The sequence below is a fragment of the Pontibacillus sp. ABV4_188 genome, from assembly GCF_056311905.1.
In genome coordinates, this window is the sequence record NZ_CM149975.1 from 288,358 (window position 1) to 749,730 (window position 461,373).

The 461,373-nt window shown below is 41.4% G+C and carries 401 protein-coding genes, 19 tRNA genes, 6 rRNA genes and 9 riboswitches (2 of these 435 cut by a window edge); of the genes, 301 read left to right on the forward strand and 125 right to left on the reverse strand.

The window, feature by feature from the left end:
* The 12 genes from ACYX4O_RS01655 to ACYX4O_RS01710 all read left to right on the forward strand — a co-directional run.
* A protein-coding gene (locus tag ACYX4O_RS01655) for a MurR/RpiR family transcriptional regulator (RefSeq protein WP_476353994.1) crosses the window boundary here: on the forward strand, window positions 1-218 show its end. It extends 649 nt beyond the left edge of the window; only the last 218 of its 867 coding nucleotides appear in the window; its start codon lies beyond the left edge, outside the window; the stop codon is at window positions 216-218.
* Window positions 215-1,102 (forward strand): N-acetylmuramic acid 6-phosphate etherase, encoded by an 888-nt coding sequence (gene murQ, locus ACYX4O_RS01660; RefSeq protein WP_476353996.1) that lies wholly within the window; start codon window positions 215-217, stop codon window positions 1,100-1,102. The genes ACYX4O_RS01655 and murQ overlap by 4 nt, the downstream gene beginning before the upstream one ends.
* A gap of 20 nt (window positions 1,103-1,122) precedes the next feature.
* Window positions 1,123-2,547 carry a PTS transporter subunit EIIC gene (locus ACYX4O_RS01665; RefSeq protein ID WP_476353998.1) on the forward strand — a complete coding sequence of 475 codons (1,425 nt, stop codon included), beginning with the start codon at window positions 1,123-1,125 and terminating at the stop codon, window positions 2,545-2,547.
* A 450-nt stretch (window positions 2,548-2,997) separates the two neighbouring features.
* A complete protein-coding gene (locus ACYX4O_RS01670) occupies window positions 2,998-3,753 on the forward strand; it encodes a metal-binding protein ZinT (RefSeq protein ID WP_476354000.1) in 756 nt (251 codons plus the stop codon).
* Between the two features lie 473 nt (window positions 3,754-4,226).
* Window positions 4,227-4,496 (forward strand): 30S ribosomal protein S14, encoded by a 270-nt coding sequence (gene rpsN / locus ACYX4O_RS01675; RefSeq protein WP_476354002.1) that lies wholly within the window; start codon window positions 4,227-4,229, stop codon window positions 4,494-4,496.
* A 26-nt stretch (window positions 4,497-4,522) separates the two neighbouring features.
* Window positions 4,523-5,710 (forward strand): FAD-dependent oxidoreductase, encoded by a 1,188-nt coding sequence (locus ACYX4O_RS01680; RefSeq protein ID WP_476354004.1) that lies wholly within the window; start codon window positions 4,523-4,525, stop codon window positions 5,708-5,710.
* A gap of 245 nt (window positions 5,711-5,955) precedes the next feature.
* The gene (locus ACYX4O_RS01685) at window positions 5,956-6,309 is read left to right on the forward strand and encodes a hypothetical protein (protein ID WP_476354006.1); all 354 of its coding nucleotides are present in this window, start codon (window positions 5,956-5,958) and stop codon (window positions 6,307-6,309) included.
* A 407-nt stretch (window positions 6,310-6,716) separates the two neighbouring features.
* The gene (locus ACYX4O_RS01690) at window positions 6,717-7,256 is read left to right on the forward strand and encodes a TetR/AcrR family transcriptional regulator (protein WP_476354008.1); all 540 of its coding nucleotides are present in this window, start codon (window positions 6,717-6,719) and stop codon (window positions 7,254-7,256) included.
* Window positions 7,253-7,849, forward strand: a complete 597-nt coding sequence (locus ACYX4O_RS01695; protein ID WP_476354010.1) for an SAM-dependent methyltransferase — start codon at window positions 7,253-7,255, stop codon at window positions 7,847-7,849. The genes ACYX4O_RS01690 and ACYX4O_RS01695 overlap by 4 nt, the downstream gene beginning before the upstream one ends.
* Window positions 7,850-7,953: 104 nt before the next feature.
* Complete coding sequence (locus tag ACYX4O_RS01700; RefSeq protein ID WP_476354012.1) at window positions 7,954-8,514, forward strand: class I SAM-dependent methyltransferase; 561 nt, start codon at window positions 7,954-7,956, stop codon at window positions 8,512-8,514.
* A 446-nt stretch (window positions 8,515-8,960) separates the two neighbouring features.
* Window positions 8,961-9,812 (forward strand): DegV family protein, encoded by an 852-nt coding sequence (locus ACYX4O_RS01705; RefSeq protein WP_476354014.1) that lies wholly within the window; start codon window positions 8,961-8,963, stop codon window positions 9,810-9,812.
* 29 nt (window positions 9,813-9,841) lie between these two features.
* Window positions 9,842-10,249: a hypothetical protein gene (locus ACYX4O_RS01710; protein ID WP_476354016.1), complete on the forward strand. Its 408-nt coding sequence runs from the start codon at window positions 9,842-9,844 to the stop codon at window positions 10,247-10,249.
* 106 nt (window positions 10,250-10,355) lie between these two features.
* On the opposite strand, the gene ACYX4O_RS01715 is transcribed toward ACYX4O_RS01710, so the two are convergent.
* From ACYX4O_RS01715 to ACYX4O_RS01740, 6 genes are all read right to left on the reverse strand, one after another.
* Window positions 10,356-10,514 carry a DUF1540 domain-containing protein gene (locus ACYX4O_RS01715; protein WP_476354018.1) on the reverse strand — a complete coding sequence of 53 codons (159 nt, stop codon included), beginning with the start codon at window positions 10,512-10,514 and terminating at the stop codon, window positions 10,356-10,358.
* 130 nt (window positions 10,515-10,644) lie between these two features.
* Window positions 10,645-11,922, reverse strand: coding sequence for an isocitrate lyase (aceA, locus tag ACYX4O_RS01720; protein ID WP_476354020.1), 1,278 nt, complete (start codon window positions 11,920-11,922; stop codon window positions 10,645-10,647).
* Between the two features lie 14 nt (window positions 11,923-11,936).
* On the reverse strand, window positions 11,937-13,529 hold the full coding sequence (gene aceB, locus ACYX4O_RS01725) for a malate synthase A (RefSeq protein WP_476354022.1): 1,593 nt from the start codon (window positions 13,527-13,529) through the stop codon (window positions 11,937-11,939).
* Window positions 13,530-13,963: 434 nt separating this feature from the next.
* Window positions 13,964-14,116, reverse strand: a complete 153-nt coding sequence (locus tag ACYX4O_RS01730) for a hypothetical protein (RefSeq protein ID WP_476354024.1) — start codon at window positions 14,114-14,116, stop codon at window positions 13,964-13,966.
* A 21-nt stretch (window positions 14,117-14,137) separates the two neighbouring features.
* Window positions 14,138-14,911 carry an ABC transporter permease gene (locus tag ACYX4O_RS01735; protein ID WP_476354025.1) on the reverse strand — a complete coding sequence of 258 codons (774 nt, stop codon included), beginning with the start codon at window positions 14,909-14,911 and terminating at the stop codon, window positions 14,138-14,140.
* Entirely contained in the window at window positions 14,908-15,825 is a 918-nt protein-coding gene (locus tag ACYX4O_RS01740) for an ABC transporter ATP-binding protein (protein ID WP_476354028.1), read from the reverse strand. The genes ACYX4O_RS01735 and ACYX4O_RS01740 overlap by 4 nt, the downstream gene beginning before the upstream one ends.
* Before the next feature lie 254 nt (window positions 15,826-16,079).
* Between ACYX4O_RS01740 and rlmD (ACYX4O_RS01745) the strand changes: the two genes are divergently transcribed.
* Both rlmD (ACYX4O_RS01745) and ACYX4O_RS01750 read left to right on the forward strand, forming a co-directional pair.
* Entirely contained in the window at window positions 16,080-17,585 is a 1,506-nt protein-coding gene (rlmD, locus tag ACYX4O_RS01745) for a 23S rRNA (uracil(1939)-C(5))-methyltransferase RlmD (RefSeq protein WP_476354030.1), read from the forward strand.
* Window positions 17,586-17,986: 401 nt separating this feature from the next.
* Window positions 17,987-18,205 (forward strand): hypothetical protein, encoded by a 219-nt coding sequence (locus tag ACYX4O_RS01750; protein ID WP_476354032.1) that lies wholly within the window; start codon window positions 17,987-17,989, stop codon window positions 18,203-18,205.
* Between the two features lie 335 nt (window positions 18,206-18,540).
* On the opposite strand, the gene ACYX4O_RS01755 is transcribed toward ACYX4O_RS01750, so the two are convergent.
* Window positions 18,541-19,083 carry a general stress protein gene (locus ACYX4O_RS01755; protein ID WP_476354034.1) on the reverse strand — a complete coding sequence of 181 codons (543 nt, stop codon included), beginning with the start codon at window positions 19,081-19,083 and terminating at the stop codon, window positions 18,541-18,543.
* A gap of 245 nt (window positions 19,084-19,328) precedes the next feature.
* On the opposite strand from ACYX4O_RS01755, the gene ACYX4O_RS01760 reads away from it, so the two are divergent.
* Complete coding sequence (locus tag ACYX4O_RS01760) at window positions 19,329-19,979, forward strand: SDR family oxidoreductase (protein ID WP_476354036.1); 651 nt, start codon at window positions 19,329-19,331, stop codon at window positions 19,977-19,979.
* A gap of 738 nt (window positions 19,980-20,717) precedes the next feature.
* On the opposite strand, the gene ACYX4O_RS01765 is transcribed toward ACYX4O_RS01760, so the two are convergent.
* On the reverse strand, window positions 20,718-21,608 hold the full coding sequence (locus tag ACYX4O_RS01765; protein ID WP_207528954.1) for a fructose bisphosphate aldolase: 891 nt from the start codon (window positions 21,606-21,608) through the stop codon (window positions 20,718-20,720).
* 159 nt (window positions 21,609-21,767) lie between these two features.
* Between ACYX4O_RS01765 and ACYX4O_RS01770 the strand changes: the two genes are divergently transcribed.
* Both ACYX4O_RS01770 and ACYX4O_RS01775 read left to right on the forward strand, forming a co-directional pair.
* Window positions 21,768-22,247, forward strand: coding sequence for an RrF2 family transcriptional regulator (locus tag ACYX4O_RS01770; RefSeq protein WP_476354038.1), 480 nt, complete (start codon window positions 21,768-21,770; stop codon window positions 22,245-22,247).
* Between the two features lie 17 nt (window positions 22,248-22,264).
* Window positions 22,265-22,642, forward strand: coding sequence for a nuclear transport factor 2 family protein (locus tag ACYX4O_RS01775; protein ID WP_476354040.1), 378 nt, complete (start codon window positions 22,265-22,267; stop codon window positions 22,640-22,642).
* Between the two features lie 42 nt (window positions 22,643-22,684).
* On the opposite strand, the gene ACYX4O_RS01780 is transcribed toward ACYX4O_RS01775, so the two are convergent.
* Window positions 22,685-23,977: a purine/pyrimidine permease gene (locus ACYX4O_RS01780; protein WP_476354042.1), complete on the reverse strand. Its 1,293-nt coding sequence runs from the start codon at window positions 23,975-23,977 to the stop codon at window positions 22,685-22,687.
* A 266-nt stretch (window positions 23,978-24,243) separates the two neighbouring features.
* Window positions 24,244-25,860, reverse strand: coding sequence for a glycoside hydrolase family 68 protein (locus tag ACYX4O_RS01785; protein WP_476354044.1), 1,617 nt, complete (start codon window positions 25,858-25,860; stop codon window positions 24,244-24,246).
* A 260-nt stretch (window positions 25,861-26,120) separates the two neighbouring features.
* Here ACYX4O_RS01785 and ACYX4O_RS01790 point away from each other — a divergent pair, with 260 nt between their 5' ends.
* From ACYX4O_RS01790 to rrf (ACYX4O_RS01835), 10 genes are all read left to right on the forward strand, one after another.
* On the forward strand, window positions 26,121-27,080 hold the full coding sequence (locus tag ACYX4O_RS01790) for an AAA family ATPase (RefSeq protein ID WP_476354045.1): 960 nt from the start codon (window positions 26,121-26,123) through the stop codon (window positions 27,078-27,080).
* 3 nt (window positions 27,081-27,083) lie between these two features.
* Complete coding sequence (locus tag ACYX4O_RS01795) at window positions 27,084-28,349, forward strand: DUF58 domain-containing protein (protein ID WP_476354047.1); 1,266 nt, start codon at window positions 27,084-27,086, stop codon at window positions 28,347-28,349.
* On the forward strand, window positions 28,349-30,565 hold the full coding sequence (locus ACYX4O_RS01800) for a transglutaminase-like domain-containing protein (protein WP_476354049.1): 2,217 nt from the start codon (window positions 28,349-28,351) through the stop codon (window positions 30,563-30,565). The genes ACYX4O_RS01795 and ACYX4O_RS01800 overlap by 1 nt, the downstream gene beginning before the upstream one ends.
* Window positions 30,566-30,592: 27 nt before the next feature.
* Window positions 30,593-30,694: riboswitch (purine riboswitch) on the forward strand.
* 136 nt (window positions 30,695-30,830) lie between these two features.
* Window positions 30,831-32,369, forward strand: coding sequence for a glutamine-hydrolyzing GMP synthase (gene guaA, locus ACYX4O_RS01805; protein WP_476354051.1), 1,539 nt, complete (start codon window positions 30,831-30,833; stop codon window positions 32,367-32,369).
* Between the two features lie 80 nt (window positions 32,370-32,449).
* Window positions 32,450-32,551: riboswitch (purine riboswitch) on the forward strand.
* A gap of 114 nt (window positions 32,552-32,665) precedes the next feature.
* Window positions 32,666-33,994, forward strand: coding sequence for an NCS2 family permease (locus tag ACYX4O_RS01810; protein WP_476354053.1), 1,329 nt, complete (start codon window positions 32,666-32,668; stop codon window positions 33,992-33,994).
* Between the two features lie 595 nt (window positions 33,995-34,589).
* Window positions 34,590-36,152, forward strand: a 16S ribosomal RNA gene (locus tag ACYX4O_RS01815).
* A 194-nt stretch (window positions 36,153-36,346) separates the two neighbouring features.
* Window positions 36,347-36,423 (forward strand) — tRNA-Ile (locus tag ACYX4O_RS01820).
* A gap of 23 nt (window positions 36,424-36,446) precedes the next feature.
* Window positions 36,447-36,522: transfer RNA gene (locus ACYX4O_RS01825), tRNA-Ala, on the forward strand.
* A gap of 104 nt (window positions 36,523-36,626) precedes the next feature.
* A 23S ribosomal RNA gene (locus ACYX4O_RS01830) occupies window positions 36,627-39,541 on the forward strand.
* A gap of 199 nt (window positions 39,542-39,740) precedes the next feature.
* A 5S ribosomal RNA gene (rrf, locus tag ACYX4O_RS01835) occupies window positions 39,741-39,856 on the forward strand.
* The 16S, 23S and 5S rRNA genes sit together here with 2 tRNA genes alongside, the layout of an rRNA operon.
* A gap of 38 nt (window positions 39,857-39,894) precedes the next feature.
* Here the strand turns inward: rrf (ACYX4O_RS01835) and ACYX4O_RS01840 are convergent.
* On the reverse strand, window positions 39,895-40,329 hold the full coding sequence (locus ACYX4O_RS01840; RefSeq protein WP_476354055.1) for an Hsp20/alpha crystallin family protein: 435 nt from the start codon (window positions 40,327-40,329) through the stop codon (window positions 39,895-39,897).
* A 209-nt stretch (window positions 40,330-40,538) separates the two neighbouring features.
* Between ACYX4O_RS01840 and ACYX4O_RS01845 the strand changes: the two genes are divergently transcribed.
* The 3 genes from ACYX4O_RS01845 to purB all read left to right on the forward strand — a co-directional run bounded on the left by ACYX4O_RS01845 (window position 40,539) and on the right by purB (window position 42,773).
* Window positions 40,539-41,096 carry a DUF2179 domain-containing protein gene (locus ACYX4O_RS01845; RefSeq protein WP_476354057.1) on the forward strand — a complete coding sequence of 186 codons (558 nt, stop codon included), beginning with the start codon at window positions 40,539-40,541 and terminating at the stop codon, window positions 41,094-41,096.
* Window positions 41,089-41,286, forward strand: a complete 198-nt coding sequence (locus tag ACYX4O_RS01850) for an NETI motif-containing protein (RefSeq protein WP_188655431.1) — start codon at window positions 41,089-41,091, stop codon at window positions 41,284-41,286. Before ACYX4O_RS01845 ends, ACYX4O_RS01850 begins: the two co-directional genes overlap by 8 nt.
* Before the next feature lie 191 nt (window positions 41,287-41,477).
* Entirely contained in the window at window positions 41,478-42,773 is a 1,296-nt protein-coding gene (gene purB, locus ACYX4O_RS01855) for an adenylosuccinate lyase (protein WP_476354058.1), read from the forward strand.
* Window positions 42,774-42,836: 63 nt separating this feature from the next.
* On the opposite strand, the gene ACYX4O_RS01860 is transcribed toward purB, so the two are convergent.
* Window positions 42,837-44,333 carry a glycine betaine uptake BCCT transporter gene (locus tag ACYX4O_RS01860; RefSeq protein WP_476354060.1) on the reverse strand — a complete coding sequence of 499 codons (1,497 nt, stop codon included), beginning with the start codon at window positions 44,331-44,333 and terminating at the stop codon, window positions 42,837-42,839.
* Between the two features lie 439 nt (window positions 44,334-44,772).
* Window positions 44,773-44,874, forward strand: a riboswitch (purine riboswitch).
* 149 nt (window positions 44,875-45,023) lie between these two features.
* Between ACYX4O_RS01860 and purE the strand changes: the two genes are divergently transcribed.
* Genes purE through purD form a run of 11 tightly spaced genes read left to right on the forward strand, consistent with a single transcriptional unit; the run spans window position 45,024 to window position 56,311 of the window.
* Window positions 45,024-45,524, forward strand: coding sequence for a 5-(carboxyamino)imidazole ribonucleotide mutase (purE, locus tag ACYX4O_RS01865; protein WP_476354062.1), 501 nt, complete (start codon window positions 45,024-45,026; stop codon window positions 45,522-45,524).
* Complete coding sequence (gene purK / locus ACYX4O_RS01870; protein WP_476354064.1) at window positions 45,502-46,635, forward strand: 5-(carboxyamino)imidazole ribonucleotide synthase; 1,134 nt, start codon at window positions 45,502-45,504, stop codon at window positions 46,633-46,635. The genes purE and purK overlap by 23 nt, the downstream gene beginning before the upstream one ends.
* A gap of 4 nt (window positions 46,636-46,639) precedes the next feature.
* Window positions 46,640-47,359 (forward strand): phosphoribosylaminoimidazolesuccinocarboxamide synthase, encoded by a 720-nt coding sequence (gene purC, locus ACYX4O_RS01875; protein ID WP_476354066.1) that lies wholly within the window; start codon window positions 46,640-46,642, stop codon window positions 47,357-47,359.
* Entirely contained in the window at window positions 47,352-47,603 is a 252-nt protein-coding gene (gene purS / locus ACYX4O_RS01880; RefSeq protein WP_476354068.1) for a phosphoribosylformylglycinamidine synthase subunit PurS, read from the forward strand. Before purC ends, purS begins: the two co-directional genes overlap by 8 nt.
* The gene (gene purQ / locus ACYX4O_RS01885; RefSeq protein WP_476354070.1) at window positions 47,600-48,283 is read left to right on the forward strand and encodes a phosphoribosylformylglycinamidine synthase subunit PurQ; all 684 of its coding nucleotides are present in this window, start codon (window positions 47,600-47,602) and stop codon (window positions 48,281-48,283) included. The genes purS and purQ overlap by 4 nt, the downstream gene beginning before the upstream one ends.
* A complete protein-coding gene (gene purL / locus ACYX4O_RS01890) occupies window positions 48,267-50,489 on the forward strand; it encodes a phosphoribosylformylglycinamidine synthase subunit PurL (protein WP_476354072.1) in 2,223 nt (740 codons plus the stop codon). Before purQ ends, purL begins: the two co-directional genes overlap by 17 nt.
* Window positions 50,465-51,877, forward strand: a complete 1,413-nt coding sequence (purF, locus tag ACYX4O_RS01895) for an amidophosphoribosyltransferase (RefSeq protein WP_476354074.1) — start codon at window positions 50,465-50,467, stop codon at window positions 51,875-51,877. The genes purL and purF overlap by 25 nt, the downstream gene beginning before the upstream one ends.
* A gap of 12 nt (window positions 51,878-51,889) precedes the next feature.
* Entirely contained in the window at window positions 51,890-52,912 is a 1,023-nt protein-coding gene (gene purM, locus ACYX4O_RS01900; RefSeq protein WP_476354075.1) for a phosphoribosylformylglycinamidine cyclo-ligase, read from the forward strand.
* Window positions 52,912-53,490, forward strand: coding sequence for a phosphoribosylglycinamide formyltransferase (gene purN, locus ACYX4O_RS01905; protein WP_476356979.1), 579 nt, complete (start codon window positions 52,912-52,914; stop codon window positions 53,488-53,490). The genes purM and purN overlap by 1 nt, the downstream gene beginning before the upstream one ends.
* Window positions 53,487-55,025, forward strand: coding sequence for a bifunctional phosphoribosylaminoimidazolecarboxamide formyltransferase/IMP cyclohydrolase (gene purH, locus ACYX4O_RS01910; RefSeq protein WP_476354077.1), 1,539 nt, complete (start codon window positions 53,487-53,489; stop codon window positions 55,023-55,025). The genes purN and purH overlap by 4 nt, the downstream gene beginning before the upstream one ends.
* Before the next feature lie 14 nt (window positions 55,026-55,039).
* Window positions 55,040-56,311 (forward strand): phosphoribosylamine--glycine ligase, encoded by a 1,272-nt coding sequence (purD, locus tag ACYX4O_RS01915; protein ID WP_476354079.1) that lies wholly within the window; start codon window positions 55,040-55,042, stop codon window positions 56,309-56,311.
* On the opposite strand, the gene ACYX4O_RS01920 is transcribed toward purD, so the two are convergent.
* On the reverse strand, window positions 56,283-56,387 hold the full coding sequence (locus ACYX4O_RS01920; protein ID WP_332307825.1) for an EYxxD motif small membrane protein: 105 nt from the start codon (window positions 56,385-56,387) through the stop codon (window positions 56,283-56,285). The two genes, purD and ACYX4O_RS01920, sit on opposite strands and share 29 nt — an antisense overlap.
* 518 nt (window positions 56,388-56,905) lie before the next feature.
* Window positions 56,906-57,157 carry a YgaP family membrane protein gene (locus tag ACYX4O_RS01925; protein ID WP_476354082.1) on the reverse strand — a complete coding sequence of 84 codons (252 nt, stop codon included), beginning with the start codon at window positions 57,155-57,157 and terminating at the stop codon, window positions 56,906-56,908.
* Window positions 57,158-57,264: 107 nt separating this feature from the next.
* On the opposite strand from ACYX4O_RS01925, the gene ACYX4O_RS01930 reads away from it, so the two are divergent.
* Genes ACYX4O_RS01930 through ACYX4O_RS01940 form a run of 3 tightly spaced genes read left to right on the forward strand, consistent with a single transcriptional unit; the run spans window position 57,265 to window position 60,484 of the window.
* A complete protein-coding gene (locus ACYX4O_RS01930; RefSeq protein ID WP_476354084.1) occupies window positions 57,265-59,004 on the forward strand; it encodes an adenine deaminase C-terminal domain-containing protein in 1,740 nt (579 codons plus the stop codon).
* 53 nt (window positions 59,005-59,057) lie between these two features.
* A complete protein-coding gene (locus ACYX4O_RS01935; RefSeq protein WP_476354086.1) occupies window positions 59,058-60,158 on the forward strand; it encodes a DUF3048 domain-containing protein in 1,101 nt (366 codons plus the stop codon).
* 17 nt (window positions 60,159-60,175) lie between these two features.
* Window positions 60,176-60,484, forward strand: a complete 309-nt coding sequence (locus ACYX4O_RS01940) for a YerC/YecD family TrpR-related protein (RefSeq protein WP_476354087.1) — start codon at window positions 60,176-60,178, stop codon at window positions 60,482-60,484.
* 509 nt (window positions 60,485-60,993) lie between these two features.
* Here the strand turns inward: ACYX4O_RS01940 and ACYX4O_RS01945 are convergent.
* Entirely contained in the window at window positions 60,994-62,382 is a 1,389-nt protein-coding gene (locus tag ACYX4O_RS01945) for a glycine--tRNA ligase (protein ID WP_188655447.1), read from the reverse strand.
* A 414-nt stretch (window positions 62,383-62,796) separates the two neighbouring features.
* Between ACYX4O_RS01945 and pcrB the strand changes: the two genes are divergently transcribed.
* The 15 genes from pcrB (at window position 62,797) to ACYX4O_RS02020 (ending at window position 81,198) form a co-directional block, all read left to right on the forward strand.
* Window positions 62,797-63,486, forward strand: a complete 690-nt coding sequence (gene pcrB, locus ACYX4O_RS01950; protein WP_476354090.1) for a heptaprenylglyceryl phosphate synthase — start codon at window positions 62,797-62,799, stop codon at window positions 63,484-63,486.
* A gap of 15 nt (window positions 63,487-63,501) precedes the next feature.
* Window positions 63,502-65,745: a DNA helicase PcrA gene (pcrA, locus tag ACYX4O_RS01955; protein ID WP_476354092.1), complete on the forward strand. Its 2,244-nt coding sequence runs from the start codon at window positions 63,502-63,504 to the stop codon at window positions 65,743-65,745.
* 15 nt (window positions 65,746-65,760) lie between these two features.
* Entirely contained in the window at window positions 65,761-67,767 is a 2,007-nt protein-coding gene (gene ligA, locus ACYX4O_RS01960) for an NAD-dependent DNA ligase LigA (RefSeq protein ID WP_476354094.1), read from the forward strand.
* Between the two features lie 15 nt (window positions 67,768-67,782).
* The gene (locus tag ACYX4O_RS01965) at window positions 67,783-68,952 is read left to right on the forward strand and encodes a CamS family sex pheromone protein (RefSeq protein WP_476354096.1); all 1,170 of its coding nucleotides are present in this window, start codon (window positions 67,783-67,785) and stop codon (window positions 68,950-68,952) included.
* A gap of 357 nt (window positions 68,953-69,309) precedes the next feature.
* Window positions 69,310-69,951 (forward strand): class I SAM-dependent DNA methyltransferase, encoded by a 642-nt coding sequence (locus ACYX4O_RS01970; RefSeq protein ID WP_476354098.1) that lies wholly within the window; start codon window positions 69,310-69,312, stop codon window positions 69,949-69,951.
* 26 nt (window positions 69,952-69,977) lie between these two features.
* Window positions 69,978-70,445 (forward strand): S-ribosylhomocysteine lyase, encoded by a 468-nt coding sequence (locus ACYX4O_RS01975; protein ID WP_476354100.1) that lies wholly within the window; start codon window positions 69,978-69,980, stop codon window positions 70,443-70,445.
* A gap of 12 nt (window positions 70,446-70,457) precedes the next feature.
* A complete protein-coding gene (locus ACYX4O_RS01980; protein WP_476354102.1) occupies window positions 70,458-71,372 on the forward strand; it encodes a PLP-dependent cysteine synthase family protein in 915 nt (304 codons plus the stop codon).
* Between the two features lie 4 nt (window positions 71,373-71,376).
* Window positions 71,377-72,516, forward strand: a complete 1,140-nt coding sequence (locus ACYX4O_RS01985; RefSeq protein WP_476354104.1) for a bifunctional cystathionine gamma-lyase/homocysteine desulfhydrase — start codon at window positions 71,377-71,379, stop codon at window positions 72,514-72,516.
* 533 nt (window positions 72,517-73,049) lie between these two features.
* Complete coding sequence (putP, locus tag ACYX4O_RS01990) at window positions 73,050-74,612, forward strand: sodium/proline symporter PutP (protein WP_476354105.1); 1,563 nt, start codon at window positions 73,050-73,052, stop codon at window positions 74,610-74,612.
* 238 nt (window positions 74,613-74,850) lie between these two features.
* Window positions 74,851-75,141, forward strand: a complete 291-nt coding sequence (gene gatC, locus ACYX4O_RS01995) for an Asp-tRNA(Asn)/Glu-tRNA(Gln) amidotransferase subunit GatC (RefSeq protein WP_036784246.1) — start codon at window positions 74,851-74,853, stop codon at window positions 75,139-75,141.
* A gap of 11 nt (window positions 75,142-75,152) precedes the next feature.
* Window positions 75,153-76,628, forward strand: a complete 1,476-nt coding sequence (gene gatA, locus ACYX4O_RS02000; protein WP_476354108.1) for an Asp-tRNA(Asn)/Glu-tRNA(Gln) amidotransferase subunit GatA — start codon at window positions 75,153-75,155, stop codon at window positions 76,626-76,628.
* Window positions 76,628-78,058: an Asp-tRNA(Asn)/Glu-tRNA(Gln) amidotransferase subunit GatB gene (gene gatB / locus ACYX4O_RS02005; RefSeq protein ID WP_476354110.1), complete on the forward strand. Its 1,431-nt coding sequence runs from the start codon at window positions 76,628-76,630 to the stop codon at window positions 78,056-78,058. Before gatA ends, gatB begins: the two co-directional genes overlap by 1 nt.
* A gap of 158 nt (window positions 78,059-78,216) precedes the next feature.
* Window positions 78,217-79,119, forward strand: coding sequence for a diacylglycerol kinase (locus ACYX4O_RS02010; protein ID WP_476354111.1), 903 nt, complete (start codon window positions 78,217-78,219; stop codon window positions 79,117-79,119).
* Window positions 79,120-79,251: 132 nt separating this feature from the next.
* The gene (gene rlmD / locus ACYX4O_RS02015; protein ID WP_476354113.1) at window positions 79,252-80,625 is read left to right on the forward strand and encodes a 23S rRNA (uracil(1939)-C(5))-methyltransferase RlmD; all 1,374 of its coding nucleotides are present in this window, start codon (window positions 79,252-79,254) and stop codon (window positions 80,623-80,625) included.
* 75 nt (window positions 80,626-80,700) lie between these two features.
* The gene (locus tag ACYX4O_RS02020) at window positions 80,701-81,198 is read left to right on the forward strand and encodes a YehS family protein (protein WP_476354115.1); all 498 of its coding nucleotides are present in this window, start codon (window positions 80,701-80,703) and stop codon (window positions 81,196-81,198) included.
* A 389-nt stretch (window positions 81,199-81,587) separates the two neighbouring features.
* On the opposite strand, the gene ACYX4O_RS02025 is transcribed toward ACYX4O_RS02020, so the two are convergent.
* The 4 genes from ACYX4O_RS02025 to ACYX4O_RS02040 all read right to left on the reverse strand — a co-directional run bounded on the left by ACYX4O_RS02025 (window position 81,588) and on the right by ACYX4O_RS02040 (window position 87,414).
* Window positions 81,588-82,106 carry a hypothetical protein gene (locus ACYX4O_RS02025; RefSeq protein ID WP_476354117.1) on the reverse strand — a complete coding sequence of 173 codons (519 nt, stop codon included), beginning with the start codon at window positions 82,104-82,106 and terminating at the stop codon, window positions 81,588-81,590.
* Window positions 82,107-82,123: 17 nt separating this feature from the next.
* On the reverse strand, window positions 82,124-83,080 hold the full coding sequence (locus ACYX4O_RS02030) for a hypothetical protein (RefSeq protein ID WP_476354119.1): 957 nt from the start codon (window positions 83,078-83,080) through the stop codon (window positions 82,124-82,126).
* A 450-nt stretch (window positions 83,081-83,530) separates the two neighbouring features.
* Entirely contained in the window at window positions 83,531-84,430 is a 900-nt protein-coding gene (locus ACYX4O_RS02035; RefSeq protein ID WP_476354121.1) for a DUF5655 domain-containing protein, read from the reverse strand.
* 26 nt (window positions 84,431-84,456) lie between these two features.
* On the reverse strand, window positions 84,457-87,414 hold the full coding sequence (locus tag ACYX4O_RS02040; protein WP_476354123.1) for a UvrD-helicase domain-containing protein: 2,958 nt from the start codon (window positions 87,412-87,414) through the stop codon (window positions 84,457-84,459).
* 140 nt (window positions 87,415-87,554) lie between these two features.
* Here ACYX4O_RS02040 and ACYX4O_RS02045 point away from each other — a divergent pair, with 140 nt between their 5' ends.
* From ACYX4O_RS02045 to ACYX4O_RS02055, 3 genes are read left to right on the forward strand one after another with little or no spacing between them, the layout of a single operon-like run.
* Window positions 87,555-89,402, forward strand: a complete 1,848-nt coding sequence (locus ACYX4O_RS02045; RefSeq protein WP_476354125.1) for a PDDEXK-like family protein — start codon at window positions 87,555-87,557, stop codon at window positions 89,400-89,402.
* Window positions 89,403-89,422: 20 nt separating this feature from the next.
* Window positions 89,423-90,415 carry a tetratricopeptide repeat protein gene (locus tag ACYX4O_RS02050; protein ID WP_476354127.1) on the forward strand — a complete coding sequence of 331 codons (993 nt, stop codon included), beginning with the start codon at window positions 89,423-89,425 and terminating at the stop codon, window positions 90,413-90,415.
* Window positions 90,416-90,460: 45 nt separating this feature from the next.
* Window positions 90,461-91,249: a hypothetical protein gene (locus ACYX4O_RS02055; protein ID WP_476354129.1), complete on the forward strand. Its 789-nt coding sequence runs from the start codon at window positions 90,461-90,463 to the stop codon at window positions 91,247-91,249.
* A 464-nt stretch (window positions 91,250-91,713) separates the two neighbouring features.
* Here ACYX4O_RS02055 and ACYX4O_RS02060 read toward each other — a convergent pair whose 3' ends face one another.
* A complete protein-coding gene (locus ACYX4O_RS02060; RefSeq protein ID WP_476354131.1) occupies window positions 91,714-92,619 on the reverse strand; it encodes a nuclease-related domain-containing protein in 906 nt (301 codons plus the stop codon).
* 635 nt (window positions 92,620-93,254) lie between these two features.
* On the opposite strand from ACYX4O_RS02060, the gene ACYX4O_RS02065 reads away from it, so the two are divergent.
* Entirely contained in the window at window positions 93,255-96,074 is a 2,820-nt protein-coding gene (locus ACYX4O_RS02065; protein ID WP_476354133.1) for a UPF0182 family membrane protein, read from the forward strand.
* Window positions 96,075-96,445: 371 nt separating this feature from the next.
* Here ACYX4O_RS02065 and metA read toward each other — a convergent pair whose 3' ends face one another.
* The 6 genes from metA to ACYX4O_RS02095 all read right to left on the reverse strand — a co-directional run bounded on the left by metA (window position 96,446) and on the right by ACYX4O_RS02095 (window position 101,691).
* A complete protein-coding gene (metA, locus tag ACYX4O_RS02070) occupies window positions 96,446-97,375 on the reverse strand; it encodes a homoserine O-acetyltransferase MetA (RefSeq protein ID WP_476354135.1) in 930 nt (309 codons plus the stop codon).
* 319 nt (window positions 97,376-97,694) lie between these two features.
* Window positions 97,695-98,795 (reverse strand): thermonuclease family protein, encoded by a 1,101-nt coding sequence (locus ACYX4O_RS02075; protein WP_476354137.1) that lies wholly within the window; start codon window positions 98,793-98,795, stop codon window positions 97,695-97,697.
* 224 nt (window positions 98,796-99,019) lie between these two features.
* Window positions 99,020-99,769 carry an HAAS domain-containing protein gene (locus ACYX4O_RS02080; protein WP_476354139.1) on the reverse strand — a complete coding sequence of 250 codons (750 nt, stop codon included), beginning with the start codon at window positions 99,767-99,769 and terminating at the stop codon, window positions 99,020-99,022.
* Window positions 99,770-99,773: 4 nt separating this feature from the next.
* On the reverse strand, window positions 99,774-100,100 hold the full coding sequence (locus tag ACYX4O_RS02085; protein WP_476354141.1) for a PadR family transcriptional regulator: 327 nt from the start codon (window positions 100,098-100,100) through the stop codon (window positions 99,774-99,776).
* Between the two features lie 238 nt (window positions 100,101-100,338).
* The gene (locus tag ACYX4O_RS02090) at window positions 100,339-100,737 is read right to left on the reverse strand and encodes an RDD family protein (RefSeq protein ID WP_476354143.1); all 399 of its coding nucleotides are present in this window, start codon (window positions 100,735-100,737) and stop codon (window positions 100,339-100,341) included.
* Between the two features lie 129 nt (window positions 100,738-100,866).
* Window positions 100,867-101,691, reverse strand: a complete 825-nt coding sequence (locus ACYX4O_RS02095; RefSeq protein WP_476354145.1) for a Cof-type HAD-IIB family hydrolase — start codon at window positions 101,689-101,691, stop codon at window positions 100,867-100,869.
* Between the two features lie 322 nt (window positions 101,692-102,013).
* On the opposite strand from ACYX4O_RS02095, the gene ACYX4O_RS02100 reads away from it, so the two are divergent.
* On the forward strand, window positions 102,014-103,315 hold the full coding sequence (locus ACYX4O_RS02100; RefSeq protein WP_476354147.1) for an aldehyde dehydrogenase: 1,302 nt from the start codon (window positions 102,014-102,016) through the stop codon (window positions 103,313-103,315).
* Between the two features lie 72 nt (window positions 103,316-103,387).
* Here the strand turns inward: ACYX4O_RS02100 and ACYX4O_RS02105 are convergent, their stop codons facing one another.
* Both ACYX4O_RS02105 and ACYX4O_RS02110 read right to left on the reverse strand, forming a co-directional pair.
* Window positions 103,388-104,269 (reverse strand): NAD(P)-dependent oxidoreductase, encoded by an 882-nt coding sequence (locus ACYX4O_RS02105; protein ID WP_476354149.1) that lies wholly within the window; start codon window positions 104,267-104,269, stop codon window positions 103,388-103,390.
* An 88-nt stretch (window positions 104,270-104,357) separates the two neighbouring features.
* Window positions 104,358-105,251, reverse strand: coding sequence for a sulfite exporter TauE/SafE family protein (locus tag ACYX4O_RS02110; RefSeq protein ID WP_476354150.1), 894 nt, complete (start codon window positions 105,249-105,251; stop codon window positions 104,358-104,360).
* 124 nt (window positions 105,252-105,375) lie between these two features.
* Window positions 105,376-105,482, reverse strand: a riboswitch (SAM riboswitch).
* A 154-nt stretch (window positions 105,483-105,636) separates the two neighbouring features.
* Window positions 105,637-105,743, forward strand: a riboswitch (SAM riboswitch).
* Between the two features lie 91 nt (window positions 105,744-105,834).
* Between ACYX4O_RS02110 and ACYX4O_RS02115 the strand changes: the two genes are divergently transcribed.
* The 11 genes from ACYX4O_RS02115 (at window position 105,835) to ACYX4O_RS02165 (ending at window position 116,579) form a co-directional block, all read left to right on the forward strand.
* Window positions 105,835-106,560 (forward strand): phosphoadenylyl-sulfate reductase, encoded by a 726-nt coding sequence (locus ACYX4O_RS02115; protein WP_476354152.1) that lies wholly within the window; start codon window positions 105,835-105,837, stop codon window positions 106,558-106,560.
* 22 nt (window positions 106,561-106,582) lie between these two features.
* On the forward strand, window positions 106,583-107,734 hold the full coding sequence (gene sat / locus ACYX4O_RS02120; protein ID WP_476354154.1) for a sulfate adenylyltransferase: 1,152 nt from the start codon (window positions 106,583-106,585) through the stop codon (window positions 107,732-107,734).
* Window positions 107,735-107,752: 18 nt separating this feature from the next.
* A complete protein-coding gene (gene cysC, locus ACYX4O_RS02125) occupies window positions 107,753-108,346 on the forward strand; it encodes an adenylyl-sulfate kinase (protein WP_476354156.1) in 594 nt (197 codons plus the stop codon).
* A gap of 35 nt (window positions 108,347-108,381) precedes the next feature.
* Window positions 108,382-109,140, forward strand: a complete 759-nt coding sequence (gene cobA, locus ACYX4O_RS02130) for a uroporphyrinogen-III C-methyltransferase (protein WP_476354158.1) — start codon at window positions 108,382-108,384, stop codon at window positions 109,138-109,140.
* Window positions 109,141-109,154: 14 nt separating this feature from the next.
* A complete protein-coding gene (locus ACYX4O_RS02135; RefSeq protein ID WP_476354160.1) occupies window positions 109,155-109,913 on the forward strand; it encodes a sirohydrochlorin chelatase in 759 nt (252 codons plus the stop codon).
* 12 nt (window positions 109,914-109,925) lie between these two features.
* A complete protein-coding gene (locus ACYX4O_RS02140) occupies window positions 109,926-110,534 on the forward strand; it encodes an NAD(P)-binding protein (RefSeq protein ID WP_476354162.1) in 609 nt (202 codons plus the stop codon).
* Between the two features lie 4 nt (window positions 110,535-110,538).
* The gene (locus ACYX4O_RS02145; RefSeq protein ID WP_476354164.1) at window positions 110,539-111,375 is read left to right on the forward strand and encodes a uroporphyrinogen-III synthase; all 837 of its coding nucleotides are present in this window, start codon (window positions 110,539-110,541) and stop codon (window positions 111,373-111,375) included.
* Complete coding sequence (locus ACYX4O_RS02150; RefSeq protein WP_476354166.1) at window positions 111,353-113,149, forward strand: assimilatory sulfite reductase (NADPH) flavoprotein subunit; 1,797 nt, start codon at window positions 111,353-111,355, stop codon at window positions 113,147-113,149. Before ACYX4O_RS02145 ends, ACYX4O_RS02150 begins: the two co-directional genes overlap by 23 nt.
* A gap of 23 nt (window positions 113,150-113,172) precedes the next feature.
* Entirely contained in the window at window positions 113,173-114,882 is a 1,710-nt protein-coding gene (gene cysI / locus ACYX4O_RS02155) for an assimilatory sulfite reductase (NADPH) hemoprotein subunit (protein ID WP_476354168.1), read from the forward strand.
* 206 nt (window positions 114,883-115,088) lie between these two features.
* The gene (locus tag ACYX4O_RS02160; protein ID WP_476354170.1) at window positions 115,089-115,475 is read left to right on the forward strand and encodes a GntR family transcriptional regulator; all 387 of its coding nucleotides are present in this window, start codon (window positions 115,089-115,091) and stop codon (window positions 115,473-115,475) included.
* Window positions 115,476-116,579, forward strand: coding sequence for a DUF1648 domain-containing protein (locus ACYX4O_RS02165; protein WP_476354172.1), 1,104 nt, complete (start codon window positions 115,476-115,478; stop codon window positions 116,577-116,579).
* A 132-nt stretch (window positions 116,580-116,711) separates the two neighbouring features.
* On the opposite strand, the gene ACYX4O_RS02170 is transcribed toward ACYX4O_RS02165, so the two are convergent.
* Window positions 116,712-117,425: a DsbA family oxidoreductase gene (locus ACYX4O_RS02170; protein ID WP_476354174.1), complete on the reverse strand. Its 714-nt coding sequence runs from the start codon at window positions 117,423-117,425 to the stop codon at window positions 116,712-116,714.
* 172 nt (window positions 117,426-117,597) lie between these two features.
* Here ACYX4O_RS02170 and ACYX4O_RS02175 point away from each other — a divergent pair, with 172 nt between their 5' ends.
* Window positions 117,598-118,062 (forward strand): UPF0158 family protein, encoded by a 465-nt coding sequence (locus tag ACYX4O_RS02175; protein ID WP_476354176.1) that lies wholly within the window; start codon window positions 117,598-117,600, stop codon window positions 118,060-118,062.
* A 38-nt stretch (window positions 118,063-118,100) separates the two neighbouring features.
* Here ACYX4O_RS02175 and ACYX4O_RS02180 read toward each other — a convergent pair whose 3' ends face one another.
* Window positions 118,101-119,318 carry a DUF4317 domain-containing protein gene (locus tag ACYX4O_RS02180; protein ID WP_476354178.1) on the reverse strand — a complete coding sequence of 406 codons (1,218 nt, stop codon included), beginning with the start codon at window positions 119,316-119,318 and terminating at the stop codon, window positions 118,101-118,103.
* Window positions 119,319-119,504: 186 nt separating this feature from the next.
* On the opposite strand from ACYX4O_RS02180, the gene ACYX4O_RS02185 reads away from it, so the two are divergent.
* On the forward strand, window positions 119,505-121,724 hold the full coding sequence (locus ACYX4O_RS02185) for an ATP-dependent helicase (protein ID WP_476354180.1): 2,220 nt from the start codon (window positions 119,505-119,507) through the stop codon (window positions 121,722-121,724).
* 27 nt (window positions 121,725-121,751) lie between these two features.
* On the opposite strand, the gene ACYX4O_RS02190 is transcribed toward ACYX4O_RS02185, so the two are convergent.
* A complete protein-coding gene (locus ACYX4O_RS02190) occupies window positions 121,752-121,934 on the reverse strand; it encodes a hypothetical protein (RefSeq protein WP_476354182.1) in 183 nt (60 codons plus the stop codon).
* Window positions 121,935-122,114: 180 nt separating this feature from the next.
* Between ACYX4O_RS02190 and ACYX4O_RS02195 the strand changes: the two genes are divergently transcribed.
* From ACYX4O_RS02195 to ACYX4O_RS02210, 4 genes are all read left to right on the forward strand, one after another.
* Window positions 122,115-122,582 carry a divergent PAP2 family protein gene (locus ACYX4O_RS02195; RefSeq protein WP_476354183.1) on the forward strand — a complete coding sequence of 156 codons (468 nt, stop codon included), beginning with the start codon at window positions 122,115-122,117 and terminating at the stop codon, window positions 122,580-122,582.
* A 290-nt stretch (window positions 122,583-122,872) separates the two neighbouring features.
* Window positions 122,873-123,571, forward strand: a complete 699-nt coding sequence (locus ACYX4O_RS02200; RefSeq protein WP_476356981.1) for a Na-translocating system protein MpsC family protein — start codon at window positions 122,873-122,875, stop codon at window positions 123,569-123,571.
* A gap of 113 nt (window positions 123,572-123,684) precedes the next feature.
* Window positions 123,685-124,176 (forward strand): hypothetical protein, encoded by a 492-nt coding sequence (locus tag ACYX4O_RS02205; protein WP_476354185.1) that lies wholly within the window; start codon window positions 123,685-123,687, stop codon window positions 124,174-124,176.
* 82 nt (window positions 124,177-124,258) lie between these two features.
* Window positions 124,259-125,314, forward strand: coding sequence for a PLL family lectin (locus ACYX4O_RS02210; protein WP_476354187.1), 1,056 nt, complete (start codon window positions 124,259-124,261; stop codon window positions 125,312-125,314).
* Window positions 125,315-125,379: 65 nt separating this feature from the next.
* Here the strand turns inward: ACYX4O_RS02210 and ACYX4O_RS02215 are convergent, their stop codons facing one another.
* Together ACYX4O_RS02215 and ACYX4O_RS02220 are read right to left on the reverse strand one after the other, a co-directional pair.
* Window positions 125,380-125,817: a CHRD domain-containing protein gene (locus ACYX4O_RS02215; protein WP_476354189.1), complete on the reverse strand. Its 438-nt coding sequence runs from the start codon at window positions 125,815-125,817 to the stop codon at window positions 125,380-125,382.
* 411 nt (window positions 125,818-126,228) lie between these two features.
* On the reverse strand, window positions 126,229-127,032 hold the full coding sequence (locus ACYX4O_RS02220; protein ID WP_476354190.1) for an alpha/beta fold hydrolase: 804 nt from the start codon (window positions 127,030-127,032) through the stop codon (window positions 126,229-126,231).
* Window positions 127,033-127,273: 241 nt separating this feature from the next.
* Here ACYX4O_RS02220 and ACYX4O_RS02225 point away from each other — a divergent pair, with 241 nt between their 5' ends.
* The gene (locus ACYX4O_RS02225) at window positions 127,274-128,587 is read left to right on the forward strand and encodes a phenylacetate--CoA ligase family protein (RefSeq protein WP_476354192.1); all 1,314 of its coding nucleotides are present in this window, start codon (window positions 127,274-127,276) and stop codon (window positions 128,585-128,587) included.
* Between the two features lie 56 nt (window positions 128,588-128,643).
* Here the strand turns inward: ACYX4O_RS02225 and ACYX4O_RS02230 are convergent, their stop codons facing one another.
* From ACYX4O_RS02230 to ACYX4O_RS02250, 5 genes are all read right to left on the reverse strand, one after another.
* A complete protein-coding gene (locus tag ACYX4O_RS02230; protein WP_476354194.1) occupies window positions 128,644-129,366 on the reverse strand; it encodes an amino acid ABC transporter ATP-binding protein in 723 nt (240 codons plus the stop codon).
* The gene (locus ACYX4O_RS02235; protein ID WP_476354196.1) at window positions 129,367-130,032 is read right to left on the reverse strand and encodes an amino acid ABC transporter permease; all 666 of its coding nucleotides are present in this window, start codon (window positions 130,030-130,032) and stop codon (window positions 129,367-129,369) included.
* Window positions 130,033-130,141: 109 nt separating this feature from the next.
* Complete coding sequence (locus ACYX4O_RS02240) at window positions 130,142-130,948, reverse strand: glutamine ABC transporter substrate-binding protein (RefSeq protein WP_476354198.1); 807 nt, start codon at window positions 130,946-130,948, stop codon at window positions 130,142-130,144.
* Window positions 130,949-131,693: 745 nt separating this feature from the next.
* Entirely contained in the window at window positions 131,694-133,655 is a 1,962-nt protein-coding gene (locus ACYX4O_RS02245) for a hypothetical protein (RefSeq protein WP_476354200.1), read from the reverse strand.
* Between the two features lie 27 nt (window positions 133,656-133,682).
* Window positions 133,683-134,951, reverse strand: coding sequence for an ATP-grasp domain-containing protein (locus tag ACYX4O_RS02250; protein WP_476354202.1), 1,269 nt, complete (start codon window positions 134,949-134,951; stop codon window positions 133,683-133,685).
* Window positions 134,952-135,206: 255 nt separating this feature from the next.
* On the opposite strand from ACYX4O_RS02250, the gene ACYX4O_RS02255 reads away from it, so the two are divergent.
* Together ACYX4O_RS02255 and ACYX4O_RS02260 are read left to right on the forward strand one after the other, a co-directional pair.
* Window positions 135,207-135,437: an excisionase family DNA-binding protein gene (locus ACYX4O_RS02255; RefSeq protein WP_188655852.1), complete on the forward strand. Its 231-nt coding sequence runs from the start codon at window positions 135,207-135,209 to the stop codon at window positions 135,435-135,437.
* 35 nt (window positions 135,438-135,472) lie between these two features.
* A complete protein-coding gene (locus ACYX4O_RS02260; protein WP_476354204.1) occupies window positions 135,473-136,525 on the forward strand; it encodes a C45 family autoproteolytic acyltransferase/hydolase in 1,053 nt (350 codons plus the stop codon).
* Between the two features lie 476 nt (window positions 136,526-137,001).
* On the opposite strand, the gene ACYX4O_RS02265 is transcribed toward ACYX4O_RS02260, so the two are convergent.
* Window positions 137,002-137,388, reverse strand: a complete 387-nt coding sequence (locus ACYX4O_RS02265) for a RidA family protein (protein ID WP_476354206.1) — start codon at window positions 137,386-137,388, stop codon at window positions 137,002-137,004.
* A gap of 286 nt (window positions 137,389-137,674) precedes the next feature.
* A riboswitch (SAM riboswitch) is annotated at window positions 137,675-137,796 on the forward strand.
* Window positions 137,797-137,919: 123 nt separating this feature from the next.
* Between ACYX4O_RS02265 and msrA the strand changes: the two genes are divergently transcribed.
* The gene (gene msrA, locus ACYX4O_RS02270) at window positions 137,920-138,390 is read left to right on the forward strand and encodes a peptide-methionine (S)-S-oxide reductase MsrA (RefSeq protein WP_476354208.1); all 471 of its coding nucleotides are present in this window, start codon (window positions 137,920-137,922) and stop codon (window positions 138,388-138,390) included.
* 138 nt (window positions 138,391-138,528) lie between these two features.
* Here msrA and ACYX4O_RS02275 read toward each other — a convergent pair whose 3' ends face one another.
* Together ACYX4O_RS02275 and ACYX4O_RS02280 are read right to left on the reverse strand one after the other, a co-directional pair.
* Entirely contained in the window at window positions 138,529-138,705 is a 177-nt protein-coding gene (locus ACYX4O_RS02275) for a hypothetical protein (RefSeq protein WP_476354210.1), read from the reverse strand.
* Between the two features lie 72 nt (window positions 138,706-138,777).
* Window positions 138,778-139,308: a hypothetical protein gene (locus ACYX4O_RS02280; protein ID WP_476354212.1), complete on the reverse strand. Its 531-nt coding sequence runs from the start codon at window positions 139,306-139,308 to the stop codon at window positions 138,778-138,780.
* A gap of 124 nt (window positions 139,309-139,432) precedes the next feature.
* On the opposite strand from ACYX4O_RS02280, the gene ACYX4O_RS02285 reads away from it, so the two are divergent.
* From ACYX4O_RS02285 to ACYX4O_RS02310, 6 genes are all read left to right on the forward strand, one after another.
* A complete protein-coding gene (locus tag ACYX4O_RS02285; protein WP_476354214.1) occupies window positions 139,433-140,905 on the forward strand; it encodes a methyl-accepting chemotaxis protein in 1,473 nt (490 codons plus the stop codon).
* A 90-nt stretch (window positions 140,906-140,995) separates the two neighbouring features.
* Window positions 140,996-141,322 carry a thioredoxin family protein gene (locus ACYX4O_RS02290; RefSeq protein WP_476354216.1) on the forward strand — a complete coding sequence of 109 codons (327 nt, stop codon included), beginning with the start codon at window positions 140,996-140,998 and terminating at the stop codon, window positions 141,320-141,322.
* 236 nt (window positions 141,323-141,558) lie between these two features.
* Window positions 141,559-141,996 (forward strand): hypothetical protein, encoded by a 438-nt coding sequence (locus ACYX4O_RS02295; RefSeq protein ID WP_476354218.1) that lies wholly within the window; start codon window positions 141,559-141,561, stop codon window positions 141,994-141,996.
* A gap of 59 nt (window positions 141,997-142,055) precedes the next feature.
* The gene (locus ACYX4O_RS02300) at window positions 142,056-142,517 is read left to right on the forward strand and encodes a DUF2188 domain-containing protein (RefSeq protein ID WP_476354220.1); all 462 of its coding nucleotides are present in this window, start codon (window positions 142,056-142,058) and stop codon (window positions 142,515-142,517) included.
* Window positions 142,518-142,613: 96 nt separating this feature from the next.
* Window positions 142,614-143,312: an AIM24 family protein gene (locus ACYX4O_RS02305; protein ID WP_476354222.1), complete on the forward strand. Its 699-nt coding sequence runs from the start codon at window positions 142,614-142,616 to the stop codon at window positions 143,310-143,312.
* Window positions 143,278-143,670 (forward strand): hypothetical protein, encoded by a 393-nt coding sequence (locus tag ACYX4O_RS02310; RefSeq protein ID WP_476354224.1) that lies wholly within the window; start codon window positions 143,278-143,280, stop codon window positions 143,668-143,670. The genes ACYX4O_RS02305 and ACYX4O_RS02310 overlap by 35 nt, the downstream gene beginning before the upstream one ends.
* A gap of 68 nt (window positions 143,671-143,738) precedes the next feature.
* On the opposite strand, the gene ACYX4O_RS02315 is transcribed toward ACYX4O_RS02310, so the two are convergent.
* Window positions 143,739-143,900 (reverse strand): CDGSH iron-sulfur domain-containing protein, encoded by a 162-nt coding sequence (locus ACYX4O_RS02315; protein ID WP_476354226.1) that lies wholly within the window; start codon window positions 143,898-143,900, stop codon window positions 143,739-143,741.
* Between the two features lie 154 nt (window positions 143,901-144,054).
* Between ACYX4O_RS02315 and ACYX4O_RS02320 the strand changes: the two genes are divergently transcribed.
* A complete protein-coding gene (locus ACYX4O_RS02320; protein ID WP_476354228.1) occupies window positions 144,055-145,773 on the forward strand; it encodes a WG repeat-containing protein in 1,719 nt (572 codons plus the stop codon).
* Window positions 145,774-146,606: 833 nt separating this feature from the next.
* On the forward strand, window positions 146,607-148,514 hold the full coding sequence (locus ACYX4O_RS02325; protein WP_476354230.1) for an ATP-binding protein: 1,908 nt from the start codon (window positions 146,607-146,609) through the stop codon (window positions 148,512-148,514).
* A 220-nt stretch (window positions 148,515-148,734) separates the two neighbouring features.
* Here the strand turns inward: ACYX4O_RS02325 and ACYX4O_RS02330 are convergent, their stop codons facing one another.
* Window positions 148,735-150,750: a sigma-54 interaction domain-containing protein gene (locus ACYX4O_RS02330; protein ID WP_476354232.1), complete on the reverse strand. Its 2,016-nt coding sequence runs from the start codon at window positions 150,748-150,750 to the stop codon at window positions 148,735-148,737.
* A gap of 158 nt (window positions 150,751-150,908) precedes the next feature.
* On the opposite strand from ACYX4O_RS02330, the gene yfcC reads away from it, so the two are divergent.
* The 5 genes from yfcC to ACYX4O_RS02355 all read left to right on the forward strand — a co-directional run bounded on the left by yfcC (window position 150,909) and on the right by ACYX4O_RS02355 (window position 156,954).
* Window positions 150,909-152,411, forward strand: coding sequence for a putative basic amino acid antiporter YfcC (gene yfcC / locus ACYX4O_RS02335; protein ID WP_476354234.1), 1,503 nt, complete (start codon window positions 150,909-150,911; stop codon window positions 152,409-152,411).
* A 24-nt stretch (window positions 152,412-152,435) separates the two neighbouring features.
* On the forward strand, window positions 152,436-153,605 hold the full coding sequence (gene iadA, locus ACYX4O_RS02340) for a beta-aspartyl-peptidase (RefSeq protein WP_476354236.1): 1,170 nt from the start codon (window positions 152,436-152,438) through the stop codon (window positions 153,603-153,605).
* Window positions 153,598-154,803: a PQQ-dependent sugar dehydrogenase gene (locus ACYX4O_RS02345; RefSeq protein ID WP_476354238.1), complete on the forward strand. Its 1,206-nt coding sequence runs from the start codon at window positions 153,598-153,600 to the stop codon at window positions 154,801-154,803. The genes iadA and ACYX4O_RS02345 overlap by 8 nt, the downstream gene beginning before the upstream one ends.
* 71 nt (window positions 154,804-154,874) lie before the next feature.
* Window positions 154,875-155,426, forward strand: coding sequence for a hypothetical protein (locus tag ACYX4O_RS02350; RefSeq protein ID WP_476354240.1), 552 nt, complete (start codon window positions 154,875-154,877; stop codon window positions 155,424-155,426).
* Between the two features lie 181 nt (window positions 155,427-155,607).
* Window positions 155,608-156,954 carry an alanine/glycine:cation symporter family protein gene (locus tag ACYX4O_RS02355; RefSeq protein ID WP_476354242.1) on the forward strand — a complete coding sequence of 449 codons (1,347 nt, stop codon included), beginning with the start codon at window positions 155,608-155,610 and terminating at the stop codon, window positions 156,952-156,954.
* A gap of 34 nt (window positions 156,955-156,988) precedes the next feature.
* Here the strand turns inward: ACYX4O_RS02355 and nhaC are convergent, their stop codons facing one another.
* From nhaC to ACYX4O_RS02370, 3 genes are all read right to left on the reverse strand, one after another.
* Window positions 156,989-158,413 carry a Na+/H+ antiporter NhaC gene (gene nhaC, locus ACYX4O_RS02360; RefSeq protein WP_476354244.1) on the reverse strand — a complete coding sequence of 475 codons (1,425 nt, stop codon included), beginning with the start codon at window positions 158,411-158,413 and terminating at the stop codon, window positions 156,989-156,991.
* Between the two features lie 307 nt (window positions 158,414-158,720).
* A complete protein-coding gene (gene mreBH / locus ACYX4O_RS02365; protein ID WP_476354246.1) occupies window positions 158,721-159,728 on the reverse strand; it encodes a rod-share determining protein MreBH in 1,008 nt (335 codons plus the stop codon).
* 179 nt (window positions 159,729-159,907) lie between these two features.
* Entirely contained in the window at window positions 159,908-160,042 is a 135-nt protein-coding gene (locus ACYX4O_RS02370; protein WP_207529048.1) for a YflJ family protein, read from the reverse strand.
* Window positions 160,043-160,222: 180 nt separating this feature from the next.
* Here ACYX4O_RS02370 and ACYX4O_RS02375 point away from each other — a divergent pair, with 180 nt between their 5' ends.
* The 7 genes from ACYX4O_RS02375 to ACYX4O_RS02405 all read left to right on the forward strand — a co-directional run bounded on the left by ACYX4O_RS02375 (window position 160,223) and on the right by ACYX4O_RS02405 (window position 167,847).
* Window positions 160,223-160,975: a YkgJ family cysteine cluster protein gene (locus tag ACYX4O_RS02375; protein WP_476354248.1), complete on the forward strand. Its 753-nt coding sequence runs from the start codon at window positions 160,223-160,225 to the stop codon at window positions 160,973-160,975.
* A 290-nt stretch (window positions 160,976-161,265) separates the two neighbouring features.
* Window positions 161,266-162,003 carry a CAP domain-containing protein gene (locus ACYX4O_RS02380; protein ID WP_476354250.1) on the forward strand — a complete coding sequence of 246 codons (738 nt, stop codon included), beginning with the start codon at window positions 161,266-161,268 and terminating at the stop codon, window positions 162,001-162,003.
* Window positions 162,004-162,304: 301 nt separating this feature from the next.
* Window positions 162,305-162,802, forward strand: a complete 498-nt coding sequence (locus tag ACYX4O_RS02385) for a PTS sugar transporter subunit IIA (RefSeq protein WP_476354252.1) — start codon at window positions 162,305-162,307, stop codon at window positions 162,800-162,802.
* A 106-nt stretch (window positions 162,803-162,908) separates the two neighbouring features.
* Window positions 162,909-163,736, forward strand: coding sequence for a PRD domain-containing protein (locus ACYX4O_RS02390; protein WP_476354254.1), 828 nt, complete (start codon window positions 162,909-162,911; stop codon window positions 163,734-163,736).
* Window positions 163,737-163,954: 218 nt separating this feature from the next.
* Window positions 163,955-165,328 carry a sucrose-specific PTS transporter subunit IIBC gene (locus ACYX4O_RS02395; RefSeq protein WP_476354256.1) on the forward strand — a complete coding sequence of 458 codons (1,374 nt, stop codon included), beginning with the start codon at window positions 163,955-163,957 and terminating at the stop codon, window positions 165,326-165,328.
* Between the two features lie 113 nt (window positions 165,329-165,441).
* The gene (locus ACYX4O_RS02400; RefSeq protein ID WP_476354258.1) at window positions 165,442-166,392 is read left to right on the forward strand and encodes an aminoimidazole riboside kinase; all 951 of its coding nucleotides are present in this window, start codon (window positions 165,442-165,444) and stop codon (window positions 166,390-166,392) included.
* A gap of 12 nt (window positions 166,393-166,404) precedes the next feature.
* On the forward strand, window positions 166,405-167,847 hold the full coding sequence (locus tag ACYX4O_RS02405) for a glycoside hydrolase family 32 protein (RefSeq protein WP_476354260.1): 1,443 nt from the start codon (window positions 166,405-166,407) through the stop codon (window positions 167,845-167,847).
* Between the two features lie 65 nt (window positions 167,848-167,912).
* Here ACYX4O_RS02405 and glsA read toward each other — a convergent pair whose 3' ends face one another.
* Window positions 167,913-168,860, reverse strand: a complete 948-nt coding sequence (gene glsA, locus ACYX4O_RS02410; protein ID WP_476354262.1) for a glutaminase A — start codon at window positions 168,858-168,860, stop codon at window positions 167,913-167,915.
* Window positions 168,861-168,985: 125 nt separating this feature from the next.
* Here glsA and ACYX4O_RS02415 point away from each other — a divergent pair, with 125 nt between their 5' ends.
* The 4 genes from ACYX4O_RS02415 (at window position 168,986) to ACYX4O_RS02430 (ending at window position 172,055) form a co-directional block, all read left to right on the forward strand.
* Window positions 168,986-169,360 (forward strand): DnaJ family domain-containing protein, encoded by a 375-nt coding sequence (locus ACYX4O_RS02415; protein ID WP_476354264.1) that lies wholly within the window; start codon window positions 168,986-168,988, stop codon window positions 169,358-169,360.
* Between the two features lie 253 nt (window positions 169,361-169,613).
* Window positions 169,614-170,336, forward strand: a complete 723-nt coding sequence (locus ACYX4O_RS02420; RefSeq protein WP_476354266.1) for an ABC transporter ATP-binding protein — start codon at window positions 169,614-169,616, stop codon at window positions 170,334-170,336.
* The gene (locus tag ACYX4O_RS02425; RefSeq protein ID WP_476354268.1) at window positions 170,333-171,361 is read left to right on the forward strand and encodes an ABC transporter permease; all 1,029 of its coding nucleotides are present in this window, start codon (window positions 170,333-170,335) and stop codon (window positions 171,359-171,361) included. Before ACYX4O_RS02420 ends, ACYX4O_RS02425 begins: the two co-directional genes overlap by 4 nt.
* A 31-nt stretch (window positions 171,362-171,392) precedes the next feature.
* Window positions 171,393-172,055: a TetR/AcrR family transcriptional regulator gene (locus ACYX4O_RS02430; protein WP_476354270.1), complete on the forward strand. Its 663-nt coding sequence runs from the start codon at window positions 171,393-171,395 to the stop codon at window positions 172,053-172,055.
* Window positions 172,056-172,153: 98 nt separating this feature from the next.
* Here ACYX4O_RS02430 and ACYX4O_RS02435 read toward each other — a convergent pair whose 3' ends face one another.
* Window positions 172,154-172,930, reverse strand: a complete 777-nt coding sequence (locus ACYX4O_RS02435; RefSeq protein ID WP_476354272.1) for a 3D domain-containing protein — start codon at window positions 172,928-172,930, stop codon at window positions 172,154-172,156.
* An 857-nt stretch (window positions 172,931-173,787) separates the two neighbouring features.
* Window positions 173,788-174,618 (reverse strand): HAD family hydrolase, encoded by an 831-nt coding sequence (locus ACYX4O_RS02440; protein WP_476354274.1) that lies wholly within the window; start codon window positions 174,616-174,618, stop codon window positions 173,788-173,790.
* Window positions 174,619-174,784: 166 nt separating this feature from the next.
* On the opposite strand from ACYX4O_RS02440, the gene ACYX4O_RS02445 reads away from it, so the two are divergent.
* The gene (locus tag ACYX4O_RS02445; protein ID WP_476354276.1) at window positions 174,785-176,542 is read left to right on the forward strand and encodes a CAP domain-containing protein; all 1,758 of its coding nucleotides are present in this window, start codon (window positions 174,785-174,787) and stop codon (window positions 176,540-176,542) included.
* A gap of 68 nt (window positions 176,543-176,610) precedes the next feature.
* A complete protein-coding gene (locus tag ACYX4O_RS02450; protein WP_476354278.1) occupies window positions 176,611-177,057 on the forward strand; it encodes a DUF4385 domain-containing protein in 447 nt (148 codons plus the stop codon).
* A 98-nt stretch (window positions 177,058-177,155) separates the two neighbouring features.
* On the opposite strand, the gene ACYX4O_RS02455 is transcribed toward ACYX4O_RS02450, so the two are convergent.
* Window positions 177,156-178,343, reverse strand: a complete 1,188-nt coding sequence (locus ACYX4O_RS02455; protein WP_476354280.1) for an NRAMP family divalent metal transporter — start codon at window positions 178,341-178,343, stop codon at window positions 177,156-177,158.
* Window positions 178,344-178,497: 154 nt separating this feature from the next.
* On the opposite strand from ACYX4O_RS02455, the gene ACYX4O_RS02460 reads away from it, so the two are divergent.
* The 5 genes from ACYX4O_RS02460 to ACYX4O_RS02480 all read left to right on the forward strand — a co-directional run bounded on the left by ACYX4O_RS02460 (window position 178,498) and on the right by ACYX4O_RS02480 (window position 182,304).
* The gene (locus ACYX4O_RS02460; RefSeq protein WP_476354282.1) at window positions 178,498-179,163 is read left to right on the forward strand and encodes an SOS response-associated peptidase; all 666 of its coding nucleotides are present in this window, start codon (window positions 178,498-178,500) and stop codon (window positions 179,161-179,163) included.
* Between the two features lie 130 nt (window positions 179,164-179,293).
* A complete protein-coding gene (locus tag ACYX4O_RS02465) occupies window positions 179,294-179,857 on the forward strand; it encodes an RNA polymerase sigma factor (protein ID WP_476354284.1) in 564 nt (187 codons plus the stop codon).
* Window positions 179,857-180,306, forward strand: a complete 450-nt coding sequence (locus ACYX4O_RS02470) for a zf-HC2 domain-containing protein (protein ID WP_476354286.1) — start codon at window positions 179,857-179,859, stop codon at window positions 180,304-180,306. The genes ACYX4O_RS02465 and ACYX4O_RS02470 overlap by 1 nt, the downstream gene beginning before the upstream one ends.
* Entirely contained in the window at window positions 180,299-181,384 is a 1,086-nt protein-coding gene (locus ACYX4O_RS02475; RefSeq protein WP_476354288.1) for a hypothetical protein, read from the forward strand. Before ACYX4O_RS02470 ends, ACYX4O_RS02475 begins: the two co-directional genes overlap by 8 nt.
* On the forward strand, window positions 181,381-182,304 hold the full coding sequence (locus ACYX4O_RS02480) for a LiaF transmembrane domain-containing protein (RefSeq protein WP_476354290.1): 924 nt from the start codon (window positions 181,381-181,383) through the stop codon (window positions 182,302-182,304). Before ACYX4O_RS02475 ends, ACYX4O_RS02480 begins: the two co-directional genes overlap by 4 nt.
* A 531-nt stretch (window positions 182,305-182,835) precedes the next feature.
* Here ACYX4O_RS02480 and ACYX4O_RS02485 read toward each other — a convergent pair.
* The gene (locus ACYX4O_RS02485; RefSeq protein WP_476354292.1) at window positions 182,836-184,206 is read right to left on the reverse strand and encodes an alanine/glycine:cation symporter family protein; all 1,371 of its coding nucleotides are present in this window, start codon (window positions 184,204-184,206) and stop codon (window positions 182,836-182,838) included.
* Between the two features lie 170 nt (window positions 184,207-184,376).
* Between ACYX4O_RS02485 and ACYX4O_RS02490 the strand changes: the two genes are divergently transcribed.
* The 3 genes from ACYX4O_RS02490 to ACYX4O_RS02500 are packed head-to-tail and all read left to right on the forward strand — an operon-like array spanning window position 184,377 to window position 186,011.
* Window positions 184,377-184,847 carry a low molecular weight protein-tyrosine-phosphatase gene (locus ACYX4O_RS02490; protein ID WP_476356983.1) on the forward strand — a complete coding sequence of 157 codons (471 nt, stop codon included), beginning with the start codon at window positions 184,377-184,379 and terminating at the stop codon, window positions 184,845-184,847.
* A gap of 16 nt (window positions 184,848-184,863) precedes the next feature.
* Window positions 184,864-185,157 carry a hypothetical protein gene (locus ACYX4O_RS02495; protein ID WP_476354294.1) on the forward strand — a complete coding sequence of 98 codons (294 nt, stop codon included), beginning with the start codon at window positions 184,864-184,866 and terminating at the stop codon, window positions 185,155-185,157.
* A 38-nt stretch (window positions 185,158-185,195) separates the two neighbouring features.
* Window positions 185,196-186,011, forward strand: coding sequence for a YihY/virulence factor BrkB family protein (locus ACYX4O_RS02500; RefSeq protein ID WP_476354296.1), 816 nt, complete (start codon window positions 185,196-185,198; stop codon window positions 186,009-186,011).
* A gap of 925 nt (window positions 186,012-186,936) precedes the next feature.
* On the opposite strand, the gene ACYX4O_RS02505 is transcribed toward ACYX4O_RS02500, so the two are convergent.
* The gene (locus ACYX4O_RS02505; RefSeq protein WP_476354298.1) at window positions 186,937-188,868 is read right to left on the reverse strand and encodes a heavy metal translocating P-type ATPase; all 1,932 of its coding nucleotides are present in this window, start codon (window positions 188,866-188,868) and stop codon (window positions 186,937-186,939) included.
* Window positions 188,869-189,134: 266 nt separating this feature from the next.
* On the opposite strand from ACYX4O_RS02505, the gene ACYX4O_RS02510 reads away from it, so the two are divergent.
* Window positions 189,135-189,989: a transporter substrate-binding domain-containing protein gene (locus ACYX4O_RS02510; RefSeq protein WP_476354300.1), complete on the forward strand. Its 855-nt coding sequence runs from the start codon at window positions 189,135-189,137 to the stop codon at window positions 189,987-189,989.
* Between the two features lie 112 nt (window positions 189,990-190,101).
* Here ACYX4O_RS02510 and ACYX4O_RS02515 read toward each other — a convergent pair whose 3' ends face one another.
* Window positions 190,102-191,268 (reverse strand): MFS transporter, encoded by a 1,167-nt coding sequence (locus ACYX4O_RS02515; RefSeq protein ID WP_476354302.1) that lies wholly within the window; start codon window positions 191,266-191,268, stop codon window positions 190,102-190,104.
* A 213-nt stretch (window positions 191,269-191,481) separates the two neighbouring features.
* Here ACYX4O_RS02515 and ACYX4O_RS02520 point away from each other — a divergent pair, with 213 nt between their 5' ends.
* Together ACYX4O_RS02520 and ACYX4O_RS02525 are read left to right on the forward strand one after the other, a co-directional pair.
* Entirely contained in the window at window positions 191,482-191,880 is a 399-nt protein-coding gene (locus tag ACYX4O_RS02520; protein WP_476354304.1) for an OsmC family protein, read from the forward strand.
* Between the two features lie 132 nt (window positions 191,881-192,012).
* Window positions 192,013-192,822 carry a YfkD family protein gene (locus tag ACYX4O_RS02525; protein WP_476354306.1) on the forward strand — a complete coding sequence of 270 codons (810 nt, stop codon included), beginning with the start codon at window positions 192,013-192,015 and terminating at the stop codon, window positions 192,820-192,822.
* Window positions 192,823-192,953: 131 nt separating this feature from the next.
* Here the strand turns inward: ACYX4O_RS02525 and ACYX4O_RS02530 are convergent, their stop codons facing one another.
* Window positions 192,954-193,838 (reverse strand): mechanosensitive ion channel family protein, encoded by an 885-nt coding sequence (locus tag ACYX4O_RS02530; RefSeq protein WP_476354308.1) that lies wholly within the window; start codon window positions 193,836-193,838, stop codon window positions 192,954-192,956.
* 144 nt (window positions 193,839-193,982) lie between these two features.
* Between ACYX4O_RS02530 and ACYX4O_RS02535 the strand changes: the two genes are divergently transcribed.
* The 5 genes from ACYX4O_RS02535 (at window position 193,983) to pdaA (ending at window position 198,211) form a co-directional block, all read left to right on the forward strand.
* A complete protein-coding gene (locus tag ACYX4O_RS02535) occupies window positions 193,983-194,129 on the forward strand; it encodes an SE1561 family protein (RefSeq protein WP_188655004.1) in 147 nt (48 codons plus the stop codon).
* 350 nt (window positions 194,130-194,479) lie between these two features.
* A complete protein-coding gene (locus ACYX4O_RS02540; RefSeq protein ID WP_476354310.1) occupies window positions 194,480-195,568 on the forward strand; it encodes an AimR family lysis-lysogeny pheromone receptor in 1,089 nt (362 codons plus the stop codon).
* Complete coding sequence (locus ACYX4O_RS02545; RefSeq protein WP_476354312.1) at window positions 195,537-195,701, forward strand: hypothetical protein; 165 nt, start codon at window positions 195,537-195,539, stop codon at window positions 195,699-195,701. The genes ACYX4O_RS02540 and ACYX4O_RS02545 overlap by 32 nt, the downstream gene beginning before the upstream one ends.
* A gap of 187 nt (window positions 195,702-195,888) precedes the next feature.
* Window positions 195,889-197,208 carry a Na+/H+ antiporter family protein gene (locus ACYX4O_RS02550; protein ID WP_476354314.1) on the forward strand — a complete coding sequence of 440 codons (1,320 nt, stop codon included), beginning with the start codon at window positions 195,889-195,891 and terminating at the stop codon, window positions 197,206-197,208.
* Between the two features lie 232 nt (window positions 197,209-197,440).
* Window positions 197,441-198,211 (forward strand): delta-lactam-biosynthetic de-N-acetylase, encoded by a 771-nt coding sequence (gene pdaA, locus ACYX4O_RS02555; RefSeq protein ID WP_476356985.1) that lies wholly within the window; start codon window positions 197,441-197,443, stop codon window positions 198,209-198,211.
* 32 nt (window positions 198,212-198,243) lie between these two features.
* Here the strand turns inward: pdaA and ACYX4O_RS02560 are convergent, their stop codons facing one another.
* Window positions 198,244-198,867 (reverse strand): class I SAM-dependent methyltransferase, encoded by a 624-nt coding sequence (locus tag ACYX4O_RS02560; RefSeq protein WP_476354316.1) that lies wholly within the window; start codon window positions 198,865-198,867, stop codon window positions 198,244-198,246.
* Between the two features lie 12 nt (window positions 198,868-198,879).
* A complete protein-coding gene (locus tag ACYX4O_RS02565; protein ID WP_476354318.1) occupies window positions 198,880-199,281 on the reverse strand; it encodes a VOC family protein in 402 nt (133 codons plus the stop codon).
* A 162-nt stretch (window positions 199,282-199,443) separates the two neighbouring features.
* Between ACYX4O_RS02565 and ACYX4O_RS02570 the strand changes: the two genes are divergently transcribed.
* The 10 genes from ACYX4O_RS02570 (at window position 199,444) to mbcS (ending at window position 211,735) form a co-directional block, all read left to right on the forward strand.
* Entirely contained in the window at window positions 199,444-200,328 is an 885-nt protein-coding gene (locus ACYX4O_RS02570) for a DNA-3-methyladenine glycosylase family protein (RefSeq protein ID WP_476354320.1), read from the forward strand.
* 150 nt (window positions 200,329-200,478) lie between these two features.
* Entirely contained in the window at window positions 200,479-201,906 is a 1,428-nt protein-coding gene (locus tag ACYX4O_RS02575; protein WP_476354322.1) for a glycogen synthase, read from the forward strand.
* Between the two features lie 2 nt (window positions 201,907-201,908).
* The gene (locus ACYX4O_RS02580) at window positions 201,909-204,332 is read left to right on the forward strand and encodes a glycogen/starch/alpha-glucan phosphorylase (RefSeq protein ID WP_476354324.1); all 2,424 of its coding nucleotides are present in this window, start codon (window positions 201,909-201,911) and stop codon (window positions 204,330-204,332) included.
* 212 nt (window positions 204,333-204,544) lie between these two features.
* On the forward strand, window positions 204,545-204,925 hold the full coding sequence (locus tag ACYX4O_RS02585) for a hypothetical protein (RefSeq protein WP_476354325.1): 381 nt from the start codon (window positions 204,545-204,547) through the stop codon (window positions 204,923-204,925).
* A 62-nt stretch (window positions 204,926-204,987) separates the two neighbouring features.
* A complete protein-coding gene (locus ACYX4O_RS02590) occupies window positions 204,988-205,428 on the forward strand; it encodes an SRPBCC family protein (RefSeq protein ID WP_476354327.1) in 441 nt (146 codons plus the stop codon).
* Between the two features lie 347 nt (window positions 205,429-205,775).
* Entirely contained in the window at window positions 205,776-206,624 is an 849-nt protein-coding gene (locus ACYX4O_RS02595; protein ID WP_476354329.1) for a YitT family protein, read from the forward strand.
* Between the two features lie 62 nt (window positions 206,625-206,686).
* A complete protein-coding gene (locus tag ACYX4O_RS02600; protein ID WP_476354331.1) occupies window positions 206,687-207,376 on the forward strand; it encodes a GntR family transcriptional regulator in 690 nt (229 codons plus the stop codon).
* Window positions 207,377-207,876: 500 nt separating this feature from the next.
* Window positions 207,877-208,512, forward strand: coding sequence for a YczE/YyaS/YitT family protein (locus tag ACYX4O_RS02605; RefSeq protein ID WP_476354333.1), 636 nt, complete (start codon window positions 207,877-207,879; stop codon window positions 208,510-208,512).
* A 288-nt stretch (window positions 208,513-208,800) separates the two neighbouring features.
* Window positions 208,801-209,439 carry a YczE/YyaS/YitT family protein gene (locus ACYX4O_RS02610; RefSeq protein ID WP_476354334.1) on the forward strand — a complete coding sequence of 213 codons (639 nt, stop codon included), beginning with the start codon at window positions 208,801-208,803 and terminating at the stop codon, window positions 209,437-209,439.
* A 712-nt stretch (window positions 209,440-210,151) separates the two neighbouring features.
* On the forward strand, window positions 210,152-211,735 hold the full coding sequence (gene mbcS, locus ACYX4O_RS02615; protein ID WP_476354336.1) for an acyl-CoA synthetase MbcS: 1,584 nt from the start codon (window positions 210,152-210,154) through the stop codon (window positions 211,733-211,735).
* Between the two features lie 80 nt (window positions 211,736-211,815).
* On the opposite strand, the gene ACYX4O_RS02620 is transcribed toward mbcS, so the two are convergent.
* Complete coding sequence (locus tag ACYX4O_RS02620) at window positions 211,816-212,364, reverse strand: GNAT family N-acetyltransferase (protein ID WP_476354338.1); 549 nt, start codon at window positions 212,362-212,364, stop codon at window positions 211,816-211,818.
* Between the two features lie 188 nt (window positions 212,365-212,552).
* Between ACYX4O_RS02620 and ACYX4O_RS02625 the strand changes: the two genes are divergently transcribed.
* Together ACYX4O_RS02625 and ACYX4O_RS02630 are read left to right on the forward strand one after the other, a co-directional pair.
* On the forward strand, window positions 212,553-212,918 hold the full coding sequence (locus ACYX4O_RS02625) for an FAD-dependent oxidoreductase (protein WP_476356987.1): 366 nt from the start codon (window positions 212,553-212,555) through the stop codon (window positions 212,916-212,918).
* Window positions 212,915-213,973: a methyltransferase domain-containing protein gene (locus tag ACYX4O_RS02630; RefSeq protein ID WP_476354339.1), complete on the forward strand. Its 1,059-nt coding sequence runs from the start codon at window positions 212,915-212,917 to the stop codon at window positions 213,971-213,973. Before ACYX4O_RS02625 ends, ACYX4O_RS02630 begins: the two co-directional genes overlap by 4 nt.
* A 417-nt stretch (window positions 213,974-214,390) precedes the next feature.
* Here the strand turns inward: ACYX4O_RS02630 and ACYX4O_RS02635 are convergent, their stop codons facing one another.
* Together ACYX4O_RS02635 and ACYX4O_RS02640 are read right to left on the reverse strand one after the other, a co-directional pair.
* On the reverse strand, window positions 214,391-214,894 hold the full coding sequence (locus tag ACYX4O_RS02635; RefSeq protein ID WP_476354341.1) for a cupin domain-containing protein: 504 nt from the start codon (window positions 214,892-214,894) through the stop codon (window positions 214,391-214,393).
* Between the two features lie 144 nt (window positions 214,895-215,038).
* Entirely contained in the window at window positions 215,039-215,881 is an 843-nt protein-coding gene (locus ACYX4O_RS02640; protein WP_476354343.1) for an STAS domain-containing protein, read from the reverse strand.
* A gap of 1,008 nt (window positions 215,882-216,889) precedes the next feature.
* Window positions 216,890-216,934: riboswitch (PreQ1 riboswitch) on the forward strand.
* Window positions 216,935-217,032: 98 nt separating this feature from the next.
* Here ACYX4O_RS02640 and queC point away from each other — a divergent pair.
* From queC to queE, 3 genes are read left to right on the forward strand one after another with little or no spacing between them, the layout of a single operon-like run.
* Window positions 217,033-217,698 carry a 7-cyano-7-deazaguanine synthase QueC gene (gene queC, locus ACYX4O_RS02645; RefSeq protein ID WP_345242857.1) on the forward strand — a complete coding sequence of 222 codons (666 nt, stop codon included), beginning with the start codon at window positions 217,033-217,035 and terminating at the stop codon, window positions 217,696-217,698.
* Window positions 217,698-218,177, forward strand: coding sequence for a 6-carboxytetrahydropterin synthase QueD (gene queD / locus ACYX4O_RS02650; RefSeq protein ID WP_476354345.1), 480 nt, complete (start codon window positions 217,698-217,700; stop codon window positions 218,175-218,177). Before queC ends, queD begins: the two co-directional genes overlap by 1 nt.
* Window positions 218,122-218,886: a 7-carboxy-7-deazaguanine synthase QueE gene (gene queE, locus ACYX4O_RS02655; RefSeq protein WP_476354347.1), complete on the forward strand. Its 765-nt coding sequence runs from the start codon at window positions 218,122-218,124 to the stop codon at window positions 218,884-218,886. Before queD ends, queE begins: the two co-directional genes overlap by 56 nt.
* Window positions 218,887-219,458: 572 nt before the next feature.
* Here queE and ACYX4O_RS02660 read toward each other — a convergent pair.
* Window positions 219,459-221,087 carry a BCCT family transporter gene (locus tag ACYX4O_RS02660; protein WP_476354349.1) on the reverse strand — a complete coding sequence of 543 codons (1,629 nt, stop codon included), beginning with the start codon at window positions 221,085-221,087 and terminating at the stop codon, window positions 219,459-219,461.
* A 414-nt stretch (window positions 221,088-221,501) separates the two neighbouring features.
* Here ACYX4O_RS02660 and ACYX4O_RS02665 point away from each other — a divergent pair, with 414 nt between their 5' ends.
* Together ACYX4O_RS02665 and ACYX4O_RS02670 are read left to right on the forward strand one after the other, a co-directional pair.
* Entirely contained in the window at window positions 221,502-222,740 is a 1,239-nt protein-coding gene (locus tag ACYX4O_RS02665; RefSeq protein ID WP_476354350.1) for an aminopeptidase, read from the forward strand.
* A gap of 199 nt (window positions 222,741-222,939) precedes the next feature.
* Window positions 222,940-225,108 (forward strand): ATP-dependent helicase, encoded by a 2,169-nt coding sequence (locus ACYX4O_RS02670; RefSeq protein ID WP_476354352.1) that lies wholly within the window; start codon window positions 222,940-222,942, stop codon window positions 225,106-225,108.
* Between the two features lie 31 nt (window positions 225,109-225,139).
* Here the strand turns inward: ACYX4O_RS02670 and ACYX4O_RS02675 are convergent, their stop codons facing one another.
* From ACYX4O_RS02675 to ACYX4O_RS02685, 3 genes are all read right to left on the reverse strand, one after another.
* Window positions 225,140-226,345, reverse strand: a complete 1,206-nt coding sequence (locus ACYX4O_RS02675; protein ID WP_476354354.1) for a helix-turn-helix domain-containing protein — start codon at window positions 226,343-226,345, stop codon at window positions 225,140-225,142.
* 208 nt (window positions 226,346-226,553) lie between these two features.
* Window positions 226,554-227,855: an NCS2 family permease gene (locus ACYX4O_RS02680; protein WP_476356989.1), complete on the reverse strand. Its 1,302-nt coding sequence runs from the start codon at window positions 227,853-227,855 to the stop codon at window positions 226,554-226,556.
* A 112-nt stretch (window positions 227,856-227,967) separates the two neighbouring features.
* A riboswitch (purine riboswitch) is annotated at window positions 227,968-228,069 on the reverse strand.
* Between the two features lie 487 nt (window positions 228,070-228,556).
* Window positions 228,557-230,017, reverse strand: a complete 1,461-nt coding sequence (locus ACYX4O_RS02685) for a potassium/proton antiporter (protein WP_476354356.1) — start codon at window positions 230,015-230,017, stop codon at window positions 228,557-228,559.
* A 454-nt stretch (window positions 230,018-230,471) separates the two neighbouring features.
* Here ACYX4O_RS02685 and trpE point away from each other — a divergent pair, with 454 nt between their 5' ends.
* The 9 genes from trpE to ACYX4O_RS02730 all read left to right on the forward strand — a co-directional run bounded on the left by trpE (window position 230,472) and on the right by ACYX4O_RS02730 (window position 239,183).
* Window positions 230,472-231,998 (forward strand): anthranilate synthase component I, encoded by a 1,527-nt coding sequence (gene trpE, locus ACYX4O_RS02690; protein WP_476354358.1) that lies wholly within the window; start codon window positions 230,472-230,474, stop codon window positions 231,996-231,998.
* The gene (trpD, locus tag ACYX4O_RS02695; RefSeq protein ID WP_476354360.1) at window positions 231,991-233,016 is read left to right on the forward strand and encodes an anthranilate phosphoribosyltransferase; all 1,026 of its coding nucleotides are present in this window, start codon (window positions 231,991-231,993) and stop codon (window positions 233,014-233,016) included. The genes trpE and trpD overlap by 8 nt, the downstream gene beginning before the upstream one ends.
* Window positions 233,009-233,785 (forward strand): indole-3-glycerol phosphate synthase TrpC, encoded by a 777-nt coding sequence (gene trpC / locus ACYX4O_RS02700; protein ID WP_476354362.1) that lies wholly within the window; start codon window positions 233,009-233,011, stop codon window positions 233,783-233,785. Before trpD ends, trpC begins: the two co-directional genes overlap by 8 nt.
* Complete coding sequence (locus ACYX4O_RS02705; RefSeq protein WP_476354364.1) at window positions 233,766-234,425, forward strand: phosphoribosylanthranilate isomerase; 660 nt, start codon at window positions 233,766-233,768, stop codon at window positions 234,423-234,425. Before trpC ends, ACYX4O_RS02705 begins: the two co-directional genes overlap by 20 nt.
* Entirely contained in the window at window positions 234,403-235,593 is a 1,191-nt protein-coding gene (gene trpB, locus ACYX4O_RS02710; RefSeq protein ID WP_476354366.1) for a tryptophan synthase subunit beta, read from the forward strand. Before ACYX4O_RS02705 ends, trpB begins: the two co-directional genes overlap by 23 nt.
* 13 nt (window positions 235,594-235,606) lie before the next feature.
* Window positions 235,607-236,416 carry a tryptophan synthase subunit alpha gene (gene trpA, locus ACYX4O_RS02715; protein WP_476356991.1) on the forward strand — a complete coding sequence of 270 codons (810 nt, stop codon included), beginning with the start codon at window positions 235,607-235,609 and terminating at the stop codon, window positions 236,414-236,416.
* A gap of 43 nt (window positions 236,417-236,459) precedes the next feature.
* Complete coding sequence (locus ACYX4O_RS02720) at window positions 236,460-237,059, forward strand: anthranilate synthase component II (RefSeq protein ID WP_476354367.1); 600 nt, start codon at window positions 236,460-236,462, stop codon at window positions 237,057-237,059.
* A gap of 246 nt (window positions 237,060-237,305) precedes the next feature.
* Window positions 237,306-237,602, forward strand: a complete 297-nt coding sequence (locus ACYX4O_RS02725) for a hypothetical protein (RefSeq protein ID WP_476354369.1) — start codon at window positions 237,306-237,308, stop codon at window positions 237,600-237,602.
* Between the two features lie 132 nt (window positions 237,603-237,734).
* Window positions 237,735-239,183 carry an FAD-binding domain-containing protein gene (locus ACYX4O_RS02730; protein ID WP_476354371.1) on the forward strand — a complete coding sequence of 483 codons (1,449 nt, stop codon included), beginning with the start codon at window positions 237,735-237,737 and terminating at the stop codon, window positions 239,181-239,183.
* Between the two features lie 58 nt (window positions 239,184-239,241).
* Here ACYX4O_RS02730 and ACYX4O_RS02735 read toward each other — a convergent pair whose 3' ends face one another.
* The 5 genes from ACYX4O_RS02735 to ACYX4O_RS02755 form a co-directional block, all read right to left on the reverse strand.
* Entirely contained in the window at window positions 239,242-240,135 is an 894-nt protein-coding gene (locus ACYX4O_RS02735) for an ABC transporter permease (RefSeq protein WP_476354373.1), read from the reverse strand.
* 14 nt (window positions 240,136-240,149) lie between these two features.
* Window positions 240,150-241,154 carry an ABC transporter permease gene (locus tag ACYX4O_RS02740; protein ID WP_476354375.1) on the reverse strand — a complete coding sequence of 335 codons (1,005 nt, stop codon included), beginning with the start codon at window positions 241,152-241,154 and terminating at the stop codon, window positions 240,150-240,152.
* 131 nt (window positions 241,155-241,285) lie between these two features.
* A complete protein-coding gene (locus tag ACYX4O_RS02745; RefSeq protein ID WP_476354377.1) occupies window positions 241,286-242,932 on the reverse strand; it encodes an ABC transporter substrate-binding protein in 1,647 nt (548 codons plus the stop codon).
* 43 nt (window positions 242,933-242,975) lie between these two features.
* Window positions 242,976-243,950, reverse strand: a complete 975-nt coding sequence (locus ACYX4O_RS02750) for an ABC transporter ATP-binding protein (RefSeq protein WP_476354379.1) — start codon at window positions 243,948-243,950, stop codon at window positions 242,976-242,978.
* Window positions 243,931-244,944 carry an ABC transporter ATP-binding protein gene (locus ACYX4O_RS02755; RefSeq protein ID WP_476354381.1) on the reverse strand — a complete coding sequence of 338 codons (1,014 nt, stop codon included), beginning with the start codon at window positions 244,942-244,944 and terminating at the stop codon, window positions 243,931-243,933. Before ACYX4O_RS02755 ends, ACYX4O_RS02750 begins: the two co-directional genes overlap by 20 nt.
* Window positions 244,945-245,149: 205 nt before the next feature.
* Between ACYX4O_RS02755 and ACYX4O_RS02760 the strand changes: the two genes are divergently transcribed.
* Window positions 245,150-245,377, forward strand: a complete 228-nt coding sequence (locus ACYX4O_RS02760) for a hypothetical protein (protein ID WP_476354383.1) — start codon at window positions 245,150-245,152, stop codon at window positions 245,375-245,377.
* Window positions 245,378-245,423: 46 nt separating this feature from the next.
* A complete protein-coding gene (locus ACYX4O_RS02765; RefSeq protein WP_476354385.1) occupies window positions 245,424-246,149 on the forward strand; it encodes an N-acetylmuramoyl-L-alanine amidase in 726 nt (241 codons plus the stop codon).
* 17 nt (window positions 246,150-246,166) lie between these two features.
* Here ACYX4O_RS02765 and ACYX4O_RS02770 read toward each other — a convergent pair whose 3' ends face one another.
* The 4 genes from ACYX4O_RS02770 to ACYX4O_RS02785 all read right to left on the reverse strand — a co-directional run bounded on the left by ACYX4O_RS02770 (window position 246,167) and on the right by ACYX4O_RS02785 (window position 249,115).
* Entirely contained in the window at window positions 246,167-246,946 is a 780-nt protein-coding gene (locus tag ACYX4O_RS02770) for an SDR family NAD(P)-dependent oxidoreductase (RefSeq protein WP_476354387.1), read from the reverse strand.
* 269 nt (window positions 246,947-247,215) lie between these two features.
* Window positions 247,216-247,992 carry an ABC transporter permease gene (locus tag ACYX4O_RS02775; RefSeq protein WP_476356993.1) on the reverse strand — a complete coding sequence of 259 codons (777 nt, stop codon included), beginning with the start codon at window positions 247,990-247,992 and terminating at the stop codon, window positions 247,216-247,218.
* Entirely contained in the window at window positions 247,992-248,900 is a 909-nt protein-coding gene (locus tag ACYX4O_RS02780; protein WP_476354389.1) for an ABC transporter ATP-binding protein, read from the reverse strand. The genes ACYX4O_RS02775 and ACYX4O_RS02780 overlap by 1 nt, the downstream gene beginning before the upstream one ends.
* Window positions 248,897-249,115 (reverse strand): PLD nuclease N-terminal domain-containing protein, encoded by a 219-nt coding sequence (locus tag ACYX4O_RS02785; RefSeq protein WP_476354391.1) that lies wholly within the window; start codon window positions 249,113-249,115, stop codon window positions 248,897-248,899. The genes ACYX4O_RS02780 and ACYX4O_RS02785 overlap by 4 nt, the downstream gene beginning before the upstream one ends.
* Window positions 249,116-249,451: 336 nt before the next feature.
* On the opposite strand from ACYX4O_RS02785, the gene ACYX4O_RS02790 reads away from it, so the two are divergent.
* The 3 genes from ACYX4O_RS02790 (at window position 249,452) to ACYX4O_RS02800 (ending at window position 251,852) form a co-directional block, all read left to right on the forward strand.
* Window positions 249,452-250,531: a tyrosine-type recombinase/integrase gene (locus tag ACYX4O_RS02790; RefSeq protein ID WP_476354393.1), complete on the forward strand. Its 1,080-nt coding sequence runs from the start codon at window positions 249,452-249,454 to the stop codon at window positions 250,529-250,531.
* Window positions 250,532-250,699: 168 nt separating this feature from the next.
* Window positions 250,700-251,473, forward strand: a complete 774-nt coding sequence (locus ACYX4O_RS02795) for a hypothetical protein (RefSeq protein ID WP_476354395.1) — start codon at window positions 250,700-250,702, stop codon at window positions 251,471-251,473.
* Window positions 251,474-251,558: 85 nt separating this feature from the next.
* Entirely contained in the window at window positions 251,559-251,852 is a 294-nt protein-coding gene (locus tag ACYX4O_RS02800; protein WP_476354397.1) for a hypothetical protein, read from the forward strand.
* Between the two features lie 295 nt (window positions 251,853-252,147).
* On the opposite strand, the gene ACYX4O_RS02805 is transcribed toward ACYX4O_RS02800, so the two are convergent.
* The 11 genes from ACYX4O_RS02805 to ACYX4O_RS02855 all read right to left on the reverse strand — a co-directional run bounded on the left by ACYX4O_RS02805 (window position 252,148) and on the right by ACYX4O_RS02855 (window position 261,410).
* Window positions 252,148-252,699: a major tail protein gene (locus ACYX4O_RS02805; protein ID WP_476354399.1), complete on the reverse strand. Its 552-nt coding sequence runs from the start codon at window positions 252,697-252,699 to the stop codon at window positions 252,148-252,150.
* A 75-nt stretch (window positions 252,700-252,774) separates the two neighbouring features.
* A complete protein-coding gene (locus ACYX4O_RS02810; RefSeq protein ID WP_476354401.1) occupies window positions 252,775-254,529 on the reverse strand; it encodes a phage major capsid protein in 1,755 nt (584 codons plus the stop codon).
* Window positions 254,486-255,838: a phage portal protein gene (locus tag ACYX4O_RS02815; RefSeq protein WP_476354403.1), complete on the reverse strand. Its 1,353-nt coding sequence runs from the start codon at window positions 255,836-255,838 to the stop codon at window positions 254,486-254,488. The genes ACYX4O_RS02810 and ACYX4O_RS02815 overlap by 44 nt, the downstream gene beginning before the upstream one ends.
* Before the next feature lie 249 nt (window positions 255,839-256,087).
* On the reverse strand, window positions 256,088-256,321 hold the full coding sequence (locus tag ACYX4O_RS02820; RefSeq protein WP_476354405.1) for a hypothetical protein: 234 nt from the start codon (window positions 256,319-256,321) through the stop codon (window positions 256,088-256,090).
* A 245-nt stretch (window positions 256,322-256,566) separates the two neighbouring features.
* Window positions 256,567-258,066, reverse strand: a complete 1,500-nt coding sequence (locus tag ACYX4O_RS02825) for a terminase large subunit (RefSeq protein WP_476354407.1) — start codon at window positions 258,064-258,066, stop codon at window positions 256,567-256,569.
* A gap of 191 nt (window positions 258,067-258,257) precedes the next feature.
* Window positions 258,258-258,710 carry a phage terminase small subunit P27 family gene (locus ACYX4O_RS02830; protein WP_476354409.1) on the reverse strand — a complete coding sequence of 151 codons (453 nt, stop codon included), beginning with the start codon at window positions 258,708-258,710 and terminating at the stop codon, window positions 258,258-258,260.
* 156 nt (window positions 258,711-258,866) lie between these two features.
* Window positions 258,867-259,076, reverse strand: a complete 210-nt coding sequence (locus tag ACYX4O_RS02835; protein WP_476354411.1) for an HNH endonuclease — start codon at window positions 259,074-259,076, stop codon at window positions 258,867-258,869.
* A 169-nt stretch (window positions 259,077-259,245) separates the two neighbouring features.
* The gene (locus ACYX4O_RS02840; RefSeq protein WP_476354413.1) at window positions 259,246-259,965 is read right to left on the reverse strand and encodes an NUMOD4 domain-containing protein; all 720 of its coding nucleotides are present in this window, start codon (window positions 259,963-259,965) and stop codon (window positions 259,246-259,248) included.
* A gap of 15 nt (window positions 259,966-259,980) precedes the next feature.
* A complete protein-coding gene (locus tag ACYX4O_RS02845; protein WP_476354415.1) occupies window positions 259,981-260,718 on the reverse strand; it encodes a hypothetical protein in 738 nt (245 codons plus the stop codon).
* Between the two features lie 31 nt (window positions 260,719-260,749).
* Window positions 260,750-261,229: a hypothetical protein gene (locus tag ACYX4O_RS02850; RefSeq protein WP_476354417.1), complete on the reverse strand. Its 480-nt coding sequence runs from the start codon at window positions 261,227-261,229 to the stop codon at window positions 260,750-260,752.
* Between the two features lie 43 nt (window positions 261,230-261,272).
* Window positions 261,273-261,410 carry a hypothetical protein gene (locus tag ACYX4O_RS02855; protein ID WP_476354419.1) on the reverse strand — a complete coding sequence of 46 codons (138 nt, stop codon included), beginning with the start codon at window positions 261,408-261,410 and terminating at the stop codon, window positions 261,273-261,275.
* Window positions 261,411-262,176: 766 nt separating this feature from the next.
* Here ACYX4O_RS02855 and ACYX4O_RS02860 point away from each other — a divergent pair.
* The 41 genes from ACYX4O_RS02860 to ACYX4O_RS03060 all read left to right on the forward strand — a co-directional run bounded on the left by ACYX4O_RS02860 (window position 262,177) and on the right by ACYX4O_RS03060 (window position 310,619).
* Window positions 262,177-262,335: a hypothetical protein gene (locus ACYX4O_RS02860; RefSeq protein WP_476354421.1), complete on the forward strand. Its 159-nt coding sequence runs from the start codon at window positions 262,177-262,179 to the stop codon at window positions 262,333-262,335.
* A gap of 3 nt (window positions 262,336-262,338) precedes the next feature.
* Entirely contained in the window at window positions 262,339-262,638 is a 300-nt protein-coding gene (locus tag ACYX4O_RS02865) for a hypothetical protein (protein ID WP_476354423.1), read from the forward strand.
* A 117-nt stretch (window positions 262,639-262,755) separates the two neighbouring features.
* Window positions 262,756-263,004: a hypothetical protein gene (locus ACYX4O_RS02870; RefSeq protein WP_476354425.1), complete on the forward strand. Its 249-nt coding sequence runs from the start codon at window positions 262,756-262,758 to the stop codon at window positions 263,002-263,004.
* The gene (locus tag ACYX4O_RS02875; RefSeq protein ID WP_476354427.1) at window positions 263,001-263,246 is read left to right on the forward strand and encodes a helix-turn-helix domain-containing protein; all 246 of its coding nucleotides are present in this window, start codon (window positions 263,001-263,003) and stop codon (window positions 263,244-263,246) included. The genes ACYX4O_RS02870 and ACYX4O_RS02875 overlap by 4 nt, the downstream gene beginning before the upstream one ends.
* Before the next feature lie 9 nt (window positions 263,247-263,255).
* The gene (locus tag ACYX4O_RS02880; RefSeq protein WP_476354429.1) at window positions 263,256-263,435 is read left to right on the forward strand and encodes a hypothetical protein; all 180 of its coding nucleotides are present in this window, start codon (window positions 263,256-263,258) and stop codon (window positions 263,433-263,435) included.
* 13 nt (window positions 263,436-263,448) lie between these two features.
* Complete coding sequence (locus ACYX4O_RS02885) at window positions 263,449-263,595, forward strand: hypothetical protein (protein WP_476354431.1); 147 nt, start codon at window positions 263,449-263,451, stop codon at window positions 263,593-263,595.
* A gap of 59 nt (window positions 263,596-263,654) precedes the next feature.
* The gene (locus ACYX4O_RS02890) at window positions 263,655-264,047 is read left to right on the forward strand and encodes a hypothetical protein (RefSeq protein WP_476354433.1); all 393 of its coding nucleotides are present in this window, start codon (window positions 263,655-263,657) and stop codon (window positions 264,045-264,047) included.
* A gap of 170 nt (window positions 264,048-264,217) precedes the next feature.
* Window positions 264,218-264,391, forward strand: coding sequence for a hypothetical protein (locus ACYX4O_RS02895; RefSeq protein WP_476354435.1), 174 nt, complete (start codon window positions 264,218-264,220; stop codon window positions 264,389-264,391).
* Window positions 264,392-264,523: 132 nt separating this feature from the next.
* Window positions 264,524-265,066, forward strand: a complete 543-nt coding sequence (locus tag ACYX4O_RS02900; protein ID WP_476354437.1) for an NUMOD4 domain-containing protein — start codon at window positions 264,524-264,526, stop codon at window positions 265,064-265,066.
* Window positions 265,067-265,214: 148 nt separating this feature from the next.
* Window positions 265,215-265,287, forward strand: a tRNA-Ala gene (locus ACYX4O_RS02905).
* Window positions 265,288-265,752: 465 nt separating this feature from the next.
* On the forward strand, window positions 265,753-266,493 hold the full coding sequence (cpaB, locus tag ACYX4O_RS02910) for a Flp pilus assembly protein CpaB (protein ID WP_476354439.1): 741 nt from the start codon (window positions 265,753-265,755) through the stop codon (window positions 266,491-266,493).
* Between the two features lie 48 nt (window positions 266,494-266,541).
* Window positions 266,542-267,684: a CpaE/TadZ family protein gene (locus ACYX4O_RS02915; RefSeq protein WP_476354441.1), complete on the forward strand. Its 1,143-nt coding sequence runs from the start codon at window positions 266,542-266,544 to the stop codon at window positions 267,682-267,684.
* 35 nt (window positions 267,685-267,719) lie between these two features.
* Entirely contained in the window at window positions 267,720-269,093 is a 1,374-nt protein-coding gene (locus ACYX4O_RS02920; protein ID WP_476354443.1) for a CpaF family protein, read from the forward strand.
* Window positions 269,065-269,994, forward strand: a complete 930-nt coding sequence (locus tag ACYX4O_RS02925; RefSeq protein WP_476354445.1) for a type II secretion system F family protein — start codon at window positions 269,065-269,067, stop codon at window positions 269,992-269,994. Before ACYX4O_RS02920 ends, ACYX4O_RS02925 begins: the two co-directional genes overlap by 29 nt.
* Window positions 269,995-269,997: 3 nt before the next feature.
* The gene (locus ACYX4O_RS02930) at window positions 269,998-270,933 is read left to right on the forward strand and encodes a type II secretion system F family protein (protein ID WP_476354447.1); all 936 of its coding nucleotides are present in this window, start codon (window positions 269,998-270,000) and stop codon (window positions 270,931-270,933) included.
* Window positions 270,934-270,955: 22 nt separating this feature from the next.
* Window positions 270,956-271,174: a hypothetical protein gene (locus ACYX4O_RS02935; RefSeq protein WP_476354449.1), complete on the forward strand. Its 219-nt coding sequence runs from the start codon at window positions 270,956-270,958 to the stop codon at window positions 271,172-271,174.
* Between the two features lie 40 nt (window positions 271,175-271,214).
* Entirely contained in the window at window positions 271,215-272,603 is a 1,389-nt protein-coding gene (locus ACYX4O_RS02940; protein ID WP_476354451.1) for a VWA domain-containing protein, read from the forward strand.
* Between the two features lie 39 nt (window positions 272,604-272,642).
* Window positions 272,643-274,058 (forward strand): vWA domain-containing protein, encoded by a 1,416-nt coding sequence (locus tag ACYX4O_RS02945; RefSeq protein ID WP_476354452.1) that lies wholly within the window; start codon window positions 272,643-272,645, stop codon window positions 274,056-274,058.
* Between the two features lie 52 nt (window positions 274,059-274,110).
* Entirely contained in the window at window positions 274,111-275,520 is a 1,410-nt protein-coding gene (locus ACYX4O_RS02950) for a hypothetical protein (RefSeq protein ID WP_476354454.1), read from the forward strand.
* Between the two features lie 65 nt (window positions 275,521-275,585).
* The gene (locus ACYX4O_RS02955) at window positions 275,586-276,422 is read left to right on the forward strand and encodes a hypothetical protein (protein WP_476354456.1); all 837 of its coding nucleotides are present in this window, start codon (window positions 275,586-275,588) and stop codon (window positions 276,420-276,422) included.
* Between the two features lie 47 nt (window positions 276,423-276,469).
* A complete protein-coding gene (locus tag ACYX4O_RS02960; protein ID WP_476354458.1) occupies window positions 276,470-277,282 on the forward strand; it encodes a hypothetical protein in 813 nt (270 codons plus the stop codon).
* Window positions 277,283-277,333: 51 nt separating this feature from the next.
* On the forward strand, window positions 277,334-278,044 hold the full coding sequence (locus ACYX4O_RS02965; RefSeq protein WP_345242932.1) for a hypothetical protein: 711 nt from the start codon (window positions 277,334-277,336) through the stop codon (window positions 278,042-278,044).
* A 3-nt stretch (window positions 278,045-278,047) separates the two neighbouring features.
* Window positions 278,048-278,440, forward strand: coding sequence for a TadE/TadG family type IV pilus assembly protein (locus ACYX4O_RS02970; protein WP_476354460.1), 393 nt, complete (start codon window positions 278,048-278,050; stop codon window positions 278,438-278,440).
* Window positions 278,437-279,105, forward strand: a complete 669-nt coding sequence (locus tag ACYX4O_RS02975; RefSeq protein ID WP_476354462.1) for a Tad domain-containing protein — start codon at window positions 278,437-278,439, stop codon at window positions 279,103-279,105. Before ACYX4O_RS02970 ends, ACYX4O_RS02975 begins: the two co-directional genes overlap by 4 nt.
* A gap of 11 nt (window positions 279,106-279,116) precedes the next feature.
* Window positions 279,117-279,323 carry a hypothetical protein gene (locus ACYX4O_RS02980; protein ID WP_476354464.1) on the forward strand — a complete coding sequence of 69 codons (207 nt, stop codon included), beginning with the start codon at window positions 279,117-279,119 and terminating at the stop codon, window positions 279,321-279,323.
* Window positions 279,324-279,685: 362 nt separating this feature from the next.
* A complete protein-coding gene (locus tag ACYX4O_RS02985) occupies window positions 279,686-281,047 on the forward strand; it encodes a sodium/glutamate symporter (RefSeq protein ID WP_476354466.1) in 1,362 nt (453 codons plus the stop codon).
* Window positions 281,048-281,203: 156 nt separating this feature from the next.
* Window positions 281,204-281,530 (forward strand): PadR family transcriptional regulator, encoded by a 327-nt coding sequence (locus ACYX4O_RS02990; protein WP_476354468.1) that lies wholly within the window; start codon window positions 281,204-281,206, stop codon window positions 281,528-281,530.
* Window positions 281,527-282,075 carry an HAAS signaling domain-containing protein gene (locus ACYX4O_RS02995; RefSeq protein WP_476354470.1) on the forward strand — a complete coding sequence of 183 codons (549 nt, stop codon included), beginning with the start codon at window positions 281,527-281,529 and terminating at the stop codon, window positions 282,073-282,075. The genes ACYX4O_RS02990 and ACYX4O_RS02995 overlap by 4 nt, the downstream gene beginning before the upstream one ends.
* Window positions 282,076-282,077: 2 nt before the next feature.
* Complete coding sequence (locus tag ACYX4O_RS03000) at window positions 282,078-282,977, forward strand: DUF4097 family beta strand repeat-containing protein (protein ID WP_476354472.1); 900 nt, start codon at window positions 282,078-282,080, stop codon at window positions 282,975-282,977.
* 88 nt (window positions 282,978-283,065) lie between these two features.
* Window positions 283,066-283,659, forward strand: coding sequence for an ArsR/SmtB family transcription factor (locus ACYX4O_RS03005; RefSeq protein ID WP_476354474.1), 594 nt, complete (start codon window positions 283,066-283,068; stop codon window positions 283,657-283,659).
* A gap of 95 nt (window positions 283,660-283,754) precedes the next feature.
* Entirely contained in the window at window positions 283,755-285,038 is a 1,284-nt protein-coding gene (locus ACYX4O_RS03010) for an MFS transporter (RefSeq protein WP_476354476.1), read from the forward strand.
* A 522-nt stretch (window positions 285,039-285,560) separates the two neighbouring features.
* Window positions 285,561-290,084, forward strand: coding sequence for an amino acid adenylation domain-containing protein (locus ACYX4O_RS03015; protein ID WP_476354478.1), 4,524 nt, complete (start codon window positions 285,561-285,563; stop codon window positions 290,082-290,084).
* A gap of 28 nt (window positions 290,085-290,112) precedes the next feature.
* A complete protein-coding gene (locus ACYX4O_RS03020) occupies window positions 290,113-295,176 on the forward strand; it encodes an amino acid adenylation domain-containing protein (RefSeq protein ID WP_476354480.1) in 5,064 nt (1,687 codons plus the stop codon).
* Window positions 295,103-301,543 (forward strand): amino acid adenylation domain-containing protein, encoded by a 6,441-nt coding sequence (locus ACYX4O_RS03025; protein ID WP_476354482.1) that lies wholly within the window; start codon window positions 295,103-295,105, stop codon window positions 301,541-301,543. The genes ACYX4O_RS03020 and ACYX4O_RS03025 overlap by 74 nt, the downstream gene beginning before the upstream one ends.
* A gap of 10 nt (window positions 301,544-301,553) precedes the next feature.
* The gene (locus ACYX4O_RS03030) at window positions 301,554-304,805 is read left to right on the forward strand and encodes a non-ribosomal peptide synthetase (protein ID WP_476354484.1); all 3,252 of its coding nucleotides are present in this window, start codon (window positions 301,554-301,556) and stop codon (window positions 304,803-304,805) included.
* Window positions 304,806-304,834: 29 nt separating this feature from the next.
* Complete coding sequence (locus ACYX4O_RS03035) at window positions 304,835-305,497, forward strand: 4'-phosphopantetheinyl transferase family protein (protein WP_476354486.1); 663 nt, start codon at window positions 304,835-304,837, stop codon at window positions 305,495-305,497.
* Window positions 305,498-305,503: 6 nt separating this feature from the next.
* The gene (locus ACYX4O_RS03040) at window positions 305,504-306,235 is read left to right on the forward strand and encodes a thioesterase II family protein (protein WP_476354488.1); all 732 of its coding nucleotides are present in this window, start codon (window positions 305,504-305,506) and stop codon (window positions 306,233-306,235) included.
* Between the two features lie 14 nt (window positions 306,236-306,249).
* Window positions 306,250-307,224 (forward strand): pyridoxal-phosphate dependent enzyme, encoded by a 975-nt coding sequence (locus ACYX4O_RS03045; protein ID WP_476354490.1) that lies wholly within the window; start codon window positions 306,250-306,252, stop codon window positions 307,222-307,224.
* Window positions 307,225-307,359: 135 nt separating this feature from the next.
* Complete coding sequence (locus tag ACYX4O_RS03050) at window positions 307,360-308,286, forward strand: ABC transporter ATP-binding protein (RefSeq protein WP_476354492.1); 927 nt, start codon at window positions 307,360-307,362, stop codon at window positions 308,284-308,286.
* A complete protein-coding gene (locus ACYX4O_RS03055) occupies window positions 308,279-308,941 on the forward strand; it encodes an ABC transporter permease (protein WP_476354494.1) in 663 nt (220 codons plus the stop codon). Before ACYX4O_RS03050 ends, ACYX4O_RS03055 begins: the two co-directional genes overlap by 8 nt.
* A 259-nt stretch (window positions 308,942-309,200) precedes the next feature.
* A complete protein-coding gene (locus tag ACYX4O_RS03060; protein ID WP_476354496.1) occupies window positions 309,201-310,619 on the forward strand; it encodes a 4-hydroxyphenylacetate 3-hydroxylase family protein in 1,419 nt (472 codons plus the stop codon).
* An 88-nt stretch (window positions 310,620-310,707) separates the two neighbouring features.
* Here ACYX4O_RS03060 and ACYX4O_RS03065 read toward each other — a convergent pair whose 3' ends face one another.
* Entirely contained in the window at window positions 310,708-311,292 is a 585-nt protein-coding gene (locus ACYX4O_RS03065) for a hypothetical protein (protein WP_476354498.1), read from the reverse strand.
* Between the two features lie 98 nt (window positions 311,293-311,390).
* Window positions 311,391-312,089, reverse strand: a complete 699-nt coding sequence (locus tag ACYX4O_RS03070; RefSeq protein ID WP_476354500.1) for a BMQ_0737 family morphogenetic spore coat protein — start codon at window positions 312,087-312,089, stop codon at window positions 311,391-311,393.
* Window positions 312,090-312,279: 190 nt separating this feature from the next.
* Here ACYX4O_RS03070 and ACYX4O_RS03075 point away from each other — a divergent pair, with 190 nt between their 5' ends.
* On the forward strand, window positions 312,280-314,205 hold the full coding sequence (locus ACYX4O_RS03075) for a hypothetical protein (RefSeq protein ID WP_476354502.1): 1,926 nt from the start codon (window positions 312,280-312,282) through the stop codon (window positions 314,203-314,205).
* Window positions 314,206-314,307: 102 nt separating this feature from the next.
* On the opposite strand, the gene ACYX4O_RS03080 is transcribed toward ACYX4O_RS03075, so the two are convergent.
* From ACYX4O_RS03080 to ACYX4O_RS03115, 8 genes are all read right to left on the reverse strand, one after another.
* Window positions 314,308-316,638, reverse strand: coding sequence for a sensor domain-containing phosphodiesterase (locus ACYX4O_RS03080; RefSeq protein ID WP_476356995.1), 2,331 nt, complete (start codon window positions 316,636-316,638; stop codon window positions 314,308-314,310).
* A 698-nt stretch (window positions 316,639-317,336) separates the two neighbouring features.
* A complete protein-coding gene (locus tag ACYX4O_RS03085) occupies window positions 317,337-317,459 on the reverse strand; it encodes a YfhE family protein (RefSeq protein WP_156969235.1) in 123 nt (40 codons plus the stop codon).
* Between the two features lie 104 nt (window positions 317,460-317,563).
* Complete coding sequence (locus ACYX4O_RS03090; protein ID WP_476354504.1) at window positions 317,564-318,115, reverse strand: GNAT family N-acetyltransferase; 552 nt, start codon at window positions 318,113-318,115, stop codon at window positions 317,564-317,566.
* Between the two features lie 334 nt (window positions 318,116-318,449).
* Window positions 318,450-319,091 carry a class F sortase gene (locus tag ACYX4O_RS03095; protein ID WP_476354506.1) on the reverse strand — a complete coding sequence of 214 codons (642 nt, stop codon included), beginning with the start codon at window positions 319,089-319,091 and terminating at the stop codon, window positions 318,450-318,452.
* Window position 319,092: 1 nt separating this feature from the next.
* Complete coding sequence (locus ACYX4O_RS03100) at window positions 319,093-319,890, reverse strand: DUF4397 domain-containing protein (protein ID WP_476354508.1); 798 nt, start codon at window positions 319,888-319,890, stop codon at window positions 319,093-319,095.
* Between the two features lie 212 nt (window positions 319,891-320,102).
* Window positions 320,103-321,521, reverse strand: a complete 1,419-nt coding sequence (locus ACYX4O_RS03105) for an MBL fold metallo-hydrolase (RefSeq protein ID WP_476354510.1) — start codon at window positions 321,519-321,521, stop codon at window positions 320,103-320,105.
* 433 nt (window positions 321,522-321,954) lie between these two features.
* A complete protein-coding gene (locus ACYX4O_RS03110) occupies window positions 321,955-323,067 on the reverse strand; it encodes an amidohydrolase (RefSeq protein ID WP_476354512.1) in 1,113 nt (370 codons plus the stop codon).
* 21 nt (window positions 323,068-323,088) lie between these two features.
* Entirely contained in the window at window positions 323,089-323,994 is a 906-nt protein-coding gene (locus ACYX4O_RS03115) for a TIGR01777 family oxidoreductase (RefSeq protein WP_476354514.1), read from the reverse strand.
* 119 nt (window positions 323,995-324,113) lie between these two features.
* Between ACYX4O_RS03115 and recX the strand changes: the two genes are divergently transcribed.
* Complete coding sequence (gene recX / locus ACYX4O_RS03120) at window positions 324,114-324,929, forward strand: recombination regulator RecX (protein WP_476354516.1); 816 nt, start codon at window positions 324,114-324,116, stop codon at window positions 324,927-324,929.
* 269 nt (window positions 324,930-325,198) lie between these two features.
* Here recX and ACYX4O_RS03125 read toward each other — a convergent pair whose 3' ends face one another.
* Window positions 325,199-325,858 (reverse strand): SDR family NAD(P)-dependent oxidoreductase, encoded by a 660-nt coding sequence (locus ACYX4O_RS03125; protein ID WP_476354518.1) that lies wholly within the window; start codon window positions 325,856-325,858, stop codon window positions 325,199-325,201.
* An 82-nt stretch (window positions 325,859-325,940) separates the two neighbouring features.
* Between ACYX4O_RS03125 and ACYX4O_RS03130 the strand changes: the two genes are divergently transcribed.
* The gene (locus ACYX4O_RS03130; protein WP_476354520.1) at window positions 325,941-326,291 is read left to right on the forward strand and encodes a YfhH family protein; all 351 of its coding nucleotides are present in this window, start codon (window positions 325,941-325,943) and stop codon (window positions 326,289-326,291) included.
* 56 nt (window positions 326,292-326,347) lie between these two features.
* Here the strand turns inward: ACYX4O_RS03130 and ACYX4O_RS03135 are convergent, their stop codons facing one another.
* On the reverse strand, window positions 326,348-327,145 hold the full coding sequence (locus ACYX4O_RS03135; protein WP_476354522.1) for an HAD family hydrolase: 798 nt from the start codon (window positions 327,143-327,145) through the stop codon (window positions 326,348-326,350).
* Between the two features lie 157 nt (window positions 327,146-327,302).
* Here ACYX4O_RS03135 and glcT point away from each other — a divergent pair, with 157 nt between their 5' ends.
* The 3 genes from glcT (at window position 327,303) to ACYX4O_RS03150 (ending at window position 330,650) form a co-directional block, all read left to right on the forward strand.
* Complete coding sequence (glcT, locus tag ACYX4O_RS03140; RefSeq protein ID WP_476356997.1) at window positions 327,303-328,142, forward strand: glucose PTS transporter transcription antiterminator GlcT; 840 nt, start codon at window positions 327,303-327,305, stop codon at window positions 328,140-328,142.
* Between the two features lie 195 nt (window positions 328,143-328,337).
* On the forward strand, window positions 328,338-330,365 hold the full coding sequence (ptsG, locus tag ACYX4O_RS03145) for a glucose-specific PTS transporter subunit IIBC (protein ID WP_476354524.1): 2,028 nt from the start codon (window positions 328,338-328,340) through the stop codon (window positions 330,363-330,365).
* A gap of 18 nt (window positions 330,366-330,383) precedes the next feature.
* Window positions 330,384-330,650, forward strand: a complete 267-nt coding sequence (locus ACYX4O_RS03150; protein WP_476354526.1) for a phosphocarrier protein HPr — start codon at window positions 330,384-330,386, stop codon at window positions 330,648-330,650.
* A gap of 203 nt (window positions 330,651-330,853) precedes the next feature.
* Here the strand turns inward: ACYX4O_RS03150 and ACYX4O_RS03155 are convergent, their stop codons facing one another.
* On the reverse strand, window positions 330,854-331,027 hold the full coding sequence (locus ACYX4O_RS03155) for a YpzG family protein (RefSeq protein WP_345242969.1): 174 nt from the start codon (window positions 331,025-331,027) through the stop codon (window positions 330,854-330,856).
* A gap of 12 nt (window positions 331,028-331,039) precedes the next feature.
* Window positions 331,040-331,198, reverse strand: coding sequence for a small acid-soluble spore protein K (sspK, locus tag ACYX4O_RS03160; RefSeq protein WP_036787409.1), 159 nt, complete (start codon window positions 331,196-331,198; stop codon window positions 331,040-331,042).
* Window positions 331,199-331,337: 139 nt separating this feature from the next.
* Between sspK and ACYX4O_RS03165 the strand changes: the two genes are divergently transcribed.
* Window positions 331,338-331,604, forward strand: coding sequence for a YfhJ family protein (locus tag ACYX4O_RS03165; protein WP_476354529.1), 267 nt, complete (start codon window positions 331,338-331,340; stop codon window positions 331,602-331,604).
* A gap of 79 nt (window positions 331,605-331,683) precedes the next feature.
* Here ACYX4O_RS03165 and ACYX4O_RS03170 read toward each other — a convergent pair whose 3' ends face one another.
* Window positions 331,684-332,664 carry a metal-dependent hydrolase gene (locus ACYX4O_RS03170; RefSeq protein ID WP_476354531.1) on the reverse strand — a complete coding sequence of 327 codons (981 nt, stop codon included), beginning with the start codon at window positions 332,662-332,664 and terminating at the stop codon, window positions 331,684-331,686.
* 92 nt (window positions 332,665-332,756) lie between these two features.
* Here ACYX4O_RS03170 and mutY point away from each other — a divergent pair, with 92 nt between their 5' ends.
* Window positions 332,757-333,809, forward strand: coding sequence for an A/G-specific adenine glycosylase (gene mutY, locus ACYX4O_RS03175; RefSeq protein WP_476356999.1), 1,053 nt, complete (start codon window positions 332,757-332,759; stop codon window positions 333,807-333,809).
* 124 nt (window positions 333,810-333,933) lie between these two features.
* Here mutY and ACYX4O_RS03180 read toward each other — a convergent pair whose 3' ends face one another.
* A complete protein-coding gene (locus ACYX4O_RS03180; RefSeq protein WP_476354533.1) occupies window positions 333,934-334,158 on the reverse strand; it encodes a hypothetical protein in 225 nt (74 codons plus the stop codon).
* Between the two features lie 149 nt (window positions 334,159-334,307).
* Between ACYX4O_RS03180 and ACYX4O_RS03185 the strand changes: the two genes are divergently transcribed.
* The 3 genes from ACYX4O_RS03185 (at window position 334,308) to ACYX4O_RS03195 (ending at window position 337,278) form a co-directional block, all read left to right on the forward strand.
* The gene (locus ACYX4O_RS03185) at window positions 334,308-334,505 is read left to right on the forward strand and encodes a gamma-type small acid-soluble spore protein (RefSeq protein ID WP_188655161.1); all 198 of its coding nucleotides are present in this window, start codon (window positions 334,308-334,310) and stop codon (window positions 334,503-334,505) included.
* Window positions 334,506-334,803: 298 nt separating this feature from the next.
* Window positions 334,804-335,334 carry a nucleoside tri-diphosphate phosphatase gene (gene ntdP, locus ACYX4O_RS03190; RefSeq protein ID WP_036787395.1) on the forward strand — a complete coding sequence of 177 codons (531 nt, stop codon included), beginning with the start codon at window positions 334,804-334,806 and terminating at the stop codon, window positions 335,332-335,334.
* 165 nt (window positions 335,335-335,499) lie between these two features.
* Window positions 335,500-337,278, forward strand: coding sequence for an ABC transporter ATP-binding protein (locus ACYX4O_RS03195; protein ID WP_476354536.1), 1,779 nt, complete (start codon window positions 335,500-335,502; stop codon window positions 337,276-337,278).
* 608 nt (window positions 337,279-337,886) lie between these two features.
* Here the strand turns inward: ACYX4O_RS03195 and ACYX4O_RS03200 are convergent.
* The 3 genes from ACYX4O_RS03200 to ACYX4O_RS03210 form a co-directional block, all read right to left on the reverse strand.
* Window positions 337,887-338,960, reverse strand: a complete 1,074-nt coding sequence (locus ACYX4O_RS03200) for an FUSC family protein (protein WP_476354538.1) — start codon at window positions 338,958-338,960, stop codon at window positions 337,887-337,889.
* 191 nt (window positions 338,961-339,151) lie between these two features.
* Complete coding sequence (locus ACYX4O_RS03205; RefSeq protein WP_476354540.1) at window positions 339,152-343,636, reverse strand: glutamate synthase-related protein; 4,485 nt, start codon at window positions 343,634-343,636, stop codon at window positions 339,152-339,154.
* Window positions 343,637-344,048: 412 nt separating this feature from the next.
* Window positions 344,049-345,344, reverse strand: a complete 1,296-nt coding sequence (locus ACYX4O_RS03210; RefSeq protein WP_476354542.1) for a glutamate-1-semialdehyde 2,1-aminomutase — start codon at window positions 345,342-345,344, stop codon at window positions 344,049-344,051.
* A 210-nt stretch (window positions 345,345-345,554) separates the two neighbouring features.
* Between ACYX4O_RS03210 and ACYX4O_RS03215 the strand changes: the two genes are divergently transcribed.
* The 5 genes from ACYX4O_RS03215 to perR all read left to right on the forward strand — a co-directional run bounded on the left by ACYX4O_RS03215 (window position 345,555) and on the right by perR (window position 349,078).
* On the forward strand, window positions 345,555-345,974 hold the full coding sequence (locus ACYX4O_RS03215) for a potassium channel family protein (protein ID WP_476354544.1): 420 nt from the start codon (window positions 345,555-345,557) through the stop codon (window positions 345,972-345,974).
* A gap of 53 nt (window positions 345,975-346,027) precedes the next feature.
* Window positions 346,028-346,498 (forward strand): thioredoxin-dependent thiol peroxidase, encoded by a 471-nt coding sequence (gene bcp / locus ACYX4O_RS03220; protein WP_476354546.1) that lies wholly within the window; start codon window positions 346,028-346,030, stop codon window positions 346,496-346,498.
* Between the two features lie 506 nt (window positions 346,499-347,004).
* Window positions 347,005-347,955: a D-2-hydroxyacid dehydrogenase gene (locus ACYX4O_RS03225; RefSeq protein WP_476354548.1), complete on the forward strand. Its 951-nt coding sequence runs from the start codon at window positions 347,005-347,007 to the stop codon at window positions 347,953-347,955.
* A gap of 2 nt (window positions 347,956-347,957) precedes the next feature.
* The gene (locus ACYX4O_RS03230) at window positions 347,958-348,515 is read left to right on the forward strand and encodes a cob(I)yrinic acid a,c-diamide adenosyltransferase (RefSeq protein ID WP_476354550.1); all 558 of its coding nucleotides are present in this window, start codon (window positions 347,958-347,960) and stop codon (window positions 348,513-348,515) included.
* A 125-nt stretch (window positions 348,516-348,640) separates the two neighbouring features.
* On the forward strand, window positions 348,641-349,078 hold the full coding sequence (perR, locus tag ACYX4O_RS03235) for a peroxide-responsive transcriptional repressor PerR (RefSeq protein WP_476354552.1): 438 nt from the start codon (window positions 348,641-348,643) through the stop codon (window positions 349,076-349,078).
* A gap of 97 nt (window positions 349,079-349,175) precedes the next feature.
* Here perR and ACYX4O_RS03240 read toward each other — a convergent pair whose 3' ends face one another.
* Window positions 349,176-349,550 carry a YgzB family protein gene (locus ACYX4O_RS03240; RefSeq protein WP_476354554.1) on the reverse strand — a complete coding sequence of 125 codons (375 nt, stop codon included), beginning with the start codon at window positions 349,548-349,550 and terminating at the stop codon, window positions 349,176-349,178.
* Between the two features lie 128 nt (window positions 349,551-349,678).
* Between ACYX4O_RS03240 and ACYX4O_RS03245 the strand changes: the two genes are divergently transcribed.
* The 20 genes from ACYX4O_RS03245 to ilvD all read left to right on the forward strand — a co-directional run bounded on the left by ACYX4O_RS03245 (window position 349,679) and on the right by ilvD (window position 359,606).
* Window positions 349,679-350,554: a nucleotidyltransferase-like protein gene (locus ACYX4O_RS03245; RefSeq protein WP_476354556.1), complete on the forward strand. Its 876-nt coding sequence runs from the start codon at window positions 349,679-349,681 to the stop codon at window positions 350,552-350,554.
* 423 nt (window positions 350,555-350,977) lie between these two features.
* Window positions 350,978-352,540: ribosomal RNA gene (locus ACYX4O_RS03250) — 16S ribosomal RNA — on the forward strand.
* Window positions 352,541-352,753: 213 nt separating this feature from the next.
* Window positions 352,754-355,668 (forward strand): 23S ribosomal RNA (locus ACYX4O_RS03255).
* Between the two features lie 276 nt (window positions 355,669-355,944).
* Window positions 355,945-356,060: ribosomal RNA gene (gene rrf, locus ACYX4O_RS03260) — 5S ribosomal RNA — on the forward strand.
* Window positions 356,061-356,110: 50 nt separating this feature from the next.
* Window positions 356,111-356,185, forward strand: a tRNA-Asn gene (locus ACYX4O_RS03265).
* A gap of 1 nt (window position 356,186) precedes the next feature.
* Window positions 356,187-356,278: transfer RNA gene (locus ACYX4O_RS03270), tRNA-Ser, on the forward strand.
* 13 nt (window positions 356,279-356,291) lie between these two features.
* Window positions 356,292-356,366: transfer RNA gene (locus tag ACYX4O_RS03275), tRNA-Glu, on the forward strand.
* 11 nt (window positions 356,367-356,377) lie between these two features.
* Window positions 356,378-356,453 (forward strand) — tRNA-Val (locus ACYX4O_RS03280).
* A gap of 74 nt (window positions 356,454-356,527) precedes the next feature.
* A tRNA-Met gene (locus tag ACYX4O_RS03285) sits at window positions 356,528-356,604 on the forward strand.
* A gap of 72 nt (window positions 356,605-356,676) precedes the next feature.
* Window positions 356,677-356,753, forward strand: a tRNA-Asp gene (locus ACYX4O_RS03290).
* Between the two features lie 45 nt (window positions 356,754-356,798).
* A tRNA-Phe gene (locus tag ACYX4O_RS03295) sits at window positions 356,799-356,874 on the forward strand.
* An 8-nt stretch (window positions 356,875-356,882) separates the two neighbouring features.
* Window positions 356,883-356,955, forward strand: a tRNA-Thr gene (locus ACYX4O_RS03300).
* 15 nt (window positions 356,956-356,970) lie between these two features.
* Window positions 356,971-357,056 (forward strand) — tRNA-Tyr (locus ACYX4O_RS03305).
* A 20-nt stretch (window positions 357,057-357,076) separates the two neighbouring features.
* Window positions 357,077-357,150 (forward strand) — tRNA-Trp (locus ACYX4O_RS03310).
* 13 nt (window positions 357,151-357,163) lie between these two features.
* A tRNA-His gene (locus tag ACYX4O_RS03315) sits at window positions 357,164-357,239 on the forward strand.
* A gap of 7 nt (window positions 357,240-357,246) precedes the next feature.
* Window positions 357,247-357,321, forward strand: a tRNA-Gln gene (locus ACYX4O_RS03320).
* A gap of 9 nt (window positions 357,322-357,330) precedes the next feature.
* Window positions 357,331-357,405, forward strand: a tRNA-Gly gene (locus ACYX4O_RS03325).
* Window positions 357,406-357,414: 9 nt separating this feature from the next.
* A tRNA-Cys gene (locus tag ACYX4O_RS03330) sits at window positions 357,415-357,488 on the forward strand.
* 7 nt (window positions 357,489-357,495) lie between these two features.
* Window positions 357,496-357,577, forward strand: a tRNA-Leu gene (locus ACYX4O_RS03335).
* A 346-nt stretch (window positions 357,578-357,923) separates the two neighbouring features.
* Window positions 357,924-359,606 carry a dihydroxy-acid dehydratase gene (gene ilvD / locus ACYX4O_RS03340; RefSeq protein WP_476354558.1) on the forward strand — a complete coding sequence of 561 codons (1,683 nt, stop codon included), beginning with the start codon at window positions 357,924-357,926 and terminating at the stop codon, window positions 359,604-359,606.
* Between the two features lie 250 nt (window positions 359,607-359,856).
* Here ilvD and ACYX4O_RS03345 read toward each other — a convergent pair whose 3' ends face one another.
* The 4 genes from ACYX4O_RS03345 to ACYX4O_RS03360 all read right to left on the reverse strand — a co-directional run bounded on the left by ACYX4O_RS03345 (window position 359,857) and on the right by ACYX4O_RS03360 (window position 363,363).
* Entirely contained in the window at window positions 359,857-360,747 is an 891-nt protein-coding gene (locus ACYX4O_RS03345; protein WP_476354560.1) for a metal ABC transporter permease, read from the reverse strand.
* Window positions 360,744-361,613, reverse strand: coding sequence for a metal ABC transporter permease (locus ACYX4O_RS03350; RefSeq protein WP_476354562.1), 870 nt, complete (start codon window positions 361,611-361,613; stop codon window positions 360,744-360,746). Before ACYX4O_RS03350 ends, ACYX4O_RS03345 begins: the two co-directional genes overlap by 4 nt.
* 3 nt (window positions 361,614-361,616) lie before the next feature.
* Complete coding sequence (locus ACYX4O_RS03355; protein ID WP_188654303.1) at window positions 361,617-362,366, reverse strand: metal ABC transporter ATP-binding protein; 750 nt, start codon at window positions 362,364-362,366, stop codon at window positions 361,617-361,619.
* 79 nt (window positions 362,367-362,445) lie between these two features.
* Complete coding sequence (locus tag ACYX4O_RS03360) at window positions 362,446-363,363, reverse strand: metal ABC transporter solute-binding protein, Zn/Mn family (RefSeq protein WP_476354565.1); 918 nt, start codon at window positions 363,361-363,363, stop codon at window positions 362,446-362,448.
* Window positions 363,364-363,720: 357 nt separating this feature from the next.
* On the opposite strand from ACYX4O_RS03360, the gene ACYX4O_RS03365 reads away from it, so the two are divergent.
* The 6 genes from ACYX4O_RS03365 (at window position 363,721) to ACYX4O_RS03390 (ending at window position 370,283) form a co-directional block, all read left to right on the forward strand.
* Window positions 363,721-364,926: an argininosuccinate synthase gene (locus ACYX4O_RS03365; protein ID WP_476354567.1), complete on the forward strand. Its 1,206-nt coding sequence runs from the start codon at window positions 363,721-363,723 to the stop codon at window positions 364,924-364,926.
* 15 nt (window positions 364,927-364,941) lie between these two features.
* A complete protein-coding gene (argH, locus tag ACYX4O_RS03370) occupies window positions 364,942-366,327 on the forward strand; it encodes an argininosuccinate lyase (protein WP_476354569.1) in 1,386 nt (461 codons plus the stop codon).
* A 202-nt stretch (window positions 366,328-366,529) separates the two neighbouring features.
* Window positions 366,530-366,603: transfer RNA gene (locus ACYX4O_RS03375), tRNA-Gly, on the forward strand.
* A gap of 149 nt (window positions 366,604-366,752) precedes the next feature.
* The gene (locus tag ACYX4O_RS03380) at window positions 366,753-368,462 is read left to right on the forward strand and encodes an ABC-ATPase domain-containing protein (protein ID WP_476354571.1); all 1,710 of its coding nucleotides are present in this window, start codon (window positions 366,753-366,755) and stop codon (window positions 368,460-368,462) included.
* A 39-nt stretch (window positions 368,463-368,501) separates the two neighbouring features.
* Window positions 368,502-369,629, forward strand: coding sequence for a tRNA epoxyqueuosine(34) reductase QueG (gene queG / locus ACYX4O_RS03385; protein WP_476354573.1), 1,128 nt, complete (start codon window positions 368,502-368,504; stop codon window positions 369,627-369,629).
* A gap of 123 nt (window positions 369,630-369,752) precedes the next feature.
* Entirely contained in the window at window positions 369,753-370,283 is a 531-nt protein-coding gene (locus tag ACYX4O_RS03390; RefSeq protein WP_476354575.1) for a methylated-DNA--[protein]-cysteine S-methyltransferase, read from the forward strand.
* Window positions 370,284-370,433: 150 nt separating this feature from the next.
* On the opposite strand, the gene ACYX4O_RS03395 is transcribed toward ACYX4O_RS03390, so the two are convergent.
* Window positions 370,434-371,144 carry a GntR family transcriptional regulator gene (locus ACYX4O_RS03395; protein ID WP_476354577.1) on the reverse strand — a complete coding sequence of 237 codons (711 nt, stop codon included), beginning with the start codon at window positions 371,142-371,144 and terminating at the stop codon, window positions 370,434-370,436.
* Window positions 371,145-371,293: 149 nt separating this feature from the next.
* On the opposite strand from ACYX4O_RS03395, the gene ACYX4O_RS03400 reads away from it, so the two are divergent.
* The 4 genes from ACYX4O_RS03400 to trmL all read left to right on the forward strand — a co-directional run bounded on the left by ACYX4O_RS03400 (window position 371,294) and on the right by trmL (window position 375,897).
* Entirely contained in the window at window positions 371,294-372,646 is a 1,353-nt protein-coding gene (locus tag ACYX4O_RS03400; protein WP_476354579.1) for a 6-phospho-alpha-glucosidase, read from the forward strand.
* Between the two features lie 84 nt (window positions 372,647-372,730).
* Window positions 372,731-374,302, forward strand: a complete 1,572-nt coding sequence (locus ACYX4O_RS03405; RefSeq protein WP_476354581.1) for a PTS transporter subunit EIIC — start codon at window positions 372,731-372,733, stop codon at window positions 374,300-374,302.
* Between the two features lie 194 nt (window positions 374,303-374,496).
* Window positions 374,497-375,375: an amidase domain-containing protein gene (locus ACYX4O_RS03410; RefSeq protein WP_476354582.1), complete on the forward strand. Its 879-nt coding sequence runs from the start codon at window positions 374,497-374,499 to the stop codon at window positions 375,373-375,375.
* 48 nt (window positions 375,376-375,423) lie between these two features.
* The gene (gene trmL / locus ACYX4O_RS03415; protein WP_476354584.1) at window positions 375,424-375,897 is read left to right on the forward strand and encodes a tRNA (uridine(34)/cytosine(34)/5-carboxymethylaminomethyluridine(34)-2'-O)-methyltransferase TrmL; all 474 of its coding nucleotides are present in this window, start codon (window positions 375,424-375,426) and stop codon (window positions 375,895-375,897) included.
* A 532-nt stretch (window positions 375,898-376,429) separates the two neighbouring features.
* On the opposite strand, the gene ACYX4O_RS03420 is transcribed toward trmL, so the two are convergent.
* Window positions 376,430-376,774: a PDC sensor domain-containing protein gene (locus ACYX4O_RS03420; protein ID WP_476354586.1), complete on the reverse strand. Its 345-nt coding sequence runs from the start codon at window positions 376,772-376,774 to the stop codon at window positions 376,430-376,432.
* Window positions 376,775-376,925: 151 nt separating this feature from the next.
* On the opposite strand from ACYX4O_RS03420, the gene ACYX4O_RS03425 reads away from it, so the two are divergent.
* The 13 genes from ACYX4O_RS03425 (at window position 376,926) to ACYX4O_RS03485 (ending at window position 394,935) form a co-directional block, all read left to right on the forward strand.
* Window positions 376,926-377,255 carry a DMT family transporter gene (locus ACYX4O_RS03425; protein ID WP_476354588.1) on the forward strand — a complete coding sequence of 110 codons (330 nt, stop codon included), beginning with the start codon at window positions 376,926-376,928 and terminating at the stop codon, window positions 377,253-377,255.
* Window positions 377,256-377,273: 18 nt separating this feature from the next.
* Window positions 377,274-377,714 (forward strand): MarR family winged helix-turn-helix transcriptional regulator, encoded by a 441-nt coding sequence (locus tag ACYX4O_RS03430; protein ID WP_476354590.1) that lies wholly within the window; start codon window positions 377,274-377,276, stop codon window positions 377,712-377,714.
* 194 nt (window positions 377,715-377,908) lie between these two features.
* On the forward strand, window positions 377,909-379,804 hold the full coding sequence (locus ACYX4O_RS03435) for a PrkA family serine protein kinase (RefSeq protein WP_188654270.1): 1,896 nt from the start codon (window positions 377,909-377,911) through the stop codon (window positions 379,802-379,804).
* A 160-nt stretch (window positions 379,805-379,964) separates the two neighbouring features.
* Window positions 379,965-381,497, forward strand: a complete 1,533-nt coding sequence (locus ACYX4O_RS03440; protein WP_476354592.1) for a Ppx/GppA phosphatase family protein — start codon at window positions 379,965-379,967, stop codon at window positions 381,495-381,497.
* Between the two features lie 278 nt (window positions 381,498-381,775).
* Window positions 381,776-383,875: an RNA degradosome polyphosphate kinase gene (locus tag ACYX4O_RS03445; protein WP_476354594.1), complete on the forward strand. Its 2,100-nt coding sequence runs from the start codon at window positions 381,776-381,778 to the stop codon at window positions 383,873-383,875.
* Window positions 383,876-384,076: 201 nt separating this feature from the next.
* Complete coding sequence (locus ACYX4O_RS03450; RefSeq protein ID WP_476354596.1) at window positions 384,077-386,929, forward strand: 2-oxoglutarate dehydrogenase E1 component; 2,853 nt, start codon at window positions 384,077-384,079, stop codon at window positions 386,927-386,929.
* Window positions 386,916-388,262, forward strand: coding sequence for a 2-oxoglutarate dehydrogenase complex dihydrolipoyllysine-residue succinyltransferase (odhB, locus tag ACYX4O_RS03455; protein WP_476354598.1), 1,347 nt, complete (start codon window positions 386,916-386,918; stop codon window positions 388,260-388,262). The genes ACYX4O_RS03450 and odhB overlap by 14 nt, the downstream gene beginning before the upstream one ends.
* A gap of 164 nt (window positions 388,263-388,426) precedes the next feature.
* Complete coding sequence (locus ACYX4O_RS03460) at window positions 388,427-388,735, forward strand: hypothetical protein (RefSeq protein ID WP_476354600.1); 309 nt, start codon at window positions 388,427-388,429, stop codon at window positions 388,733-388,735.
* A 26-nt stretch (window positions 388,736-388,761) separates the two neighbouring features.
* Window positions 388,762-389,532: a membrane protein insertase YidC gene (yidC, locus tag ACYX4O_RS03465; RefSeq protein WP_476354601.1), complete on the forward strand. Its 771-nt coding sequence runs from the start codon at window positions 388,762-388,764 to the stop codon at window positions 389,530-389,532.
* 370 nt (window positions 389,533-389,902) lie between these two features.
* Window positions 389,903-391,063, forward strand: coding sequence for a sporulation protein YhbH (gene yhbH / locus ACYX4O_RS03470; RefSeq protein WP_476354603.1), 1,161 nt, complete (start codon window positions 389,903-389,905; stop codon window positions 391,061-391,063).
* 134 nt (window positions 391,064-391,197) lie between these two features.
* A complete protein-coding gene (locus ACYX4O_RS03475) occupies window positions 391,198-392,718 on the forward strand; it encodes a spore germination protein (RefSeq protein WP_476357001.1) in 1,521 nt (506 codons plus the stop codon).
* Window positions 392,705-393,811 carry a GerAB/ArcD/ProY family transporter gene (locus tag ACYX4O_RS03480; RefSeq protein WP_476354605.1) on the forward strand — a complete coding sequence of 369 codons (1,107 nt, stop codon included), beginning with the start codon at window positions 392,705-392,707 and terminating at the stop codon, window positions 393,809-393,811. The genes ACYX4O_RS03475 and ACYX4O_RS03480 overlap by 14 nt, the downstream gene beginning before the upstream one ends.
* A complete protein-coding gene (locus ACYX4O_RS03485; RefSeq protein ID WP_476354607.1) occupies window positions 393,808-394,935 on the forward strand; it encodes a Ger(x)C family spore germination protein in 1,128 nt (375 codons plus the stop codon). Before ACYX4O_RS03480 ends, ACYX4O_RS03485 begins: the two co-directional genes overlap by 4 nt.
* A gap of 41 nt (window positions 394,936-394,976) precedes the next feature.
* Here ACYX4O_RS03485 and ACYX4O_RS03490 read toward each other — a convergent pair whose 3' ends face one another.
* Complete coding sequence (locus ACYX4O_RS03490) at window positions 394,977-395,441, reverse strand: hypothetical protein (RefSeq protein WP_476354609.1); 465 nt, start codon at window positions 395,439-395,441, stop codon at window positions 394,977-394,979.
* Between the two features lie 271 nt (window positions 395,442-395,712).
* On the opposite strand from ACYX4O_RS03490, the gene ACYX4O_RS03495 reads away from it, so the two are divergent.
* Genes ACYX4O_RS03495 through opp4C form a run of 5 tightly spaced genes read left to right on the forward strand, consistent with a single transcriptional unit; the run spans window position 395,713 to window position 401,463 of the window.
* On the forward strand, window positions 395,713-396,738 hold the full coding sequence (locus ACYX4O_RS03495) for an ABC transporter ATP-binding protein (RefSeq protein WP_476354611.1): 1,026 nt from the start codon (window positions 395,713-395,715) through the stop codon (window positions 396,736-396,738).
* Window positions 396,735-397,736 carry an ABC transporter ATP-binding protein gene (locus ACYX4O_RS03500; protein ID WP_476354612.1) on the forward strand — a complete coding sequence of 334 codons (1,002 nt, stop codon included), beginning with the start codon at window positions 396,735-396,737 and terminating at the stop codon, window positions 397,734-397,736. The genes ACYX4O_RS03495 and ACYX4O_RS03500 overlap by 4 nt, the downstream gene beginning before the upstream one ends.
* A gap of 36 nt (window positions 397,737-397,772) precedes the next feature.
* A complete protein-coding gene (opp4A, locus tag ACYX4O_RS03505; RefSeq protein WP_476354614.1) occupies window positions 397,773-399,536 on the forward strand; it encodes an oligopeptide ABC transporter substrate-binding protein in 1,764 nt (587 codons plus the stop codon).
* A 38-nt stretch (window positions 399,537-399,574) separates the two neighbouring features.
* Entirely contained in the window at window positions 399,575-400,540 is a 966-nt protein-coding gene (opp4B, locus tag ACYX4O_RS03510) for an oligopeptide ABC transporter permease (RefSeq protein WP_476354616.1), read from the forward strand.
* An 11-nt stretch (window positions 400,541-400,551) separates the two neighbouring features.
* Complete coding sequence (gene opp4C / locus ACYX4O_RS03515; RefSeq protein ID WP_188654241.1) at window positions 400,552-401,463, forward strand: oligopeptide ABC transporter permease; 912 nt, start codon at window positions 400,552-400,554, stop codon at window positions 401,461-401,463.
* 109 nt (window positions 401,464-401,572) lie between these two features.
* Here opp4C and ACYX4O_RS03520 read toward each other — a convergent pair whose 3' ends face one another.
* Window positions 401,573-402,292, reverse strand: coding sequence for a 3-ketoacyl-ACP reductase (locus ACYX4O_RS03520; protein ID WP_476354618.1), 720 nt, complete (start codon window positions 402,290-402,292; stop codon window positions 401,573-401,575).
* 304 nt (window positions 402,293-402,596) lie between these two features.
* Between ACYX4O_RS03520 and safA the strand changes: the two genes are divergently transcribed.
* The 3 genes from safA to ACYX4O_RS03535 all read left to right on the forward strand — a co-directional run bounded on the left by safA (window position 402,597) and on the right by ACYX4O_RS03535 (window position 406,962).
* Entirely contained in the window at window positions 402,597-403,220 is a 624-nt protein-coding gene (gene safA, locus ACYX4O_RS03525) for a SafA/ExsA family spore coat assembly protein (RefSeq protein ID WP_476354620.1), read from the forward strand.
* A gap of 292 nt (window positions 403,221-403,512) precedes the next feature.
* Window positions 403,513-404,727: a NupC/NupG family nucleoside CNT transporter gene (locus ACYX4O_RS03530; protein WP_476354622.1), complete on the forward strand. Its 1,215-nt coding sequence runs from the start codon at window positions 403,513-403,515 to the stop codon at window positions 404,725-404,727.
* An 810-nt stretch (window positions 404,728-405,537) separates the two neighbouring features.
* The gene (locus ACYX4O_RS03535; RefSeq protein WP_476354623.1) at window positions 405,538-406,962 is read left to right on the forward strand and encodes an aldehyde dehydrogenase family protein; all 1,425 of its coding nucleotides are present in this window, start codon (window positions 405,538-405,540) and stop codon (window positions 406,960-406,962) included.
* 233 nt (window positions 406,963-407,195) lie between these two features.
* Here ACYX4O_RS03535 and ACYX4O_RS03540 read toward each other — a convergent pair whose 3' ends face one another.
* Window positions 407,196-408,566 (reverse strand): MATE family efflux transporter, encoded by a 1,371-nt coding sequence (locus ACYX4O_RS03540; protein ID WP_476354625.1) that lies wholly within the window; start codon window positions 408,564-408,566, stop codon window positions 407,196-407,198.
* 113 nt (window positions 408,567-408,679) lie between these two features.
* On the opposite strand from ACYX4O_RS03540, the gene ACYX4O_RS03545 reads away from it, so the two are divergent.
* The 8 genes from ACYX4O_RS03545 (at window position 408,680) to ACYX4O_RS03580 (ending at window position 418,863) form a co-directional block, all read left to right on the forward strand.
* A complete protein-coding gene (locus ACYX4O_RS03545) occupies window positions 408,680-409,756 on the forward strand; it encodes an undecaprenyldiphospho-muramoylpentapeptide beta-N-acetylglucosaminyltransferase (protein ID WP_476357003.1) in 1,077 nt (358 codons plus the stop codon).
* Window positions 409,757-410,390: 634 nt separating this feature from the next.
* Window positions 410,391-410,708, forward strand: a complete 318-nt coding sequence (locus tag ACYX4O_RS03550) for an LIM domain-containing protein (protein WP_476354627.1) — start codon at window positions 410,391-410,393, stop codon at window positions 410,706-410,708.
* Window positions 410,709-410,824: 116 nt separating this feature from the next.
* Complete coding sequence (gene helD, locus ACYX4O_RS03555) at window positions 410,825-413,119, forward strand: RNA polymerase recycling motor HelD (RefSeq protein ID WP_476354629.1); 2,295 nt, start codon at window positions 410,825-410,827, stop codon at window positions 413,117-413,119.
* A gap of 541 nt (window positions 413,120-413,660) precedes the next feature.
* Window positions 413,661-414,659, forward strand: a complete 999-nt coding sequence (locus tag ACYX4O_RS03560) for an ABC transporter substrate-binding protein (protein WP_476354631.1) — start codon at window positions 413,661-413,663, stop codon at window positions 414,657-414,659.
* A gap of 79 nt (window positions 414,660-414,738) precedes the next feature.
* Window positions 414,739-415,599, forward strand: coding sequence for an ABC transporter permease (locus ACYX4O_RS03565; RefSeq protein WP_476354633.1), 861 nt, complete (start codon window positions 414,739-414,741; stop codon window positions 415,597-415,599).
* Window positions 415,599-416,819 (forward strand): quaternary amine ABC transporter ATP-binding protein, encoded by a 1,221-nt coding sequence (locus ACYX4O_RS03570; RefSeq protein ID WP_476354635.1) that lies wholly within the window; start codon window positions 415,599-415,601, stop codon window positions 416,817-416,819. The genes ACYX4O_RS03565 and ACYX4O_RS03570 overlap by 1 nt, the downstream gene beginning before the upstream one ends.
* 62 nt (window positions 416,820-416,881) lie before the next feature.
* A complete protein-coding gene (locus ACYX4O_RS03575) occupies window positions 416,882-417,880 on the forward strand; it encodes an ABC transporter substrate-binding protein (protein ID WP_476354637.1) in 999 nt (332 codons plus the stop codon).
* 152 nt (window positions 417,881-418,032) lie between these two features.
* Window positions 418,033-418,863 (forward strand): aldo/keto reductase, encoded by an 831-nt coding sequence (locus ACYX4O_RS03580; protein ID WP_476354639.1) that lies wholly within the window; start codon window positions 418,033-418,035, stop codon window positions 418,861-418,863.
* A 38-nt stretch (window positions 418,864-418,901) separates the two neighbouring features.
* On the opposite strand, the gene ACYX4O_RS03585 is transcribed toward ACYX4O_RS03580, so the two are convergent.
* The 3 genes from ACYX4O_RS03585 to ACYX4O_RS03595 are packed head-to-tail and all read right to left on the reverse strand — an operon-like array spanning window position 418,902 to window position 422,656.
* Entirely contained in the window at window positions 418,902-420,026 is a 1,125-nt protein-coding gene (locus ACYX4O_RS03585; protein ID WP_476354641.1) for a Ger(x)C family spore germination protein, read from the reverse strand.
* Window positions 420,023-421,135 (reverse strand): GerAB/ArcD/ProY family transporter, encoded by a 1,113-nt coding sequence (locus ACYX4O_RS03590; protein WP_476354643.1) that lies wholly within the window; start codon window positions 421,133-421,135, stop codon window positions 420,023-420,025. The genes ACYX4O_RS03585 and ACYX4O_RS03590 overlap by 4 nt, the downstream gene beginning before the upstream one ends.
* Before the next feature lie 9 nt (window positions 421,136-421,144).
* Window positions 421,145-422,656, reverse strand: coding sequence for a spore germination protein (locus ACYX4O_RS03595; protein ID WP_476354645.1), 1,512 nt, complete (start codon window positions 422,654-422,656; stop codon window positions 421,145-421,147).
* 167 nt (window positions 422,657-422,823) lie between these two features.
* Between ACYX4O_RS03595 and ACYX4O_RS03600 the strand changes: the two genes are divergently transcribed.
* The 12 genes from ACYX4O_RS03600 (at window position 422,824) to ACYX4O_RS03655 (ending at window position 438,096) form a co-directional block, all read left to right on the forward strand.
* Entirely contained in the window at window positions 422,824-423,882 is a 1,059-nt protein-coding gene (locus ACYX4O_RS03600; RefSeq protein WP_476354647.1) for a TIGR00341 family protein, read from the forward strand.
* Window positions 423,883-424,356: 474 nt separating this feature from the next.
* Window positions 424,357-426,108, forward strand: coding sequence for an ABC transporter ATP-binding protein (locus tag ACYX4O_RS03605; RefSeq protein ID WP_476354649.1), 1,752 nt, complete (start codon window positions 424,357-424,359; stop codon window positions 426,106-426,108).
* Window positions 426,105-428,138: an ABC transporter ATP-binding protein gene (locus ACYX4O_RS03610; RefSeq protein ID WP_476354651.1), complete on the forward strand. Its 2,034-nt coding sequence runs from the start codon at window positions 426,105-426,107 to the stop codon at window positions 428,136-428,138. The genes ACYX4O_RS03605 and ACYX4O_RS03610 overlap by 4 nt, the downstream gene beginning before the upstream one ends.
* Window positions 428,139-428,258: 120 nt before the next feature.
* Window positions 428,259-429,125: a S1C family serine protease gene (locus ACYX4O_RS03615; RefSeq protein WP_476354653.1), complete on the forward strand. Its 867-nt coding sequence runs from the start codon at window positions 428,259-428,261 to the stop codon at window positions 429,123-429,125.
* 70 nt (window positions 429,126-429,195) lie between these two features.
* Window positions 429,196-429,969 carry a PRC-barrel domain-containing protein gene (locus ACYX4O_RS03620; protein ID WP_476354655.1) on the forward strand — a complete coding sequence of 258 codons (774 nt, stop codon included), beginning with the start codon at window positions 429,196-429,198 and terminating at the stop codon, window positions 429,967-429,969.
* A gap of 661 nt (window positions 429,970-430,630) precedes the next feature.
* Window positions 430,631-431,371 (forward strand): RNA polymerase sigma factor SigI, encoded by a 741-nt coding sequence (gene sigI, locus ACYX4O_RS03625; RefSeq protein ID WP_476354657.1) that lies wholly within the window; start codon window positions 430,631-430,633, stop codon window positions 431,369-431,371.
* Complete coding sequence (locus tag ACYX4O_RS03630) at window positions 431,368-432,741, forward strand: anti-sigma-I factor RsgI family protein (RefSeq protein WP_476354659.1); 1,374 nt, start codon at window positions 431,368-431,370, stop codon at window positions 432,739-432,741. The genes sigI and ACYX4O_RS03630 overlap by 4 nt, the downstream gene beginning before the upstream one ends.
* A gap of 171 nt (window positions 432,742-432,912) precedes the next feature.
* Entirely contained in the window at window positions 432,913-433,290 is a 378-nt protein-coding gene (locus tag ACYX4O_RS03635) for a DUF1499 domain-containing protein (RefSeq protein ID WP_476354661.1), read from the forward strand.
* Between the two features lie 196 nt (window positions 433,291-433,486).
* Complete coding sequence (locus tag ACYX4O_RS03640; protein WP_476354663.1) at window positions 433,487-435,109, forward strand: hypothetical protein; 1,623 nt, start codon at window positions 433,487-433,489, stop codon at window positions 435,107-435,109.
* A 37-nt stretch (window positions 435,110-435,146) separates the two neighbouring features.
* Window positions 435,147-436,361, forward strand: coding sequence for an ABC transporter permease (locus ACYX4O_RS03645; RefSeq protein WP_476354665.1), 1,215 nt, complete (start codon window positions 435,147-435,149; stop codon window positions 436,359-436,361).
* On the forward strand, window positions 436,330-437,352 hold the full coding sequence (locus ACYX4O_RS03650) for an ABC transporter permease (protein ID WP_476354667.1): 1,023 nt from the start codon (window positions 436,330-436,332) through the stop codon (window positions 437,350-437,352). The genes ACYX4O_RS03645 and ACYX4O_RS03650 overlap by 32 nt, the downstream gene beginning before the upstream one ends.
* 18 nt (window positions 437,353-437,370) lie before the next feature.
* Window positions 437,371-438,096: an ABC transporter ATP-binding protein gene (locus ACYX4O_RS03655; protein ID WP_476354668.1), complete on the forward strand. Its 726-nt coding sequence runs from the start codon at window positions 437,371-437,373 to the stop codon at window positions 438,094-438,096.
* Between the two features lie 270 nt (window positions 438,097-438,366).
* Here the strand turns inward: ACYX4O_RS03655 and ACYX4O_RS03660 are convergent, their stop codons facing one another.
* The 4 genes from ACYX4O_RS03660 to ACYX4O_RS03675 all read right to left on the reverse strand — a co-directional run bounded on the left by ACYX4O_RS03660 (window position 438,367) and on the right by ACYX4O_RS03675 (window position 441,608).
* Window positions 438,367-438,972: a TetR/AcrR family transcriptional regulator gene (locus tag ACYX4O_RS03660; RefSeq protein WP_476354670.1), complete on the reverse strand. Its 606-nt coding sequence runs from the start codon at window positions 438,970-438,972 to the stop codon at window positions 438,367-438,369.
* 65 nt (window positions 438,973-439,037) lie between these two features.
* The gene (locus tag ACYX4O_RS03665; protein ID WP_476354672.1) at window positions 439,038-440,606 is read right to left on the reverse strand and encodes a GMC family oxidoreductase; all 1,569 of its coding nucleotides are present in this window, start codon (window positions 440,604-440,606) and stop codon (window positions 439,038-439,040) included.
* The gene (locus ACYX4O_RS03670) at window positions 440,587-441,198 is read right to left on the reverse strand and encodes a gluconate 2-dehydrogenase subunit 3 family protein (RefSeq protein ID WP_476354674.1); all 612 of its coding nucleotides are present in this window, start codon (window positions 441,196-441,198) and stop codon (window positions 440,587-440,589) included. Before ACYX4O_RS03670 ends, ACYX4O_RS03665 begins: the two co-directional genes overlap by 20 nt.
* Before the next feature lie 14 nt (window positions 441,199-441,212).
* Window positions 441,213-441,608, reverse strand: coding sequence for a hypothetical protein (locus ACYX4O_RS03675; protein ID WP_476354676.1), 396 nt, complete (start codon window positions 441,606-441,608; stop codon window positions 441,213-441,215).
* Between the two features lie 137 nt (window positions 441,609-441,745).
* Here ACYX4O_RS03675 and ACYX4O_RS03680 point away from each other — a divergent pair, with 137 nt between their 5' ends.
* The 3 genes from ACYX4O_RS03680 to ACYX4O_RS03690 all read left to right on the forward strand — a co-directional run bounded on the left by ACYX4O_RS03680 (window position 441,746) and on the right by ACYX4O_RS03690 (window position 444,713).
* Window positions 441,746-443,308 (forward strand): GNAT family N-acetyltransferase, encoded by a 1,563-nt coding sequence (locus ACYX4O_RS03680; protein ID WP_476354678.1) that lies wholly within the window; start codon window positions 441,746-441,748, stop codon window positions 443,306-443,308.
* A gap of 20 nt (window positions 443,309-443,328) precedes the next feature.
* Window positions 443,329-444,051 carry an SDR family oxidoreductase gene (locus ACYX4O_RS03685; protein WP_476354680.1) on the forward strand — a complete coding sequence of 241 codons (723 nt, stop codon included), beginning with the start codon at window positions 443,329-443,331 and terminating at the stop codon, window positions 444,049-444,051.
* Window positions 444,052-444,194: 143 nt separating this feature from the next.
* On the forward strand, window positions 444,195-444,713 hold the full coding sequence (locus tag ACYX4O_RS03690; RefSeq protein WP_188654176.1) for an NADPH-dependent FMN reductase: 519 nt from the start codon (window positions 444,195-444,197) through the stop codon (window positions 444,711-444,713).
* 92 nt (window positions 444,714-444,805) lie between these two features.
* Here the strand turns inward: ACYX4O_RS03690 and ACYX4O_RS03695 are convergent, their stop codons facing one another.
* Window positions 444,806-445,063, reverse strand: a complete 258-nt coding sequence (locus ACYX4O_RS03695) for a YhdB family protein (RefSeq protein ID WP_476354682.1) — start codon at window positions 445,061-445,063, stop codon at window positions 444,806-444,808.
* A gap of 158 nt (window positions 445,064-445,221) precedes the next feature.
* Here ACYX4O_RS03695 and ACYX4O_RS03700 point away from each other — a divergent pair, with 158 nt between their 5' ends.
* The 3 genes from ACYX4O_RS03700 to ACYX4O_RS03710 all read left to right on the forward strand — a co-directional run bounded on the left by ACYX4O_RS03700 (window position 445,222) and on the right by ACYX4O_RS03710 (window position 447,855).
* Window positions 445,222-445,410 carry an imidazoleglycerol-phosphate dehydratase gene (locus tag ACYX4O_RS03700; RefSeq protein ID WP_188654171.1) on the forward strand — a complete coding sequence of 63 codons (189 nt, stop codon included), beginning with the start codon at window positions 445,222-445,224 and terminating at the stop codon, window positions 445,408-445,410.
* A 105-nt stretch (window positions 445,411-445,515) separates the two neighbouring features.
* Window positions 445,516-446,127: a YhcN/YlaJ family sporulation lipoprotein gene (locus tag ACYX4O_RS03705; protein WP_476354684.1), complete on the forward strand. Its 612-nt coding sequence runs from the start codon at window positions 445,516-445,518 to the stop codon at window positions 446,125-446,127.
* A 753-nt stretch (window positions 446,128-446,880) separates the two neighbouring features.
* Complete coding sequence (locus tag ACYX4O_RS03710) at window positions 446,881-447,855, forward strand: nuclease-related domain-containing protein (protein ID WP_476354686.1); 975 nt, start codon at window positions 446,881-446,883, stop codon at window positions 447,853-447,855.
* A gap of 27 nt (window positions 447,856-447,882) precedes the next feature.
* On the opposite strand, the gene ACYX4O_RS03715 is transcribed toward ACYX4O_RS03710, so the two are convergent.
* Complete coding sequence (locus ACYX4O_RS03715; RefSeq protein ID WP_476354688.1) at window positions 447,883-448,536, reverse strand: DUF421 domain-containing protein; 654 nt, start codon at window positions 448,534-448,536, stop codon at window positions 447,883-447,885.
* A 194-nt stretch (window positions 448,537-448,730) separates the two neighbouring features.
* Between ACYX4O_RS03715 and ACYX4O_RS03720 the strand changes: the two genes are divergently transcribed.
* From ACYX4O_RS03720 to ACYX4O_RS03735, 4 genes are all read left to right on the forward strand, one after another.
* Window positions 448,731-449,960: a TolB family protein gene (locus ACYX4O_RS03720; protein WP_476354690.1), complete on the forward strand. Its 1,230-nt coding sequence runs from the start codon at window positions 448,731-448,733 to the stop codon at window positions 449,958-449,960.
* Between the two features lie 76 nt (window positions 449,961-450,036).
* On the forward strand, window positions 450,037-451,455 hold the full coding sequence (locus tag ACYX4O_RS03725; RefSeq protein ID WP_476354692.1) for a SpoVR family protein: 1,419 nt from the start codon (window positions 450,037-450,039) through the stop codon (window positions 451,453-451,455).
* Window positions 451,456-451,584: 129 nt separating this feature from the next.
* Window positions 451,585-452,133 carry a sigma-70 family RNA polymerase sigma factor gene (locus ACYX4O_RS03730; RefSeq protein ID WP_476354694.1) on the forward strand — a complete coding sequence of 183 codons (549 nt, stop codon included), beginning with the start codon at window positions 451,585-451,587 and terminating at the stop codon, window positions 452,131-452,133.
* Window positions 452,130-453,422 carry a hypothetical protein gene (locus ACYX4O_RS03735; protein WP_476354696.1) on the forward strand — a complete coding sequence of 431 codons (1,293 nt, stop codon included), beginning with the start codon at window positions 452,130-452,132 and terminating at the stop codon, window positions 453,420-453,422. The genes ACYX4O_RS03730 and ACYX4O_RS03735 overlap by 4 nt, the downstream gene beginning before the upstream one ends.
* Before the next feature lie 72 nt (window positions 453,423-453,494).
* Here ACYX4O_RS03735 and ACYX4O_RS03740 read toward each other — a convergent pair whose 3' ends face one another.
* Window positions 453,495-454,241 carry a MerR family transcriptional regulator gene (locus tag ACYX4O_RS03740; RefSeq protein WP_476354698.1) on the reverse strand — a complete coding sequence of 249 codons (747 nt, stop codon included), beginning with the start codon at window positions 454,239-454,241 and terminating at the stop codon, window positions 453,495-453,497.
* 90 nt (window positions 454,242-454,331) lie between these two features.
* Here ACYX4O_RS03740 and ACYX4O_RS03745 point away from each other — a divergent pair, with 90 nt between their 5' ends.
* Window positions 454,332-455,027 carry a lysostaphin resistance A-like protein gene (locus tag ACYX4O_RS03745; protein ID WP_476354700.1) on the forward strand — a complete coding sequence of 232 codons (696 nt, stop codon included), beginning with the start codon at window positions 454,332-454,334 and terminating at the stop codon, window positions 455,025-455,027.
* A gap of 112 nt (window positions 455,028-455,139) precedes the next feature.
* A complete protein-coding gene (locus ACYX4O_RS03750) occupies window positions 455,140-455,700 on the forward strand; it encodes a nitroreductase family protein (RefSeq protein ID WP_476354702.1) in 561 nt (186 codons plus the stop codon).
* A gap of 87 nt (window positions 455,701-455,787) precedes the next feature.
* Here ACYX4O_RS03750 and ACYX4O_RS03755 read toward each other — a convergent pair whose 3' ends face one another.
* Window positions 455,788-456,570, reverse strand: a complete 783-nt coding sequence (locus tag ACYX4O_RS03755; RefSeq protein ID WP_476354704.1) for an AAA family ATPase — start codon at window positions 456,568-456,570, stop codon at window positions 455,788-455,790.
* A gap of 22 nt (window positions 456,571-456,592) precedes the next feature.
* Window positions 456,593-457,252 carry a CPBP family intramembrane glutamic endopeptidase gene (locus tag ACYX4O_RS03760; RefSeq protein ID WP_476354706.1) on the reverse strand — a complete coding sequence of 220 codons (660 nt, stop codon included), beginning with the start codon at window positions 457,250-457,252 and terminating at the stop codon, window positions 456,593-456,595.
* 175 nt (window positions 457,253-457,427) lie between these two features.
* Between ACYX4O_RS03760 and ACYX4O_RS03765 the strand changes: the two genes are divergently transcribed.
* The 3 genes from ACYX4O_RS03765 (at window position 457,428) to ACYX4O_RS03775 (ending at window position 460,660) form a co-directional block, all read left to right on the forward strand.
* Window positions 457,428-458,177, forward strand: a complete 750-nt coding sequence (locus ACYX4O_RS03765) for a C39 family peptidase (RefSeq protein ID WP_476354708.1) — start codon at window positions 457,428-457,430, stop codon at window positions 458,175-458,177.
* A 669-nt stretch (window positions 458,178-458,846) separates the two neighbouring features.
* A complete protein-coding gene (dat, locus tag ACYX4O_RS03770; RefSeq protein ID WP_476354710.1) occupies window positions 458,847-459,749 on the forward strand; it encodes a D-amino-acid transaminase in 903 nt (300 codons plus the stop codon).
* A gap of 209 nt (window positions 459,750-459,958) precedes the next feature.
* Window positions 459,959-460,660 (forward strand): hypothetical protein, encoded by a 702-nt coding sequence (locus tag ACYX4O_RS03775; RefSeq protein ID WP_476354712.1) that lies wholly within the window; start codon window positions 459,959-459,961, stop codon window positions 460,658-460,660.
* 74 nt (window positions 460,661-460,734) lie between these two features.
* Here the strand turns inward: ACYX4O_RS03775 and ACYX4O_RS03780 are convergent, their stop codons facing one another.
* The gene (locus ACYX4O_RS03780) at window positions 460,735-461,016 is read right to left on the reverse strand and encodes a cell division protein FtsK (protein ID WP_476354714.1); all 282 of its coding nucleotides are present in this window, start codon (window positions 461,014-461,016) and stop codon (window positions 460,735-460,737) included.
* Window positions 461,017-461,229: 213 nt separating this feature from the next.
* Window positions 461,230-461,373, forward strand: a riboswitch (cobalamin riboswitch); it runs 40 nt beyond the window's last position.

The window sequence follows — 461,373 nt, forward strand, 5'->3', positions numbered from 1 at the left end:
CGGAGATTAGTTCATTGGCGGATGCGGTGTTGTTTGTTGCCGCGAAGGAAGACGAATTTCGTAGTGCTGCTATGACATCAAGGATGGCGACACTTAATGTGATTGATATTTTATATACGGCCTGCGCCCATGAAGAATATGATGAGGCGCTGCACCATTTAAGAAGAACCCATGAAATCATCCAACAGAGCGGTGAAAAAGGAGGACGAAATTCTTGATACAGAATCTTACCACAGAGACACGCAACCAACATACGATGGATTTAGATGATATGAGTACCCGGGATTTTTTGAAAGTAATGAACGAAGAAGACCATAAAGTTCCTCAAGCTGTTGAACAAGAAATAAGCTCTATTGAACAAGCCGTTACCCTTGTAGTGAACTCTTTTCAGTCAGGAGGTCGCCTCATTTATATAGGAGCGGGAACAAGTGGACGCCTAGGTATTTTAGATGCAGTGGAATGTCCCCCAACCTTTGGGACAAGCTTTGAAAAAGTACGGGGGCTAATTGCTGGCGGTGAACGCGCCATTATGAAAGCTGTAGAAGGAGCGGAGGATAACGACGAACTTGCTGCTGAGGATTTAAAGGAGCTTGGATTGACTGAAAACGATACGGTAGTCGGATTAGCAGCAAGTGGAAGAACTCCTTATGTAAAAGGGGGGCTTGCTTATGCGAAAGAAGTCGGAGCACATTCAGTAGCTGTTAGTTGTAATAAAGGTGCAGAAATTAGTCAATATGCAGATGTTTCAATTGAAGTGATGGTCGGACCAGAAGTAATTACAGGATCGACTCGATTGAAGTCAGGAACCGCCCAGAAGTTAGTAGTGAACATGATTTCAACGGGGGCAATGGTCGGCATCGGTAAGGTGTACGGCAACCTCATGGTAGATGTGCAATTAACCAATCATAAATTAGTAGAGCGTGCGAAGAACATCATCGCCTTAGCAACAGGGGTCCCTTATGAAACAGCGGAGGAATACTTGAAACGCTCCGGAAGCAAACCAAAAGTAGCTATTGTGATGATCGAGAAGCAATGCGATAAAGATGAGGCAGAAGCCAGTTTAGAAGCTGCAAATGGGTTTGTACGCCACGCAATCAACTAATAGAAGGGTAGGGGAAGGATATGAACAATCGTGAGCTTGCCGGTAAAATACTTGAGCATTTAGGCGGAAAAGACAATGTTACTAGTTTTGCAAATTGTATCACCAGGCTACGTGTGAATGCGAAAGATCATTCCCGCATCAACACCGAACAACTTAAACAGTTGGATGGAGTCATGGGGGTAGTAGAAGATGAGACCATCCAAATTGTGCTTGGTCCAGGTAAGGTAACCAAAGTTGCGTATGAGTTTGGTGATTTAACAGGGATTGATGGCGGAGAAGTTGATCAAGATGAATTTGATGTCGCATCGGATACAAAGGCTTCGTACAAGGCGAAACAAACAACGAAAGTGCAGCAAGTACTTCGTCACATCGGTAATATCTTTATCCCACTTATTCCTGGTTTCGTTGCTTCTGGACTCATTTTAGGTATTGCCAATTTAATCTTGAACCTTGCCAATCCAGAAGCTGGTGTCTTGAACCCTGCTATTCTAGAATCTGATTGGTACATTCTATTACAATCAATTGGTGGATTATTATTCGGAAGCTTAGGGATATTTGTTGGTATTAATACGGCTAGAGAGTTTAGGGGGACCCTCGTTCTTGGTGGGATAGCTGGTCTCATTATTTATGCCCCAGTCTTAAGCGATATTGGCACGTTGCAATTATTAGGATTAGATTTAAAGGTTAGTACAGGACTAGGTGGTCTGTTAGGTGTTATCATTTCAGCTTATATTTTCGTGAAAATTGAATTGTTTATCAGAAGACGCATTCATGATAGTCTCGATTTACTTGTTACGCCTTTAATAACAATTCTTGTCGGTTCCTTAATTACCGTTGCTATTATTCAGCCGATTGCCGGATTTGTCATGAGTGGTATTACATGGTTCTTGGTAGACGTTATGCTTGAAGTAGGCGGAGTTGTTGGTGGATTTGTACTAGCGGCGACCTTCTTACCACTTGTTACTCTTGGCTTACACCAGGGTTTAATCCCTGTGCATCTTGAATTAATAGAAAGTATCGGCGCAACTACATTGCTTCCGGTTTTAGCAATGGCTGGGGGTGGACAAGTTGGAGCGGCTGTAGCCATCTATCTCAAGACGAAAGATGAACGCCTACGCAAAACCATTGCAAATGCCTTGCCTGTAGGAGTTCTTGGGATAGGGGAGCCACTCATTTACGGTGTATCCCTCCCACTTGGGCGTCCCTTCCTAACGGCTTGTCTAGGAGCAGGATTTGGCGGAGCATTTTTAGCCCTTACGAATATTGGAGCTATAACGGTGGGTCCATCTGGTGTAGCGTTACTTCCTCTTATATCTGACGGGAAGTATGTAACGTACATTATTGGATTGTTGATTTCTTATATTGGTGGTTTTGCGTTAACCTATCTATTCGGATTTAAGAAAGAGATGGTCGACAAGCTTTATAATCAAGAGAAAGCAGCTTGATGAGATGGAAAATGATCTTGCCTAATTGGGTGAGGTCATTTTTTTTCTTCTGGATAGAAAAATGATCTTCGTCTTCCTTCCACCTCGCGCTTTTTGTCGAAGTGTGTTGTCCCTGCTTTACGAACAGGTGGAAATCTTAAGGCCTCTGTTACCTTTTGGAGGTATGGGTAGGTCAAAAGGCCATAGATCACTTGTTTCTCTTACGTTTTGGTTCGTATAATCAAAGAAAACGTCACAGATGAGGCTTATCTGTGACAGTTTGAGACCAAAACACTACCAAAATGTCATTGATTGCTTTAATCTCTTCCCTTTTTAAGCTTTAAAACATGCGAAATGTCAGAGAGGGACGATGTACCTGTCCCCCTGGCCCAAGGTAAAAAATCGTAATGATTACCATTTACAAATAGTAATCATTACGATATGATTGTTTTCGGAAAAGGAGGAGAAGAAATGTTAAAAAAAATGATAGGCGTTCTTAGTTTAGTTGCTTTACTTTTCATAGTTACTGCTTGTGGAGAAGAAAATACGAGTAGCAGTCAAGAAAATAAAGAATCAGAGGCTCAATCAGAGTCATCCGCAGATTTAGATGAATCCTCTAAATCTGAAGAGCAAAGTGAACACAGTCATGACCATGACCACAACCATAGCCATGCTCATGATGAGGAAGCACAAAAAATTTATGATGGGTACTTTGAAGATGATCAGGTAAAAGACCGTCAACTATCTGACTGGTCAGGAGACTGGCAATCTGTATATCCATATCTTCAAGATGGAACTCTTGATGAAGTATTTTCTCATAAGGCTGAAGATGACGGTGATATGACTGCTGAAGAATATAAAGAGTATTATGAGATAGGTTATCAAACAGATGTGGAACGTATAGTAATTGAAGAAAGTAAAGTCACGTTCTTTAAAAATGGGGAAGAATCTACTGGGAAGTATACCTACGATGGATATGAGATACTTACTTATGAAGCAGGAAATAGAGGGGTTCGTTACATATTCAAACTAGATGAAGAGAATGGAAGCCTTCCTCAGTATATTCAATTCAGTGATCACAGTATCGCTCCGACTGATGCGGACCACTATCATCTCTACTGGGGCGACGACCGTGAAGCTCTATTGGATGAAGTCACAAACTGGCCAACCTATTATCCATCAGAGATGGACGGTCATGATATAGCTCATGAAATGATGAAGCATTAATTATACCAGTTCAATATAAATAGATTATAAGTTGGGGACCAATTATAGGGTCTCCAGCTTATTTTTATGTGTATCAATATGTAGGGCAGTTTCTTGACCTGGTCACGAATGGTATTTTTATTGTAGATAGGAAACGCTCCCCACTAAGCTTCCATTTTGAATATCGAGCGTAGCTGTTTACAAAGAAAGAGGATTCAATTATACTTATTAAATCGTAACGATTACGTTTTGTTTGGTTGGTGTTTATCAGCGAGAAAGCTTATACATTGTCAGGCTGTTGGTAATTAGGTAAAGCTAAGTGCCAAAAGGGATACCAGTTACGATTATAATGGGTTTCTTTGTGCAGGTAACTTATGTCCAAGCAAAATAGTGAAGTAAAGCCGAGACAAAGAGAAGTGAATTGATTTTTATTGGAAAAGGAATAGAACAACATTTAAACCGTAATAATTACTATTAATAAGGAGTTTTTTACTATGGCAAAAAAATCTATGATTGCGAAACAACAAAAAAGGCAACAAATGGTAGAAAAGTATGCTGAAAAGCGAAGAGAATTAAAAGAGAAAGGGGACTACGAAGCTCTAAGAAAACTACCTAGAGATTCTTCCCCAACTCGATCCAATAATCGTTGTGCGATTACAGGAAGACCTAAAGCGTATATGAGAAAATTTGGTATGTCCCGTATAGCATTCAGAGAATATGCTCATAAAGGTCAAATTCCTGGCGTGAAAAAAGCAAGCTGGTAGGATTCCTTAAGAGAAGGGGAATGCTGTTGTATAAATTAATTGTTATTGGTGGAGGAGTACAGGGGTCTACAGTTGCCACCTGGTTCCTCCACTTCAATAGGATAAAAGAAGAAGACTTATTAGTCATTGACCCATATGATTACCCAATGCATAAATGGATGACTACAACGAGAAAGATTGGAATGACTTATTTACGATCGCCTTCTGTTCACCATTTAGATCCTGAACCATACAGCTTAAAAAGATATGCGAGAGAAAAAGATTATAGCCAAGCATTTAGAGGATACTACAAGCGACCTCAATTACAAATGTTTAATAACCATTGCAACGATTTCTTTCAAACCGTTGGCTTGCAAAACTGCTGGAAACAAGGATGGGTGAGTGCTCTCCAGTTTCATGATGGAGTGTGGCATGTCAAGCTTTCGTCCAATGAGTGGTATCAAGCAGAAAATGTGGTTGTAGCTATTGGCGTAAATCATCAACCCTCTATACCAGAATGGGCGGAGAGCTTAAGAGAGGCTGTGCCAAAATCTGTGAAGCATGTCTTTGAGGAAGACGAAGAGAGTGCTGACTTGGATTCAGACGCTTCTGTTGTCTTTGGAGGAGGTTTATCAGCTGCTCATCTGGCAGCCACACTAGCCCAAAAGGCTGCGGAACCAGTTACATTAATTAAGCGACATCCCTTTCGAATAGAAGATTTTGATAGTGATCCAGGCTGGCTGGGACCTAAATATCTCAACAGTTATCATGAAGAATCCTCTTATACAAAGAGAAGGCAATGGATCCAACATGCCCGACATAGAGGATCTATAACCAAAAGTATGTACGCAACGTTAAGATCGTTAGAACAGCAACACAAACTGAATATAATTACGGATGAAGTGGAAGCAGCCCATCACGAGAATGGGGACATCTTACTAAACATGAAGAATAAAGAGCAAATTATAGCCAATCAGCTATTTTTAGCTACGGGTGCGAAAGCTGGTTTGCCGGGTGAAAGTTGGTTGTCCTCAACAATCAAGGAGCATCATTTGCCTTGTGCGCCCTGTGGATTTCCCATCGTAGACCAACAATTAAAATGGAGTAGGGGATTATATGTTTCAGGAGCTTTAGCAGAGCTAGAGGTTGGCCCTGTGTCAAGAAATATAGCCGGTGCTAGAAAAGCTGCTGAACGAATTTTCCAAGCTTTCCCTGTTTTGGAGGTAAGTACATGAACAAAAAAGTACCTGTAACCGAACAGAAGAAAACTTAGTGGAAATGCAAAACGGTTGTATATGTTATATCTGGTTTTTTCTAATGTTTTTGTTATAGCTTTTGGTCAAAAATATTTTGGTAATGAAACGTTCCTCTCTTAAAGCTAATACAATATCGGATAATGAGAAAAAATCTCTAATGTAGGGGTTTTCTTCATTTGAATTGTTCGTTATAGTATCGACCACATAGTAAGTGGGGTGAAACCATGAGTGATTATTTAGTTAAGCAACTGACCAATAAGATAGTACGTGCTTTACCTAAGGAAAAGAAAGACATCTACAACTATGTGATGAGAATGGAAGATGATATTGAAAAAGAGTTTGCCACTTCAGCGGAGTTTCTCGATTATCTAAGGAGTGAAGCTCCTCATAAGCTGGCAGCGGAACATTTTGAACTCACACTTCCTGGACTGTTACAAATTATGAAAGACGTGGAGATCGATATTGACCGGCAATTAACTTCAATGATGAACGAAGTTAAATGGATAGATTGCACGGATTATGTTTTTCCTAATTCAAATAAGAAGCAGAAAGTGTTTTACGTATCGTTACCAAAGTAATGATCTAGTGCCTTATTAAAAACCCTTACTTGATCAAACGTTTGATCAAGTAAGGGTTTTTGCATTAAAGAGGTCTTTAATAAGGGGCTATTCTGTCTAAGGCTTCTATGACCTTTTGTAGGTATGGGTAGCTCAAAAGGTCAGAGATCACGTGTTTCTTTTACGTTTTGGTTTGTTTGATCAAAGAAGACGTCACAGAAGGGGGTTATCTGTGACTGTTGGAGACCAAAACACTAGCGAAATGTCATCGATTGCTTTGATCTCTTCCCTTTTTAAGCTTTAAATCTAGCGAAGTGTCAGAGAGGGACGATGTACCTGTCCCCCTGGCCCGCGCCTTTATTATTGACGGCGCTGTTACTCAATTGTACAATATGTTACATTGATGTAACGTTGAGGGAGTGAAAGGAATGAACAAAACACAAACAACGATCGTGAACGTCGCGATTGATGTACTCTCGAAAGACGAGGGGGCGTCGATGGAGACAATTGCGGAACAAGCGGGTGTGAGTCGGATGACGATTCATCGCTATTTCAAGAATCGGGAGCGATTGTTTGCTTCCATCCATGATGTGTTGATTGAGAGGACGTTAGCTATATTTAATGAATCGATGGAAACGATAGAGGATCCATTGGAGCAAATGAAATCGATCATCAAGACGAATGCGGGACAACAGGGGTTTCACCTTTTATTTCGCGAACATGGGCATCATGAAGAGCACGATCCGGAAACGTGCAAGTTTTCTAAGGTGAACAAGGAATTGTATGCATTGATTGGAAGGTTAAGGGATGCAGGGCATATTGATGCTTCCATGCCAGATGCCTGGGTCTTTCATATGTATGACGGAGTGCTGTTAACGGCTTGGGAGTCGATGCACAATGGCACGGTGGCTCCAAAAGAGATACCAGCGCTTGCGTGGAGAACGTTTGAGAAGGGATTGTTGTCATGAGGTTCGATGAGGAATACCAACAGAACACAAAGCAATGGACCTTACCGGATGAGCAATTTACGGAGTGGTTGAGGGCTGTTCCGGCTGGGCGGGTACTTGATCTTGGTGCAGGGGAAGGTGGCAACAGTTTTTGGCTCGCAGAGCGGGGCTGGGATGTGACAAGTATTGATTCTTCCGAGTCGGCTGTACAATTTATCGAGGAATATTCTCAGAAGAAAGGCTATTCGGTTAAAGCAGAAGTAGCCGATGCACGCACGTACACGGGCGAATCAGCGTTTGATTTGATTCTCCTCTCGTTTGTCCATTTTTCGAAAAGAGACCGTGAAACTCTGTTCGCGAGGTTAGACAAACAGCTCGTTGAGGATGGGCTATTCCTATATCTCGGATTAATTAAAACAGAAGACGAGCTTCCACCTGGAGGTCTCTTGGAGGAGTTCCCAGCGTCTGATGAAGTGGCACGGGAAGTGGAGACCGTCCCATCTCTTTTCGTCATTGATCAGGGAGACGTTAGGAGAGAGCTTCCGATCGGGATTAAAGAAGGCATGTACCTGGCGCAAACGTCACATGTGAAAGCAAGAAAGGGGAGAGGGTAGTTGGAGCATTATGAAGTGACTGTAATAGGAGCAGGCCCTGCCCCCGTGGTAGCAGAAATAAATCATGAAATGGCTATAGAAGACTGGAAGAGAGGTGGGGTATCATGACAAAACCGGTTTACGATACTTATTATCAAGAAGAGGATTATTCCGGAGCTCCTTATCCTGGACTGGTGGCATTCTTTAAGGAGTATGAACCAAAAGGGCGTGTCCTGGACCTAGGATGCGGGCAAGGGAGAGATGCCTTAGCATTAGCGAGGTTGGGGTATACGGTAACAGGTGTTGATATCTCCGCTGTCGGGATTGAACAAATGAATCAAGCTGCCCGTGCCGAGCAATTGAACGTGACCGGGAAAGTAGGAGACATCCACACGTATCCCATAGGTAAGGAACACGATATGGTCCTGCTGGATTCCATGTTGCACTTTTATAAACAAGACGCCGAGAAGGAAAAGAAACTCGTTCAGCGTATTGGGACAGAGTTGAAAAACACAGGGGTATTGGCCATTTTTATGATGGAAGGGAAGAAGCGGGAGGCAGACTTGAAGTGTTTTCTTGATGAGATGGAGGTCAAATGGGAAGTTCTTGCCGATCGTTATACTGACTACCCTAAATTCAACGCGCGCTACCACATGTACATTTTGAGAAAGGAGGCTCTAGGATAGGGGGGGAGAGAGCCCCTGAATCGTTACCAAAGTAATGATCTAGTGCCTTATTACAAACTCTTACTTGATCAAACGTTTGATCAAGTAAGGGTTTTTTGAGTGAAAGAGGTTCTTAATAGGGGGTTATTCTATTTAATGCTTCTATAACCTTTTGAAGGTATGGGTAGCTCGAAAGGTCATAGATCACGTGTTTCTTTTACGTTTTGGTTCGTATAATCAAAGAAAACGTCACAGATCGGGCTTGTCTCTGACTGTTTGAGACCAAAACACTACCAAAATGTCATCGATTGCTTTGATCTCTTCCCTTTTCAAGCCTTAAGTTTAGCGAAATGTCAGAGAGGGACAATGTACCTGTCCCCCTGGCCCACGAATCCGGTAATCTCATGTATAATAAATACATAATGTAGAAAGAGTGAACCAGTACTTAATTCGAAGGGGGACAAAGAATGAGAAGGATCATCTTATCAACCGAAAGCGGTGCCGACTTGCCAAGGGATTTAGCTGAAACGTACGATATTCAAGTAGTGCCCATGCACATCATCATGGACGGGGAAGATTATTTAGACGGTCATCTGCCGGTCGAGGATATTTATGACTACTACGAACGCACGAAGAAGATCCCCTCTACGACCTCCACCAATGCTCACGAGTACGAAGAGTTCTTTACCCATATAAGAGAGAAATTCCCGGATTGCATCATTGTACATATAGGATATACATCAAAAGCGTCGTCTTCTTTTCAAAATGCTGTTATTGCAGCTGAAGAATTTGAAGACATTCACCTCATTGATGCTCTGAACGTTACGGGAGGTTTAGCTGCGATTGTGATGTATGCTACTAACGTTTTAGAGAAAGAACCTGGCATTGAAGCGGAACAGTTAGTTGAAAAAATAGAGGCCGTCGTTCCTAAATCAAGGCTCGCTTTCATACCAGGCAGTCTTGAGTTTCTTAAAGCGGGAGGACGAGTCAGCAATATGGCTTCTTTGATTGGGACTCTGTTGAAAATAAAGCCATGCATAGAGTTGAAGGATGGAAAGCTTATGTCCACTAAAAAGTACCGCGGGAAAATGAGTGGAGCTACGGAAAAGCTCTTGAAGGATTACGTAAATGAATTCAACATCGATCGAAAACAACTGTATTTTATCTACTCAATAGGCTTGGACGAAAAGATCAAGCAGCGGATGGAAGAGGTCGCCAAAGAGAACGGATTCGACAATGTGAGATGGATCCAAGCAGGCGGTATGATTTCGACTCATTCTGGACCCGGGGGCTTTGGTGTAGCGGGGTTAGAGAAATAGTATAAAGGAGGCTACATGAAAATCTCGATGTGAGACTATCTTCTTTAAAAATGATTGGGGGAGTTATGATGAAGCTGGTCGTAGGGATAATTCTTGTTGTGATGAGTGTTGTACACGTCATTTATGGAGAAAAGATACAAGTGGATGAATTAAAGAAGTTAAATGCTAGCCATCTATTAATTGGATCTTTTAGGGTCATGTCCTTACAGGGTGGGATGATCCTATTCGCAGTGGGTGTAGTAGAAGTCTTAGCTTTTTACAATCTTGTTGTATTAACGGGGGTTGCAGCCTATATACCATTAGGAATTCTTTGTTTGAATGTATTATCAGTTTTAATTGTTTCTTTCATTAAACATAAAGAATTAATCAAAGCTGTAATCCCTCAACTTTTAATTTTTCTAATTATAATAGTCCTTGAATTGCTGACGGTTATTTAACATTCAAAGTACCGAGGGGAGTTGGGGAAGTGGTATTTTGTTGAAAGAAAAGTACAGAAGATTGTAGCCTTGTAACAGGCTACAATGAATGAGAGGCTAAGCTTAATTATGCTTGCATCGGTTCAAAAGTCTTGCAATCCGTTTCTTGTTGAGAAGAAGCGGTATTGCCGGATTCACTAATGATCGAGATAGACGTTGCACCACATTTTTCTCCACCTTCATTGTGGACGCAGTTCTTCACTTCACATAGTACGTCTAGAGCCAAGTCAATCACCTCCTAAAAGTTAGTTTTCTTCATAAAGACCCCTTTTACACGTGTTAATATTTGTACTAAAAAAAGCCTTCCTTAAGAAAAGGGAGGCTTATGGTATAGATACTTACTTCAAATGTATGTTCTAGTCTGTAAACTGCTCTTCCTCCGTAGAACCCTTCAACGCCACAGTAGAAGACGTCCGCCCGGAAATCACCTGAGCCACTTCATCAAAGTACCCTGTTCCGACCTCGCGTTGATGGCGCGTAGCGGAATAGCCATCCTTCTCGCTAGCGAACTCCGCTTGCTGGAGTTCGGAGTAGGCTTCCATGCCTCTTTCTTTGTATTCTCTTGAAAGTTCAAACATGCTGTGATTGAGAGCGTGGAAACCAGCGAGTGTGACGAATTGGAACTTGTAGCCCATCTTACTTAACTTTTGCTGGAACTCGGCAATGGTGTCATCACTTAATTTCTTCTTCCAATTGAAAGAAGGGGAGCAGTTGTAAGCGAGCAGTTTACCAGGGTACTGTTCATGAATGGCTTCTGCAAATTGCTTTGCTTCTTCTAGATTAGGTTCAGAGGTTTCACACCATACCAAATCCGCATAAGGGGCATAGGAAAGCCCGCGTGCAATGGCCTGATCAAGCCCTGCGCGTGTTTTGTAAAACCCTTCAGCTGTTCGTTCACCTGTGAGGAAAGGAGCATCCGTTGGGTCAATATCACTTGTAATTAAGTCAGCTGCATTGGCGTCTGTTCGGGCAATAATGACCGTCGGAACGCCCATCACATCGGCAGCAAAACGGGCAGAGATTAAATTTCGTACGGCGGTCTGAGTAGGGAGTAGTACTTTTCCGCCGAGGTGCCCGCACTTCTTCTCTGAGGAAAGTTGATCTTCAAAGTGAACAGCCGAGGCACCGGCCTCAATCATGCTTTTCATCAGTTCGAACACGTTCAGCTGCCCTCCAAAACCTGCTTCTGCATCGGCAACAATCGGAGCAAACCAGTCAATATCGCTGTTTCCTTCCATATGGTGAATCTGATCCGCTCGTTGAAGGGCTTGGTTAATGCGCTTCACAACTTGAGGGACACTATTTGCAGGGTAAAGACTTTGGTCTGGATACATGTGGCCAGAGAGGTTCGCATCCGCTGCCACTTGCCATCCGCTTAAGTAAATGGCCTTCAGTCCAGCTTTTACTTGTTGCATGGCCTGATTACCGGTCAGGGCACCGAGTGCGTGAACGTAGTTCTCTTCTTGTAATAAACGCCAAAGTTTCTTTGCTCCTTGATTAGCAAGCGTGTACTCGATATCCATTGATCCTCTTAACTTAATAACATCTTCTGCTTCATATGGACGTGTCACATTTCCATAGCGGCTTTCATCTTTCCAATCTTTCAATAGTTTTTCGATACGTTCGTTTGTCATCCCCGTAATCCCCCTTAAGGTAAGTGTTTATAAGCTTGGAGTGTTAAAAACTCAGCAAACTCGTCATCACGAATGAGTTTCTCAAATAAGCGATCTGCCAGCTTATACGACCCATTCTTAAAAGCTTCTGGTCCAACCTCTTGTTGAATAGCTAGTAATTCCTCCTGCTTCCATTGCTCAACTAATTCAAACGTGACCTTTCTGCCATCGTCTAAAATTCCTTTAGGATGACGAATCCACTGCCACACCTGAGCACGGGAAATCTCTGCAGTTGCAGCGTCTTCCATGAGGTTATGGATAGGAGCAGCGCCTCGGCCGTCAAGCCATGAGGTTAGATATTGAATACCGACATTGATATTCGTGCGAACGCCTGCTTCTGTTATAGATCCTTCAGGTATTTCGAGTAAGTTCTCCTCTGTCACCTGAAGATCTGTAATGAGCCGGTTGATTTGGTTCGGTGTTTGCATATGTTCGTTAAATACGTCCATAGCGGTATGGACCATAGCAGGGTGAGCGACCCATGTACCATCATGGCCGCCCGTTACTTCTCTTTGTTTATCAGCTTTTACTTTCTCGAAAGCTTCTTTGTTTCGCTGGTCGTCGTTCTTAACTGGGATTTGTGCTGCCATTCCTCCTATGGCTGGTGCACCTCTCTTGTGGCAGGTTTGGATCGTTAGAAGAGAGTAGGCTCTCATAAATGGACTCGTCATCGTTACTTCAGAGCGATCAGGTAGGATAACGGAGGGGTCATTTCGAAATTTCTTAAGATAACTGAAGATGTAATCCCATCGCCCGCAGTTCAAACCAGCCGAATGTTCCCTCAGTTCATACAGAATTTCATCCATTTCAAAGGCAGCTAAGATCGTCTCTAATAAGACGGTGGCCTTAATGGTTCCGGTCGGGATATTTAATGCTTTTTGCGAAAATAAGAAGACGTCATTCCAAAGTCTTGCTTCTAAATGGTTTTCGAGTTTCGGCAAGTAAAAGTAAGGTCCAGAACCCTTCTCTATGAGCTGCTTCGCATTATGAAAGAAATAAAGTCCAAAATCGACTAAGCTAGCCGAAGCGGCTTCACCATGTAAGGTCATATTCTTCTCTTCAAGATGCCATCCTCTTGGGCGAACCATTAGAGTGGCCGTTTCTTCTTTTAATTCATAGACTTTGCCTTTGTCATTTTGGAAAGAGATCGTTCCTCGAATCGCATCTCGTAAATTAATCTGTCCTTGAATGGTATTGGCCCATGTTGGCGAATGGGCGTCTTCGAAATCCGCCATAAAGACCTTGGCACCGGAGTTAAGGCCGTTAATGACCATTTTTCGATCAACTGGCCCTGTTATTTCAACTCGGCGATCCTGCAAATCATGAGGGAGGGGAGCAATACGCCACTCTGTTTCTCTGATTGAGGCAGAACCTTTAAGGAAAGATGGTTTCATTCCAGTGTCTAATTGATTCTGAATTTCTTTCCTCTTTGCTAATAGCTCTAATCTTCTAGAGTTAAAACGATGATGAAGCTGTTCTAAGAAAGCCAAAGCATCAGGGGTCAAAATTTCAGCGAAGGAAGGAGAAACGTCTCCCTCCACCACCCAGTTATTTGTTTTCCTTTCCAAATAAAACGCCACCTTTTTAAAGGAATTAAAACGGTATGAATGCTGATATAACAGAGAAATTACTCATCTTTCTTCGATAAACAGCGGTCGCATTCCATCATGTACGTATAAACTTGAGATTTCACTTCCGTCCCACACTGTGGGCACGAAACTGTATTTTTTTGATCTGACTTTTTCATGAATGATTCGCTCCTTTTATATAACAAGATTAAATTTTGGTAACTGTTATGGTACAGATTACGCAAGAGGGCTTGGTTATGGAACTGTTATTTATAGTTTTTATTAAAAGTTACGTCCTTTTTACTTGTATAAATTCTATAAGCCCGGATGATCTTCGCTTTCCAAGACCATATAAAAAAGCAAAGAACCCTAGGGAAAATAACCTTAGGGTTCTTTGCTGTCGTTCGTAATCATCTTTCACTACAGAGAGCCGTTTAAAACCAGAAGAAACCAATTATAGCCGTAATTGAAACGGCTGCGCCAGCTAGAATGAAAGCAATTTCGGTACTAGTATTATGTTCCGGGTGTTTAAGCTCTTTTACTTCTCGTTTTAATTTCTCAAATTCTTCACGAGTAGGATGGTCCATCGGAAATGCCTCCGATCTGTATTAAGCGATGTCTTGCTTTTGGAATCTGTAAAAACCAATAAAGGCTAACACAATAGAGTAAACGGCAATGATTGTTAGAGAAAATAGGAGGCCTTCTCCTGCTCCCAATACCATGGGCTGTTTGATGATTTCATTATCGCTGTAAACCTCAAGTATTAGGTTCGGGTAGATAAAGTAACTTGTATTCCAATCTAATAGGTGAAGAACCCCCGTAATCATGCTACCAGCTGTATCGATCACAAAGAATAAAACAACCGCCACAGTTGTGCTCTTAAATAAGGTTCCAATAATGACGGAAAGACAGAGGTAAAACACGTAAACAGGAATTTTGTATAAACAACCTAACGCAGTTGTTACTAAAAGGTTCTCAGAAGCCGTTGATGCATCAAACATCAATGTAGATACTAGATAAATGACAATGTTGAAAACGACCATAAGCATAAGGGTAGCCAGGAAGCCGCTCACTAGTTTGGATCCGAGTATAGACAGTCGAGAAATAGGTCGGATCGCCAGTTGCTTAATCGTTCCTTTATGGAATTCGCTCGTAATAGACGAGGTTGTGATAATGACTCCGTAAAATAACAGAAATGTTCCATTTATAATCGTTTGAGAAGTAATTAGAAACGACTCAGCTGACGGGAGCGCTCCTTCGTTCAAAAAGATGCGTAGGGAGATCGATATAACAAGGTATAACCCTAACACGATAACGAGAAACCATTTTACGCCGTTTCGATACCAGGTCTTTAATAGTTCATTATACATTAAAGAGCTCATGCTTTTTCGCCTCCTGTCAGTTCTAGGAATTGGTCTTCAAGGGTATCTTTCAGGATGACTTCATACAATAGTATGCCTTGGTCTGAAGCTTCTTTAATAATAGTCGGTATTTGATCTTGTTCAACCCCAGAAAGCGTTATGTACTTCTTATCTTCTTCTACTGTACCGTATTTCTCGAGCACAGGAGTGAGGTCTTTATTAGAAGTAGCACGGAATAAAGCATTTACTTTTTGTTGTTCCGAGTCAGTTGTTTCATTCATGGAGAATTGTTTGACGAACTTCCCGTCTTGGATAATCAAGACTTCATCGCACATCATTTCCGCTTCCGACAAAAGGTGAGTGGATACAAGTACAGTCACGCCTTCGTCATCTGCCAGGGTTCTGAGATAGCTTCGCAGCTCCCGAATCCCTTTTGGATCGAGGCCATTTGTCGGTTCATCTAGAATAAGGATGGACGGTTTATGAAGGAGAGCCTGTGCGATCCCGAGCCTTTGCTTCATACCTAGGGAATATGTCTTCACTTTATCATTAATAGCTCCTGACAATTCTACAAAATCTACGAGCTCATTAATCCGGTCTTGCGAAATCTTAGGTGTGTGCATACGGCTAAAGTGTTGCATGTTCTGTGTTCCGGACATTAGGTTATACATCTCTGGATTTTCAACTACAGCCCCAATACTTGAAAGTGCTTTGTTTCGTTCAGTCTTGATGTTATGCCCATTCACAACAATTTCTCCTTTGTCAGCGTGAAGAAGGCTTACAAGCATACGAATCGTTGTTGTTTTACCGGCGCCGTTAGGACCAAGAAATCCATAAATTTTCCCTTTATCAAGTTCGAAGGAAAGGTCATCAATAATCGTCTTTTTCTTAAACGACTTTGATAGATTTTTAACTACAAGTGGTTTGGATGACAAACAATCAGCTCCTTTTTTATGTACTGTATTCCTTTACGTGTATGGTAAATAAAAGGTTTCATTCCATTTTAAGGAACACAATCACTACCGTACCACAAACTTACATTATGTGGAATGGGAAACGGTAGATAAATAGAAAATATTGGAGTAATAAGTCGTTCATTCCCAATGGAGAGAGTTTTCATTCGTTTTACTGTTCGCCCTCTGTAGTATATAATGGATTGTCAAAGAAGAAGAAAAGTTGGGAAGTGCCTATGAATAAACGTAAGAATAACGGATATAAGAAGTCTGGGAATAAAACCAGAAATAAACCCAATAGTTCTGAGAAAACGTACGGAAAGAAACAAGCAACGCGCGGAAATCGTGGAGACAGCAAATCAAAAGGCAAGCGTAATGCGCCTGATAAACATCAGCGTGGAGGCGGGAAAGCTATTACTGCTGAAGTGACTTGCTCTGGTCTGACTGCTGAGGGCAAAGGCATTGCTCAGTGGGATGGGAAAGAACTTGAGGTTCCGCATCTCTTACCTGGTGAGAAGGCAGAAGTCCTTGTTTCTAAACAAGGTCCATATGTGAATGCGGAAGTGAAGCGGGTTATAAGCGCGGCGAAAGAACGCGTGGAGCCACCATGCCCGTATTATTATCAGTGCGGAGGCTGCCAGCTTCAACATATGACGAATAACGCCCAAGATCGCTTCAAACAGAAAACGATCGATAAACTAATGAAGCCATTTGGCAAGCCACTTCCGATTATGACAATGGATCACCCGTATGATTATCGAAATAAGAGTCATACCACATTTGGCCTAAACCATAATCGTCAGGTGATTGGTGGTCTTTATGCACAGAATAGCCATGAGATTATTCCAATGGATCGTTGTTTGATTCACGATCCGAAAGCGGACGAGATTGTGAATACAATTAAAGACTATCTCAAGAATTCGAAAATGCAGCCTTATAATGAAGACACGGGACAAGGCTTTCTGCGCCACGTGCTCATTAAGGTCGGTAAGGTCAGCGGTGAGATTATGGTCGTACTCGTTACCGCCTCATCTGAATTCAAGGGAAAGAATAATTTCGTAACAGCTTTACGAAAAGCTCATCCTGAAATTACAACCCTTCTTATGAACGTGAACAACAAGAAAACGTCTATGGTTCTTGGCGATCAGGAGAAGGTCCTGTTTGGTAAAGGAACGATAACGGATACGCTTGGTGGAATGGAATTCGAGATCTCAGCTAAATCATTCTATCAAATCAACCCGGTTCAAACGGAGAAATTGTATGGGAAAGCCATTGAAATGGCTGAACTTACAGGAAATGAAACCGTAATCGACGCCTACTGCGGAATTGGTACAATCGGTCTTATTGCCAGTAAAGAGGCTGGCAACGTAATTGGCGTTGAGCTAAACAAAGACGCTGTTCGCGACGCTATTCGCAACTCTAAGCGTAATGGTGTGAAGAATGCACGCTTCTATCAAGGAGATGCCGGTGAGTTTATGGTCAACATGGCTTCAAAGGGTGAGAAAGCTGATGTCGTTATTATGGACCCGCCACGAAGCGGTAGTGACGAAGCGTTTTTATCAAGTGTGGCGAAGCTTAAACCGAAGCGCGTCGTGTATGTATCATGTAACCCAGAAACGCAGGCTCGTGATTTGAAGTACTTGGTGAAGAATGGATATCAGGTTGATGGTATTCAGCCAGTTGATATGTTCCCGCAAACTTATCATGTAGAGTCCGTGGTGAAATTAGTACGGAAAGATTAAGCAGGAAGACTACTCCCTTTATACAGGGCGTAGTCTTCTTTTTATATCTTTTTAGGACTGGGGAGGTAGTGTGTGCTAGTGTTAATGGTAAATATTATGAAACTCTAACAATTGGATAAACGTAAGAGTAAGAGTGCGTTTGGGTCATCCAGTATTTATTTTGGCCGTGTCTAACCTTTTTTGACAACTTTTTGGTTTAAGGAGGTGGCGTCTTGTTGGACGTGCTAGCTTTTGTGGGGATGTTTATACTTTTCGTTGGTATTATATCGGGACTTGTGTGGGGAGTCTGGCAGATATTTAACAATTTTAAGTCGTGATGGTGTTGATTAATCGTGTCGATTAATTATTTTATTGAGAACATGATAAAAGGGTCTATATACAACCGAAAGGGGAAGGTACATATGTTGTGGATTTTCTTGCTATACGGTGGAACGATGTTAGCTGTGGGACTCGTTTTATTTTTGCGTTTTATTGGGCCTGGTTGGAGAGAGCGAAATAACTGCGTGTTATGCGGACAGGAAATCGAGAAGGATAAGCAAAAAGTATATAAAGTGTTATTTAACGCTGCTATGGAGGAAGAAACGAAGTGCAAGAATTGTGAAGTTAATCAAAGAAGATAAGAAAGTTTCATTGAAGTCGGATATAAGAGAAGCCGACCCTAAGAGTTTTTATTTACAGGGGGGTACATTTAAATAATACAAAGAAGAAAAGCGCCATTGAAAGGAATGACGCTTTTTTCTATGCCCGCTATAATGATGTAGGCGGGATTGGTGGTATAGCTGTTCATAACTAGTGCTTCTCGAAACAAACAAGATGTCGAATGAGGACAGTAAGTCCAACAATTTCCGGGGAAATATTACCGGAATAGACGTAATGTGAGGGAATAGTCATGGGTGTTGACCATATACCGCCCCTCATATACAAAAGGATTGCAGAACTGTGTTAAAGCGATGACTTAATAAGAATCAGGGTACATGGATCGATTTTCAGAATGGTTCGTCAGGAAGGTTCGATAGACATCATGCTGCATATTCCCAATCGCTTCTACAAGTACAATGATTTTGTCATCCTTTACATAAGATTCGTATTGCTGAGCATCTTCTTTAGGTATGCCAGCTTTATGAAGGGAATGTGTAACTCCTTCCCCTCCGGCATTTGATTCTTCGCCAGAATTGAATGCGATTGGCCCCGCTGAAGTTAATGTTCCTCCACCAGGAACAGGTACCAGACCTATATTTGTAAGCAGTCCCCCGATCCCACCTAAAGACCTTCCGGAAATAGCTCCTAGTTCAGTTGCACTTCCAGCACCATCCGCTATTTCATCATGACTAGATGAGGATGGAGAATTCTTCTCATCTCCCAATCTCTTCACACTTTCCTTTTCTTTTGCGAAAACAGAAATGTCGTTTGAATCATATCCAAGGTGTTGTAACTCTGATATGGCGTTCTCTGCATGGTTTAATTCCGAGAAAACGCCGCCTATAATCTTAGTATCCATGAGATCAACCTCCTAGTTTATCTTCTTATAGTATTCTATACCCGAAAAATTGGTAGATGACCCCTTGAATGGGCAAATTAAAAACTATAGGTGGACATAAAAAAGATTTGATGTGTAGAGGGATGAGAGAGCGGAAAGAACATTCATTCGTTTCCTTTCTTATTTTTTCGGTTATATAAAAGTGTGAGCCAATAGAAGTAATTAGGGAATAAATAAAAGAGTATGTAAAGAAAGGATGAGACATAGTGAAAGTACTAGTAGTTGGTGCAAATGGACAAGTTGGGAAACATCTTGTAAAGAAAATTCAAGATACAGAAGGTATTCAAGCGAAGGCTATGATCCGAAAAGAAGAGCAAGCATCTTACTTTAAAGATCTAGGTGCTGAACCGGTCGTAGTTGATCTAGAAGGAACTCCTGACGAAATTACGAAAGCAACGGAAGGTGTAGATGCTGTTGTGTTCACAGCTGGTTCAGGACCAAACACAGGACCTGATAAAACGATGCTGATTGATCTAGACGGTGCTGTGAAAACAATTGAAGCGGCTAAATCAGCAGGCGTTAAGCGTTATGTGATGATCAGTTCATTCGATACAACGCGTGAGGCGATCCAGGAAGCTCCATCTTCCTTCTCCCCATATGTAGCCGCGAAGCACTATGCGGATGACTGGTTAAGAAGAACGGATCTTGATTATACAATTATTCACCCTGGCATGCTGACAAATGATGAAGGAACTGGCCAAATTGAAGCTTCAGAGAAAGTGGAAAGAGGCGAGATTCCTCGTGAAGATGTAGCAAGCGCCATTTTAGCAAGTCTTAAGCAAGAATCTACAATCGGTAAAGAATTTCAGATCGTTGGTGGATCCAAATCTGTTAGTGATGCAGTCGGTTCCCTATAACCCCCTGTTGTAAAAAGAGAACATGTAAATGAATTCCTCTCAAGGGTTTACTCTTGAGAGGAATTTTGGTTACAGGTCTCAAATTGATCAAACGTTTGATCAATGAATAGATCCCCCATCATATAGGAGTTTTCGAGCTGAGCCATTTTCAGATAGAGGGGGCCGTTATGTTTGTTGAGTGGTTGGGATGTCTTGGGAACGGCTCGCTTTCCGCGGGCGAGCTGTCGAGCCTCCTCGGGAAAACCACCCTGCGGGGTCTCGTCGACCTCTTTCTCCCGCAGGAGTCTCCCCGTTCCCAAGACACCCCTTGCAATGTTTTGGACTAACGGCCCTATTTAGGCATGTTGAACAGCTCCCTCACACATATATGACATGTTTTCCGTTCCTCCTATATATGGAAAAGGTGGTTCGGGAAATTGCGAGACTCCTGCGGCAGTAGGAGCCAGTCTAGTTCCGGCGTGGAGGACCTAGCGTGATAAGTCATCTTTTTTCCAAAGGCTAATCGCCTTTTCCAAAAAGCTGTCTTATCCGTACGGTCCTAGGCACCACGCCTGCACTTTTCAATCTAGGGGAGACCCCGGAGGGAGCGAACGCGACTGAGGAGGCTCCCCAGCTCGCCGCGGAAAGCGAGTGATTTCCCGAACCACCTTACGCTCTAATAAGGCAAACGGAAACATTCTCTCAATTACGAGTAAAACACACGAAAGCCTCCCATTAATAGGGAGGCTTTTCGTTTAGTTATTTCTTGTTTACAGAAGCATCATAAATGACGTCTACAGCGTGCTGTAGTGACTTATTGAATTCTTCGTCAGATTGATTCGCATTCAAGTCAGCGATCAATGCACGAGAGAAGCTTGCAATTAGGTTTTCATTTTCTTTCAACTTCTCATTGGCTTCGTCACGAGAATACCCGCCTGATAAGGCAACGACACGTACAACGCGAGGATGCTCAGCTAATTCCTTATACGTATTTGCTTTCGTTGGAATAGAAAGTTTAAGCATCACGTTTTCGTCTTCTGTAAGGTCATTTAAGTTTTTCAGAATTTCATCTCGTAGGATTTCTTCAGATTTCTCTTTATCTTCACTGTGAATGTTTACTTCTGGTTCTATGATTGGCACAAGGCCTTCAGCGATAATTTGTTTACCTGCTTCAAATTGCTGGTCGACGACAGCTTTGATACCTGATGGGTTTGGCTCATGGATGACTGAGCGCATCTTCGTACCGAAGATGTTTCGTTCGTTGGCACGGCGTAATGTTTCTTCTAAGTCGTGAATAGGTTTCATAAGCTGTACGCCGTTTTCTTTGTCAGCTAGTCCTTTGTCCACTTTAAGGAACGGAACAATGTCATTGTCAGCAAGGTAGTCGGCTGTATATTTGCCTTCGATTTCACGATCCATCGTTTGTTCAAATAGGATCGTGCCTAGGATCTTATCGGAATCAAAAGCAGGAGACGTTATGATTCTTGTACGCATTTGGTGAACTCGATCAAACATCTCATCTTCGCCAGAATAAGCATCTTCTGGTACACCATAATCTGCTAATGCTTTCGGTGTACTTCCGCCACTTTGGTCAAGTGCGGCAATAAATCCTTTACCGTTTTTGATTTTATCGAATTGTTTGTTGTTCATGGTTCCCACTCCTTTTTTGAAAAAGTCCATTAGTATACTTCCCTTAATTGAACGTTGCATAACATGGAATCTTTTAAAGAGACTGTATTGATAATTTTATTGCTATATTATAAAGTAGATAAAGTGGATAATAATTGTCTGCTTTTAAGGGGTGATGATATGCAGATGAAAACAGGGGTAGAGCAAGCTGTCTACGCTTTACTAATCATGAATTTCCTGCCCAATAAAGCTGTTGTGCCAGGAGAAGTGATCAGTGAACATTTGGGAGCTTCACCAACCTATTTTCAAAAAATACTCAGGAAAATGGTCAGCGCAGATCTAGTTGCATCTGTACCTGGCAAAAAAGGTGGGGTCAAAATGAAACGCGACCCTCAAGCGATTACGATCTATGACGTATATTTAGCAATAGAAGGAAAACAATCGCTTTACTCATCGACAGGTGTCTTTTACGACCTGGTGAACATCCAAGAAAAAAAGGTGGATATCCTCTCTAGTTTAATGGGGGAGGCTGAACAATCTTGGAAAGAGATCTTAAAAAGAGAAACCATATATTCCTTGAATGAGAAAATTAAAGAAACCTGCCCAGAGGAAAGCATTGAGCATTTGCGTAATGCGATTGAAGATAAGATGGTTATATAAATAAAGGAGGAATCAACATGGAAAACTTAAGTAAATATTTTGATTTGTTCGATCAGTCAAGAACAAGTAAGTGTGCGATGGAAGAGTTGAATCAGTTATTCACCGAGGACTTTGTATTTGTGTTAAATGGAGATAGAAAACAAGGAATTGAAACTTGGAAACAATTTATGAAGATGATTTTTCAAAACAATATCGATATTAAGCATATGTATGAAGGTTGGGAGAAGGTAGAAGGATCAGACTTATATGAAACACGATGGGCTGTTTGTGGCAAGCTTGCTTCAGGAAAGGTTTATACACAGACTGGGAAAGACATGGCTCGGCTAAATGATTCCGGGAAAATTGTTTATCTTGAAAACGTTCCTGACGCGCAAGATTTATTTAACTCCTATTAAAGAGTAAGAAAGGAACAGGAATCCTGTTCCTTTCAGTAATGTTTATTCGTTCTTAACTTTCCACGCTTGTTCAAACAGAATGACAAGCCCTGTGCCAATGAGGAGGCCGTTGCTCATTAAGTTTTGGGCAAGGGCAGGTAGGTCTTTGAACACTTCAGCTGGAAGGAACATAGTTGCCATACCAAATAAGTACGCGACCCCGACAATGGTGATCTTTCTCGAATCCAATGGTTGCATGGTTACGTTGTTTAGTGCTAACCCGACGAGCTGAACGAATGAGGCCATTAAAGCCGCATTGGCGATTGGGGCAGGGATACTTGAAATAAACGCCACGACCGGTGGGAAAAAAGCAATAATGACAAGTAAGATCGCTGCATAAATAAAAGGTTGCTTTCGCTTTTGGCCTGTTAAAGCAATAAATCCAGCAGAAGTGGCTAAAGGGACGTTAGCGACAGAAGCAAATACACCAGCAATCCCGTGATTAATCCCGGAGAAGGCTGTTCCTTTATTCACTTCATCACCTTGACCCTCTTGTTTCATTCCTAACGTCTGCTTCACCGCAACAATGGAAGCAACAATATTAGAAATGGATATAATTGCGGTTATAAAAGCAATTGGAATGATACTAAAATTAAAGTCTGGGGCTCCAAATGCAAACCATTCAGGTGCAGCAAACAGGCTCACTGAAGCTTGCTCCCCCTCTCCTCCTACTACAATCCTAAAAGCAATCCACCCGATAATGATTCCAATAAAGACGGCATAACTGCTTAACCATCCTCTGGCAAACGTTGATAAGCCGAGGACGATAAAGAATGTTAAAAAGGCGAGTAGAGATTGTTTCCCTTGAATAAGACTAACCTCACCTTGAAGTCCAAGCATTCCTTTTAGGAAGGTACCGCTTAGTTGGACGGTTAAGAGTAAGAAAAATGTCCCTGTAACGAGGGGTGTGAAGATGGGCAAGATTTTCTGAGAAATCTTAAAAGCTCCGAAGAGGAATAAAAAGATTCCTGTAACAATCATTGTGGCTTCAAGGGTTTGGAGGGTGCCTTTATACGTGCCGCCCGCTTGAATACCTGTGATGGCCATCACGGAGAAAATGCTTACCCAAATCCCGGCAGGTCCCTCAAAAATCGGCAGCTTGTGCCCAAACAGCGCTTGTAATAAAGACGCGATTCCTACAGTAAAGAACGTTCTTTGCATTAAACCGGATATTTCTAAGAAATCTAGTTGATAAATCGATCCAATAACGATGGGCATAGCAACAGAACTAGCTAGAAGAAACACAAACCACTGAAAGGTTTCCATGGTATTCGTTGATATTGTTGCTTTATTCACTATGTACACTCCTTGTAAAAATCCTCATAATTTAAACGAATAAATAACTTATCTAGTTTATCACTCTCTATTTACCTAATGATAGATTTAAATTTTAAAGATCAATAGCCGACATCTTATGACTGCAAGGGACTCTGTGAATATGATAAAATTGGAAATGGGTAAAGAGGGGGAAGGGGTAAATGGTTTCCCGGCTGTCCCCTATATTCAATAAATGAAAATAAAGAAGAAGGCTCCCAATAGGGAACCTCCTTTCTAATAACGATTTAGCTTCTACGACGTCTTCGTCGGTTGCAGTGCGTACATACATTTCCGTTTCGGTCTACTTCACATTCGCAAACAACATCTCTGCGACGTCTGCCATGACCGCCTTTTCTCTTGTAGCCATGACCGTTCATGCCATCATCAGACATATCGTCATCCATCATATCTTCTTCCGTTTCCATGTCTTCATCCATATCATTCTCGCCACGTCTACGACCGCCTCCGCATTTCCCATCACGCTCACAACGTGGTGTGAAAGGGGCGCTTTCTGTAGAAGATTCCATTACGAGGCCTTGTGCTAATTCATTTACGATTTGGGTTTCTGTTCCATTAATAGATAGTTGTAACGTAGGTGCTAATGTTCCGCCGAAGCGGTTGAAGATGAATTGATCGGGAAGTGATGGTAACTGGTCCAAGCTAACACCATCAAGGTTGTAGTAGTTAATAAAGCTTAGCGTAGACAGGTCTGGTAATACGATCCATGAATAAGCTTGAAATGGTTCTTCAGGTGGGTTCGCTACAACGAGTCCGCCTTCACCTAAAGGAACATAGTTACCACGGAAGTCGTTAGCCACGAAGCCATACAGACCATCTGGACCGTCAAGGCCTGGGGCAAACGTGAACTTATGGCTTACAATAAATAGGTGGTAACGTCCGCCTACATAGACAATGTGTGGACGCTCTAGCTGTTGGTTCACACAATCTGCTTCAAGAATTGGAGGGAGAAGTTCCCACTCACGGTAATCGCTGCTACGAAGAAGGGCTACTCCTACATTTCCATTAAAGTTGGCAGAGCCGTCCGGAACATCGTTGCCACTTCGGAAGTCTCCATCTCCAATGTTTTCTGGGTTACATTCACGATCGATTGGCTGTTGAGGTGTGGCTGTGTTTCCTTCAAAAATAATATATTCACAGCCGCTCTCAGGATCGATCCAATACCAAGGGTCACGGAACGAGTAAATAATCCCACCGCTTGATTGTTCCTGAGTTTGATAGAATTCGCCGTCTGGGACGAGGATGATGGAGTGCTCTTCCCAGTTATTGAATAGAACACCATTCAAATCAGAGAAGACGTCCCCTTTTGCGAACGCCATGCGCTGTTCATACGTGACTTGTGCTTCATTGCGACGACCGGTAGCCGTGTAGAAGAAAAAGATTTCTCCGTTTTCTACAAAAGCTGATCCAGCCCACTGACGAGAACCTAATGCATCCCCTTCTGGGAATACGACGCCCCCTGGAATCCAGTCTTGACCATCTCGAGCATAGAAGTATCGAATCGTTGCGATGTCATGACGTTTGCCAGGTAGCACGCTTCTTGGAGCTGTAAGAGAGAAAATGACACGCCATCCTCCAGGAAGAACTGCGATTGAACCATCTTTCTCACGAAGAGGCCACGTGTCCCATACCCAAAGGTCTGGTGCAGTATCTTCAAATGGCTCTTGGATGATTGGTGCAGCGTTATCTGAAGTGATTCGAATTTGTTCCGCTTGTTGTCTGGTCCAAGCAGAGGGGGTAGCCCCTTGACTCTGCTCTAAGCAACATTCGAACTTTTTGCAGAACTTATTGCATTTACGGCAGCGGCCGTCTTGGTCATATTGACAGTTGTTATTTTGATGCATTCTACCAATTCCTTTCCAACATATGAATTTGCTTCTATTTTTAGAAGCTTGCTATAGATTATGCGAGAGGGTGAGATTGGTATAGACAAACTGTCCGGTGTAACTGCGCATTTTATCAAATGCAGGCGGTTGTAAGGGTTTAGGGGATTTTTTTCCTGCGCATTCTACTGCACATAGGCTAGTCGGATGTAGTATAGTTGGAATAGACGAAAAATTCTAATAGATAGTAGAAGATTATTTCATAGGAGGAATCCAATAACATGTCTCAGCAAACTTACTTAGCTCATGGAAAAGTACATGATCTATTTCAGAACATACAGAGTGTCATGATCGGTAAAGAAGAAGTGACAACATTAAGTATCGTAGCTTTACTTGCGAAGGGTCATGTTCTCTTAGAAGACGTCCCGGGTGTAGGGAAAACGATGCTTGTTCGAACACTATCAAAGTCAGTGGACTGTGAATTTAGACGTATTCAATTCACACCAGATCTATTACCTTCTGACGTAACGGGAGTTTCTATTTATAACCCTAAAACGCTTGAGTTCGAATTTCGGCCAGGCCCACTGTTAGGGAATATTGTGCTTGCGGATGAAATTAACCGTACTTCCCCTAAGACTCAGTCTTCGTTGTTAGAAGGGATGGAGGAAAGTCATGTAACGGTTGATGGGAACACAATTGAACTTAAAAGCCCGTTCTTCGTTATGGCTACTCAAAACCCAATCGAATATGAAGGCACATATCCACTACCTGAAGCCCAGTTAGATCGTTTCTTATTGAAATTAAATATGGGGTATCCTTCAGCAGCTGAAGAGATGCAGATGCTTGACTTAATATCGAATGACCATCCGATCAACCGAGTTCAGGCCGTTATGACGAAAGAAGAACTGATCGAGTTACAGAATCAAGCAAGTGAGGTGTATGTTGACCCGAATATTCAACGGTATATCGTTAATGTGGTTTCAGAGACAAGACGTCATCCGTCAGCTTACCTCGGTGTGAGTCCTCGTGGATCGATCGCACTTATGAAAGCGGCAAAAGCGTATGCTTTTATTCAAGACAGGGACTTTGTTCTTCCGGATGATGTAAAGTACTTAGCGCCTTTCGTATTATCTCATCGTCTCATTCTGAATTCAGAAGCGAAGTTTGAGGGAATGAACTCCAGTGATTTAGTGAATGACATCCTACAAAAAGTCTCAATCCCAGTGCGTAAGGAAACATAACAGATGAAGCAAACACTCAATGTCGTGACGAAATTCGTGTTTACGATTCTTCTTTTTGTCATTTTATATGCTTATGCTATGTTTCAGGGTGGCTTTGTAAGTTGGTTCCTGTTTTACGGGATGCTTCCGTTCCTATTATATATGTTAGGGGTATTGCTCTATCCAATTTCTAATTGGAATATAGATCGAACGCTGTCTAAATATATGTTTCAATCTGGAGATACGTTAGCGGTTGACGTTCATATAGAAAGGAAGTTTCCATTTCCTCTTTATTATTGTGTCATAGAGGAATATGTTCCTGAGACACTCAATAGGGTAGGGACGAAATCAGAAGGTTATCAATATATGGGTAATCCTGATGAACTAAGAAAGGCGAAACGAATTAAGCGGGTGGCATTCCCTTGGTTCAAGCGTTCCATTCACTTTCATTATGAATTGCCCTATCTACCTCGAGGGGAGCACCATTTTCATAGTATACGAGTAAAGACAGGGGACTTCTTTGGGTTTGTATCAAAGCAAGCTTATTATACAGTACCTGGCAGAGTGCTCGTATATCCTCACAGAAGAGGCGTCTCGATGACGAAGCGAGTGAACAGTTTTGATGAGGGAGCAGCTCCTTCCTATTCTCAAACAAAGCGGGATACCACTGTTGTAACAGGTGTAAGAGAATATGCGCCAGGAGATAGATTCTCTTGGATTGACTGGAAAACATCAGCTAAGAAGAATGCTATGATGACGAAGGAATTCGAACAACAGAAGAGTTCTGATGTATTGCTTGTTCTTGATGCTACTGAAGGTGTTGGAGAGAAACGATTAGCGTTTGAAGGAAGTGTGGAACTGACGGCTTCCATCATTGAAAACTATAAGAGAAGGGAATCTCAGCTTGCGTTCTTGGTTTTAGGGAGTGAACATAAATTCTTTCCTTTCACGAAGGACCGTACTCAGTACGATGGGATGAATCAGTACTTATCTAAGATCGAACCAGTAGGGAAAACAACATTTGCTGAATCATTATTGAAGCAGCAACAAGGATTGCCGAATCACTTAATCGTTATGGTTGTCTCGCGCAGTCTCGCCCCTTCCTTAAAAACTTCATTAATTCGATTGAAAGAAAAACATGCGCGAGTTGTTTTCTTTTATATAGAAGCAAAAGAACAGATCACGAGTGAACAACGGCAATTCCTTCGTGAGTTAGGTGTGAGTGGGGTTGTGGTTAATGTCTTGTCAGAATCAGAAATGACACAAGTGAAATTTGAGGTGAATACATAATGGCGAACGACCCAGTCGAGCGTAATCAATCTTTGTTTAGAGGGATCGTTTATCTTTGTGGATTCTTACTGTTCTGGGAATGGCTCCGGCCTTTAGATCAAATTACCGATACAGCTAACATGGCTGTATTTGTTGTATATGCTGCATTTTGCTTCTTCTTATCGTTTATTCACTTACCGTGGTTTTTGACTGTCCCTATGAAACTTATAGGCTTAGCTTTTGTATTAGATGGGTTGTTTATTGGGCAACGGTTCCTTAGTGGAGAATGGTTCCGGTATGTTTATGAACATATTCAGTTTAATTTCGATGTAATGCTGGCGAATCAGTGGTGGCAGATGACCCCTTTATTCCGTAGTATGCTTTTCTTACTTTTGCTGTGGTTAATGAGTTACTTGCTTTACTACTGGTTTGTCATAGCAAAGCGAACGAGTTTCTTTGTTATATTGACGATTGTATACGTAACCGTCTTGGATACATTCACGGTATATGAAGGTAAGGGAGCGATTATCCGAACGTTCCTGATCTCCCTGATTGCAATGGGCTTGTCTAGCTTCATTAAAGAAATGGAGAAAGAATCGATTACCATTAGGGGGAAGCGTCTCTATCAGGCGTGGATTATCCCACTTATGGTTGTAGTCTTATTTGCAAGTGTGATTGGCTATGCAGCGCCTAAGAAAGCCCCTCAATGGCCCGATCCCGTTCCGTTTATCCAAGGGGCGGTAAACGGTGTAGGAGGTTCAGGTGGCAACTCGATTCAGAAAGTAGGGTATGGCACGAACGACGAACAATTAGGTGGCTCCTTTGTTCAAGACAATACTCCTGTCTTTCAAGCTGTAGCTGATAATGAACATTATTGGCGTATTGAGACGAAAGACGTTTATACGGGGAAAGGGTGGATTCGCTCTAGTGAAGGGAACCCGAGTGAGCAGGTAGTCGCTAATGATATTAACTTAGGGTACTTTAGTGATGCTGTTAAGCGTGAAGACAAGGTGGCAACGATCGCGATGAATGATAATGCCACGTTTTCAAAACTTGTCTATCCATATGGCATTCAAAAGGTGTCGGACAGTGAAGCGGACACATTAGTCATTAACCCGACTACAGGGGAGATTCTACCTCAGAAGAATGGAGAATCGATTCAGTTAAATGGGTATGAGCTCTCCTACGCGCAGCCTAGTTTCTCCTTCTCGCAGCTTTCAGAAAGTGGAACGGATGATCCGCCGCAGATTGATCAGGCTTACACGCAATTGCCAGAGAGCTTGCCACAACAAGTCAGAGATTTAGCGGAAGAGATTGTTGCGGAAAGTAGCAACCGTTATGAGAAAGCGCGTGCTGTTGAAGAATACTTCCAGCGGAATGGCTTCGAGTATAGTACGAACAATATTCCTGTGCCAGATGAAGAGGAAGATTATACAGCCCAGTTCCTATTCGACACCCAAGTTGGCTACTGTGATAATTTCTCTACTTCAATGGTCGTACTCCTGCGTAGTGTAGGTGTTCCGGCCCGGTGGGCTAAAGGTTTCACGGGTGGAGAGCAAATTGACTCTATAGAAGTAAATGGAGAACTTAAGAACGTCTATCAGGTAACGAGCGCTAACGCTCACTCTTGGGTAGAGGTTTACTTCCCAGATGTAGGCTGGGTAGCTTTTGAACCGACGAAAGGCTTTGGCAACCATACAGACTTTTATTTAGAAGATACTGGGGAAGAGGACCAAGAATCCTCAGAGGTTGACGAGAATTTACAAGAACAGCTAGAACAAAACCAAGAACAAACACCTGAAATGGATGAGCAAGATATGGCGAGTGAGGCAGACGAATCCAATGGAAGCGGAGGGAGCTTTACAGTTCCTGCGTGGCTATGGATTGTATTGGCTGTATTTGTTCTTGTTTCTCTAGGGTTGGCGTATAAATATCGCTATCACTTGATGACTATCTATTATAGAAAAAAGTATATCCAGCATCCAGGTCAGCGGAATTATGAAGCGGCGTACGAATTTCTATTGAAAGTATTAGATAAGAAAGAGGATCTGAACCGATCAAGCGATCAGACACTCCAGGAGTTCGCTCATTCCGTTGATGAACATTATAGAAGTCAGGAGATGGGGCAATTAACCTATTACTACGAGCGGCTTATTTATCAAAAAGATTCATCCCAGCATCCATGGGATAAAATGAGTGAATTGTGGGAAAATTTAATTAAAAAGACGTTGTCTTGACCGGGAATCGTTAGCTTGATAGAATGATTGCAACTTAATTATTCCCTTCGTATATCCTCGATAATATGGTTCGAGAGTCTCTACCGGAGCACCGATAATGCTCTGACTATGAAGGTGGGAGTCGTATATCATTCTCTAGAACCAGGAAATAATGAGGGGACTTCTGCCTTTTCTATAGTCATAGAGGCAGAAGTCTCTTTTTTTATTGACCAAAGCGAAAGAGGACATTAAAGGGCAAAGCAAATACAAAGGAGTGAAGCGCATCATGATAGAAGTTCATGACAAGATTTTAGTATTAGACTTCGGAAGTCAGTATAACCAGTTAATCACAAGACGGATTCGTGAGTTTGGGGTATATAGCGAACTCCATTCTCATCGATTAACAGCAGAAGAAATTAAAGAAATGAATCCGACTGGCATTATTTTATCCGGTGGACCCAACAGCGTTTATGCTGAAGATAGCTTCCGTTGTGATCCGGCTATATTTGAACTAGATATCCCTGTTCTTGGTATTTGCTACGGAATGCAGCTTATGACTCATCACTATGGTGGTAAAGTGGAACGTGCGCTTCAAAGAGAATACGGGAAAGCTAACCTACAAGTAGAAGGAGAGCCTTCTTTATTTAAAGATCTTCCAAAAGATCAAGTCGTCTGGATGAGTCATAGTGACAAAGTTGTTGAAGCTCCGGCAGGTTTCTCTGTTGATGCAACGAGCCCTTCTTGCCCTGTGTCTGCTATTAGCTTTGAAGAGAAGAAGATGTACGGGGTACAGTTCCACCCAGAAGTGCGTCATTCTGAATATGGCAATGAAGTACTGAAGCGTTTTGTCTTTGATATATGCGACGAAAAAGGCGACTGGACCATGGAGAACTTTATTGAACTTGAAGTGGAGAAAATTCGCGAACAAGTAGGCGATCAAAAAGTTCTTTGTGCCCTAAGCGGTGGAGTTGATTCTTCTGTAGTAGCAGCCCTGATCCATCGTGCAATTGGAGATCAACTTACGTGTATCTTTGTTGATCACGGCTTACTTCGTAAAGATGAAGCGGACACGGTGATGGAGACATTTAGGGAAGGGTTTAACATGAATGTTATAAAAGTGGATGCACAAGAGCGATTCATGTCTAAGCTAAGAGGCGTTTCAGATCCTGAACAGAAGCGTAAGATTATCGGGAATGAATTTATTTATGTCTTCGATGAACAGGCCGAAGAGTTAAAGGATATAGACTACCTTGCACAAGGAACGCTTTACACAGACATTATTGAAAGTGGAACGGAGACCGCTCAGACCATTAAGTCTCACCATAATGTAGGTGGCCTTCCGGAAGATATGCAATTTAAGCTGATCGAACCATTGAATGCGTTATTTAAAGATGAAGTTCGTGCCTTAGGTACAGAACTAGGGGTTCCAGACCATATCGTGTGGCGCCAACCTTTCCCGGGACCTGGTCTTGCGATTCGAGTATTAGGTGAAATTACAGATGAAAAGCTAAAAATTGTTCGTGAATCAGATGCAATCCTGCGTGAAGAGGTGAAGAACGCAGGGTTAGAACGTGACATCTGGCAGTATTTCACGGTGTTACCTGACATCCGGAGTGTTGGTGTTATGGGTGATGCTCGCACCTATGATTATACAGTTGGCATTCGTGCTGTAACGTCTATTGATGGGATGACATCAGATTGGGCGAGGATACCATATGATGTTCTAGAGCTGATTTCAACTAGGATAGTGAATGAAGTGGACCACGTGAATAGAATTGTGTATGACGTGACGAGCAAGCCGCCTAGTACTATTGAGTGGGAATAACGAACAATTAATTGATGTTAGTTTAGAATATTCGTATTTAGCATTGACTCTTCTCGTTTTTGCTAGTATGATAGAACTAGATAAAATAAAACACGAACCGTCGTATAATATTGGGGATAGGGCCCAAGAGTTTCTACCGAGTTACCGTAAATGACTCGACTACGATGGAGCATATGATTCAAGTGGATTCTAGTAATCTCTCTTAATCATGAACTCTGTCTTTGGATCAGAAACTCTTGGCGCTTAACGCTAAGAGTTTCTTTTTTTATATCGACTGGTTTCGGGGAGGGTCTAACATGAAAAAATTCTTTCAATTTGAAGAGCTGGGGACAAACTTTCGTACAGAGTTTATAGCTGGTTTAACAACGTTTCTAGCCATGGCATATATCCTTGTCGTCAACCCGATTACATTAGCGCTTGTAGGTGTAGAGGATTTACCGGAGGGTGTAACAAGGATTGATCAAGGTGCTGTGTTTACAGCTACCGCAATTGCCGCAGCCGTTGGTTCATTAATTATGGGGGTTCTGGCAAAATACCCAATAGCATTAGCTCCAGGTATGGGGCTGAATGCCTTCTTCTCCTTTACCGTTATGTTGCAGTTCGCCATTCCATGGCAAGAGGCATTGGCAGGAGTGCTTGTATCAGGACTTATCTTTATTGTTTTAACCGTTACGGGTCTAAGAGAGAAGATTATAAACGCCATCCCAAGCAATTTAAAGTTAGCAGTGGGAGCGGGAATTGGACTGTTCATTGCGTTCATTGGCTTTCAAAATGCCGGGATTATAACAGGGAATCCAAACACACTTGTTGCGTTAGGAGATTTAACGCAGCCAGCGACCCTTCTTGCGATCTTTGGATTAGTTATTTCAGTAATTCTAATGTCCCTTAATATAAAAGGTGGAATCTTTTACGGAATCGTGATTACAACGATTGGTGGAATCATCGTTGGTTTAATTGATACGCCGTCAGCCGTAGTAAGTACACCACCAAGTGTTGCTCCGACATTCGGAGCTGCTATTGAGAATTTACCTTCTGTACTTGTTTCAGGAGAGATGTGGATTGTCATCTTAACATTCTTATTTGTAGACTTCTTTGATACTGCCGGAACACTTGTCGCTGTTGCAACGCAAGCTGGTATTGTAAAGGAGAACAAGTTACCGCGTGCTGGTCGTGCTTTATTTGCAGACTCTGCGGCAACCGTAGTAGGTTCAGTAGTGGGGACTTCAACGACTACTTCCTATATAGAATCGACAGCAGGTGTAGCAGCTGGAGGTCGCTCAGGCTTCACCTCAGTTGTGACAGCAGGTTTCTTCCTTTTATCACTCTTGTTCTCTCCATTGTTAAGCGTCGTTACAGCAGAAGTAACAGCGCCAGCTCTGATTATCGTTGGTGTATTGATGTGTAGTTCGTTGAAGAATATAGATTGGGACCAATTCGAAATAGCTGTTCCGTCTTTCCTTACCGTCATTGCGATGCCACTAACGTATAGTATTGCTACAGGGATAGCGATTGGCTTTATCTTTTATCCATTAACTATGATATTAAAAGGAAGAGGGAAAGAGATCCATCCAATCATGTATTTCTTATTTGTTGTTTTCCTGGCTTATTTTATATTCTTAATCTAATTTCTTTTTAACAAGGATGAGGAGCGCCATGACAGTGGTTGCTCCTCTTTTTTTATGAGAATTTAGGGAAGGGGAAGAAAAAGATTTTAGAAAAACTATTGCAGAACTCTTAGGTCCCGTGGTACATTATTAAACGTTGCGTTAACGACAACGCAAACAACAAAACGATCTTGAGGTAGTGATCAACAAACGCATTTGCCTTTCTATTAATATAGAAGAGATCAGGTTGAAAAAGATGATAGTAAACTTAAAAAAGTTATTGACTCAAAATCAACCGCATGATAAGATGTTTAAGTCGCTGTTAAACGACGCAAACAACAAACGATCTTGAGGTAGTCATCAACTAACGAATGATTCCTTGTTAATAAAGAGATCGGGATGAAAAAAGATGAAAATAAACTTAAAAAAGTTATTGACTCAAAATCATCCACATGATAAGATATAAAAGTCGCTGTTAAACGGCGGACAAGCAAAAGAAACACATTGAAGAAACATTTGATCTTTGAAAACTGAACGAAACAACATGTAACGTCAATGTCTTTAAATTATTTTTTAAAGCCAGTAATCATTTATTTGATGCTAGGCAAACTCTAACTTTATGGAGAGTTTGATCTTGGCTCAGGACGAACGCTGGCGGCGTGCCTAATACATGCAAGTCGAGCGCGTGAATCAACATGATCCCTTCGGGGTGATTGTTGTGGATCGAGCGGCGGACGGGTGAGTAACACGTGGGCAACCTACCCATGAGATCGGGATAACTCCGGGAAACCGGAGCTAATACCGAATAACCCAGTGAACTGCATGGTTCACTGGTAAAAGGCGGTTTCGGCCGTCACTCATGGATGGGCCCGCGGCGCATTAGCTAGTTGGTAAGGTAACGGCTTACCAAGGCGACGATGCGTAGCCGACCTGAGAGGGTGATCGGCCACACTGGGACTGAGACACGGCCCAGACTCCTACGGGAGGCAGCAGTAGGGAATCTTCCGCAATGGACGAAAGTCTGACGGAGCAACGCCGCGTGAACGATGAAGGTCTTCGGATCGTAAAGTTCTGTTGTTAGGGAAGAACAAGTGCCAGAGGAAATGCTGGTACCTTGACGGTACCTAACCAGAAAGCCACGGCTAACTACGTGCCAGCAGCCGCGGTAATACGTAGGTGGCAAGCGTTGTCCGGAATTATTGGGCGTAAAGCGCGCGCAGGCGGTTTCTTAAGTCTGATGTGAAAGCCCACAGCTCAACTGTGGAGGGCCATTGGAAACTGGGGAACTTGAGTACAGAAGAGGAGAGTGGAATTCCACGTGTAGCGGTGAAATGCGTAGATATGTGGAGGAACACCAGTGGCGAAGGCGACTCTCTGGTCTGTAACTGACGCTGAGGCGCGAAAGCGTGGGTAGCAAACAGGATTAGATACCCTGGTAGTCCACGCCGTAAACGTTGAGTGCTAGGTGTTAGGGGGTTTCCGCCCCTTAGTGCTGAAGTTAACGCATTAAGCACTCCGCCTGGGGAGTACGGCCGCAAGGCTGAAACTCAAAAGAATTGACGGGGGCCCGCACAAGCGGTGGAGCATGTGGTTTAATTCGAAGCAACGCGAAGAACCTTACCAGGTCTTGACATCTTCCGCTATCCCTAGAGATAGGGAGTTCCCTTCGGGGACGGAATGACAGGTGGTGCATGGTTGTCGTCAGCTCGTGTCGTGAGATGTTGGGTTAAGTCCCGCAACGAGCGCAACCCCTAATCTTAGTTGCCAGCATTCAGTTGGGCACTCTAAGGTGACTGCCGGTGACAAACCGGAGGAAGGCGGGGATGACGTCAAATCATCATGCCCCTTATGACCTGGGCTACACACGTGCTACAATGGATGGTACAGAGGGCCGCGAGACCGCGAGGTCAAGCAAATCTCAAAAAACCATTCTCAGTTCGGATTGCAGGCTGCAACTCGCCTGTATGAAGCCGGAATCGCTAGTAATCGCAGGTCAGCATACTGCGGTGAATACGTTCCCGGGCCTTGTACACACCGCCCGTCACACCACGAGAGTTGGCAACACCCGAAGTCGGTGAGGTAACCTTTTTGGAGCCAGCCGCCGAAGGTGGGGCCAATGATTGGGGTGAAGTCGTAACAAGGTAGCCGTATCGGAAGGTGCGGCTGGATCACCTCCTTTCTAAGGATTATACGGAAAGCGTAGGCGGCTTGAACAGAGGCGTACGGATAAGCGAGCAAGCGGAAGTGGCGTTAAGCCACTGCAGCTTGATTGCTTATCTCGCTAGCCTCTAGCCGCCGGAGCTAGACACAATATCGCGTTCATGTTTGTTTCGTTCGGTTTTGAAAGATCGATTCTTCAAAAGTATAAGGAATGGGCCTGTAGCTCAGCTGGTTAGAGCGCACGCCTGATAAGCGTGAGGTCGGTGGTTCAAGTCCACTCAGGCCCACCATTTCTGTTTCTAAATTTAATTATGGGGCCTTAGCTCAGCTGGGAGAGCGCCTGCTTTGCACGCAGGAGGTCAGCGGTTCGATCCCGCTAGGCTCCACCAATTTCTATTAGTACCTTGAAAACTAGATAAGAATTAGACATCAAACCAACGTTAGATTTAACGTAAGCATCATTATGATGCGTCTTTTCACATTGATTTTAGATAGTTAAGTGAATAAGGGCGCACGGTGGATGCCTTGGCACTAGGAGCCGATGAAGGACGGGACTAACACCGATATGCTTCGGGGAGCCGTAAGTAGGCTATGATCCGGAGATTTCCGAATGGGGAAACCCACTACCCGTAATGGGGTAGGATCCTTAACTGAATACATAGGTTAAGGAAGGTAGACTCGGGGAACTGAAACATCTCAGTACCCGAAGGAAGAGAAAGCAAACGCGATTTCCTGAGTAGCGGCGAGCGAAACGGAATCAGCCCAAACCAGAGAGCTTGCTCTCTGGGGTTGTAGGACACTCCTTTGGAGTTATCAAGAAACAAGATAGATGAATGATCTGGAACGGTCAGCCGAAGAAGGTAACGGCCCTGTAGTCAAAATCTTGTTTCCTCCGGAGTGGATCCTGAGTACGGCGGAACACGAGGAATTCCGTCGGAATCCGGGAGGACCATCTCCCAAGGCTAAATACTCCCTAGTGACCGATAGTGAACCAGTACCGTGAGGGAAAGGTGAAAAGCACCCCGGGAGGGGAGTGAAATAGAACCTGAAACCGTGTGCCTACAAGTAGTTGGAGCCCGTTAATGGGTGACAGCGTACCTTTTGTAGAATGGACCGGCGAGTTACGATCCCATGCAAGGTTAAGATGAAAAATCGGAGCCGCAGCGAAAGCGAGTCTGAATAGGGCGAAATAGTATGTGGTCGTAGACCCGAAACCGTGTGATCTACCCATGTCCAGGGTGAAGGCCAGGTAACACTGGCTGGAGGCCCGAACCCACGCACGTTGAAAAGTGCGGGGATGAGGTGTGGGTAGCGGTGAAATGCCAATCGAACACGGAGATAGCTGGTTCTCTCCGAAATAGCTTTAGGGCTAGCCTCAAGGTAAGAGTCTTGGAGGTAGAGCACTGATTGGACTAGGGGCCCTCATCGGGTTACCGAATTCAGTCAAACTCCGAATGCCAACGACTCATCCTTGGGAGTCAGACTGCGAGTGATAAGGTCCGTAGTCGAGAGGGGAACAGCCCAGACCACCAGCTAAGGTCCCTAAGTTTATGTTAAGTGGAAAAGGATGTGGAGTTGCTCAGACAACCAGGATGTTGGCTTAGAAGCAGCCATCATTTAAAGAGTGCGTAATAGCTCACTGGTCGAGTGACTCTGCGCCGAAAATGTACCGGGGCTAAACATAACACCGAAGCTGTGGATTGTTCTTACGAACAATGGTAGGAGAGCGTTCTAAGTGCAGTGAAGTCAGACCGTAAGGACTGGTGGAGCGCTTAGAAGTGAGAATGCCGGTATGAGTAGCGAAAGAAGAGTGAGAATCTCTTCCACCGTAAGTCTAAGGTTTCCTGAGGAAGGCTCGTCCGCTCAGGGTTAGTCGGGACCTAAGCCGAGGCCGAAAGGCGTAGGCGATGGATAACAGGTTGATATTCCTGTACCACCTCCTTTCCGTTTGAATGACGGGGGGACGCAGTAGGATAGGGAATCCGCTCCACTGGATGTGAGCGGCCAAGCAGTGAGTGAGATGCATAGGCAAATCCGTGCATCAATCACAAGCTGTGATGGGGAGGGAACTATAGTACCGAAGTTCCTGATTTCACACTGCCAAGAAAAGCCTCTAATGAGGAAAGAGGTGCCCGTACCGCAAACCGACACAGGTAGACGAGGAGAGTATCCTAAGGTGATCGGGAGAACTCTTGTTAAGGAACTCGGCAAAATGACCCCGTAACTTCGGGAGAAGGGGTGCTCCTTCATAGGAGGAGCCGCAGTGAAAAGGCCCAATCGACTGTTTAGCAAAAACACAGGTCTCTGCGAAACCGAAAGGTGAAGTATAGGGGCTGACACCTGCCCGGTGCTGGAAGGTTAAGGGGATGAGTTAGCTTAGGCGAAGCTTTGAACCGAAGCCCCAGTAAACGGCGGCCGTAACTATAACGGTCCTAAGGTAGCGAAATTCCTTGTCGGGTAAGTTCCGACCCGCACGAAAGGTGCAACGAATTGGGCACTGTCTCAACAAGAGACCCGGTGAAATTATACTATGCGTGAAGATGCGCATTACCCGCGACAGGACGGAAAGACCCCGTGGAGCTTTACTGTAGCCTGATATTGAATGTTGGTACAGCTTGTACAGGATAGGTGGGAGCCGTCGATACCGGAGCGCTAGCTTCGGTGGAGGCATCCGTGGGATACCACCCTGGCTGTATTGACATTCTAACCCAGGACCGTAATCCGGTCCGGAGACAGTGTCAGGTGGGCAGTTTGACTGGGGCGGTCGCCTCCCAAAAAGTAACGGAGGCGCCCAAAGGTTCCCTCAGAATGGTTGGAAATCATTCGCAGAGTGCAAAGGCACAAGGGAGCTTGACTGCGAGACCTACAAGTCGAGCAGGGACGAAAGTCGGGCTTAGTGATCCGGCGGTACCGCATGGAAGGGCCGTCGCTCAACGGATAAAAGCTACCCCGGGGATAACAGGCTTATCTCCCCCAAGAGTCCACATCGACGGGGAGGTTTGGCACCTCGATGTCGGCTCATCGCATCCTGGGGCTGTAGTCGGTCCCAAGGGTTGGGCTGTTCGCCCATTAAAGCGGTACGCGAGCTGGGTTCAGAACGTCGTGAGACAGTTCGGTCCCTATCCGTCGTGGGCGTTGGAAATTTGAGGAGAGCTGTCCTTAGTACGAGAGGACCGGGATGGACGCACCGCTGGTGCACCAGTTGTTCCGCCAGGAGCACAGCTGGGTAGCTACGTGCGGAAGGGATAAGTGCTGAAAGCATCTAAGCATGAAGCCCACTTCAAGATGAGATTTCCCATCACTTCGAGTGAGTAAGATTCCTTGTAGACGACAAGGTTGATAGGTCGGAGGTGGAAGCGTGGTGACACGTGCAGCTGACCGATACTAATAAATCGAGGGCTTATCTATCTAAAGCGCAAACGACCGCTTAGACCCGTACGGATAAGACAGATTCTTGGAAAAGGCGATTAGCCTTTGTAGAAAAGATGACTTATACGCTAGGGTCTGGGAGTTGGAGCTGGAAGCCAGTTCAAGCGCAAACACGTGATCAGGCACGATGTCGTAATTCTTATCTAGTTTTGAAGGTACTCCTTCAACAAAACAATAGTATGGCGGTTTTGGCGAAGAGGTCACACCTGTTCCCATGCCGAACACAGAAGTTAAGCTCTTCAGCGCCGATGGTAGTCGGGGTTTCACCCCCGCAAGAGTAGGACGCCGCCATGCATTTCAAAAATAAACCCAGAAGATCAATTCTTCTGGGTTTATTTTTCGTCTAAAGGCTTAATTTTAATTTTGTTTCGTTTTCCTTCTTCTTGAATCATTCGGTGTAGTTGGATAACGACAATGCCATTACGGTAAGTGGCCTGCATGCGATCTCCTCGTACAGGGTAAGGGAGCTCTACTTTTCGTTCAAATGTGCCCTGGAGGATTTCTTCTTGTATACACTGTTTCTGAGCGGTTTGTAGAGATATGATGCCTTTAATTTCTAGTATAGAGTAATCCACAAAGATATCTAGGTCATCTAGGTTTTCTAATCCTGGTACATTCACCAGTAGCAAAAGTTCATTGTCCGATTTGTACATATTGATTTGAGGGATAGTTGGTTTTAGAATGCCTTCAAATTCTCCCCAAAAATCTTCCCCAAAAAATCGGTCCATGTTCTGACGCCAGTTATTCATATTTTGGAAAGGGTCCATCTTAATTCGCTCCTTTTGGATCTATTAATGGTGCTTTTGGTGCTCTTTCTCTGTCCTTTTTCCATTTATAACAAAAAGAAAGTAGAAATTAATTGAGAATTATTAATGGATTGCGCTATAGTGTATGCATAAGAGGTAAAGTGGGTGAATGTCCCGTATTTGGGAAATAAACAATTATTAGTTCCAAGAGAGGAGTCGGTCTCGTTTTTATGGAGAATCTGTTAGAGAACAGTTGGGCAATGGTGTTGATTATTTTAGTAGTCAATATCGTATATGTATCGTTTTTAACGATTCGAACGATCTTTACTCTAAAAGGTCAGCGTTATTGGGCAGCCTTTATTAGTGTATTTGAAATTACAGTTTATATTGTAGGCCTTGGTCTTGTGCTTGATAACCTCGATCAAATTCAAAACGTCGTTGCCTATGCTTTAGGATTTGGTTTAGGTGTTATTGTAGGAATGAAAATTGAAGAAAAGCTTGCTCTGGGATATATTACGGTAAATGTCATTTCATCTAATCCGGATATTGAGTTTACTAAAAAATTGAGAGACAAAGGTTATGGTGTAACGAGTTGGTTTGCTTACGGTATGGAAGGGGATCGTCTGGCCATGCAAATCCTTACACCTCGTAAGTATGAATTGTCCTTATATGAAACCATTAAAAATATTGACTCTAAAGCCTTTATTGTCGCTTACGAACCAAAGCAAATTCGGGGCGGTTTCTGGGTGAAACAAGTAAGGAAAGGGAAGCTGAACAAAGATGGGTAAACAAAAGAAACGGTTTACAGTAGAAGAAGGCGATACCATTGATTCTGTGCTTAATACAATGAAAGAAGAAGGCTATACACCTATTCGCCGTGTAGAAGAGCCGATCTTTCAGGAACATATTGAAAATGGTGAGAAGAAAGTAGAGCCGATTGGAAGCAAGATCGTGTTTGATGCTGTAAAACAAAACTAATGCGAACGATAGTATAACAATTGAATAAAACGTTCGGAAAATGTTGCTTTTTTCCCTGACTATTGGTACTATACGAATAGACAGTCATGGTTTGTCCGGGAGGTAGGACAAGCTAAGAACGTGACAAGTGAGCCTATTATCTTTTTATCCATAGATAATAGGCCCTTTTATTTAATGGGAGGATGATGATTGTGATTGAACGTTATACACGACCTGAAATGGGTGCTATTTGGACGGATGAAAATAAGTATAAAGCTTGGTTAGAGGTCGAAATTTTAGCATGTGAAGCATGGAGTGAACTAGGGTACATACCATCGGATGATGTTCAACGACTTCGTGAAAATGCCTCGTTTGATACGAACCGTATACTAGAAATTGAACAGGAAACTCGTCACGATGTTGTGGCCTTTACACGTGCTGTATCCGAGACGCTTGGGGAAGAGCGTAAATGGGTTCATTATGGTCTGACTTCGACGGATGTTGTCGATACGGCCTTATCTTATTTGTTGAAACAGGCGAATGATCTTATACGTCATGATTTACAGACATTTATTGATATCCTAGCTGATAAAGCGAAAGAGCATAAGTATACTGTTATGATGGGACGTACTCACGGAGTTCATGCCGAACCGACTACATTTGGATTAAAGCTTGCTCTATGGTACGAAGAGATGAAGCGCAATCTAGAACGCTTTGAGATGGCTGCTCATAATATTGAATTTGGGAAGCTCTCAGGTGCTGTTGGAACTTATGCGAACATTGACCCATTTGTTGAAGAATACGTTTGTGAGAAGCTTGGATTGACGCCTGCCCCTGTCTCCACTCAAACACTTCAGCGAGATCGTCATGCGCACTATCTTTCTACGCTATCCTTAATTGCGACATCTATTGAGAAATTTGCAGTCGAAATTCGTGGTTTACAAAAATCTGAAACCCGAGAAGTTGAGGAGTTCTTTGCTAAAGGACAAAAAGGGTCCTCTGCAATGCCTCACAAGCGAAATCCGATTGGTTCTGAGAATATGACGGGCCTTGCAAGAGTAGTGAGAGGTCATATGCTTACAGCTTACGAGAACGTTCCTCTTTGGCACGAGAGAGACATCTCCCATTCATCAGCTGAGCGCATTATCCTACCTGATTCTACAATCGCACTTAATTATATGTTGAATCGTTTTAGTAAAATCGTGAAGAACCTGACCGTTTATGAAGACAATATGAAGAAGAATATGGACAAGACATACGGGTTAATCTTCTCTCAACGAGTCTTGTTATCTCTTATTGATACAGGGATGTCTAGGGAAGAGGCTTATGACATTGTACAACCAAAGGCTATGGATGCTTGGGAAAGAGGTGTGCAGTTCCGTGAACTTGTTGAAGAGGATGAACGGATTACTAGCGCTTTAAGTGAAGAGAAGTTGGATGAGTGTTTTGATGCAACCTATCATTTGAAAAATGTTGACCATGTGTTTGAGCGAATTGGCTTAAGCTAACACTCTATAAAAGCCAAAATGGATACAAAAAAGCTATGGCAGTTGCCATAGCTTTTTTTGTGTCTACTTTTTCTTTATATTGGCTGCTTTTGCATCCTGATTTAAGGCAATCAGTAAGGACCAGCACATAAACAGGAGTATAAAGGCGAACGGGAAGGCGGAAACAATGGCGGCTGTTTGTAGCGCACCGAGGCCTCCTGCTCCTAGTAATACTGCTGCAGTAGCTGCTTGGATAACACCCCAGCTTAACTTCACAACGTTTGGTGGGTTTAAGCTACCGTTTGTTGTTTGCATTCCTAGAACGAATGTTGCTGAGTCAGCAGATGTAATGAAGAATGTGCTGATTAGTAAGATTCCGATAACCGTTAGGATGATTCCCATTGGTAAACCTTCAAATGTACCAAATAGAGCTTGTTCTGTTGGTAAGTCGATTAGACTTGTGTTTCCATCTAATGCTTGACGAAGACTTGTTCCTCCGAATACAGCGAACCAAAATGCACTGAAGATACTTGGTCCAAGAAGTACACCCATGATAAATTCACGAATTGTACGTCCTTTTGATACACGTGCAATAAATGTACCAACAAACGGTGACCAAGAAATAAACCAAGCCCAGTAGAAGACCGTCCATCCTTGAATCCAATCGTTTTGGTCAGAGCTTAAAGGTGCCATTTGGAATGACATCATTGGTAAGTTCTGAATATAAGAACCTAATGTTGTTGTAAAAGTGTTCATAATGAATACAGTAGGACCTAATATAAGCGTCATTGCAATTAGACCAACTGCTAATACAATGTTCGTATTACTTAAGTACTTAATACCTTTACTTAAGCCACTCCATGCTGAAATCATAAAGAGCACTGTTACAATCGCAATAATGATGAACTGGGTGAATTTCGTATTTTCAATTGGAGATATATACGCTAGCCCGCCTGCGATTTGGGTAGCACCAAGTCCAAGGGATGTAGCTACACCAAATATTGTAGCAAATACAGCGATAACATCGATAACTGTACCAAGTGTTCCTTTTGTTGCTTTCTCACCTAATAGCGGTTCGAAAGTTGCACTAATAACACCAGGTGCTTTACGACGGAATTTGAAATAACCGATCGCAAGAGCAATCACTGTGTAGATGGCCCATACGTGAAAGCCCCAGTGGAAGAATGCGTAGCGAAGAGCTTTCTTAGCTGCTTCAGTTGTTTCGGCATCTCCAGTTGGTGGAGTTGCAAAGTGTGCTAATGGTTCAGCTGAACCCCAGAATACAAGGCCAATTCCCATACCAGCACTAAATAACATAGCGAACCATGTAATTGTTTTATATTCTGGTTTATCGTTAGGTTGTCCTAACTTTAGCTTCCCATAAGGGCTGACTACTAAATAAATAGAGAAGATTAGAAATATAGATACAGTGAGTAAGTAAAACCAACCGAATTTGTCGGTAAGAAATCCTTGGATCTCTCCAGAAACAGCTTGTAAGTTACTTGGCGAAATCGTTCCCCAAAGAACAAAGACTGCTGAAATAGCGAGTGATATCCAAAAAACAGGAGTTACCTTATTCATCGAATCCCCTTCCTGATACAAATGTAATTATTTGTTTAGTTTAAACTGTACATTTGGTATAAACGTTTTGTTCCGAATATAAGTGTAACATTTTTTTAAGAATCGTCAATAAATAATTACTTAGCTGGTAGTATACTATTAAAAATTGAAGGAATTGGAATTATGCTGGGTAGGTCAGGGGTTGTCTGTATGGTAAACATACCCCGCCTCAGAGAATGTAAACCCCTACTATTAATATTATTAAACATTACGTTCTACTAGATCTGACGGGTCGTAGTATTTTGGTTTCAACGATTAAAATCTACCTTATTTTCTACCATATTATATTGAAATAACTAAAAGTATGGATGTAATGAAGGCGAACGAATTTAGTGTAATTTAATTTAAATGTTCGTGTATTGTTGATTTATTTAAGGAGTATTGTTAGAGTATAAGTATAAATGAAAAGAACGATGTACCTCATATAATCTCGGGGATAAGGCCCGTAAGTTTCTACCTGACTACCTTAAATGGTCGGACTATGAGGGAAGATTGGACACAAGTGTACCTATTACATATAGATGTGATTGGACTTATTCGTGCGCCTATTATCTTCTCTCAAATTGAGATGAGATAATAGGCGCTTTTTTTATACGTAGAAACTAGGGGGAGAAGTCACCGTTACTTTTAAATAGGAAAGGAAGAATACAAATGGCTGATGTAGGTGTAGTGATGGGCAGTTTATCAGACTGGGAAACGATGAAACATACTTGCTTCATGTTAGAGCATCTTGGTGTGTCGTATGAGAAAGGAATTCTGTCAGCTCACCGTACTCCAGAAGATATGTTCGAATACGCAGACGGGGCGCGGAGTAAGGGACTAAAGGTTATTATTGCTGGGGCTGGGGGCGCGGCGCATTTGCCAGGCATGGTTGCTTCTAAAACAACTCTACCGGTTATTGGAGTGCCTGTTCAATCGAAATTAGATGGTTGGGACTCGTTGTTGTCAATCGTTCAAATGCCAGGAGGAATCCCTGTAGCCACCGTGGCTGTAGGTACGGCTGGAGCCAAAAATGCTGGCATTCTGGCCGCTGAAATATTAGCCGTATTTGACCACGATTTAGCTAATCGATTGAAAGCTTACCGGGATGAACTTAAAGAAAACGTTGAAGAGATGAGGGGGCAACTCTATGAATCAAGCAATCTTACCTAACGCTACTATTGGCATACTTGGAGGAGGACAGCTTGGCCGTATGATGGCTGTGGCCGCAAAGCAAATGGGATATAGAATTGCGGTGCAAGATCCTGTAAAGAATGGCTCTTGTGCTCAGGTTGCAGATATCCATATTCCTTCTGCTTTAGATAGTCTTGAAGGAGCAAAGAAGCTTGCTGAAGTGAGTGAGGTTATAACGTATGAATTTGAGAACGTAGACCTTTCGTTAGCCAAGTATTTAGTTGAGCAGGGGAAGCTTCCTCAAGGTGTTGAAGCACTAGAAGTTACACAGAACCGTGGGAGGGAGAAGAAGCGGCTTGAACAAGCAGGCGTTCCTGTAGCTCCGTATCGACTACTTGATAAAACCGATGATCTCCAGGAAGCGGTTGATTCGATTGGTTTTCCTTGTGTAATTAAAACGGTTGAAGGTGGTTACGACGGCAAGGGGCAGTTTCGTATAAGGAGCAAGGAAGATGTGAACGAAGCACAACGTTTCCTTAAAGATCATGGAGGTTGCATATTGGAAAGCTGGTTACCGTTCGATACAGAAGTTTCTGTCATTATGACAAGAGGGATGGACGGTGATATTGCCGTATTCCCTATGCCAGCTAACCTTCATGAACATCATATGCTACGAGAAAGTGTAGTACCTGCATCTGTATCTAGTGAAGTATTGGATAAAGCAAGGACGTACGCGGTGCGAATAGCTGCCTACTTAGGTGTAGTCGGAACGTTTGCTGTCGAGATGTTTGTAGTGGGAGAGGATGTTTACGTTAATGAGATGGCACCTCGCCCTCATAATTCGGGCCACTTTACGATAGAAGCTTGTAATGTATCTCAGTTTGAACAACATATTCGGGCCATTTGTGGATTGCCTCTTCTAAATATAGACACACCCTATGCGGCGGTGATGAGAAATATTATCGGGACAGAGGCAGAAAGCTACGGCATAAACGCTCATCACTTTTTCGATTGTCACGTTCATTTGTATGGGAAAGACAAGGTTAAACCCATGCGCAAGATGGGTCACGTGACAGCAATCGGTAAAACGGTTGAAGAAGCTAAAGAAAAATTAGACCAAGACCAGGTTGTACTTGGCACCAGGGGGTAGCGGAATGAAAGGTTCATTACTATACGAAGGAAAAGCGAAGAAAGTGTATTCCCTAATCGGAGAAGAGTATGAATTGATTCTGGAGTATAAAGATGAAGCAACGGCTTTTAACGGAAAGAAACATCAGACATTTCGAGGAAAAGGTCGATTGAACAATTTAATTTCAGCCCATGTATTTTCCTATTTAAAGTTAGCTGGAATTCCGACACATTTTATCCAGACGCTTTCGGACACAGAACAGCTCGTGAAGCAATCGCAAATTATTCCGCTCGAGGTCGTGGTCAGAAATGTTGCAGCTGGTAGCATGACGCGTCGCCTCGGTTTAGAAGAAGGGACAGAACTCCCTAAGCCAATTGTAGAATTTTATTATAAGAGTGATGACCTCGATGATCCCTTTATAAATGATGAACATGCACGCTTCTTAGCAAAAATAGACCAAAGTGATTTGGACCATATAAAAGCAGCTGCCCTTAGGGTTAATCACCATTTGCATGTCATGTTCAGTGAGATTGAGCTTCGATTAATCGACTTTAAATTGGAGTTTGGACGTCTCCATGACGGCTCCATTGTGCTATCTGATGAAATTTCGCCTGACACATGCCGCCTATGGGATCAGACTACGAACCGAAAAATGGATAAAGATGTGTTCCGCAATGATATAGGGGATCTTGTTGAAATTTATGAAATTATTTTAAAGCGTCTGGAGGCGATCGTTCATGTATAAAGTGTATGTTTACGTAACGTTGAAAGAGGGAGTTCTTGATCCGCAGGGGAAGGCCATCCAGGAATCGATGCATTCGTTAGCTTATGATGAGGTTGAGGGCGTTCGAGTTGGGAAGTATTTTGAACTGACAGTAAGGGATACAGGAGAGATTGACAAACGTGTAAATGAGCTATGTGATCGATTGCTTGCCAATCCTGTCATTGAAGAATACCGCTATACTTTAGAGGAGGTCGTTCCCAATTGAAGTTCGCCGTAATCGTGTTTCCAGGATCAAACTGTGACCGAGATATGTTTGATGCAGTACGGTCTCAATTAAAAGAAGATGTAGAGATGGTCTCCTCTTCTACAACTGACTTGTCCAACTTCGACGCGATCCTTTTGCCTGGTGGGTTCTCACATGGAGATTACTTACGCTCAGGCGCTATGGCAAGTGTTGCTCCGGTTGTTCGCGCGATTCAGGACGAAGCAGATAAAGGAACCTTTATTCTAGGCGTATGCAACGGATTTCAGATCCTTTTAGAAGCTGGGCTACTTCCTGGAGCCATGCTTCCAAATCGTGACCTAGCTTTCATATGTAAAACAGACCTTGTTCGTGTAGCAAATAACAATACGGTATTCACGAACCTTTATGAAGAAGGAGCGACTTTGAAGCTACCAATTGCTCACGGGGAAGGCAACTATTATTGCGATGAAGCAACTTACCGTCGTCTTGTAGATCATGATCAAATTCTATTTACTTATGAAAACAACCCAAATGGCTCCGTCTATGATATAGCCGGTATTTGTAATGAAAGAGGAAACGTTCTTGGTATGATGCCACACCCGGAACGTGCAGTTGAGGCACTTCTTGGTTCAGAAGATGGTTTGAAGTTATTTCAATCAATGGTAGCGAATTGGAGGGGAACGCATGTACAACACACTTGATTTGAGTCCGTCGCGAATAGAAGAAGAACAACTCTATAAGGAAATGGGACTAAGTGATTCTGAGTTTGCCCTAATGAAAAACGTGCTTGGGCGTGTACCGAACTACACCGAAACAGGCCTCTTCTCTGTCATGTGGTCCGAACACTGCAGTTACAAAAACTCAAAGCCATTGTTGAAACACTTCCCAACGAAGGGTCCACACGTTTTACAAGGGCCTGGTGAAGGAGCCGGCGTCGTTGATATAGGTGACAATCAGGCGGTTGTATTTAAGATGGAAAGCCATAATCACCCTTCTGCTATTGAACCGTATCAAGGTGCAGCGACAGGTGTTGGTGGTATCTTGCGTGATGTGTTCTCCATGGGAGCTCGTCCGATCGCTCTACTGAATTCCCTCCGGTTTGGAGAACTAACAACAGAACGGATGAAGTATTTATTTAAGGAAGTTGTGCACGGTATAGCTGGGTATGGAAACTGTGTCGGGGTTCCTACTGTGGGTGGAGAAGTTCAGTTTGATCGCTGTTACGAAGGCAACCCACTTGTGAATGCGATGTGTGTTGGATTAATTGATCAACGAGACGTTCAGAAAGGGATTGCGGCAGGAGTTGGAAATACTGTGATGTACGCCGGGGCGCCAACGGGTCGAGATGGTATTCACGGAGCAACGTTCGCTTCAGAGGAATTATCAGATGCTTCAGCTAGTAAACGCCCATCTGTTCAGGTCGGTGACCCTTTTATGGAGAAACTACTCATTGAAGCGTGTCTAGACGTCATCCACTGTGATGCTCTTGTCGGCATACAGGATATGGGCGCAGCTGGGTTAACGTCTTCTGCTAGTGAGATGGCCGGTAAAGCTGGTACTGGAATCCGAATGAATTTAGACAACGTTCCACAGCGCGAGGAGAATATGACGGCTTATGAAATGATGCTCTCAGAATCGCAAGAAAGAATGCTTCTCGTCGTTGAGAAGGGACGTGAAGAAGAAGTTGCAGAGATCTTTGAACGGTACAGCTTACATGCAGTTTCGATTGGTGAAGTCATTGAGGAGCGTGTGTTGCGGCTAGAACATGAAGGTAGAGTCGTAGCTGATGTTCCTGTAGATGCGCTAGCTGAAGAAGCTCCTGTTTATGTACAAGAAGAGGTTGAGCCTGCTTATATTGAAGAATACAGAAATATTATCTATCGTCCGGAAGTGGAAGATATGGGCGAAATGCTAACCACGCTACTCAAGCAGCCTACGATTGCAAGCAAGGAATGGGTGTATGAGCAGTATGACCATATGGTTCAAACGAATACGGTTGTCGCACCAGGTTCTGATGCAGCCGTGGTTCGTGTGAAAGGGACAGAGAAGGCCTTAGCGATGACAACGGATTGTAACTCTCGCTATATTCACTTAGATCCGTACCTTGGAGGACAAATTGCTGTGGCTGAAGCGGCCAGGAATATCGTTTGCTCCGGGGGGCGTCCGTTGGCCCTAACTGATTGCTTGAATTTCGGCAGTCCAGAAATTCCAGAAACGTACTGGAAGATGAAGCAATCCGTACTTGGTATGAGCGAAGCGTGTACGACGCTCTCCACACCTGTCATTAGCGGGAACGTATCCTTGTACAACGAATCGAATGGAGTATCTGTTTACCCTACCCCTGTTGTTGGAATGGTTGGGTTAATTGAAGACCTTTCACATATTACGCGTCAAAGCTTTCAAGAGCGTGGAGATCTGATCTACGTAATTGGTGAGGCAAATCCAGAGTTTAGCGGAAGTGAACTGCAAAAGGTGTTAGAAGACGCTTACTTTGGACCTTGTCCGAAGCTTGATTTAGAAGTTGAGAAGAGAAGGCAAGAAGAAGTGCTCTCTGCTATTCAACAAGGACTCATTCGTTCTGCTCATGATATTGCTGAAGGGGGGCTTGGCGTGGCACTTGCTGAATCCTTATTTGAACACGACCTTGGTTGTGATGTCTCACTAAGTGGAGATCCGCTTACGGAACTCTTTAGTGAAACGCAATCTCGTTATGTCGTATCTGTACCTGGAGAACATCAGAAGGCGTTTGAATCAGTCGTTAGCGATGCAGTCTATCTCGGTGTGGTAACAGATCATCAACATTACTGTGTGAAACATGAGGGAGAAGATGTGATCTCTTTATTTACGCCTGATCTTAAGAAAGCTTGGAAGGAGGCTATTCCGTGCCAACTGAAATCAAAGGATTAAACGAAGAGTGCGGTGTGTTCGGTGTATGGGGCCATGAAGATGCTGCGCATTTGACTTATTATGGCCTTCACAGCCTTCAACATCGTGGCCAGGAAGGTGCTGGCATCATTGCTACCGATGGTGAGCAACTTCGTCTTGAGAAAGGGCTTGGCTTGATCACAGAGGTGTTTGAAGAGGAGCGATTCGATCGCCTTGAAGGTCATGGCGCCATTGGCCATGTTCGCTACGCCACACAAGGTGGCGGGGGATATGAAAATGTCCAGCCTCTTGTTTTTCGATCTCAGACAGGAAGCCTTGCTTTGGCGCATAATGGCAATCTTGTTAACGCTCATGCTTTAAAGCATCAGTTAGAAGCTCAAGGAAGTATTCTGCAAACGACCTCAGATACAGAAGTAGTGGCTCATCTTATAAAAAGAAGCGGTTACTTACCGCTTAAAGAGAGTATTATGCAATCACTGGCTATGCTGAAGGGTGCTTACGCTTTTGTAATGATGACCGAAGAGCAACTGTTTGTGGCCTTAGATCCTAAAGGGTTACGACCTCTTTCAATTGGAAAGTTAGGAGATGCTTACGTTGTTTCCTCTGAAACATGTGCGTTAGATGTTGTAGGAGCAGACTATATCAGAGAAGTCGATCCTGGTGAATTGATTACGATTGATAAAGATGGACTTCACTCCGATCGTTTCTCAGAGCCGCTTCAGCGGACGCTTTGTTCAATGGAGTATGTCTACTTTTCTCGACCTGACAGCAACTTAGATGGTGTGAATGTACACTCAGCGAGAAAGAGGATGGGGAAGGAACTTGCGAAAGAAGCGCCTATCGAAGCAGATGTTGTGACAGGAGTGCCTGATTCTAGTATCTCCGCAGCGATTGGGTTTGCTGAACAGTCAGGGATCCCTTATGAATTAGGGCTGATCAAGAATCGGTACGTAGGCCGCACATTTATTCAACCGTCTCAGGAATTGAGAGAGCAAGGTGTGAAGATGAAGCTGTCCCCGGTTAGAGGGATTGTAGAAGGGAAGCGCGTCGTCATGGTGGATGACTCAATCGTAAGGGGAACAACGAGTCGTCGTATTATTCAAATGTTGAAAGACGCAGGCGCTAAAGAGGTACACGTGCGAATCGGTGCTCCTCCACTTAAGAACCCGTGTTATTACGGCATTGATACGTCAACGAAAGCAGAGCTTATTGCAGGGCACCACAGTGTAGAAGAGATCCGGGAGATGATTGGTGCAGATAGCCTTGCCTTTTTATCAGTAGAGGGGCTGCAGGAGGCGATTGGGTCGCCTAAAGATTCTCTTCGCCACGGACAATGTCAGGCGTGCTTTACCGGAAGTTATCCGACTGAGATCTTTCCAAATACGGTTCATCCATACGAGAAAGTATAACGAGGTGATGAAATGAGAGAGTTATACAAAGAAGCGGGCGTTAATGTGGAAGCGGGATATGAGGCTGTTGAAGGAATGAAGAAACATGTCGCCAGAACGAAGCGTGCTGGTGTAATGGGAGGCGTTGGTGGATTTGGTGGACTGTTTGACTTAGCCAAGACGTCTTATCAGAATCCTGTTCTCGTCTCAGGCACAGACGGAGTGGGCACAAAGTTAAAACTAGCGATAGATTTAAAGCGACATGATACGATAGGGATAGACGCGGTGGCAATGTGTGTAAATGACATTATCGTGCAAGGTGCTGAACCATTATTCTTCTTGGATTATATTGCTTGTGGTAATAACGTTCCCGAGCGGATTGAGGCTATTGTAAAAGGAATTGCAGATGGGTGCGAACAAGCCGGATGTGCACTGATTGGCGGTGAGACTGCTGAAATGCCAGGTATGTATAAAGAAGATGATTATGATGTGGCAGGATTTGTTGTAGGGGCGGTAGAGAAAGAAGAACTTATTACAGGTGAAGCGGTTCAAGAGGGTGACCGGATCATAGGCCTTGCTTCGAGTGGAATTCATTCGAATGGTTACTCCCTCATAAGAAAGTGGATCGAGAATCATGACTTAGACCTTTCCGACCACTATGGGGTTTTTCCAGTGTCCCTTGGGGAAACGCTGCTTACTCCGACAAAAATCTATGCTAAAGCGATCAAGGCTTTGAACACTGCGATTGAGGTTAAAGGGATGGCCCATATTACAGGTGGAGGCTTTGAAGAGAACATACCTAGAATGCTCCCTGAAGGGTTTGGTGTATCTATTCAAAGAGGATCTTGGACGCCTCCGGTGATTTTTGATTTTCTAATGGATAAGACCTATGCATCGTCTGAAGAAATGTACAGTGTGTTTAATATGGGAATCGGGATGGCTGTTGTCATAGGTGAGGAAGATGTTGAAACGGCTCTTGCGCAATTAGAGGAAGCCGGAGAAGAAGCTTGGGTGATTGGGAGCGTGACCAAGGGAGAAGGAGTGGCGTATAGATGATGGATGGCCCAGTTTCAATAGCCGTTTTCGCTTCTGGGAGTGGCTCGAACTTTGAAGCGCTTGTTGAGCGTGCTGGTGAAGACTCTATCTATGAAGTGGGCCTGCTTGTCTGTGATCAACCTGAAGCAGCTGTGATCGAGAAAGCTAGACGATTTGGCATAGACGTCTTCTCTTTTTGTTCCAAAGATTATCCTGATAAAGCTACATTTGAATCAGTGATCTTGCAGAAGCTGAGGGATAAATCAATTGAGTGGTGTGTGTTAGCGGGTTATATGAGATTAATTGGCCCTACTCTTCTGAGAGCATACGAAGGAAAGATTATTAACATCCATCCATCACTGCTTCCGGCATTTCCAGGGAAAGATGCGATTGGTCAAGCTCTAGATGCAAAGGTGAAAGTAACCGGCGTTACCATTCATGTCGTCGATGAAGGGATAGACACGGGCCCGGTTATTGAGCAGATTCCTGTGCGAATAGAAGGAGATCGAACCAGGCTTCAACATGATATTCAGCGCGTTGAACACGAATTGTACCCAACCGTCGTCAAACAATGTATTAAAGGGGAGAAAGCAACATGACAGAGAAAAAGCGTGCATTATTAAGTGTATCGAATAAAACGGGCATCGTAGAATTTGCCAACCAACTTGCAACTATTGGGTATGAACTTGTTTCGACAGGAGGCACAAAGCGTACGTTAGAAGAAGCGGGGCTGCCTGTGCGTTCTATATCCGACATTACCGATTTCCCTGAAATTATGGATGGAAGAGTGAAAACCCTTCATCCGAATGTCCATGCTGGTCTGTTAGCGAAACGGAACCAACGAGAGCACCTTGAACAGCTGGATGATTTACATATTGATTTAATTGATCTTGTCGTTGTGAACCTTTATCCCTTTAAAGAAACCATATCAAAAGAGGGGATAACAGAAGAAGAGGCGATTGAAAATATTGATATTGGCGGGCCAACCATGCTTCGTGCTGCCGCGAAGAATTTCGAAGGGGTTACCGTGCTTGTGAACCCAGATGATTATGTTGAAGTACTGCCTTATTTAAAAGAGGATGAAGTTCCATACAATGTTCGCAAAAATCTGGCTGCCAAAGTGTTTAACCATACGGCAAGTTACGATGCGTACATCGCAAACTATTTCAATGAATTATTAGAAGATGAAACACCAGCTCAACAAACGAATACGTATGAACTTGTGCAATCGCTTCGTTACGGAGAGAACCCTCACCAGGATGCTGCCTTTTATAGAGACCCTCTTTATAAAGGTGCATCCATTGCTAATGCTGAACAGCTGAATGGAAAAGAACTCTCCTATAACAACATACAAGATGCCAACGCTGCGTTATCTATGGTTCTCGATTTCACGCAACCGGCTGCTATTGCTGTAAAGCATATGAACCCTTGTGGAGTTGGGGAAGGTGACACCATTTATTCTGCGTTTGAGCGCGCTTATGAAGCGGACCCGATTTCCATTTTCGGCGGGATTATCGCGGTTAACCGTGAAGTTGATCGAGATACAGCGCTACGAATGAAAGAAATCTTCCTCGAAATCATTATCGCTCCTTCTTTCTCAGAAGAGGCGCTAGAAGTACTAAAAGAGAAGAAAAACTTACGCCTGTTGAAACTCGATCTTAATGAAGAAAGTGGAGCATCAAAGCTTGTCACAAGTGTTCGCGGCGGTGTGCTCGTACAAGATACGGATGAGGGAACTCTTAACGATGTATCCATCTCCATTCCAACTGATCGTCGTCCGACAGATCAAGAATGGGAAGACTTACAGCTTGCTTGGAAAGTTGTGAAACACGTGAAATCAAATGCGATTGTTCTAGCCAAAAATCATCGTACCGTAGGTGTTGGAGCGGGTCAGATGAACAGAGTTGGAGCCGCAAATATAGCGATTGAACAAGCTGGCGAGCACTGTCACGGAGCAGCACTCGGGAGCGATGCATTCTTCCCGATGCCAGATACGGTCGAAGCTGCGGCTAAAGCTGGCGTAACAGCTATTATTCAGCCTGGAGGATCTAAACGAGATCAAGATTCCATTGATGCTTGTAACGAGCATGGCATTACGATGGTCTTAACAGGTATGCGTCATTTCAAACACTAAAGAGGGGTGAGGTCATGAATGTATTGGTTATTGGTCGTGGTGGAAGAGAGCATAGTATTGTTCGAAAGTTAGCGGTGAGTGAACGAGTGGATACAATCTTTGTAGCCCCTGGAAATGCTGGGATGACAGAAGCTACGCCTGTATCGATCTCTGAACAAGACAGTGAAGCTCTTATAGCGTTTGCTAAGCAAAATGAAGTCGCTTGGACAATCGTAGGCCCTGAAGTTCCTTTGCTAAATGGCGTTGTCAATGCTTTTAGGGAAGAGGGTCTTACCATTTTCGGACCGACCAAAGAGGCGGCTCTTATCGAGGGAAGTAAGGCATTTGCAAAAGAAGTTATGGCCAGTAGCGGTACACCGACTGGAGACTACCGCACGTTCTCTGTTGAAGAAGAAGCCATTTCATATCTTGAGTCAGTCGATTTCCCAGTTGTCATTAAAGCCAATGGACTTGCTGCTGGTAAAGGAGTTGTCATTGCAAAAGATGAACAAGAAGCTCATCAAACCATTCGCGGGATGCTTGGAGAAGAGCGATTTGGGGATGCTGGGAAAACGGTCGTTATTGAGGAATTTCTAGAAGGTGAAGAGTTTTCATTAATGGCTTTTGTGGATGGTCGGGATGTGTACCCGATGATTCCTGCTCAAGATTATAAGCGGGCATTTGACGATGACCTAGGGCCTAACACAGGTGGAATGGGAGCTTATGCCCCATCTGAGAACATCCCCCTAAGTGAGGTGGAACGTGCAGTTGGATCCATTCTAAAACCTGTAGCTAAAGCTCTTGTTGACCAGGGGCGTTCGTTTACAGGCATACTCTATGCAGGTTGTATTCTGACTGAGGAAGGTGCGAAAGTCATTGAATTTAATGCCAGGTTCGGTGATCCTGAAACCCAAGTTGTTCTGCCGCTATTAGAGAATGACTTAATTCAGGTGATGGAGGATGTCGCTGCTGGACGTGATCCAAAGATTCAATGGAAGCAAGCAACTTGTGCTGGAGTTGTTGTTGCATCTGTTGGATACCCAGGTTCTTATGAAAAAGGGCATCCTCTGCCGCAACTTGAAGAAACCTCGTCTTCTTTCTCTATTTATGCAGGAGTAAGAGAGGAACAAGGCAACCTGGTGTCAGACGGCGGCCGCGTCATGCTTGTCGGCTCTGTTCAACCTACCCTCGAGGAAGCCACGGCTCATGTATACAAAAGTCTTAAACCGGTCACAAGTCCGTATTTCTTTTACCGAACAGATATCGCGCGTCCTAAGACTATGTCTTCTTCTTCTGAATATAAATAAAGAGGATGGCCACAATACTACCGATAATTGTGGCGATAACAAACGTCATATCGGTTAGGTATTCCATGATATTCATGACACTTCATTCCTTTCTATACGGAAATTTGGGCTGGCCCAGGCGTTATGTCGCTTGGGCCAGCTTTTTTTGCATGAAGAGTCGCCTGCGCTTTTCATGGGATCTAGCTCCGGGGGCTAGGGCCTAGCGAGATAAGCAAGCTGACTGCAGTCCGCTACGCGAACTTCCGCCAGCTTGCTTATCCGGCCCCACACGAGGTGGGGTCGTTCGACGTTGCCACAGGACGTGGCGAACTTAGTCGAACTTCCTCATTTACTTGACCAACCCGCCTGCGCTTTTCATGAGATCTAGCTCCGGCGGGTAAGGGCTAGCGAGATAAGCAATCTACCTCCAATCTGCTACGCAGACTTACAGTAGCTTGCTTATCCGTACGCCCTTGACCAACCCGCCTGCGCTTTTCATGAGATCTAGCTCCGGGGGCTAGGGCCTAGCGAGATAAGCAATCTGACTGCAGTCCGCTACGCGAACTTCCGTCAGCTTGCTTATCCGTACGGCCCTGGGCAAGCCCCCTGCGCTTTTCATGATGGATTGAAAGTGCTCTCTTCGTCTTCTCTATCCTGCTGGTTGTTCTTTGTTTCTTCCATCATGGCTACGACTGGGCAGTAGCGAACGATGCCTTCGGCCACTTTCATGGATGCTAACATGATCATCATCCAGTTGCCGTCTCTCCATGGTTTTCGTACCATTTTTGCCGTGGAGAAAGAGAGTAGTGTTAAGCCGAGTGTGATGCGAATCATTGCGTTGATAATGCCGATGTTTGGACGTACCATTTTTTTACTCATTCCCTTCAAAACGTTAATGCAGTAAATGTTTGCGTGTGTTACGATAGTAAAAAAGATGACAAGCTTTTACATTCAAATAGATGGAGTGATGGACGATGAATGAACACCGTTACCGATGGCGCAATCGACAACTCCGTGAACATGTAGCAGTAGTAGATGGTGCGCATGCTCCGTCGATCGTGTTAACCAATGCCACGTATTTAAACGTTTACTTAAAACAATGGATGGAAGCAAATATATGGATTTACGACGATCGCATTGTCTATGTGGGTGATGCACTTCCTGAGTCTGATGAAGCTACCGAAATCGTGGACTGCACAGGGCAGTATCTCGTTCCGGGCTACATCGAACCACATGCCCATCCTTTTCAGTTATATAATCCCCACCGTTTAGCTCAATATGCATTACAAACTGGAACAACCACGTTAATCAACGATAACTTAGTGTTGCTTTTTTTATTACACAAAAAGAAAGCGTTTTCTTTATTGGAAGACTTAAATGATGTGCCGGCTTCGATGTATTGGTGGAGCCGTTTTGACTCCCAATCAGCTCTTCAACAAGAGGATCATTTCCTTAGTGACGAAGATGTTCAGGATTGGCTTGAGCATGATGCTGTTATACAGGGCGGCGAACTAACGGGTTGGCCAGGTGTACTAAAGGATGATGATCGTGTATTGCATTGGATGCAAGAGACCAAGCGCAAACGAAAGCCTATTGAGGGGCATTTTCCTGGTGCATCGGAGAAGACGCTTACGAAGATGAAGCTCCTTGGAACCGATTCCGATCATGAATCAATGACTGGGGAAGAGGTATGGAATCGAATCCGACTTGGGTATATGACGGCTCTTCGCTATTCTTCCATTCGTCCTGATCTTCCGCAGTTGTTAAAAGAAATGAAAGACTGGAATATCCGTGTGTATGACCGCCTTATGATGACAACCGATGGTGCGACACCATCCTTTTATGAACAAGGGATCATGGATCGCTGTATTGAAATTGCATTAGAAAACGATGTGCCTGATTATGAAGCGTATAGTATGGCATCCTTTAATGCAGCTAAACACTTTGGAATCGATCACCGAGTGGGAAGCATCTCGCCTGGGTGTGTGGCTCACATTAATATCCTTAGCGGTAAACATTCGCCAACCCCAATCTCGGTTATAGCAAAAGGGGCATGGGTAAAGAGGGATGGGCAAACGGTTGAACAGTCGAATCCATTCAATTGGGATAAGCATGACTTAAGCCCTTTAGAGATTGACTGGGATTTAACAGAACGGGATTTACAATTCTCGATTCCTCTTGGTTTGGAGATGGTTAATGAAGTGATTCTGAAGCCGTACGCCATTCAATCTGAACTTTCAGGAGATCAGGCAGGTACAGAGGATGAAGCGTTCTTAATGCTAATGGACAGGGAAGGCAAGTGGAAGGTAAATTCGATGATTAAAGGATTTACGAAGACACTTGGCGGACTTGTGAGTTCTTATTCAAATACAGGGGACTTCATCTTTATAGGAAAGAACAAGTCAGATATAGGGGTGGCTTTTAACCGTATGAAAGAGATCGGGGGAGGGGTCGTGTTAGCTCACGAAGGTGAAATTGTGTATGAACTTCCTCTACCTGTTGCTGGGATGATGTCTGACGAAGCGATGGAGACAATCATCTCTCATGAACAACAAGTGAAGCGCATTTTAGGAGAACACGGATATCCATTTCAAGATCCAATCTACACACTATTGTTTCTCTCATCTATGCATCTTCCTTTCATACGAATTACACCTAAAGGAATTATGGACGTTAAGAAGAAAGAGGTACTCTTTCCTGCAATAATGCGTTAAAATGTAAATAGGGTAAAGTAATAAAGTACTTTAGGAAAAAGGTGTGTATGAACATGCGTAAGTCGTTAGGCTGGGTGTTTTTACTCATGCTCTTTATCGTCTCGGCTTGTTCTGTCGATCAGGTGGCGAACAAAGCCAGCGCAGAAAAGCCCGCAGAAGATGACGTCAAAGAGCAGTCAAAGAAAGGATTGGAACAACCAAAGGAAGAAACGCTTGTAGTGGAACAAGAGCCGGAATTTAAGAATATCTATCCATTAACAGGTGAGAAGACGAATGACGATGTCAGTCATCGTATCATGGCCGTTATGGTCAATAACCATTCCTATGCCAGACCGCAATCAGGCTTAAACGATGCGGATCTCGTATACGAAGTATTGGCTGAAGGGAGCATCACAAGATTTGTAGCTTTTTATCATAGTAAACAACCTGAAATGGTCGGTCCTATTAGAAGTGCTCGCGAGTACTACTACACGATTGCAAAAGGATACAATGCGATTTACTTGTACCACGGAGCTGCTGAGTATATTGAGAACCAGCTAAAAGCAGGTGCAATTGATCATTTGAACGGGATGTACTATGATAATGATCGGAATTTATTTAAACGGGAAACTTTCCGTAGTGCACCACATAATTCGTATATTCTTCTTGATGCTGTCTATGATGTAGCCAAACAGAAAGGCTATGCGGTAACGAACAACCATGAGCCTCTTCCATTTTTAACAGAAGACGAAATCCAATCCTTAGATGGGCAAGAGGCATCGAGCGTAAAGATTACGTATTCGAACACACCCCAAGAAACGGTTACATTCAAGTACAATCCAGAAGAAGAAACCTACGCAAGGTTCAACGATGGAGAAGCAACTGTAGATTATCATTCAAAAGAAGCCACTATGGTGGATAATATCTTTATTGTAGAAACAGGTCACCGTGTAATTGATAGTAAGTTACGCCGTGACATCGATTTAAATTCTGGTGGGAACGGGTACTTGATTCAAAAAGGACAAGTGCAACAAGTGACATGGAAGAATGAAGATGGCAGAATTTATCCTTTCAAAGATGGCAAAAAGCTCGGCTTCGTTCCTGGGAAAACGTGGGTCAACGTCGTACCTGAACAACCAGGCATCAGCCAATCCGTTTCAATCACCTCGCAATAATAAAAGGAGTGTCACACATGCAAATTGATAAACTAAGGGGTAAAGAATTAGATCAGCTATTTAAAGCAATCCTTACAATGGAATCAGTAGAAGAATGCTACAAACTATTCGATGACCTGGCAACCATGAACGAGGTTCAATCCCTTGCCCAGCGCTTAGAAGTAGCCCGCATGCTTCGTGAAGGGTTCACGTATCACAAAATCGAAAACGACACAGGCGCATCAACAGCCACAATCTCCCGCGTAAAACGTAGCCTAAACTACGGAAACGACGCCTATGCAATGGCTCTGGATCGCATTCAAGAATCTGAAAAAGAAGACGAATAATTAATCTTTGAGGCTGCCCTTGATGGGGCGGCCTTTTTTTGTTGGGATTTAAGCCGTCGAGCCGGCGGTTTAAGCCGTAAAGTCAGCATATAAGCCGTAAACTCCTCACTTAAGCCATAAAAAATTCAACTTAAGCCGTTATGAAAAAAATATAAGCCATCCCGCGCTCATTTAAGCCGTCGCGCCGGGGGGTTAAGCCGAGAATTCAGCATATAAGCCATTGAGCTGGAACTTAATCCGTAAATTCCCAACTCAAGCTTGCCCCAGCCAGAGCCTGATAACAACTCATGCACCTCCCCGCGTGTCGACACTACAATCCCCCCTCTATCCAAGTCACAGAATGAAAATTGTTTCACGTGTAACTTTTTTAACAGTCAGAAAATTAGACGGTGCAAGATCTCTTGCATATTTTTACAAAAATAGTTAACAAATGATCCCTTTCGATTATCTCAACAAAAGAAACCCGTATGTCGACGAAAATCGTCAGCATACGGGTTTCTGAATGCATGTTAGTACGTTAATTGATCTTCAATGAAGCTGCGTAGGTCGCTGATGTTTAGGCGAGTCTGTTCCATTGTGTCACGGTTACGTACGGTAACTTGACCGTCTTCTTTGGAATCGAAGTCGTATGTGATACAGAATGGTGTACCGATCTCGTCGTGACGGCGGTAACGTTTACCGATTGAACCAGCGTCGTCATAGTCGACCATGAAGTGCTTGGATAATTCAGCGAATACTTCTTTCGCTTCGTCGCCTAGCTTCTTAGAAAGTGGGAAGATCGCCGCTTTGTATGGTGCAACGGAAGGGTGGAACTTCATAACGGTACGGGAAGATCCATCTTCTAATTCTTCTTCTTCGTATGCGTCAGCTAGGAAAGCGAGTGCTAAGCGGTCTGCACCAAGGGCAGGCTCGATTACATAAGGAATGTAGCGCTCGTTTGTTTCCTGATCGATGTACTTGAAGTCCTCACCAGAGTGCTCAGCGTGTTGGTTCAGGTCGAAGTCTGTACGGGAAGCGATGCCCCAAAGTTCGCCCCAGCCCATTGGGAACTGATACTCAATGTCTGTTGTTGCGTTACTGTAGTGAGACAATTCATCTTCACCGTGCTCACGAAGGCGTAGGTTCTCGCCATCAATGCCAAGAGACATTAACCAGTTGTGGCAGAAGTTCTTCCAGTAATCGTACCATTCTAGTTCTTCGCCAGGCTTACAGAAGAACTCCATTTCCATTTGTTCGAATTCACGCGTACGGAAGATGAAGTTACCTGGTGTGATTTCGTTACGGAAACTCTTACCGATTTGCCCGATTCCGAATGGAAGCTTCTTACGCATGGAGCGTTGAACGTTTTTGAAGTTCACGAAGATTCCTTGTGCTGTTTCAGGGCGAAGGTAGATATCGTCTGTTGCGCCTTCTGTAACACCTTGTTGCGTTTGGAACATTAGGTTGAACTGACGAATGCCTGTGAAGTTCTTCTCGCCACATGTTGGGCAAGCGATGTCGTGTTGTTCAATTAGCTTTTCCATTTCTTCAAATGGAAGGCCATCAACGACTAGTTCATTACCTTCCGCTTCTAGCTTGTTCTCGATTAGTTTGTCTGCACGGTGGCGAGACTTACATTCTTTACAGTCGATCATCGGGTCGTTGAAGTTGCCTAGGTGACCAGATGCTTCCCACGTTTTCGGGTTCATTAAGATCGCTGCGTCAAGACCAACGTTAAGCGGGTTTTCTTGGATGAACTTTTGCCACCATGCGCGCTTTAAGTTGTTCTTTAACTCTACGCCAAGCGGGCCGTAATCCCATGTGTTCGCAAGGCCGCCGTAAATTTCAGAACCTTGGAAGATAAAGCCGCGATGCTTTGAATGTGATACCAATTGATCCATTGTTGCTTTCTTAGACATTTGAATGTCCTCCTTTATCACTTGAACTTTACTAAACAGATTGTGAAGTAGTCCCAAAAGCCATAAAAAAATCTCGCCACTGGGACTATGCCCAGGGACGAGATTGTAACCCGCGGTTCCACCCTGATTGATGACTTGCTAGGCTTAGCAAGCATCCACTTTATGCGTGCATACTCAGGAACGCCGTTTCTTTAAACCGTACTCTGAGCTCGCACCGTCCTCAGATCGCTAGGGGGAAGGGGGTTTAAATACTATTTTTCCGTCATCATATGATATAAACTTTTTGTTTTCTAATAGTAGCATAGCTTGTTTTTGTTCACAAGTCTACCCGGAAAAAGCCGAACTCCCTTTCGATTTGAAGGGGGTTTTTTGCTATAATGGATAAATGGAATATGGTAAACGGAGGCTAGTGCCATGTACGATATGAAAAAGTGGGAGCATGTGTTTAAGCTCGACCCTAACAAAGAGATTTCAGATGAAGATTTAGAACGAATATGTGAATCGGGAACAGATGCTGTCATGGTAGGTGGGACAGATGGTGTGACGTTAGATCAAGTCTTGTCATTGCTTGCAAGCATTCGCCGTTATTCGGTTCCTTGTATTTTAGAAATATCCAATTTAGAAGCCATTACACCTGGGTATGACTATTATTTTATTCCGATGGTGTTAAATAGTTCTGAAAAACGGTGGATGATGGATGTTCATCATGAAGCTGTGAAAGAATATGGAGATATTACAGATTGGGATGAGATGCTTGCTGAGGGGTATTGTATCTTAAACCCTGAGTCAAAGGCGTTTCAGGCTACGAATAGTGTCATGCCTGATGAGGAAGACGTGATTGCTTATGCCAGAATGGCTGAGCACTTGTTCCGCCTGCCGATCTTTTACCTTGAATATAGCGGTATATATGGTGATCCGGCGTTAGTAAAGAAAGTTGATCAAACGCTTGATCAAACCTTGTTATTCTACGGAGGCGGTATTGAGACGCCTGAACAAGCCAAGGAAATGAAAGCTTTTGCCGATGTCATTGTTGTAGGAAATGTCATTTACGATAATATGAAACAAGCTTTAAAAACGGTAGCAGCCGTAAAAGAACGAGAATAAAGGAGTGTCGCTCTCTTGAGCCCGTTAACAAACGACTTGCTAAAAGGATTGAACGAACAACAACGAGAAGCTGTAGTAAAGACAGATGGCCCGTTGCTTCTAATGGCCGGAGCAGGTAGTGGGAAGACGCGTGTGTTAACCCACCGTATTGCTTACTTATTAGGAGAGAAAGAGATTGCACCGAGAAACGTATTAGCGATTACGTTTACGAATAAAGCAGCGCGCGAGATGAAGGATCGTGTAGGCGACCTAGTGGGTCCAGAAGCACGCGATATGTGGATCTCCACGTTCCACTCCATGTGTGTACGCATTTTGCGTCGCGATATTGATCGAATCGGGATTAACCGTAACTTCTCCATTTTAGATACGACGGACCAGCTTTCTGTTATTAAGCAGGTTCTGAAGGACTTGAACTTAGATCCGAAGAAGTTCGACCCGCGTGCCATGCTTGGTGCTATTAGCACAGCGAAGAACGAACTGAAAACGCCTGAGGATTTTAGTAAAACAACAGGCAACTACTATGAGCAACAAACAGCGGCAGTTTATGAGAAGTACCAGAAGACGCTTCGTAAGAACCAGTCGCTTGATTTCGATGACCTAATCATGCAGACACTAACGCTGTTTGATCGTCTTCCTGAAGTATTGGAATATTACCAGCGCCGTTTCCAATACATTCACGTTGATGAGTATCAGGATACGAACCATGCGCAGTATCAGCTTGTTAAGATGCTTGCGAATCGTTTCGAGAACTTGTGCGTAGTTGGGGACTCCGACCAATCGATTTATCGTTGGCGCGGAGCGGATATTGCGAACATCATGTCCTTTGAGAAAGACTATCCAACAGCAAAGGTCATTATGCTTGAGCAAAATTATCGTTCTACGAAGCGTATACTAGATGCGGCGAACGAAGTGATTCAGAATAACTCTGGTCGTAAGCCGAAGAACTTATGGACAGATAATGATGATGGCGAGTCGATCTTCTATTACCAGGCGCCGACTGAACGTGATGAGGGTCTTTTCGTAACGAACAAGATTGAAGACATGGTGCGGGCGACGAAGTTTAAATATAAAGACTGCGCTGTTCTGTATCGTACGAATGCTCAGTCCCGTACGATTGAGGAAACGTTTGTCAAAGCGAATATTCCGTATCAAATCGTCGGAGGCACGAAGTTCTACGACCGCAAAGAAATTAAAGACATGCTTGCGTACCTGCGCCTTATTGCGAATCCAGATGATGATATTAGCTTTGGGCGAATTGTTAACGAACCGAAGCGAGGCGTTGGGCGCACGTCCCTTGATAATTTACAGATGTATGCCGCTCGTCATGACCTCTCTTTATATGAAGCAGCCGGTGAAGTCGAGCAGGTTGGGCTTAGTAAGCGTGCAACGAATGCGATCCGTGATTTCCACAAAATGATCCGTAACTGGACGCAGCAACAAGATTTCTTATCGGCAACAGATCTTGTAGAAGATGTGCTAAAGATCACTGGATATGAGGATATGTTAAAGAATGAGAACAGCTTGGAAGCACAGAGCCGCCTTGAAAACATCAACGAATTCTTATCGGTTACGAAGAATTTTGAAGAACAAAATGAAGACAAGAGTCTGATTGCTTTCTTAACAGACCTCGCGCTTGTGGCAGATATTAACTCGGCTGATGAAGACCCGTTCGCTGATGATAAAGTTACTCTAATGACGCTTCACTCAGCTAAGGGACTTGAATTCCCGGTGGTCTTCTTAATTGGCATGGAGGAAAGTGTCTTCCCTCACAGTCGTTCCCTACAAGATGAAGAAGAAATGGAAGAGGAACGTCGCCTTGCATATGTTGGGATTACTCGTGCTGAGCAGCAGTTATTCTTAACAAATGCGAAGATGCGTACGCTGTTTGGGCGTACGAATATGAATCCTGAGAGTCGTTTTATTTCAGAGATTCCGGCTGAATTGATTGAAGGACGAGGGAACCAAGGTGGTGGATCTCCGTTTGGCGGTGGATTCCAGGACCCTGCGCCTTCTGGATTTAGTACAGGGCAACCAAAACCACCTAAGCGTAAAGCGACAACGATGAAGCAAAAAGCAGCATCTGGTGGAGATGGGGCCGATTTTGCCGTGGGTGATAAGGTATCCCATAAGAAATGGGGCGAAGGCACCGTCGTCAAAGTTCAAGGGGAAGGAGATTCCAAAGAGCTAGATATCGCGTTCCCTGCGCCAAATGGTATTAAGCGTGTCCTGGCCAAATTTGCTCCTATTACTAAGCAATAGCTTTGAGGTGAAGGTATGAATAAGGAAGAAGCAAAGAAAAGAATTGAAGAACTTCGTCGTGAGTTAGAACAGTACAACTATGAGTACCATACACTCGATCAGCCGTCTGTATCTGACTACGAATATGATAAGAAGACGCGAGAGCTCATTGATTTAGAAGAAGAGCACCCAGAACTCGTCACACCAGATTCCCCCTCAAAGCGTGTAGGTGGGGCGCCGCTTGATGCATTCCAAAAGGTGCAGCATGAAATTCCAATGCTAAGCTTAGGCAACGCCTTTGATGAACAGGAACTTCGAGATTTCGACCGCCGAGTTCGCGAGGGTGTCGACGGTGAAGATGTAAACTATGTATGTGAGCTTAAGATTGATGGACTGGCGATTTCGTTGAAATATGAAGATGGGCTCCTCGTTCGCGGTGCAACGCGTGGTGATGGAACAACAGGTGAAGACATTACACAGAACCTGAAAACCATCAAGAGTATCCCTCTTCGTATTGAACAGCAGGAGCCTATAGAAGTACGAGGAGAAGCTTTTATGCCGCATCGTTCTTTCTTAGCTATGAACGAAAAGCGCGAAGCCAACGGTGAGGAACCTTTTGCTAACCCGCGCAATGCCGCAGCGGGTTCTCTGCGTCAGCTTGATCCGAAGATTGCAGCCAAGCGTAATTTAGATATCTTCCTATATGGTGTTGGACAGTGGGAAGCTGGTGAGCTTGAGTCTCATAGCGAGCGACTTGAGTATATGAAGACACTTGGATTTAAAACAAATCCAGAATGGAAAAAGTGTAACGATATTGAAGAAGTCATCGACTATGTTACAAAGTGGACAGAAGAGCGTCCTAATTTGAATTATGAAATTGACGGCATTGTGATTAAGGTGGACAGTCTCGATCAGCAGGAAACGCTTGGCTTTACAGCTAAGAGTCCTCGCTGGGCGACTGCCTTTAAGTTCCCTGCTGAAGAAGCGATCACGAAACTAACGGATATTGAATTAAGTGTAGGACGTACAGGTGCTGTGACTCCAACAGCGATTTTGAATCCTGTTCAGGTAGCGGGTACAACGGTAGGACGCGCTTCTCTTCATAATGAGGACCTGATTCGCGAGAAAGATATCCGTATCGGGGATACCGTTGTGATTAAGAAAGCGGGAGATATAATCCCAGAAGTAGTACGCGTTATAACGGATGAGCGCTCAGGAGATGAAGAACCTTTTTATATGCCTGATGTGTGTCCGGAATGTGGAAGTGATTTGGAACGGTTAGAGGAAGAAGTGGCGCTTCGCTGTATTAATCCGAATTGCCCGGCTCAGCTTCGCGAGGGTCTGATCCACTTTGTATCTAGAAATGCGATGAACATCGATGGACTTGGTGAAAAGGTGATTGCTCAACTTTTCCGTGAGAATCTGGTTCATACCATTGCTGATTTGTATAAGTTGGATAAGGATGAACTGTTGCAGCTTGAGCGTATGGGGGAGAAGTCAGCAGATAATCTTCTCTCATCCATTAACGTATCGAAAGAAAACTCGTTAGAACGCTTGTTATTTGGACTAGGTATTCGTTTTGTTGGGTCAAAAGGAGCTCAGACGCTTGCTGAAGAGTTTGAAACGATGGAACGCTTAATGAACGTGACCTATGATGAATTGGTGGCTATTCACGACATTGGGGAAAAGGTGGCCGATTCAATCGTTCGTTACTTCGAGAAGGAACCGGTTGTTGAATTAATTGAGGAATTAAGAGCTCTCGGTCTGAATATGGAGTATAAAGGGCAGAAGAGAAGCGAGCAGCCTGAAGATTCTCCGTTTGCAGGTAAGACCGTTGTGATTACAGGGAAAATGGAAAACTATAGCCGAGGCGACGTGAAAGCACATGTGGAAGCGTTAGGTGGTAAAGTGACAGGAAGCGTGAGTAAGAATACAGATATGCTAATCGCAGGGGAAGATGCCGGTTCGAAATATGAAAAGGCAGAGAAGCTTGGCATTGATATCTGGGATGAAGCTCGCTTCCAATCTGCGTTACAAGAATAGGGAGAGTGGAGACGGATGAAACGGATCGCATGGATAGTAGGCCTTGCCATTCTATTGGCAGGGTGCGCTCCGGCCTATGATAAGCAGGAAGAAGAATTAATGAAAGAGACGCAGGAGAACAGCCAGAAGGAAAAAGCGATTGTGCCAAAGCATAGCATTTCTGATGAGTATTATCGTCCTCTTGTAAATAAGCAGGATAAGTATGAGCCGAGTGAGGCGCGAGGCATCATTGTACGCCAAGTTGATAATCGCTTGGATATTGAAGAGATGGAAATGGGGTTAAGACGTCATTCGAAGGAAGTTTATGACCCTAACGAATACTTCTTTCAGGACGGTCAGTACTTATCAACGGATATCTTGAATGATTGGCTCGATCGAAAAGTGAATGCTGAGGAATCGGATGGAACGCCAAATGGTCTAAATCCTTCCCTTCCTTTAGGGGCCACCGAAGAGCAATATCGAGAGAACCCTGTTTATTTATCCCATATTCTTGAACAGAATTTCTTTAAGAAAACGGATGAGGATTCTGTTGAATTAAGTGGCATCTCTATAAGTCTTGCGATGAAATCAGAATATGAATTCCAAGTAGAGAAGTGGGGAGCTTCGTATTATGAAGAGATTAGTCGGGATGAAATGCTCACCCAAGGGAAGAAAATGGCCCAAACGGTATTAGAGCGTCTTCGTGAAATGGAGAAGCTTGAGGATATTCCGATTATGATCACAATCTATCAGCAAGAAGCCAAGTCTTCTGTAGTGCCAGGTAATTTCTTGGCGAAAACGACCGTTGAGGGAAAAAATAATCAGATTAATGAATGGGAAACCATTGATGAGAAGTACGTTTTATTCCCTTCAGATGAAGCGGAAAAGAACTATAAGAAAGAGTCCGAAGACATGGTGGACTTCCAAAACGATGTGGCCAACTACTTCCCCAACTACATTGGGGTTGTAGGAAAAGGGTTCTATAAAGATGATGAATTAGTCAATATGGAAGTTACTATTCCTATTGAATTCAAAGGGAAAGCCGAAATCGTCTCGTTAACCCAGTATGTCTACTCGCTCATTATGGAAAACTTCCCGAATTACTTCGGAATTGAAGTGAAAATTGAATCACACGAAGGGCAGGAAAGTCTCATCGTCCGTAAACCAGGCGAAGACAAACCATACGTCCACATCTACGACAACTAAACAAAAGGACAGCGCTACTAGCGCTGTCCTTTTTTTGCGCTTTAAAGGAACAACGCGTGCCAGACACCCTTTAGTGCTGTGCAGTAGCGCAGGGTGCCAGACACCCTTTAGTGCTGTGCAGGAACACAGGGTGTCTGGCACGCTTTACTTCTTTAATTTGGCCCCGCAAAGCTGTAGCGGCCAGCAACTAGTAGACTTCCCTCGCCTTCGGTCTATATATTGGTTAGCACTTTTGCTTTTGAAATTGGGCTTATGCCTATTTACTTTCCTTTTTAGAATGTGTTAGAATTTTTTATACAACTAAAACCTGAGTAAACTTATAAGGATTGTACATTTTAACACCACGAGGTGAAGGATATGGGAAGAGAGTTTATTGATTTATTTGATGGTTGGGCCTCGTCTTATGATCAGACTGTGTCTGGTGAGGACGTTGAATATAAAGAAGTGTTTGCGCACTATGACGATATCTTAAACGCTGTAGTTGATTATACAAATGGGCCAAAAGTTATTGAGTTTGGTGTTGGAACGGGAAATTTAACGAAGAAGTTAATTAACCGTGGGCATTCGGTAATCGGTATTGAGCCTTCGTCCGAAATGCTGAAGATTGCTCAGATTAAAGTGCCAGATGCTAAAGTGCATGATGGAGATTTTATTGATTTTCCAAAGCCACAGGTTCCGGTTCAATCGATTGTGAGCAGCTACGCCTTTCATCATCTAACAGACGAGGAAAAGGATGTAGCGATTGGTAAATATAGCAGTATTCTAGAAAAAGGAGGCCGGATTGTTTTCGCGGATACCGTTTTTGAAACGAAAGCATCGAAGCGGAGAGCAATTGAAACAGCTATTGCTTCGCACTATAACAATCTAGCTGATGATTTATCAGTAGAATACTATTCCGACATTCCAACTCTGCAAGCCATCTGTAAGAAATATAACTTTGAAGTACTGTTTGAGCAGAAGAATAAATATGTTTGGGTAATGGTAGCAGAGAAAAAATAATTAAAGAAAAAGGGAGAGGTTTATCCATGCCAATGAACGTAGAAAGTTTTAACTTAGATCATACAAAAGTCGCAGCACCTTATGTACGACTGGTTGGAATTACAGAAGGATCAAAGGGAGATAAAGTTTACAAATATGATCTTCGTATTAAGCAGCCAAATAAGGACCACATGAACATGCCGGCTCTTCATTCATTAGAGCACATGTTGGCAGAATTCAGCCGTAATCATCATGATCATATCCTAGACATTGGCCCGATGGGGTGCCAAACCGGTTTCTATATTGCCGTATTAAATGATGACAGTTACGAAAACATTTTATATGTTATTGAAAATGCGCTGAAAGATGTCTTAGAAGCGACAGAAGTACCTGCTTGCAATGAAGTGCAGTGTGGCTTCGCAGCTAGTCACAGCTTAGAAGGGGCGAAGGAACTGGCTCAAGAACTGCTAGACAAACGAGACGAGTGGACAGAGGTTTTCGCTGAACAACAATAAGGAGCGAACGATATGCAGTACGTGACAAACATTCAGCAACTAATCGGCCACACCCCTCTCATGGAACTTCAGAATGTTGGAGTTCCTGAGGGAGTGCGCCTTTTTGCTAAACTGGAATATTTTAACCCAGGGGGCAGCATTAAAGATCGACTTGGGCAGAAGCTTCTTGACGACGCCATTCAGTCTGGAGATTTGAATCCCGGAGGAACCATTGTCGAGCCAACTGCTGGGAATACAGGAATTGGATTAGCTCTCGCCGCTATAGGTCGAGGGTTTCGAGTGATGTTCGTTGTACCTCAAAAATTCAGCATGGAGAAACAAACACTTATGAGAGCACTCGGTGCTGAAATTATTAATACCCCTACAGAAGAAGGAATGCAGGGAGCGATTGATAAAGCGACTAACCTTGCCAAAGAGTTAAACGCTTTTTGTCCTCAACAATTTGATAACGCAGCCAATCCACAGACCTATTACGAAACGCTTGGACCTGAAATCTATGAATCTCTAGAAGGTGGAGTGGACGTGTTCGTAGCAGGTGGCGGAACAGGTGGTACATTTATGGGAACCGCACGCTACTTGAAAGAGAAGAACCCCTCTATTAAAACGGTCATTGTCGAGCCGGAGGGTTCAATTTTAAACGGGGGTGCAGCAGGCCCTCATAAAACAGAAGGCATCGGGATGGAGTTCTTACCGAAGTATATGGATACGGATTATTTCGATGGGATTCACACCATTCGAGACCAAGATGCGTTCTGGGCGGTAAAGCTTTTAGCGGAGAAAGAAGGGCTGCTGGTCGCTAGTTCCTCAGGTGCCGCGTTTGTGGCAGCGATGAAGGAAGCGAAGCAGGCTAAGCCTGGCACAAACATTGTTACCATTTTTCCAGATAGTAGCGAACGATATTTAAGCCAAGGAATCTACGAGGAGTGAGAATATGAGAAGGAAAACACAGCTAATACACGGTGGCATAACAGGTGATGAACAGACTGGAGCGGTTTCTGTCCCCATCTATCAAGTAAGTACGTATAAACAAGATGGAGTGGGTAAGCACAAAGGCTATGAATATTCTAGAACAGGCAATCCGACTCGTCATGCGCTAGAAGAATTGATTAAGGATCTAGAAGGCGGCTATGCTGGCTTTGCCTTTGGATCAGGCATGGCTGCCATTACGTCGATTCTCATGATGTATAAGAGTGGCGATCACCTTATCATTACAGATGATGTTTACGGAGGCACCTATCGTCTTCTATCTGGTGTGCTTAGTCGCTTTAATCTTGATGTAACGTTCGTGGATACGTCTGATGTTGATAACATTGAAGAAGCGATTCGTCCAAATACAAAGGCTGTTTATGTTGAAACGCCTACGAATCCTTTGCTGAAGATCACAGACCTTGAAGCAGTAGCTCGTCTAACGAAAGAAAAAGGGTTCACCTTTATTGTTGATAACACGTTTAGTACCCCGTACTGGCAAAATCCAATCGAACAAGGAGCAGACATCGTGCTTCACAGTGCGACGAAGTACTTAGGTGGGCATAGTGATGTAGTGGCAGGACTCGTTGTTGTGAACTCACAAAGCTTGGCAGAAGAACTACACTATGTTCAAAATTCTGCAGGAGCTGTATTAGGACCGCAGGATTCCTGGCTTTTAATGCGAGGGATTAAGACACTTGGGATTCGTATGGAAGAAATCGAATCGAATACTCACTCATTTGTGTCGTTCCTCAAGGAGCACCCGGAAGTCACTACCATCTATTATCCTGGTTTAAACGATCATGTTGGTCACGATATCCATGCGTTACAAGCTAGGGGAGCAGGTGGCATGATTTCATTTGATGTTGGAAGTGATGAAAATGCAGAGAAACTGTTGAAGAACTTAAAGTACTTTACGTTAGCTGAGAGTTTAGGAGCTGTAGAGAGTCTGATTTCAGTTCCGGCGAAAATGACTCATGCTTCAATCCCAAGTGATCGTAGAGCAGAATTAGGGATTACTGACGGACTTGTCCGAGTATCGATTGGTCTTGAAGACGTAGAAGACCTTAAAGAAGATTTCGTTCAGGCGCTAAAAGGGGAATAAATAGGAAGAGGCTCAGAGTTTTCTCTGGGCTTCTTTGTATGTGAAAAAGTTTATCGGTTCTTATAAAAAGAAGTTTAGTTTGATTTGAAATGGGTAATAAGAGTAGTTGTGAGAAATACACATGCTAATGTTAGGATTTTTTCTAAAAAAAGGTAAAAATGACAAAAGTTCTAGATTTAATTTTATAAATTATGATGAATACATATAGGCAATTCTATTTATATTATTACAAATGCAACATTATGATGTATAATAATACAAAATAATACGAAGAAATTAAATCGCGCAATGTTCTGACAATTTCTTTATGTTATAGTATTTGTTGTATATCAATTGTAATTCTTTTATGCGTACCATACATAACTTGTCAGAATTATAAGAAAAATGTATGGTATTGTATATATAATGCATCGAAAAGGAGGGGGCGTCGAATGTTAACAACTGCAACATGGATGTGGCTCTTTATTCCCATGCCATTATTAATTATCCTATCAACCATCACTTTATTTACCGGAAGGAGAGAGTAGAACTTAATGAGTATAGCTACGTTAATTACGTTTATCGTTTATTTACTTGGAATGCTTTTAATTGGTGTTATTGCTTCAAGAATGACAAATGACCTATCAGATTATGTGTTAGGTGGTCGACGCTTAGGACCAGGTGTTGCTGCGTTAAGTGCAGGGGCTTCTGATATGAGTGGTTGGCTATTACTTGGTTTACCAGGTGCTGTTTATGCTTCAGGTCTATCAGCAGCATGGATTGGAATCGGTCTAGCGATAGGGGCCTACTTAAACTGGCAATTTGTAGCGCGTCGTCTTCGTGTTTACACAGAGGTCGCGAATGATTCCATTACAGTACCAGACTTCTTAGAAAATCGCTTCCATGATACATCACATATTTTACGTGTGATCTCCGCACTTGTAATCTTATTCTTCTTCACCTTCTACACATCCTCAGGTATGGTAGGTGGAGCGAAATTATTCGCGGCATCCTTTGATATGGGGTATAACCAAGCCCTTTGGATTGGTGCTATTGTTATTATTTCTTATACATTCCTAGGTGGTTTCCTAGCAGTAAGCTGGACGGACTTCTTCCAAGGAATTCTAATGTTTGTTGCATTACTAGCTGTACCGATTGTTGCAATTAGCGAACTTGGTGGCTGGAATGAAGTCGTAAGCATGGTTAGTGAAATTGATGCAACTCGCCTTGATATGGTTAAAGGAGTTGGAGTCTTAAGTGTTATATCATCCCTCGCTTGGGGACTTGGTTACTTCGGGCAGCCACACATCCTAACTCGTTTTATGGCGCTTCGTTCTCCAAAAGACGTGCCGAAAGCTCGTTTCATCGGTATCACTTGGATGATTCTTGGTCTATACGGCGCAATCTTCACAGGTATTGTCGGTATCGCTTATGTAGCTAATGGCGGTACAGCAGGAGAGCTTGCTGATTTAGGTGTTAAAATTGTTCAACAAGATGGATTAAGCGTAATCCCGAATTCAACTGAGGCGGAGAAGATCTTCATTGCGTTCTCCCAAATCTTATTTAACCCTGTCATTGCAGGTATCTTACTAGCAGCAATTCTTTCTGCAATTATGAGTACAATTGACTCTCAGCTACTTGTATCATCTTCTGCAGTAGCAGAGGACTTCTATAAGGCAATCCTACGCAAAAACGCTTCTGAGCGTGAACTTGTATGGGTTGGTCGTTTCTCAGTAGCGGCGATTGCTCTACTAGCGATTGCACTTGCATACGGTGCACAAAGCTCTGTGCTTGAACTTGTAAGTTACGCATGGGCAGGATTTGGTGCCGCATTCGGACCAATCATCATCTTGAGTCTATTCTGGAAACGCCTTACTCGTAATGGTGCAGTAGCAGGGATTCTTACAGGTGCAGTTACAGTTGTGGTTTGGAAACAACTGATTAAAGTGGTGAAAGACGATGAAGGAGAAGTTATTCGTGAAGCGATTATCGACTTCCCGATCTATGAAATCGTACCAGGATTCATCCTGTGTACAATCGTAGCTTTCGTTGTCAGCCTTGCTGGTAAAGGACCTTCTAAAGAAATTCAAGCTGAATTTGATAAAGCGAATAGCTAAGATTTGATGAGAGCCTCTTCTTTTTTAGAAGGGGCTCTTTTGTATTGCTCTTAGGGGGAAATGTTTTTGTTTCACTCGACGTGAGGTCGTACGACGTTGTCTATTGACGTGACGACCTTAGTCGAACTTCCTCTTCCCCACCCCGCCTGCGCTTTTCTTTGTGTGGAGATTGATTGTAACGGGTGTTTTTTGGTATTATCATTATTATGTGATGTTCGATACGAATGGAGGTTAAAGGATGTCTAGAATTAGTGAAGAGCAAGTGAAGCATGTGGCTCATTTGGCGCGTTTGCACGTGTCTGATGAAGAAGCGGAGCGTTTTACGAAGCAGTTGGATGATATTATCTCGTTTGCGGAGCAGTTGAACGAGTTGGATACAGAGGGTGTGGAGCCTACGACACACGTTCAGGATCTTAAGAATGTGATGCGTAAGGACGAACCGAAGAAGTGGATTACACAAGAAGATGCGCTTAAGAATGCGCCGGAAACGCAAGATGGTCAAATCCGTGTACCATCAATCTTGGAATAGGAGGGTGACGAATGTCTCTTTTTGATTATAAATTATCAGATCTTCAAGAAATGCTACATAAGAAAGAGATCAGCGTAAATGATCTTCTTGATGAAGCATATAATCGAATCAGCGAAGTAGACGGAGACGTGAAAGCCTTCATTACATTAAATGAAGAAACTGCTCGTGCTCGTGCGAAAGAATTAGATGAACTACGAGGTACGCCAGAAGGACGCGGTCTGTTATTCGGAATGCCAATTGGTGTAAAGGATAACATCGTAACAAAAGGCCTTCGTACAACGGCTGCCAGCCAAATTTTAGATAACCTGACAGATCCATTATATGACGCAACGGTTGTGCAGAAGCTTGATGCAGCTGAAGCCATCAACGTTGGTAAATTAAACATGGACGAGTTCGCGATGGGTTCTTCTAACGAGAACTCAAGCTATTATGCCACACGTAACCCTTGGAACACAGATTATGTTCCGGGTGGCTCTAGTGGTGGTTCTGCAGCAGCTGTTGCAGCAGGCGAAGTACCGTTCTCATTAGGATCTGACACAGGTGGTTCTATCCGCCAGCCAGCAGCTTACTGTGGTGTTGTTGGACTTAAACCGACGTATGGTCGTGTATCTCGTTTCGGTCTAATTGCTTTTGCATCTTCTCTAGACCAAATTGGCCCATTAACGCGTACGGTTGAAGATAATGCGTACATCTTAGAAACGATCGCAGGTCTTGATCAGATGGACTCTACATCTGCAGACATTGAAGTACCGAAATACACAGAAGCTCTTACAGGTGATGTAAAAGGCCTTAAGATCGCTGTGCCGAAAGAATACCTTGCTGAAGGTGTGTCTGACGAAGTAAAAGAAGCCGTTCAAAAGGCTCTTAAAGTGTACGAAGATATGGGCGCGACGTGGGAAGAAGTAACGCTTCCTCACTCGAAATACGCACTATCAACGTATTACCTACTATCTTCTTCTGAAGCGTCTGCTAACCTTGCACGCTTCGATGGTGTCCGTTATGGTCGTCGTTCTCCAAATGCTGAGAACATGCTAGACATGTTCAAGCTTTCTCGTAGTGAAGGATTTGGTGACGAAGTGAAGCGTCGTATTATGCTTGGAACATTTGCGTTAAGCTCTGGTTACTACGATGCGTATTACAAGAAAGCACAGCAAGCTCGTACACTAATCAAGAAAGACTTTGATGATGTACTAGCCGATTACGATGTGATTATCGGACCAACAACACCGACTCCTGCCTTTAAAGTAGGCGAGAAGACGGAAGATCCATTAACGATGTATGCGAACGATATCCTTACAATTCCTGTAAACCTAGCGGGCGTACCAGGAATCTCTGTGCCTTGTGGATTCTCTACGGAAGGTCTTCCAATTGGTCTACAGATCATTGGTAAGCACTTTGATGAAGCAACGGTTTACCGTGCAGCACATGCTTACGAACAGGCGACTGATTTCCATACACAAAAGCCAAGCCTGGGAGGTGCGAAGTAATGAACTTTGAAACAGTTATTGGTATTGAAGTACACGTTGAGCTTAAGACAGCGTCTAAAATCTTCAGCCCGAGTCCGAACATGTTTGGTGACCAGCCAAACACGAATGTTAACCCAATTGACTTAGGATACCCAGGAGTACTGCCTGTCCTAAACGAAGAGGTTGTCAATTACGCTATGAAAGCTGCGATGGCACTAAACTGTGACATTGCTACACATACAAAGTTTGACCGTAAGAACTACTTCTACCCGGATAACCCGAAAGCATATCAAATCTCTCAATTTGACCAGCCAATCGGTGAGAATGGGTATATCGACATTGAAGTAGACGGCAAGACGAAGCGCATTGGAATCACTCGTCTTCATATCGAGGAAGATGCGGGTAAATTAACGCACAGTGACGACGGCTATTCTCTAGTCGACTATAACCGTCAAGGTACGCCACTTGTTGAGATCGTTTCTGAGCCGGATATCGCTTCTCCTGAAGAAGCATACAAATATCTTGAGAAACTGAAGAATATCATTCAGTACACAGGTGTATCTGATTGTAAGATGGAGGAGGGTTCTCTTCGTGCCGATGCGAACATCTCGATCCGTCCAATTGGTCAGGAAGAATTCGGTACGAAAACAGAGCTGAAGAACTTAAACTCCTTCTCCTTCGTTCAAAAGGGACTAGAGTTTGAAGAAAAGCGCCAGCAAAAAGTACTAGAAGCAGGTGGCGAGATTCTTCAGGAAACACGCCGTTTCGATGAAGCTACGAAAGAAACGCTTCTTATGCGTGTGAAAGAAGGTTCGGATGACTACCGTTACTTCCCAGAACCAGACCTTGTACCGCTATACGTGAGTGAGGACTGGAAAGAACGCGTCCGTGCAGAGATCCCTGAGCTTCCGGATGCTCGTAAAGCCCGTTATATTAACGAACTTGGATTACCTGAGTATGATGCAATGGTTCTTACAAATAATAAAGAGCTATCTGACTTCTTCCAGGAGACCATTGATTCAGGTGCTGATGTGAAGCAGGCATCAAACTGGATGATGGGCGAAGTATCAGCTTACTTGAACAAGCAGCAAAAAGAACTAACAGACGTTGCATTAACTCCTGCCAATCTTGCAAAAGTGATCAAACTTATTGAAGACGGTACGATTTCTTCTAAGATTGCGAAGAAAGTCTTCGCTGAAACCGTTGAGAACGGTACAGAGCCAGAACAATACGTGAAAGATCAAGGGATGGGTCAGATTTCTGACGAAGGCCAGCTTCGTGAGATTATTACAGGCATCTTAGATCAGAACCAACAATCTATTGAAGACTACAAGAACGGTAAAGACCGTGCACTAGGCTTCCTTGTTGGTCAAACGATGAAGGCGACTAAAGGACAAGCGAACCCACCAATGGTAAACAAGATTATCGTTGAAGAAATGGATAAGCGCTAAAGAGATAGAACCTTGCATGAAAGCACGCTGCTACAGCGTGCTTTTGTGTGGGTTATAAAATGGAAAAAGAGCCTAATAGGAAAAACTTTTCAAATGGATGAAAAAGGTTTATGATGATGTAAGGAAAAATAGGCTTGGATTGGATGGGGGAAGGACCTATGAAACGTGCTCGAATAATATATAATCCCACCTCAGGCAGGGAGGCAGTAAGGAAGGAGCTCCCTGATATCATGCAACGCTTTGAACAAGCAGGCTATGAAACATCTACACACGCAACGACGTGCGCTGGAGATGCAACCAATGCAGCCAAAATCGCCGTAGAGCGAGAGTTTGATGTGGTGGTTGCAGCAGGTGGGGACGGGACGATTAATGAAGTCATTAATGGTCTTGCCGAACATGAATATCGCCCGAAACTGGGGATTATTCCAGTTGGAACGACGAATGATTTCGCTAGAGCACTTTGCGTGCCGCGTAATGTGAAAAAAGCTGTTGATGTGATTCTGGACGGATTTTCAAAAGAGCTTGATATTGGCCGGGTGAACGACCAGTACTTTATGAATATCGCCGGTGGCGGTAAATTAACGGAACTAACGTATGAAGTTCCGAGTAAATTAAAAACGATGCTGGGGCAGCTCGCTTATTATCTGAAGGGCGTTGAAATGATCCCTTCCATCCGTCCAACGACTGTTGAAATTGAATATGACGGGAAGTATTTTGAAGGCGAAGTGATGGTATTTCTAGTGTCGAACACGAACTCTGTCGGCGGATTAGAGAAGCTAGCACCGGATGCTGAGATGGACGACGGCATGTTTGACCTGCTTATTATTAAGCGCGTCAATTTGGCCGAACTCATTCGTCTCGCTTCACTCGCGATGAAAGGCAATCACATCAGTGACCCAAACGTCATTTATACGAAAGCAAACCGCATCAAGGTTCATACGAACGAGAAGATGCAGTTAAATATTGACGGGGAATATGGTGGATTATTGCCCGGGGAATTTGTCAATTTATATCGCCACCTGGAATTCTTTCTCCCAAGAGGTCGATGGGAAGAGAAATAAGGAATGAGAACGGCTCGGATTTTGTCATAGAGGCAAGATTTAGAGTCGTTTGTTATTCTGTTTAGGAAATGGCAACACTACTACAATAGAGCTGATTTCACTCAGCAATCTGAACGGCAAAGGAAGATGTGCATGTCTAAACCAGCACCACCTGTACAGAAGAATGACACAATCGAAGTGACATTTGAAGACTTAACGCACGAAGGGAACGGCGTCGGCAAAGTCGATGGGTACCCATTATTCGTACCTTACGCCTTACCGGGTGAAACAGGAAAAGTAAAAGTCATCAAAGTGAAAAAGAACTTCGGATTTGGAAAATTACTAGACGTTACAGAAGCAAGCCAGGACCGCGTAGACCCGCCATGTCCTGTTTACGTGCAATGCGGAGGCTGCCAGCTTCAACACATGAGCTACCAAATGCAGCTAGATATGAAACAGAATCAAGTGAAAAACGCCATGCATAAGATCGCCCACTTAAGCGATGTGCCTGTCCACCCGACAATCGGCATGGAAGATCCATGGTACTACCGCAACAAAGTTCAGATCCCAGTCGGACAAGATGGCGATCGCCTGAAGGCCGGATTCTACCGCAAGCGCAGCCATGACATTATCGAGATGGACACGTGCATGATCCAGGACGAGCACAACAACCGCATGGTCGAAGCTGTCCGTCGTATTGCGGAGAAGTACGGCATTGAAGCGTATAATGAAGAGAAACACCGCGGCGTCCTTCGTCACATTATGGTCCGTACCGGCCAAACAACAGGCGACGTTATGGTCGTCATGGTAACCCGTACGAAGCAGTTGCCATACGCAGAACAAATAGTCGAAGAGATTCGTGAGACGTATCCAAATGTGAAGTCAATTGTCCACAACGTCAACTCGAAGAAAACGAACGTCATCTTAGGTGACAAAACGACCGTTCTTTATGGAGACGACTACATCGTCGACCGTATTGGCGATATCGAATTTAAGATCTCTCCAAAATCGTTCTACCAGGTCAACCCTGTTCAGACGAAGAAGCTATACGATCAAGCTCTAGCTTATGCAGATCTAAAAGGTCACGAAACAGTCATCGACGCTTACAGCGGCATCGGCACGATTTCGCTATTCTTAGCCCAACAAGCGAAGAAGGTTTATGGCGTTGAGATCGTGGCCCCAGCTGTCACGGACGCGAAGAAAAACGCGGAGCTAAACGGCATGGACAACGCTGAATTCTTCGTCGGTGAAGCTGAAAAAGTATTCCCATGGTGGAAGAGCCAAGGCCTCGACCCTGATGTCATCGTCGTCGACCCTCCACGTAAAGGGTGCGATGAAGAGCTACTCAAGGCTATGATCGGGATGCAGCCAGAGAAGATTGTGTATGTATCCTGCAGCCCTTCAACACTAGCCCGCGACCTTCGTATTTTAGAAGACGGCGGTTTTGAGACACAAGAAGTACAGCCAGTGGACATGTTCCCACAAACGGGTCACATTGAGAATGTAGCCTGGTTAAAAAGAAAATAATACAAAAGACAAGAGTCCCGAGAGTATGTCCTAATTCTCGGGGCTTTGCTTTATAAACAAAGGTGGTTCATATAAATGATAAATAACGATCGATTAATACGATTACGATATGCGCTTGATTTAAAGAATGACGAAATGGTTGAGATCTTTGAGCTTGGCGGTATGAAGGTAACAAAAGAAGAAGTGGGCGAAATGCTCACGAAACCAAATGACAGTTACAGTGACGACTTGGATGAAGAGGAAGAGACGGTCGATGATGAAACGGTAGAGCGATTCTTAAATGGATTGATTATTTATAAAAGAGGCAGGCAAGAACCAAAACCAGGGCAGCCTGAGCGACCAGAGCTCTCTGGTGATGAGTGGATTAATAATGTCCTGTTGAAGAAGTTGAGGATCGCTCTTAAGCTGACGAGTGAGGATATGCTTGATGTGTTTGATCAGGCGGGAGTTCATGTTACGAAAGGTCAGTTGAGTGCTTTGCTTAGGAAGAAGGGGCATAAGCATTATAAGGATTGTGGGGATAAGTTTGCTAGGAGTTTTTTGAAGGGGTTGACGGTGAGGTATAGGGGATAGGTTCTTAAACATACCAGAACCTGGAAGTAAATAGCTTGGCACTAATTACGGTTAACCGCACCATAAGTAAATAAGGGGTTTGTGGAGATTTGAAGCAATTTAAAATAGATCAAGATAATTGTTATTGGCTAGAAAAATAACTTTATGCTGTAAAATAGTATTTCATGTTCAAGTGAGTTCCTAATGTATAAACTTAGTACTGTTAAAGTTAATACAACCAAGAATATATACGTATACTGGTAAGGTAAGCTAACATTGTCCTAGCCAACTAAATAATGTGCTACCTATACTATTAAATTTACTTTGATAAGGTAGCATTGTTGGCTACTTTACATACACTAAGTTATTTGTTAGTTAAATCGTCTTCTGATCTATTTAAACAATCTCATTTACTTTCTTGATGCCGATGCATAGACATCATTTAACATTGTGATTACAAGATTGAATAAACTAAGCAGCCCCAAAAGAAGAATGTTAATATAAATTATTTTAAATATTTCTAAATAATCTTCTCTTAGAGGGAGATTAAGGTATGAGCCAAATAGAGATAATATGCCGGTAACTAAAAACAACGTAGCTGTAAAAACATATGGACCTAAGAACTCTATCAGCGCCTGTCCCTTCACACCTGCTTCATTTGTATGATTTGCTAACTTTTTCAAGTCATCTTCACTGAATGCATTTTTTCCAGCAACAAATAAAGCTAGAGTTAAGGTTAATCCTGTTGATGATACTGAAAAATAAGTTCCAATTTGAAATGGTGAAAAGTCCATAAAATCGAAATAAAGGGCTCCACCTAACGTTACGAAAACAAAAGTAAACCATAAAAAAATAAGATAGCTCGGCATCAAGTTTTTTTTTGACTTCCAAATTACTTTTATTGGATTATTATAAAAATTACCCTTCACATTTTACCCTCTCTTCTTTATGAATTTTTATCAACGTGGGTTAAGGTTTTCATCTTTTTATATATATTTTTACCTTTAGCTGTTAGAAATTTCAAGTAACCCTGTTTCGCTTCGTTTTCTAAAAATTCCTGGACAGGCTCCTTTTTTAAAGGTTTACCATCTGTGCCTATAAGTTTAACCTCTGCTTCCTTTGCTTCAGCATTTTTTAAAATATTGTGTCTATCCAAAGGTGGATTTCCGTTTGGATACACTGTAGTGTAGCTGATTTCATTGTATTCTCCCTCCAAAGTTATTGATTCGTAAATAGGGTTAATATTAATCTTCCCAATATGCTTGTTAGCAGCCCTGCTTCTATTAACAAGGTCAACTAAAGCAGTTATATAGTTTTGAGCTGCTGTTTCTGATGAGCTTTCGACTAGTACATGTTCAGTTTGAGGATTGTAATACGCTATTAAACTCAATGAGTTTAAAACATTATCATTTGGATATCTTTTTAAGTACAATTGTATTTTATAAAATTTCCTCAAGTGTGTAATTCCTGTACCTACTTTATTGTCTGATTCAATATTTGCATATTTATCTACATCTTCATCTGTAATTAATTCATAAGCCTTCATTATCCCTGGATATTTTTTTTCTAAACCTCTTCTTTTATTCATACACGTCTCGTTTAGACTTAAAAATTCACTGGAATAATGAATTTCATGACTTTTTTTATACTGTGATAAAACTTGTTTGTGAAACTCAAATAACATAAGAGTTTTTTCTTCTAGATCTTTAAAAATTTTTTGGAAATCTTGCTCGTCGATTTCTTGTGGGATTAATTTGTGTAATCCGTTATACTCTTCAACCTCTAATACATTTTGAAAGGCTAACGGTATCATTTCCTCAAGTAAATATTTAATTTCACTGCATTTTTTATAATTTAACAGAACATCAGGTTGAATGTTTAATTTAAATACAACATAACTCACAACAGTTTTCTCCTCTCTTAAATCTTTCTTGGTAGGAATAGATAGCATTTATAGAGGCTACTATACCAATAAATGTATTATACAACGTGATAGGTAATTTTTAAAAATTAGCAATCCTATTAATTTAGTTTATTTTATGCCTGAATCCTAGCACTTAGATTTAGAAGCGGTAGATTTATCTTAAATTCTATCTAAAAGATACTTTGAGCAAAGGCACTTTAACTACTGTTTGTAAGTTGAGATATCTAATCCCTAGCTAAACAAAGGGGTTTTAGTTTTAATGGACGGTTAAGTTTTAAGTAAGATACAAAAAACTCATTTATATTCTTTGGTGAACCCTATCATAATTAAGGGAATATCCAAGATTATTAAAATGAGAGAGGCATTTGCCTCATCCCTACTCTTAATAGAATATATTTCTAATTGAACTTCGCCAAGCGTTCGATAATCTCAACTCACATCATAACTCATATCAATAAACCTCTTAGCCCTCTCAACATCCTCATCACTACTAATCGAAATCTCTAAATCCCCAGTCCCATAATGGCCAATATTCCGCACATCCCGAGTGAACCCCTTCTCCAACTCAACCGTCTCAGGATCGACTTTCACATAAAGCAAAATCTTCTTCGTAGCCGGATGAACTTCCACACAGGCAAAATTCTTTATTCGTTTAAAAGCAATGTAATTCTTCAACGTCTTCATTTGCACGTCGTCCCCTAGAGCTACTAAATAAGCCTGTAGTAATTCATAGCGATCGCTAAGCTCTGTGCTAGATTGGTTTAAGTAATCACTCACGGTTTTACTTTTGGTTGGCTTTGAGTCGCTAGTCGGTGTTTCTTGAACCGTCGTTGCATTGACTAAGTCGAGTAAAAGTAACTCGTTTGCATAGTGCTTATATTGGTATAGCTCAATGTTTCGATTGATCTGCTGAACGGCATGTTCGTCGTATTTCGTGAATCCACCGGCTATACACAATAATCTCGGACTCGTCCAATCGATGGCATTTGACACTTCTTCACCATATTGGCGCATGACCATTAGTTCGAATTCTCCTTTGTGATCAAGCAGCCAATCGAGATAAAAGAGGCCCTGGTTAATTACATTTTCATTGGTGGATCGTTTGTATTCTATGATGACAGGCGAGTAGTTCTCGTCGATGCCTAACGTATCGATTCGACCTCCGTGACGTTTGCCTGTGCTATATTCTGATGCTAAGAAGCGGACGCCCAGGCAAGCTTCTGAATTTTGTTCAATGATGTGCTGTAGTGATTTCTCCACAGCTACGGCGTGGCCTTCTAGTTCTTCTGCGTGATTTTCATTTATGTGAAAGAGTTTAATATCTCCCAATTTAATCTTCCTTTCTTAACTAGATTCTACTCTATATTTTCCGTCTCACGACAAAGCGGATAGTTACTACACCCATAGAAATATTCCCCGCTCTTATTCTTCCGTTTAGCCATAAACCCTCCACATCGATTACATTTCTTCTGATGCTCCAGCACACTCACATCATTAATGGTGTAACCGCACTGAGGGTAATTGGTGCAGCCCACAAATGAGTCATTCCGAATGGTGAGGTCACCAGATTGGCAGCGAGGGCATTTTGGTGCTTCTTTTGCTACATGTCCTCCTGTCTCAAAAGCGATGTTGTACTCTTCTTTTAGCTCTTTCACAAATGAAGAGGGGCTTTTTTCAGGGACCAGGATGTAAGTTGAGTTTTGGGTTCTTGTTATGGCTGTATAGAACAACCGGCGTTCTTCTGAGAAGAGGAACTGATCCTTCGTTTGGAGGACCCAGTCTAGTACGGGATCATCTTCTATTTTGTTAGGGAAGCCCGTTTTACCGTTCTTAGCGTTTAGTAGGATGACATGGTCAGCCTCCAACCCTTTTGATTTATGAACAGATAGGAACTGGATAGAAAGGTTCGGGTATTTACTGTACGTTACTTTCCCGCTCTTAGGTTGCACATAAAAGTCAGGACTCTTCTCGAAGATGCGAATGTCATAGTTGTTGCGTCCAAGAAGCATAATCGTTTGATTCGCTCCTTTTGCAGATACGACTTCATCCAAGATATCTTCAAGGCGTTGAATGATTTGTCTGTTTTTAAATAGGAACATGCGTATCGGTGTTTCGTTTGTTTTATCGGATTTTAAGTTTTTCTTATATTGACTCGGATTCTTCATGACGAATTGTCCGGCAGTATCAATGAGCTGCTGGGAGTTCCGGTAAGTCTTTTCAATTCGTAGTAGTTCGTGATAGCCGAAGTAGGCTTCAAAGTTTGTGAACAATTCAATATCACTACCAGCGAAGCGGTATATCGATTGCCAGTCATCTCCCACACACATGACTTTCGCTCTGGTTTGTTTTCTGATTGCGTTAATAAGATGGAAGCGACTTTGAGAAATGTCCTGGTATTCATCGACGATGATATATTTATAGGGAAACTGAGGTTTTGTTTCTTCTATTATGCTCGTTGCCCGGTTAATCATATCGTTAAAGTCAATGGCATTCTTGGAAGCAAGGCGCTTCTCGTAATAGTGATAGATCGGCTTCACCAGGGAAAAGAAGATCTCGTTTCTTCTTCTCATAAACAGGGAGAGGCTTCTTCTATTCTGCTTCTCTAACGTTTGGAAATCTTCCGCTCCATAGCCAGATGATTTAAACAAGGTAATAAATGTTTTCACTAACTTTTTTAAATCCTGGAAGTAGGTGTTGTTAAGGTGATCATAGATTTGTGAGAACAACTTCTTACTATCAATTGGCTTGAATACAACTCCTTCTTCTTTGAGCATACGTTCTAATTTTTCTAGTAAAATCCCTTCTCGATTGTAATAAGAGTAAGTCTCTAGAAGTCTTGTTTCGTTCTCTTTGTGCAATTCCCGTTTCCATTTCAAATCCTCAAGGTAACGCTCTTCTTCAATCGCACTTAAGTGCGGAGCTCTCATATTTTCATCAATTCCAAAGTGTTCTAAGTACAGGCCATAATCATCTAAGTAAAAGTCTGGCTTATATTGTCTGTACTGTTGATTCCCTGTTAAGTATTCGTAGGGTTTCTCATAAGTATAGGAAATTCCATTTAAATAGAGGAAGTTGGCGATGATGAATTCTTCTAAACTTTTCACCGTTTCGCCCTGGTACGTTTTCTTTTTAGCGGCTAACTGATCCGTGCTTTGCTTCACGTGTTCTTGTTGTTTATGTGCTTTGCCTTTCAATGTTTCAAAGTCTAGGTTCTTGTGATACTCATGGTACTCGCCTAGCGTTTTAAAATCGCTGATATCTTTAGGGACTTTTAAGTACACCCCGAAGAAGTGCATCAGCTTATGGATGTAGTTCTTGTGTTTGTGCATCTGTTCTTCGAAAAAGGTGTGGAGAACGGCGTCCATTGAATTTTCTATATCCGGCTTCTCATTCTCGGCTTCCGAAATGATCTCAAGGCCTAGTTTATGAAATGTCTTCACATCAATTTCCACGCCTAGTTTCTTCGCAATTCTCTCATGCATTTCACCGGCGGCTTTCTTGGTGAATGAGATAAGCAGGATTTCTTCTGGCTTTATCCCTTTTCGTTCGATTAAGTATTTCACTTTGCCTGAGATCGTTAACGTCTTCCCGCTCCCGGCTCCGGCTAGGATTAAGTTGCTATCCTCGTCCGTGACGATGGCTACTCGCTGCTGGTGGTCAAGCGACTTCCCATCGATATTATCGAAGAAGCGTTGATTGGTTCTTAGCTCTTGTTCGACATAGTGCTTATTCCAATCAACAATCGTTTTGGAAAGATTCCTGAACACGTGAATAAACTGTTGAATGGTAGGATCTTGGTGGCCGTCTTTAAAGAAATCATACGCGCTTTGGTTAGCAGGAGCCTGTAACGCCTTGTTGTGAGAGTGGGTGATGTAAGACTCTTTTAAGTGATCGACGTGTTCCATAACTTTATAGGCTTGTAACGTATGGGAGGTGATCGTTCTATTTCTGGTCTCTTGGATAGACGGGAGTTCGATTAATAAAGAGCGAAATGCTTTTTTGTGTTCATTCCGCTTTTCCTCGTAGTCTTTATAAATCGGTAAAGTTCTAAGCTGATAAAGATGCTTATGTAGAGAAGGTTCTGTGATGGCTTTTAAAGGACGATCTTTGAGCTCTTCGTTGTAAGTATGTTGAAGCGTGTTGATTTGATGATCCGAAATGAGTTCGGTTTGATTCTTTAAAGCAAAGGCCCTGGTAGAGAGTGATTCTTTGCTTTGCTGCAATTTTGAAAGGTCTTGCTTCAGAGCAGCGGAGAAGTCTCTGTATTGTAGTTTGTTTATGAATAGTTTGATTTTGTGAAAGAGGTCTTGCAAATTAATTTCCACCCTTTAACAGTATAGGATAAATATATGGTAGCATAGAATCATTCATATGCATTCTGAAATCATCATTTTTACCCAGTTATGTAGGAATAAATTAATGTAGAGCATTCAGTATAAACGGGAGGAAAGAAATGAGTTACTCATTAGATAGGATTGCTCATCTTTATCATTCAAAAGAATTCGAAGTGTTGCATCAGAAGTTTAACCGCTTTAACCCTTTGAAGGTACTGCAAGTAGATCATTACGAAATACGTCATTCAAATGTGTTGGCCTGGCTTTTAGACCCGAATGAGAATCATCATTTGGGTGATTTTTTCGTGAAGAAGATTTTATCTCGATTGGTAACAAAAGCAGAGAACGAAGATAAATTAGAGAATGTTGATTTGTTGTTACGGATGTATCGTTCCTTTGCAGATACAGAAGTAGAGCGAGAAGTTCGCACGACGAACAACCGCTCAATTGATATATTGCTAACCATCCCTTCCCAGAACGTAGTCGTAGTGATCGAGAACAAGTTCCATTCCGGGGAGGGAAGAGAGCAGCTTAGAGATTATTTACATTACGCGAAGGAAACGTATAAGGGATATGATGTTGTCCCGATCTATCTTACTTTAAATCATGAGAGGCCTTCTCATCCGGACTACTTAACTCTTGAGTATAAAGATGTGCTAGAAATCATCACGCAACATACTGAGTTACAAAGGGATGCGATGTCCGAAAATGTCTACCAATTCCTCAGTTACTACACGGAGATTTTAAAAGAAGAGTTAGTAGAAGATAAGGAAGATCTTTCACTTGCTTTACAAGTCTACCAGTTGCACAAAAGTGCGATCGACTTACTCTACATTAGTCAGCATCCTCATTTTAACGGGAAGTCAAGGTACACCGCAGCCATTCAACACCTTAACGACCTGAACGAAGCCGAAAGGAATCTATTGAAACAGCATTACAAACGAAATCATGAGACGATTGATTTCATATTTAAGGTAGGAAGTAATGTCATTCGCCAGGCTTTTTTAGATTTTGTGAAGGAAGAAGACATCCCGGAAGAGGTGTACAAAGATCACTCTTCTGTGCCTAGCTTTCTATTGCCTGATTGGCTCGATTATGAAGAGGTGTTGGGGAAGCCTGAACAGGGCTATTGGCTTGGCCAAGGCCTAATCATTTGGTTTGAGCGGACGTGGAATGATCGTTTGAAAGTTTCAATTGAAGTAGGACCGATCCCGTATGAGAAGCGGTTCCGTTTACTTAGTGAGCTAGAGGTTTTAGGGATCTCTTTTCAATCTTCTGGCAAGTTAGAAGGGAAGAAATATACGAAGATCTATACAAATGACACCCCTATTGCAGATTGGGCAAACAAGACTGCTATTGTAGAAGGCATGCAAACGTTGTATTATCACAAGGATATAAATGAAACATTCAAGTCTATAGCCAAGGCTATAGAGAAGATGAACGAAGGGGCTCGGGAAGATGTAGAGGTTGTTCAACCATCTAAGCCCCTAAAAAAAAGAAGCTTCCCATCTGAGCCATTTGAGCGATTTGCTTCTGAATATGATCTGAATTCGTCTCTCTATAAGGTTAAGAACAGTACGACTTCCTTTCTTCTCCCTGTATTTAAGCAGCTTGAAGATGTATATGGAAAGTCGAGAGAGAAGTGGTGGTGGCACGATAGTACGTTTACGTATTGGTTCGAGCGATTAAAGGATGACAGATTAAAATTAACGATAGAGTTAGGCCCCTTGCAGCCCGATCAGAGGCTTGCGGTCATCGAAAAGTTAGAAGGAAGTAATTATACGTTTTCCGCTAGATCAAAACTCCCTGCTGCCAAGTACACCCGTTTGTACTCGGGCTCTAAAGTAATCGAGGACTGGAACGACACTGAAGAAGTTTTTGAGGCAATGGTTAAGTTGTACGAAGAACCTGGTAATAAACAGGTGGTAGAAGATATCGGGAGTTTGTACACGGTAAAATCTTATTGAAATAGCGAGGAGGTACGCCCGTGGAAAACATCCTTCAATTAAAACAACAGCTCGACGATTGGGAAAACATGCAGGGTATCGATGAAGAAGAGGAAGAGCAGGAGTGGATTCAGTCTGGTATTACGCTTTACGAGAAGTGTATAGAAGTAGATAAGCAGAATAAGAGTGAATACTTACAGGAGCTTTCTAGGCTGTATTTAAACCTTGGACGAAATGAAAAGATGAAGTTCTCAAACTTTGAACGTGCCGTCCGTAACCTGAAGCAGGCGGCTTACATTGCCCCGGAAGATCCTCGACCTTGTTATCACCTATCTTTTTTATTAGAGAAAAAAGGCAACTATGAAGGCGCCCTATTTTATGCAGAACGCGCGCTTAAATTAGGGCTTGATGATAAACAGAGCTATAAGTTGTTCTGTAACATGGCGCTTTGTTATTACAGGCTGTTGTTATTTAAGGATGCGTATAGCTACTTATTTAGAGTTGAAGAGAAAGCAAGGGAGGATCGTGTTCTCTCCACTTTTCTCACACCTTACCAAGCGAAAATTAAAGTTTCTAAGAAGAAGGGCTATATCCCTCTTACTGAGCAACATGGGACGCTGGTGGAAACAGAGGATGACATAGAATATAGCGTATCAAACGGTGAACGCGCGGTTTTAATTATTCATCCATACCGCACTGAGCTAAATGGGTCAGAGGAATGCGTCAGCTTTTCAACTGTAAATACGCAAATATTAGAAGCAGTTATGCTAAGTAAAGATGGGTTAACAGTAGCTCAGCTTTCTGAGGTGCTTTGGGAGTATAATGCTAGTGAAATGTCCTCTTCTTATGTTCCGAGAATGGTCAGAAGTATTCGCTCAGATATAGAAAAAGCAACCGGCATTGATGGGAAACAACTTCTGAAGATGACGAATGGTCATTATGTTTGGGATCACGAATGTTTGAAAGGCAATGTTCACTATAAGCAGAATAGCCGTAGAGGTGTCAGGTCACACGAGGGGATTACAATTTTGTAATCCTCTTTCTTTTATACTTAGGGTAATAAATGAGGAGGCGATCATATGAGATCAAATTTATTTTCCCTAGAAAAGATGGACGGTCAAGAAAGGTTACGTGAGGCGCTTGAGATGAGAGGATTCTTGGTGGAGAAGGATGGTCCATTTTTAGCATTGGCGAGTGGAAGTTCGAAGGCGGATCTAGTAGATGTGAAGAGACTCCTGAACAGCTTGAACATTCCGATCTTCTGGAATGGCAATAGTTTTCAACTGCTCACGAATAAGTTCCCGGTCATTTTGATGAAGAAGATTACAGCTTACCGTGGTGAGGAGTTCCCTGTCAGTATGGAAGGCTATCACTTCAGATGGAGAGCGTTCGTGAACCGAAAGCATGGACTGAAGGTTGATGCGTTGAAGCTTGATCCATACATTTCAAGCCTCGTGAAGGCGGTCAACCAAGCGGGGATCCCATGTCTAGCAGGCTGCGACGGGCATCTGAAATTCGCTCCTAACCTTCAATTCTCTGGTGTGTATAGCGGAGCGTGGTTTCAGATTATACAAAAGCAATATCTAGGTGAACTGGAGCTGAACTATACGTGGAAAGTGGAATACAGAGGGGGTTCAGGCTCGAGGTTGGTTGCTTGTAAGGGGGAAGATGAGCGCTGGGATACTCATAAGATTTATGGGGATACGTTGAAGATGGCGTATAAATTGAAGGACTATGCTGATGAGATTAAGAGTAGAAAGGCTTGTAGCTTTAAAAGGAATGTTCAGATGAAGGAAGAGGCGGAATTTTATCGTGTAAATGGTCGGTTTGAAGAGTTATCGGAGTGGATGACGAAGGTGAGTGAATGAGGTTCGTACGACTGAGGTCCATTTTGGTAGAGAATAAGGACGAAAAGGTCACTGATAGAACTAGTCAGTGACCTTTTTCTTGATCAGCAGGCTGTAAAGGTTAGAGAGATGTCTAGTCAGTGTCTATTTTGTAGTATGGACGGTCTATAGTGTAAGAGAGGCAAGTAATCAATGACATTTTTTTAGTAAAAATCCAACAAGGGTAAGAGATCACCAGGGGGAAACTGGCCTGGTCGGAGGTCAGGGTAATAATGACGTTGTGAAGAGAATAAACGTCAAAAAGGCCACTGAGGGACTAGATAAGTGACCTTTTATTTGATTAGTCAGCTGAAAAGTAAGGGAGGCACCTACTCAGTGCCCTTTTTGTAGTGTGAGGCGCTATAAAGTAAGCGAAGCCAGAGATCAGTTCCCTTTTTTGTGGAGTGTCTTTATAGAGTCATCGATCCGCACGTATATACTAGTTCCTATTCAAAGTACATCCATCGAGTATTACGTTTTTTCCTGAAATGCTTCTGAAGCACGGTGCGTATCCTTTTATAACTTCCGAGTTTCCCGCTCCATTCATAAATGAGCTTTGTCCTGATCTTTTCCTCAGGAAAAAGCATCTTGAACTCGTCCACATTTCTCAAAAGCGCATCCCTATAAGCTTCGGTGGCGCCACAACTTTCGCAAAGACACTTGTGGCCGTTAAGGTGAATAGAAAAGGAGAGGCATTGAAAGCAGCTCATCCCTTTCTGCAATGAATCAAACGTATAGGACGGTATTTCATTTAAGGCAGAATCGGAGAGGTGGAGGTCATTCAAGTCCCGCGCTAGTCGTTCATGATAAGAAGTGAGCAGTGAAGCCGTCTTGAGTTGTTCTAGGAAGGGTTTTATTTGTGTGGGAAATATGATGGATGGTGTAAGGGGAGCATTGTAAAGGTGGAAGTGCGGGTGAATGAAAATGACGTATCCTTCAATTGGTATCGTATGTCCATGGGACTTTAATAGTTGGCCAAGTAGTGCAGCGGCTCTTTGTAACTGATGGAGCGGGTTAAGGATTTCAGTATTCGGTAAGCGATAGAATTTATCATCTTCGTAGAGAAAATCACCTTCGTAGTTTTTGATCTCAAAAAGATAAATTTTCTCAGGTGTAATCAGCAGGGAATCGATTTGGAAGGTTGTATTATGTTTTTTTAACAAGAGGTCATGTAGTAAATACGATTTGTGGGTGAATGGTTCGATGAATTGATCAAAGCGTTGTTCTCCTTCGAAGCCTTTAAGCCAACGTGAATAGTCGTTACTTGCTCTTGGGGAGAGTGTCATTCTTCTTTGAAGGATTTCTAAAGTGGCTAAGTGGATTGGCTTTGTTCGAAGTTTATATATCGACATAGCTTCATTCCTTTCTGGTACGGGATATTTAGAGTATAGCATAGGTGGGGGTAGGACAATCAGCTCCCTGGTCGAGGACCTTTTCATGGGTATAACTTTTCAAAACGTAAGAGAGACAAGCTATCAAAGTCTTTTTATGCATAAAAGATCTTAAAAGGTAAGAGAAGACCAAGATCAATGCCCATTTACTAATAATTGATATATTAAAAGGACACTGATCCGCCGCGCCGCCACTGGGGCATCACTGATCAAAGTCCTTTTTAAAGAAAGTTAAAATAAAAAGGTAATAGATATTTCAAATCAGTTACGTTTGCAAGAATATAAACACTCAAAAGGTAATTGAAGCAAGTGATCGGTGCCTTTTTATACATAAAACCTTTCAAAAGGTAAAAGAGACCCCCCGATCAGAGCCTTTTCTTAGCAAAAAGTAATCAAAAGGTCACAGATCCCCCTTCCACCCGCCCTCCGGACGCCTGCGAAACCCTCTATAAAAAATTGATCAAACGTTTGATCAAAACGACCCATCCTTTGATTGCAGACACCTCGGCATTCCGTTATAGTCAAACTAAAGAATCACGAAACATTTTTTACTCTCAATCGTATAGTTAGGTATAGATAAAAAAGGAGGCGTTGGTTTGGACAACGAGACGAGTAACGTCAGAGGGTTTCCTTCTGGTGGAAATAAAAAGATGAAAAAGTTTGGAGGATGGTTTGGGAAGATAGGGGTTGTTGTCATTGCCTTGTTGGTTCTCACTCTTTTGTCCTTAAACTGGATTACAGAATACATATGGATGGGGACAGTGGGGTACCAGGATTCCTACATGACGATTCTGACGAGCAAATTTATGCTTGGGATTGTTGGCTTTATCCTCTTCTCCGTTTGTACCTACTTTACGTTTAGTTGGGTACGGAAATCTTATCTAAGGCACTTTAATGAAGGGCAGTTACCGAGCCTTGTTACGAGTAAGAAGTGGAGTCGAACGTTGGTACTTATTTTGGCTCTATTCATTGGACTAGTCGGAAGTACAATCGTACAAGGAGTGGGATGGGAGCCATGGCTTAAGTTCTTAAACTATGAGTCATTCGGTGTAAGCGATCCACACTTTGATCGTGATGTATCCTTCTATATGTTCGTGCTGCCATTTATAGAATTTGCGCTATCCACTGTTTTGGGTCTTGCGATTTTCTTCTTGTTCGTGGAAATTGGATTGTATTCCGTTTTCACGATGTATCGCACAAGTCGTACGGCGCAATTGCATCTCGGTACGACGCTAGCGATTATTGGCGTGTTACTAGCAGCACAACATGTACTTGAACCGTTTTATTCACTACTTACCAATCAGGTCAATGTAGCGCAGCAAAGTGTTGTCCATGGCTTAAGCTATACGGATGATGTGATTAACAATCCAGCCTCATACGTTCTCGCTGGTATCGCATTACTTGGCACGATTTGGGTGATCATTTCTTTGTTCCGCGGCAATTGGAAGAGTATGATTTTACCGATCATTCTTTATATCGCCGTAGGATTGATCGCACAAGGGGCATCTATGATTGTACAAAACTTCGTCGTGTCGCCCAATGAATACTCTAAAGAAAGTCCTTATTTAGAAGAGAATCTTTCCATGACACGTACAGCTTACGAGCTTGACGATATGACAGAAGCTCAGCATCCCGGAGCGGATACACTTGATCGTGAGATGGTAGAGCGAAATCAGGATACGATTAATAATGTTCGCATTAACGATAGTCGACCAATCCTTGATGTGTACAATCAGCTGCAAACGTTCCGTACGTATTACGAATTTAATGATATTGATATTGATCGTTACAACATAGACGGGGAGTACCAGCAAGTCTTCCTAGGAGCTCGTGAATTGAATACGTCCGATTTACCGTCGCAAGCCCAAACATGGGTGAACCAGAACCTTCGTTATACGCATGGTTATGGAATTGCTATGAGTAACGTTCATGAAATTACGCCACAGGGCCAACCGGAGTATATGGTCCAGAACTTGCCTCCTCAAGGGGAGCTTGAGATTAAACGACCGCAAGTTTACTTTGGTGAAGAGCAATATGACACGGTTGTCGTAAATAGTGGAGTCGACGAGTTTGATTATCCTTCTGGTGATGAGAACAAGTCGAACCGTTTTGAAGCCGATACAGGCATTCCGCTATCTGGCATTAACCGAGCACTCTTTGCCCTTGATGAAGGATCATTCCGATTATTTGTTTCGGATCAAGTGTCAGGGGATAGCCAAATGCTTCAGACACGTAACATAATGGATCGTGTTGAGCGCATTGCGCCGTTTCTTACGTATGACAAGGATCCATACATTTTCGTCAGGGATGATGGCACAATGGCCTGGATGATTGATGCGTATGTAACAGAGAGCAATTATCCGTACTCTGAATCATACGAAGGAAGTAAAAATTATATCCGTAACTCGGTGAAAGTAACAGTAGATGCGTATACAGGGGAAGCAACGTTTTATGTGGTAGACCCTGAAGAGCCTTTGCTTGGGACGTACCGAAACATCTTCCCAGACCTGTTCACAGAAGAAGTACCTGAAGATGTTCGCAGTCACTTCCGCTATCCGATCGATCTATTCAAGATCCAGTCACAGCTATACCAAACCTATCATATGACAAATCTTGAAGTCTTCTATAATCGTGAGGATTACTGGGAAATTCCAACTGAGAAATACTTTAACGATGATGTCACAATGGAACCCTATTATGTGACGATGCGTCTTCCTGAAGCGGAGGAAGAAGAATTCGTACTCATGACGCCATTTACTCCACGAAACCGTCAAAATATGATCGCCTGGATGGGAGTTCGAAATGACGGTGACAATTACGGGGAGATGATGATCTACGAATTCCCGAAACAGGAAAATGTCTATGGTCCTCAGCAGATTGAGAACCGAATTAATCAGGACAGTGACATATCACAGCAATTGAACTTGTGGTCCCAAGGTGGATCTGAAGTTATCCGAGGGAACTTATTAGTCCTGCCAATTGAGGATACGATCCTTTACGCAGAGCCGATTTATATTAAATCTTCTAATGAAACATCTTTACCAGAAGTCAAACAGGTCATCGTTGCCTATCAGAACCAGATTGTGATGGAACCGACCTTTGACCGTGCTTTAGAAGTCTTGCTATCCCGTATTGATCCTGACAGCGAAGCGCCAGAAGGAGAAGGGGAAGGAGAACAAGGCGAGACCCCTGATACAGGAGACATGTTTGAATCAAATCAAGTGCTTCAAGAAGTATCCGATCTATTTGATCAGTATCAGGAACAAACCTCAGAAGGAAACTATCAGGAAGCCGGACGTATTATGGAGGAGATTCAGTCCTTGTTGGAAGAAGCTCAACAAGAACAACAACCTTCTCAGCCGGAGCTTGATGGGGAAGAGGACTCTGAAGATACCTCTACTGATACAGAAGAATAAATGATGACCTGCCCGCCCTTCATTGGGGCGGGCTTTTTTTGATGGGAAGGGGGACAGGTACCGTGTCCCACTTTTTAGGATAGGGGGAGTACAGGTGACTGGATCTGTGACGTTATGAGGTAGATGAAATGAAAAAAGGTCACTGATCTAACCGATCAGTGACCTTTTAATAGGTTTTTGTGCTCAAAAGGTAAGAGAGCGAGGCTATCAGTGACCTTTTTAAAGTATATTAAGCTTGAAAGGTAAGACAGTGTCGCTCTCTGTGACCTTTTACCGTGAGAAAGAGTTCAAAAGGTAGTAGATGCCCCCATGGGACAAGGTACCTGTCCCCCCGGCCCTCATTGGGACGAGGTACCTGTTCCCCCGGCCCACTAAATGCTCCACAAATCTTCGGTGCCCCATTCGTAAGGAGTCTCCTGATAAACACAGTAATTCAGCCAATTCGAAAACAGCAAATAAGCTTGCGATCGCCAGCGATTGAGAGGTTTCTGGTCAGGGTCATCGTCTGGATAGTAGCCGGATGGAACGTTGACATCGAGCCCTTTTGCTACATCGCGCTCATACTCTTCTGCTAGTGTTGTGGATTCATACTCAATATGACCTGTAATCATCACATGCTTCTCATCGTTAGACATCATCAATAGTGCCCCGGCTTCCTTTGAAGAAGCAAGTAGTGTTAAACGGTCGTTTGCAAGAATCTCTTGTTCTGATACATCGGTGTATCTTGAATGAGGGGCCAGGAACGCATCATCCATTCCGCGGACTAACTTATTCGTCTCATTCATAATACGATGTTGGAAGACGCCAGATATTTTTTCGGGCAGTTCATACTTTTCAATCCCGTAGTGATGGTACAGAGCTGCCTGAGCTCCCCAACAAATATGAAGCACAGAGGTGACGTTTGTTTTTGTCCATTCCATAATTTTAGTGAGCTCTTCCCAATAAGCGACTTCTTCAAAAGGGAGTTGTTCGACAGGAGCGCCAGTAATAATCATCCCGTCGTAATTTTTCTCTTTAATGTCATCATACGTTTTGTAGAACTGACTCAAATGGGACTTGCTAATATTTTTCGATTCGTATGTAGACGTGTGTATGAATTCGACGTTAACTTGTAATGGTGAGTTACTGAGTAAACGAAGCAATTGGCGTTCGGTTTTCTCTTTCTCTGGCATTAAGTTCAGAATGAGGATATTCAACGGTCGGATATCCTGGTTATTGGCGCGTGGGTCTTCCATGAGAAAGATGTTTTCTTTCTCCAAAATGTCTTTAGCCGGAAGTTGCTCTGGTATATTAATAGGCATTCGCATTCACCCCTCTTTTAAACTTTTTCAATATTTTATCTATTATAACAAAATTTATTGTATTCACCATCCCTAATACGATCAGTGGATAAGTTTCTTGTTCTTATCCCAAATCCGAGAAGCGGAAGAGAATCAGTGACCTTTTCGATTGAGAAAGAACAAAAAAGGTCACTGATCTAACTGATCAGTGACCTTTTCCTAAAACGAAGTGCTCATAGGGGTTAGAGAAGAGTGTTGTCTCTTACCTTTTTCAGTGGGAAAAGAGACAAAAGGTAACAGATGCCCCAAATAGGGACAAGGTACCTGTCCCCCCGTCCCACTATAAACTCTCACAAGCTAGCCCGTCTTGATCTGATCCGTCTAAGCGATGGGGGTCCTTTTCTGGTCCGCCAGCAGCTTCAAAGAATGCTTGTGCCGTTTCGTGAGAGTCGAAATCGCCACAGTCACGATCGGGTCCATTCGGGTCATAGGGTAAGCTGGTTGTTCGGTTTGGTTCTTTAGTTGTTTCTTGTTGTTGCGTTTCTTCCTCGGCACTTTCTGATACGAGAACTTCCTGATGGAATCCATCATCTTGAACGTAGTTTCCTTCTACACCCCATATGCCTAGGTTCTGAGATTTGGCCTGATTCTGTGCTTTCATGAATGTTTCGTAATGGGTATAAGGAGGGTCATACCTGTAAGCCAATCGGGCATATCCGTTTTCAAGTAACGCTTTATTAAAGTTTTGTCCATCTACCCAAATGTAAGCAAGCAGCCGGTCATATTTATCGCGTTTCGGACCGTCAAACTCTAGCTCTACCTTTGTTCCTGGTGTTAACATCTTCTTTGCATAGGCAGATGCCTCTGGCCCGAACTCTTGAACAGGCTTTGATGGGTGTTTCACTTCAGGAGTGTCGACAAGCAATAGGCGTACGTCTTCTGTTGTACCATTGTATGTAACTTCGATGGTGTCTCCATCTACTACCCTTGAGACCGTCGCTTGTTCGTAAGGGGAGTCTTCTTTTTCTTCAGAGTCGTTCTCTTTGGAAGTTACTGGAGAACTTTGCGGATCTTTATCGTTTTCTTCTTCAGAGGAGTCTTTACTCTCGGTTTGCTTAGAACTCTCTGAACTTTGCTTATCGTTATCCTGATCCTCATTAGACTCTTTGTCGGTACTAGCAGCCTTTTCCTTTGCATCTTTCTCCGATGCCTCTTGCTCCACTTTGTCAGAGACAGTAGTCTCTTCTTTATCCTCTTCAAGGGGAGGAGCGGTGAGTACACCTAGAATCATGCTTATGGCAAAAATGGCTGGATAAATCTTAACTACTTTTTTTCGACTCGCCTGTCTTTTGTTCCAGAAGATTGCTAGTTTAGGTGCAATTAAACCTACTATCAATCCAAAGAAAGACAACAGCACGAGTATGAGCAATACATTATACAAAAAAATCCCCCAAACGTTTTTTTACATTAGCGTTCATTATAAAGCATGTGACGGTGACGGATCAAAACCAATGAGGAAAGAGTGAAGGTCTCTTGGGACTAGATTGTTGAAAATTTATAAGAAATACACAATAAAAAGGTCACTGATTCGGGCGATCAATGACCTTTTTTGAGCAAAGTACTCGTAAAGGGGAACAAAAGCGCGTTTGGAAGCAGGGGGCACCGTCAGTTATGTTGCTCTCTCTTAGACACAATCAATAGATAAATACCAACCAACACAAGAGGGAGGATGCCGGAAACAATGAGCTTTGTATCGTCTTCAATACTTGTCATATTAATAAATATTCTTGGCAGGAACAGAAGAATTGGAATGATAATCGTTACCCATGATTTACTCCATAGAGCGATTCCGATAAGGGTAGCTATGGCAAAAGCGACTGCTACCGTGACACCTACTGTTCCAAATTGAATCGAAGGGGTTCCAAATGAGCGATCTACGTAATAAATCACAATGAAAAGGGAGGCAGGGACAATTCCAAGCAGAGATAAAAAGAGCCATTGCTTGGTTTCAGATAATGAGGTGACCGCTAAATATCTCAAAGCAAGTCTAAACATAATAAAAAGGTTGATAAAGAAAATGAAGGGATAGCCGATGAGCTCAAGTAAAGAATATTCCATAGTACCGTTAATCGCGTCATCTATTAAAATAAACGATAAGCCACCAAGGAAGATGATTGGGATATACTTTAGCACTCCTTTAAGATCAAGTGGCATTTCATCCGCTACCTGATTCATGTACTCTTTTGGGGACTGACCTATGATATCTTCTACATCTTTTCCGTTTCTCTCCGCTTCGTATAAATGATCTTCTAGCTCTTCAACGATTTCATTAATTTCTTGTTCATTCTTCCCGCTGGAAACTAGGTAGATTCTTAGGTTATCTAGAAATTGCTGACTTTCTTTAGACACTTTCATTTCATTACCCTTCCTTTCTTAATAAAGAATCAACACTATCTGAAATATCACTCCATCTTTTCTTGAACTCTTCTAGTTCTTCCTCGCCCTTTGGGGTTAACGAGTAATATTTTCGTTTCGGTCCACCTGAGGGCACCTTCTTTTGAGTCGTTGCTACAAGGCCTTCTTTTTTCAATCGAAGTAATAGGGGATAAATGCTACCTTCCTTAACCATAGTGAACCCAGAGGCATGTAGTTTTTCCATCATTTCATAGCCGTAAGTTTCTCCTTTACCAATAATCGAGAGAAGACATCCTTCGAGGATCCCTTTTAGAATTTGACTTGAAGACAATCACGTTCCTCCTTTTTAATAGGTTGATTTTCGCCAACTAACTTGTAATACAATATAGTTGGTCAAAAAAATAACCATCTAGAAACTTCAACTACTTTGTTATACATGGTAGTTTAAAGATAATATACATTAGATGGAAATTCAAGTGTTATGTTCAATTACGGGACAAGGGACCTGTCCCCTGGTCCCTATGTTGATCAAACGTTTGATCAATGTAAAAAACCCCGAAGAACTAATTTTAGTTCTTCGGGATTTCTTTTACCGTCGTATGAGCGATGCGGTCATGTGGAAGTGTTGCTCCATCTTGTGCTTCAAAATTTTTACGCTTGATCAAAAAGAGGAATGGGCTTAGTGTGTCTCGGTAAGCGATCCTTTTCATTATTTGTTCTGGTGAGAGTTCCTCACTATCTTCGGACTCAAGCGTCAGTCCCATCGCCTTATAACCAAATGTCTGCTGGTTGTTCCTGAGCAAGGCATACTCAAGTCCCCACATTACAACTGTAGGGGTCACAACAGCGTGGACCCATTCCTTCTTTACTTTTTTTCGAAGAAATTGCTCCACTCCTAGTGAAATGACACCTGAAATTGTTCCATCAATTAAAACAGCTTTAAAACGTTTTTTCGTGATAGGCTTCAATAAGTTCTCCCCCTTTTTATAGGATCTGTACTATACGAAGGGGAAGACAAAAGCGTTTCACTTTAACACATATTTTTGTGGAAAGACCTTGAAGGTTCCCTGCGTCCTGATTTACTTTGCAACGTTTTGTTATTTATGAGTGAAGTGCTCTTTCAACAGAAACTCCTCAACCACTTGTGCAACGCCGTGGTTCACATTCGTATCTGTTACAAAATCAGCAACCTCTTTAATATCCTCTGGAGCATTTCCCATTGCGACGCCAAGGCCTGCGAATTCAATCATTTCCTGGTCGTTATAGCTGTCGCCAACGGCAATAATTTCTTCGCGCTTCACGCCAACTTCTTGAATTAGTTTCTCGATGCTTGTTCCTTTAGTAATGCCTTTATCTGTGAATTCAAGGAAGAAAGGCTTAGAGCGCATAACGCTAAATTCGTCCCCTAGTTCTGCTTGAAGTTTCTTTTCAACAGTTTGAAGGTGCTCAGGTTCTCCAACCATTAGCACTTTCACAACGGGTTCAGTCACACCGTCCATAAACGAGTCGACGTGTTTAATCGGAAGACCTGTAAGATCCGATTCAATGGAAGTGTAAGGGTTATCCTCTGCGGTGACAATCTCGTCCCCAACGTACGTGTGGATCTGAACGCCTTCTCGCTGGCTGATTTCGTTTAGTCGACGAACGGCTTCTACACTTAGCGTCTGACTAAAGAACTCTTCATTGGTTTGGCAGTTGATAATCTTCCCGCCATTAAAGGAGAGGATGAAGCTTCCGTATTCAGCAAGGGAAAGTTCCTTAGCGAAAGGCACCATGCCATAAGTAGGTCGCCCTGATGCGAGTACTACTTTTCCTCCTTGTTCTTGTACTTTCATTAAGGCCTCTTTATTTCGTTGTGATATCTTGTGGTTATTGCCAAGTAATGTATCGTCTAAGTCTAGAATGATCATTTTGTAAGACATGCGTGCATAATCCTCTCTTTATCTAGCTTCTTTTTGTATCTATTTGTCATTTTACTAGAATTCTTAAGAAATGGGGAAGGGTCTTTCATATGAAGTAGAGGGAGATTGTGGATAAGGGCTTGTTTAATAGCTCTTGTACCCTTGATAAAATATTGAGATTGGCAATTATTTCGCATTTCGAAACAAATAAATTGACCATACAGTACTAGAAGCGTATCTTTATATGCACGCTCCATTCTTTAAATAACACAAGTAACCAATCTAGAAATTTTATTAAATAAAATACTCAACTTGAATAAGACATATTAAAGGAGAATCGATGATGGAAAACTATCAAGAACTAACGCAAAAGCAGAAGTCATTCTTCCGTACTGGGAAGACGAAAGATACACAATACCGTATCGATATTTTAAATAAATTGAAAGATCTTATGACAACCCATGAGCAGGATATTCTAGACGCTCTTAAAGTGGATCTGAATAAACCTGAAGGGGAAACGAAACGTGCAGAAATTGGACTTGTCCTAGCGGAAATCAATTATATGATTGAGAACCTAGCGAATTGGTCCACACCGGAAGAAGTAGACACGCCATCAACACACGAGGGGGCTACAAGCTTTATCACACCTGAGCCTTATGGTTCCGCCCTAGTCATTGCTCCGTGGAACTATCCGGTTCAGCTTGCGCTTCTTCCGTTAGCGGGGGCAGTAGCGGCTGGAAACACAGCGGTCTTAAAACCATCTGAATTAACGCCAAACACATCCAATCTATTAGCAAATATGATCAATAACAATTTCTCAAGAGAGTATTTATGTGTCGTTGAAGGGGAAGTCGAAACAAGTACAGCTCTCTTAAAAGAGGACTTTGACTATATCTTCTTCACAGGTAGTACAGGTGTAGGGAGAATCGTTGCAGAAGCGGCGGCGAAGAACTTAACCCCTACAACACTTGAGCTTGGAGGGAAAAGCCCTGCCATTGTGCATGAAGATGCGGATCTTGATGAAGCAGCAAAACGTATTGCAGGCGGTAAATTCGCCAATGCGGGTCAGACTTGCGTAGCGCCAGACTATGTTCTTGCTCATAGTCGTATTAAAGATCAATTAATCGCTAAAATCAAAGAAGCCATCACAAGCACGTATGGAGAAAACGTTTCTGCAAGTGACTATAATCACGTTGTGAGTGAACGACATTTCGATCGTCTGTACAACTTCTTGGATAATGGAGACTTGGCTGTAGGTGGAAGATCAGATCGCTCTCAGCTGTTTATTGAGCCAACGGTTTTAGACAATATTTCGTTTGAAGACTCTGTTATGCAAGGTGAAATCTTCGGCCCGATCCTTCCGGTATTGACGTACGAAGAGACTTCAGAAGCGATTGATACAGTTCTAAATCGTCCAAAACCATTAGCCCTTTATCTTTTCTCTGATGATCAAGAGGTGCAAGACGATGTACTGAACAACATTTCCTTTGGTGGCGGTGCGATTAATGACACCATTAATCATATGACGACGCACTACCTGCCATTTGGCGGTGTGGGTGATAGCGGCATGGGTGCTTACCATGGTAAAGCTAGCTTTGACACATTCACACACTTTAAGAGCATTCTTAAGCGTTCCAATAAATAAGTCATAAAAAAGGCTTGGAGACCCTCCGTATCAAGGGAACTCCTAGCCTTTATTTTTTGAAAAAGATCTATTCTATTGTTCTTTCGCCATCATCTTATAATACTTATAAAGCGCATGAGTCCCGTCATTGTCCCCGCCAGCTTCACTCAAACGGTCATATAGATCTTTAGCCAGTTTTAGGCCTGGGACGGGTAACTCCATTTTATCAGCTGAGTCGATGGCGAGGTTCATGTCTTTAATGAAGTGCTTCACGTAGAAGCCAGGTTCAAAGTTTCCGTCGATCATTCGTGGTGCTAGATTAGATAGAGAGAAGCTGCCTGCTGCACCGTGCTGAATGCTTTCAAGAACCGTTTTGGGATCGAGTCCTGCTTTCTCGGCATACGTAATGGCTTCAACAACGCCCATCATCGTAGAGGCAATAGCAATCTGGTTACACATCTTCGTATGTTGGCCTGATCCAGCCGGGCCTTGCAAGACGACATTTTGGCCCATCGCTTCAAAAGCCGGGAGAACGTCTTTGAAGTATTTCTTATCTCCGCCAACCATAATCGTTAACTTCCCTTGCTCCGCGTAAATGTCGCTACCTGATACAGGAGCGTCGAACGCGTGAAGGTTATGTTCTTTTGCTGTGTCAAAGATTTGTTGAGCTAACTGAGGTGAGGAGGTGGTCATATCAATGAGATAAGAACCGGATTTCGCATGTTGGATAATCCCGTTGCCTCCAAGGTACACTTCTTCCACATCACTTGGGTATCCCACAATCGTAATAATAATATCTGAGCTTTCAGCGAGCTGTGCCACATCGTTTTTCCACGAAGCACCTTCAGCAATTAGGTCTTCTGCCTTCGTTTTTGTTCTGGTATACACGTTGACGGAAAACCCTATTTTCATCAAGTTTCGTATCATGCTTTTCCCCATAACACCCGTTCCGATAAAGCCAATTGTTTTGTTCATATGTATTCACCATCCCACTGATTTAATACGTTTAGTATAGCAGGTAGGCGGTGGGGATTACAGGAAATGGGGCTGTGGCATACGTACCCTACTGTTTCACATAAGACTTCCCGTAGTCTCTAATTCGAATGTACTTCCGTATTGAGAACGCAACCACCGTTAACCAAGCTGCCACAAGAATGCCGTAAATCATATAAATTAAAGTTGTATCTAAATCCACCGTTAAGAGTAACGTCCGTAGGTTTGTTAAGACGATAAACCCTCCCGCTAACACACCAAGTATTAATGCTGGGATCACTTGAACAAGCCAAGCTGCAAGGGGAGCGGCGACCACGCCTCCTATGACAAAGGCCATGACCCATAACCAGCTAAATTCTTCCCATCCGAGAAATAATATAAAGCCAAGTGTGGCGGATGTTGTAATGGCGAATTCTGTGGTGTCGACTGTCCCGATTACTTTCCTTGGGGTGGCTCCTTTTTGGGATAATAAGATCGGGGTGTTTACAGGCCCCCATCCCCCTCCACCGATGGCATCTAGGAATCCGGCTACGAACCCGAGTGGATAGATGAAACGCTTTTTAGGGGAAAGGGTTGGTCTTGATTTTGAACGCTCAACGTTAAGTAGTAAGAAGCGTATGAGTATGTAGACACCAAGTAGGAGCAGGAAGAATGAGACAAATGGCTTAATAACATCGCCAGGAAGACTACTTAAAAAGGCTGCTCCACAAAAGGCACTAATCGAGCCAGGTAGGATGAGTGGCAGGATTAATGACTTATCAATGTTCTTAAATTTGTAATGGGAATAACCAGATACGGCCGTTGTAGCAATTTCAGACATATGTATGGATGAAGACGCCACTGCAGGAGCTACTCCATAAGCTAGCAAAAGCGAAGAAGAGCTTAATCCGTAAGACATACCTAAAGCACCATCAATTAACTGAGCAAAAAAACCTACAAAAGCAAAGATTAATAGTTTCCTCAAAATACGTTCACCCCTAAATGTATTATTCTTATCTTTTTACTCGGGATTAAAATAAAAAAATAAAGCTAAGCGAGTATAGACATAAAAAAATCCCCTTATGTAAGAAGAGGTGAATAGTACCTTCTCCTTATCTTTCAGAACTGTTTCTGCTGGACGGAGCACCTTCTTCTTTAAGCAAGAGGTTGCTGCGGGATCGTAAGACCAGTTTCCTCCCCCGGCTCTGTATAAGGACGTATTCGAATTTGAATAGTTTCTAATGTAAAATACAGCCAGATAATTGTCAACATATTTATAAAATTATAAAAATTTGAATAAATTGTTGACATATTCTTCTATGGGGCATAGTATTTTGGATAATAAAATATTCAGCAAACGATAACCGAAATTCTTATCCTGAGAGGTGGAGGGACTGGCCCTTTGAAGCCTCGGCAACGGGTCTGATCTAGAGATACTGTGCCAACTCCAGCAAGTGAAATACTTGGAAGATAAGAAGATGGGTCACTGTATAGCAGAGTGAACCTCTCTTCTTGTCTTTAAGAAGAGAGGTTTTTGTATTCGATTAAAAGCAAGGAGGGAGGAGCTTATGACACAAGAAGTCGTAACGTATGAGCAGTTCACAGGCGATCCATTCGCCTCTTATCGACCAGATAATGAGGTGGAAGGTGCTTTAACGGTATTGAAATGGGCGTATGAAACCTACGGAGATTCGATTGTGTATGCTTGTAGCTTTGGAGCTGAAGGAATCGTATTGATTGACTTGATTTCGAAAGTAAAACCCGATGCGAAGGTTGTTTTCTTGGATACAGGAATTCATTTTCAAGAAACGTATGAACTAATCGATAAGGTCAAGGCCAGGTACCCTCAGTTGAATATTGAAATGAGAAAGCCAGATTTAACACTAGATGAGCAAGCTGAAGAATATGGATCAGCTTTGTGGAATAAAAACCCGAACCAGTGCTGTTACATTCGAAAGATTAAGCCACTTGAAGATACACTTAGCGGTGCAACAGCCTGGGTTTCTGGCTTAAGGCGGGAACAATCAGCAAGTCGTAAGAACACAAACTTTGTTAATAAAGATGAACGATTCCAGTCTGTAAAGGTATGTCCTTTAATTTATTGGACGTGGGATTTTGTATGGCAATATATCCGACTAAACGACTTGGATTACAATGTTTTGCATGATCAAGGCTTTCCGAGTATTGGATGTAAGCCATGCACATCTCCAGATGAAGGAGACGGACGATCAGGCAGGTGGAAAGGATTTAATAAGACAGAGTGTGGTCTTCACACGACAGGAAACCAAGATTAATCAATTTTTGGGAGGAATGAATATGACAGTTATTGCACCGCACGGAGGAACATTAGTGAATCAGTGGAGTACGAAAGAGGAAGCGCCAGAAGCAAATGTGAGCATCTCGATCGATAAGATGGCGTTAAGTGACTTGGAGCTATTAGCCAACGGCGCTTATAGTCCGTTAACAGGGTTCTTGAGTAAGGAAGATTATGAATCAGTTGTGGACCGGATGAGGTTATCAGATGGAACACCTTGGAGCATTCCGATTACGCTTCCAGTTGATGAGGAGAAAGCAAAACAGTTGAGTAAAGGCGATGTAGCTGAGCTGAATTTAGAAAACACGGTGTATGGCTATATTGAGGTCTCGGAGGTGTACCAGCCGAATAAGACAAAAGAGGCAGAGCAAGTGTACTTAACGACTGAACTAGAGCATCCAGGAGTGAAAAAGCTCTTTGCGCGCCCTGATTATTATGTGGCAGGTGAGATTGTTCTTATAGAACGCTCCGAGCGCGAGCACGATGAAGGGTTTTATTTAGACCCAGCTCAGTCTAGACAACGCTTTGAAGAGCTTGGTTGGAGTAAAGTTGTCGGTTTCCAAACGCGAAATCCTGTGCACAGAGCGCATGAATATATTCAAAAGGCAGCACTTGAAACGGTGGATGGCCTTTTCCTGAATCCTTTAGTCGGAGAGACAAAGAGTGATGATGTTCCGGCGGACGTACGGATGCAGAGTTATCAAGTGTTACTAGAGCATTACTATCCTGACAACCGAGTCGTCTTAGCGGTCTTCAGTGCTGCGATGAGATACGCAGGGCCTCGTGAAGCCATATTCCATGCTATTGTCCGTAAGAACTTTGGCTGCTCTCACTTTATTGTTGGCAGAGACCACGCTGGTGTTGGTGACTATTACGGTACGTACGATGCACAGAAGATCTTCTCCCATTTTGACAAAGGAGAATTAGGAATTACACCTTTATTCTTTGAACATAGTTTCTATTGCAAGGCTTGTGAAGCCATGGTATCTGGGAAAACTTGCCCTCATGGAAAAGAAGAGCACGTTATTCTTTCTGGAACTAAGGTCCGTGAACTGCTTCGAAATGGAGAGCGACCGCCTAAAACCATTAGTCGTCCAGAAATTGCAGATGTACTCATAGAAGGACTTAGGACAGATTCTTCTGTTCAATCTTAAACGGAAAGGGTGATAAATATGGGTTCAAATCTTACATGGCATGACGCCTCCTTGCAGGTTGATCATTATCGAAAACGAAACGGGCACCATAGTGGAGTAATCTGGTTTACCGGTCTATCTGGTTCAGGAAAGTCGAGTGTGGCTAACCGCGTGAATGAGAAGTTATACGAGAAGCACCTCCAATCGTATTTGTTAGACGGAGATAACGTAAGGCACGGATTAAATCAAGATCTTGGCTTTGCAGCTCAAGATCGAGAAGAGAATATTCGTAGGATCGGGGAAGTTGCGAAATTGTTTGCGGACAGCGGCACGATTGTGCTAACAGCGTTTATCTCTCCTTATCAAGGGGATCGCGGCCGAGTTCGTAATCTGCTTCCTGAAGGAGATTTTATCGAAGTCTTTGTCGATTGTCCGTTAGAAGAATGTGAGAAGAGAGATCCCAAAGGGTTATATGAGAAAGCGAGAAGCGGTGAAATTAAAGGATTCACAGGAATTGATGCCCCTTACGAAGCACCAACTTCCCCAGAGTTGGTTCTCCATACACACGAGCGGGATATTGAAACCTGTGCAAATCAAGTGATCGATTATTTAAAACAAAAAGGCTGGGTGTAGAAGACAACGTCCACTACATGAAGGAGTGAGAGCTGATGGCGAAGGTGTATATCGTAGGTGCAGGTCCAGGGGATGCTGAACTCATTACGGTGAAAGGATTACGAGCAATACAAGAAGCAGATGTGGTCTTATATGATCGTCTTATAAATGCAGATTTACTGAAAGAAGCGCGTCCGCATGCGGAACTCATATACTGTGGCAAAAGCCCTGATCATCCTTCTTTATCACAGGAGTCGATTAATGACTTGTTGTGCAAGTATGCTTCTAAAGGGAGGACGGTAACTCGGTTAAAAGGAGGCGATCCGTTTATCTTTGGCAGAGGCGGTGAGGAAGCAGAGGCGCTAGCATCTTCACGTATTCCGTATGAAATTGTGCCAGGCATAACGTCAGGGGTGGCTGCTCCTGCCTATGCAGGGATTCCATTAACTCATCGGGATTACAGTTCTTCTGTTTCCTTTATCACAGGCGTCACTAACCTTGAGGAAGATGAGTACTGGGAGCATGTGGCAAAGAGCTCAGATACTTTGTGCATTTATATGGGAGTAAGGAATCTTCCAAAGATTTGTAACAAGCTAATCCATCATGGTCGACCTGCTGATACACCGATCGCTCTCGTTCACTGGGGCACAACAGAAGAGCAGCAAACGGTAACGGGGACGCTTCAAGATATTGTCGACGCCACTAAAAGTATGAAAAATCCTTCCATGATTGTAGTTGGAGAGGTCGTAAAATTACGAGAAGAGTTGAAATGGTTTGAAAGCCTGCCAGCTATTGAGCCTCTCGTTGTGGGATAGAAAGGAAGATGATAATGGAAGCTGTTCTGTACGTTAGTCACGGAAGTAGAGTAGAGGAAACGAAAGAAGAAGCAGTTTCCTACATTCATCAAGTGCATCAAAAAGTGGCTACTCCGTTAGTTGAAATTTGCTTTCTGGAATTAGCCGAACCAACGATGGCTCAGGGGATTAAGCGTCTTGTCGAGAAGGGGGCAACAGACATCACAATTGTCCCTGTCTTATTGCTAAGTGCTGGTCATTACTATCACGATATACCGGATGAAATAAAAGCTGGCATGTCCCTTTTCCCAGGTATTCGATTCAAATACGGCAAGCCTCTAGGCGTGCAGAAGCGGATCACGAGTGTATTAGTCGACCGGATTCAAGAGGTCGCATCTTTCCAAGAAGACCTTCACCTTGTCCTGGTTGGAAGAGGCAGTCGCAATCCTGAAACAAAAGCATCTATTGAACAGATTGCAAGCTGGCTAGGTGAAGAAATAGCCGGAGCATCTGTTGATGTATGTTATCTTGCCGCTTGTTCTCCTACTTTCGAGGAAGGGATCCAGCGGGCAATCAAATCCAAAAAGAAGACGGTCGTGGTCCCATATTTATGGTTTACTGGCAAGTTAATTCAATCCATGGACAAGAGAGTGGGAAGTCTTCAACAAGAAGGGGTTCCCATTACAATGACTCATTACCTTGGTGACCATCCGATTATGATTCAGGCACTTGCAGACCGAGTCCGTGAAGCTCTTGTCAGTGAGGAATGGGACCAACAGATGAGAGTGACATAGGAGGGAGTAAAGATGAGCCAGATTCCTTTAATGGTGGAAACGACGGGCCTTTGTGCTGTCATTATTGGGGGAGGAAAAGTTGCTTGGAAACGTGCTAAAGCCCTGGTTGAAAATGGGGCTATGGTTACCATCGTCAGCCCGCACGTGACGGACTCCCTTCAAGAGTTGGTCAGCCTTTGCAAGGTTCGGTGGCTTAATAAGCGGTTTGAAGCAAGCGATGCTCGCGAGGCGTTTCTATTGGTTGTGGCGACAGATGACGAAGAGGTGAATGAGAGAGTACTTCAGGAAGCTGCTCCTATTCCCCTAATTAATGACGCCACAAATGCGGAGCGAGGGAATATCACTTTCCCAGGATTATTTAGGAGAGGGAAGCTTACCATATCCGTCTCAACGGCTGGGGCGAGTCCTGGACTCACCTCATCGATTTTATCAAAAATCAGGGAGCATTATGACGACTACGGGGCGTATGTGGATTTTCTATATGAATGTAGGCAACAAATTAAGCACTCTTCTATGGACGAAGGGGAAAAAAGAAGGCTTCTTCGCGAGATTGTAGAGGAACGGTATAGGGATGAGGAAGAACAGCGCCAATTTAAAGAAGCAATAGATCAAAGGTGGTGAGAATGTGTCGGGATTAAAGGGGAAGGTCGTTGGCGTCGCAGCTGATCGACAATCAGAAGCAATTTGTACGCTCCTTCAAAACAAAGGAGCTGAAGCGGTGGCTTACCCATCACAAGGGAAGCAGCAGTTAAACCAAGATATTAGCGCGCAAAACGTACGCGATTATATTCAGCTTGAATTTGACTGGGTCATTTTAACGACCGGTATAGGAGCTAAAACGTTAGAAGATGCTTCAATTGAACAAGGCCTCGAACAGCATTTTATAAAGAAGCTACAGAAAGAATCCCTTGCTATACGTGGGAGTAAAACGGTGCGATGGTTACAAGAAAAAGAGCGACAACCAGCGCTAGTCTCAGAAGATGGAACGATGGAAAACCTCGTCGCAGCTCTTCCAAGAGGGGGAGAGACTTCACGTGTCTTTCTCCAAGCTTATCATCAAGATGACGCCTTGTGGCAAGAGACGTTAGAGGGGTTAGGGTACGATGTATACGTATCAAAGCCTTATGCTTTTGACCCTCCGGAACAAAGCGTCACGGATCGGCTGCGTGAATCCATCATCGCTCAGTCACTTGATGCTGTTGTATTTACGAGTAAAACACAAGTTTTGAACGTTTTCGCTGAGCAAAATCATGAAATGGTGCAATCGTTTAATAATGGTGTTATAGCGGTGGCAGTTGGCAAGATCACTGCCGGTCAATTACGAGAGCAAGGAATTACATATGTCGTTGAACCTGAGGTACAGAAGATGGGGGCTATGGTCGTTGAATTAGAACGCTATTATCGTACGTCTCAAGCACAACGTTTGGAGGTGACAACAGGTGTCATTAAAGGTAACGAATAGTCCATTTAATCAGGAACAAATTGATCTTCTGAATCGCCTTTTTCCTACGCTTACGGAAAGCCAAAAGATTTGGCTCAGCGGCTACTTAGCTTCAGCTCAAGTCGGCAATCAAGAAGAAACGGTAGAGGCGAAAGATACCACGAAAGAAAACACGCCACAAACTCGAAAAGTCACGATTCTTTATGGCTCTCACACAGGGAACTGTGAGTCGCTTGCTAACGAATTTAAGGATCAACTGCAAGCCGTCCATTTAGAAGTAGAATGCTTATCAATGGATGATATAAAACCAAAAAATATCAAGAAAGTAGAAGACCTCCTGATCGTTACAAGTACTCATGGAGACGGGGATCCACCAGACAACGCTCTTTCTCTGTACGATTTCCTTCATAGTAAGCGAGCGCCTAGCCTTGAAGGTGTTCGTTTTTCTGTCCTTTCTCTCGGTGATAGTTCTTATGAATTCTTCTGTCAGACGGGGAAGGACTTTGATAAACGTTTGGAAGAATTGGGAGCTACTCGGCTCTATAACCGGGTAGACTGTGATTTAGATTATGAGGAACCAGCGCACGAATGGATCGAGGCAGTGAAACAGGAATTAGGCCAGGAAGCCGGTGCATCATCCGCCCCTGCATCTGATGTGATGGAAGAGCAAACGACGTATTCTAAGAAAAATCCATTCAAGGCTGAAATTTTAGAGAATCTAGATCTGAACGGTCGAGGTTCCAATAAAGAAACACGTCATCTTGAACTTGATTTAGAAGGGTCCGGGATTACCTATGAACCTGGGGATAGTCTTGGCATCTATCCTGAGAATGATCCGGCACTCGTAGAGCAGTTGCTTCAAGTTCTTGAGTGGGATGGGGACTTAACTGTTCCAATTAATAAGCAAGGTGATGAACTGGCACTAAGAGAAGCTCTTCGCTCCATCTATGACATTACCACTTTATCAAAACCCCTTCTTGAGAAGACAGCTTCCTTAAGTGATTCGTTGCAGGAGTGGTTAGAAGCCAATGACTCTAAAGCGCTACAAGACTATATTTATGGAAGAGATTTGGTTGATCTTGTTACCGATTTCGCGCCTTGGAAAGGGGAGGTAAGCGAATTTGTCGCCCTACTTCGGAAGATTCCGGTTCGCCTTTATTCTATTGCTAGTAGCCAACATGCGAATCCTGATGAAGTTCACCTGACAATCGGAGCCCTTCGTTATGAAGCACATGGGCGGAAAAGATCAGGCGTATGTTCTGTACAATGCTCAGAAAGATCAAGCGTTGGAGATCATCTGCCTGTCTTTGTCCAGAAGAACTCAAACTTTAAGCTCCCTGAACAGAAAGGTACGCCTATTATTATGATTGGCGCGGGAACTGGGGTTGCGCCTTATCGGGCTTTCTTGCAAGAGAGAGAAGAAACCGAAGACAATGGGTTATCATGGCTCTTCTTTGGTGAACAGCATTTCGTCAGTGACTTCTTGTACCAGACAGAATGGCAGAGCTGGTTAAGTGATGGTGTACTAACCAAGATGGATGTTGCCTTCTCAAGAGATACCGAGGAGAAAGTGTACGTGCAGCATCGCTTACTAGAGAACAGTAAGGAAGTCTATGAATGGTTAAAAGGTGGCGCATATGTATACGTATGTGGGGATGAGACATATATGGCGAAAGATGTTCAAAATGCCCTTCTAGAAATCATTCAAAAAGAAGGAAACTACACGGCTGAAGAAGCAGAAGCGTACTTAAATCAGCTTCGTAAGGAAAAGCGATACCAGCGAGATGTCTATTAATAGAAGAGAAAGGGGAGGAGATTATGGGAAGAGATGAAGGGAAGCAGTCAGAAGGGACCCCTAGTACGATGGAACGGATTAAGCAGGATAGTAACTACTTAAGAGGATCTCTAGTTGAAGAGTTTGGTAATCGGATTACAGCCAGTATACCAGAAGAAGAAACGAAGATCCTTAAGTTTCATGGTAGCTATATGCAGGATGATCGAGATGTTCGTCAGGAACGAAAGCATAAGAAATTAGAACCTGCCTATCAATTTATGATACGCGTTCGTTTGCCTGGCGGAGTGGCGACACCAGAACAATGGCTGAAGATGGATGAACTAGCCAATACGAATGGCAATGGAACAATGAAACTGACAACTAGGCAGACCTTTCAACTGCACGGTATTTTGAAATGGAATATGAAACAAACGATTCAAGAAATGGATCAGGCGTTAATGGATTCCATTGCAGCGTGTGGAGATGTGAACCGGAATGTTATGTCGACAGCGAATCCTTATCAGTCATCTGTACATAGCCAAGTTTATGACACAGCTAATCGAGTGAGCGAGCACTTGTTACCAAAGACAAAAGCTTATCATGAAATTTGGCTAGATGAAGAGAAGGTGTTAGACGGTCGTGATGAAGATGAGCCTATTTACGGCCCGTTCTACTTACCACGGAAGTTCAAGATTGGCGTCGCAGTACCTCCTTCGAATGATGTGGATGTCTTCAGCCAAGACTTAGGCTTCATTGGAATTGTCGAAGATGGGGTGCTTGTTGGTTACAACGTATCTGTTGGCGGAGGTATGGGCATGACCCATGGAGATACAACGACGTATCCTCAACTTGGACGTGTAATAGGGTTCTGTAAAGTGGACCAAGCGACAGAGGTTGCTGAGAAGATCGTTACGATTCAACGGGACTACGGAAATCGATCTGAGCGTAAAAATGCCCGGTTTAAATACACAATCGATAAGAGAGGACTCGATTGGGTAAAGAGCGAGTTAAACGATCGACTAGGATGGTCCTTAGAGGAAGCTCGCTCTTATTCATTTGATCATAACGGTGACCGATACGGCTGGGTTAAAGGAGATGGGAAGTGGCACCTGACTCTGTTTGTGCAAAACGGTAGAATCAAGGATGAGGAAAATCATCAGCTCATGACAGGGTTGAGAGAAATTGCTAATGTGCATAAAGGTGAGTTCCGTCTTACTCCAAACCAGAACGTAATTATTTCTGGTGTAGAAGAGGAGGAGAAAGAGACGATTGAGCAACTCGTAGAGAAATACGGGTTGTCTGATGGGCGGTATAACTCAGCGCTTAGAAGGAATTCGATGGCGTGCGTGGCCTTTCCTACATGCGGCTTAGCGATGGCCGAGTCTGAGCGCTACTTGCCGTCTCTTGTGGATCAACTTGAGGACATTATAGAAGAAGCGGGATTAAGAGATGAAGAGATTGTGATAAGGATGTCTGGTTGTCCGAATGGATGCTCTCGCCCTGCACTAAGTGAAATCGGATTTATTGGCAAAGCCCCTGGTAAGTACAATATGTACTTAGGAGGCGGTTTTAAAGGAGAGCGATTAAATAAGCTGTATAAGGAAAATATCGGTGAGGATGAAATTCTAGCCTCTCTTAAACCAATCATTCACAGCTATGCAAAAGAACGCTTAGAAGGGGAGCACTTCGGAGATTATGTCGTTCGAGCGGGATATATTGCCCCTGTCGAATCAGGGCTTGATTTTCATGATTAAGACAACGTGCGGAAGGGACCAAGCAGTATCCCTCAGGATAGAAGAGCACGTTAACAAAAAGGCTTCTATAAATTTATAATACAAATCAAAACAGGCAGAAATCGCAAATCGATTCCTGCCTGTTTTTTTATGTTTACTGTCAATTGTTATACACGAACTAGAACAATTCTGTTATAATAGTAGTAGAACAGAATGGAGGTGGGAGGATGTATATTCAGATAGAGCCAGACTCGGATATACCAATCTATTCCCAGGTGAGCACACAAGTGATGGAAGGGATTATTCGGGGGGAACTAGCAGCTGGTGATGTGTTGCCTTCTGTGCGGGGCCTTGCATCAGACCTTGGTGTGAACATGCATACAGTTAATAAGAGTTATCATGACTTGGAGGCCAAAGGGGTAATAACGATCGTTCCGAAATCAGGAGCTGTTATAAGCGTGGACCCATCGATTGGTGCCTCTAAAGAGCAAACGCATCTATTGTCTGAAAAGCTGCGGCCTACTGTTGTTGAGGCTATGGTTTCAGGGATGAACGATGATGAGATTCACGCGCTTGTAGACTCAATTATGAGAAATGTAAGGGAGATGAAGTAAATGGAAGGGATCATTTTATTCTTATCGACGCTGATCGTGAGTGTTATTCAAGTTTCCATTCCTTTCTTGGTTAAACGGACTGTTGTGTTTGGTGTGACGGTACCGATGGAACATACGAATCACGCGGTAATTAAGCGATCGAAGAAATTATATTCTCTTATTAGCGGAGTTTTGGCCCTTGGTGTTCTTATAACGTTCTTAGTCTGGAGTATGAGCGCTACACCAACGGAGGTTCAAATGGCTCTTATGGGGCTGATGCTACTGCTTCTTGTTATTGTTACCTCACTTGTCCTTTACTTCTATTTCCACATTAAGATCTCTAAATTGAAAAAGGAACAGCGCTGGTTTGAGGGGAAAAAGCAAGTGAAAATCTCGGAGCTTAACATCCGAGCCAAAGACGAAATGCTACCTTGGTATGTAGTCTCCCTTCCAATTCTCTTAACGATCGGATTAATGGCTTTTACAGTAGCGAACTATAGTCAGTTCCCAGATCAAATACCGGTCCATTGGGGAGCAGATGGAAAGCCAGATGCTTATACAGACAAAAGTGTTATGTCTGTATTATCTCTTCCGCTTATATTGTTTGTCCTTCAAGGAATGTTCCTTGGAATCATTGAACTAACGAAACGTTCAGGTATTAAGATTCGCCCAACAAACACGCAAGCCTCGAAAAAGAGGCAAATAAACTTGCGTAAATATACAAGCTGGTTATTGCTGCTAGTCTCTTTGTTACTAACCATGCTATTCTCGTTTTTACAAGTCATCACACTATACGGAAACATGTTTAGCGATATGATGATTATGTTGGTGCCTCTGATCTTTATGTTTCTTACTTTAGCTGGAGCTGTAGTCTTTGCTATTAAAGTTGGTAAGGTGGATTCTGACCTAGATGAAGTAGTGGTGACGGATCAAGGTAGTAAAGTAGAGGAGTATGATGAAGACAGGTACTGGATCGGTGGCATGATCTACTTTAATAAAAATGATCCATCTGTCTTGGTAGAGAAAAGGTTCGGAATAGGAATGACGGTTAACTTCGCCCGTCCAATGGCTTACATGGTGTTAGTGGTTCCCATTCTGCTAATTTTATTACTATCTTTCCTTTAATCATTACTGCCTAAAATTCTTTGGTATTAAAGGTGATGAGCTATTGATCAAACGTTTGATCAAGAACATATACTAAAAAATAAGACAGGGGATTCAACCCCCTGTCTTATTTCTATACATATAAATTCTGAATTAGATGTCGCACCCTTCATCCGTACATACTTCTGTGTCTTTACCGCCGATTGATTCGAAAGCAGGTGCTTGTTTCTCTTCTTCATAAGCTTTCTGCAAGCCTTGCAAGAAGACCTCTTTCGGCTGGGCGCCTGATATAGCGAATTTACGGTTGAAGACGAAGAATGGAACGCCTTGGACACCGATTTGTCCAGCTTCTTGTTCATCGCTTCTAACTGCAGTTGCATATTTCTCATCCGTAAAGGCAGCTTTAACGTCTTCTTCTGATAGACCAGCTTCAAGGGCGATTTCTTTTAAGATGGAACGGTCGCCGACGTGTTTGCCTGCTTCAAAGTAAGCGTGGAATAAGTGTTCAGATACTTTGTTGCCGATTCCTTTTTCAGAAGCACGTTGGAATAGGCGATGAGCATCGAACGTGTTTGTTTCAATTGTGCGGTCGAAGTCAAAGTTCAGACCGACTTCAGCAGCTTGCTGAGTCATGTTCTCTGTCATTTGTTTCGCTTCTTCTAAGGTCTTTCCATATTTCTTAGCTAATTTTTCGTTCGTAGTTAGCTCACTGTTTAAAGGAGCATTAGGATCTAGTTCAAAGCTTTTAAACTGTATATCGATCTCGACTTGATCGGTTCCTCCGAATTCCTTAAGAGCCGCTTCTAAGCGACGTTTTCCAATATAGCAAAACGGGCAGACTACATCTGACCATACTTCAATTCTCATGATACATACCTCCATGTCTCTTTCGTGCCTCAATTATATCATCAAAGAGGATTGCGGGCATTTTAAGTGCTTTAGGGCTGTTTTGTGGGAAATAAAATTTTTTATAGTAGAGCCAAATAGGTATTTTTAAATTATAAAAAAACATAATCTATGGAGGAAAGGACTGAACGTAATGAAAGTAAACCTTCAAACTATTGCAGAGAACGCTGAACTGAATGATGGCGATGTAAATATCTATCTGGATAAAGAGACAGGTGAGCTCATTACCATCACACATGATGAGATCAGTGATGCAGAGGATGAGAAACCGATTGACCATTTACAGGATTGGGAGCGAAAAAATCGCGAATGGGCTGATTTGTTTGTAAGAGATGAAGAGGGTCGCTTCATAGAATTGCCAACGCCACGCGACCTGGACGAGTATAGGGTGATGGAATCATTTGCTCAATCGGTAAAGGATGAAGAGAAAGGAAACAAGTTGCTACGTGCGATTCGTGGTCGCGGTGCGTTTCGCCGTTTTAAAGATATGGTGGGAGACTTGGGACTTGAGGAAGATTGGTACGCTTATAAAGAAGCTCAATTTCTTAAAGTTGCCAAGAGATGGTGTGAGGATGAGGAAATTCCTTACGAATCATAAATTGATCAAACGTTTGATCAAGAAAAAGAGGGGGACCGTTAGCGGTCTCCCTCTTCTTCATTTTCTTCTGCTTTTGTCGCACCGCCAAAGGCTTCTGGTAACATCTTAAACCCTTCAATTTCCGCATCTTCTTCTAGCTCAATCATTAGATAACGTCTGCCGTCGAAATTGACTTGTCTGACGTGTTCTAAGTCTTGCGGGCTAATCGAAATGTTGGCAAGCTTCGTGTTGATCTTAATGGATTTTGACTTATATTTTGGCACGATACTGCTTGCTTTTAGTTCGTAATTATCGTTTTCCGTGTACCTTTTAAAGGATTCTTTAATTTTCTCAGAATCAATCTTCTCCTGTTCTACGCCACTCATCGTCAGGACGCGTTCAACGTCTCTGTAATCAAGCTTTGGTGGCTCTTCACCTTCTTCATGGTCCTCGACAACTTGATTGACCTCACGATAAACGTTACCAAGCGTTGAGGGATTCATTTGGTCACCCACGACATCCCGAATCACTTCTTCAAACACCGCTTTATCTTCCATAGCTGTCATGGGTTCCTCACCGTTCAGTACTTCTTCTACAAAATGTAGGTCTGGCTCGTGGGCTTTCCCAGAAGCGTACAAAATATGGTTCACATCGGCTGTGTGGTTGGTGAACGTAGGGAAGAGGAAGCCGCCCATTGGCGTATTCAGGTCAACAACAGGGTCAACTTCAATGTTGTATTTAAACTCTTTCTGCACATAATCGAATTGATATTCCTTCTTCGGATCTTGTGTTTTGTTCACGCTGCAGAGAATGAAGGGGTGGGAGTATACAGTATCCCGGTCACTTTCTTCAGATTCTGAACTTCCTCTACGCGTTGGTTTCAGATATTCTGCGCGGACAAATGTAATGACTACATCATGTTCGTAAGGCCGTTCTGCGATCATCTTCTCCGTCATATAGAGCATTTCTTGCATCCAGTCCTGAACATTATTGGTTAACAGGCCTTTATGTAAAATAAGCTGTGTGTGATTCTCGGCCTCTCGTTGGAACTTTAATTCAAATAACTTCTCATCGAGCTTTCCTGTTAGCAACTTCTTGAAGTTGTTCATAAACAATTCTTGCTGTTCTCGTTCAAGCAATTCAAATGGCTGGCTCTGATGGTGGTAGATCTCCGTTGTTTCTTTCATGATATAAACATTAAAAATGTTCTGGATTTTTAATAGATCGTTATCAACTTTTAGCTGCCGGCGAATTCCGGCGATATCCTTCTTATCCATCGGTCGTTCACTCCTACGTGGTTGTGCTTATAATAGTTTATTTTAACATAGCTTTCCACCTTAAAAGAGGTAGAATCTCATAGAGATAGAAGATATAATACGAGTAGTACACAGGACGAGTCATGTCATGAAAGAAGAATAGATGGAAGAGGGGTGCTCGGGCCTTCTTCCATCTATTTTTGTTCTTTGGATAAGAGAAAGGGAGAGGCTTTAATGGATTTCTTTACAAGAATGGAAGAAGCAACTGGGGTTCTATTAAATGAGGTGCAGCAACAAGCTGTGATGCATACAGATGGTCCGCTTCTGTTGCTAGCTTCACCGGGGTCGGGGAAGACGACAACACTCAATATGAAGATCGGCTACTTGTTGTTAGAGAAGAAAGTTAGACCGGATCGTATTATGGCGATTACCTTTAGTAAGCAATCGGCTCAAGATATGTCCGAGAGGTTTGATGAATTCTTCTCTGACCTAACGAGTGATAAAGTTCATTTCTCAACCATTCACAGCTTTGCCTTTAAGGTTGTTCGTGAGGCATTAAGAAAAGAAGGCCAAGACTTTCAGCTCATTGAAGGACAAATTAATGAGGATGAGTGGAAGAAAGGATTCCACGGGGATCATGTGCCTCTTCACAAGAAGTTCATCTTGAAGAAGCTCTTTGAAGATGAGAACGGGACGCAAATCTCTGATGATGAGATGGACGAGCTGATGACGTATATCAGTTTCGTGAAAAACCGGATGCTTAGTGGAAAAGAGCTTTATAAAGTGAAGGCGAATGTAAAGAATGCTGCCTCAATCTATCAGTCCTATGAACGGTTTAAAAAAGAGTATGCTAATTCTTTATTGCTCGATTTTGACGATATGTTGACCTATTGCCATCAGAGTTTGTTGGATGACCCGCAAATTCTGCATCGATATCAGCAGCAGTTTGAGTATATCTTAACGGATGAGAGTCAAGACAACTCCGTCGTTCAGCATGAGCTTGTTGAGCTTCTTGCTAAGCCTCAGAACAATTTGTGTGTCGTAGCCGATGATGACCAGTCGATCTTTATGTGGCGTGGGTCTGATGTGACGAAGCTTCTTCAGTTTGAGGGTACGTACCCGGACGCGACTGTCCTCACCATGTCGCAGAATTACCGGTCCTCAGTTGAGATTGTTGAAGTCTCCAATCAGTTTATTAAAAGGAACCAGAACCGATTTCATAAGGAAATGTTCACCGAAAACCCCTCATCCAATCCGATCGCCATTAAAGCTATGCGAAGCTATGAGGATCAGTTAAAGTACGTGACGGAGCAGGTGAAGCAAAGCGGTCCTGAAGAAGAGGTCGCAGTTCTTTACCGGAATAATGCCTCGGCCGTCCCGCTTGCGGATAAGCTCAGTAAAGCAGGAATCGACTTTTACATGAAAGATATTGATGCAAAGTTCTTCAAACATTGGATTGTAGAGGATGTTTTGAACTTTATGAGACTCACTTACAATGATCGGCGCGTGGATATACTAGAGAGAATTCATACGAAGTTTAATGCGTATATCACGAAAAGACAGATCGCGTTTCTTAGAAGCAGCAGCGGGCAAGAATCAGTCTTTGATGTCTTGCTTGAAACAGATCTCCCTTCTTATCAGAAGAAAAACGTGACTCAGGCGAAGAAACTATTCGCTGAGATGAACAAGATGGAACCAGCTAGGGCAATCCGCGTTATAAGAGATCGACTTGGATATGATAAAGCCATTCAAAAGATGGTAGAGAAATTCGGTTTTAATGGGGAGCATTTGTTCACGATTTTAAATACGCTTGAAGAGATTGCTGAAGGGCTCGGATCGTTAAAAGGTTTTGCAGACCGACTGAAGGAGCTTGAGCAATTGGTTCAAACGTCTAAATATAATAAAGGGTCGTGCTCACTTACCCTGACAACGTTCCACAGCGCCAAAGGACTTGAGTATGACAAGGTGTATATGATTGACCTGATTAATGGGGTTGTGCCTTCGAAGGATGACATGGATAGCTATCGTAAGAAAGACTATGGCCCGATGGAAGAAGCTGTCCGTCTCTTCTACGTTGGGATGACACGTGCACGTACTCACTTGGAGCTGTTGACCTATGGGTATAAAGGGGATGAGCGTGTATCTGAGTCGCAGTTTGTCACGAATGTACGAAGAATTGCCAAGTTTCCTGATGAGAAGAGAGCCGTAACACGACGTAAACGTCCCGCTCCCGATTTATCTGATGAGAGTTTGCTCGGGTGGGATGAGATTGAGGTTGGACGAGAAGTGGAGCATCAAAAGTTTGGTGTAGGGGTTATTAAAGAGTACGGTGGCGCAGCGATCGCCATCCAGTTTGAAGAAGTGGGTTATAAAGAGTTTAATGCGGAGATCTGTATTGATAATGGGATCTTGCGTAAGAAAGAGTAGGACTTCCTGTGGTAAGGAAGTCCCTTTTTAGTTTTGCTCGGGATTCTTGGATTTACGAGCGCGTTTCGCTGATTCTTTGTGCGCTTTGTTCGCAGCAGCACTACCGAATTCGCCTGCTACTTCTTGTCCAAATTCAACGTCCATCTGTTTCGGATCAAATCCTTTTTTGTGCTTTTGCTCTGCGTCGTTTTTCTTTGTTTTCTTTGCCATGTGAATCCCTCCTTTTTATCAGGTTTAGTATGTTTCTGCTCGCAAACATTTATTCCATTTGGTATCTGTGCTTGGATTTCCTATCGATAATTAGCGTATGTATTGCTTAAAATCATTCATTTCGGGGTATGAGTTTATTAGAAACGATTGACTGGAAATGATTTAACGGAGGGTAAAGAGATGAAGAAAATGAATCGAGGCATTCTAACAGCTTTAACATCAATAGGAATCGCACAAGGACTAAAGATCTTAACCCATAAGAAACTTTCAGGTAATTGGGACTGGAAGCAGGTTGCCACAACAGGCGGTATGCCAAGTTCGCATTCCGCTGGTGTATGTGCTTTAGCTACATACTTAGCTTCCCATAAGGGAGCGCGTCACACAGAAACAGCGCTCGCTACGGTTTTTGGAGCTATTGTCATGTATGATGCTCAAGGCATAAGGCGCCATACCGGTGAAATCGCACGGCTTGTAAATGAGTTAGAAGACAGTTTCGCCTCTTTAGCTGGCGATTTCCCAAGCTTTGAATTTGTGGAGCGCGAGAAAGAGTTAAAGGAACTACTTGGACACCAGCCTGTGGAAGTATTAGGTGGAGCCCTGTTTGGTTGCGCGCTCGGATTTGCTTCAGCGAAACTCGAGAACAATTAAGGGAAGAAGGTAATGGTGAATGCGACCCCAGGCCATAGCCCTCTAGCTTGTTAACATTTAACATTATTATTTAAAAATAATGTCAGAAGCGTTATAATAGCCGTGGGAGAAATGAATAAACTTTTTTCCTACAATAGAAACCACAATTACTGTCTACCGAAGCCATCGAAGGTCAGCCTTCTTTGGCTTTTTTGAACGCTTCTTTAACGATTTGTTTAACCTGTTTTCTTAAGTGGTAAGTATATCTAATCAGATGATAGCAAAACTGCGAGGGAAAAGGGTTGAGAGATATGGAAGAGAAGTCCGTTCAAGCTGAATTAGCGAGTTATACAGGAAAGCTTTTACGAGAGCATTATGGTAAAGGGCCAGCTTCTGTCTATGTGTCGATTAAGCATCCGTTTATAACATTTTATCTTCGTGATTTCCTCACACCAACAGAGCGTGTCCTTCGTAGCCAAGGTCACGATCAGAAGGTAGAAGAAACACGGGACCTTTTAATGAAAGACGTTTTACATGAACTGAAGGCCACGTTAACGGTTGTGGCGGACCTTCAAGTTGATAACTTATATTATGATTGGTCGTTGGAAAAACGTACGGGTATTATTCTCGGCGTCCTGTCAGAAGATCAGGCAAACAAGGATGAACACTTTTATGAATATCCGGCCAAAGATAAGCTGCATGAAGAGATTAACCGTGTAAGCCGACAAGTGGAAAAAGAGCCGGAAGAGACGAATTCACTTTATTTGAATGATCGAACACTCGTTATACAGCGCAAAGGAATCCTAGTTGATATTGAGAAAGAGCTGATTCATTCAGGCTATGAGCAGCCGCTTCGCTTAAGTAAGCGAAGGTTAGAGAAAGACATGCTCGACCGTCGACTCTATGAATCCATATTAGGTGTTTCAATTACCGATCTTTTTGTAGACTGGGATTTTCAGTTGGATCAAAGTTTTATAGTATTAATTGTTCAAAAGAATAAACCGATGTAGGTGGAAATGGGCTAGACTATAGAGCTAGACATAAGCCGAAAAGACGTCATGTGACGTCTTTTCGGCTTTTTTTTGTGGATAAAAGCGAAATGAAAGAAAAGGAGTAAGAAAACATGTTTGGATTTGCAGGTGTAATTAAATTAATTCTATCAGCATTTATTATATTGCCCGTTGTATCCATTATTAGGGAAGGGGGCTATTTAATTGCGAGTCATTTATTGGGGGCCAGCAGTTCTAAGGTAACAGTAGGGTGCGGCCCGAAGGTGTTTCATATAGGAGTCTTTGAAGTGAGACGTTATTATTTTATGTACAGTTGGTGTAGTTACGATTCTTTAAAATTTGATAAGAAATGGGCTCATATCATCATTTATTCTGCGCCCATATTAAGTAATATCATCGTAGCAATTGGAGTCAATGCGCTTCTTGCCATAGATGGGATCCCTATGGAATCGTTTTGGACACAATTTATCTTCTATGCGTTTTACTTTGTCTTATTCGATTTTCTTCCTGTGTATTACCCTGATGGTCAGCCTAGCAATGGAAGGGTAATCTATGACTTGATTCGTCATAATAAATTCCCTGATTTCGAAAAAGAAGGGGAGTAAGATATTTTTTCCAATGGACGACCTCTAATCTTCACTCCTTCGTCATATCATGTATAGATGAGTTGAGATAGGAGGGACATCAATGTGGAATCAGAATGGATATCATATGTATCCTTATTATCCTTTTCAAACTCCTTATTACTATGATGCCCGATTTGCTGGACAGGGAGGCTATGGAGCCGGGCAGCAACCCGTTTATTATGATGCGGCACAAGTTCCGTTATCATATGCTGACCAGCCTATAGAACAAGATGGGAATGAACCAGCCTATCGAGCTAGTTGGAAGTCATGGGAAGACCTTGGCTCTCCGCCGAGGGGAATGAAAGGAGCACCGGCAGTGGCTTCTTGGCAGGCCAATCGGTTGGATTGTTTCGTACGCGGGGACGATAATGCAATGTGGCATAAATGGTGGGATGGTTCCCGCTGGAGGGAATGGGAGAATCTTGGTGCACCGCGAGGAGGTCTCAGAAGCTATCCAGCTGCTGTTTCATGGGGGCAGAATCGCATTGACTGTTTTGTTCGGGGTCGAAATGAACGAATGTGGCACAAGTGGTGGGACGGTTCCCGCTGGAGCAACTGGGAGGACCTTGGCACACCACCAAGAGGCATGAAAGGCGCTCCGGCAGTGGCATCATGGCAATCGAACCGGTTAGATTGTTTTGTTCAAGGGGAAGATAACAATATGTGGCATAAGTGGTGGGATGGTTCTAGGTGGAGCGGTTGGGAAGATCTTGGTTCCCCTCAAGGAGGACTACGCGATGCCCCTGGTGCTGTGTCATGGGGGCCAAATCGAATTGACTGTTTCGTGCGTGGTCGCACGGATCAACTGTGGCATAAATGGTGGGACGGTTCCCGCTGGAGCAATTGGGAGAACCTTGGTGCTCCTCGAGGTGGATTTGAAAATGCACCAGCAGCTTCATCATGGTCTTCGAACCGAATCGACTGTTTCGTTCGAGGTGATAACAACAGTTTATGGAAGAAAACATGGAAAGGAACGAGATGGAGTAATTGGAAAGACCTCGGTGCCCCAAAAGGTGGCGTTCGATCAAGCCCTGCTGCAGTCTCCTGGGCAAGAAAGCGCGTGGACTGTTTCGTAAGAGGGCGAAACGATAACATGTGGCATAAGTGGTATTCATAGAAAAAGCCTGCATCTCTTCTATGAGGTGCAGGCTTTTCGCTTTTACTCAGATCCTCTATGAATCATCAGTTTTCATGTATAGGTATGATTTGTCCTCTAATCTCTCCTGCAAGGTTTTGCTCTGTATGCACATTTACATACGTTAATTCTTTTTTCATGCAATCGAGAAGGTCAGCAATGGAGTGAATGCCGACGTCGTTCTTGACAATGTCTTCATCTCTTAAAATCCCTTTTACGACACCTTTATGAGTGGAGATGCCGTTTTGGTTTGGTAATGTATCAAGATCTGCTCCAAATAAGAAAGCTACAACAGGACCATTTTGATCACGATTGCCAAAGTGGATATGGGCTTGAATGAAATTTTCGATATCTTCTACTTTTAGTACGAATTTAATTTTAGTGTCATGCTTATTTGCGACAAATTTTGCGAAGCCAAATGCTTGAGATTCAACTGGTGGAACTTCGTTTTTTCCTTTTAAGCGTGCTTTAAAATACTTTTCCATATCATCGCCTCCTGTAGTGAACGCTCTTATCTTATTCACTGGGCTCTGAATGGTGTTTGTATAAGGATATTTCCGTTTGATTTTATTGAGTGTAAGGTGGTTCGGGAAATCACTCGCTTTCCGCGGCGAGCTGGGAAGCCTCCTCAGTCGCTTTGCTCCTTCCGGGGTCTCCCCTAGGCTCCTATTGCCGCAGGAGTCTCGCAATTTCCCGAACCACCTTTGCCGAATATAGAAATAACGGAAAGGTGCCTATATACTGAATTTCAACTAAGCTGAAGGGCCACTCGTAAAAACTATAACTAGGGGGCGGGGAGACGTCTTATGCGTATCCTAGGAACCACGCCGATACATTTCTAGGTCGACGAGATCCTAAAAAGAGCGAGGGGGCTCAAAAAGAAAGAGTTTTTTTGTTTATATGCTCTTTAGAAGTAAGTCCACTTCTTCTCGTACGGCTGCCCATGCTTCTGTTTTTGTGTCGATCAGCATAAAGTGTTCGGCTTCTGTAAGTTCTACAAACTTCACAAATTCAGCTAGTTCTTCTGCGATGCGCTGGTATCGTGAGCTGATTCCAATAGGGACGTGTATATCTAGCGCTCCGTGAATCAGTACGTGCGGAACGTTAAAAGGTAGCAGTTCAAGCGGTGAGGCGGCTTTTAGTCGTTCGGGTACTTCTTTAGGGCTGCCTTTTAATAAATCGCCAACAGGGTTGTTTGGTTCAGCTCCTATAGACGTATCTCTGAAATGGTGAACGTCGTGCATTGTTTCAAGATCGACTACACCTGCAAGGCTCATAGCTCCTGCTACAGAATGGGGGTGTTCTACATAAAGATCACTTGTTGCCTCAATCTTATGGCGCCCTGCGAGCCACATGGCTAAATGGCCGCCAGCTGAATGACCAATGGTAATGGTTTTGGTAGTATCTAGATTATATTCTTTGGAAAGCTCAAGTACGTAATCGAAAGCGGCCCCTACGTCTAAAAGGGTATTAGGCCAAGCTCCATCATCTTGTCCAACGCGACGATATTCAATATTCCAAGTAGCGAAGCCTTGAGCGGTTAGGTCTTCCGCAACATCATGCATAAGGCCTAACTGGAACTGTTCTTTCCAAAAGCCTCCGTGTATAACAACTGCAACGGGATGTGGGCCTTCTCCTTCTGGAAGTCTAATTTCTCCAAATTGGTCTTTTTTGTCTCCGTAGAAAATCTTATCCATCATAACACCTCAGTAGTCTTTTTCTATAAAGGTATTATCTCATAGATGAATAAGCAAAAGAAAAAGTGTTTCTGGAACAAAAGATTTAATTTTCTGATTACTTGTTGACTTTCCTTTTCTTTCAAGATAAGTTAGTAAGTAGAGAATATAACAATAAAAATAAATCCGAAAATTTAGTGCAATACGTTTTGGTTCTGTCTACCTGGTTTTAGGAATGATTCTGAGTAAAGATGGGGGAAGATACATGATTTTGCACAAAAATGAAAGCGCTTCAAAAAGTGATATGGAACAAGTGCAGCTAGATGGTCTGAAGACTACTGTTCAACGGGTTTACGAGAATGTTCCGTTTTACCGGGAACAATTTGATGCACTAGGGCTGAAGCCGAGTGATATAGAAACAGTTGAGGATGTTCAGAAGTTACCTTTTTTGCAGAAGAAGGATCTTCGTGCTCATTATCCGTTTGGTTTATTTGCGGTAGATCGTAGTGAACTTGTGCGTCTACACGCTTCTTCTGGGACAAGCGGAAAGCCAACGGTCGTTGGATATACAAAAAAGGACATACAAATGTGGTCTGATCTTGTAGCTCGTGCAATTTCATTAGCGGGTGGCAGAAAAGGTGAGGTCCTCCACAATGCTTATGGGTACGGTTTATTTACAGGTGGACTTGGTCTCCATTTTGGGAGTGAAGAGTTAGGGATGGCTACTGTTCCTGTCTCAGGGGGCAATACTGAACGTCAGATTACGTTGATTGAGGATTTCAAGCCAACGGTGATTTGTGGTACTCCTTCGTATATGTTGAATATTGCAGAGCGCATGGAGCTTATGGGGAAGGATCCAAAAGCTACGTCCTTAAAATATGGTATTTTCGGAGCTGAGCCATGGTCTGAAGAGATGAGGCGCACTCTTGAGGAGAAATTTGATATTAAAGCGTGTGATATTTACGGTCTAAGTGAAGTGTTGGGGCCTGGTGTGGCTATGGAATGTCATGAAGCCCAAGATGGTCTTCATATTGCTGAGGATCATTTCCTTGTTGAGGTTATTGATCCTGAAACGATGCAGCCAGTGCCAGATGGGGAAGACGGAGAGCTTGTTTTTACAAGCTTAACGAAAGAGGCCTTTCCTGTTATTCGTTACCGTACAGGTGACATCGCTTCGATTACGCGTGAACCTTGTGCTTGTGGACGTACGACGACGCGCATGTCGAGGGTGAAAGGTCGAATTGATGACATGCTCATTATAAGGGGAGTAAATGTTTTTCCTTCTGAGATTGAACATTTTTTATTACAGGTAAAAGGAATTGTTCCTCATTATCAGCTTCATTTAATGCGTAAGGGAAGTATGCAACAAGTTGAATTGCAGGTCGAAGTTGATGAAGCGTTCTATGGGAGTGTCGGAGAGAATCTGAAGCATGAGAAGTGTGTGACCTTATCAAAGCAAATCAGAGCCATTATGAAGAATAACTGTCTCGTCTCTGTAGATGTTCGTGTGAACAAACCAAATTCAATTCCTCGTTCTGAGGGGAAAGCAGTTCGGGTTGTAGAGCAGATGATGAGTTAGGAATAGAGTTTATTAAAAAAGCCTAAATCGTATTTACGATTTAGGCTTTTTAGATTTTATAAGATTTTACTTAAGAAGGATTGAGTTCTAGGGTTCTGAGGATTATCAAAGATTTGTGAAGGAGATCCTTCTTCCATAATAATCCCCTCGTCCATAAAGAGGACGCGGTCACCTACTTCGCGCGCGAATCCCATTTCGTGGGTAACAACAACCATCGTCATCCCTTCAACGGCAAGGTCTTTCATAACTTGAAGAACGTCTCCAACCAGCTCTGGATCAAGAGCAGAGGTTGGCTCATCAAAGAGCATGACTTTTGGATTCATGGCAAGAGAACGAGCAATGGCCACACGCTGTTTCTGACCGCCTGATAAACTCTCGGGGTAGACGTTTGCTTTGTCACCAAGCCCGACTTTATCAAGAAGAGCCTGTCCTTCTTTATCCGCTTCACTTTTAGATAAGCCTTTTACTCTAATAGGAGCTAATGAGATGTTCTCTAATACAGTTTTGTGAGGAAATAGATTGAAGTGCTGAAACACCATCCCTACTTGGGAACGTACAGCATTAATATCCACTTTCGGGTCTGTTAAGACATCTCCATCAATCTCAATCTCACCAGAGGTGACCTCTTCTAAAAGATTGAGGCATCTTAAGAACGTACTCTTTCCTGAACCTGAGGGACCGATTACACAAACTACTTCACTTTCCTCAACGTTCGCGTCAATTCCTTTTAAGACTTCTGTTTTACCAAACGATTTGTGTAGATCTTTTACAGTAATCATTTATACGTCCAGCTTCCTTTCTAATCTTCTTAAGAAAAATGAGGCAGGGATTGTGATACATAAGTATAAGAAACAGACCACAATTAGCGTCTGAAATGGGGAATACGTTATGTTGTAATATTGTTTTCCGAGATATAAAAGCTCACCAATGGCGATAACGGAAAATAAAGAGGTATCTTTCAAACTAATTACAAATTGGTTTCCAAGAGGAGGAATCATTCGTTTGAAAGCCTGTGGCCATATGATAAGGCGCATTGTCTCCCGCTCACTTAACCCGAGTGCACGTCCTGCTTCACGTTGTCCTTTATCAATAGAGTGTACCGTACCACGGACGATTTCGGCAATATAAGCGCCGGCATTTATAGCAATTGCAATGATAGCGGTTGGAAGTGCTCCGATGTTAAAGCCGATAATATCTTCTGTGAGTCCTGAATAGATAAAAAGAATTTGAGCAAGCATTGGAGTACCGCGAACAATTTCTACAAACCAAAGGGAGGGTATGTTGATGATCTTTTTCTTGGATAATCTCCCTAGGCCTACGATGGCTCCAATGATAAAGCCAAAGAATAAACCAGCTAATGTAATCCCTATGGTAAGTATGAGTCCTTCAGGGAAGATGGCTTGAAAACTTCGAATGTAATGAGAATCCATAATAGCATCAAACATTGTTTAATCGCTCCTTAATTAAGTACGAAATAGAAAAGCGCAACAAGCTCATAACTTGTCGCGCTTTCTGTTGTGCCTTCTAAGGTGTTATGAACCTAAGTGATTTCTATTACTCTGGTTTTTTCCCGAAATACTTTTCATAGATTTCGTCGTAAGTTCCGTTTTCCTTCAGAGTAGCAAGCGCTTCGTTAACAGGTTCTACAAGGTCTGAACCTTTCTCCATAGCAATTCCGTAAGACTCACCTTGTAGGGTTTCACCAACCGTTTTCAATTCTCCCTCGCCGCTTTCTTGAATGTAGAATTCAACGTTTGGCTTATCATATAAAGATGCATCAACGCGACCATTCCGAACGTCCATATAAGCGTTAATAATTTGAGGGAAAGCTTTTATATTCGCCTCTGTATTTTCTTTTAAGTATGCTTCGCTAGTTGTCCCTGTCTTAACGCCGACTTCTTTTCCATCGACATCATCAATCGATTTAATCTCTTCGTTATCACTTTGAACCATTAAAATTAAACCTGAGTCATAATAAGGGTCTGAGAAATCAATACTTTCCTTACGTTCTTCTGTGATAGAGATACCAGCAATGGCAAGTGGGTAGCGCCCGGACTGCATTCCAGTAATGAGTCCATCAAACTGCATGGATTTAAATTCAACGTTAAAGCCGGCTTCATCTGCAATAGCCTTCATTAAATCAATATCAAAGCCTTTCATTTCTCCAGTATCTGGATCTTTATATTCAAAAGGCTTAAAGTTTGCATCTGTGGCAACTGTGTATGTCTCTTTTTCTCCAGAGTCACCGCTGTCCCCATTATCTCCGTTTGTAGCATCCCCACTAGAGTCCGATGAGGATCCACATGCTGCGAGTACAGCAATTGATAGAATTGTGATAAAAAGTGCAAATAAACGTTTCACCTAATTGACATCCCCTTCCAATTATATGAGTCTGTCTAACAGTATCTCATAATAGTCAGAAAATTTAAATTTCGGTAAGGGTTGATAGTTTATAGAAAAGTCTGAAAATTAGAGGTGTGTTATATATACTGTCTTTATGCTTAAAATAGCTTTTAATTATTCGGGTTTGCTCGTCATTATTCATGATTTGTAGGTTTATGTGCTATTTTAAGAGAGTTAAATCGGCTATTTTGGGGGATGATGTAGAACTTTCATGGAAATTAACTGATATATAATTAGGAGAATAAAAGAAAAAGCAGCTCTCTGAGGGAGGCTGCTTTTTCTTTTAGATATACATATGGGCTTCTGGTCAATCTAGTTCTGTAGAAAAGTTGTCTGCGCTTTTCATGAGATCTAGCTCCGGCTCCTAGCCCCTAGCGTCATAAGCAATCTACCTCCAGTCTGCTGCGCAGACTTACAGTAGCTTGCTTATGCGTACGGGGCTGAACAGTCGCCTGCGCTTTTCATGTGATCCAGCTCCGGGGGCTAGAGGCTAGCGAGATAAGCAATCTACCTGCAGTGACTAGCGTCACTTCCGGCAGCTTGCTTATCCGTACGGCCCTGACCACCCCGCCTGTGCTTTTCATGAGATCTAGCTCCGGCGGGGAAGGGCTAGCGAGATAAGCAATCTACTTCCAGTCTGCTACGCAGACTTACAGTAGCTTGCTTATCCGTACGCCCTTGACCACCCCGCCTGCGCTTTTCTTTAAACCCACGTATAGTCCTCTCCCCAACTCTCTTTTGCTAGTTGTTTAACCTGGTTGATGATGTGGGGTTCTACTGCGTAGGCGTCGCCTTGTTCGTATGGGTTGTAGTGGAAGGCGTATAGGCGTGATGTGAATTCGTGGAAGGGTAGGGAGCATTCGCCTTCTTGTTCGCCGTTGTCCATGACGCTTGGTTCGATATTTTGTCCCCAGTTCTGGGAGCTGTCGTTATTTGGATTGTAGAAATACACCCGGTACTGATCATTTGGATCTTTGGCGATTCTTATGATAGAGACCGCGTGGAATCCGAGTAATTTACCTCTTACATTGGTAATGAAAATTCCAACTGGGTTTGGGTAGATTAGTTCATAGTCATCGTTATAATCAGGGTGGTGGGTGGCATAGAATAGGCGGACGAAGCCAGAGAAGTCGTTGATAAACCCTGTGAGTGGGTCGATCACGGTACTAAAGCCTCTAGACACCCAATCCCCATAGAAAGCCGGGTTTACCCAGCGGTGGCCATCTTCTCCGCGAAGGGCGACTTTCGTCATCATTTCACTATAGATTCGGTCAAGGTGAGGGACAAGAACGAGTGATACTGGATCAAGTTCTGTGTGCAACTCAGGTGCTAGCCCTCCTGTTAAATCTTTTGAATGAATCGGGAGGCCTTCGAATGTGAAATCAATATCTCCATCACGTGCCGCGCGTGGGATTAACTCAAGTAGCATACCAGGTGCATGCTGTGCCCATAGGCTAATGCCACGAGCTGCTTGGCATGTTGGGTTGAATCCCTGTCCCACTCCTAGTGGCTGGCCAAGAACGCTAATAACACCAGCGACCAGTATGCTGTTCGCTGTCATTCCTTCTCCGTTTCGAACCGTTTTCAACAGCGCGGTTCGGACATCAGGGAGGATATCCAACTCTATTAATCTTCTCAAGCCAGGCATAACCGGAGAAGAGGATAAAACGCCACGTTCAAGCATCAAGGCTAATCCATAAATGGACTGGCAGGTCGCAGGAAAGATCGCGACCTTAATTAATTGGGTAACCATGTCCTGGTGTTCTTCAAAGTTTGCCTTTCCTTTTCCGTTTAGTTGAAGTGCATACGGTATAAGAGTAGGGATCTTCTTAGAGAGTACCCTTAAAAGAGTCGCATGGTGCGGACAGGTTAGGCCGGTTTTCCTCATTGATGTGGCCATAGCAACGCACTCAGAACGTAATTCTTGTTGGGATAACTCTCGTAGCCGGCTTCTGTATATGCTTAAGTCTCTGTACTGTTTGCTGAGAGGGGAAGGGCCTTCAATGGCTTCTATATAAGTGAGAAGCGATTCTCTCTCATCATATTCCAAGTCTGACTTTAGCATTTCTTTCCCCATTCGAATCATGGAGACAACGCGCTTGATCATAATAGGGCGCTGAGCTGTAATTCTTGTAATCTCAGACACGAGGGTTTTGGTTAAAGCATTGGTAGATAAGTAGCTTGCGATAAATTGAAACACTTCGCTTGTTAAGTCATCGTTTTCGTGTTTTTCAATGCGCGCACTCTCACTAGCGTCAGGGAATAGGAGATTTAAATTTAAAGCTAATACCTCGTTCAAAAACTCCTCGGCCATTTCGGCTGAAATCTTTGGATGAGTATAGGCCCCTTTAGCGATCGCTAGCATTCGTAATTCGCTTAAGATCTCAATAATCATCGGTACCCCTTTTGCCTTTAAGGAGCCTGAAACAAGAGGGGGCTGTAAGTTTTCAGCCTTTTCCCAAGGGCCATCTTGGAAGACGCCTATGTCTTCAAACTGGTGAGCAAAGTGAAATAACTGCTCAAGCCCATCTTCTGTTCGAAGAAGGCGATTGGCTTCTTGATAAACGTCCGTTTGGTATCTTGACTTTGCAAAAGGTGCAGCTTTTTCTAAAGCTTGTAAAGCATGCGTGAAACGTTCGACTAAATCTTCAGTACGTTGAGCCATATCTACTCTCCCTTTACTTTTAGAAACTTAACGGTAGAAATTATATTCTTCGTACAACTGTAGTAATCGACGCATTTCTTCGCTGTCATCTCCGTGGAAGAAAATCGTTCCATAATGATTGCCAAAGCCGATTCGCTCCGCTACTTTTCCTTGAGGAGGGGTGAATAGGTCGTGCTTTTCAAAAAACGGATGTTCCTCAAGTTCTTCCGGAATGTTCAACTCTTGTACGTAATCGGTTTGCGGATGAACCATCAAGCATCCTGCGTAACCTTCAAAATCAGACGGATTAGGGAAGAAGAGTTCTAGTTCTTCATCCGTTGTGTTTGGATCGCTGCATAGAATTTGAGCTTCATACGCACTAAATCCATACGCTTTTTCTATCAGGTCAAAGATATGTCCACCTGGAACCCGTGCAGCGACTTCTCCGAAGTGAAGTGTACCATCAGGCGTTATAAAATATTCCGGATGAATGACGCCATACTCAATTTCGAATGCATCAACGAGCTTTTGAACAGCTTTTTCGATGAGTGGACGCTTCTCTTCTAATGAAGGAGAGGCGGGAACGAAATTGGAATAGCCCAGGCGAATATATTCGGTAATGTTTAAGAAACGGACTTTCCCTTTATGGACAAAAGCTTCACATGAAAATTCTTGACCGTCTAAGTGACTCTCCATAAGTAGGGGGAAGTCCTGATCTTGAAGTTTCTCAACATCTTCTACTGTGTTGATAGCCAAATGGCCGACAGATCCTGCTTTATCAAGAGGCTTAACGTGAATTGGATCGTATACGTCCCCGTCAATCTTAAGTAGGGCTTCATTTACTCGCTTTAAGAACCATTTCACATCTTCAATTGAGCGAGCCTCTTCAAATACGCCGACTTTAATACCGGCAATTTGAGCTTTTCGCTTCATCATTCCTTTGTCTCGTAGCAATAAGGATCTGTTGAAGATTCTTGGTTCTTCTCGAAAACGGGCATTTAATGCCCCGGCCCATTCTACACATTCTTCGTAAAGAGGCACGGCTAGTTCAGCACCTAGTGCTTTTAACTTCTTATACAATAAGTCAGACCCTTCATTTAGCTTATGAAAGTCCCAGCCAACAAAGGCTATATCATGTTTTTCCGCATATGATTCAAAATCTGGAGGGCCAACTACAACAAATGGTCGGTTCAGTCGATTCGCTGCTTCAATAGCAGGTAAACTCCAACCGATTAAGGCAGTTAAATAGGGCTTTGTTCTTTCCTTTAAATCTGTTTCTTGTGTAGATGATTCTCTTTCTAATTGATCAAGTTCCATATAAATCGCTCCTTTTAATCAATAAATGATGAAACGTCTGTGGAGAAGCATGATGATTGCCAGATTAAATGAGGGTGGAGTGTAGTGTTAATTTAAACGTATCATAACTCGTGAAAAGAGTAAGCGCTTTATAGCTGATTCGACAAAACTAGTGTCTATTCTACAAGGATTTGATGAACCTTTACCGAACAATTGTGTTTTCATGTTAGATTTGGTAATTTGAACGTACAACAATGAAGTGTAGAAGGTGAACGTATGTATTTATCTATACAAGAAACAGCGGAGTACTTAGAGTTGCCAGCGGAATATATTGAAAAGCTTGTAAGAATGGGGCGAATTCGTTCTATATTTGATGGTGAACACTATCTGATTAACCAAAATCAGTTTACAAGCCATTTTGAACAAGTGGAGAAATATCGCCAATATATACAAGACTACTTAAATGAACCACTCCCGGAAGATCCAGACATTAAGGATGAGGATTAATGTGGGAGAGGCCCATCTAGAAAGGGAGCTTTATATTGAAAGAGATCTATAGTGAAGTGCTGCAGTATAGAGGGACGCATTATGACTTTGGCTATAAACAAGGGGAATTGTTAAAGAATTCATTAACTGTGCGAAACAGAGAGAAGCAGTGGAAGATCCGAAAACCTCGCTTCACGGTTGAGGAAGAGGAAGTGAAGAATGCTATTAAGCGGTTTGCCCCTGGTATTTGGGATGAATTACTAGGGCTTAGAGATGCTCTTGATTGGACGATGGATAAGGTGATGATGGAGTTTGGCGGGTATCGCGTAGAATATGTGAAATCGGGCTGTTCCATTTTAACCGGCGATGGTTACATGATTCGTAACTACGACTACCAGCCTAAAACATACGAAGGTCGGTACGTCTTCTACCAGCCAACAGATGGAGGTTACGCGATAGCAGGCCCCTCCCAGCGCGTTACAGGCAGAATGGATGGTATTAATGAGAAAGGGTTAGCACTAGGGTATAACTTTATGCATCGTAAGAAGCCGGGGAATGGATTTATTTGTTGTATGATTGGTCGTTTAATACTTGAATCGTGTGCAAATGTCGATGAAGCCGTTGCGATGCTTAAAGAAATCCCTCATCGTCATTCCTTCAGTTACATCGTTTATGATGGCAAAGGCGAGACCTATGTTGTAGAAACATCTCCAAGAGGTGTCGAGGTGCGCCAATCGAACGTATGCACGAACCATTTCGAAATTATGAAACAGGAGAACCGGAATTACTTAAAAGATTCTGAGCGTCGTATAGATGTGATCAATGAGGAGAAAGGGAAGCTCTCTAGTGGGTACGAGGCGTTTCGACTTATGAATGATTCTGATCGAGGTGTCTTCTCAAAGCAGTATCGGAACTGGGCAGGAACGATTCATACCTCCGCCTACTTCCCGAAGAGTCTTACAGCCTGGATGGCCCTTGGCGGTGACAGAGAACCTGTCGAATTTGACTTTGCTGACTGGTTGCAAGGAAATGACCTGGACATCTCCCGCATCTATGGCGAAGTCGACACTGACTTGCCATTTGTCCATATGGACGAAAACGCACGCTAATAAAGAAGGGCCACCTAAAAAGGTGGCCCTTGTTTATGCAATATTAAGGTAGGGGTGGTCCTCTACCATATTGGGGATAGGGCTTGCTGTGGGACAACTCGCTTTCCTGCGGGGAGCTGGTAAGCCTCCTCCTTCGCTGACGCTCCGTCCGGGGTCTTACCTAGGCTCCTCACCCCGCGGGAGTCTCGTCGTCCCACAGCAAGCCCTGACGTGAGTTGGATGAACGGACCGCTTATTACAGGTGATCTTAAGCCCCTCTCCTCCCATATATGGCAAGTTTCCGTCTCTCCTTTTTTGGTGAAGGTGGGCCTGGAAATTGCGAGACTCCTGCGGGAGAGAGAGCTAGACGAGATCCCGCAGAGAGCGAAGCGAACGAGGAAGCTCGACAGCTCGCCCGCGGAAAGCGAGTGATTTCCAGGCCCACCTTATGCTCTACTAAAGCCGACGGAAACGTTCCTCAAACAATTGCGGATGCATTAAGCGTCTGAGCGGTGGGCGATTACTTCTACTTCGACTTTAACGTCTTTGGGCAGACGACTGACTTCAATGGCAGCTCGTGCTGGGTAAGGTTCTTGAAGGAAGCTGGCATAGATTTCATTTACCGTTTGGAAGTCTTCCATAGAAGCAAGATAAATATTCGCTTTAGCAATATGCGCGTAGTTAAGGCCTGCTTCTTCTAGGATCGCTCCAACGTTCTTCATCACTTGTGTCGTTTGTTCGCTCACATCGTCTGAAACAATTTCCATCGTGCTAGGGTTTAGTGGGATTTGTCCCGATACGAATACGATCTGTCCAAGGTCAATTGCCTGAGAGTAAGGGCCGATTGCTTCTGGTGCGTTGTTTGTTGAAATTGCTTTAACCATTTTGAAAAAACTCCTTTACTATTTAATGGGACATTATGTAAGGGAGTCCGCCCTATAATGAAGACCTCATTATTCATAAAAAGTCTAATGGTCATGCATAAAAGCGATGTCCACTTTATATAATGAGGATACAAAAGTTGATAAAAGCTTGCGTAGCAAGTAAGCCTATCATATCATATATTATCAGAAAATTTTAACGATCGAAAAAAATAGGTGCTTACCACTTTACTTCGCTAATGAGATCATGTATGATTTGGGATAACATAAAATTCAAATAGCGATAAACTTCTTATCCAGAGAGGCGGAGGGACTGGCCCTTTGATGCCCGGCAACCATCCAGTCGATGTATACAATCGACGAGAACGGTGCCAATTCCTGCAGGAACAATATGTTCTTGGAAGATGAGAGGATCGTACGGATATACACTTACGAGCCCTTTCTTGGATAAAAGAGAGGGCTCTTCTATATGTAAGAGGCCGTGATCGTACTCTCGAAGAAAGAAGTGTCGTTTTAAGAAAGGAAGAGATGAGAATGGCAACAGCAGTATTTGCAGCAGGATGTTTTTGGGGAGTAGAGGCTTATTTTGAACGAATTAAAGGTGTGAAAGCGACGCGCGTTGGGTTCATGGGAGGCACGGTTGCAAACCCTTCTTACCAACAAGTGAAAGCAGGGGGAACGGGTCATGCGGAAGCAACGAAAGTTGAATTTGATCCAAGCGTGATTTCCTATAGTGAACTTGTAGACCATTTCTTTGAATGTCACAATCCTACTCAACGTAATCGTCAAGGTGAAGACGTTGGTTCTCAGTATCGTTCCGTTATCTTTGCCACAGAAGACCAACAAGCGATTGCAGTTGATAAGATCACGGAATGGAACAACAAAGGCATCTTCAAGAGTGAGATTGTTACAGAAGTTAATGAAGTTACAGACTTCTACGATGCTGAAGAGTACCATCAGAAGTATCTTCAGAAGAATGGCTCTGTTTCTTGCGGAATTGGCTAAGACAGCCTGACTTGTATTTATTGAAAACATATGATACTTTAATTTTAATGCCACCTCGTAATCGATACGACTGCGGGAACTTAACCATCCGTTTGAGGTGGCAGGTTACATACTCATTCAAAAAGGCGATACAAAGCGTTATTCATAACGTTTCGTATCGCTTTTTTCTTTGTCTAGCTTAATTTTTGTTAAAGCTAGGATAATAAAGCATGTAGCTGCAACTGCATAACAAATCAGCGTAAACCATGTGGTATTTTCAAAATACCCAATGATCGCAAATGTAAGTCCAACTATAAATAGAAAAGTAGTCTTCACTTGCTCACCTTCCTTTAACTTGTTCTTTTAGCATCTATTCTTAGACGGTGTCGTTTGTACTTAGGTTTCCTTTTATGTAAGGTATATATAAATAGGCGTCGTCGTATTCCATGAACTGACTTGAACGGAAGAAGAGGGAGTTATTCCAGGTAAGGAAAAGGTGTTAGAAATAACAACTCCGCTATAGTCAGGCAGTGTTATTGAAAGTTCTCTCATAGCTTTGGTATATAGGTAACAATAAATAAGGTCGAATTGATCAGGGGAAACGGTAAGGAAATCTTTTTTAATGACAACTACATTAGAGACCCCTCTAACACGAACCATTCCTTTCATATAAATGAATGGGATGAAGGATGTTTCATAGGCGTACACTTTAGCACTTTTAAATTCTTTTGCAAAAGCAAAAGCCATTGTTCCCCATCCAGCTCCAAAATCAGCAATTGTAGAAGGATCGTATGGTTTTGCTTGTCTTATAACTTCTTGCTTCACGCTTAGTTGGGTAGGGGTTGGGGTGATTCCGTTGGTTATGGAGCTAATCATTAATGATACAAAAATAAATGTAACAATAGCTAATAGGATAAGGGTTACTGTATTAGAGATCATAGAAGAGGAATTCCTTTCTAACTATATCATAATTTGTGTTCTACAAAATTTGCCATATTCTCTTAATTGTACGCTCTAAGCTGTCGATAAAAAGAAAAAGACATCTTCTGGAGGTACAGTATTTATGAATGTTACGGAAATGCGTTTACAAGATGTAAAAAAGAAAAATGTGTTGATGACCTCGACATATAGTGTAGCTATGTTGTCAGCGCTATCCTTATCTTTACAAGATGGGGCTCTTTTTCGCTCGTCGATTTATGGAACGGAGTTGGCATTGTTTTGGATTTTGCTCTTTGTTCTTCAACGTGTCTTACATAAACCAAGAATCTTTTCTTACGTGGCAGTGAGTATGCCGATCATTGGTTACGGATTATTAATCTATGTAGAAGGTGGTTCTCTTTCAGGTGACTTAATTTTACTGTTTATTGCTGTCTTCTCGGCCGTTCAATTGGATCGTAAAACGTTCGCGTTTGGGTATATCTTTGGATTAGCTACTTTAATTGCTAGTCATTCTTGGCCTAACCCAGAACAAGCTGATTTGATGAGTACAATCTTCCCGTCTATAACCTTAATCTATGTGTTAATGGGAGTCATATTAGGTGTGATGACCTATTTGGCCGAGCGGACATTTAAGAAACTTGAAACCATTCTTGATACCACTGAACAGGAGCGTGAGGCTCAAGCTAAACAGAAGGAAAAACTTGAGAAGGAGGCTACACTCATTGCGGAGAACATTTCCCGTGTTAATGATCAAGTGCAGATAAACGTTCAGGCACAAGGGGAAATGAAAACTGCCGTTCAAGAGGTGTCAGCTGGTGGTCAAAGTCAAAGCGAGCAAATTGCAGATATCTCAGAACATGCTCAGAGTACCATGACAACGATCACTCATATGAAAGAGTCACTAACCGTTCTTCAATCAGAAACGAATCAAGCGACTGAAGAGATTAATGGAGGCCAACAACGAATTTCCCATCTTGAAATGGAAATGAATGATCTAAGAAAAGTTATTCGCATGCTCAATGATACATTTAGTATTTTAACAGGGAAAATAAAAGAAACGAATCAATTTACTGAAGATATCCAGCAGATTACAGAACAGACGAACCTGCTTGCTCTTAATGCTTCGATTGAAGCAGCACGAGCTGGTGAAGCAGGGAAAGGTTTTTCAGTAGTAGCTGAAGAAATTCGGAAGTTAGCAGAGGTGACAGGGCAGTCAGCTAAGAAGATTACTACTAATCTCGGGGAGTTAAATGATAGCAATGCAGAAGCATTAAGTCAGATGAACACAGGTAGTGAAAAGCTAGATGAAAGTGTAGAAACCATGAACGAGGTCATTTCTTCGTTTGAACGTATTCAATCATCCTTACGCAATGTCGAGGAGCGCACAGAGGAATGCAACACGATAAGCGGGGATGTTGAAGATCGATCTCGCCAGGTAGAAGCAGCTACAAGTGAACTAGCTGCTATAATTGAGCAAGCTTCAGCGAGCATGGAAGAAATGAGCGCAACGATAGAGAGCCTAAATGAAGATAGTGAGAAGATCGGTGCTTATATTAATGACACATCGACAAGTGCTAAGCAACTTATATCTCTATAAGGGGATATACCCCTATGAGCATATTGGGAGTATCGTCCCTTCTCTTGTGGTACACTACGAGTAATTGATTATAGGTTAGGTGGTGTACTTATGAAACACGTTCAAACAATGGAAGAAATTCATACAACGATTGGACAAGATGGATTGAATATCTTGTATATATCAAGGCCGGGGTGTTCCGTGTGCCATGCCCTCTTACCGCAAATTGACGAAGTGTTAGAGAAGTATCCTGCCGTTCAGGCTGTGCACGCGGATGCAGATGAAATTCCTGCAATAGCGGGGGAGTTTTCTATATTTACAGTACCTGTCGTAATGGTTTACGCAGATGGGAAAGAGCAATTCCGTAAAGCCCGTTTCGTACCTGTGGATGAATTCGAAGAGCAGCTTGCGAAGCTAAATCGTCTTATTAATGAATAATTGAAGAGCCTCGTTCATTCCTATTAAGAATGGACGAGTTTTTTTATTCTGGAAAATGGAATTACTGAGTAAAGAAGTCTATCTTTATCTTTCCTTCTTCAACATACATCCATGATAAAATACTAATAAAATAGAAGGTGACTGAGGATTCCTCTGTGAAAACTAGGTAAATTCTAGGATGAAAGAGGTAATACTAGAAGGCGTCACGAAGATAATGAAGAGAGGATTGATCTTGCATGATTTACGCACTTTTTGCAGTGGTAGCCCTTTTCTTAGCGTATATGATTATTCGTACGGACCGAAAGCGAGAAGAGGTTAAGGAAGAGGGAAATAAGTCCATCATTAGCCATTATATCGTTATGGAAATAGAAGATGAAAAGCAATTTGAAGAGTCATTTCAGCCTTTGAAAGATCTTTCTGAGAAGTATTCATGGTTTGAGCCTGGCCATTTTCTTTGTAGAGTTGATCAGTACGGGGATCACTATGAGGAAACGTGGGAGGGGCTACTTCGAAACACTAGCTACAATAAGGAACATGAGCCGTACTACCTGTTCTTCGAGCATAAGATTCACGCAGTAACTCAAACTGATTTACCGTGGAAAGCATTGGTTTTTGAGACGGCTAGTCTTGAGGAAGCGAAGCAGTTCGTGAGTGGTTACGGTCGTTTGAAATAGGTTTACGATCTCCTGTAATGCGGTAATTTGTAAGAAAAAGGTTACCGGAGGTGGGCGATATGCCTTGGGATACAAATGATTATCCAAGTTCATTAAAGAATTTAGACACACCAATAAGAAAGAAAGCAATTGATATAGCTAATGCGATGTTAGATGATGGGTATGACGAAGACCGAGCTATTCCAATTGCGACGGAACAAGCGAAAGAATGGTATGACAATGCAAGTGAGAAAGAAGTGAATCAGGTGAAACAGATGAGTGATCAGGAGTTAAAGAGTCGTGATGATCAAGACAAGCAATCTGATCCTCGCCCTGAACTTCTTGAAAAAGGGGAGCATGTCGTCGCTCACGAAGACGGATGGGCCGTTCAAACAGAGCAGGCCAAAAAGCCTTCTGACGTGTTTGAAAAGAAGCAAGATGCTATTGACCGTGCTAAAGAGATCGCTCAAAACAAAGGAACGAAAATCATCATTCATAAGAAAGACGGCAGTATTCAAGAACAAACATCATACGACTCATAATTACCTAAGCTGTCTCATACAACAAGGATGGGACAGCTTTATTTTAAATCTGGCAAAGAGACTAGAATTTATACTTAATAGAGGAGAGGTTGACATATGAAACAGAATTACTCCATTGATGAGTTTATTCGGAAGACAAAACAGGATGAATCGGAGAATGATTACTTTGAGTTAGAAACCCCTCGTATGCTTGAGGTTAATTTAAATGGTGATGTGTGGGCGAAGATGGGGTCTATGATTTCCTATAATGGTTCGATTCGATTTGAACGTGAAGGCATCCTTGAACATGGAATCGGTAAGATGTTTAAGAAAGCTTTCTCAGGAGAAGGTGCTTCTCTTATGAAGGCAGATGGTAATGGCAAGCTTTATTTAGCCGATCAGGGGAAGAAGATTACCATTCTTCATCTGAATAATGAAGCCATCACGGTGAATGGAAATGACCTTCTTGCTTTTGAACCTGGAATCGAGTGGGATATTAAGTTGATGAAAAAAGTGGCTGGCATGATGTCTGGAGGGCTTTTTAATATTCGATTAGAAGGTCGGGGACTTGTAGCCATAACCTCTCACTACGAGCCATTAACCCTTTTAGTTACACCGGATCAACCTGTTATGACGGACCCTAACGCCACTGTGGCTTGGTCTGGACATTTGCAACCTGAGTTTAAAACCGATGTTACGCTGAAGAGTTTCTTCGGACGTGGAAGTGGAGAGTCTATTCAAATGAAGTTCTCTGGTGAAGGATTTGTGATCGTGCAACCATTTGAAGAAGTCTACTATTCTCAATCTAGCCAATAAGGAAATCATCGCTGCTACGCCAAGTATGTTTCAGGCTCTATTCGTTCATACTGTTAGAAAAAGGCGAGGAGTGGCAGAGGTGAAACACCAACTGAAACGGATTGAGCGCAGTGCCAATCGAAAAGCTGAACACAAGCTCGTAGGCGTAAGTGTTGGGGAACGTGACGAATGGTTATGGACAGCTTTTGTAAAGAGAGGGAACGTTGGCTGGGTATTTGTATCAAGCCGCCCAAAAATGATAAATAGCAGAGAAGTAGAATGGAAGAGTCAACAAACGGTTCCCTCAGATGTAAACCGATTCATATCGGAATTGGCACAAAAAGTCGATGCATTGTTTAAAGTAAATGAAGTCTCATAATAAAAGCGACCTTCCTTAAACGAGGGAGGTCGCTTTTTGTGCGTGATATTTTTTTATAGGCTTGAACCTTATTCGCTAGCACGCGATTCATCTTGAAATACGCCTTTATGTGCTCCGTCACAAAAAGGTTTGCTATTAGATAATCCACACCTACATAGGGAGCACCCTTTTTTTGTGGTGAATTCTTTTCCTGTCGCATCTTTAAGTGTAAAGTCCCCTGTTACAAACAATGGCCCGTTGTCTCTAACTTTGATAACCGATATCTCAATCTCCTCCTTTTTGTCACTATATGTTGATGGGCTAACTTTTACGACAGTTTAAGCACATTATCCAAATGGGCGAATACACTAATGTAAACGCGTTCAGTTAGGGGGGCGGGCTACTATGTCTATTAAGCGATTCCCGGTATTGGTTCAAACGGATAACGGTGAAAAATGGGGGTATATTGACCGTAAAGGCGATATTAAAATAGAGCCTAAGTATTCGTATGCACGGGATTTTCAGAATAATGGCTTAGCAGTAGTGGAAGTAGACCAGCGAAGTGGAGTTATTAATATAAAAGGCGATTATGTTGTTGAACCCATCTATGAATTTATTACTGAATTCAGTGAAGGGCGAGCTTCTGTCTCTAATAATAATGGATTTCAGGTAATTAATGAGAAAGGGACGATCCTTACATCTAAAGCCTACTCATACATCGGAGCGTACCAAAATGGTTTAGCTTTATTTAGTGAAGAGAAAGAGGGAACGACGTATTATGGTTATTTAAATAATCAAGGGCAAGAAGCAATTCCAGCTCAATACTTGTCTGGTGACCCATTTAAGGATGCTAGGGCAGTTGTGCAGGTGAAGGAGAATCAGTACGCTTTAATTAACCGAGATGGGAATATTTTTCAAAGCTATTATTACCCCTATGTTGGTAATTATGGCGAAGGGATGCTAGCCTTCCAACAAGATAAGGGTGGTAAATACGGTTACATTAACGAAAGAGGTCGAGTGGTCATTGATCCTTCTTACGATTATGTGCAGGCTTTTAAAGAAGGTCGTGCTGTTGTAACCGTCGCTGAAGATTATATCTTTCGGTATGGTCTAATTGATTCAAAGGGTAAACAAATTTTACAGCCTGTTTACGATGACATCAATCGGTTGGGGGAAAAGAGGATTGCAATAGGCAAAGCGATTGTCCCTGAGCAACCGTATCTTGGGAGTAAATATGCCATCGGTGATTTAAATGGAGCCCTTTTATCGCCATTTCGTTATCAAAATGTATTGGATTATGAGAAAGGATTGGCATCGGCTCATGATGATGAGAATACATTCTTCCTCAATCGAAAAGGAAACATAGCGCAAAACAAACCCGTCTTACCGGGGCAGGGTACACTCTCGTTACAAGGTCCTCTAATCAAAGCTACAATTGACTATGAACTTCTCTATTTAACACAAGAAGGGGAAGTGATTTGGAGGCCAAAGAGGACGATACGACTGAATAACCAGTTTCGAGTTTTGAAGATGAAGTACAAACCAAATATTGATTATCTCGTCTACTACCCTGTCGTAAGAGGGATGGATGATACGAATATTCAAAAAGAAGTCAATCAAACCTTGAAAGAGATGTCACAGGTTAAGGAAATCCCAAAAGAAGAGAAGCTTGAATATAGCTATTTCGGTGATTTCGCGATTGATTATTTCCATAAAGATCTTGTTGTCATCGAGTTAAACGGATCACAATATTATTTTGGAGCTGCTCATCCAATGCCAACGAAACTGCATGCTAACCTGAACCTAGTTGATGGTACTTTTTATCAACTGTCGGATCTTTTCAAAGAAGGTAGTCCGTATACTGAAGTGCTAACGAAGCTAGTTAATGAACAGATAAAAGAACAGACTGACTCTTACTATTTTGAAGATGTAGATGTGAAAGTGGCTGCGGATCAGCCCTTTTATGTGAATGATACATCTTTGTTCTTGTATTATGCTCCTTACGAGATCGCCCCTTATGTAGCAGGCTTCCCAACGTTTGAAATACCATTTGAGCAAATCAGCGAACTTATTGATTATAATGGGTCCTTCTGGAGGTCCTTCCATAGTAATATGACCAACTAAGGTTTTTACCTTTGTTGGTCTTTTTTTGTTCTCTCTTCAAGAATAGAGCGGGAATATGGAAGATTCGAAGTTAGGAGAATGTTTCCGTTTGCTTTAATTGAGTCTAAGGTGGGCCTGGAAACCACTCGCTTTCCTGTGGGGAGCTGGTGAGCCTCCTCACCCGGCAGAGCCGGGCTCCGGGGTCTCACCTAGATGGGAAAGTGCAGGCGTGGTGCCTAGGACCGTACGGATAAGGCAGCTTTTTGGAAAAGGCGTTTAGCCTTTGTAAAAAAAGATGACTTATCACGCTAGGTCCTCCACGCCGGAACTAGACTAGGCTCTTCTGCCCACGGGAGTCTCGCAGTTTCCAGGCCCACCTTTGCCATATATGGTGTAACGGAAACATGCCATATAAAGTGTGATCAAATCTCCTGATGAGAACTGCGGGGCCGTTCACCTCTTTAAAGCCAGGGTTTGCTCGGGGACTGCGAGACTCCCGCGGGGTATGGAGCCTAGGGAAGACCCCGCAGAGAGCGAAAGCGAACGAGGAGGCTTCCCAGCTCCCCGCAGGAAAGCGAGTTGTCCCCGAGCAAACCCAACCACTCAACAAGCATAACGGTCCCTTTCAGCTAAAATATCTCAGCTTCGGGTGTTCTATCTCCAAAAGGAGTCTTATACGAAACAAGTAAAAATCAACAGAGCCTGTTTTGAGGTTTTTGTCGAATGGTAGCGAATAACCGAAAATACCCTCGAATCTATACAAACTTTTACTTATTTAGTATATGATGAGAGTACTATTATACGTGAACTTGATGTGAAAGAACTACGCGGTCAAGGAAAAGAGAGGGATGTGTGTGGTTCAAACTGAAAAGGTTGAAGAGCACTTTCTCATAGACGAGTGCTTAGAAATGTTTAGTGTATCGGGGAATTGGCTGTGTCTATTGAACGAGGGTAAAGATGAGGTACGAGCTAATAAGGAATTCGTGGAGTTGTTCAAGTTAGGTGGCTATGTGATAGATCGTGAGGCGTTGTTGGGTATGTTTGATGAAGCGGCAATTAGTGCGCTTGAAGAAGATGCCCTTACTACTCCTTTGAAAATTGTTATGACAAATTCTGATGGTGTTCGCGTAGAAGGGGTTATGAAGAGGCTCTCTGCTAATTGGATTATGGTTACAGGTCAGTCGCCTTTGATTAAGCCAGTTAATGAGAATCATCAACTTGATAGCCAATCAGGAGCTGTTCCTGCTTCGCAGTCTGTGGATCATTTCATGACGTGGCTTTCATTAATTGATGAACAAATGAATCATCAAACCTTAACCTCTAAAAGTGTAGAACAGTTGCTTGAAAGGCCGAAGGGTAGTCCATTTGTATACAATCGCTTGAAAGAAGTTGTTGAGCATATTCCTCATGGATTTGCAGTCATCAGTAGAGATTGGGAGCTCTTGTACATTAATCCTACTCTAGAAGAGATGCTCGGTAGCTCTTCAGAAACGTTATGTCACCGTAATCTGCGGGAAGTCTTTCCTGAAGATCTTTATCACAACTATTATTTGCATTATAAGGAAGCTTTTCAATACAATCACGTTGTGAAATTTCAGGATTATCTTTATGGGGAAGGGAAGGTGGTGGATGTTACCGCTTATCCTTCTAATAATGAACTAACTGTATTTATTCAAGATATTACAGAGGTAAATACGTATATCCATGCCTTGCAAGAAACTGAGGAACGTTTTTCTTTGCTTGCCGACAACATAAATGAGGCATTTTGGGTGTTGTCTGCCAACTATGATACATGGGAGTATATGAGCCCAACTTTCGAATCCATTTTTGGTATGTCTATGGCCGTGGCTGAGAAAGATTATAATGCATGGATGGATCAGGTCCATGTGGGGGATAGGGACCGGGTTGTAAGATCTTTCCGCCAAATGAGAGCTGACAAGGTTGCTTGTGAATACCGCTTTGAGTATGAGCCGGGGGTGTGGAAGTGGATTCGTACGAAGGGGTATCCCATTGAGAAGGATGAAAAGGTCAAGATTGTTGGGGTTCATGAAGATATCACGGATATTAAAGAAAAAGATGAACTTATCGCTCGGTCTGAGCAATTTGAGACGATTACACGGGTTGCTGCAGGAATCGCGCATGAGATTAAGAATCCACTCACGTCTATCAAAGGCTTCTTACAATTGATGATGTCAGGAGAAGCGAGTAATGGACAATATGGGGACATCGTTTTCTCTGAATTATCGCGTATTGAATCGATTGTGAATGAATTTATGTTGTTAGCTAAGCCAGAACAAGAGGTTGAGCTTGAAGATACAAATCTTATTGATATTATCCATTATGTTCTTGCTTTATTTCGAGCTCAATGTCGACAGGGTGGTATTAAAGTAACAACTGATTTTGATGCAGCCATTCCAGATCTTCCTTCAGATCCGAAGCGTCTTAAACAAATCTTTATTAATGTTATAAAAAATGCAATTGAAGCTATGGAAGGTCCTGGTGAACTTTCAGTGGTCGGAATGTATAAAGCTGATTTGGATAATGTTGTAATATGTATATCCGATAGCGGAAAAGGGATTGAGCCAGAGAAGATTAAGAGAATCGGAGAGCCATTCTTCACCACAAAGGAGAAGGGAACAGGTCTTGGTATGATGGTCACAACTAAGTTCGTTGAGAGTTTAGGTGGGACGATCCGATACAAAAGCAAAATCGATGATGGTACAACAGTTACGATTACATTACCAGTCTTGCATTCAGAATAAAAAATCGGAGCACCTTTAAGGGGCTCCGATTTTTTTGCCATAGGCTCTGTTCAGGGGCCGTCACGTTTAAGAGTGCTTGGGCTTGCTCGGGGACAACTCGCTTCCCGCGGGAGTCTCGCAGTCCCCGAGCAAGCCTTGTCTGTATGGTAGGTGAACGGCCCCACAGTTCGCCTCAGTAGGTCTGTTGTTATTCTATATGGCATGATTTCGTTCCCTCTTGTTACAAAGATTGATCTTGTAAAAAGGCAACGCCTGCGTCCGTTATGGCTGTTCCTGATCGGCCTTTTCCAACATGAATGTAACCTTTTTGTTGTAGCTTCTGAAGTCTCAATCGAACCTGTTGCTCAGATAGAGGTGTTCGTTGTGTGATTTTACTCCGACTTGCTCTGCCTTGATGTTGGTTGAGATTGTAGATTACTTGTAGGAGCTCTAGTTGCTCTTGCTTTTCTATAATATCTTCTTCGGCTATGGGATGCGTAGGTCCGGGTTGATAAGATACAGGGGTTGGTAGATCCTCTTTCTTTAATTCATTGGATTCACGGACGGCTAGCATATAGGAGATTGTATTTTTTAGTTCGCGAATATTACCGTTCCAAGGATTCAACTTTAATTGATTCATAACTGTAGAGGAGATGTGGATATCCTCATGCGTTTGTTCTTTTATAAACATGGTCGCAAGTCTTGGGATATCTTCTGCTCGTTCTCGTAATGCTGGCAAAGATAACGTTAACACTTTTAACCTATGATAGAGGTCCTCTCTGAAGTTTCCTTTCTCAATAAGTTTGAGGAGGTCTTTGTTTGTTGCAGCCACAATGCGGACATCGATGGGGATATTTTTATTCCCTCCTATACGCCGAATTTCCATCTCTTGAATGACGCGTAGAAGCCTTGCTTGCATCTTCACGCTGACATCGCCAATTTCATCAAGGAAAATAGTGCCCCCATCCGCTTGTTCAAATAACCCCATCTTTCCTCCCTTTTTAGCTCCCGTGAAAGCTCCTTCTTCGTATCCAAATAGTTCACTCTCTAGCAAGTCTTCAGGTAAGGCGCTAAAGTTAACCGCCAAAAAAGGTTGGTAGCTTCTAGATGAAACGTTGTGGATTGCATTTGCATAAAGTTCCTTCCCTGTTCCGCTTTCTCCTTGGATGAGGACAGGGAGTTCTGTTTGGGCAAGACGGTTAGCAATCTGCTTTGTTTTTAGAACGATTGGGCTATTCCCGATGATATCGTCAAATGTATACTTGGCGATATAGCCTTTTTGAAGGAGGTCGTGCCGGGCTGCTTTTTGCATAGAGATAGTCTCGTCTGTATTCTTGAAAATAATCACGGTCGTATCTTCTTCACTTAAATGGAAGCGATAAACCATTAAATTCAATCCGTTAATGGTGAAGTAACGACTCGTTTCATTGTTTTGAAAAATAAACGATTGAAGAGAATCTTGTTTAATAATAGATTGAATGTGTTTCTGGATTGCATGAACGGAAGAAACGCCGATATACTGTTCCGCCACTTGATTAAATACAGTTATCTTTCCTCTTGAGTCAAACGCTACGACACCGTCATTCACTCCATCAACCACATGTTTTAAATGTTGATTTAATAATGTAGTCTGCTGGTTCACAAGAGATAGGCGATGACTAAGTTCGATGATCTTTCTTGTATAACGGTCGGATATCTCTCCGCCTAAAGCTTCTTTAAGGTTAAAGTGCTCTAGAACCTCCATAAGAGTGGTGATGTCGATCAGACGAACTCCGATGTTGATCTTCTGTGTAGCAGAATCAGGGATTAAATGGACTTCACCTGGTGTGATGGCCGTTTTTATGGTCTGCTGATTAGGAGTAAGGGTCTTGCCAGGATAATAAGGAACGTAGTGGATGTGTTGTATGCCGATTTTTTGAAGCGTCTTAATTGATTCATCTGCAGTTTGAGGAAAGTCATTTACGTACAAAACTCTCTCTCCTTGTGGAAGTTCAAAGAGTTGGTCGATATATTCATAGTTTGTGGTACGGCGAGCTACGATGACTTTACACCCTTTTCCAATTACGTGCTGAACTTCTTTGTCTATGATAGCAGATGAGTAGATAACGAGTTGATCTGTCAGTGTATCTGGTAAACGATCTTCTGAGGCGTAACTATGAATGGTGATAAATTCTCCAAGAATATTGTTTAGTTGTTCGTGAAGCGTATGTTGCGTTTCTGTTGTCCCGGCTAATAAGACGAGTTCTTGGTTTCTCATTGAATATCTCCTTTTTAGGTTGTTGTTGGTTTAATTATAACACCCGAAAAAAACGAAATAACGGATTCCGTACCGACGTAGACCAGAAAATTCAGATTTTTAATTTGGCATGATTTTTGCATCTGTTTAAGATAAGACCATTACAGGGAGGAATGAAGATGGGGAAAGACCAAAGAGAACCTAAGAAAGGGATAACGGTGCCTCATACGTACGTTATTATCTTTTTTGTGGTTGTACTGGCAGCTGTTCTGACGTATGTAGTGCCAGCTGGTGTATTCGAGACGAAAGAGGTCACGTATGAGAAAGGTGGAGAAACGCAAACCGAAACGGTCCTTATTCCAGATAGCTTCAGTTATGTTGAAGGCGAACAGGAAGGGACGAGTTTGTTTGAATCTGGAGGAGGCGCTGGTTTCTTGAACTACGTCTTTGAAGGACTCGTCTCAGGGAGTAAATGGGGCTCTGCTGTAGGGGTGATCGCTTTTATTATCATTGTTGGCGGTGCTTTTGGAATAATTATACGTACCCGTGCGATTGAAGAGGGTATCCTTTCTGTTATTGATAAAACAAAAGGAAAAGAAGGGCTGATTATACCAATCCTGTTCTTTCTCTTTTCTTTAGGTGGAGCGGTATTTGGTATGGGGGAAGAAGCGATTGCTTTTGCGATGATCCTCGTTCCTTTAGTTGTTGCACTTGGTTATGATGCGATTACGGGAGTTATGATTACGTATGTAGCCACTCAAATTGGATTTGCCACTTCGTGGATGAACCCTTTTGGAGTAGCTATTGCTCAAGGGGTGGCAGGGGTTCCGGTATTCTCTGGTGCACCTTTTCGAATTGCAATGTGGGCATTTTTCACGCTGTTAGGGATTGCTTATACATGGTGGTACGCAAATAAGATTCGGAAGCAGCCAACTCGCTCACTATCGTATCAATCTGATGAGTATTTCAGGGAAGACTTTAAATCAAGAGACTTGGATGTCCATTTTAAAACAGGCCACATTCTTGTTCTGTTCACCGTGTTGGCCGGTATTGCATGGATTATATGGGGCGTTGTTGAGCATGCTTACTATATTCCTGAGATCGCAAGTCAGTTTTTCACGATGGGACTTGTAGCAGGTATTATTGGAGTCATCTTTAAATTAAATAACATGCGAGTAAACGATATTGCTGATGCTTTTGCTAGTGGAGCAAAAGATTTACTGCCAGCAGCATTGGTTGTAGGAATGGCGCAAGGAATCGTGATTATATTGGGTGGAGACAATCCTTCAGAACCCTCTATATTAAATACTGTGTTATATGGGGCGGGGCAGCTCTTTGATGGTGTGACTCCGGCTATTTCAGCTTGGTTTATGTATGTGTTCCAAACCGTATTCAACTTCTTTGTCGTGTCTGGTTCTGGGCAGGCTGCTTTAACAATGCCTCTCATGTCACCACTTGCTGAACTTGCGGGTGTAACAAAGCAAGTGGCTGTCCTCGCTTTCCAACTAGGAGATGGCTTTGCGAATATTATTGTACCAACATCTGCGGCTCTTATGGGATCATTAGGGGCGGCGAGATTGGAATGGGGGACTTGGTTTAAATTTGTTATTAAGTTCTTCATCGTCTTATTTATGGGAGGATCCTTGTTCGTTATCGGAGCTTCTTTACTTAACTTTGTGTAGGCAGCAGGAAAGGTGTGAGAATCTATGCTAACTCTTATTCAGAATGGCGATGTATATGCGCCACATTATTTAGGAAAAAAAGATATTTTACTCGTGGATCAAAAAATTGGAGCGATCAGAGATTCGATCCCGGTTCCAGAGGATTTTGTGGATATGAAAGTTATTGATGCAACAGGGAAAAGAATTGTTCCTGGTTTTATTGATTCCCATGTACACATTACAGGAGGAGGTGGAGAGGGGAGCTACAAGACCCGAACGCCAGAACTTCAGTTAACAGATGCTACGCTTAGCGGAGTCACGACTCTTGTAGGTGTATTAGGGACAGATGGCACTACCCGGACGATGACAAACCTTGTTGCAAAGGCGAGAGCGTTGCGAGAGGAAGGAATCAGTTGCTATGCTCATACAGGTTCTTACCAGGTTCCTGTAAGGACGTTAACGGGCAAGATCGAGGATGACCTCATTTTAATTGACCTTATTATTGGGGCAGGCGAAATTGCAATAGCTGATCACCGCTCTTCCCAACCAACTGTTGAGGAATTAGCGAAAATTGCTTCACAAGCCCGTGTGGGTGGGATTCTTTCTGGTAAGGCGGGGGTTGTAAATATTCACGTCGGTGATAGTGAAGATGGGGTTACGATCCTTGAAGAGATTGCCGGTCGAACAGATATCCCGATTAAACAATTTTACCCGACCCATATGAACCGGAATCCGCAGCTTTTTGAGGCAGGTATTCAATACGCGTTAAAGGGCGGTTATGTTGACTTTACTACAAGTACCATTCCGAAGTTTCTTGAGGAAGGGGAAGTGAAATGTGGTCGCGGGCTAAAAAGGATGCTTGAAGCGGGTGTGCCTGTAGAGCAAATCACGTTTACTTCAGATGGCCAGGCAAGTTTACCTGACTTTGACGAAAAGGGAGACTTTATTGGCTTGAAGTTAGGAAGAGTTGATACGCTATATAAAGCTGTGAGGGAAGCGGTGATAGAAGAAGGTGTGGAGCTAGAAGTAGCAATCCAAACGGTTACGAGTAGTCCGGCTCAGATTCTAAAGCTTACTCATAAAGGAGAGCTGGCAAAGGGGAAAGATGCGGATCTTGTCTTACTTGATGAAGACCTTCAGGTGGATGCGGTATTTGCCCTTGGGAGGCTTATGGTTGAGGGGAAAGAAGCTGTTGTTAAGGGTACGTTTGAATAGATTACATTTTTACGATCGAACGACCAGAGAATTAACTCTGGTCGTTTTTGTAGTTTATGAAAGTCTGGGGGATAGGGGTCTAATCCGTTCCATTATGGGGAAGCGTGTATGTAAAAGGACCGAAGGGATTGATCAGATGAAGTATATAGTAGTTGGTATATTAGTTCTATCTTTAGTTGCATGTCAGGCAGAAGAGAAAAGTCAGGAAGCTGAACCTGTTACGAAGGACCAAACGGACAGGGGAGAGGTTATTGCAAAGAACCTTGATGTGCCTTGGGATATCAATAAAGTGGGGGATTCATTTTATATTAGTGAGCGTCGCGGATCGATCGTGAACGTCCTGGCAGATGGAACGAAAGAAGAGATGCCTCTTCGTTTAGAGAAGCAAGTCGTTCAGCAAGGGGAAGGTGGTTTGCTTGGCTTTTTGCTTCACCCTGATTTTGATGCTAATCGTTTAGCGTTTCTTTACCATACGTATGAAGATCAAGGACGATTCAATCGGGTGATCACGGTGAAACTTGAGGGTGACGTTTGGACGGAGCAGGATGTTCTTATTAACCGAATTCCAGGTAGCAATATTCATAATGGTGGGCGTTTAGAGATTGGGCCCGACCAGTTTCTTTATATCTCGACAGGGGACGCTGCGAATGAGAGTAGTGCGCAGGATCGAAATAGCCTGGCGGGTAAAATTCTGCGAATGAATCTTGATGGATCAATTCCTTCAGATAATCCTTTTACTAACTCGTATATTTACAGTTATGGTCATCGAAATCCACAAGGAATGACGTGGGCAGAGGATGGTACGATGTATGCAGCTGAACATGGCTCTAGAGCTTACGATGAAATAAATCTAATTAAAAAGGGTTCAAACTATGGCTGGCCTGTGATTCGTGGAGATGAGCAGAAAGCGGGTATGGAGAAACCCTTATTTCACTCTGGAAAGGACACTTGGGCTCCTTCGGGTTTGAGATACAATAATGAAAAACTCTATATGGCCGGGTTGCGAGGTGAGCAGATAAGGGAATTTGATTTAAAGAAAGGGACATCTCGTATATATAAGGATGGAGTCGGTCGTGTACGCGATTTGATGATAGAAGAGAATGCTCTGTACTTTGTAACGAATAATACGGATGGAAGGGGCACCCCAGAACCTGATGATGACAAACTCTATCGTGCTGATATGAAGGATCAGTCGTAGTAAAGTGTCACATTCACCCAGTCAAAAGAATACACTAACATCGACTTAAGAAACATAAAGGGGAGATAAATGTGTATCAACAGCAACCATTTAATATGCAAATGCCACAGCAAGGTATGGGCCAAGGAAACGGAATGCAAATGCCACAGCAGGGCATGGGTCAAGGAAACGGAATGCAAATGCCACAGCAGGGCATGGGTCAAGGAAACGGAATGCAAATGCCGCAGCAGGGCATGGAGCAAGGAAACGGAATGCAAATGCCGCAACAGGGCATGGAGCAAGGAAACGGAATGTCGCCTTCTCAAAATATGAGCATGAAAGATAAGCAAAATCAAGCAAAGAGCCACATGCATTACTTTGTAATCATTGAAATGCAAGATGGTGCTCAATATGAAGGGATAATTGATGAAGTAGATAAAGAAAATGTCTACATGCTTGTTCCAATGGGTGATGAGGAAGATGATGAATCGCCAGATGAGCGCCAGTTCGGATATGGAGGATATGGCGGTTACGGAGGATACGGTGGTTATGGATATGGTTATCCAAGACGCTTCCGTCGCTTCAGAAGATATCGTTTCCCGTTCTTCGGAATTGGCCGTTTGTTCTATCCGTTCTTCCTTTAATCAAACGTTTGATCAATAAATTAGGAGGCCCTAAAATGGGCCTCTTTTTAATTGGAATCCACCTCCCATAAATTACTGTCTATCCCCAGTGGAAAAAGTCTTGCTGTAAAACGCTTGCACGTACTATACTCTTCTATGGTAATATGCGTGATTAATGAAAAGAGATCGAGAGGAATACATCGTGGAATTCTTAACAACAACATTTGAACAGATTAACAGCTTTTTATGGGGGCCTGTTATGCTCCTGTTCCTTCTTGGGACAGGTGTTTGGTTAACGATACAGCTTGGATTCATTCAAGTTCGCTTTCTAGGAGAAGGGTTTAAACGAACATTTGCCCCGTTGTTTAAAAAGCAGGAAGAAGACGGAATTAATTCGTTTAAAGCACTTGCTACATCCATTTCAGCACAAGTAGGTACGGGAAACCTTGCTGGTGTGGCGACGGCAATAGCTGCCGGTGGCCCTGGTGCAATATTCTGGATGTGGATTAGTTCCTTCTTTGGCATGGCGACGATTTTCGCTGAAGCGGTACTTTCGCAAGTGTATAAAGTGAAAAAAGGAAATCAGGTCTATGGTGGTCCGGCTTATTATATAAGAGATGGTCTCGGTAGTCGCTGGCTTGCAGGCTTTTTTGCGATTGCCATCATATTCGCTTTAGGATTTGTAGGGAACATGGTTCAATCCAATGCGATTACTGTGGCGATGAATCAGGCGGTGGGCAACCATTCGCAATTTTTTAACGTAGCTTTAGGCGTCCTTATTGCCTTCTTTGTTGGGCTCATTTTATTCGGAGGCATTAGCCGTATTTCTACATTCGCTGGGAATGTTGTTCCGGTTATGGCGCTGCTTTATATTATCGGTAGCTTAGCCATTTTATTTCTTCATGCCGATCAGGTTATCCCAACGCTTGGACTCATCGTTCAATCAGCCATTAGCCCAGAAGCAGCCGGTGGTGGTGTGCTTGGTGCGACGATTAAAGAAGCGGTGCGGTACGGAATTGCGCGTGGACTATTTTCAAATGAAGCAGGTATGGGTTCAACGCCACATGCTCATGCTGTTGCAAACGTGAAGCACCCAGCTCAACAAGGGTTAGTTGCGATGGTTGGTGTGTTTATTGATACAGTCGTTATATGTACGTTAACAGCTATGGTTGTATTGTTAACAGACGCTCATAAATCGGGATTAGAAGCGAGTGCGATCACGCAAGAAGGATTTGCGCGAGGGTTGGGATCATTCGGGACGCCGTTTATCGCAATTTGTTTACTTTTCTTCGCATTTACAACGATCCTGGGATGGGCTTATTTCGGAGAAGTGAATGTGAAGTTTCTGTTTGGAGAAAAAGGTGTTCCGGTTTATCGAAGTATTGTTTTAATTTGCATTGTATTAGGAGCTCTCGTTCAAGTTGATTTTGTTTGGGAAATGGCTGATACGTTTAACGCTTTAATGGTCATTCCAAATATTCTTGCTCTCATTGGATTAACGAAAATGATAAAGAAAACATGGAAGACATATTTACATGACTTCCGCTAGATAAACAAGAAGGGGACAGGCCCCCTGTAGCGTGTTAACGTGCTACAGGGAACCTGTCCCCTTCTTGTTTCTCATCTTGTTCTTCTTGAGGATCTGCTTTTGTAATAGAGATCCCAGTGTACCCGTAGAATAAATTGATGCCGATTACGAGATAAGCAAAGAAGATAAATGGTATGAAGCTATAAGGGCTAACATTTGTGATGTTGCTGACAAACAGTGCCGTTACTCCCCATGGGACCAGGTTGATCCCTACTGTACCCGCTGCTTCAACCGTACGAGATAAGTTCTTAGGATGAATCCCTTGTTTCTCGTAAGCTTTAGCCATGGCGCGAGATGGGAGAATAACAGATAAATACTGCTCACCACTCGTAAAGGCAACTACAAGCGTTGAGAGTACTGTTCGTAAAACGAGTGATCCTGTGGATTGGATCGTATTGACGATACGATTTAATAGAACGGTGAAAATGCCTGTCCCTTCAAGTACACCGCCAAGTGCTGTTGCGGCGATGATTAAACCAATTGTCGGAAGCATGGATGTCACGCCTCCACCTTGATCAAATAAAGCATTTAATGTCTCTGAACTTGTGCTTGGAGCGAAGCCATCGGTCATAGCACCCATAATTTGAGCAAGTGAACTACCTTGAACGAAGAAGGCGACGATTCCGCCAATTACGCTCACGATCACAAGAGAGGGAACAGCTGGCAATCGCTTCACGATTAACACGATCGTAATGACCGGCAAAGCTAGAAGCAATGGATGAATGGTAAACGTGTCTGTTAGGCCATTCATGATAGAAGAAATCTTCTCTGATTGCCCGGCCTCTCCTCCTGCGTTTAAACCAAGGAACCAGAATAAAATTAAACTAATGGCGAATGCAGGGATCGTATCCCAAAGCATGTGTCGCACGTGATCAAAGAGGTTTACCCCAACCATAGCAGGGGCGATATTGGTTGTATCAGATAGCGGTGAAATCTTGTCGCCGAAGAATGCCCCTGATACTAATGCGCCGACAATAAATGGGTCTGGTATCCCCATCCCGGCTCCAATAGCCATAAATGCCACACCAACTGTTGCAATGGCAGTAAATGAACTTCCGAGTGTAATGGCCACTATGCCTGTTGTTAAGGCAATGGTAGGAAGAAATAGACTCGGTTTAATAAATTCCAATCCGTAATAAATAATAGAAGGGATCGTGCCGCTTAACATCCACGATCCAACGATGGTACCGATAATAAATAGGATGAAGATAGCAGGCAAGGCCCGTGAAACACCGGTTTTCATATATTCTTGTAGCTCGTCCCAAGAACGTCCTATAATCATTCCAACGATACTCGTAGCAACAATTCCGATGATTAATGGCAGGAACATTCCTAACTCATTTGGAATGGAGTACGCAGCCGCTGCAATAAGAGCTGCGGGTGGGAACAAAGCTAGTAGAAAGCTAGGTTGTTTATTCATAGAGTGCATTCCTTTCATAGGAGAAAATCTAAGATGTATGCAATTTACTTTAGTCCTTTTACGCTTTTACTCACTAAAACATTTTACGTGCATCAGTCTGAATTGTCAACTTGAGGGTGGAGCGATAGTTGGGAGGTTGAGTGTCACGGCTAGAAAGCTGGGCGTTACGGCAGGAAAAGCTGACGGCTAGAAAGTTGTGAGCGAGGGCTAGAAAGAACGAACGACGAACAGAAAGCAGATCACCACGGCACAAAACTCCAAAACATAAAAAATTGTCCTAACCATGTTAGGACAATTTTAGCTTTTCTTATTTTGCAGCTTTTTGAAGTTTTTGGATCATTTGTAGAGAACGGCCAGTACCGATTGCGACAGATTCCAATGGGTTTGGAGCAAGGTGAACCGGAACGGAGATCTCGTTGCTTAACCATTCTTCCATACCATTTAGTAATGCACCACCGCCTGTGATGACAACACCGTGGTCTACAATGTCGCCGCTTAGCTCAGGAGGGCAATCTTCTAGGGTAGCACGGACGGTTTCGAGAATGTTTTCAAGATTTTCACGTAAGGCAGATTGGACTTCTCCAGAGCTTAGTGTGATTGTCTTAGGTAAACCAGTTACCATATCACGGCCGCGGACTTCCATCGTGAGTTCCTCGTGATCAACTAGTGCATAGCCGATGTTAATCTTTATTTCTTCTGCTGTACGTTCACCGATCAGTACATTATAGTTTCGACGTACGTGTTGAACGATCTCTTCATCCATAGTGTCTCCGCCATTTCGAACCGAGCGGCAGGATACGACACCACCAAAGGAGATAATGGCTACTTCACTTGTACCACCGCCGATATCAAGCACAACGTTTGCGACAGGATCGCTTACAGGGAGGTCAGCGCCAATCGCTGCTGCTACAGGTTCTTCGATTAAGTGAACGTGTTTTGCGCCGTAACTTTTTACAGCGTTATGGATTGCGCGACGCTCTACTGATGTGGAACCAGATGGGGTGCAAATGACAACGTTCGGTTTACGCATAGAAAGGCCCATCTTCTTACTGACCTTTTTAAGCATTTCTTTTAACATTTGAGCGGTAATGTCGTAGTCGGCAATCACACCTTCTCGAAGAGGGCGAATCGGGACGACATTCTTAGGAGTTTTACCGACCATTTGTTTAGCTTCTTTCCCGACAGCTAAAACATTTTTAGTTTGTGTATCAATAGCTACAACAGAGGGTTCGTTTAAGACGATCCCTTTATTTTTAGAATAGATTAAAACGTTCGCAGTACCTAAATCAATACCAATTTCTGCATTAGAAAACATATGTAGCGTTCCTCCAATGATGTATTTCTTCCTATAGTTATTCGCCTATAAGCCAAGTTTTATGGGGGTGTCAGATGTCGTGATTTGTGCACAATATATTCCAAGATCGCTAAAGAAGAATGAGGTTTAAAGGCATAAAAAAACAGAGAGCGCTAGGGCTCTCTGTTTTTCAAGCAACCTTACTTAGCAGCTTTGCCGAAGTATAGGTTTGCAAGAATGTGCTTTTTATAGCTTTCAAGCTTACGGCCTTCGTAACGGCTCATGCCAGCTTTTTTAAGTTCGTTAACATACCAACCTTTGCTTCCGATATGCATGGCTAACATCCTTTCTTCTATAGCATTTAATAAAGAGCATTAATCATCGTTGTCATTGTACCATCTTTCCCAAGCTAGTGAAAGGGTATCCCTTTATTTTTTATATAGGTGGCTAGTACAAAAGTGAGTGCTGATGTTAAACTATTGGGAGTAGGTAAGGTATAGGAAAGGGTGTAAGGTGTGACATCACAGCACTATTTGTCATATGAAGACATTTTAAAACGTATTGAATTGTTAAATGAACAATACGAGTTGAATGATAGATATTTTGCATCTATTACGGATCAGCTATTGGCTAGCGAACGTTCAGCTGATGAAATCGTAATGGATGGGTTTCAGCAGTTTCTTCAACAAGTTAATGAAGAAATGAGTAACATGGAGCAGTTCATGGATGTTAAGGCTTCTTGTTTTATGGGGTGTGCGTTTTGTTGTTACTTCCCCATTATCATTACGGAATTAGAAGCTAAAACGATGAAGCGGATTATTGATCATTGGCCGGCAGATCGTAGGCAGCGTATTATGGATCATTTAGAAAAGTGGCAGGATACGTATAAAGAGGAAATTGAACATGTAACGTCGATTGATCATGAGAATGATCCTGAATTTAAGAAGAAATATATTGCCTCGCAGGTTCCATGTCCAATGCTAGATACAGAAAGCAATATGTGCATGGCTTATGAAATTAGGCCGATTCCGTGCCGGACATATGTGAACTATGCAGACCCACAAGTTTGTGCAGATAACTATATGCCAAAGGAAACGATCAGTTACGAATTCCTCTATGATTTTTATATGGGATCTCTAAACGAAGTTCTTCAAGAGTTGTATGAAGATGGGGAAGAGATGTTCATAGACTATCCGTCAGATGTGTGGAACTATGATTACTTGGCAAACTGGGCCAAGCAGTGGATTGCAGAAGAACAACAGAAATAATGTAACAACTTGTTTACAAAGCCTCCCTTTATGTTACAAGGGAGGCTTTCTTCTATAGTCGTCAATAGCATTTCCTTTAAAAATCATACTACTTAAGGATATATATGGAATGGTTATTGGTTCTGTTTAAATCTTTGTTCGTTTCTGGTGTATCAATAATTGAGCCACTTTTTTGATAATAGGAGTGATCTCAAAAAGTCGCTTGAGTTAATTCCTCCCAAAAATATTACATGGAATCCAGTGGTATGATGAATGTGTTCCAAACAAAGAACTCTACAGGAGGAGATCACATGTTTAAAAAAGTCACAATAACAACTGCTCTTGCAGCATCTCTTATGGCAGGGGGCGTTATGCAATCTGACGCACATGCCCAGTCTCAAGATTCAGTGAAGACGAAGACGTTCCAATTTGAAAGTGGACAACAAGTCAGCCAAGAACAACTAGACCAATGGATGAACGATTTTCTATCAAACTATGAAATAAAATGGAATCAAACAACCGAACCATCAATAGAAAAACCTCAACAAGAGAAGTCTGAACAACAAGAGGAAGCAACGCCTGCACAAACTCAACAGCAAGCACAAGCTCCTCAACAACAGCAAGAGCCTGCACAAACTCAACAGCAAACTGAACAACAACAAGAAAATGCACTGAGTCAGTTTGAGCAAAAAGTGGTGGAACTTACGAACGAAGAGCGAGCAGCGCAGGGCTTAGAACCGCTTACGATTGATAAAGAGTTAAGCAACGTAGCTGAGAAGAAGTCTCAAGATATGGCCCAAAATGGATACTTCTCTCATGATAGCCCAACGTACGGTTCTCCATTTGATATGATGAAGCAATTTGGTATTGAATATCGCACAGCCGGTGAAAACATCGCCAAAGGCCAACAAACCCCTCAAGAAGTGGTAGATGGGTGGATGAATAGTGAAGGTCACCGTGCAAATATCTTAAACGAGAACTTTACACACATTGGTGTTGGTTTCGTTGAGAATGGAAACGTTTGGACACAACAATTTATTGGGAAGTAAGATCTTTGCTCCGGGTCATACCCGGGGCATTTTTTTATGCCAAGCAGGGAACGTTAATAGTTGGATAGTTTATGATGGGAAAGAAAACGATTAACCATATTTGTATCGGGTATATGTATTGTATAAAGTGAACTACGTTACAACTTCTTGACAATCCATGTGGATCCGTTTACTCTTAAAAGTAAACATATGACTTGGATTGTGACTGACTCGATCAGGCAAGACCTAAAACGTAGCTAACTTCTACCCGTTTTAGGTCTTTTTAATTTCATAAAATATTCTGAAAAAAGGGTGACCTAACATGTTAAAGAAATTATTCGGTAAAAAAGACAAAGTATCAGAAGAAGTACTAGTAGCGCCATTAAACGGTAAGGTATTAGATCTTGAAGAAGTACCAGACCCTGTTTTCTCTCAAAAAATGATGGGTGAAGGACTTGCAATTGAACCTGCAGATGGGAACGTTGTCGCTCCAATCGCTGGTGAAATTGTTCAGTTATTCCCGACAAAGCACGCAATTGGTATCAAAACTGAAGGTGGACTAGAAGTACTTATTCACATCGGTCTTGAGACTGTAAGCATGGAAGGTGACGGTTTCGAAGGTCACGTTGAGGTTGGAGATAAAGTAAAACCAGGTGATTCTTTAATCACATTCGATATGGATAAAGTAAAAGAAAAAGCGAAAAGTACAATTACACCAGTTATTATCACAAACAGTGACGAAGTTGAGAATATGGAGCGCTTAAATAGCGGTGAAACAACAAAAGGTGAAACTGAACTACTAAAAGTAACAGTAAAATAATAAGTTAGCCGCCATTTGCTTCATCAAAAGTTGTGTTTATCATGGAAAACTGCCATGATGAACACAACCTTTTATTTTTTAGAAACGTATAGGAGGTGGCGGCGATATGAAGATTAACAAAATCTTAAATAATAATGCGGTAGTCGTTAAAGAAGATAATCAAGAGAAGATTGTTATGGGAGCAGGAATTGCATTTCAAAAATCAAAGAATGATGTAATCAGTCAATCAAAGATTGAGAAGATCTTTGTTATGTCTGATGGCAACAAGAAATTCCAGGAACTGTTGAAAACGCTACCTGAAGATGTCATTGAATTAGCAGAGGAGATTATCAGTTATGCGGAGGGTTTCTTGAAAGTACCCCTCAGTGACCATATTCACATAACCTTAACCGATCATATATCCTTTGCTGTAGAGCGTTTAAGGCAAGGCTTTCGGATCCAGAACAAACTTATAACGGAAATTAAGACCCTTTATGCTCAAGAATTTTCAATAGGGTTATGGGCCATTGATCTCATTGAGAAACGGACTGGCGTACCAATTCCTGAGGACGAAGCCGCCCATATTGCCTTACACATTCATACAGCAAAGCTTGGGTCAAGTACAATGGAGAATACGATGAAGCATACAACGATGATTAATGAAATGATCGGAGTATTAGAAGAAGAGTCAGGCTCTAAGGTGGATCCTGAAGGGATTTCCCACCAGCGTATGGTAACGCACCTTCACTTCGCCCTTAATCGTATTGAAACAGGAGAACCTTTTCATGATATGGACCCGGATATGCTTGATCTCATTCGGACAAAGTATGAAGGGGCATTTGTGTTATCTCAGAAGATGGCCCAGTTTATAAAACAAGAGTATGAAATCACATTCCCTGATTCCGAAATTGGGTATATTGCTCTTCACATCCAGCGAGTACTAGAACGTACCTAAACTGGAAAGGATTTTTAGGATAAAAGTATTGCATACCGACAACGCTTACATTACAATGGGGATACAAACTAATAAAGCAGGATTGTTACTGTTTTGGCAGGCAAGACCTAAAGTGTTTACAAGGGATACGTGTATCCTATGTAGATAGTTTAGGTCTTGCCTTTTTTATTTGTTAGAGACGATTTGGTTAACTTAATTTGAAAAGGGAGGAAAGCAACATGGACTACAAAGATATAGCTAAGAAGTTAGTTCCGTTGTTAGGTGGAAAGGAAAACGTTGTTAGTGCGACTCACTGTGCAACACGTCTTCGCTTGGTAATTAGTGACGAAAGCCAAGTCGACCAATCTGCCATTGAAGAACTTGATGGGGTTAAAGGGGCCTTCTCAAGTTCAGGTCAGTATCAAATTATTTTCGGTACAGGAGTAGTTAACAAAGTATTCCAACCGTTTGCTAAAGAATTAGGCATTGAGCAAGGTGAGCAAAAAGAAGGTGTCGATCATAAAGAGGCAGCTAAGCAAAATATGAATCCATTTGCTCGTTTCGCTCGTATGCTTTCGAATATTTTCGTACCGATTATTCCGGCAATCGTAGCCAGCGGTATGTTAATGGGCCTTCTTGGGTTAATGAGGGCTTATGAATGGGGAGATCCAGACGGTGCGATCTTTACCATGTTAGATATGTTCTCATCTGCTGCCTTTATTATCTTACCGATTCTAATTGGTTTTAGTGCAGCGAGAGAGTTTGGGGCTACCCCTTATCTAGGTGCTGTTATTGGTGGTATTATGACGCACCCGGCGTTATTAAACGCTTGGAATTCAGGAACAGCTGAGATTCCTACAATGGATTTCTTCGGCTTTTCCATTGAAATGTTAGGGTATCAAGGTACTGTAATCCCGGTATTATTAACCGTTTATATCATGAGTGTACTCGAAAAGAATATCCGTAAAGTGGTCCCAGGCGTTATTGATTTACTTGTTACACCATTCTTAACCGTTATCTTAACTGGTTTCGCGGCATTGCTTGTAGTTGGACCAGCCGGACGCTTGCTTGGCTCTGGTATTACGACGGTTCTAGATATGGTTTATGGAACAGCGCAAGGATTAGCTGGTCTAGTATTTGGTGGTACGTATTCCCTTATTGTACTAACGGGTGTACACCACAGCTTCCACGCAATTGAAGCAGAGCTTTTAACTAAAGCAGGTAACTACCTTCTACCAATCTGGGCGATGGCAAACGTAGCTCAAGGTGGTGCTGGTCTAGCTGTATTCTTCAGAACAAAGAACAAGAAAACAAAAGAAATTGCACTTCCAGGTGCTGTTTCCGCCTTCCTTGGTGTAACAGAGCCAGTCATCTTCGGTGTTAACTTGAAGCACCGTCGTCCATTCATCGGTGCGATGATTGGTGGTGCTCTAGGTGGCTTCTACGTTACCTTTACAGGTGTAATAGCGAATGGTATTGGTTTAACTGGACTACCAATGATTGCTTTAACAACAGGTTCTGACACGCTAAATTATATCATCGGACTTGTCATTGCTATCGGTGGTGCCTTCTTAGCAACATTACTGCTAGGTTGGAAAGAAGAGAAAAAATAGAACAAATGAACAAGAAGTCAGGCCAGGTTGCCTGACTTCTTTTATTCATAAAGGACATAAGAGCTCGTTTTTGGTAATCTGTAAATATGGAACTCGTGAAGGGAGATAGAACCATGACAAAAGGCATTATTAGTTTGGGAGAGGCGTTAATTGACTTCATCCCATTAACAAGTGAGAACACGGAATATCAGAAAAGCCCAGGGGGAGCCCCGGCAAACGTTGCAGTAGGCTTAGCGCGTCTTGGGGCTAAATCAACATTTTTAGGTAAAGTAGGAGATGATTCATTAGGTCACTTCCTAAAAGATACTCTTACTTCTTATGGTGTGAAAACAGATGGTATGACATTTACTCAAGACGTACGAACAGGCGTCGTGTTTGTATCGCTTGCAGCGAATGGAGAGCGGAGCTTTGAATTCTTTATAAATCCAAGTGCAGACCAAATGCTTCAAGTAAATGACGTGGAAGAGTCTTTATTTGATGAACATCGTGTTCTTCACTTTGGAACCATTTCGATGATTAATGAACCAGCAAAAGAAGCTACAAAGCATGCTGTTCAGGTAGCGCGTGAAAAGGGGCTGGTTGTCTCCTTTGACCCGAATCTTCGTATGAGCTTATGGTCCTCTGAAGAGCAGGCAAAAGAAGCCATCATCTCTATGCTTGATCAAGTTGACGTGCTGAAAGTTTCAGAGGAGGAACTTGAGTTTATTACAGGTGAGAAAGACATTGAAGCCGGAATCAAGCAAATTAATGAGAAGTACGACATTCCATTTATGCTTGTTACGTTAGGTGGGGACGGTAGCTATGTTGTTACAAATGGAGAGATTGCTAAAGTTGAGGCTATGAAAGTGAACGCTGTCGACACAACAGGGGCAGGAGATGCTTTTGTATCTGGCATCCTTTATGCCATTAATGAGACGGATGCTAGCATGGAAGATCTTTCGATTGAACAAGCTGTTGATATGGCGAAAATGGCCAGCGTATCAGGTGCACTTGCAGCCTCGACTAAAGGTGCTATGACAGCTTTACCAACCATCGAACAAGTAAAACAACACGTATCTTCCTAAGGAGGGACTCTTGTGTCTCAAAGAGATAATCAGCTTCGCCAAGAGGCTTATGCAGAAATCGAGAAATTTCGTGATCAAGTAGAAGCCGATCCTCATCGTCTTCGCTTTCACATCCAGCCGCCTGTAGGGTTGTTAAACGACCCGAATGGATTTGTTCAATATAATGGAACGTATCATATGTTTTATCAGTGGATGCCATTTAACACAGGGCATGGTGCAAAATTCTGGGGCCATTACTCATCTCTTGATCTAGTAAACTGGCAGGCAGAACCGATTGCTCTAACACCTTCTGAATGGTTTGAGAAGAATGGGTGCTATTCCGGAAGTGCTGTTGAAGCGAATGGATTGATGAACTTGTTCTATACGGGGAATGTAAAAGATGAAGACGGCAACCGTGAAAGCTATCAAGTGTTAGCAACATCAGAAGATGGAATTCATTTTGAGAAGCAAGGTGTCGTATTAGAATTACCTGAAGAATACACCGCCCACTTCCGCGATCCAAAAGTGTGGAAGCATGGCGAGTATTGGTATATGGTTGTTGGTACACAGAATCACGATCTACAAGGACGTGTTGCGCTGTTCCGTTCATCTGACCTTGAAAATTGGGAGCACATGGGCGTTGTAACTGGCGCTCATACAGATCAACTAGATGATTTCGGTTTTATGTGGGAATGCCCAGATTTGTTTGAACTAGAGGACAAGCACATTTTAGTTGTATCTCCTCAAGGATTAGAGGTACAAGGCAATCATTATCAAAATGTTTATCAATCTGGCTACTTTGTGGGCGATATGAATTACGAAACAGGGAAGCTTGAGCATGGATCGTTCAAGGAGCTTGATCAAGGGTTTGAATTTTATGCTCCTCAAACTACTGTAGATGATCAAGGCCGTCGCATTTTAGTTGGCTGGATGGGTGTACCAGACCAGGACGAAGAACATCATCCCACGATTAAGCATAAATGGATTCATACGCTTACTCTTCCAAGAGAGCTGATGCTTGATGGGGACAAGTTGATTCAGAAGCCTGTAGTGGAATTAGAGAAGCTTCGAAAAGAAGAAATCTCTTACGAACGCGTGGAATTAAACGGAGTAGAAACAACGATTGAAGGAATCGAAGGGGATGCCTTTGAACTTCAGCTTGGGTTTGAACGCAACCATGCAGATGTGTTCGAACTAACGCTACGAAACAATGCGCGCGTTGTGTATCACAAGCCAAGTGGTGAATTAACCCTTGAGCGTAAACGATTTGAAGATCGTAGAGTGGAATCAAGGACGTGCAAGATTGATGAATTAGAAGACCTTCGCTTGTTCGTAGATACATCTTCTGTAGAGATGTTTGTGAATGGTGGAGAAGAGGTCTTTACAGCTCGTTACTATCCTGAGCAAGAGAATCGTTCCGTTTATTTTGCTTCTTCAGGCGAGCTGACGTTAAATGTTTCTCATTGGAATCTATAAGGAATAGAATCATCTAAAAGACGCCTTTTGGGCATAACCCAAAGGCGTCTTTTGTTTATTATCTTTTATTCTTTAGCTTCAGGGTGAAAGATGTTTAAACCTAGATCTTTCGAGAGGCGTTCAAGGATTTTACTGCCGGCAACACTATTACCTTTCGGGTTAATTGCAGGTCCGATGACGCCTATTCCATAACGGCCTGGAACGGCTCCAAAAATCCCGCCGCTAATTCCACTTTTACATGGAAATCCAACATTTACAGCGAATCGACCGGATTCATTGTACATGCCAGATGTCATCATAATGGCTTCAATCGTTGTTAAATGATCGGGATGTAGAAGTTGTTCTCCCTCTTCAATCGTTTTGCCACCATTTGCAAAAAACAAACCGAGTAAGGCTAAGTCCCGCACCTGAAACTCTATGGAATTAATTCTAAAATACAAATCGAGCGCTTCCTCAGGGTCAAGAGCCACAGAACCCGTACTGCTCATATAGTAAGCAAGAGCGCGGTTCCGATCTCCTTTACGTCTTTCAGCTTTATAGACATCATCATTCATGTGAATGTCATCGTGACCGAGAATGCTCTTTAACATGGTCATAATCCGCTCAAATCGCTCTTCTACTGAAGATCCTTTGATTAACGAGCAAATGGCAATGGCTCCTGCGTTAACCATTGGATTAAAAGGTCTATGTACATTGTCAGCCTCCAAATGGCTAATGGTATTGAAGAAATCACCCATTGGCTCCATCCCAACGGTTTGGAACACTTTTTCTTCCCCTAGGTCTTCTAGTGCAATCATGAGACTGACCACTTTAGAAGCACTTTGTAACGAAAAAGAAAGGTCCGTTGTACCTGCTGTGTAGACATTTTGATCTAAATCAATGACGGCGATTCCGATGTCGTTTTGATTTAGTTCACTCACACAAGGGAGACTCTGAACGACTTCCCCCTGAGTAGTATAAGGTGTATATTCGGTTATTATGTCTTTTAAATAATCATTGCTTAATGTAACCATATTCCTGCCCCCAATCGTGTTCGTCCTAATTATGTAGCCTAACTTTCCAGTGTCGAAACCTCCTAAACGTTGTGTTACAATTTTTGTAATGTAGTAAGGAGTTTTAACAAAGGAGGTGCAGTCATTTGGATTTTGTAACGATGATGGCTGAGGAGAAGATTAAACAAGCCGAACGTGAAGGCGCGTTTCAAGACCTCCCTGGTAAAGGGAAGCCGCTAGATTTGTCGGAGATTCAAGCTGTTCCTGAAGACCTTAGGACGAGTTATACCATTCTTAAGAATGCGAATATGCTCCCTGAAGAGATGCAAGTGAAGAAGGAAATGATTCGTATCGAAGAACTCGTGGCCCTTTGTACAAATGAAGAAGAACGACGCGCCTATCAAAGAGAGCTAAACGAAAAGCAGATCCATTTTCAAACGCTTATGGAAAAACGAAAAATGAAGGAATCGGGAGCTTATAAGAGGTATAGTGGCAAGATACGCACTCGGTTTGGTTTATAATCTGAAGCCTTGCTCCATACGCTTTCAGCTCATAAAAAAGAATCCTTAAGGAAAGGGTTCTTTTTTTATGGTCTTTTATCTTTTTATAAAGTACCTTTTTAATTAATTCAATTTTGAAAGGGGCAATTGGGCATATAAATGGCAGAGTTCATATATATTGTAAAGGTGAGTGATTGCTCAATTTACAATTCTGAAGTTGTGCTATATTATATAAGTGAGTAATCACTCATTTTATTGTAAGGGGGTTGAGAAGATGGGAAATGTGATCGAAGTGAAGGGGATGGCTCATTCATTTGGCAAGGAAGAGGTTTTGAAAGATATCAATATGAATATTGGGCGGGGTGAAATCTATGGATTGCTTGGTCCTTCTGGGGCTGGGAAGACCACGCTTGTAAAAATGATCGTTGGCATCATGGAAGCCGATACGGGTGAAGCTTGGGTTGAAGGTGTTAAGATGCCATCACTCGAACAAATGAGAAAAGTTGGGTATATGGCTCAATCTGATGCATTGTATAGTGAACTATCAGCTTTCGAAAATCTAGAATTCTTTGCATCTATTTATGGATTAAAGAGTAGAAAACGTAAAGAACGTATAGAAGACGTCATGAGTGTCGTTGGGTTAACAGAGCATATGAATAAACCTGTCCGCAATTATTCAGGAGGAATGAAGAGGCGTCTATCGTTGGCGATTGCTCTTTTGCATGAGCCGGATGTGTTGATATTGGATGAACCGACAGTAGGGATTGATCCCGTGTTACGGCAATCCATATGGGCTGAATTAAACCGATGGAAAGAAAAAGGGGCTTCTATTATTGTAACGACTCATGTGATGGATGAGGCAGATAAATGTGATCGCTTAGCGATGCTTCGTGACGGCTATGTCATTGCTTCAGGAACTCCGGGTGAGCTGAAACAACAAACGGGTGGACAAACGATTGAAGACGCTTTTCTAGCGTATGGAGGTGCTCGTTCATGAATGTTCAAGCAATAACCGTACGGATTATTCGACAGTTTAAAAGAGATAAACGCTCCCTTGCGCTTATGCTTCTAGCGCCGCTACTTGTATTGACGTTGATGTGGCTTGTATTGGATGGAGACCAATATGAACCAACACTAGCCTTAGTGAATGTTCCGGAACAAATGACTGAGCTATTTAAAGAACAAGATGTCACCATACAGAAGATGGGGCTATCTGATGCTGAAGCTGCACTAGAAGAGATGGAAGTAGATGCACTTATTCATTTGAATCAATCTGAGATGAATATAACGCTTGAAGGCAGTGATCCTTCTACAAATCAGGCCGTGATGGGAGCTGTTCAAAAAGCCCAGCAAAACGCAGTACCGGCTCAAACGATTCCTTTTAAACCCAATTTCAGTTACCTGCATGGTTCTGATGATTTAGGATTATTTGATAATGTTGGGCCGGTCCTTATTGGATTCTTCGTGTTTTTCTTTGTGTTTATTATTGGCGGGGTGTCTTTCTTGCGCGAAAGAACTCAAGGGACACTTGAAAGAATTCTATCTACTCCTCTTAAGCGATGGGAGATTGTGACGGGGTATGTATCAGGATTTGGTCTATTTACGATTCTTCAAACAGCACTTATTGCCTTTTTCGCAATCTATGTTTTAGATGTGTGGATGGCCGGATCTATTTGGTATGTACTTCTGGTTTCAATTTTACTTGCATTAACAGCACTCACCTTAGGAACATTGCTTTCTGCGTTTGCGAACAATGAATTTCAAATGATTCAGTTTATTCCGCTCGTTATTGTCCCGCAAGTTTTCTTTTCAGGGTTGTTTAACCTTGATGCAGTTGCTTCTTGGATCAAGATGATCGGTCAAATTATGCCGCTCACATACGGGGCAGATGCGCTAAGAGGTGTGATGATCAGAGGTGAAGGATTTTCTGAAATACAAATGGATGTGTATGTGTTATTTGGTTTTGCCGCCTGCTTTTTTATCTTGAATATAGTAGCGTTGAAAAAGCATCGCAAGCTATAATAGAGGATAGATTGGTAAAGGGGGACAGAGCGTGACAGAATATGAGACTTTTAAAGAATTGCTAGAATCGGACGATCAGGAGCAGCTTACCCCAAAGCAACGTCAAATTGTTCAAGCCGCTATTGAGATCTTCTCTGAGAAGGGGTATGCATCAACCTCGACGAGTGAGATTGCGAAGCGTGCAGGTGTAGCGGAAGGAACAATCTTTCGTCACTATAAAACGAAGAAAGAACTACTGATGGCCATTGTTTCACCGGTCATTACAAAGCTAGCTGTTCCGTTTATTGCCCAGTCTTTTGTGAAACAGGTTTTCAAAGATGGGGAGCATAAAGACTTTGAAGAACTATTACGAACCATTATCGTAAACCGGTTTGAATTTGCGAAAAAGAATGTCCCTTTACTTAAAATTGTACTTCAGGAAGTGGCATTCCATCCAGAACTTCAGGACCGTTATAAGCACATATTCAAGGAAGAAGTGCTGCCACACTTTGAACGTTTCGTGAGTCATTATAAGGAACAGGGGCTTATCAAAGATTATCCAAGTGAAGCGGTTCTTCGGCTGGTCATTACAACGGTAATTGGCTTTTTGGTCACCCGTTTTATCGTTATGCCAGATGCGGACTGGGACGACGAGGCTGAGATTAATCGTACGATTGATTATATCTTGAATGGTCTTCAGACTGCTCATGACTAAAAACATCACTGTGTTCTCTCTACTGAAGAGTACGCAGAGCATAAAAAAGCCCAAAGCTGCATTCAGCTTTGGGCTTGTATTATTTTTTAGGGAAGGGATTAGTCTAAGATTGTTACGTCTACTGATTTACGGCCCCAGTTTAGTGCTTCGGATTGAGAAGGGATGAAGACGTCGATTCTGTTTCCTTGGATGTCTCCGCCGATGTCACCAGCTACTGCTTTTCCGTATCCTTCTACATAAACTTCAGTGCCTAGTGGGATTACGTTAGGGTCGACTGCGATGACTTTGCGGTCTGGGTTTTCAAGAAGGTTGATGCCTGTTCTTGTGATACCAGAGCACCCAGCGCAGTTAGCTGTATAGGCTGTAGATTCCATCGTAATCGTCTTTTGCTCTTGTTGCTCTGTTTGAACTTGTTTTTCTTCTGTTTTAGGTTGTGCAGGTTGTGTGCTTGCTACCGTTGATTTTTCTTTTGTTGCTACGTTTGACCCATTTACGTTCAGGGTATCTCCAGAATAAATCATATTTGAGCTTAGGTTATTCCATTGCTTTAGCTCATTCACGCTTACATTATATTGTTGACCGATGGCGAATAGCGTATCGCCAGGTTGGATTGTATACACACTACTGTCAGTTGTTGATGTGTGAGCAACTTCAGTGTCTCCGTTGCGGTTCACTGTTAGTTTTTGGTTTGGAAAGATTAAGTTAGATGTTAAGTTATTTTGTTGTTTTATTTGTTCAACGGACACATCGTAATCCTGAGAGATACCCCATAATGTGTCGCCGCTCTTGACGTCTACTTCTTCTGCGCTTGCTGTGATCGCTGTTGTTGTAGAAATCGTTGCTACAGCAGCTAGGGATAGAAATAGTTTTTTCATCTTGTTGACCTCCTAGGAATTACAATAGCCATGAGCTGTTGAAATTCACAGTGTTATTGAGTAACGAATTAACTCTATGGACAACTATAACAAGCTCAGAGGAAAAGCCCAACAACAGAATGACAACAATGTGATTGCAATTCTAACAAGAATGTTACATGCATTTTACAATGGAGGGAAAATAGAGAAAAGGACCCTATTAGAGGATCTTTTTCTCTATTTTTCTGTATTTGAAGCTGATGTGTTTATATTGTGAGAATATCGTTTGTTTATAGGGGATTTTGATTATGGGCGCAGGAGTCATTTTATAAAACTATGTCTCATTCAAGTAAAGGGCAGGATTGTTGAAGAATCGAAACTGAGACACTGTATGGTGAGTGGGACCGCTACGCTTATTGAGTGGTAAGGGTGTCTGGGGAACGACTCGCTTTCCGCAGGCGAGCTGTCGAGCCTCCTCACTCACTACGTTCGCTCCGGGGTCTCGTCGAACTCTTTCTCCTGCAGGAGTCTCCCCGTTCCCCAGACACCCTTATCAGAAGTTGTATAGCGTCCCCTGCAGCTTATCATGGCGGGACTTCAACAATCCCAGTATGTAGCATGTTTCCGTTCCCTTTATATATGGCAAAGGTGGTTCGGGAAATTGCGAGACTCCTGCGGCAGTAGGAGCCTAGGGGAGACCCCACAGAGAGCGTAGCGAACGAGGAGGCTTCCCAGCTCGCCGCGGAAAGCGAGTGATTTCCCGAACCACCTTATTCTCAATTTGGGAAACGGAAGCATTCTCTTAGCTTCGAGTCTTCCACACAAGGGGGCTTATATGGATTAAATGAATACAACAATAAACAGTAACAGAGCTTAATTTAGAGAATGTCTGTTAATGAACGAACAGGATGGAGTTTCTCGTGGTCGATGTTTGGTTCATCAGGTGTGAGCCAGATTGCGTGCATGCCGTATTGGAGGGCGGGGGCGATTTCGTTCATGAAATTGTCGCCAATTGAAACGGCTTCTTCTGGTTTGACTTTGTATCGTTTTAATAGCTCATGAAAGTGTTCGCTTGTTTGAACAGGCTTTGTAGCTGATGTGATCCGGTCGTGGAATAGATCCTCTAGGTTTAATCCCTGGAGTAAACGATCTACATCTGTAGCTTCGCTATTTGTCATGAGAACAATGGTTTTCTCTTTATTTATATTCTCCAAGAATGAACGCAATCCAGGTGTCTCTGTTAGCCATCCTTGTTGAGACGACATGTCGACCTTTGTTTCATCATAGGCTTTGTGACATTCACTCATCGTTAACCCATAATGGCGAGCGAGTACATAAGGGGGCCACCAGCCATCTCCGATTGCAATCCATCGGTCAAAATCAAATGTAGAGGCGGGGAAGGGTTCATTTGTGGAGCGCTCTACTTGTTCACCGTTCCAAGATTCAGGATTGCTGATTTTTTCGGTAAAAGGGTCCCATGTCCAGAATAGATCTTCTTTCGTGTCATAGACCTTTCCAATGGACAGTGGATGGCGTCCTTCTTTAACTTGTGTAAAGTCTTTTAAGAAAGACTCGTGTTTTTCTTTTGGTAATTTATCCTTTAATTTATAAGCAAAATGGTCAAAGTGCAACGTGTCTTCATATAAGGTTCCGTCGAGGTCAAAGATGAAGAGGCGACAGGTTTCTAAGTATGATTCATGTGGTGACATGGGCGATCAGCTTCCTTTCCGGCAATTTGTTTCATTATCTGAGATCCCTTCTTTAATTTCAAGTAAAGAGGTGGGGGACAATATGGAAAAACTTTCTGAACCACTAGGAGTGTTGGTTTGTTTCTAGTAAAATAAAAGGAAAAGATCTGAGAAAGGTGTTATTAAGATGATCAAGCGTTCGGTTTGGATTCTAGTAGGTATTGCGTTGGTTGTTCTTACGCCTTATAACGTTTATGGTACTGAGAATAATCAGCCTGAGATGGAATCAAATTCTTATACCATTCATTACCATGAAGAAGGATCTCCAACTGGCTTAGTATCTTCAGGTTCGCCCGAAATTACATATTTCATAAAACTATCAAATTATGATTTGCCCTATGAAGCGAGCATGTATGTAAATGGAGAAGAAGTTTCCTCAACGTATAATGAAAATACAGGGGTCCTCACCTATGAGGCCCAGGGGTTAACAGGTGCAAATACAGTAACGGTGCAGCTTGAAGTGTATGGCCAAAAGCAACTTGAACGTTCTTGGTCATTTGAAATAGACAGTCGCAATATGGATCCTTTTGCTTCAATGGATGCGGAAATCTTGACCTCTGTCAGAACCGATGCCCTAGCTCGTGCTAACGAATATCGTAAGCGGTTAGATATTCCTTTATTAAAAAGCAACGATCATTTAATAGAAGCAGCTCAAGCTCATGCTAATTATATGAACGTCTATTCCAAAGGTCACCATGAAACGAATAGCAGTACTAATTTATTTACTGGAAAACACCCTGCTGAGCGCACGTCTTATTTTGGCTATCCCAAATGGTTTGTAGGAGAAGGGATTTCTTACGAAGAGCCTGGAGGGGACTCCGCTGTTGATCATCTATTTGACGCTCCTTACCATCGTTTAAGCTTAATGAACCCGTTTTATAGCGAAGTAGGGACGGGGTACAATGATCAAGGCGATGTAGTTATGAACTTCGGTGGAGATGGAAGTGACGGGGAACATCGTATTATTCAGTATCCTTATCCAAATCAAAAAGGTGTACCCGTTTCTTGGTTTGCTTATGAAACGCCTAACCCTCTTCGTTTTTTCAACCAAGATCAAATATGGACAGGTTATCCTGTTTCTTATGTGTATTATGGCCCTTCCTCTCATGAACTCCAAGTTTCAGATGCATCGTTAGTGAATGAGGAGGGTGAAACGGTGCCAGCTTACACAGTGACACCACAAATGGAGGCCGAGGGTACTCATCACGTTTTCCTGATCCCAAAAGAGAAGCTTACGCCGGGGGAGGGTTACAAAGCGAGAGTAAATGCTCAAGCGAAAACAGCGGAGGGGAACCTATTCGATGTGTCACGAACCTGGTCATTTAAGACAGGAGAGAGTGTTTTGTTTCATGATATTTATTTCGAAGCACAGAACGGGGTTCACTTTCTAACGTTAGAATGGGCAAATGGAGAAGATCCTGAAGCTACAGCTATTTTGAGTAAAGAAGATAAGATTTATATAGAGAAAAAAGGGGATACACAACGTACAATCCGCCCTCTAGAATCATCGGGGACGTATGAGTTAAAGGTGGATAGTCCTTACTTTAATGAGCAAGAAACCTATATCATTAAGATTGAAACAGATGACCTCCCTCACTATCAACATGGAAGCAACCTGAAAGTTGTGGACTTCTATAAACCCAATTCACTAGAGGCGCTCTATCAAAAATTCCCGATATGGGAAGCTCGCCAAAGCTTTTACGGCTCGTATAAAGTTTTTAATGATAGGGAACAGCAATCGAATCATAATGAGGAGGGTTCCTTCATTATTGATCGTATAGGCAACCTGATCACATCTTTTTTAAATGGAAGTGAGGCAGGAGATTCATCTACTGTTCTACCTACTCGCGAAGAAAATAAAGAAAGTGGTTATACGCCTTACTAGTCTAAGAAGATTGAAGTGTTTCCCCCTCCTTTGTATTGGGAAGTTTAGCAAAGAGAGGGGGTTTTTCTATGAGCTTTGATTATGAAATGGACTTCGACAACATCAATTTCAGGGAGCGACCGGATCTTTACAAAGTAGGCAGGGGAGAGCAAGGTGTACTAATGGTAGAACCATATAAAAGCGAAATTCTGCCTCACTGGCGATTTAAAACTCCTGATATCGCAAAAGAGTCTGCCGATAAGATTTATGAATTATTTGAGCAATATAAACAACAAGAAGATTTTGTCGGAATGGATATGGCGCGTAAATACATCCAAATGGGCTATACACGAGCAAGGCGTTATGCGAATTACAAAGGTGGAAAGAAGTACGACCAAGACGGCAATATAAACGAACGTGACATCGACGAAGAAAAAGCTGAGTCGGCTCGCATCTTTGAGGAAAAGTGGAAACAGGTGCGTAATGATGATGAATACTTAGCTTATAAGAAAGAACACCAAAAGAATTATGGATAAAGCAAAATTTTGTCTAAAGTGTGGTAATGGGCAGTGAAAGAATGAAAGAGCTACTTCGTCATTGTTAACAGACGGAGTAGCTCTTTTGATTAATCTTGTTAGAATAAAGAAGTCATCCCTTCAAAGAGAGAAATTACGCCCATGTATGCCATGGCGATGACAATAAAGGCACCGAAAATGGTTAACCATATGGGGTGCTTGTAATCACCTACAACGGACTTCTTGTGTGCTGCAATTAAAATTACCCCAAGAGAAAGCGGTAAAATGAGCCCGTTTAAAGAGCCGGCTAAGATTAGTAAGCTAACAGGCTTTCCAACTAAGCTGAAGATGAGTGTGGAAAAGGCAATAAATCCAACGATGATCCACTTTTGATTTCGCTCAATAAACGGACTAAATGTTTTGATAAAGGACACAGATGTGTAGGCTGCTCCGACAACTGATGTAACGGCTGCTGACCACATAATCACACCAAAGATCTTATACCCAATGTTACCGGCTGCTGCTTGGAATACAGAAGCTGGAGGATTGTCTGGGTCGAGTGTAATTCCTTGGGCTACTACACCAAGGGCTGCAAGGAATAAGAAGATTCGCATAATCGATGCAATACTAATCGCAGAAATGGCACTTCGATTCACGTAGCCAAGTGATTCTTTGCCTTTTATTCCTGCTTCAAGAAGGCGATGCCCGCCTGCAAATGTTATGTATCCCCCGACTGTTCCCCCTACAAGTGTAACAATGGCGAGGAAATTAATCTTTTCAGGTGCTACTGAACGGATAGCAGCTTCTCCAACGGGTGGTTGAGCTGTGAACATGACGTAGATTGTCAAACCAATCATGATAAACCCTAGAATTTGAGCGAAGCGGTCCATTAATTTTTCGGCTTCGCGCACAAGGAAAATTCCGATAGCAACAACCCCGCTAAACAAAGCACCGATTTTAGGGGAAAGTCCGAATAACACGTTCGTTCCAAGTCCGGCCCCCGCTATATTTCCAATATTAAAAGCAAGACCTCCAAGAACGATAAGAATGGATAGAATGAATCCAAGCCCTGGGAGAACATTGTTGGCTATGTCTTGGGCGGGCTTACCGCTTACGGAGATGATCCGCCAGATATTTAGTTGGGCACCAATATCAATAATAATAGATATTAAGATGACGAATCCGAAATTTGCTGCGAGTTGTTCTGTGAATGTGGTTGTTTGTGTAAGGAATCCTGGGCCAATTGCTGAGGTGGCCATCAGGAAAGCTGCTCCAAGGAGCAACCTTAGTCTAGAACGTTGATCCATATCGTGCCTCCTTAAATTTGATGTCTAAAAATTCTATCATTAATGAAGGTAAACATCCAGATCATTCAGAACCCCTTCTATGGTTTTAGGGTGGGAGTTGAAATCCATTTGTAAAATGCTTACACTACCAGTATGTAGAAAGGAGCGGTATGGTATGTGTGGTCGTTTTACATTTTCAGTAGAAGAACATGAGATCTTAAAAGAGTACGGGGTGAACCCGGATGAGAATTTGATTGAACCTCGTTATAATATTGCGCCTGGCCAGCAAGTGGTTACGGTAGTAAATGACGGTGAGAAGAACAGGATTGGTCAATTAAAATGGGGTCTCGTTCCTGTGTGGGCAAAGGATCCTTCTATTGGATATAAAATGATTAACGCTAGATCTGAAACGGCTCATGAAAAACCAAGTTTCAAGCGTTTGCTAGAGAGGAAGCGATGTCTAATCTTAGCCGATAGTTTCTATGAGTGGAAGAAAGAAGATGGGAAGAAACAGCCTTATCGAATATCCCCTCAAGATCGACCATTCTTTGCATTTGCTGGATTGTGGGATCGGTGGAAACAAGATGACACTGAACTTGTAACCTGTACGATCTTAACGAAAGAAGCCAACGACTTCATGGCGCCCATTCATAATCGGATGCCAATTATTCTTCCAAGAGAAGATGAGTCATGGTGGATGGAGCAAACGAAGCAAGATCCTAATGAGATGCATGATTATCTGAGCCAATTAAATATAGAGACGTTAGAAGCATATCCGGTCAGTACGTATGTAAATAACGCTAAGAATGAAGGTCCGGAATGTGTGGAGCCGCTAGCATAAAATGTTAGGTAGGGGTATGGTTTTCGAATTGATACATGACTAAGTTCAGGAATATAACCTGAGCTTTTTTTGTGTTTTGAAAAATTTTTCTAAAATGTGTAGGGGAATTGTTGTATGCTTCGTCTATAAGGTGGATGAAGAACGAAGGGAGGGGAGCAGGATTCAGGATGAGCGTTTAATTGAAAAGGTAAAGGCAGGTCACCAACAGGCGCTCAGGCTCTTGATTGAGCGTTATAAAGGACACGTGTTTAAAGTAACCTATAGCGTTGTCCGTGATGAGAAAGAGGCTGAGGATCTGGCTCAGGAAACATTTATCAAAATGATGGATGCGCTCCCCTCTTATCAGTCTCAAGGATTTAAGACGTGGCTGAGCCGGATTGCGATGAATAAAGCAATTGATTATAAGCGGAAGAAAGCTAGGCAAAAAGAGGATCTGAGTTATGAAACGTTCGAATATGAGCGGAACCAAAGTGCAGAGGAAGAATGGCTTCAACGTGAAAAAGTTTTAGCCGTTTCTCATTCAATAGGATTGTTACCAGCTAATTATCAAGGGGTTGTTCAGGCATATTACATAGAAGGTAAATCATACAGCGAGATTGCTAGAGAGCAAGCTCTTGAGGAGAAGACGGTTGAGATGCGATTGTACCGTGCAAGGAAGTGGATGAAACGAAATTGGAAGGAGGATGAGTTCTGATGAGGCATTTAGAGACGACTCGGTTAGAGGCATATATAGAAGATTCGTTGAGTGATCATGAACGCATGGAAATTGAGGATCATTTAGATGAATGCGATTTTTGTTTTGAAGCTTACATGACGAAAGTAGAAAGCTGGACCTTGGAACCATCCCTCTCACAGGATTTTACTGATCAAACGTTTGATCAAATCGTTAAAAAGCAAGTGATGCCGGTTAAAGAGTCGAAGCAAAGTGCTGTGCAGAAACAAAAGCGGACGCTGGTCCATTACGGGCTTGCTGCAGGCTTAACGATGATTTTAATGATATCAGGTGTGTTTGAACAAGTTCTTCACGTATTCGATGAGGATTCTTTTAAAGAGAGACCTTCCATCTCAAGGAATATTGTAAGTGAAACAGATCGATTGTTACAGAAAGTAAATGAAGATATAAGGAGTGATGTAGATGAATAAGTCAGTGATATTGGCATTTTTCTTTTCCTTTGTACCAGGATTAGGTCAACTATATCTTGGTCTTATAATAAGAGGGGTGTTGTTTGGAGGATTGTTCTTTGCTCCTTTGTTTATTATTGCGGTAGCGGTAATGAATGCAGGAGGGGAAGCTCTTATACTGGTGATGTTTCCGTTACTGGTGTGGGTGATTAATATGGTAGATATGATAAGGCAGTTACGAAAATTAGAAAAACACAATCAGCGAGTGGGGAATGCAGATACAGACGACGCCCTTACGTCTCCTTTTAAAGATCAGGAAAGGGTTGTAACGATTCTCTTATCGTTTATTCCTGGTGTTGGGCATTTCCATCTTGGGTTGAATCAAAGAGGTCTTACGTTTCTTGCAGGATTTATGGGAGTAGGCATTATGATCTTCTTTGTCGCAGCCATTACAAGCACTGGTGGGTTTTTGATTTTTCTTTTAGCCCTTCCAATCATTTGGATTTATGGATTATTTGATGTGATTCAGTTGTTAAATCAGAAGGAGAAGGGGGAGGTACTTGAAGATCGGACTATATTAGAAGACTTTGATCGTCATCGTGAACGTGGCAAGAAGAGCCGAGTGATTGCAACGTTGCTTGGTATCTTCCCGGGGGCTGGGCATATGTATTTAGGTTTACAGCGCCGAGGTTTACAACTAATGGCTGCATTCTTATTGTCGATCTATATTCTTGATGTCTTACATTTATCGATCTTCTTATTCCTGATTCCGATTATCTGGTTCTTTAGTTTTTTCGACGCGCTCCAGCTTGCTAGTCGATATGAAGAAGAGGTTATTGATGACGTCCCGGTTATTAAGTACTTTATTAATCACCAGCGCTGGATTGGAATTGCGCTTATACTGCTGGGTGTATTCTATATGTTAGATGACGTATTCATGCCTGTATTAGCAGATGAACTTCGCGAAACCTTTCAGATTAATCTCTATTATTACTACGAACGCTATTTCCAAATGATTATTGTCTGTCTTCTCTTTATCGGTGGTGGAATTAAACTGTTATTAGGTTCAAAAGTGAAGAAGGAGGAGGTTAGTAAATGAGAAAGTGGCGCGTAGGGACAGTATCCATGGGGATTTCACTCATCTTCCTCGGAGTCTTACTAATGGTTGGACAGTTTACCGATTGGGACCCTATTACATTAACCATGTCGTGGTGGCCTTTCATTTTAATCGTACTTGGAATCGAGGTACTCGTTTACATTGCTCTTTCTAAGAAAGAGAAGCCAATCGTACACTATGACTTTCTTTCCATCTTCTTTATAGGAGTACTTGGGATGGTCGCTCTCGGGCTGTATTTGATGACTTCACTAGGTGTGGTGAATGAAGTGAAGGGAGCTATGAATGCAGAACGAGTTGAAGGCGCATTGCCTTCTATAGAAGAATCCATCTCAGAAGACATCAATACGATCGTGCTTGAACAAGCGTATGATGACTTGGTCGTTGAGACGAATAATGCTGGTAAGGTTCATATATTTGGAACGTTTACCTCAGAGTTTTTAAAACAAGAACATTTAGATAAGAACGATGTAGCTTCAATCAACAAAGTAGGAGATAAGCTATACATTCAATTATTGCGAGGCCCATCTAAGGAAGGGATGAACTACAGTCGAACCACGTTTAACCGTACAATTTCCTTCCCTGAAGACGTTGATGTTGAGATTCGTGGTACAACAGGGAATCTGAAACTAAATGCAGGGAACATCACAGGAGATTGGATGATTGATGAAGTTCGTAATATGATCTTAAATCTCCCGGAACAAGCGAACGTTTCTGTTAAAGCTGAAAGTTATTCTGAGCAACTAGGTTGGGATGTTGAGTGGGATAAAGAAGAAACGATTCGTAGCGGTGACGAGAAGAATGAATTGTTTTATAAAGAGAAAGTGTTCGGAGATGGAGAAGCGACCATACAAATGAATCTGGTTGATCAATTTACAATCAAAGACGTCGGACCAAGGTCTTAAGAGGCTCTGCTTTAGCAATCGGAGTCCGTTGCGTTTTGAGGTGCTGGGGCAGTCTTGGGGACAACTCGCTTTCCTGCGGGGAGCTGTGAAGCCTCCTCGTTCGCTACGCTCTCTGTGGGGTCTTCCCTAAGCTCCTTACCCCGCGGGAGTCTCGCAGTCCCCAAGCCTGCCCTAACTATAATGAGATGAACGGACTCGCTTAAAATAGTGCTCTTAAGCCCCCCTACCTCCCAAACATGGCGCGTTTCCGTCTCTCCCTATTTGGCGAAGGTGGGCCTGGAAATTGCGAGACTCCTTTGGGAGAAAGAGGTAGACGAGATCCCGCAGAGAGCGATAGCGAACGAGGAAGCTATCAAATAAAAGAGGAAGTTCGACTAAAATCGTCACATCCTGTGACAACGTCGAACGACCCCACGTCGTGTGGGGCCGCGGAAAGCGAGTCGTTCCCCAGACACCCCAAGCACTTATTAAGCGTAATGGCCCCGACCAAATGATAAAAAGAGCATCCTCGAGTGAGGATGCTCTTTTTTGTTAGGCTTCGTAACTGGGGTCGGATTTTGCTTTTCGTTCTTCTTTTGCAACGCGCATAAATCGTTTCGTTTCGGAAACAACCACACCAGATAATCCAAGAAGACCAATTAAGTTTGGTGCAGCCATAAGACCGTTCATGATATCAGCAAATGTCCAGACGATATCGATTTTGACAACAGCTCCAATGAATACAAATACGATGAAGACGATTCGATAGGCTGGGAGCATACGTTCTTTGGTTAAGTATCCAAAACATTTCTCTCCGTAGTAAGACCAACCTACAATGGTTGAGAAGGTGAAGAAGACTAAGCCGATTGCGACAATCATTGAACCAGTGCTACCAAGGAAATATTCAAAGGATGCACTTGTTAAATCAGCACCATCGATATTTCCTGAATACATGTCAGCCATAACGATTGTAAGTCCTGTGATGGTACAAACTAAGATGGTGTCTAGGAACACTTGAGTCATGGAAACGAGTGCTTGACGTCCAGGGTAATCTGTTTTGGCAGCAGCCGCTGCAATGGGGGCAGAACCAAGGCCGGCTTCATTTGAGAATACGCCTCTGGCTACACCATATCGGATCGCGCTACCTACAGCTCCACCCACAGCAGCTTCCCCTGTAAAGGCACTTGTGAAGATCGTGGAAAAGGCAGGTCCGACAAGTTCTAAGTTAAGTAGGATAATAATAAGACCAGCAATAATATAAAATATCGCCATAATCGGAACAAAGAAAGATGTTACTTTCCCGATACTTTTAATCCCGCCTAATACTACTAAAATCGTTAAGGCTGTTAAAATAATTCCTGTAAGCCAAGTTGGTACATTAAACGTTGTGTCTACGGCATCGGCTAACGTATTGGACTGTGCCATATTTCCGATTCCAAAAGCGGCAATGGAACCAAAAAAGGCAAATAATATTCCAAGTGGCTTAGCTTTTAATCCTTTTTCCAGATAGTACATAGGTCCGCCGGCCATCTTGCCGTTTTTGTCAGTCACGCGGTATTTAACTGCGAGTATAGCTTCTGCATATTTGGTCGCCATGCCAAATAGTGCTGTAATCCACATCCAAAAGATTGCACCAGGTCCTCCTAGAAGAACCGCTCCAGCTACACCTGCGATATTACCTGTTCCAATGGTCGCCGCCAAAGCGGTGGTCAACGATTGGTAGTGAGAGATATCCCCTTTTGATTTCTTGTCCTGCCGCTTTGGGCTAAACGCAAGCTGTAGAGCATAAGGTAACATGCGTAATTGTAGAAACCCTAATCGGATCGTTAAGTATATTCCTGTTCCGACTAGCAGCACAAGGAGTGGTGTTCCCCATACGAAATCACTAATACTTTTTAATATTGCTAAGAGCTCTTCTTGCATACTATGTACCTCCTTTATTCATATAATATAAATATTCTGAAAAATCTGAAGAAATGTCAAGGACTCTTATGCTAAAATTTTTATAAGTTTTCAAAAAGAGCTATGATGTGTAATTGAGTTGAGGATTTACTATAATAGAGGAAGAACTAATGATAGAAGAGGGTGATCGTATGATTCATGTATTGTTTGTGTGTCTTGGGAACATTTGTCGCTCTCCGATGGCGGAAGCGGTATTTAGGGATTTAACAGAGCAAGAGGGAATGAAAGACCAATTTCGGATCGACTCAGCGGGAACCGGAAGATGGCATGAGGGCAAACCTCCCCATCAGGATACAAGAAAACTGTTAGATCAACACAATGTTTCTTATGATGGTATGACTGCTCGTCAAGTGAATGTTGCTGACTGGGACGAGTTTGATTACATTATTGCAATGGATCGTCAGAATTATAGTGATTTAGAGGCGCTACGTTCCTTTGATGAAGGTGTGGTTGTTGCTCAGTTTATGGATTATGTTCATGATAGCGACAGTGAAGACGTTCCAGATCCATACTTCACAGGGAATTTTGAAGAAGTATATGAACTAATCGAAAAAGGTTGTGAGAATCTTTTAGCTGACATAAAAGAAGCATACAAGTTATAAAATAGGAGGAGATCCCATGGGAGAAAATAAATTAATTAAAGGCGTGTTAATAGGGGCATTAGCGGGTGTTGTGTATGCACTTTTTGATAAAGACACTCGCCTTGAAGCCTCAACATGTGTAAAACAAACGAGTGGAAAAGTAAGAGAGTATGTTGCCCACCCATCTGATGCGATTCACGATCTGCGTTTGAAATACGAACATATGGCGCAAGCTGTTACTACAGGTTCTGAGCAGGCTGTTCGTATCTTGGATCAGCTTAATGAATTTCTAGAGAAGATCGAAAGTCAAAGCGAAGAACCTACTGAGTAATCATACTCCATTTTTCATATGCGAGGTAGGGGGATATATTGTCTACTATTATTCAATTCGGGAAAGATTTATTTAGTCGTTTCTCCGACCATGAAGTGGCAGGGTTAGCCGCACAATTAGCGTATTTCTTTTTGCTATCTATTTTTCCGTTTATGATCTTTCTAATTGCGCTTATGGCATATTTGCCGATTTCTATTGAAGATATCGTCATGGCCATGTCACGCTATATCCCAAGTGAAGCAATGGATTTACTGACATCAAATTTAGAAACGAAAAATACAGGGCTGCTATCAGTTGGTTTACTCGCAACGCTGTGGTCTGCTTCGAATGGCACGAATGCTGTCATTAGAGCGTTTAACAGAGCTTATAATGTACAGGAGGACCGTTCCTTTATTAAAAGTCGTCTCATTGCCATTGTCCTTACTGTTGCGATGTTTATTGTCATTCTTGTTGCTCTTATGCTTCCGGTCTTCGGTAAAGCGATAGGGGTATATGTGTTTTCGTGGTTTGGTGTCTCTGAAGATTTTCTGGCTATATGGAATGCGTTGCGTTGGGTCATATCGTCTACGCTTTTCTTGCTTGTGCTTATGTCTTTATATATTTTAGCACCTAATCACCACGTAAATATTAGGCAATCTTTCATTGGAGCTGTCTTTGCAACAGTGACGTGGCAAGCGGCTTCGTTAGGGTTTTCATTTTATGTGAATTCAGGTGTGGGTAATTATTCTGCTACTTATGGGAGTTTAGGAGCTGTCATTATTTTAATGATTTGGTTTTATCTCTCGGGAGTTGTCATTATTCTAGGTGGCGAAATTAATGCGATGTTACGTGAACGTCAATGGTTTAAACGGTAACTCTTTCAAAGTCCTTGGGATGTACATAAAGGATGCCTCCAGAGAGCATTCTAATAAGGACTTCATGAGAGGGAGGTTGATGACGAATGGCTAATAACAAGCGCAATCAAAAAGCACGCAGCGATAAAAACCAAAACAAGCAAACTTCTGATGATGCTAAGCATAAGACGAGTAGTTCTGCGAATAAAAAGAACAACTTCCATTAATTAATAGAACGGAGCTATACACGAATGGCTTCGTTTTGGAAAGTCCCGCTATTATTTAGCGGGGCTTTTTTGTATTAGGAAGGCTCTGTTAAAGTTTAATGTTGTTATTATTTATAACAAGATTGTTCAAGAATAGGGCAGGATTGTTGAAGACTCGAAGCTGAGACACTTCGTCGTGTATGTGGCCGTTACGCTTGTAAGTGCTAGGGCAGGATCGGGGACAACTCGCTTTCCTGCGGGGAGCTGGGAAGCCTCCTCAATCGCTACGCGCTTTCCGGGGTCTCCCCTAAGCTCCTTACCCCGCGGGAGTCTCGCAGTCCCCGATCCTGCCTAACGTTTATTGGATGAACGGCCACTCATCATGAATGCATTAAAGCCCCCACCTACCATATTCGGCTCGCTCCCGTCTCTCCCCACTTTGCAAAGGTGGGCCTGGAAATTGCGAGACTCCTGCGGGAGAAAGAGCTAGACGAGATCCCACAGAGAGCGAAGCGAACGAGGAAGCTCGACAGCTCACCCGCGGAAAGCGAGTGATTTCCAGGCCCGCCTTACGCTCCATAAAAGTTGACGGGAGCGTTTCTCTATTCATAGCAAGACGGGGTCATCTTGAATTCAAGTCTTCCGCATAAGGGGGCTTATATGGAACAAAATCAACCCTAAACGTTAACAGAGCCAAACAGAAAAAAGGAGTATGAAGCTGAATAACAGCTTCATACTCCTTAAGAGCGCAATAAACGAAGACCGTTTAAAATAACAAGAATGGTACTTCCTTCATGCCCAACGACACCTAGAGGAAGGTTGAGGAATTGAAGGAAATTCGAAATGATTAGAAGCATAATAACGAGAATAGAGAAAATCACGTTTTGCTTTACAATTCGGTTCATTTTTGTTGATAAGGACAATGCATTGGATATCTTCGGTAAATCATTCTTCATGAGAACGACATCGGCTGTCTCGAGTGCGACGTCGGTTCCTTCTCCCATAGCAATCCCCACGTTTGCAGTAGCTAGAGCAGGGGCGTCGTTAATGCCATCACCTACCATGGCAACGTTTTCGAAGGATTGGCGAAGAAGCTTCACTTGTTCGACTTTGTCTTCTGGCAAACACTCCGCCACGTAATTGTCGATGCCGCATTCTTTTGCGATGGCTTTCGCTGTCGTTTCATGGTCTCCAGTAAGCATTACGGTGTAAATGCCATTACGACGTAAGGTTTGAATAGCGCGTTTTGTATCCTTACGAATGGTATCTTTGAGCGCGATTAATCCGGCTATGCCATTTTCATCGGCAATAAAGGTTAACGTTTTACCTTCGTTTGCTAATTGCTCAGCTATTCCGTTATGGAAACTGAAAGCTTCTTCTTCTCCGACGAACGCAGCTTTCCCGATTTTCCATTCCTTATCGTAGACACTTGCTGTTACTCCATTTCCGGAAACATCTTTCATATTAAATACATCTAAGTGCTCAGTAGCATTATTTGCTTCCCCGTGTTTTACGATGGCCTGTGCAAGGGGGTGATTTGATTCTCGTTCTATTGAAGTGAAGATCCCTAATAAATTCTCATCATCTGAACGGAAGTAGGCATCGGTTACAATTGGTTTTCCGTTTGTTAATGTTCCTGTTTTGTCAAAGGCTATGGCTTGAAGATGGGACAAATTCTCCAGGTGTACACCGCCTTTAAAGAGGATGCCGTTCCGGGCACCATTAGAAATGGCAGATAGTGTTGCGGGCATAATGGATGCGACAAGAGCGCAAGGAGAGGCAACTACTAGCAGAATCATAGCTCTGTAAATCGTGTCTTGCCAACTCCATCCAAAAGCGAAGTGCGGGATAAACATCATAAGTGCAACAGCAATAAGCACAACTTTAACGTATGTTCCTTCAAATCGTTCAATGAATAGTTGGGATGGTGATTTTTCACTTTGAGCAGATTGAACGAGTTGAATAATTTTTTGAAAAAGCGTTTCGTTCGAACGCTTCGTAATCTTTACCGTAATGCTTCCGTTAATATTAACGGTCCCGGCAAACACCTCAGCTCCCATTTCTTTAGAAACAGGGACAGATTCTCCTGTAATGGCGGCTTCGTCAAGAGAAGTATTTCCTTTAATAATTTCTCCATCTGAAGGAACGCGTTCACCGGCCTTAACTAGAATGTGATCTCCGATTGTAAGTTCAGACACGTGAACGAGCTCTGTTTTTCCGTTATAAACACGAAGAGCTTCTTCTGGTTGAAGATCCATCAAAGATGAAATCTCGCGCTGACTCTTGTTCATTGTGTATGTTTCAAGAGCACCGCTCATAGCGAAGATAAAGATTAAGATAGCGCCTTCTGTCCAGTACCCAATGGAAGCCGATCCGATCGCAGCAAAAATCATGAGCATTTCGACATTTAGATCTTTATCCTCGATGGTTTCTTCAATGCCTTCTTTCGCTTTAGCAAAGCCACCTATGATAAAGGCTGAAATGTATAATCCCACTGATACAGGTTCACTAAGTATACCTTCTGTTAACCAGGCTGTTAAAATAATAATCCCACTTATAATGGCCGCGATTAATTCACCGTTGCTTTTTAGACTGGCGATGAATGCGGACTCGTTCTGTGAAGTAGATGCAGAGGATGGGGAAGTCATCATTGTGTTTGATTCAGCTGACATTTTCTCAACTCTCCTTTTTTAATTGAGAATGAAAACTCTTTTCAATTATCTCAACTATTTATTTTATGTTGTTAAAAACCTTGTTAAATAGTGATAATGATTCTTATTTAGAATTATTATAATTTAGTATGTAATTTAATAGTAGCACGTTTTTGGTCGAAGTCAAGACTTACAATTAAAATACGCATTGGCGGAGATGTAAATAATAAACCCACTTGAATTCAAGTAGGGTGGTTGCTATATTAAGTGAGATTACATCAAGGGGAGTGACAACTGTTTTGAAACGCTTAGTAATGTATGGAGCACTCTTATGCTTGGTTTTTCTTTTATCGGCATGTTCTGAAAATACTCCGCACTCAGAGTCTAAGTGGGAGCAAGTAAAAGAGAATGGTGAGCTTATCGTTGGGACGTCTGGCACACTTGTTGGAGTATCTTACAAACCTGAAGATTCTGATCAGTTGTCTGGTTATGATGTGGAAGTTATGCGTGCCCTTGGGGAGAGATTGGGTGTAGAAATCGTATTTAAAGAGATAGGGGTAGATGAAATGTTTGCCGCAGTAAAGAGTGGAAAGGTTGATGCGGCGATGAACGATTTTCAGATCAATGATGAGCGAGAAGAGAGCTATTTGTTCAGTGATCCTTATAAGTATTCATATACCACTTTAATTGTGCGTGAAGACGATAATAGTGGAATTAAGGAATTAGAAGACCTGGAAGGAAAGAAAGCAGGGGGAGAAGCTACGACGACATTTAGTGAAATTGCACGTGCTTTTGGTGCTAAAGTCATTACATACGATAACGTATCGAATGAGGTCTACCTAAAGGATGTCCATCGAGGAATTCTTGATGTTATTATTAATGATTATTATTTATCAAAGGTAGGGCTTAAAGCGTATCCTGAATACGACCTGGTTTTACACCCTGACATTAAATTAAATCCAACTGAGCATGGTGTTTTATTAAACAAGGAAAATCCGTCTCTTAAGGAAGAGATAGATCAGGGTATGTTGATGTTGAGGCAAGAAGGAGAATTAACCCGACTTGCTAAACGATTCTTCGGTGAAGATGCATCCATAAAACCCAAAGCCCCCATTCAAAAAAGCCCCGTTGCAACACAATAAGAAAGAGGCATCCTGTCACAGGATGCCTCTTTCTTGTTATAAAGCATTGAAGCGTGCCAGACACCGTTTATTGCTTTAGAGTGATGCAGGGTGTCTGGCACGCTGTGGGTCTTTATTGTGTTGAAGCGAGTGGTGCTTCTTTTTTTAGGGAGATTGGAATTAGTATCAGAATGAGCATCGTTGTGATGATGTGGAAGAAGGATGCTCCAGGGAAGAGGTCAATAAATACTCCTCCTGTGTAGGGTCCTATTATACTTCCGATACTAAATGCAATTCCGCACATAATATTACCTGCAGGCAAGAGGCTCTTTGGTAGGATATCGGTCATATAAGAAATACCGAGGGAGAAGATCGATCCTACGAATATGCCTGACAGTGTAAACAAGGCAAATAACCAAGCTGTGGAATCTTCAAAAATAGAAGCTAGGAAGAAGCAAACGATTCCTGCGAGGATTACGCCGATAAGCACGTTTTTACGCCCGATTTTATCACTCAGAATTCCTAAAGGGAGCTGTGAGAGAATGCTACCAACTGCAAACATAGGAATGATTAAAGAAAGCATACTCACCTCATGCCCGATGCGCATTCCGTACACTGGGAAGTTACCGTGTAGGGTCGCTTCGAGAAAGCCGTAACCAAATGGAGGAAGGAACGCTACCCATGCTAATTTACCTGCTTGAAAGAAGCGTGAAAAAGAGCTAGATGAAGAGGTGTAGCCTCCATCGTCTTCTGGATACTGATTGCGTACAAAAAGCATAAGAGACCAGACAATCACACTGAACCCGGCAGATAATAAGAAAGGTAAAGCGATATGGATATCCACAAGCCTTGTCATTAAGGGGCCGATGGCAAATCCAGCGCCAAAGAACAGGCCGTATAGAGCAATGTTTCTCCCGCGGCGCTCTTCTGGAGATGTCGTGGTAATCCAGGTCTGTGTTCCGAAATGGAGCATATGATCTCCAATCCCTATTGTTACGCGTAATATAAACCAGAACCATAAAGATTCCCAAAACGGAAAGAAAGCCATAGAGACAAAGACAAGCGCACCTCCGAGAAGGATCATTGGCTTAAAACCAATGCGTTGCAAAGGCTTTTCCATAAATGGTGATGCAAGTAATACGCCAATATATAAGCCGGTCGCATGAAGACCATTTATTGAAGACGAAACACCGTTTTGCTCTAAAATGACTGCAATTAACGGTAGAAGCATCCCTTGAGTGAAGCCTGAAATGGAAACTAATAGAATTAATACTGTAAAACGAAAACGGGTTGAAGCCATTAGGTCGTCCTCCAAAACTTATTCATTTGTTTATGCTACTAACAGCCATTGGAAATAGCAAGGGAAATCCTTGCATGTCTCTTGTTTTATAAAGGACCTTATGGCAAGGTATTAAAGGGTTAACCTAAGCAGATTACGTTATCAATCCACTAATATCGGTTACACTATAAGTAACAAGAAATCTTACTGAGATTTGAAAAGGAGTGAAGCTTAATGCCACAACTACAATTTTATTTAAAAAATGAAGGTATTCGTACATCTACAGAATTTGGACAACTTAACATTTCACCTGATGAGGAAAAAGGGTTTCGCCCATTTCAATTAATGGTATCTTCCATTGCAAGTTGCAGTCTTTCTGTTTATCGTAAGATTCTAGACAAGCAACGTATTGAGTATGAAGATATTAAAGTGACAGCTGATGTAACTCGTAACGAAGCTGAAGCGAATCGAATTGAGAAGATTCATATGCACTTCGTTGTTAAAGGTGCACACCTTGATGAAGCTAAGCTTACAAAGAACTTAGAGTTATCTAGTAAGAACTGCTCAATGGTCCAATCCGTTAAAGGAAGCATCGAGATTGAAGAAACAGTTGAAGCAATCGAGCTAGACTAATTGAAATAAAAGGGGAAGAGCTTTGCTGCATGAGCAGTGAAGCTCTTTTTTTTATGTATGAAATGAATTTCTGAATGCATACAAATTCCTGAGGACGTTCAAACTAAGTAAAAATCGAAAGGAAAGTGACCGATGAAAATAGATATGAAACAATTCCTTGCTCTTATTGTCGCTATTGTCTTACTTGTCCCGGGTTTTGTAAATGCAGCGGAGAAGAAGGGTCCTGATGAAAGTCAGGAGGATAAAGGCAAAATTCCAAGTCATGTATTGAACATTTCAAAAGACAATACCTACCCTAACTCAACACAAGATCAAGTGACGCTAGAGCCAAGTGAGCTAACGAGAGAGTTAATTGAAGGCTCAGAGGTAAAGATCGAGAATCCGCAGTTAATTAAGATGCTCAATGAAACAAATTTAAAACCATCACCTGTAGCGATCGGATATCGTGGCATGGTCTATATGGGCCACTGGCCGCTTCAATATGAGTCAGAAGAAACAAGTATTAACTGGCAGTATCAAAAGATTAACCAAAACCAGTTGAACAACCTTGGTGGTAATGAGACACAAAAGCTTAATTATAATCAAGAAGATGAGAAACATATCAAAGGTGGCTTAACGGCTAAGATTGAAAAAACAGAAGACATCAAAAAGATGATGCTTCTTGAGGCGCAGGATAATACAGATTTGCCACTATCGTTCCATACGGTGTTTGGTAAAGGAACCAAGAAAGATAACTCCTACGGCATACCGCCTAAAAAGATCGGAACATTAAGCGCTTTTGCACCAGCTGTAAATGAAAAGGGGAAAGTCACATTTGGAGAAGTCTATATTGAACTAAAAGGTTCAAAAAAATACCTCGTTGTAAAAAACGTAACTAAGCAAGGGATCGGAGCCTGGATTCCCATCCAAGACCATATCTCCTTCAACTTCAACATTCAATAAGACTTTAGCCAAACAAAGCGTGCCAGACACCATTTAGAGCTTTACCACGGTGAAGCTCTAAACGGTGTCTGGGACGCGGTGATCCTTTACAGTGATAAAATAATGCCTGCCCCTCGTGAAGGGCAGGCATTTTATTGGTTCTGATCAGTTGATGGTGGAGAAGGGAGATCAATATGCTGTAGTGACATTTGAACACCAGAGTCAAACAGTTTCTCAGCGATCATTCTCCTAGCCTCTTTGGCTGCGGTCCAGTACACAAGGTCTTCGGTTAATCCGACAATCGTGTATTCATATCCTCGGTGATCTTTATTTAAAGAGGTCATGCCGTAGACTTGGAATGGTTGAATCGGCTTTTTTGTTAAGTCTTTCTTTAAGTATTGGTCAAGCTCTTCATTAAGTTGTTCACAAGTTTCCTCTAACAGCGTAAATATACGTTTTGGATCCTCAGTGAAGCTAACAGTGATTGCTTCGATGACACGCATATGATCGATGTTATAGTTTTGAATCGAATTGACTTGCCCATTACTAATGGTCAGTAGCTTCCCGCTCCACTGCCGTACTTTAAGAAAACGGAGCCCGATATCTTCTACAGTACCAATGAATTTGTCATTAATAGAGACGAAATCGCCTTTATGAAGCTGCTTTTCGTAAATAAAGAAGATACCCGATAAAATATCTTTAATGAGGCTTTGTGCCCCGAAGCCAAGAATAATCCCGATGACACCAGCCCCGGCCAGAATACTTCCGACCTCTACACCATATACAGAAAGGATATAAATAATGATTCCGATTGTAGCTGTATAGGAAACAATGGAATTAATCATGGATTCAAGCGTCTTCTCTTTTCGTTCTTCTATGAAAGAAGTTCGTTCAAAGAAAGATCGAATTGATCGCCTAATGAACCGAATCCCGATAAAAACGACAAGAATCGCAACAATGACTTGAACGATTTTATAGTCGAATATTTGAAGGAAAACTTCGTACCAATTCTGCAAGTTGTTGATCCATTCGTTCATAACTAAACCTCCGTCATGCTTGGTGATGGCTATATTATAGCATGAACGAAAGTGCGTCACTATAAACACTCGGCGCCATTAGACAAAATACGACTTTTCTAATAGGATAGAGCTACATGACTTCAATTATAAAGGAGAACATCCATGAGTAACGAAGCTAAAATTGATGAACTGAAACTACGTCTAAACACATTTATGACGAAAGTTGATGAGTTGGACCCAGAGAAAACATCTGTCGAAGATGTGGATCGCTTAATTAAAATGCTAGAAGATTTAGAAGAACGTTTTTAAGGATAAGACACCTGTAATGGGTGTCTTTTTTTTATATCTATATAGAAAATGATTAATGTAGTAGGGGGTAACACGTTTGGAGTATCTAGCTCTGTGAGGGGGCCATATAAGGAAGCAATTTTACTGAGTAGATTTTTCTATAAATTCTTCATTTTTAAACATTTAGAATGGTAAAAATTCCATTTTTATATTAAGATGATAACTAAGATAGTCACAGAGAATCATTGACAATGGAAAAATGTGAAAAATGACACCTTAGAAAAGAACCTCATAAAGCACCTAGAATTCTGGCATCTTACTTTAAAAACGAACAGATGTGAATTCAATCTTCTATATAAGGGGATTAGCATATGCGAAATGGAGAAACTGGTCCGATCTGTTCTTCTGAGCAATTAGAATCGGTTCGGCAGCTAGTAGGACCCAACGAGCCTGCACTGTTTACCGTGTTGCAACAGTTAACGAAGGAATATGATGAGATCACTACTATACACTTAACTAAGGAATTTTGTTTTCTGTGCCAAACCGATGAAAATAAGCGGGTGGGCATGGAATATTTGTATATGAATGGACTTCTTGATGAGGTACAGGAATTAGTTAAAGTAAACGAGGAATCAGATAATCTAGTTAACCGTGAGTGGGCTTATCTTTATCAATTCTTTTTAGATAGAAAACTTAGGAATGCTGAAATTACCGATATTGACTCTTTCGTTTCAAAGTTCCAATCTTCTGACCCTGAATTAGAATGCTTGGTAATTTTCACTGTATTTTATGCTCATTGTGATAAGTTAGACTTTGCCTACACAAAAGAGCATAGAAATGAATTGACTCAGAAAATGCTTGAGGTTAAGAGCACATTACTTAGGCTGTACTTTCAATATAGAGAGAATGAAATGTTGTTTGTAATTCACTGGAGAAATAATGAGGTAGAAATGGCGCGCCATTATGGTGAGAATTTGCTTGAAAATACTCTTATTAATTATGAGAAGAAATGTTATGTGCTGGCTAATTTAGCTGAAACCTATATATATGATGACTTTAATATGGCAATTAAATATATGGATGAAGCTGTTGATATTGCTGAAGAGTATAATTTAACTTATTATTTGAGTTTATTTAAAAAAGAAATTATACCATTTATCCATGCAGTAAACGGAAAATGTGAAGGTATTGAAACAACTGATATCCCTGAAGCTGCTCATTTAGCGGTGATGAGTGGTGATAAAGAAAGAGCTATTGAGTTATTAAGTGAACTCGATGATCTATCCCCTTTCCAACTTTACTATCTAGGATTAGCTAAAGATAATGAAAAATTACTATATGAATCTTATAGGAGAATCATTGATGAAATAGGAGACTATTTCTTCGGAAGGTTGCCGTTAAGAGAGTTACAAAAAAGGGGGTGGGATAGTGTTGAAGAAAAAACTTATAACATTAATTAGTGTACTAGCGTTAACTGTATCTTTACAACTAGGTGTGGAAAAAGAACCTAATGAAGAACTTTCTTCTGTAGAAGCTAGTTCAGCTGAGATTATGACTTTTAGTGACCCATACATCAAAGGTGTAGGTAAATAACATTCTAAAGGAAGCATCCAATGCTTCCTTTTTTCTATCCCTCCAAAACAACAAATATTCCCACTACCCTTTTTTAATCAAGAGGGTTGATTTTTTTACGTTAGTCCTTTACCATATTAAATTGTTAACGAACTAATACAATAACGTAAAAATACAAATCTCTTGAAACCTATAGGAGGGTATAAAAATGCTAGCTTGGTCAGTTGTCGTATCTGTACTTGTTATGACGGTTTTAAGCTTGTTGCGTGTCAACGTCATCATTGCCATATTAGCTGCAGGGCTTACAGGCGGGCTTATGACTGGTGCGAGCTTGACGGATACATTAGATATGATTATTAACGGCATGGGCGGACAAGCGCAGGTTGCCCTAAGTTACATTTTATTGGGTGCCTTTGCTGTTACGATTGCTTATTCAGGTATTACAGGTATTCTTGTTCAAAACTTATTAAAAGTGATGAGGGGAAAACGAGTAGCGCTTTTATTCGTGATTGCAGGTGTTGCATCTTTATCCCAGAACGTAATTCCAGTTCATATTGCTTTTATCCCAATTCTTATTCCACCGTTATTAAAACTGTTTAATGAAATGAAGATCGATCGCCGCGGAGTAGCTACGGCTTTAACATTTGGTTTGAAAGCTCCTTATCTTATGATCCCTGCTGGTTTTGGACTGATCTTCCACCAGACCATTCAAGACTCTATGAAAGAAAATGGAGTGACCGTTTCAGTGCCTGAAATTGCTCAGTCCATGCTCATTCCAGGGTTAGGAATGGTTGTTGGGCTCCTTATCGCGGTCTTAATTACGTACCGTAAACCACGTGATCCTGAGGAGATTATCCAGGTAGACTCTGAAAAAGCTGAAGTAGCTGCCTCAGAAGAAAATGTAGAAACCTTTGGTCGTAAGCATGTTTTCACGATTATTGCTATTGTTGTTGCCCTCGGTATTCAATGGTATACAGGTAGCATGGTGTTCGGGGCACTTGCTGGACTTGTTTCTATGTTTGCGTTCCGTATCGTACCTTTCAAGAGGGGCGATCAAGTTGTTTCAGAAGGTATTGGAATGATGGGGACAATTGCATTTGTTATGCTCATTGCTTCAGGATTTGCTAACGTCATTCAGACAACGGGTGCCGTTGAGGCGCTTGTTGAACAAACATCTGGAATGCTTGGTGATAATAAAATGGTTATAGCATTCCTGCTTCTTATCGTAGGTCTTGTGATTACGATGGGGATTGGTTCATCCTTTGGTACCATTCCGATTTTAGCAGCGCTTTATGTACCAATCTGTGTGGCAGTCGGTTTCTCACCACTTGCTACTGTAGCCTTGATCGGTACAGCAGGAGCTCTTGGTGATGCAGGTTCACCTGCGTCTGACAGTACACTCGGGCCAACATCAGGATTGAACGCTGATGGTCGTCACAACCACATTTGGGACACCTGTGTTCCGACTTTCTTACACTACAACATTCCGTTGTTTGTGTTCGGTTGGGTCGCAGCAATTATTTTATAAATAAATAGATCGTTCCACCAGCCTGCCCCACCACACCGGGGCAGGCTTTTTTAGTGCTTTAAACCACTAAAACGTGCCAGGCACCCTTCATTGCGTTAGAGCATTGCAGGGTGTCTGGCACGCTGTTTTGCTTTAGAGTAATGAAGGGTTAGTTGTGTATATTTTGGTGGTTGTGATGAAGACTAGTAAAAAAAGGTGGTGTGTGCTTGTGAGGATTTGGTTGCTTATTAGTATGGTGGCGGGGTGTTTACTCTTTGCGCCAAATGTGAGTGCTCACGGAAGCTATGGGTGGGGGTTCAGTAAAATAGGGGGAGGACAGCCCCCTGATGTAGGTGAATATGGGCCGCTTTTAAAGAAGTATGGCGGCTATTATATGGACCATACGGATGAAAAGGTCGTATATTTAACGTTTGATAATGGTTATGAGCAAGGATACACAGGTCAGATCTTAGATGTGTTAAAAGAGAAAGATGTTCCGGCAACATTCTTTATAACAGGACACTATGTAAATAGCGCTTCTGATCTGGTGAAGCGAATGGTTAAAGAAGGTCATATTATTGGTAATCATTCCTGGAATCACCCAGACTTATCAAGAGCTTCTTCAGCTAAAATCAAAAAAGAATTAGATCGAGTTGAGGATGCTGTAGCGGAGATGACAGATCAGGAATCGATGCAATACCTTCGACCTCCAAGAGGTACCTTTAGCGAACAGAGTTTGGCTGAAACTCAGGAGATGGGTTACATTACAATGTTTTGGTCATTAGCATTTGTGGATTGGCACACCGATGGTCAAAAAGGGTGGGAATATGCATATAGAAGTGTTCTAAAGCAAGTTCATCCTGGGGCAATTATATTGCTTCATACTGTGTCGGAGGATAACGCACTTGCTCTTGAGCATATGATTGATGAACTTCGTAAAAGGGGCTATACGTTTAAGAGTCTCGATGACTTAGTCTTGAAAGATCTATTGCCTAACCCATTGCAGTCATTATCTGGATTATAAGAAATAGCGAGGCCTCATTTTTAGAGGGCTCGCTATTTTCGTAATGTAATGCAATTGTAGTGTGTTTCTACTTCAACCAAATTGAATTGATTCAACTTTAGATCATTTTGGAAAAATGTTTTCTCAGGAAACCATTTCGAAGAGACGTCCTCTACAGACCATTGTTTACTGATGTTCCACTTCGTTTCTTCCCATTCTTCGTACCACTCCTCTGGGAAAAAAGAAGCTGTCTCTGAACTTTCATTAGAAGAAATGACATTTTCACTAACGATAAGTAAAGTGCCGTGTTCAGTGAGAACGCGACTTGCTTCACTTAAAACTTTCGGGCGGTCCAATAAATGCCAAACCCCAAAGGCTATAACAACATCAAAGCTATCCCTTTCAAAAGGTAAATGTTCAGCATCCCCTTTACGGTAAGTAATGTTAGGATTTCGGGTTTTGGCCTCCGTAAGTTTCCTGACAGATCGGTCGAGTCCAGTAACGTGGGCCTCATGATCAGAAAGCGCGTTTGTTAAGGCACCATCTCCACATCCTATGGATAAAACATTTTTCCTATAGAGTGTCGTGCCTTGGTCTTCACATACTTGCAAGAAGTAATTAAACTTATGTGAGGCTTCATGATGGGGATCCACTGCCCCAATTTGATCGGAGCTCATATGATCAACTCCTTACTGGCTTACATGATTGGTCGAACTCATGCATAACCAATGTTCATCTGGGTCTTGAAAATAAAAAGCTTTTCCGCCTTCTGATTCTTCGATCTCTGTAACGGAGAGGTTCACTTCATGGAAGAAGTGGTAACAGGCATGAATGTCTGTTGTATAAAAATCTATGACAGGATTATGCTCGATATTCGCGTTAGAGTTTGAGAAATGTAATGGAGATACTGAATTTGTCTCCGCTAATTTAATGGTTGCTGTTCCTTTTTCTCCAAAGGAAAGGTAGCAGGCATGGTCTTGTTTCTCTACAGTGTGTAGTCCGAGGATTTCAGTATAAAATTCCTGAGACTTATCTAAATTTGAAACGGGTACTTCGATGGTAGCAATTTTTACAATTAATTTATCGTCCATAATCTTCACCTCTTCAATTTTGTCTAAGTATGATTAGTTTTCTTTTCCTTTTTTGGTAGGCTGATAAACAAGAAAACCATATCAAGTTAAATGTAGGTTGTTTTAGGGTAGCGTTAAAAGATATGAGACAATGAGTCGTACAAAGAAAGGAAGAGGCTTGATATGTCAACACGTTACAATTGGCAAGAACATGTTTATTTAGATACGTTTTATGACTTCGACTACACGTTGCTGCGTTTTAGTCTCGACCCGCTGACTAAATTAAATCGGGAAGAAAGGTGGGTGCAAATTCCTGTCCAAATCGGACCAGAACAGCACGTTGTTCAAGTAGAAGGGATTGGTACAAGAGAGGAGCCGGCTTTCGTGATAAAAGGGGATTCAATAGAGCGGAAGGAAGAACTGCTTCACCACATGCATGACTTATTTCAGTGGGATGTGAATCTAGAAGACGTTCATGAGCATTTCCTTGAAACGAATCTTGATCAGTTGTTTAAGGATCATCCTGCAACTCCGATCGTTAAGGACTTCCACCCTTATGATTGTCTAATGAAAACGATTATTCACCAACAGCTTAATATGAAGTTTGCCTATACATTAAGTACGCGTTTTGTTCAGACATATGGTAATCAAATAGATGGCGTATGGTTTTATCCAACGCCTGAACGCGTAGCAAAAATTCCTTATGAAGAGCTTCGTGCTTTGCAATTTAGCCAGCGGAAAGCTGAGTATGTAATCGATACATCTCAGAAGATCGTTGACGGGGAACTAAATTTGCAGGAGCTCACTACGTTAGATAATGAAGAAGTTATGAAGAAACTGACGAAAATTCGTGGAATTGGACCTTGGACGGTTGAGAATTGGCTTTTATTCGGAGCAGGGCGTGCTGACTTCTTGCCAAAGGCTGATATTGGTCTCCAAAATGCTTTGAAACTATATTTTGACCTTGAGAGAAAGCCAAAACATGATGAAATAGAAACGATGAGTACGGGTTGGAGTCCATATAAGAGTTATGCCTCTTTAACACTTTGGAGAAGTATAGAGGGGTGAAGAAGTCTGGTCATGTTATATGACCAGACTTTTTTATTGGCTTCAATATATCGTAGATGGTGGAAAGTGAGCATGTTTGTTGTTCCTGCGCATACATTTTTCTATATGTCTTTTATCACCTATACGATCAATCGAGTAAGGAGAGGGAAAATGAACGTACTCCATATCGCCTCAGAGTGTGTGCCGTTTTGTAAAACATATGGTTTAGCCGACATAATAGGTTCCTTACCGACAGCTCTTCAGGAACAAGATGTTAAGGTCAGCATCATAATGCCTTTATATAAATCAATTCCATCTCATTTTCGAGCCATGATGACCACTCATACAGTATGCTCGTTGCAGTTGGGGTGGAGGGAGAAAGTTTGTTATTTGAAAGAAGCGGAGTTTGATGGACTTAAATATTATTTTATTGAACAAGACGAGTACTATGGATATGAGGAGGTCTATGGTGATCCTCAATCTTTTCATGAAGCTGAGCGCTTTGCGTTTTTCTGTAAAGCTGTTCTAGAAGTTCTTCCAAAGCTCCGTGACAAGCCAGATGTGTTGCATGCGCATGATTGGCAAGCAGCGTTCATTCCTTATTTATTGAAAGAAGACTACAAGCATAACCCTTATTATGCTTCTATGAAGACTATGTTTACGATCTATCAATTGAATCACCAAGGGGTTTATCCATCTGGAACTTTTCATGACTTGCTTGGTTTAAAGGAAGACATTTGTGAGTATTATGGCAAGATCAATCTTATGAAAGCAGCTTTGATACATGCTGATCTACTTACAACAGTAAGTAAGACCTATGCGGATGAAATTCTCAACCCCGATTACGGGGAAGGCCTGGATGGTGTGTTACGTGAGCAACAATCTAAGCTTGTTGGAATCTGTAATGGGGTAGACCTCTCGGTTTATGACCCATATACAGATCCCTCCCTTGTATGTCACCCACCCCTTAAAGAGTGGAAGTCTGTGAATAAAAGGGCTCTCCAGCAACACCTTTCGCTGCCGGTAAGAGAGGTTCCGATTGTTATGATGACTTCTCCCGTTGGATATTCCCAAGGATTTGAAATCGTCCTACCTATTCTAGAAGAATTATTGGATGAAGAAGTACAAGTTCTAATTATTGGGACAGAAAATGATGACTTTAAGCACCGTTTAAAAGACGTGCATAAAAGGAAGTTGTTTGTTCATACTGGGTGGGACGAAGAGTTAATGAGACAAGTGTACGCTGCGGCAGATCTATCGTTGATCCCTTCTCGTTGTGAACCAGGAGGAGAAAGGGCGGCTATGGCTTTTCAATATGAGGTAGTGCCTGTGGTGAGGGAAACAGGTGGACTTAAAGATACCGTTACGAGTTTCAATGAATTCACAGGAGAAGGGAACGGGTTTACGTTCGCCCCTTATCAAGCTCATGACTTGCTTTTTACCGTGCGGAGAGCTCTCCACTTTTGTGGGGATCCGTTACTGTGGTGGCGTATTGTGCAAAATAGTAAATCTGAAGATTACGGATGGCATGAACCATCTAAATCGTACGTAAATTTATATAAGACGCTTCTTTCATACACTGACCAGGAGGTGCGGTAATAATGTTTCGAAACGTAGATGCTTTTAAAGAGGCTTATCTTGAGAGGTTAGTGAATATGCACGGAAAAGGTGTGGAAGAAACGACCCCTTCAGATCAGTATGCCACACTAGGGGCGATGGTTCGGGAATATGTTAGTCGAAATTGGATCACAACGAATGACCAGTATCGTGATAAGGGTGAGAAGCAAGTATACTACTTGTCGATGGAATTTCTATTAGGGAAGTTGTTAAAGAGTAATTTAATGAACCTCGGTATTCGTGAATTGTGCGAGCAGGGGTTGGAAGAATTGGGGATTGATCTAGATCGCATTGAGCAACAAGAGCCTGATGCTGGTCTTGGAAATGGTGGATTAGGGCGTCTTGCGGCTGACTTTCTTGATTCGATGGCTTCTCTTCGGCTCCCGGGGCATGGGTGTGGTATTCGCTACAAGTACGGGTTATTTGAGCAGAAGATCATAGATGGTTACCAGGTTGAAATTCCGGACTATTGGCTAAGGGAAGGGAATGTGTGGGAGCTTAGGAAATCAGATAAAGCTGTAGAAGTCCGATTTGGAGGCAGGGTAACCTCTTATGAAAAGGATGATCAACTAACATTTGTGCACGAAGATTATGAACCTGTATTGGCCGTTCCTTACGACATGCCGATTGTGGGGTATCGGAACCAAACGGTAAATTCCCTCCGTTTATGGAGTGCGGAGTCTGCTATTAAAGATTTTGATTTTAATCAAATGAATGACCACAATTACCATCGTCTTATTGAATATAAGAAAGCGACTGAAGCGATATCAGAATTCCTCTATCCGGATGATTCAACAGAAGAGGGGAAGCGGCTTCGTCTGAAGCAACAATACTTTTTAGTATCAGCAAATCTGCAAAGTATTTTGTGTCGGTTTAAAAGAATGAATAACGACTTGTCGGAGCTTTCGAATAAAGTGGCGATTCATACCAATGATACTCATCCTGTGCTTGCGATTCCTGAGTTAATGCGCCTATTAATGGATCAAGAAGGGTTAGGTTGGGATGAGGCGTGGTCGATTACGAAGAAGACGATTTCCTACACCAACCATACACTTATGGCAGAGGCTTTAGAGCGATGGTCTGTGGATTTAATGCAAGGACTTCTTCCGAGAATTTATATGATCATAGATGAGATCAATGAGCGTTTCTGTAAAACGCTATGGGAAACCTACCCTGGACAATGGGAGAAGATTCACCATATGGCAATCATTGCGGATGGGTATGTGAATATGGCGAACTTAGCTGTTGTAGGAAGCTATAGCGTCAATGGTGTTTCGAAGCTCCATAGCAATATTCTTAAGAAGGAATTGATGAAGCCATTCTATGAATGGGAACCACATAAGTTTAATAACAAGACAAATGGCATCACTCATAGACGTTGGCTCATGTATGCGAACCCTGACCTAACGTCAGTGATCACGGAAGCGATTGGCTCAACGTGGTTGAAGAACCCGAGTGACCTGATGAACTTGCAGCCCTTAACGAATGATCCTTCTCTTCAACAAGCTAGTGCGTACGTGAAGCGTCACAATAAAGAAAGGTTATCCAATCATATTGCGGATCATTACGGGATCTCAGTAGACCCTGATTCTATATTTGATGTCCAAATTAAACGTATGCATGCTTATAAGCGTCAGTTGTTAAATGTCTTTCATATTATGGATCTTTATCGCAGGATCAAAGAAAATCCAAAGAGCAGAATTACGCCACGAACTTTTATATTTGGTGGCAAAGCCGCTCCGAGCTATCATTTAGCCAAAAGTGTTGTAAAGCTCATTCATACGATTGCAGATGTTATTAACAACGATAAATCCATTAATGATCAGATAAAAGTTGTTTTTATTCGGAACTATGGGGTGACAGATTCTGAACGAATCATCCCTGCTTCTGACATCAGTGAACAAATTTCAACCGCAAGTAAAGAAGCATCAGGAACAGGAAATATGAAATTTATGATGAATGGCGCTGTCACAATCGGTACACATGACGGAGCTAATATCGAAATGGCTGAAGCAGTAGGGGAGGATAATATCTTCTTATTTGGCCTTAAGCCGAACGAAGTTCTCTCCTATTATGAGAATGGTGGCTATCACGCCCGTGAAATGTATAATCAAGACCCAAGGTTAAAGCAAATTTTAGATCAGCTGATGAATGGGACGTTTGTGAAGGAAGATGTGGATTTTAAATCTATTTATTATAGCTTAATTGACCACGATGAATTCTTTGTTCTAAAGGACTTCTCTGCCTACATTGATACCCAACAGCGCATTGCTAAAGCGTATGGGGATCAAAAGGAGTGGAGGCGCATGAGTTTACACAACATCGCACATTCCGGCAAGTTCTCAAGTGACCGCACCATCCATGAGTATGCAAGTGGGATCTGGCAGCTTGAACCGGTATTTATCTAATAATGTATTTGCTTGTAATGAGGATGGCGCTATGCGTCATCCTTTTTGATTTAGTATAAGTCTTTTATTTTTTGCAGGTTCTTTATTCACTTAGTATATTTCTGTCTATAACTCTATTTACTTGTAAATTGAATCGTTCCTTTGGACTAGTATTAAAGAAAGAGATTAAGATATAATAGAGAAAAGGCTTTATTTTAGGAGGGGAAGAAACCATGGAAAGAGCGAAACGCTTTGTTGTCGTGCAAACCCCTGATTGCTTTTTTATATTATCTAGCTATGATCACCAAAGTTTTCAAAAAGTATGGGGCTACGTTGATGTTGTAGGAGGTTTTCCCACGCAGAAACAAGCCAGGAAGTATGTACAAAATCGGTTGAGGCAAGGGGAAATTCAGCTAGATACAGAAGGTTTTGCAGTGTATCGGGATGATAAAGGGAAATTGAAATATATAGAGTTGAAAGCGGTCCAAGATTTAAGGGAGCGTTTCGGATGGTTTCCAATCGAGGGTAAATTCTCATCTGAAAAGGAAGCGCTTTCATATATTATCCGTGCACAAACATCCATGGATTCGCCTTGTTTACCGCATACTTCATAGATTTAATCTCTCCCCGTTTGATATACTAGCTTAATAAGAACGTTTAGGGGAGGAGAATGGCGATGACTACTTTTACAGATAAAGTCGTAATCGAAAAGCCACGTGAAGAGGTCTTTCTATTTACGACCAATATAGATCACTTTAAAGATGTAATGCCTAATGTAGTTCAAACAGAAATTCTTACAGAAGGGGCATTTGGGGTTGGTACTAAAATAAAAGAAACACGAGAGATCAAGGGCAGGAAAGGCACCTCAACAATTGAGGTAATTGAGTATGTTCCAAATGAGCGTTATTCTGTAAGAAGTGTACTGGAAGGGTTAGAAACCATCTATCATTATTCCTTCCATGAAAATGGTACTCAAACCACGATCGAGTTTGAATGTGAACTGAAGGCCTCTACATGGAAGATGAAGATGATTAAACCGATTTTTAAGAAAACACTTCAGCGTGAAGACAAAGATCATTTGAATCTGATCAAGCGGGCTCTGGAGGAAGATGAGTAAAGTCTACTTTATTCACTAAGGGATATCGTTATAAAAATAGCTACGCTTAGAGTGTTTAACTCTAAGCGTAGCTATTTTTATTAGCATTTTCATAGTTTGTCTATTTTTCTATAGAATTAGAGGTTAAATAGAATGGTTGAAGTGTTAACTTCTTTATAATTTTTAGAAAATTTGTTTAAGTAAACGCTTTCCAAAGCCTTTATATCGGGGTCTCAGCGTTTGTGTAGATTTTTTGTAAAAACTTAAAATTAGCTGTTTACACCGTCTGGTATGAGTCTTATAATTTCAGATTGTACTACAATTTTGATCGACAATACGAAAACAATTTGAAGTAAAGGAAGATGCGTATGTTCAAAAAGGTCCTTTCCTTTTTAATTATTAATTTGGGTGTATTTTGTTTAGCGGTAAACGTCCACTTTTTCCTATCCCCAAACAACCTGGCAACAGGTGGAGTGAGTGGTCTTTCAATCGTTCTGCATAATATCTACCCTGACATTTCTTTAGGGCTTGTAATGTTAATCTTAAACGTAATTTGCTTTATACTAGGCTTTATATTTATCGGATTTAACTTTGGAGCAAAAACCATTTATACAAGCTTTGCGGTTTCGTTCATGGTTTGGGCACTTGAGCGATTTGCTCCTCTTAGCCAACCGTTATCCGAGGATATTCTGATTCAACTGATTATCGGCCAAATGATCGCCGCGGCTGGTATTGCTATGGTCTTTCACCAGGGGGCGTCTACTGGAGGAACCGATATTATTGCTATGATTATTAATAAATTCTTCTCCCTCGAACTTGGTAAGGCTGTCTTGCTATCAGATATTGCTATTGCAACTTCATCTATATTCTTATTCGGTCCGCAAGTCGGGCTATATGCCTTCTTTGGTGTTATTCTGAATGGAATTGTGATTGATTATGCACTGCAGCAATTTGATAATAATAAAGAGATTGTTATTATCAGTCGTGAAAGTGAAAGAGTTCAACACTTTATCGTCAATGAACTTGGAAAAGGGGCGACGATTCATACTGCTAAAGGCGCCTTCACCCAGGATTCAAAAGAAGTGATTACGACAATCCTAAAACGTAAGGATTATACGCGTCTTAAGAAATATATTGCTGAAATTGACCATACAGCGTTTATCACCGTTCACTCGATGAATGAAATTATAGGTGAGAACTTTAAACGTTTAGCTTAATAGAGGTAAATGGAATAAACTTGTCACAATAGAACTTGTTTATAAAGGATGAATAGTTCACCATGAGTGAGAAAAAATCAATGATTGATCGCGTTCACCAATCCCTTAAAGAAGCGATTCTTTATAGAAAGATTGCTCCCGGAACGCAACTGGTTGAGAAGACAATTGCTGAGCAGCTTAGTGTTTCTAGGACACCTATTCGACATGCTATGATTCGTTTAGAACAAGAAGGACTCGTCACCATTGTTCCAAATAGAGGAGCTTTTGTCGTGCAACCTACAGTAGCAGAGATTAGGCAAGCGTTTGTCATGAGAAAGGAACTAGAGAGTACCGCAGCTCGCTTAGCTATTTATGAGGTTACAGACGAGGACCTAGAAGTCATGAGAGAACTAGTTTCAAGGGAGAAAGAAACGTATGAAAGCGTCGATATTTTAAGATATATTCACGTAAATAAATCCTTCCATATGTATCTGGCTCAAAAAACTGGCAACACGTTTTTGCAAGAGTATATGGAGCGCATATTGGATCAGATGAATGTCTATTTAGTATTATATGATGTCTTCTACGATGCTGACTCATCGATGGAAGGAAGTACACGCTTCGTTGAGCATGAGCATATTATAGAAGCTCTTAGCAACCGGGATCTTGATCACTTGTTGCATTTAATTGAGCGTCATATGCAGGTTAGCTTAGAATCCATGAACTTAGATAAAACCACATATCGTTCGCTTGAGAACGTACTCAAAGACTGATTTGTTGAATGGTGAGCCATTTCGCAATCAGTCTTTTTTATGAGGTTGTCTTCCATATAAGCTTCATTATATGGAAGACTCTGAGCTGAGATATTTTAGCTGAAAAGGCCGCCTGCTTTTATGAGTGCTTGGGCTTGCTCGGGGACAACTCGCTTTCCTGCGGGGAGCTGGGAAGCCTCCTTTTCCCGTGGGAGTCTCGCAGTCCCCGAGCAAGCCCTGGCATAAGGGGAAGGGGCGGCCTCGCAGTTCGCATCAGGAAACATTTTCTCAGCTTCGAATAATGGAAGTCTCTAATCCTCGGCTAAATAATTTAATAGAATCAATGTAAAGGCACCTAAAAAGATAACGGTTTCAATTCCCTTTTAAGTAGAAATTTAAACCTAAAATGGCAAAAAATATTGTTATAAGTGTTGACTATAAAAGTGGTAGATTTTACAATAATCAATAGTTTATTAATCGAGCTCATCTTAGCCAATGGAACTAAGGAAGGGGACGCTTTTTTGACTTATAGAATAACGGTTTATTTATTAGGAATGTTTGTAAACTTCTTCGGAGTAGCCTTAATTATAAATGCGGCATTAGGAGCGGGATTTTGGGCATCTTTCTTTATCGGTCTTTCTGACTTATTTGGATTGACAGTCGGAACGTGGACAGGGATCTTTCAGTTTCTGATTATCTTTTTGAATGCCTGGCTCATTAAACAAGCTCCAGAATATAAAGCAGTTATTCCAGTAGTACTAGAGAGTTTAATATTAGATTTCTGGTTAGTAATCGTCTTTTCAAGAATTGATTTCACGACAGCACCGTATGCTGTACAAATCGTTATGTTAATCGCTGGCGTCATCTTTTGTGGCCTAGGTGTTGCGATTTATATCTTGCCTGAATTCCCTCGTGGACCAATGAACCAATTGTTCTTGGCAATCGGGAAACGATTTAATGTAAGTTTGGGAACAGGACAAACCATCGTAGCTGTTATTGTAACCATTAGTGCATACCTTATTGGAGGGCCTGTAGGGATCGGGACATTAGCGAATATGTTCTTCCTCGGACCTGGCATTCAATTCTGGTACACGCACGCTTACCCAATGTATTACCGTTTACACCCAGCTTATCAAGACGAACTTGAATTAGTATAAATCGAGAACAAGAAACCTGAGCGAATGCTTCTCTGATCGTTTAAGAGGAGGGATCGTTTCAGGTTTCTTTTTTTTGGTGGTATTGGAACAATTGGCTTATTAATTTATTTAGAATTCAGTGAATGCGATTCCAATATTCTGTGTAATATAATTGTTAAAAAACGTTATATAATAACTGATGCACACCTATTGACCACCTTATGAATGTGGGTGTAGAATGTTTTCAGGATTTTTCAATTGGCCCTACAGCTTAGTGAATTATTACATCAAAGAAAGGGGGAAATCGTCATGACTTATAGAGTAACGGTTTACCTTCTTGGAATGTTTGTGAATTTCTTTGGTGTAGCATTAATTATTAATGCCACACTTGGAGCGGGATTTTGGACGTCCTTTTTTATAGGTATGTCCGACCTGTTTGGTCTTACGGTAGGTACTTGGTACGCCATCTTTCAATTTCTTATTATATTCCTCAACGGATGGCTCATTAAACAAGCACCTGAATTTAGAGCAGTGATTCCTGTGATCTTGGAAGGTTTTATTTTGGATTTTTGGCTAGAGATTGTCTTTGGACATTTAGACTTCTCAGCAGCTCCGTTTTTATTACAAGTCGTTATGCTTATATCAGGTGTCCTTATTACAGGGCTTGGTGTAGCGATCTATATTATCCCTGAGTTCCCGAGAGCACCAGTGGATCAGCTGTTCTTAACTGTAAGCCGCCGCTTTAACCTAAGCTTACGCATGGGGCAAACGGTCGTAGCTATTGTTATGGCTACAAGTGCATTTCTAATCGGAGGTCCTGTAGGTCTTGGGACATTAGCAGGTATTCTATTCTTAGGCCCAGCCATACAGTTCTGGTATATGAAAACTTATCCAATGTATTATCGATTCCATCCGAATTATCAAGATGAGGTTGAACTCATCTCCTAATAAGCACGAGGTTCCTTCCTTCTATTAATAGAAGGAAGGACCTCGTGCTTTTTTATATTTATCGATTGTTTCCTGCGATAGTAGTAACCGAGTCCAATCTTTCACATAAGTCCCCCTTATGTGGAAGACACGAATTGAGAGAATGCTTCCGTTTGCTCAAACTGAGAATAAGGTGGTTCGGGAAATCACTCGCTTTCCGCGGCGAGCTGGGAAGCCTCCTCGCTCGCTACGCTCTCTGTGGGGTCTTCCCTAGGCTCCTACTGCCGCAGGAGTCTCGCAATTTCCCGAACCACCTTTGCCATATATAGAGGGACGGAAGCACGCTTCATAAGGAGGTTAAACCCCGACATCCTAGAGCTGCGGGGCCGTTCTACAACTTCTGGTATGGGGTGTCTGGGGAACGGGGAGACTCCTGCGGGAGAAAGAGGTCGACGAGACCCCACAGAGAGCGCAAGCGAACGAGGAGGCTCGAAAAAGAAAGAGGCAGTTCGACTAAAACCGTCACGTCCTGTGACAACGTCGAACGACCCCACATCGTGTGGGGCCGCCCGCGGAAAGCGAGTCGTTCCCCAGACACCCCTTAGCACTTAATAAACGTAACGGCCCTAAACACAAGAAAGTGTAGTGAGGGTGGGGTGAATATGGCTCTTCCTAAATTGTTAGAAAATTTGGTATAATGGAGTCGATCAATTTGTTGAGAGGGGATGTCAGGATGAAACGTGAAGATTTAATTGCTCCAGAGCAGTACAATGTCGTAAGTGAAGTTGAGAAGTTTGCGAATGATCCGAATCATACAGCTCTTCACTGGGAAGATGATTCTGGGAATGCGCGTGAGATCACGTATCGGAAGCTGATGAAACGTGCAAGTAAAATTGGTAACGCTTTCTTGAGTAGGGGGCTTAAGAAAGGCGATAAAGTGTTAGTTATGGTTCCTCGGTTAATTGAAGCGTATGAAGTTTATCTTGGCGCACTTAAAGCTGGTCTTGTTGTTATCCCAAGCTCAGAAATGCTTCGTGCGAAGGATCTCCAATATCGGATCAAGCATGGAGAAGTTAAGGCTGTAGTCAGTTATTATCCTTATGTGGACCAATTTGCTGACGTGGGTGCAATTGATCAAGTTACTAAATTTGTTGTGGGTCACGAATCAGAAGGATGGCTTTATCTAGATTATTTAATGGATCAAGAAAGTGATCATCTAGTGAACGCCCCTACTTCAAGGGATGACATGGCATTTCTATCCTACACATCTGGCACGACAGGGAACCCTAAAGGGGTGGTACATACCCATGGGTGGGGATTTGCTCACCTACGGACAGCAGCTTATAAGTGGCTGGCCATTGAAGAAGGAGATAAAGTATGGGCTACTGCCGGGCCAGGATGGCAAAAGTGGATATGGAGTCCGTTCTTATCTGTACTTGGCACTGGAGCCACCGGTTTTGTCTACCAAGGTAAATTTGATCCTCAACGCTACCTAACCCTGCTTGACACCCACAAGATCAATGTACTGTGCTGTACTCCAACTGAATACCGATTGATGGCGAAACAAGATGGCTTAGACCGGTTTGATTTGTCACATTTACACAGTGCTGTATCAGCAGGTGAACCATTAAATCGTGAAGTGATCGATATCTTCCGGAACCACTTTAATGTAACGGTGAGGGATGGGTACGGACAAACAGAAAATACGTTGTTAGTTGGCATATTAAAAGGCATGGAAGTAAAGCCAGGGTCAATGGGGAAGCCGACGCCAGGTAATGAGGTTGCCATTATTGATGAAGAAGGACGACCATTAGGAGCGGGAGAGATCGGTGATATTGCCGTTCATTTGAATACACCGGCTTTATTTAAAGAATATTATAAGGACCCAGAGCGTACGAAGATGTCTTATAGAGGCGACTACTATTTAACTGGAGATCAAGCTAGTATGGATGAAGATGGGTACTTCTGGTTTGAGGGGCGGAGTGATGACATTATCATCAGTTCAGGATATACAATTGGACCTTTTGAGGTGGAGGATGCTCTCGTGAAACATCCATCCGTGCAGGAGTGTGCTGTTGTTGCTAGTCCAGATGAAATCAGGGGGAACATTGTTAAAGCATTTGTTGTGTTGAAGCAGAATGTCAATGTCAATCAGGAGGAGCTTACGCGTGAACTGCAACAGCATGTCAAAGATCATACAGCTCCTTATAAATATCCTAGGAAAATTGAGTATCTTAATGAGTTGCCGAAGACGACATCAGGAAAGATTCGTCGGGTTGAACTTCGGAATCAAGAGAAACAATCAGAACGAGCATAATAAAATGAATGTAGGTTATTTATAAACATAGTAAAAAGCTGGTGTACAAGCTTTCTGCGGCTTGAACACCAGCTTTTTTATTATTTCATAAGGTCATACTCTTCTTTTAAGAGACTGTAGACAACATGATCGACATAACGATCGTATAACCACTCACATTGCCTGATTGTTCCTTCTTTGGTGAAGCCTAGGCGCTCAGGGATAGCTTGGCTTTTTTTATTCCTCTTTGCACAACGTATTTCTACTCTATTGAATTCGCGCGTTTCAAAAAGGTACTGCAAATAGGTCGATACCGCTTTGGTAATGATTCCTTTCCCCTGGAACTTCTCACCTAGCCAATATCCAATACTCGTCTGCTTGTTTCGATGATCCAATTGATGTACACCAATCACACCAGCTAGCTCTCCTTTATAATAAATGCCAGTTTCAAACCCTTTGTTAGCAGCGAATTTCTCCATGGTTCCTTCAATAAAACGTTTGGTATCTGCTGGTTTTTCTGTGTCATCGATCCACGACAACCACTTTCTTAAATGGATTCGGTTCGAATGAACCAATTGAAAGAGACGGTCTACATCCGTTATATCTAGTAATTTTAAATGGAGTTCTTTGTTAATTTGATAGATAAACATGAATAAATCCTCCTTATTGAAGGCTATACAACATTTATATTATCAAAAGATTGCAAGTTACGATACGGAAAGGCAGTGGGTGGTAAGTTTGAGAGGTTTGATCTATTTGGGTGGGTGGAATAGATTAACATTACATAAATCATATATGTGGGGGAGCATGGGGGGCTGAAGGGCGGCTGAAGGGCGGAATTCCCCATGCTGTACACCCTATGGCGGGGGAAGGGATGATCTTAGCTATACAAGATGCGGATGTGTTAGGTGAAATAATTGCTTGGATGAAGAAAAAAGGTACATTTGATAATCAATTATTAAAGTGGTATGAGCGAGTTCGAATGCCCAGAGCTAAATTTCTCTTAGGTCTCAGTCATCTGTCGGCATTGGCGTATTCTTTTCCCTACCCGTGGTGGAGGAGAATCCGGATGAAGAGTATTGAGCAAATGGAAAGGGACCCATCCTTACATGTAAAGCAAACATTTCAGAATCAAAACAGCTTAAATACTTCTTTGAACGTACAGAAGATTATCCATGGGAGAAAGAGGAGTGATGGGAAATGAATATAATCCAAACCGCCTTAAAAGCAAGGAACTGGATGAAGCGGAATGAATCTTTTTTACCTACTTGGCATGCCTACGTAGGATATGAATTAGACTTATTTAAGACTTTCAAAAATCCTAAAACAGTGGATGAAGTCGTAGAAGAAACAGGGCTTAGCAAAGATCTTTTGCAGTGTTGGGTAGATGTAGGAGTAGCCATTAAGCATTTACGGAAACGTACAGGTGGGCGGTATCGTACCTCTAAACATCACTGCGGGGAGTTTCTTGAAGAAGGATCTAACAGTGTAGGGGCTCTCTTAAAAGAAATGATGGAACTGCATATTCCTACATTACTTGCTTATCCGAAATACATGAAATCAAATGAGCGCGCAGTATTCAATCATGAGAAATTCGGAGATGTAGTTGCGGAAACGTCTACACTTCTAGAACACTTCGCTATACGTCGGATTAAGAAGATGATGAAAGAACATAATGTAGAAACCGTGATTGACTTAGGTTGTGGGCATGGAGGTTACTTGAGGAAGCTTTCAAAAGATTTCCCTGAAGTACAAATGCTTGGTGTAGATGTGAACGAACGGGTAGTGGAATCAGCCAAAAAGGCATCAGCGGGATATGACAATATAGATTATATCGTTGCAGATGCAAGTGACTGGCGCCCTGAAGAAGGCCAAAAAGCTGATTTAATTCTATTGCATAATGTGTTTCATTACTTAGACCCGATGGCACGCACAGAACTTTTGAGTAATTTAACGACCTGGTTATCTGAAGACGGTCGCATCTCAGTAATCACACCAGTAAATGAAACTTCACAGGGACAGGCATTCTCTAGTGCCTTTAATAGTTTCTTTACGGCCCACTCTAACTTATATGCTCTTCCTTCATCTGAAGATATCGAAGAGTTAGCTGAAGCTTCTGGCCTCACGTTATCAGCTTACAACTCTATCATTAAGGAAGGTGGATGGTATGCCTTTTGGTTGATGCCACAAACCGTGTCTGATCCTGAATTAGAGAAAGAGCCAGAGTCTCGACCTTTAATCGCATCCGGGAAAGTCTGATCTACCATTGTAGGTCAGACTTTTTTTGTCTCTGTTAATAGTAAATGTTGATTGCTTTCACATAAGCTCCCTTATATGGATGGAAGGTTTGAATGCGAGATAGTTTTTGTTTTGCGAAAGATAGAGATGTTTCCGTCAGCTTGGATAGAGTGTAAGGTGGACCTGGAAATCACTCGCTTCCCAACTCCCCGCAGGAAAGCGAGTTGTCCCCAAGACTGCCCAACTACATTTCTGGCAACGGACCTATCCTTACCAAGTGTCTCAGATTCGAGTTTTCAAGGTTACTGACTTATGGCGGGAAGAATTGAGGGAAGGGAGATAATTACACAGCTGAGACAGTTTCTTAATCATTCACGCTAATAAGAAGAGGCTCTCATTTGGTGAGGGCCTCTTCTTATATGTACCGCCTATTCATGGTTAGCTCCAAAACTGTAAGAAAAGAAGATCGTCTCCGAATACAGGGTCTGTTGAGGGGAGAGGGACCTCTTTAATGTTGTGTAAGACTTCAGGGCGCTCGTTCCGTTTGCCGTTCCGTATATCTTTGTACTGCCCATCTGGATAAGCTCCGACAACAAGAAATTCTTTTGAACCATAAAGCTTTTTGTGACCTACACCCGCTGGGATCATGATAACATCACCGGGTGATACTTCTATTTTGCGTCCACTTTGACCGCCAAATTGAACTGTTGCTTCACCGCTTAGAACCCCTAGCACCTCATGGGCGGTGCTGTGATAATGGTGGTGGGGGAAGATCGAACCAATCCAAGTACTGTGCCAACCTTTTTGCAAAAAGAGCTCATCCAGATGGTCGATATATTCGTTAAGTACCCCTGGATAAACCAATAGTGGAAGCGGACTATTTGGAATCTCTCCATCGTCTTCAAATGAATAGGTTTGTATCTGATTAGCAAATGCATGCATAAGACTTTCCTCCTATAACCAATTCCTTAGGGAAATACCCTCCTACAGTTATAATTAAACCATAAAACATGAAGAAAAAGGAAATAGTTAGCAAAAAAAGACTCAAGCATATATGTATGGTTGAGTCTTTTAGACTTATAAGAATTATTTTTCCTGGTGTAAGGATGCCTCTTCAAGTGCATGATAAAGCGTGCTTTTGATAGGGACCTTGGAGAAGTTGATACCAAGTTGAATCGCCACTTGGGCCACTTTTGGATTCATACCGCAAAGGACAGACTTTACTCCTAAAAGATCTAGAGATTGAATAAGTTGATACAAGTGGTGAGCTACAAGGGTGTCAATGTTCTGAACACCTGACATATCAAGGTAAATCGTCTCGTAAGGGTGCTGGTTGCATTGTTCTAACGTATGCTCTTGGATATGTTTTGTACGCTCAGGATCCAGATCCCCGATAAGAGGAATGATTGCTTCTTTGTCTGTAATAGGTATAACGGGTGCACTTAATTCATTGATGAGTTGTTGTTGAGTATGAATTTGACGAATGCTTGTTTCGTAATAATGCTTCGAGAACTGATAAATTACATAGTCTTGTGCGTCGTTATACATTTGGCCGATATTCATCGCCTGTTCAATTCCGATATTATATTCATAGGCAAACGTCTTAAGGTGTTGCCAAATCGCTTTGCGGAAATTTGAAAACTGTCCTAGTACTTCATTAATAGGAACCTGTTCTCCAACTCGTTTCTCCGAGATTTGCTCTGCCCATTCTTTTAGTTCGAGATTCGGATCCGTTTTTTCAGAAATAAACACATTCGACAGGGATTCGATTAATTGGTTATTCTCCTCCCTTAGCTGGTCTTTACTCGTGGTGCTCTTTGTTGAAGAGTAGTAGGTAGTTACATCATTTTCGTGCATGTTTAACCATGTTTCTGTTATATCTGATAGGTTATTGTTTATGTATTCATAAAGTTTATGATAATTGTTCATTTTTTACACCTCCGGCTTATTCGTGCTCCTCCCATCATATCGGAGATGCTAGTTTAATGAAATTAATAACTGGTAAATCTCCTATATTTCTTTGTTTGGATTATTGAGAAAATAAAAACATCTTGATTTCCAAGTATTTAATGTTGCTGAAAGCATTTTCAACTTGATACATTATAGAAGGTCAAACGCCATTGACCACCTTTTACCCATAAAAAAGTCGCCAAACGCCCCCCTTTCGTTATTGTCGATTGCGTCAGGTTTAAACAATATCCTTTGGCTTAATGAACTCCGTGTCCCACAAATGTTTAACCGGTTTAGATAGAAAGGTTTGGCGACTTTTTCCCTTTATGCAATTGGAGGATCTTTTACCCCGTGTGCATTGTAAAAAGACTCCTAAATTGTAAAAACCACTCCCATAAGAGAAAGCTAGCACCTTGGAAACGAGCTGCTAGCTTTCTTTTTTTGTATGGACATATTTAATGTCTTGATTTATGTAAGTATTTTTATATAGTTAGTAAGATGGAGGGGGGGGAAGTTTAGTGAATGTTTCCGTTTACGTTTGTGTTGGGTAAGGTGGGCCGGGAATCTACTCGCTTTCCGCGGGCGAGCTGTCGAGCTTCCTCGGGGAAACCGCCCTGCGGGATCTCGTCTAGCTCTTTCTCCCGCAGGAGTCTCGCAGTTTCCCGGCCCACCTTTGCCAAGTATTGAGGAACGGAAACATGCTATCTCTTGGAGGGGGGAGAGAGGGTCCTTTCAACTACCTGTGTCAGGGATTGTTGGGGGACAGCGAGACTCCCGCGGGAAGAGGAGCCTAGGGGAGACCCCACAGAGAGCGTAGCGAACGAGGAGGCTTCCCAGCTCCCCGCAGGAAAGCGAGTTGTCCCCCAACAAGCCCAAGCACCTTTTACCGAAAAGGACCAATCCAATTTTGTCTCAGTATCTTACGTTTTAATACGGTCTATGTTACAATCAAGTAGAAAAAATTGAATGAAAATCTGCATGGTTGATGCGGGAGAGGTTCTAGCTACACCCTCTATAAAAAACTAAGGATCGAACTATACCTTCGCCTTAGGTATGGTTTTTTTATTTAGTTCGGATTGAAGTATGGGTGTGTAGAATTCTCTTTTTATAGTGAAAGGAGAATTTTTTTTATGGATAATAAGAAAGCCCTTGTTGTGTTTAGTGGGGGACAGGATAGTACAACTTGCCTTTTCTGGGCAATGAAGCATTTTGATGAAGTAGAGGCAGTGACGTTTGATTACAATCAGCGTCATGATGAAGAAATTGAAGTAGCAAAGGAGATCGCTGAGGATTTAGGTGTAAAACATACGATTCTTGATATGTCGTTATTGAGTCAGTTGGCACCTAATGCTCTTACTAGAGATGATATAGAGGTGAAAGATGGGGAAGGTGGCGACCTTCCATCTACATTTGTACCGGGTCGAAATCTATTATTCTTATCCTTTGCATCTATTATGGGTAAACAAATTGGAGCTCAGCATATAGTGACAGGAGTTTGTGAGACAGACTTTAGTGGCTATCCAGATTGCCGTGATGTATTTATTAAATCTCTTAACGTAACTCTTAATCTTTCAATGGACGATCAGTTCGTGGTTCATACACCTTTAATGTGGTTAGACAAAGCGCAAACATGGGAGCTTGCGGATGATCTTAATGCTCTTACGTACGTGAAGGAACGTACATTAACGTGTTACCACGGTGTTCGTGGCTCTGGCTGTGGGGAATGTCCCTCCTGTAAATTGAGACAAAACGGTTTAGACACTTATATAAATCAAAAAGAAGGAGCGAACGCATAATGGCTATGGATCAATATGGATTTCGCATCGTAGAAGACTTACAGAAAATTGATCAGGATATTAGGCGTAGTGACCTTCAGTATCATAAGAAGCGTGTCATGGTCAGTAAAGAATTTACGTTTGATGCTGCGCACCATCTGCACTGTTATGAAGGGAAATGTAAAAACCTGCACGGACACACGTATCGTGTGGTGTTTGGTATTAGTGGTTACACGGATGATATTGGTATCGTCATGGACTTTGGGGACATTAAGCAAATTTGGAAAGAACAAATTGAAGTCCACTTAGATCATCGCTACATCAATGAAACACTACCTTTAATGAATACAACTGCTGAAAACATGGTCGTATGGATTTATGAGAAGATGTCGGGCGCATTACCGCAAAACGATCAGTCCCTTCGTGTTGAATTTGTAAAGCTTTATGAAACACCAACAAGCTTTGCAGAGGCCAGAAGGGAGTGGATGGAGCTTGAGTAAACTTCCTGTTTTAGAAATATTCGGGCCGACCATTCAAGGAGAAGGAATGGTTGTTGGACGAAAGACGATGTTTGTTCGAACAGCTGGCTGCGATTACAGCTGTGCCTGGTGCGACTCCGCCTTCACTTGGGACGGAAGTGCGAAAGAGGACATTCGTTTACTAACAGCTGAGGAAATCTTTGTTGAGCTAAAAGAAGTTGGTGGAGCATCCTTTGATCACGTTACGATCTCTGGTGGAAATCCTGGATTGTTAAAACATATGAGCCAACTTGTTGATCTCTTGCACGAGAATGGATGTGAAGTGGCTCTTGAGACGCAGGGGAGTAAGTGGCAGGACTGGTTTACAAGCATTGATGATCTAACGATTTCACCGAAGCCACCAAGCTCGATGATGAAAACAGACTGGCAAAAGCTTGATGAAATCATTGAACAGCTTGACCCTCTAACTACTAGTTTAAAAGTAGTTGTCTTTGATGAAGAAGACTTGGAATATGCCAAAGGAGTTCATAAACGCTATCCTGGTATTCCGTTCTTCGTACAGGTTGGAAACGACGATACGGAAGAGGCGGATGATACGAAGTTGATGCATCGACTATTAGGGAAGTATGAATGGCTTATTGAACAGGTAATGGCCTCGACCGAATTAAACCGCGTCCGCGTCTTGCCTCAAGTGCATGCGTTGCTGTGGGGTAACCGACGAGGTGTATAAGGTGAAGCAGTACTCTTTTGGAGGGTACTGCTTTTTTTGTTGGATATCTCAGTTGGGAGGGTCCGTTACGTTTATGAGTGCTTGGGCTTGCTCGGGGACAACTCGCTTTCCTGCGGGGAGCTGGGAAGCCTCCTCGTTCGCTTTCGCTCTCTGTGGGGTCTTCCCTAGGCTCCTTTTCCCGCGGGAGTCTCGCAGTCCCCGAGCAAGCCCTAGCTTTTAAGGAGGGGAACGGCCCGCAGTTCGCATCAGTAGATCTGATGTCACCCTATATGGCATGTTTTCGTTCATTCTTATATGGCATAGGTGGGCCTGGAAACTGCGAGACTCCCGTGGGTAGAAGAGCCTCGGTGAGACCCCGGAAGCCGGCGTGTCGGCTGAGGAGGCTCACCAGCTCCCCACAGGAAAGGGGGTAGTTTCCAGGCCCACCTTAGACTAAACTAACGTGAACGGAAACATTCTCTCAGCTTCGAGTTTTCAACAAACTTATCTTCTATAGTATTGTTTAATACAGTTTACATAAAAAAGGTGCTCCTTGGTGAAGGAGCACCTTTTCTTTCTATATAAATAGGGGGTTAACTTACTTGAGAGTCTTCTTCTTCTTCTTTTTGAAGGCGTTTCTTGCGCTTTAAGCGTCGTTTGATTTGTTTAGAATCTAGATTAATTGTTTTTGGTTGGTAGTCATCTGAAGCAACGATATCTTCGTTTGAAGCTTTCATAAATGACCAGGCTAGCATAATCATAATGAATAATAATGGTGTTCCTCCGACGATACTAGCTGTTTGTAATGTACCTAAGCCACCTAAAATCATTAGGGTAAGTGGTAGTAGGCAAAGGGCAAAGGCCCAGAATAGGCGATTCCAACGTAATGGTTCTTCCTCAACGTAATTCTGTACAACGGATGCCAGTATGTAGGAACTGGAGTCAAATGTTGTTGCAAGGAAGATGATCGCTAGAACAGTAAAGGTTGTAATCATTATTGGAGCCATCGGCAATTGTGCGATCACACTAATAATTGCAGCCGGTGCTCCTTGTGTATTTAAGACGTTAATTACATCAAATTGTCCTGTAAGTTGCATATACATGCCGTAGTTTCCGATCACTCCGAAGAAAAGAACGCTTCCGAGTGTACCGTAAAGCATTGTTCCAAGAACCATCTGCTTGATGGTACGACCTCTTGAGATTCTTGCGATGAAGAGTCCAACGAATGGGGCGTATACAAGCCACCAAGCCCAGTAGAAGACTGTCCATGATTCTGGGAAGTTTGTTTCAGCGATTGAATTAATACCAGCAAATGATTCTGTCCATGTAGCCATGTGGAAGAAATTATCGGCTAATAAACCAATACTATTAAACGTCGTTTCAGAGATAAACTTCGTCGGTCCGAAAATAAATACAAAAGCAAGTAGAAAAAGTGATAACCATAAGTTTACATCACTAAGAACTTTGATTCCTTTTTTCAAACCTGAGTAAGCACTAAAGGCAAAGATAACGGTACAAACAAGTAGTATACCCGTTTTAAGACCAAGTGTAACTTCAATGCCTGTAAGACTTGAAATTCCTTCGGCAATCATAGGTGTTCCAAGCGCGAGTGTTGTACCAGCGCCTCCCATTAAACCGAACATGAATAGAACGTCAATGATCGTACCAAGCAGGCCGTCTGCTCGTTTACCTATGACAGGTCGACATGCTTCACTAATCTTTAATACGGGCTTTTTACGAACGTAATAGAAATAAGCTATCGGTAGTGCTGGTAATGTGTATATAGCCCAGGCGATTGGTCCCCAGTGGAAAATACCGTATACGCTGGCCCATTGTATTGCTTCTGTCGTTCCGCCTTCAACTGCGAATGGTGGAGCTTGATAATAATAAGCCCATTCGATCGTACCCCAGTATAAAATACTAGAACCGATTCCGGCACAGAATAACATGGCTGCCCAGGAGAATGATTTGAATTCAGGTTTTTCGCCTTTGTCTCCTAGTTTAACTTGACCGTTTTTACTAAACGCGACATAGAGGAGGAATAAGAATATGCCAAGACCGACCGTCATAAAGACGACCCCAAAGTTTGTGGTTATAAAAGCTTTGAGTTTGTCAACGACAACTTGACCTTCTTGAGGAAATAAAATGAGTGGGATTGTTACTGCAAGTAATAGGAATAATGCCCCGATAAAAGTGGGCCAATCCATTATTTTTTTATTCATCTAATCGTCCTTTCTTTAAAGTACATGTTTAATCATAATAGACTACCAACTTTTTGTACAGAACAAATTGTACAATCTATTTGTATTAATTGAAAAGAACGAGGTGATCAAACTGGACAAAATTACTGGTGGTACTGGGATGAAGAGACGTTGAAATTTTGTCAAAAAAATATAAAAAACCTCGATTTACATCGAAGTATTTAGGGAATGTTGTTTAGTTATAAAAAATAATTAACGAGTTTGAGAATGCTTATTAGTAATAGTTTTATGTGTTAATTTACATTCGATTTAGAGGAAGGCTTCTTGAAAGGAGTCATAAAGGAATAAAGAAGCGGCTATTGTTACAAAAACGGTCCGGATTTGTTATGCTAAATAGAAGTCGAAGTATTCAAAACACTTAAAAGGAGGGCTTATATGCCTACAACACAGCAGTTAGAAAAATACGCAGAGTTAGCTATACATAAAGGGGTCAACTTACAGAAAGATCAAATTCTTATGTTGAATGCTCCTATTGATGGTGCTGAGTTTGCGCGAATTGTAGCTAGAAAAGCCTATGAAGCTGGTGCTAAAGATGTTCATATTAACTGGGCCGATGACGTTATGCAACGTCTTTATTTCGAGCATGCTTCACAAGATGTATTAGAATCAGTGCCACAGTGGAAAGTAGATCAATATGACTATTTTGCTGAAAATGGTGCTGCTGTATTATCCATTCGTTCAACCGATCCTGATAATTTAAATGGGATTGATTCTTCTCGAATTGCGGCTGCTAGTAAAGCGAGTGGAGAAGCGATGAAGAACTTTAGAAAGTACACAATGAACGATAAGATTACGTGGTCGATCGTAGCGATTCCGAATCCAGAATGGGCTAAGAAGGTCTTTCCTAATGTATCGGAAGAAGAAGCGGTATCGAAGCTTTGGGAACAAATCTTTACGATTACACGAGTAGACCAAGAAGATCCATTGAAAGCATGGGATGAGCATAATGAAGCCTTAGGTAAGGCTCGCGATTACCTTAATAAAAAGCAATTTAAGAAATTGATCTATAAATCTCCTGGTACAGATCTTGAAGTGGAACTACCGGATGGCCATGTTTGGAAAGGTGGGGCATCTAAGTCAGAGCAAGGTACCTCCTTTAATGCAAACATGCCTACTGAAGAAGTCTTTACATTACCTCATAAGTACGGTGTAAACGGTACTGTATCTAGTACAAAACCTCTTAGTTATGGAGGGAACTTGATTGAGAATTTCTCATTAACATTTAAAGAAGGTAAAGTCGTAGATTTCAAAGCAGAAACAGGGTATGAAACATTAGAACAACTGGTAAACATGGATGAAGGGGCACGTCGTTTAGGAGAGCTTGCCATTGTTCCTCATCAGTCCCCGATTTCTCAAAGTGGTGTGATCTTCTATAACACGCTTTATGATGAAAACGCGTCTTGTCACCTCGCTTTAGGAAAAGCTTATCCTAGCAGCATCGAGGGTGGAGAGAAGATGGATGATGATCAGCTTGATGAAAATGGTGTGAACAACAGTATCTTCCACGTCGACTTTATGATGGGATCAGGAGAACTGGATATCGATGGTATTACACCATCTGGTGAGACGGAACCTGTTTTCCGTAATGGGAACTGGGCATTTGATTTTTCATAAAAACCTATAAAGAGAGCTCTTTTTGAGCTCTCTTTTTTGATGTTCACAATTCTCTACCATTATAAAGAACTGAAGGGTGCCAGTCCCTCTTTACTTCAGTAAAGAGGGACTGGCACCCTTCAGTGCTGTGCATGGTTAAAGAGGTGGTTTGTTTGGTATAATGGTGTACAAACAAACGTTCTGTGCGGGGGTAAGGTAAATGGAGACTGATGGAATATTTAATGGTTTAAATGAACAGCAAAAAATGGCGGTCACTTCGACTGAAGGAGCGGTTCGGGTTATTGCTGGTGCTGGTTCTGGTAAAACGCGCACCTTAACAAACCGCTATGCGTATTTAGTAAGTGAATTGGGGCTTGAGCCTTCTAATCTACTGTGTGTCACCTTTACGAATAAAGCAGCTCAGGAAATGAGGCGAAGGGTTAAGAAACTCGTTGGTGGAGAAAGAGATACGGGATATATCAATACTTATCACGGTTTTTGTGTCAGAATCTTGCGAGAAGACATTCATCATCTTTTCTATCCGAAGCAATTTCTCATTTTAGATACAGAAGATCAAAAGTCAATTTTAAGAGAAATCTATGAGGAATTTGGGTTGAAGGTGAATGATCACAAGTTTGCCCGAATCTTAAAGAAAATCGGTGAATTGAAAGCAGATACGGGGTATGTGTATGATCTTACTTCGAGAGAGAAAACCATCGATCCTGAGCAAGTAGACGAGTTAGATCGAAAAATTATAGTAGCCTATTTAAAAAAACAACGACGAGTATATGGGCTTGATTTTGATGATCTTCTAAACTTTACATTAGTGCTCTTTGGAGAATATAAAGACGTATTGGAGAAATGGCAAGAAAGACTGTATTATATTCAAGTTGATGAGTTCCAAGACAGCAGTCCGAAGCAATTTGAACTCATCCGGATCCTTAGTAAAGGTCATGGGAATGTGTTTGTTGTGGGTGATCCGGACCAAACGATTTATGAATGGAGAGGCGCTGATCCGAAATTTATGGTGAATTTTGATCAGTGGTTTCCTGATTGCCAAACGGTCCTTTTAAATGAGAATTACCGCTCCACTCCTCAAATATTAGATATCAGTAATGCACTTATAAAGCAAAATAAATTACGATTAGATAAAGATATGTTCACACGTAATCCTAAGGGCGTTAATGTGATTCACTATCACGCTAAGACAGAGCAAGAGGAAGCCAAATGGATTGCTTCACGTATTCAAACCTTGCAAAAAGAGCAGGGAGCCTCATTAAATGATGTGGCAATTTTATACCGTGCGAATTACTTATCGCGCTTTGTGGAACAAGCGCTCATCCACGAGAATCTGGAGTATAGCATCTTTGGAGGGTTTAAGTTCTTTGAACGAAAAGAAATTAAGGACGCACTTGCTCACTTAAAGCTTTTAGCTTTTGAAGATGATTTATCATTTATGAGGATTATAAATACACCGAGAAGACAAATGGGGAAGAAGCGGATTACCTTTTTAAGAGAACGGTCTGAAGAAGAAGGTAAATCACTCTACCAAACGCTGGTCGATTATATAGATTATCCTATCTTCAACCGTACGAAAGCGAAAGAATTTATTGAAGTGATAGAATCCATGAAGGTAAAGCGTACTGAACTCTCTGTTGCAGATTTACTTCAAGACGTATTACAAGGCACAGGGTATGAAGCCTTTATTCGTGAGGATGGAGATCATGAGAGGTTAGATAACCTGATGGAACTGAAGCATTCGGTTGTACAGTATGAAGAAGCAATGGGAGAAGAGATTTCGCTTGAGTATTATTTACAAATGCTCACGCTTTATACGGAAAATGATAGAGAGGACCAACGTGAGGCGGTGAAGCTGATGACGATCCACACCTCCAAAGGGTTAGAATATCCATATGTTTTTTTAGTCGGATTTAATGAAAGAGTTTTACCTAATGAGCGATCATTGAGGGAAAGAAAAGAGTACGCCCTTGAAGAAGAACGTCGTCTTGCTTATGTAGCTATGACAAGGGCGGAACGTGAACTATATGTGACAGAATCTGAGGGAACAAGTGGGCGAGGGGAGAAGAAGTATCCTTCTCGATTCTTATTTGAACTTGAAGAATCATTATACGACAGACTCGGTATAATCGAACCTGAGTTTGAACAAGAGGCGAAGGAAATCATTCGGATGAACAATCAATTGGAGGCTACACCAACATCTGATGCTTCTTTTGAGCGGGGAGATCGGGTGATTCATCCTGTTTTCGGAACAGGGACAGTTGAAGAGGTGGATGATCGTAAAAGGATGTATAAGATCTATTTTGAAGAGATGGAAGTGACTCGGCCTATTAGTTGGAACTTTAAGCGTTTAGAAAAGTCGAATGTATAAAAAACGAGGCTGCCATGTGACAGCCTCGTTTTTATATACCATTTTGTTTTCGATAGTTGCTTGGTGATAGACCTTCGTACCTCTTAAATATCCGTGAAAAATGAGAGGCGCTCTTGTATCCGAACTTTTCAGCTACAGTTAGGATCGAGTCATTCTGTCTTAATAATGCCTTCTTAACTTCTTTTATTTTTTGTCTATGAATGTATTGTTGAAGTGTGAGACCTATTTCTCTTTTAAAGAGGTTAGAAAGGTGCTCTGATCGGACGCCTAACTCCTTTGCGATTCTTTCAATCGTAATTGGTTTATGGAGGTTAGCTTGTATGCTCAAAAGGCAGGCTTGCATGAGTGGTGAATGGCCCTGATGTTTTTGTTGTTGGATTTTAGATAGATAATCATGGACCATCACTTTCTCGATATGTATAAGGTCTTCAATTTTATCTTTTTGCTCAATTTCATGTATATAGTAGTAAGAAGTTGATAAGGAATCGGCTTCCTCCACCCCTGCGCTAATGGCTGTTCGGGCTACTAATGTGACTGTGGAAATTAATCTATTCTTATAAGACCGAACCATATTGTCCTTTCCATACGTCGGGGTAGGGTAGTACTTGACGTGACTAAGTTCATCAATTGCAGAGGGGTCTCCTTGATGTAACTTATCCAAGAACTTTTGCTCGAGTTGAAAGGCTTGTGATAAGAACTGAGTATCTTCTTGAGAAGGCTCAGCTTTCTTAGGTATGTACGTGAATTGATCAAACGTTTGATCAATGATAGGTTTCTCCCAGTCATTCGCAAGTAATGCTAGTAAAATCTGTCCGTAATAAAGAACTTGCTGTGAGTGGACCACGGGGAGTTCAGCATAGTAAGTCAGAACCTTCCTCGATACATAAATGGATTCCCTTTGCCTTTGAAAAGCTTCTTGAATGTCTTGGTTGTTTAATTCATTGTAAAGGAATGGACCGATACAAATATAACCAGCAGGGAGCGAGGGAAAAGATTCGGTGTTTATGGCTAAAAAGTGGCGATGAAAAGGGTCTGTTACGTGGTGAATTCGTCCTTTTTGTTTCATTTGATGTTGAATCAGTTCTCTTTCTTTTTTCTGTAAAAGCTCTAAGGGACATGTGATTTCACCCATAGAAATCTTATTCTGTGTACCGTACTCAAAAAAATAGATAGGTGCTCTAGTCGAATAATAAAAGGTGAACAGAGCGCGCAGAGAGTAATCGGTTTTGATCTCCATACTATAATCTCCTTTTAGTCTATTCGTTTACATATAATAGCACTAAAACAATAAGATGTATAACATATATGTGTTTTGCGTATGCAGAAAGTTTGTATAAGGGATGTGGGGGCGTGGCATGTGTTCGAAGTTTTAATGAGAGAGGTAACCAGTCAATAAAAGCCCCCTGAAATCAAGGATTACAGGGGGAAAGTTAGATGGGTTTTTCTTACGCGCTATAGATCAAATAAGGAATAAATAGAACAAACAGAACGTACATCATCGGGTGCATGTCCTTGTGTTGTTTTGATGCGATCATTGTAATTGGGTATAGAATAAATCCAAGAGCAATCCCAGTTGCTACACTACTCGTTAAAGGCATCATGAGAATGGTAATGAAGGACGGGATGGCAATTTCGATTCGAGTCCAATCAATCGCTTTTGCCTCGGATGCCATCATCGCACCAACGATAATAAGTGCTGGGGCAGTCAGAGTAATCGGGACGATAGATAGAACTGGCTCAAAGAAAATCGCAATTGCGAAACACAGGCTCATAATGACAGCTGTGAACCCAGTACGTCCTCCTGCTCCAATTCCTGCAGAGGATTCTACCATTGAAGCAGTAGTTGAAGTCCCTAGTGCAGCACCTACCATTGACGCTGTACTATCTGAAAGTAAAGCACGTCCTGCATTTGGTACTTTATTATCCTTCATTAATCCAGCCTGAGAAGCAATGGCAATCAGTGTGCCTGCAGTGTCAAAGAAGGCTACAAATAAGAACGTAAAGATAACAGGTAAAACAGTAGGAGAGACTGCATTAGCTAAATTTTCAGGTTGCAGCGCTACACCAAGAGTTGGTTCTAAACTTGGTATCCCACCTACAATGGCGTCTGGCTTTGCGATCATCCCTGTTAGCAATCCGACGACTGTTGTAATGAGAATTCCATAAAAGATGGCGCCTTTCCATCCGTAAGAAAGCATTATAATCGTTATAATAAATCCAAATACAGCTAACAGCGTGCTTGCGTCAGTTAAGTCACCAAATGCTACAATCGTTTCCGGATTACTCACAATCAAACTCGAGTTTTTTAAACCAATGAAAGCAATGAAAAAGCCAATACCAGCTGAAACAGCGTGTTTTAAATTTTGAGGAATCGCATTAATAATCTTTTCGCGGATCTTTAATAAACTTAGGATTGTAAACAGGATCGCTGCGATAAATACACCAGTGATCGCTGTTTCCCATGGAATACCCATTGTATTCACAACAGCAAATGTGAAGAATGAGTTTAAGCCCATACTTGGCGCGATTCCGATTGGGTAGTTGGCAATTAAACCTATCATAAGTGTACCAAATATAATCGTTAAAGCCGTAGCGGTAAAGACAGCACCTTTATCCATACCTGCTTGACTTAAGATTGCCGGGTTTACGATGAGGATGTAAGCCAGAGCCAAAAACGTTGTCATACCAGCTATTGTTTCTTGCTTGAAGTTTGTGTCGCGTTCTTTAAATTGAAAGAACTCTTGTATGCGGTTCATAGTTGATCCTCCCTTTATGCATTAAAAAAAGCTCCGGTTAGGTATCTACCGAAGCTTGAGATCTACAAAGGGATCGTGTATCACTATTCGATAATTGGAATAATAGATAAACGAAATCCCTTGTAGCCTAGCTATTTACGGTAGCTTAGTAGATACGTTCGAGCCCTATTCTCGAACTTATACAAGGAAATGAAGTGAAGTGTAGTGTATAGTATTAATTCATTGATGACGATATCGTCACTTAAGCAACTTTAGCAGTATAGGGTAGTAGCGTCAATACTATTATCATTTTCGAAAAATTAAGTGTTTAGTGGTGTTATTTTTTGTCATTTGTTCGGTTAGGGGGTAGGGCCTTTATGTTTTTAGAGCTAGGGGTGTCCGGGGAACGACTCGCTTTCCGCGGGCGAGCTGTCGAGCTTCCTCGGGAAAACCACCCTGCGGGATCTCGCCGATCTCTTGCTCCCGCAGGAGTCTCCTCGTTCCCCGGACACCCCTGGCTATATTTTGGCTAAAGGCCCAACTACTTGAGCATTGCGGTACACATACTACACTTCATTAAAGTAAGAGGAAAGATTCCCTAAAACCGTATAAAAGGGGCATATGTAGAAGTGATAACAACATTAACAAAGGCCAATAGTTAAATAAAAAAGCACTGCGATTTAAATGGGGATCGCAGTGCTACTGAGTACGTTCTATTCAATATGAGCTTGAAGCGTTTCGGCTTGGAGTAGTTTTTGTAATTCTGATTTGTTCTTTTTGGAGACAAGGATATATAAAACGTCACCTTCTTGAATGACGGTTTGCCCATATGGTGTAACAATGTCTCCGTCTCGTATAATGGCGTTAATGAGCGTTCCTTCTGGGAATTCAATGGATTCAAGGTTCTGTCCATTGATTGACGTTGTAGGTGTTACTTCATATTCTACAAGTTCTACCTTAGCCTTTCCGATCGAGATGAGTTCAAGGGAGTGGACCGGATTGTTACGTGCTTCACCTGCAAGGTTGAGTTTCTTTGCTAGTGGTGTGATTGTAGACCCTTGGAGAAGGGTTGAAGTGAGCACAATAAAGAATACTACATTAAAGATCAACTGACTGTCGTCAAGGTCTGCCAGTAGTGGGAAAGTGGCTAAGACGATTGGTACAGCTCCCCTAAGTCCTGCCCAAGATAAGAAGAACTTTTCTTTAATAGAGAAAGAAAACGTCCCAAGAGATAAAAACACCGCAATTGGACGAGCAATGAAAATGAGGATGACGGATAGAAGCAAACCTTTTCCTATTACATCTGTTGTAAATAATTCGGATGGGAAAACAAGCAGTCCTAGAATGACAAACATGGTAATTTGCATCATCCAAGTAAATCCTTCATTAAAACGTAAAATAGAGTGGCGATAGGTTAATTCTGAATTTCCGATGACAAGCGCTGCTGCGTATACAGCTAGTAAACCGCTTGCTTGAGCTAATGAACTTACGCTATATGTAAGCAAGGCGAAGGAAAGAGCAAATAAGGGATAGAGACCACCAGAGTCTAAATTAATCTTATTGATTGCCATACTTCCAAGCTTACCGATGACGATCCCGATAATTAATCCCATTCCCATTTGCCAGAAGAAAGAGCCGGCAATGATAAAATAATTGGCTTCTGGTTGTTTGATTAACTCAATAAATGAAACAGTTAGGAAAACGGCCATGGGATCGTTTGATCCGGACTCAGCTTCAAGTGTTGCCTCAATTTTCCCTTTTACATTTTTTCCCCTTAATACTGCGAAGACCGCAGCGGCATCTGTGGAGCCTACAATGGAACCGAATAAGAGGGCTTCTAGCCATGAGATGTCAAAAATGAACTTAGAAGCTATGCCGACAAGTGCAGCAGTAATCAGTACACCAATAGTAGCCAAAATCAAGGCAGGTGTTGCAACCTTTTTTATAGTTCCCCATTTTGTTTCCAGTCCACCTTCGAACAAAATCACAATAAGAGCAAATGTCCCTACAGTCTGGGCAAGGCCGGCATTATCAAAGTATATAAAGCCAAGCCCATCACTACCAACAAGCATGCCAACGCCGATAAATAAGACAAGAGACGGCACACCTAGTCGGGTGGAGAATTTTGTAACTAAAACACTCGTGATTAATAAGATCGCTATTAGAAGTATCATTTGATTAGATTGAAATAGTTCTTCGATTCTGAATCCCGTCCTTTATAACTAACACTTTAAATGAAAATCAAGCTTGAGTATTTCTAGCTTGCCCCATTTACTTCTTTATTTAATTATATAAAAAACAAAATCCAAACTCCAATCAAAGCTTTCGAATAATTGTTGGACAGCTGTCTGATTGACATGAAGTAAGGCATGTATTAAACTTGTTTACAAGTTTTAGAAGAGTTTAGATTAGAGAAAATTAGGCAATTAGATGTATGCAGAGTAGATTAGATTAGTATGATGTTAAATAGAAGAGATTAGTTTAGGTGAGTTGAGAATGAGATAGGTGAGTTGAGGAGTTTTTAGTTGAGATGAGTAGAGCATAGGTCCATCAAATGAAGATGGTTCCCCATATATTTATCCTCAAGCCCACTCATTCTCCATGACTTATTATGGAGAGGTGAGATCGATGAAAGATATACTTCAATTTTTACAGGAGTCGTCTACCCATAAGACGGTTCCCGTTACGTATCAGTGCTATAGTGATACGGTAACCCCCATTCAAATGTATGAACGCTTGCGCGAAGAAGCGGTCTATTTATTAGAAAGCGGAGACCATACCTCCTCTTGGTCTCGATATTCCTTTATTGGATTACACCCATTTATTACGATGTCAGAAACGAATGGTCGAATTTCGTTTTATGATGAAGACCGGCAAGAAACAACAGAGGCAGAGTCCCTTCAAGATGGCTTTGATCAGATTTTTGATCGACTACAAGTGAAGCTTCCAGATGTCCCATTGCCATTTCACGGCGGAGGAGTCGGATTTGTTTCTTATGATGCCATTTCTGATATGGAGAAGATACCAGCTCCTCGGTATGACGATTTGAATATGCCTCATTACCACTTTCTGTTTTGTCGAACATTGTTAGCTTACGACCACAAGTCAAATGAGCTAACCCTTGTTCGATTTGTTCGAAACGAGGAAGAAGATGATGAAGATACACTTCGTCAAAAGTACGACCAGGCTGTAAATAAGGTGAATGAGCTTTTGTCTAAGCTTTCTTCAACTCAAGAGGCGCAGCCATTTTTAGCTTTTCATAACCAGAGCAAAACCAATAGTCTCGAGGGTGTCGAGACGAACTATGAGAAGAGCAAATATAAAGAAGATGTAGAGAAGATTAAGGAATACATTCGCGCAGGAGACATATTTCAATCTGTATTATCCCAACGATTTTCAAGGAAAGTGAGCGTTGATGGACTTCAGTTGTATCGAGTATTACGACACGTGAACCCATCACCTTATATGTTTTATATTAACTATCAGGATTATGAATTGATCGGTAGTTCCCCAGAACGTTTAATCCAGGTTGCTGATGATGAAATCGAAATCCATCCCATAGCTGGCACTAGAAAGCGTGGGGAAACGGAAGAAGAAGATCATACCTTGGCAGAGGATCTTCTGCAAGATGAGAAAGAGAAATCAGAACACTACATGTTAGTGGACTTAGCGAGAAATGATGTAGGCCGAGTGGCTTCTTTTGGAACAGTCAGAACTCCAGTGCTTTCTGAAATCATGAAGTTCTCAAGGGTAATGCATATGATCAGTAAAGTTACCGGCGACCTTAGTCCTGGGACTCATCCGATTGAAGCATTTCAGTCTGCATTCCCGGCAGGAACATTATCGGGCGCTCCTAAAATCAGAGCTATGGAAATCTTGCAAGAACTAGAGCCGACTGCTCGCAACGTATATGGCGGAGGCGTCGTTTACTTTGGTTTTGATGGAAACCTCGACTCGTGTATTGCAATCAGGACCATTCTACTTAAAGATCAAATGGCTCACGTTCAAGCTGGCGCAGGTGTTGTAGCTGATTCCGACCCTGAGAAAGAATGGCAGGAAACCGTGAATAAAGCAAGTGCGCTGTTGCAGACCATTGATCAAGCAGAGGAACTGTTTGGAACGAAATCTCACGAGGAGGAGACGAACTATGCTTAAAGCAACCCTTAACCGATTGTTAAATGAAGAGACTTTAACAGAACAAGAAGCTTTTCAGATTATGGATCTTATCATGCAAGGGGAAATTGGTACAGAACAGCTGGCTAGTTTTCTATCAATCTTGCGTTTTCGTGGCGAAACAGTCGATGAACTTCTTGGATTTACTAAAGGAATGCGGAAGCACATGAGAACGATTCAACATTCAGAAGAGGTAGTGGTGGATACATGTGGAACCGGTGGAGATGGATTGTCCACATTTAATATCTCAACAGCTGTTGCAATTGTATTAGCCTCAATGGATGTGAAGGTTGCAAAGCACGGAAACCGGAAAGTATCATCTGCGAGTGGAAGTGCTGATGTTTTAGAGTATCTTGGAGTTCCGGTTGATACGACAGCCGAACAAGCGGCTGAAATGCTAGAGACTACAGGGATGACGTTTTTATTCGCGCCAAATTATCACCAAGCAATGAAGCACGCTGTAACAGCAAGGCGAGAACTAGGGTTTCGTACAGCTTTCAATGTACTAGGCCCATTATCTAACCCTGCTAATGCAAGACATCAAGTAATTGGGATCTATGATACGTCACTTGGAGAGAAGTTGGCACATACTTTACACGAACTTGGCTCCGAGCATGTCCTGCTTGTAACTGGCAAAGACGGATTAGATGAATTGTCGATTATAGATGAAACGAACGTGGTGGAGTTAAAAGAGGGCGTTGTGACGAGAACAACCGTTAAGCCTGAGCAATGTGGCCTGAAACGTGGGCGTTTAAGAGATATCCAGGTTAACAATTCGCTAGAGAGTGCTAAACTCATTCAGGCTATATTTGAAGGAAGTGCAAATGAGAGCGCAAGAGATATTGTTGCCCTGAATGCTGGTGCTGGCCTTTATGTAGGAGGAAGAGTTTCTTCTATTGAAGAAGGGGTACAAGAAGTTCAGAAAGCATTAGGGAACAAAACGGTTCATCATTATTATCAATCGTTGCGACACACAATGGAGGGAGCACGCTATGCTTGATCGAATCATTGAAACAAAAAAAGAAGAAGTTCGTACCCTAACACTACCTGAACAAGCACAAGTGGAAACACGGTCTTTCTACGAAGCATTAAATACAGGCACGGATGCTGTTTCGCTCATTGCTGAAGTGAAAAAAGCTTCTCCTTCTAAAGGTGTAATCCGTGAAGACTTCCGTCCTGTAGAAATTGCGGGAGTTTACAATGAAGCAGGGGCAAGTGCGATATCTGTTCTTACCGATCAGACTTATTTCCAAGGGAAGCGCGAAGACTTAACGGCGGTTAAGCAACATGTTACGGTCCCTGTCTTACGAAAAGACTTCATAATCGATGAGCTTCAGGTTGAAGAAAGTGCGAGGATTGGGGCAGATGCCATCCTTCTTATAGGAGAGGTATTAGAACCTCGTAAGCTCTACGAACTTTATCAAAAAGCTACAGAGTTAGGTCTGGATGTTTTAGTGGAAGTTCATGCAGCGGAAACGCTCGAGAGGATTCTTGAAGTTTTTCAACCAAAGATTATAGGTGTGAATAACCGAGATTTAACGACTTTCAAAACGACTCTTGAGCAAACAGAGGAGATTGCAAGCTTAATTCCTGAAGGCAGCCTTGTGGTCAGTGAGAGCGGATTGTTTTCTTATGAAGACGTGAAGCGAGTGAAGCAGGCAGGAGCCAAAGCAATTCTTGTCGGAGAGGCTCTCATGCGTGAGAACAATGCGACAAAACAAATTCACAATATGTTAGGACGTGTACATCATGAGTCAAACCGCTCTTAAATTTTGTGGAAATCGAAGCTTTGAAGACCTAAAGAATTCCATCCAGTCAGGTGTTCCTTACGTAGGTGTGATCTTCGCTGAAAGTAAACGCCAAGTTCTCCCAGAACAAGTTTCAGATTGGTTAGAGCGAGCGCCTTTAGGCGAGAATCAGCAAATAGTAGGTGTATTCGTTAATCCATCTCTCGCTGATATTGAAGAAGCTCTGCACCTGACTCATCTAGATATTATACAGCTGCATGGAACGGAGACGTTATCTGAAGTCCTTGCGATAAAAGAGAGATTTAAGAAACCAGTTTGGAAGGCAATCCATCACTCTGAAGACGCCCTTGAAAGAATGGGCTTATTCCAAGGTGTAGTTGACGGATATGTGGTTGACTCTAAAGTGAAAGGACACTGGGGCGGTTCAGGTGTTCGTTTCGACTGGGGTCAGGCTCCTTTCTATATAGAAGAGGGGAAAAGACAAGGCGTACCTTGCTTTATAGCTGGGGGCGTAACAGATGAGAACGTGAGTGAATTAGTAAAGTTAAAGCCTGCAGGTATTGACGTTTCCTCAGGTATTGAATCAGATGAAGCTAAAGATATAAATAAGATGAGTAATTTTGTAAGGGGGATCCATCATGTCAGTCGTATATCCGGATAACAGAGGTCGCTATGGTGATTATGGAGGTCAATTTGTACCGGAAACCTTAATGGCTCCGTTAAAAGAAATTGAAGATGCACTTGAAGAAGCTATGAAAGATGAGAGCTTTCAGGAAGAATACCGTAATGAACTAGAGCATTATAGTGGTCGTCCGACGGCCCTTACTTATGCCGACCAACTCACTGATACATTAGGTGGAGCACAAATCTACTTAAAGCGTGAAGACCTAAATCATACAGGAGCTCATAAGCTGAATAATGCGATTGGTCAGGCACTTCTTGCTAAAAGGATGGGAAAGAAAAAGATTATAGCCGAAACAGGTGCCGGTCAGCATGGTGTTGCATCTGCCACCGTAGCTGCCAAGCTTGGATTAGAATGTAAGGTGTTCATGGGAGAGAAAGATATTGAACGCCAGCAGCTAAACGTATTCCGTATGCAGTTGTTAGGAGCTGAAGTCATTTCTGTTTCTTCTGGTGACAAGACGTTAAAAGATGCTACCAACGAAGCGATTCGTTATTGGGTCGCCCATTGCGATGATCACTATTATCTAATTGGATCTGTTGTAGGCCCGCACCCTTATCCGAAGATGGTTCGCGATTTCCAACGTGTCATTGGTGACGAAACAAAGCGCCAGTTCAAAGAAAAAGAAGGAAAGCTACCTGATCGAATTTACGCATGTGTAGGTGGAGGGAGTAACGCAATTGGCATGTTCTATCCATTCTTAGAGGATGATGTAGAGCTTGTTGGAATTGAAGCGGCTGGTAAAGGAATTGATACTCCTGATCATGCAGCAACTCTTCTTAATGGAACACAAGGAATTATTCACGGTTCTATGACGTATCTAATTCAAGATGATCACGGCCAAATCGTAGAGCCGTATTCCATCTCCGCTGGACTTGACTATCCAGGTATTGGACCAGAACATGCTTACTTGCACAGTTCCGGACGCGTTCGATACGAGTCTATTACAGATGCAGAAGCATTAGAAGCCGTAAAGACCCTCTCTCAGTCAGAGGGAATCATACCAGCTATTGAGAGTGCTCATGCCATTGCTCAGGCTGTTAAAGAAGCAAAACAAATGGATCCAAGCGAAACCGTTGTAATTAACGTATCTGGTCGAGGAGACAAAGATATGAATACAATTATGGAACAATTTCAGGAGGGGTAACACGATGACGCAAATGGTTGAACAAACACGTTTTCAGAAGAGATTGAAGCGCGAAAAAGATTTATTTATACCGTTTATCATGAGTGGTGATCCAACTCCTGAAGCGACTGTTGAGATTGCATACACGATGCAGCAAAGCGGAGCGGATGTATTAGAACTAGGAGTTCCTTATTCAGACCCTTTAGCTGATGGTCCAACGATTCAAGAAGCAGCAGGTCGTGCTCTATCGCAAGGAATGAACCTGACAGAAGCAATGAAGCTAGTTCCAAAGATGAGGGAGCGCGGGGTTACGATTCCAATTGTACTATTTACGTACTATAACCCTGTTTTACGTTATGGTCTTGAAGCTTTTGCGAAGGCGATGGAAGAAAATGACGTGGATGGATTACTTATTCCGGATATTCCTCTAGAAGAAAGTGAAGAAATTCGAGAATTTACAGAACAGTTCGGGTTAGAACTCATATCCCTTGTTGCCCCAAATTCAGAAGAGCGCATTAAGCGCATCGCAGAGCAAGCAAAAGGGTTTCTTTACTGTGTATCCTCCTTGGGTGTAACGGGTGAACGAAAGGATATGAATCCTGATATTGCTTCTTTCTTAGAGAAGGTGAAGCACTATAGCCAAGTGCCTGTAGCGGTTGGATTTGGAATCTCGAGCTACGAACAAGTCAAGCTAGTCCAGGGACATAGTGACGGTGTCATTATTGGAAGTAAAATCATCAAATTAATCGACGCTCATCGAGACGCTCTATCAAATGAAACGACTAGGGCTAAAGCGTTGCAAGAGTTACAGAGCGAAGTGGAGCAGTTAGTTAAAGGGAACTAATATTACTTTAGAGCCGAGAATAGCAGAGAATAGGAGAGTAACTATGATCTTAATGATCGATAACTATGATTCTTTCACATATAACTTAGTTCAATATGTAGGTGAGATTTATGGAGATATTACGGTAAGAAGGAATGACGAGGTGACTATTGAGGAGATTAGAGCTATGGCGCCTGAAGCCATCATTTTATCTCCTGGCCCTTGTAGTCCAAATGAAGCCGGAATTTGTTTAGACGTCGTTCGACAATTTGCAGGAGTTATCCCGATCTTAGGCGTTTGCCTTGGTCATCAAACGATTATTCAAGCATTCGGTGGGGAAATTGGTCGAGCCAAAGAGTTGTTCCATGGCAAGACCTCGCTCGTTATACATGATGGACGTAGCATGTATAATCAAATTCCTCTTCCATTTACTGTGGCGCGTTATCATTCACTAATTGGAAGTGAAGTGACGTTGCCTCCAAGTCTCGAAGTTACCGCGCGTACCCCAGAAGGTGACTTAATGGGAGTGCGTCACTTGGATTTTGCAGTAGAAGGCGTTCAGTTTCACCCTGAATCGATCTTAACGGAGCATGGGAAGAAGTTACTACGTAATTTCCTAGATTATTACGAGATTGGGATCACGAAAAGAGAAACAGTCCAGTAGTTACAGAAATAGTTCAGTTTAAGGGGAGACCTCCTCTTTGAGCTGGACTATTTTTATTGTCTTAAGGAGAGTTCGGCCGCAGGATAAGCTTGAGTATGTGAGTGATCGACGGATATAGCTAATAATTTTACGTAAAATTATTAGAATATTTATAACAATCTACAAATTTCGCGCGATTCCTCACTAGAAACGTTTTATAATACTTGGAAACGGGTATTGTACAAATATAATTAGGAGGGTATGCATATGACAATGACAGCGAAATACCTTGAATCGGACTTAAGTTTATTGCAAAGCATTTCCCGGGCGAAACAAGAACAAGATGAGAAAGCGGTAAAGTATTTGACTACTTTTAGAAACGAAAACGTCGTACACGTGCCGAATTGTTTAATCGAATTAAGAAACGGTCAATATGTTGGAAGCGGTGACTATATTCATAATCTTGAAGGTACGTTTTACTTATGTTCTGCTAATGGGTCAACGAAGATGGTTGATGCAGATTTTGTTTACGAATTTTGCAGAGGAATTGCCTATCATTTATAAAGTTTTGAAATCGTTAGAGAAGGAGTACTCGGTTAACCGAGTACTCCTTTTTTTGAAGAGATGATTTCTAGATCTGTGCGAATGTTTGCAATTTGATTTACAATAATTGTACATCAAGAGGGGGGGATTCTTGTGTTACATGTAGTTTGGTATAAACGAGATTTACGGGTTCATGATCATCGTCCGCTTCAGGAAGCATGGAGAGAAAGGGAACCTATTTTACCTCTTTATGTGGCGGAACCGTCTATCTGGCAAGAGAGCGAATTATCCATCCGCCATTTTCAGTTCGTGCAAGAAAGTTTGGAAGATTTAAAGGGGGCTTTTGAAAAGTTAGGGGGGTCGTTGTTTGTGACGATTGGAGAGATGGAGAGCGTTCTTCATACGATTTACGAATCGGTTGGCCCTTTTACATTACATGCTCATGAAGAGAATGGAACCCCACTTACATACGAGCGAGACAAGCGTGTGCGTCAGTGGATGAAGGCCCGTGGGCTATGTTTTCATGAATATCCACATTGTGGCGTTGTGCGAGGAGAGAGGAATGAGGAGCTTTTTAAGAAAGATTGGAAAGAGTTTATGGGGATGCCTGTCATGAATGCCCCGGATTCCATTTGGACCATTGATCAGGAAAACCTACCAAGTACAATTTCCACTAATATGGACATGCTTTTGAGATTCGAAATAGGTGGATCGCGCATTAAATATGGACAACAAGGGGGAGAAGGGCTGGCACATGAAACACTTGATAGTTTTCTTGATGAACGTTTTACAAGATACAAAGAAGAGCTAGCCAATCCTCTTGCTTCAACGAACACTTGTAGTCGAATCTCTCCTTATCTTGCCTGGGGGAATGTATCTATGAGGCAGGTAGTTAAGCGAACGAAGGAAGCTCTGCACCAATGTGATAGGAGCGATGATCGGAAACAGTTAAAAGCGTTCAACTCTAAATTAGAAGAGCATTGTCGTTCCATTCAATGGATTGAGAATCATCCTGAATTTGTTTACACCTCCGGTAATCCTACCTTTGATCAGAACCGGGAAGTATGGCAAGAGGGCTTCGAACGTTGGTCCAAAGGAGAGACAGGACTTCCTATGATTGATGCAGCTATGCGAGCTCTCATAAAGACTGGCTGGCTTAACTTTAGATCACGGGCCATGCTTCTATCATTTGCGTGCCACACCCTTAGAATGAACTCGAAGGAACCAGCTGACTACCTTGCAGGGCTTTTCGTAGATTATGAGCCGGGTATTCATTATAAACAGGTCCATTCAGTAGTATCACCTGAATCTATTAAAAGGATGCGGTTATTCGACCCTATCAAAGAAGGGAAAAAGTATGATCCAAAAGGGAGATTTGTGCGTCAGTATGTACCGGAATTAAAGCGTGTACCAGATTCATATATCCATGAGCCTTGGAAATATGATGGATTCTTTCATCTGGAATACTTTGGTCCGATTGTGGATGTAGGTAGGGCTAATCGAAATGTTAAGGCGCGTATGGGACAGGTAGAGAATAATGGGGAAGGTTCAGAAAAAAAGCAAGCGGATGCACAAATCGTTTTCGATTTATTTACCGAATGAAATGTATAAAAGCGCGAAGAGTAATTGAACTCTTCGCGTTTTTAAGTGGTCAAGCTTGTTATTGTTTCATCTTCGGATCCAGAGCATCTCGCAAGCCATCCCCCATTAAATTGAAACCAAGCACTGTCAGCATAATAGCAAGTCCAGGGAAAATCATCGTCCAAGGGGCTTGTACGAGGTAACTTTTTGAATCTGCGAGCATTTTTCCCCAATCGACGTCTGGTGATTGTGCCCCCAGACCTAGGAAACTGAGTGCAGCTACTTCAATAATTGCTGTAGCTACAGCAAGTGTCCCTTGTACAATAACGGGGGTCATACTATTTGGGAGTACGTGATGAAAAAGGATGCGCGCATCATTCATACCGATTGACTTAGCTGCTGTGATGTATTCTTCTTCTTTTACACTCAACACTTTTGAGCGAATAAGTCTCCCGAAATTTGGTACGTTAATGACGGCAATGGCTATGAGGGCGTTTTGTAAATCAGGCCCTAGTATAGCTACGATGGCAATAGCTAGTAGGATGCTAGGGAAGGCAAGAAGGATATCAAATATTCTTGAGATGATTGTATCCACCCATTTTCCATAAAAACCGGCGAGTATTCCAAGTGTGCAACCTACTAGGATGGATCCTGCAACACAAGAGAAACCAACCCAAAGAGAGATTCGTGCACCATAAATAATGCGCGAGAGAATATCTCGCCCGAAATCATCCGTCCCAAGCCAGTGCTCAGCAGAAGGGCCTTTTAATCGATTAATTAGGTCCGGTTTAGAATGGTCGTAGGGCATAATGAGTGGCGCGAAAAGAGCTACTAAGATAAAGAAGACAACGATACTCATGCCTGCGATAGCGATTTTATTTTTGGCAAAACTTCGCCATGCGTCACGCCATGGAGATGATGGTTTCTCTATGGAGGTATTAGCGGGTGGTTGTAGGGAAGGTGTGGTCTGCATGCGTTTCCTCCTTTCTACTTATAATCAATTCTTGGATCAACCAAGGCGTAAAGCAAGTCCACAATAACGTTAATAAAGACGAATATTGTAGCTATTAATAGAATCCCAGACTGGATTACAGGGTAGTCCCTGTACTGGATGGCATCGTAAATGTAGCGTCCGATACCAGGCCAACCGAAGATGGTTTCGGTCAAGATGGCGCCACCTAGTAAGAGGCCAGTTTGAAGTCCTATAACAGTAAGGACAGGGATTACGGCATTTTTTAGAGAGTGTTTGTACACAACAAAGAAGTTTGTGAGTCCTTTTGCGCGTGCGGTACGAATATAATCAGAACGCATGACCTCTAGCATCGACGAACGAGTCATACGGGCAATAATAGCCATTGGAATAGTGGCAAGAGCAATGCCAGGTAGAACTAAGTGTTTAGCTACGTCTGTAAATTGCTCCAAGTTTCCTTGTATAAGAGTGTCCACCAAATACAAATGCGTGATGGGATCGATTACGCTTGAAGCTTCATAACGACCGGTAGAAGGAAGCCAATCTAACTGAACAGAGAAGATATATTGTTCCATTAAACCGAGCCAGAATATTGGCATTGAAACACCAATAAGAGCAAACACCATTGCGGTATAATCGAACCAGGAGTTATGAAACCAAGCGCTAATAATTCCTGCATTCACACCGATAAATATGGCAATGACCATAGCGACGATGGTTAACTCTACTGTAGCAGCGAGATAAGGGAAGATCTCCTGACTGATTGGAACGTTCGTTTTAATAGATGTCCCAAGGTCGCCCTGAAGAAGACTTCCAATATAATCTACATATTGAATATGCCAGGGTTGGTCAAGTCCGAGCTGTTTCTCTACTTCAGCAATGGCTTCAGCGGTTGCTCGTTGCCCCAAAATAATTTGAGCTGGATTCCCTGGTATCAAATAAATAATAGAAAATACAAGTAAACTCATACCAAACAAAACAGGTAAAAGCATAAAAACCCTACGAACTGCATAAGCCCCCATACGACACCTCCCGTAATAGCAAACTTTAATGCTTTATCATAAAGAAGGGTGCCAGACACCCTGCACCACTTTAATGCTGTACAGTGTGGCATGGTGTCTGGCACCGTTTACTGCTTTAATGTGTGAAATTATTATTTGGTGAATTCTGTGTTTGTGACTGGTTCGGATCCGGTTGGATGTGGGACGTAGCCGCTGATTTCTTTCTTAGCTGCGATGACTGGAGTAGAGTGAACGAGCGGGATCCATGGTGCGTCTTCGTGTACGATAACTTGGGCTTCTTTATATAGTTCGTTACGTTTATCTTGATCGGTTATCGTTTGGGCTTCAATTAAGATGTCATGAAGCTCATCGTTTGAGTAATAAGCATAGTTGTTACTGCCAATGCTGTCTTTATCAAGTAACGTGTAAATGAAGTTGTCAGGGTCGCCATTATCACCTGTCCAGCCGAGCAAGAAGGCATCAAAGTCCCCTTTGCTGGCTTTTTCAAGATACGTGCCCCAGTCAGCTGTTTGTAAGTTCGCTGTTACCCCAATTTGAGCGAAGCTTTGTTGTAGCACCTCTGCGATCTTTTGGCCTTCTGGAATGTAAGGGCGTGGAACAGGCATATACCATAAATCAAACTCGAAGCCATCTGCATATCCGGCTTCAGCCAAGAGAGATTTAGCCTTCTCTAAATCGTATTCATAATCTTCGATATCATCATTGTATCCTTCGATACTCGGAGGCATAACGGTTTTAGCAGGCTCTGCTAATCCACCGTAAAAGGCTTCAATAATTTGATCTTTCGGCACAGCATGAGAGAGGGCCTGGCGAACCAATACATCAGCCATTGGTGTTTCGCGGTTCATAGTAAAAGCCATATACCCTACGTTCATAGATGGTCGTTCTAGTAGTTGAAGAGTGTCATCTGCTTTAATACGTTCTACATCAGAAGGGTTAACGCCGTCAATAAGATCAACCTCTCCTGTCATTAGAGCATTTAAGCGAGCAGAGTTTTCAGGAATAACCGTGTAAATGACTTTATTAAGTTTCGGAAGTCCTTCTTTCCAGTAATCTTCGTTCTTCTCTAAGACAATGCGTTCGTTGCGCTTCCATTCAGAGAACTTGAAAGGTCCTGTTCCGACAGGATTTTCTGTGAATTTGTCTCCGTATTCCTCTAGGGCCGCTGGGCTAGCCATTCCGAATGGAGACATCGCTAAGTTCTTTAAGAATGGAGCTTGTGGACGTGTGAGAGTAAATTGAACAGTAAATTCCTCAATTGCCTCCACGCTTTCAATGACGTGCCCTTCATCCCCTTTAAATCCACCAAACATCGTGTAGTAAGGGAATTGATCGGAGTCGCCGTTCATCCAGCGCTCGAAGTTATACACAACAGATTCTGCATTAAACGGTGTACCATCATGGAACGTAACCCCTTCTTCAAGGAAGAATTTGTACGTTAATCCTTCATCATAAACTCCCCAACCCTTAGCCAAGCCAGGTACAAGTTCTGTATTAGTTTCTTCATAGTTTAATAGGGTTTCAAAAAGGTTCTCTGTGACGCGGAATGTCTCCCCTTCAGTCGTTGTGATTGGATCAAGAGCTGTAGAGTCTCCACCACGAGCATAAACTAAGGTATCCTTAACTTCTTTAGTCCCCTCGTCAGAGCCATCATCGGTCGTTTCTTCTGTAGCAGGTTCCTTTGTTTCTTCCTCTTTCTCCTTGTCACTGCACCCAACTAGAGCGACAGATAAGACAAGCAAAAGTAGTAATGATAAAAGCCAAAAACGTTTCGTCATCCTTGAAATTCCCCCTTAATGTTTTAAAAGCTTTATATAAAGGTTACGCATCACCATAAAGGTGACAGGCAACGTGATGCCCAGGATTAATTTCTTGAAAAGCGGGGCGGTTCGTTTTGCATACGTCCATACATTCTTTACACCTTGTATGAAAGGCACAGCCTTTAGGTGGGTTAGAAGCGCTCGGAATTTCTCCTGTTAAAACATCGCTATCTGATTGATGGTCTGGGTCTGGGACAGGAACAGCAGAGAGGAGAGACTTGGTGTAAGGGTGAAGTGGTTCCTCGTAAAGGGTTTCACTGTCTGTTAGCTCGACCATTCTTCCTAAATACATTACGCCAACACGGTCGCTGATATGACGAACAACTCCTAAATCATGTGCAATAAATATATAAGTGAGGTCAAATTCAGCTTGTAGATCCTTTAACAAGTTCAAAACTTGAGATTGTATGGAAACATCAAGAGCAGATACAGGTTCATCTGCGATGATGAGCTTCGGATTTGTCATTAATGCACGAGCAATTCCGACTCGTTGACGCTGTCCTCCGCTAAATTGATGGGGGTAACGCGCGGCGTGGTATTGGTCTAAACCGACTGTTTCAAGCATATTCATGACCTGTTTTCGCCGTTCTTTCTTATCCTTAATGCCATGAACAATGAGTGGCTCTTCTAAGATCTTCTCAACTTTGTGTCTTGGATTAAGAGAGGCATAGGGGTCTTGGAATACGAGCTGCATTTCTTTTCGAATCTTCTTCATGTTGTTAGAAGATAGGGCGTGGATAGCTTTGTCCTCAAAACGAATTTCACCATCTGTTACTTCTAAAAGGCGAAGGAGAAGACGTCCAATTGTTGACTTTCCACAGCCGCTTTCCCCAACAAGTCCCAACGTTTCTCCTTTATATACCGCAAAAGAAACCCCATCCACAGCTTTTACTTCTCCAACTTTTCTGCCGAAGATGCCACCGGTAATGGGAAAGTATTTCTTCACCTGGTTCACTTCAAGTAATGGTAGTTTCATGGCTTACCTCCTTTCTCGTCTCAGTGTCATAAAGGAAACACCTTACTTGTTGATCCGTTTCTACTTTATAAAGAGGGGGATCTTCAACAAAACACCGCTCCATGGCATGTTCACAGCGTTCAGCGAAGCGACAGCCCTTAACGATGGATCCAGGTTTTGGCACATTACCTGGTATGGATTGAAGGCGGTCCTTCTTGGAGCGAATATCAGGAACAGATGCAAGGAGCCCTTTTGTATATGGATGTAATGAGTGTTTGAAAACCTTCCTAATAGGAGCTTCCTCCACAATTTTTCCTGCATACATCACAACAACCCGGTCACAGACTTCAGCTACAACCCCGAGGTCATGAGTAATCATCATAATAGACGTGTGAAGTTTCCGGTTTAACTCTTTCATCAATTGAAGAATTTGTTTCTGAATGGTTACGTCTAAAGCTGTTGTAGGCTCATCCGCAATTAAAAGTTGTGGTTCACAAATCATACTCATCGCAATCATAACCCTCTGTCTCATGCCGCCTGATAGCTGATGAGGGTAATCGTTTAGGAGTTGTTTAGCTCTTGGTAACCCAACAAGTTCAAGCATCTCAATGGTTCGCTTTCTTGCCTCTTCTTTTGAGCAGGATTGGTGTGTATGAATGGCTTCCGTGAGCTGGTTTCCTATTTTAAAAAGGGGGTTGAGTGAGGTCATCGGCTCCTGAAAAATCATTGCAATTTCATTTCCTCTTATTGAACGCATTCTTTTTTCAGTAGCTTTCGTAAGAGATTCACCTTGGAAAAAAATCTCCCCTCCAACGACCTTTCCTGCTTGAGGAAGAAGCCCCATGATTGATAACGAAGTAACACTTTTCCCACACCCGGATTCCCCAACAACCCCTAATATTTCCCCTTTATGAATGGTGAAATGGATATCATCTACTGCTGGAACAATTCCGTTATCAGTGAAGAAACTTGTCCGTAATCCTTGTACATGTAAAATGTCCTGTTGCTTGTCCACAGTTCCACCTCTTTCTCTAAAACTAGTACTATCACTCTATTCATGTAATGAAATGAATATTCACGAAATGATTTTGATAGAAAATAGACACCTAGAGTTGGTTTGGAAGAGATTATAGGTGTGAGAGGCGTTGGTTTTTCGGGGTTGTACAGTCAAAGGTGGACCACCTTTCATATCTTATAGAGAAAGACAAGGAGGTGAGCATATGAAAGGAAATAGATGGAAGAGTTACCGACTGTGGGTAGCTATTGCAGCATTATTGGGAATGTTTTTGCAGGACTGTGGGTTTATCGATATGGTAGATCGCTATGATATGTACGTGAGTGTAATTCTTACTATCTTAATCTTCCTAGGGGTTATTCATTCTCCTGAGAAGGAAGTTATCAAAGAGCTATTAGAAGAAGAAAAAAAGTCTAAAGATGAAGAGAAATAAGTTAGCAAAGAAATTATAGAGGAAGTAACGAAGGAGGAAAATGGGGATGAAGATTAAAAGTCTGCCTAAACTAGTAGATTTACGAGGAAAAACGGCGCGTGATGGTGAGTATAAAAGGGTTGGTTTAGAAAATAAAACAGATATAGCGATCCACCATTCGCTAACGGATGAAGGAGATTCTGAAGCTTTTGCCAGGTACCACGTCCACACGAACGAATGGCCAGGAATCGGCTATCACTTTGTCATACTGAAAGATGGGACGATTGAATGGAACCACGATTTGGATCGAATGAGCTATCACGTAGGAAGTGGGAATAAACGAGCGATCGGAGTTTGTTTGGTAGGAGACTTCAGGTATTATGAACCGAGTTTAGATCAAAAAAAGGCGCTTAAGGTTCTTCATGAGGCATTAAAAGAAGGAATGCCCGGCTATAAACGTACGTTAGGTCACAATGAATACCCAGGTTATGAATGGAAAGCCTGCCCTAGTTTTGACTATAGGACTGTGCTTGAAAAAGCGAAGGTAGAAGCAGACGTCAAAAGATACCGATTAATGACAGGGACATTCTCTACGGCAGAAGAACTATCGGGAGGGAAAAAACGCTTATTAAGTCGTTTTAACTGGACAGTGTATGAACGAGCGGACCATTCAAACTTTAACCCCCCTTACAGACTCATAACAGGAACCTTTGTATCAAAAGAGGAAGCTGAGCGTTATGCATCCGTACTAGAGGAAGAGTTCGGATGGGTCGTTTATGTAATTGATGCATAAAAATAGTGCCAACTCCTTTAGGAATTGGCACTATTCATATTTTGTGCAATGCGAGCGGCGACAGAACGAGGGACAAATTTAGCAGCAAGGGCACTCACGCGGTTCACACGACCGGGTACAATGACACGCTGCTTCTTCATATATCCTTCGAATCCAGCTTTAGCAACCATCTGGGGAGACATGGTGCTCGAAGTAAGCTTAGAATTTTCTGCTTTTGCTGTTTTAAAGAAGTTCGTTTCCGTTGCACCAGGACATAGCGTCGTGACATGTACATTCGAGCCTTTTAATTCTTCCGCCATGGCTTCTGAGAAGGAAAGAACGTAAGATTTAGAAGCGTAATAAACAGCCATTTTAGGACCAGGTTGAAATGCAGCAGTGCTGGCCACATTTAAGATTCCAGCCGGCAATCCCTGATTTGCTGCCTTTTTCAAAGAAGGCAGGAAGTAATGTGTAAGTTCAGTCAGAGCTGTAATATTGACTTGAAGCATATCTTGTTGTTCTTGAAGGGAAAGTTCATCGAAATACCCATTTAATCCGAAACCAGCATTGTTGACGAGCGCGCTGATCGTAAGGTTATTATCCAGGACGTGTTGATACAACTCCTTTGAAGCCCCAGGTTGAGAGAGGTCTTTAGGGATCATCGTAACCTCTATGTGATTCAATTCGTCTTTCAGCTTCTGAAGTTTCTCTTCGTTTCTGGCAGTTATAATCAGGTTATAGCCGTTTGCTGCATAAAGTTTTGCGAATTCGTATCCTAAACCACTAGATGCTCCTGTAATTAGGGCAGTTGGATTCATAGCAAAAGGACCTCCTACAATGTTTGTTAGTTCGTATGTTTAAGTATTTAAACCATACATAAGTTTATACATAAAGTCAACTTGGATTGGTTAAGCACGGAAGCATGCCACATTCGTAAGCATGGGAGCTATAATACTTTACCATTCACTGAACGTAATGGAGCTATACACAATAAAGTGTCTCAGTTTTATGTCTGTAATAGTACTACCCGATTTTCTAACAAACATTTCACAAAAGATAACCTTTAAATTAAGAAGGGGCTTTGTTTTTATGCAGCTAGTTCTTTCTTTCGGAAAATCATAATCGAAAATATGAGCAAGAATACTGTAAGGAACAGTGTAACTATAATAGTAAGCCACAGGTCTCCGCTGGTTGAGCCGTTTATGACATACTCCCTTATATACGTATTGATTTGAGGTGGGTACCAGTCAATGAACCTTGATACAAGTCCGTTAAGGCTGTTCATAAGAATAATAAGGGCTACTGATAGAAATCCAACCAGTCCCGGTGTTTTAAAAAATACGTTCATAAAGATAGAGATGGTAAGGACAAATGTAATCCATACACTATAAAGGAAAAAGGAACCGATCATAATAGAGAATGCTAAGTCTCCGTATAGGATATTGACGTAATACCAGCTAGTTAGTAAACCAAGGAATAAACTGAAAAGGATAAGTACAAGCGTGCTTGCCCATTTAGCCGTAATGTAGGCTGTATAACTCACGGGTTTTACTAGAATTAATTCTGTAACTCCGCTCTTACGCTCTGCGGCAATCATCCCCATCGTCATAAGTAGCACAACGGCAACGCCTAGGAGGTTAAGCTGTCCGAAACTTAATAAGTATGCTTCAGCCGGTGTGGGAGTTGGTAAGTGTAAGATCGCTCCTTCAGGTAACTCTCCAGACTTTTCAAGGATGACGGGTAAATAATGTGTCGTAACTGGGTCTAGGGCAGCTAAAAGAATAAACGTAATCGGTACCCACAACCACTTGAAGTTCCGCCAATTTTCGAGTGTCTCTTTTTGAAATAGTGTCATCCACTGCATCACTCGTTCACCACCTTCATAAATAACTCCTCTAGGGAAAGGTGTCCGATTTCAAACGAGGTAAGAGGCCAGTGATGTTCGACGGCTTGTTGTAAAATAGCTGACCTTGCATCTTTTACTTTGTTCACCTCAACGTAGAGTGCATCTCCGTTTGGCTCTACCTGGAGCACCTCTGGTAATGAATAAAGTTGTTCAATATATAGCTCTGAATGTGATTCAAATTCAATAATGATTCTGTTGACAGCTTGAGTTGCTTGTAGTTCTTCAATTGTCCCTGAATGATGCAGGGTCCCATTATGAAGGAGCAACAGTCTATCACTCACTTCCTCGGCATCGCTTAAGATATGTGTCGAAAACAAGATCGTCGTTTCTTTCTTTAATTCTTCTATTAAATTTAGTACCTCACGACGCCCGTTTGGGTCAAGGGAGGATACTGGCTCATCGAACATGATTAATTTGGGGCGGTGAATCATGGCTTGTGCAATCCCGAGTCGTTGCTTCATTCCACCAGAATACTTTCCGATCCTACGGTTTTTAGCTTCGTGTAACCCTACCTTTTGTAAAAGTTGATCCGCACGGCTTGCGGCCTCTTTCTTAGATAAATGAGCTAAGCGAGCAACATAGATGAGGAATTCACGACCTGACATCCAGTTATGGAAGACAGGATACTGAGGTAAATACCCAATCCAAGAACGAATGTCTTCTTTATTGGACTTGCCTTCAAACGTAATGAAGCCAGACGTTGGCTTCATTAAACCAGAAAGCATGCGCAAGGTTGTTGTTTTACCGGCTCCGTTTGGGCCAAGTAAGGATACACACATTCCTTTCTCCAATTCAAAGGAAACATCCTCAATCACAGCAGTCCCATCAAATTGTTTCTTTAAATGTTGTACGTGTATAAAACTCATCCATCATTTCTCCTTCCTATAAGGAAGTAAAGAATGGGGCCAGGCATATTGAAAAATAGTATGATGATTAACCAGACCCACTTTGGACCGTTTGTGCTCTCAATTCTAAACCAATCCACTAAGGCGACTATTAGTAAAATGCCTTGTATAACTAGGAGAGGAGCTACAATCCCCCATGGAATGCTACTGATTACTTCATTAAATGTTTGTTCCATTTCCATCATCCCTTCTATGTATTCACTTATATAACGTATGGGGGAGGGGGATGGTTCATGAAAAATAAGAAATTAGATTTTTTTGAAAAAGGATTGATTAAGATTACCGTTGTACAGTATAATAGTCGTTGACTTACATTACATTCGGGGCATTAGCTCAGCTGGGAGAGCGCTACACTGGCAGTGTCTCGGGCGTTTTTAAAGTATTAAACGCTCAAATTACTGATATATCAACGTTGCTACATACTCATTTGACTGAAGTATGTAGGTCAACTTTTGACCGAAACGCTACACTTCGTTAATTCTGTTAATTCAGAATCAGCGGGGTGTTTTTTTATGGAGTATTTTAATGAAAAGCCAAAGGTAAAAAAAAGACAGCCACATAAGCGCAAAGATGAAAAGAAAATATCCAAAGAGCGTGCCAAAATCATCTTTGAGCAATTTCTCGATTATAAGGTTAAGCAAAATCTTAGACCGTCTTCATTAAATCAACATGTGAGCACGTTTAAAAGTTTGGAGCAGTTCCAATCTTCAAAGAGCCATCAGCCATTATATTTGAGTGACATTGATACCAATTTTATTTCCGATTATGTCTATTGGATGAAGCACGAAGCCATAAGATTTAATGGTCACAAATACAAACCGAAAAGTGCTCAAACTAGAGGACTTTCAGACGCTTCAATCAATGGCAGAATTAAATATGTAAAAACGTTTGTGAAATGGTGTGTTCGGCAGGGGCATATGAGCAAGAACCCATTTGATGATTTTGAAGGGTTTAAGAAGGAAAAGCATACGATTGATATTTTGTCTCGTGAAGAAATAACCAATTTGTTGAAAGTGACACAATCTCATTCCAAAACATCATTCAAGCATTTTCGTGATTACGTTCTCCTTCATCTGTTAGTGGATGGAATGTTGCGTATAACGGAAGCATTGACGTTAAGCCCGAACGATATAGACCACGTAAATAGAAGTGTTGTCATTCAATCAAACAACGCTAAATCACGTAAAGCACGCATTATACCATTATCAAATAAAACATATCGACTATTGATGAAATTGCTTGAAGAGAATGAAGCATTTGAAGATGAAGTAGACGATTTAATTTTTTTAACGCTCTCGGGGCGAATGTTGGACAAGAACAATATATTGAGGGACATTAGGAAATACGCAGTTGAATCTGGCATAAAGAAACGGTTTTATCTACATTTAATCAGACACTCGACAGCAACCCATTATTTGTCGTCTGGCGGTGATGTTGAATCGTTGAGACGTTTACTCGGTCATGCAGATTTACGAACCGTACTGACGTATGCTCATATGGCTGACACGACATTGAAAGACAAGCATGCTAGCCATGGTTTTTTCAATGCTAAAGAATCAACGAGCAGAAAACGGAACAACAAAATTTTTTAAAAAACCCTATTAACATAGGTTCAGAGCAACTTTCAAATTATGTAAAATAAAAAGAACGCCAAACCTTCCACCTACCAAGTCAAAGGTTGACGTTCCGCAACTAACTCACAAGGAGCTGTCATGTTTAATGATAGCATGATAACTCCTCAATTTAAAGGAGAATGACAAATGCTGTTAAACGGAACTTCCGAAGAATTAGCAAAATATTCAAAGATAAAATATGAAGCAAGTAAATTTGTTCAAAAGGTAAAAGAATGCTGGGAGTATTCCAATCTTCAGATTCGATGTGTATATTTAATGAGCGATTTAGCCAAAAAGGGAAATGGTGTGTTTTCTGTTTCCTACAATTCATTTCAGCGAATGTTTAAGCAGCGATTCAAAAAATCTATTTCGCTATCATCTGTAAGACGCTTCTTCGGATTGATGAAAAAATTAGGTCTCATATCGGTTAATGTAGCAAAACGAAAAAACGAAACTCAATCTGCAAATATATTTATAATCGAGCAACAGTACGAGGAACCGCAAGAACCACAACATGAAGAGCACCCGTCTGACCATCTCCCTGAACACCGAAATATTGTTTCTAACGAAACAAAAGACGATGAACAAAAACCTTTAAAGAAAGATATTGTTAATAATAAAAAAGGCATGAACAACTATTTGAATACACATGATTTTGAAATATCTTTAAGGAAAGCATGTAATGATTTATATACGAAGTTCTCAATAGGTCGTTGGAATAAACAGCAGTGGTCATTGCTTGTGTCAGCATTCGTTCAAGAGACCGTTTCACGAGGTATGAATCGGAAAGTACCTAAAAACAACGTAGTAACGTATGCTTGTCGTTCACTTGAAAATATTGCTCATAAGCATGATTTGAAAAAGGGGAAAGTGATGGAGCTTAAATTGAGTGGGGTGTATTACGATTGGTTAAATGAATGATTTTTGATTATTAATATTCAAAGGTAAAAAAAGGAATTTTGTCATGTGATGGCGAAATATCTTTTATACCAAAGGAGGGATAGCTGTGTCCAAATTAATTACTGTGGAACGAGCGCAAAAAGAAGTGGAACGACTTCAGCATTATTTACAACTGGTGGAAGAATACGAAGCAGATACTCTTGATAAGTGGATTATCAAAGAATATGCAATAACAAACAGCATTAAGAAGGTAGTAGAAAAAGCAAATGAAAAATACAAGATGGAAATTGAAAAAGATTATGTTGTGGGTGTAATCAAAAGCAAACCAAAGGATGAATTACATAAATTAATGAAATCTGGTTACATGCTCAAAACGAGACCTAACAGAAGAAAATATTAAAATTTGCTTTACATTCAGATTCATTACACTACAATGCTAGTATCATACCGAACATTGAAAATCGAATATTAAAATTGCTCATAAAAAAAAGACGGAAGCCCAATTAAGGACTTCCGTATCACCAATGTTTCATCATTGATTTGACTATTAACCGAAAAGAGCAATATTTAACAACTATTGGAAGGTTAGTTACTAAATATCGTTATACTGTATATATACGCTCTTATAGCAAAACTAAAGACCTTGCCACAATTCTTTTCGATTGATAGTATTATAAAACTTTCATTTTATAATATTATGCGGTTGGTAGTTGAACTTCAGTAAACCAATTTTCATGCTTGGTTCCTGTGCTTTCTTCATCTTCATCGACAAGATAAAAGACTTCGCCATTATCCATTTCACGAATATTGAACGTTAGTTCAACATTTTCTTCTTCAACTGTTCCTTCCATCGTTTGTGCAGTTACACTTGGTGGTTGGAATTTAGTTGCATAAAGCACATATCGAATTGTGGAATTTGTGCCTAATTTTTTGCGTTCAAAAAGCAATGCGTTTTCAGGTGTTAGGTCAGTAGTGGACACAAGTACGCCACCATCATTGACTTGAGCACCGAATAATTTAGAGTAATCTTCAACAGTTAACCCAGAAAGCGTTAGCGTTCCTTCGCCACCGCTGAAAATGTTGTCGTTATAATCAACCGTATTATCAGAGTAGAATTTCACAGATTCGTAAGACAATTCTGCTTCAATTGATTTAGCACCAGTAAGTGGTTCTGGAGTTCCGAACGTTGAACCAGTTATAGGAGCCACATGAATGGATGAAAAGCCACCCAATCGTTTTTTAGCCATATCGAATTCCTTCTTTCGTTAAATTAATATAAAAAAATAAGGAGCCACCGAAGTGACTCCTAGAAAATTTGTTTATTATGCAACTGCCATCTTAAGGAACTTAAGAGCGTCTTCGTTAAGAATCTTACCATCCATGTAACCGTCCATCATGATTAAGTGAGAACCACGAAGTGCTTGCTGAGAATCACCATTAATGTGTTGTAGTTGGAAACCTTGCTTAGTCATAGTTGCATAACCTTCACCCAAGTTACCAAAGAATACCGCACGTTGGTCAGCGTAAGGACCTGGCATGTAGTCGTTGATAAGGACTGGTTGACCGAACAATTTGTAAACTGGGCCATTTTCAGTAACGTCACGCACTAAATGATAATCACCGTTATTGTTTTTAAGTTTAGAAATCATGTTGAATGTAGCACGACTAACAACAAATACTGAACCTGAGATGTATTCAGGGTGAATTGAATTGTATAAATTAAGCAATTCGTCAATTGTAATGGAGTCTGCAGCAGCTGCTGAAACTTCTTCAATTGCTACGGAATTTACAAGACCTTCGAATTGTGTTGTTTTGTCACCGTTAAGGATTGAATTGTCGATTGTAAGACCCAAACGCTTAGAAAGCAATCCAGTTGCGTAGTTAACAATATCAATTCCGCTATCGTGAATTAAGTGTTTAGAAATTTCAACTGCTGTACCAACACGTTTTTGGTCAAGGCGAACTTTGTCCATTGTGAAATCGTTAGATTGAACGTTTTCTAGTTCTCCAACGAAACCGCCAGTACCAAATGTTTTCTCACGAAGAATTTCAAGGAAACCATTCACTGGTGTAAAGTTACGAGTGCGAGCAAATAGTGGAGCTGCTTCTTGAAGTTTCTCTACAATAGTGTTTGATAATTGAGTTGGAACTGAAAGTTGCCCAGGGTCAGCACTTGTTTGAAGCACACGAAGTTCTTCGCCAGCTTCTTTACGGATAAATTGCTCTACTGCACGACTTTCGGAATCGTCATCTTTAGCGTTTAGCGCACGATTTTCTGAACCGTAAGTAGCGTTTTCTTTTTTGGCAATAAAACCGTCAAGTTCATCAAGTTGAGAAGAAATCTTTCTAATTTCTAAACTTTCATGTTCTTCGTAAGAGCGAGTTTCTCCGTCTTTCTGTAAGTTGTCCATGCGGTCAAGAATAGCGTTACGTTTTTCTTTTGCTTCTTTAAGCGTAAGTGTAGATAAATTCATTTTAAAATCTTGCTCCTTTTTAATTGTAATTTTTGGGTCTTCCACAACGTTTAAAGAACGAGCGGAAATATTGGACTGCTCATACGCAGGGTTGCGAGTGGCAGTAATTTCAAATAGTTTCAAATCTGTGATGGTACGTTCGTAAGTACCGTCAGCAAGTTTCTGCCATTTGTCTTTCAGCACTTTCATGCCGAACGACATACCTTCTAAGAGGTTGTCTTTGATTAATTGGTAGGTGTCTTTGCCCCAACTTGTGGGACTGATTTCAGCAGACATAAAAAGACCCTCGTCATCTTCACGAAGCGTTAATGAATCATTGCTCGTGGATGCGAGGACGTCTGAAGCATTGTGTTCCAATAGAAAATCAACTTTTTCAGCACGTTCAATTGCTCGTTTAAAAACGCCTTTTGGAATCGTTTCTTTGAACTTCACATTTCTTCCGAGTTCACGACTCCACGTGCCAGTTTTGTTTACATATCCAGATACACGAAGGGACTCGTCAGAGTTTTCTGCTCCAACGAGTCCCCGCACGTCAATATTCCGTTTTTCAAATTCCGTACTAATCGGAATCACTTCCTTTGTCAGTTTTCTTAGTTCCGCCATCTACGTTTGGAACTTCGAAAGAACCATCTTCATATTTGTAAACTTTGCCAAGAGAAGAATTGAAGAAATCTTTATCTTGCGTTGGCAAATCTAATTTAGAGCGCATTTCATTAAATGAAATCATTCCATCATTAAATTGTTTACTGATTGTTTCAGTACGCTCTTTTTCCGTTGTCCTCATTAACTGGGAAGTGTCGAAACGGAAGAAATATCCTTGACGTTTTTCTTCTTCAGTTAACAATTGGCGGTTGAAAGCAGATTCGAAAGTTTCAATGATTGAATGAAGCGTAGTGTCGTAGAAATGAATGCTGTTTTGTTCAATGTTGTTGTATTTATTCGCTTCACTTGAAACCATGCTTTCTGGCACACCGAACAAGTTACAAATTCTTTTTTCAGTTTGTTTAGTGACTTCGGATTGTTGCATTTGTTCTGGGGTGTAAGTTAACTGTTTATATTGAAGTCCTTCTTCAAGAATTGGCATTTTTCCAGAGTTGCCAATACCTCCGAAATTCTCATTAAAACTTTCTCCCAATCTATCAACTGCAGTTTTACTTAAACTGTTAGCAGAAGTTAAATAAGATTTAGGAACAGCACCGTTGTTCCAAAGGTGAATAATGTAATCACGCTCAGCAAATGCTTGTTCAAAAGTTTTCTTGCCATAAGTGAGAATTCCAACCCCTTCATATTGATTATTATTTGGGTCCTTCGTCACTCGTAGCAATTGGTCAGGTTTGAACGTAGTTTGATTTTTATTTTGATTAGTGGGAGTTCCCAGCATAACCGTTTGTGTGTATTCAGCACCTGTGTATTTGACTCCATTGTGAAATACTTCAGTTTCAAGGTTTTTAGCAGGAATGTGGTTCAATTCTGCAATTCCTTCTTTGTGACGTTCCACACCGTTCAACTTAATAGTTTTGATAATATCTATCGTTTTGTAAGCATGTGCTTGTCCGTGTAGCAAATAATCTTTTAACATCAACTTCATGAAGTCGTCTGAACTTTGTTCGTGTTCGTTTTGCTCATTGAGCAAATAAACTCGGTTATCATTTTCAATACGTTCGAGATTTCCTTTTTTATCTTTTCGATGTAAATTAATCGGAAGAGAAGCAAGTTTTCCAGTAATAGCATTCAAGCATTTTTGAACGGTTTCCAATTGCAGTACACTATCTTCGTCAGCGCTATTCACACCGAAAATGGAAGAATTGCCAGTTATACCAAGGCTATCAAGAGTCATGGTTCGTTTTTCTTGCTCGGATTGTTCGAGTTTGCGTTTATATTCCAATCCTTTAAAAGCATCTGTCCAACTCATTCAATGCTCTCCTTTCGTATAAATTAAAAAAGCGCTCCCAATAGGGAACGCAACTAATTTCTTCGTATTATCGTACTTAGGTGGAAGAAAGGCACCTAAGCACTAAACAAGAAGAAAATCAAACATTAACTTAAAAAGAAGTAACAAAAATGAAAATCATTTTATTACTTCGGTGCTAAGAAAGAACACCAAACATTACACTCAGAGGAATGTAATCTTTGGCATTTTCCATGCCGTAAAATTAATATTTTATGTCCTTTTCTTAGGCCAATGATATTTAACGCCTGAAAGGGTTAATTCTTTTGCTGAAGGAACTTGTTGTTGTATCGAGCGTATTTTGCCATTTACATATTTTCTGGTTTGTTCTTGTTCCATTCCTTGTTCACTGCCATAAAGGATAAATAATTTTTTATAATGTAATACAAAATCTTTTGGGTTTTCATATGCCAATCGAGTATAGTCAATCGTTGGTTCTTGATTCATTGTTTCACCTGCTTTCAGTAAAAAAGTTAGCCACGCTTTACTATGGAATAAAACGTGACCATATATAAGGAGAAAGTATGGGAATTTAGCAAAAACAAACAGTCTTGCTATCCTCCTTAATTATTTTAAGTCGGTATCACCGACTCTATAATATATGTGCAGTACTCGAATCAAAATAAAGAGGTTTTTCAATCTTTTTTAAAAAAGTTTAGATGGGATCGGGCGAAGCCCGACCCATCTTCACATTAAATAAACAATGGTTCACGTCTATCATAAACGCTTCCTTTAGAAGTCATTTCATCATGCCATAAATATACTGCGTTAATCGTAGCAGCGACCATATCAATACGTCCTCGTGATTTTTTCTTGTTCACATACGTATTGAGATTATTGTCTTTTACTTCACGAGCGTTAGCCACATTGATTTCAAACAGTTTGTTATATTCGTAAGCAAACTCGCCTTTAAGAATTTTCTCTTTAAGCAGTTTCGTAGGTGGGTGAAGAACCGAGGAATGTTGCTTAATTTCAACTGGTAGATAACCTTCGTTTTCCCATCTGTTAGCAGTACTTCCGATATTGTAACGGTCATAACCAATGTTTTTGATTTTGACACCGTATTTATCTTCTAAACTCAGCACAAAATCTTCTACTTCTTGTTGATTGATAACATCGTAACCAGAGAAAAAGCAGAAACCTTGTCGCTCCATTACTCGGTAGTCGATTTTTTCTTGCTTGTTCTTATTATCGACATTACCTTCTGGCAAGAATGCCCACACTTTAGTAATGAATTTGTCTTGTTTTTTGTCATAAGCAACCATTGAAACAGACGTGTTATCGGTGGTTTGTGCTAAATCGACTCCAATATTTACTTCTTTGCCATTCCAATCAAAATCTTTAATGGCACAATCTTTCAACTTATCAGCAGGAACATATTCTTCTGTAACATCACCATCAACAAAGATATTCATGTGCTTGGTCTTAAAGTTTTGTTGTTCTGATGGCATTTCCAACGCTTTTTCACGTTGTTTCTTGAGTTGTACTAGGTTATCTGGTATTTCCAATGCTAACGGGTTTGCTTGCATTAATGATTCATCGGACAACCAATCTTTAGGGTCATCTGGTTTGTAAAGCAGTGCAAACACAGTATCGTCTTCGATAACGTCATTGAGAACTTTCTCTGCATATTCCATTTCTTCGGTCATTGGGTTGTTCGTGCTGTTATAAGCAGTAGAAATGAGAATACCTGTCCTATTTACTAAGTTCATTTGAGATGATTCCATAGCAGAAATAGGGTAACGATTCTTCAATGCTCCGACTTCATCAGCAACAAACACATTTGCTAGTCGACCATCCATACGGTTATCGGAAGTGGCAAGTGGAACGAACTTAGAAGATTTCAGCGTACAACGTACTTCATTTCGTGTTTTCTCAAAATATTTCTGAAGGTGAGGACTTACATCAATCATGTTTTGAATTTCCTTTTTCACAATGGAAGAAAGTTCTCGGTCAGGAGCAACTGAATAGAATTCTGAACGCTCTGGTTCGAGTAGCATTAACAGAATGAATATAAGGCCAACTAAAAATGATTTACCAGATTTACGAGCGATTAATAATACTGATTTCTCGTATCTGCGCTTCTCTGGATTGTCTTTGTGTTTCCAACAAAGAGCGTTGACAATAAAAAACCACTGGAATGGAGCGAGAGCGTCATGTGCTGACGTTCCGACTTTCAAACCAGTGGACATATTAATTAATTTAGTTAGATTGGTGATTAATTTGAGTTCCTTTTCATCAATGAAATATTTACACTCGGAGTCGTTTATATCATCGAGAAACTTTTGACACGCTTTTTTAATGTATTTTCCTGCCACGATATTTCCTTTAGTTACATCGAGAGCGTATTGATACGCTTTATGTTGTTTTATGTTCATCTGATTCAACCTTTCAGCATTTCAAGTAATGGGTCTTCGGTTTGTCCTTCTTCAATTTGTGTGCTTGCTAAAGTGGCACGAGAAGATGGTGACATACCCAATTGAGGGAATAATGATTTGAATTGATTCATGTATTGCATTTTCGTTTTTACCGTTGGATGCTCTTTAGTGACTTCATTTCCGTATCTATCAATCTGCTTTAGCAAAATTCCTTCATCATTTAAGATTTGGTCACATTGGCGAAGTTTGCTCAATGTATCAGCAGTTTGTTCCAGAAGGGGAGTATCCAAATTATCGAGTAAATTGCTATCTTCTAATTGTTCGAGCAGAAATTTGTAACATTGCTTTCCTAAGTTATCGAGATTGGATGGCACATTTTTGTAATCGCCATTGAAAGTGGGTTGAGGTTCTTTGGGTTGATTCTGCTGTTTTTTCTTTTTCTGTCGTTTATTTGCCATTTATATCGCTCCTTAAAAAAATTCACACAAACTTTGAGTTTAGGGTCATGTGTAGAAAATGGAGTCCCCCTTGTCTTCGCACATCCCCATATATTTTTCTTTTGGTTGCATAGGGGATAGCAGACATAAAAAATAACCAGTCACTTGAGCAACTGGTCACAAAGATGGTATCCAATCACTTGGTGGTTCCCATTCAAAATCTAATTTGTCATTACATGCTTTTAATTCGTTGTTACATGTTCCACATACCGTAATTAAATTCGATTCATCCCACATCAACTCAGGATAATCTTTTCTGTTTTTAATGTGGTGAACAGTCAGGTCTTTCATCTCAAGATAATTATTTCTGATAGCATAACAACGCAAGCAATAGCCACCATCACGATTGATTATCCTTTTCCGTAACTTCTTCCAACGAGCACCACGTATGAGTTTGTCTGTATCAGATTCTTTATGCTTATTCCTTACACGCTTATTCGGACAGTCATGCTTAACACTGGTATCATAACTCCTGCCACATCGAACGCATGTTGACCTATTCATCGTTAAACACACCGATACGCTCACTCACACGAGATACAACGTGACCATTAATAACAGCAATACGGTTGCCTTTAGACCTATATAACATGGTACTCTTATTTCGGTTTAACAGTTCAGCAGATTCTGCTCCACTTTCGTATAACTGTCCATCAACCACATACCAATTATTCATTACAAGATTCAAGCAATCTGACACAATAGCAAATACTTCACTATCAGACAATTCGTCATAAACCACTTGCTTCATTACTATTACGTTTCCTTTTATCTTAACGTCTTTACTATGGTAGATTTCTTTTCCATCGTAGGAACCCATAGCATTGGTTATAGTGTCATGTTTACTAACTATTTCACCGTTAGTATCAAGAACAATTGCAGGTGTTTTTCCATCGGTTCGCAATCCAGTTTCAAGAGCATGTTCTTGTTGCTCTTTGTAAGTCATCCATTCAAGATTATCTACACCATCACCAGCATCCAATCCACGTTTATGGTTAACGGTAGGTTTATTTTCTGGATTCGGTATAAATGCTTCAGCAACTAAACGATGAACGTATTGAGTTTTGCCATCGACTCTAACATTCCTGTAACCATTTGTTTTCTTTCCGATTTTCAATAGTTTTTCTTTGCCATTATTAATGGTTTTCACTCGTCCTAAGTCAGACACATAATATTGCTTTATATCCGTTTCTTTAATTTGCTTCCAATTTTCCATAATTTATTTCTCCTTTTAAAAATCTGGGTAATCGAAATCGCTACCCTCGTTTATTTTTTGTTCCATAGTGTTCACCAATGAGCGAACTTCTTCAACTTGTTCAATGGTTGCTTCTTTGAATTTTTTACCTTCACCGAGCTGTTCTGTAACGATGGCATTTAGTTCAACCATTCGATTTTGTGATTGAAAATCTTTAGCCACATGTAATCCTCGTTTCTTCAAATCTTCGAACGCTGCTATTTCTATTTCAGTAGGTTCTTCTTTGGATTGAATGAACGGTTGTGTTTTTACAATGTCGGTAGGATTGTAGAAATCTTTACTAGATGGTTCATGTATCCATTCGCCATGAGAATACAATCCATTTTTCTTCACCCATTCATCCCAAGGAGTGACATAAATATTTGAAGCAGAACCTTGTTGCTTTTTCTCTTGAGTTCCGAACCATATAAGACCTACTTTTTTGAGAAATTTCTTTCGCTCTTTATATGTAGAACTTCCCATTTGAATCTCTATCCTAGCGTCATCTTCGCTGAATCGGCAAAAATAGTTTTCTTGAGCGTCTTTAAATTCGTTGGAAGAACCGTTAGCAGATAACGAGACTTTACTTTCCAACGTTGAATACAGAACCACAACAGCGTAATCTGTTTGCTTAAATCTTTTCACCAATCGGTCATCTTGAAGGAAGGTTTTCCGAAGTTGATAATAGTCGTTGTGATTGTGGTCTTTTCGATGTAGATAGTTTTCTTTGGTCAATTTCAACCCTCCTTAAGTGATGAGAGCCCGATTATTCGGACTCGTTTGCTTTTTCTAAAGATGCAATGGTGAATGCTTGTATTGATATAACGAATTGAAGCAGAACTAGTGACAAATCTACTAATCCTAAAGCAAAACCAATGCTGTCAATAATGGCAAATATCAAAAATGTCCATCCCAAAAATTTGTTAAGTGTAGAAGATTTGATTCTGAAACTCCACACTTTAGGTTCTTTTTCACCGCAAAAAATGAATTTGTCTAACATCGGTGCAATATCTTCAAGTCCTTCTTGTTTTAAAAATTTCCAAACTAATTTTTTATCGAATAGAAATTCTTCGTAACCTGCATTGTCAGCAATTTTGATGTAATATCCTAAAGTGCTAATTACTTTTTGATAAGGGGTAAATTCTTCATTTAAATCTATAATTAGCGAATTGTTGTGTTGTTCCCATTCTCGTAATTTTGGTGCCAGTTCATGTAACATTCTTTTGATTAAAATTTCTTTGCTCATAATTAATTCCTCCAAGTGATTTGTTTTGAAAATTAATATTCAATTAATCTTTCTTTTTCAGGTCTTCACGAATCAATTGTTCGACATAAACGCTGAATGTTAGTCCAAGAGATTTCGCTTTGACTTTACCTTGTTTGAATATCTCCACCGTAATGGAAATCGTCCTTGTAAATTTGTTCATGTTATCCGTCCTTTCTATGCGCTCATAGTATTTATACAGTCCTCGATAAAAAGTAAATAGTTTACCAAGTTTTTTTAATTATTTTTTGTACAACGTCATTGTATTGTTATATTTGCGAATGACAGGTACTTTAGGTGATTTTTTTGAAATTGTTTTCTCTTCATTAATATAAGAACGATACGTCTACCCAAAATTGCGCTAGCAAGTTTTGGCGTAATAATTTCAGTTTATAATGTTGTTTTTAATGTAGTTATTAATGTAGTTATTAATGTAGTTAGAGTATGCTTGGCAACTAGGTTGAAGTTGCTAAGCGACTAGGAGATAGATTTGTAGCGACTAAGAGATAGTTGCTAATCATCTAGGTAAGTAGTTGCTAAGCGACTATTGAAAAATCGGTGGAATTGGAACAGATAGACGCTAAACGACTAGGTTAATAAATTTAAAAAGTTTTCGTTGATTCCCTTGCAAGCAATATCTGAACAATATAACAGTAGTGAAATCAGATAGAAGAGAGGGAAAGCAAATGGAGTTTATAGAATTTCGAGGGGAAATCAGAAGCACATGCGGTAAATATAAAAAGTTATATCACGAAGGTAATTGGTTAATTGTTGAAGACCTATATTCATTCGCTTCTTCTCACGCTCTTATTTAATGAAGGAACGAGGAATTTGAATAAATTTATTCAGAATATCTTACGGAACGTTTTTATTCAAATACAATGCAATTGTAATCAGAACGAAAACAACAAACGGAGGAATATATCAAAATGAATAAATGGAGCATATCAACAGCAATAAACACCTTTTTTACACTATCAACTCTTGCAGACCAAGGAATCAACCATTGGAGCACACAAGTTATTATTGCAACAACTGTATTTTGTTTGATTAATGCGTTGCACACCATGGTAAATCGGGAGGAATAAATTATGTCTTTAGCAGAACGTGCTGGTGTTACCGTAGACCAATTTATAAATGATGATATTATCACCACAGACCATGAGCGTAATTTCATCTCAAGATTATCGAGGAAGCAACGCCAAACGTATAAAGTGGATAAATTTGTTCACTTGTACGATTCCGTCTTTGGCGGTAAACAGAAAGAGAATCTGAAAGCATTGAATCAATTTTGCGTTAAAGAAGGGTATAAGCCATATAAAAGTACGAAAACAATATCAAATATCCTAAAAAAAGAGCGCAATTTTAAGGAGTTTGAACCAATTGAATAATTAATTTAACCATTGGGCATATTGCTCGTGGTTTTTTTATTGGCATAGATTGACAGCGTTTTTAGTGCCATTAAAATGTAAAAGTATCAAATTTACAAATTATAGGTGGTGCTAAAAATGAACGATTCTCAAATTGAATTAGGAATTAAAACGTTGGCACATGTATTCTATACTCAAAAACATGGAGCTGAAGAAGCAAACAGATTTCACCAAGTGTCATTAATTCAACTCATGATTTCTGAAGGGTTGTTTTCAGATTTATATGTAGTCGCTAAGGAACTAAAATTTCAGAAAGCACAATTTCTCGTACCTCACTTCAAGTTGATTGACCACATAAATGCCACGAAAGTTGAAGAGCTGCTATGAAACAAGTAATGGTAGTTGATTCTGTTGAAATTGATGAATTTATATCGGAGAATGTGCTAACGGTTAATGAAGTGTGTGAACTTTTGGAAGTGTCAAGAACAAGGGTTCATTCGATGATTAAAAAAGGGAAATTGAAACCAGTAAAGAAAAGCAACACGACTATGCTCTTCTTAAAGGAAACAGTTTTGGAGCGTAAGGCGGAACAGGTCGAGTTACGGAAAAAATACAATCCAAACAAGTGAGGGTTGCTTATGGGGAAGAAATTAATTTACAAAAAATCATTGGCTATGGCTCTTGTTAGGTGCGGTCATGACCTGCTTTATACTGCTAGGAATCGTGACAGTGAAAGATACCAAGTATTCTTTTTCGTAGATTCACCAGAGTTACGACAAGACCTCGCTAGATTGACTGGGAAACGTTATGAACCGTAGGATGAGTGTATTTGTGTTATGTATCATACTCGTCTTAGAATTCGTCAGTATCGTTGCTATGGTTTATAGTGCGTTGCCTTATGACCCAGAACAAGAGCGTATTGAAGAACAAAATGAGATATATGCTGAAAGACGTGCTAAGTTTTATCGTTCTAAATGAAGGGAAATGTAAATATTTGTGGAAATAATTGTTGAATAACACAAGTAGGAGGAATGACGATGGAACAAGAGCAAAAACTCGTATTAGGAAAATTGCTTGGTGAAACATACCGATTACAGAAACAACAAGGTATTTGCCAAGTTCCAGACGCTACAATATTTGGTCTGTTGAACGGGTTCGAAGAAGCGTTAGACGCTCAAATGACCAATTTGGGTATAATCACGAATGAAGAAGTAGAGAAAGTTGCTGATTATTTCGACCCATACTGGCAACAAGAAAAAAACATGGATGATTTGCCAGATTACAAAACGGTTGAAATGACTTTGGAACGACAAGGCATTGATGAATACAAATTCAGTCAGATTCTTAAATATCTTTATGCTACCAATCGTTTTACTGTTGAAATTGAAAAATTGGGCAGAAACAAAGCATTGACTGAAAACGATATTTAAGTATAAAGCATCCTTTTCGAAGGGTGCTTTTTCTATTTGGAAATAACTGTTTAGACAGTCATGCGGTCATATGGTATTGTTGGGTACAAGTTCCTAAGAACTTCCCCAATTACTAATCAAAGGGGTAAAACAATTCCACAATGAAAAATAAAATTGTGGAGGTATTACTTATGAAAAAAGGCAACAAAAAGGTATCATTGGACTCAATTTCTCTGAATGACAAAAACATGGCAGTCAACGCAATATTGATTAATGCAATCAATGAAATGTTGGTTGAAAAGGGTGTTTGTACTCATGCTGAAATGAGCGCAATGGTAAGTAAACAGATGTCTGGTAAAAAATAAGTAATAAAGAAAGCACCGAGCATTAATTTGTTCGGTGTTTTTTTATATTTTTTTAAATTTGTTCCTTACATCTGTTTTTGTCGCAATACAATACGTATCGTACAACAAACAAAAAAAAAGGTGGAATTTACAATGACTCAAGAAATTTGGAAAGATTTACCCGATTTTGAAGGTATGTATAAAATCAGCAACTTAGGAAATGTTTTGTCTTTCAAAAAATATGCAGAAGGAAAACTCATGAAACCAGTAAAAGTAGGTAGAGGCAATCAATTATATTTTAATGCTCAAAAAATGGTCGGTTGTAAGAAAATAAGCAAAAGATACAAAATAAGTCGAATTGTGTGTGAATTATTCAACGGACCTCAACCTTCAGAAAATGAAGAATTTGTAACTTTCATTGACCGCAATCCATTAAACATTTGTGCTTCAAATTTGAAATGGGCTACAAGGAACGAAGTTGCTAATATTAACAAACGTGGGAGCGCGGAAAAAAGAGGTGTAAGAAGGTCGGTTGCTCAAAAAACAAAAGATGGAAAAACAATCAACATTTTTGAAAGTATGACTGAAGCTGCACGATATTTCGATAAAAAGAAACCCACGTCTATTTATGAAGCGTGCGAGAAAATTATTCCGACAGCATATGGGTATGTTTGGGACTATTTAACGATTGAATAAATTACTTGAAAGCACGAACGTTGATTTGGTCGGTGTTATATTTTTATTGAGCGATTTCGTAAAAGAAAATTCTTGAAGTAATTAGGTCAAATTGGTATTATTAACGTAGCAGAATTAACGAAAACGTTGATTTAACAGTATTACATTCGGGGCATTAGCTCAGCTGGGAGAGCGCTACACTGGCAGTGTAGAGGTCAGCGGTTCGAGCCCGCTATGCTCCATCAAGAAAGCCTTCTTGCATATTTGCAAGAAGGCTTTTTCTCTGTCTTTAAAAGGGGACAGGATAATTTCACTAGTTGAATAGACTCAGAGTAAAAAGCCCAAATGAATAAATATGTTCCATTAACACGAAGGAATCCTTATGGCAAGGATTTCTTTTTTTTTCGAGTTGATGGACCCGGTTTCGACATTTTGTAGAAAAGGTGGAAGGATTATAAACCTATGACTTTTGTACGCTTTTTGGTAATCTTGTAATATTTTAGGGTTTCGGGACTTTGGAATTAGGATACTTATGTTACCATACTGACGAAAGTTACAGAATGTAGGCATGACTAAAAAATGAGCAGGAATGGTACATAAGTCACATTAGCTTCTTTTTGTAGTGGCTAATGTCTACGAGTCTAATCTGAATCAAGCCCAACTCTATAAACATACGACTTTATTCTAGGAAAAGGTGGTTTCGAACTATGCTTGAGTCCAAACGAAGGGCCATTATCTTCTTTTCAATTGCAATTGTGCTTGCTGGAACGTCAGGGTTCTTAGTGCTTCAAAAAGTCCAGGCACTCAATTCGAATTTAGGGACGATGGTTCAAATCTTTGTGGCGAATGAAAACATCTCTTCTCGAGATGCCATTACACCAAACAATATTCGTACAGAAGAGATTCCTCAGAAGTATTTGCGGGATGAACATATCACTAACGAACAAGATTTGATGAATAAAGTAACGGTCGTGCCTTTATCAGAAGGAGACGTTCTTACAAAGAACTTACTGAAGCAGGTGTCGACTGTGACAGAGGAGGACAATCGTTTAATTACGATGATGTCTTCAGAACGGGTCACATTCGATGAGCCTCTTCTGGCATTAGACCGAGTTGATATCATTGTTTCTCATGAATTCGAAGGAGAAAGTAAAACAGAAGTGTTTATGGAAGACGTGAAGGTAGCAAAGGTAGCAAAAAAAGATGGCGAATTTGCAGGGGTTCAGGTAGAGGTACCGTTTGAAAAGGTACCACGTTTGATCCATATGCAAAACTATGCAGACAGCACGCGGATTGTAAAAGCTAATGTAGGTCAAAGCGCTGCAGCGGCTCAACAAAAGGAGCAGTCGAAAGAAGAACAGAAACCGAAAGAGGAGAATAAAGAGGAACAATCTACTGAAGAAGATAAAGAAACCAAAGAGAAGCAAGAGCAAGATAGTGAAGAGTAATTTCACAAATATCTCAAAGGTAAAACATGTTGATTCGGAGGAATCCAAATGAGCAGAACCCACGACATTTTTCTAATTGGAAATAACGAAACGTTAGAACAAGCGATCACTGACCAGCTGAAAGAGGAATTTCAATTCACTCATTTGTCGTCACAAAATCTATCGTATGAGTTGAAAAAGCATGTAGTGGAACTAGCGGTTGTGTTAAACACAGATAACGAATCGAGTTCTGACCTGATCCAAACCGTTTTATCAGAGTTTCCAAAAGCCTTTATTCTGTACATCGATAACGAAAGTGATTTTGACCTATTAAGGGAAATCACACGTTTAGGAGTCTCTGATTACCTCGTATTTCCAGAAGAAGAAAGCGTGTTTCGGGAACGCATTCATATGTTATCCCAACGCCTGCAAAATTCACGGGATCGTTCAACAGAGAACTTTCGCCGTGGCGGTGGTAAGATCTTTTCCTTTTATAGCGGTCAAGGTGGAACAGGGAAGTCCTTAATTGGCTCTTCTTTTGCTCAAGCGTTGAAACTCGAGTCGACGGCAAATGTGTTATTTATTGACTTGAATACGCAGTATGGAGGAGCAGAAACGTATTTAAACGTTAGTAGCAACCGTTCGCTTATTGATTTGCTTCCGGTTATTCAAGAAATTAATGAACACCATATTCGTAATATTGCCACGTCAGAGTCTTATTCAAACTTAGATGTACTCATCAGTCCACGTGATGCGGAGTTAGCTGAGAAGATCGGGGAGGACTTTGTCGTTCGACTACTCCGGGCGTGCAAACGAAACTATGACTTTATCATTGTTGACTTGCCTACTTGGATGGAAGAGCGGACTTACACGGCTCTTAGTGAGTCTGACCGAATCTTTTATATGATTTCCCTTGATACAGCGGCGTTACGTATTTTGAAAAATGTTGAGGACTTGTTCAAACAGCTAGCCATTAACACAGATGAGAAGCTTGAACTTGTAATTAACTTCTCAGGGCGTGAGAACGAGCTCACTAAAAAGGATCTCGAACGATTTGTCACCTATCCGGTTGCAGCCAAGTTGCGGCGAGATATCAAAGGGGTACAGGCTGCTGTTAACCAAGGATCACCGCTCCGTAAAGAGGCGAAAGAAAAGAAGTTGACCCCGGTTTCGAAGGACATTCAGGGCTGGGTTCGCTCCATGTTGAAATAATCCAATAATCTTTAAGGGAAGAGGAGGTGCTTACGATGGCGCTATTTCAACGCAACAACCGTGATCGTTCAAGAGGTGAGACCTATGAATCGAATGTCCTGACCAATCATACGTACATTGATGAACTTGTTGATCACTATAAGGAACGCTTATTAGCTGAAACGAATCTAGATCATTTAACGAGTTTACGAGAATCTGAGAAACGGCTAAAGCTCGAGCGCCTTGTGAACCAATTCCTTTCTGAGGAAAAGGTCGTTCTACCACGGGAAGATAAAGAATCACTTCTCTCACGCTTAATTGATGAGAGTGTTGGGTTCGGGCCGCTTGAAGCTTTGCTCAAAGATGACGATGTTACGGAGATTCTCGTAAACGGTCCGAAGGAAGTGTTTGTTGAGAAGAACGGACAACTTCAAAAAGTGAATGTCGTTTTCAAAGATGAGTCACACGTTCGGCACATTATTGATCGTGTTGTTGCACCTCTTGGGAGACGTATTGATGAAAGTTCGCCGATGGTGGATGCGAGGTTGCCAGACGGAAGTCGTGTCAACGCCGTTATTGAACCGATTAGCTTAGGGGGCACGCTAATCTCGATCAGAAAGTTCCGCAAGACGCCGTTCACCGTAGAGGACCTGCAGGAGAACGACACCTTTACAGAAGACATGTCCCAATTCGTTCAAGCCCTCGTGAAAGCGAAACAAAATGTATTAATTTCAGGCGGTACCGGAAGCGGAAAGACAACCCTTTTGAATGCATTTGCGAAAGTTATCCCCCATCAAGAGCGACTGATCACGATTGAGGATTCTGCAGAGTTACGGCTTGATCGGGATAATGTGGTCGGCATGGAAGCAAGGCCGCCAAACGTTGAAGGCAAAGGAGAGATCTCCATTCGTCAGCTTGTGAAAAACTCGTTACGAATGCGACCGGATCGCATCATTGTGGGGGAGGTCAGGGGACACGAAGCCTTTGACATGCTCCAGGCTATGAACACAGGTCACGAAGGCTCTTTAACGACTGTTCACGCCAATACGCCAATGGATGCAATCAACCGCGTAGAGGGGATGGTAGTCATGGCTGGGATGGATTTGCCCACGCACATTATTCGAGAGTATATCGTCGGTGCGATTGATTTTATTATCCAGGCTGAGCGCTTATCTGACGGGACTCGTCGCATCATGAACATATCAGAGATCCATGTAAAAGAAGGAAACAAAATTGAAGTAAGGGATATTTTCAAATTTCAACGTACTGGGGTTGACCATGAGGGGACGATTCTTGGAAATTATACAGCGACAGGGGTCGTGCCGAACTGCCTCGATCACTTACGGTCACTTGGATTAGAGTTTGATCAATCGTTCTTTAAGCCGAAGGAGGAATACGCTGATGACCATCGCAGTGTCTATACTATATAGTCTGGCCGTTCTCTCTTTCCTCCTTTTCTTGTACGCATTTCTTGGTTACCGAAGTGCGAAGAAGGAATGGAAGCAGCGGGTGAAGACCTGGTATCCAGAAGATGCCCGTAAAAGCTTCATTAGTTCCATTGGCGACAAGTTTGATGCGTCTGAACAAGCTCAGCCTCTAAGTGATAAGTTACGTAATGCGAATGTAAAGCTCTTGCCTTCTGAGTACATCGGCATTCTTCTATTAGGGGTGCTCGTGTCGTTTGTGATGTTCGCAAGTATCTTCAATGTACCAGTAGGCTTAAGCTTTGTCATTTCGGTAGCGCTCATGTTGGCCGCGCACTTTTTCTTATTTTTATTACGAAAGAATAAATACGAAGAGCGGTTTAATAACCAGCTTTCAGAGGTGTGTCAGATTCTCGGGAACTCAGCGCGATCTGGGTTAACAATCAACCAGGGGATTGAAATTGCAGCACGAGAAGTTGCAGCCCCAGCGGGGGATGAATTCCGCCGTATTGCGAATGAATTACGACTAGGGGTGCCTCTTGAAACAGCGCTTCGGTCGATCCAAAAGAGGAATAAATCACGAGAGTTTAATTTGTTTATTGCTACCATTCTAATCCAGAAGAAAACCGGTGGAAACTTGGCTGTCACGATGGATACGATGGCCACCACGTTAGAAGATCGTAAAGTTCTTCATCAAACGATTCAAACGATGACGTCAGAACAACGGTACACGTCGTTCATTATTCCGATCTTGCCGGTTGTACTCCTTTTACTCATGAACAACATCGTGGAAGGGTTTATCGACCCTCTTTGGACAGGACCTGGTTTAATTATTCTAGTTATCTTTATAACAGCTCTTGTGTTGAGCTTTTTCCTCATTCGTAAGATTACGACGATAAGGGTGTAGCGTATGGATGCATTAATTATAGTTGCCATTATAGGGTTTTGGTTATGTGCGATGCTTGCTTTAAAGCATTTCTGGTCATACCTTACGGCCAAACGTGATGTGTTAGGGCATGTATCAGATGTGACGCATATTGATGCGTTTGAGAAGAAAACGAAGAAGAAAAGCCGACGTGCAGCGATCTTCGAGCGTGTGACTCGATATGCGGATGATTTCTCTGATATCGGCCAACGCGTCAACTTCTTCAGTGAAAGCCGTGATGTTCAAGAATGGTTGCGTAAAGCAGGCAACCCACTTGGGCTAACTGTCGAAAGGTTTCAAGGACTTAAGATTTTCCTCACCTTTGCGGGGGTATTTTTAGGAATTCTCTCGGTTGTTATGGGCCTTCCTTTGTCCCAATACACGCTCGTATTTGCACCAATTATAGGTTATTTTCTCCCGATCGTTCTCGTTCGGAGACAAGCAAAGAAACGCCAGCAAGCGTTAAAAGAGGATCTACCAGATTTTTTAGACACAGTTAGCACAAGCCTGCAAGCAGGGGTTAGTTTAGATCATGCTTTGAGGGAGGTGATACGGTATTTTGACGGCCCGTTACGAGAAGAATTCTCTCGCTTTAACCAGGAGGTTGATCTTGGCGTAACAAGAGAAAAGGCGTATCGATCTTTACTCAGTCGAAACGATAATCCAGAATTTCAAACATTAATAAAGTCTTTAATACAAGGTATGAATTTGGGAGTACCGATCGCAACAACTTTTAAAATTCAAGCTGAAGATATTCGAAAGATTCAAGAAGAACGCGTTAAAGAATTAGCGGCTAAAGCTTCACCGAAAGTGACGCTTGTGACAACATTCTTAGTCGCACCTGTTTCAATTTTAATCATCGCCGGCTTAATGGTGATGAACATGTTATTAGGAGACAACAGCATTTTTAATAACTTTTAAAAAAACTTAGGAGGTATATGATATGAATTTCTTGCAAAGCTGGTTTGCATCTATGATGAATTTCGTGACGGAAATGAAGGAAGATGAAAGAGGGTCTCAGACACTTGAGTGGATTGGGATTGCGGCGGTTGTTGTGATTGTGGTTGGGGTTATTTCTCAGGCGATGTCTGGGTCTGGAATTGGTAACGACGTGGTTGAGAAGTTCAGTGGACTAATTGATAACATCGGTGGTGGCGGTTGATTAGGGGGAGTTAGAAATGAGAAAAAATGTTGTGGTTCTTGTGAGCATTATAGCTTTTCTTTTGGCTGCTTGTAGTAATAATGAGCAACAGTCTCAAACCAAACAAGGTCAACCTGAAGGTAATGAAGAGCAAAAAATAACAACAAATAATTCGAATGCAAATGAAGATAACAATGAAAAGGTGAATAAGACTAGTTCAGGTACATCCGCCTTAGCGGATGTGCCTAAACTACCAGCAACCACATCTGATTTGATCCATCAAGAGCCAGGGAAATATGCCGATCAAGAGCCGTATGCTGATGGGGTTGAGGAAAAAGTAATTGAAGATCTTAGCAAATTGGATCCCTTACCCCAAGATGCAGATGAAGAAACGAAGAAACTTTATTTTAGGTATATGTATTCCTTAATCGCACAAGACTTTGAAGATCCACAAAACCTGATAAATAAATGGGAGTACAGTGCATCTGGGAACCCTGATTTACCTGATTCGAAGTTTCAATTCAAAGATAACTATAATGTTGAGGTCATTCTGGATGCTAGTGGAAGTATGGCAGCTAAAGTTAATGGCAAAACAAGAATGGAATTAGCCAAGCAATCTATTCAAAACTTTTTAAGTGATTTACCTGAAGAAGCAAATATTTCTTTACGTGTGTATGGCCATAAGGGATCTAGTTCCGATAGTGACAAAGAGTTATCTTGTAATTCCATTGAGCAAGTTTACTCGTTTAATCAATATAGCAAAGAAAAATTCTCTGAGGCATTAAACCAATTTGAACCTAAAGGATGGACGCCAATTGCAGATGCCTTAAAAGCATCGCAGCAATCTATGAGTCGGTTTGATCCTAGTGCTAACACAAATTTAATCTATCTAGTAAGTGATGGGATTGAAACGTGCGATGGAAATCCTGCTAAAGTAGCTAAGAATTTTTCGGATTCAACTACTCAACCGATAATTAACATCATTGGGTTTCAGGCAGATCCAAAAGCACAAAAACAACTTAAGCAAGTAGCTCAAGCATCAAATGGAATGTATAGCACTGTTAATAATCAAAAGGATCTTGATGAGGAGTTTGACCGTGCTGAAGAAGTATTAGAGGCCTGGGAAGATTGGAAAGAGGATGCTATGTCAGAAGCAGAATATGCTGAAACAGATAATTACTTTGATATATTAGGGTTCACTAATGATTGGTATTATAAGCACCTTGATCAAAGTAATAAGATCACCGCTGTTATGAATCTTGCAGAAGATGCAGAAATACTAACATATGATCAAATTTCAGAAATGGAAAAATGGGATTCTCAAATATCAGATCTAGCCGAGAAATCTTCTAAGGAGATTGAAAATCAGTTAGAAAATATTAGCGCTAAGAAGTTAGATAGATTTAAGAAGTCTATTAAAGAGAAGTTTAGTGAGAATACAAAGGAATAGTAATAACCGTAGCGTTTTTTGGATTAGGGGGCTTTCGCTATGATGATCAAGAGGCTTATCATGATTGGACTTTTAGCTAGTTTCGTCGCAGCATGTAGCAGTCAAGATGAACAAACGACTAATGAACAAAAACCAAAGAACGAAGAACAAGAAACTGTAGCTTCTAAAGATAAATCACCTAGTCAAGAAGAAGGACAGGGTGGTGAAGAAAAGGCTTCTGCTTCAAGCATAGATACGTCTATTTTGGAAGAAGCACCCGAACTACCTGAAACCACACAGGATCTAATAGATCAAAAACAAGGTAAATATGGTGGGGAAGAACCCTATGATGTTGAAGAAAAGATAAAAGAAGATTTAAGTCAATTGGACCCTCTTCCAAAAGATGCCGATGAAGAAACGAAAATGTTGTATCTCAGGTATTTGTATTCTTTGATATCCATGGATTACCCCGATCCGCAAAATACCATAAAAAAATGGGAATATGGCGCATCTGGACACCCAGATTTACCTGATTCAAAGTTTCAGTTTAAAGAGAACTACAACGTTGAAGTTATTTTAGATGCAAGTGGAAGTATGGGAGCCAAGATGGATGGGAAGACAAGAATGCAATTAGCAAAGGAGTCTATACAAGATTTTTTGGCTGCTCTTCCTAAAGAAGCAAACGTTTCATTACGTGTGTACGGTCATAAAGGATCAAGTGCTGATGGTGATAAACAGCTCTCTTGTAATTCGATTGAACAAGTATATTCTTTTCAAAGTTACAACAAAGATCAATTCACCGATGCTTTAAATCAATTTGAGCCTAAAGGGTGGACTCCTATTGCTGATGCATTAAAAGAATCACAAAATACAATGAGTCAATTTGATCAAGAGACCAATACAAACCTCATCTACCTCGTCAGTGATGGGATAGAAACCTGTGGGGGAGATCCTGTCAAAGTGGCTGAACAGTTCTCGAAGTCAGATGCGCAGCCGATTATTAACATTATTGGATTTCAGGCAGATGCCAATGCACAAGAGCAATTGAAGCAGGTTGCACGTGCATCGGAAGGGATTTATACGACCGTAAGAAATCAAAAGGGACTTGAAGAGGAATTCCAACGTGCTAAAGATGTGTTAGAAGAATGGAAAGTTTGGAAAGAAGATGCGTTATCTGACGCTGATGCAGAAGAGGTAGACAATAGCTTTGATATCTTAGAGTTCAAAAATGATTGGGCTTTTACAACTTTAGGTCAAAGTAATGATATTAGCTCTCTCATGTATATTGCTGTAAATGAAGAAATTATTACGTATGATCAACGGTCTGAATTATTGTCTTATGCAGATGAAATAGAAGAGTTAGCTGAGAAGTCTGAAGAAGAGCTTATCAGCAAACTAGAAACTATAAGTGCTGACAGAATAGAAGAATTAAAGAAATCTATTGAAGAGAAATTTAGTGAGAATACAGAGAACTAAAAAGAGATGACTGAGGTGAGGGGGAAGTAAAAATAAGGGTGAGGTGACTCAGGTGAGTAAAGTGATCCAAAAGTTCTTCATTTTCTTTGCGATTGTTTTTGTCACTTTCCAACCGATCCTCGTTCCTGCCGTCTACGCCGTCGAATCATGGTCGGGTGATTCGTGGGAGGGGAACTCCTGGGAGGGAAACCCATGGAACAGCTCAGAACTCCAATGGTCAGGTGAGATATGGGAAGGGAAATCGACAAACGGAGAATATTGGAATGGAGAAGGAACGAACGGAAACGGCTTTCAAGGCGAATATTTTAACGGCGCCTATTGGACGAGTATCCCGTGGTACTTAGAAGGATGGAACGCCAAAGAGTGGAAACAGGCAAGCTTTAATGGATCTGGTAGTCAAGGAACACCTTGGACGAACCCTGCTATTAATGGCTATGGAAGCACACAAGGAACCCCATGGCAGGCAAATGGGTTTAATGGAGGGCTGACACAAGGGAATCCATATGCGCAGGCCGGTTTTGACGGATTAGGGACGCAAGGGGATCCATATGCGCAACCTGGTTTTGTTGGTAACGGCACACAAGGCGCTCCTTATGCGCAACCTGGTTTAGGTCTTTACGGGTATGGAACTAGTGCGCCAGGATCGAGTAGTCCTTTTATGTATGGGCCTTTTAGTACGGTTGGTGGCGCAACTACCAATGAAGATCCGGTGAATGCTAAGTTGCCTTTTGAATATGACGCAACAAAATTCGTAGTGAACGATATAATGATGGGCCAGGCGGGGGTGATGTATGATCTAGCTAACTATCAAGAAGGTAGTTCGAATAGAGCAACGCCTAGTGGGTTTTATAAAAACATTTTGATTAATGGTGTTAAGTTAACAGCAGGAGATAATTCCTATGTAAAGACTGCGGCGAATGCATATGATACTGCTGCCCATGCAAAAGGCGGATATGACGCCTTTCAAACATTTAGAGATGTGAAAAAGATTGAAAACTTTCGAAATGCTGATCTTGCCAGCAGATCTAGAACGTTGTCTGGTGTTTCTCAAACAGCTTTAAATATAAGTAACGGTGCGGTATCTAAATTTAATATTGCTGCAGCTGGGATTGGAGCAGGTTTCTCAGCTATAGAAACAGGTTTTAATACAGCAAAAGCGATTGATGTTTACAATAGTGATGCAAGTAACAGCGAAAAAATAACTGCCACAACAGATGCCACAGCTAGTCTTGGAGATACTTTAATGAATGCAGGAATGGTGGCAACTGCTATCCCTGGAGCTCAAGCAGCTGGTCTGGGAATTGCTGCAGCAGGAGCTGTCTTGTGGTTAGGATCGAAAGGTGTAAAGTTGGTTTCAAGCAACTGGAAAGGCGGTCCTATTAGAACTGCTAAAGAGATTGGAAGAAAAGCTAAAGATAGCGTTGTGAATGCGTACAATAAGGTGAAGGGTTGGTTTTCATAATATCCGAGGCATATAGTTGATTATATGCCCTCCCTTTATTACACCAACTTAAAAGGAATGATAAGATGCATGATCAAAAATTTTTAGACAAAGAAGCAAAAGCTTTAAAAAAACTATTTGAAGACTTTAACATAAGCTCGTTTGCCTATAAATTGAACGGGGATCGTTATTATTATGTTGCCTATGTAAGAGGAAGCAAATTAAAAGGTCAGGCTATTATTTCTACAAAAGGGTCTGTAAGCCAAGAAGAATTTGAACATGTTTTTAATAAACTAACACTTGCGAAGTTACTGACAACTAAGATTGATTCTGTAGGGCAAAGTAGAGCGGCGATTGATATGGAGCCTGTTAAAGAAACTCGAGACTTCTTGAAAACCTGCTTAAACGGTCAGGAGTTAGATTCTGTAGCTAAGATGCATGTTACGAAAGTATTCAATGCGATTCAATCTAATATAGAAATGCAAAATGATTTAGTATCAATATTTAAACAATATGACCGGGATATGGACTCTATTATTAATGAGGTTGGTTTCTTTACTGACGAAGATTTGCAAGAAATGCTAGATGCACTAGCACAAATCGATTATATACAATATACACAGTTATATCATCAATGGAAGATAGCGGAAAATGTAGATGAACTGCTAAATCGATTACCATCACAAGATATTCCTTCTGATATTAGGGTGAATTTGAAAGTGTTGGATTCAAGTAATAAAGACAAATTAGAAAGAGATATGGCTGACATTACGTACAAAGAAGATCAATCTGAACTTACTAAAGAAGAATATACGAATCTTGTAAAAGGTAGATATAGAGGTAATATCTCAAACTTAAATCAAGAAAATATTCCACTAATTCGTAATGAAAACATAGATACTAAATTTCTTATATCTATGTAAACAGATTATATTTATGTGCTCGAAAGATATTGAGAAGGATTGATTTCATGCAAGAAATTCAGCTATTAGAAAAAAAGGCTAAAAGCGATAAGAAACTGTTTGAGAAATATGACCTGAATCCATTTGGTTACAAAGTCAATCAAGCAAAACATTATCTCGTTAGTTATTTTTCTAGGAATCAACTTAAAGGTTTAGCAGTAATTTCGTCATCCGGTTCAGTAAGGCAGGAAGAGTTTGAGCTATCTTTTGAAAAGTTAACCCTGTTAAATGCCTTGGTAAATCAATTAGATAAAGAGGGTAGTAAAAGGGTTAAACTTGAAATGTTTCCTTTTGAGAAGATACGGGATTATCTTCGTATCCATATGGAATCTAGTGACATAGGTGAGGAAGAAAAGAGGTTATCCGAGAGCGTTCTATCCATGATGATGAAAAGTTTGGACATGCAAAAAGAGCTAGTAAATTTATTCGAAAACTATAATAAAAAAGTGGAAGACATCATTAGTGGGAAAGGTTATTTTGTTGATGAAGATGTAGAGGAGATCTTTGAGATTTTCATTCATTTTGACTACACACAATTTCAACAAGTTTCTATGCTTCACAAAAATACTGACACAGTAGATCGGCTTTTAGAGTCGACTCCTAGCAGCAAAATGAATGCAGAGATCAAAGAATACTTATTACAATTTTCTAGTTCTGAAAAGCAAAATATGAAACAACAGCTTGAAAAAGTTGCGTATGTGGAAAATCAAGATGAATTACCAGAGGAGAAGTATAAAGAGGTAGTCAGAACATCTTTCTTGCAAAGGGTCGAAAGTTTAAATAACAAGAATAGAAAGCTGATTAGAAACAACGTTAATTAGTTTTTTACAGCGTGTTATAAGAAAAAAAGCCTCAAATAAAAGGAGTTTGCTATGGATAAGCCCATTCGATTTACGTGGGAACTGTATACAGGGAAGATCGAACAAATCCTACTATTAGTGGTTTGTACTACGATTCCCTTGTTGTTGATTCACTCATTTGCGACCAATTATATATACGCCATCACCCCTCAGCTCACACCGCTGTATTCGTTTGGGGATATCTATTATGCACTGCTGACTATATTGCTGTACCTATGGGCACAAGTGCCATTTATCCGCCTGGCGTATAACGAATATGTTGGGGAGGAGAAAGGTGTTGGGGATGCCTTGCTTCAGTTTATGCTTCAGGGCTTTACCGTCTTTGTCTTTGCGGTGATCACAGCCATTGTAACGACGATTGGGTTTATGCTGTTCATTATCCCTGGTTTGTTATTGTTATCTATTGCTTTTCCCATTCCTTACGTGACGATGTTTGATGGTAAACCAATTCACAAGTCTCTCCGTGAAGGATTTCGTCTAGGGAGGAAGCACCTCCTTAAAATCTTCGGGTTGTTGACGTTTGTTGGATTTGTGGAGCTAGTCGTAGGCATCCTGATTACGCTTTGGATTTTTAACATTACCTCATCCTTTGCGGCGCAGATGGTCACTCAAATGGCGTTGAACGTGATCATCTTTCCATTCTTTATTATTCTCATGTCCTCGTTCATGATTAAATGGCGTGAAGGACAGCGTGTCATCGAAGTGGAATCACAGGAGGCGTAGCGTATGATCAAACGATTTAATCAGTTAAGAAAAGAAGATGGATCAGCGACAATTGAGTTCTTGGGCATCGTTCCGCTTGTATTCTTACTCATTCTTATCTTCTGGCAGTTCGCGGTCGGGATTCATGGCATCATTGTGGCCCAATCAGCAGCCAATGAATATGCAAAGGTGTACTCTGTTACAAAGAACGCGTCAGAAGCAAGGGCTGCAGCTGATGAGATTATGTCAACAGCTAGTGATTCCATTAGTTACTCGGCTAACGTCAGTGGAGGTAAAGAGTTTAAGGTGGATCTGCAGCTTCAGATTAGCTTCGTCATTTTACCTGACGCATTATTCGGTAGCGGTGAACCAACTGTGTCTTACTCCACTTCAGCAAGAGGCAGGGTAATCGAATGAAACATCTAAAAGAAGAGGATGGGAGTATTACGATCTTTGTGATTGGAATCCTTGCGTTAATGATGGTGCTGTTTGTTTTCGTTATGAATCTATCAAGTGTTCTTGCTGTTAAAGAACAAGCGAACACTACTTCACAGCAAGCTAGTTTAGCGGCAACGAGTGTTCTTTATGAAGAAGTGCAAAACCTGATTGATGACTATGAAGAAGATACATTCGAAGGGAAAGTGAACGCATTCTTTGAGGAGTTTGATGAAAAAGTTGAAGAACGTAAAGATGATTTACGGCGCAATGGTTCCTATGCAGAATGGACGAACCATGAGCTGCGCTTAGAAGCTATCGATCAAGTGATTGAAGAAGAATTAGACAAGTCTGCGTCACGAGCAAAGTTACGAGAGTATTTCGATGACGAAATGGATGAGATCATAAGGAAAATGAGACAAAAAGCCAAAGCGTCTATTTCAGCTAACGGAGGTTCATTGGAGGAAGCGGAGATGAAGGTCGACAACAATCGCATTTATGTTCGAGCTTCCAATGAGTTTCAGTCAACTGGATTTAAAAGAGTTCTAGCTGACCTAAAAGAAAACATATTCCGTTCATCAGCTGGACCGAAAATAGATTTCCTTTCTGATATTTGGGGGAGCCGAGACAAAACGCTAGGTTTATAGGAGGGCTTCACATGAGTGCTCAAAAGAGGAAGAAGGAAAAGAAGATTAATCGGATTTACATTGCGTTGATGGTGTTCTTTTATGTGATTTATGTTCCTGTCTCTGTCGCTGGCTGGTTAGGGGGAGATGAAGGATTCCCCATTACTGCAGTTACGGTTGGGATTGGGTTGCCGATTATGAGGAGTACACATTTGAATCGTTTGCGGGAGCAGAGCTAGATGCATACTACGGAAGAGAACATGAAGCTTCAACCTTTGTGTTCTCTTTTTTAAATTCTCCAGCCCTATACAGGACGAGGGCACGATCCCTCCTGAAAATTTTTCTTGCCAAAACCGAAAAAATGCTTATAATTAAATAAGTCGGAACTCGAGATATTTTGTCGAATTCCATGCACACTAGGCTGCCAACACAAGAGGATCCCTCTACCTGAAGCGGCTTTTTTTCTGCCTAAAAAAGTCGTTTTTAACGAATTACCTTTCCATATTTTTGAAGTTTAACTTCCGCGAGAACTCTACCCTACATTTACAGAGTTACCCTATACGAGAGAAAGACAATAACAACATAAAAGGAGCGTGGGTAAATGACAGTTTGGGATTTAGCGATTGATTTAGGTGTCATTTCCGTATTATTACTAATTGGCGTGGTGTTACGTGCCAAAGTTACATTTATGCAAAAATTATTTATTCCAGCAAGTATTACAGCGGGGGTTTTAGGACTGACCTTTGGACCAAATGGGTTTGATCTTCTGCCGTTTAGCGATATGGTTTCTTCTTATCCAACAGTTTTAATTGCCGTCATTTTTGGTGCTATTCCAATTGGAGCGGCTAAAGTTCAGTGGAAGAAAACCTTCGGACGTGTTCGGAACATGTGGGTATATTCCATGCTACTTACGCTACTTATGTGGGGCGGTGGAGCATTTATTACGTACCTTCTGATTGCCCGAGTGTCGGATGTTCCAGATGGTTTTGGTTTAATCTTAGGTGCTGGTTTCCTTGGGGGCCATGGCACAGCAGCGGCGATTGGAGAAGCGTTTAGTGGACTAGGCTGGGAAGAGGCGACAGACCTCGGGTATACATCAGCTACGATTGGACTTGTTGCTTCCATACTAGGCGGACTATTGTTAATTAAGACAAATACAAAGAAGAAGCAAACAAATTTTATTTCAGACTTTAGCGACCTGCCACAAGAGTTACGTACAGGACTTGTGAAGAAAGACAAGCGTGTGGCTTCAGGTGAAGATACGGTATCTAGCAATACGGTAGATCCGTTATTTTTCCACATTGCTATTTTAGGAGTTGTGGTATTAGGTAGCTTCTATTTAAAGACAGGAATTGAAACTTTGTTCCCGCAAGTGAGTATCCCGCTATTGAGTCTATCCTTTGTGGTCGGTCTCATGATCCAAATGGTGTTGAATGGCACTCGAACGAATGAATATGTGGATAAGCGTATTATTGACCGTTTAAGCGGGACAGCTACAGATTTAATTGTCATCTTTGGTATGACCTCTATTAACTTAGCGGTAGTAGCTTCATATTTATGGCCACTATTAGCTTTAATGGTGTTTGGTGTCATTTGGGCATATTGCATTTTCCGTTTTATCGCACCACGCGTGTTCCATCAGCATTGGTTTGAGAATGGGATCTTTGGCTGGGGTTGGAGCACAGGAACGGTAGCGATGGGAATTGCATTACTGCGCATCGTAGATCCTAAATCAGAGAGTACGACGCTTGATGATTATGCTCTAGGTTATGTAGGCATGATCCCAATTGAAATCTTAATTATTGCGCTTGGGCCTGTTATGGCAATGAGTGGATTTGGTTTAGTTTTCTCCCTTGTTTTACTAGGTGGGAGTCTACTTATATTAGCTGTTTCCTCAAAAGTTGGCTGGCTTGTTCGGACTCCAAAATTATATGTACCGAATCAAGATTCGAAAGTTTCTTAGGGTAGAATAACATTGTAAGACGATTACCACATGGTAATCGTCTTTATTTATTATATATAATTTAGTACCTTGCATTAATCAGTACTGCATGATAACATAATATCCATAATATAGAAACTATGTTAAAAATAAGATAAGAACACAGGAGGACTGTGTATGAATGTTCAATTTAAAAAGGGAGCGTTAGAGCTATGTGTTCTAGTTTTAATCTCGAAAAAAGATCAGTACGGTTATGAATTAGCACAAAATATTTCTAACTATATAGTCATTGCTGAAGGGACGCTTTATCCATTATTAAGAAGACTTACCAAGGATGAGTATTTAGATACTTATATGGCACCATCAAGCGAGGGGCCAGCTCGTAAGTATTATGCAATTTCAGAAAAAGGAATGCAAAGAATGGAATTATTAATAGTTGAATGGGAAGGTTTCACTCTTTCAGTAAACAAATTGTTGGGAAGCGTCAGGGGGGATGAACAATGAGGAAAGAATCATTCTTAGTTAAATTGAAAAAAGAGTTAAACCCTTTACCAGAAGATGAGAAATCTGAAGTTATTCTTGATTTTGAAGAGCATATTGATATAGGAATAAAAGAAGGAAGAAGTCAAGAAGACGTTATTCATGAACTAGGCGATCCAAAAACGATTGCTAAAGAACTAATTGCCGATTTCAGATTAGCTCATGCAGAAAAGGATCATTCCTTACTAAATATCATGAGAGCTTTATTAGCAACTGTAAGTCTTAGTTTTTTTAATGTAATTATAGTGTTAGGGCCAGCCTTAGGTATTTTGGGAATATTTTTAGGTCTTGGCGTTGCATCAATTGCACTCGCCTCTTCTCCGATTATTTATATCTTTTTGCTCATCTTCCAAGCCCAAACAAATGTTGTATTAGATTTCTTCATTTCTATGACATTAGGTAGTATTGGAATTTTACTCTTTATTGGACTCTGGCATTTAGGCAAAAGATTGTATAGCTGGATTTTACGATATTTAAAATATAATTTGATGGTTATTAAGGGGGAATAGGTATGAAAAAGGCAGTAATGATTTTACTTTCAATTTTAACAGTTGGGGTGGTAGGTATCGTGATATCAATTACGACAATGGATGTATTTGGGGCTAAGTCACAAGAGGTTCAGAGTTATGAAGTAAGCCAATTTGATCGAATCAATGTCTCAGCAACATCTATGAATGCTATGGTAGTTAGTGATGAAACGGATAACATTCAAGTTCTAGTTGAAGGAAATGTACGTGATGCTGAAAAAGATCAAGCTTTTATTGATGTGATTGAAGAGGATCAGTCGCTTACAATTAAGCAAAAAGAGCGGGAAAATAAAATTTCATTATTTTCTTGGGGGAAAGGGAAAGATTTACAAGTTACGGTGAAGATTCCACAAAGAAAGTATAGTGATCTCTCCGTTGAAACTACTTCAGGAGATATTAAAGTTGAAAAAACAGATGCCACAAAAGGGAGTTTTAAGTCTACTTCAGGGGGGGTTGATTTAAAGAATAATTCCTTTGAAAATGAACTATACGTTAAGACGACAAGTGGAGATGTATTGGGAGAGAACAACGTTGTCTCAAACGGTACATATGAAACTACTAGTGGATCGATCGATAATAAAGGAGTCAAGGGAGTTTCTCATCAATATAAAACCACTTCAGGGGATGTTCGTTTATCAAATGATGCTGAGGTGAAGAACATAAATATTGAGTCGACAAGTGGAGATGTAGCAGTCTCCTATAGTGAAATCCCTGCTTCATTATCTCTGGACTTTGAGGCATCCTCAGGTGATCCTAAAATAAACCTTGATGACATGCTATTTGAAGAAAAATCAGATCATATGGCTCTAGGGCGTATTGGTGATGGTGAAGCGCAAAACTTAAAAGTCCGAACGAATTCGGGGGATTTCACATTAGAAAAGTAATTCTGGATAATTCATTTACTAAATTAACCATTTATAGTATGTTTATTATAGAACGATTCTTCGTTTGTTTGTATGTTGGAGTGATTGAATGAAGCAAATGATAACATTGACCCAACACTCTCAATTAAAAGCACTTAGTGATCCGTTACGTGCTGAGATGATGGTTCAGCTAATCGAGAGAAAGTATACTGGTCAGCAATTAGCAGACAAATTCGATTTATCAAGAGCAAAAATGCATTATCATTTAAAGATATTAGAAAAAAATGATTTAATTGAGGTAGTTAGCACCGAAGAAAAAAACGGAATTATGCAAAAATTTTATAGATCTGTTTCTAAAGGGTTTACTCCTGCATCCGAGTTGTTACCACATGTCGAAGAGATAAACGAAAGCTTTAGGCAAATATTGGTTCAATTAACGGAAAGAACAAAGGACTATATTTATTCAGCTCCAGAAGATGCATTCGAGGTAAAGAAAACGGGAGAAGATCCATCCGAATGGAATTTCATTGGTTCGACCTGGATTGTTTCTGCAAAAGAAGAGGAATTTCAAAGTTGGGTTAGAAAGTATTTTAAGCTTATGGAAGAATTAAGAAGTTTGTCCTCAGAGGCCGAATCAGATCCTGGCTACAAAGATTATTATATTTCAACAATGGCGTTTAAAGTATCCGAGAAGAAAGAATAGTATAATTTTATAAAGACTTGCTGGTAGATAAGCAAGTCTTAAATTTTTGCAACACGGTCAAAAAAACCTGACCGTCAATATAAGGGGGAAAAAAGATGAAGGAGATATTTAGAAATAAGAGTTTTTTGTTATTATTCTTGGGAAGAATTATAACAAACATTGGCGATAGTATCTATTACGTAGCGGCAATGTGGTTAGTTTATGATCTCAGTGGAAGTACTTTTTACACAGGGTTAGCTGGTTTTTTAATATTAGCACCTAAAGCTCTACAGTTCTTAACAGGTCCTTTCGTTGATCGATGGAGAATTAAAAAAACGTTAGTGACTACCCAAGTGCTTCAGTGTGTGCTCATATTAATTATTCCAATCTCGTATCTAGGTGGTTTCTTATCTGTACCGTTAATTTTAATTCTTATGCCCATTATTGCCATGATTGAAGAATTTGCGTATCCCACTCAAAGTAAAGCACTACCTTTGATTTTGGATAAAGAACAACTGGTTAAAGGGAATTCACTCTTTGCATTTGCTTACCAGGGTATTGATATTGTGTTCAATGCTCTTGGAGGAATATTAGTAGCTCTTATGGGAGCTGTGACCCTTTTTTGGATTGATTCCATCACCTTTGCTATCACTTCATTACTATTTATGTTTTTAAGAACTCCTCACACCACGACTGTTCAAAATCTCACCACTAAACCTTCTATAAAAGCAAGTGTAAAGACTTATTTCCAACAATTAAATGAAGGGTTTTCTATCGTTTTTAGATCTCTCTATATAACTATTTTGCTAGGCGCCGTCGCAGCAAATTTTGCTATAGGTATTACAATGTCCATTCTTCCAGATTACGCAAATGAATTAGGGGGAGTAGAGTTATATGGATTATTACTTGCTGCTGTTTCTGCTGGTACATTGATTGGCGCTTTAGGCGGGGGGATTCTAGGAAAGTATCGTGTTGGGAAGTCAGTGATTATTTGCTTTACTGCTGGTTCTCTATTCTGGTTCGCGTCAGGATTTATGCCATGGACATGGTTAACCATTACAATGTTTGGCATTGCTTGGATTCCTATTGGAGCAATCAATGTCTTGTTTATGGCTGTCACTCAATCCGTCGTGCCAAATGAAAAGTTAGGGAGAATATCTTCTGTAATACAAAGTGTTAGTGTAGTAGCTATGCCGATAGGTTCTTTATTAGGGGGGATCACTGCCGACTTATGGGGAAGTAAAATAGTCTTTACTTCAGCTCCGATAGGAGTATTATCTATGGCAATAATATGGTTTATCCTTCCTTCTTTGAAAGGATTGCCTAGGGCTGATGAGATTGATGCAGGAACTTTCAACTTATCTTCTACTAATAAAGAAGTTCAAGAGACCCATGCTTAAACAATTTATAAAGCTTCTTCTCCTTGCGATGGAGAAGAAGCTTTTTTTTTAATCTATAGTGAAATCCATGAAGACTTTGTTTCATAGTTGAGTACAAAAGTCCTTAGTGTACGTAATAGCTGTGGTTTTTCAGTATCTAGTAAATATTGTTCAGTACTAAGTATAATATACTATGAAAACGATATGTTTAATTTCGTATTTAAATGATGAGAGGATATTGCTAAATATAAATGGACTAATAATACTTTTGGTTTAGCCTTCTTAAAAGGAATGAAGACTCTAATTGTATGCTGCTTGGTTAAAACAGTATATTTTTAGAAAATATTTCAAAATGAGTAAAAAGTCCTCGTGATATGATTTAGAACCTTATTCTACCAATTGTATTGTAAAAAAAGTTAACCGTTTAAATGGATCAAAAGACCTAAAATCACCTTAGGGTGAATTGCAAATATTTTACTACTGTGCTAATTTTACTAGCGTAGAAATTGATGAAAAATAAAAAAATCGAAGCAGGGGGTCAATATGGATATAGCTAATAAAAATATTCATAAGCGTCAAATGTTAGAGAAAAAGCTAGCTCAATTGGCAAAAGCAAAAAAACAATCCTCTCGAATTCCTATTCGTAAAAATGGTGAACGAATCAAACTCTCCTCAGCGCAAGAGAGAATGTTGTTTATGAATCTTATGAGTCCTGAATCAAACGCATACAGAATTCCAGAAGCGTATAAGTTGACTGGATCTTTAGATCTTGAGAGGTTTGAGCAATCATTGAACAAGATCATTGAAAGGCACGAGATTCTAAGAACACAATTTACCCAAGTTGAAGAAGGTCCCTATCAAGTCGTTAAGCCGTTCCAAAAAAAAGACTTATCAGTTACAGAATTATACCATCTGCCTTTAAACCAAAGAGTTCAGGAAGCTGAAAAGGCAATACTTCATAAGACAAATAAAACCTTTGAATTATTGGACGTTGACTTGTGGGAATATGAATTAATAGAAATCAAAGAAGACGTTCATGTGTTTTATATTAACTTTCATCACAGTATTGCAGACGGTTGGTCATTGGGAGTTTTTTGGAATGAATTATGTGATTTTTATAATAACGGTTTAGTAAACGAAGCTCTGGAACTTCCAATTCAGTATGGGGATTATTCAAATTGGGAGAGGAGTGATGAAAATGAAATCCAAGTTCGTAAGCATTTAGCTTATTGGAGAGAAGAGCTAAAAGATAGTTCTCCCACTAAATTACCGAGTGATATTGAACCTAGCAACGATTTTAGCGATGGGATTTCCTGTTTAGAAGTACCTTTTGAATTGCAACAAAAAATTGAAGAAGAATGCAAAAAATACAATGTGACTCCATATACTTATCTTTTTGCTGTGTATAATATCTTGCTTTATAAGTATTCGCATAGTTTAGATATTATCGTTGGTACGCCAGTTTCAGGACGAGATGTGAGTGAGGTCCAAAACCTTATTGGATTATTCGTCAATACTTTAGCCATTCGCATGGAAATTAAAGAAGATGAGACGTTTGATCACCATCTTTTTAAATTGAAAGAGAAGATATTAAAAGGAATGGATCACCAAGGGGTTCCATTTAATAGAGTGGTCAAAGAACTAAAGCCAACTAGAGATATTTCAGAACATCCATTTTTTCAAACTACTTTTACCTATCAATCTTCAGTTAAAGAATCTTTAACTTTAAATGGAATAGCAAAAGAATCATTAGAGTTAACCAACGATGGATCAAAGTTTGACTTTAGTTTTTTTGTATTAAAAGAAAACGAACAACATATGAAAATCCTCTCAGAATATAAAACCTTCCTTTACAACAAGAGCACGATTGAACAGTTCATGAATCAATACATACATTTGATAGAAACTATTATCCACAATCCTCATGTACCTGTTCGTTCGTTGTCTATACTTTCCAAAAAAGAGCAACAAATTATAGACAAGAATACTAAAAATCAATGGAGTATTCCTGCTTTTCAATCAATCCCTAAATTATTTGAATACCAAACTCAACTTCACCCAAATGATATTTCTGTTCGTGAGCATGATCAATCTTATTCCTATAAAGAGATAAACAAGCAGTCGGATGCTCTTGCGAACCACCTTCTTCAATTAGGGATAGAAAGTGAAGAATTCGTAGGCGTTTATTTAAAGAGATCTAAAGATATGATCGTAAGTATCTTAGGAATTATGAAGGCTGGTGCGGCTTATGTTCCTTTGGATCCAGCTTATCCTGAAGACAGATTGAAATACATGGTTCAAAAATCAAATATTCGGTATGTCATTAGTCAAGCGGGGCAACACGAAGAGTGGTCAAATGTTGAGAGTATCAGCATCAATTCCATTGGAAGATGTAATCAAGCCGTTGAGCCTGTTTCTATTCGTCCTAATCAAGCAGCCTATATGATATTTACTTCGGGTTCCACGGGGAAACCTAAAGGGGTTGTAATTGAGCACTCAAGTTTAATTAACTTAGTATTTGCTCAGAATAAAATGTTAGATATAAAACCTGAAGATCGTATTATTCAGTTTGCATCTATGAGCTTTGATGCATCGATGTGGGAAATTTTTATGGCGTTAGGAAATGGCGCTACCTTATGCTTATTGCCAGACGATTTTAGAAACTTGGACCGAGATATTATTGAGTTACTTAACCTATACGAAATAACGATTGGAACTTTCCCCCCTTCATTCTTAATGAATATTCATCCAAACGATTTACCTTCCCTAGAAAAAGTAGTCGTGGCGGGGGAGAAGTGTCCTGTATCTCTAGCGGAAAAATGGTCTACCTCAAAAAGGTTTTGGAATGCATATGGCCCATCGGAGACAACGGTATGTGCGACAGCTTATGAATTCCTTGGTGGAGACAAAATTCCAATAGGGAAACCGATAGCCAATACTGAAGTGTACGTTTTTGATTCGAATTTTAATCAGGTACCGATTGGAGTTCCAGGAGAATTATATATAGGTGGAGACGGTTTAGCACGGGGATATTGTAATGATCGTGAAAAGACTGAAGCTGCTTTTCATTTCGTTCATACAACATCAGGAAAAAAAAGATTATATAAAACTGGTGATCTAGTCATGTTTAATCAGTTAGGTGAGTTGGAGTTTATAGACCGTGTCGATCAACAAGTGAAGATTAACGGTCACAGAGTTGAATTGGGTGAAATAGAAAATTGTTTAATGCAAATGAAAGAAATCGTTCAAGCCGTAGTTTTATTTGAAAAAAATCAAAACAAGCTCTATGCCTATTATGTAGCCAATGCAGGGACAGAAGTTGACCATACAGCTATAATTCAAACACTCAAAAAACAACTACCAATTTATATGATTCCATCTGCTCTTCATCGAATTGACTCGGTTCCGCTTACACCAAATGGAAAAGTGGATAAGAAACAGTTAAGTCTTACCCGCATAAGTAGTGAAAAAACAGTGCCACCTATAAGTCAAGTAGAAGAGGCAACATCAAAACAAATTATGATTATGAACATAATGAGCCAAATTTTAAATAAAGAAGTGGGGCCGACAGATAACTTTTTTGACCATGGAGGGGACTCGCTCCTGATTTTAAAAGTGATTAATAAATTAAGAGAACAAGGATATGTTGTAACACCAAGAAATTTTTATAAGTTTCCTACACCGGTGTCCTTATCTAATCATGTAAAAGAATCGGAAGATAAAGTCCTATCAACACCTATTTTAACAGGGGAATTCGAACTCTCTCCTATACAGAAGTGGTTTTTTCAGCAAAATATTACTGATGAGCACCATTGGAACTTCTCATTAAGTTTTGATATTTCATATGACCTATCTATGGAAGACTTGCGACAGGTGATTAGAAGGTTGCTCATGCAACATGATGCACTTCGTCTTGCTTTCCCGAGAGTAGATGGGAAAAGGACTACACAAGAGTATAAAGCTGTAGATGATATCCCAATTATCTTTCACTCTATTTCTGAAGAGGATCAATTTACACAGGTTGTTCAAAATCTTGAAGAGTACTATCAATCTACACTTAATCTCGAAAATTATGTATTTAAGTCCGTATATATAACAGATAGGAATGGCAGTCACTCCAATCGTTTAATGCTGATTATTCATCATTTAGTGACGGATTGGTTATCAGGTTCTGTGTTGGAAGAAGACCTAAGAAAACTTTTAAAACTGCAGCGTAATGGTGCAAGTATTGAGCTACCGCCAAAAGCTACCTCTTTTGAAGAGTGGGTTCGACAATTACACACTTATAGTCGCTCTGAAACGCTCATAGATGAAAGAAGTGGCTGGCAAGAAATCACTAACGAGATTCGCTTTCAGCCTAAACTACCAGTAGATTGGAACGGGGCTAATCTTAGGAATTCCACTAGTCGGGTCGAAATAGTTCTTGATGAGTCTACCACGGCTAGTTTATTAAAGAATAGTAAAGAGGAGTTCTCAGCAACGATGGAAGCAGTGCTGTTAGCTAGCTTGGTTAAGGTGCTGAACAAATGGACAAAAAACAACCAAGTCGCAATCCATATGGATAGTCATGGTCGAGAGGACTTGTTTGATGATGTAGAAATCTCTAGGACGATTGGTTGGTTTACGAATATCTATCCATTATTAGTTGAGGTGAAGCCTGACTTTACGGTTAAGGAAACTGTAGCACGAGTGAAAGAAAATATGAATCTGATGAGAAACAATGGGCTTGGTTATGGCGTTCTACATTATTTAACTGACCTATTAGGTCCTCATGATCCAACACCAGAAATCTTATTTAACTTTTTCGGGCAAGATTACCAACAAAAGTCAGAAGACTCTGTCGATGATGGTGTGAAAAGTGTTCCACAATGTACAGGTTCATTAAACAGCCCTAAGCAAGAGCGTCTGCATACTTTTGAGATTTTAGGAGCGGTTAGGGAAGGCCGATTGTGCTTGGCCTGGCAATATTCTTCTAATCTTCATAAAAGGGAAACAATCGAAAAGTTAACGCAATCACTAAAAAGCAACCTTATACAAATTTCTAATAAAACAAGCACTCTTGTATAACTAGCTGATTCAATTAAGAGAGAGGGAGATGGAGATGTATCAAAGGGATACCTCTGCCTTGGAGTCAAATGACACCAAGGCAGAGATGGATTTTAAATCGATCATAGACGTATTCATAGAACAAGTTCAGCGGACACCAGACGCTGTGGCCATTAAAGATACTGACTTTTCTATTACTTATAAGGAATTGGATTGCAAATCAAACAAAGTTGCGGTTCAACTTCGTAAAGCTGGGGTTCGAGAAGGTGAAATAGTCGGTACCTTGATGGAACGTTCTATTAATTTGTTTACTACTTGGATTGGGATTCTTAAGGCAGGTGGAGGCTATTTACCAATAGATCCAGATAATCCTGGAGAGAGAATACAGTACATACTAGAGGATTCTGAAATTAAGTACTTAATTTCAAATAAGAAGAATGCTAATACAATAGAAAAAGATTCTATTACAACCCTAAATATCGAAAACATGATAGATCATGCTGAGTCTGTTGACTACGTGGCAGATGTTGCTGGAGATACCGAACGTCTAGCTTATCTTATCTACACCTCAGGTTCTACAGGTAAACCTAAAGGTATATCTATACCTCAAAAAGGTGTGTTAAGGGTTACTAAAGATGCAGACTATATTCATATATGCTCCGAAGATAAGATGGCGCAATTGTCGAATGCTTCATTTGATGCGATTACTTTTGAAGCCTGGGGGAGTTTGTTAAACGGAGCCCAACTAATTATCGCCCCAAAGGAGATTATTTACTCACCAGTAGAATTATGTGAGTGGTTGCATGAACAACAAGTTTCTATAATCTTTGTAACGACCGCTTTGTTTCATAAGATCTCACAAGAGGCTCCTGAAGGGTTGAAAGGTCTTCGTTACGTATTATTCGGGGGAGAAGCGTGTCATTCGCATTGGGTTTATAATGTTTTGCGGAAAGGAGCTCCTGAGCATTTGTTACATGTTTATGGGCCCTCAGAGTGTACAACGTTTGCAACATCTTATGAAGTTTTACTTGATCATCAAGGAGAGAATAACGGCATTCCTATAGGTAAAGCTATTACACGGACTGAGTTGTATGTTGTAGACGAAGATATGAATCTTGTTCAGCCTGGCGAAGTTGGGGAACTATTACTGGGTGGAGACGGACTTGCGTTTGGTTACCACAATCGACCTGAGTTAACAAAAGAAAAATTTGTGAGATCCCCATTTAATAATAATGGAAAAGATGGGGTCATTTATAAGACTGGGGACTTGGTAAGATCCCTGCCAAGTGGAGATATACAGTACGTAAATAGAATAGATAACCAGGTGAAAGTAAGAGGGTTTCGCATTGAGTTAGGTGAGATTGAAGCAGCGTTTAAACAACTCTCCTATATAAAAGATGTAATCGTATTATTAGACCAGGACTCCAATGGAGAGAAAAGATTAAGTAGTTATTATAGTTTAAAACCGAATGAACATATTTCTAAAAAGCAAGTTATCGATGAACTGAAAGATAAACTTCCATATTACATGCTTCCTGCTTTGTTAAAAGAGATAGAATCATTCCCATTAAATGCCAACGGAAAGATTGACAAACATAAATTACCTAAACCGGTTCCTGAGGATTTTCATATCGAAGATTATGTTGCTCCAGCTAATGAGTTAGAACGAGTGTTAGCTAATATATGGGAAGATGTTTTAGGAACACAAAAAATTGGTGTAAGGGACGACTTCTTTCAGATTGGTGGACACTCATTATTAGCCACACAAGTATTATCAAGAATTCGAAGTGAATTTAATAAAGAGATCAGTTTTGCCAAGTTCTTCACAAATCCAACTATTTCAGGATTAGCAAGTTATATAGAAAGCGTTCGTTATGAAATTAATGAGGAAATGATAGGGAAGTTCTTAAGGGAAGATCAACATTACCCTCTCTCGCTAGAACAAAAGCGATTGTGGTTCATGAACCAATATAATGATGAAGACCTTTCTTATATTATTTCGTTTCTTTATCCATTACAAGTACAAATCGATGCGGATAGGTTGGAGCAATCCCTCCAATTATTAATGAAAAGGCAAACTTCATTGCGAACGGTTTTCAAAAGTCATGATGGGATCCCTTACCAGGAAGTGTTGAAGAATTTAAGTATTCTTCTAGAACACATTGAATTGAAGACACAAGGTGAAGAAGATAACAAAGTGGAAATGGCTAATTTGCTTAAAGAGTATAGTGAGAATTCATTTGATTTGGATAAGGGTCCGTTGATAAAGGTCTTCCTTTTTCAAGGTAACTCCAAATTTCATCTAGGTGTTTTGGTTCATCACATTATTTTTGACGGTTGGTCAGAACAGATCTTCATCAATGAATTGAATGAGATTTATCAATCTATAGAAAGTAATCGCTCCTTAGCGTTAGAGCCATTATCTATTGATTACAAGGATTACTCTATGTGGCAAAATACTCTGAAAGAAGAAAGATTAGATGAACAGTTATTATTTTGGAAAGAGAAGCTAAAAGGTGAACTTCCAGTTTTAGAGCTGCCTAGCGAAAATGATAGGAAATCAATAACCACAAATGGAGATAGTATTCATTTCGAGCTTCCGAAGGATCTCGAACATAAAGTAAAACGCTTTAGTCAAATAGAGGGCGGCACACCTTACATGACTTTATTAGCCATTTTTAAGGTGTTGCTTTCTCGTTATACTGAGCAAAGCGATCTTATCGTAGGTACATCCGTTTTAGGTCGTCCAAAGAAAGAACTAGAGAACTTAATAGGTTTTTTCGTAAATACTGTTGCAATTCGTTCAACCGTACAGAATGATAGACGGTTTAAACAGTATTTCAGTGAGCTTAAGCAATCATGCTTGGAAGCTTTCTCTAATCAAGATATACCATTTGATAAGCTAGTTGAGGAATTGCAGCCTGAACGCTCCGAAAGTCATACACCAATCGTTCAGGTGATGTTCAATTATCATGCCTTCACATCAAGTCAATCTGGCAATGATTTAATAAGGGATCATCTGCCCCTCAGTAAATCACATACGAAGTTTGACATGACACTGAGCTTTACTGAAAAGACAGATCACCTATTAGGAGAACTGGAGTTTAAAACCGACCTTTTTACAAACGATCAAATGCAAACCTTCATCAAGCATTATATGAACTTGGTAAACGAAATATTGGAAGATACAGAACAACTTATTCAAGACGTAAAATTTATCGATCAGAACGAAATAGACGGATTAAAACAAGATGATTCAGGCCCAGTGACTTATGGGAAGAAAAACATTTTCACCTTGTTCAAGGAAAGAGCATATGAACAGTTAAACGAAATAGCTCTTGAAGTTGGAGAAACGACTATGACTTATGAGGAGCTCTTAAATCGTACTGAGATCGTAGCACATTTTTTAAGGCAACAGGGTATTACACCACGCGATGTAGTTGGAATTCATGCTGATAAAAGCATCCATACGGTCATTTCAAAATTAGCTGTATTTAAAATAGGTGCTTGTTTGCTGCCTATTGACGTGAACTTTCCTGGGGTAAGAAAGAAGCATATGATTCAAACTACTCCTCCGAAGCTGATTATAGTAAATGCACAAACGAAGGACATGGAGCGTGTGTGGGAAGGTCCGCTTGTAAATGTTGAAAGGATAGAGAATAGCGGGAATGAAGGGCAAGTAATAGAGGAAGAGTCTATAGATCATTGCGAGGATGCTTATATTATCTACACTTCTGGATCTACAGGAAAGCCCAAAGCTGTAATAAATGGACAACAAGGGATCTTAAATTATAGAGATTTCATGAAGAATGAATTAAGTGTAAGTAACAGAGATACCGTTCTTCAACTCGCTTCTTTTTCTGTAGATGGTTTTATGCGGGATCTAATCATACCCTTAACCTTAGGATCAAAAGTCATCATGGTTTCTGAAGATCAAAAAAGAAATGCAAAGAGCTTAATGGATATAATCCAGACCAAAGAGATTACTTGTATTCTTAGCCTTGTTCCTTCCTTTTTAAGTGTTTTCTTAGACATTACCCATCTCAAAGCAAGAGATACGCAAACACTGAGATTAGTTCTGTCAAGCGGTGAACATTTAAGTAGGAAAGTCATAGATAAATTCTATGATCGCTTTCCTGGAAACGTACAATTGTTTAATTTGTATGGGCCAACAGAATGTACATTAACGACTACGTACAAACTTGTAAGTTCTAGTCAACAAAATAGTAATAGTGTAGGTCGTCCTATTCAGAATATGAACGTCTATATCTTAGATCAACAATTAAATCCTGTACCTCCGGGAGTTGTTGGTGAAATCTATATTGGCGGAATCGGGGTAGCTCATCGCTATCATGATCCTGACAAAACAAAAACTCACTTTATTTCTAATCCGTTTAACTGTGAAGGTATGATCTATAAGACTGGAGATAAGGGCTGTCGATTAATGAATGGGGAAATTGGTCTTAAAGGCAGAACAGATCGACAAGCTAAGATTCATGGCTTCCGTGTAGAATTAGATGAAGTTGAGAGAATTATGGAACAAGCCCCAGGAGTAAAGAGAGCCTTTGCTGTCGTAGAAAAAAACTTAGATGACCATAATAATTTGGAGTCCTTCGTTTTTCCAGTAGACAAGGGAGCATTTAATATAGAAGCGATCTATGAGTTTATGATGGAACAAGTTCCAAGTTACATGGTTCCAAACGCCATCCATTGCTTGAGAGAAATTCCTCTTACTCCTAATGGGAAAGTAGATAGAAATAAATTGAATGAAAAGACGCTCACTCTTTCTTCCATACACGAGGAAGATCTTAATCTGACGTCAACCGAGCAATCTATTATCAATATTTGGGCGAATGTATTAGACCGGCATGAGATCGGTGTTTTCGATAATTTCTTCTATATAGGCGGACATTCGATTTTGGCTATGAGGATCTTATCGTTCATCCAAAAGGAATTTAACGTAGCTATTCCAGTAAGTACATTTTTTGTGAAGCCCACGGTTCGCTTACTCGCAAAGGAAATCGATAATCAAATAGGAAGTGAACAACAAGCTTATGTACGCCCATCAATACGTAGGGTTTCTAGAAACAATGATTACTACAGGGGGAAGTAATGTGGATATGAATAACGGAGATGTAAACGCAGGTACACATAATGTAATTGATCTTCCAATGTCATATAGTCAGCAACGACTATGGTTTCTTCAAGATTTCGATAAGAAGATGACGGCTTATAACATTCCATTCATGCTTACTTTTAATGGAGCATTAGATGAGAAGGTTTTTGAGGACTGCTTAATAGAAATCGTAAAACGACACGAGGTATTTCGAACAACCTTCACACAACAAAAAGGTACGTATGTTCAAAGGATTCATATGTTCGAATCTGTGAATCTCCAAAAAATAGATTATAGCCAGTACGATATTGAGGAAGCTAGGGATTTAGCGGAAAAATGTATCAATCACGATAATTTTCATGTATACGATCTTGAGAAAGGTCCATTATACTTCTTTAAAATCTATCGATTAAGTCCAAGGGAATATATATTCTACGCAAACGTGCACCATATTATTTTTGATCGTTGGTCCTTTAATGTACTTCTTCATGAATTGCAGACGCTATACAACCATGAAGAAATGAATAAAAGTAATGTCCTTCCTCCTTTAGATATACAATTTGCAGATTACGCTGTTTGGCAACAAGAGCAGCTTTCCGCAGCCATTACGGAGCAACTTACTTATTGGAAGGAAAAACTATCTGGCGAGCTTCCGGTTCTAGAACTCCCAACAAATGCCCCGAGAACAACGGAACAAACATTTAAGGGTGACCTAGTTACGTTTGACCTCACTAGGGCTTTATCAGAGGATGTTCTTCAGTTTTGTCATGAGTATGGTGTGACCCCGAATATGTTTTTCCTTAGTATCTATAAAATTCTGCTAAGTAAATACACTCGGGAGAATGACCTCTTAATTGGAACCCCAATTGCAGGAAGGCATCATCAAGAAACAGAAGGTATGCTTGGCTTTTTCGTTAACACACTTATAATTCGTACACAGGTGGATGGGCATCAGACCTTTGTTGAATATTTAAATGGTGTAAAGCAAACATGTTTAGAAGCGTATTCTAATCAAGATGTTCCGTTTGAAAAGATTGTTGAAGAAGTAAATCCAAATCGAAGCATTAGCGTTACTCCGATTATCCAGTCAGTATTTTCAATGCAAAATGCTTTAACAGACAATGTAAGCTTTAAGGGGTTAACGGTTACCAGTAACGATATTCAAACAAAGACAGCTAAAAATGACTTAGCGCTCTTAATGGAAAGTAACGATTCTGTTTTTAGTGGAGTTATCGAATATAACAGTGACCTTTTCCAAGAGAAAACAATTGAACGATTTAAGAATCATTTTGTTCTTTTAACAGAATCGATTCTCGAAGACCCTAGCGGTCAAGTTGGTTCTCTATCTTATTTAACAAATGAAGAGGTAAATCTATTTAATGAAATAAATCAAGTAACCACTCGAGATGTTGAAGATACGATTGTGCAGAGGTTTGAGAAACAAGTGAAAAATGCACCGGAAAATATCGCAATTCGTTATGAGCATCAAACAATAAGTTACAAACAATTAAATGAGAGAGCAAACGATGTTGCCAGAAAGTTGTTAGAACAAGGGGTACAACCACATCGCCCCATTGCCGTTTGTGTGGATCGCTCTATTAATACATGTATCGCGCTCCTTTCTATATTAAAAGCTGGTTGTTTTTATTTACCTATTGAGTCATCACTTCCGAAAAAGCGTATTAAGTACATGATTCATGATGGAGATCCTCAACTCGTAATAACACAGAAAGGGTATGCGGATTTATTCGAAGATTCGATGACAAACGTATATCTTATTGAAGATCACGTGTATGATCCGGAAGGAAAACAACCCTTTACCAGTTTAGCTGTCACCCCTGGCGATCAAGCCTATTTAATATATACATCTGGCTCCACTGGAAAACCAAAGGGTGTGTCTGTTTTAAATAGAGGAGTCATTCGACTTGTGAGTGATCAGGAGTATGCTCCAGTCAAGGATCATGATCGGGTCGCCCAAATTTCTAGCCTTACGTTTGATGTAGCTTCATTTGAAATATGGGGGGCATTGTTAAACGGTGCAGAATTAACTATAGCGAATCGGGAAACCGTCCTAGATCCAACTAAATTAAGTGAATGGATATCGATTCACAATGTAACGACTATGGCTATACCTTCGTCACTCTTTAACCAAGTAGCTCAATTTAAACCAAACACCTTCCGTAATATGAATAATGTGCTCGTAGGTGGTGAAGCATGTAGTAAGAAATGGATGAATGAGGTCCTGAAAGAAGGGGCGCCGAAGCGTTTGCTTAACTCATATGGTCCTAGTGAAAGTACGACTATAACAACAAATTATATTGTAAATCACTCTGAAAATTATATTCAAATAGAAAATATTCCTATAGGCAAACCGATTAATAACACTGAAGTTTACGTACTAGATGAGTATTTGCAACAAGTCCCGATAGGAGTATCAGGGGAATTATATATAGGTGGAGATGGTCTAGCAACCGGGTATTGGAATCGACCAGATCTTACAACTGAGAAGTTTATAGAAGAGCATGTCTCGTTAAGGAAACGTCTTTATAAAACGGGGGACTTGGTGAAAATTTCAGAAGATGGTCATTTATTGTTTGTTGGACGGACAGATGACCAAGTAAAAGTTAGAGGGTTCAGAATTGAGCTAGGTGAGATAGAAGAGGTCCTAGAGAAATCTGGGTTTGTTAAGGATGCGACTGTCCTCTTGCATAAGACTGAATTAGGAGAAAAGAGTTTAGTAGCTTATTATACACCAATCCAAGCAAAATCAAGTGAAGACATTAGAGGTGTTCTTCAAAAAGAGTTACCAGACTATATGGTGCCTTCTGCTTTTATAGGAATGGATAAGATGCCATTGACTACAAATGGGAAGGTGGATAAAGCTAAATTACCTACACCGTCTAGAGAACACTTTGAACATCTGGATTACGTTGCTCCGAGAACAGATCTTGAACAAACCATTGCGACGATATGGGGAGACGTATTAAAAGTCGAATCGGTTGGAGTTCATGATCACTTCTTTAAAATAGGTGGACATTCCTTACTGGCTGCTTTTGTTACAAACGAAATGTCAGAAGTGCTGGGCGTGAAAGTGGAGCTTCAAACATTGTTCAGTCACCCTACGATTGCGACGTTAGCTAATGAAGTTTCTTCGCAAATGGACAAGAAGGATTCAAAGTCACAGGATAATCAAATAAATAGAGTTGAACTTGAACATAATCGTTATCCCCTTTCCTATGCCCAGCAACGATTATGGTTTCTTTATCAGTACGATCCAACTGATCGTTCATATAATATTCCCTTTGCCTACTCGATACATTCTAAAGTTAATCTTGATCGATTATTAAGATCAGTACATGCACTTATTCAAAACTATTCTATTTTCCAGACTAACTTCTTTCAAGAGGACGGGGCACCTTACCAATTAGTAGGAAGGAATAACGAATTTAACATTCCCGTCAAAGATGTGAAAAGCATTCAAGAATACGTCAATCAAGAAGCGTGGAGGCCTTTTAATCTGAGTAATGAATCGCTCATTCGGTGTCAATTAGTACGTGAGCCTGGGGAGAATGAAGTATTACTCTTTACAATCCACCATATTATCTTTGATGGTCACTCTGCACAATTATTCATGGAAGAGTTAAATAAATGTATTCGTAATGAAGAGAATCTTGCAGATAGTGTGAGGGGAGAGAACCTTCGGTATGTCGATTATGCATACTGGGAACAAAAGCATTCTAGCAAAACATCCTGGGGTCACCAATTAAGCTACTGGAAAGATCAACTAGGTGGCGATTTACCTATTTTAGAACTACCATCAGATAAGAGAAGGTCAAACGTTCAAACGTCTAGTGGTAAAAGCGTTAAAAGGTACATCCATAAAGAATTGATTGAAAAATTAGAAAACGTGAGTCGAGAAGAAGACGTTACAATGTATATGACGTTGTTAGGTGCTTTTAATGTTCTTCTTTATCACTATACAGCTCAAAGAGATTTAATTGTAGGTACTCCTGTACATGGAAGAAATTCTAAAGAACTTGAAGGGGTTATGGGCTTCTTTGTCAATACGCTTCCGATACGGACGCTCGTTGACGGAAAGATGAACTTTCAAGATTACGTTTCTCTAGTAAAATATCATTTTCTTCAGGCGTACTCCAATCAAGATGTCCCATTTGAGAAGATCGTGGAAGAGATAGAACCAGAAAGAGATGAGAGTCGTAACCCTATATTTCAGGTTATGTTCTCTTACTTTGAGCATGTGCAAGGTGAAGCGGAAGAAAACTTACTGATCCCTTACGAGATTGAAAATAAGACCACCAAGGTCGATTTATCATTGAACGTTGAGCGTTTAGTAGACGGGATCGAGTTAGAATTCCAATATAATGATGATGTGCTAGAGGATGGATTTATGAATCAATTTAGTCGTCATTATATCAATGTGTTAAACGAAATTGTTGAAGGTGTAAAGGCACCTATTGGTTCTTTATCACTTCTTGACGATGAAGAGGTTACAGCTCTCTTGCCACAACGCTTTGAAGATCCGACCCAAGATGGTTCTTACTTCTATGAAAAAGTGGACGAAGTTGCTCAAAAGTCCCCAAATAAAGAAGCGGTTAGGCATAATGGTATTTCTATAACTTATAAAAACTTGGAGATACAATCAAATCAAGTAGCCAACTACTTAAAGGCTATAGGATTAAAGAGACAGGATTCCATTGGGGTTTATTTAGATAAAAGCCTTAAAACATTACCTGTTGTTATTGGGGTAATGAAAGCAGGTTGTATCTTCGTACCTCTTGACCCTCAACATCCAAATGAAAGAGTACAATACATTGCTAAAGACATTGAGTTAGCTTCAATTATTACAGAGGATCAATATGTAGATAAATTAATAGATTATAAGAACGTCGTTAATATTGATAAAGATTGGAACAAAATTTTAAGTAGTGATCCTAACTTGGAAGGCATTTATTCAGATGATGACATTGCCTACGTGATCTATACATCAGGAACAACTGGAGATCCTAAAGGAGTAAAGGTTAGTCATCAAAGTCTTGCCATCTCTATTCCTTCTTGGTTAGAGGCATATGAAACGAATAACGTTTCAAGGTTTTTGCAGATGTCTAGTATTGCATTTGATGTGTTTATTCAAGATATGGTCCGTAGTCTTGGTTCGGGCGGTTGCTTAGTCTTATGTGACAAAGAAATTATTTTGGATCCAAAAGAATTATACGGATTAATGACACGAGAGAAGATCGATTTTGCAGAGTTTGTTCCAGCCGCGTTGAAACATTTAATCGTGTATTTGAAAAGCGAACAAAAGAAGCTTAAGGATTTAAAAGTCATTGTATCAGGGGCAGACACACTGTATGCGAAGGATTTTACTACTATTCAACCTTTCTTTAATCGTCATGTCTCTCTTTACAATTCTTATGGTGTGACAGAAGTAACTGTTGATAACACTTATTTTAAGCTTCAAGAGGGCACAAATCTAACTACAGATATTGTACCGATTGGTAAACCTTTCAAGCATATTGAAGTATATATCTTAAATGATGAAAGACAATTTAGTCCATTTGGTGTTCGGGGTGAATTATACCTTGGAGGTCTAGCTGTTTCTGAGGGATATCACAATAAAGAAGATTTAACAAATGCTTCATTCATTCCAAATCCGTTCAAAGGTGGAGAACGTTTATATAAAACCGGAGATCTAGTGAGATTTTTGAAAGATGGGCATTTAGAGTTTTTAGGTAGAAAAGATCGACAAGTTAAGATTCGAGGTTTCCGTATAGAATTAAGCGAAATTGAAGCTAGAATGAGGAAGTTTGATGGGGTTGAGCATGGATTAGTTAAAGTAGTTTCCGAACGGGAGCAACAATTTATCGTAGCTTATGTGATAAGAAACGAAAGGTATAATGCTAGTAAGCTTATTCAGTATTTAAAAGAAGCATTGCCTCCATATATGGTTCCGCATAGTGTTAAGGAAATGGAGGAATTCCCAGTAAATGCGAATGGGAAAATTGATTATAACCGACTTCCGAACGTAGACATTTCCAATCATCAGGAAAAAGAGATTATATATCCAGAGACAGAATTAGAAGAGAAAGTTGCTGAAGTATGGAGTGACATATTAAACGTGAACAACATCGATATTCACGATAATTTCTTCACCATTGGTGGACATTCGCTGCTTGCTATTAAAGTGACTTCAAGATTACAACAGTTATTCGGAATATCTGTACCACTAAAAGTGATGTTTCAATATTCTACAATTAAGGGTCTTGCTGAATTTATAGAGAGTGAATTTTGGAAGCAGATTGAAAGTATGTCCGAGGAAGAAGCTGAGGAGCTCTTAAAGAAATAGGAGGGAGATTATGACAAGGTCTATGTTAGACGAGGGGTTATCTGTTAAAGAACGATTATTTCAAAAAATGCTAGGTGGCGAAGGGAAAGATGATCACCAAATCAGGAAAGTCAATGCAGTTGACTTTCCCCTTTCCTCATCTCAAAAACGATTATGGGTAATGGACCAACTATTAGATGAAAAGCACATGTATAATGTTCCAGTCTATTTAAAGTTAGATGGTGTATTAGATAAGGACTTTTTATTTAAGGCCATCAAGCATGTTGTGACTCGTCATCATATCTTACACTCGCACCTGAAAAGTGATGGAACAAACGAATATTTAGTTGAAAGCAATAATTTCGATCTGGATGTAAAGATAGAAAACTATAATTATACTGCTCCCTACTCTAAGAAGCAGTTTATAGATCATCACATGAATCAAGAAATCACACAGCAATTTAATTTACAAACTGGCCCTTTGATCGCTGTGAAATTATTAGAGTTAGGTAAAGAAGAGCATGTTTTATTCATTACAATGCATCACATAGTCTTCGATGGTTGGTCAGAATCCATCTTATTAGATGAAATCATAAACTATTATAATGCCTCTATAAATGGTGAAGATATAAGGAGCAAGGACTTGCCTATTCAATATAAGGACTTCGCTCATTGGCAAAATAATCGATTAGAAAATGGAGATTTCAACAATCAGTTGCATTATTGGAAAGATAGGTTTAGTGGAGATATCCCTCTATTAGACTTGCCTATGGATTACGAGCGGCCTAATTATCCAACTTATATGGGAAATAGCCTTGGATTTAAACTATCAAAGGAACTCTCCCAAAGCATACGTGCGTTTTGTGACAAAGAGGGTATCACTTCTCATATGTTTTTACTAACAGCTTATAAAATACTTATGTACAGGTGGTCAGGGAATGAGGATATTGTTGTAGGAACTCCCGTTGCAGGAAGGGATAGGGAGGAAGTAGAGACTCTTATCGGATTCTTTGTAAATACACTTGCCATTAGAACGGATTTAAGTAATCATCCTACCTTTTATTCAGCCTTAGAGGCCGTCAAAACGAATTGTTTAGATGCATATGCAAACCAAGATATCCCTTTTGATAAGGTAGTAGAGGAAGTATGTCCAGACCGAAATGCACATGTTTCTCCTTTGTTTCAAACGATGTTTACGTTGCAATCAGCAGGCAGTACAAATTCAGCATTTGTGAACTTGTGTCATGAATCTATACCAGTTAAAAATCAAACAGCTAAAAATGACCTCATGTTATTTATGGTAGAGGAACAAGATCAGCTATTGGGGGAATTTCAATATAACATAGACCTATTCAAAGAAGAGACGATTAAACGGATGGGACAACATCTAAAATCAATTATAACCCATTTAATCAATACGCCTCATAAGAAAATAGGGGATGTATCCATCATCACAGAAGATGAAGTAGCCATCTACCAAAATTTAAATGAAGTTAATTGTGGCATGGATCAAAATAAATCGGTCATTGATTTATTTAAAGAACAAGTACGGATCCGACCTGAACAAATTGCCATTGAATCTAAAGGGACGCAATTGTCGTACGAAACGTTAGATAAAAAGTCCAATAGATTAGCTAAGAGGCTACAGAAAATGGGGGCTAACCAAAATTATCCTATCGCCATTTGTCTGAACAATAAAGTAAATTTTATTACAGCGATGTTAGCTATAGTTAAGGCAGGAGGGTTCTACCTTCCTATTGATACATCTTTCCCGGACGCTAGAATAAAGCATATCTTAAAGGACGGGGAAGCAAAAATCCTTATTACCGATACAGAAACAATAGTAGAGAAAAACCTCGAACATGCTTCCATTCAGCTTATGGAAGATGACACATTAAATGAGGAAGAATGTTATGATCTTCCTAATTTTGTGACACCACATAATAGGATTTATATGATTTATACTTCTGGTTCAACAGGCAATCCAAAAGGTGTAACGATCCTAAATAAAGGTGTCTCAAGGCTTGTGAAACACTCCGATTACGTCAGCTTCACTAATGAAGATATTGTAGCACAATTCTCTAATGCTTCTTTCGATGCGGCAACATTTGAAATTTGGGGTGCTTTACTCAATGGGGCCAAATTGGTCACCGCTTCTAAAGACACAATTTTATCACCTCAGCGTCTAAAAGATTGGATCATTGATAAAAAGGTCACAACGGCGTTTTTGACTACATCTTTATTTAATAAGGTAGCAATTGAAATGCCCGATGCTTTTAAATCGATGAAGTATGTAGTGTTTGGAGGAGAAGCTTGCAATCCAAATGCTATACAAAAGGTCTTACAAGGTGGGGCCCCTACGTTCTTGATAAATGGATATGGACCGACCGAAACCACCACATTTGCTCTAACACACACGGTCAATCGAGAGGACAGTCGAAAATCAATACCTATTGGTACACCAATCAATAATACGCACATCTATATTTTGAATGAGAATTTAAAAAGAATGCCTATTGGATGCATAGGGGAACTTTATATAGGCGGTGAAGGGTTGGCGGAAGGTTACTGGGGAAAAGATCAATTAACTTCAGAAAGGTTTATCCCTAACCCATTTAGCAATGATCCAACAAACAGAATCTACAAGACTGGGGATTTGGTTCGATATAGGCAAGGTCAAGGCGTTGAGTACATTGGAAGAACAGATCATCAAGTTAAAATAAGAGGCTATCGTATTGAGTTAGGAGAAATAGAGGAAGTTGTACTAAGTTACCCAGGTGTAGATGAAGTTGTGGTAGCTGTGAAAGAGACAGAACAGGGAGATAATAGAATCATATGTTATTACAGAGCTGAAAAAGAAATGGTCAAGGATGGATTAAAGAAGTATATGATGGACAGGTTACCCCAGTATATGATTCCTAGTGTATTTATGTATTTGGAGGAGTTCCCATTAAATCTGAATAAAAAGGTGGATCGAAAGGCGCTTCCAGAACCGGGACTTCAAGATTACATGATGGAGAGCTTTGTAGCTCCTAGAACAGCTATGGAAGAAATTGTAGCCTCAGTTTGGAAAGATGTCTTAGGGCATGAAACAATAAGTGTGTATGATCATTTCTTTGAGGTGGGTGGCCATTCCCTATTAGCAACTCAAGTGGTCATGCAATTAAATTCATTATTGGATATGGAAATTAGTATTCGAAGCCTTTTTGATAAACCAAGCTTAGAGCAGTTGGCTTTATTCATTGAGGAGAAATATATGGAAGAGAACTTATCCACAGTATGATCAATACGTATGATTCACAACTTGTAATAATGAATTTACCTAAGTCTCTTAGCCAAGATGAATATGAGGAGCTAAGAACCATATGTTCAGATGACGAAAAGAAATATTTGACTCAAGCGATCCAAAAAAGGCGAATTGAATATATCCTTTCTCGAGTTCTAGTGAAAAGTTTGATTAGTGAAATTACTGGAGGTTCCCCATCAGATGTAACTTTTGAGCAAACCAAATATGGAAAACCTTATGTTGCGAATCAACCTAACCTTTATTTTAACACTTCCCATTCTCATGAATATGTAGCTGTAATAATTACCAACTCTGGACCTGTTGGTGTTGATATTGAATATGGGAAAGAGGATCATCTTGAAGTTATGCCAATGGTCTTTTCAGATGAAGAAATACAACAAGTAAATAAGCAACCTACACAGGTTTTGAAACTCAAAGCGTTTTATATAAATTGGACGAGAAAAGAATCTATTATTAAAGCACAGGGAATGGGCTTCTCATTCCCTGTGAAAGAATTATCTATTAAAGATAGTATGAATATGAACGGAAAGGTGCGAGGGTGGTACTATCAAACTTTCTTTGGACCACCAGGCTATTACGTGTCTTACGCATCCAAGTATGAATTAACCAATATAGATGTACAAACTTGGGACTATACAGACTTATTAATTAATGTAAGAGAGGCTTGAAATGCTATGGAATTTACTGCGGAAAATTGGATTAATAATCAAACTATTAACGATCAAAGTGAAGTTATAGTGTTTTGTTTTCCATGGGCTGGAGCGGGTGCATACTCTTATTACAAAATACTACCAAAAGAGCATCAATCTACAATTTCCTATTATCCTATCCAGTTACCTGGAAGAGAGAATGTATTTGATCACCCGTGTTACGAAGATATTCAGAAGCTATGTAATGATTTCATAAACGTTATCGGTGACTCACTTCATAAGAAGAAATTCGCTATGTTCGGTCACAGTATGGGTGGCGTATTAGCTTATATGATTGTAAAGAAACTAGTAGAGGAAAGAAATATTATACCGGAACATCTGTTTATCTCTGGTTGTGATGCTCCATCTAATTGGGGGAGTCGAAAGAAGGTTGAACCAGAACATTTATTAAGTCAAAGTGGCATGGATGAACCTGTCCTAATGAACGAAGAACTATTGAGCATATATAAAGAGATTCTTCATGCAGATATTAAATTGCTTGAAAGTGTTGAAAACAATCAACAATTCCACCAACTCCCCGTTCCAACTACTCTAATGTATGGAGTCGATGATCAGCTTGTGGATGTAAAAAGCTGCAATTTGTGGGAAGACTACTGTCAAGTCCATTCTATCCATCTATACGATGGAGGACATATGTATGTACTAGATCAAGACAACGATATTTTTAATGACGTACATAACCAACTATTAAAATAAAAGTGGGGGAAGCTATGGAGTTCAATGTACGAAAACTTCAATACGCTAAAGCAAAAATTCAACCGTATATTCGAAGGACAAGATTAAAAAAAAGTCCACTCTTAACGAATCGTGTGGGAAGTAATATTTTCGTAAAAGAAGAGAACCTTCAGAAGACGGGGTCATTTAAGTATAGGGGAGCCACTAATTTTTTATTAAACAGTGATGTGGGAGGTAAAGCAGGAATCATCGCGGGGTCTTCCGGAAATCATGGGATAGCGGTATCAACCATTTCGAAAATTTTAAGTATACCAACGAGTTTGTGTATTCCTCAAGACATTCCTTTAAATAAGCTAAAAAAAATGGAGCTCAACCATCCCAAAATCTATTACTATAATCGTTATGAAGAAAAGCGCGAGTTAATTACAAACAGTATGGCGAAGGAGAATAATCTTGTGGAGGTACCGTCTTCCGATCATTCTTTAATTGTGGAAGGTGCAGGAACCGTGGGATTAGAGATGCTAGAAGATAAAAGTGATTTAGATGCAATCTTCGTTCCAGTAGGGGGAGGAGGTCTAGCAGCTGGCGTGTCAATTTCTGCAGAGTTAAATCTCTTCAAAACGGATGTGATTGGTGTAGAACCTGCGCATGGAAATGATATGAAGCTATCAGTAGAACAAGGCGGGATTGTAGAAATTCCTGCTCCATTTACCATTGCAGACGGTCTTGCACATATGAAACCAAGTAAGTTGCCTTTTACAATTATTAAGGAGAGGCTGACGGATGTAGTGACCGTTACAGAAGAAGAGATAAAGCAGGCATTATGGTTTGCCCACAGAGAGTTAAAATTTATGATTGAACCTTCATCAGCTTTAGTGATTGCTGCAATACTCTATACAGACATTGCAAAAAAGTATAAAAATATTGGGATTGTATTAAGTGGATCAAATTATAATGAGGAAATACTGGATCAAATTTTACTAGAAGACTCCTTACTAAGTAAAAATTAGCAATAAATGAAAAACTAGCTTGTTATGTTTAGTAGAGTGGTATATAATGGAATTGTTGGATATTAGCTATAATTCAGTACTGAATTATACTCAATACTAATTAAATTCTTACTGCTAGTTAAAGGAGGGATTGTGTTGGAAAACATCATTGAAACTAAAGGCCTTTCCAAAACATTCAAAGGGAAAGAAGTCATATCAAATGTCAATATGACGGTACGAAAAGGAGAAATCTATGGTTTTTTAGGACAGAACGGTGCGGGTAAGACAACGATTATGAGGATGCTAACAGGGTTAATGGCCCCATCGAAAGGGTCCGTACACCTCTTTGGGAAAACGTATCGGAAAACAAAGGATGCAAACGAGATAAAAAAGAGAATTGGCACCATTATTGAGTATCCTGTGTTTTATGATCACCTTACTGGTGAAGAGAATTTGCGTTTACACGGGCAATATATGAATGTCGGTCAATTAGAGCAGACCATTCAAGAGGTTCTTAAGCTTGTGAAATTAAACCCTGAGGGAAAGAAGGTTCGTGAATATTCTCTTGGGATGAAGCAACGCCTTGGCATTGCGCGCGCTATTATGACATCACCGGAGTTGTTGATATTAGATGAGCCGATTAACGGCTTAGATCCGATGGCCATCCGCGACTTACGTACGCTCTTATTATACTTGAGTAAAGAACAAGAGATGACGATCTTAGTGTCCAGTCATATCCTAAGTGAAATCGAGCAAATCGTGGATACAATTGGCATAATTAAAGATGGATCTATAATTCAAGAGTCTTCCATTCAAGAACTTCAACAAAATAAAGAAGATTATCTCGTTATAGAAGTGGACGATCTCGACCGTGCCCTATTTGTTCTTAGAGAAAAATTACGCATTCTTACGTGTAAAGCCGTTGATCAGCATACTATCCAACTCCAGAATTCGACAGGATCCCCATCAAAAGTGTTAAAGGAACTGATTTTAGCAGATGTAAACATCCATTCCTTCAATAAGAAAAAGGGTACACTTGAACATTATTTTGTTGATATGATGGAGGGAAAGAAGCATGCTTAAGCTAATCGGATTAGAGTTAAAAAAAGCGAAGTTAGGAAATTACCTATTCGGTATTTTCATTGCCAATTTGGTCATTCTTTTATTCATTACCTTAATTGATTTTGAAACGTATGAGGTAACAATGCAAGTAATGGATACCTTTATCCGGGCAACTTTTACGGTATTTGCGGCGTTCCTGCTCAGCAAGTTAATTATAGAAGAATTCAAAAATAAAACCGTGTCCGTTTTGTTTATGTATCCTATCTCGAGAGCGAAGATGATTGCAGCGAAATTAGTTATTGTCAGTGTTTTTACCTTTATGTCGATAATCTTTTCAAACTTTTTCATCAAAGCCGCTTATACACTTGTAAGCCAATCCTACAACATCACAGATGAGACCCTCACGTTATCCATACTTCAAGATGGACTTCCAGAATTAATCTTAATGGCTATTACAGCTTCTTTAGTTAGCTTAATTCCTTTATATTTTGGACTACGAAAATACTCTGTACCGACTACAATCGTGTCAGCTATTCTTATTGTTATGGTAACAAGCTCCAATAGTGGAGGTGGGAGTTTGAATGATATCATAGCTATTCCCATTTCTTTAGCCGCAATTGGATTGCTTATTATGTATGGCACGATCCGTAAAATTAGTAAATTAGATATTAGTTAAACGTGTGAGGGCTCATATTTATGAGCTCTTTTTTATTATAGCATCTTACTTATGGCCACTATTAGCTTTAATGGTGTTTGGTGTTATTTGGGCATATTGCATCTTCTGTTTTAGTACCACAGAGCTTTTAATTAAAAAACGATTTATGAAATGCGTAAATTTCCTCATTATTTTGAATGGTTCAGGGTTTTCTTGTGCTCACGTTTAATGGGTTCCCTAATAATATAGGATATAACTTTATAAAATGAGGTGTAAGCAAATGCCGGCTATAACAGGTGATGAATACATCAATCGGATTGATGCACTAAAGAGCAATATATGGTATGACGGAGAGAAGATTGTTGGGAAACTTTCAGAGCATAAAGCCTTTGCTGGTGTCATGAAAAGTCAGGCAACATTATACGACATGCAGCATCTAAAAGAGTATATGACTTTTCAATCTGAAAAGACAAGTAAGGATATCGGAACTTCTTACCTCATTCCAAAAACGTTGGAAGACTTAAGAAAGCGAAGGAAAATGGTTCAAGAGTGGGCCTCGTGGAATGGAGGTTTGATGGGGAGGAGCCCAGATTATATGAATACGGTCCTTGCCTCTTTTGCGGCCTCTTTAGATCTTTTGAGTGGAGAGAAGAAGACATACCCTAAAAAGCTAAAGGACTTTTATGAATATGCTTGTGAACATGATTTATCATTCACCCATACATTTATTAGTCCTCAATCGAATCGATCAAAGATGGCGTTTCTCGATGAAGAAGTGACAAACGCGCGAATTGTTGATAAACGTCAAGAAGGGTTAGTCATTCGCGGAGCTAAACTTTTAGCTACTCAAGGTGGTATGACAGATGAGGTTATTGTATATTCCACCCCAGGTACAGCGGAAGAGGAACAATCATACTTATTTTCCATACCCACTAATACTGAAGGATTAACCTTTGTTTGTAGGCGCTCTTTTGCTAATCATGACACGCCTCTTTCCTGCTGCTTTGATGAAATGGATACAGTTGTGTTGTTTGATGACGTTGTTGTCCCATGGGATCGTGTGTTTATTTATGAAAATATACGAGCTGTTACACGTCTCTATAAGGAAGGTAAGTTCGTTCCATTTACGTTGCATCAAATTGTATCAAGGCAAGTGATGAAAGCGGAGTTTGCTATTGGTGTAGCCGAGTCCATTGTAGAGATGATTCATATCGGAGAGTACGAGCATGTCCAGATGAAAATGGCAGAACTTATCCGTGGGTTGGAATCTATGAAGGCTCTTTTAGTAAAAGGGGAAAACGAAGGAGAGATAGATAAAAGCGGGGTGTATATTCCTAATCCAATTCCGCTCTATGTTGCAGTTAATGAATTTCAGTATTTTTATCCTAGATGTATAGAAATTATCCAACAGTTAGGGGCAAGCGGGATGGTCACCCTACCTTCTGAACGAGATTTTTCTTCAGAGTTAGGGGGAGATCTAGACTTTTATTTAAAGGGTTATGAAAAGAGCGGCAAGGAGAAAGTAGCCTTGTTTCGCTTAGCATGGGATCTTTCTATGAGTGGGTTTGGAACGAGGCAAATGCACTATGAACGCTTTTTCTTTGGTGACCCTATTCGCCTTGGCCAGAATATGTACCAGATGTATGCTACTGATTCGGCTAAGGAAAGGGTGGCAAGATTTCTTCATGCAAACATGTGAAGAAGAGATAGTTTTAAAGTCTGTATAGACGCTCAAATCTACACATAATAAGAAAATGGGGATCTTAAATGAGATCCCCATTTTCTTATTATATAGATACGTTAATTTTGTTTAAAGATGGGACGCCGGATTCTATCCCTTCGCCATATACATATCCCTCCATTTTAAGCGTGCCATCATATTGACTACAGTCAAGCCGGGCATGGAAATTGGCGAAACTTAAGTTCTTTTGAGGCGGAATTTCATAAACGTTTAAGGGGGATAACCAATACTCTCCATCACTCTCTACTCGTTTCTCAAGTTCTTGATTTATGAAGTTCCATGTTTGAGTAGGGACTGGGCTATATTCTTGGTCAATCCGATCCTTTGAGCTAATCCTTGCGGCTAAGGAAATCGGGCTATTATCGTTAAATTTTATACAAATATATGGACTTTTTAGAGGTACGTTCCCGACGTTTTTGATGATAAAGCTTCCAAAAATTTGAACGATTTGATTATCTGGATTGGTTGGACATTTAACCGTATAAGAAAAATAAGAAATAATGAATTGGTCTGAAGGTTCGCTTGAGTGGTAGTTTTTCTTCTTAAGAGCTTCAATTTGGTTTTTTGCTTTTATTAAGTCTTCTTTAATTTGTTTTACATTCTCCTCAATTTTCTCGATATTGACGTCCATTCACATTCCTCCCTTACTCCTCATAATATGTATAAACCTAAGCGGCTCATGATATGAAAAAAGAACAGATCGTGTGGGATCTGTTCTTTTTAACCTAATTATTCTGGAGTGCCGTTCATATCTGGACCTGGGAAGATCATTGGGCATTGTTGAGGCATAATTGGCTCACAAGTTTCTTCTGGTAGAATGATGTCACGCGGACGGCATAGGCGAGCTAATACTTCAAGTGTCACTTCATCAGTAGATTGAACAGACTGACAAAGGTTGTAGCGTAAGTCAAAAGTAAGTCCTAAGCCTGTGCCGTCATCAGCAAAGTTAAAAGGCATAAATGTTGAGGAAGGAAGAACATCACATTCCACAGTTGTGCCTACAGGTGCGCACATTAATAGAGTTTCTGGTGCGATGGTTCCGGCTCCTATTGTGGCCGTTCCAGTAACAGGTAATTGTACAAGGCCTGCTACGTTCACAACGTCGAAGCTAATTGTAAGGCCAATAGCTCCTTCTTCTATTGTTACCCATTGAAGTGTAACAACCTCCCCGTTATCCAATTCAACTTCTTGGTTAGGGCGTGTAGAAGACATTTCATTACAACTAGTTGTGTCGATCGAAACAGAAACGTTAGCAATAGAGTTGCCAGGTACAGCTAAAAGTGCAAGTAAGTCTGCAATGTCTATTCCTACTCCTAGTGTGAAGGCAAGACCATTTGCAGTCCCTCCTGAATTAAGAATGACATAGTCAAATACTTTTTCCACGTTAATGCATTCGCGTTGGTACTCTTCAAGATTTACGTTGGCCATCTTGATAACTCCTTTCAATCAATTTGTATTGTACGCTACATCCTATGTAAAGATAAGTTAGGTGGTATGAGGAAAGTGTCCAAATTAAAGGAATAAATGGAAAATGGTTACATGTCCTTGTTTGAGGAAGTAACCTTTTTCTTGTTTCATCACACAAATAAAAAGGAGGAATATATATGGAAGAAAGAATGTGAATGAAGAAAAGGTGATAAACATGGAACGTAGTGTAACGGATGCGGATAAGGGGAGTGTGTCTGTTGTTATTGATCAATTGATTCAAGATTTTGACTCTTTTTTTAATGAAGTGGAAAGAGAGAGTGACTCCCTTGATATGTTAATAAGAATTTCAAATAGAAGGAAAGAGCTCACCGAGATGCTAGACCGCGTATCACAAGAGAAGCTTTACACTTCAAAGAGAATTCGTGACCTAGAAGACGCTTTAAACGCTCTTCATATTGAGTTAGACGACACAAAGGGATCAGAACCTCCTAATGTAAATGGTGAAGTAATAAATGAAATGAAGCGTATAAGTGCACAGATGGATAATACACAAAAGCAAATGGAAGGTGTTCAAGTCGCTCAAGATAAATTACATGCTAAGCTGAAGCGAGTAACCCAGAATCTCGAGAAGGAAGATGTGGATGTAAAAGAAGTCTTACAAGGGATTCGAGCGCAATTACGCAATCAGCCTAAACAAGTAGAGTATACTGATATACTGGATCAGTTAAATCAGCGTTTGGATCAAATCGAAGAGACCACAGCTTCTCAAACATCGAAAGGGGATGAAACGCAATCCATTTTGAAAGAGTTGCTCAATCAAAACCGCCAATCAAAACAGTGGTTGGAAAAGCAGAATAAAGAATTATTCAAAACGCTTCAAAGTGGTGAGAAGCAAAAAGAAAGTCTGAGCGAGTCGATCCAAAATGGAATAGAAGAAGTGAGAAGGCTTGATTTTGTGAAAGAAAAGGATCTTGAGGGTCTGCTGAATGAGCAGCATTTAGAAAGTGTAAGGGAGAACATTGAACAGATAAAGGAAAACCACACTCATTCCTTTGAACAGCTTCATAATCTCATAGATAAGTATAGTAAAGAACAATCTACAGTAATGAACGACGTCTCAAAACGGGTGGAGGAGCTTGCCAGCCAAAAAGACCCTTCCCCCCGGTCTCATGAGATAGACTTGGATGGATTAATGCCGGTTATAGAAGAGATGGTGGAACAGTTGTTAGCTGAGAGAGATCGTGAAGTGTTAGAAAAGATTACTAAAGTCCAAACTGAGCTTAGTACACTTCAATTTCTAACTAAAGAAGATTTAAACACCATTAACCCTCCGTATGTGAAAGATTTAAAAGAAGACATCAATGACTTGAAAGACACCCACGTCAAAAGTGTAGGGAAGAATGAGTTCGTAGTTGGTAAGGTGGATCATATCGCCGCATTAGTGGAAGCTTTGCATTCAAAGGTAAATGAAATCAAAACGGATGGAACCAGCATAGATAATCTCAAGAAATTAATTCAAGATGTTAATCAATTAGAAGAAAAGATTGTAAATATGGTTTCAGGTATTAAAAAGGAAGCAAAACCGGAAGCTCCTGCTTTAGCAGGGGAGGGAGGGGAGGACCATACTGAATCTGACATTGAATCGTCTCAAGCAATTGATCCCCTCAAATCTTCAACGGCATTCGGTTCTGCAAATAGCTGGTTTTATGATTCAGTAAAAAATGCGCAGAATACACAGATGACCCATAATCCTTATAGTAATTTTAAGACAAATCATCCTACTATAAAGAAATCATCTCACTATTCGACAGGGAATCAGAGCAGGAAGCCTTACCCGAACAAACCGGCTAATATGTATCAACAAAATATATATAAACATTCGCCACCAAGGCAACTTCCTAATACAAATGTAAAACATGAAACAACTAAAAAGCCAATACCACCAAATGAACCTACTCAAGCCGCCCCACCTTCACTACAAAATTCAGAGCATGAGCTAACACCAACTCAAACAGAACCAGTAGACACTCAACAAGAATCAAACAGCAATAATGCGGGAAACAATGGTAATGGGTCTTCTTTCTTCCAGAATGTAAAGAAGTTTTTCACAGAATAAAAGATAAGATTGGTCAAAAAGAAGCAATGCCAGATCGTAAAATAGAAGATGAAAACGACCTGATAAATACTCAGGTCGTTTTAGTCTGTATCTCTGTATAGATTATAATGAATAGTCATGCAACCAATTCGTAACGTCTTCTGAGGGCAAAGGTTTAGAAATGAGAAACCCCTGTACCTGATCACAGTCCATTTTCCTAAGCGTTTTCAATTGTTCCATATCCTCCACGCCCTCCGCCACAACGGTTAGATCGAGGTTTTTTGCAAGGTTGATCATTGTTTGGGCAATTGCGGCATCTTTTTGATTCGAGCTTATGTTCTCTACGAATCTGCGATCAATCTTTAGCGATTGAATAGGAAAGTGCTGCAAGTAGCGGAGCGAGGAGTAGCCAGATCCAAAGTCATCAATAGCGATGGAGCACCCAATCGTTCGAATAGCCTCCATTTGCGTCATTATGCGATCTTGATTTTCCATAGCAAGGCTCTCCGTAATTTCAATGATAAGCGACTCAGGGGAAATGCCTGCTTGTTGAATGGCCCTGTTGATGATCTCAGGAAGATCCCCCTGCTGAAACTGTCTAGGAGAGATATTTACAGAGACGGTGAGGTTCTCATGGCCCATCTCGTTCCATTCTTTAAGTTGACGTACTGCCTCTTCAATGACCCATTCCCCGATCGGAACGATGTGACCTGTTATCTCGGCAAGCGGAATGAAGTCGGCTGGTGAAACGAGCCCGTGTTCGTCATGGTGCCAGCGGATCAGGGCCTCCACACCGATCACCTTCTTGGTGCAAAGGTCGATTTGAGGCTGATAGTAGAGCTGGAATTGACCTTTCTCTAAACCTTGCATGAGGTTCATTTCAAAGATCAAGCGCTCCTTCGAGTGGTGTTCCATAGAATCCTTGTAAACCTTTAACACATTGCGACCGGACTGCTTAGCTTCAAAAGTTGCGCGATGGGCGTTTTGAATGAGTGCTCCCGAGTAGTCTCCGTGATCGGGATAAAAAGCAACTCCCATGCTACAAGTTAGGAATAGGGACTGTTCATTTACCTTGAAGGCTTTAGTAAAGGCTTCTTTAAGCGTTTGAATGCGGCGATACAGTGAATGCTGGTCTGTTGAAATGCGGGTAAGGATGAGAAAACTATCTCCATTTAAGCGACCTAGATGTTCCCCTTTATCAAGTAAACTTCTTAGCCGTTTTGTGATGGTGAGGATGAGCTGATCTCCGACTTTATACCCTAATGCTTCGTTTACCTTCCAGAACTGATCTAAATCAATATAGATCGTTGCGAATTTCTCGGTTTGCTCATCTACTTGGGTGATTTTGTTTTCTATATTGTCTTCTATTTGGTTTCGATTAGGTAACTGAGTCAGTGGGTCGGTGTAGGCAAGTTTCCGTATGTCATCTTCTGCTTTTTTGCGTTCAATATGTTCTAATACAAAGGCGGTAAGGTCAGCAATTGAGCTAACAAACGCTTCTTCTTCAAAGCTCCATCTTCTCGGCTTCGTATCCTCCACAGAAAGGACTCCAATTGAGTTTCCGTTGCACAGAATCGGTGCATCTAAAGTCGCATGGATGTTGTTTTCATGAAAGTAATGTTCTTGTAATTCATTAACCCGACTATCAAGGTTTGTATTATCTATTGAAACAGTCCGCTCTTTCTCAATGGTTTTAAAATAGGAGTGATATTCATCCTTTTGTAGAGGTTTGGCTTTTGTATGGGATCTAGTAATGGTTGAGTATAAGGTGATATTTTCTAAAATAGAAGCTTGATTGGCTTTGTCCTTGAGCCAGATGCTTGTCCGACTCGCTCCAAGTGTATGAGCTGTAGATTCGCATAGCATTTGCATGGCAGGCACTAAGTCTACAGAGTTTAGCCGTTCGTCTTTAGCAAGTCGCATAAATTCGGCTTGTTGCCGTCGGATTTGGTCTGTCCTATAGGTCACTCCTTCTTCATGCACGCTAGAAACGGGTTCCTTCTGAGCTAACATGACTCCAATTAATGTAATAAGAGATGTAACATAACGATCATGCTTAAATGGTTTGTTAGAGAATATAACAAGTGCGCCTGTTATATGAAGCTCCTCATAGTGTAATGGGACAACAATATGATGCGTAGTAGGCATGGTCCTGAATGGATTTAAGACACCTGATGGGAGTGGGGTGGTATTAATATATTGATTAGAGGTATTTACTTCGTTCAACCATTGAGGAGATAACAATGGGAGGGGGTATAAGTCTGTATTTAATATTGCTTTATACTCTGGGGATAGGCTACCATCACGGGTTGTATATACTACAGCGCCATCACTTTGAAAGAAGTGATTCATTTGTTCAAGAGCATAATAAATCGCTTCAGAAACACTGCGTTTATCCATTTCACGGTAGATAAGTTGAAGTACTTCAAATAGTTCAGGTTCAGATTGTAGCATAATCACTAAGCTCCTCCTTCATGCTTTAAAGATAAAGGTATTATACCAAAAAGAAAGTACAATAGGGAGCGATAACTATCGCGTTTCTCTAGTAAAGGAAAACAGTGTGCCAGTCACCCTTTAATTCGGACAAGGCCGCCAGGTGTCGTGACGCCGCTGCTGGGTGTCGGAACGCCGTCGTGGGGTGTCGGGACACGCCTGAAAAGCGTCGGAACGCCGCCGTGGGGTGTCGGGACACGCCTGAAAAGCGTCGGAACGCCATCGCCGGGAGTCGGGACGAAGCCGAAAAGCGTCGGAACGCCGCCGCCAAGTGTCGGGACAAGGCCGCCAAGCGTCGGAACGCCATCGCAACCGTCTTAACAGGGCCTTAAAATAAAAAAACGGCTACTGGTTAGGTAGCCGTACAGGGTAATTGTTCCATTTATTATGTGCACGAAAAGGGGAGGAATCGGTGCATGTGATTGCGATAGAGTTCGCTTAAATGGAACAATCTGTTATACACAGTTATATCCACAAATGAAGTGTTATATACATGTGTTTTCCAATAGTTATTCACACAATCCACAAAATTCTGAAAAGTTATACACATTTTATTATACACAAATGGGGGTGCGGATATGAAAGGTTTTTCCAAACTTGTTAACAGTGTGCACAACTATGTGGATAACTTTTCTCAACAGAATTAATTTTCAAAAAAATTAACTCTTCTTTGCATGATCAAGAGCTGTGTTTGCTCGTTTAAATTCTTTGCGGTACATCACTTCTTGGGCCTTGCTTAATTTACTACGACGTTCTTTGGCTTGTTGGGCTTTTGATTTCATTAGAAATGCCTCCTTTTTAGCTATAGGATAGGCGGAAAAGAGGAAAATTATACAAAAAGAGCTACTCGTCTTATTAGATGCGAGTAGCTCTTTAAGCTTTGCTTTCATGCTTCTTGCGCTTGTTCTTCGCCTTCGTCTGTTCGGTAGTAATGAAAAACAAATTGGTCTTTAGATATAGCAAAGAGGTCAAATACCTCATTTTCATGATTAATCCAATCGTAAACTTCTGGATAACTTTTGTTTGCCATGGAGCAGTATGGGAGTTTAAAAGCAGCTTTTTGAGATCTTAGATTGCTCTTGCGAATTTTCATAAAAATGGTCTGCACATCTAATTCAAAAAACAATTCTTCAAAGAAAGCTTCTTTAGCTAAACGGTTATATCCTTTTCCGTGGAACGGTTTACCTAGCCATGTTGCCAAAAAACCTGTGTTGTTGTTCATATCAAACAGATTAATCGTACCAATGGGTTGATTCCATTCGTCGATAATGGTTCTAGAAATCAATTCGCCTCGTTCTTCAGCTTCGAGGGTTTGTTTAGTAAGAAAGTAGTATTCATCTGAGGAATAAGCTTTGTGGCGGACATAAGGGAAAACTTCAGGGTCAGACATCAAATCGAAAAGATGCGGGGACTCGTGCAGATCGCGTTTTTTCAACATAAAAAATACCCTCCTGGTCATGAGGGCAGAAATGTACCGCTTGGGAATCCATACACTGGTTTCCTGGTCTCGAACCACCCTCGAATTTTTATCAAATGCTCACAAAAATCCGGGGTGGGAATCGAACCCACTAGGACCAGTCGTAACTGGTGGCTCACCATTTGCCTTCCCTGCGAAATTGTCTATTAATAATTTATGATTTCGCATCATATCTCTATCCTTATAGTACTCGATCCAAGCTTAAAAGGGAATCATTATTTTGCACATTTTTCAAAAAATATATGGAAATAAAACCAGTCCTTCTAGAAAAGAAGGACTGGTTGGGTTGAGTTATTTATTGCTTTAGTGAGGTGTAGACAACAAGGCGTTCTTCGTGATCTTGTATGGAGTGATCAAATGTGCCTGTACAGGTTAGGAGATTGAGATTTCTCTGATTGGATGGCCCGAAAATCTTACGAAGCGGAGCCTCATCTTTTGGATAGGCGCTAACTTTATTAACTTCAAAAGTGAGCTCTTCACCATCTTGGCCCGTTACATAAATCAAATCTCCTTGCTCTAATTCTTTGAGATCAAAGAAAACAGCTGGACCATTTCGATCGTCAACATGGCCGGCGAGAATCGCGTTACCGCTGTTCCCAGGCATGGTCCCCGGTTCGAACCAACCAACATCTTCTCCGTTATCAGGAACCTCCATCTCTCGCTCCTCGTTCAACCCTTTCTGAACGATCGGGGCATCAACATTGATGGCAGGAACTCGGATACGAATAGGAGTGATTCCTTGTTGATCAGGTTGTTGAAGCATAGTTGGTTTCTGGCTGTCAGAAGCGTCTCTTGTTGCATTGACACTCGTAGTGGATAAGGGCTGGATCGTTGCTTGTTCTAGTTTTGGTGGTTGAGTGTCGTTTGCTGTGTCAAACATCTCCGTGTTACATGCTGTTAACAAGAGGAGAGTGAACAGAATAGATAAGCGTTTCATGTTATGCTTGAGTGCGACGACGGAATAACAGTAGAGCACCAGCACCTAGTACGGCAACACCAGCAAGAATTGGTAGGTAAGCTGTAGAATTAGTAGATGCTCCACCCATACCTGTTTGTGGCATATCGCTAGGCATTACTGTGTAATCTTTAAGCATTAATACATCAAGATTATCCGCCATACCTACAGCGAATACGCTGTACACCGTGTTCTCTTCAAGTGTTGTACCAGAAAGATCCATAACTTGTGTACCATCTTCTGTACGAATTTCTAAATCATATGTGCCAGCATCAAGTTCTTTGTAATCTGTTACCATAGGGAATGTTGCGCCACTAAATAGTGCATCTCCATCAATCACACCAACATCAACTGTCGGAGCGTCAGGAGAAAGATGACCTACGCGTACTTTTGTCATTCCTTCTGTTATGTTCATAGAATCTTCTACAACTTTGAGTTCGAGATTTTCTAATGTATTAATCGCTGCTACCGTGTAAGCCATTCCAGCTTTTACAGTTAGGTTTTGAGAGATTACAGGGTCTTTCTCACCTTTTGTGCCAGCGGCGTAAATTTCAACAGTATGTTCACCAGCAGGTAGTTCTAAGTAGTCAGTTGAAGCTTTGAAAGAAGCACCTTCTACAACTGCGTCTCCATTTACATAAACATCAACTTCAGGAGCATCAGGGGAAGCGTGAAGGACACGAACCATTGCCATATCGCTATGGTTATCGGCAAAAACAGAAGGAGCCATCGAACCTACAATAAGCATCGTGACAAAAAGTGCTGATAAGATCTTTTTCATTTAAAAATCTCTCCTTTTAATGTTTTGTACAACAATTGTTTATTTGTTGTACATTCATTGTATTACCCGATATTCAATGAAAACAACCTTCAAACTCTTTTCAATGTGCTCGACCTAAACTCCTCACTCTGTGCACCACATCCGGATATTCGTTTAGACGGGGGAGAGATACAAAAAAAAGAACGCCTTAATAAGGCGCTCTTTATATAATCCTATTTCGTTTGTGGTAGGTCTTCCTTAGCCCAAGCGCCAAATCCACCGGCCATATTTGTTACATTCTTAATGCCGTTTGCTTGAAGAATACTTGTAGCCATTGCAGAGCGGCCACCAGATTGACATTGAAGGACAACTGGCTTATCGGTTGGAACTTCGTCAATGCGCTCTTGAAGATAACCAAGCATAATGTGCTGAGCTTGTGGAATGTGTCCATCATTCCATTCGCCTTCGTTGCGGACATCGATTAGGGTTACTTCTTCGTTAGCAATTTTGTCTTTTAGCTGATCAGGTGTAGCTACTTCATAAGATTCAGTTGCAATGCCTTCTCCTTTTAAGCCAGCAATTGCAGCTGTTTCCATATAACCTGCCACATCGTCAGCTCCGATTGAACGAAGGGATTTCGTTAAATCCTCGATGTTCTGTTCGTCTGCGATTAGATAAACAGGCTTAGCGTAATCAACTAACCAACCTGCCCAGTTTGCAAAGGACTTGTTGTTTGGAATGTTGATTGTTCCTGCGATGTGCTCTTTAGCGAATTCACTTGCAGGACGTGTATCGATTAGTTGCATTCCGTTTTCAAGTTCTTTTGTTAGCTCATCTGCTGAAAGAAGTGTGTTTTTAGGTTCGCCTAATTCACGAATAAGATCAGGGCCGACTTTGTTTACTTTCTTCATAACAGCAAAGTATTTCGGTGGTTCTGGTTGCTCACTAATTAATTCGTTAATGAATGCTTCCTCTTCGTTGTGGCGAAGTGCCCAGTTGGTTACTTTCTCATATCCAACTGTACTTGAAGGGATCGCACCTAGCGCTTTACCACAAGCACTTCCGGCACCGTGACCAGGCCATACTTGCATGTGGTCTGGCAGTTGCTTGAAGCGTTTCAGAGATTCAAACATCTGTTTAGCACCTACGCGAGACGTGTCTTTTTGACCGCCTGCTTTTTCAAGAAGGTCAGGGCGGCCAACGTCACCAACGAACACGAAGTCACCTGTGAATACACCCATTGGCGTATCTTGGCCACGATCGTAAAGAACGAATGAGATGGACTCAGGTGTGTGACCTGGAGTGTGCATAACTTCAATCTTTACGTTACCGACCATAAACTGATCTCCATCACGTACAATTTCGTGATTGATTTGATCTAGGAATTGGTAGGTCCAATCATTACCGCCTTCTCCAGAAAGCATGGCAGTTGCCCCTGTTTCTGTTGCTAGCTCTTTAGCACCTGACACGAAGTCAGCATGAATGTGTGTTTCTGTAACGCGTGTGATCGTTAAGTTTTCTTTCTTTGCAGTATCTAAATAAGCTTGAATGTCACGGGAAGGGTCTACAACTAGTGCTTCACCAGTTGCTTGGCAACCAACCATGTAAGAAGCCTGTGCTAGTTTTTCATCATAAAAATACTTTAATAACATGAAAATCCCTCGCTTTTAATAAGTTTTTATATCAATCTTTATACCAGTGGAGGTATATAAATAACTAAAAAATTTTTGTCTTGCTTGCTACATTTTTTATAGTACCACATATACCCTCAGGGGTAAAGGGTTTTGTTTTTTGGTAATGAATGCTTGCTTGTTAAGATGTTGTCCTAACTAGGTTTCTTCTAAGAAAAGCCTAGAAACTCCTTCAAGAGTATTGTATCTTCACACAACGTTAACAAATATGAAGGAATAGGATATGTCCAGTGTAACGTATGTACCCACCGAGGTAAAAAAGTATGTTTTTAAAGCCTTTTATTTTAAGATATGTGTGTTTGATGAATTTCAATTTAATGGGGCGTAGGTTCCATGAATTAATAGAAACTGAATCAACAAAAACTCCCCCTTTGAAGACCAAAGAGGGGAGGGATTATACAATTTTACCGTCAATCATCGTCCATAAAGGCTTGGCCATAAAATCAAACGGGTGGCCATTCCACAACACAAGGTCTGCATCTTTTCCTACCTCTATACTACCTACGCGATCGTCTACACCTAAGTTACGTGCTGGAAGTATGGTGATTGCTTCAAGTGCTTTTTGGGGAGAAAGACCTTCGCGAGCTGCAAGGGCAGCACATACATTCAGGTACTGAATGGGAGTGTAGGGGTGGTCGGTTGTGATGCTTACATGAATGCCTTGTTCTGTAAGCGCCCGAGACGTCTCCCAAGATTTATTCTTTAACTCTACTTTTGAGCGCCTTGTAAAGGTTGGGCCGACAGCTACTTGGAGGTTACGTCCTGCTAGTTCTTCTGCAATAAGGTGCCCTTCTGTACAATGTTCAATGCGAAGATCTAATTGAAATTCTTCAGCAAAACGAACCGCACTCATAATATCATCAGCTCTATGTGCGTGTATTCGTACAGGTATTTCACGCTTTAATGCTTGGATGATTGGTTTGTTACGAGGGTCTTCAGGATATTCACACCACTGTGCACGTATAAATGTTTCCCGAAGCATTCCCATGATGCCCATGCGGGTAATGGAATCATCACGTGATTGAGAGTGAATGCGTTTTGGATTCTCACCTAAGGCAAGTTTAAGTCCGGCTGTTTCTTTCAATAACATGTTCGTGATATTCTTTCCTACCGTTTTAATAACAGAAGTCGTACCGCCAATTACGTTTGCGCTGCCAGGCATGATATGAGCTGCCGTAATTCCGAATTGTCGCGCGTCTTGAAAAGCACTATCGAGTGGGTGTGCGCTGTCTAAAGCACGAATGTGAGGTGTCATGGGTTCAATGGTTTCATTGGCATCGTTGCCTGCCCAACCTGTTCCTTCATCATATAAACCCAAGTGGGTATGAACGTCAATGAAGCCTGGAAACAAGTAAAGACCTTGTCCATCAATGACCTCATCATCTGAACTTCCGTCCACAGTTTGCCCAATCGCCATAATTTTCCCGTCTTCAATAAGAACTTCTCCATGTTCTATAGAAGGAGATGTAATAGGGTGAATCGAAACATTTGTAATACGAGTTTTCATGGGTTGCCTAGTTCCCTTTCTTTAATCGCACAAGATATCGCGCAAGGCTGGTTCAAGCGTTGCATATTTGAATCCATAGCCTAGGTCTAGCGCCTTTTGTGGATATACGTATTGTCCTTGTAGAAGGAGAATGCTCATTTCGCCAAGTGCTCCTTTTAATGCTAGAGAAGGGACTGGTAGCCAGTGAGGGCGGTTTAATACCTTCCCGATTGTTTGACCAAGCTCTTTGTTCCGTTTTGGCTCAGGGGCCGTTGCATTCATTGGGCCAGACACAGTTTCGTTGTGTAAAGCAAAGTCGACCATCCCAACGATGTCTTGAATGTGGATCCACGACATCCATTGTTCCCCGTCACCAACAGGGCCTCCAGCCATCATTTTATAGGGAAGGGCCATTTTAGGGAGAGCCCCTTCTTCACCGAGTATGACTCCAAAGCGTAAGTAAACCGTACGGACGTTGTAATCTGTCGCTTGTTCCGCCCGCTTTTCCCATTCTGTTACGACATTTGCAAGGAAGTCATCACCTGGTGTAGTGGTCTCTTCTGTAAACGTTTCGCTTCTTGATGTACCATAAAAGCCTACTGCCGATGCGTTAACAAGTACACCAGGTGGATGTTCCATCGTTTTAATCAGGTCTAATACTGCTTCAGTTGCTTCAATACGACTGTTCATGATGCTTCGTTTTGTTTCCTCTGTCCAGCGACTGCTATTCAAATTCTCCCCTGCAAGATTCACAATCCCGTCTAATGGGGGAAGTTCTTCTTCTGGTTTAAATTCATCCTTTAACCATCCTACGTATTTTACTTGATCCGTATTAGGGTGTTTGTCTGGATTCCTTGTTAAAACGTAAACCTCATGACCTTGGTGAACAAAATGTCTCGTGATGTGTGTTCCTACAAATCCTGTTCCTCCGGTAATGGCAATTCGCATTGGAAACCCTCCTACAAATATAGGTAATTTTAGTTTATATCAGTTCTTTAGAAAAAGCGATAGAGGAATGTACGAGTCACGCCTCTATTCGTGATAAGATGAAACAGAGGTGAATATGGTTGCCAAAAATCACTAAAATAACTACGCAAAAGAAAAATACGCAGCGCTATAACATTTTCCTTGATCGAGGCGAAGGGGAAGCCTACGCCTTTAGCGTTGACGAAGAAATACTCATTGAATATATGCTCCGTAAAGGGAAAGAGATTGATGAGCCGACGATTGAAGTTCTTGTTGAGAAAGACGGCTATCATAAAGCGTATTCCCTGGCTCTCAACTACTTAAGCTACCGGATGCGCTCGGTGAAAGAGATGAGGACGTATATGAGGGAGAAAGAATACGATGAGGACAAGATTGATTATGTGGTAGACCGCTTGGTAAAAGAGGGGCTCCTCAATGATCAAGAATTTGCGGTCGCTCTCGTTCGAACGCGGCTTCATACATCTAGTAAAGGTCCGATGCTTGTAAAGAAAGAGCTGATTGAAAAAGGTCTCTCGGCAAACGAAGCTGAAGATGCGCTTCAACACTACCCTTATGAAGATCAAGTGGAAAAAGCGAGCAAATGGGTAGAGAAGAAGCTTCGTTTAGATGGAAAGAAATCGTTCAAGCAGCAGATTCAAAAAGTCCAACAAACGCTTATGCAAAAGGGCTTTCCTCAGGACGTTATTAAAGCGGCGATGGAAGATGTGAACGAGGAAAAAGATAACAATGCGGAATGGGAAGCGGTTGTTCACCAGGGAGAGAAAGCACTTCGGAAATACGCTTCAAAGGCAGAGGGATATGAGCTGAAGCATAAAATTAAAGGAGCTTTATACCGTAAAGGGTTCCCTTTTGAATTGATTGAACAATTCCTAGAAGAATATGTGACGGAAGAATAAAGAGAGAGCTGCCACTTGTGAGAACGGGTGACAGCTCTTTTTTTTGTGATTCCTTGATCTCACAGTGGTTCAGTCCAGTCTATACGTTGCTAAACGGGCGCTTCCACTTTTGTATGCATCCAGTTCCAGCGCCCAGCAACTAGTAGACTTCCCTCACCCCTGGTCGATCAGTCATCATCAATTCGCCTGTGGCTCATTGTGATTCCTTGATCTCACAGTGGTTCAGTCCAGTCTATACGTTGCTAAACGGGCGCTTCCACTTTTGTATGTTATTGATCTACTTTAATTTCTTGACGACCATCATCCTGGTCAAAGATGATTTGCGCTACTGTGGATGGGTCTTTGAGTTTTGATGGGTTACTCACATGCTCACTGCCATCCCAAAATGGGGTGTTCATGCCGCCCATGTAAACAGCTGTTACTGAAACAGAGGTGTTTTCGAGTTCTTTTTGTAAACTCTCTGTGAAACCTCGTTGTGCGAACTTGCTTGCGCAATAAACGGCTTCGTTTACTTTTCCTCTAAGACCAGCAGTGGAGATGATGTTCAGAATTCTGCCCCCTGATTCGGTTAAACGAGGTAGAGCAGACTGAGTCATATAAATGGTTCCTTTTACATTTGTATTAAGCATTTGATTGATGTCTGAGGGGGTTAATTCTTGTACTGGTCCAAAAATACCAAGCCCTGCGTTGTTAATTAAAACGTCTAACTTCGGCATTTGTGTCATCGCCTCTTCGACTGAAGACGGATCTGTTACATCGCACACAACAACGCTTGCGACTCCTCCTTGTTCTTCAATTTCTCGCTTTACGGAGAGTAGCTTATCTTCTGTTCTTCCAAGTAAATAAACCGTATGATCATTGGCAGCGTACTGTTTGGCAAAAGCTGCTCCTAAACCTGTGCCAGCTCCTGTTATTGCTATGTAACTCATGTGATGACTCCCTTTCTTTAAATAGAATCTAGTTTCTATTGTGTCCAATCGTTGCTAAAATGTAAATGAAAGGGGTGTCAACATGGAGAAACGTTTTAGCGATATGACAATTGAAGAGCTACGAAACCGTGTAGCTGAGCTTACTGAACAAGCAAGAAAAGCTGAGCAAATGGGAATGGTAAATGAATATGCGGTCCATCAGCGAAAAATTATTATGGCAAAATCATATATGATGAACCCAGCTGAGTATCAGGTTGGGGAGATTTATGAGATAGAGGGAGACCCGGGGATATTCTTTGAGATTGTATACATGAACGGGGTTTTCGCTTGGGGGTATCGCCTGAATCCACAAGGTGAGCGATTAGAAGTTCAAGGTTCTGAGGAGCAAGAAGCGATGCCTATTTCAATGTTTGGAAAGAAGGTTAAATCATAGTAGAAGTCCCGCATAAGGAATGCCAACCTTGTGCGGGACTTTTCTTTCACCTTGATTTAGACTAATTTTTGATCAAACATGGACTCAATCGCTTTAGCTACAGAAGGAACAACATGGCTTGCTTGTTCTTTTACAGCTTGTTCAGCTTGAGACATCGCATAACTATGCTCGGTTAAGTTGAACATGGATAAATCATTAAAGGAGTCTCCGACGCATGCTATCTCTTCTGGCTGTATTTCAAATGATTCGAGCAGGTGCTTAATTCCAGCCCCTTTGCTGATGTCTTTTGGCATTAAGTCAAGACATGCAGGGTCCGATATAAAGGTGTCGAGCAGATGATCGAACTGTTCTTCAATTCTTTGCTGCATTTGTTTGAGTGTAATGTTTGCTCCGTGAAGAGAAATCTTGGATGGTTTAACGTTTGTTCCGAGTTTGTCAGCTAAGTTAGCATCGACAATGACAGGACGAAACATTCGCTTTTTCATTGCCTCAAGGCCTTCGCTTTCTTCCTTAACATAAACATCTTTCTCTGTAGACACCGTAGTGATTAGCTCGTCATGCACGGCTGCTTGGAAAATCTCTTTGACATGGGTTGGATCAAATATATGACTGTGGATGTGGACACCTTCTTTGTCGTAACCAAAAGCACCATTTTGACTAATGCGATTGGCTTTACCTTTTAGCTCCATCATCTCTAGAACAGCTTCTATCTCGTGATCGAGACGGCCTGTAGCAATCGTTAATTGAACGCCGTGATCCATTATTGTTTTAATCGCTTCGATATCACGGGGACTCACTTCTTTCTCGAAGTTTAAAATCGTTCCATCTAAATCAAGAACAAGCATTTTTATCATATGTAACACACCTTCTATTATATGGATTAGGGTCAAAGATTGATTTTACCATAGAATTATTTTATAATTTGCAAGCGTTTTTATACAAATAGTAAAGACTGTTATGATAAAGATAAAGAGACATAACTGGTTAAAAGAGTGGAAATGGGGTGAGTGGATGCCTGCTTCAGCCAGGGTCAAGAGAGTCCTCAACAATAATGTAGTCATAGCGATCCATCCTGTCCATGAAGAAGTCATCTTGATTGGAAAAGGGATCGGGTTTGGCAAGAAAAATGGAGAGGCTCTCGATGTGAGTGAAGTAGAGAAGACGTTTTTATTAGAAGATAAGGTGATGCAAGAAAACTATAAACAACTCTTGCCTTATGTCGGGGAAGAGTTTATAGGATTTATGGATGATCTCTTATCACATATTGAAAAGCGGATGGACAGTACCTTAAATGAGCATATTCATATTGCATTAACCGATCACTTATCATTCGCGATTAAACGTATGAAGGAAGGATTAGAATTTAACAATCCTTTTTTAATTGAGGTACAAACTTTGTATCCTAAAGAACATGAAGTGGCTCTAGAAGTTGTTGATATGATTGAAGGTCGGCTTGGCTTTAAGTTCCCAGTAGGAGAAGTTGGCTTTATTGCGATGCATATACACAGTGCCATCACAGATAAAGAAATCTCTCAAATTAGTCGCGACTCAGAATTAATCAGGCAATTGACGCAACTGATTGAACAAGAGCTTTCGATTGACCTGGATCGTCAGAGCATTGATTTTCACCGACTTGTTCAACACTTAAGACGTGCAATTGACCGGGTTTACAAAGGTGAAGAAGTAGGAGAAAGAACCAAACTCGATAATTTATTGAAAAATGAGTATCCCGTATGCTATAATTTAGCTTGGAAGTTGATTAAGATTATGCAACAAAAGCTAAAACAGCCTATTGACGATGCTGAAATTGTTTATTTAACGATTCATTTACAGCGTTTGCAATCATCATAAATGTTATTCTTTACGTGTTACTGACACGATCAGGCATGAGTAAGGAAAGACAATACAAATCATACTAAGGGTAACGTGTACCTTTATGAGGATTTGTGAGTCTTTTTTTACTCATGCCTTTTTTAATGCTTTAAATGAAAGCGTTTGTGAATGGGCTTACAGCTTTTGATAACCAACATGAGGGAGGAAAAGAAAATGTTTAAACAAGCTTTTGGTACATTGCAGAAGGTCGGTAAAGCTCTGATGCTTCCGGTTGCTCTGTTACCTGCAGCTGGTTTGCTGTTAGGTTTTGGTACGACGTTCCAGAATGAGACCTTCTTACAAAAGGTCCCGGCATTCCGTGCAGATTGGATACAGCTGATCGGTCAGGTTATGGCTGAAGCTGGTGGCATTGTGTTTGCTAACTTGGCCTTACTGTTTGCGGTAGGGGTTGCAATTGGTTTGGCTGGTGGTGAAGGAGCTGCAGGACTTGCAGCAATCATCGGTTATTTGATTATGAATGTCACAATGGGAGTCTTAAAAAACGTTACTCCTAAAATGGCAGAAGATAGTGCCGCCTATTCCGAAGTACTAGGGATCCCGACGCTACAAACGGGTGTGTTTGGCGGTATTATAATGGGTATTGTTGCCGCCTTGTTGTATAAGAGGTTCTTTAACATCGAGTTGCCACAGTATTTAGGCTTCTTCGCAGGTAAGCGATTCGTTCCGATTGCTACAGCGTTTACAGCATTATTTGTAGGTCTGGCTATGACGTGGGTATGGCCATTTGTTCAAGATGGTTTAAACGCATTTTCTCATGTAATGTTAGAGCAAAATAAAGTTCTTGCCGCCTTTGTGTTTGGTGTTATTGAACGCTCTCTTATTCCATTTGGACTTCATCACATTTTCTATGCACCGTTCTGGTTTGAATTTGGAACGTATACAAATCAAGCTGGAGAAATTGTTCGTGGGGATTACTCAATCTTCTTTGCACAACTAAAAGATAATGTAGAATTAACAGCTGGTACCTTTATGACAGGTAAGTTCCCGTTCATGATGTTCGGTCTTCCTGCAGCAGCATTAGCTATTTATCATACAGCAAAGCCTGAACGTAAAGCAGTGGTTGGAGGAATTATGGCCTCTGCAGCTTTAACTTCTTTCTTAACAGGTATTACAGAACCGCTTGAATTTTCATTCCTATTTGTGGCACCATTATTATTTGCCGTACACGCGGTCTTCGCTGGTTTGTCATTTATGGTAATGGAAATCTTGCAAGTTAAGATCGGAATGACGTTCTCTGGTGGTTTAATTGACTTCTTACTATTTGGGGTTCTTCAAAATAAAACCGAGTGGTGGCTTGTGCTACCGGTAGGGGCATTATTTGCGGTTATTTACTACTTCGGTTTCCGCTTTGCTATTCTGAAATTCAACCTGGCTACACCAGGGCGTGAAGATGACTCTGAAGATGACGGAGATGAAATTGAAGTAAGTGAAAAACCTTACAATATTCTAGAAGCTTTAGGTGGAGAAGATAATATCACATATTTAGATGCTTGTATCACTCGTTTACGAGTATCTGTTGAAGATAAAGGGAAAGTTGATAAAGATCGCTTGAAAAAAAATGGCGCATCAGGTGTAATGGAAGTTGGTAATAATATTCAAGCTATTTATGGTCCGGCTTCTGATTCAATAAGAGGACAAATTCAAGATATTATTGATGGAAAAGTACCTCGTAAATCGGAAGCAAAGCCTGAGGAACCTGCTACAGATGAATCTTGTGATACTCCAGCAGGGGAATTTAGCTTTGTTAGTCCCCTAAAAGGTGAAATTATGCCGATTTCAGACGTGCCAGATGAAGTATTTTCAGGTAAAATGATGGGGGACGGCTTTGCAATTCTTCCATCTGATGGTGAGATCGTTTCACCGATCAACGGTAAAGTACTAAATGTCTTCCCGACGAAACATGCTCTTGGTTTACAAGCTGAAGATGGAACAGAAGTACTGATCCACTTCGGAATCGATACGGTTACCCTTAAAGGTGAAGGTTTCGAAGCATTCGTTTCAGAAGGTGATGAGATCAAGCAAGGTCAGACTTTATTGAAAGTTGATATTGCTTCTGTTCAAGATAAAGTACCATCCATTGTCACTCCAATTGTGTTTACAAACCTTGGAGAAGGACAAACTGTGAAGATCAATGCAGAGGGCACTGTCTCACAAGGACAAAAGGATATTATTTCAATTTAATAAAAGGAGAGATTTTTCATGGCAGAACAAACAGTTAAAATTACAGCAAAAGACGGTGTGCACGCACGCCCGGCAACAGTACTTGTACAAGAAGCAGGTAAATACGAAGCAGACGTTAACCTTGAATATAACGGTAAAAGCGTAAACCTTAAATCAATCATGGGTATCATGTCTCTAGGAATTCCTTCAGGCGCAGAAGTAACATTCAAAGCTGAAGGTAGCGACGAAGATGCTGCACTTAACGCAATCATCGACGTTGTTAAAAACCAAGAACTAGGTGAATAATAACCTAACGAAAACCAGCATCCTAACGATGCTGGTTTTTCTTATGCATAAAGAAGAAATTAAAGCTTATCCTTACATAAGAAAGACGAGCCGATATAGGCTCGTCTTCTTTAACAACTACCCTTTATTACTGTAAAGTGAAGCAGGGTGTCTGGCACCCTATATCCTTTTAAAGTGTTAGAGGGTTAGGTGCTTGACCAGATTTAGCTACGTTTTCGCATCTGGACTTGAGTGATGATTTCGGATTGAGATTGTTGGGTCTCTCCGTTTACTTGACCGAAAGCATGTTTCGCACTAGCTCGCGGAGATTGGAAAGGGTCACTGTATAAATTCTTGAAAAAACGTTTATCTTCACGTTTCTCTGATTTATTGGCCACGACAGGTCCCTCCTAGAAATTTGTGTGATCGCGTTGGGAAGATTTGCGCGCTCGTTCTTGTGGGCGCGTGTTAATGGTGCCGTTTGCACGTTTGGCTCCGTATTCGGACTTTGCGCGTGCTTCACCATTTGGCTTTTTCTCAGGAAATCCTACGGTTTTATTTCTTACCATTCTAATCCCTCCTGAGTCATCTCTTACACCTTTCAAAGAACAAGTTCTTTGAAGTGGTGTAAGCATAGTATGTGCATCTAATCCTAAGCTATGTGATACAATGAAGGACAGATTGTTGGAAGTAAAAGAGGTGAATACCATGGAAGATATTTTTGAGCGATTAGCGAATCGTCTTTGCGAAGAAAATGATAAGCTAAGCATGTACCAAGCGCGGATCTGGGTAGAGTACTTGTGGGAAGATTTCGAAACAACAAGAGCTAAAGCCGGTCGTGATTATGAAGGGAAACAGATGACTGAACAGATTGTTATGCAATGGATTAACAGCTATGGTTCTCGTCTTCATGACTTTATGAGTCAAAACCCACGATACAAGCACTTATTTAATGATGATCAACAGCTGCATTAATGATGGATAGAGAACATACGGTGTTTACAAAGACGTAAAAAAAGACACGGAATAGCTATTCCGTGTCTTTTTCATCCTTTCATGTCGGTAAGATATCTAACTTCTTCTGCAGCTTTTCTTCTGAGAAAATCCATCCAGTATAAGATGATAAAATGTTTAGATCGTCATCTAATGTCACGACAGCCACGAATGGATAGCGTTCATTCGACCGATAACGTAAGTCGATTAAACGTACCTCTGTATAATCATCGTATTCGTCAATCTCCCACCGATATACTGGGGAGAAGGAAAGGAAGGCATCCATGTTTTCATCTTCAATGGCCCTTTGCATGACTGGTAAATCCGGAAGTGGTTTACGCTTAAATTCATCTAGGATTTCAATCTCTCCGTTATCAGCACGACCAACATAAAACTTATCCATCGTTGTTATAGCTAGTCGCCACTTATTATATCGAATGGTAGGAGACGTTACGATTTGCTCAACATGATCATAATGGTTCTTGATTTTATTTACCATTTCACGTTTAGTGAAATATCGTTTAAGATAATAAAGGACGAGTACAAACCAGACGATCAGAAAGGTTATTCCAGGATTAGCACCAAGCGCCCAGGCGATGATGCCAATAATATGAAGTCCGAAAATGTACGGATCAAACGTGTTAATAATCCCGTAGGCAACCCATCTATTTGAAAATGGTCTGTATGCTTGAGTGCCGTATGCATTGAATACATCGACAAATACATGCAGAATTACGGCGAAGAAAGTCCATAACCATAAATGAAGGAAATCCACCTGAGGGAAGAATGCATAAATCAATCCTGAGATTGAAATCCCCCATAAAGCAACAGCTGGCATCGAATGGGTAATTCCCCGATGGTGACGAATATAGACGGCGTTATTACGAAGTTTGTTAACGGTATCGAGGTCGGGAGCTTGAGAACCAGCCATTACCCCAATGAAAACTGCATTGAATAAGGCTGGATCGCTTTGAACAGCAGGGTCTAGAGTAGCTAGTCCTCCTAAAGCAACCCCCATAACAACATGGGTACCAGTGTCCATCTTAAGCCTCCTTGTAGACTCTCTTCGTTTTTTTAGATAATTTTATTGTAACAAAAGGGTGAACAATTGTGAAAAATGAACCAACTTACAATATGCTCGAAGGCTTTGATATAGAAGCCTTTCGCCATGATTTAATCGAGTGGTTCCGAGCTGAACAACGTATACTCCCTTGGCGTGAGAATCAGGACCCTTATCGCGTGTGGGTATCTGAAATTATGCTTCAACAAACAAGGGTTGATACGGTAATTCCATACTTTCAACACTTTTTAGAGAAGTTCCCGACTCCAGAAGCCCTTGCTTATGCTGAAGAGCAAGAAGTTTTAAAAGCGTGGGAGGGCTTAGGTTACTATTCCCGTGCACGCAATTTACAAACAGCCGTCCGTGAGGTAGTAGAATCCTACGAAGGCAAGGTGCCAAATAATGAAAAAGAACTTGGTTCCTTAAAAGGAGTTGGACCTTACACGCGTGGTGCGATTTTAAGTATCGCGTATGATCTCCCTTCTCCAGCTGTAGATGGAAATGTCATGCGCGTATTGTCACGCATCCTCATGATTGAAGAAGATATTGCTAAACCAGCAACGAGGAAGATCTTTGAATCACTTATACGAGAGCTAATATCTAAAGAAGACCCATCTTCTTTCAATCAAGGTTTAATGGAGCTTGGCGCTCTTGTGTGTACACCTAAGAGTCCGTCCTGTCTTTTGTGTCCGGTTCGCTCCCACTGCCGAGCTTTCCATGAAGGGAAAGAAACAGAGTTACCTATTAAGTCTTCTAAAAAGAAACAGAAACGTCTTCCTTATATGACGCTGGTTCTAAAAGATCAAGAAGGACGATATGTAGTTGAAAAACGTCCTGATAACGGACTCCTCGCTAATCTATGGCAGTTTCCTATGGTACCAATGCAACAAGTAGACCGAGAAAAAGTTGTCGATTGGGTAAAAGACCATTACGGTTTGGAAATTGATCTCATGAACACCGTAGATCAAATCAAACACACCTTCTCCCACGTTATCTGGGATATGGAAGTGGTTACTGCTACAGCAACCGGAGAGCTGGAATCTAAAGAAGCTCGTTTTGCTACAAAAGAGGAACTAGAGGAGTTACCGTTTCCGGTTTCCCACCAAAAAGTCCATAAGCATCTATAGTAAGAGAACTGCCCCTCTAGTGGGGCAGTTTTTTTACCTTTAAACTTAATGTTTCCTTGATCTCACGCCGGTTCAGTCCAGTCTGTACGTTGCTAAACGGGCGCTTTCGCTTTTGTATTTTGTATTAGTCAACGATTGGTTTTGTTCCAGATGTCCACGTGGCTTCTTTTCTTTGGAAGCCGCCTCGGTTTTGGATTTCTTGATTAATTTCTCTTAAGATGGTGGTTCCTTCAGAGTTGAGGTAGGGAACCATCTGACTCAGAGCATGTTGAAAATAAACGAGCTCGTCTTCACGCCAATCGTCTTTCTTCGTCATAGTAAGTTCAGTCATGTCTCGACCGATATACATTGTTGATCCCTCCCATATATATAGGATGGACATTTGAAACGTCACCTATACCGATAGGGTGTTGTGATAAATGGATTTTAATGGAATAAAAATTCTTGGAATAGCTTTAACGATTTCTGCGCAATCTAGTTGTTGCGGAGGTGATTAAGTTGGCTAAAAAACAAAACCAACAGCAGCAAGCAAACAAAACAGCTTCAGGTACAAGTGTTGATCACGTGAAACAGCAAAACCAACAGTCTGCACAAGGACAAGGGCAATATGGTACAGAATTTGCTCAAGGTCAAGGTAAAACAGACGTACAGCACGTGAAACAGCAGAACCAAAAGTCTGCTCAAAAGAAAAAATAACAGCAACATTATACTTGGATGTCGTAACCCCCGAATTCTAACGACTTCCTAAGAAGAAGAGTATCCCTGAAAAGTTCTCTCCCCCCCTAGTTTCTTTAGCCCAATTGGCTAGGAACCTACGGGAGAGTAGCTTAGGGGATACTTTTTTTATACATATTATAAGTAAAAATCCCTTTCTCACTCTTTAATGTAGTTTTATTATTTCCAATCATCACTTGTTATCGTTATAATAATATGAAGGAAAGTTATAGAATTTTATAAATAAAGGTCGTGCGAATAGAGGAGAAAGGGAGATTTCATGTCAGTCCCAAAGCCGGGTCAACATATACAAATTCATAGCTACAAGCATAATGGTCAGTTGCACCGAGTGTGGGATAGCACCACTATTTTAAAGGGTACGAATAATGTGGTGATCGGTGCCAATGATAAAACTAGGGTAACCGAAAGTGATGGTCGGACCTGGGTAACAAGGGAACCAGCTATTTGTTATTTTCATTCGAAGTACTGGTTTAATATAATTGGCATGCTTCGAAACGACGGGGTTTATTATTATTGCAACATCAGTTCCCCCTTCGTTTATGATGAAGGAGCCATTAAGTACATTGATTATGACCTTGATGTTAAAGTCTTTCCCGATTATACCCATATCTTGTTAGATGAAGATGAATACGAAATTCATCGCGAGGATATGAATTATCCGGGTGTTTTAGACCACATTTTAAAAAATAATGTGAATCATTTGCTCCGTTGGGTAAGGCAAAGGAAAGGGCCATTCTCGCCGGAGTTTATAGATCAATGGTATGAACGTTATTTAACCTACTTATCGTAAGTACAAGAAATGTCCTAAAAGGGGACGGATCCCAGCAAGATTAGGGATTGTCCCCTTTTATGTTCGTTGAATGGTTTTGAACGATTAGTTTGACTACTTTGTTGATATCTTGTTCTTGATGTGGGAGAACGTTTTTTTCAACAACATAGAGAAAGAGGTGACACCATGGGTAGCGTGAAGCGCTATATGAATTTTGTGAAGCCATATAAATGGAAAATTGTATTAACGGTGTCAATCGGAATAGTGAAATTCGGTATTCCCTTATTGATTCCGCTGTTATCTAAATACGTCATTGATTCAATCCTTAACAACCCTGACATGACCCAGGCAGAACAAATCAATCAACTCGTCTGGCTCATGGGAGGGGCCTTTATAGTATTTGCTGTAATTCGACCACCTGTTGAGTATTTCAGGCAATATCTTGCGCAGTGGGTTGGAAACAGCATTCTATTTGATATTCGAGAGAAATTATTCGATCATATTCAACGGCTTAGCTTACGTTTTTATTCTAAAACAAAGACTGGGGAAGTTATATCTCGTGTCATTCATGATGTTGAACAAACAAAAAACTTCGTGATGACGGGGCTTATGAATATATGGTTAGATATGTTTACTATCGTAATTGCGATTGGGATTATGCTTTATATGGATGTCTGGTTAACGCTCGTCTCGATCTCTCTCTTTCCGCTTTATGGGTTCGCTATTAAATACTTCTATTCTAAATTACGAAGGTTAACGAGAGATCGTTCTCAAGCCTTGGCTCAAGTACAAGGGCACCTGCATGAAAGAGTGCAGGGTATGCCGGTTGTGAGAAGTTTCGCTCTTGAAGATTATGAACAAGAGCAATTCAATGTTCAGAATAGAAACTTCCTAAACAAAGCGCTTAGCCATACAAGCTGGAATGCGAAGACATTTAGTGTAACGTCGACAATTACTGATATCGCACCCCTTATCGTGATTGGGTTTGCGGGTTACTTCGTCATCCAAGGTAATATTCAAGTTGGTACAATGGTAGCGTTTATCGGCTACATGGAACGAGTTTATAGCCCGCTCCGTAGGCTAGTAAGCTCTTCTACTGTTCTAACTCAATCGTTAGCATCGATGGACCGAGTATTTGAATTTATGGACGAAACGTATGACATTAAGGATAAAGAAGGAGCAGAAAAGCTCGACCACGTTCATGGTGATGTGGAGTTTGATCGTATTTCTTTCCGTTACGATGAAGATGAAAGTCTTGTACTCAAAGATCTTTCTCTAAACGTAAAAAAGGGGGAAACGATTGCGCTTGTTGGGATGAGTGGGGGAGGGAAATCAACCCTTATCAGCCTCCTACCGCGCTTTTATGATGTAGAATCAGGAAGTATTAAGATTGATGGGAAAGATATACGAGATGTAGAAGCTCGTACACTTCGGGATAAGATTGGTATGGTTCTGCAGGATAATATCTTGTTTAGTGAATCGATTGCGATGAATATTAAAATGGGGAACCCTGATGCTTCAGATGATGAGATGATTGAAGCAGCCAAAGCAGCCAATGCTCATGATTTCATTATGAGCCTGCCTTACGGGTATGACACTACTGTAGGGGAAAGAGGCGTCAAATTGTCAGGTGGACAGAAGCAACGTGTAGCCATTGCGCGCGTTTTCTTAAAAAACCCACCTCTGTTAATCTTAGACGAAGCAACATCCGCACTTGATCTTGAGAGTGAGCATTTAATTCAAGAGGCCTTAGAGAAACTTGCTGCAGATCGAACGACCTTTATCGTTGCTCACCGATTATCAACCATTACTCATGCTAATCGCATTGTCTTATTGGCCGATGGTGAGATTAAAGAAGTGGGTAGTCATGAAGAGTTGATGAATAAGAAGGGTGCGTATTATGATCTTTATCAAGTCCAGCAACTGGATGACGCCGAGCCTGAAACTGAATATTTAGGAACATAAAAAGAAGGAGAGGAACCGCACCGCGCGGGTCCTCTCTTTTTATTTTGTTGAATAATCGAAACTGAGAAAATGTTTCCGTTTGCTTAAATTGAGCGTAAGGTGGTTCGGGAAATCACTCGCTTTCCGCGGCGAGCTGGGAAGCCTCCTCGTTCGCTAGCGCTCTCTGTGGGGTCTTCCCTAGGCTCCTATTGCCGCAGGAGTCTCGCGATTTCCCGAGCCACCTTTTCCATATAGGGTGTAACGGAAACATGCTATATAGGGTCTTCAAATTTCACGAACCTTAAGATGTTGGGGCGTTCGTAAAACTGTAGTCAGGGGTGTCTGGGGAACGGGGAGACTCCTGCGGGAGAAAGAGGTCGACGAGACCCCGCAGGGTGGTTTGCCCGAGGAGGCTGTAAAAAAATAGAGGAAGTTCGACTAAGACCGTCACGTCCTGTGACAACGTCGAACGACCCCACGTAGTGTGGGGCCGCGGAAAGCGAGTCGTTCCCCAGACACCCCAAGCACTCAACAAACGTAACGGCCCTATCTATATTAAAATGTCTCAACTTCGAGTCTTCCATATAAGATAGCTTATATGGAAAGTAGACCCTATACATGTATAGGGTCTACTTTTTAATCGTCTTAATATGCTCGCTCGTATGATAAAGCTGATAACTTGAGAGGAGTTTTTTTAAGTGTGTCATTTTTTGATGGTAATCCATTAATTTTGTAGCAAGGGGGAGAAACATTAATTTTTCTTCTTCTGTTTCTTTCTCCTCGTATATATCAATTAGATGTTCAACGAGCTTTGGAATATTGGGTTCGCCAGCTTCTTCTATGGGGTCTGATTCGTGAAAACGGATTCTGCCTTTAATAGAGAGAATGAGCTTCTCGTGAACATGAATGACCTTATCAATTTCGTTAACTAGTGTCGTTCGAAATTCAGCTGGGACCTTATCCATTTCGTTTTCTAGACTGCTAAATGTTTTTAATACCTCGAAAGCTTTACGTGTAGTCGAGATTAAGTGTTTGAACAAAATGAGTTTGCGGGCCTTTTCGAAACGACGTTTTTTGAAATAGGTTCGTTCTTCTTTAAACAAGCTGTAGGTATTATCTAAGTATACCATGGCTCCTTCTAGTCTTTCGATTTCCTCGCGAAGGGCTGGGCGATCGGATAAGTGACGTGTGGTGATACGCAACCACTGCAGGATGTCGCTTGTATGCTGGTCTACTTGAGTAAAGAGTTTTGTTTCATATTTCGGTGGCAAGAAAACTAAGTTAACGATAAAGGAGGCGAAGATTCCGATCATTAAAGATGAGAAGCGTAGCATTGTAAATGGAAGTAGATCCATCTCGGTTGATTCCATAATGGCAATTACGGCAACAAGGGCAAGGAGGATCGTATTCTCTTTCATGCCAAACTTCACACAAACTCCGATAACGAGGACAATGGTGAATCCCATAATGAACGGGTCGTTACCAAGGGAGATCAAAATAATATAGGCAACAATAGCACCTATAATATTTGCTTCTACTTGTTCAACAATGGATTGGTACGACCGATAAATCGATGGCTGTATTGAAAATAAGGCAGCCATTCCTGCGAAAACTGTGCTGGTCTGAAAGGGGAGGGCAGCCGCTATATACATAGCTATCGCTACGGCTAATCCTGTCTTCAGCATACGTGCACCTAACTTCATTTCATAACCTTCTTTCAGAAGAAAATCCAATAAGCGAAATTGATTATACAATTGTTTTCATGAAAAGAATAGCTCTTTTTTGTAAATCTTTACTAATTTATGTGAACATGTCACATACCATTCACAATGAGTCTAGTATAGAGGAGGGTGGAATGCAAAAAAATACCCTGCACTTGGCAGGGTATCGTCTATTATTCGGTTGATACGGATGGATCTGCTTGAATTTTCTCAGGAACGACTTGAAGGAAATGCTCTTCAAGGTTTTCAAGAAGAAGTTCAAGAGAATCAGCTTCTGCATGCTGATCATGTTGCTTTAAGACTTCGATGTATCCTGTAAGCATTTCATTTACGTCTTCTTTTCCGCCTTCGTTTAGAGGTTCAATTTCGACTTTAGCTCCTTTAGCAATTCGCTTATGAAGGGCTTCTTTCGTTAATCCCATCTCTGGTTGATGACGAAGGTAAACGGCTCCGCCCGTCATTCCAGCACACATCCAAGGCCCTGGGTCACCTAGTACAAGACCACGTCCGTTTGTCATATACTCAAAGGCAAACCCTTTAATGCTTGAGTAACATCCGAAGTTGCCATCGTGTTCAGCAGGGAGAGGGGCCTGTAGTTGCTGGCCTATGATAATATCAGCGCCGGATAATCGAATACCGGCTCTTGAGTCTGCTGTTCCTTGAACAATGAGTCGCCCTTTTTGAGCTCCATATCCAAATCCTTTTCCAACAGCCCCGTTAATATACCCGCCATGTGCTCCAGGGGATTTTAAGATAGCAAGGGTTCCGCCGAATGCCGTTTTTCCGACACCGTCCTGACCACCACCGATAACGGATGTATCCATACCATCAGTGAGGTAAGCCCCGAATCCATTACCGACTATAGAGCCTTCTTTATAGTGAAGTCGAATTGGATCAAGATCACGATAGGATCCATCAAGACGGTCACGGACACGGTGGCAAGAAACGCGACTGCTAAGGTTTCGTTGTTCACTTGTTACATTTGAGAATTCCCTAGAATCAAGAAGCTGTTCTTGGTTCCCGTCTAGATATTCTGCACCTACTGCCATAAGAAGACGTTCTTCCATTCGTTCGTATTTCTTCTGATAAGCTTGGATTTCTTCAACCTCGAGTTTTTCTAGTAGAGGGGTTAAATCCATCCAATCTTCACCTCGATACTGTTCTAGTAAATCAGAACGGCCGACAAGGTCTTGTGTTTTGGAGAAGCCTAGCTCAGCTGTTAGGCGTTTAAGTTCTTCACCAAATGTGGTAAATAGATTCATAAGCCCTGTAACAGAAGGTTGGTACTCCCTTGGAACGAAGCGGCGAAGTCCGTGTTCTTTTGCCTGAGCTTCTGTTTCAATTTGTGTGGCAATCCCAACGTGACACGTATCAAGGTGACACCCACGACATGCGGTACAACCTACGGCAATCATAGATAGCGTGCCAAATCCAACGCGGTTAGCTCCTAAAAGCATTACTTTCATTACATCAAGTGGACTACGTAGCCCGCCGTCTGCCCAAATTTCAACAGAATGACGAAGACCGGCTTCAAGAAGGGCGTTGTGAGCTGCTTTCACGCCAATTTCTACAGGAAGCCCTACGTGTTGAAGAGCATGAATTCTAGCTGCACCTGTACCTCCATCAAAGCCACTGAGCGTGATGAAATCAGCACCGGCTTTAGCGACACCAACAGCAATCGTTCCGATATTCGGAACAATTGGGACTTTTACGGTAACTTTCGCCTGATCGTTGGCGGTTTTTAGCTCGGAAATCATCTGTGCTAAATCTTCAATAGAATAAATATCGTGGTTGTTCGATGGCGAAATTAAGTCAGAGCCGATTGTTGCATTACGTGCTTCTGCAATTTTAGCGGTTACTTTAGAGCCTGGAAGATGCCCGCCTTCGCCGGGTTTTGCACCTTGACCAATTTTGATTTCTAGTAGATTAGAAGAATTTAATAATTCCGCATTTACCCCAAATCGACCAGAAGCGATTTGCTGTCCGCGTGTGTTTGGATATTTTCCAAGCATATCTTTAATCTCTCCGCCTTCACCGTTGAAGGAAATCATATTAAGTTGGTCGGCAGCTTCAGCGTAAGCGCGGAACGCTGTCTCGTTTTGAGAACCAAACGACATGGAAGAGATCATAAATGGTAAGTCATGTGTGCCGACTCCTAAGTCTACTTTAGACGTTTCTTCTTTATGTTCGCTTGATTTCGGTTGAACGAGGTGACGAATGCTGAGCGGATTCTTTTCTTCAAGTCCGTCAATTTTCTCACGAAGGTCATCTATAGGATTTCCTTTGGCTACATCTCCGATTGATTTCCAAAGACGAGGCCAAGCATGGAAGCTCTTTCCTGGACGAGCTTTTTCGTTTTGGAAATCTTCTCGACGAGCGATGGAATCTTCTTTCAGTGCCTTCCAGTTATAGGATAACCCATCACCGCCAAAGAAGTTCACAATGCGTAGCAATCCTGAGAAATCGTTGTGTAAACCGATGCTTGAGAAAAGGCGAGCATACCCTCTTAATTCGTGAATACCGATCGTTGAAATAACTTTTTCAAGGCCTTTATTCATAGCATGATACAAGTTAAGGGTTGGTGTTAATTCTTCCTCAGCTACAGTCGCAAAAAGTAGATAAGGATTGACCGCGTCTGCTCCTAGACCAAATACGGTGATGAGGTCATGTAAGGAGCGAATCGAAGCTGAACGCAGAATAATAGATGTGTTTCTCCGTTTATGATTCTCAACGAGTCGTTTATCGATTGCCGATACGACAAGGTGAGGGTCTAACCAAAGGTGGTCTTCCTGGTGGGTATCCCCATCATTTAGAACAAGAAGTTCAGCACCTTTATCGACGAGTGACTCTGCTTCGCTTGATAAGCGGTGAATGGCCTCTTCAATCGTTTCTTCATCCCTAGCTGTTATAGAGAGTGTTTGAGTAAGGCCGACTTGGTTGAAGCGGTGAAGAATTTGTTCATAAGAAGGTTGCTGTTCTTGAGAAGAAATGGTCTGAGCGTGTACACCTTCTACGAGAATCGGTGATAGAAGTTCTAAGTTAAAGGGAGCTTCGTCTTTAGTTACTACATTAGGACGACGCCCTAAAATGGTTCTAGTAGAGAAGTGTTCGGCTTCACGGTCCCGGTCGATTGCCGGGTTCGTCACAACTGCGACACTTTCTTTAAAATAATCAGCTATGTTTTTACGGCCCTGGTGTAAAGAAGCGAGAGGAACGTCATGCCCAAGGGAGCGAATCGGTTCTGCTCCTTTTTCAGCCATCTGCTCAAGAAGTTGAATATGTTCCCTGTCCCAACCATATGCTGCATACCAGCCATTGTGAACATTCGTTATGGTCGGGTGAGGCTTAACTGTATCTGTATTACCGGGTTGGATACGAGAATGGAACCCTTCGAAGTCAAAGCGTGCGCCCATACGGCGGTATACTTCTTCTTGATAAGCAAAGTGGTCGAATACTTGCAATGTACCTTCTTCGTCATATTTTACTCCTACTTTTTCCCCTGGAGAGAGAGGTTTAGGATCGCTAACGTACTCGCTATTTGCCCGAATGCCGGGTTCAGAACAGAAAAGGTGGGCATCCATTGTTTCAAGCTGCCATAGTGGTCGTAGCCCTAGAGAATCCAAGCTGAAGGCAGCTTCATTTTTGTGCCTCGAGATAATCCCAGCTGGCCCTTGTGCGAAATGGCCCCAAGTTTCACGCATGTAGGCATACATATCCTGAAGGTGAGTAGGGTAACGTTTTAATTCGTTTAAAATAGGTGGGAACATTAAATCAAGTGCTTCAAACAGTCCATAACCTTCTCGTTTAACAAACGTTTCTATTGTTCGGTTAAGGTCCTGAGAGTCACTCCCGTTACCTGTTAAAGGGACATTGATCATTTCAGCTTCATCTCGAAGTTTAGCGATTGTGTTAATTTCACCATTATGACCTAGCATGCTAAATGGTTGCACACGAAAAAAACTTGTAAGCGTGTTTGTAGAGTAGCGGTTGTGACCTAATGTCATAGCAGATGCAATTTTAGGATGGTCCAAATCAGCAAAATACTGAGGTAGCTGATCTCCGGCACCCATTACTTTATAGACTACGTGATAAGAAGATAAAGAGGCGACATGTACATTCTCATCTTCTTCAATGGCAAGGGAAACTTCAAATAAAGCGCGATCTAAATTCATGTTTTCATTGTTTGGTAAAAGGGCAATCTGCCAGAATATCGGCTCTTGTTTTTGCGCTAGAGGTCCTAAAGCTTCTGTGCGAGTTGATTGTTCGTCTTGGTAGATGAGTTGGAAGCCGTGTTGATCTAAGATGTCTTGAATGTTGGTTTTTATAGTGGTAGTTTGAGCTTGTTTATTGATGAAAAGGTGTCCTACAGTAAATTGAGAGTGGTGGGCAAGGTTTTTGTCTTGTTGATTGGAAGTTAGTTTTTCTTCCCAAAGGGCTTTTGGTATATCCATATGAATACCAACGCCGTCTCCTTCTTGCTTAGTAAAACCTGCACGGTGGTTCATGGTCACAAGTGCATTAATGACAGTGTTAATGTTTTCTTTTGTTGGCTTGTTTTCTTTCTGAACACAAGCAACAATTCCGCATGCATCATGTTCATGTTTGTGATAGTCACGAAATTCATTGGGATCCCAGTTTACGCGTCTCGATTTGGTCAAGTTGACCGCACCTCCTTGAAGATTTACAAATAGAATCGACCTTAGGGAGTGAAGGACTTCCTGTAGTCGTTAAATGAGAAAAAGAAGGGCTTTCGCAATAGAATGCAAAAGCCTTGAAAAGTGTTCTGTTCAAAACAAAATCTTTCGGAGCGAAGTGAAAGATTTTTTGAAAAAGGGTAAGAAATGAAAATGTACAATCCGATGTACAAATTTTCTGAATTATTTATTATAGTATCATATGGGGGTAGGCTTTGCAATTAAATATACAGTGATTTGTATGATGGAGAAGGGGGAGTTTGGTGTAAACGAAGTGCTTCACTCATTGAGATGCCTTTAGGTAAGCGTTTTCATAGAAGTGATAAAAAATCCCCGCAATTTATGTGATTGCGGAGATGTATAACAGGGTGTATATTTATTCGCTTGCTAATGCTTTGAATGAAGATTCAACGGCACGTAGCGTTTCTTTAATATCAGCCTCTGTATGTTCTGTTGTTAAGAACCATGCTTCAAACTTAGAAGGGGCTAAATTGATTCCCTCTTTCAACATTAGGTGGAAGAATTTCGCGAACATTTCACCGTCTGTAGCTTCTGCTTGGTCGTAGTTTTCCACTTCTACATCTGTGAAGTATACGGTTAAGGCTCCTTTTAAGCGATTGATCTTAACAGGTAGCTTGTATGTTTCTGCGTGACGCAAAATTCCTTCTTCTAACATGGCACCAAGCTGATCCATTTTTTCGTAGACGCCTTCTTGTTGTAGTACTTCAAGACAAGCAATTCCTGCTGAGATGGATGCAGGGTTCCCGGCCATTGTTCCAGCTTGGTATGCTGGCCCGAGTGGAGCGATTTGTTCCATAATATCTACACGCCCGCCATAAGCACCTATTGGAAGACCTCCGCCAATAATTTTGCCCATTGCGGTCATGTCTGGTTCAACACCGACAATATCTTGTGCGCTACCGTAGTGGAATCGGAAAGCTGTGATGACTTCGTCGTAAATGACAAGGGCTCCAGCTTCATGGGCAAGATCGTTAACTTCTTGAAGAAAACCAGGCTTTGGTTCCACGATACCGAAGTTCCCGACGATTGGCTCTACAAGTACCCCTGCAATATCGTCTCCGTATTTTTCAAGTGCGTCTTTGTAAGTGTCGATGTCATTAAATGGAACTGTAATCACTTCTTGTGCGATAGATGTAGGGATTCCTGCTGAGTCAGGTGTGCCAAGTGTTGCTGGTCCGGACCCTGCTGCAACAAGAACTAGGTCAGAGTGTCCGTGGTAACAGCCAGCGAACTTAATGATTTTAGTTCTGTTTGTATAAGCGCGTGCGACACGAATCGTTGTCATAACGGCTTCTGTACCAGAGTTCACAAAGCGGACTTTCTCAATAGAAGGAATCGCTTCTTTAATCATCTTCGCAAACTTGTTCTCAAGTTTTGTTGGTGTGCCGTATAACACACCGTTGTATGCTGCCTTTGAGATCGCTTCAGCAATATGTGGGTGAGCATGGCCTGTAATAATTGGTCCATACGCAGCTAGATAATCAATGTATTTGTTACCGTCTACGTCAAAGAAGTAAGCCCCTTCTGCTTTATCCATAAAGATAGGAGTCCCTCCACCGACACCTTTATAGGCGCGAGAAGGCGAATTTACCCCTCCGACGATATGGTCCTCTGCTTCTCTATATAACTCTTTCGATCTATTAATATTCAACAAGAAAACCTCCATAAAAAATACTCAAAACCCATTCTAACACACACCACCCCTTTATTGCTGTGCAGAAGAGAAGGGTGTCTGGCACGCTTTCGTGCAGTGAAGAGCTAGAGGGTGTCTGGCACGCTTTAACATGGTGAAGGGAATACATATTAGGTAAGGCTTGTTTATATGATAGTGATAGGTGGTGGTTTGGGGGAGTGATGGGACATGGTGTGGGTGTTGTTGAGTCTAGTGGTGTTATGCGTGTGTGGAAGTTTGGCGGGCTTTTTTCGCAGTGATCAAGAAGTTCGTCAATTATTTTCTTTTCATCACTTTTATACGCTTATTACAGTTTATGGAATTGTTATGATAGGGTTTGGTTTAATCTACTTTATTCTGGCTTCTGAAGGGTTAGTGATATTGCAAGATGAACTTCTGCAACAGGACTCGTTGCTTGATCGTTTTGCTCATTCTGTTTATTTTAGCGGGGTAACGTTAATGACGGTAGGATACGGTGATATTACTCCGATAGGGTTAGGGAAGGCCATTGCTTTAATTGAAGCAATGATCGGTTATATCGTGCCCGCTGCTTTTGTTGTTCAATATATGTATCATCATCAGCACGATGAGCCATCAGATAAGTTGTAAGTTCTCCTGAATTTGGTTACCCTTAAAAGAGATTACGTTCAGGAGGGATAGGAATGACTATGGAAATTGGTAAGCCAGCACCGGATTTTGAACTCCCGGCTAACAACGGGGAAAAGGTAAAGCTCTCTGATTATAAAGGGAAAAATGTTGTGTTGTATTTTTATCCGAAAGATATGACACCTGGGTGTACAACGGAAGCTTGTGACTTCCGCGATCATCACGAAAGCTTCAAAGACTTAGATGCTGTTATTCTTGGTGTTAGCCCAGATCCTGTTGATCGTCACCAGAAGTTTATTGATAAACATGAACTTCCGTTTATGTTATTAGCAGATGAGGAGCATGCGGTCGCTGAAGAATATGGTGTATGGAAGTTGAAGAAGAATTTCGGTAAAGAGTACATGGGAATCGAACGTTCGACCTTTGTTATCGACAAGGAAGGTAATCTAGTAAATGAATGGCGTAAAGTACGTGTGAAGGGGCATGTTGAAGAGGCCCTACAGTATATAAGAGAAAACCTAAACTAAAAAACCTCCATTATGGAGGTTTTTTATTGGTTACTCTACTGTGGTAAAGGGTGTCTGGCACGCTTTCGTGCATTAGTGTGTGAATGTGGGTTAATCTTGCTTGATTTGTTGTATTTTGCGTAAGGTATACAGGTAATCTTGGTCATCTAATTCGTTGATCATTTCCGATACCTACAAAAAGAGTACTAGCCTATTTTCAAAACGTTGGGTGAAGGTCCATACCAATTCATAACGATCAGCGTATAGTACATTAAGAAACCAACCTCCCCTTATTTATATAGAGCAACATGTTAAGCGCGGATACCATTCGCGCTTCCTTTTATGGCTTTAGCACACTACCAAACCATAGCGTGCCAGACACCCTTTACTGCTGTACAGAATTGCAGGGTGTCTGGCACGTTGTGTTGCATTAGTGTATGAAAGTGTTATGGAGCATTGATTTCTATGATTTTTGGGGAATAGGTTATAGTATAGACAGTAGGAGTTTTAGATAGGGAGGGAATTGTTTGTTTATTTTATCGTCATGTAAGATCAGAAGGGACTTAAGGGAGCGCTTAGAGGAGGCTTATCCTTCAGTTACGTTTCAGTTTACAGATTCGGTCGGGGAGGCTGCTTCTTTTTTGCCGGAAGCGGACGTGTTACTTACATATGGAGAAGATTTGACGGAAGACCTGATTGAGGAAGCTGCCCAACTGAAGTGGGTTATGGTTTTGTCGGCTGGTTTAGACAAGATGCCATTTAAAAAGATAGAGGAAAAGGGGATCCTCGTTACCAACTCGAAGGGGATCCATAAAGTTCCGATGGCGGAGTATGCCATAGCAATGCTTCTTCAAGTATCAAGAAATACTCGTTTATTGCTAGAGAATGAAAAGGCGCATGAATGGGATCGTAATGTAAAGCCAGTTGAAATTACCGGGAAAACCATGCTCATTGCAGGAACAGGGGCGATAGGTCAGGAAGTTGCTCGTCTTGCTCAAGCGTTTAGAATGTACACGATTGGTATATCAAATAGTGGCAAAGCTAAGGAACATTTTGATAACGTTTATACAAAAGATGAACTACACGCTCACCTCCCTGAAGCGGACTTCGTGGTTTCAGTTCTTCCTAGTACACAAGGCACTAAGAACTTTTTCAAGAGAAAAGACTTTGAAATCATGAAAGAGGACGCAGTTTTCCTTAATATGGGCCGAGGTGACGTAGTGGACGGTGATACTTTATTGCATGTAATGGAGGAAAGGTTAATCCACCATGCGGTATTAGACGTGTTTGAAACAGAGCCTCTACCAGCTGCTCACCCATTTTGGGAGATGGGGAATGTAACCATAACACCTCATTCGTCAGGGATGTCTACTCATTATCAACCAAGGGCCATGTCGATCTTTGAAGAGAACCTACATACTTTCCTGGCTGGAGGGAAGGTATCTGTCAATCAAATTGATCCAAGAAAGGGGTATTAATGATGAAGATTTACACACGATCTGGAGACAAAGGTGATACATCGCTTATTTATGGAGAGCGGGTGCCAAAAAGTGATGCACGAGTCGATGCTTATGGTACTTGTGATGAGGCTAACTCCATGATTGGGTTGTCACTAAGTTATTTAAGAAGAGAAGACTGGCCAGAGAAACAAGCCTTTTGTGATACGATGCACCGGGTACAAACCATCCTATTCCATGTAGGTGCAGAGCTAGCGACTCCTCAAGGGAAAGAAGTGAAGTGGCAACTCACTCAGGGGCACATAGATGAACTAGAAAAGCAAATTGACAGTTGGGATCAAGAACTTGAAGCTCTCCAGAACTTTATTCTGCCATCAGGTCACGAAGCTTCGGCTACATTACACACGGCACGCACGATTGTAAGAAGAGCGGAACGTAGTGCTGTGGTTGTGAAAGATGAATTAAATAACCCGCTTGTCCTGACGTATTTAAATCGATTATCCGACTTTTTATTCGTAGCAGCTAGATTTGTTAACAAGATGACAGGCGGTAAAGAAATGCCCCTAAGAGCTGATGTGTAATTTATGTAAATTGACTTGGTATCAAGCGAGTTACATTGACAAAAAGAGGTACAACGGTATACACTAATTATAAAGATTTTAATGTAATAATATTGTTTATATGAAAATATGTGAAAGCGAGGTGCATGACGGTGTCTGATCATCGACTTCGTGAGGCTTTGGACACATTGAAAGATTCTGGCGTCCGTATTACACCCCAACGTCATGCGGTGCTTGAGTTTCTCATTGATTCCATGTCTCATCCAACCGCAGATGACATCTATAAAGCATTAGAAAGCAAATTTCCAAATATGAGTGTAGCTACGGTATACAACAATCTTCGCGTGTTTCGTGAAATTGGGTTGGTTCGTGAATTGACTTATGGTGATTCATCAAGCCGATTTGATTGTAACACCTCAGAGCACTACCATGCGATTTGCGATAGCTGTGGAAAGATCGTTGATTTCCATTATCCATCTCTTGATGAAGTAGAATCGCTAGCGGAACAGGTTACAGGATTTGAAGTTAGTAACCACCGAATGGAAGTGTACGGAATTTGTGAAGAGTGTAAATCAAAGCACTAAAATGAGAGTTCTTTAAAAGAACTCTCATTTTTTATGGACATGTAAAAAAACCTTGGAGAGTTGAGGCTCTACAAGGTCTTTTCAATTAAGCGTAATTTTACTTTTGATTTTCAGTGTTTTTTTGATATCTTTTAGAATTGTACCGTTCATCGAATTCTTTTCCTTCAAGATCTTTATCTAAAGTTAAGGGCTCATTACAGTGCATGCAAGCGTCAACCCGTCCTAATAGTTTTGTTGGTTTCCCGCAATTAGGGCAAGCAACTTTTATCGTTTTGGTGGATAACATTCCGATCCAAAAGTACACGACTGTGCTCAGGATGACTGACAGAAGCCCAAGAATCATAAAGATACTCATTAACCACATCGTATCTTTAAATAAAAGGCCCACATACATGATACCAAAACCGATAAATACTAAGCTTAGCGCAAACGTGCGTATCTTATTTATTTTGTTCGAGTACTTAACGCCCAACCTTTTCCCTCCTAACATTTTCAATTGGTAGTATAGCATATTTCTAGGAGAGAAAGCGTCGTCGAAAAAAGGATTTTCTATGAATGTGTCGAAATTAATCACTATCTTAGTATTTGGGGGAAAGTAGTATGGAAGATGTGTTACGTCCGATCTACCAAGAACGCGCTAGTCAGAAAAACACATTAGGAATTTTGATTATAGAAAAGAAAAGGCCCATTAGCCCTGTGACCGATAACTTTGATGTTATTTTATTAATTATTGTACGGGGGGCTACTCAGCCTTGGTACGTTAAACATTATGAATTTGAGAACAAAAATGCAGCCATGCACATTGTAGATGAAGGCCAACTTACCAACTGGGTCGATACTAGTTCATTCCGCAGAGCAGTAGAGTGGGTGATAGAAGGCCGTGTTGTATTCGATCGAAACGAGTATGTAACTTCTCTAAAAGAAAATCTACGTAACTTCCCGCAGGAAAAGCGTGATTTAAAAAAGGCAATTGAATTCGCAAAACTCATTCGAACATATGGAGAATGTAAAGATCTATATGAAACAGAGCAATATATGGATGCTTTTAGTAAAATGATTCATTCGTTACATTACTTAGCTCGTCTCTCTGTCATTGAAAAAGGATTCCATCCAGAAGTAACGGTATGGAACCAAGTGAAAAGGATAGAACCAGAAGTATATAAGCTTCATCAAGAATTGAGTAAAAGCAACGAAACTCTTGATAAGCGGGTTCAACTCATGCTTTTAGCTACTGAATTTGCTATTAATTCAAGAACTGTTAATTGTGCAAGACACTTAATAGAAGTAATGGGAAGTAAAGATGAGCCTTGGGCATACGGTGAATTAATGGTTCATCCAGATATCCAACCATACGCACTTGATCTTGGGGCGCTGCTGGATTACCTTGTTGATAAGGAAATTATTAAATCCGTCCAGGTTGAAACAAAAGGCCAGAACCTATTCCATAGAACGTACCAGTTAAGAAGAAATGATTAAATTCAAAACAGCTTCCACTAAATCCTTTTAAAAAAGGGTTGCATTGGAGGCTGTTTTCTTTTATTATTATTGAGTGGCTTTAAAAGAGCCTAACAAGATTCTGAGAAAAATCAAAAGAAATTAACAAAAGTTATTGACGATGTTTTCTCAGGGTGATATAGTATTACTTGTCGCTGAAAACGACACACACAATTTCGAACAGCTAACAAAAATGGCATCGAAAAAAATCAAAAACATTGTTGACAAACAAAACAACGAAATGTTAAGATGATTAAGTCGCTGTTAAACAGCAGGCAAACAAAAGAAACACTTCAAAGCAACATTTGATCTTTGAAAACTGAACGAAACAACATGTAACGTCAATGTCTTTAAATTATTTTTTAAAGCCAGTAATCATTTGTTTGATGCTAGGCAGACTCACATTTTATGGAGAGTTTGATCTTGGCTCAGGACGAACGCTGGCGGCGTGCCTAATACATGCAAGTCGAGCGCGTGAATCAACATGATCCCTTCGGGGTGATTGTTGTGGATCGAGCGGCGGACGGGTGAGTAACACGTGGGCAACCTACCCATGAGATCGGGATAACTCCGGGAAACCGGAGCTAATACCGAATAACCCAGTGAACTGCATGGTTCACTGGTAAAAGGCGGTTTCGGCCGTCACTCATGGATGGGCCCGCGGCGCATTAGCTAGTTGGTAAGGTAACGGCTTACCAAGGCGACGATGCGTAGCCGACCTGAGAGGGTGATCGGCCACACTGGGACTGAGACACGGCCCAGACTCCTACGGGAGGCAGCAGTAGGGAATCTTCCGCAATGGACGAAAGTCTGACGGAGCAACGCCGCGTGAACGATGAAGGTCTTCGGATCGTAAAGTTCTGTTGTTAGGGAAGAACAAGTGCCAGAGGAAATGCTGGTACCTTGACGGTACCTAACCAGAAAGCCACGGCTAACTACGTGCCAGCAGCCGCGGTAATACGTAGGTGGCAAGCGTTGTCCGGAATTATTGGGCGTAAAGCGCGCGCAGGCGGTTTCTTAAGTCTGATGTGAAAGCCCACAGCTCAACTGTGGAGGGCCATTGGAAACTGGGGAACTTGAGTACAGAAGAGGAGAGTGGAATTCCACGTGTAGCGGTGAAATGCGTAGATATGTGGAGGAACACCAGTGGCGAAGGCGACTCTCTGGTCTGTAACTGACGCTGAGGCGCGAAAGCGTGGGTAGCAAACAGGATTAGATACCCTGGTAGTCCACGCCGTAAACGTTGAGTGCTAGGTGTTAGGGGGTTTCCGCCCCTTAGTGCTGAAGTTAACGCATTAAGCACTCCGCCTGGGGAGTACGGCCGCAAGGCTGAAACTCAAAAGAATTGACGGGGGCCCGCACAAGCGGTGGAGCATGTGGTTTAATTCGAAGCAACGCGAAGAACCTTACCAGGTCTTGACATCTTCCGCTATCCCTAGAGATAGGGAGTTCCCTTCGGGGACGGAATGACAGGTGGTGCATGGTTGTCGTCAGCTCGTGTCGTGAGATGTTGGGTTAAGTCCCGCAACGAGCGCAACCCCTAATCTTAGTTGCCAGCATTCAGTTGGGCACTCTAAGGTGACTGCCGGTGACAAACCGGAGGAAGGCGGGGATGACGTCAAATCATCATGCCCCTTATGACCTGGGCTACACACGTGCTACAATGGATGGTACAGAGGGCCGCGAGACCGCGAGGTCAAGCAAATCTCAAAAAACCATTCTCAGTTCGGATTGCAGGCTGCAACTCGCCTGTATGAAGCCGGAATCGCTAGTAATCGCAGGTCAGCATACTGCGGTGAATACGTTCCCGGGCCTTGTACACACCGCCCGTCACACCACGAGAGTTGGCAACACCCGAAGTCGGTGAGGTAACCTTTTTGGAGCCAGCCGCCGAAGGTGGGGCCAATGATTGGGGTGAAGTCGTAACAAGGTAGCCGTATCGGAAGGTGCGGCTGGATCACCTCCTTTCTAAGGATATTACGGAACTAGCGAGTCCTTCGGGACTTGCTAGCAGGCACACATTGTGCCATTAAACCATTGACCATGTTTGTTTCGTTCGGTTTTGGAAGCTCAAATGCTTTCAAACAGTACCTTGAAAACTAGATAAGAATTAGACATCAAACCAACGTTAGATTTAACGTAAGCATCATTATGATGCGTCTTTTCACATTGATTTTAGATAGTTAAGTGAATAAGGGCGCACGGTGGATGCCTTGGCACTAGGAGCCGATGAAGGACGGGACTAACACCGATATGCTTCGGGGAGCCGTAAGTAGGCTATGATCCGGAGATTTCCGAATGGGGAAACCCACTACCCGTAATGGGGTAGGATCCTTAACTGAATACATAGGTTAAGGAAGGTAGACTCGGGGAACTGAAACATCTCAGTACCCGAAGGAAGAGAAAGCAAACGCGATTTCCTGAGTAGCGGCGAGCGAAACGGAATCAGCCCAAACCAGAGAGCTTGCTCTCTGGGGTTGTAGGACACTCCTTTGGAGTTATCAAGAAACAAGATAGATGAATGATCTGGAACGGTCAGCCGAAGAAGGTAACGGCCCTGTAGTCAAAATCTTGTTTCCTCCGGAGTGGATCCTGAGTACGGCGGAACACGAGGAATTCCGTCGGAATCCGGGAGGACCATCTCCCAAGGCTAAATACTCCCTAGTGACCGATAGTGAACCAGTACCGTGAGGGAAAGGTGAAAAGCACCCCGGGAGGGGAGTGAAATAGAACCTGAAACCGTGTGCCTACAAGTAGTTGGAGCCCGTTAATGGGTGACAGCGTACCTTTTGTAGAATGGACCGGCGAGTTACGATCCCATGCAAGGTTAAGATGAAAAATCGGAGCCGCAGCGAAAGCGAGTCTGAATAGGGCGAAATAGTATGTGGTCGTAGACCCGAAACCGTGTGATCTACCCATGTCCAGGGTGAAGGCCAGGTAACACTGGCTGGAGGCCCGAACCCACGCACGTTGAAAAGTGCGGGGATGAGGTGTGGGTAGCGGTGAAATGCCAATCGAACACGGAGATAGCTGGTTCTCTCCGAAATAGCTTTAGGGCTAGCCTCAAGGTAAGAGTCTTGGAGGTAGAGCACTGATTGGACTAGGGGCCCTCATCGGGTTACCGAATTCAGTCAAACTCCGAATGCCAACGACTCATCCTTGGGAGTCAGACTGCGAGTGATAAGGTCCGTAGTCGAGAGGGGAACAGCCCAGACCACCAGCTAAGGTCCCTAAGTTTATGTTAAGTGGAAAAGGATGTGGAGTTGCTCAGACAACCAGGATGTTGGCTTAGAAGCAGCCATCATTTAAAGAGTGCGTAATAGCTCACTGGTCGAGTGACTCTGCGCCGAAAATGTACCGGGGCTAAACATAACACCGAAGCTGTGGATTGTTCTTACGAACAATGGTAGGAGAGCGTTCTAAGTGCAGTGAAGTCAGACCGTAAGGACTGGTGGAGCGCTTAGAAGTGAGAATGCCGGTATGAGTAGCGAAAGAAGAGTGAGAATCTCTTCCACCGTAAGTCTAAGGTTTCCTGAGGAAGGCTCGTCCGCTCAGGGTTAGTCGGGACCTAAGCCGAGGCCGAAAGGCGTAGGCGATGGATAACAGGTTGATATTCCTGTACCACCTCCTTTCCGTTTGAATGACGGGGGGACGCAGTAGGATAGGGAATCCGCTCCACTGGATGTGAGCGGCCAAGCAGTGAGTGAGATGCATAGGCAAATCCGTGCATCAATCACAAGCTGTGATGGGGAGGGAACTATAGTACCGAAGTTCCTGATTTCACACTGCCAAGAAAAGCCTCTAATGAGGAAAGAGGTGCCCGTACCGCAAACCGACACAGGTAGACGAGGAGAGTATCCTAAGGTGATCGGGAGAACTCTTGTTAAGGAACTCGGCAAAATGACCCCGTAACTTCGGGAGAAGGGGTGCTCCTTCATAGGAGGAGCCGCAGTGAAAAGGCCCAATCGACTGTTTAGCAAAAACACAGGTCTCTGCGAAACCGAAAGGTGAAGTATAGGGGCTGACACCTGCCCGGTGCTGGAAGGTTAAGGGGATGAGTTAGCTTAGGCGAAGCTTTGAACCGAAGCCCCAGTAAACGGCGGCCGTAACTATAACGGTCCTAAGGTAGCGAAATTCCTTGTCGGGTAAGTTCCGACCCGCACGAAAGGTGCAACGAATTGGGCACTGTCTCAACAAGAGACCCGGTGAAATTATACTATGCGTGAAGATGCGCATTACCCGCGACAGGACGGAAAGACCCCGTGGAGCTTTACTGTAGCCTGATATTGAATGTTGGTACAGCTTGTACAGGATAGGTGGGAGCCGTCGATACCGGAGCGCTAGCTTCGGTGGAGGCATCCGTGGGATACCACCCTGGCTGTATTGACATTCTAACCCAGGACCGTAATCCGGTCCGGAGACAGTGTCAGGTGGGCAGTTTGACTGGGGCGGTCGCCTCCCAAAAAGTAACGGAGGCGCCCAAAGGTTCCCTCAGAATGGTTGGAAATCATTCGCAGAGTGCAAAGGCACAAGGGAGCTTGACTGCGAGACCTACAAGTCGAGCAGGGACGAAAGTCGGGCTTAGTGATCCGGCGGTACCGCATGGAAGGGCCGTCGCTCAACGGATAAAAGCTACCCCGGGGATAACAGGCTTATCTCCCCCAAGAGTCCACATCGACGGGGAGGTTTGGCACCTCGATGTCGGCTCATCGCATCCTGGGGCTGTAGTCGGTCCCAAGGGTTGGGCTGTTCGCCCATTAAAGCGGTACGCGAGCTGGGTTCAGAACGTCGTGAGACAGTTCGGTCCCTATCCGTCGTGGGCGTTGGAAATTTGAGGAGAGCTGTCCTTAGTACGAGAGGACCGGGATGGACGCACCGCTGGTGCACCAGTTGTTCCGCCAGGAGCACAGCTGGGTAGCTACGTGCGGAAGGGATAAGTGCTGAAAGCATCTAAGCATGAAGCCCACTTCAAGATGAGATTTCCCATCACTTCGAGTGAGTAAGATTCCTTGTAGACGACAAGGTTGATAGGTCGGAGGTGGAAGCGTGGTGACACGTGCAGCTGACCGATACTAATAAATCGAGGACTTATCTATCTAAAGCGCAAACGACCGCTTAGACCCGTACGGATAAGACAGATCTTCGGAAAAGGCGATTAGCCTTTGGAAAGAAGATGACTTATACGCTAGGGTCTGGGAGTTGGAGCTGGAAGCCAGTTCAAGCGCAAACACGTGATCAGGCACGATGTCGTAATTCTTATCTAGTTTTGAAGGTACTTAGAAAAAAATCTAATATACCTCTTGACTTTCCTTCCGAAACAAGATAAAATATAACTTGTCGTTGAAAAGACGAGGAAGAAATTCAATAAAGAGTCTGGCGGTTTTGGCGAAGAGGTCACACCTGTTTCCATGCCGAACACAGAAGTTAAGCTCTTCAGCGCCGATGGTAGTCGGGGTTTCACCCCCGCAAGAGTAGGACGCCGCCAGGCAAGTCACTTTATTGACTTTGATCAAAAGGCAAACGGTCTTTTGACATGATTCCAACGTAGCTCAGTGGTAGAGCTATCGGCTGTTAACCGATCGGTCGCAGGTTCGAATCCTGCCGTTGGAGCCATGGAGAGCTGTCCGAGTGGCCGAAGGAGCACGATTGGAAATCGTGTAGGCCCAAACACGGGTCTCGAGGGTTCGAATCCCTCGCTCTCCGCCACTAACTTTTCATTGGCCCGTTGGTCAAGTGGTTAAGACACCGCCCTTTCACGGCGGTAACACGGGTTCGAATCCCGTACGGGTCACCACTTAATATCATGGAGGATTAGCTCAGCTGGGAGAGCACCTGCCTTACAAGCAGGGGGTCGGTGGTTCGAGCCCGCCATCCTCCACCATTTTTAAAAAATGCAATGCACATGATCATTGCAAACATCATATAATTGAATATGCAATAAGTATTCAACATTATCGCGGGGTGGAGCAGTCTGGTAGCTCGTCGGGCTCATAACCCGAAGGTCGCAGGTTCAAATCCTGTCCCCGCAACCAATTTAAATTTGTACTACGTCGAAAAGACTTCTTCGAATTACAAATGATGGTGTATCTTTAGGCACAACTAATGGTCCGGTAGTTCAGTTGGTTAGAATGCCTGCCTGTCACGCAGGAGGTCGCGGGTTCGAGTCCCGTCCGGACCGCCACTTTTCAATTAAATATTTTTTTGTTACTGTAAAGTACATAAGACTGGCTCGGTAGCTCAGTCGGTAGAGCAACGGACTGAAAATCCGTGTGTCGGCGGTTCGATTCCGTCCCGAGCCACCATGTTTTGTGCAGGCCTAGCTCAATTGGTAGAGCAACTGACTTGTAATCAGTAGGTTGGGGGTTCAAGTCCTCTGGCCTGCATACTTTAAAAAACGTGGAGGGGTAGCGAAGTTGGCCAAACGCGGCGGACTGTAAATCCGCTCCCTCTGGGTTCGCAGGTTCGAGTCCTGCCCCCTCCACCATTATAATTACTACAGTAAGTAGGGGTATAGTTCAACGGTAGAACAGCGGTCTCCAAAACCGCCGATGTGGGTTCGATTCCTACTACCCCTGCCAATTTCATTTTATGGCGGATGTGGCGAAGTGGTTAACGCACCGGATTGTGGCTCCGGCATTCGTGGGTTCGATCCCCATCATTCGCCCCATAAATATTGGCCCATAGCCAAGCGGTAAGGCAACGGTTTTTGGTACCGTCATGCGCTGGTTCGAATCCAGCTGGGCCAGCCAAGAGTTTTCGCGGAAGTAGTTCAGTGGTAGAACACCACCTTGCCAAGGTGGGGGTCGCGGGTTCGAATCCCGTCTTCCGCTCCATTTTTATATGGCGGCATAGCCAAGTGGTAAGGCAGAGGACTGCAACTCCTTTACCACCGGTTCGAATCCGGTTGCCGCCTCCATTCATATGCCGGTGTGGCGGAATTGGCAGACGCGCACGACTCAAAATCGTGTTCCTCACGGAGTGTCGGTTCGAGCCCGACCACCGGTATCGTAAAACTTAACATTGTAATGGAAATCGCTAACGAAAGCGATTTTTTTATATGTCTAATTTGTTTAGGACTTATAGGTACAAAATCATTTATAAATTTCTCTAATCTCCGTTAACATAACGGGGATTTTTTTTATTTTAGTAGAAAGACTCTATTAATACACACATCAAAATGGCTATAAGATAATTTTTACCCCTGTCTCCCTCTACCTTGCATTTACTCTATACATAAATTGCTTTAAACACATATTAATTATTTACGAAATAAAAAAATTTTTCTGAAAAAAACATTGAAGATTAAAGTAAAGAGTCCTATAATTATGCGAAAGAAGAGGTGGGATTTTGAATGACAAAAGATTTGCGAATAAATAGTAAAGTATTTAGTGAAAGTGCAATGAGAGCACCGAACCGGGCCATGCTTCGTGCTGTTGGTGTTACAGATGATGACTTTAAAAAGCCGATGATTGGTATTGCAAGTACATGGAGTGAAGTAACTCCATGTAATATACACCTAGATGATTTAGCCATCCGTGCAAAGAAAGGTGCCCAAGAAGCAGGAGGGCTACCCTTAATCTTTAATACTATTACTGTATCGGATGGTATCTCTATGGGGACACAGGGAATGCGTTATTCATTACCAAGTAGAGATGTGATCGCTGACTCTATCGAAACGGTAGTAGGAGCTCAGAACTTGGATGGATTAGTTGCAATCGGAGCCTGTGATAAAAATATTCCAGGATGTATGATTGCTATTGCCAATGCTGAGGTGCCATCTGTTTTTGTTTATGGAGGCACAATTGCTCCTGGGTCTCATAAAGGGAAAGATGTTGATATTGTTTCTGTCTTTGAAGGAGTCGGAAAATATAATCAGGGTGACATAGGTGAAAATGAACTAAACGCAATTGAGTGTAGTGCATGTCCTGGTGCAGGAGCGTGTGGTGGTATGTACACTGCAAATACGATGGCATCTGCTGTTGAAGCTATGGGTATGAGTTTACCTGGAAGCTCTTCAAACCCTGCTGAATCTGACCATAAAGCAAAAGATTGTGAGTCGGCTGGGGAAGCAGTTAGATCCTTACTCGAGCATAATATTTACCCGAAAGATATCATGACTAAAGAGGCTTTTGAAAATGCGATTACAGTCGTTATGGCACTTGGTGGTTCTACAAATGCGGTACTTCACTTGCTTTCTATGGCTCATGCTATTGAAGTGGATTTAACCATGGAAGACTTTAATCGAATTCAAGAAAAAACACCACATATTGCTGATTTGAAACCGAGCGGCAAATATGTGATGCAAGACCTTCATAAAGTTGGAGGAGTACAGGCAGTTATGAAGCTTCTTTATGACAATGGCTATCTACACGGACACTGTTTAACTGTTTCAGGAAAGACTGTTGCAGAGAATTTAGAAGAAGCGCCAACTTTAGAAGAAGGACAAGATATTATAACGTCATTTAGTCATCCTAAGCGAAAAGATGGACCTTTGATCACCTTAAAAGGTAACTTAGCTCCAAGGGGTGCAGTAGCAAAAGTATCCGGTGTTAAGGTTGCGCGTCATACTGGACCAGCTCGTGTATTTAATACTGAAATGGAAGCTACGGAAGCTATTCTGAATAATTCAATACAAGAAGGCGACGTATTAGTTATACGATATGTTGGTCCTAAAGGCGGGCCAGGTATGCCTGAAATGTTATCAATCTCTGCTCTATTGGTTGGAAAAGGCTTAGGGGAAAAGGTCGCCTTATTAACAGATGGTAGATTCTCTGGAGGAACCCATGGACTCGTGGTGGGGCATATCGCACCTGAAGCTCAAGTCGGAGGACCAATATCTCTATTAGAAGAAGGGGATCTTGTCACAATAGATTCAAACAAAAAAGAAATATCCATGGATGTAACCGAACAAGTACTAGAAAGTCGTCGTGAGCATTGGGAAGCACCACCTCTATACAAGAAGGGGATTTTGGGCAAATACGCTCATAATGTATCATGCTCTTCCAAAGGTGCTGTAACAGATTACAAAAATTAATATCATATTGAAAAACTCCAGTGTTCAGAAACTGGAGTTTTTTATCCTGAACTTTAATCTCTATGGTTGCTCGAAGCTTAGAATACATGTTGTTCTGACATCATCCCTGAGTGGCGAGCTGAATGGAAATTTTAAAGGAATAAATAAAACGCTCAGAAGGAATTCTGAACGTTTTTGTTTGTTTATGAAGTTGTTTATATTCCTATAGCATATTTTATTAACCGAGTAGGAAGCTTTAAGTCGTATACTTTTACGCGTTTAATTGTTGCTTTTGCATTTGCTTTCTTCTATACCATTTAGCGACCATGCCGTGTTTTGGACTAAGGAAGAAGGCTAGGGTGAAAAGAAGGCCTGTGGCTGTGGCCATGGCTCCTGAGATGGACACATCTACGAATAGAGCGAATGTATAACCGAGCAAGGATGACAGAGCACCAATAAGAGCACTTAAAGCAATCATCCCACCAAAAGAATCTGTTAAAAGATAAGAAGTCGCCCCTGGAACGATTAACATCGCTACAACTAGAATGGCTCCTACGCTATCGAAGGAGGCAACTGTAGAGAACGAAACCATTGACATTAATACGTAATGGATGGCTACTACAGGAACGCCGATAGATATGGCCAACTGAGGATCAAATGTGCTGATTTTAAACTCTTTATAAAAGAGTAATATAATGGTTAGGTTTAAGATAAAAACAAATCCTAAGAGCCAGACTGCTGTTGGTCCTAGGTTCATCCCGTTCCACGTCCAGGTATCCCATGGTACAAAAGCGATCTCTCCCATTAGAGCATGCTCAACATCGAGGTGGACACTATCTCCTATAAAAGATATGAGTACGACACCTAGAGCGAAAAGGGAGGTGAAAACAACTCCAATTGCTGCATCTGACTGAACACCACTTGAGTCTAGTAGCTGCACCATTAAAGCAGTGAGTATTCCCACAGTAGCAGCTCCAACAAGCATGGGTACTCCGTTTAAAGAGTGCGTCACAAGAAAAGCTCCTACAATTCCAAGAAGAACGGTGTGACTGATTGCATCTGCTAGCATCGACATTTTTCTAAGAACGAGAAGGGCTCCTGTCATACCGCATGTAATGCCAACTAGTACTCCTGTAATGATAATCCATAAACTGTACGTCATGTTTGTCTCACCGCCTTTACAATGATTCCTTTACTAGCTCCAAATAGAAGGGAAAGGACAAAGATTAATGAGGCACACAAGACAATAAGTGGGCCTGTCGGAAGTCCTTCTCCTGCTGTACTTATTAGCGTACCGGTTACACCAGATATGGCTCCAAATATACCTGCGATTACCCCCATCCTGCCAAGTTGATCTGTCCAATAACGGGCAGCGAGGGGAGGGGTAATTAGAAGTGCTGCAATAAGAACTACTCCAACCATTTGTATTCCAACAACGACCACCCCTACCACGAGGGCCATAAGAACTAAATTAAATACGCTTACTGGTAAACCGATGCCACGAGCATAGTTCGGATCAAATATTGAAATTTTAAATTCTTTGAAAAATAGTGATGAAAGAATAATGATTAAGAGAGAACCGACAGCAATGACTTGTATATCACTCTTAACCATTGCAGCCGCCTGACCAAAGATAAAATCCTCAAGACCGCTTTGGTTTCCTTTAGCATGTTTTGTTATATAGGTTAGTAGCATAATCCCGAGCCCGAAAAAGACGGATAATACGACGCCAATTGATGCATCTGTTTTAATTCTAGAGTGCTTAACAATAGCTTGAATACAATACGTCGCAATTAAACCTGTTGTCGCAGCCCCTATTAAAAAGAGAGGGATCGACTTAACACCAAATATGAGAAACGCTAAGCAGACGCCTGGTAATGTAGCGTGAGCCATGGCGTCTCCAATTAGACTTTGTTTTTTGAGTAATACGAAGCTCCCAATTAATCCGCTGGCAAAACCGAGTAAGGAGGAGCCTGCTAAGACCCATTGGGTGTTTGGGTTGGTTAAAAGGCTAAGTAATTCATTCATGAGTTACCCTCCTTGAGTGAGTATAGGACTGTTGCCTAAAAAGGATATGGCTCCTCCATAAGTCCGTTCTAAATTATCAAGTGTAAAGACACTTTCAGTTGGCCCATAGTCGACAGGTGTTTTATTTAACAATAGACAGTGGTCAAAGTAGTCTTTTACCGTTTGTAAATCATGGTGGACGACAAGCACCGTTTTACCTTGTTCACGCCATTCTTGCAATAATTTCATAATGGCTTTCTCCGTTGCAGCGTCTACTCCTGCAAAGGGTTCATCCATGAAGTAGATTTGAGCATCTTGTGCTAATGCGCGAGCAAGGAAGACGCGTTGCTGTTGTCCTCCTGAGAGTTGACTAATTTGTCTATTCGCAAATTCTTTCATACCGACTTTTTCAAGACACTCATAGGCGAATTGAATTTCCTTCTTATTCGGACGACGAATCCAGCCTATATGTCCATAGCGCCCCATTAGGACAACGTCTAGTGCGTTGGTTGGGAAATCCCAATCCACTTCACTTCTTTGAGGTACATATCCAATTAAATTTCGTTGTTTTTTATAAGGTTTCCCATAAACAACAATATCCCCAGATAGTCGAGGGATCAGGTGTAGGATTGATTTAATTAGAGTAGATTTTCCTGCCCCGTTAGGGCCGATGATTCCTGTAAGCGTTCCTTCTGGTATTGTGAAATTCACATTCTCAAGGACAGGTTGTCGTTCATAGGTTACAGCCAGATTCTGAATTTCAATAGCTTTCATATAAGAAACTCCTTTCTATTTGACTCCTATTCTTTCATAAAACCATTGAAGAGGGGACTGAATCCCCTCTAGTTTCTAATTACTTTAATGCATTAACAATTGTATCGATATTGTGTTTAAACATTCCGATATACGTTCCTTCTTCCGTATCCGCTGGTCCCATTGCATCAGAGTATAACTCTCCGCCGATTTTCAGCTGGTGCCCTTCAGCTTTAGCACCTTCCACTACAGCATTAATGGATCGTTCGTTTACACTACTCTCAACAAAAACGGCTTTAATATTACGTTCTGAGACCGTATCTATAATTCGTTGGACATCTTTAAGCCCGTATTCAGATTCTGTACTCAACCCTTGAAGCCCCATAACCTCTAATCCATATGCTTTTCCGAAGTAATGAAAGGCGTCGTGTGCAGTGACGAGAACACGACTTTCTTCTGGAATTTGAGAAATTTGTTCTTTAGCATAAGTATGCGTTTCGTCTAATTTTTGTTTATAGTTTTCGGCTTGTTTTTCATAATATTCTTTGTTCTCAGGATCTAAATCGATTAGACCTTTAGTAACTTCATCCACAGCGTACTTCCATAAGTTAATGTCAAACCAGACGTGAGGGTCCGGAATATCAGGATTTTCTGGATCAGCATCAAGCATATCTTCAGGGATCGCTTCAGCTACAGCGTGTGTTGGTTTTTCAGAGCTCATCTTTTCAAACACATTATTCATTTGTCCTTCTAAGTGGTGTCCATTGTAAAAGATGACATCAGCTTTTTGTAGATTGTCAATATCACTAGTAGTGGCTTTGTACGTGTGAGGGTCCGTTCCTGGTCCCATTAAACTCTTCACATCAACGTGCTCACCGCCCACGTTTTCTACGATATCTCCGATCTGAGCAATGGTCGTGACGGCTTTAACGTATCCTTCTGTCTCTGTGTCTGCTTCAGCATTACACCCTACCAAAGCGACAATTGATAGTAATGCGATTGTAATGAACTTCTTCATGTTTCTTTTGTCCTCCCTTTTTGTACATGTTAATAAAAGTTTCCTATATGCAAAAAATAATTTAAAAAACCACTTTTCCTTGGCTCTATAAAGATATGAGTGTAGTTGAAAAGTGTGCATGTTTTTATAAATTTTAACCTAAACAATAAAAGTTTCCTTAGTGCAAAATATATAGTTAACCGAAAGAAATGTCAACAGTTGTGTGTTAAATAAATAGACAATTGATTTTTTTATACGTGGAAATGAATAAAACAAGAGTTTTCTACCCTTTTTATACATAATTGTTGAATAAGTATACTTTTAAGGTTATAATCATACATAATCTATAACATGAGAGCTGGAAAGGGGATTTTTAATATGGGTAAAACGTGTGTATTAGCTTATTCCGGAGGTTTAGATACTTCCGTTTCTGTTAAATGGCTTCAAGAGAAATATGGGTACGATGTTATTGCACTAGGGTTGAGTGTTGGTGAAGGGAAGGATATGGAATCCGTACGTCAGAAAGCGCTAGATGTTGGAGCAGTGAAAGCGATTATGATTGATGCTAAAGAAGAACTAGCAGAAGACTTTCTATTGCCAGCATTAAAAGCGAATGCTTTATATGAAGGAAAATATCCATTATCTTCAGCGCTGTCTCGTCCGTTAATAGCTAAAAAGCTTGTAGAAGTAGCTCACCAGGAAGGGGCGGTTGCTGTAGCGCATGGTTGTACCGGAAAAGGAAATGATCAGGTCCGGTTTGAAGTAGCAATTCAAGGATTAGATCCTGATCTTGAAGTCATTGCACCTGTTCGGGAGTGGAAAATGACTCGTGATGAAGAGATTGCTTATGCAAAAGAAAAAGGAATTAACATACCGATTACAGATGAGAATCCGTTCTCGATTGATGCAAACATTTGGGGTCGCGCATGTGAAGCGGGAGTTCTTGAAGATCCATGGCAGGAGGCACCAGAAGCAGCCTACGAATGGACAGCACCGATTCACCTTACTCCAGATGAGCCAGAGACAATCGTTATTTCTTTTGAGAAAGGGAAGCCTGTCGCATTAAATGGCAAATCAATGTCCCTTGTGGATATAATTGAAAAATTAAATGTTCTCGGTGGCGAACATGGGATTGGGCGTATTGATCATGTTGAGAATCGCCTTGTGGGCATTAAATCACGCGAAGTATACGAGTGTCCGGCAGCGATGATGTTAATTCAGGCTCATAAAGAATTAGAGCACCTTACTCATACAAGAGATGTGGCTAAATTTAAACCTCAAGCAGAGCAGCAGTTGTCTGAGCTTATTTATGAAGGATTATGGTATTCGCCGCTACGTGAAGCGCTACTTGCCTTTCATGAAGAGACACAGGCTAATGTGACGGGAGAGGTTAAGGTGAAGTGCTTTAAAGGCCAAGCGACCGTTTTAGGTACTAGAGCAGATGTGAGTCTATATGATGAGGAATTAGCGACGTATTCAAAAGGGGATGCCTTTGATCATGATGCAGCGGTTGGTTTTATAAAACTGTGGGGACTGCCTTCTAAAGTGTACGCTAAAAAACAAAAGAGCAAAATAAAGGTATAAAGGAGCGGGAGAATTATGTCATCAAAAGTTTGGGGAGGACGTTTTACAGCTAGCCCTAATCAACTCGTAGAAGAAATGAACGCTTCGATCTCTTTTGACCTGGCGTTATTAGATGAGGATATAGAAGGCAGTATAGCTCATGTAGCTATGCTGGCTCGTTGCGGCATTGTAGAAGAAGCTGAAGCAGAGAAGCTTAAAGAAGGACTGAAAAAGGTTCATGAAAAAGTAACATCAGGGGTAGCGACGTTTTCATCTCAATATGAAGACATTCATATGAATGTGGAAATGTTGCTTCATGAAGAAGTAGGAGAACTGGCTGGTAAGCTTCATACGGCACGTAGTCGTAATGATCAGGTTGCGACTGATATGCATTTATATCTTAAGAAGAAAGTTCATAACATCATTGGACTTTTAAAAGATGTGCAACACGTTTTATGTGACAAAGCTGAAGCTCACCTTGATACGATTGTTCCTGGCTATACTCACCTCCAACGGGCACAGCCGATTTCTTTTGCTCATCATCTGTTAGCGTACTTCTGGATGTTTCAGCGGGACACAGGAAGATTAGAAGATAGTTTGAAGCGGATTGATGTTTCACCACTCGGTGCTGGAGCCATTGCTGGCACGACGTTCCCGATTGACAGAACGTTTACAGCAGAGCTCCTTGGTTTCGATGAAGTTTACCCAAATAGTATGGATGCTGTAAGTGATCGGGACTTCATCGTTGAATTTTTAAGCAATGCTTCTATGCTTATGATGCACATATCTCGTCTTAGTGAAGAGATGATCATTTGGTCAAGTGAGGAATTTAAGTTTGTCGAATTTGATGATGCCTTTTGTACTGGTTCTAGTATGATGCCGCAGAAGAAGAATCCTGATATGCCAGAACTACTCAGAGGGAAAACGGGGCGTGTATATGGACATTTAATGGGTCTGTTAACAACCCTGAAAGGATTGCCGCTCACTTATAATAAAGATATGCAAGAAGATAAGGAAGGCATGTTTGATACGGTGGAAACCCTTGAGAAAAGTTTGGCTGTGCTCGCTCCTATGATTGAAAGTATGAAGGTTAGAAGTGAACACATGTATGAATCGGTCAAACAAGATTACTCAAATGCAACCGATCTTGCTGATTACTTGGTTACAAAGGGAATGGCTTTTCGGAAGGCACACGAAGTAACGGGGAAGATTGTACTGACGGCTATTCAGGAGAAGAAGAATTTATTAGAAGTCAGTTTAGAAGAATACCAGTCTTATTCTTCTTCTATAGAGGAGGATATTTATCATTATTTACGTCCTGAGAGCGTTGTAGCAGCGCGTGATAGTTTAGGTGGAACAGCCCCAAATCAGGTGAAAAAACAACTACATCATGCGAAATCTCTATTAAAGAGCAACTATTAGGTTTAATAGTTGCTCTTTTTGTATACACTATAAGAAAGATTCAAAGAATTCGAACTTCGCACAAATATTACGGTTTTCGACATTTTTTTTAAATTTCTATTGCCCTATTGTTAAGGATTTGTTAAGATAATTTTTGTAGCTGATTGAAACACATAATTAGCACTACAAACTTAGTATAAATAATTTATGCATTTGGTGAAATGCGGGTGTAGTTTAGTGGTAAAACCTCAGCCTTCCAAGCTGATGTCGTGGGTTCGATTCCCATCACCCGCTCCATAATTTTATGTTGCCAACGCAGTGTTTCGTTTAAAGGTGTGGAAACGAAGCATTGCGTTTTTATATTGTCCAAAAAGGTTACATTGGTTATAGGGGATTCTATGCCCTTTATCATAACAACAAACCAATAAAGAAAGGGTGCCATTTGGATGAAAGATCTACAGCAAAAATTGAGACAAATTGATGGGAAAAGTTATAAAGCCTATAAGGATATCCAAGGTAGCTATGGATTTCAGTCCTATTCGCTTGCCATTGACTATGTTCAGGGTGATCCGTTTGCTGCACCATCTAAGATTCGGATCGTTGTACCATCAAATCAATATAAAATAGCGAACGAGTGGATGGAAACGTCGACTCGCTTGACGTATATAGAAGACCAGGTTGCTCGTCACGTTGGCAGAGCGATTCATCAAGATCGAACGGTTGTAAAAGGATCTGGAAAGAGCGGGGCGATTTCGATTGATGCACCCGGTCAGGAAATTCTTGAACGAACAGCCGTATCCATTAACAACAAACAGACTGAGATTTGTTTATCGATTGGACTTCCGGCTAACGGGCGTCGAATCAATGGCAAAGAAGCAGAGAAATTATTTTTCCAGGTGATTCCTTCTATTGTGAAGACCTCCTTGTTTAAGATGGGGGCACACGATTTTGAAGCGGTTTGTCAACTAGCAGACCAGCATGACGCCATCCGCGCTAAGATGAAAGAAGAGGGATGGGTTTCCTTTGTTGCAGATGAATCCATTCTTCCTCGTGAGAGCGGAATAAGCAACAAGCCTATGAAACGTGCTGTTCCATTTCAAAGTCCTGAAGCCAATAGGGTTTCCTTTACCATTCCTCACCGAAACGAACCCATCACGGGCATGGCTTTGAATAAGGGAATTGTTCTCATTGTTGGTGGTGGTTACCACGGAAAAAGTACACTATTGAAAGCGATCGAGCGTGGGGTGTATCCTCATATTAAAGGAGACGGTCGTGAATATGTCTTAACAGACCCTGATGCTGTTAAGGTTCGTGCTGAAGACGGTCGCCAGGTTACGAGCGTTAACATATCACCATTTATTAACCACTTACCGCACGGAGAAGATACGATTCGCTTTTCTACAGAAAATGCAAGTGGTAGTACATCTCAGGCTGCAAATGTCATGGAGGCCATTGAAGCAGAAGCATCTGCCTTACTCATTGATGAGGACACCAGTGCAACAAACTTTATGATTCGTGATGCGCGTATGCAGGAGCTTGTTGCGAAAGATAAAGAACCCATTACACCATTTATTGATCAGATTAAGCGATTGCGTGATCAATTAAGTGTATCAACGATCCTTGTTATGGGTGGCTCAGGGGATTACTTTGATGCGGCGGATGAGGTGATTATGCTTGATCAATATCTCCCGTATAACGTAACGGATCAAGCAAAAGCAATTGCAGAGAAGTATCCGTTCAGTCGTGATGAAGAGGCAGTCAATCAGTTTAAATCAATGCCAAATCGTCATTTTCTACCAAGTAGTTTAGATAGTCGAAAAGGGAACAAGTCAAAAGTTCAGGCGAAGGGCCGTACTCTTATTCTAATGGGCCGTTCTGAAGTGTCTCTGAACTATGTGGAGCAGCTTGTTAGTAGCTCTCAGACACGTATGATCGCGGAGGTTCTCCATCATTTAGAACAAAGAAACTGGCTGAAAGAACAGCGTAGTTTTAAAGAACTGCTAGATGCGATTGAAGACCAACTCGATCAAAAGGGTCTTGCTTCGTTTACAAGTTTTAAGGATCAGCATCCAGGCGACTTAGCGAGACCTAGACGTCATGAAATTGCTGCGACCCTAAATCGCCTTCGAACGAGTAAAGTAGACCAATTTTCATAAACTAGATCATTATATACCAGAAGAAGGGAGGGAATGAAGATGGACATTCATGAGTTGAAAGAGGACGTGAAAGCTTATGCTAAAGAGATTGGAATTGATAAGATTGGCTTCACGACACCAGATGTGTTTACCGAGTTGAAAGAACGACTACGTACCCAGCAAGACTTGGGTTATCAATCAGGCTTTGAAAAGGGAAGCATTGAGGAGCGTACAGAGCCCAATCGATTAGTTCCAGAAGCGAAGTCTATTATCTCCATTGCACTTGCTTACCCATCAAAGCTTAAAGATGCACCACGTAGTACGAAGGATGATCGTCGAGGGTTATTTTGCCGTGCTTCGTGGGGACAAGATTATCACGATGTGCTTCGCGACCGTTTGAACAAGCTAGGTGAATATTTGCAAGGCCGTGTATCAGATTTCTATGGTCGGTCAATGGTCGATACAGGGGAACTGTCTGACCGTGCCGTCGCAGAGCGTGCTGGTATTGGGTTTACGGGGAAGAATACGAATTTGATCACGGAAGAGTACGGGTCATATGTATACCTTGGCGAAATGCTGACCAATATCGCATTCCCTCCTGATGAACCTGTTGAGGATTCATGCGGTGATTGTAATATTTGTGTAGATGCTTGTCCGACAGGTGCCCTAATTGAGGGTGGACAGTTGAATGCGCAAAAGTGTATTGCATTTCTTACCCAAACGAAAGGTTTTCTTCCTGATGAGTATCGTGGAGTTATAGGGAACCGTTTATATGGATGTGACACATGTCAAACAGTCTGTCCGAAGAATCGAAAGAAGCACAATTTAATTCATGCAGAATTTCAACCAGATCCAGAGAAAGTAAAACCAAGCTTGAAGCCGCTTCTATCTGTTTCCAATCGTGAATTTAAAGAAACTTATGGACAGATGTCGGGTTCCTGGCGTGGGAAGAAGCCTATTCAACGTAATGCTATACTAGCGCTTGCCCATTACAAAGATGAAACAGCTGAGGATGAACTTGTACGTTTAATGAACCAAGACCCTAGACCTGTAATACGTGGAACAGCTGCCTGGGCTTTAGGTAAAATTGGGAACCCTTCTGCATATACTGCAATACAAGAAGCAAAAGTGAAAGAAACAGATGATGACGTAGTCGGAGAGATGGATAAAGGATTAGCTTTATTGTAGTCTTCGACAAAATCACCTAAAATTAGTAAGTCCATTTTTATAAAAATGGCTTAAAAACACTTTTACATTGCTTGAATACCATGTACAATAATAGAAAATCTGTTGTAAAAGAAGGGATAAAACATGACGAAAGGTTCCTTCCTTTATTTCGATGAAATGGAAAGTCCAATTGGTCCTTTAACACTCCTTGCAACCGAAAAAGGTCTTTGTCGCATTGACCATGGATCGTTGCGAGATGTTGAATCAAGACAAACAACTTGGGCCAGAAAATATTTTTTACACATTGAATACGTACACGATCCAGCTCAATTTAAGCAATTAAAGCAACAATTAGATGAGTATTTTTCCAACAAACGGGATCGTTTTGAGATCCAGCTTGATTTGTATGGAACTCCATTTCAGCAAAAAGTATGGAAAGCCTTAGCCGACATACCGTTCGGCGAAACTCGGTCCTATAAAGATATTGCCTTAGCCATTCAGGCGCCTAAAGCTGTCCGCGCTATAGGTGGAGCGGTTAATAAAAACCCTCTATCCATTATTCTTCCGTGCCATCGAGTCATTGGAAGCAATGGTGCACTTGTCGGTTATGCAGGCGGTCTTGAACGAAAAGAGCATTTACTTGATCTAGAACATCGTAAAGCCGTTTCCTCTTAAGAGGAAACGGCTTTTTTTGTCGATTGCTTTAGCATAGCAAAGAACTACAGCGTGCCAGACACCCTTTACCCTGGTAAAGGGTGTCTGGCACGCGTTGTTCCTTTACTAAGTAAAAGTGAGGCAGCTCCTAATACGAGGGCTGCCTCACTTCTATGGTCTTGATGCGCGAAGTTTGAATTTATATTCATCACTTTTGAAGTAGATCTCACTATATTCAAAAACGGTGTCGTCAAAGAAGACACTGTGTAGTTGAATTTTTAAGATGGGTGTTGTTTCTTCAAGGCCAAGGGAAGTAGCTATCTCTTGCTCAGGCAATATGGGAATAACTTCTTGAAAGCTTTCTTTTATTTTCATGCCTCGCACTTGTTCAATGTAGTCATATTTCGATCCGCTCATAATTTGATAGGAGAGATCTGGAAACATGGAGACAGGCAAGTAAGTATCCTCTAATACATAAGGCGTATGATCTACTATACGTTGTCTCCTAATATAAAAGACTTTTTCGCCATCTGGAAGTTGTAACATTTCTCTTACGTAATCACTAGGAGTAATCAGCTGAAAGTTTATCACATGGTTTACGGGTTCTTTATTTAACCGCCTCATCTCTTCAGTGAAACTCTGTAATTCAAAGATATTATGTTCGATCTTTTTCTCATTTACATATGTGCCACTACCCTGAACGCGTTTTAACAAATTTTCTTGTACGAGACATTTAATGGCCTGCCTGATGGTAACGCGTGAAGCAGAATATTGCAGAGAGAGATGTTTCTCAGTGGGGATGGCTTCGCCTTCTCTCCAATTTCCTGATTCGATTTCTTGTCTTATTTTGTATGCAATTTGTCTATATAAAGGAGCTGTCATTCGAATTCCTCCAGTTCTTCTGTAGAACCATTATAACGGAAAATATATAAAATATCGATAAAATATGTTGACGCTTTCATAAATGTGTATTATATTCATGTTAAGTTATTTTTAATACAAATTTAATACCTTTTATGGAGGTTATCAATATGAAAAAACAAAATTTAGTAGTTGTTGGTGGCGGCAGTACTTATACAATCGGTATGATTATGAGTTTGATCGCTGAAAAAGAACAATTTCCTTTGAAAACGATTACGTTTTATGACACTGATGGAGAAAGACAAGAACAAATTGCGAAAGCGACGGATATTATTTTACGTGAGAAATACCCAGAACTTGAAAAATTCTCTTATACTACAGATAAAGAAGAAGCTCTAAGAGGGGCGGACTTCGTCTTTGTCCAAATTCGTACAGGTGGATTGCAGATGCGTGAGAAAGATGAGCAAATACCGCTTCGTTATGATTCAGTAGGTCAGGAAACTTGTGGCCCGGGGGGAATGGCTTATGGACTTCGTTCAATTGGTGACATGATTGATCTAGTAGAAGACATACGACATTACGCTCCAGAGGCTTGGATCTTGAATTACACGAACCCAGCAGCAATTGTTGCCGAAGCACTTAAGCGAGAATTCCCGAATGATAAGAAGTTATTAAATATTTGTGATATGCCAGCGGCCATTATGGTCAGTTACGCGGGTATTTTAGGGAAAGATGTTTTCGATCTTGTTCCTGAATACTTTGGACTGAACCACTTCGGTTGGTTTACGGGGATTTATGATAAGGACGGAAATGACCATACTCAAACGATTAAACGTGCCATAACAGAAGATGGATTTATCCCAGAAGATGCTGAGATTGCAAACGATCCATCTTGGATTAAAACGTTCAAACAGGTAGAACGCATGGTGAATGATTTCCCTGACTATCTACCAAATACGTATCTGCAGTATTATTTATATCCAACGGAAATGGTACAGAAAGAAGATCCTGAGAATACGAGAGCGCGTCAAGTTATTAATGGCCGTCAAGAACGTGTGCAAGCATTAGCTGATCAAATTGTGGAAGATGGGACGACGGAGAATGTTGAGTTAGAAGTGGATATCCACGGTCGATATATGATTCGGGTAGCTGCTTCAATGGCTTACAACAACGGAGATATTTTCATCGTAATGGTTGAGAACAATGGTACGATCGCCAACCTTCCAGATGATGCAATGGTGGAGGTACCGGCTATGATGACAAATCGTGGACCTAAACCATTCTCTGTAGGACACATCTCAACATTCTATAAAGGCTTAATTGAAGGCCAGCTTGCTTATGAGAAACTCGTAGTAGATGCATACTTTGAGAATAGTTATGAAAAGGCGCTACAGGCACTGACATTGAATCGTACAGTTGTCGATGCACCTGTTGCACGCCAAATTTTAGATGACCTCATTGATGCGAATAAAGAGTACTGGCCAGATCTTTACAAACGTAGCAAGGAAGCGGTTCTTCAGTAGGGATAAATAAGGGCCCGGACCACACCCCGGGCCTTCTCTTCAGTTTAAAAGGTAAGCGTTTTCGTATATAAGGAGGTCAGGATCGTGAAAAAATATTTTGGATCGTTACAGAAATTCGGGAAATCGTTAATGGTTCCTGTGGCACTTCTACCAGCAGCAGGTATTTTACTGGGGTTTGGTGCCGCACTCACAGGCCCGCTAGCAGAAACGGTTACGTTTTTACAGAATGACGTGGTTCAGTTTATTGGTGAAGGCATGTCTGATATCGGGATTAGTATTTTTAACAACCTTGCTGTTATCTTTGCGATTGGAGTAGCGATTGGCTTAACTGGTGGATCGGGGATTGCTGCTTTAGCTGCTTTACTAGGTTATGTAATTATGAATAAGACCATTTCCTTTGCACTTAGCATTACTCCTGAAATGGTAGCAGATAACGGTGAATATGGGATGGCGCTTGGTATTCCCACGCTCGAAACGGGGGTACTCGGTGGGATTGTTGTCGGATTACTAGCCGTTTGGGTATATAACAAATTTCATGAGTTTGATCCTCCGGAAGTGCTTGGTTTCTTCGCTGGGGACCGATCAGTAGGAATCGCTATGGTATTCACTTCGATCTTTCTGGCTATAGGGATGATGGTCATATGGCCACCTATTCAAAGTGGTATAGATGCTGTTGCAAATGTGATTGCTAACGGTGCAACAAACCCTCTATACATTGGTCTCTATGGTTTCTTGGAACGCGCTCTTATTCCAACAGGGTTACACCATATTTGGTACGCGCCGTTTTTATGGACCTCACTTGGTGGAACAACAGAAGTTGCTGGACAAATGGTTTCAGGTGACCAATATATCTTCTTGGCTCAAATTGCTGAAGGTGTAGAAGTAACGGCTGGTCGCTTTATGGCAGGAAAGTTCCCGGTTATTATGTTTGGATTATTAGGTGCAGCTCTTGCGATGTATCGTCAGGCTGATAAAGACAATCGACCGGTTGTAAAAGGAATGCTCATTGCAGCTGCCGGAACGGCTTTCCTGACAGGGATTACTGAGCCGATTGAATTTACATTTTTATTTGTAGCTCCATTGTTGTTTGTGTTCCATGCATTCTTAGCAGGGATTTCTTACGCTGTTACGTATATGCTAGACGTGCATTTAGGTTGGGCCGGGGGCTCTGGATTTATTGATTATGTTCTAGTAAACGCTATACCTGGAACAGGAAACTGGTGGATGAACCTTGTATTAGGCGCTATTTTCTTCGTTATTTACTTCTTTTCCTTTTCTTTTGCAATCAAGAAATGGGATCTTGCTACACCAGGTCGAGGTGGACAAGAGAACAAGCTTTATACAAGAGCGGATTATAATGAGAAGAAAGGTGATGAGAAGGAAGGTAAGGCAGATAGAGGCAGTGCTAATAGAGAAACCGCTTCGGCAATTATGCAAGCTCTGGGTGGTAAGGAAAACTTAAAAAATGTTGATGCCTGCTTCACTCGCTTACGTGTAGAAGTCAGTGATCGCGAGAAGATTGATGAAGATAAATTGAAAGCTTTAGGAGCAGCAGGTGTCGTAAAAGTAGATCACAATATACAAGCTATATTCGGTGGTCGCTCCGACCTTTATAAGAACGAAATTAATCGCATTATCAAACAAGAAACAGCCTAATTAAAAAAGGGACAGGAATGTTTACCCACGTAAAGATTCCTGTCCCTTTTTTCTTGCTTTAGAGCAGTGAAGGGTGCCAGGCACACGTTCTTGCTTTAGAGCGATAAAGGGTGTCAGGCACGCGTTCGCGCTTTAGTGTGGGAAAGGGATGAATGGCGGGTATGTTTCATAGATTGTAAGGAAGGAGGGGAGTTATGGAGATTCAAAGGTGGTTACAGAGGTACTGGGAAAGATCTCTCAATGGTGGTGAGATTGGGGCAAGAAATCATTCATGGATTACTCATAAAATGAAGTGTCACGAAAAGCGCGGATCTAGAGTTGCTCGTGTAACAGCTGAGGGAGCTCCGTATCGATCATTATATACAAATAGCGGTGAGCTTCAGGTAGACTATGCGCTATATGTCACTTTCTTCATACAACAAGGAGATCATTATTATATTGAGGAGGAACAGCGTAGTCATAGGGCACATTTCGTAGGAGGGGAGCTACTTTACGATGAGGAACTTCCGCCACCTCATGAGCCAGAGATCCCGCGTGATGCTCTCACATTAATTAATGAAGAAGGCACTCTTGAGAAGGAGGGAGAGAGAGGAATCTATGATCGCCAGAAGGCGGTGCAGTACGCTAATTTGTGGTGGAACACATACAACCCTGCTTATCGGCATTTCACAGATGACTGTACAAATTTCATATCCCAGTGCCTTCGGGCTGGAGGGGCGCCAATGTGGGGGACTCCTAACAGGGGAAAAGGTTGGTGGTACAATAGTAAAGTTTGGAGCTATAGCTGGACAGTTGCGAATGCTATGCGCTGGTACTTAAGTGGAGCTAAGCAAGGGGTTCGAGGAAGGGAAGTGGAGAGAGCGAGTGATCTCATATTAGGAGATATTATTTGTTATGACTTTGAGGGAGACGGAAGGTGGAATCATACGACCATAGTAGTAGAGAAAGATGCCTTTGGAGAGCCTCTTGTCAATGCTCACACTTCAAATAGCTATCACCGCTATTGGGACTATGAAGATTCTACAGCTTACACACCAAATATTCAGTATAAGTTTTTCCGGATAGGAGAGTAGAATATATGGTATAATACTCTAGTTATTACATGTTAGAGGTGACTGCAAATGGCTCTTCATATCGTATTATATCAACCAGAAATCCCAGCCAATACAGGCAATATCGCAAGAACTTGTTTGGCTACAGATACTACTCTGCACTTAGTTCGTCCACTTGGCTTTTCTACAGACGATAAAATGCTTCGTCGTTCCGGTCTTGATTACTGGCACGATGTTGATGTTCGCTATCATGATTCCATTCATGATTTGTATGAAGCTCATCCGGATGGTAGCTTCTATTATATTGAGAATTTTGGTACGAAATATTGGACGGATTACGATTATAGCAACCCGGAAGAAGAATTGTTTTTTGTGTTTGGACGGGAAACAGACGGTATTCCTAAATCCTTACTAGAAGGTAAAGAAGACCAATGCTTGCGTATTCATATGTCTGATAAGGTTCGCTCTCTAAATTTATCGAACACGGCCGCAATTCTAGTGTATGAAGTATTACGTCAGCAAGGATTTCCTGGATTACGTTAACGAAAAAAGCCGATCTGCCTGTAGAAGGCAGGTCGGCTTTTTTATGCATATCATATAAACGTTAAAAGGTCAGCTTTTAAACGTATAAGGTTCTTGCCATGTACTATTTTTTCGGTGCCTCATGAAATCCGATCCCACCCAGGTGATATAGACAAAAGGTAGCAATATGTTTAAAAGGCCACCTTCTCCTGTGACTAGATAATGAAAGAAGTAATAGATCAAGGCCGCGGTAAAGAGAAGTTTAATATAGAATACATGGATGTTTTTCAACTAATGAGCCCTCCTTTACTATAAAAAAACCAGCACCCTCAAGAGATGCTGGCTTTATGTAACGCATTATTTTGTATCGTAACCTGCTGAAAAAATGGAAACAACAAAAGTTACAATAACCCCAAGAATTAACATAATCTTCATATCTGATGCCCCCTTAGTCTTGAAACGAGAAAATGTCCGTTATTAGTTATTATACCCAATTTGGACAAAAGTGTGAACATAGAATAGGTTTTTTCTTAGTTGAAATGTGAACGTTTTCTTAAGGCTGCTTAGTGACTATGCGCTGAGCAGACACTTTCATATCATGTTTGCTGTTCTTAGACTGAAGAGTTAAGGTATCTTTCGTCACATTATACGTCCACATCAATTTCCCGCTATCTGCTGCAATTTTTATATATTTTGCTTCAATAAGCTCATATTGTGAAGTCCATCCGTTAAGTGTAATACTGCCATCTTCTTTTAGAATGAGGCGATCTCCTGTATGGAAAGATCCACCTTCTTCTAAAATAACCCATGTACCATAAAGGGAAGGAGGTTCTTCTTTGCAGCCTGCCAATATGGTAAGTAAAATCAAGCTTATAAAGATGCATATACGTTTGTTCATCCGCCCTCAACTCCTTAATGATGTATATGCAGTTAAAAGAAGAGGCATGTTTCATACAGTCAGATTGACTCAGAGTGAAGAATCGTATATAATTAGTTTAGTTAAGTAAACTAAACTATAATTTAATATGTATGTAAAGGGGTGGGTGTACATGGGTTACATTTATTTACTAGCTGCCATAGTAACGGAAGTGTTCGGAAGTTCCATGTTAAAGTGGTCTACTGTCGAAGGTGTTTCGAAACTATGGGGAACGATTGGAGTTATCGCTGGGTTTATGATGGCTTTATTCTTCCTTCAGCTCACTCTTCAATATCTCCCATTAAATACAGCATATGCCGTATGGGCTGGTGGGGGGACCGCGCTCACAGTAGCTATTGGCGCTCTCTTTTTCAAAGAACAAATTAACGGTATGATGATAGCAGGCATACTGTTGATTATCGGTGGGGTCTTTATCTTGAACATGGCTAGAGCTACCCATTAATAGATTAGAGGGATATTTATGAAGACGAATGAGAAAGCTGCTTATCTTCAACATTTATATGAAGAATTGTGGATGAACCTTGCTGATGAAGAAGACCGTTTCAAGCAATATGGTTTATCATCAACCGTAGAAGTTCTCCTTATGGCTGTAATTAGGATGGGGAAGCCCACGAGCAGTCAGTTGGCGGAGAAATTATCGATTACCAAGAGTGCAGTGAGTCAGATGATTTCAAAGTTAGAGGAAGGTGAGTTTATCGTTAAACTTGCTGATCCGGATGACAAGCGTGTACAGCGCATTGGTTTAGGTCCTAAAGGGGAAGCGTATGCCAGGGACCTTGAGCAATATGATAATTATGTCTATCATCTATTTGCAAATAGCTTATCTGAGGAGGAGCTGGCTCACACGGCTCAATCATTTGAGAAAATTTTACGAAACATCCACCAAAGAGCTGACGCCTAAGTAATAGGGGTCAGCTTTTTATATAATGCATACAATGTGCCTTTAAGTAGAGTTCAACAATAAGATGGAGGGGAATTTCGTGAAGCTTATCTAATATGGACATGAATCTTCTCTTTCGAATCATTTTTCCGAAACCTCGTACATAGACTGTATTATTCAGTGCTTGCCTAACTTCAACAGGGGAGGTCTTTTGAGTGGATTTCTTAAAAAAGGTGCAAAGTTACAGGGAAGAAGAGGAGAATTTGAAGTGGGAAGGGACATTTGGTGAGTATTTAGACATGCTTCGAGAACGTCCGTACCTGGCTCAGTCGTCTCACTCCCGTGTTTATAATATGATTAAACATGCGGGGATTGAGGAGCAAAATGGAAAAGTGCATTATAAGTTTTTTGATGATCAGATCTTTGGATTAGAAGAAGCCATGGAGAAATTGGTGGAGGAATACTTCCACCCGGCGGCGAAGAGACTGGATGTAAAGAAACGAATTTTGTTATTGATGGGGCCGGTAAGTGGAGGTAAATCGACACTTGTAACGTTATTAAAGCGCGGATTAGAGCGGTTTTCTCATACAGATGAAGGTGCAGTATACGCAATTAAAGGGTGCCCGATGCATGAGGATCCTTTGCACTTAATCCCGCAACATCTTCGGGAGGATTTTGCTGAAGAATTTGGGGTGCGCATTGAAGGGAACCTATCGCCTCTAAATTTAATGAGGCTTGAGCAAGAATACGGAGGTCGTATTGAAGATATGCCGGTAGAGCGGATCTTCTTCTCCGAGGATAAACGAACGGGCATTGGAACATTCAGTCCGTCTGATCCTAAATCACAAGATATTGCTGATTTAACAGGGTCGATAGACTTCTCGACAATTGCCGAGTATGGTTCTGAGTCTGACCCACGCGCTTACCGTTTTGACGGTGAGCTTAATAAAGCGAACCGAGGTATAATGGAGTTCCAGGAAATGTTGAAATGTGACGAGAAATTCTTGTGGCACTTACTCTCTTTAACACAGGAAGGAAACTTTAAGGCGGGAAGGTTTGCGCTGATCTCGGCAGATGAGATGATTATCGCTCACACGAATGAATCGGAGTATCGCTCGTTTATTTCGAATAAGAAGAACGAAGCCCTCCATTCTCGGATGATTGTTATGCCTGTTCCATATAATCTAAAAGTCACGCAGGAAGAACGAATCTATGAAAAAATGATTAACCAAAGTGATATTAGAGACGTTCACATTGCCCCTCACACGTTAAAAGTGGCTGCGATGTTTACGATTATGACTCGACTGAAAGATTCGAACAAAAATAACATCGATTTATTGAAAAAGATGCGCTTATATGATGGGGAAACTGTAGAAGGATTCAGTGATGTAGATGTAGAGGAATTGCGAAATGAGCATCATGACGAAGGAATGAGTGGCATTGACCCACGTTATGTCATCAACCGTATCTCATCAACCATTATTAAGAAAGAGATGACGTCAATTAATGCGCTAGACGTGTTGCGCTCTCTAAAAGAAGGGCTCTCAAGTCACGCATCCATCTCCAAAGATGACCGTGAGCGTTACCTGAATTTCATTTCAGTTGCTCGTAAAGAGTATGACGAGATTGCGAAGAAAGAAGTTCAAAAAGCGTTTGTGTACTCTTATGAAGAATCAGCGAAGACGCTTATGGATAACTACCTTGATAACGTTGAAGCCTACTGTAACAAATCGAAGTTACGTGATCCGTTAACAGGGGAAGAACTAAACCCAGATGAAAAGTTAATGCGTTCGATCGAAGAGCAGATTGGGATTTCCGAAAACGCAAAGAAAGCGTTCCGTGAAGAAATTCTCATTCGAATCTCAGCATATGCTCGTAAAGGGAAGAAGTTCGATTATTCCTCTCACGAACGTTTACGAGAAGCGATTCAGAAAAAGTTATTTGCTGATCTGAAAGACGTTGTGAAAATCACGACATCGACAAAGACACCAGATGAACAGCAGCTTAAGAAGGTAAATGAAGTGGTAGCGACTCTTGTAGAGGGATATGGCTACAATTCTAGTTCAGCAAATGAGTTGTTAAGATATGTGGGTAGCTTGTTAAATCGATAAATGGCTAGGAACCGGATCGTTTAGACGATCCGGTTTTTTTATTGACTAATAAGAGTTATGAATGTCCATAAGGGCGAAAGATTATATATCTAATCGAGGGTTAAAGGAGTACCTATGCTATAATGGTGAAAATTTCATTGTTAGAAAAGGGTGTCTTCCGATGAGTAAACAATATTATGCGATTATTGATATAGGATCTAACACGGTACGTTTAGTCGTTTATGAGCGGAGTGAGAGTGGACGTTTTAAAGAAGTAGAAAACATCAAAGCGGTAGCTCGCCTAAGGAATTATCTTGGCGACGATTATAATTTGAGCGAAGGGGGGATCGAGAATCTCCTATCGATTTTACGTAGCTTTAAGAAAGTCACAGACACTTATGAATTAGAGCAGCTCCTTTGCGTAGCTACAGCGACGATACGTCAGTCATTGAACCAAGAAATAATTATGAAACGTGTGAAAGACGAGCTTAATCAAGATATGCGGGTTCTCTCTGAAGAAGAAGAAGCTTACTACGGATATCTTGCTATTGTGAACTCTACTGCACTTCGTGAAGGGATTACAATTGATATCGGTGGGGGAAGTACGGAAGTTACGTATTATAAAGATAAACAAATGAAGCATTCTCATAGCTTCCCGTTCGGTGCATTAACGTTGAAGCAAATGTTTGTAAAAGACGATGTACCATCGCCGAAAGAAATGGAAAATGTAAAAAATTACTTGGTGGAACAATTTAAGTCATTGTCCTGGTTAACAGACAGAAGAGTACCTATTATTGGGATCGGCGGGAGTGCTCGTAACATGGCACAGGTCGATCAGTCACTGAAAAGCTATCCATTAGCGGGGCTTCATCAGTATCGCATGTTTGAACATGATATGAGTTTCATTAAAAGTTACTTATTAACCTTGTCATTTAAGAAGCTGCAAAAGGTTGAAGGCTTAACGAAAGACCGTGCGGATATTATCTTGCCGGCTATGGAAGTCTTCCATTCTTTATATGAGGTGACGGATGCCACATCATTCATTTTAAGTCGTAAGGGACTAAGAGATGGTGTGTTTTATGAACAACTTATGGAAGATTTTAATATTACTGTGTTCCCTGATGTGTTAGAAGAAAGCTTTAATGAACTGGCCATTGACTATAATATTAATTATAAACATGTTCACCAGGTAACTCATTTAGCACAAATCATGTTTGATGAGTTACAAGAAGCGGAAGTAAGCCATTTATCAAGAGAAGATTTAACCTTGCTTAAGCGAGGTGCATTTGTGTTCAACCTGGGGGAATATATAGATTCAGAATCAAGCTCTCAGCATACGTTTTATTTACTAGCCAATCGGACCATTGATGGCCTTATGCACAAAGAGCGACTTATGCTAGCCCTTGTTGCTTCTTATAAAAGTAAGCAAATCTTTAAACAGTACTTTCACCCGTATAAACATTGGTTCTTAAAGGAAGAAAAAAAGAAGATTCGAACCCTAGGAGCCTTGACGAAGTTTGCTTACAGCTTTGATTCGACTAGAAGAAGCATTGTAGAAGATCTGCACGTAGAAGTGAAAGGTGAAGATATGAATATCGTTGCCTTCTGTAACCAGGACCCTATGGCCGAAGAATATCAAGTAGAGAAACAGAAAAAACATCTAGAAAAAGCGCTAAAAATGCGCATCAACATCACATTCACACAAAAAGGGTAGCCTCTAAAGCTACCCTTTTTTATACACTAAAGCGTGAAACGGTGCCAGACACCCTTTCACGATTTACCATCGTGAAGGGTGTCTGGCACCGTTTCGCGCGGTAGTGCGTTAAAGGGTGGGGGAGCGTTAGTTTTTGGTGGATTGACATAGACTAGTGAGTGGTAAATAGAAGTGAAAAGTTAACATGAGGTTCATATTTTATTAATATGACTATAATAAATTGTTGATAAAATATAAGGGACGACATTTGTCCACTTTGGATGAAAGGGTGAGGAGAGATGGAAGATATTCAGTTAGATAATCCACGTTATTATAATAACCGTGAATTAAGCTGGTTAGCTTTTAACGAAAGGGTACTACAGGAATCGTTAGATAAACGTAACCCATTGATGGAGCGCTTTAAGTTCTTGGCGATTTTTAGCTCCAATTTGGATGAGTTCTTTATGGTTCGTGTAGCTGGGTTAAAGGACCAGGTGAAAGCAGGTTTCAATAAACCAGAGAACAAAGCAGGCCTTACCCCTAAGGAGCAATTAGTCAAGATTTCTGAGAAAAATCATAAACTGGTTGATATGCAATATTCTACATATCAACACATCTTACTTCCTATGCTAGAAGAGCATAAGATTTCAATTGTAGAAATGGACAAACTAACTACCATACAACATGATGCAATGGAGCAATATTTTGATGAGCAAGTCTTTCCTGTGCTGACCCCTATGGCAGTAGATGCGTATCGCCCTTTTCCTATGCTTCTTAATAAAAGTATTAATATTGCGGTAGTCCTTGAAGACACGTTTGATGAAGAGGAATATTCTGAGAAGACGGCTATCGTTCAAGTCCCAGCCGTACTTGATCGTTATATTGAATTAGAGGTGGATGAGGAAGGGATACGCAAGTTTATTATGCTTGAAGATATCATAAGCCACTTCATTTATAAAATGTTTCAAGGATATAAGGTCAAATCTGTTACGGAATTTAGAATTACGCGAAATGCAGATATGACGATTCACGAAGAAGGGGCCCGAGATTTATTAAAGGAAATTGAGAAGGAGCTAAAAAAACGGAAATGGGGCGCAGCCGTTCGATTAGAAATTAAGCGTGACCAATATGATCCAAAGTTGTTAGAGTTCCTTTTGAATGTGCTAGAGATCCATCGTAAAGATGTATACGAAATTGACGGCCCACTTGATCTTACGTTCTTATTTAAATTTTATAAAGATATGGAAGAATACAATGATTCGCTTATCTATGAAGCGTTAATTCCTCAACCACCAAAAGATGTTGGCTCAGACGAAGATCTGTTCGAGGTTGCTTCAGAACGTGACGTATTTCTCCACCATCCGTATGAATCCTTCCAGCCTGTTGTAGACTTCGTAGAAGATGCTGCTGATGACCCGGATGTCTTAGCCATTAAACAAACGCTATACCGGGTGAGCGGAGGCTCTCCCATTATTGAAGGTCTAAAAAGGGCTGCTGAAAAAGGGAAACAAGTTACGGTTCTAGTGGAGTTAAAAGCTCGTTTTGATGAAGAGAATAACGTACAATGGGCAAAAGAACTTGAAAAAGCCGGATGTCATGTTATATACGGGATGAACTATTTAAAAACTCACAGTAAAATTACGCTCGTTGTCCGCAGGAAGAAGCATCAAATTGAGCGGTTTGTACACCTTGGCACAGGGAATTATAACGACCAAACGGCTAAATTGTATACGGATATGGGGCTTATTACATCAGATCGTAAATTTGGAATTGATGCAACGAACTTCTTTAATTACTTAAGTGGTTATACTGAGAAGCCCGCCTACCATCACATCTCAATGGCACCATTCGATATTCGTAGCGATCTAGTGGCACATATCGATCAAGAGATTGAAAGTCACAAGCAGCACGGGAATGGTCGAATCATTGCTAAGATGAATTCGTTAACAGATAAGGTTATTATTAAAAAACTTTACGAGGCCTCTAACGCAGGTGTTCAAATCGACTTAATCGTACGAGGAATTTGTTGCCTTCGTCCAGGAATTAAAGGTGTAAGTGAAAATATTCGAGTACGAAGTATAGTCGGCCGTTTCCTGGAGCATAGCAGAATTTATTATTGTCATCGAAACGGGGAAGGGAAAATATATTTATCCTCTGCGGATTTAATGACACGTAATATGGAGAAGCGTGTAGAGTTGCTCTTCCCAATCTATGACCGCCATATAGAATCCAGGTTGCACCAAATACTAGAGCTTCATTTACAAGATAATTTAAAAGCTCGTGTCCAGGATGAGCATGGTAATTACCACTATGTTAAGAAGAGTCCAAACGAAAAAGAACTCGATAGCCAGCTAGAACTCTTTGATCGAGCATACACAGTTAGTGAAGATGAAGAATAATAGTTGAAAAATCAAGAGGTACAAGTGTACAATATTCCGTACATTTGTACTTTTTTTATTATCTTTTTCAAATTTTTTTGTTTTCTTAAAAAAAACTAGGGTAAAGTAGTTGAAGAAGAAAACGGAAAAAAATTATAATAGAAGATGAGTTTGCAAACGTTTACGTCACAGAAAGCGAACTTCTAATGGGGGTAGTAAACAGTGTCGAACAAAGGGTCTAACGAAAACATTTGGGAACAGTTCCATGGCCCCAACATGGGGTACATCGAAGAACAGTACGATTTATACTTAGAAGATCCAGAGCGGGTCGATTCATCTCTAGTCGAGGTGTTTGAACAATATGGTGCTCCAGAGTGGATAAAAGGGGATGAGAGCCAACAAGGTTCTGACAAACCATCTGCTGCGGATATCCAGAAGGTGACCTCAGCTTTGAAATTGGTTGAGGCTATTCGTCGTTCCGGTCATCTAGAGGCAGAAGTTTATGCCGTTGGTCGAGGCCGAGAGCGTTATTCACCGCTACTCGATCCGAAAACATATAATTTGTCGGAGAATGATTTGAAATCCATTCCAGCGAAATGGATTTGGCCTGAAGCGCCTAACGGAGTATCAAACGGACTTGAAGCTATTCATACGTTAAAGCAGCAATACGCTGGCCGTATTTCTTTCGAAGTAGATCATGTTCACAATGAGGAAGAACGAGCGTGGTTACAAGATAAGATTGAACAGGGTACGTATAGAGTAGATTTCAATGATGATAAGAAGAAGCAAGTCCTGAAACTATTAACTCAAGTAGAAGGGTTTGAACATTTTCTTGCTAAAACCTTCGTTGCTCAAAAGCGATTTTCAATTGAAGGCTTAGATGTCATGGTTCCAATGCTTGATCACATTGTGCAAGCTGCTTCTGAAGAAGACGTTGAGCACATTATGATGGGCATGGCGCACAGAGGTCGATTAAATGTATTGGCTCACGTATTAGGGAAGCCTTATGACCGTATCTTCTCTGAATTCCACCATGCACCTAATAAGGAACTTGTGCCTTCTGAAGGCTCAATGGGCATTAATTATGGATGGACAGGAGATGTGAAATATCACTTTGGAGCGAGCCGTGATGTAGAGAAGGAGGAGCGCACAACGCGTGTAACCCTAGCTCATAACCCATCTCACCTTGAATTTGTTGATCCGGTTGTACAAGGATTTGCTCGTGCAGCTCAAGATAGTCGCGGGGAACGTGGTTTATCTGATCAAGAGACAGGTAAAGCATTCTCTATTCTTATCCACGGGGACGCAGCTTTCCCTGGTGAAGGAGTTGTGGCCGAAACCCTAAACATGAGTGATTTGCCAGGCTATCGCATAGGTGGAGCCGTTCATATCATTGCTAACAATTTAGTAGGATTTACAACGGTTCAAGAAGATGGCCGTTCCACTCGTTATGCAAGTGATCTTGCTAAAGGATACGAGATTCCGATCATCCATGTGAATGCAGATGACCCAATTCAATGTTTGTCTGCTATGCAGCTTGCGTATGAATACCGTAAGAAGTTCCAAAAGGATTTCCTCATCGACCTTGTAGGATATCGCCGTTATGGACATAACGAAATGGATGAACCTCGTGCCACTCAGCCTGATCTGTATTCTGAAATTGATGATCATTCCACAGTTGCAACATTATATGCCGAGCAACTCCAGAGTGAGGGTGTTATTGAAGAAGGGTACTTCGATCAGGTGAAAGAAGAAGTTGACCAGAACTTCCGCCAAACGTATGAGAATATGAAAGAGAATGAAACAGGCGAACGCGATGCGAAAGATGTACCAGAAGAAGTGGTAAGTGGATTAGATGCTATTGATACATCGGTATCACTAGACGTTCTGAAAACGCTAAATAAAGGGTTGTTACAACGTCCTGAAGGCTTCAATGGATTTAAGAAACTAGAGAAGATTCTTCAACGACGTGAGAATGTTTTAGAAGAAGGCAATAAAGTAGACTGGGCTACAGGTGAATCACTTGCGTTTGCGTCAATTTTGCAAGACGGGAAGCCGATCCGTTTAACTGGCCAGGACAGCCAACGTGGAACATTCGCACATCGTCATCTTGTTTTACATGATGTAGAAGATGGTTCTACGTATTGCCCGATGCATGGATTAGAAGAAGCCAATGCTTCCTTTGATATATACAATAGTCCATTAAACGAAGCCGGTGTTCTTGGCTTTGAGTATGGCTACAGTGTACAAGCTCCGGAGGCCCTTGTTTTATGGGAAGCTCAGTACGGAGACTTTTCAAATGCAGGTCAAGTCATCATAGACCAATTCATCTCAGCAGGTCGTGCGAAGTGGGGAGAGAAATCGAGCCTTGTAATGTTGTTACCTCATGGTTATGAGGGGCAGGGCCCTGAACACTCAAGCGCCCGTTTAGAGCGTTATTTGACGATGAGCGCAGAGTATAACTGGACGGTTGCTAATGTAACTTCTTCCGCTCAGTACTTCCATTTACTTCGTCGTCAGGCTGCTATTGGTGGGAAAGATGCAGCACGTCCACTCGTGCTCATGACTCCAAAGAGCCTTATTCGTAATCAACGTGTTGCTTCAGAGGGTAAAGAGTTCAGTGATGGACAATTCCAACCACTTAAACCACAGAGTGGATTGGGTGGAAATGAAGATAAAGTGACGCGTCTTGTCATTGGTAGCGGTAAGGTCATGATTGATCTTGAAGACCGGATCGAAAATGAAGATCAAAACTGGGATTGGCTTCACATCGTTCGGGTAGAACAGATTTATCCATTCCCAGAGAAGCAACTGCAGGAAATACTGGAACAGTATCCAAATATTGAAGAAGTGGTGTGGATCCAAGAAGAGCCCCGTAATATGGGTGGATGGGACTTTGTTAAAGAAACACTTTATCAATTAGTAAACAATACACACGAAATTAAATATATTGGACGTCCAAAACGTTCTTCACCAGCTGTCGGTGAACCAAATGTTCACAAGACAGAGCAAAACAGAATCATCCAAGAAGCACTGAAGCTATCTAAAGGAGGAGATTCCAATGAAGGAAATTAAGGTACCAGAACTTGCAGAATCCATTACAGAAGGCACGGTCGCAGAATGGCTCGTTAAAGAAGGGGACTCCGTTGAAAAGGGCGATGCGATCCTTGAGCTAGAGACAGACAAAGTAAATGTTGAAGTGAACGCTGATGCTTCTGGCGTCATCTCCGAACTCCTAGTTGAGGAAGGAGACGACGTCGAAGTAGGGGATACCGTTGCAAAAATAGACGAAAACGGTGAAGGCGGCGGTTCTTCTGAGGCTGAAGAAGATAGCGGCCAAGAAGAAGAATCTAAGCAAGAAGAAGGATCTGATCAACAAGAAGAGTCGTCTGATGATGGTAAACAGGAATCTTCCAAAGACAGCCAAGAAGAAGCTTCAGAGAAACAAGAAGATACAAAAGATGATAGCAATCAAGATCCGAATAAAGATGTTGTAGCTTCACCTGCTGCTCGTAAAAAAGCGCGTGAACTTGGGATTAATCTAAGAGACGTTAAACCTAATGATCCTTTAGGTCGTATTCGTCCAGAAGATGTAGAAGCAGCAGCTAACCAATCCAAAGAAGACAAAGGTTCTAAGGATAGCAAGAAAGAAAGCAAGAAATCTAAGAAATCAGATGAGAAGTCATCTGAGAAAACAGAATTTGAAAAGCCGGTAGAACGTGAGAAGATGTCACGTCGTCGTCAAACGATCTCAAAACGTCTGGTTGAAGCACAACAAACGGCTGCTATGCTTACCACGTTTAACGAAGTAGATATGACTGCAGTTATGAACCTTCGTCAAGAACGTAAGGACCAATTCTTACAAAAGCACGATGTAAAACTTGGTTTCATGTCCTTCTTTACGAAAGCTGTTGTCGGTGCTCTTAAAGAATTCCCACTTCTTAACGCTGAAATTCAAGGCGATGAGATTGTGAAAAAGAAATTCTATGATATCGGTATGGCAGTTTCTACGGATGAAGGTCTAGTTGTTCCGGTTGTTCGCGATGCAGATCGTTTAGGATTTGCTGGAATTGAGAAAGAAATTGGTCGTCTTGGCAAGAGAGCTCGTGACAAAGAGTTAGCCCTAGATGAGCTCCAAGGCGGATCATTTACGATCACAAATGGTGGAATCTTTGGATCTATGCTTTCTACGCCAATCCTAAATGCTCCACAGGTAGGTATCTTAGGAATGCATAATATCCAGAAGCGTGCAATGGTTATGCCGGATGATTCTATTGAAGTTCGTCCTATGATGTACATTGCGTTATCCTATGATCACCGTATTGTTGATGGGAAAGAAGCGGTTCAGTTCCTTGTTCGTATTAAAGAAATGTTAGAAGACCCGTACAATCTTCTATTAGAAGGTTAATAAGATAAGCATAAAGCCCGTTCTGCTCTTGTTGGCAGAATGGGCTTTTTTAGATTGGTTGTTTGCTTGTAGAAAAAGTAGTAGACTGAAGATAAGAAAATTGAAACGTTTGAAATGATTGTGCCGTAACTATAAGAGATGCAAATGAGAAATGAGGCAAATGAATGAATATGCTTATCGAATATTTACTTGATATGGATCTAGTCAATGACCCCTTTCTTTATTCATTTTACGTAAGTTTGTTCTTATCCGTTGCGTTTAATAGAGTATGGGGATCACTCGTTGATGATGCAGCCAGTTTATTCTCAAAAGATTGGTCCACTAAACAAACAAGTATTCAATTACCTTCTCATATGAACAGAGGAGTGAAGCCAACTGACCATTTTGTTAGCTGGTTTTGCAAAACGATAGGGAGACAAGAAAGTTCGCCAGATGATGAAGACTACCTCAATAATCGATTGCTCACTTTATAATCGACTATTGAGGAGGATTTAATAGAATGAAAGCTTTATGGAAATCAAGCCTGCTATTTATTGTTACAGCATTTGTACTATCCGCGTGTTCAAGTCAAGGTGATGGTGGAGATGGAATTCTCCACAACTTATTCGTTGAACCATTCACGCAAGCCATTGAACTGGCGGCATCTGTTACAGGTGGGAATTACGGGATGGCTATTATTGTTATTACTGTAATGATTCGCCTGGTGCTAATGCCTCTTATGTTGAATATGTATAAAAATCAACAACAAATGAAGGTGAAAATGGCAGGATTGAAGCCTGAAATGGATGATATCCAGGCAAGAATGAAAGAGGCTACTCCTGAAGATAAACAAAAGATTCAACAAGAAATGATGGCTCTATACCAAAAACATGGTGTGAATCCTCTTAACATGGGATGTTTACCTATGCTTTTACAGATGCCAATCTTAATGGGCTTCTACTTTGCCATTCGAAGCTCAGAAACCATTGCCACACATTCTTTCTTATGGTTTAACCTTGGTGAACCCAATATTGCAATGGCTCTTATTGCAGGAGCGTTATACTTCATTCAATACCAGGTGTCATTAATTGGCGTACCAGCATCACAACAAAAACAGATGAAGCTCATTGGGCTTTTATCTCCAGTAATGATTTTTATAATCTCTCTTAACGCCCCAGCTGCGTTACCGGTTTACTGGGCAGTAGGTGGTCTGTTCTTAATTGTCCAAACAATTATTGGGCGCAAATTATACCAAACAGAAGCTGAAACCGCACCACAGCCATCAAATTAATTCGTTCGTAATATAGGAAGCCCAGGGTCAACTACCAGACCCTGGGCTTTTTATGGTACAGGTATGTTCGTTTTTAAATGTGTACGCGTATTGGAGCAGATGTAGAAGATTTGAATCCTAGAAAATGTTTGTCCTCTATTTACAAGGCACTCATAATAGACGACCTGCACTCATAAGATGAAAGACATAAAACGTTAGGCGAGGTACGGCCAGTTTACAGGTAGAAAGAGTATTGTCGCGGTACGGAACGCTATGGGTGCAAGCAGTCATGTGCGGAAAGTGACAAGTTTTTAAATAAGTTTTCAGAATTTTTAATCAAAATGACAACTTCTGCATATGATAGAGTAAACAAAATGGAGGAGGGGTAAGGATGAGTCGTTCGAAAAATTTTGTTATATCTGAAGAGAACTGGTCCCTCCATAGAAAAGGGTATGATGATCAGCAGCGCCACCAAGAAAAAGTTCAGGATGCGCTGAAGAATCAACTCCCGGACCTGATTTCTGAAGAGAACATTGTAATGTCAAATGGGAAAGATGTTGTGAAGATTCCGATTCGGTCGTTGGATGAATATAAGATTCGTTATAACCATGATAAGAATAAACATGTAGGGCAAGGTGAAGGTGACAGCCAAGTCGGAGATGTAATTGCTAGAGATGGATCCCCGCAGCAAGCGCAAGGGAAAGGTGCGAAGCCAGGTGATCAACCTGGTGAGGATTTTTATGAAGCAGAGATTTCCATTGCAGAATTAGAAGAGGCTTTGTTTAATCAATTAGCTTTACCGAATTTGCAGGAAAAAGAGAAAGATAACATTATTACAACGGATATTAATTTTAATGACATTCGGAAAACGGGACTACAAGGAAATATTGATAAGAAACGTACTATGCTAGAAGCGTTTAAGAGGAATGCTATGGGAGGGGATGCAACGTTTAACCCAATCTACCCAGAAGATATCAGGTATAAGACGTGGAATGAAGAAGTGAGGCCAGAATCAAAAGCGGTTGTGTTAGCTATGATGGATACCTCTGGTTCAATGGGCATGTGGGAAAAATATATGGCTCGAAGTTTCTTCTTCTGGATGTCACGTTTCTTGAGAACAAAATATGAAACAGTGGAAATCGAATTTATCGCCCACCACACAGAAGCCAAAGTTGTTCCTGAAGATGACTTTTTTTCAAAAGGAGAGAGTGGGGGGACCATTTGTTCATCTGCATATAAAAAGGCGCTTGATTTAATAGATAAGAAATATAATCCGGAGAGTTATAATATTTATCCATTCCACTTCTCTGATGGAGATAACTTAACCTCTGATAACAAACGGTGCTTACAACTTGTTGAACAGTTAATGGATGTTTCGAGTATGTTTGGATATGGTGAAGTGAATCAGTATAACCGTCACAGTACTCTAATGTCCGCCTATAAGAAGATCGAAGATGAGCGCTTCCGACACTTTGTTTTAAGAAGGAAGGCAGATGTATTTTACGCTATGAAGCATTTCTTTAAAGAAGAAGATGAGGAAGTATTGGTATAAGAAAAACTCGAGTTTCCTTATGAGGGGACTCGAGTTTTTTTGTTCTAAACCTATACGCGGAATGTATAGGAAATTAGTTGTTTGAGGACACTACATACATATAAACATTGTTATAGAGGAGGGATGGCGTGAAAATAAGAAAGTTGTTACGGCCGAGACAATCGGAGAAAAAGAATCAAAATAGTGAAGTTAAAGAGCAGGAGAGCCCTACGAAAGACAGCTTTCGGTCGCTCAAAGACAATATTGACTATATCAGCTCAGAGCTTCACCATTCTCATGATTTAAAAGTTACGCATATGGATGGAAATCGCCAGGCCCTTCTCTATTTCGAGTCGTTAGTTGATCAAGAACAGATTCAAAACAAGATTTTTATTCCACTTTCCAATTATTCCGATCGTACAATTGGTCAGTTGCCGAATCGAAGGGGTACTACTGATTTAAATGATGCCATCTTTGCTTTATTAAGCGGGTGTGCGGTTTTTATACAAGAAGGGAACACTGAGGTTTCTGTCTTTGTCGTGACCATGTCCAATAATAGGAATATGTCAGAACCTGATACAGAGAAAGTGCTCCGAGGATCTCACGAGGGATTAGTAGAAAGTGTAATGATTAATATTAATTTAATTCGAAAAAGAATTCAGCATAGGGATTTAACGGTGAAGTATTTTCGAGTTGGGAAGAAGACGAATACGAACTTAGCTATTATGTATATGGAAGGGCTCGTGAACCCTGAAGTGGTGAAAAAAATTGAGGATCGTATCAAACATATCTCTGCTGATACGATTGTGAGTCCAGGCTATATTGAAGAGCTAGTAGAAGATAATTCGTTCTCGCCGTTTCCCCAGATGCTGAACACCGAGCGGCCTGACAGGGGGGCTGCGAATATTTTAGATGGGCGAGTGATCCTGCTCTCAGAAGGGAGTTCTACATGTCTCATCTTTCCTGTTACGTTTTTTACGTTTTATCAGACACCGGATGATTATAATAGTCGATGGATATCGGGGACTTTTATAAGGTTGATAAGGTTAATGAGCTTTCTTATCGCGATAGGGTTGCCAGCTTTTTATATCGCGGTTGTGGGATTCCATTTTGAGGTTATTCCAGACACATTGGTCATCCCCATAAAAAGTTCCATTAATAATATTGCATATCCACCCATTTTCGAAGCACTAGTGATGGTTGTGATTATTGAACTTATTCGTGAATCCGGAATAAGGCTTCCGAGTCCTGTAGGTCAAACGATAGGAATTGTAGGTGGTTTGGTTATTGGGGATGCTGTTGTAAAAGCAGGTCTTGTCTCAAATTTGATGGTCATCGTCGTTGCGTTAACAGCGATTGCCTCTTTCGTAGTCCCTTCAAATGAATTAAGTACAGCATTGCGATTATTAACTTTCCCGCTAATTTTATTAGCCTCTACCTTTGGATTCCTAGGGATTGTGTTTGGTTTTTTTGGTTTATTAATTCATTTATGTCGTCTTGAATCATTTGGAACAGCGTATTTTGCACCTTTAGCCCCTTTAAGAGTAAAAGATTTGAAGGATACGTTCATACGACTACCGCTTTTTATGATGAACAACAGACCAAAGGATGCTCAACCAGCTAAGAGCAGTACGGGTGATCCGTCAAGGGAGTGGAAGAAGAATGGCCGCAGCTAAAAATGAGATGATCTCTAAAAGACAGTATTTCTTCTTCATTATTCAAACTTTAATTGGAGTAGGCGTTTTAACCCTTCCATTTAATTTACATGAAGCTGCGAAACAAGACGGATGGATCTCCCTTCTGATAGGCGGGGTGTTTATTCAAATTGTACTCTTTGTGATGTGGGGATTGGCGAAACGTTTTCCTGATCAACATCTGTACGAATATATCCCTAAAATAGTCGGAAAAGCAGCGGGAGGCCTATTCAATGCTGTATTGATTCTTTACTCACTAGCCGTTTCAGCCGTTATATTATTATTGTTCGATGAAATGATACGAACCTGGCTTCTCCCAAGGACGCCCTACTGGATTATTAGTCTTATGTTTATCTCACTTGGTGTTTATTTGGTTTCAGGTAATGTAAAAGTGATGGCGAGATTATATGTATTTGTTTCTATATTATTGCCCATCTTAGTTATCCTTTTATTATTCGCTGCAAAAGATGGTCACTGGATTTATCTATTACCAATTGGCATATCTGGATTTCCATCGATATTTGATGGGGTGTATCAATCTTCTTTGTCCTTGCTTGGATATTTAATTGTTCTGCTTCTTTTTCCATATACGAAAGGGACACCAAAGCAAAAGCTAGTAACCATTACGTGCGCTAATGGTTTCGTTGTGAGTTTTTACTTTATAACAGTACTACTTTCTTTCATGTATTTTGGAACCGTAGAGATGAAGTATGTTAGTGAGCCTGTTCTCTATATGCTGAAAGCTGTTGAGTTTCCTATTATATCAAGAATTGACTTATTCTTTATATCCATGTGGATTGTTTCTGTCGCAACCACACTTTGTAGTTATCTACTATTAGCTAGCAAAGGCATGAGCCACGTATTCCCTAAGATTCCTTATGAGAAGGCTGTTCTATTCATTGGGTTTACTCTCTTTTGTATCACCTATTTCATGCCAAAGGATGATGATTGGTTGACCATACTAGATGATTATGTATCCATGGCTGGTATATGGACTGGAGTTGGTGTTCCGATCTTCCTTTGGCTAGTTAGCCTTGTATTTAGAAAGAAAGAACAAGGGGGGACTTCATTATGAGAATAGGCGCTAATGCGCTCATTATGGTTACATGTCTCATACTACTTACTGGTTGTTGGGATCAGCGGCAATTTAAAAATGTGAAACTTGTGTTGGCAGCGGGATTTGATACTGGCAATGAGATGAATATTCGTAATACAGTTGTAATTCCTACGGTGGAGCAAGGGCTAGAAGGACCAGGGCAAGAATTCATTCAAGTGATAACAAGTGAAGCTTCTTCTACAAGGGATGGGAAAATGAATATAGACCATCGTATTTCGCGCTCTTTCGATGCTTCAAAGAATAGGGTCTTTTTGCTAGGGGAAGAATTAGCGCGACAAGATATTCTCCCTATATTAGATGTACTTTACCGAGATCCGAAAAATAATTTGAATGCTAAATTAGCTATGGTTATGGGAACTGCTGAAGAAGCCCTGCGGCTAAGGGTAAATCAAGAGCCTCGAATAAGTGGGTATATTAATGGGGTTTTAGATAGCCAAATGATGAATACAGAAGCACCTGCTGAAAACTTACAGCTTATATGTGCAGAGTTATTTGAAGAAGGAGAAGATTTCGCACTCCCAGCTTTAGAAGTTGATCAGGACGAAGGGCTTATCAATTATATAGGGATGGCCCTGTTTAGTGGACAGAAATATTCAGACGTAACATTAAATACAGATGAATCTCTTCTTCTGTTGTTATTAGATGATAATTTGAAGCGATCAGCAACGATTAATAGAAATGTAACCAATAACGAGCGGGACCCGGTGAAGAGTTATGTATCTATTCAAGTTGGTGGCGTGAAGCGGAAAATAAACCTCCAAGCTGATGATCCAGATGATATTAACGTTACGATTACCATGAAGTTGAAGGCGAAAATTGTAGAGAAAACACTACCTGTAGTTTTGAATAAAAAGGAAGTAGCCAACTTAGAAAAGAAATACTCAGAAATTCTAACAAAGGATATGCAAAGCGTCATTCAACGAACTCAAGAAGCTAACAGTGATTTCTTGGGGATTGGACGAAGGGTTCAAGCCTTTAATCATACTACGTGGGAAAAGATGAACTGGACGGAAACTTACCCAAATATTACCTTTAATATAGATACAAAGGTAGAGCTATCAGGCCATGGTGTAATTTACTAGTTAAAGGCATAAACCTTCTAGGTTTATGCCTTTTCAATTATTTAAATGGAGGCAAGGTCCTCCAAGACAATACGGCGATCTGCTTCGTTTTTAATATCCTCACAAGCTTTAAGAGCTAGCCCCTTATATTCTTCCATCTTATCCGTTTGGCCAGCTAATTTGTACGCTCTTGCCATTGCTTCATACGCAAAAGCTAAATCAAAATCTCCGATCTCTTCTTGCAAACATAAATCTAAACAAACCTTAGCGTGATAGAGGGCAGGTTCCTCGCGCTCGGCAACCGAATATACTCTTGATAGTTGCCAATCGCCTCGAACTTTATTGAGCGAAGTGCCGATCTGTTCCCAGTGATACCTCGAGGCATGAGCAGCATGAATCATCGTTTGCTCTTGTTCTTCTGACCTATCTTCAAGATCAAGTAGTGTCCATACATAATTAAATAGATCTACGGCCATTTTCTTATGGAAATCTTCTAAACTATACAACTGTGCCATATCTTGTTTCATCTTTCTCCTCCTATTGAATGGGTCCTATATCTAAAGATTCGACACAAATTCATATGACCCTTTTTGTTTAATAGGTAGAAGAGATTATTTAGCATGAAGATTTAGAGTCAAATATTACATTTTTATTACAAATCTTTAAAAAATTTCGCACATATTACAATAAATTGTTAATAAAGCATTGACGTTCTACCAATAAATAGTTTACTATAATAAAAAATCAGAAAATTATTAATTCTAATACATTTGTAAATTTTAAATCTGAGGTGTCCTAATGAATAACTCACAATCAAATGTAAATCATGACCCTTTACTTCAGGTGAAGGGCTTAGAGACGGCCTTTAGTATTGAGGGGAAAGATCACAATGCGGTTGACGGTGTTTCTTTTAATGTCGAAAAAGGTAAGATCGTCGGAATCGTTGGAGAGTCCGGTTGCGGTAAGAGTGTAATGTCTTTATCTGTAATGAATTTGTTACCAAAAGGAATCGGTAAAATCCGAAACGGAGAGGTTCTTTTTGAAGGAAGGAATTTAGAAGGTTTAGACGATAAAGAAATGAATAAAATTCGGGGTAAAGATATATCAATGATCTTCCAGGAGCCTATGACTTCCCTAAACCCGGTATTTACGATTGGTTATCAGTTGGAGGAAGTACTGCATAACCATTTTAAACTGTCTAAAAAAGAAGCGCGGGAAAAGGTAGTCCAACTATTAACAGCCGTTGGAATTTCTAGAGCAGATCGAATTGTTGACGAATATCCTCACCAGCTATCTGGTGGGATGAGACAGCGCGTCATGATTGCAATGGCAATAGCCTGTCAGCCGAAGTTACTCATTGCAGATGAGCCTACCACAGCACTTGACGTAACGGTACAAGCTCAAATTCTTGAGCTGCTACAGGATATACAGAAGAAAAATGATATGTCGATTATCTTTATCACTCATGATCTTGGTGTTGTATCTGAGACTTGTGATGAGGTTATTGTCATGTATGCGGGAAGAATTGTAGAGCGTACAGATGTTCAGCGTCTTTTCAATTCACCTAAACACCCATATACAGAATTATTGATGGGAGCAATCCCACGGTTAGAGGAACAGAAAGATATGCTTGCAACAATTGATGGAATTGTGCCTTCGTTAACGAAAATGCCAGAAGTAGGGTGCCGATTTGCGAATCGTTGTCCAAAAGCTATGAAAGAATGCACAACCGTTACACCTAAGTTAGCGAAAAATGAAGAAGGTCATGAAGTAGCTTGCTTACTCTACGAATCAAGTCGACCTGAAGAAGAGGTGTTACGATGAGTATAACCGAATTGAACAAAGCTCAAACCGAAAAGTTGCTTGAAGTGAACGATTTAAAGATGCATTTTCCCGTAAAGGGCGGTTTCTTTAAAAGAACAATAGGAGCTGTAAAAGCAGTAGATGGTGTTACTTTTGATATTAAAAAGGGTGAAACATTAGGTCTTGTAGGAGAATCAGGTTGCGGAAAATCGACTACAGGTCGCTCCATTTTAAGATTACTAGATCCTACGGATGGAGAAGTACTCTTTAATGGCGAGGATATTACGAAATTAACGGGTAAACGGCTCCGTGATATTCGTCAAGACATACAAATGGTATTCCAAGACCCTTACGCATCCTTAAACCCTATGCAAATGGTTGGGGATATCGTAAGTGAACCTATTAAAAACTACCATAAAAACCGCAAAGGTGAAGAATTAAAAGCGGAAGTTATGGATTTATTAACTCGTGTAGGTCTTCCTGAAGATGCTTATTATAAATATGCTCACGAGTTCTCTGGTGGACAGCGTCAGCGTATAGGCATTGCTAGAGCACTGGCTCTTAAACCAAAGCTCATTATAGCGGACGAGCCTGTATCTGCATTAGACGTTTCTGTGCAGTCGCAGGTGTTGAATCTGTTAAATGAGTTACAAGATGAATTTGATTTAACCTATTTATTTATTGCACACGACTTGAGTGTTGTTAAACATATGAGTGATCGAATCGGTGTTATGTATTTAGGAAATATCATGGAAGTTGCTGATAAGGGTTCTATTTATGCAGATCCTTTACATCCTTATACACAGGCACTGATTTCAGCGGTGCCAGATGCCTCTAAAATAGGGCAAAAACGTGAGCGAATTGTCCTTGAGGGGGATGTTCCAAGTCCTGAAAATCCACCATCTGGATGTCCCTTCCATACAAGGTGTCCAAAAGCGATGGATGAATGTTCTAAAACTAAACCTCAATTAAAGGAGGTGAAACCAGGTCAGCACGTCGCATGTCTTCTTTATGAGTAATCATTTAAACAAACTATCAGGGGGGTTCATTTTTTCATGAAGAACAAAAAAAGTTTTTATTGGCTAATGTCTTTAATGTTAATGCTAACGTTATTCTTAGCAGCATGTAACAGTGATGCTAACGGAGATTCAGGTGACGGTGAAGATACCGACACAGAAGATACAACTGAGGACACAGGTTCTGAAGGTGACAGTGGAGAAGATGCAAGTGGAGAGCCACAAGAAGGTGGAACGTTAAATTACGCAATTGATGGTGAACCAGAAGGTATTTTGAACGTTCACTATTATGGTACAGCAACTGACTTTGAAATTGTACAGTTCGCTGTAGATCCATTATTTGAGTATGATGAAAACTTAGCGATTCAACCAAATGTGGCTGATTGGAGCACTGAGGATAACAAAGTATATACCTTTACATTTGAAGAAGGTATCAAATGGCATAATGGTGATGAGCTAACAGTTGAAGACTGGAAGTTCGCACTTGAGACACTAGCAAGCGCTGATTATGAAGGTCCTCGCTATGCAAACGTTGAAACAATCGAAGGTGCAAAAGCTTACCGTGATGGAGAAGCGGACAGCATCTCTGGTATTGAAGTTATTAGTGATTATGAAATTAAGATTACATTCGACAAAGCTCGTGTAAACAACTTACTTAATGTTTGGTCATATCCTATGAACCGTAGCTATTGGGAAGGTGTAGAAGTAGCTGACATGCTAGACAGTGAAAAAACACGTCAAAGCATGATGGGTACTGGACCATTTAAACTTACTAAAGTTGTACCTGGTGAATCATACCAGTTTGAAGCAAATGAAGACTATTGGAAAGGCGCTCCTAAGCTAGACGAAGTTATCGTTAAAGTAATTGATAACAAAGCAGTCATTGGTGCTCTTGAAAATGGCGATGTGGACATGGTTCCTGTTCACCCTACACTAGGTGAACAAGTAGAAAATATGGAAAATGTTGATCTTGTAACATACCCAGGTCTTGCATACTACTATGTTGGATTCAAATTTGGTAAGTTCGACAACGAGAAGAAAGAAGTTGTTGAGCAAAATGACAAATACGCAAACTTAAAGCTTCGTAAAGCAATGTACCATGCAATTGATCGTGATCAGTGGATTGATGCATTCTTTAGTGGTTATGGTTCTAAAGTAAATGCGCCAGTACCAACAGCTCACTGGATTGCAGCTGACCAAGACGAATTAAATGACTACCCATATGACCCTGAAAAAGCGAAGAGCCTTCTTGATGAAGCAGGTTATAAAGATGTAAACGATGACGGTTTCCGTGAAGATCCAAATGGTGAAGAGTTTGTAGTTAATTTCTCTCACTATTCTTCTACAAACCCTACTTTCGAGTCTCGTGCTAAAGCTTTAACTCAGTATTGGGAAGAGGTAGGACTGAAATCTGAACTAGAAATGATCGAATCAAGCCTTTACTATGACAAGCTTGAAAAAGATGCTGAAGGAATCGAAGTTTACTTCGGTGGTTGGGGAACAGGTTCTGACCCAGACCCATCAGCACTTTGGAAATCTGACCAACTGTGGAACTATACTCGTTGGGTGAACGAAGAAAGCGATCAGCTTCTAGATGATGCAGTAGATATTGATGTAGTTGGTACAGAACAAGAAAAACGTAAAGAAGTATATGGCGAATGGCAACAACTTCTTAACGAGCAGCTACCAATGCTTTACATCGCTGAACTTCAAGAAATTTATGGTGTAAACAAACGAGTAGGCGGAGTAGAATTTGATGTATCAGGTTCTAACAGCCCTCACGAATGGTACATCCAGAACTAAGATCATCTTGTAAGTTTTATTAGATAAGGGGAATGTCCATGTTAAAGTACACACTTCGTAGATTATTAGGCATGATTCCGATGTTACTCCTTATCTCCATTGTAGTGTTCTTCCTGGCATTAGCAATGCCAGGAGATCCCTTCTCTGGAGAGATAGATCCGAATAATACTGATCCAGAGTATATTGAAGACATGCGTGAGAAATTGGGTTACAATGATCCGATTCACGTACAGTATTATGATTGGATTACTGGGTTTGTTCAAGGAGATTTTGGTAAGTCTGTTAAGTACAAAATCCCTGTAAGTGATTTAGTTGCTCAACGTTTGCCAAACACTTTATTCTTGGGAATAATGTCTTTAGTCATCACATATTGCTTTGCCTTTGCTATGGGAATGACAGCCGGGAGAAAGCCTTACACTAAATTGGATCACTTTATCGGTGGATTTAACTATATGATGTTGGCTATTCCTAGTTATATCGCAGGTGTTTTTGCGATTTACTTCTTCTCATTCCAATTAGGTTGGTTTCCGTTTAACGGTTCCGTTAACATAGCCGTTGATGAAGGTACACTAGACTGGTGGTTAAGTAAGGTCTATCATACGTTCTTACCTGCACTAGTATTAGGGGCTATGGGAACGGCGAGTTACACACAGTTCTTGCGTAACGATATTATTGATAACAGTAATAAAGACTTTGTACGAACAGCTCGTGCAAAAGGTACGCCAGAATCAAGAATTTATAACCACCATATTTTAAGAAACTCTGTTATTCCTTTGATTACATTTTTAGGTTTTGATTTAGTATCTTTAGTTAATGGTGCGTTGATTACAGAAACAATTTTTACTTATCCAGGTTTAGGACAATTATTCCTAACGTCAGTTCAAGCTTCTGACTACCCTACACTTATGACGTTAACACTGATGTTCTCGTTTATTGTTTTAGTCGGTAACTTAATAGCTGACATTCTTTACGGAATCGTTGACCCAAGGATCAGAATTGATTAGGAGGTGTGGCTATGGAAGTTGTTCCTAACAAAGACCCACAACTAAAAACAACAAAGCCACCCAAGAGTATGTCCCCTTGGGCAATGGCCCGTCGAAAGTTTATGAAAAACAAATTAGCGATGATTAGCTTAGTTTATTTAATCATTCTAGCCATTCTATCTTTCTTAGCACCATACATAACTACCGTGGATATTTCACGAGTTAATATTGGGCAGATGAAACTTCCTCCTTCCTCCGAGCACTGGTTTGGAACAGATACAAGTGGAAGAGACGTTTTCGTTCGTTTGTTATACGGAGGCCGTGTTTCATTATTTGTAGGAATTAGCTGTACGATGATTATCTTGTTCCTAGGAGTCATTGTAGGAGCGATTGCTGGTTTCTTCGGTGGAATTGTGGATAGCATGTTGATGCGTTTCACAGACTTTGTTCTGAACTTCCCATTTTTAGTATTCGTTATCGTTCTTAACGCGATCCTATTCGGTAAAGTTGGCGGTGTCGGTGTACTAATAGGGGTTATTAGTCTTCTCGGTTGGGGCGGGGTTGCTCGTCTTGTCCGCAGTAAGATCTTATCTGAAAAAGAAAATGAATATGTACTGGCTGCTACTTCAATCGGAGGCCGACCAAATAAAGTTATAATGAAGCATTTGCTACCAAATGTTCTGACAACAGTTATTGTTCAAGCGACAATATTGTTTGCGAATATGATTGTAGCAGAATCGGCTTTAAGTTATCTCGGCTTTGGTGTTCCACAAGAAGTGCCAAGTTGGGGGAACATGTTAAGTGCCTCTCAACAACCTGAAGTTCTTCAGGATATGCCATGGATATGGGTTCCACCAGCAATCATTCTGGTGTTTACCATTCTGGCAATTAACTTTATTGGAGAAGGAGTTAAAGACGCCTTTAATCCAAAATCATTTCGCTAATAAAAAATCTACCAAAGGTCCTTTGGTAGATTTTTATATGCATCGATTAAATGATTCATACCAAGAGACAAACCGGCTTAAGCTAAGCGCTTAAGCCGGTTTGTCTTGTTTATGGGTTTGTAGACCATAATCCTGCTGATTTAATAAATACGCGTTTGTTTAATTTCAATTGAGAAACAACGAATTCTGCCATATCTTCAGGTTGTAGAACTTTCTCAGGGTTGCCATCAGTAAGGTTATTATCTACTGCTAGGTCTGTTGCTACTGTACTTGGTGTGAGGGCACTTACACGAATGTTGTGTTTACGCACTTCTTGGGCAAGTGATTCCGTTAATCCCATTAGTCCAAATTTTGAAGCGCTGTAGGCGCTTGTAATAGGTGCGCCTTTTTGGCCGGCTGTGGAAGAGATGTTAATGATATCTCCTGAAGCTTGATCTATCATCTCTGGCAATACGGCACGTGTTACATAGTATGCTCCCATTAAATTGACATCAATGATTTGTTTCCAATCTTCCATATCTAATTCTAAGAATTTACCAAACTTTGCAATGCCAGCATTGTTAATGAGGATGTCGATATGGCCTAATTCTTCTTTAATAGAAGAAACAGCTTCAAATACCTCATCACTCTTTGAAACATCTGCTGTAGCAAAAGATGTTTTAACTCCCTCATCAGCGGCTGTTTGAACCGTCTCTTGAAGAGGTCCTTCTGTACGGGCAATTAACCCTACATTAACGCCTTCTTTAGCTAGAGCTAATGCTATGGCTCTTCCAATGCCACGGCCTGCCCCTGTGATTAATGCATTCTTTCCTTTTAACGTTTCTGGCATGAATCTTCAACTCCTTCGATATGTAACGCATATCTATTCTATCTAAGACTTAGGGTATGGCAAAGGGATTTGCACTTACCTCCTTCTATATTCTGCCGCTTTAATGTTCTGTTATAAGGTAATCATTTTCCATACACGTAGCTGAGGCACTCCAATGAAAGATCTTCTTTATCTTATTGGAGCTAGGAGTTGGTTTAGGACCAATCGACGTCTTGCAGAGATTTTTTAATTCTTGAAATTAGTGAGTATTTTTCCTTATTTTAGCCACACTACACATGATTACAAAAATAAGGAGCGATAGAAAATGAAGAAGATACTATTTTCCCTTCTATTTGCAGTTTTACTTGTTGCCATGATTGTGCCTAATTCTAGCCATGCACAGAGTACGGATACATATACCGTAAAGAGTGGCGATACCCTTTGGAAGATCTCAAAACGTTATCAGATCGGATTGAATGAAATTATTAGTGCCAATCCACAGTTCAGTAATCCTGACTTAATCTATCCTGGTGATCGAGTAACGATCCCGCTAAAAGGGGACATTAAATCAGTCGAGCAAGAAGTCATTCGTCTTACAAACCAAGAACGGGCTAAGCAAGGCTTGCCTGCATTAAAGAGTGATTGGCAATTATCACGTGTAGCGCGTTACAAATCGCGTGATATGAGAGACCAGGGTTATTTTGCACATAATTCTCCAACTTATGGCTCACCGTTTGAAATGATGAAGTCGTTTAATATCTCGTATCGGAAAGCAGCAGAAAATATTGCAGCAGGGCAACGCACTCCACAAGAAGTTGTTCAAGCTTGGATGGATAGTCCTGGTCACAGAAAGAATATCCTTGATAAAGACTTAACGTATATTGGTGTAGGATATGCTGAGGGCGGTAGTTATGGCTACTACTGGACTCAACAATTTATTACAAAATGATGAAAAAGTCAGCCTTATAGGCTGACTTTTTTTATTAGTAAGTAGTTCGTATCGACATGATTCAAACGCATTAGGACAATACTACGAGATAAGGCAAAAAAATTTATTTATAGAAAATAGCGAGAAATTAACGTTTTTCCCTATGTAAGCGTTTATTTGGAAATGTTTGCATTTGCATGACGTCTGACAACTTGGTATGATTCTGTAAGAAGGTATTAATGAAAGCATTTTCATTGCCGTCATATCAATTATTACTTAATTTATATAAAAGGGAAAGGGAGGCATTTATGCCATGAATATTTTGCTTGGCTTGCTTGCAATTGTAGTGGTTCTTGGTATCGGATTTTTAATGTCCAATAACAGAAGTAACATTAATTATAAAGGTATCGGAATTATGCTTGTGCTTCAATTGTTTACAACTTGGTTTGTGTTCAATACTAAGATAGGTAAGATCATAATTACGGGAATTTCTGCTGCTTTTGATCAGCTCATTCAATCTGGACGAGCTGGTGTAAGCTTTATACTTCCGAACGTTGCAAACGTCGGGGAAGATGGAAGCCCGATGAACGTCTTTTTCCTAGATGTTCTTATGATCATTATTTTCTTCGCTGTTCTTCTTTCTGTATTAACATATTTAAAGATTCTACCTACAATTATTAAATACTTGGGTGCTGCGATTTCTAAAATCACAGGACTTCCTAAAGTAGAATCATTTAACGCTGTAAATAGTATGTTCTTTGGACAGTCTGAAGCGTTATTGGCGATTAAATCTCAGTTCCACCATTTAGAAAACAACCGATTGTATATCGTAAGTGCCTCCGCAATGGGATCTGTATCTGCTTCAATTGTAGGTGCATATCTTGAAATGTTACCAGAACAATTCGTACTTGTAGCGATTCCGTTAAACATGTTTAGTGCTCTTATTCTTGCATCGATTATCGCTCCTGTAAAAGTATCAAAAGAAGAAGACCATGTTGATATTAAAGAAGTTTCAAACGCCAACAGTTTCTTCGAGGCTATGGGGAATGGAGCTCTTGATGGTGGTAAGATTGCTTTAATTGTAGCCGCAATGTTAGTTGCGTTTACCGCCTCTCTTGACTTTGCTAACTTCCTGATCTCAAGTGTCTTCTCAGGAGTTACATTAGAACAAATCTTAGGATATGTATTGGCTCCGCTAGCCTTCCTAATGGGTGTTCCTTCTAGCGACCTTATTCAAGCTGGTAGCTTGATGGGTACTAAAATCATTACAAACGAATTCGTTGCCATGCTTCAATTGACAGACATTATGGCTAATCAGCCAAATCAATTGTCTGATAAAACAATTGGTATTGTATCCGTATTCCTTACGAGCTTTGCTAACTTTGCTTCTATCGGTATTATCGCTGGTACCGTTCAAGGTATTGATAGTAAGAAGGGTGCTGCGGTGTCCAAGTTTGGTTTGAAGTTGTTAATTGGTGCAACACTTGGTTCTGTACTATCAGCGACTATCGCTGGACTATTCTTATAAAGTCTAAAACGCTTAGAACATTATGTTCTAAGCGTTTTTTTATGCCATTATTGCCCCCTACACGCAAGGCTCGAAGTTGAGATGTTTCAGCTTGAAGGGGCCGTTACGTTCATTAGTGCATGGGCTTGCGCGGGGACAACTCGCTTTCCTGCGGCCCCACACGAGGTGGGGTCGTTCGACATTGTCACAGGACGTGACGGTTTTAGTCGAACTTCCCCTTCTTCTTAGAGCCTCCTCGTTCGCTAACGCTCTCTGTGGGGTCTTCCCTAGCTTAAAAGTGCAGGCGTGGTGCCTAGGACCGTACGGACAAGACAGCTTTTTGGAAAAGGCGTTTAGCCTTTGTAAAAAAGATGACTTGTCTCGCTAGGTCCTCCACGCCGGAACTAGATAGGCTCTTTTCCCCGCGGGAGTCTCGCATTCCCCGAGCAAACCCTGACTTTAAATAGGAGAACGGCCTCGCAGTTCGCATCAGGAGGTCTTACCACACCCAATATGGCATGTTTTCGTTACTCCTTGTATGGCAAAGGTGGGCCTGGAAACCGCGAGACTCCCGTGGGAAGAAGAGCCTCGGTGAGCCCCCGGAAGACGGCGTGCCGGCTGAGGAGGCTCACCAGCTCCCCACAGGAAAGCGAGTGGTTTCCAGGCCCACCTTACACTAAACTAAAGCTATCGGAAACATTCTCACAGCTTCGAGTTTTCATAATTACTGCCCGCTTATGGAATAGGAGAAGAGCTTGTGCTTCGATGTTTTAAATTTCCTAATAAAGGTAATATTCATAGGAATATTCCAAATAAAGGAGTGCTCGTCTTATGGAGCAGTACGGACTTTTTATAAATGGTGAATGGGCAAATTCCAAAGAAACAGTAGAGGTTTATAATAAGTATACTCAAGAAGTGTTTGCGAATGTTTCGAAAGCTGGGAAAGATGAGGTAGACCAGGCGATTGCTAGTGCAGAGTCGGCGTATCGTAATAAAGAAATGTCTCCTTACTCACGGTTTGAAGTTCTCTACAAAGTAAGTAAATTGTTGCAAGAGCATAAAGAAGAAATGGCTCAAATTATTACAGCTGAGGCAGGGAAACCAATTAAGCAGGCACGGACTGAAATAGACCGGGCTACTCAAACGTTTGAATTGTCTGCTGAAGAGGCGAAACGAATTCACGGAGAAGGTGTCCCTGTGGAGGCAGCACCAGGGTCAGAAAATAGAATGGCTTTTACCATCAAGGTACCTGTGGGAGTCGTTGGGGCGATTAGTCCTTTTAACTTCCCTGTAAACCTTGTTTCTCATAAGATTGCTCCGGCTATAGCTGCTGGGAATGCTGTTGTTCTTAAGCCAGCTAAGAACACACCAATCTCTTCTTTGAAGTTGGCGCAGTTATTCCAAGAAGCAGGCCTACCTGAAGGGTTTTTAAATGTTGTGGTAGGATCAGGGTCAGATATTGGTAGCCAAATGATGAAGGATAAGCGTATCAACCTTTACACGTTTACAGGGAGTGCTGAAGTAGGGTTAAAGCTAAAGCAAAATACAGGCTTGAATAAGTTGATATTAGAGCTTGGCAATAATTCACCCGTCATAGTAGACAAAGAAGCTAATGTAAAGAAGGCTGCAGAAACTTTAGCTCAAAAGAGCTTTGCTTTTGCAGGTCAGGTATGTATTTCTGTTCAGCGTATGTACGTTCATGAAGAAGTAGCCGCAGACTTTAAGACACATTTTATTAACGCTACGAAAGAGCTAAATGTAGGAGACCCAACAGATGATGAGACGGACGTAGGGCCGATGATTAGTCAGAGTGAAGCAGAACGGGCCGAAGAGTGGATCCAAGAGGCCAAAGGACAAGGGGCTGATGTTATTCACGGAGGCCAACGAAAAGGGTCCATTTTTGAACCAACCCTGTTAACCGACGTAGACCACTCTATGAAAGTCGTTTGTGAAGAGATCTTTGCACCTGTAGTGACAATGATGACCTTCTCAGATCTTGATACGTGTATTCAAGAGGTGAACAAATCAAGCTATGGGTTACAAGGTGGAATCTTTACTCAAGATGTCGATCGTGCTTTTAAAGCTGCTCGAAAAGTAGAAGTTGGTGGGTTTATGATTAATGATGCATCTCAGTACCGTGTAGACCTTATGCCTTATGGTGGTGTTAAGAACAGCGGTTGGGGGAAAGAAGGACCCAAATATACGATTGAGGATATGACGGAAGAACGTTTAGTGGTTATGAATTTACAACAATAAAGGTAGGTATCAAAAGCTCGTTATGGAAAGATTCCAAAACGAGCTTTTTTAGTCGAATGCTGATGAAATTTCAAATTTCCCAGGTAATAATGTTTTAATTTGTGCTAGTTTGAAAAGAATCAATAAAAGGCTCCTTCATATAGTAATCGTAAGGTTTGGAATTGTTTCATATGTTATTTACGTTAATAGCCGGTTTAATACCTGATAATGTAAAAGCCAATAACACTCAAGTGTCATTGGCTTTTCGTTGCGTTCCGTGTTGATGATGTGGTTTTTTGAACATATAGGAGACGGATAAACAAAGTGATCGCTCCCACAGCCAGACCCGTAATGAGTCCCATCCAGTATCCTGCTGGCCCTAAGAATGTGTAAGTCGCCATTACATATCCGCTTGGTAATCCGATTATCCAATAAGACACAAACGCCATGAGTAGAGTGATATTTACGTCCTTATATCCTCTCAACGCGCCTTGAATAGGAGCACCAAATGCATCAGAGAGCTGGAAGAAGATCGCGTAGAATAAGAAGTGTTTCGTCATTTCAATTACTTCGGTTTGATCATTGTAAAGTCTAGCGACAGGTCCATCAAAGGCATATATAGCGATGCCACATAAGATTGACAATATAACAGCAATGCCTATTCCAAGATAGCTATATTGCTTTGCATGGTCACGACGGTTACCACCAGCCTCAAATGCAACAGCAATCGTTAAAGCCATTGCGATGCTAAGAGGAATCATGTATAAGAACGAGGCAAAGTTAATGGCTGCCTGGTGAGCTGCAATCGTGTTTGTACTATAGCTACTCATGAAGATCGTAACAGCTGAAAAAATACTAACTTCAAAGAATATTGCGATTCCAATTGGTACCCCAATTTTTAGTTGGTTCCACCATGCTTGGATGGAAGGCTTCTCAAACATTTTAAAGATTGCATAAGTAGAAAATGGTCGAATTCGTATAATAATTATTACTGTAAATAAAAGCGTTACCCAGTAGGTCATAGATGTAGCAATCCCTGCACCAACACCGCCATATGCAGGTAATCCGAACTTACCAAAAATAAAGATGTAATTAAAAACGATGTTGAATGGAAGAGATAAAAGGGTAATGACCATCGTGACCCTTGTAGCTCCCAGTGCATCTATAAATGACCTGAGACCATTATAGATAAATAACGGAATGATGCCAGTACTTAAGGCGATTAAGTAGTCCTTTGCAATTGAACGAACTTCAGACTCTAGCTTCATTAAGTTCAAGATGGGATCAAGGACAAAAAAACCAATAATCAATACGAGTATAGCAAGCAATGTTGAAAGGTAAACGCCTTGTCGGACCGCGCTAGGCACATCATGTTTCTGATCTGCTCCAGTCAATTGTGCTACGATAGGAGATAGGGCTAACATAATACCATTTATTCCTGTGAAAATGGGTACCCATAGGCTTGACCCTATTGCAACACCTGCTAGATCTTCTGCCCCCGCATTACCAGACATCACCGTGTCAAAGAAGTTCATTGCATACATACCAAGTTGGGTTACAAGAATTGGGCCTAGAATAATAAGAAATAATTTAATTTTTTGTTGCCATGTATTTGTTTTGTACATGAAACTCTTCCTTTTATCCGATATTTCTTTTACGATAAGGGGGATTATAGCATACATTCTACTGTTACTGTGAAAATTTGAAAATGTTTCTATATAGAAAGGACGTCAAAGCCATGAACACAAAGCGCATTCTTTTTACCGGAGGTGGCACGGCAGGACATGTGATCGTTAATCTTGCCCTTATACCTGAATTTCAAAAGGAAGGATGGGAAGTTGATTACATTGGTTCTCACGAAGGGATCGAGCGTCAATTAATTGAGTCTCTTGGGGGAGTCACTTACTACCCAATATCAACCGGTAAACTACGCCGCTATTTCTCTAAAGAAAACTTTAAAGATCCTTTCAAAGTATTAAAGGGGACTGGGCAAGCCTATTCCATTATGCGAAAAAGAAAGCCGCAAGTTATTTTTTCTAAGGGTGGATTTGTATCGGTACCTGTACTCCTGGCTGCCCGTATGGCTGGGGTGCCATCTGTTATTCATGAATCGGATTATACACCAGGACTTGCGAACAAATTAGCCATGCCATTTGCCAAGAAAGTATTAGCAACATTCCCAGAAACGATGAATCATATATCTGATAAGAAAGCAGAGTGGGTTGGAGCTGTTGTCAGAGAAGAGCTTTTTGAGGGAGATGCAGCAAGAGGTCGTGCCTTATGCGACTTCACTCGAAACAAACCGGTGTTACTCGTGATGGGAGGAAGTATGGGATCGAAGAAAATTAACGATGCCATTCGTGATAATTTAGATGAACTGTTAAAAGAATTTCAAGTCGTCCACCTTTGCGGAAAAGGGAATCAAGATGAGAGTATAAAGCGACCAGGTTATGTTCAATTTGAATACGTAAATAAAGAACTAAATGACCTATTTGCCATGACTGACTTTGTAGTCTCTAGAGCCGGATCAAATGCAATCTTCGAATTCCTCGCACTTAAAAAGCCAATGCTCTTAATCCCACTATCTCGACATGCTAGTAGAGGCGATCAAATTTTAAATGCAGAATCCTTCCAAAAACAAGGCTACGCCCGATCCGTTGAGGAAGAAGAATTGGATGAGAAACGCTTCTTAGAAGAAGTTCGCCAGTTAAGTAAAGAGAAAGAAAAGATGTTAGAAGCAATGAGTCAATACCAAAGCAGACGTGCGAAAGAACAAGTGATAGACATTATTAAATCCCACGCCAAACAGAAGTAATCATTAAAATATGAAGCCTCCTATACCACCGCCCAAGAAACACCTTGGGCGGTTTGTTTTAGCTGTTATTTCTTATTCAAGTATATGGCAGGATTGTTATCACTCGAAGGTGGGAGAATGTTTCCGTACTAGATTGAGAGTAAGGTGGGCCTGGAAACCACTCGCTTTCCGCGGGCGAGCTGTCGAGCCTCCTCACTCACTTCGTTCGCTCCGGGGTCTCGTCTACCTCTTTCTCCCGCAGGAGTCTCGCGGTTTCCCGGCCCACCTTTGCCATATATGAGGAACAGAAACATACCATCTAGAGAGAAGGGAGCTTTCCTGTTTACCATCTGAGGGGCCGTTTAGCCTCTTTATGCCAGGGCTTGCTCGGGGACGGCGAGACTCCCGCGGGAAAAGGAGCCTAGGGGAGACCCCGGAAAGCGCGTAGCGATTGAGGAGGCTTCCCAGCTCCCCGCAGGAAAGCGAGTTGTCCCCGAGCAAGCCCCACCGCTCAACAAACATAACGGTCCCTTCCTGCTAGAATACCTCAACTTGGAGTCTTCCACATAAGGAAACTTATGTGGAAGAGAAACATCTATCTATAAAGAAGTGCATTCTATATAATGGAATCAGCATTACGAGGAAGGGGAAAAGTATGAAAGATTTAGTATGCCGTTATTGCGGAAAGAAAATTGAGAAAAAACAACTCCGAACAGCGATTCGGCGTTTGAAGATCAATCCTTTTCACAAGGAATGTTTTGAACTAAAAGAGGAAGAAACCATATCTACTGATGATATGTGGAAACCAATAAATCAAGTGGGCTGGACAATTACGGCAATCGCTCTACTTATTCTGGCGATTGTGCTTGTAGTAACGGGATGGTTAGGCAATCTAGGTAACTTTATTAGTATTTTAGCGTTATACCCAATCATCACTCGAATCCTATCCTACGTTATTTATGAAACAAAGTGAGTATTTCTTTATTTTGGAATATGGGTGTGCTAGAGTAGGTACGTTGCTTCGAAATTGTACGTGCTCTACCACGTCCGACTCGTCATTCACATCACCTATGTGAAAGGAGAATGGCTATGAAAGAACACCCTGATTATGAAGAAGAGTTAGATCGTTTAACGTTTACTAAAGTGTATATGGATTCCGTTATAGCTGCCCAGCAATCGGATCAGGAAACGTTGAAGAAACGTCAGGAGAGTACAGTAGCCTCTCTTGATTTTAAGGACAGTAGTTTAAAGTACCAGGACATGCTTACTCATGCAAACTTCATGAAAATGTCTAGAGAACAGTTGGAAAACCTCAAGAAACTCCGAAAGAAACCGTATTTTGCCCGCATTGATTATCATCGAAAAGAGAAACCAGGACGTGAAATATTTTATATTGGGAAAGTTTCCTTGTTCGACCGTGAAACCCAACAACCGATTATTCTTGATTGGCGCTCGCCGCTTGCCAATGTCTATTACGAAGGCCGTGTTGGTGATGTAAGCTATGAAGCGCATGGTGAATGGTATGAAGGAAATGTTTCCTTAAAGCGCCAGTACTCTATAGAAGAGGGAGAACTTCTTGACTTTAGAGATATTGATATCACTACAAAAGATGATTTACTACAGGACTCTTTATCACAGAATGCCGACCATCGTTTAACTGAAATCGTTTCGACCATTCAAGAAGAACAAAATCGTGTTATCCGAGCAGACCTCCGCAAACCAATCGTTGTGCAAGGGGCTGCTGGTAGTGGGAAGACGACCATTGCTTTGCACCGAGTTTCCTATTTCTTATATACATTACAAGATATTTTTCGGCCAGAGGAAATGCTAATACTAGCGCCGAACCGTTTATTCATTGATTATATGAAAGAGGTCCTTCCTGAATTAGGGGTAGAAAAAGCAAGGTCGACCACTTTTGTAGATTATGTCCAACTTGTTACGGGGCATACTTTCACTGTTCAAACACAACATGAGACACTTATGAATGTATTAGAACATTCAGGTGAGGAAAAGGCCATTTTAAAGATGGCAGAATGGAAAGGATCGATGTCTATACAGACCGTACTCGATCATTTTATTCAGCATGTGAAAAAAGAATTTTTAGTGGAAGAGGATTTGAAAATTGCTGGATTCCGGGTTGTAAATGGGAAGAAGATGAAGAAGCTTTTTTTAGAAGACTATTCTTACTTACCATTTTATAAGCGGAAAGAAAAGATTCGTCAGATCTTGAAAAGTGACGTAAGACGAAAAAAGAAAGTTATGCTCGAGAAGATAACAAAGAAATATGATGATGAGCTTGACCGCGCCTTGTATGGCATAAAAGATGCTGACAAACGAAAGCGACGCGTAAGTTTTCTCTTGGATCAGAAAGATGAGAAACTAAAACAAATTGAAACAGAATCTAAAAAGGCTGTTCGTCTTTATATGACGCAGTATCCTAATGCTTCTTTGAGTGAATACTTTACACGCTTCTATGAACAAGAAGAGCTGTATGACCGATTACTTGAGAAGTACCTGTCGGAAGAAGAAAGACAGTTTATGAGAGCACACATGCTTCACCAGCTCAATAAGAACAAGATAGATGCTGAGGATTTGGCGATGTTACTGTATCTACAAGCGAATTTATATGGACTTGATCCTGAACACAAAGCAAAAAAAGTCGTGATGGATGAAGCGCAAGATTATTCGTATATGGAATTTGTTAGCTTGAAAAGGGCATTGAATACAGATCTATTTACGATAGTCGGGGATCTGGCTCAAGGGATCTATCAGTATCGTGGCTTAAAACAATGGCAACCTATTTTAGAACATGTGTTTAGGGAGCCTAACTACTTAACATTACAGAAGACGTACCGAACGACCATGGAAATCATGGAAGTGGCAAATAGCATATTAACATCTATGGATGCGAATTTGCCTTTGGCTGAACCGGTCCTTCGAAGAGGAGATCAACCTTCCTTTCACTACTTAGGGGGAGAGGGATGGGAAAAGGCGCTATATGAAGAATATAAGCGTTTGAGGGAAGATGGGTTCAAAAGCTTTGCTCTGATTGGAAAGACGGTAAAAGAATGTCAGATGATTTACCATGCCCTTTCTTCTTACTTTCCTAATGAATCTCTTCAGTTCATTCAAGGTAACGAAGAAATGAAAAAAGACAGTGCTATTATTCTTCCTGTTTATTTAGCGAAAGGGTTGGAATTTGATTGTGTATTTTTAGTTAACCAAAACGAATCGTATGCCAGAAAAGAACTGGATCGGAAGCTGTTGTATGTTGCTATGACACGTCCATTACATAGGTTACAGTTTTGGGCGCATAAACCAGAATCATTTCTTCTCAATGAGGTGGACGCTAAACATTTTAACGATAAAAAACTGTCGAAATGAATTTCGGCAGTTTTTTGTTGTATAAACAAAAGTATTCTTGAATATAAAGTTAGGCAAAAGAGGACTGGGAGCTGAATTTCATCTAATTTTTCTGCAAATATTGATTATTTGAGGGGAAAGAGGAGAATAGACGACGATTTATACAAGAATAAAGAATATACTCCCTTAGCGCTTTTCTTTACATGTTCTTTACATAATACGACAGAATATCAGTTTTGATGGAAATGCTTCCTTTTATGTACAATAGTAAATGTTGGAATAATGATTGGAGGCGATAGAAAGCTTGTAAATAAAGCAAAACTAAATGAATAAGGTAACCGATTGCAAGAGAATGATTTATACCTTAACTCATCCTCTCTATCTTCATAAGAACTCCCCCGCAGTAGTCTTGTATAGACTTTCTTTAAAAGAGCAAACCAAAATTGTTTGAGCTACCCACATTAATATAGCGATCAATTAGAAGAAGTAATTAAGAGAGAAGAAATCATTCGTGCAAATATGTGAAATACTTCACAATGTTAATACACTTAGGAGGTTTATGATGAACAAGAAACTTACGTTATTAGTCAGTACAATGCTGTTATTGGTTTTAGCAGCATGCAGTGGAAGCGCTGAGTCTGAGAGCGATTCCATAGACACGATTACATTTTCAGATGCTGGATGGGATAGCCAGCGTGTACATAATGAAATAGCAGGGACGATAATCGAAAATGGATTCGACTACGAAACAGATGTTACCACAGGATCTTCACCTGCGGTTGTGCAAGGTTTAAGACAAGGTGACATCCAAGTAATGATGGAGTTTTGGGTAGACAATATGCAAGAAGAATACGATGAGGCTATTGAAAAGGATGAAATTAAAGAAGCTTCTGTAAACTTTGATGATAATAAGCAAGGGTACTGGGTGCCGACTTATGTTATTGAAGGAGACGAGGAACGAGGAATTGAACCGATGGCGCCAGACCTTAAAACAGTAGCTGACTTAAAGAAATACCCTGAACTATTCCAAGACCCTGAAGATCCTGATAAAGGAAGAGTTTACGGATCTCCGTCTGGGTTTGCTGCTGACAAGATGTTAGAACCTAAATTAGATGCTTATAACTTAGATAATTTCAACTATTTCCGACCAGGATCTTCAGCTGGCTTGGCAACATCTTTAGCTGATGCTTACGAAGCTGGAGAAGCTTGGGTTGGATACTATTGGTCTCCAACATGGGTGACAAGTGTATTTGATATTACTCTGTTAGAAGAACCAGAATACAACGAGGAGCAGTTCAAAGAAAATTATGGAACTGAAATCCCTCCTACGAAAGTAACGGTAGCAGTCCATTCTGACTTCCCAGACCAAGCGCCTGAAGTCTACAAGTTTCTCCAGAACTATGAAACAAGCAATAAGTTAACTCAAAGCGCTTTAGGCTATATGAAGGAGAATGAAGCAAGTGCTGAGGAAGCAGCTCATTGGTGGTTGAAGGAAAACGAAGGTGTGTGGACCGAATGGGTATCAGAAGATGTCGTTACTAAAGTAAAAGATGCGATTTAACAAGAGGAAGATAGATGAACAGATTGCTCACTCATCTACGTTTTTAGATTTATAAATATGAATAAAGCGAGGGACCTCAATGGAAGGAAATTTTCCGGATATTCAGCTTGAGATTGGAAAGTATGTAGAGAATTTTGTGTTGTGGCTTAACGATGTGCTTGAGCCGTTTTTTGACTTTATCTTCTTAGTTGCCTCTAGAGCAATTCTATCAATTGAAGCAGGTTTAATGTTTTTGCCTTGGTATGTATTTATTGCCGTCATTTTTGTACTAGGTTGGCGTTTTAAATCCATTACAGCTGGTCTTTTATATGCTGCTTTTATGTTCCTTGTCGGGACATTTGGGTTATGGGATGTGTTAATGACAACAATTGCAATTGTCTTAACATCGGTGATTACTTCTTTATTACTCGGTATCCCACTAGGAATATGGATGGCTTTCAGTAAGAAGTTTTCATTTGTAATGCGTCCTTTATTAGACGCGATGCAAACGATGCCTAGTTTTGTCTACTTGATTCCAGCTATATTTTTCTTTGGGTTAGGTAACGTAGCAGCTGTATTTGCAACGCTCATTTATGCATTGCCCCCTGTGATCCGGTTAACAGATCTTGCTATTCGTAATGTGGATTCAGAGGTGATTGAATCTGCTGAGTCATTTGGGTCATCGAAGTGGCAAATGTTAAAAAAGGTGCAGTTACCACAAGCTTTACCTACAATTATGGCAGGTGTGAATCAGACTACAATGATGGCCTTAGCAATGGTTGTTATTGCTTCAATGGTTGGTGCTGGTGGTTTAGGAGAGCTTGTACTCGTTTCCATCAATCGAATAGATTTGGCGCTTGGATTTGAGGCAGGAATTAGTATTGTATTCTTGGCGATTCTAATAGACCGTGTTACAGGTGGAGTAGCGGAACGATTCCAGAAGCACAGGAGGGCTGATTAATGACTGTTAAGATGAGAGTAGAACATGTATCTAAAATATTTGGTTCAAAACCTAAATCGATTATTCCCAAGGTTCGCGACGGTATGGAAAAAGATCAAATTTTAGAAGAAACAGGGCACACAGTAGGGGTATATGATGCTTCCATGGATATTAATCAAGGAGAGATCTTTGTCATTATGGGTCTGTCTGGGAGTGGCAAGTCAACTCTTATTCGTTGCTTGAACATGCTTAATACACCAACTGATGGGAGTATCTATGTCGATGATGAGAATATTGTGGAATACAATCCGGCTCAGTTAAAGAAGTATCGCCAAGATAAAATAGCAATGGTGTTCCAGCACTTTGGTTTGTTTGATCATCGTACGGTGCTAGGAAATGTCGAATATGGACTTGAAATTCGTGGGGTTGATAAAGAGGAGAGAAAGAAGATCTCGATGAAGAATATTGAGATAGTAGGATTAAAAGGATATGAAGATAAATACCCGGGTGAGTTATCTGGGGGTATGCAACAACGAGTAGGCCTAGCCCGAGCCCTTGCAAATGATCCTGATATCTTGTTAATGGACGAGCCATTTAGCGCTTTGGATCCGTTAATACGTCGAGAAATGCAACTTGAATTATTAGATATACAAGAGCGTCTTCAGAAAACGATTATCTTTATTACTCATGATGTTAATGAGGCCTTTAAAATAGGGGACCGTGTAGCTGTAATGAAGAATGGGAAAGTGGAGCAGATCGGAACACCTGAGACGATTTTAGAAAGTCCTGCAAATGAGTATATTGAGAATTTCATCGCTGATATTGATCGTTCAAAGATCCTTCAGGCAGAACATATTATGATCAAACCAAATGCCCTTGTATCACTTAAGGATGGGCTGAAAGTAGCAGTTCGAGAAATGGAGGAGAACGGAATATCTAGCGTCTTCGTTGTTGATCGACAACGTCATGTAAAAGGAATAGTAACTATTGATGACGCGATCAGCGGAATACGAGCAAAGAAATCCTTGTCAGATGTTCTGACAACGGATATTCACATGGTCAGAAAAGAGGAATATGTTAACGATCTTATTCCAAAAGCATTGGATTCCAAGTATCCACTTGCTGTCCTTGGAGAGGATGATCGATTAGTAGGGTTTATCCTGAGAGTTCATGTTTTAGCAGGGCTTGTAGGGGACGAGGTCGAGAGTAACCAAAAGGAACAAAAGTCTGTCTTAGTTTAAAGAACAAGATTCAGTACGAATTCAATGTAAAGAACCATAATATTGAGTAAAGGGGACATAAGATGAAAAAGGTAGCTACGTTATTGTTTGCAACACTTTTGGTGGTTGTAACGGCTTGCGGTGGAGATGAAGAATCATCCGGAGAAAAGGATATTGAAACCATTACGTTTGCAGATCCAGGTTGGGACAGTGTGCGTGTCCATAACCAAATAGCAGCAACTATTATAGAAAACGGGTATGGTTATAGCACAGAGGTAACGGCTGGTTCTACTCCTGCGACTGTGCAGGGGCTGCGTCAAGGTGATATTAATGCGTATATGGAAATTTGGACAGATAACATTGAAGAAATGTATAATGAGGCGATTGATCAAGGTGAAATTGTTGAAACATCATTGAACTTTGATGACAACGAACAAGGATTATATGTTCCTACATATGTTATTGAAGGGGACGAAGAAAAGGGCATTGAACCGGTAGCGCCAAACCTCAAAACCGTAGAAGATCTGAAAGAATATAAAGATGTTTTCCAAGATCCAGAACAACCCGAAATGGGACGGGTTTATGGATCGCCTTCTGGTTGGGCTGTGGATGCTATCTTAGAACAGAAGATGAACACGTATGGGTTGGACAACTTCACATACTTCCGACCTGGTTCTGGAGCGGCACTAGCTACGTCTCTTGCGGATGCATATGAATCAGGTGAACCATGGGTGGGCTATTATTGGTCTCCGACTTGGGTTACAAGTATTTACGACCTTACCCTACTCGAAGAACCAGAGTATGATAAAGCACAGTACCAAGAAGACTACGGTACGGAATTCCCGCCTATGAAAGTAACGACAGCGGTTCATAGTGACCTTCCTGAACAAGCACCAGAGGTTGTTGAATTCCTGAAGAATTACGAAACGAGTAATAAACTGACTCAAAGTGCGTTAGAATATATGAAGAAAAATGGGACGAATGCTGAAGAAACAGCACAATGGTGGATGAAAGAACACGAAGACGTCTGGACAGAATGGGTTCCGGACGATGTCGTTAGCAAGGTGAAAGATGCGTTATAACTTGATCTAAAACGGGAACCTACTCTTACTAGAGGGTAGGTTCTTTTTAATACCCTTTTTTTGGTCTAATTGAAAGAGTTGAAAGATTGTACTTCCAATTTTGTAAACGTTATGATTAGAGAGTTAGCTTGTTAGAAAGGGGACTTATTACGATGAATTTACAATCTACTACAACATTAAACAACGGAGTAAAGATGCCAAGAGTCGGTCTTGGTGTGTATAAAATGGAAGAGGGAAGCGATGTAAAAGAGGCTGTTCTTTCAGCAATTGACATTGGCTATCGTAGTATTGATACGGCTTCTTTCTATAAGAATGAAGAGGGAGTTGGGCAAGCCCTTAAGGAGACGTCTGTTCCTCGGGAAGAATTGTTTGTCACGACGAAAGTGTGGAATGATGAGCAAGGGTATGAAGAGACGTTAGCTGCTTTCGAACGCAGTATGGAGAAGCTTGGTCTTGAATATCTGGATCTTTATTTAATCCATTGGCCTGTACCAGGGAAATACAAAGAAACGTGGAAAGCATTGGAGAAGTTGTATAAGGATGGAAAAGTAAAAGCGATTGGCGTGAGTAACTTTCTAGAGCATCATTTAGAAGATCTCCTTGAAGATGCCGTAATTAAGCCGGTTGTTGATCAGGTTGAACTTCATCCTCGTTTAGCTGAGCCTGCCCTTAGAGATTTTTGCACGCAGCGTGATATTAAGGTGGAAGCTTGGTCTCCACTAGCTCGTGGAAGGTATCTTGATGATGAAGTATTGCAGAATCTAGCTGAAAAATATGGTAAGACACCAGCTCAGATCATCTTACGCTGGGACGTACAGCATGGTATTCTCACAATACCGAAATCCACAAAACCCCATCGACAAAAAGAAAATGCAGATATCTTTAACTTTGAATTAACATCTGAAGAAATGAAACAAATTGATGAATTGAATTCGGGAGAGCGTAATGGAGCTCATCCAGACGAGTTCGATTATAATAACTAAATAAATGAGAGCCACTTTTGTCATAAAGTGGCTCTTTCCTATTTGATTATCCCGTGTCGGATAATCTTCGTTTTTACATTTGCTTCTACACTTATGTCAGGGATCATCTCACGCCACTCGCTTTTATTATTCAAGGGACGTTTCGTGTCGTATATTTGGCCGAATCCAAGAGGATCTACTTGGTGTTCTTTAAATATCTCTACTACATTTTCAATTTCATCTTCGATTAAAGAAGCTAATTCTGTCTCCAGAAGTTTAACGACCTCAGGATCTTGGATTTTTAAGTCATCTGAAATCTCTAAAATCCTTCCTTCAAGCGTTACATCTATATGGAAGTTTAAAGAACCAGGTGAATTAAGTTTGACATTACTTTTACTCTTAATCTCATCGAATGTCACAAACATTTTATCAAGGTCTTCGTGGTCTCGATTAGACTTGAAGTATGATTTGAATTTTTCACGAGGTAAACCAACTTCTAAATGCCCCGCTTGAAAACGTGATTCAATAAGTTTTATAAAGAACCCCTTCTTTACTGGAAGTTTACCCACAAGTCGATCATCTTGCATGAGGGCCAGGTGCCGTAACACAGGTTTACCATCTTCTAAATTAAGCATAGGCAGAAGAGGATCTCGTCCTAAATCGTAAAAGTCGTGTTGAAACTGATGAAGAGTGCTATAGGGGAGCACTTCATTTCGGATATTTTTACGAAGCATGCTATTTAAGTAGTTTCCTATATCTGCAGCATCTTCCATTTTATTAGATGAAAGGATCACTTTCGCATCTTCTTCTGCAATCGTCATGTATAACAGATCTGAAATTGCAGCGTCTCGTGCGAGGGTGTCTGTTACTCTCATAATTCCCTTCTCGGCTAGCTTTGAACCAAATACGACAAGTCGAAGTTGGCCTGAAACAAGTTGCTTACTTGACTTTAAATTGGCATCTTGGCGAATACCTTTAGCGGAATTTGAGCGGCTTGTGATAATCTGTGAGACGCTATTCGCATTTGGATCAAATTGAAAGAAAATCATGGTCCCCTCGAGGAAACCTTTTTCTAATAAATCGTATCCAACTACCGTGATGATTCCAAGTCGTTCTATATATTTTCTTTCAACGCAACCTGTCAAAAGGACGAGGACACAAAGAATATATATAAGCTTTTTCATTGTGAAGTTCCTCGCTTTCTGCGGATATAGTTCTTAAGTAAAACAATAGGCCATAGAACGATTGGGTATACAAATGCGATATAAAAGCCAGCTGTAGCTAACTTATCGGTAAAATAGTTAATTTGAAGGTTATTTTGAAATACCACTGTTCCTAAGAACAGTAATAGTGCAACTACATACAAAACATGTTTTTGCTTCAACCCATAGACTCTCTTAAATGTATACGTACATAACCACATGGCAGTAACCATATTCGGTAAGATGACCATCATCCATATACCGACAGCGATAATGTCAAATCTCTCAGCAAACGAGAACTGAATGATTTTAAACATGGATAAAGTAGGCCAAATTAAACGCTCTAATTGAGGACCACTGAAGTATCCAATTGTGATAAAAACGACAGCTAAGGTGAGAAGGGTCGTGCCCCATACAGCTTGTTGGGCAGCTAGATGAGCTTTATATTTGTTCTGTACGTAAGGGTATATGAACAACAATACTTCAAACCCAACAAAGGAGTAGGTCGTCTTAAATGCCCCTTTAGCAATGTCTGTATAAGAAGCCTCCAGTATGGGAAGGAAATGATTCCACTCCATAAGAGACAGAGGTTTATATAAAACGATGACGATCCAAATCGTTCCAAGGAAAAATAAAAATGAAACCCCTACAATGACTCTGACGCCCCCAAGAACAGCATATACAACGAGAGAAAGTAGGAACAAGCACATCAGCCATGTTGGAATAGTTGGAAACAAGAATACTTGAACGACTTCAATGTAATTTAGAAGAACAGATATAAGCAGACCGAAGAAATAAAGGGCTACTACGGTTCCTAAGGTTTTTCCAACAAATTTTCCAAAGATATCAACCTGTATTCCGGGTAAGTCAGCATTATCGTATTGCTGTAAAATCTTCCCCATGCAGAAGACACTGATACTCATCCAAACCCCCGCTATTAAGATAGAGATCCAAGCATCTTGTTGTGCTTCACCGTATATATGGGTGGAGATCCCCATAATCCCTGTCCCGACTTGAGTAGTATGGATCAGGAAAAAGATATAGAACGCTTGAATTTGTATTCCTATTGGTACTTGAACTTGTATTTTCATATTGCATCCCTACTCATCAATATCTCTTTTCTTCTTGGCTTCCTTTTGTGAGAATTTTACAGGTTTTTTCGTTTCATTTACCGTTGGACGTTTATTTGCCCTTGACCAAGGTAGGCGAACAATGGAATTATCAAGATCTGCAAAATGAAACGGATAAAGAGGCGCTAAGTATGGCGTACCAAGTGATGACACTTTGAGTAAATGAATGATTAAGAACGATAAACCAAGGAAAATCCCTAGAAGCCCCCACAATCCAGATAAGATAATCATCGGAAAACGAATGACTCGTATAGCTCCCCCCATCATATAACTAGGTGCTGTGAATGAAGCGAGTGCACTTAATGCCACGACGATAATAAGAATATTACTCGTGAATCCTGCTTTAACAGCCGCCTGACCTAGTACAATACCTCCCACGATCCCCATCGTTTGCCCTACCTTTGTTGGTAATCGTGCTCCTGCCTCGCGGAGCAACTCGATTAACAGTTCTAGAAGCAAGGCTTCAAAAACAGGGGGGAAAGGCACGTTGGCTCTCGACTGTCCTAATGAGACAAGAAGGGGGGAAGGAACGACTTCCACGTGAAACGACAGAGCAGCTACATAAGCAGGTGTTAATAAGATCGATAAGAACATAGCTACTAGACGCATAATACGAAGAAATGTACCGATATTCCATCTGAAATAAATATCTTCTGTTGATTCTAAAAAACTGAATAAAGTTGCAGGTGTTATGAGAACGGTAGGACTTTTATCTACCATAATTCCAACTTTTCCGTTAATGATCGAGTTGCAGAACCGATCTGGCAGTTCTGTCGTTAAAAGCTGTGGGAAGATGCTCGTAGATCGATCTTCAATTAACTGTGCTAGTACGTTGCTGTCCATGACATCATTAATATCTAGGTCTTCGAGCCGTTGTCGTACGGTGTTTACCAGATCTTCATTGGCGATATTTTTTAAATACACAATGCGGATTTCAGAAGGAATTTCGCTCCCTATAATTAATTTTTCTGTTTTAAATTCTGGAGTGTCTAACCGCCATCTAACTATATTTAAATTGGTTACCATAGATTCTGTGAAAGCAATTTGAGGACCTAGTACGAGCGATTCGTTTTCCGCCCGTGATACTGCACGTCTGGCTTGTTCTGGGATGTAGTACGTAATCGGCTGTACGTCTTCTTCTACATAAATTCCAGCCCCGCCTTGTATCAGTTCTTTTGCGACCGATATGAGTGTGTCATGAAAGGTGCTTGAAGCAAGAGGGACTTCGTTCTGTATCTTCTGAGCGTCCCATGTCTTATCTTGCGTTTCAAGAAGCGTATCCAATATGCTTTTGTGAAGTTGTTCTTTATTGATTTGATACGTGAAATAAAAGACTAAGATTCGCTTTCCTCCGAGCGTATAAGTGGAGAAATTCAAGTCCGGACTATCCTGTAGCATGGTAGATAATTGATTCTTTAACTCTTCAATGGTACAGGGAAATAGATCACTCGTTTTTTTCTTTTTCTGAACAGAACGGCGCATTTCGATCCTCCTTTTTCTCGAGCATTTTTTTTAGTATAAGGAGAATTACATAATTTATAAGGTGTTAAGAAAAAAGATTATTTTATGATTCCAACAAGGTGCGTTGTAGGATTTTGTCCCAAAAGTACATAGGAATGTTCATTTTCTCCGATACTAACGGAACGAAAATGAATCTAGAAGAAAAGGGCGAGGTCGCGATGAGCCTGCAATTAATTGAAGCATATGTTCCGGATAAACATTTCGAAAAGGTCAATGAAAAATTACAAGAACATCCTCATACTTCATATTGGGTGTCGAGTGAGTCAGAAGAAAGGATGCTTATTCGCATCTTAGTAGACTCGGATGAAGTGGAAGAAATTTTAAACTATTTAGAGAGTGTTTCCAATGTTGTAGACGGATTTGAAACGATGCTTATTCCTGTTCGCACGTATCTATCACGGGAAACGTTAAATAGTGACAGTAAGGAAGAGACCACTCAAGAAGATGCGGATGAGGAAGAGAAGCAAATTCTTCTTCGAGCAAGCCGGCAAGAACTTATATCATTTGTAGAGCGTAATAGTGTCACAACCTTGAATTATTCCCTGATGATCTTCTTCTCTGCCATAGTGGGTTCGATGGGGTTCATTAAAGACAGTGATGCTGTAGTGATTGGATCGATGGTCATTGCGCCCTTAATTGGTCCGGTTATTGCAACTGCTTTCGCTGCTATTCTAGGAGATTACAAATTGCTTGGGAAAGCAGCTTTAACTTCTTTTGTAGGAGTAGCGATTGTGGTAGTAATGGCCATTCTTTTCAATTTTATCTTTCACATGAGTGACGAGTCCTCTCAATATACTTCTAGGACTGGAGTGACAGGATCTGATTTCTTCTTAGCACTCGCAGCTGGAGGAGCAGGTGCCATTGCTACCTTGAACCGAAAAGCGGGAAACTTAGTTGGAGTGATGGTCGCGGTTGCCTTATTACCACCTAATGTTGCGCTTGGAATGTCTATCGGAAAAGGATTATGGGGAGAGGCGTATGGCTCCTTCCTGCTTGTAACGGTCAATATTATGTGTATATTACTGTCAGCAGTTATCGTTTTTTCTTTAGCAGGCATTCGACCTGTGCGTTGGAAAGAAGTACAGAGAGCTAACGTATCCAGATCTTTGTCTATTGTATTTGTACTCATTATTGTCGCTTCTTTAGTAGGGGTCATCTTCCTTGGCGAGGGCGTTCCTTTACAGTGATTTTCATTTAATCTGTCATAAACTTGAGAGAAACTCATATAGTAAAAAAGAAAATCGTGGAAAGTTATTGACTTAAGATTTTGAAAATTATATACTTTAAACACTATTTATGAAAGGGAGGTCACATCAAAATGAACAACCGTAAAATTGTAATTATGATTGCCATGAATATGAATAATTACGTGACCTCATCCTTCTCGTAAAAGATTCCGGTCTTAAGGTATCTTTTTGTTCATTTTGAGACGTTTGGAGGTTACGACAAGATCGTAGCCTCTTTTTTTGTGCCTTTAGCACATACGTTAAGAGCCTAACGTATGTGCTTTTTTGTGTTTAATGAGGTTTAGCAGCTCGTCTGCTTCATCTATATAAAAAATTGAGGAGGCGTTCATTATGGAAATAAACATTCGTATGTATGGATCAAAGCAGGAGATGGAAGGCGGCTAACAAACGAATAATGGGAAAGTTGGTGGATAGATGTTTTCGGTTTTAGGGAAATTAAATTGGTTTTTTAAAGAACATTGGATGAGATATTCAATTGCTATTATTTTATTAGTCTTTGTGAGTGCTATCGATATTTTACCTCCGAAATTAATCGGAGCTGCTATTGATGGGATTCAGTTTGAAACGTTAACTAGAGAGAAATTAACAGAATTGATTGTTTGGTATGTACTCATTCTCGTGGTGAGTTATGTGGTTTCGTATTATTGGGGCTTTTTATTATTTGGTGGAGCGATGATTTTAGAGCGGAAGAAACGTTCTAATTTAATGCAACATTTCCTGGCTATGACGCCAACGTTTTTCGGGAAATACCGAACGGGAGATTTGATGGCCCGGTCTACGAATGATTTAAAAGCGATTTCCATGACAGCAGGGTTTGGAATATTAACACTTGTAGATTCAACTTTTTTCATGATTATGATTGTGGGCGTAATGATCTTTACGATTAGTTGGAAGCTTACACTTGCAGCTTTACTTCCGCTACCTATTATGGCTTTAATGATGAATCGATACGGCAAGACGATTCACGAACGATTCACGAAAGCACAGGATGCCTTTGGAGATATGAATGACAACGTATTGGAATCGGTGAGAGGTGTGCGGGTGATCCGTGCCTTTGTTCAGGAAAGGGAGGATGAAGAGCGGTTCCAGAAAATGACGCACGATGTTTACGAGAAGAACGTGGAAGTTGCCAAGATCGATGCGATGTTTGAGCCTACGATTAAAATTCTAGTAGGACTTTCTTATACGATTGGTCTCGGATATGGAGCTAACCTTGTATTTGAAAATGCTATTACGCTTGGCCAACTGGTATCCTTTAACGTTTACCTTGGGATGTTGATTTGGCCAATGTTTGCTGTAGGAGAATTAATTAATGTTATGCAACGGGGGAATGCCTCCCTGGACCGTGTCAATGACACTCTTGGGTATGAAGCTGATGTGAAAGACCCAAGCCATCCTAAACATGTACCGATGCCATCCGTTGTGCATTTCGATCATGTTACGTTTCGTTATCCGGACACAGATCGTGATCAATTACAAGATATTAATCTAACGGTGAAGCGTGGTTCTACCATTGGTGTTGTTGGAAAAACAGGTTCCGGGAAAACGACCCTTTTCCGTCAGTTGTTGCGTGATTATTCTGGTATGGAAGGACGTTTAACTGTAGCTGGCACACCACTTGAAGAAATATCACTTGAAGCTTCAAGAGGTTGGATCGGGTATGTTCCTCAGGATCAAATCCTTTTCTCCAAAACGGTACGAGAGAATATCCAATTCGGCCAAGACAACGCATCAGACGAGGAAATTGAACGAATTCTTGAACTCGCCTATTTGAAGAAAGATATCGATAACCTTCCAAATGGACTTGATACAAAGGTCGGTGAGAGCGGTGTTACCTTATCCGGTGGGCAAAAACAACGTGTATCCTTGGCGAGAGCTTTGATTATGGATCCTGAGATTCTCCTTTTAGATGATTCTATGTCGGCTGTTGATGGCAAAACGGAAGCGAACATTATTCAACATCTAAAAGAAGAACGAAAGGATAAGACGACATTTATTGCGGCGCATCGTTTGTCGGGTGTCCAACATGCTGATGAAATCATTGTTCTTGAAGATGGCTGTATTTCAGAGCGTGGTACTCATGAAGAACTCATGAAGCAAGGTGGATGGTATAAAGATCAGTTTACGAGACAGCAGATGAATCAAGAGGAGGTGGATGATCAGTGAAGCCTTCGACAGAGAAGCGGTTGTTTCAATACGCGCTAACGAGTAAAAAGACGATTCTAATTGGACTTTTGTGTTTGGCCATAGCGGTTGCACTTGAATTGACGGGTCCTTTTATTGCCAAGCGTTTAATAGATGAACACATATTAGGAATCGAGGCAAACTGGGTTCAGGTTGAAGAGGACAACGACCGCCACGTTGTTCCCTATCAGGATGAACTCTATAAGAGGGAAGATCGGCTAAATTCAGGAGATGAGACAGGAAAGATGGCTACGATCCTCCAAGTAGGAAAGTCCTATTATTTCATACCATCTGACGTTCCAACTTCGGGGAGAAAATCGGTTGAACAAGGCACAATCACCATTTCGACAGGTGATGATACCATAACGGCTGAGGCTACTAAAATGAGTCGTGGAGAATTATACGGCTTCTTCAAACCTGAAACACTAGCGATCACCTGGCTCCTTGTATTGTATGTTGGGTTATTGTTGATTTCAGCTGTGTTTCAATATGGGCAGACGTACTTGCTTCAGATCTCTTCCAATCAAATTATTAAAAGGATGCGAAATGATATATTTGCGCATATCCAGCGCGTTCCGATTGATTATTTTATTAATCGTCCAGCAGGGAAAATCGTAGCTCGCGTGACGAATGATACAGAGGCTATTCGAGAACTTTATGTAAAGGTTCTGGCTACATTTGTAACTAGCGCTATTTACATGACGGGAATTTACTTTGCCTTATTTCTATTAGATCCAAAGCTAGCTTCCTTTTGTTTACTATTGATCCCGATCATGTTCATTTGGATGAAGTTGTATAAGACGTACGCCGGCAAGTACAACCAAGTCATTCGTTCAACGATTAGCGATCTAAACGGTAATATTAATGAAGCGATTCAAGGAATGCCAATCATTCAAGCATTCCGTCGTCAAAAGCAAGTAACTGAAGAGTTTGAACGAATGAATGAGAAGCACTACACGTATCAAAAGAAGTTGTTAAAGTTAAATTCGTTAACTTCTTTTAACCTAGTTAATGTACTGCGAAATCTCGCTTTCGTAGCGTTTATCTGGTATTTCGGTGGAGCTTCGCTTGGTGTTGGTTCGATTGTGACAGCAGGTGTGTTATATGCGTTTGTAGATTACCTTAACCGTTTGTTTCAGCCTGTTATTGACGTGGTCAATCAACTAGCCCAGCTTGAGCAAGCTCGAGTGGCTGCGACGAGAGTGTTTGAGTTAATGGACCATGATGGAGAAGTTGTTCAATCTGCTCCGATCGAACGCTATAAAGGGAATATTACGTTTGAAGACGTTAGTTTTGCTTATGAAGCGGAAGATTACGTATTGAAGAATATTACCTTTCGTGCGAACTCGGGAGAAACGGTGGCGTTTGTCGGGCATACGGGTTCTGGAAAAAGTTCTATTATGAATCTCTTATTCCGTTTTTACGATCCACAAAAAGGATCCATTACAATAGATGGCATGGAGACAAGACAATTATCCAGGCAGCAAGTACGCAGTCATATGGGCATCGTGTTACAAGATCCTTTCTTATTTACTGGAACCCTACTATCGAATGTGACAATGGGGGATCCTTCTATATCAAGGGGAAAAGCAATTGAAGCTTTAAAAGCGGTAGGGGCAGACACGTTTATTGAGAAGTTACCTCACCAATATGATGAACCGGTGAAAGAGAAAGGAAGCACACTCTCTGCCGGGGAGCGTCAGCTTATTTCCTTTGCAAGAGCTTTGGCTTATGATCCAGCGATTCTCATACTGGATGAAGCTACGGCTAATATTGATACAGAAACAGAAAGCATGATTCAAAACGCTTTGCAAGTGTTAAAGAAAGGGCGAACGACACTAGTAATCGCTCATCGCTTATCTACGATTCAACAAGCAGACCAGATCCTTGTGCTTGATCATGGCCGTATTGTGGAGCAAGGAGATCACGAAACGTTGCTTAAACATAACGGAATTTATCAACAAATGTATCAAATGCAACAAGGCAGACTGGAACAAGCAATCATTTCGTAGCATAATAAGAAGTAGGCGCCAAAGCGTCTACTTCTTTTTTGAGGGAACAGACACACACTTTAATGCATTAAAGTAACGCATGGTGTCTGGCACCCTTTAGTTCGTTAAAGGGGGCAGAGTATGAACGAGGATTATAAGAATAAAGATAATACGGATGATATGATTGATGCCGATTTATATGAAGACATAGATGATGAGGAAATGAAAGAGATATTAGATGAAGAACGGGCGAAGCAAAGGGAGAAGCAGGAGGAAGAAGAGAAACCAAAGCGACCTTTTCCGAAGTGGGCGTTTTGGCTTATTGCTATAATGATGGCCATTAACATTGTTGGTATTCTGCCCAGAACGTTCTCTCTTCCAGCCGTTGATTTCCTTGTGAAATCGGCTGAACTTATGACAAACCCTGATATTGATCGGTACCAGAAATCGGTTGTTGTGATTGAGTCGGGTCAATCTAAGGGGACAGGATTTTCTATCTCTGAAGATGGATATGTCATTACGAATGAACATGTGATTGATAATGAGATGCCTATTACAGTCGCATTTGAAGATGAGGGTCTGTATGGAGGAGAAGTGATTCAGACTTTTGAGGACGTAGACCTTGCGCTATTGAAGGTAGAGCCGAATGATGGTGAGTCATTGCCTTATCTTCCCCTTGCTGCTGAAACGACATTTGAAAAACGAGAGCATGTGTTTTTTATCGGAAATCCACTGCGCTTTAATGGCATTGCGAATGAAGGAGAAGTTATTGGCTATCGAGACTTAAGTGATTGGGAACGGCAAGTTCTTATGCTTGAGGCCCCTATTTATCACGGTAACAGTGGGAGTCCTGTAATCACAGAAGATGGAGATGTTATTGCTGTAGTCTTTGCGACGATTAAAGATGACTCGCACGGGAAAGTTGGATTGGCTGTGCCCATTACGTATTTCCATGAAAAGATACAAGATATAGATGAATCTATTTCCCTTCCTTCTAAAAAAGACTGAATCGTTTGAGCTTTCTCCTCTAGTGGTACATAAATAGTAGAAAGTCGATACTACTAGAGAGGTGACAAGCGTGTTATTAAAAGGAAATTTACTAGAGAAATTTCGCTTAGATGCTACTGACGGAGAACTTGGGAAAATAAAGGACCTGTACTTCGACGATAAGAAATGGGCACTTCGCTACGTGGTCGTCGATACACGAAAATGGCTCCCAGGAAGAAAAGTTGTCTTATCTCCTGCAGGCATAAAGGAAATCAACGTGGGAGATCAGCTAGTTTATATGGATAATGATAAAGAATCGATACGTAACTCTCCTACAATTGAAGAAGAAGCACCAGTATCTCTACAAAAAGAACAAGAAATGGCGAATTATTACGGTTGGTTCCCATACTGGAAAGGTGACTCCTTATGGGGAACAACGGGAGCCCCAGAGATGGTAGGACCTGACTTGTCTCAAGAAACACCAACTGTAACTGAAAATGAATTTAATGAAGAACCCAATCATCACCTTAGAAGTATGAATGAAATAAAAGGTGATGAAGCAGGTTATCAAATAGAAGCTGTTGATGAAGGAAGGGTTGGCTTCATCGAAGATTTCATCATTGAAGACCAGTCATGGGGTATTCGCTATGTTGTAGTTAAAACCGTTGAAAAGCTAGGCGGAAAACGAATTCTGCTTTCACCAGATTGGATGGAAACGATAGATTGGGGAAAGAAAAGCATTCCTGTTGATCTCGATTATAAGCGAATTCAAGATGCACCAGAATACGACCCAGAACAACCTGTAACACGGAATGAGGAAGAGAAGATCTACCAAGCGTTCCAAAAACCAAAATACTGGCAATAAGTGAAAACCCTCTAAGTCTTTATAAAGACTTAGAGGGTTTTTATTGTTTTCCATATAAGCTCCTTATGCGTAGAGCTCGAATCTGAGAGAATGCTTCCGTTTGCTTAGAATGAGGATAAGGGGGGGATGAATATCCCTGCCACGAGCGAGTTTTATGGGGCCGTTCTACCACTTTTGGTAAGGGGGGGCTGGGGAACGGGGAGACTCCTGCAGGAGAAAGAGGTCGACGAGACCCCGGAGCGAACGTAGTGAGTGAGGAGGCTCGACAGCTCGCCTGCGGAAAGCGAGTCGTTCCCCAGCCCCCCCTATCACTCAATAAACGTAACGGTCCCACTCTACTCCTCTCCCCTTTCCACCATCATTTGATTGCTCGTTTTATGTGTAATAAAGGAAAATAGTCTAGTTTTCTCCTAAACGTTCAGCTGCGCTCTCGCTGTTGGGGTGAAAGAATATGGTTAGAATCTACTGTAGATAAAGGTAGAAATATGTTGTATGATACCCATATTGATTAAGGCTAAACCCGCGCCATGATAGGAAATTCATGGTTTTAATATGACATATAGTGAAATGTTTTTGTAACAGAACTGCAAAAAAACATCTTGAAAACACCCAAAAAAAGATCGACCAAAGCGAAATTTATAATAGCTGGAGGTGACGAGGGTTGATCAGACGTCTGTGGAAAAAGGAAAAGGATGGGTCACTAGAAGAGCAAGTAGCTCTTGTTCAAGAAGGTGATGAAGAGCTTCAAAACCATCTCATTAAAAAATATCAACCTTTTATCGCCAAAAGTGTATCAGAAGTATGTAAAAGATATATAGATCCTACAAAAGATGATGAATTTAGTATTGGTTTAATGGCTTTTAATGAAGCGATGTATTCGTACTCAGCTGATAAAGGAAGTTCGTTTTTATCCTTTTCTAAGCTGGTAGTTAAGCGTAAAGTCATTGACTATATTCGTTATGATCGGAACAATCCTGTGGTAGCCTCTTTGGACCAAGAGTACGAAGATGATGAGCAAATGGAAAATCCTCAAGAAGTAAAGGCTGCTAAGGAACGTTACCAATCTGAAACAGAAAGCTGGTACCGTCGCATTGAAATACAGGATTTCAGTGAAAAGTTGAAAGAGTATAAACTCTCATTTCAAGAACTTACAGAGGTTGCACCTAAGCACCGTGATGCACGAGAATCAGCCATTCACGTGGCACGTACAGTTTATCACCATGAAGAAATGAGAGAATTTGTGCTTGAAAAACGAAAACTCCCTATGAAACAACTGATTAATGAAGTGGAAGTTAGTAAGAAGACACTTGAACGGAACCGAAAGTTTGTTTTAGCCATTTTCATTATTTTAAATGAGGATTACGTATATTTGAAAGATTATATCAAGGGGGTGGGCCTGTGAAAAAAGGGGTTGTCATGGAACAACACCGACGATATACCATCGTAATGACGAGTGAAGGAACTTTTCACAAAGCTAAAGCTATCCAGTCTTCCCAACCAGGAGATGAAGTTTCATTTGAGCCGTTGCCAGAGCGTAAGGAACTTGGTCAGTTATTCCCTAATCTAATGAAACCCAATGTTCGTTTTATCGCTATGGTTGCAGCACTCTTGATTGCGATTCTCCCTCTTTATTCTTGGATTGATTCAAATCGAGCGTATGCTTATGTCAATATTGAAATGAATCCAAGCATTGAGATGAAAGTTAACGACAAGATGAAAGTCATCGAGATGATGCCTCTTAATGATGATGCTAGCTTAATTGTTGAGAAGGTCACGGACTGGAAGAATAAAGCTGTTGAAAAGGTTACGTTTACCGTTATAGAAACAGGCAAAGAGATTGGTCTTATAAACGAGAAAAAGAGTGTCATGATTGGAGTCAGTCATGAAAGTAAGGTTCGACAAGATCAAAACGTTCTTCAAACCATTGATCGCTATCTACAAGATCATTCGGTAACTGGAATGAATATTGCGACGTTCGCTGTCCCTAAATCGATTCGTGAACAAGCGGAAAGTAATGGGAAATCCATGAACGAGATGTTTGCTCAATCGCTTCAATTATCCGCTTCCAAAAATATGACGAGTGATCTATCAGTTCAGATGTCCGAGAATGAAGTCAAAGCTTTTAATAGCCATTATAATAATGCTCAAGTAGAAGCACCTGATTCATCATCTGAAGAAGAATCGCCCCAGAAAAAGGAACCGGAACCTTCAACAAGTGACGAAAAACAAGAACAAGAAGAACAACAACCTAAGCAACAACCAGAACCTCAATCGAAGAATGAAATGGAACCGTCTAGCCCTTCTACAGATCCGGTAAATCCTGCTGGTAAAGAAAAAGGATGGGCGAAACAAGGCAAACAAAAGGAAGATCCACCTGGGAAAAGCGTGGCTCTTCCTTCTGATCTTGCATCTAAAAAACAAGAAATCATTCAAGAGCTAAACCCTGGTTTACAGAAAAAAGTTCAGTCCTATAATGACTGGAATTCATTACCTACTGGGATAAAGAAGCAGGTCTTAGAGGTTTATCACTCACTGAATAGCGAAGAATCAGAAGATAAGCATGAAGCTAAAGGTAAAAGTGAAAAAGAGCACAGTAATAATGGGAACGGTAAAGGAAAAGGCAATAGCAATAATAATGGGAACGGTAAAGGAAAAGGCAATAGCAATAATAATGGGAACGGTAAAGGAAAAGGCAATAGCAGTAATAATGGGAATGGTAAAGGAAAAGGTAATAGTAATAATAACGGTAATGGAAATGGAAAAGATAAATAGATGGACATAGAACGAAAAAGAACAGATGAGAAGGACTTCTTTTAAGGCGGGGAGTGGGAACGCCTTGGAAGAAGTCTTTTTTTAGTACGAGTAGATTTAGAAGGAGAGCCCATCAGAAAGTAGGCAACGTGTGTGAATTTGGGTATGCTAGTAAAAAAGGAGTGTTGGATCTTGTCTAATTCTAAACTAGGAGTTCAAGACGGAAGATTAGCTTCGTGCCCATCTTCACCAAATTGTGTGTCAACTCAGGCGGAAGATGCTTCAAAAAAAATGGAGCCGCTTCCTTTCCAAGGTACGCTTGAGGAGACAAAGGCTACATTAAAAACCATTCTAGAAGAGTATGATCGTGTTTCAATAGAAGAAGAAAGAGAAGATTACATTCACGCAACGTTTAAAACAAAGATCATGCGTTTCACGGATGATGTTGAATTTTATCTTGATAGATCGGCGGAAGTAGTCCATTTTCGCTCGGCTTCGCGAGTAGGGTATTCAGATCTTGGCAAAAATCGTTCGAGGATGGAAGAAATTCGAGCATTATATAATCGTTAACAGAAAAGTCTCTATTTTAGAGGCTTTTTTCCTATTTTCTCTCTTTTTTCTGTAACGGTGTTTTCCTGGTAATTTACATAATAGTATAATGAATAAGGCTTTTACATTATCTACGAATCTGTGAAACCTTTTCCTCATATATTCGTAGAAACTATTATCAACCATTTTTACCAAGAGGACAGAAAGGGAGAGATACATGAGCAATCAACAGCAAGCGAAAAAAGGCGTTAACAAGTGGCTTGTTACGCTCTTAACAATTGTCGTAATTGGAGCTTTTGGTGCTACGGCATACGGAATGTTACAAGATTCAAATCCGATGACCATGTACATGAAAGCGCAGAAGAACACGATGGAAGACCAGATGGAGCGTATGGAAGAGTACACAGGAAGTAATGAGGAAATTTATGACCGTCAGCTAGAAGAAGCTTATGAAACAGATGGAAACGTAACAATGGATCTTAAAGTAGATGGGCAACAAATTCAACAAGCTTTTCCTCAAATGGGGATGGTCCAAGGAATTCTTTCCACGCTGAAATTAGAGTATAATTCAAAGATTAACCCAGAATCAAAAGAAACGTTTGCAAGTGCTGATTTAACGATGCAAGGAAATAGCATAGCTAACGGTAGTTTTTACCAAAACGAAGAAACTGCAGCTGTACAAGCACCTTTTGTATATGATCAGTATTTTGCCCTTGGTAATGACGAACTAGGTGCATTTATAGAACGCATGGGCGAATCAAGTGAAGGTCTTAATGAGCTTCCGAACCTAGCGGAATATACAAAAACGCAGCTGACAGCCGAAGAAGCAGAAGAAATCCTTCAAGATTATGTAGTGACTTTAGGGAAACAGCTAAACGAAGAACAGTTCTCTCTTAAGGAAGGTGCTACTTATGAAGGAGAGAAATACGATAAAGTAACCGTTGAGATTAGTGAAGAAGAAGCGCATGGTATGCTTGTTGCTGTTCTTGAGCAATTAAAAGAAGATGAGCGCATTTGGGACATTCTTGATCAACAAGCAGCTCTTCAGCAAGGGGTAAACTCTGTATCTGGAGAAGACATGAAAGCTGATATTAATAAAGCGATTGAAAATGTTGATTCCATTAAAATTCCTGGTGGTATTACGATTGAAGCGTATCTTAAAGACGATTTAGTTGCTCACCAAACATGGAACATGGCTCTTCAACCAGAAAATGAAGAAAAAGTGTCGATGGAGATTACAAGTGATTATAGTAAAGAGAATGAAGATCGCTATACGAGCAGTGTAGACATGAAGATTATGCCAGAGAACGAAGAGGGTGCGTTCACCCTTAGCTATAAAGAAGATGGAAAATCAAGTAAAGATGGAATGCATATAGACCACACAATTGGTGTGAACTCAGACATGTCTTCTGAGTCATTTGATATGACTCTTGTTTTAAATTCTGATCTTACAGAAGAAGGTTCTAAAACGGACTTTAATGTTGAACTATCTGGTGATATGTTTGATCAACAACCTGTTCCAAGCATTTCTGGTTTTGTGAATATGAAGACGACTGAAGAAGGGGAAGACAGTTTTAATCGCAAGGTCGATTATGGTCTTAACCTTGGTATGAACGATCCAATGATGGGAGATATGGCGGCTGAGATCGAACTGAATGTTGAACAGAACATCACGTTCTCTGATGACTTATCGTTCCCTGAGTTGAAAGAAGGAAATACAGTACGTGTAATGGATCAATCTGATCAAGAATTACAGCAGATTGGGCAAGAGATCGAGCGTAACTTCCAAAATCATATTAGCTCACTATTAGGTGGTTTTGGTGGTTTCGGTGGTTTTTAAATTGTGAAACTAAACCGTATTAAAGGAGGCAGACCGTATGAATGGGTTCTCGTTATGGAGATATGAAATGAGGGCAACCGTTCGTCGGCCTGCCCCTCTTTTTTTATCTTTTTTTATTCCTCTTGCTACTATTTTTATCGCCTTCTTAAGTGTCCAAAGTTTTTTTCAAGATGAAGAGAAACAGATTCAGGCTGCGATTGTGGATCATGATCAGACGTTTGAAACGAAATCACTCATCAATCAATTATCAGAAGAGAAGCGGATGAAGCGCGCTCTCCAATTAGATCCTATGACAAGTAAAGAGGCACTTGAAGCGTTTGAGCGTGGGGACATTGCCGGGATTATGACGATTCCAAAAGGATTCACGACGAGTCTTCGTGTTGGGGAAAATGAACCAATTGCCGTTATGACAAATCAAGATAAGCCTCTTGATTCAACGATGTTGACTGTTCTGCTTGAAAGTGGCGCCAAGTACATCTCTGCATCTCAAAGTGCCGTAAACGCGGTATATGATTTACATATTAAACAATTACCAGAAGACGAACGAAATCAGAAGCTGCAAGAAGCGATCGTGACATTTACGCTTTTTGCTTTAGACCGGAATGAAGCTTTTGAAGAAGAAAAGGTGATTAGCGGAGCAAGCGTGGGGTGGAAGACTCATGCGATCATCGCTATAGTCTTCATCTTTATCGTGTTCTTCACCATCTTATATCAAGTATTAGATGGTGACACCCATTCAACCTCTATGAGTAGAAGGTGGAGGATGGTGAACATCACCTTTATGCATCAGGTTGTGGTTAAACAACTTAAATGGTGGCTCATTCTTTTCGTTATGTTAGAGGCTAGTATGGGAATCATCGCACTTATGGACTTGCCTGTTTACTATTCACTAGGACTTCACTTTGGGTTGTTCTTAGTAGCGTTATGGTTATCTGGATTCGCTGCTTGCCTATATGGATTGAATGGTCATTCCAGTGTCAGATCACTTATATTGGCTAGCATTTCTATAATCGGATTGATTAGTGCAGGGGTTTTTGTTCCTGAGATTTATTTGCCTGATTGGCTTTATCAAAAGGAAACTCCTTTCGCGTTTTCCTATGATGTGTTCCGCATGGCATTTGTGGAGCAGCGTGAAAGCATACCATATAGAGGATTGGCCCTATGGGGACTTGCCCTCAGCTCTCTAGCACTATTCGCTGGGTACAGGAAGGAGAAGCGCGATGCTTACGTATCTGTCTTTACATCTAAATAAATGGAAGAAGCGTCCTGGCTTCGCGCTTTTTATCTTCTTATTCCCAATACTAGTGACAATCTTATCTTATCCATTCTTTCAAAAAGCGGCTGAAGAAACGGCCGTTCCAGTGGCAATTGTCGATGAGGATAAAAGTTCTTACTCTACAACCGTAGTGAGGCGAGTAAAGGAAGCCGAGCGACTAAACGTGTTATCCATGAGTTCCTCTGAGGCAGTGGAAAGTGTCCAAAAAGGCCAAGTTGAGGCTGCGTTTATTATAAAAAAAGGATTTCAAGATACGCTCTATAATGGAGAGGTCGACGAGACCATTACTTGGGTTCGTTCTATTGAATCAACGCTTGATGTCTTTGCGAAAGAAGCCATTGGGGCAGAATTAATGAGAATTTCGTTAAATGCCAAAGCAGGGAACACGCTAGAACAAAGCTCTTCTGTTTCATTTGAAAAAGGGTTTCAATATGCGGATCAATTTTGGGAGCCTGAACCTTTGTTTCAGATGGATTTCAAGATGGGCTCCTCTGAGGGTGTAGCTCAAGAACCAGTTCCCCTTGCTTCGTGGCAAAGAGCTACGTTAGCGTTGTATTTTCTTTATGCTTGGCTTGTGGCTATTTTGTTCTTGAGAACTATAATCAGAGACGAGCAAGCGGGATTAGTGCAGCGCATTAGAATTACACAGCAAGCTACTTTTTCTTATTTTGCTGGGCATTTCCTGGTCATGATTGTATTAGGTATTGGAACCTTCCTTCCTGCAGCCATTACGTTATTCTTCTTCTCCTCTATGTCACTTCCATTCAGTGCAGAATGGAGTGGATGGGGTGTAGCTGTGTTAGTAACGACGCTTGTTATTACGTGGTTCTTGTTCTTGGGACTAGGGCGGAGAAGGTGGACAATTGTACTATTTATTGCACTAGCGACAGGGTCTTTTACACTAACTACTGCTGACATTGGGTGGACTTTAGCTTGGCCTCATAGCTGGTTCATTCATAAGCCATAACGAGAGGAGGAGAGGACGATGATTCAATTCCATGACGTATCGAAACGATATAAGAGGAAAAATGTCCTCAACCCATTTTCCCTTACCGTGAAGGAAGGGAGTGCTGTAGGTATCATTGGACCAAATGGCGCAGGGAAATCTACGTTTTTGAAAATAGCTGCCTCGTTAGAAAGGCCATCAAAAGGAACGGTATCTTTTTTTGGTGAATCATATGAGAAGGCTATCCGTCATGTTCGAGCTAATATTGGATACGTGCCACAAGAGATCGCCCTTTATGAAGAACTTACCGTTAAGGAGCAGGTATCATTTTGGAGAAAAATTGAGCCTGTCGAAGTGGATGAGGCGTTCTTAAATGAAATGATCAAAACGCTACGCCTGGATGAAGTTTGGGATCAGCGGATCGACCGCCTTTCTGGGGGATGGAAGCGGAAGGTGAACATTTGTGTTGGAATGTTAAAGAACCCTTCTATTTGTTTATTGGATGAACCAACAGCTGGTGTGGACCTAGCTGCGAAAGAAGATATTATTGGCTGGCTTCTGAAGCTTCATCAGGAAGGGAAAACGCTTCTCTACATTAGCCATGATTGGTACGAGTTAAAACAATTAAGTGATGAATATCTGGTGTTTGCTTTAGGTAAGCCGGTTTTCCAAGGTAGTGAAGGGCGTTTGTTAGAGGAGAAATCCACATTAATGAATTCGTATAGTGAGGATCACGAACTCGCGCGTATTCTCCAATATGTTTAGATACAGAAAGGCTGTCTTGCTATAAACAAGACAGCCTTTTTTTGAGCCCGCTTCAGTACTTCAATTCTGTGTAATGAGCAATCGCTTACCATCTAGAACCCTTACAGCACTGAAGAGTGGCAATCAGAATTTGGAATGAAGGTTTATGTTTAATGAACGCCTTCATGGAATGGCTCCGTTTGTGATGCGAAGCGTACTCTTAATATGAGCTTGTGGCGCCCACTTCATGAGTGGAAATTTTTTCGTTTGATTGGGGGAGGTCTGTTCAGTTCACTCTCTATTTTCTTTCCCGCTAATACCGTAGAAAAATAATTGGAGCAATTCTTCTATGAATTGTTGGGTGCTTTCTTTGTCTTGGAAAAATTCGCTGTTGCTACGCATGGTTTGGTTATACATGTTAATGTAAAACATTATCATATTCGCAGATAAAGAAGAACTAACTACTCCTTCTTCTTTTCCTTGTTCAATCAATTTCATGAACAAAGGAATTGAGTGGTTTTGAGCAAAATCATTCGCAAATTCTTTTATTTCTGGTTGGTTTGACACCAGCGTTTGCACGAAATCAAGGTCAAAATCCAACATGTCTGTTGTTTTCGATGTTATGATATGGCGAATTTTATCTTCAAAAGAAAGAGAGGAGTCGTCTATTAATTCTTGAAATGTCTTAAGGCGTTCAAAACCATATGATTTAACGGCTTCAAGCAAAAGTTGGTCTTTGCTTCCGAAATAATTGTAGATGGTTACTTGGGACACTTGGGCAGACTTAGCAATCTCCTGGATACTTACTTTTTGAACCCCATATTTAGAGAACAGCTCAAAAGCTGTATTTAAAATTTTCTTCTTCTTTAGTTCTGTTCTTCGTTCAAAACCATTCATTGGCTCCACCTCTTCATTCCCATCATACCTTGGGTTTTGAAGCAAATCAATTCATTTAGTTCAAATCAATTTATCCCATTAACCCCGATTTTTTTTGCAAATGTTTCAATGTATTCAGCTGAGCGCTTAGCTAAGCTGTAAATGGTAAGGGTGGGATTGGCGGAAGGAGCAGTAACAAATGTAGGAGCTCCTGTTATGAACAAGTTATCAATATCATGGCTTTGTCCGTAACTATTTACAACAGAGGATTTAGGGTCACTCCCCATCCGACACCCGCCCATTAGGTGCGCGTGTGCTCGAAGGTGGTACAAGGGTTCACCACCTGCTGCTTCAGCTATAGATTTTAATGTTTCTTTAGCGTGTTCTCGTATAATTAGATCATTTTCATGGTAAGAGAAAGTTACTTTTGGAATGGGAATACCATTACCATCGAGCTCATCAGTTAATGCAACTTGATTACTCGCCTGAGCAATCACTTCCCCGAGCATCGCGAAGCTTGCGAAATGATTATAGTCAAGCATTCTCATCCTCATATTCTCACCGATACATGTTTCATCATTTTCTAGAAACAGTGTAGCTAATCGTACAGGTCTCATACCGTAAGAATTTAAGATGAATCCTCGCTTAAATCCATTCTCTTGACCACATAAATAGGGATCCATGGTTAATGCTTGAACGGGATTGCCTCGATACATTCGGATCTCCTCAGGAAATTTAGCGATGATATGATCATTTGTGTTCGTCATTAGGTATTTTCCTACAAGCCCTGAAGAATTCGCCAGACCATTCGGAAAGTCGTCATTTTTTGAGTGAAGTAAAAGGCGCGGTGTCTCAATCGCATATGCTGCTAAAACGACGATTTTGGCTTCGATTTCATGTTTCTGCCCATCCAACCTATAGTGGACAGTCTTTACTCGTTTTGAGGGATCAGTAGCTAGAGATGTAACGGTCGCTTCTGGCAAAAGGGTAACCCCACCTTGTATGGCTTCTGGTATAAACGTGTTCAAAGGTGTTGTCTTTGCGTTTGGCATACATCCTTCCTCGCAAAAGCCTCGATTGATACAAGGGTGTCTATCCTCAAGTGGCGCTGATAGGATGGCAAGAGGGGAGACGGCGTGTTGCATCCCGATCTTCTCTAAGCCTGCACGAAACTTTAATGTGTTATTTGAAAGGTCGTGATGAGCTGGGTATGGGAAGTGGACGCCAAAGGTCTGCCATGGGAAACGATTTGGCCCGGAAAGGGAAAGGCGTTTCGTCATGTGTTCATAATAAGGAAGGACGTCTTCGTATGAAATCGGCCAGTCTTCTCCAATGTCTTCTGTTGTCTTTGTTTTAAAATCACTTTTATGAAAACGTAAAAGTTGAGCGGTGTAATGCACCGCGCTTCCTCCTACACCTTTCCCAGATGTACTTCTGTGTAAGTCGAGCGGGTCTTGCCCAACACTTACTCTTGGCTCATCCCAGAACAGTTTCTCCATTTCTAGCTCATCACTTGCGAAATCTTTTTCAGGATCGCGGTGAGGACCTGCATCGAGCATAACCACGCTTAGGTTTGTTTTGGCTAAATGAGCTGCGATCACAGAGCCTGCTGCTCCCGCACCTATAATGCAAACATCATACGAGGTTTTCGCCATGAGGCTTAGCCTCCCACTCATCGAACTGGTGAGGGCCAAACGCGTAGTACCCCCTTGGGAAGGCAGGGCCTCCATAACCGATATCAGACCAAATCGCAGGATCTGAATAAATAATCTTTACAATTTCCGCTGATACCGTCGAGAAGAATAAGTCGCTATGCACTTCAGCCCAAATAGAAGGATCCCCATCACTCCCCCTCCATTTTCTTACAAGCTCATTTCTTGTCTTTTCATCTAGTAGATAAAAGGTTTTTCCATGTTCGGTTATGGCTTCTTGCTCCATAAAGGTTAACCCTTTTAAAATAATCGTTTCCTTAGAGAGAGTGGCTCCTTTCGGAAAGGCTTTAAGCTTCTTTGCGGTTAATCTCTGATCGAGTACCATTGTCAGGCTTAAGGTTTGTTCTCCAAGATGTGAGGGAAATAACGTTTTAGCTAAAGCCTGCAAGGTTCGCTTCATGTCAGGCGTTAGAATGGAACCCTCTGATGGATGAATACGTGAGAATAGAACCTGCTGGGTAACAAGGTCCCATTCGTTTTTTTCGCTCATAACGTCATAAGTTGGGTAATATGTTCGTTTTGGATGCTTGTTCATAATCATTTACTCCTTTAATACCATAAATTGAATAGTTGAATGACAGCAAATGCCGCTACTGTAAACGGAAGCACAAAGGGAGGACCAACTTGCAGATTCTCATACTGGAGCCCTCCCGTTCGCCCTGCAATAGCTCTGATGTGCAAAATACCGCCATACAGACCTGCTCCTATAATCAGACTACACATAATCGTTTGTAACCATCCTGCCCATGAATAAGGGAAGACAACCACAAGGAAACTCGTTAAAGCAAAGAATGGCAAGGCAAAAACAGGGATCCACATTTGCCATTTATGAAATTTACCTCTGTGGTGATAAACGGTGATTTGCACCCAAATCATTAATATACCTAGCGTCAGGAGGAGGGTAAGTACTTTTCCCAAGGTCCATGAATCCCAGTTTTCTAACATACAGTCACCTCGTCTATGTATTTACATCTATTTTTGGCAAATATGGGGACGCTATACATCGTCCACCTAGACAGAAGGGGAGATTTAGCATTACGATAGTTAAGAGAGAAATTTTTGACAGAAGGGACAAGTGAGTCATGTCAAAGTTAGATTTATCCCAATTTGAGAAGAAAGTTATTGTTCGAAATATAAGGCATGAAGATATTAAGCCAATCATGAATTTGCAGTCGATTTGTTTTCCGAATATGGAGCCTTGGGAAGAAGCCCATTTAGAGAGTCATCTAGAGCACTTCCCTGAAGGTCAATTTTGTGTAGAAGCGGATGGAGAGATTGTTGGGAGCTGTTCAAGCCTCCTAGTGAACTTTGATGAGTATGACGACCAGCACACATGGGATGACATTACAGATGAGGGGTACATCACGAATCACGATCCTGAAGGGTATAACCTTTATGGGATTGAAGTTATGGTTCATCCAGAGTACCGAGGATTAAAGATCGGTCGCCGTTTATATGAAGCGAGAAAAGAATTAGCCCAGCAAATGAATCTGAAAAGTATCATCATCGGAGGACGAATCCCGAACTACCATCAGTACGAAGATCAAATGTCGCCTCGTACGTATGTGAAAGAGGTTATGAATAAAAACATCTATGACCCGGTATTAACATTTCAGATTATGAATGGGTTTACAGTGATGCGAGTAAATCCAAACTACTTGCCTGATGATCAAGCATCTAGCAAGTATGCCACGCTAATGGAGTGGAATAATGTAGACTATCGCCCGACGACAAAACGCTATTTTAAGACCTCCTACCCTGTACGCATTACAGCGGTACAGTATATGATGAAGAATATTAACACATTTGATGAATTTGCACGTCAAGTAGAATATTACGTTGATGTTGCAAGCGATTTCGGATCAGATTTTGCTCTGTTCCCAGAAATTTTTACAACACAGCTGATGTCTCTATTCAATGAGAAGATTCCGTCTAAAGCCGTTCGAAAAGTAACAGAGTACACGGAAGATTATATTGAACTGTTTACTCATTTAGCTGTTAAATATAACGTCAACATTATCGGCGGGTCTCATTTTGTAGAAGAGCAGGATCAAATTTATAACATTGCTTATCTGTTCCGTCGAGATGGGACGATTGAAAAGCAATATAAAATTCATGTAACCCCTAATGAAAAGAAATGGTGGGGCATCCAGGCAGGCGATACGGTAAAAGTATTTGATACAGATTGCGGTAAGATTGCTATTCAAGTCTGTTATGATGTTCAGTTCCCTGAATTATCTCGCTATGCTGTAGACCAAGGGGCGAATATTATCTTCTGTCCATTCTGTACCGATGACAGGCAAGGATACCTTCGTGTACGCTATTGTGCTCAAGCGCGCGCTGTAGAAAACCAAGTGTACACGGTCATTGCTGGTACGGTTGGGAACTTGACGCAAGTAGAAAACATGGACGTGCAATACGCGCAGTCAGGGATCTTCACACCATCTGATTTTGAATTTGCAAGAGATGGTATTGTAGGAGAAAGTCAACCAAACACCGAAACGGTCGTTGTGGGAGATGTAGACCTTGAGGTGTTAAGGCGCCAACGGAAATCAGGAACGGTCCGACAACTCCGTGACCGTCGTAAGGATTTATTTGAAACAAATTATAAGAACTTATCGACAGAAGTTGTAGAAAACGAATAAAAGATCAGGGGTGGTCGAGAATGTTTGAAGGACAAACTGCCATAATCACAGGAGCTTCTAGAGGGATAGGGAAAGAGATTGCCCGACAGTTTGCTGCAAAGGGTGCGAAACTTGCTATACTCGGAAGTTCAGATCACATTCACGCGACAAAACACGAATTAGAAGAAGAGGGGTACGGTGAGATCCTATCCTTTCAAGCTGATGTAAGTAATGAAGATGAAGTAGATCATGTCGTAGAAGCTACGAAGAATGCGTTTGGACGAGTAGATATCTTAATCAATAACGCAGGCATTGGCATGTTCAAACTTGTTGAAGAGGTCACGGTAGAAGAGTGGAGAAAGGCGTTTGAAATAAACGTACAAGGGGTGTTTTTATGCACCAAAGCTCTGATTCCTACTTTTAAGAAACAAAAAGCAGGTACCGTCATAACGATTTCTTCTGATGTGGGTCGCTATACGATTCCTAATGGTTCGTTGTACACCTCAACGAAATATGCCGTTCAAGGCTTTATGGGAGCGGTGGCTCAAGAGGTGAGAGAATACGGTGTTCGAGTAGGAACGGTTAACCCAGGAATGGTGGATTCTAATTTTGCTGATTCAAAACAAGGCGACCCCGAGAAAAAGAATTGGCTAAAAGTAGAGGACATCGCAGAAGCAACGGTCTATATGGCGAGTGCCCCAAAGCATATGCAAATCGACGAAATGCATCTTCATCCTCTTGTTCAAGAATATCCACGAACATAGACTCTCAGGCGATCAGCTTTTTAGCTGGTCGCTTGTAATCGTTAGAACTGTAAAACAGTTTAAAGAGTGTTATGATTTTTGAGAACCCCCTTCTCTGGCAACGAATACATATCAGATCGCAAGACTGTCAAAGGAGGAAGATGATGAACATTGTTGTTATAAACGGTACACCCAGAAAGTACGGCCGCACACGTATTGCGGCAAAACACGTAGCCGAACGGTTAGATGCTCATTTAGTGGATTTAAGCACGATGAATTTACCTATGTTTAACGGGGAAAAAGAGCAAGGAGACCTTGCTGAAGTTCAATTGTTACAAGAAACCGCGATGGAAGCCGACGCTTTCGTTTGGCTTTCTCCAGAATATCACAGTGGCATGAGCGGAGCTCTAAAGAACTGTTTGGATTTCCTTGGCGGTGATCACTTCCGTCATAAGCCGACCTTGCTTTTCTCTGTTGCAGGTGGTGGTAAGGGCGGGATTAATTCCCTCAACCAAATGAGGATTATTGGTCGTGGCCTTTATGCGAATGTTATTCCAAATCAACTTGTACTAGATCCACACTGCTTCTTAAGAGATGAGGATTGTTTAACAGATGATGCAGCAGAGAAAGTTCAAGTGGTCTTAGACGAATTTAAAAGCTATATAGAGCGCTATGTAAAGTAACAACAAGGAGAAGGGGACCCTCGCAGTTTAGAGCTGTGGGGGTTTTTGGTGCATTTAAAAAGGTGCTCCCTGTTAAAGGAACACCTTGGATGCTAAACTTCTTCTGTAGATTCTGATATAGAAAAGGCAGGCATATGGATCATCGCGTGATCAATATAGTGCATTAAATCCCCATGCGATGTCATAACTTCCTGATCATTTTGGGAATAATGATACGAGTGAAGGAACGACTCAATTTTTTTCGCCAAAAAATCATCTTTCGTTCGTACCATTAAGATCAGTAAGTCGTCCCACTGCCCCCAAAGTGTGAAATACAAAGCTTTATCATAATCAGCTATATAAACTGTCACTGAGGCATTGCCCCTTTCAAAAAGGGTTACTTCTAGTTTGACCAGAATGAAGGTCTTCACTCTTTGACGTTGTTGGGGATCTTGTCAAACAATGCCTGAATAGTTCTTTGATGCATTTAGGATAATAAGTGTATGACAGCTATAAGGAGTGATGAATCATGACAAGCCGAAATGGAAGTAAAGGAAGCCAAAATCAGAACTCACCGAAACGAACTGGGAAACTAAAGGGTGGCAAAATGAACGAAGAGTTTGGTAAAGAAATCGCCTCAGGCGATAACAATAAAAACACAGAATACCGCTCTAAAAAGGGAAGTAAATCACAACTTAAAAACCCAGGAAATCACTAGGGTGAATGGTACAAGCGCGTCCAAAAATTGGGCGTGCTTGTTTTTGTATAAACCGATATGAAGGATTCCATACTAAGGGCACAAATACAACTAGGAGGTACCAACATGAAGATTAAATTAGTAGGCGTAACAATTCTTTCTGCGGCCGTATTATTTGGTTGTTCAGCTGAAGGGGATAAAGAATCCCGTATGGGTACTCAAGGCAATAACTATGACGAAAGTGCTCATAATCAGCAAAATTACGATGCTCAAAGAGATGGCTTTAACCAAGTCGACTACGACAATGGTCCATACAATGGCCAAATGAAAAACGGCCAGAACTACGGTGAAGAAAACGTAGGAAATGAAGACACATATAAAGACGACAAAGATAACAACCGTCGTTACAGCGTAGCGGACAAAGTTGCTGACAAAATTACAGCAGATATTGATGAAGTGAAACGTGCATACGTTCTGAAAACAGATCGTAATGCATACGTAGCTGTTGTGAAAAAAGGCGAAAGCACAAAAGAACTAAATGATGATCTAAAGAAAGAAATTTCAAAAGCAGCCAAAGCAGCAGACAAAGACATTAACAATGTATTTGTTTCTTCAAATCCAGATTTCTTTGATATGACAGGTGACTATGTACGTGACGTACAAAACGGTGATCCTGTAAGAGGATTCTTTAAAGAATTCGGTCAGATGGTCGACCGTATTTTCCCTGAAGCTAACTAAATGTAAGGTAGCCCTTGTTTTGAAGTGCCCCTCGCGCGCTTTGGAGCGGGGGTTTTTGTTTGGTTTGGGGTTGGTTGCGTCTGGTTGTCTGAGGCAGAGGAGTGGCTCGTGAGGAGGGGCTCAAGTTCATGGAAAGTGGCTCAAGAGGTCAGTGCTGATGCGGGGAGTGGCTCAAGTTCATGGAAACCAGCTCAAGCCTGGCAAAAGCGGCTCAAGCTAGTCTGTACCGGCTCAAGCTGAGCGGAAATTGACTCAAGTAGGAGAAAATGCGGCTCGAGTCAACGCAGACTGGCTCAAGTTGAATAGTGGTCGGCTCAAGTCAAGGAGAAGGGGCTCAAGATCCGAGAAAAACGGCTCGAGAGGTCAGTGCTGGTGCGGAAAGTGGCTCAAGTTCAAGGAAACCAGCTCAAGCCTGGCAAAAGCGGCTCAAGCTAGTGTGTACCGGCTCAAGCTGAGCGGAAATTGACTCAAGTAGGAGAAAATGCGGCTCGAGTCAACGCAGACTGGCTCAAGTTGAATAGTGATCGGCTCAAGTCAAGGAGAAGGGGCTCAAGATCCGAGAAAAACGGCTCGAGAGGTCAGTGCTGATGCGGGAAGTGGCTCAAGTTCAAGAAAACCAACTCAACCTTGTCAAAATCGGCTCAAGCTAGTATGTAGCAGCTCAAGCTGAGTAAAGATTTAACCCCAATCAATACTATTTTTTCCAATAAACAGTTATTATTGTTATAGTAAGAAGTGAAAGGAAGTGGTCTAATGGTAAATATTAAAAAGAGAACGGTGCCTCCTGTTATTAGGCAAACGGAGGCTTTGCTTAGACGATTACCTCAAAATCATCCAAAACGTGACACTATTGAAAAGGAGATAAATAAAAGGTGGGCTGGTTATAGAGGCGAACAGGCTTTGGATTACTATTTAGGTTTTTTGCCATTCTCCACATATCGCATTTTTCATGACCTCCGGTTGAGTGTGTACGGGAAGTCGTTTCAAGTGGACACCATTATTCTTACACCCCAAGTTGGTTTTTTGATTGAAGTGAAAAATCTGGCTGGTGTGATTACAGTAGATGATGAATCAGGTCAATTCACGGTTTTAAAAAATGGAATTACTAGGAGGTACCAAAATCCTTTGGCTCAAGTTAACCGGCAGCTTTCTCAACTTAAGCAGTGGCTCCATGCCCATGAGATCTACACTTACCCCTTACTTCCTCTAGTTGCAATTAGCAACCCTAACGCGGAGTTAAACTTTAAAGATACACTCTCCGTTCCTATCACCCACCTCGACGTAACCGTGGAGCGAATCAAAAAATTACACGCCTCTTACGAAAATAAAAAGTCTTTCTCCTTAACTCCTCTAGAACAGGCACTACTTCAACAACATCGCCCCTATTATTCTGATATCCTACAGACGTTTTCTATTCCCTCCTCTCATATCCAAGTTGGAATCCGCTGCCCTACATGTAAAGAATATAGTATGACTCGTGAGAAGTTATCATGGGAATGTCCCGCTTGTAAGACTCGCTCTCGCATCGCACACAGGCTCGCTGTGGCTGATTATTTTTTATTATATGGTTCTACATTGACGAACCAAACGTGTCAACATTTCCTCGGACTCCATTCAAGACATGCTATTTCGAAGCTGTTAAGTCGTATGCCTCTTTCTTATGCAGGTTCTACTAATGCTTTAACCTACCTCAGACCCTCCAACATAGAAGAACTCATTAAGCAATAAAAAAACACTCAAGATACCTTGAGCGTTTTAATTCGGTGGTGGATATTCACTGATATGGATGGTGTTGTCCCCATCTAAGACATAGGCAAAAAAGATCGGGTGTGTTGATGTGTAATCTTGCTTTTTGAGTTGTTCCAGTAACCAGGTTTCATCTTTTTCGATGAGAGATAAATTACGGTGTTGAACTTTCCCTTCTACGATTACCGATAAAGGAATGCCTTGATAAGGTAGTTCCATTCCCATATCAGCAGGTGTGAGAGGTGCGCTCTCACGTTTTGGGATGACACTAACGTCTCCGTTTGGTTCTAAAAAAGCGTACTCAATTTCTTTTACACGTGGATGGCCGGATGTCCTTAGAACTGACAACAATTCAACTAAGGAGAAGCGTGATTTTTTCAAGTTTTCGGGTAAGATCACTCCGTGCCGGACTAAGACCGTGGGCTGTCCAATTATAAAATGTTTAATGCCATCCATCAGGCTCATCCGAGAGAGGGCGTAATGGGTTAGACCGATTCCAATAATTCCGATAATTGATTGGAGGTATGTATCAATCTGTATCGGTTGAAAAGCCACATAGGCTAGGAAAAACAAAGCTGCAAAATCGTGTGGTGTCAATTGGGCGAGGGCCGACTTTCCCAATAAGCGGACCACGAGAATATATAACACAAAAATCAGTAGCAACGGTGGAAGAAAGTTCAACATATCATCCCGCCTTCCCAACAACATTAAAGGTTAGTCTATGTCGGGATATGAAATGTATGCAATTTATTTTGCGACCAATACACCCACTTAAAAGATAAAAAACGAAAACTTTTGTATGATTCATAACCCCTGGTGAAAAGGTAAGACTATCCTACTCTAAAGGAGATTCGGTTATGAAATCTTTAATGGTAAGTATTATGGCTCTTCTTATAATGGTTCCAGCTGCTGGATTTGCTCAAGATACAGATCGTACAGCTGCTTTTGTAAGAAACGGCGATTTGTGGGTCGTTCAAAATGGTGATGAGAAGAAGGTTACGCATACCAAAACAGTGACAGGTAATCCGATTTGGTCTCATGATGGTCAATATGTTGCTTTTTTGCAAAAGGGTGTATTGAATGAGCAAGGAAAACTTTCCAATGAGCTTTGGACCTATCGTATCGATGACCAAAAGAAACAGAAAGTATATACAAATGCATTCAATCCACAATGGTCGCCTACTGACAATCGAATTGCGTTTCAACATGAAGGAGCGTTAAGTATCTCAGACTTACGTAAATTCTATAATGTCTCAGTAGGAGTTGGTGGATACACATGGCTTCCGGAGGGGGATGGATTCTTATTGTCCTCGAATGCAACGCTCACCCCAAATGGTTGGACGAATGCTGTTCTTTATAAAAAAATGATTCCGGATAAGCTGGTGGATGCTATTGATACAGGAGCGGAAACGTTCTATACAATTCCGAAACAGTTGGAGACGGGTGAGGCAGAAATTCCTGCGATCGGGGCAGAGGTCTTTCGTTTTTCCCCGAGTGGAGAATGGGTTTCTTTTATTGTGTATCCGACAGCTTCTTGGTCAATGGACAGCAACATGCTTAGTGCGATTCGGACAGATGGGTCTGATTTTTCAGTAGTCGATGAGGTCATTACGGGAGTTGGAGTACCTAAGTGGGCACCTACAAAAGACATGCTCGCTTATATTGGAGGGAGCGGGCGGCTTGTCTTCGGATTTAAGGATAAGGACTTGAAAGTTAAAGAGTTTCCGGCTTCGAATTCGCTTACCCCGAATAAGTATGCGGAGCTTGATTTTACTTGGCTATCAGATGAACAGCTCGTTACATCCCGGGTGAAAGAAGCGGAATGGTCAAATGATCCTGCCATGCGTCCAAAACCATCGTTATATATAGTCGATATTAAAGACCAGAATCAAACTCAAATTACCTCATCGAAAGAGGGGCAGGGAGACTATCGACCAGTCTATTTAAAGGAAGAAGAAAAACTTGCTTGGTTACGAGGAGAGAGTCTTACGGATGAACATCTAGAAGTATGGATTGGGGACAAGGACGGAAAAAATGCAGAGAAATGGCTTGAAAATGTGAGTGGAATCTCGTTTTATCAACCATAACACTCCGAAAAACGTTCATTCCCAAACAACCTCCTTCATACAATTGTTATAAGACTTGTATGAAGGGGAGATCGATGTGAGTAGTGAATATAATAAGCAGCTTGAATATGCGATCGACGAGATAACGGAGATCGCTGAAGGGTTTGGGCTTGATTTCTACCCGATGCGTTATGAAATTTGCCCGGCGGACATTATCTATACATTTGGCGCATATGGAATGCCGACCCGTTTCTCTCACTGGAGCTTTGGAAAACAGTATCACAAAATGAAACTACATTATGACTTGGGTTTGAGTAAAATATATGAGCTCGTAATCAACTCTGATCCATGTTATGCATTCTTATTGAATACGAATAGCTTAGTGCAAAACAAGCTGATTGTAGCTCACGTATTGGCCCACTGTGATTTCTTTAAAAACAATGTACGTTTTCAGAATACAAACCGTGACATGGTCGAGAAAATGTCCGCAACGGCTGAGCGTGTTGCTCATTATGAGAAGGTTCATGGACGTAAAAATGTCGAAGAGTTTATTGATGCGGTCTTAGCCATTCAAGAACATATCGATCCATCACTCCTCCGTCCGAAGCTCGCCTGGTCGCTTGAAGACCTTGAGGAAGAAGAGGAAGAAACAGTACGGATTACACCATATGACGATTTATGGTCTCTTGACGAAGCTAAGAAGAAAGAAGAGGCACCTAAGAAAAAGCGGAAGAAATTCCCGCCACGCCCTGAGAAAGATATCCTTTTATTCATTGAAGAGCACAGCAGAGAGTTAGAGCCTTGGCAGCGTGATGTGCTAACCATGATGCGGGAAGAAATGCTTTATTTCTGGCCTCAGCTTGAAACGAAAATCATGAACGAAGGCTGGGCTTCCTATTGGCACGCACGTATTTTACGTGAAATGGACTTAACGAGTGACGAAGCAATTGAATTTGCGAAACTGAACGCAGGTGTTGTACAGCCATCAAGAACGCAAATTAATCCGTACTACTTAGGTCTTAAAATATTTGAAGATATTGAAGAGCGGTATGATAATCCGACTGAAGAAATGAAGTTAAATGGCGCAAAGCCTGGGGCTGGTCGTGAGAAGATGTTTGAGGTGCGAGAGATTGAGTCAGATATCTCCTTTATTCGAAACTATTTGACGAAAGACCTTTGCTTTAAAGAAGATTTGTATTTGTTCCAAAAGCAAGGCAGGGATTATAAAATTACGGAAAAAGATTACCAGGCCGTTCGCGATCAGCTCGTCACCATGCGAGTAAACGGTGGTTTCCCATATATCACCGTGCAGGACGGGGATTATTTACGGAACGGGGAGCTCTATTTAAAACATCATTTTGAAGACGTGGAATTGGACCTGACCTATCTTGAGCGTGTTCTTCCGTATTTGTATCAGCTATGGGGGCGCACCGTTCATATGCAAACGATGGTGGAAGGGCGTAGCGTGCTGTTTACGTACGAAGGGAAGAAGGTTGGGAGGAAGTTTATATCTTAAGAAGTAAAGGGACCGTCACACGGTCTCTTTTTTTATTTGTTAAAATTTGTTTAGTACATACGGGAACCTTTTTCCAATCTTTACGTCAAAGGTAGTGAAAAGGGAGGAGGGATTACGACCTTGGAACTTATGGATGGAGAAATACAGGAAATGCTTCGGGATGAAGAGATGAGAGAACAATTTATTGAGCGAATGATTGACCACTATAACCAACAGATTCTATGGCTTGCTTATACGTATGTTAAAGATCATGCGCTTGCTGAGGAAATTACACAAGATGTTTTTCTGACGTGTTACCACAAAATTAATACATTTCGAAATGATTCTAGCATACGAACTTGGCTGTACAGAATTACGATAAATAAGTGTAAAGATCAATTAAGGAAGAAGAAAATACGGTCTTTCTTAACGTTTGAAAATCATAAACAAGATAACCTCGCTGTTGAGGAAAATCACCCTGAATCGATTACCTTTCAATCCATGGAAGATCAGGTATTGTCAGAACGCGTACTGGCGCTGCCAACGAAATTCAAGGAAGTCATCTTTATGCATTACTTTGATGATATGAAGATACAAGAAATTGCAGACGTGTTGAGTGTGAAGGTAAATACGGTGAAAACGCGATTGAATCGCGGGCGAAAGATGCTCAAATCCATGTATGAGGAGGGATCGGAATGAGCGTTGAGGACAAATTGAAGAACCTTCGGAAATCGATGAAAGAGACTTCCTTAAAAGACGTTGAGGCGGATAAAGAAAATACGAAACAGTATGTGATGAATCATAAGAAAAAACGCTTTTCTACTAACGGGCCTAAGCGTTTAGGTCAAATTGGTGCAAGTCTTGTTGCTCTGGCGGCGCTAATGCTCTTTGTCGTCATTGCCGGCAGTGGGGGCTTGAGTTTAACTCAAGGGGATGAGCCAGGTGTGGTTCAGAATGAATCGACCAAGGATCTCCGTTACGAGATGGTCGTTATTCATGACGGGGAGGAGCTAGGTGATCAAGAATGGAAACACATCTATAATAAACAACCAATGGAGAACTATATGAAGGAAACGCAGGTACTGTCTGATCAAACAATGGAAGCAAGACGCATACTAGCAAGCACGCCAAAGCCAGAGGGAATGTACTTCCCGATTGCTTATGTGTATGACACGGAAGGGAATGAGTTGGTTTACCGGACAGATCGTAAAGAAGATCTGAAAGACTTCCTTTCGCGTCTATATCAATCGCCTGAATCAGATGAAGCGACGGGGGAGTATGAGCTTATCGGTATTTCGATAGGGGATTCCTTTAACAAAGTATTAGAAGTGATGGGAGAACCTGATTACTATAGCCCAGGCTCAGATTATGCTTCACCTTATGCGGGCTACGAAGAGAATGGGACACTCGTTGTGGGCGTTTCTATAAATGAACAGAGTAATGTGGATGGGATTGATATAGAAGTTGTAAAAATGGAAGGAACAGATCTCCCAAAAACGCGAGAGAACATAGAAGAACAGTATGGGCAGTCAACCGAGTCAAAGAATGTGGTTTGTAGTGAGCAAGAAACCTGTCTTGTCCAACAGTATGGCCAGATGATTGTGAAGTATATGCCAGATGGAACAACAGTGGACTCGATCGAATACTACACATCAGAACAAGCAGACGAGATTTTAGAAGTATTTAAACCAATTGAAGAAGGTACCGTAAGTGCCATCCATGTGAAAGAAAAAGGGGAGAGCAGAGAGATGTCTGAGGTATTGAGTGAGCATAAAGGCTTGGCGCTCTCTAACTCGATCGCAATTACGGAAAAGTATTATTCAGAAATTCCTTCTCATTACAACATGTACCTACAAGCATTGTTAACTTACGACCTCAACAAACATGGTGAGGTTGTATTCCTAAATGGAGACGGGGAAATCTTGTTCCGAACGAAAGATGCAGCAAAAGCAGATCATTATTTAGGGAATTGGGAAGTGAAGAAGTAACGTTTAACCACGCAAAGATGACTTTGCGTGGTTTTTTGTAAGAGAGACTTGAGTAAAAGCTGCATGACAAGTTCATTCGTAGTATTCTATAGCATCTTCGAGGAAGGATAGGATTTCTTGACTAATGGGATACAAGTTGAGACGAGAAGAGATTGCTTCTGATTTTCGTGCCTCAAAGAACTTTTCTGCTAATGCATGGTCCCCTTTGAACGTCTCGTTCGAAAGTAGAAGGCTATCTTGAGCGATGAGCTGACCTTCTTTGGAATGAGGCGGCTTCTGTTCGTCTATGCAAATTTCGATACGTTTAATGAGGTTTATCCATTTTTTCGTTTCAGGAGAGTCCTTGTTCATTTTGGGAAGACGTTCTTCTAATTTATTTTTTTCTTTCTCAGTAAATAGATCTTTCATCGACTCATTCTTTTGTTTTTCCATAGAGGGTTCATGCTCTCGAGGTAAAAGAGGGAGCAGGTGGTTCCACCGAACTTCGCCTTCTAACTCGAGAGTATTAAAGAGCTCATTTGTGAATTGAAGTGAATGCTGTAAGTTTTCAAGATCTGACTGGAGTTGCCTCTTATGGATAGTGAGAGTGCGTTTAATAGTCATGTGACCTAAGATTTTCTGAATATCTTTAAGGGATATGGAAGCGGCTCTAAGAAGTAGGACTTTCTCTAGTTCTATAACATCTTCGTTCGTATAAGAGCGCCTTCCGTTTTCCTTTTCGCGTGTAGGTGACACCAGTTTAATTTGATCGTAATAGCGGAGCGTTCGTAAGGATACATTCAGTTTCTTGGCCACCTCTCCAGTTGAATAATACTCCATTTCATCATACCTCCTAAAAAATTCTTGCACATTACGTTACGTAACCAACTAGTATTTAACATAACATAGACAAAATCTGGAGGGATTCAAATGAAGAAAAAAATCCAATGCGGAGTAAAATGGACGAATCGTGAATTTGTGATTGCCCTATTATTCACGTTTATTGTTGTACCAGTGTTAATTGAGGTGGTTGTAAAAGGTCTCTTGTATGATTGGGTTGAGAATGACCTTTACGCTGGTACGATGACAGGTTTAATCATGGCGATCACATTTATAGCTGTAGTTTTTCTCATAGCATTACGTCCATTTGGATATAGTTGGCGAGAGGTTGGAGTTCGAATGTTTCCTATGCAGTACTGGAAATGGATCATTTTTTGGACGCTCGTTTATATATCAGTTAGCATCCTAATTGTAGTCGTGTTAGATCTTTTTCAAGTGGGGGTGGCGAATAAGAAGACAGAATCTCTGACAGCGAATGTTACCTGGATTACTTTTATAATAGGATTTATTTCTGCGGCTATCATTTCCCCGATTTATGAAGAGATCTTTTATCGAGGTTTTCTATACAAATGGATCAGGTTGAAATGGGGAGTTAGAGCGGGTTTGGTGCTCAGTTCTGTCATCTTCATGCTCGTACATATCCCTACTTATAATACACTTCCTGTCGTATTTATAGGTGGTCTTATATTCGCATGGGCATACGAGAAGTCTGGCTCAGTCGTCCCATCCATGATCATTCATGGAACATTTAATGGAATTGCCGTTACGCTTACGGCTTTCGCCTAATTGAAATGCAATTTGTTGAGTTGAGTGAGAATGGTTTTCATTGACGTTTCTCATTTTACCCTTATAATTAAAAGTAGATGAGAATGAGTTTCAATTATAGGGAGAGTTGTATATGGAATTAAGAGAAGCCATTATGAATAGAAGATCCATTCGTTCCTTTAAGAAAGAAGAAGTAGACGTTTCAACTATAGAAGAACTATTAGATATCGCACGATATGCACCGAATCATAAAATGACGCAGCCTTGGCGTTTTGTCGTATTAGATCGTCACGATCAAGCGCCTCTGCAACATCTCATTAAGAGCAAAAAGGCGCTTAAGAAAGGGAAGCCAGTTCCGGAAGAGGAGCCAATTGCTGATGATGCACCGTCTCACATGCTAGCCGTCATTATGAATGTCAATGAAAAAGAGAAAGTCTACCGTGATGATTATGGAGCGGTATCCAGTCTCATTCAGAACTTCTCGTTACTCGCTTGGGAGCGGGGGATAGGAGTCGTTTGGAAAACGCCTGGATTCATGCAAGATGAAGAAATGAAACAACTCCTTGATATAGGTGAGGATGAAGAATTGGTAGGACTTCTCCATATAGGGTATCCAGCTGTCGTACCAAAAATGAAGGAACGAGATCCACTCGATTCAAAACTCCGCTATGGCTTAACTAGGGATTCTGAGTAATCTTTCAGATAGAGGATCGGCTTAATGATTGCAATAGGAAAGCTTGCGCTTGGTTGATCAAGCGCAAGCTTTTTATGTAGTCTGTAGTCATAAATGGCGAATGAAACGTTCAGGTTGATTCAGAAAATCCTTCGTTAATTTAACGTGCTCAATGTCCTCAAATGAAACCTTGTTGAGGTCTCCTTCTTCAATTTGGTAAATGTCAGCGTCAGGTAACGCCATTAACATAGGAGAATGGGTGGCGATGATAAACTGAGCATCTTCTTTTACCATCTCTTTAATCATAGAGATGAGGGATAGTTGCTTTAATGGAGACAACGGGGCCTCTGGCTCATCTAGTATGTATACGCCTCCTGGTTTAAACCTGGCTTGGAAGAGATCCAAAAAGCTCTCACCGTGTGAACGGATCTCTAAGCCCTCTCCGTAAAGTTGCTTGAGCTCATGGATGGTTCTAGCATAGGGGAGCACCTCTAGTGAATACGGATCTTTCTCTTTAATTTCACGTAATTTTTCTTTTGATTCTTCGCGTACTTCTGCTATTCGTTTCGTAAACGAAATGAAATCCTCTGCCCGAAAGAAGAGCCCCTTTTTCGTTCGGACTCTCCACGTTACCTTCATGGCATCTCCTAAAGGTCTCACAGGATCAAGTGAAGGTTCAAGATCAATGGACTCACCACCGATTAGGATGCTCCCAACATTTGTGGCCAGCCCTTCTAGAAATGTGGATTTACCTGTACCATTTTCTCCGACAAGAATCGTAATAGGTTTGTTAAAGGTAAGCTGGTTAAATGTTTCTATGAACGGAAGCGAGAAAGGATACTCGTTCTTCTTTGCTTTTGTCGGGAGTTCTACGGACTTTAGTTGGATCATACGTTCACTCCTTTTTAAACTGTTATCGAATGAAGAAGAAATAGACGCACACAATTCCGATATCAGCCAGAGAGTGGCTGACCATCGTTCCAATCATGGTATTGTACTTGTGCCTCATCCATCCCCAGAATAATCCTGCGATAAATACAGGAACCACAAATAAAAAATTAACCGGCCACTCAAAAATGGGTACAAGGGAAAGGAGGTGGTACAAAGAATAGAAAAAAGCCGTGATGAAAATGGCTCGTCTAAGTCCTTTTCGCTCCACAATTTTAGTGTGCACATACCCGCGCCAATACGTTTCTTCAAGAATAGGGTTAATGATAACCAAGACGAGGACCATCACAATAATGCCTTTGTCTGTAATTCCCCATCTCTCTAAAAGCGATATGGCTTTTTCTTTATTTATAATCCAATCATGAAGAACAGCTACTCCACCGAAGATAGATATAAAGGCAATAATTCCACTAATCAGTCCGATTTTAATGGAGTGGTGCGGCTTATGAAAGCATATCCAGTTCAATGTTTCGCGCCACGTCTTGCGCTTTATAACGAGCCCATCGATTAATGGGACAAGAAGTAACCAACTATAGAAAAGCCAAAAGGTGAGGGGAACGCTTGAGAAAACTTGCAACCCAATAAAGATCATCACCGATGGCCCGTAGTACAACACATACCGCATGCCAATATCCTCCAATCGAACTCTTCTTTAGTGTAACAAAAGATACTCGTCTAGTATTAGGAATAGACGAGCTACTTTAATCTTTTGTTGTCCAAACCTCTCTTATTTTGAGCTTCTTCATATTTTGGTTCAAAAACGGTCACAATAATCTTTGATTCTTGAAGAAGGTGAAAGAATGCAGAAATTATTTTCGGTATTTTTAATCGTAATGTATATAGCGTCTATGCCGATCATGGCAAAGAACAACGCGAAATCGGCTTCTAGCATTAACGAGCCTATCCCAAATTCTTATCGAATGAATATCCCTATCATTCGACAAATGCCTGAACTTCCACGCGGCTGTGAAGTAACGAGTCTTGCCATGGTGCTTCATTCAAAGGGAATTAGGGTAGATAAAATGGACCTAGCAAGAAAAGTGAAGAAGAATCCCGCGATCTACAAAGTTAAAGGTGGAAAAATCTATTTTGGAGATCCAAATGATGGATTTGTAGGAGATATGTATACGTATAAAAACCCAGGGCTAGGAGTGTACCACAAGCCAATACATGAACTGGCAACGTCTTACGTAGGTGACCTTGCCGTTGATTTAACAGGTCAACCGTTTGAAGAGCTTCTTCGTGAAGTTGCAAGAGGTAATCCAGTCTGGGTAATCCAAAATTCCCACTTTAATACCCTTCCACCACAACAGTGGGTGACATGGCATACATCAAACGGTCCCATTCGTGTGACGTACAGGGAGCATTCTGTTGTTATGACAGGTTATGATTCGAAGTACATTTACGTAAATGATCCTCTAACCGGAGAGCAAAATCGTCGTTTGCTTCGATCCTCCTTTATAAAGGGGTGGAAGCAAATGGGCTCCCAGGCGATTACGATTCAAGATGGGAATGAGGAGATATTTAATTTTTGGCAAAGAGGTAATTGAGATGGATGATTTAAGAGTGCTGTACAAGTTTATGGGGAGATTAATATGGAAAAGTGAACTAAGTTTAAGGTGAGAACCCACGAAGCTCTTCGGCTTCGTGGTTTTTTAGTGGGTGGTATTAGAGGTCGGCGGGACCGGCTCATGTTTCGGTTTAATGGCTCAATAGCGTGGGCAACCGGCTCAAGTTAGAGTTATACGGCTCAAGAGGGGAGGAAACCGGCTTAATTTTTCGAATTAATGACTCAAGAGGGGAAAAGAACAGCTCAAGTCCCATTCATAACGGCTCAAGTGGTGAGGGAGTGGCTCAAGAAGAGAGAGGGACGGCTCGAGTTAGAGAAATAACGGCTCAAGTAGGCGGAGCACATGATTGGAGATCAGCGGACCGGCTCATGTTTCGATAAAAGGGCTCAAGATCGTGGGCGACCGGCTCAAGCTGGGAGAGCTCCTATCCCAGCTTGAGCTCTCCACTTGCTAAAACCATCTCATACCCATGATTAAAGAATATCCGAAAAAAGATTACATTACAGAACCCTAACAATTAGAGCATAACTGTACACAATGTTGCGACAATTTGATACACTATATCGAACCGGAATTTTATAATGGGATAGGTGAAACTAGTCGTTGTCCCTTTAAGTAGAGTAACCTAACGAGATGAGGTGGTTCAAAATGAGTATAAAGCCATATTTGTTAACGGATCAGGGGTTTGTGAATCGCGATGAGCTTTATTATCCGTTTGAAGAACGGGGGCTTCAGTTTGGTGATGGTGTTTATGAAGTTATTCGAATTTATAACGGAAACTATTACTTAATTAAAGAGCACGTAGAGCGATTGTTCCGTTCGGCAAAGGCAATCAAGATTAATGTGCCTTACTCGAAAGAAGAAATGTATGAGAAATTAGATGAACTTCTTACAAAAAACAGTGTTGAAACTGATGCCAAAGTATATTTACAATTAACGCGAGGATCAGCTCCTCGTGATCACGCTTTCCCTAAAGATGTTCAGGCGAATTTGTATGCGTATGTGCAGGATCTTCCTAGGAAAGTGGAATCTTTGCAAAACGGTGTGACTACCATCACGCAGCCAGACGTTCGGTGGGATTATTGCTATATTAAAAGTTTAAATCTGTTACCAAACGTTATGGCTAAGCAAGAAGCGACTGAAAAGGGTGCATTTGAAGCCATACTCCACCGGAATAAAAAAGTAACAGAGGGTAGCTCTTCAAATGTATATCTCGTCAAAGATGGAATTGTCTACACGCATCCTGCAACAGAAAATATTCTGCATGGGTGTGTACGTATGCGTGTTGTAGCGTTGACGACTCAACTGGGCTTTCCGTTTATTCAGGCGGCATTTAGTTTAGAGGACATCGCGGAGGCTGATGAATTATTTATTACGAGCAGTACCGCAGAAATAATGCCTGTCGTTAAGGTAGACGATATTCAAGTTGGAACGGGTAAGCCAGGACCTGTAACACAGCAACTTCAACAAGCTTATGAAAAAGACGCTAAAATTCCTCAATCAAATTCAATCTTTCCTCCCGCAGCAGAAGAACGCCCTGTGTCCGGATAGATGAAAAGCATGGTCCCAGTCATTATTGGGACCATGCTTTTTTTGTATAGAATGAATGCCTCTTCTGCACTACGCTTTAGTCAGATGTTAAATACTAGTGAAAATGTATGGATGTTACTCTCCGTTCTTACATACACTGTACTAGTTGTCCATTTTGTACTTCTTGAGTGGAAGTATATATACACATACGAGAGGGGAGAACACGCATCATGAATGCACTAGTACTTAAATTGTTTAACCTGGCTAGTTTTGTTTATTTAATTGTCACTTCGGTTTTCATTGCGGACTTTATGGGTGGGGACATGGAACAAGTCTATGTTATGCCCGCGCCGTATGCCTTTTCGATTTGGGGACTTATTTACTTGTTGCTGCTATGGTTTGTTGTGAAATCTTTTTTTGCAGACGAAGAATTGGATCGAGTCGTGAAGGGCATTGGTCTTTGGTTTCCGATTAGTATGATCTTATCGGGGACATCAGTCGTAGTGGGTACAAACCCTTCGATCCTGTTTATTGCCTTGTCACTACTTACGCTTTGTGTGGTGTATACGATTATTCAAGGGTTAGGTTTATCATCGACTCAATATCGCATTCCCTTCTCAATCTATTTAGGGTGGACATCAATCGCGACCATTGTTGCAGCTTTTGTAGCGGTAAAAGGGAATGGAATTGAGGAGATCCTTTCTATCGGGGAGCTTGGGTGGGCAGTCATTATGCTCACAGCCGGAGGCCTCATTGCACTGGCTTTTCACTTTTTGCAAAAAGATTACTTGTTTCCTCTCGTTTTTGTTTGGGGGTACGTGGCGGTCTATCAATATCAAGACAGTGCTCTTATTAAATTTATTACGGGTGGATTTGCGGCTCTATTGTTGATTGTTCTTTGTGTGAACTGGTTTAAAACAAAAGGGAAATAAAACCCAAAAAACCTGCCCTATATGGAGCAGGTTTTTTGATGTGAAGAATAACTGAATTTATTGTTATGTAGGATCTATATCATAGGCTGGGTGTATTTGAAAATGTGGAGGACGATGCCGATCGTACTTAAGGCAACCCCTATAAAGAATGGCCATGGGTTATCGTGTTTTTGGCGGTCAAACGTGCGGACTGTAATGATGCTATATACTAACGCGGCAATAGGAATAGAGATATAAAATGAGCCAAATAAAAAGCCAATCCCTCCAAAAAACATGGCCAGAATACCCAAGTGGTTTTGTTGTGGGAGACTTTCTAAGTACTCTTGTTCTTCTGGTGAAAGATCTTTCTGAACCACAGGTTTTCTAGGTCTGTAAAGCAAATGTAACGACCTCCCTTAATCCAATTGCTTTTTCTCATTATATGTGAAGGGGAGTTTATTTGTAAAAGATTTTGAAAATAAACGATTACTACTAATCTACATAAACTTCAAGACTTGATTTTATAAAAGAAATCTATTACGATATACACAAGATATATGATTAAAAATTAATAAAACACTATATATTGATATATGAGCGAGTTGCAAGGTGCCTATTCAAGGCTTGAAAGGGAATCTGGTGAAAGCCCAGAACTGTCCCCGCAACTGTAAGTGTGGACGAAATGAGACATTCCACTGTGCGAAATATGCATGGGAAGGGCTCAGAGTAGGACG

Excerpts from the sequence above, each read along its gene's own strand:
- ACYX4O_RS01665 (WP_476353998.1), top strand. The coding sequence starts at position 1,123 with ATGAACAATCGTGAGCTTGCCGGTAAAATACTTGAGCATTTAGGCGGA.
- ACYX4O_RS01670 (WP_476354000.1), top strand. The coding sequence starts at position 2,998 with ATGTTAAAAAAAATGATAGGCGTTCTTAGTTTAGTTGCTTTACTTTTC.
- rpsN (WP_476354002.1), top strand. The coding sequence starts at position 4,227 with ATGGCAAAAAAATCTATGATTGCGAAACAACAAAAAAGGCAACAAATG.
- ACYX4O_RS01685 (WP_476354006.1), top strand. The coding sequence starts at position 5,956 with ATGAGTGATTATTTAGTTAAGCAACTGACCAATAAGATAGTACGTGCT.
- ACYX4O_RS01690 (WP_476354008.1), top strand. The coding sequence starts at position 6,717 with ATGAACAAAACACAAACAACGATCGTGAACGTCGCGATTGATGTACTC.
- ACYX4O_RS01695 (WP_476354010.1), top strand. The coding sequence starts at position 7,253 with ATGAGGTTCGATGAGGAATACCAACAGAACACAAAGCAATGGACCTTA.
- ACYX4O_RS01700 (WP_476354012.1), top strand. The coding sequence starts at position 7,954 with ATGACAAAACCGGTTTACGATACTTATTATCAAGAAGAGGATTATTCC.
- ACYX4O_RS01705 (WP_476354014.1), top strand. The coding sequence starts at position 8,961 with ATGAGAAGGATCATCTTATCAACCGAAAGCGGTGCCGACTTGCCAAGG.
- aceA (WP_476354020.1), bottom strand. The coding sequence starts at position 11,922 with ATGACAAACGAACGTATCGAAAAACTATTGAAAGATTGGAAAGATGAA.
- ACYX4O_RS01730 (WP_476354024.1), bottom strand. The coding sequence starts at position 14,116 with ATGGACCATCCTACTCGTGAAGAATTTGAGAAATTAAAACGAGAAGTA.
- ACYX4O_RS01735 (WP_476354025.1), bottom strand. The coding sequence starts at position 14,911 with ATGAGCTCTTTAATGTATAATGAACTATTAAAGACCTGGTATCGAAAC.
- rlmD (WP_476354030.1), top strand. The coding sequence starts at position 16,080 with ATGAATAAACGTAAGAATAACGGATATAAGAAGTCTGGGAATAAAACC.
- ACYX4O_RS01750 (WP_476354032.1), top strand. The coding sequence starts at position 17,987 with ATGTTGTGGATTTTCTTGCTATACGGTGGAACGATGTTAGCTGTGGGA.
- ACYX4O_RS01755 (WP_476354034.1), bottom strand. The coding sequence starts at position 19,083 with ATGGATACTAAGATTATAGGCGGCGTTTTCTCGGAATTAAACCATGCA.
- ACYX4O_RS01765 (WP_207528954.1), bottom strand. The coding sequence starts at position 21,608 with ATGAACAACAAACAATTCGATAAAATCAAAAACGGTAAAGGATTTATT.
- ACYX4O_RS01770 (WP_476354038.1), top strand. The coding sequence starts at position 21,768 with ATGCAGATGAAAACAGGGGTAGAGCAAGCTGTCTACGCTTTACTAATC.
- ACYX4O_RS01775 (WP_476354040.1), top strand. The coding sequence starts at position 22,265 with ATGGAAAACTTAAGTAAATATTTTGATTTGTTCGATCAGTCAAGAACA.
- ACYX4O_RS01785 (WP_476354044.1), bottom strand. The coding sequence starts at position 25,860 with ATGCATCAAAATAACAACTGTCAATATGACCAAGACGGCCGCTGCCGT.
- ACYX4O_RS01790 (WP_476354045.1), top strand. The coding sequence starts at position 26,121 with ATGTCTCAGCAAACTTACTTAGCTCATGGAAAAGTACATGATCTATTT.
- ACYX4O_RS01795 (WP_476354047.1), top strand. The coding sequence starts at position 27,084 with ATGAAGCAAACACTCAATGTCGTGACGAAATTCGTGTTTACGATTCTT.
- ACYX4O_RS01800 (WP_476354049.1), top strand. The coding sequence starts at position 28,349 with ATGGCGAACGACCCAGTCGAGCGTAATCAATCTTTGTTTAGAGGGATC.
- guaA (WP_476354051.1), top strand. The coding sequence starts at position 30,831 with ATGATAGAAGTTCATGACAAGATTTTAGTATTAGACTTCGGAAGTCAG.
- ACYX4O_RS01810 (WP_476354053.1), top strand. The coding sequence starts at position 32,666 with ATGAAAAAATTCTTTCAATTTGAAGAGCTGGGGACAAACTTTCGTACA.
- ACYX4O_RS01840 (WP_476354055.1), bottom strand. The coding sequence starts at position 40,329 with ATGGACCCTTTCCAAAATATGAATAACTGGCGTCAGAACATGGACCGA.
- ACYX4O_RS01845 (WP_476354057.1), top strand. The coding sequence starts at position 40,539 with ATGGAGAATCTGTTAGAGAACAGTTGGGCAATGGTGTTGATTATTTTA.
- ACYX4O_RS01850 (WP_188655431.1), top strand. The coding sequence starts at position 41,089 with ATGGGTAAACAAAAGAAACGGTTTACAGTAGAAGAAGGCGATACCATT.
- ACYX4O_RS01860 (WP_476354060.1), bottom strand. The coding sequence starts at position 44,333 with ATGAATAAGGTAACTCCTGTTTTTTGGATATCACTCGCTATTTCAGCA.
- purE (WP_476354062.1), top strand. The coding sequence starts at position 45,024 with ATGGCTGATGTAGGTGTAGTGATGGGCAGTTTATCAGACTGGGAAACG.
- purK (WP_476354064.1), top strand. The coding sequence starts at position 45,502 with ATGAATCAAGCAATCTTACCTAACGCTACTATTGGCATACTTGGAGGA.
- purC (WP_476354066.1), top strand. The coding sequence starts at position 46,640 with ATGAAAGGTTCATTACTATACGAAGGAAAAGCGAAGAAAGTGTATTCC.
- purS (WP_476354068.1), top strand. The coding sequence starts at position 47,352 with ATGTATAAAGTGTATGTTTACGTAACGTTGAAAGAGGGAGTTCTTGAT.
- purL (WP_476354072.1), top strand. The coding sequence starts at position 48,267 with ATGTACAACACACTTGATTTGAGTCCGTCGCGAATAGAAGAAGAACAA.
- purM (WP_476354075.1), top strand. The coding sequence starts at position 51,890 with ATGAGAGAGTTATACAAAGAAGCGGGCGTTAATGTGGAAGCGGGATAT.
- purN (WP_476356979.1), top strand. The coding sequence starts at position 52,912 with ATGGATGGCCCAGTTTCAATAGCCGTTTTCGCTTCTGGGAGTGGCTCG.
- purH (WP_476354077.1), top strand. The coding sequence starts at position 53,487 with ATGACAGAGAAAAAGCGTGCATTATTAAGTGTATCGAATAAAACGGGC.
- purD (WP_476354079.1), top strand. The coding sequence starts at position 55,040 with ATGAATGTATTGGTTATTGGTCGTGGTGGAAGAGAGCATAGTATTGTT.
- ACYX4O_RS01920 (WP_332307825.1), bottom strand. The coding sequence starts at position 56,387 with ATGAATATCATGGAATACCTAACCGATATGACGTTTGTTATCGCCACA.
- ACYX4O_RS01925 (WP_476354082.1), bottom strand. The coding sequence starts at position 57,157 with ATGGTACGTCCAAACATCGGCATTATCAACGCAATGATTCGCATCACA.
- ACYX4O_RS01930 (WP_476354084.1), top strand. The coding sequence starts at position 57,265 with ATGAATGAACACCGTTACCGATGGCGCAATCGACAACTCCGTGAACAT.
- ACYX4O_RS01935 (WP_476354086.1), top strand. The coding sequence starts at position 59,058 with ATGCGTAAGTCGTTAGGCTGGGTGTTTTTACTCATGCTCTTTATCGTC.
- ACYX4O_RS01940 (WP_476354087.1), top strand. The coding sequence starts at position 60,176 with ATGCAAATTGATAAACTAAGGGGTAAAGAATTAGATCAGCTATTTAAA.
- ACYX4O_RS01945 (WP_188655447.1), bottom strand. The coding sequence starts at position 62,382 with ATGTCTAAGAAAGCAACAATGGATCAATTGGTATCACATTCAAAGCAT.
- pcrB (WP_476354090.1), top strand. The coding sequence starts at position 62,797 with ATGTACGATATGAAAAAGTGGGAGCATGTGTTTAAGCTCGACCCTAAC.
- ligA (WP_476354094.1), top strand. The coding sequence starts at position 65,761 with ATGAATAAGGAAGAAGCAAAGAAAAGAATTGAAGAACTTCGTCGTGAG.
- ACYX4O_RS01965 (WP_476354096.1), top strand. The coding sequence starts at position 67,783 with ATGAAACGGATCGCATGGATAGTAGGCCTTGCCATTCTATTGGCAGGG.
- ACYX4O_RS01970 (WP_476354098.1), top strand. The coding sequence starts at position 69,310 with ATGGGAAGAGAGTTTATTGATTTATTTGATGGTTGGGCCTCGTCTTAT.
- ACYX4O_RS01975 (WP_476354100.1), top strand. The coding sequence starts at position 69,978 with ATGCCAATGAACGTAGAAAGTTTTAACTTAGATCATACAAAAGTCGCA.
- ACYX4O_RS01980 (WP_476354102.1), top strand. The coding sequence starts at position 70,458 with ATGCAGTACGTGACAAACATTCAGCAACTAATCGGCCACACCCCTCTC.
- ACYX4O_RS01985 (WP_476354104.1), top strand. The coding sequence starts at position 71,377 with ATGAGAAGGAAAACACAGCTAATACACGGTGGCATAACAGGTGATGAA.
- putP (WP_476354105.1), top strand. The coding sequence starts at position 73,050 with ATGAGTATAGCTACGTTAATTACGTTTATCGTTTATTTACTTGGAATG.
- gatC (WP_036784246.1), top strand. The coding sequence starts at position 74,851 with ATGTCTAGAATTAGTGAAGAGCAAGTGAAGCATGTGGCTCATTTGGCG.
- gatA (WP_476354108.1), top strand. The coding sequence starts at position 75,153 with ATGTCTCTTTTTGATTATAAATTATCAGATCTTCAAGAAATGCTACAT.
- gatB (WP_476354110.1), top strand. The coding sequence starts at position 76,628 with ATGAACTTTGAAACAGTTATTGGTATTGAAGTACACGTTGAGCTTAAG.
- ACYX4O_RS02010 (WP_476354111.1), top strand. The coding sequence starts at position 78,217 with ATGAAACGTGCTCGAATAATATATAATCCCACCTCAGGCAGGGAGGCA.
- rlmD (WP_476354113.1), top strand. The coding sequence starts at position 79,252 with ATGTCTAAACCAGCACCACCTGTACAGAAGAATGACACAATCGAAGTG.
- ACYX4O_RS02020 (WP_476354115.1), top strand. The coding sequence starts at position 80,701 with ATGATAAATAACGATCGATTAATACGATTACGATATGCGCTTGATTTA.
- ACYX4O_RS02045 (WP_476354125.1), top strand. The coding sequence starts at position 87,555 with ATGAGTTACTCATTAGATAGGATTGCTCATCTTTATCATTCAAAAGAA.
- ACYX4O_RS02055 (WP_476354129.1), top strand. The coding sequence starts at position 90,461 with ATGAGATCAAATTTATTTTCCCTAGAAAAGATGGACGGTCAAGAAAGG.
- ACYX4O_RS02060 (WP_476354131.1), bottom strand. The coding sequence starts at position 92,619 with ATGTCGATATATAAACTTCGAACAAAGCCAATCCACTTAGCCACTTTA.
- metA (WP_476354135.1), bottom strand. The coding sequence starts at position 97,375 with ATGCCTATTAATATACCAGAGCAACTTCCGGCTAAAGACATTTTGGAG.
- ACYX4O_RS02080 (WP_476354139.1), bottom strand. The coding sequence starts at position 99,769 with ATGAAAGTGTCTAAAGAAAGTCAGCAATTTCTAGATAACCTAAGAATC.
- ACYX4O_RS02095 (WP_476354145.1), bottom strand. The coding sequence starts at position 101,691 with ATGTCTTACAAAATGATCATTCTAGACTTAGACGATACATTACTTGGC.
- ACYX4O_RS02100 (WP_476354147.1), top strand. The coding sequence starts at position 102,014 with ATGGAAAACTATCAAGAACTAACGCAAAAGCAGAAGTCATTCTTCCGT.
- ACYX4O_RS02105 (WP_476354149.1), bottom strand. The coding sequence starts at position 104,269 with ATGAACAAAACAATTGGCTTTATCGGAACGGGTGTTATGGGGAAAAGC.
- ACYX4O_RS02115 (WP_476354152.1), top strand. The coding sequence starts at position 105,835 with ATGACACAAGAAGTCGTAACGTATGAGCAGTTCACAGGCGATCCATTC.
- sat (WP_476354154.1), top strand. The coding sequence starts at position 106,583 with ATGACAGTTATTGCACCGCACGGAGGAACATTAGTGAATCAGTGGAGT.
- cysC (WP_476354156.1), top strand. The coding sequence starts at position 107,753 with ATGGGTTCAAATCTTACATGGCATGACGCCTCCTTGCAGGTTGATCAT.
- cobA (WP_476354158.1), top strand. The coding sequence starts at position 108,382 with ATGGCGAAGGTGTATATCGTAGGTGCAGGTCCAGGGGATGCTGAACTC.
- ACYX4O_RS02135 (WP_476354160.1), top strand. The coding sequence starts at position 109,155 with ATGGAAGCTGTTCTGTACGTTAGTCACGGAAGTAGAGTAGAGGAAACG.
- ACYX4O_RS02140 (WP_476354162.1), top strand. The coding sequence starts at position 109,926 with ATGAGCCAGATTCCTTTAATGGTGGAAACGACGGGCCTTTGTGCTGTC.
- cysI (WP_476354168.1), top strand. The coding sequence starts at position 113,173 with ATGGGAAGAGATGAAGGGAAGCAGTCAGAAGGGACCCCTAGTACGATG.
- ACYX4O_RS02160 (WP_476354170.1), top strand. The coding sequence starts at position 115,089 with ATGTATATTCAGATAGAGCCAGACTCGGATATACCAATCTATTCCCAG.
- ACYX4O_RS02165 (WP_476354172.1), top strand. The coding sequence starts at position 115,476 with ATGGAAGGGATCATTTTATTCTTATCGACGCTGATCGTGAGTGTTATT.
- ACYX4O_RS02170 (WP_476354174.1), bottom strand. The coding sequence starts at position 117,425 with ATGAGAATTGAAGTATGGTCAGATGTAGTCTGCCCGTTTTGCTATATT.
- ACYX4O_RS02175 (WP_476354176.1), top strand. The coding sequence starts at position 117,598 with ATGAAAGTAAACCTTCAAACTATTGCAGAGAACGCTGAACTGAATGAT.
- ACYX4O_RS02180 (WP_476354178.1), bottom strand. The coding sequence starts at position 119,318 with ATGGATAAGAAGGATATCGCCGGAATTCGCCGGCAGCTAAAAGTTGAT.
- ACYX4O_RS02190 (WP_476354182.1), bottom strand. The coding sequence starts at position 121,934 with ATGGCAAAGAAAACAAAGAAAAACGACGCAGAGCAAAAGCACAAAAAA.
- ACYX4O_RS02195 (WP_476354183.1), top strand. The coding sequence starts at position 122,115 with ATGAAGAAAATGAATCGAGGCATTCTAACAGCTTTAACATCAATAGGA.
- ACYX4O_RS02200 (WP_476356981.1), top strand. The coding sequence starts at position 122,873 with ATGGAAGAGAAGTCCGTTCAAGCTGAATTAGCGAGTTATACAGGAAAG.
- ACYX4O_RS02205 (WP_476354185.1), top strand. The coding sequence starts at position 123,685 with ATGTTTGGATTTGCAGGTGTAATTAAATTAATTCTATCAGCATTTATT.
- ACYX4O_RS02210 (WP_476354187.1), top strand. The coding sequence starts at position 124,259 with ATGTGGAATCAGAATGGATATCATATGTATCCTTATTATCCTTTTCAA.
- ACYX4O_RS02215 (WP_476354189.1), bottom strand. The coding sequence starts at position 125,817 with ATGGAAAAGTATTTTAAAGCACGCTTAAAAGGAAAAAACGAAGTTCCA.
- ACYX4O_RS02220 (WP_476354190.1), bottom strand. The coding sequence starts at position 127,032 with ATGATGGATAAGATTTTCTACGGAGACAAAAAAGACCAATTTGGAGAA.
- ACYX4O_RS02225 (WP_476354192.1), top strand. The coding sequence starts at position 127,274 with ATGATTTTGCACAAAAATGAAAGCGCTTCAAAAAGTGATATGGAACAA.
- ACYX4O_RS02230 (WP_476354194.1), bottom strand. The coding sequence starts at position 129,366 with ATGATTACTGTAAAAGATCTACACAAATCGTTTGGTAAAACAGAAGTC.
- ACYX4O_RS02235 (WP_476354196.1), bottom strand. The coding sequence starts at position 130,032 with ATGTTTGATGCTATTATGGATTCTCATTACATTCGAAGTTTTCAAGCC.
- ACYX4O_RS02245 (WP_476354200.1), bottom strand. The coding sequence starts at position 133,655 with ATGGCTCAACGTACTGAAGATTTAGTCGAACGTTTCACGCATGCTTTA.
- ACYX4O_RS02250 (WP_476354202.1), bottom strand. The coding sequence starts at position 134,951 with ATGGAACTTGATCAATTAGAAAGAGAATCATCTACACAAGAAACAGAT.
- ACYX4O_RS02255 (WP_188655852.1), top strand. The coding sequence starts at position 135,207 with ATGTATTTATCTATACAAGAAACAGCGGAGTACTTAGAGTTGCCAGCG.
- ACYX4O_RS02265 (WP_476354206.1), bottom strand. The coding sequence starts at position 137,388 with ATGGTTAAAGCAATTTCAACAAACAACGCACCAGAAGCAATCGGCCCT.
- msrA (WP_476354208.1), top strand. The coding sequence starts at position 137,920 with ATGGCAACAGCAGTATTTGCAGCAGGATGTTTTTGGGGAGTAGAGGCT.
- ACYX4O_RS02280 (WP_476354212.1), bottom strand. The coding sequence starts at position 139,308 with ATGATCTCTAATACAGTAACCCTTATCCTATTAGCTATTGTTACATTT.
- ACYX4O_RS02285 (WP_476354214.1), top strand. The coding sequence starts at position 139,433 with ATGAATGTTACGGAAATGCGTTTACAAGATGTAAAAAAGAAAAATGTG.
- ACYX4O_RS02290 (WP_476354216.1), top strand. The coding sequence starts at position 140,996 with ATGAAACACGTTCAAACAATGGAAGAAATTCATACAACGATTGGACAA.
- ACYX4O_RS02295 (WP_476354218.1), top strand. The coding sequence starts at position 141,559 with ATGATTTACGCACTTTTTGCAGTGGTAGCCCTTTTCTTAGCGTATATG.
- ACYX4O_RS02300 (WP_476354220.1), top strand. The coding sequence starts at position 142,056 with ATGCCTTGGGATACAAATGATTATCCAAGTTCATTAAAGAATTTAGAC.
- ACYX4O_RS02305 (WP_476354222.1), top strand. The coding sequence starts at position 142,614 with ATGAAACAGAATTACTCCATTGATGAGTTTATTCGGAAGACAAAACAG.
- ACYX4O_RS02320 (WP_476354228.1), top strand. The coding sequence starts at position 144,055 with ATGTCTATTAAGCGATTCCCGGTATTGGTTCAAACGGATAACGGTGAA.
- ACYX4O_RS02330 (WP_476354232.1), bottom strand. The coding sequence starts at position 150,750 with ATGAGAAACCAAGAACTCGTCTTATTAGCCGGGACAACAGAAACGCAA.
- yfcC (WP_476354234.1), top strand. The coding sequence starts at position 150,909 with ATGGGGAAAGACCAAAGAGAACCTAAGAAAGGGATAACGGTGCCTCAT.
- iadA (WP_476354236.1), top strand. The coding sequence starts at position 152,436 with ATGCTAACTCTTATTCAGAATGGCGATGTATATGCGCCACATTATTTA.
- nhaC (WP_476354244.1), bottom strand. The coding sequence starts at position 158,413 with ATGAATAAACAACCTAGCTTTCTACTAGCTTTGTTCCCACCCGCAGCT.
- mreBH (WP_476354246.1), bottom strand. The coding sequence starts at position 159,728 with ATGTTTTCTAATGCAGAAATTGGTATTGATTTAGGTACTGCGAACGTT.
- ACYX4O_RS02370 (WP_207529048.1), bottom strand. The coding sequence starts at position 160,042 with ATGCATATCGGAAGCAAAGGTTGGTATGTTAACGAACTTAAAAAAGCT.
- ACYX4O_RS02380 (WP_476354250.1), top strand. The coding sequence starts at position 161,266 with ATGTTTAAAAAAGTCACAATAACAACTGCTCTTGCAGCATCTCTTATG.
- ACYX4O_RS02385 (WP_476354252.1), top strand. The coding sequence starts at position 162,305 with ATGTTAAAGAAATTATTCGGTAAAAAAGACAAAGTATCAGAAGAAGTA.
- ACYX4O_RS02390 (WP_476354254.1), top strand. The coding sequence starts at position 162,909 with ATGAAGATTAACAAAATCTTAAATAATAATGCGGTAGTCGTTAAAGAA.
- ACYX4O_RS02395 (WP_476354256.1), top strand. The coding sequence starts at position 163,955 with ATGGACTACAAAGATATAGCTAAGAAGTTAGTTCCGTTGTTAGGTGGA.
- ACYX4O_RS02400 (WP_476354258.1), top strand. The coding sequence starts at position 165,442 with ATGACAAAAGGCATTATTAGTTTGGGAGAGGCGTTAATTGACTTCATC.
- glsA (WP_476354262.1), bottom strand. The coding sequence starts at position 168,860 with ATGGTTACATTAAGCAATGATTATTTAAAAGACATAATAACCGAATAT.
- ACYX4O_RS02420 (WP_476354266.1), top strand. The coding sequence starts at position 169,614 with ATGGGAAATGTGATCGAAGTGAAGGGGATGGCTCATTCATTTGGCAAG.
- ACYX4O_RS02425 (WP_476354268.1), top strand. The coding sequence starts at position 170,333 with ATGAATGTTCAAGCAATAACCGTACGGATTATTCGACAGTTTAAAAGA.
- ACYX4O_RS02435 (WP_476354272.1), bottom strand. The coding sequence starts at position 172,930 with ATGAAAAAACTATTTCTATCCCTAGCTGCTGTAGCAACGATTTCTACA.
- ACYX4O_RS02440 (WP_476354274.1), bottom strand. The coding sequence starts at position 174,618 with ATGTCACCACATGAATCATACTTAGAAACCTGTCGCCTCTTCATCTTT.
- ACYX4O_RS02445 (WP_476354276.1), top strand. The coding sequence starts at position 174,785 with ATGATCAAGCGTTCGGTTTGGATTCTAGTAGGTATTGCGTTGGTTGTT.
- ACYX4O_RS02450 (WP_476354278.1), top strand. The coding sequence starts at position 176,611 with ATGAGCTTTGATTATGAAATGGACTTCGACAACATCAATTTCAGGGAG.
- ACYX4O_RS02455 (WP_476354280.1), bottom strand. The coding sequence starts at position 178,343 with ATGGATCAACGTTCTAGACTAAGGTTGCTCCTTGGAGCAGCTTTCCTG.
- ACYX4O_RS02460 (WP_476354282.1), top strand. The coding sequence starts at position 178,498 with ATGTGTGGTCGTTTTACATTTTCAGTAGAAGAACATGAGATCTTAAAA.
- ACYX4O_RS02470 (WP_476354286.1), top strand. The coding sequence starts at position 179,857 with ATGAGGCATTTAGAGACGACTCGGTTAGAGGCATATATAGAAGATTCG.
- ACYX4O_RS02475 (WP_476354288.1), top strand. The coding sequence starts at position 180,299 with ATGAATAAGTCAGTGATATTGGCATTTTTCTTTTCCTTTGTACCAGGA.
- ACYX4O_RS02480 (WP_476354290.1), top strand. The coding sequence starts at position 181,381 with ATGAGAAAGTGGCGCGTAGGGACAGTATCCATGGGGATTTCACTCATC.
- ACYX4O_RS02485 (WP_476354292.1), bottom strand. The coding sequence starts at position 184,206 with ATGCAAGAAGAGCTCTTAGCAATATTAAAAAGTATTAGTGATTTCGTA.
- ACYX4O_RS02490 (WP_476356983.1), top strand. The coding sequence starts at position 184,377 with ATGATTCATGTATTGTTTGTGTGTCTTGGGAACATTTGTCGCTCTCCG.
- ACYX4O_RS02495 (WP_476354294.1), top strand. The coding sequence starts at position 184,864 with ATGGGAGAAAATAAATTAATTAAAGGCGTGTTAATAGGGGCATTAGCG.
- ACYX4O_RS02505 (WP_476354298.1), bottom strand. The coding sequence starts at position 188,868 with ATGTCAGCTGAATCAAACACAATGATGACTTCCCCATCCTCTGCATCT.
- ACYX4O_RS02515 (WP_476354302.1), bottom strand. The coding sequence starts at position 191,268 with ATGGCTTCAACCCGTTTTCGTTTTACAGTATTAATTCTATTAGTTTCC.
- ACYX4O_RS02520 (WP_476354304.1), top strand. The coding sequence starts at position 191,482 with ATGCCACAACTACAATTTTATTTAAAAAATGAAGGTATTCGTACATCT.
- ACYX4O_RS02525 (WP_476354306.1), top strand. The coding sequence starts at position 192,013 with ATGAAAATAGATATGAAACAATTCCTTGCTCTTATTGTCGCTATTGTC.
- ACYX4O_RS02530 (WP_476354308.1), bottom strand. The coding sequence starts at position 193,838 with ATGAACGAATGGATCAACAACTTGCAGAATTGGTACGAAGTTTTCCTT.
- ACYX4O_RS02535 (WP_188655004.1), top strand. The coding sequence starts at position 193,983 with ATGAGTAACGAAGCTAAAATTGATGAACTGAAACTACGTCTAAACACA.
- ACYX4O_RS02540 (WP_476354310.1), top strand. The coding sequence starts at position 194,480 with ATGCGAAATGGAGAAACTGGTCCGATCTGTTCTTCTGAGCAATTAGAA.
- ACYX4O_RS02550 (WP_476354314.1), top strand. The coding sequence starts at position 195,889 with ATGCTAGCTTGGTCAGTTGTCGTATCTGTACTTGTTATGACGGTTTTA.
- pdaA (WP_476356985.1), top strand. The coding sequence starts at position 197,441 with ATGGTGGCGGGGTGTTTACTCTTTGCGCCAAATGTGAGTGCTCACGGA.
- ACYX4O_RS02560 (WP_476354316.1), bottom strand. The coding sequence starts at position 198,867 with ATGAGCTCCGATCAAATTGGGGCAGTGGATCCCCATCATGAAGCCTCA.
- ACYX4O_RS02565 (WP_476354318.1), bottom strand. The coding sequence starts at position 199,281 with ATGGACGATAAATTAATTGTAAAAATTGCTACCATCGAAGTACCCGTT.
- ACYX4O_RS02570 (WP_476354320.1), top strand. The coding sequence starts at position 199,444 with ATGTCAACACGTTACAATTGGCAAGAACATGTTTATTTAGATACGTTT.
- ACYX4O_RS02575 (WP_476354322.1), top strand. The coding sequence starts at position 200,479 with ATGAACGTACTCCATATCGCCTCAGAGTGTGTGCCGTTTTGTAAAACA.
- ACYX4O_RS02580 (WP_476354324.1), top strand. The coding sequence starts at position 201,909 with ATGTTTCGAAACGTAGATGCTTTTAAAGAGGCTTATCTTGAGAGGTTA.
- ACYX4O_RS02585 (WP_476354325.1), top strand. The coding sequence starts at position 204,545 with ATGGAAAGAGCGAAACGCTTTGTTGTCGTGCAAACCCCTGATTGCTTT.
- ACYX4O_RS02590 (WP_476354327.1), top strand. The coding sequence starts at position 204,988 with ATGACTACTTTTACAGATAAAGTCGTAATCGAAAAGCCACGTGAAGAG.
- ACYX4O_RS02595 (WP_476354329.1), top strand. The coding sequence starts at position 205,776 with ATGTTCAAAAAGGTCCTTTCCTTTTTAATTATTAATTTGGGTGTATTT.
- ACYX4O_RS02600 (WP_476354331.1), top strand. The coding sequence starts at position 206,687 with ATGAGTGAGAAAAAATCAATGATTGATCGCGTTCACCAATCCCTTAAA.
- ACYX4O_RS02610 (WP_476354334.1), top strand. The coding sequence starts at position 208,801 with ATGACTTATAGAGTAACGGTTTACCTTCTTGGAATGTTTGTGAATTTC.
- mbcS (WP_476354336.1), top strand. The coding sequence starts at position 210,152 with ATGAAACGTGAAGATTTAATTGCTCCAGAGCAGTACAATGTCGTAAGT.
- ACYX4O_RS02620 (WP_476354338.1), bottom strand. The coding sequence starts at position 212,364 with ATGTTTATCTATCAAATTAACAAAGAACTCCATTTAAAATTACTAGAT.
- ACYX4O_RS02630 (WP_476354339.1), top strand. The coding sequence starts at position 212,915 with ATGAATATAATCCAAACCGCCTTAAAAGCAAGGAACTGGATGAAGCGG.
- ACYX4O_RS02635 (WP_476354341.1), bottom strand. The coding sequence starts at position 214,894 with ATGCATGCATTTGCTAATCAGATACAAACCTATTCATTTGAAGACGAT.
- ACYX4O_RS02640 (WP_476354343.1), bottom strand. The coding sequence starts at position 215,881 with ATGAACAATTATCATAAACTTTATGAATACATAAACAATAACCTATCA.
- queC (WP_345242857.1), top strand. The coding sequence starts at position 217,033 with ATGGATAATAAGAAAGCCCTTGTTGTGTTTAGTGGGGGACAGGATAGT.
- queD (WP_476354345.1), top strand. The coding sequence starts at position 217,698 with ATGGCTATGGATCAATATGGATTTCGCATCGTAGAAGACTTACAGAAA.
- queE (WP_476354347.1), top strand. The coding sequence starts at position 218,122 with ATGAAACACCAACAAGCTTTGCAGAGGCCAGAAGGGAGTGGATGGAGC.
- ACYX4O_RS02660 (WP_476354349.1), bottom strand. The coding sequence starts at position 221,087 with ATGAATAAAAAAATAATGGATTGGCCCACTTTTATCGGGGCATTATTC.
- ACYX4O_RS02665 (WP_476354350.1), top strand. The coding sequence starts at position 221,502 with ATGCCTACAACACAGCAGTTAGAAAAATACGCAGAGTTAGCTATACAT.
- ACYX4O_RS02670 (WP_476354352.1), top strand. The coding sequence starts at position 222,940 with ATGGAGACTGATGGAATATTTAATGGTTTAAATGAACAGCAAAAAATG.
- ACYX4O_RS02675 (WP_476354354.1), bottom strand. The coding sequence starts at position 226,345 with ATGGAGATCAAAACCGATTACTCTCTGCGCGCTCTGTTCACCTTTTAT.
- ACYX4O_RS02685 (WP_476354356.1), bottom strand. The coding sequence starts at position 230,017 with ATGATACTTCTAATAGCGATCTTATTAATCACGAGTGTTTTAGTTACA.
- trpE (WP_476354358.1), top strand. The coding sequence starts at position 230,472 with ATGAAAGATATACTTCAATTTTTACAGGAGTCGTCTACCCATAAGACG.
- trpD (WP_476354360.1), top strand. The coding sequence starts at position 231,991 with ATGCTTAAAGCAACCCTTAACCGATTGTTAAATGAAGAGACTTTAACA.
- trpC (WP_476354362.1), top strand. The coding sequence starts at position 233,009 with ATGCTTGATCGAATCATTGAAACAAAAAAAGAAGAAGTTCGTACCCTA.
- ACYX4O_RS02705 (WP_476354364.1), top strand. The coding sequence starts at position 233,766 with ATGAGTCAAACCGCTCTTAAATTTTGTGGAAATCGAAGCTTTGAAGAC.
- trpB (WP_476354366.1), top strand. The coding sequence starts at position 234,403 with ATGTCAGTCGTATATCCGGATAACAGAGGTCGCTATGGTGATTATGGA.
- trpA (WP_476356991.1), top strand. The coding sequence starts at position 235,607 with ATGGTTGAACAAACACGTTTTCAGAAGAGATTGAAGCGCGAAAAAGAT.
- ACYX4O_RS02720 (WP_476354367.1), top strand. The coding sequence starts at position 236,460 with ATGATCTTAATGATCGATAACTATGATTCTTTCACATATAACTTAGTT.
- ACYX4O_RS02725 (WP_476354369.1), top strand. The coding sequence starts at position 237,306 with ATGACAATGACAGCGAAATACCTTGAATCGGACTTAAGTTTATTGCAA.
- ACYX4O_RS02735 (WP_476354373.1), bottom strand. The coding sequence starts at position 240,135 with ATGCAGACCACACCTTCCCTACAACCACCCGCTAATACCTCCATAGAG.
- ACYX4O_RS02740 (WP_476354375.1), bottom strand. The coding sequence starts at position 241,154 with ATGGGGGCTTATGCAGTTCGTAGGGTTTTTATGCTTTTACCTGTTTTG.
- ACYX4O_RS02745 (WP_476354377.1), bottom strand. The coding sequence starts at position 242,932 with ATGACGAAACGTTTTTGGCTTTTATCATTACTACTTTTGCTTGTCTTA.
- ACYX4O_RS02750 (WP_476354379.1), bottom strand. The coding sequence starts at position 243,950 with ATGAAACTACCATTACTTGAAGTGAACCAGGTGAAGAAATACTTTCCC.
- ACYX4O_RS02760 (WP_476354383.1), top strand. The coding sequence starts at position 245,150 with ATGAAAGGAAATAGATGGAAGAGTTACCGACTGTGGGTAGCTATTGCA.
- ACYX4O_RS02765 (WP_476354385.1), top strand. The coding sequence starts at position 245,424 with ATGAAGATTAAAAGTCTGCCTAAACTAGTAGATTTACGAGGAAAAACG.
- ACYX4O_RS02770 (WP_476354387.1), bottom strand. The coding sequence starts at position 246,946 with ATGAATCCAACTGCCCTAATTACAGGAGCATCTAGTGGTTTAGGATAC.
- ACYX4O_RS02775 (WP_476356993.1), bottom strand. The coding sequence starts at position 247,992 with ATGCAGTGGATGACACTATTTCAAAAAGAGACACTCGAAAATTGGCGG.
- ACYX4O_RS02780 (WP_476354389.1), bottom strand. The coding sequence starts at position 248,900 with ATGAGTTTTATACACGTACAACATTTAAAGAAACAATTTGATGGGACT.
- ACYX4O_RS02785 (WP_476354391.1), bottom strand. The coding sequence starts at position 249,115 with ATGGAACAAACATTTAATGAAGTAATCAGTAGCATTCCATGGGGGATT.
- ACYX4O_RS02790 (WP_476354393.1), top strand. The coding sequence starts at position 249,452 with ATGGAGTATTTTAATGAAAAGCCAAAGGTAAAAAAAAGACAGCCACAT.
- ACYX4O_RS02795 (WP_476354395.1), top strand. The coding sequence starts at position 250,700 with ATGCTGTTAAACGGAACTTCCGAAGAATTAGCAAAATATTCAAAGATA.
- ACYX4O_RS02805 (WP_476354399.1), bottom strand. The coding sequence starts at position 252,699 with ATGGCTAAAAAACGATTGGGTGGCTTTTCATCCATTCATGTGGCTCCT.
- ACYX4O_RS02810 (WP_476354401.1), bottom strand. The coding sequence starts at position 254,529 with ATGGCGGAACTAAGAAAACTGACAAAGGAAGTGATTCCGATTAGTACG.
- ACYX4O_RS02815 (WP_476354403.1), bottom strand. The coding sequence starts at position 255,838 with ATGAGTTGGACAGATGCTTTTAAAGGATTGGAATATAAACGCAAACTC.
- ACYX4O_RS02820 (WP_476354405.1), bottom strand. The coding sequence starts at position 256,321 with ATGAATCAAGAACCAACGATTGACTATACTCGATTGGCATATGAAAAC.
- ACYX4O_RS02825 (WP_476354407.1), bottom strand. The coding sequence starts at position 258,066 with ATGTCCACTGGTTTGAAAGTCGGAACGTCAGCACATGACGCTCTCGCT.
- ACYX4O_RS02830 (WP_476354409.1), bottom strand. The coding sequence starts at position 258,710 with ATGGCAAATAAACGACAGAAAAAGAAAAAACAGCAGAATCAACCCAAA.
- ACYX4O_RS02840 (WP_476354413.1), bottom strand. The coding sequence starts at position 259,965 with ATGGAAAATTGGAAGCAAATTAAAGAAACGGATATAAAGCAATATTAT.
- ACYX4O_RS02850 (WP_476354417.1), bottom strand. The coding sequence starts at position 261,229 with ATGAGCAAAGAAATTTTAATCAAAAGAATGTTACATGAACTGGCACCA.
- ACYX4O_RS02855 (WP_476354419.1), bottom strand. The coding sequence starts at position 261,410 with ATGAACAAATTTACAAGGACGATTTCCATTACGGTGGAGATATTCAAA.
- ACYX4O_RS02860 (WP_476354421.1), top strand. The coding sequence starts at position 262,177 with ATGAATAAATGGAGCATATCAACAGCAATAAACACCTTTTTTACACTA.
- ACYX4O_RS02865 (WP_476354423.1), top strand. The coding sequence starts at position 262,339 with ATGTCTTTAGCAGAACGTGCTGGTGTTACCGTAGACCAATTTATAAAT.
- ACYX4O_RS02870 (WP_476354425.1), top strand. The coding sequence starts at position 262,756 with ATGAACGATTCTCAAATTGAATTAGGAATTAAAACGTTGGCACATGTA.
- ACYX4O_RS02875 (WP_476354427.1), top strand. The coding sequence starts at position 263,001 with ATGAAACAAGTAATGGTAGTTGATTCTGTTGAAATTGATGAATTTATA.
- ACYX4O_RS02880 (WP_476354429.1), top strand. The coding sequence starts at position 263,256 with ATGGGGAAGAAATTAATTTACAAAAAATCATTGGCTATGGCTCTTGTT.
- ACYX4O_RS02890 (WP_476354433.1), top strand. The coding sequence starts at position 263,655 with ATGGAACAAGAGCAAAAACTCGTATTAGGAAAATTGCTTGGTGAAACA.
- ACYX4O_RS02895 (WP_476354435.1), top strand. The coding sequence starts at position 264,218 with ATGAAAAAAGGCAACAAAAAGGTATCATTGGACTCAATTTCTCTGAAT.
- ACYX4O_RS02900 (WP_476354437.1), top strand. The coding sequence starts at position 264,524 with ATGACTCAAGAAATTTGGAAAGATTTACCCGATTTTGAAGGTATGTAT.
- cpaB (WP_476354439.1), top strand. The coding sequence starts at position 265,753 with ATGCTTGAGTCCAAACGAAGGGCCATTATCTTCTTTTCAATTGCAATT.
- ACYX4O_RS02915 (WP_476354441.1), top strand. The coding sequence starts at position 266,542 with ATGAGCAGAACCCACGACATTTTTCTAATTGGAAATAACGAAACGTTA.
- ACYX4O_RS02920 (WP_476354443.1), top strand. The coding sequence starts at position 267,720 with ATGGCGCTATTTCAACGCAACAACCGTGATCGTTCAAGAGGTGAGACC.
- ACYX4O_RS02925 (WP_476354445.1), top strand. The coding sequence starts at position 269,065 with ATGACCATCGCAGTGTCTATACTATATAGTCTGGCCGTTCTCTCTTTC.
- ACYX4O_RS02930 (WP_476354447.1), top strand. The coding sequence starts at position 269,998 with ATGGATGCATTAATTATAGTTGCCATTATAGGGTTTTGGTTATGTGCG.
- ACYX4O_RS02935 (WP_476354449.1), top strand. The coding sequence starts at position 270,956 with ATGAATTTCTTGCAAAGCTGGTTTGCATCTATGATGAATTTCGTGACG.
- ACYX4O_RS02945 (WP_476354452.1), top strand. The coding sequence starts at position 272,643 with ATGATGATCAAGAGGCTTATCATGATTGGACTTTTAGCTAGTTTCGTC.
- ACYX4O_RS02955 (WP_476354456.1), top strand. The coding sequence starts at position 275,586 with ATGCATGATCAAAAATTTTTAGACAAAGAAGCAAAAGCTTTAAAAAAA.
- ACYX4O_RS02960 (WP_476354458.1), top strand. The coding sequence starts at position 276,470 with ATGCAAGAAATTCAGCTATTAGAAAAAAAGGCTAAAAGCGATAAGAAA.
- ACYX4O_RS02965 (WP_345242932.1), top strand. The coding sequence starts at position 277,334 with ATGGATAAGCCCATTCGATTTACGTGGGAACTGTATACAGGGAAGATC.
- ACYX4O_RS02970 (WP_476354460.1), top strand. The coding sequence starts at position 278,048 with ATGATCAAACGATTTAATCAGTTAAGAAAAGAAGATGGATCAGCGACA.
- ACYX4O_RS02975 (WP_476354462.1), top strand. The coding sequence starts at position 278,437 with ATGAAACATCTAAAAGAAGAGGATGGGAGTATTACGATCTTTGTGATT.
- ACYX4O_RS02980 (WP_476354464.1), top strand. The coding sequence starts at position 279,117 with ATGAGTGCTCAAAAGAGGAAGAAGGAAAAGAAGATTAATCGGATTTAC.
- ACYX4O_RS02985 (WP_476354466.1), top strand. The coding sequence starts at position 279,686 with ATGACAGTTTGGGATTTAGCGATTGATTTAGGTGTCATTTCCGTATTA.
- ACYX4O_RS02990 (WP_476354468.1), top strand. The coding sequence starts at position 281,204 with ATGAATGTTCAATTTAAAAAGGGAGCGTTAGAGCTATGTGTTCTAGTT.
- ACYX4O_RS02995 (WP_476354470.1), top strand. The coding sequence starts at position 281,527 with ATGAGGAAAGAATCATTCTTAGTTAAATTGAAAAAAGAGTTAAACCCT.
- ACYX4O_RS03000 (WP_476354472.1), top strand. The coding sequence starts at position 282,078 with ATGAAAAAGGCAGTAATGATTTTACTTTCAATTTTAACAGTTGGGGTG.
- ACYX4O_RS03005 (WP_476354474.1), top strand. The coding sequence starts at position 283,066 with ATGAAGCAAATGATAACATTGACCCAACACTCTCAATTAAAAGCACTT.
- ACYX4O_RS03010 (WP_476354476.1), top strand. The coding sequence starts at position 283,755 with ATGAAGGAGATATTTAGAAATAAGAGTTTTTTGTTATTATTCTTGGGA.
- ACYX4O_RS03015 (WP_476354478.1), top strand. The coding sequence starts at position 285,561 with ATGGATATAGCTAATAAAAATATTCATAAGCGTCAAATGTTAGAGAAA.
- ACYX4O_RS03020 (WP_476354480.1), top strand. The coding sequence starts at position 290,113 with ATGGAGATGTATCAAAGGGATACCTCTGCCTTGGAGTCAAATGACACC.
- ACYX4O_RS03030 (WP_476354484.1), top strand. The coding sequence starts at position 301,554 with ATGACAAGGTCTATGTTAGACGAGGGGTTATCTGTTAAAGAACGATTA.
- ACYX4O_RS03035 (WP_476354486.1), top strand. The coding sequence starts at position 304,835 with ATGAATTTACCTAAGTCTCTTAGCCAAGATGAATATGAGGAGCTAAGA.
- ACYX4O_RS03040 (WP_476354488.1), top strand. The coding sequence starts at position 305,504 with ATGGAATTTACTGCGGAAAATTGGATTAATAATCAAACTATTAACGAT.
- ACYX4O_RS03045 (WP_476354490.1), top strand. The coding sequence starts at position 306,250 with ATGGAGTTCAATGTACGAAAACTTCAATACGCTAAAGCAAAAATTCAA.
- ACYX4O_RS03055 (WP_476354494.1), top strand. The coding sequence starts at position 308,279 with ATGCTTAAGCTAATCGGATTAGAGTTAAAAAAAGCGAAGTTAGGAAAT.
- ACYX4O_RS03060 (WP_476354496.1), top strand. The coding sequence starts at position 309,201 with ATGCCGGCTATAACAGGTGATGAATACATCAATCGGATTGATGCACTA.
- ACYX4O_RS03065 (WP_476354498.1), bottom strand. The coding sequence starts at position 311,292 with ATGGACGTCAATATCGAGAAAATTGAGGAGAATGTAAAACAAATTAAA.
- ACYX4O_RS03070 (WP_476354500.1), bottom strand. The coding sequence starts at position 312,089 with ATGGCCAACGTAAATCTTGAAGAGTACCAACGCGAATGCATTAACGTG.
- ACYX4O_RS03080 (WP_476356995.1), bottom strand. The coding sequence starts at position 316,638 with ATGCTACAATCTGAACCTGAACTATTTGAAGTACTTCAACTTATCTAC.
- ACYX4O_RS03085 (WP_156969235.1), bottom strand. The coding sequence starts at position 317,459 with ATGAAATCAAAAGCCCAACAAGCCAAAGAACGTCGTAGTAAATTAAGC.
- ACYX4O_RS03090 (WP_476354504.1), bottom strand. The coding sequence starts at position 318,115 with ATGTTGAAAAAACGCGATCTGCACGAGTCCCCGCATCTTTTCGATTTG.
- ACYX4O_RS03095 (WP_476354506.1), bottom strand. The coding sequence starts at position 319,091 with ATGAAACGCTTATCTATTCTGTTCACTCTCCTCTTGTTAACAGCATGT.
- ACYX4O_RS03100 (WP_476354508.1), bottom strand. The coding sequence starts at position 319,890 with ATGAAAAAGATCTTATCAGCACTTTTTGTCACGATGCTTATTGTAGGT.
- ACYX4O_RS03105 (WP_476354510.1), bottom strand. The coding sequence starts at position 321,521 with ATGTTATTAAAGTATTTTTATGATGAAAAACTAGCACAGGCTTCTTAC.
- ACYX4O_RS03110 (WP_476354512.1), bottom strand. The coding sequence starts at position 323,067 with ATGAAAACTCGTATTACAAATGTTTCGATTCACCCTATTACATCTCCT.
- ACYX4O_RS03115 (WP_476354514.1), bottom strand. The coding sequence starts at position 323,994 with ATGCGAATTGCCATTACCGGAGGAACAGGATTTGTAGGAACACACATC.
- ACYX4O_RS03125 (WP_476354518.1), bottom strand. The coding sequence starts at position 325,858 with ATGAGTTACATAGCAATAACAGGAGCTGGCACAGGTTTAGGAGCAGCT.
- ACYX4O_RS03130 (WP_476354520.1), top strand. The coding sequence starts at position 325,941 with ATGGAGAAACGTTTTAGCGATATGACAATTGAAGAGCTACGAAACCGT.
- ACYX4O_RS03135 (WP_476354522.1), bottom strand. The coding sequence starts at position 327,145 with ATGATAAAAATGCTTGTTCTTGATTTAGATGGAACGATTTTAAACTTC.
- glcT (WP_476356997.1), top strand. The coding sequence starts at position 327,303 with ATGCCTGCTTCAGCCAGGGTCAAGAGAGTCCTCAACAATAATGTAGTC.
- ptsG (WP_476354524.1), top strand. The coding sequence starts at position 328,338 with ATGTTTAAACAAGCTTTTGGTACATTGCAGAAGGTCGGTAAAGCTCTG.
- ACYX4O_RS03150 (WP_476354526.1), top strand. The coding sequence starts at position 330,384 with ATGGCAGAACAAACAGTTAAAATTACAGCAAAAGACGGTGTGCACGCA.
- sspK (WP_036787409.1), bottom strand. The coding sequence starts at position 331,198 with ATGGTAAGAAATAAAACCGTAGGATTTCCTGAGAAAAAGCCAAATGGT.
- ACYX4O_RS03165 (WP_476354529.1), top strand. The coding sequence starts at position 331,338 with ATGGAAGATATTTTTGAGCGATTAGCGAATCGTCTTTGCGAAGAAAAT.
- ACYX4O_RS03170 (WP_476354531.1), bottom strand. The coding sequence starts at position 332,664 with ATGGACACTGGTACCCATGTTGTTATGGGGGTTGCTTTAGGAGGACTA.
- mutY (WP_476356999.1), top strand. The coding sequence starts at position 332,757 with ATGCTCGAAGGCTTTGATATAGAAGCCTTTCGCCATGATTTAATCGAG.
- ACYX4O_RS03180 (WP_476354533.1), bottom strand. The coding sequence starts at position 334,158 with ATGTATATCGGTCGAGACATGACTGAACTTACTATGACGAAGAAAGAC.
- ntdP (WP_036787395.1), top strand. The coding sequence starts at position 334,804 with ATGTCAGTCCCAAAGCCGGGTCAACATATACAAATTCATAGCTACAAG.
- ACYX4O_RS03195 (WP_476354536.1), top strand. The coding sequence starts at position 335,500 with ATGGGTAGCGTGAAGCGCTATATGAATTTTGTGAAGCCATATAAATGG.
- ACYX4O_RS03200 (WP_476354538.1), bottom strand. The coding sequence starts at position 338,960 with ATGAAGTTAGGTGCACGTATGCTGAAGACAGGATTAGCCGTAGCGATA.
- ACYX4O_RS03215 (WP_476354544.1), top strand. The coding sequence starts at position 345,555 with ATGGTGTGGGTGTTGTTGAGTCTAGTGGTGTTATGCGTGTGTGGAAGT.
- bcp (WP_476354546.1), top strand. The coding sequence starts at position 346,028 with ATGACTATGGAAATTGGTAAGCCAGCACCGGATTTTGAACTCCCGGCT.
- ACYX4O_RS03230 (WP_476354550.1), top strand. The coding sequence starts at position 347,958 with ATGAAGATTTACACACGATCTGGAGACAAAGGTGATACATCGCTTATT.
- perR (WP_476354552.1), top strand. The coding sequence starts at position 348,641 with ATGACGGTGTCTGATCATCGACTTCGTGAGGCTTTGGACACATTGAAA.
- ACYX4O_RS03245 (WP_476354556.1), top strand. The coding sequence starts at position 349,679 with ATGGAAGATGTGTTACGTCCGATCTACCAAGAACGCGCTAGTCAGAAA.
- ilvD (WP_476354558.1), top strand. The coding sequence starts at position 357,924 with ATGACAAAAGATTTGCGAATAAATAGTAAAGTATTTAGTGAAAGTGCA.
- ACYX4O_RS03345 (WP_476354560.1), bottom strand. The coding sequence starts at position 360,747 with ATGACGTACAGTTTATGGATTATCATTACAGGAGTACTAGTTGGCATT.
- ACYX4O_RS03350 (WP_476354562.1), bottom strand. The coding sequence starts at position 361,613 with ATGAATGAATTACTTAGCCTTTTAACCAACCCAAACACCCAATGGGTC.
- ACYX4O_RS03355 (WP_188654303.1), bottom strand. The coding sequence starts at position 362,366 with ATGAAAGCTATTGAAATTCAGAATCTGGCTGTAACCTATGAACGACAA.
- ACYX4O_RS03360 (WP_476354565.1), bottom strand. The coding sequence starts at position 363,363 with ATGAAGAAGTTCATTACAATCGCATTACTATCAATTGTCGCTTTGGTA.
- ACYX4O_RS03365 (WP_476354567.1), top strand. The coding sequence starts at position 363,721 with ATGGGTAAAACGTGTGTATTAGCTTATTCCGGAGGTTTAGATACTTCC.
- argH (WP_476354569.1), top strand. The coding sequence starts at position 364,942 with ATGTCATCAAAAGTTTGGGGAGGACGTTTTACAGCTAGCCCTAATCAA.
- ACYX4O_RS03380 (WP_476354571.1), top strand. The coding sequence starts at position 366,753 with ATGAAAGATCTACAGCAAAAATTGAGACAAATTGATGGGAAAAGTTAT.
- queG (WP_476354573.1), top strand. The coding sequence starts at position 368,502 with ATGGACATTCATGAGTTGAAAGAGGACGTGAAAGCTTATGCTAAAGAG.
- ACYX4O_RS03390 (WP_476354575.1), top strand. The coding sequence starts at position 369,753 with ATGACGAAAGGTTCCTTCCTTTATTTCGATGAAATGGAAAGTCCAATT.
- ACYX4O_RS03395 (WP_476354577.1), bottom strand. The coding sequence starts at position 371,144 with ATGACAGCTCCTTTATATAGACAAATTGCATACAAAATAAGACAAGAA.
- ACYX4O_RS03400 (WP_476354579.1), top strand. The coding sequence starts at position 371,294 with ATGAAAAAACAAAATTTAGTAGTTGTTGGTGGCGGCAGTACTTATACA.
- ACYX4O_RS03410 (WP_476354582.1), top strand. The coding sequence starts at position 374,497 with ATGGAGATTCAAAGGTGGTTACAGAGGTACTGGGAAAGATCTCTCAAT.
- trmL (WP_476354584.1), top strand. The coding sequence starts at position 375,424 with ATGGCTCTTCATATCGTATTATATCAACCAGAAATCCCAGCCAATACA.
- ACYX4O_RS03420 (WP_476354586.1), bottom strand. The coding sequence starts at position 376,774 with ATGAACAAACGTATATGCATCTTTATAAGCTTGATTTTACTTACCATA.
- ACYX4O_RS03425 (WP_476354588.1), top strand. The coding sequence starts at position 376,926 with ATGGGTTACATTTATTTACTAGCTGCCATAGTAACGGAAGTGTTCGGA.
- ACYX4O_RS03430 (WP_476354590.1), top strand. The coding sequence starts at position 377,274 with ATGAAGACGAATGAGAAAGCTGCTTATCTTCAACATTTATATGAAGAA.
- ACYX4O_RS03440 (WP_476354592.1), top strand. The coding sequence starts at position 379,965 with ATGAGTAAACAATATTATGCGATTATTGATATAGGATCTAACACGGTA.
- ACYX4O_RS03445 (WP_476354594.1), top strand. The coding sequence starts at position 381,776 with ATGGAAGATATTCAGTTAGATAATCCACGTTATTATAATAACCGTGAA.
- odhB (WP_476354598.1), top strand. The coding sequence starts at position 386,916 with ATGAAGGAAATTAAGGTACCAGAACTTGCAGAATCCATTACAGAAGGC.
- ACYX4O_RS03460 (WP_476354600.1), top strand. The coding sequence starts at position 388,427 with ATGAATATGCTTATCGAATATTTACTTGATATGGATCTAGTCAATGAC.
- yidC (WP_476354601.1), top strand. The coding sequence starts at position 388,762 with ATGAAAGCTTTATGGAAATCAAGCCTGCTATTTATTGTTACAGCATTT.
- yhbH (WP_476354603.1), top strand. The coding sequence starts at position 389,903 with ATGAGTCGTTCGAAAAATTTTGTTATATCTGAAGAGAACTGGTCCCTC.
- ACYX4O_RS03480 (WP_476354605.1), top strand. The coding sequence starts at position 392,705 with ATGGCCGCAGCTAAAAATGAGATGATCTCTAAAAGACAGTATTTCTTC.
- ACYX4O_RS03485 (WP_476354607.1), top strand. The coding sequence starts at position 393,808 with ATGAGAATAGGCGCTAATGCGCTCATTATGGTTACATGTCTCATACTA.
- ACYX4O_RS03490 (WP_476354609.1), bottom strand. The coding sequence starts at position 395,441 with ATGAAACAAGATATGGCACAGTTGTATAGTTTAGAAGATTTCCATAAG.
- ACYX4O_RS03495 (WP_476354611.1), top strand. The coding sequence starts at position 395,713 with ATGAATAACTCACAATCAAATGTAAATCATGACCCTTTACTTCAGGTG.
- ACYX4O_RS03500 (WP_476354612.1), top strand. The coding sequence starts at position 396,735 with ATGAGTATAACCGAATTGAACAAAGCTCAAACCGAAAAGTTGCTTGAA.
- opp4A (WP_476354614.1), top strand. The coding sequence starts at position 397,773 with ATGAAGAACAAAAAAAGTTTTTATTGGCTAATGTCTTTAATGTTAATG.
- opp4B (WP_476354616.1), top strand. The coding sequence starts at position 399,575 with ATGTTAAAGTACACACTTCGTAGATTATTAGGCATGATTCCGATGTTA.
- opp4C (WP_188654241.1), top strand. The coding sequence starts at position 400,552 with ATGGAAGTTGTTCCTAACAAAGACCCACAACTAAAAACAACAAAGCCA.
- ACYX4O_RS03520 (WP_476354618.1), bottom strand. The coding sequence starts at position 402,292 with ATGCCAGAAACGTTAAAAGGAAAGAATGCATTAATCACAGGGGCAGGC.
- safA (WP_476354620.1), top strand. The coding sequence starts at position 402,597 with ATGAAGAAGATACTATTTTCCCTTCTATTTGCAGTTTTACTTGTTGCC.
- ACYX4O_RS03530 (WP_476354622.1), top strand. The coding sequence starts at position 403,513 with ATGAATATTTTGCTTGGCTTGCTTGCAATTGTAGTGGTTCTTGGTATC.
- ACYX4O_RS03535 (WP_476354623.1), top strand. The coding sequence starts at position 405,538 with ATGGAGCAGTACGGACTTTTTATAAATGGTGAATGGGCAAATTCCAAA.
- ACYX4O_RS03540 (WP_476354625.1), bottom strand. The coding sequence starts at position 408,566 with ATGTACAAAACAAATACATGGCAACAAAAAATTAAATTATTTCTTATT.
- ACYX4O_RS03545 (WP_476357003.1), top strand. The coding sequence starts at position 408,680 with ATGAACACAAAGCGCATTCTTTTTACCGGAGGTGGCACGGCAGGACAT.
- ACYX4O_RS03550 (WP_476354627.1), top strand. The coding sequence starts at position 410,391 with ATGAAAGATTTAGTATGCCGTTATTGCGGAAAGAAAATTGAGAAAAAA.
- helD (WP_476354629.1), top strand. The coding sequence starts at position 410,825 with ATGAAAGAACACCCTGATTATGAAGAAGAGTTAGATCGTTTAACGTTT.
- ACYX4O_RS03560 (WP_476354631.1), top strand. The coding sequence starts at position 413,661 with ATGAACAAGAAACTTACGTTATTAGTCAGTACAATGCTGTTATTGGTT.
- ACYX4O_RS03565 (WP_476354633.1), top strand. The coding sequence starts at position 414,739 with ATGGAAGGAAATTTTCCGGATATTCAGCTTGAGATTGGAAAGTATGTA.
- ACYX4O_RS03570 (WP_476354635.1), top strand. The coding sequence starts at position 415,599 with ATGACTGTTAAGATGAGAGTAGAACATGTATCTAAAATATTTGGTTCA.
- ACYX4O_RS03575 (WP_476354637.1), top strand. The coding sequence starts at position 416,882 with ATGAAAAAGGTAGCTACGTTATTGTTTGCAACACTTTTGGTGGTTGTA.
- ACYX4O_RS03580 (WP_476354639.1), top strand. The coding sequence starts at position 418,033 with ATGAATTTACAATCTACTACAACATTAAACAACGGAGTAAAGATGCCA.
- ACYX4O_RS03585 (WP_476354641.1), bottom strand. The coding sequence starts at position 420,026 with ATGAAAAAGCTTATATATATTCTTTGTGTCCTCGTCCTTTTGACAGGT.
- ACYX4O_RS03590 (WP_476354643.1), bottom strand. The coding sequence starts at position 421,135 with ATGAAAATACAAGTTCAAGTACCAATAGGAATACAAATTCAAGCGTTC.
- ACYX4O_RS03595 (WP_476354645.1), bottom strand. The coding sequence starts at position 422,656 with ATGCGCCGTTCTGTTCAGAAAAAGAAAAAAACGAGTGATCTATTTCCC.
- ACYX4O_RS03600 (WP_476354647.1), top strand. The coding sequence starts at position 422,824 with ATGAATCTAGAAGAAAAGGGCGAGGTCGCGATGAGCCTGCAATTAATT.
- ACYX4O_RS03605 (WP_476354649.1), top strand. The coding sequence starts at position 424,357 with ATGTTTTCGGTTTTAGGGAAATTAAATTGGTTTTTTAAAGAACATTGG.
- ACYX4O_RS03615 (WP_476354653.1), top strand. The coding sequence starts at position 428,259 with ATGAACGAGGATTATAAGAATAAAGATAATACGGATGATATGATTGAT.
- ACYX4O_RS03640 (WP_476354663.1), top strand. The coding sequence starts at position 433,487 with ATGAGCAATCAACAGCAAGCGAAAAAAGGCGTTAACAAGTGGCTTGTT.
- ACYX4O_RS03645 (WP_476354665.1), top strand. The coding sequence starts at position 435,147 with ATGAATGGGTTCTCGTTATGGAGATATGAAATGAGGGCAACCGTTCGT.
- ACYX4O_RS03650 (WP_476354667.1), top strand. The coding sequence starts at position 436,330 with ATGCTTACGTATCTGTCTTTACATCTAAATAAATGGAAGAAGCGTCCT.
- ACYX4O_RS03655 (WP_476354668.1), top strand. The coding sequence starts at position 437,371 with ATGATTCAATTCCATGACGTATCGAAACGATATAAGAGGAAAAATGTC.
- ACYX4O_RS03660 (WP_476354670.1), bottom strand. The coding sequence starts at position 438,972 with ATGAATGGTTTTGAACGAAGAACAGAACTAAAGAAGAAGAAAATTTTA.
- ACYX4O_RS03665 (WP_476354672.1), bottom strand. The coding sequence starts at position 440,606 with ATGGCGAAAACCTCGTATGATGTTTGCATTATAGGTGCGGGAGCAGCA.
- ACYX4O_RS03670 (WP_476354674.1), bottom strand. The coding sequence starts at position 441,198 with ATGAACAAGCATCCAAAACGAACATATTACCCAACTTATGACGTTATG.
- ACYX4O_RS03675 (WP_476354676.1), bottom strand. The coding sequence starts at position 441,608 with ATGTTAGAAAACTGGGATTCATGGACCTTGGGAAAAGTACTTACCCTC.
- ACYX4O_RS03680 (WP_476354678.1), top strand. The coding sequence starts at position 441,746 with ATGTCAAAGTTAGATTTATCCCAATTTGAGAAGAAAGTTATTGTTCGA.
- ACYX4O_RS03685 (WP_476354680.1), top strand. The coding sequence starts at position 443,329 with ATGTTTGAAGGACAAACTGCCATAATCACAGGAGCTTCTAGAGGGATA.
- ACYX4O_RS03690 (WP_188654176.1), top strand. The coding sequence starts at position 444,195 with ATGAACATTGTTGTTATAAACGGTACACCCAGAAAGTACGGCCGCACA.
- ACYX4O_RS03700 (WP_188654171.1), top strand. The coding sequence starts at position 445,222 with ATGACAAGCCGAAATGGAAGTAAAGGAAGCCAAAATCAGAACTCACCG.
- ACYX4O_RS03705 (WP_476354684.1), top strand. The coding sequence starts at position 445,516 with ATGAAGATTAAATTAGTAGGCGTAACAATTCTTTCTGCGGCCGTATTA.
- ACYX4O_RS03710 (WP_476354686.1), top strand. The coding sequence starts at position 446,881 with ATGGTAAATATTAAAAAGAGAACGGTGCCTCCTGTTATTAGGCAAACG.
- ACYX4O_RS03720 (WP_476354690.1), top strand. The coding sequence starts at position 448,731 with ATGAAATCTTTAATGGTAAGTATTATGGCTCTTCTTATAATGGTTCCA.
- ACYX4O_RS03730 (WP_476354694.1), top strand. The coding sequence starts at position 451,585 with ATGGATGGAGAAATACAGGAAATGCTTCGGGATGAAGAGATGAGAGAA.
- ACYX4O_RS03735 (WP_476354696.1), top strand. The coding sequence starts at position 452,130 with ATGAGCGTTGAGGACAAATTGAAGAACCTTCGGAAATCGATGAAAGAG.
- ACYX4O_RS03740 (WP_476354698.1), bottom strand. The coding sequence starts at position 454,241 with ATGGAGTATTATTCAACTGGAGAGGTGGCCAAGAAACTGAATGTATCC.
- ACYX4O_RS03745 (WP_476354700.1), top strand. The coding sequence starts at position 454,332 with ATGAAGAAAAAAATCCAATGCGGAGTAAAATGGACGAATCGTGAATTT.
- ACYX4O_RS03750 (WP_476354702.1), top strand. The coding sequence starts at position 455,140 with ATGGAATTAAGAGAAGCCATTATGAATAGAAGATCCATTCGTTCCTTT.
- ACYX4O_RS03755 (WP_476354704.1), bottom strand. The coding sequence starts at position 456,570 with ATGATCCAACTAAAGTCCGTAGAACTCCCGACAAAAGCAAAGAAGAAC.
- ACYX4O_RS03760 (WP_476354706.1), bottom strand. The coding sequence starts at position 457,252 with ATGCGGTATGTGTTGTACTACGGGCCATCGGTGATGATCTTTATTGGG.
- ACYX4O_RS03765 (WP_476354708.1), top strand. The coding sequence starts at position 457,428 with ATGCAGAAATTATTTTCGGTATTTTTAATCGTAATGTATATAGCGTCT.
- dat (WP_476354710.1), top strand. The coding sequence starts at position 458,847 with ATGAGTATAAAGCCATATTTGTTAACGGATCAGGGGTTTGTGAATCGC.
- ACYX4O_RS03775 (WP_476354712.1), top strand. The coding sequence starts at position 459,959 with ATGAATGCACTAGTACTTAAATTGTTTAACCTGGCTAGTTTTGTTTAT.